The organism is Lysinibacillus sp. FSL P2-0066 (assembly GCF_037969495.1).
GTDB lineage: Bacteria > Bacillota > Bacilli > Bacillales_A > Planococcaceae > Lysinibacillus > Lysinibacillus boronitolerans.
Window position 1 is genome coordinate 3,116,427 of sequence record NZ_CP150202.1, and the last position, 461,373, is coordinate 3,577,799.

The 461,373-nt window shown below is 37.6% G+C and carries 414 protein-coding genes, 42 tRNA genes, 4 rRNA genes, 4 pseudogenes, 4 riboswitches and 4 other annotated features (1 of these 472 cut by a window edge); of the genes and pseudogenes, 120 read left to right on the forward strand and 344 right to left on the reverse strand.

The window, feature by feature from the left end; genetic code table 11:
• From qoxA to MKZ14_RS15575, 5 genes are all read left to right on the forward strand, one after another.
• On the forward strand, window positions 1–229 hold the 3' portion of the coding sequence (gene qoxA / locus MKZ14_RS15555) for a cytochrome aa3 quinol oxidase subunit II (RefSeq protein ID WP_048395109.1). Its footprint begins 677 nt before the window's first position; only the last 229 of its 906 coding nucleotides appear in the window; its start codon lies beyond the left edge, outside the window; the stop codon is at window positions 227–229.
• A gap of 61 nt (window positions 230–290) precedes the next feature.
• Window positions 291–2,234: a cytochrome aa3 quinol oxidase subunit I gene (gene qoxB / locus MKZ14_RS15560; RefSeq protein WP_016991861.1), complete on the forward strand. Its 1,944-nt coding sequence runs from the start codon at window positions 291–293 to the stop codon at window positions 2,232–2,234.
• Between the two features lies 1 nt (window position 2,235).
• Window positions 2,236–2,835 (forward strand): cytochrome aa3 quinol oxidase subunit III, encoded by a 600-nt coding sequence (gene qoxC / locus MKZ14_RS15565; protein WP_016991860.1) that lies wholly within the window; start codon window positions 2,236–2,238, stop codon window positions 2,833–2,835.
• On the forward strand, window positions 2,835–3,119 hold the full coding sequence (gene qoxD, locus MKZ14_RS15570; protein ID WP_004226585.1) for a cytochrome aa3 quinol oxidase subunit IV: 285 nt from the start codon (window positions 2,835–2,837) through the stop codon (window positions 3,117–3,119). Before qoxC ends, qoxD begins: the two co-directional genes overlap by 1 nt.
• Before the next feature lie 247 nt (window positions 3,120–3,366).
• The gene (locus MKZ14_RS15575; RefSeq protein WP_036075649.1) at window positions 3,367–4,224 is read left to right on the forward strand and encodes a DUF6612 family protein; all 858 of its coding nucleotides are present in this window, start codon (window positions 3,367–3,369) and stop codon (window positions 4,222–4,224) included.
• Between the two features lie 60 nt (window positions 4,225–4,284).
• Here the strand turns inward: MKZ14_RS15575 and MKZ14_RS15580 are convergent, their stop codons facing one another.
• The 7 genes from MKZ14_RS15580 to MKZ14_RS15610 all read right to left on the reverse strand — a co-directional run bounded on the left by MKZ14_RS15580 (window position 4,285) and on the right by MKZ14_RS15610 (window position 10,058).
• Window positions 4,285–4,704: a universal stress protein gene (locus MKZ14_RS15580; RefSeq protein ID WP_036075648.1), complete on the reverse strand. Its 420-nt coding sequence runs from the start codon at window positions 4,702–4,704 to the stop codon at window positions 4,285–4,287.
• Window positions 4,705–4,754: 50 nt separating this feature from the next.
• Window positions 4,755–5,831, reverse strand: coding sequence for a PQQ-dependent sugar dehydrogenase (locus tag MKZ14_RS15585; RefSeq protein ID WP_333004873.1), 1,077 nt, complete (start codon window positions 5,829–5,831; stop codon window positions 4,755–4,757).
• Between the two features lie 44 nt (window positions 5,832–5,875).
• Window positions 5,876–6,037 carry a hypothetical protein gene (locus MKZ14_RS15590; RefSeq protein WP_167444838.1) on the reverse strand — a complete coding sequence of 54 codons (162 nt, stop codon included), beginning with the start codon at window positions 6,035–6,037 and terminating at the stop codon, window positions 5,876–5,878.
• Between the two features lie 151 nt (window positions 6,038–6,188).
• A complete protein-coding gene (locus tag MKZ14_RS15595; RefSeq protein WP_048395101.1) occupies window positions 6,189–6,605 on the reverse strand; it encodes a YugN family protein in 417 nt (138 codons plus the stop codon).
• Between the two features lie 138 nt (window positions 6,606–6,743).
• On the reverse strand, window positions 6,744–7,682 hold the full coding sequence (locus tag MKZ14_RS15600) for an alpha/beta hydrolase (protein ID WP_333004890.1): 939 nt from the start codon (window positions 7,680–7,682) through the stop codon (window positions 6,744–6,746).
• Window positions 7,678–8,412: an SDR family oxidoreductase gene (locus MKZ14_RS15605; protein WP_333004891.1), complete on the reverse strand. Its 735-nt coding sequence runs from the start codon at window positions 8,410–8,412 to the stop codon at window positions 7,678–7,680. Before MKZ14_RS15605 ends, MKZ14_RS15600 begins: the two co-directional genes overlap by 5 nt.
• Window positions 8,413–8,432: 20 nt before the next feature.
• The gene (locus MKZ14_RS15610; protein ID WP_339280199.1) at window positions 8,433–10,058 is read right to left on the reverse strand and encodes an NAD(P)/FAD-dependent oxidoreductase; all 1,626 of its coding nucleotides are present in this window, start codon (window positions 10,056–10,058) and stop codon (window positions 8,433–8,435) included.
• Window positions 10,059–10,184: 126 nt separating this feature from the next.
• Here MKZ14_RS15610 and MKZ14_RS15615 point away from each other — a divergent pair, with 126 nt between their 5' ends.
• Window positions 10,185–10,880 carry a helix-turn-helix transcriptional regulator gene (locus MKZ14_RS15615; RefSeq protein WP_339280200.1) on the forward strand — a complete coding sequence of 232 codons (696 nt, stop codon included), beginning with the start codon at window positions 10,185–10,187 and terminating at the stop codon, window positions 10,878–10,880.
• A gap of 67 nt (window positions 10,881–10,947) precedes the next feature.
• Here the strand turns inward: MKZ14_RS15615 and MKZ14_RS15620 are convergent, their stop codons facing one another.
• From MKZ14_RS15620 to MKZ14_RS15635, 4 genes are all read right to left on the reverse strand, one after another.
• The gene (locus tag MKZ14_RS15620) at window positions 10,948–11,409 is read right to left on the reverse strand and encodes an SAM-dependent methyltransferase (protein WP_016991850.1); all 462 of its coding nucleotides are present in this window, start codon (window positions 11,407–11,409) and stop codon (window positions 10,948–10,950) included.
• A 91-nt stretch (window positions 11,410–11,500) separates the two neighbouring features.
• Entirely contained in the window at window positions 11,501–12,691 is a 1,191-nt protein-coding gene (locus MKZ14_RS15625; protein WP_279495638.1) for a Ger(x)C family spore germination protein, read from the reverse strand.
• Complete coding sequence (locus MKZ14_RS15630) at window positions 12,688–13,785, reverse strand: spore germination protein (RefSeq protein ID WP_048395089.1); 1,098 nt, start codon at window positions 13,783–13,785, stop codon at window positions 12,688–12,690. The genes MKZ14_RS15625 and MKZ14_RS15630 overlap by 4 nt, the downstream gene beginning before the upstream one ends.
• Before the next feature lie 21 nt (window positions 13,786–13,806).
• A complete protein-coding gene (locus tag MKZ14_RS15635; RefSeq protein ID WP_339280201.1) occupies window positions 13,807–15,474 on the reverse strand; it encodes a spore germination protein in 1,668 nt (555 codons plus the stop codon).
• A 222-nt stretch (window positions 15,475–15,696) separates the two neighbouring features.
• On the opposite strand from MKZ14_RS15635, the gene MKZ14_RS15640 reads away from it, so the two are divergent.
• From MKZ14_RS15640 to MKZ14_RS15650, 3 genes are all read left to right on the forward strand, one after another.
• A complete protein-coding gene (locus MKZ14_RS15640; RefSeq protein WP_016995113.1) occupies window positions 15,697–16,701 on the forward strand; it encodes a hypothetical protein in 1,005 nt (334 codons plus the stop codon).
• Window positions 16,702–17,082: 381 nt separating this feature from the next.
• The gene (locus MKZ14_RS15645) at window positions 17,083–18,207 is read left to right on the forward strand and encodes a hypothetical protein (RefSeq protein ID WP_339280202.1); all 1,125 of its coding nucleotides are present in this window, start codon (window positions 17,083–17,085) and stop codon (window positions 18,205–18,207) included.
• Between the two features lie 170 nt (window positions 18,208–18,377).
• The gene (locus tag MKZ14_RS15650) at window positions 18,378–19,868 is read left to right on the forward strand and encodes a serine hydrolase domain-containing protein (RefSeq protein ID WP_312124328.1); all 1,491 of its coding nucleotides are present in this window, start codon (window positions 18,378–18,380) and stop codon (window positions 19,866–19,868) included.
• 181 nt (window positions 19,869–20,049) lie between these two features.
• Here the strand turns inward: MKZ14_RS15650 and MKZ14_RS15655 are convergent, their stop codons facing one another.
• Both MKZ14_RS15655 and MKZ14_RS15660 read right to left on the reverse strand, forming a co-directional pair.
• Entirely contained in the window at window positions 20,050–21,045 is a 996-nt protein-coding gene (locus tag MKZ14_RS15655; RefSeq protein WP_339280203.1) for a DUF4179 domain-containing protein, read from the reverse strand.
• Window positions 21,046–21,576 (reverse strand): sigma-70 family RNA polymerase sigma factor, encoded by a 531-nt coding sequence (locus MKZ14_RS15660; protein WP_339280204.1) that lies wholly within the window; start codon window positions 21,574–21,576, stop codon window positions 21,046–21,048. It lies immediately after the preceding gene.
• A gap of 559 nt (window positions 21,577–22,135) precedes the next feature.
• On the opposite strand from MKZ14_RS15660, the gene MKZ14_RS15665 reads away from it, so the two are divergent.
• Window positions 22,136–22,240, forward strand: a complete 105-nt coding sequence (locus tag MKZ14_RS15665) for a YjcZ family sporulation protein (protein ID WP_225341045.1) — start codon at window positions 22,136–22,138, stop codon at window positions 22,238–22,240.
• A gap of 303 nt (window positions 22,241–22,543) precedes the next feature.
• A complete protein-coding gene (locus MKZ14_RS15670) occupies window positions 22,544–22,732 on the forward strand; it encodes a hypothetical protein (RefSeq protein ID WP_016995025.1) in 189 nt (62 codons plus the stop codon).
• A 788-nt stretch (window positions 22,733–23,520) separates the two neighbouring features.
• On the opposite strand, the gene MKZ14_RS15675 is transcribed toward MKZ14_RS15670, so the two are convergent.
• The 3 genes from MKZ14_RS15675 to MKZ14_RS15685 all read right to left on the reverse strand — a co-directional run bounded on the left by MKZ14_RS15675 (window position 23,521) and on the right by MKZ14_RS15685 (window position 26,913).
• Window positions 23,521–23,733, reverse strand: a complete 213-nt coding sequence (locus MKZ14_RS15675) for a hypothetical protein (protein ID WP_016995027.1) — start codon at window positions 23,731–23,733, stop codon at window positions 23,521–23,523.
• 336 nt (window positions 23,734–24,069) lie between these two features.
• Window positions 24,070–26,022 carry an LTA synthase family protein gene (locus tag MKZ14_RS15680; protein WP_016995028.1) on the reverse strand — a complete coding sequence of 651 codons (1,953 nt, stop codon included), beginning with the start codon at window positions 26,020–26,022 and terminating at the stop codon, window positions 24,070–24,072.
• Window positions 26,023–26,391: 369 nt separating this feature from the next.
• Entirely contained in the window at window positions 26,392–26,913 is a 522-nt protein-coding gene (locus tag MKZ14_RS15685; RefSeq protein ID WP_312124332.1) for a DinB family protein, read from the reverse strand.
• Between the two features lie 593 nt (window positions 26,914–27,506).
• On the opposite strand from MKZ14_RS15685, the gene MKZ14_RS15690 reads away from it, so the two are divergent.
• Together MKZ14_RS15690 and MKZ14_RS15695 are read left to right on the forward strand one after the other, a co-directional pair.
• Complete coding sequence (locus tag MKZ14_RS15690; protein ID WP_339280205.1) at window positions 27,507–27,677, forward strand: hypothetical protein; 171 nt, start codon at window positions 27,507–27,509, stop codon at window positions 27,675–27,677.
• 272 nt (window positions 27,678–27,949) lie between these two features.
• Window positions 27,950–28,504: a hypothetical protein gene (locus MKZ14_RS15695; RefSeq protein ID WP_103118523.1), complete on the forward strand. Its 555-nt coding sequence runs from the start codon at window positions 27,950–27,952 to the stop codon at window positions 28,502–28,504.
• 212 nt (window positions 28,505–28,716) lie between these two features.
• Here the strand turns inward: MKZ14_RS15695 and MKZ14_RS15700 are convergent.
• Window positions 28,717–28,790, reverse strand: a tRNA-Arg gene (locus MKZ14_RS15700).
• A gap of 221 nt (window positions 28,791–29,011) precedes the next feature.
• Here MKZ14_RS15700 and MKZ14_RS15705 point away from each other — a divergent pair.
• Both MKZ14_RS15705 and MKZ14_RS15710 read left to right on the forward strand, forming a co-directional pair.
• Window positions 29,012–29,758 carry a glucose 1-dehydrogenase gene (locus MKZ14_RS15705; RefSeq protein WP_258859400.1) on the forward strand — a complete coding sequence of 249 codons (747 nt, stop codon included), beginning with the start codon at window positions 29,012–29,014 and terminating at the stop codon, window positions 29,756–29,758.
• Window positions 29,759–29,851: 93 nt separating this feature from the next.
• Entirely contained in the window at window positions 29,852–30,502 is a 651-nt protein-coding gene (locus tag MKZ14_RS15710; protein WP_016991536.1) for a hypothetical protein, read from the forward strand.
• On the opposite strand, the gene MKZ14_RS15715 is transcribed toward MKZ14_RS15710, so the two are convergent.
• The 13 genes from MKZ14_RS15715 to MKZ14_RS15775 all read right to left on the reverse strand — a co-directional run bounded on the left by MKZ14_RS15715 (window position 30,499) and on the right by MKZ14_RS15775 (window position 40,728).
• Window positions 30,499–31,197, reverse strand: coding sequence for a DUF2071 domain-containing protein (locus MKZ14_RS15715; protein WP_339280206.1), 699 nt, complete (start codon window positions 31,195–31,197; stop codon window positions 30,499–30,501). The two genes, MKZ14_RS15710 and MKZ14_RS15715, sit on opposite strands and share 4 nt — an antisense overlap.
• A 59-nt stretch (window positions 31,198–31,256) precedes the next feature.
• The gene (locus MKZ14_RS15720) at window positions 31,257–31,418 is read right to left on the reverse strand and encodes a DUF2639 domain-containing protein (RefSeq protein ID WP_016991537.1); all 162 of its coding nucleotides are present in this window, start codon (window positions 31,416–31,418) and stop codon (window positions 31,257–31,259) included.
• A gap of 108 nt (window positions 31,419–31,526) precedes the next feature.
• A complete protein-coding gene (locus tag MKZ14_RS15725) occupies window positions 31,527–32,987 on the reverse strand; it encodes a YdiU family protein (RefSeq protein ID WP_339280207.1) in 1,461 nt (486 codons plus the stop codon).
• A gap of 128 nt (window positions 32,988–33,115) precedes the next feature.
• A complete protein-coding gene (locus tag MKZ14_RS15730) occupies window positions 33,116–33,619 on the reverse strand; it encodes a metallophosphoesterase (RefSeq protein ID WP_016991539.1) in 504 nt (167 codons plus the stop codon).
• A gap of 12 nt (window positions 33,620–33,631) precedes the next feature.
• Entirely contained in the window at window positions 33,632–34,225 is a 594-nt protein-coding gene (locus MKZ14_RS15735; RefSeq protein WP_016991540.1) for an XTP/dITP diphosphatase, read from the reverse strand.
• Between the two features lies 1 nt (window position 34,226).
• Window positions 34,227–34,976, reverse strand: a complete 750-nt coding sequence (gene rph / locus MKZ14_RS15740) for a ribonuclease PH (RefSeq protein WP_016991541.1) — start codon at window positions 34,974–34,976, stop codon at window positions 34,227–34,229.
• A gap of 135 nt (window positions 34,977–35,111) precedes the next feature.
• A complete protein-coding gene (gene racE / locus MKZ14_RS15745) occupies window positions 35,112–35,909 on the reverse strand; it encodes a glutamate racemase (RefSeq protein ID WP_036078269.1) in 798 nt (265 codons plus the stop codon).
• Between the two features lie 10 nt (window positions 35,910–35,919).
• A complete protein-coding gene (locus MKZ14_RS15750) occupies window positions 35,920–36,372 on the reverse strand; it encodes a MarR family transcriptional regulator (protein ID WP_016991542.1) in 453 nt (150 codons plus the stop codon).
• Window positions 36,373–36,446: 74 nt separating this feature from the next.
• Window positions 36,447–36,668, reverse strand: a complete 222-nt coding sequence (locus MKZ14_RS15755; RefSeq protein WP_339280208.1) for a LuxR C-terminal-related transcriptional regulator — start codon at window positions 36,666–36,668, stop codon at window positions 36,447–36,449.
• Between the two features lie 187 nt (window positions 36,669–36,855).
• On the reverse strand, window positions 36,856–37,320 hold the full coding sequence (locus tag MKZ14_RS15760) for a thioesterase family protein (protein WP_036078272.1): 465 nt from the start codon (window positions 37,318–37,320) through the stop codon (window positions 36,856–36,858).
• Window positions 37,321–37,513: 193 nt separating this feature from the next.
• Window positions 37,514–38,293 (reverse strand): succinate dehydrogenase iron-sulfur subunit, encoded by a 780-nt coding sequence (gene sdhB / locus MKZ14_RS15765; protein WP_004226431.1) that lies wholly within the window; start codon window positions 38,291–38,293, stop codon window positions 37,514–37,516.
• A gap of 5 nt (window positions 38,294–38,298) precedes the next feature.
• Window positions 38,299–40,053: a succinate dehydrogenase flavoprotein subunit gene (gene sdhA / locus MKZ14_RS15770; protein ID WP_339280209.1), complete on the reverse strand. Its 1,755-nt coding sequence runs from the start codon at window positions 40,051–40,053 to the stop codon at window positions 38,299–38,301.
• A 66-nt stretch (window positions 40,054–40,119) separates the two neighbouring features.
• Entirely contained in the window at window positions 40,120–40,728 is a 609-nt protein-coding gene (locus MKZ14_RS15775; protein ID WP_004226428.1) for a succinate dehydrogenase cytochrome b558 subunit, read from the reverse strand.
• A gap of 272 nt (window positions 40,729–41,000) precedes the next feature.
• Between MKZ14_RS15775 and MKZ14_RS15780 the strand changes: the two genes are divergently transcribed.
• Window positions 41,001–41,435 carry a YslB family protein gene (locus tag MKZ14_RS15780; protein WP_016991545.1) on the forward strand — a complete coding sequence of 145 codons (435 nt, stop codon included), beginning with the start codon at window positions 41,001–41,003 and terminating at the stop codon, window positions 41,433–41,435.
• 98 nt (window positions 41,436–41,533) lie between these two features.
• Here the strand turns inward: MKZ14_RS15780 and MKZ14_RS15785 are convergent, their stop codons facing one another.
• From MKZ14_RS15785 to zapA, 14 genes are all read right to left on the reverse strand, one after another.
• Window positions 41,534–42,760 (reverse strand): aspartate kinase, encoded by a 1,227-nt coding sequence (locus tag MKZ14_RS15785; RefSeq protein WP_312123698.1) that lies wholly within the window; start codon window positions 42,758–42,760, stop codon window positions 41,534–41,536.
• Window positions 42,761–42,883: 123 nt separating this feature from the next.
• A riboswitch (Lysine riboswitch) is annotated at window positions 42,884–43,061 on the reverse strand.
• 107 nt (window positions 43,062–43,168) lie between these two features.
• The gene (gene uvrC, locus MKZ14_RS15790) at window positions 43,169–44,959 is read right to left on the reverse strand and encodes an excinuclease ABC subunit UvrC (RefSeq protein WP_016991547.1); all 1,791 of its coding nucleotides are present in this window, start codon (window positions 44,957–44,959) and stop codon (window positions 43,169–43,171) included.
• 122 nt (window positions 44,960–45,081) lie between these two features.
• Window positions 45,082–45,393 carry a thioredoxin gene (trxA, locus tag MKZ14_RS15795; protein ID WP_004226420.1) on the reverse strand — a complete coding sequence of 104 codons (312 nt, stop codon included), beginning with the start codon at window positions 45,391–45,393 and terminating at the stop codon, window positions 45,082–45,084.
• Between the two features lie 121 nt (window positions 45,394–45,514).
• Window positions 45,515–46,864: an amino acid permease gene (locus tag MKZ14_RS15800; protein WP_333005123.1), complete on the reverse strand. Its 1,350-nt coding sequence runs from the start codon at window positions 46,862–46,864 to the stop codon at window positions 45,515–45,517.
• Between the two features lie 59 nt (window positions 46,865–46,923).
• Window positions 46,924–47,155: a binding site (T-box leader), on the reverse strand.
• 138 nt (window positions 47,156–47,293) lie between these two features.
• Window positions 47,294–48,271, reverse strand: coding sequence for an electron transfer flavoprotein subunit alpha/FixB family protein (locus MKZ14_RS15805; protein WP_016991548.1), 978 nt, complete (start codon window positions 48,269–48,271; stop codon window positions 47,294–47,296).
• A gap of 47 nt (window positions 48,272–48,318) precedes the next feature.
• Window positions 48,319–49,092 carry an electron transfer flavoprotein subunit beta/FixA family protein gene (locus MKZ14_RS15810; RefSeq protein ID WP_333005121.1) on the reverse strand — a complete coding sequence of 258 codons (774 nt, stop codon included), beginning with the start codon at window positions 49,090–49,092 and terminating at the stop codon, window positions 48,319–48,321.
• A gap of 114 nt (window positions 49,093–49,206) precedes the next feature.
• On the reverse strand, window positions 49,207–49,980 hold the full coding sequence (locus MKZ14_RS15815) for an enoyl-CoA hydratase (RefSeq protein WP_016991550.1): 774 nt from the start codon (window positions 49,978–49,980) through the stop codon (window positions 49,207–49,209).
• Between the two features lie 14 nt (window positions 49,981–49,994).
• Window positions 49,995–50,615 (reverse strand): TetR/AcrR family transcriptional regulator, encoded by a 621-nt coding sequence (locus MKZ14_RS15820; protein ID WP_309484743.1) that lies wholly within the window; start codon window positions 50,613–50,615, stop codon window positions 49,995–49,997.
• Between the two features lie 99 nt (window positions 50,616–50,714).
• Entirely contained in the window at window positions 50,715–52,409 is a 1,695-nt protein-coding gene (locus MKZ14_RS15825; RefSeq protein WP_333005120.1) for an AMP-binding protein, read from the reverse strand.
• 445 nt (window positions 52,410–52,854) lie between these two features.
• Complete coding sequence (locus MKZ14_RS15830) at window positions 52,855–53,268, reverse strand: DUF350 domain-containing protein (protein ID WP_008179180.1); 414 nt, start codon at window positions 53,266–53,268, stop codon at window positions 52,855–52,857.
• Window positions 53,269–53,290: 22 nt separating this feature from the next.
• The gene (locus tag MKZ14_RS15835) at window positions 53,291–55,657 is read right to left on the reverse strand and encodes an endonuclease MutS2 (protein ID WP_312123700.1); all 2,367 of its coding nucleotides are present in this window, start codon (window positions 55,655–55,657) and stop codon (window positions 53,291–53,293) included.
• A gap of 18 nt (window positions 55,658–55,675) precedes the next feature.
• The gene (gene polX, locus MKZ14_RS15840; RefSeq protein ID WP_312123701.1) at window positions 55,676–57,385 is read right to left on the reverse strand and encodes a DNA polymerase/3'-5' exonuclease PolX; all 1,710 of its coding nucleotides are present in this window, start codon (window positions 57,383–57,385) and stop codon (window positions 55,676–55,678) included.
• Window positions 57,386–57,443: 58 nt separating this feature from the next.
• Window positions 57,444–57,983, reverse strand: a complete 540-nt coding sequence (locus tag MKZ14_RS15845) for a CvpA family protein (protein ID WP_016991553.1) — start codon at window positions 57,981–57,983, stop codon at window positions 57,444–57,446.
• Window positions 57,984–57,988: 5 nt separating this feature from the next.
• On the reverse strand, window positions 57,989–58,249 hold the full coding sequence (gene zapA / locus MKZ14_RS15850; RefSeq protein WP_016991554.1) for a cell division protein ZapA: 261 nt from the start codon (window positions 58,247–58,249) through the stop codon (window positions 57,989–57,991).
• Between the two features lie 135 nt (window positions 58,250–58,384).
• Here zapA and rnhC point away from each other — a divergent pair, with 135 nt between their 5' ends.
• Window positions 58,385–59,308: a ribonuclease HIII gene (gene rnhC, locus MKZ14_RS15855; protein WP_339280210.1), complete on the forward strand. Its 924-nt coding sequence runs from the start codon at window positions 58,385–58,387 to the stop codon at window positions 59,306–59,308.
• 183 nt (window positions 59,309–59,491) lie between these two features.
• Here the strand turns inward: rnhC and pheT are convergent, their stop codons facing one another.
• From pheT to MKZ14_RS15870, 3 genes are all read right to left on the reverse strand, one after another.
• Entirely contained in the window at window positions 59,492–61,909 is a 2,418-nt protein-coding gene (gene pheT / locus MKZ14_RS15860) for a phenylalanine--tRNA ligase subunit beta (RefSeq protein WP_312123704.1), read from the reverse strand.
• A gap of 12 nt (window positions 61,910–61,921) precedes the next feature.
• Window positions 61,922–62,959, reverse strand: coding sequence for a phenylalanine--tRNA ligase subunit alpha (gene pheS, locus MKZ14_RS15865; RefSeq protein WP_004226385.1), 1,038 nt, complete (start codon window positions 62,957–62,959; stop codon window positions 61,922–61,924).
• Window positions 62,960–63,349: 390 nt separating this feature from the next.
• A complete protein-coding gene (locus MKZ14_RS15870; RefSeq protein ID WP_339280211.1) occupies window positions 63,350–64,114 on the reverse strand; it encodes an RNA methyltransferase in 765 nt (254 codons plus the stop codon).
• 172 nt (window positions 64,115–64,286) lie between these two features.
• Between MKZ14_RS15870 and MKZ14_RS15875 the strand changes: the two genes are divergently transcribed.
• Window positions 64,287–64,682, forward strand: a complete 396-nt coding sequence (locus tag MKZ14_RS15875) for a (deoxy)nucleoside triphosphate pyrophosphohydrolase (protein ID WP_339280212.1) — start codon at window positions 64,287–64,289, stop codon at window positions 64,680–64,682.
• Window positions 64,683–64,689: 7 nt separating this feature from the next.
• Here MKZ14_RS15875 and MKZ14_RS15880 read toward each other — a convergent pair whose 3' ends face one another.
• The 3 genes from MKZ14_RS15880 to MKZ14_RS15890 form a co-directional block, all read right to left on the reverse strand.
• Window positions 64,690–65,667, reverse strand: a complete 978-nt coding sequence (locus MKZ14_RS15880; protein WP_339280213.1) for a diguanylate cyclase — start codon at window positions 65,665–65,667, stop codon at window positions 64,690–64,692.
• A gap of 24 nt (window positions 65,668–65,691) precedes the next feature.
• A complete protein-coding gene (locus tag MKZ14_RS15885; protein ID WP_339280214.1) occupies window positions 65,692–66,483 on the reverse strand; it encodes an alpha/beta hydrolase in 792 nt (263 codons plus the stop codon).
• A 125-nt stretch (window positions 66,484–66,608) separates the two neighbouring features.
• Window positions 66,609–67,958: an FAD-binding oxidoreductase gene (locus tag MKZ14_RS15890; protein ID WP_036078304.1), complete on the reverse strand. Its 1,350-nt coding sequence runs from the start codon at window positions 67,956–67,958 to the stop codon at window positions 66,609–66,611.
• 152 nt (window positions 67,959–68,110) lie between these two features.
• Here MKZ14_RS15890 and MKZ14_RS15895 point away from each other — a divergent pair, with 152 nt between their 5' ends.
• The 3 genes from MKZ14_RS15895 (at window position 68,111) to MKZ14_RS15905 (ending at window position 70,019) form a co-directional block, all read left to right on the forward strand.
• Window positions 68,111–69,520, forward strand: coding sequence for a LysM peptidoglycan-binding domain-containing protein (locus tag MKZ14_RS15895; protein WP_333005101.1), 1,410 nt, complete (start codon window positions 68,111–68,113; stop codon window positions 69,518–69,520).
• Between the two features lie 130 nt (window positions 69,521–69,650).
• The gene (locus MKZ14_RS15900; protein WP_004226371.1) at window positions 69,651–69,815 is read left to right on the forward strand and encodes a YfhD family protein; all 165 of its coding nucleotides are present in this window, start codon (window positions 69,651–69,653) and stop codon (window positions 69,813–69,815) included.
• A 12-nt stretch (window positions 69,816–69,827) separates the two neighbouring features.
• Window positions 69,828–70,019, forward strand: coding sequence for an H-type small acid-soluble spore protein (locus MKZ14_RS15905; RefSeq protein ID WP_016994871.1), 192 nt, complete (start codon window positions 69,828–69,830; stop codon window positions 70,017–70,019).
• A 44-nt stretch (window positions 70,020–70,063) separates the two neighbouring features.
• On the opposite strand, the gene MKZ14_RS15910 is transcribed toward MKZ14_RS15905, so the two are convergent.
• Together MKZ14_RS15910 and MKZ14_RS15915 are read right to left on the reverse strand one after the other, a co-directional pair.
• Window positions 70,064–72,208, reverse strand: coding sequence for an EAL domain-containing protein (locus MKZ14_RS15910; protein WP_244905039.1), 2,145 nt, complete (start codon window positions 72,206–72,208; stop codon window positions 70,064–70,066).
• Between the two features lie 198 nt (window positions 72,209–72,406).
• A complete protein-coding gene (locus MKZ14_RS15915; protein WP_333005095.1) occupies window positions 72,407–72,934 on the reverse strand; it encodes a sigma-70 family RNA polymerase sigma factor in 528 nt (175 codons plus the stop codon).
• 237 nt (window positions 72,935–73,171) lie between these two features.
• Between MKZ14_RS15915 and sspI the strand changes: the two genes are divergently transcribed.
• Both sspI and MKZ14_RS15925 read left to right on the forward strand, forming a co-directional pair.
• Complete coding sequence (gene sspI, locus MKZ14_RS15920) at window positions 73,172–73,381, forward strand: small acid-soluble spore protein SspI (protein ID WP_004226361.1); 210 nt, start codon at window positions 73,172–73,174, stop codon at window positions 73,379–73,381.
• Between the two features lie 79 nt (window positions 73,382–73,460).
• Window positions 73,461–74,840: an FAD-linked oxidase C-terminal domain-containing protein gene (locus MKZ14_RS15925; RefSeq protein WP_257960580.1), complete on the forward strand. Its 1,380-nt coding sequence runs from the start codon at window positions 73,461–73,463 to the stop codon at window positions 74,838–74,840.
• A gap of 47 nt (window positions 74,841–74,887) precedes the next feature.
• On the opposite strand, the gene MKZ14_RS15930 is transcribed toward MKZ14_RS15925, so the two are convergent.
• From MKZ14_RS15930 to MKZ14_RS15980, 11 genes are all read right to left on the reverse strand, one after another.
• A complete protein-coding gene (locus MKZ14_RS15930; RefSeq protein ID WP_048393639.1) occupies window positions 74,888–75,400 on the reverse strand; it encodes a GNAT family N-acetyltransferase in 513 nt (170 codons plus the stop codon).
• Between the two features lie 15 nt (window positions 75,401–75,415).
• Window positions 75,416–76,129 (reverse strand): amino acid ABC transporter permease, encoded by a 714-nt coding sequence (locus tag MKZ14_RS15935; protein ID WP_339280215.1) that lies wholly within the window; start codon window positions 76,127–76,129, stop codon window positions 75,416–75,418.
• 12 nt (window positions 76,130–76,141) lie between these two features.
• A complete protein-coding gene (locus tag MKZ14_RS15940) occupies window positions 76,142–76,846 on the reverse strand; it encodes an amino acid ABC transporter permease (RefSeq protein WP_339280216.1) in 705 nt (234 codons plus the stop codon).
• A 24-nt stretch (window positions 76,847–76,870) separates the two neighbouring features.
• Complete coding sequence (locus MKZ14_RS15945) at window positions 76,871–77,695, reverse strand: transporter substrate-binding domain-containing protein (protein WP_016994861.1); 825 nt, start codon at window positions 77,693–77,695, stop codon at window positions 76,871–76,873.
• 18 nt (window positions 77,696–77,713) lie between these two features.
• Entirely contained in the window at window positions 77,714–77,992 is a 279-nt protein-coding gene (locus MKZ14_RS15950) for a glutaredoxin family protein (protein ID WP_339280217.1), read from the reverse strand.
• Between the two features lie 12 nt (window positions 77,993–78,004).
• Complete coding sequence (locus MKZ14_RS15955; protein ID WP_339280218.1) at window positions 78,005–79,018, reverse strand: LLM class flavin-dependent oxidoreductase; 1,014 nt, start codon at window positions 79,016–79,018, stop codon at window positions 78,005–78,007.
• A gap of 45 nt (window positions 79,019–79,063) precedes the next feature.
• Window positions 79,064–80,392, reverse strand: coding sequence for an LLM class flavin-dependent oxidoreductase (locus tag MKZ14_RS15960; RefSeq protein WP_339280219.1), 1,329 nt, complete (start codon window positions 80,390–80,392; stop codon window positions 79,064–79,066).
• A 143-nt stretch (window positions 80,393–80,535) separates the two neighbouring features.
• Complete coding sequence (locus MKZ14_RS15965) at window positions 80,536–81,432, reverse strand: LysR family transcriptional regulator (protein ID WP_339280220.1); 897 nt, start codon at window positions 81,430–81,432, stop codon at window positions 80,536–80,538.
• A 298-nt stretch (window positions 81,433–81,730) separates the two neighbouring features.
• Window positions 81,731–82,696 carry an ornithine carbamoyltransferase gene (gene argF / locus MKZ14_RS15970; protein WP_333005086.1) on the reverse strand — a complete coding sequence of 322 codons (966 nt, stop codon included), beginning with the start codon at window positions 82,694–82,696 and terminating at the stop codon, window positions 81,731–81,733.
• 278 nt (window positions 82,697–82,974) lie between these two features.
• Entirely contained in the window at window positions 82,975–84,063 is a 1,089-nt protein-coding gene (locus tag MKZ14_RS15975; RefSeq protein WP_016994857.1) for a M42 family metallopeptidase, read from the reverse strand.
• Window positions 84,064–84,157: 94 nt separating this feature from the next.
• Window positions 84,158–84,643 (reverse strand): dUTP diphosphatase, encoded by a 486-nt coding sequence (locus MKZ14_RS15980; protein ID WP_016994856.1) that lies wholly within the window; start codon window positions 84,641–84,643, stop codon window positions 84,158–84,160.
• A 105-nt stretch (window positions 84,644–84,748) separates the two neighbouring features.
• Here MKZ14_RS15980 and MKZ14_RS15985 point away from each other — a divergent pair, with 105 nt between their 5' ends.
• On the forward strand, window positions 84,749–85,144 hold the full coding sequence (locus MKZ14_RS15985) for a hypothetical protein (protein ID WP_016994855.1): 396 nt from the start codon (window positions 84,749–84,751) through the stop codon (window positions 85,142–85,144).
• Window positions 85,145–85,168: 24 nt separating this feature from the next.
• Here the strand turns inward: MKZ14_RS15985 and MKZ14_RS15990 are convergent, their stop codons facing one another.
• The 25 genes from MKZ14_RS15990 to citZ form a co-directional block, all read right to left on the reverse strand.
• Window positions 85,169–85,432, reverse strand: coding sequence for a DUF1294 domain-containing protein (locus MKZ14_RS15990; protein ID WP_016994854.1), 264 nt, complete (start codon window positions 85,430–85,432; stop codon window positions 85,169–85,171).
• A 145-nt stretch (window positions 85,433–85,577) separates the two neighbouring features.
• Window positions 85,578–85,937 (reverse strand): 50S ribosomal protein L20, encoded by a 360-nt coding sequence (gene rplT / locus MKZ14_RS15995; RefSeq protein ID WP_004226314.1) that lies wholly within the window; start codon window positions 85,935–85,937, stop codon window positions 85,578–85,580.
• 57 nt (window positions 85,938–85,994) lie between these two features.
• A complete protein-coding gene (gene rpmI, locus MKZ14_RS16000; protein WP_004226312.1) occupies window positions 85,995–86,195 on the reverse strand; it encodes a 50S ribosomal protein L35 in 201 nt (66 codons plus the stop codon).
• A gap of 31 nt (window positions 86,196–86,226) precedes the next feature.
• Window positions 86,227–86,730: a translation initiation factor IF-3 gene (gene infC / locus MKZ14_RS16005; RefSeq protein ID WP_016994853.1), complete on the reverse strand. Its 504-nt coding sequence runs from the start codon at window positions 86,728–86,730 to the stop codon at window positions 86,227–86,229.
• Window positions 86,731–86,825: 95 nt separating this feature from the next.
• Window positions 86,826–86,974: a sequence feature (ribosomal protein L20 leader region), on the reverse strand.
• A 171-nt stretch (window positions 86,975–87,145) separates the two neighbouring features.
• Window positions 87,146–89,077 carry a threonine--tRNA ligase gene (thrS, locus tag MKZ14_RS16010; RefSeq protein ID WP_016994852.1) on the reverse strand — a complete coding sequence of 644 codons (1,932 nt, stop codon included), beginning with the start codon at window positions 89,075–89,077 and terminating at the stop codon, window positions 87,146–87,148.
• A gap of 554 nt (window positions 89,078–89,631) precedes the next feature.
• Entirely contained in the window at window positions 89,632–90,561 is a 930-nt protein-coding gene (gene dnaI / locus MKZ14_RS16015; protein ID WP_255349866.1) for a primosomal protein DnaI, read from the reverse strand.
• A 27-nt stretch (window positions 90,562–90,588) separates the two neighbouring features.
• Window positions 90,589–91,953 carry a DnaD domain protein gene (locus MKZ14_RS16020; protein WP_048393607.1) on the reverse strand — a complete coding sequence of 455 codons (1,365 nt, stop codon included), beginning with the start codon at window positions 91,951–91,953 and terminating at the stop codon, window positions 90,589–90,591.
• A gap of 16 nt (window positions 91,954–91,969) precedes the next feature.
• On the reverse strand, window positions 91,970–92,440 hold the full coding sequence (nrdR, locus tag MKZ14_RS16025; protein WP_004226277.1) for a transcriptional regulator NrdR: 471 nt from the start codon (window positions 92,438–92,440) through the stop codon (window positions 91,970–91,972).
• A gap of 187 nt (window positions 92,441–92,627) precedes the next feature.
• Entirely contained in the window at window positions 92,628–93,650 is a 1,023-nt protein-coding gene (locus MKZ14_RS16030) for a glyceraldehyde-3-phosphate dehydrogenase (protein ID WP_004226274.1), read from the reverse strand.
• A gap of 203 nt (window positions 93,651–93,853) precedes the next feature.
• Window positions 93,854–94,450, reverse strand: coding sequence for a dephospho-CoA kinase (coaE, locus tag MKZ14_RS16035; RefSeq protein ID WP_103118646.1), 597 nt, complete (start codon window positions 94,448–94,450; stop codon window positions 93,854–93,856).
• A gap of 13 nt (window positions 94,451–94,463) precedes the next feature.
• Complete coding sequence (mutM, locus tag MKZ14_RS16040; protein ID WP_339280221.1) at window positions 94,464–95,336, reverse strand: bifunctional DNA-formamidopyrimidine glycosylase/DNA-(apurinic or apyrimidinic site) lyase; 873 nt, start codon at window positions 95,334–95,336, stop codon at window positions 94,464–94,466.
• 12 nt (window positions 95,337–95,348) lie between these two features.
• Window positions 95,349–97,976, reverse strand: a complete 2,628-nt coding sequence (polA, locus tag MKZ14_RS16045; RefSeq protein WP_258859373.1) for a DNA polymerase I — start codon at window positions 97,974–97,976, stop codon at window positions 95,349–95,351.
• A gap of 4 nt (window positions 97,977–97,980) precedes the next feature.
• Window positions 97,981–98,187 carry a hypothetical protein gene (locus MKZ14_RS16050; RefSeq protein ID WP_258859372.1) on the reverse strand — a complete coding sequence of 69 codons (207 nt, stop codon included), beginning with the start codon at window positions 98,185–98,187 and terminating at the stop codon, window positions 97,981–97,983.
• Between the two features lie 2 nt (window positions 98,188–98,189).
• Window positions 98,190–98,543 carry a hypothetical protein gene (locus tag MKZ14_RS16055; RefSeq protein ID WP_016993207.1) on the reverse strand — a complete coding sequence of 118 codons (354 nt, stop codon included), beginning with the start codon at window positions 98,541–98,543 and terminating at the stop codon, window positions 98,190–98,192.
• Window positions 98,544–98,831: 288 nt separating this feature from the next.
• On the reverse strand, window positions 98,832–99,248 hold the full coding sequence (locus MKZ14_RS16060; protein ID WP_333005069.1) for a DNA polymerase I: 417 nt from the start codon (window positions 99,246–99,248) through the stop codon (window positions 98,832–98,834).
• Window positions 99,249–99,433: 185 nt separating this feature from the next.
• Window positions 99,434–100,444, reverse strand: coding sequence for a protease modulator HflC (locus tag MKZ14_RS16065; RefSeq protein ID WP_016993209.1), 1,011 nt, complete (start codon window positions 100,442–100,444; stop codon window positions 99,434–99,436).
• Window positions 100,444–101,415, reverse strand: a complete 972-nt coding sequence (gene hflK, locus MKZ14_RS16070) for an FtsH protease activity modulator HflK (protein ID WP_036078332.1) — start codon at window positions 101,413–101,415, stop codon at window positions 100,444–100,446. Before hflK ends, MKZ14_RS16065 begins: the two co-directional genes overlap by 1 nt.
• A gap of 151 nt (window positions 101,416–101,566) precedes the next feature.
• A complete protein-coding gene (locus tag MKZ14_RS16075) occupies window positions 101,567–102,280 on the reverse strand; it encodes an LrgB family protein (protein ID WP_036078335.1) in 714 nt (237 codons plus the stop codon).
• Window positions 102,277–102,645 carry a CidA/LrgA family holin-like protein gene (locus tag MKZ14_RS16080; RefSeq protein ID WP_016993213.1) on the reverse strand — a complete coding sequence of 123 codons (369 nt, stop codon included), beginning with the start codon at window positions 102,643–102,645 and terminating at the stop codon, window positions 102,277–102,279. The genes MKZ14_RS16075 and MKZ14_RS16080 overlap by 4 nt, the downstream gene beginning before the upstream one ends.
• A 350-nt stretch (window positions 102,646–102,995) precedes the next feature.
• Complete coding sequence (locus MKZ14_RS16085) at window positions 102,996–104,531, reverse strand: ATP-binding protein (RefSeq protein WP_036078337.1); 1,536 nt, start codon at window positions 104,529–104,531, stop codon at window positions 102,996–102,998.
• Window positions 104,528–105,244 carry a response regulator transcription factor gene (locus MKZ14_RS16090; protein WP_016993215.1) on the reverse strand — a complete coding sequence of 239 codons (717 nt, stop codon included), beginning with the start codon at window positions 105,242–105,244 and terminating at the stop codon, window positions 104,528–104,530. The genes MKZ14_RS16085 and MKZ14_RS16090 overlap by 4 nt, the downstream gene beginning before the upstream one ends.
• 52 nt (window positions 105,245–105,296) lie before the next feature.
• Window positions 105,297–105,737 (reverse strand): MaoC/PaaZ C-terminal domain-containing protein, encoded by a 441-nt coding sequence (locus MKZ14_RS16095; protein ID WP_004226245.1) that lies wholly within the window; start codon window positions 105,735–105,737, stop codon window positions 105,297–105,299.
• A gap of 158 nt (window positions 105,738–105,895) precedes the next feature.
• The gene (gene mdh / locus MKZ14_RS16100) at window positions 105,896–106,834 is read right to left on the reverse strand and encodes a malate dehydrogenase (RefSeq protein WP_036078340.1); all 939 of its coding nucleotides are present in this window, start codon (window positions 106,832–106,834) and stop codon (window positions 105,896–105,898) included.
• 178 nt (window positions 106,835–107,012) lie between these two features.
• Window positions 107,013–108,275: an NADP-dependent isocitrate dehydrogenase gene (gene icd / locus MKZ14_RS16105; RefSeq protein WP_016995477.1), complete on the reverse strand. Its 1,263-nt coding sequence runs from the start codon at window positions 108,273–108,275 to the stop codon at window positions 107,013–107,015.
• 79 nt (window positions 108,276–108,354) lie between these two features.
• A complete protein-coding gene (citZ, locus tag MKZ14_RS16110; RefSeq protein WP_016995478.1) occupies window positions 108,355–109,470 on the reverse strand; it encodes a citrate synthase in 1,116 nt (371 codons plus the stop codon).
• 250 nt (window positions 109,471–109,720) lie between these two features.
• Here citZ and MKZ14_RS16115 point away from each other — a divergent pair, with 250 nt between their 5' ends.
• Entirely contained in the window at window positions 109,721–110,686 is a 966-nt protein-coding gene (locus MKZ14_RS16115; protein WP_176408499.1) for an AI-2E family transporter, read from the forward strand.
• Here the strand turns inward: MKZ14_RS16115 and MKZ14_RS16120 are convergent.
• The 8 genes from MKZ14_RS16120 to MKZ14_RS16155 form a co-directional block, all read right to left on the reverse strand.
• Window positions 110,670–111,059 (reverse strand): FxsA family protein, encoded by a 390-nt coding sequence (locus MKZ14_RS16120; RefSeq protein WP_016995427.1) that lies wholly within the window; start codon window positions 111,057–111,059, stop codon window positions 110,670–110,672. The genes MKZ14_RS16115 and MKZ14_RS16120 overlap by 17 nt on opposite strands.
• Window positions 111,060–111,262: 203 nt before the next feature.
• Window positions 111,263–113,023: a pyruvate kinase gene (gene pyk / locus MKZ14_RS16125; RefSeq protein ID WP_016995426.1), complete on the reverse strand. Its 1,761-nt coding sequence runs from the start codon at window positions 113,021–113,023 to the stop codon at window positions 111,263–111,265.
• A gap of 26 nt (window positions 113,024–113,049) precedes the next feature.
• Entirely contained in the window at window positions 113,050–114,009 is a 960-nt protein-coding gene (gene pfkA / locus MKZ14_RS16130; RefSeq protein ID WP_036078344.1) for a 6-phosphofructokinase, read from the reverse strand.
• Between the two features lie 321 nt (window positions 114,010–114,330).
• Entirely contained in the window at window positions 114,331–115,287 is a 957-nt protein-coding gene (locus MKZ14_RS16135) for an acetyl-CoA carboxylase carboxyltransferase subunit alpha (protein ID WP_004226227.1), read from the reverse strand.
• Entirely contained in the window at window positions 115,280–116,137 is an 858-nt protein-coding gene (accD, locus tag MKZ14_RS16140; RefSeq protein WP_016995344.1) for an acetyl-CoA carboxylase, carboxyltransferase subunit beta, read from the reverse strand. Before accD ends, MKZ14_RS16135 begins: the two co-directional genes overlap by 8 nt.
• A 24-nt stretch (window positions 116,138–116,161) precedes the next feature.
• Window positions 116,162–116,803: a GntR family transcriptional regulator gene (locus tag MKZ14_RS16145; RefSeq protein ID WP_036078346.1), complete on the reverse strand. Its 642-nt coding sequence runs from the start codon at window positions 116,801–116,803 to the stop codon at window positions 116,162–116,164.
• Between the two features lie 132 nt (window positions 116,804–116,935).
• A complete protein-coding gene (dnaE, locus tag MKZ14_RS16150) occupies window positions 116,936–120,019 on the reverse strand; it encodes a DNA polymerase III subunit alpha (RefSeq protein WP_333005055.1) in 3,084 nt (1,027 codons plus the stop codon).
• Window positions 120,020–120,041: 22 nt separating this feature from the next.
• Window positions 120,042–120,986, reverse strand: a complete 945-nt coding sequence (locus MKZ14_RS16155; RefSeq protein WP_026023552.1) for a bifunctional oligoribonuclease/PAP phosphatase NrnA — start codon at window positions 120,984–120,986, stop codon at window positions 120,042–120,044.
• A 90-nt stretch (window positions 120,987–121,076) separates the two neighbouring features.
• Here MKZ14_RS16155 and MKZ14_RS16160 point away from each other — a divergent pair, with 90 nt between their 5' ends.
• Window positions 121,077–121,382, forward strand: a complete 306-nt coding sequence (locus tag MKZ14_RS16160) for a YtpI family protein (protein WP_036078350.1) — start codon at window positions 121,077–121,079, stop codon at window positions 121,380–121,382.
• Window positions 121,383–121,437: 55 nt separating this feature from the next.
• Here MKZ14_RS16160 and MKZ14_RS16165 read toward each other — a convergent pair whose 3' ends face one another.
• Together MKZ14_RS16165 and MKZ14_RS16170 are read right to left on the reverse strand one after the other, a co-directional pair.
• Complete coding sequence (locus MKZ14_RS16165; RefSeq protein ID WP_016994817.1) at window positions 121,438–122,745, reverse strand: DRTGG domain-containing protein; 1,308 nt, start codon at window positions 122,743–122,745, stop codon at window positions 121,438–121,440.
• A 152-nt stretch (window positions 122,746–122,897) separates the two neighbouring features.
• Window positions 122,898–123,581 carry a metal-dependent hydrolase gene (locus MKZ14_RS16170; protein ID WP_016994815.1) on the reverse strand — a complete coding sequence of 228 codons (684 nt, stop codon included), beginning with the start codon at window positions 123,579–123,581 and terminating at the stop codon, window positions 122,898–122,900.
• 232 nt (window positions 123,582–123,813) lie between these two features.
• On the opposite strand from MKZ14_RS16170, the gene MKZ14_RS16175 reads away from it, so the two are divergent.
• Complete coding sequence (locus MKZ14_RS16175) at window positions 123,814–124,902, forward strand: Xaa-Pro peptidase family protein (RefSeq protein ID WP_016994812.1); 1,089 nt, start codon at window positions 123,814–123,816, stop codon at window positions 124,900–124,902.
• Between the two features lie 51 nt (window positions 124,903–124,953).
• Here MKZ14_RS16175 and ald read toward each other — a convergent pair whose 3' ends face one another.
• On the reverse strand, window positions 124,954–126,069 hold the full coding sequence (ald, locus tag MKZ14_RS16180; RefSeq protein ID WP_004226195.1) for an alanine dehydrogenase: 1,116 nt from the start codon (window positions 126,067–126,069) through the stop codon (window positions 124,954–124,956).
• 421 nt (window positions 126,070–126,490) lie between these two features.
• Here ald and MKZ14_RS16185 point away from each other — a divergent pair, with 421 nt between their 5' ends.
• Window positions 126,491–126,940: a universal stress protein gene (locus MKZ14_RS16185; RefSeq protein WP_004226191.1), complete on the forward strand. Its 450-nt coding sequence runs from the start codon at window positions 126,491–126,493 to the stop codon at window positions 126,938–126,940.
• Window positions 126,941–127,002: 62 nt separating this feature from the next.
• Here MKZ14_RS16185 and MKZ14_RS16190 read toward each other — a convergent pair whose 3' ends face one another.
• The 5 genes from MKZ14_RS16190 to MKZ14_RS16210 all read right to left on the reverse strand — a co-directional run bounded on the left by MKZ14_RS16190 (window position 127,003) and on the right by MKZ14_RS16210 (window position 132,072).
• Complete coding sequence (locus MKZ14_RS16190) at window positions 127,003–127,932, reverse strand: class I SAM-dependent methyltransferase (protein ID WP_036078357.1); 930 nt, start codon at window positions 127,930–127,932, stop codon at window positions 127,003–127,005.
• 89 nt (window positions 127,933–128,021) lie between these two features.
• Complete coding sequence (gene tpx / locus MKZ14_RS16195; RefSeq protein ID WP_004226187.1) at window positions 128,022–128,525, reverse strand: thiol peroxidase; 504 nt, start codon at window positions 128,523–128,525, stop codon at window positions 128,022–128,024.
• A gap of 124 nt (window positions 128,526–128,649) precedes the next feature.
• A complete protein-coding gene (locus tag MKZ14_RS16200) occupies window positions 128,650–129,276 on the reverse strand; it encodes an RDD family protein (RefSeq protein WP_016991567.1) in 627 nt (208 codons plus the stop codon).
• Window positions 129,277–129,288: 12 nt separating this feature from the next.
• Window positions 129,289–130,302, reverse strand: a complete 1,014-nt coding sequence (sppA, locus tag MKZ14_RS16205) for a signal peptide peptidase SppA (protein ID WP_016991568.1) — start codon at window positions 130,300–130,302, stop codon at window positions 129,289–129,291.
• 186 nt (window positions 130,303–130,488) lie between these two features.
• Window positions 130,489–132,072 carry an acyl--CoA ligase gene (locus MKZ14_RS16210; RefSeq protein WP_016991569.1) on the reverse strand — a complete coding sequence of 528 codons (1,584 nt, stop codon included), beginning with the start codon at window positions 132,070–132,072 and terminating at the stop codon, window positions 130,489–130,491.
• A 191-nt stretch (window positions 132,073–132,263) separates the two neighbouring features.
• Window positions 132,264–132,361: riboswitch (TPP riboswitch) on the forward strand.
• Window positions 132,362–132,446: 85 nt separating this feature from the next.
• On the opposite strand from MKZ14_RS16210, the gene thiM reads away from it, so the two are divergent.
• From thiM to thiE, 3 genes are read left to right on the forward strand one after another with little or no spacing between them, the layout of a single operon-like run.
• On the forward strand, window positions 132,447–133,214 hold the full coding sequence (thiM, locus tag MKZ14_RS16215) for a hydroxyethylthiazole kinase (protein WP_016991570.1): 768 nt from the start codon (window positions 132,447–132,449) through the stop codon (window positions 133,212–133,214).
• Complete coding sequence (gene thiD, locus MKZ14_RS16220; RefSeq protein WP_258859361.1) at window positions 133,202–134,026, forward strand: bifunctional hydroxymethylpyrimidine kinase/phosphomethylpyrimidine kinase; 825 nt, start codon at window positions 133,202–133,204, stop codon at window positions 134,024–134,026. Before thiM ends, thiD begins: the two co-directional genes overlap by 13 nt.
• A complete protein-coding gene (gene thiE, locus MKZ14_RS16225) occupies window positions 134,016–134,660 on the forward strand; it encodes a thiamine phosphate synthase (RefSeq protein WP_016991571.1) in 645 nt (214 codons plus the stop codon). Before thiD ends, thiE begins: the two co-directional genes overlap by 11 nt.
• Before the next feature lie 70 nt (window positions 134,661–134,730).
• On the opposite strand, the gene MKZ14_RS16230 is transcribed toward thiE, so the two are convergent.
• The 5 genes from MKZ14_RS16230 to ezrA all read right to left on the reverse strand — a co-directional run bounded on the left by MKZ14_RS16230 (window position 134,731) and on the right by ezrA (window position 139,821).
• Window positions 134,731–134,949, reverse strand: a complete 219-nt coding sequence (locus MKZ14_RS16230; protein ID WP_004226165.1) for an alpha/beta-type small acid-soluble spore protein — start codon at window positions 134,947–134,949, stop codon at window positions 134,731–134,733.
• Window positions 134,950–135,093: 144 nt separating this feature from the next.
• A complete protein-coding gene (gene thiI, locus MKZ14_RS16235; protein ID WP_016991572.1) occupies window positions 135,094–136,305 on the reverse strand; it encodes a tRNA uracil 4-sulfurtransferase ThiI in 1,212 nt (403 codons plus the stop codon).
• On the reverse strand, window positions 136,306–137,460 hold the full coding sequence (locus MKZ14_RS16240; RefSeq protein ID WP_016991573.1) for a cysteine desulfurase family protein: 1,155 nt from the start codon (window positions 137,458–137,460) through the stop codon (window positions 136,306–136,308).
• A 105-nt stretch (window positions 137,461–137,565) separates the two neighbouring features.
• Window positions 137,566–138,030 carry a GNAT family N-acetyltransferase gene (locus tag MKZ14_RS16245; RefSeq protein ID WP_333005033.1) on the reverse strand — a complete coding sequence of 155 codons (465 nt, stop codon included), beginning with the start codon at window positions 138,028–138,030 and terminating at the stop codon, window positions 137,566–137,568.
• A 90-nt stretch (window positions 138,031–138,120) separates the two neighbouring features.
• Window positions 138,121–139,821, reverse strand: coding sequence for a septation ring formation regulator EzrA (gene ezrA / locus MKZ14_RS16250; protein WP_016991574.1), 1,701 nt, complete (start codon window positions 139,819–139,821; stop codon window positions 138,121–138,123).
• A 163-nt stretch (window positions 139,822–139,984) separates the two neighbouring features.
• Between ezrA and hisJ the strand changes: the two genes are divergently transcribed.
• Both hisJ and MKZ14_RS16260 read left to right on the forward strand, forming a co-directional pair.
• The gene (gene hisJ, locus MKZ14_RS16255; RefSeq protein WP_016991575.1) at window positions 139,985–140,779 is read left to right on the forward strand and encodes a histidinol-phosphatase HisJ; all 795 of its coding nucleotides are present in this window, start codon (window positions 139,985–139,987) and stop codon (window positions 140,777–140,779) included.
• 25 nt (window positions 140,780–140,804) lie between these two features.
• Entirely contained in the window at window positions 140,805–141,284 is a 480-nt protein-coding gene (locus tag MKZ14_RS16260) for a GAF domain-containing protein (RefSeq protein WP_016991576.1), read from the forward strand.
• An 83-nt stretch (window positions 141,285–141,367) separates the two neighbouring features.
• Here the strand turns inward: MKZ14_RS16260 and MKZ14_RS16265 are convergent, their stop codons facing one another.
• Window positions 141,368–143,251 carry a GGDEF domain-containing protein gene (locus MKZ14_RS16265; RefSeq protein WP_036078381.1) on the reverse strand — a complete coding sequence of 628 codons (1,884 nt, stop codon included), beginning with the start codon at window positions 143,249–143,251 and terminating at the stop codon, window positions 141,368–141,370.
• 264 nt (window positions 143,252–143,515) lie between these two features.
• Here MKZ14_RS16265 and MKZ14_RS16270 point away from each other — a divergent pair.
• The 4 genes from MKZ14_RS16270 to MKZ14_RS16285 all read left to right on the forward strand — a co-directional run bounded on the left by MKZ14_RS16270 (window position 143,516) and on the right by MKZ14_RS16285 (window position 148,867).
• A protein-coding gene (locus tag MKZ14_RS16270) for an IS3 family transposase (protein ID WP_339280222.1) occupies window positions 143,516–144,846 on the forward strand; the annotation gives its coding sequence in 2 pieces (ribosomal slippage) (window positions 143,516–143,897 and window positions 143,897–144,846; 1,332 coding nt in all).
• Window positions 144,847–145,184: 338 nt separating this feature from the next.
• A complete protein-coding gene (gene rpsD, locus MKZ14_RS16275) occupies window positions 145,185–145,787 on the forward strand; it encodes a 30S ribosomal protein S4 (protein WP_016991579.1) in 603 nt (200 codons plus the stop codon).
• Between the two features lie 930 nt (window positions 145,788–146,717).
• Window positions 146,718–147,923, forward strand: coding sequence for an iron-containing alcohol dehydrogenase (locus tag MKZ14_RS16280; RefSeq protein ID WP_036078383.1), 1,206 nt, complete (start codon window positions 146,718–146,720; stop codon window positions 147,921–147,923).
• A gap of 140 nt (window positions 147,924–148,063) precedes the next feature.
• Entirely contained in the window at window positions 148,064–148,867 is an 804-nt protein-coding gene (locus MKZ14_RS16285; protein ID WP_016991582.1) for a cobalamin-binding protein, read from the forward strand.
• A gap of 51 nt (window positions 148,868–148,918) precedes the next feature.
• Here the strand turns inward: MKZ14_RS16285 and tyrS are convergent, their stop codons facing one another.
• On the reverse strand, window positions 148,919–150,187 hold the full coding sequence (tyrS, locus tag MKZ14_RS16290; protein WP_016991583.1) for a tyrosine--tRNA ligase: 1,269 nt from the start codon (window positions 150,185–150,187) through the stop codon (window positions 148,919–148,921).
• An 84-nt stretch (window positions 150,188–150,271) separates the two neighbouring features.
• Window positions 150,272–150,480, reverse strand: a binding site (T-box leader).
• Window positions 150,481–150,582: 102 nt separating this feature from the next.
• Between tyrS and MKZ14_RS16295 the strand changes: the two genes are divergently transcribed.
• On the forward strand, window positions 150,583–153,615 hold the full coding sequence (locus MKZ14_RS16295; RefSeq protein ID WP_333005455.1) for a transglycosylase domain-containing protein: 3,033 nt from the start codon (window positions 150,583–150,585) through the stop codon (window positions 153,613–153,615).
• A 137-nt stretch (window positions 153,616–153,752) separates the two neighbouring features.
• Window positions 153,753–154,634, forward strand: coding sequence for an NAD-dependent epimerase/dehydratase family protein (locus MKZ14_RS16300; RefSeq protein WP_036078389.1), 882 nt, complete (start codon window positions 153,753–153,755; stop codon window positions 154,632–154,634).
• A gap of 109 nt (window positions 154,635–154,743) precedes the next feature.
• Here MKZ14_RS16300 and MKZ14_RS16305 read toward each other — a convergent pair whose 3' ends face one another.
• From MKZ14_RS16305 to acsA, 5 genes are all read right to left on the reverse strand, one after another.
• Window positions 154,744–155,874 (reverse strand): acetylornithine transaminase, encoded by a 1,131-nt coding sequence (locus MKZ14_RS16305; protein WP_333005453.1) that lies wholly within the window; start codon window positions 155,872–155,874, stop codon window positions 154,744–154,746.
• A 72-nt stretch (window positions 155,875–155,946) separates the two neighbouring features.
• Window positions 155,947–156,732: an acetylglutamate kinase gene (gene argB / locus MKZ14_RS16310; protein ID WP_036078391.1), complete on the reverse strand. Its 786-nt coding sequence runs from the start codon at window positions 156,730–156,732 to the stop codon at window positions 155,947–155,949.
• Window positions 156,695–157,927, reverse strand: a complete 1,233-nt coding sequence (gene argJ, locus MKZ14_RS16315) for a bifunctional glutamate N-acetyltransferase/amino-acid acetyltransferase ArgJ (RefSeq protein ID WP_333005451.1) — start codon at window positions 157,925–157,927, stop codon at window positions 156,695–156,697. The genes argB and argJ overlap by 38 nt, the downstream gene beginning before the upstream one ends.
• A gap of 56 nt (window positions 157,928–157,983) precedes the next feature.
• Window positions 157,984–159,018, reverse strand: coding sequence for an N-acetyl-gamma-glutamyl-phosphate reductase (gene argC / locus MKZ14_RS16320; protein WP_333005449.1), 1,035 nt, complete (start codon window positions 159,016–159,018; stop codon window positions 157,984–157,986).
• A 236-nt stretch (window positions 159,019–159,254) separates the two neighbouring features.
• A complete protein-coding gene (acsA, locus tag MKZ14_RS16325; protein ID WP_333005460.1) occupies window positions 159,255–160,976 on the reverse strand; it encodes an acetate--CoA ligase in 1,722 nt (573 codons plus the stop codon).
• A 327-nt stretch (window positions 160,977–161,303) separates the two neighbouring features.
• On the opposite strand from acsA, the gene MKZ14_RS16330 reads away from it, so the two are divergent.
• Genes MKZ14_RS16330 through MKZ14_RS16340 form a run of 3 tightly spaced genes read left to right on the forward strand, consistent with a single transcriptional unit; the run spans window position 161,304 to window position 163,768 of the window.
• Window positions 161,304–161,936, forward strand: a complete 633-nt coding sequence (locus MKZ14_RS16330; protein WP_036078398.1) for a GNAT family N-acetyltransferase — start codon at window positions 161,304–161,306, stop codon at window positions 161,934–161,936.
• Between the two features lie 24 nt (window positions 161,937–161,960).
• A complete protein-coding gene (locus MKZ14_RS16335; protein ID WP_016994384.1) occupies window positions 161,961–162,608 on the forward strand; it encodes an acetoin utilization AcuB family protein in 648 nt (215 codons plus the stop codon).
• Window positions 162,608–163,768 carry an acetoin utilization protein AcuC gene (locus tag MKZ14_RS16340; protein WP_036078403.1) on the forward strand — a complete coding sequence of 387 codons (1,161 nt, stop codon included), beginning with the start codon at window positions 162,608–162,610 and terminating at the stop codon, window positions 163,766–163,768. The genes MKZ14_RS16335 and MKZ14_RS16340 overlap by 1 nt, the downstream gene beginning before the upstream one ends.
• 190 nt (window positions 163,769–163,958) lie before the next feature.
• Here MKZ14_RS16340 and ccpA read toward each other — a convergent pair whose 3' ends face one another.
• Together ccpA and MKZ14_RS16350 are read right to left on the reverse strand one after the other, a co-directional pair.
• Complete coding sequence (gene ccpA, locus MKZ14_RS16345; RefSeq protein WP_008176748.1) at window positions 163,959–164,963, reverse strand: catabolite control protein A; 1,005 nt, start codon at window positions 164,961–164,963, stop codon at window positions 163,959–163,961.
• Between the two features lie 174 nt (window positions 164,964–165,137).
• Window positions 165,138–166,223 carry a bifunctional 3-deoxy-7-phosphoheptulonate synthase/chorismate mutase gene (locus MKZ14_RS16350; RefSeq protein ID WP_036078406.1) on the reverse strand — a complete coding sequence of 362 codons (1,086 nt, stop codon included), beginning with the start codon at window positions 166,221–166,223 and terminating at the stop codon, window positions 165,138–165,140.
• A 173-nt stretch (window positions 166,224–166,396) separates the two neighbouring features.
• On the opposite strand from MKZ14_RS16350, the gene pilM reads away from it, so the two are divergent.
• A complete protein-coding gene (gene pilM / locus MKZ14_RS16355) occupies window positions 166,397–168,550 on the forward strand; it encodes a pilus assembly protein PilM (RefSeq protein ID WP_016995596.1) in 2,154 nt (717 codons plus the stop codon).
• Window positions 168,551–168,602: 52 nt separating this feature from the next.
• Here the strand turns inward: pilM and MKZ14_RS16360 are convergent, their stop codons facing one another.
• The 9 genes from MKZ14_RS16360 to MKZ14_RS16400 form a co-directional block, all read right to left on the reverse strand.
• Window positions 168,603–169,103, reverse strand: a complete 501-nt coding sequence (locus tag MKZ14_RS16360; RefSeq protein ID WP_016995595.1) for a YtxH domain-containing protein — start codon at window positions 169,101–169,103, stop codon at window positions 168,603–168,605.
• A 135-nt stretch (window positions 169,104–169,238) separates the two neighbouring features.
• Window positions 169,239–169,742 (reverse strand): DUF948 domain-containing protein, encoded by a 504-nt coding sequence (locus MKZ14_RS16365; RefSeq protein WP_016995594.1) that lies wholly within the window; start codon window positions 169,740–169,742, stop codon window positions 169,239–169,241.
• 109 nt (window positions 169,743–169,851) lie between these two features.
• Window positions 169,852–171,165: a UDP-N-acetylmuramate--L-alanine ligase gene (gene murC / locus MKZ14_RS16370; RefSeq protein ID WP_312123731.1), complete on the reverse strand. Its 1,314-nt coding sequence runs from the start codon at window positions 171,163–171,165 to the stop codon at window positions 169,852–169,854.
• A 229-nt stretch (window positions 171,166–171,394) separates the two neighbouring features.
• A complete protein-coding gene (locus tag MKZ14_RS16375; RefSeq protein ID WP_339280223.1) occupies window positions 171,395–174,547 on the reverse strand; it encodes a DNA translocase FtsK in 3,153 nt (1,050 codons plus the stop codon).
• Window positions 174,548–174,809: 262 nt separating this feature from the next.
• Entirely contained in the window at window positions 174,810–175,424 is a 615-nt protein-coding gene (ytpR, locus tag MKZ14_RS16380; RefSeq protein ID WP_016991774.1) for a YtpR family tRNA-binding protein, read from the reverse strand.
• Window positions 175,425–175,426: 2 nt separating this feature from the next.
• Complete coding sequence (locus MKZ14_RS16385) at window positions 175,427–176,245, reverse strand: DUF1444 domain-containing protein (RefSeq protein WP_016991775.1); 819 nt, start codon at window positions 176,243–176,245, stop codon at window positions 175,427–175,429.
• 70 nt (window positions 176,246–176,315) lie between these two features.
• A complete protein-coding gene (locus tag MKZ14_RS16390) occupies window positions 176,316–176,834 on the reverse strand; it encodes a hypothetical protein (protein WP_016991776.1) in 519 nt (172 codons plus the stop codon).
• A gap of 94 nt (window positions 176,835–176,928) precedes the next feature.
• Window positions 176,929–177,450 carry a DUF84 family protein gene (locus MKZ14_RS16395; protein WP_339280224.1) on the reverse strand — a complete coding sequence of 174 codons (522 nt, stop codon included), beginning with the start codon at window positions 177,448–177,450 and terminating at the stop codon, window positions 176,929–176,931.
• Window positions 177,451–177,509: 59 nt separating this feature from the next.
• On the reverse strand, window positions 177,510–178,586 hold the full coding sequence (locus tag MKZ14_RS16400) for a M42 family metallopeptidase (RefSeq protein WP_339280225.1): 1,077 nt from the start codon (window positions 178,584–178,586) through the stop codon (window positions 177,510–177,512).
• Between the two features lie 165 nt (window positions 178,587–178,751).
• Here MKZ14_RS16400 and MKZ14_RS16405 point away from each other — a divergent pair, with 165 nt between their 5' ends.
• Complete coding sequence (locus tag MKZ14_RS16405; protein WP_004226089.1) at window positions 178,752–179,066, forward strand: hypothetical protein; 315 nt, start codon at window positions 178,752–178,754, stop codon at window positions 179,064–179,066.
• A 52-nt stretch (window positions 179,067–179,118) separates the two neighbouring features.
• On the opposite strand, the gene MKZ14_RS16410 is transcribed toward MKZ14_RS16405, so the two are convergent.
• The 7 genes from MKZ14_RS16410 to pepV form a co-directional block, all read right to left on the reverse strand.
• On the reverse strand, window positions 179,119–180,345 hold the full coding sequence (locus tag MKZ14_RS16410) for a hypothetical protein (protein ID WP_016991779.1): 1,227 nt from the start codon (window positions 180,343–180,345) through the stop codon (window positions 179,119–179,121).
• 127 nt (window positions 180,346–180,472) lie between these two features.
• The gene (locus MKZ14_RS16415) at window positions 180,473–181,336 is read right to left on the reverse strand and encodes an MBL fold metallo-hydrolase (RefSeq protein WP_016991780.1); all 864 of its coding nucleotides are present in this window, start codon (window positions 181,334–181,336) and stop codon (window positions 180,473–180,475) included.
• An 11-nt stretch (window positions 181,337–181,347) separates the two neighbouring features.
• On the reverse strand, window positions 181,348–181,998 hold the full coding sequence (gene trmB / locus MKZ14_RS16420; RefSeq protein ID WP_016991781.1) for a tRNA (guanosine(46)-N7)-methyltransferase TrmB: 651 nt from the start codon (window positions 181,996–181,998) through the stop codon (window positions 181,348–181,350).
• A gap of 97 nt (window positions 181,999–182,095) precedes the next feature.
• Window positions 182,096–183,025 (reverse strand): diacylglycerol kinase family protein, encoded by a 930-nt coding sequence (locus MKZ14_RS16425; protein WP_258860321.1) that lies wholly within the window; start codon window positions 183,023–183,025, stop codon window positions 182,096–182,098.
• Between the two features lie 2 nt (window positions 183,026–183,027).
• Window positions 183,028–184,032 (reverse strand): nuclease-related domain-containing protein, encoded by a 1,005-nt coding sequence (locus MKZ14_RS16430; protein ID WP_339280226.1) that lies wholly within the window; start codon window positions 184,030–184,032, stop codon window positions 183,028–183,030.
• 222 nt (window positions 184,033–184,254) lie between these two features.
• Complete coding sequence (gene dat, locus MKZ14_RS16435) at window positions 184,255–185,109, reverse strand: D-amino-acid transaminase (RefSeq protein ID WP_048393484.1); 855 nt, start codon at window positions 185,107–185,109, stop codon at window positions 184,255–184,257.
• A 27-nt stretch (window positions 185,110–185,136) separates the two neighbouring features.
• Window positions 185,137–186,543: a dipeptidase PepV gene (gene pepV / locus MKZ14_RS16440; protein WP_333005432.1), complete on the reverse strand. Its 1,407-nt coding sequence runs from the start codon at window positions 186,541–186,543 to the stop codon at window positions 185,137–185,139.
• A gap of 358 nt (window positions 186,544–186,901) precedes the next feature.
• Between pepV and MKZ14_RS16445 the strand changes: the two genes are divergently transcribed.
• Window positions 186,902–187,123: a DeoR family transcriptional regulator gene (locus MKZ14_RS16445; protein ID WP_004226074.1), complete on the forward strand. Its 222-nt coding sequence runs from the start codon at window positions 186,902–186,904 to the stop codon at window positions 187,121–187,123.
• A gap of 364 nt (window positions 187,124–187,487) precedes the next feature.
• Window positions 187,488–188,657 (forward strand): MFS transporter, encoded by a 1,170-nt coding sequence (locus tag MKZ14_RS16450; RefSeq protein ID WP_036078426.1) that lies wholly within the window; start codon window positions 187,488–187,490, stop codon window positions 188,655–188,657.
• A gap of 60 nt (window positions 188,658–188,717) precedes the next feature.
• Here the strand turns inward: MKZ14_RS16450 and MKZ14_RS16455 are convergent, their stop codons facing one another.
• From MKZ14_RS16455 to asnB, 4 genes are all read right to left on the reverse strand, one after another.
• Window positions 188,718–190,235 (reverse strand): diguanylate cyclase, encoded by a 1,518-nt coding sequence (locus MKZ14_RS16455; RefSeq protein WP_339280227.1) that lies wholly within the window; start codon window positions 190,233–190,235, stop codon window positions 188,718–188,720.
• Between the two features lie 165 nt (window positions 190,236–190,400).
• On the reverse strand, window positions 190,401–191,114 hold the full coding sequence (locus MKZ14_RS16460; RefSeq protein WP_016991789.1) for a pseudouridine synthase: 714 nt from the start codon (window positions 191,112–191,114) through the stop codon (window positions 190,401–190,403).
• Window positions 191,115–191,124: 10 nt separating this feature from the next.
• Window positions 191,125–192,738: a polysaccharide biosynthesis protein gene (locus MKZ14_RS16465; RefSeq protein WP_016991790.1), complete on the reverse strand. Its 1,614-nt coding sequence runs from the start codon at window positions 192,736–192,738 to the stop codon at window positions 191,125–191,127.
• Between the two features lie 264 nt (window positions 192,739–193,002).
• Complete coding sequence (gene asnB / locus MKZ14_RS16470) at window positions 193,003–194,853, reverse strand: asparagine synthase (glutamine-hydrolyzing) (protein WP_339280228.1); 1,851 nt, start codon at window positions 194,851–194,853, stop codon at window positions 193,003–193,005.
• Between the two features lie 287 nt (window positions 194,854–195,140).
• On the opposite strand from asnB, the gene MKZ14_RS16475 reads away from it, so the two are divergent.
• Window positions 195,141–196,391 carry an NAD(P)/FAD-dependent oxidoreductase gene (locus MKZ14_RS16475; RefSeq protein WP_339280229.1) on the forward strand — a complete coding sequence of 417 codons (1,251 nt, stop codon included), beginning with the start codon at window positions 195,141–195,143 and terminating at the stop codon, window positions 196,389–196,391.
• A 40-nt stretch (window positions 196,392–196,431) separates the two neighbouring features.
• Here MKZ14_RS16475 and MKZ14_RS16480 read toward each other — a convergent pair whose 3' ends face one another.
• The 6 genes from MKZ14_RS16480 to MKZ14_RS16505 all read right to left on the reverse strand — a co-directional run bounded on the left by MKZ14_RS16480 (window position 196,432) and on the right by MKZ14_RS16505 (window position 204,551).
• Window positions 196,432–197,124, reverse strand: a complete 693-nt coding sequence (locus MKZ14_RS16480; protein ID WP_016991793.1) for an AIM24 family protein — start codon at window positions 197,122–197,124, stop codon at window positions 196,432–196,434.
• Window positions 197,125–197,390: 266 nt separating this feature from the next.
• Window positions 197,391–198,659: an OFA family MFS transporter gene (locus MKZ14_RS16485; protein WP_004226054.1), complete on the reverse strand. Its 1,269-nt coding sequence runs from the start codon at window positions 198,657–198,659 to the stop codon at window positions 197,391–197,393.
• Window positions 198,660–199,426: 767 nt separating this feature from the next.
• A complete protein-coding gene (locus MKZ14_RS16490; RefSeq protein ID WP_036078437.1) occupies window positions 199,427–200,332 on the reverse strand; it encodes a DMT family transporter in 906 nt (301 codons plus the stop codon).
• 157 nt (window positions 200,333–200,489) lie between these two features.
• Window positions 200,490–201,701: an amidohydrolase gene (locus MKZ14_RS16495; RefSeq protein ID WP_333005420.1), complete on the reverse strand. Its 1,212-nt coding sequence runs from the start codon at window positions 201,699–201,701 to the stop codon at window positions 200,490–200,492.
• Window positions 201,698–202,948 carry an amidohydrolase family protein gene (locus tag MKZ14_RS16500; protein WP_333005419.1) on the reverse strand — a complete coding sequence of 417 codons (1,251 nt, stop codon included), beginning with the start codon at window positions 202,946–202,948 and terminating at the stop codon, window positions 201,698–201,700. The genes MKZ14_RS16495 and MKZ14_RS16500 overlap by 4 nt, the downstream gene beginning before the upstream one ends.
• Before the next feature lie 43 nt (window positions 202,949–202,991).
• Window positions 202,992–204,551 carry a glutathione ABC transporter substrate-binding protein gene (locus MKZ14_RS16505; RefSeq protein WP_333005417.1) on the reverse strand — a complete coding sequence of 520 codons (1,560 nt, stop codon included), beginning with the start codon at window positions 204,549–204,551 and terminating at the stop codon, window positions 202,992–202,994.
• 182 nt (window positions 204,552–204,733) lie between these two features.
• Here MKZ14_RS16505 and MKZ14_RS16510 point away from each other — a divergent pair, with 182 nt between their 5' ends.
• The 7 genes from MKZ14_RS16510 to MKZ14_RS16540 are packed head-to-tail and all read left to right on the forward strand — an operon-like array spanning window position 204,734 to window position 211,365.
• A complete protein-coding gene (locus tag MKZ14_RS16510) occupies window positions 204,734–205,636 on the forward strand; it encodes an ABC transporter permease (RefSeq protein WP_016992565.1) in 903 nt (300 codons plus the stop codon).
• A gap of 14 nt (window positions 205,637–205,650) precedes the next feature.
• A complete protein-coding gene (gene nikB, locus MKZ14_RS16515) occupies window positions 205,651–206,571 on the forward strand; it encodes a nickel ABC transporter permease (RefSeq protein WP_333005416.1) in 921 nt (306 codons plus the stop codon).
• A gap of 15 nt (window positions 206,572–206,586) precedes the next feature.
• Complete coding sequence (locus tag MKZ14_RS16520; RefSeq protein ID WP_312123745.1) at window positions 206,587–207,600, forward strand: ABC transporter ATP-binding protein; 1,014 nt, start codon at window positions 206,587–206,589, stop codon at window positions 207,598–207,600.
• Window positions 207,597–208,589, forward strand: coding sequence for a dipeptide ABC transporter ATP-binding protein (locus tag MKZ14_RS16525; protein ID WP_016992561.1), 993 nt, complete (start codon window positions 207,597–207,599; stop codon window positions 208,587–208,589). The genes MKZ14_RS16520 and MKZ14_RS16525 overlap by 4 nt, the downstream gene beginning before the upstream one ends.
• A 37-nt stretch (window positions 208,590–208,626) precedes the next feature.
• Window positions 208,627–209,367 (forward strand): histidine kinase, encoded by a 741-nt coding sequence (locus MKZ14_RS16530; RefSeq protein ID WP_036078444.1) that lies wholly within the window; start codon window positions 208,627–208,629, stop codon window positions 209,365–209,367.
• Between the two features lie 38 nt (window positions 209,368–209,405).
• A complete protein-coding gene (locus MKZ14_RS16535; RefSeq protein WP_016992558.1) occupies window positions 209,406–210,104 on the forward strand; it encodes a response regulator in 699 nt (232 codons plus the stop codon).
• A 22-nt stretch (window positions 210,105–210,126) separates the two neighbouring features.
• Complete coding sequence (locus MKZ14_RS16540) at window positions 210,127–211,365, forward strand: permease (protein WP_258860396.1); 1,239 nt, start codon at window positions 210,127–210,129, stop codon at window positions 211,363–211,365.
• Between the two features lie 37 nt (window positions 211,366–211,402).
• On the opposite strand, the gene MKZ14_RS16545 is transcribed toward MKZ14_RS16540, so the two are convergent.
• Entirely contained in the window at window positions 211,403–212,338 is a 936-nt protein-coding gene (locus tag MKZ14_RS16545; protein WP_312123748.1) for a DUF4181 domain-containing protein, read from the reverse strand.
• A complete protein-coding gene (locus MKZ14_RS16550) occupies window positions 212,325–212,846 on the reverse strand; it encodes a sigma-70 family RNA polymerase sigma factor (RefSeq protein ID WP_016992555.1) in 522 nt (173 codons plus the stop codon). Before MKZ14_RS16550 ends, MKZ14_RS16545 begins: the two co-directional genes overlap by 14 nt.
• A gap of 375 nt (window positions 212,847–213,221) precedes the next feature.
• On the opposite strand from MKZ14_RS16550, the gene MKZ14_RS16555 reads away from it, so the two are divergent.
• Entirely contained in the window at window positions 213,222–214,403 is a 1,182-nt protein-coding gene (locus tag MKZ14_RS16555) for a nucleoside transporter C-terminal domain-containing protein (protein ID WP_036078450.1), read from the forward strand.
• A gap of 125 nt (window positions 214,404–214,528) precedes the next feature.
• Here MKZ14_RS16555 and leuS read toward each other — a convergent pair whose 3' ends face one another.
• The 4 genes from leuS to MKZ14_RS16575 form a co-directional block, all read right to left on the reverse strand.
• Window positions 214,529–216,946 (reverse strand): leucine--tRNA ligase, encoded by a 2,418-nt coding sequence (leuS, locus tag MKZ14_RS16560; protein WP_333005413.1) that lies wholly within the window; start codon window positions 216,944–216,946, stop codon window positions 214,529–214,531.
• Between the two features lie 86 nt (window positions 216,947–217,032).
• Window positions 217,033–217,243 (reverse strand) — a binding site (T-box leader).
• A gap of 65 nt (window positions 217,244–217,308) precedes the next feature.
• Entirely contained in the window at window positions 217,309–219,051 is a 1,743-nt protein-coding gene (gene sulP / locus MKZ14_RS16565) for a sulfate permease (RefSeq protein ID WP_333005411.1), read from the reverse strand.
• Between the two features lie 56 nt (window positions 219,052–219,107).
• Window positions 219,108–219,455, reverse strand: coding sequence for a metalloregulator ArsR/SmtB family transcription factor (locus MKZ14_RS16570; RefSeq protein ID WP_026023572.1), 348 nt, complete (start codon window positions 219,453–219,455; stop codon window positions 219,108–219,110).
• Between the two features lie 147 nt (window positions 219,456–219,602).
• Window positions 219,603–220,781 carry an MFS transporter gene (locus MKZ14_RS16575; protein WP_016995609.1) on the reverse strand — a complete coding sequence of 393 codons (1,179 nt, stop codon included), beginning with the start codon at window positions 220,779–220,781 and terminating at the stop codon, window positions 219,603–219,605.
• 225 nt (window positions 220,782–221,006) lie between these two features.
• Between MKZ14_RS16575 and MKZ14_RS16580 the strand changes: the two genes are divergently transcribed.
• Window positions 221,007–221,963, forward strand: coding sequence for a TIGR01212 family radical SAM protein (locus MKZ14_RS16580; RefSeq protein ID WP_333005408.1), 957 nt, complete (start codon window positions 221,007–221,009; stop codon window positions 221,961–221,963).
• Complete coding sequence (locus MKZ14_RS16585) at window positions 221,960–222,535, forward strand: class I SAM-dependent methyltransferase (RefSeq protein ID WP_016994479.1); 576 nt, start codon at window positions 221,960–221,962, stop codon at window positions 222,533–222,535. The genes MKZ14_RS16580 and MKZ14_RS16585 overlap by 4 nt, the downstream gene beginning before the upstream one ends.
• A gap of 66 nt (window positions 222,536–222,601) precedes the next feature.
• Here MKZ14_RS16585 and MKZ14_RS16590 read toward each other — a convergent pair whose 3' ends face one another.
• Together MKZ14_RS16590 and MKZ14_RS16595 are read right to left on the reverse strand one after the other, a co-directional pair.
• Window positions 222,602–224,110 carry an alanine/glycine:cation symporter family protein gene (locus MKZ14_RS16590; RefSeq protein WP_016994476.1) on the reverse strand — a complete coding sequence of 503 codons (1,509 nt, stop codon included), beginning with the start codon at window positions 224,108–224,110 and terminating at the stop codon, window positions 222,602–222,604.
• Window positions 224,111–224,236: 126 nt separating this feature from the next.
• On the reverse strand, window positions 224,237–225,043 hold the full coding sequence (locus tag MKZ14_RS16595; RefSeq protein WP_269897669.1) for an alpha/beta hydrolase: 807 nt from the start codon (window positions 225,041–225,043) through the stop codon (window positions 224,237–224,239).
• Window positions 225,044–225,177: 134 nt separating this feature from the next.
• Between MKZ14_RS16595 and MKZ14_RS16600 the strand changes: the two genes are divergently transcribed.
• On the forward strand, window positions 225,178–225,690 hold the full coding sequence (locus MKZ14_RS16600) for a gamma carbonic anhydrase family protein (protein ID WP_016994472.1): 513 nt from the start codon (window positions 225,178–225,180) through the stop codon (window positions 225,688–225,690).
• Window positions 225,691–225,869: 179 nt separating this feature from the next.
• Here the strand turns inward: MKZ14_RS16600 and metK are convergent, their stop codons facing one another.
• Entirely contained in the window at window positions 225,870–227,066 is a 1,197-nt protein-coding gene (metK, locus tag MKZ14_RS16605) for a methionine adenosyltransferase (protein WP_258860400.1), read from the reverse strand.
• A gap of 258 nt (window positions 227,067–227,324) precedes the next feature.
• A riboswitch (SAM riboswitch) is annotated at window positions 227,325–227,443 on the reverse strand.
• A 389-nt stretch (window positions 227,444–227,832) separates the two neighbouring features.
• Here metK and pckA point away from each other — a divergent pair.
• Window positions 227,833–229,419 carry a phosphoenolpyruvate carboxykinase (ATP) gene (gene pckA / locus MKZ14_RS16610; RefSeq protein ID WP_016994468.1) on the forward strand — a complete coding sequence of 529 codons (1,587 nt, stop codon included), beginning with the start codon at window positions 227,833–227,835 and terminating at the stop codon, window positions 229,417–229,419.
• Between the two features lie 66 nt (window positions 229,420–229,485).
• Here the strand turns inward: pckA and MKZ14_RS16615 are convergent, their stop codons facing one another.
• The 10 genes from MKZ14_RS16615 to MKZ14_RS16660 all read right to left on the reverse strand — a co-directional run bounded on the left by MKZ14_RS16615 (window position 229,486) and on the right by MKZ14_RS16660 (window position 238,868).
• A complete protein-coding gene (locus MKZ14_RS16615; RefSeq protein ID WP_036078464.1) occupies window positions 229,486–230,262 on the reverse strand; it encodes a prolyl oligopeptidase family serine peptidase in 777 nt (258 codons plus the stop codon).
• Entirely contained in the window at window positions 230,246–230,713 is a 468-nt protein-coding gene (locus tag MKZ14_RS16620; protein WP_333005403.1) for an NUDIX domain-containing protein, read from the reverse strand. The genes MKZ14_RS16615 and MKZ14_RS16620 overlap by 17 nt, the downstream gene beginning before the upstream one ends.
• 202 nt (window positions 230,714–230,915) lie before the next feature.
• Window positions 230,916–231,839: an aminopeptidase gene (locus MKZ14_RS16625; protein WP_016995139.1), complete on the reverse strand. Its 924-nt coding sequence runs from the start codon at window positions 231,837–231,839 to the stop codon at window positions 230,916–230,918.
• Between the two features lie 11 nt (window positions 231,840–231,850).
• Complete coding sequence (locus tag MKZ14_RS16630) at window positions 231,851–232,612, reverse strand: IclR family transcriptional regulator (protein WP_016995140.1); 762 nt, start codon at window positions 232,610–232,612, stop codon at window positions 231,851–231,853.
• 134 nt (window positions 232,613–232,746) lie between these two features.
• Window positions 232,747–234,015: an ArgE/DapE family deacylase gene (locus MKZ14_RS16635; RefSeq protein WP_016995141.1), complete on the reverse strand. Its 1,269-nt coding sequence runs from the start codon at window positions 234,013–234,015 to the stop codon at window positions 232,747–232,749.
• Window positions 234,008–234,961, reverse strand: a complete 954-nt coding sequence (locus MKZ14_RS16640; protein WP_016995142.1) for a DUF1177 domain-containing protein — start codon at window positions 234,959–234,961, stop codon at window positions 234,008–234,010. The genes MKZ14_RS16635 and MKZ14_RS16640 overlap by 8 nt, the downstream gene beginning before the upstream one ends.
• A gap of 44 nt (window positions 234,962–235,005) precedes the next feature.
• Window positions 235,006–236,013 carry a dipeptide ABC transporter ATP-binding protein gene (locus MKZ14_RS16645; RefSeq protein ID WP_016995143.1) on the reverse strand — a complete coding sequence of 336 codons (1,008 nt, stop codon included), beginning with the start codon at window positions 236,011–236,013 and terminating at the stop codon, window positions 235,006–235,008.
• Window positions 235,997–237,019, reverse strand: coding sequence for an ABC transporter ATP-binding protein (locus tag MKZ14_RS16650; protein WP_016995144.1), 1,023 nt, complete (start codon window positions 237,017–237,019; stop codon window positions 235,997–235,999). Before MKZ14_RS16650 ends, MKZ14_RS16645 begins: the two co-directional genes overlap by 17 nt.
• A 17-nt stretch (window positions 237,020–237,036) precedes the next feature.
• Window positions 237,037–237,903, reverse strand: coding sequence for an ABC transporter permease (locus MKZ14_RS16655; RefSeq protein WP_205445122.1), 867 nt, complete (start codon window positions 237,901–237,903; stop codon window positions 237,037–237,039).
• Between the two features lie 2 nt (window positions 237,904–237,905).
• The gene (locus MKZ14_RS16660; RefSeq protein ID WP_004225947.1) at window positions 237,906–238,868 is read right to left on the reverse strand and encodes an ABC transporter permease; all 963 of its coding nucleotides are present in this window, start codon (window positions 238,866–238,868) and stop codon (window positions 237,906–237,908) included.
• A gap of 219 nt (window positions 238,869–239,087) precedes the next feature.
• Here MKZ14_RS16660 and MKZ14_RS16665 point away from each other — a divergent pair, with 219 nt between their 5' ends.
• From MKZ14_RS16665 to MKZ14_RS16680, 4 genes are all read left to right on the forward strand, one after another.
• The gene (locus tag MKZ14_RS16665) at window positions 239,088–240,689 is read left to right on the forward strand and encodes an ABC transporter substrate-binding protein (protein ID WP_333005399.1); all 1,602 of its coding nucleotides are present in this window, start codon (window positions 239,088–239,090) and stop codon (window positions 240,687–240,689) included.
• A gap of 63 nt (window positions 240,690–240,752) precedes the next feature.
• Window positions 240,753–241,823: an amidohydrolase family protein gene (locus MKZ14_RS16670; RefSeq protein WP_333005398.1), complete on the forward strand. Its 1,071-nt coding sequence runs from the start codon at window positions 240,753–240,755 to the stop codon at window positions 241,821–241,823.
• Complete coding sequence (locus MKZ14_RS16675) at window positions 241,820–242,962, forward strand: amidohydrolase (RefSeq protein WP_016992526.1); 1,143 nt, start codon at window positions 241,820–241,822, stop codon at window positions 242,960–242,962. Before MKZ14_RS16670 ends, MKZ14_RS16675 begins: the two co-directional genes overlap by 4 nt.
• A gap of 5 nt (window positions 242,963–242,967) precedes the next feature.
• Window positions 242,968–243,639 carry an AroM family protein gene (locus tag MKZ14_RS16680; protein WP_016992525.1) on the forward strand — a complete coding sequence of 224 codons (672 nt, stop codon included), beginning with the start codon at window positions 242,968–242,970 and terminating at the stop codon, window positions 243,637–243,639.
• A gap of 46 nt (window positions 243,640–243,685) precedes the next feature.
• On the opposite strand, the gene MKZ14_RS16685 is transcribed toward MKZ14_RS16680, so the two are convergent.
• Complete coding sequence (locus tag MKZ14_RS16685) at window positions 243,686–244,003, reverse strand: hypothetical protein (protein WP_016992524.1); 318 nt, start codon at window positions 244,001–244,003, stop codon at window positions 243,686–243,688.
• A gap of 137 nt (window positions 244,004–244,140) precedes the next feature.
• Between MKZ14_RS16685 and ytzI the strand changes: the two genes are divergently transcribed.
• The 4 genes from ytzI (at window position 244,141) to MKZ14_RS16705 (ending at window position 245,861) form a co-directional block, all read left to right on the forward strand.
• Window positions 244,141–244,287, forward strand: coding sequence for a YtzI protein (gene ytzI, locus MKZ14_RS16690; RefSeq protein ID WP_016992523.1), 147 nt, complete (start codon window positions 244,141–244,143; stop codon window positions 244,285–244,287).
• Between the two features lie 30 nt (window positions 244,288–244,317).
• Entirely contained in the window at window positions 244,318–244,479 is a 162-nt protein-coding gene (locus MKZ14_RS16695) for a hypothetical protein (protein ID WP_016992522.1), read from the forward strand.
• Window positions 244,476–244,709 carry a membrane protein insertion efficiency factor YidD gene (yidD, locus tag MKZ14_RS16700; RefSeq protein WP_016992521.1) on the forward strand — a complete coding sequence of 78 codons (234 nt, stop codon included), beginning with the start codon at window positions 244,476–244,478 and terminating at the stop codon, window positions 244,707–244,709. The genes MKZ14_RS16695 and yidD overlap by 4 nt, the downstream gene beginning before the upstream one ends.
• Window positions 244,710–244,820: 111 nt before the next feature.
• On the forward strand, window positions 244,821–245,861 hold the full coding sequence (locus tag MKZ14_RS16705) for a zinc ABC transporter substrate-binding protein (RefSeq protein WP_016992520.1): 1,041 nt from the start codon (window positions 244,821–244,823) through the stop codon (window positions 245,859–245,861).
• Here MKZ14_RS16705 and MKZ14_RS16710 read toward each other — a convergent pair.
• The 6 genes from MKZ14_RS16710 to MKZ14_RS16735 all read right to left on the reverse strand — a co-directional run bounded on the left by MKZ14_RS16710 (window position 245,847) and on the right by MKZ14_RS16735 (window position 253,639).
• Window positions 245,847–247,037 carry a transglutaminase domain-containing protein gene (locus MKZ14_RS16710; protein ID WP_333005396.1) on the reverse strand — a complete coding sequence of 397 codons (1,191 nt, stop codon included), beginning with the start codon at window positions 247,035–247,037 and terminating at the stop codon, window positions 245,847–245,849. The two genes, MKZ14_RS16705 and MKZ14_RS16710, sit on opposite strands and share 15 nt — an antisense overlap.
• A 131-nt stretch (window positions 247,038–247,168) precedes the next feature.
• Complete coding sequence (locus MKZ14_RS16715) at window positions 247,169–248,593, reverse strand: o-succinylbenzoate--CoA ligase (RefSeq protein WP_333005459.1); 1,425 nt, start codon at window positions 248,591–248,593, stop codon at window positions 247,169–247,171.
• Window positions 248,594–248,857: 264 nt separating this feature from the next.
• Window positions 248,858–249,676, reverse strand: a complete 819-nt coding sequence (menB, locus tag MKZ14_RS16720; RefSeq protein WP_004225917.1) for a 1,4-dihydroxy-2-naphthoyl-CoA synthase — start codon at window positions 249,674–249,676, stop codon at window positions 248,858–248,860.
• A 63-nt stretch (window positions 249,677–249,739) separates the two neighbouring features.
• Window positions 249,740–250,549 (reverse strand): 2-succinyl-6-hydroxy-2,4-cyclohexadiene-1-carboxylate synthase, encoded by an 810-nt coding sequence (menH, locus tag MKZ14_RS16725; protein ID WP_333005394.1) that lies wholly within the window; start codon window positions 250,547–250,549, stop codon window positions 249,740–249,742.
• On the reverse strand, window positions 250,546–252,261 hold the full coding sequence (gene menD, locus MKZ14_RS16730) for a 2-succinyl-5-enolpyruvyl-6-hydroxy-3-cyclohexene-1-carboxylic-acid synthase (protein WP_333005393.1): 1,716 nt from the start codon (window positions 252,259–252,261) through the stop codon (window positions 250,546–250,548). The genes menH and menD overlap by 4 nt, the downstream gene beginning before the upstream one ends.
• Window positions 252,254–253,639, reverse strand: a complete 1,386-nt coding sequence (locus MKZ14_RS16735) for an isochorismate synthase (protein ID WP_016992516.1) — start codon at window positions 253,637–253,639, stop codon at window positions 252,254–252,256. The genes menD and MKZ14_RS16735 overlap by 8 nt, the downstream gene beginning before the upstream one ends.
• A gap of 247 nt (window positions 253,640–253,886) precedes the next feature.
• On the opposite strand from MKZ14_RS16735, the gene MKZ14_RS16740 reads away from it, so the two are divergent.
• Window positions 253,887–254,807 carry a 1,4-dihydroxy-2-naphthoate polyprenyltransferase gene (locus tag MKZ14_RS16740; protein WP_036078494.1) on the forward strand — a complete coding sequence of 307 codons (921 nt, stop codon included), beginning with the start codon at window positions 253,887–253,889 and terminating at the stop codon, window positions 254,805–254,807.
• A 12-nt stretch (window positions 254,808–254,819) separates the two neighbouring features.
• On the opposite strand, the gene MKZ14_RS16745 is transcribed toward MKZ14_RS16740, so the two are convergent.
• The 5 genes from MKZ14_RS16745 to MKZ14_RS16765 all read right to left on the reverse strand — a co-directional run bounded on the left by MKZ14_RS16745 (window position 254,820) and on the right by MKZ14_RS16765 (window position 259,569).
• Window positions 254,820–255,746 carry a dipeptidase gene (locus tag MKZ14_RS16745; RefSeq protein ID WP_036078495.1) on the reverse strand — a complete coding sequence of 309 codons (927 nt, stop codon included), beginning with the start codon at window positions 255,744–255,746 and terminating at the stop codon, window positions 254,820–254,822.
• Between the two features lie 47 nt (window positions 255,747–255,793).
• Window positions 255,794–256,243, reverse strand: a complete 450-nt coding sequence (locus MKZ14_RS16750) for a TraR/DksA C4-type zinc finger protein (RefSeq protein WP_036078497.1) — start codon at window positions 256,241–256,243, stop codon at window positions 255,794–255,796.
• Window positions 256,244–256,321: 78 nt separating this feature from the next.
• The gene (locus MKZ14_RS16755) at window positions 256,322–257,080 is read right to left on the reverse strand and encodes a MerR family transcriptional regulator (RefSeq protein ID WP_333005391.1); all 759 of its coding nucleotides are present in this window, start codon (window positions 257,078–257,080) and stop codon (window positions 256,322–256,324) included.
• A 142-nt stretch (window positions 257,081–257,222) separates the two neighbouring features.
• The gene (locus MKZ14_RS16760; protein WP_333005389.1) at window positions 257,223–258,437 is read right to left on the reverse strand and encodes a diaminopropionate ammonia-lyase; all 1,215 of its coding nucleotides are present in this window, start codon (window positions 258,435–258,437) and stop codon (window positions 257,223–257,225) included.
• Between the two features lie 136 nt (window positions 258,438–258,573).
• On the reverse strand, window positions 258,574–259,569 hold the full coding sequence (locus MKZ14_RS16765) for an iron-siderophore ABC transporter substrate-binding protein (protein WP_036078502.1): 996 nt from the start codon (window positions 259,567–259,569) through the stop codon (window positions 258,574–258,576).
• A gap of 144 nt (window positions 259,570–259,713) precedes the next feature.
• On the opposite strand from MKZ14_RS16765, the gene MKZ14_RS16770 reads away from it, so the two are divergent.
• From MKZ14_RS16770 to MKZ14_RS16780, 3 genes are read left to right on the forward strand one after another with little or no spacing between them, the layout of a single operon-like run.
• Window positions 259,714–260,715 (forward strand): iron ABC transporter permease, encoded by a 1,002-nt coding sequence (locus MKZ14_RS16770; protein ID WP_036078504.1) that lies wholly within the window; start codon window positions 259,714–259,716, stop codon window positions 260,713–260,715.
• The gene (locus MKZ14_RS16775; protein ID WP_333005385.1) at window positions 260,715–261,770 is read left to right on the forward strand and encodes an iron ABC transporter permease; all 1,056 of its coding nucleotides are present in this window, start codon (window positions 260,715–260,717) and stop codon (window positions 261,768–261,770) included. The genes MKZ14_RS16770 and MKZ14_RS16775 overlap by 1 nt, the downstream gene beginning before the upstream one ends.
• A 15-nt stretch (window positions 261,771–261,785) precedes the next feature.
• The gene (locus tag MKZ14_RS16780; RefSeq protein ID WP_016992508.1) at window positions 261,786–262,580 is read left to right on the forward strand and encodes an ABC transporter ATP-binding protein; all 795 of its coding nucleotides are present in this window, start codon (window positions 261,786–261,788) and stop codon (window positions 262,578–262,580) included.
• 139 nt (window positions 262,581–262,719) lie between these two features.
• Here MKZ14_RS16780 and MKZ14_RS16785 read toward each other — a convergent pair.
• From MKZ14_RS16785 to MKZ14_RS16890, 22 genes are all read right to left on the reverse strand, one after another.
• Window positions 262,720–262,791: transfer RNA gene (locus tag MKZ14_RS16785), tRNA-Glu, on the reverse strand.
• A gap of 1 nt (window position 262,792) precedes the next feature.
• Window positions 262,793–262,883, reverse strand: a tRNA-Ser gene (locus MKZ14_RS16790).
• 11 nt (window positions 262,884–262,894) lie between these two features.
• A tRNA-Asn gene (locus tag MKZ14_RS16795) sits at window positions 262,895–262,971 on the reverse strand.
• Window positions 262,972–262,975: 4 nt separating this feature from the next.
• Window positions 262,976–263,052, reverse strand: a tRNA-Ile gene (locus MKZ14_RS16800).
• 1 nt (window position 263,053) lies between these two features.
• Window positions 263,054–263,127 (reverse strand) — tRNA-Gly (locus MKZ14_RS16805).
• Between the two features lie 5 nt (window positions 263,128–263,132).
• Window positions 263,133–263,208: transfer RNA gene (locus MKZ14_RS16810), tRNA-Phe, on the reverse strand.
• Window positions 263,209–263,266: 58 nt separating this feature from the next.
• Window positions 263,267–263,342, reverse strand: a tRNA-Asp gene (locus MKZ14_RS16815).
• A gap of 3 nt (window positions 263,343–263,345) precedes the next feature.
• A tRNA-Met gene (locus tag MKZ14_RS16820) sits at window positions 263,346–263,420 on the reverse strand.
• A gap of 52 nt (window positions 263,421–263,472) precedes the next feature.
• A tRNA-Ser gene (locus tag MKZ14_RS16825) sits at window positions 263,473–263,565 on the reverse strand.
• Window positions 263,566–263,580: 15 nt separating this feature from the next.
• Window positions 263,581–263,657, reverse strand: a tRNA-Ile gene (locus MKZ14_RS16830).
• A gap of 7 nt (window positions 263,658–263,664) precedes the next feature.
• Window positions 263,665–263,738 (reverse strand) — tRNA-Met (locus tag MKZ14_RS16835).
• Between the two features lie 28 nt (window positions 263,739–263,766).
• Window positions 263,767–263,842, reverse strand: a tRNA-Ala gene (locus MKZ14_RS16840).
• Window positions 263,843–263,856: 14 nt separating this feature from the next.
• Window positions 263,857–263,933: transfer RNA gene (locus MKZ14_RS16845), tRNA-Pro, on the reverse strand.
• 9 nt (window positions 263,934–263,942) lie between these two features.
• Window positions 263,943–264,019: transfer RNA gene (locus MKZ14_RS16850), tRNA-Arg, on the reverse strand.
• A gap of 8 nt (window positions 264,020–264,027) precedes the next feature.
• Window positions 264,028–264,116: transfer RNA gene (locus MKZ14_RS16855), tRNA-Leu, on the reverse strand.
• A gap of 5 nt (window positions 264,117–264,121) precedes the next feature.
• Window positions 264,122–264,196 (reverse strand) — tRNA-Gly (locus MKZ14_RS16860).
• Window positions 264,197–264,231: 35 nt separating this feature from the next.
• A tRNA-Leu gene (locus MKZ14_RS16865) sits at window positions 264,232–264,316 on the reverse strand.
• Between the two features lie 17 nt (window positions 264,317–264,333).
• A tRNA-Lys gene (locus MKZ14_RS16870) sits at window positions 264,334–264,409 on the reverse strand.
• A 7-nt stretch (window positions 264,410–264,416) separates the two neighbouring features.
• Window positions 264,417–264,492 (reverse strand) — tRNA-Thr (locus MKZ14_RS16875).
• Between the two features lie 3 nt (window positions 264,493–264,495).
• Window positions 264,496–264,571: transfer RNA gene (locus tag MKZ14_RS16880), tRNA-Val, on the reverse strand.
• Window positions 264,572–264,581: 10 nt separating this feature from the next.
• Window positions 264,582–264,697 (reverse strand): 5S ribosomal RNA (gene rrf, locus MKZ14_RS16885).
• Window positions 264,698–264,975: 278 nt separating this feature from the next.
• A complete protein-coding gene (locus MKZ14_RS16890; RefSeq protein ID WP_016995535.1) occupies window positions 264,976–266,058 on the reverse strand; it encodes a cysteine desulfurase family protein in 1,083 nt (360 codons plus the stop codon).
• A gap of 88 nt (window positions 266,059–266,146) precedes the next feature.
• Here MKZ14_RS16890 and nadB point away from each other — a divergent pair, with 88 nt between their 5' ends.
• From nadB to nadA, 3 genes are read left to right on the forward strand one after another with little or no spacing between them, the layout of a single operon-like run.
• Window positions 266,147–267,733, forward strand: coding sequence for an L-aspartate oxidase (nadB, locus tag MKZ14_RS16895; protein WP_016995534.1), 1,587 nt, complete (start codon window positions 266,147–266,149; stop codon window positions 267,731–267,733).
• Entirely contained in the window at window positions 267,690–268,550 is an 861-nt protein-coding gene (gene nadC / locus MKZ14_RS16900) for a carboxylating nicotinate-nucleotide diphosphorylase (RefSeq protein WP_016995533.1), read from the forward strand. Before nadB ends, nadC begins: the two co-directional genes overlap by 44 nt.
• The gene (gene nadA / locus MKZ14_RS16905) at window positions 268,537–269,640 is read left to right on the forward strand and encodes a quinolinate synthase NadA (RefSeq protein ID WP_333006977.1); all 1,104 of its coding nucleotides are present in this window, start codon (window positions 268,537–268,539) and stop codon (window positions 269,638–269,640) included. The genes nadC and nadA overlap by 14 nt, the downstream gene beginning before the upstream one ends.
• Window positions 269,641–269,811: 171 nt before the next feature.
• Here nadA and MKZ14_RS16910 read toward each other — a convergent pair whose 3' ends face one another.
• Window positions 269,812–271,161 (reverse strand): IS1182 family transposase, encoded by a 1,350-nt coding sequence (locus MKZ14_RS16910; RefSeq protein WP_339280230.1) that lies wholly within the window; start codon window positions 271,159–271,161, stop codon window positions 269,812–269,814.
• 408 nt (window positions 271,162–271,569) lie between these two features.
• Here MKZ14_RS16910 and MKZ14_RS16915 point away from each other — a divergent pair, with 408 nt between their 5' ends.
• A complete protein-coding gene (locus MKZ14_RS16915) occupies window positions 271,570–271,986 on the forward strand; it encodes a VOC family protein (RefSeq protein ID WP_036074904.1) in 417 nt (138 codons plus the stop codon).
• Between the two features lie 59 nt (window positions 271,987–272,045).
• On the opposite strand, the gene MKZ14_RS16920 is transcribed toward MKZ14_RS16915, so the two are convergent.
• The 24 genes from MKZ14_RS16920 to MKZ14_RS17035 form a co-directional block, all read right to left on the reverse strand.
• Window positions 272,046–272,117: transfer RNA gene (locus tag MKZ14_RS16920), tRNA-Glu, on the reverse strand.
• A gap of 1 nt (window position 272,118) precedes the next feature.
• Window positions 272,119–272,209 (reverse strand) — tRNA-Ser (locus MKZ14_RS16925).
• A gap of 11 nt (window positions 272,210–272,220) precedes the next feature.
• Window positions 272,221–272,297, reverse strand: a tRNA-Asn gene (locus MKZ14_RS16930).
• A 4-nt stretch (window positions 272,298–272,301) separates the two neighbouring features.
• Window positions 272,302–272,378, reverse strand: a tRNA-Ile gene (locus MKZ14_RS16935).
• 1 nt (window position 272,379) lies between these two features.
• Window positions 272,380–272,453: transfer RNA gene (locus MKZ14_RS16940), tRNA-Gly, on the reverse strand.
• A 5-nt stretch (window positions 272,454–272,458) separates the two neighbouring features.
• Window positions 272,459–272,534: transfer RNA gene (locus tag MKZ14_RS16945), tRNA-Phe, on the reverse strand.
• 58 nt (window positions 272,535–272,592) lie between these two features.
• Window positions 272,593–272,668, reverse strand: a tRNA-Asp gene (locus tag MKZ14_RS16950).
• 3 nt (window positions 272,669–272,671) lie between these two features.
• Window positions 272,672–272,746, reverse strand: a tRNA-Met gene (locus MKZ14_RS16955).
• 52 nt (window positions 272,747–272,798) lie between these two features.
• A tRNA-Ser gene (locus tag MKZ14_RS16960) sits at window positions 272,799–272,891 on the reverse strand.
• 15 nt (window positions 272,892–272,906) lie between these two features.
• Window positions 272,907–272,983: transfer RNA gene (locus tag MKZ14_RS16965), tRNA-Ile, on the reverse strand.
• Window positions 272,984–272,990: 7 nt separating this feature from the next.
• A tRNA-Met gene (locus MKZ14_RS16970) sits at window positions 272,991–273,064 on the reverse strand.
• 28 nt (window positions 273,065–273,092) lie between these two features.
• Window positions 273,093–273,168: transfer RNA gene (locus MKZ14_RS16975), tRNA-Ala, on the reverse strand.
• 14 nt (window positions 273,169–273,182) lie between these two features.
• A tRNA-Pro gene (locus MKZ14_RS16980) sits at window positions 273,183–273,259 on the reverse strand.
• Between the two features lie 9 nt (window positions 273,260–273,268).
• Window positions 273,269–273,345, reverse strand: a tRNA-Arg gene (locus MKZ14_RS16985).
• An 8-nt stretch (window positions 273,346–273,353) separates the two neighbouring features.
• Window positions 273,354–273,442, reverse strand: a tRNA-Leu gene (locus MKZ14_RS16990).
• Between the two features lie 5 nt (window positions 273,443–273,447).
• Window positions 273,448–273,522, reverse strand: a tRNA-Gly gene (locus MKZ14_RS16995).
• A 35-nt stretch (window positions 273,523–273,557) separates the two neighbouring features.
• Window positions 273,558–273,642 (reverse strand) — tRNA-Leu (locus MKZ14_RS17000).
• A gap of 17 nt (window positions 273,643–273,659) precedes the next feature.
• Window positions 273,660–273,735, reverse strand: a tRNA-Lys gene (locus MKZ14_RS17005).
• Between the two features lie 7 nt (window positions 273,736–273,742).
• Window positions 273,743–273,818 (reverse strand) — tRNA-Thr (locus MKZ14_RS17010).
• A 3-nt stretch (window positions 273,819–273,821) separates the two neighbouring features.
• Window positions 273,822–273,897, reverse strand: a tRNA-Val gene (locus MKZ14_RS17015).
• A 10-nt stretch (window positions 273,898–273,907) separates the two neighbouring features.
• Window positions 273,908–274,023: ribosomal RNA gene (rrf, locus tag MKZ14_RS17020) — 5S ribosomal RNA — on the reverse strand.
• A 191-nt stretch (window positions 274,024–274,214) separates the two neighbouring features.
• A 23S ribosomal RNA gene (locus MKZ14_RS17025) occupies window positions 274,215–277,142 on the reverse strand.
• Window positions 277,143–277,323: 181 nt separating this feature from the next.
• Window positions 277,324–278,875: ribosomal RNA gene (locus MKZ14_RS17030) — 16S ribosomal RNA — on the reverse strand.
• Together the 16S, 23S and 5S rRNA genes with 20 tRNA genes alongside form the textbook arrangement of a ribosomal RNA operon.
• Window positions 278,876–279,146: 271 nt before the next feature.
• Window positions 279,147–280,046, reverse strand: a complete 900-nt coding sequence (locus MKZ14_RS17035) for a DMT family transporter (RefSeq protein ID WP_036074915.1) — start codon at window positions 280,044–280,046, stop codon at window positions 279,147–279,149.
• Window positions 280,047–280,179: 133 nt separating this feature from the next.
• On the opposite strand from MKZ14_RS17035, the gene MKZ14_RS17040 reads away from it, so the two are divergent.
• Both MKZ14_RS17040 and MKZ14_RS17045 read left to right on the forward strand, forming a co-directional pair.
• Window positions 280,180–280,902, forward strand: a complete 723-nt coding sequence (locus MKZ14_RS17040; RefSeq protein WP_016994404.1) for an MgtC/SapB family protein — start codon at window positions 280,180–280,182, stop codon at window positions 280,900–280,902.
• 14 nt (window positions 280,903–280,916) lie between these two features.
• Window positions 280,917–281,900: a cation diffusion facilitator family transporter gene (locus MKZ14_RS17045; RefSeq protein ID WP_016994403.1), complete on the forward strand. Its 984-nt coding sequence runs from the start codon at window positions 280,917–280,919 to the stop codon at window positions 281,898–281,900.
• A gap of 53 nt (window positions 281,901–281,953) precedes the next feature.
• Here the strand turns inward: MKZ14_RS17045 and MKZ14_RS17050 are convergent, their stop codons facing one another.
• The 5 genes from MKZ14_RS17050 to pruA all read right to left on the reverse strand — a co-directional run bounded on the left by MKZ14_RS17050 (window position 281,954) and on the right by pruA (window position 288,857).
• Window positions 281,954–282,652 (reverse strand): hypothetical protein, encoded by a 699-nt coding sequence (locus MKZ14_RS17050; protein ID WP_036074919.1) that lies wholly within the window; start codon window positions 282,650–282,652, stop codon window positions 281,954–281,956.
• Window positions 282,653–283,009: 357 nt separating this feature from the next.
• Window positions 283,010–284,173: an iron-containing alcohol dehydrogenase gene (locus MKZ14_RS17055; RefSeq protein WP_333006861.1), complete on the reverse strand. Its 1,164-nt coding sequence runs from the start codon at window positions 284,171–284,173 to the stop codon at window positions 283,010–283,012.
• Between the two features lie 367 nt (window positions 284,174–284,540).
• Window positions 284,541–285,785 (reverse strand): Glu/Leu/Phe/Val dehydrogenase, encoded by a 1,245-nt coding sequence (locus MKZ14_RS17060; RefSeq protein ID WP_004233781.1) that lies wholly within the window; start codon window positions 285,783–285,785, stop codon window positions 284,541–284,543.
• A gap of 83 nt (window positions 285,786–285,868) precedes the next feature.
• Window positions 285,869–287,062, reverse strand: a complete 1,194-nt coding sequence (locus MKZ14_RS17065; RefSeq protein WP_004233780.1) for an ornithine--oxo-acid transaminase — start codon at window positions 287,060–287,062, stop codon at window positions 285,869–285,871.
• 250 nt (window positions 287,063–287,312) lie between these two features.
• On the reverse strand, window positions 287,313–288,857 hold the full coding sequence (gene pruA, locus MKZ14_RS17070; protein WP_258860174.1) for an L-glutamate gamma-semialdehyde dehydrogenase: 1,545 nt from the start codon (window positions 288,855–288,857) through the stop codon (window positions 287,313–287,315).
• Between the two features lie 145 nt (window positions 288,858–289,002).
• Between pruA and MKZ14_RS17075 the strand changes: the two genes are divergently transcribed.
• Window positions 289,003–290,310: a sigma-54-dependent Fis family transcriptional regulator gene (locus tag MKZ14_RS17075; protein WP_016995156.1), complete on the forward strand. Its 1,308-nt coding sequence runs from the start codon at window positions 289,003–289,005 to the stop codon at window positions 290,308–290,310.
• Between the two features lie 42 nt (window positions 290,311–290,352).
• On the opposite strand, the gene yugI is transcribed toward MKZ14_RS17075, so the two are convergent.
• From yugI to MKZ14_RS17095, 4 genes are all read right to left on the reverse strand, one after another.
• Window positions 290,353–290,730: a S1 domain-containing post-transcriptional regulator GSP13 gene (yugI, locus tag MKZ14_RS17080; protein WP_004228409.1), complete on the reverse strand. Its 378-nt coding sequence runs from the start codon at window positions 290,728–290,730 to the stop codon at window positions 290,353–290,355.
• A gap of 86 nt (window positions 290,731–290,816) precedes the next feature.
• Window positions 290,817–292,469, reverse strand: coding sequence for a hypothetical protein (locus MKZ14_RS17085; RefSeq protein WP_312127201.1), 1,653 nt, complete (start codon window positions 292,467–292,469; stop codon window positions 290,817–290,819).
• Window positions 292,462–293,010, reverse strand: coding sequence for a sigma-70 family RNA polymerase sigma factor (locus tag MKZ14_RS17090; RefSeq protein ID WP_016995160.1), 549 nt, complete (start codon window positions 293,008–293,010; stop codon window positions 292,462–292,464). Before MKZ14_RS17090 ends, MKZ14_RS17085 begins: the two co-directional genes overlap by 8 nt.
• Before the next feature lie 355 nt (window positions 293,011–293,365).
• The gene (locus MKZ14_RS17095; RefSeq protein WP_004228396.1) at window positions 293,366–293,626 is read right to left on the reverse strand and encodes a DUF1871 family protein; all 261 of its coding nucleotides are present in this window, start codon (window positions 293,624–293,626) and stop codon (window positions 293,366–293,368) included.
• A 72-nt stretch (window positions 293,627–293,698) separates the two neighbouring features.
• Between MKZ14_RS17095 and MKZ14_RS17100 the strand changes: the two genes are divergently transcribed.
• The gene (locus MKZ14_RS17100; RefSeq protein ID WP_339280232.1) at window positions 293,699–294,871 is read left to right on the forward strand and encodes a MalY/PatB family protein; all 1,173 of its coding nucleotides are present in this window, start codon (window positions 293,699–293,701) and stop codon (window positions 294,869–294,871) included.
• 108 nt (window positions 294,872–294,979) lie between these two features.
• On the forward strand, window positions 294,980–296,413 hold the full coding sequence (locus MKZ14_RS17105) for a hypothetical protein (RefSeq protein ID WP_339280233.1): 1,434 nt from the start codon (window positions 294,980–294,982) through the stop codon (window positions 296,411–296,413).
• A gap of 36 nt (window positions 296,414–296,449) precedes the next feature.
• On the opposite strand, the gene MKZ14_RS17110 is transcribed toward MKZ14_RS17105, so the two are convergent.
• Both MKZ14_RS17110 and MKZ14_RS17115 read right to left on the reverse strand, forming a co-directional pair.
• On the reverse strand, window positions 296,450–296,662 hold the full coding sequence (locus MKZ14_RS17110; protein ID WP_016995163.1) for a hypothetical protein: 213 nt from the start codon (window positions 296,660–296,662) through the stop codon (window positions 296,450–296,452).
• 21 nt (window positions 296,663–296,683) lie between these two features.
• Window positions 296,684–297,271, reverse strand: a complete 588-nt coding sequence (locus MKZ14_RS17115; RefSeq protein WP_004228389.1) for a peptidylprolyl isomerase — start codon at window positions 297,269–297,271, stop codon at window positions 296,684–296,686.
• Window positions 297,272–297,508: 237 nt separating this feature from the next.
• On the opposite strand from MKZ14_RS17115, the gene MKZ14_RS17120 reads away from it, so the two are divergent.
• A complete protein-coding gene (locus tag MKZ14_RS17120) occupies window positions 297,509–299,359 on the forward strand; it encodes a transglycosylase domain-containing protein (RefSeq protein WP_333006568.1) in 1,851 nt (616 codons plus the stop codon).
• 232 nt (window positions 299,360–299,591) lie between these two features.
• On the opposite strand, the gene MKZ14_RS17125 is transcribed toward MKZ14_RS17120, so the two are convergent.
• Window positions 299,592–300,155, reverse strand: coding sequence for a DUF5366 family protein (locus MKZ14_RS17125; protein ID WP_036078555.1), 564 nt, complete (start codon window positions 300,153–300,155; stop codon window positions 299,592–299,594).
• A gap of 155 nt (window positions 300,156–300,310) precedes the next feature.
• On the opposite strand from MKZ14_RS17125, the gene MKZ14_RS17130 reads away from it, so the two are divergent.
• Genes MKZ14_RS17130 through mnhG form a run of 7 tightly spaced genes read left to right on the forward strand, consistent with a single transcriptional unit; the run spans window position 300,311 to window position 306,066 of the window.
• Window positions 300,311–302,722 (forward strand): Na+/H+ antiporter subunit A, encoded by a 2,412-nt coding sequence (locus tag MKZ14_RS17130; protein ID WP_339280234.1) that lies wholly within the window; start codon window positions 300,311–300,313, stop codon window positions 302,720–302,722.
• Entirely contained in the window at window positions 302,709–303,131 is a 423-nt protein-coding gene (locus MKZ14_RS17135; protein WP_004228380.1) for a Na(+)/H(+) antiporter subunit B, read from the forward strand. The genes MKZ14_RS17130 and MKZ14_RS17135 overlap by 14 nt, the downstream gene beginning before the upstream one ends.
• Entirely contained in the window at window positions 303,131–303,472 is a 342-nt protein-coding gene (locus MKZ14_RS17140) for a Na(+)/H(+) antiporter subunit C (RefSeq protein WP_004228379.1), read from the forward strand. The genes MKZ14_RS17135 and MKZ14_RS17140 overlap by 1 nt, the downstream gene beginning before the upstream one ends.
• A complete protein-coding gene (locus tag MKZ14_RS17145) occupies window positions 303,465–304,952 on the forward strand; it encodes a Na+/H+ antiporter subunit D (RefSeq protein ID WP_036078556.1) in 1,488 nt (495 codons plus the stop codon). Before MKZ14_RS17140 ends, MKZ14_RS17145 begins: the two co-directional genes overlap by 8 nt.
• Before the next feature lie 4 nt (window positions 304,953–304,956).
• On the forward strand, window positions 304,957–305,436 hold the full coding sequence (locus MKZ14_RS17150; protein ID WP_016995166.1) for a Na+/H+ antiporter subunit E: 480 nt from the start codon (window positions 304,957–304,959) through the stop codon (window positions 305,434–305,436).
• Window positions 305,433–305,714, forward strand: a complete 282-nt coding sequence (locus MKZ14_RS17155) for a Na(+)/H(+) antiporter subunit F1 (protein WP_004228375.1) — start codon at window positions 305,433–305,435, stop codon at window positions 305,712–305,714. Before MKZ14_RS17150 ends, MKZ14_RS17155 begins: the two co-directional genes overlap by 4 nt.
• The gene (gene mnhG, locus MKZ14_RS17160; protein ID WP_004228373.1) at window positions 305,698–306,066 is read left to right on the forward strand and encodes a monovalent cation/H(+) antiporter subunit G; all 369 of its coding nucleotides are present in this window, start codon (window positions 305,698–305,700) and stop codon (window positions 306,064–306,066) included. Before MKZ14_RS17155 ends, mnhG begins: the two co-directional genes overlap by 17 nt.
• Window positions 306,067–306,110: 44 nt before the next feature.
• On the opposite strand, the gene cysC is transcribed toward mnhG, so the two are convergent.
• The 4 genes from cysC to MKZ14_RS17180 all read right to left on the reverse strand — a co-directional run bounded on the left by cysC (window position 306,111) and on the right by MKZ14_RS17180 (window position 309,689).
• Window positions 306,111–306,704, reverse strand: a complete 594-nt coding sequence (gene cysC / locus MKZ14_RS17165) for an adenylyl-sulfate kinase (RefSeq protein WP_339280235.1) — start codon at window positions 306,702–306,704, stop codon at window positions 306,111–306,113.
• Window positions 306,701–307,840, reverse strand: a complete 1,140-nt coding sequence (gene sat, locus MKZ14_RS17170; RefSeq protein ID WP_258860182.1) for a sulfate adenylyltransferase — start codon at window positions 307,838–307,840, stop codon at window positions 306,701–306,703. The genes cysC and sat overlap by 4 nt, the downstream gene beginning before the upstream one ends.
• 70 nt (window positions 307,841–307,910) lie before the next feature.
• Window positions 307,911–308,975, reverse strand: a complete 1,065-nt coding sequence (locus MKZ14_RS17175; protein WP_036078559.1) for an inorganic phosphate transporter — start codon at window positions 308,973–308,975, stop codon at window positions 307,911–307,913.
• Window positions 308,976–308,987: 12 nt separating this feature from the next.
• Window positions 308,988–309,689 (reverse strand): phosphoadenylyl-sulfate reductase, encoded by a 702-nt coding sequence (locus MKZ14_RS17180; RefSeq protein WP_339280236.1) that lies wholly within the window; start codon window positions 309,687–309,689, stop codon window positions 308,988–308,990.
• Between the two features lie 465 nt (window positions 309,690–310,154).
• Between MKZ14_RS17180 and MKZ14_RS17185 the strand changes: the two genes are divergently transcribed.
• The 4 genes from MKZ14_RS17185 to MKZ14_RS17200 are packed head-to-tail and all read left to right on the forward strand — an operon-like array spanning window position 310,155 to window position 314,024.
• Complete coding sequence (locus MKZ14_RS17185; RefSeq protein WP_333006585.1) at window positions 310,155–311,207, forward strand: sulfate ABC transporter substrate-binding protein; 1,053 nt, start codon at window positions 310,155–310,157, stop codon at window positions 311,205–311,207.
• 11 nt (window positions 311,208–311,218) lie between these two features.
• Window positions 311,219–312,052 (forward strand): sulfate ABC transporter permease subunit CysT, encoded by an 834-nt coding sequence (gene cysT / locus MKZ14_RS17190; RefSeq protein WP_333006576.1) that lies wholly within the window; start codon window positions 311,219–311,221, stop codon window positions 312,050–312,052.
• 10 nt (window positions 312,053–312,062) lie between these two features.
• Window positions 312,063–312,938, forward strand: coding sequence for a sulfate ABC transporter permease subunit CysW (cysW, locus tag MKZ14_RS17195; protein WP_339280237.1), 876 nt, complete (start codon window positions 312,063–312,065; stop codon window positions 312,936–312,938).
• 15 nt (window positions 312,939–312,953) lie between these two features.
• A complete protein-coding gene (locus tag MKZ14_RS17200) occupies window positions 312,954–314,024 on the forward strand; it encodes a sulfate/molybdate ABC transporter ATP-binding protein (RefSeq protein WP_036078567.1) in 1,071 nt (356 codons plus the stop codon).
• A 436-nt stretch (window positions 314,025–314,460) separates the two neighbouring features.
• Here MKZ14_RS17200 and MKZ14_RS17205 read toward each other — a convergent pair whose 3' ends face one another.
• From MKZ14_RS17205 to MKZ14_RS17250, 10 genes are all read right to left on the reverse strand, one after another.
• The gene (locus MKZ14_RS17205) at window positions 314,461–315,144 is read right to left on the reverse strand and encodes an ABC transporter ATP-binding protein (protein WP_333006579.1); all 684 of its coding nucleotides are present in this window, start codon (window positions 315,142–315,144) and stop codon (window positions 314,461–314,463) included.
• A 39-nt stretch (window positions 315,145–315,183) separates the two neighbouring features.
• Window positions 315,184–316,134 (reverse strand): hypothetical protein, encoded by a 951-nt coding sequence (locus MKZ14_RS17210; RefSeq protein WP_333006581.1) that lies wholly within the window; start codon window positions 316,132–316,134, stop codon window positions 315,184–315,186.
• A 9-nt stretch (window positions 316,135–316,143) separates the two neighbouring features.
• On the reverse strand, window positions 316,144–317,211 hold the full coding sequence (locus MKZ14_RS17215) for an ABC transporter permease (RefSeq protein ID WP_339280238.1): 1,068 nt from the start codon (window positions 317,209–317,211) through the stop codon (window positions 316,144–316,146).
• Window positions 317,212–317,850: 639 nt separating this feature from the next.
• On the reverse strand, window positions 317,851–319,572 hold the full coding sequence (cysI, locus tag MKZ14_RS17220; protein ID WP_333006583.1) for an assimilatory sulfite reductase (NADPH) hemoprotein subunit: 1,722 nt from the start codon (window positions 319,570–319,572) through the stop codon (window positions 317,851–317,853).
• Window positions 319,573–319,694: 122 nt separating this feature from the next.
• Entirely contained in the window at window positions 319,695–321,488 is a 1,794-nt protein-coding gene (locus tag MKZ14_RS17225; RefSeq protein WP_339280239.1) for an assimilatory sulfite reductase (NADPH) flavoprotein subunit, read from the reverse strand.
• Window positions 321,489–321,531: 43 nt separating this feature from the next.
• On the reverse strand, window positions 321,532–321,681 hold the full coding sequence (locus MKZ14_RS17230) for a YezD family protein (protein ID WP_004228347.1): 150 nt from the start codon (window positions 321,679–321,681) through the stop codon (window positions 321,532–321,534).
• On the reverse strand, window positions 321,681–322,421 hold the full coding sequence (locus MKZ14_RS17235; RefSeq protein ID WP_339280240.1) for a sirohydrochlorin chelatase: 741 nt from the start codon (window positions 322,419–322,421) through the stop codon (window positions 321,681–321,683). Before MKZ14_RS17235 ends, MKZ14_RS17230 begins: the two co-directional genes overlap by 1 nt.
• Before the next feature lie 12 nt (window positions 322,422–322,433).
• On the reverse strand, window positions 322,434–323,207 hold the full coding sequence (gene cobA / locus MKZ14_RS17240; RefSeq protein WP_016991508.1) for a uroporphyrinogen-III C-methyltransferase: 774 nt from the start codon (window positions 323,205–323,207) through the stop codon (window positions 322,434–322,436).
• Between the two features lie 353 nt (window positions 323,208–323,560).
• Complete coding sequence (locus tag MKZ14_RS17245) at window positions 323,561–323,764, reverse strand: hypothetical protein (protein WP_016991509.1); 204 nt, start codon at window positions 323,762–323,764, stop codon at window positions 323,561–323,563.
• A gap of 135 nt (window positions 323,765–323,899) precedes the next feature.
• Entirely contained in the window at window positions 323,900–325,408 is a 1,509-nt protein-coding gene (locus MKZ14_RS17250) for a leucyl aminopeptidase (RefSeq protein ID WP_016991510.1), read from the reverse strand.
• A gap of 123 nt (window positions 325,409–325,531) precedes the next feature.
• Between MKZ14_RS17250 and MKZ14_RS17255 the strand changes: the two genes are divergently transcribed.
• A complete protein-coding gene (locus MKZ14_RS17255) occupies window positions 325,532–326,014 on the forward strand; it encodes a divergent PAP2 family protein (RefSeq protein WP_016991511.1) in 483 nt (160 codons plus the stop codon).
• A 91-nt stretch (window positions 326,015–326,105) separates the two neighbouring features.
• Here MKZ14_RS17255 and MKZ14_RS17260 read toward each other — a convergent pair whose 3' ends face one another.
• From MKZ14_RS17260 to MKZ14_RS17280, 5 genes are all read right to left on the reverse strand, one after another.
• Window positions 326,106–326,435, reverse strand: a complete 330-nt coding sequence (locus MKZ14_RS17260; protein WP_004228336.1) for a YuiB family protein — start codon at window positions 326,433–326,435, stop codon at window positions 326,106–326,108.
• A gap of 251 nt (window positions 326,436–326,686) precedes the next feature.
• Window positions 326,687–328,480: a carbon starvation protein A gene (locus tag MKZ14_RS17265; protein WP_339280241.1), complete on the reverse strand. Its 1,794-nt coding sequence runs from the start codon at window positions 328,478–328,480 to the stop codon at window positions 326,687–326,689.
• 117 nt (window positions 328,481–328,597) lie between these two features.
• Window positions 328,598–329,341: a LytTR family DNA-binding domain-containing protein gene (locus tag MKZ14_RS17270; protein WP_258860186.1), complete on the reverse strand. Its 744-nt coding sequence runs from the start codon at window positions 329,339–329,341 to the stop codon at window positions 328,598–328,600.
• Between the two features lie 6 nt (window positions 329,342–329,347).
• Window positions 329,348–331,099, reverse strand: coding sequence for a sensor histidine kinase (locus MKZ14_RS17275; RefSeq protein WP_339280242.1), 1,752 nt, complete (start codon window positions 331,097–331,099; stop codon window positions 329,348–329,350).
• A 24-nt stretch (window positions 331,100–331,123) separates the two neighbouring features.
• Window positions 331,124–331,621 (reverse strand): NUDIX hydrolase, encoded by a 498-nt coding sequence (locus tag MKZ14_RS17280; RefSeq protein WP_036078588.1) that lies wholly within the window; start codon window positions 331,619–331,621, stop codon window positions 331,124–331,126.
• A gap of 488 nt (window positions 331,622–332,109) precedes the next feature.
• Between MKZ14_RS17280 and MKZ14_RS17285 the strand changes: the two genes are divergently transcribed.
• The gene (locus tag MKZ14_RS17285) at window positions 332,110–332,631 is read left to right on the forward strand and encodes a GNAT family N-acetyltransferase (RefSeq protein WP_339280243.1); all 522 of its coding nucleotides are present in this window, start codon (window positions 332,110–332,112) and stop codon (window positions 332,629–332,631) included.
• Between the two features lie 171 nt (window positions 332,632–332,802).
• Here the strand turns inward: MKZ14_RS17285 and MKZ14_RS17290 are convergent, their stop codons facing one another.
• On the reverse strand, window positions 332,803–333,177 hold the full coding sequence (locus MKZ14_RS17290) for an iron-sulfur cluster assembly accessory protein (protein WP_016991513.1): 375 nt from the start codon (window positions 333,175–333,177) through the stop codon (window positions 332,803–332,805).
• 185 nt (window positions 333,178–333,362) lie between these two features.
• Between MKZ14_RS17290 and MKZ14_RS17295 the strand changes: the two genes are divergently transcribed.
• The gene (locus MKZ14_RS17295; protein WP_036078592.1) at window positions 333,363–334,055 is read left to right on the forward strand and encodes a DUF2225 domain-containing protein; all 693 of its coding nucleotides are present in this window, start codon (window positions 333,363–333,365) and stop codon (window positions 334,053–334,055) included.
• 63 nt (window positions 334,056–334,118) lie between these two features.
• Here MKZ14_RS17295 and MKZ14_RS17300 read toward each other — a convergent pair.
• Window positions 334,119–335,449 (reverse strand): IS3 family transposase gene (locus MKZ14_RS17300; RefSeq protein ID WP_339280222.1). Its coding sequence is split into 2 segments (ribosomal slippage): window positions 334,119–335,068 and window positions 335,068–335,449, totalling 1,332 coding nucleotides; the frame shifts between segments, so codons are not numbered across the junction.
• 121 nt (window positions 335,450–335,570) lie between these two features.
• The gene (locus MKZ14_RS17305; protein WP_004228295.1) at window positions 335,571–335,807 is read right to left on the reverse strand and encodes a NifU family protein; all 237 of its coding nucleotides are present in this window, start codon (window positions 335,805–335,807) and stop codon (window positions 335,571–335,573) included.
• 83 nt (window positions 335,808–335,890) lie between these two features.
• Here MKZ14_RS17305 and MKZ14_RS17310 point away from each other — a divergent pair, with 83 nt between their 5' ends.
• Entirely contained in the window at window positions 335,891–336,226 is a 336-nt protein-coding gene (locus MKZ14_RS17310; protein ID WP_312126180.1) for a YuzD family protein, read from the forward strand.
• A 55-nt stretch (window positions 336,227–336,281) separates the two neighbouring features.
• On the opposite strand, the gene MKZ14_RS17315 is transcribed toward MKZ14_RS17310, so the two are convergent.
• On the reverse strand, window positions 336,282–337,346 hold the full coding sequence (locus MKZ14_RS17315; RefSeq protein WP_004228288.1) for an NAD(P)/FAD-dependent oxidoreductase: 1,065 nt from the start codon (window positions 337,344–337,346) through the stop codon (window positions 336,282–336,284).
• A gap of 269 nt (window positions 337,347–337,615) precedes the next feature.
• On the opposite strand from MKZ14_RS17315, the gene MKZ14_RS17320 reads away from it, so the two are divergent.
• Window positions 337,616–337,852, forward strand: a complete 237-nt coding sequence (locus MKZ14_RS17320; RefSeq protein WP_004228286.1) for a YuzB family protein — start codon at window positions 337,616–337,618, stop codon at window positions 337,850–337,852.
• Window positions 337,853–337,931: 79 nt separating this feature from the next.
• Here MKZ14_RS17320 and MKZ14_RS17325 read toward each other — a convergent pair whose 3' ends face one another.
• Together MKZ14_RS17325 and MKZ14_RS17330 are read right to left on the reverse strand one after the other, a co-directional pair.
• Window positions 337,932–338,684: a TIGR01457 family HAD-type hydrolase gene (locus MKZ14_RS17325; RefSeq protein WP_016993610.1), complete on the reverse strand. Its 753-nt coding sequence runs from the start codon at window positions 338,682–338,684 to the stop codon at window positions 337,932–337,934.
• Entirely contained in the window at window positions 338,681–339,133 is a 453-nt protein-coding gene (locus tag MKZ14_RS17330; RefSeq protein ID WP_009371987.1) for a DUF86 domain-containing protein, read from the reverse strand. Before MKZ14_RS17330 ends, MKZ14_RS17325 begins: the two co-directional genes overlap by 4 nt.
• A gap of 88 nt (window positions 339,134–339,221) precedes the next feature.
• Here MKZ14_RS17330 and MKZ14_RS17335 point away from each other — a divergent pair, with 88 nt between their 5' ends.
• Window positions 339,222–339,488 (forward strand): DUF3055 domain-containing protein, encoded by a 267-nt coding sequence (locus MKZ14_RS17335; protein ID WP_009371988.1) that lies wholly within the window; start codon window positions 339,222–339,224, stop codon window positions 339,486–339,488.
• Between the two features lie 150 nt (window positions 339,489–339,638).
• On the opposite strand, the gene MKZ14_RS17340 is transcribed toward MKZ14_RS17335, so the two are convergent.
• The 16 genes from MKZ14_RS17340 to sufC form a co-directional block, all read right to left on the reverse strand.
• Window positions 339,639–340,988 (reverse strand): IS1182 family transposase, encoded by a 1,350-nt coding sequence (locus MKZ14_RS17340; RefSeq protein ID WP_339280244.1) that lies wholly within the window; start codon window positions 340,986–340,988, stop codon window positions 339,639–339,641.
• Between the two features lie 339 nt (window positions 340,989–341,327).
• Window positions 341,328–341,522, reverse strand: coding sequence for a hypothetical protein (locus MKZ14_RS17345; RefSeq protein WP_279495903.1), 195 nt, complete (start codon window positions 341,520–341,522; stop codon window positions 341,328–341,330).
• A 51-nt stretch (window positions 341,523–341,573) separates the two neighbouring features.
• Window positions 341,574–342,101 carry an HAD family hydrolase gene (locus MKZ14_RS17350; protein ID WP_279495904.1) on the reverse strand — a complete coding sequence of 176 codons (528 nt, stop codon included), beginning with the start codon at window positions 342,099–342,101 and terminating at the stop codon, window positions 341,574–341,576.
• Window positions 342,102–342,215: 114 nt separating this feature from the next.
• Window positions 342,216–342,563: a YutD family protein gene (locus tag MKZ14_RS17355; RefSeq protein WP_004228271.1), complete on the reverse strand. Its 348-nt coding sequence runs from the start codon at window positions 342,561–342,563 to the stop codon at window positions 342,216–342,218.
• Window positions 342,564–342,596: 33 nt separating this feature from the next.
• Window positions 342,597–343,514 (reverse strand): lipoyl synthase, encoded by a 918-nt coding sequence (lipA, locus tag MKZ14_RS17360; protein ID WP_004228269.1) that lies wholly within the window; start codon window positions 343,512–343,514, stop codon window positions 342,597–342,599.
• Between the two features lie 107 nt (window positions 343,515–343,621).
• The gene (yunB, locus tag MKZ14_RS17365; protein ID WP_131521225.1) at window positions 343,622–344,398 is read right to left on the reverse strand and encodes a sporulation protein YunB; all 777 of its coding nucleotides are present in this window, start codon (window positions 344,396–344,398) and stop codon (window positions 343,622–343,624) included.
• Window positions 344,399–344,441: 43 nt separating this feature from the next.
• The gene (locus MKZ14_RS17370) at window positions 344,442–345,551 is read right to left on the reverse strand and encodes an HD-GYP domain-containing protein (RefSeq protein WP_066038192.1); all 1,110 of its coding nucleotides are present in this window, start codon (window positions 345,549–345,551) and stop codon (window positions 344,442–344,444) included.
• 33 nt (window positions 345,552–345,584) lie between these two features.
• The gene (locus MKZ14_RS17375; protein WP_333003574.1) at window positions 345,585–346,952 is read right to left on the reverse strand and encodes a bifunctional UDP-sugar hydrolase/5'-nucleotidase; all 1,368 of its coding nucleotides are present in this window, start codon (window positions 346,950–346,952) and stop codon (window positions 345,585–345,587) included.
• A 20-nt stretch (window positions 346,953–346,972) separates the two neighbouring features.
• On the reverse strand, window positions 346,973–347,797 hold the full coding sequence (locus MKZ14_RS17380; RefSeq protein WP_333003575.1) for a sulfite exporter TauE/SafE family protein: 825 nt from the start codon (window positions 347,795–347,797) through the stop codon (window positions 346,973–346,975).
• Complete coding sequence (locus MKZ14_RS17385; RefSeq protein ID WP_036078614.1) at window positions 347,797–348,654, reverse strand: DUF72 domain-containing protein; 858 nt, start codon at window positions 348,652–348,654, stop codon at window positions 347,797–347,799. The genes MKZ14_RS17380 and MKZ14_RS17385 overlap by 1 nt, the downstream gene beginning before the upstream one ends.
• Before the next feature lie 187 nt (window positions 348,655–348,841).
• Window positions 348,842–349,837, reverse strand: a complete 996-nt coding sequence (locus MKZ14_RS17390; protein WP_312126194.1) for an ABC transporter substrate-binding protein — start codon at window positions 349,835–349,837, stop codon at window positions 348,842–348,844.
• A gap of 225 nt (window positions 349,838–350,062) precedes the next feature.
• The gene (gene sufB / locus MKZ14_RS17395) at window positions 350,063–351,460 is read right to left on the reverse strand and encodes a Fe-S cluster assembly protein SufB (protein WP_016993620.1); all 1,398 of its coding nucleotides are present in this window, start codon (window positions 351,458–351,460) and stop codon (window positions 350,063–350,065) included.
• A gap of 99 nt (window positions 351,461–351,559) precedes the next feature.
• Window positions 351,560–351,985, reverse strand: coding sequence for a Fe-S cluster assembly sulfur transfer protein SufU (gene sufU, locus MKZ14_RS17400; protein ID WP_036078619.1), 426 nt, complete (start codon window positions 351,983–351,985; stop codon window positions 351,560–351,562).
• Window positions 351,975–353,204: a cysteine desulfurase gene (locus MKZ14_RS17405; protein ID WP_257962013.1), complete on the reverse strand. Its 1,230-nt coding sequence runs from the start codon at window positions 353,202–353,204 to the stop codon at window positions 351,975–351,977. The genes sufU and MKZ14_RS17405 overlap by 11 nt, the downstream gene beginning before the upstream one ends.
• Window positions 353,204–354,511: a Fe-S cluster assembly protein SufD gene (gene sufD / locus MKZ14_RS17410; RefSeq protein WP_333003582.1), complete on the reverse strand. Its 1,308-nt coding sequence runs from the start codon at window positions 354,509–354,511 to the stop codon at window positions 353,204–353,206. Before sufD ends, MKZ14_RS17405 begins: the two co-directional genes overlap by 1 nt.
• Before the next feature lie 18 nt (window positions 354,512–354,529).
• Window positions 354,530–355,315, reverse strand: a complete 786-nt coding sequence (gene sufC, locus MKZ14_RS17415; RefSeq protein WP_088364074.1) for a Fe-S cluster assembly ATPase SufC — start codon at window positions 355,313–355,315, stop codon at window positions 354,530–354,532.
• Window positions 355,316–355,951: 636 nt separating this feature from the next.
• Between sufC and MKZ14_RS17420 the strand changes: the two genes are divergently transcribed.
• Entirely contained in the window at window positions 355,952–356,854 is a 903-nt protein-coding gene (locus MKZ14_RS17420; protein WP_036078627.1) for a LysR family transcriptional regulator, read from the forward strand.
• A 38-nt stretch (window positions 356,855–356,892) separates the two neighbouring features.
• Here MKZ14_RS17420 and MKZ14_RS17425 read toward each other — a convergent pair whose 3' ends face one another.
• The 14 genes from MKZ14_RS17425 to MKZ14_RS17490 form a co-directional block, all read right to left on the reverse strand.
• A complete protein-coding gene (locus MKZ14_RS17425) occupies window positions 356,893–360,072 on the reverse strand; it encodes a hypothetical protein (protein ID WP_333003583.1) in 3,180 nt (1,059 codons plus the stop codon).
• Window positions 360,069–361,436 (reverse strand): glycosyltransferase, encoded by a 1,368-nt coding sequence (locus tag MKZ14_RS17430; protein ID WP_333003584.1) that lies wholly within the window; start codon window positions 361,434–361,436, stop codon window positions 360,069–360,071. The genes MKZ14_RS17425 and MKZ14_RS17430 overlap by 4 nt, the downstream gene beginning before the upstream one ends.
• 49 nt (window positions 361,437–361,485) lie before the next feature.
• The gene (locus MKZ14_RS17435; protein ID WP_322611049.1) at window positions 361,486–362,529 is read right to left on the reverse strand and encodes a HEAT repeat domain-containing protein; all 1,044 of its coding nucleotides are present in this window, start codon (window positions 362,527–362,529) and stop codon (window positions 361,486–361,488) included.
• On the reverse strand, window positions 362,526–363,398 hold the full coding sequence (locus tag MKZ14_RS17440; protein ID WP_333003588.1) for a response regulator: 873 nt from the start codon (window positions 363,396–363,398) through the stop codon (window positions 362,526–362,528). Before MKZ14_RS17440 ends, MKZ14_RS17435 begins: the two co-directional genes overlap by 4 nt.
• Window positions 363,399–363,600: 202 nt before the next feature.
• Window positions 363,601–364,452, reverse strand: a complete 852-nt coding sequence (locus MKZ14_RS17445; RefSeq protein ID WP_281217205.1) for a MetQ/NlpA family ABC transporter substrate-binding protein — start codon at window positions 364,450–364,452, stop codon at window positions 363,601–363,603.
• A 68-nt stretch (window positions 364,453–364,520) separates the two neighbouring features.
• Entirely contained in the window at window positions 364,521–365,189 is a 669-nt protein-coding gene (locus MKZ14_RS17450) for a methionine ABC transporter permease (protein ID WP_004228234.1), read from the reverse strand.
• Complete coding sequence (locus tag MKZ14_RS17455; protein WP_333003778.1) at window positions 365,179–366,207, reverse strand: methionine ABC transporter ATP-binding protein; 1,029 nt, start codon at window positions 366,205–366,207, stop codon at window positions 365,179–365,181. Before MKZ14_RS17455 ends, MKZ14_RS17450 begins: the two co-directional genes overlap by 11 nt.
• An 82-nt stretch (window positions 366,208–366,289) precedes the next feature.
• A riboswitch (SAM riboswitch) is annotated at window positions 366,290–366,393 on the reverse strand.
• A gap of 56 nt (window positions 366,394–366,449) precedes the next feature.
• Window positions 366,450–366,761 (reverse strand): thioredoxin family protein, encoded by a 312-nt coding sequence (locus MKZ14_RS17460; protein ID WP_333003593.1) that lies wholly within the window; start codon window positions 366,759–366,761, stop codon window positions 366,450–366,452.
• A 14-nt stretch (window positions 366,762–366,775) separates the two neighbouring features.
• Complete coding sequence (locus MKZ14_RS17465; protein WP_004228229.1) at window positions 366,776–367,117, reverse strand: hypothetical protein; 342 nt, start codon at window positions 367,115–367,117, stop codon at window positions 366,776–366,778.
• Between the two features lie 91 nt (window positions 367,118–367,208).
• On the reverse strand, window positions 367,209–367,589 hold the full coding sequence (gene gcvH / locus MKZ14_RS17470) for a glycine cleavage system protein GcvH (protein ID WP_004228227.1): 381 nt from the start codon (window positions 367,587–367,589) through the stop codon (window positions 367,209–367,211).
• An 81-nt stretch (window positions 367,590–367,670) separates the two neighbouring features.
• Entirely contained in the window at window positions 367,671–368,027 is a 357-nt protein-coding gene (locus MKZ14_RS17475; RefSeq protein ID WP_004228225.1) for an arsenate reductase family protein, read from the reverse strand.
• A 183-nt stretch (window positions 368,028–368,210) separates the two neighbouring features.
• Complete coding sequence (locus MKZ14_RS17480) at window positions 368,211–369,995, reverse strand: acyl-CoA dehydrogenase family protein (protein WP_016993952.1); 1,785 nt, start codon at window positions 369,993–369,995, stop codon at window positions 368,211–368,213.
• A 126-nt stretch (window positions 369,996–370,121) separates the two neighbouring features.
• On the reverse strand, window positions 370,122–371,294 hold the full coding sequence (locus MKZ14_RS17485) for an acetyl-CoA C-acetyltransferase (RefSeq protein ID WP_333003601.1): 1,173 nt from the start codon (window positions 371,292–371,294) through the stop codon (window positions 370,122–370,124).
• Window positions 371,295–371,344: 50 nt separating this feature from the next.
• A complete protein-coding gene (locus MKZ14_RS17490) occupies window positions 371,345–373,729 on the reverse strand; it encodes a 3-hydroxyacyl-CoA dehydrogenase/enoyl-CoA hydratase family protein (protein WP_339280245.1) in 2,385 nt (794 codons plus the stop codon).
• A gap of 353 nt (window positions 373,730–374,082) precedes the next feature.
• On the opposite strand from MKZ14_RS17490, the gene MKZ14_RS17495 reads away from it, so the two are divergent.
• Both MKZ14_RS17495 and MKZ14_RS17500 read left to right on the forward strand, forming a co-directional pair.
• A complete protein-coding gene (locus MKZ14_RS17495; protein WP_081010969.1) occupies window positions 374,083–374,427 on the forward strand; it encodes a thioredoxin family protein in 345 nt (114 codons plus the stop codon).
• Window positions 374,428–374,485: 58 nt separating this feature from the next.
• Window positions 374,486–374,989: a C39 family peptidase gene (locus tag MKZ14_RS17500; RefSeq protein WP_339280246.1), complete on the forward strand. Its 504-nt coding sequence runs from the start codon at window positions 374,486–374,488 to the stop codon at window positions 374,987–374,989.
• Between the two features lie 16 nt (window positions 374,990–375,005).
• Here MKZ14_RS17500 and MKZ14_RS17505 read toward each other — a convergent pair whose 3' ends face one another.
• The 11 genes from MKZ14_RS17505 to MKZ14_RS17555 form a co-directional block, all read right to left on the reverse strand.
• Window positions 375,006–375,887, reverse strand: coding sequence for a stage II sporulation protein P (locus MKZ14_RS17505; RefSeq protein WP_339280247.1), 882 nt, complete (start codon window positions 375,885–375,887; stop codon window positions 375,006–375,008).
• Window positions 375,877–376,416: an RNA polymerase sigma factor gene (locus MKZ14_RS17510; protein ID WP_036078650.1), complete on the reverse strand. Its 540-nt coding sequence runs from the start codon at window positions 376,414–376,416 to the stop codon at window positions 375,877–375,879. Before MKZ14_RS17510 ends, MKZ14_RS17505 begins: the two co-directional genes overlap by 11 nt.
• A gap of 112 nt (window positions 376,417–376,528) precedes the next feature.
• Window positions 376,529–377,416 (reverse strand): 5'-3' exonuclease, encoded by an 888-nt coding sequence (locus MKZ14_RS17515; protein WP_339280248.1) that lies wholly within the window; start codon window positions 377,414–377,416, stop codon window positions 376,529–376,531.
• A 115-nt stretch (window positions 377,417–377,531) separates the two neighbouring features.
• On the reverse strand, window positions 377,532–378,518 hold the full coding sequence (locus tag MKZ14_RS17520; protein WP_339280249.1) for an agmatinase family protein: 987 nt from the start codon (window positions 378,516–378,518) through the stop codon (window positions 377,532–377,534).
• A gap of 377 nt (window positions 378,519–378,895) precedes the next feature.
• A complete protein-coding gene (locus MKZ14_RS17525) occupies window positions 378,896–379,888 on the reverse strand; it encodes a polysaccharide deacetylase family protein (RefSeq protein WP_339280250.1) in 993 nt (330 codons plus the stop codon).
• A 4-nt stretch (window positions 379,889–379,892) separates the two neighbouring features.
• Complete coding sequence (locus MKZ14_RS17530) at window positions 379,893–380,639, reverse strand: hypothetical protein (RefSeq protein ID WP_244905034.1); 747 nt, start codon at window positions 380,637–380,639, stop codon at window positions 379,893–379,895.
• The gene (locus tag MKZ14_RS17535) at window positions 380,620–382,293 is read right to left on the reverse strand and encodes a GNAT family N-acetyltransferase (RefSeq protein WP_339280251.1); all 1,674 of its coding nucleotides are present in this window, start codon (window positions 382,291–382,293) and stop codon (window positions 380,620–380,622) included. Before MKZ14_RS17535 ends, MKZ14_RS17530 begins: the two co-directional genes overlap by 20 nt.
• Window positions 382,294–383,427, reverse strand: a complete 1,134-nt coding sequence (locus MKZ14_RS17540; protein WP_339280252.1) for a glycosyltransferase family 4 protein — start codon at window positions 383,425–383,427, stop codon at window positions 382,294–382,296.
• 10 nt (window positions 383,428–383,437) lie between these two features.
• A complete protein-coding gene (locus MKZ14_RS17545; RefSeq protein ID WP_016992335.1) occupies window positions 383,438–384,073 on the reverse strand; it encodes a sugar transferase in 636 nt (211 codons plus the stop codon).
• Between the two features lie 141 nt (window positions 384,074–384,214).
• A complete protein-coding gene (locus MKZ14_RS17550) occupies window positions 384,215–384,664 on the reverse strand; it encodes an SACOL1771 family peroxiredoxin (RefSeq protein ID WP_339280253.1) in 450 nt (149 codons plus the stop codon).
• 68 nt (window positions 384,665–384,732) lie between these two features.
• Window positions 384,733–386,334, reverse strand: a complete 1,602-nt coding sequence (locus tag MKZ14_RS17555; RefSeq protein WP_244905037.1) for a Na/Pi symporter — start codon at window positions 386,332–386,334, stop codon at window positions 384,733–384,735.
• A 226-nt stretch (window positions 386,335–386,560) separates the two neighbouring features.
• Here MKZ14_RS17555 and MKZ14_RS17560 point away from each other — a divergent pair, with 226 nt between their 5' ends.
• Window positions 386,561–387,178: a 3-ketosteroid-delta-1-dehydrogenase gene (locus tag MKZ14_RS17560; RefSeq protein ID WP_036078664.1), complete on the forward strand. Its 618-nt coding sequence runs from the start codon at window positions 386,561–386,563 to the stop codon at window positions 387,176–387,178.
• A gap of 38 nt (window positions 387,179–387,216) precedes the next feature.
• Here MKZ14_RS17560 and MKZ14_RS17565 read toward each other — a convergent pair whose 3' ends face one another.
• From MKZ14_RS17565 to MKZ14_RS17580, 4 genes and pseudogenes are all read right to left on the reverse strand, one after another.
• Window positions 387,217–388,830, reverse strand: a complete 1,614-nt coding sequence (locus tag MKZ14_RS17565; RefSeq protein ID WP_258860859.1) for a GNAT family N-acetyltransferase — start codon at window positions 388,828–388,830, stop codon at window positions 387,217–387,219.
• 471 nt (window positions 388,831–389,301) lie between these two features.
• A pseudogene (locus tag MKZ14_RS17570) lies at window positions 389,302–390,559 on the reverse strand (IS110 family transposase).
• 140 nt (window positions 390,560–390,699) lie between these two features.
• Window positions 390,700–392,388, reverse strand: coding sequence for an FAD-dependent oxidoreductase (locus MKZ14_RS17575; protein WP_339280254.1), 1,689 nt, complete (start codon window positions 392,386–392,388; stop codon window positions 390,700–390,702).
• A gap of 282 nt (window positions 392,389–392,670) precedes the next feature.
• Window positions 392,671–392,843, reverse strand: a pseudogene (locus tag MKZ14_RS17580) (glutathione-dependent formaldehyde dehydrogenase); the annotation flags it as partial.
• A 214-nt stretch (window positions 392,844–393,057) separates the two neighbouring features.
• Between MKZ14_RS17580 and MKZ14_RS17585 the strand changes: the two are divergent.
• On the forward strand, window positions 393,058–393,744 hold the full coding sequence (locus MKZ14_RS17585; RefSeq protein WP_244905038.1) for a zinc transporter family protein: 687 nt from the start codon (window positions 393,058–393,060) through the stop codon (window positions 393,742–393,744).
• A 40-nt stretch (window positions 393,745–393,784) separates the two neighbouring features.
• Here the strand turns inward: MKZ14_RS17585 and MKZ14_RS17590 are convergent, their stop codons facing one another.
• Entirely contained in the window at window positions 393,785–394,846 is a 1,062-nt protein-coding gene (locus MKZ14_RS17590; RefSeq protein WP_339280255.1) for an S-layer homology domain-containing protein, read from the reverse strand.
• A 493-nt stretch (window positions 394,847–395,339) separates the two neighbouring features.
• On the opposite strand from MKZ14_RS17590, the gene MKZ14_RS17595 reads away from it, so the two are divergent.
• A complete protein-coding gene (locus tag MKZ14_RS17595; protein ID WP_036078675.1) occupies window positions 395,340–396,239 on the forward strand; it encodes a 3-hydroxyacyl-CoA dehydrogenase in 900 nt (299 codons plus the stop codon).
• Window positions 396,240–396,474: 235 nt separating this feature from the next.
• Here the strand turns inward: MKZ14_RS17595 and MKZ14_RS17600 are convergent, their stop codons facing one another.
• The 3 genes from MKZ14_RS17600 to MKZ14_RS17610 form a co-directional block, all read right to left on the reverse strand.
• Window positions 396,475–396,675 (reverse strand): hypothetical protein, encoded by a 201-nt coding sequence (locus MKZ14_RS17600; RefSeq protein WP_333003617.1) that lies wholly within the window; start codon window positions 396,673–396,675, stop codon window positions 396,475–396,477.
• A gap of 3 nt (window positions 396,676–396,678) precedes the next feature.
• Window positions 396,679–397,161: a sigma-70 family RNA polymerase sigma factor gene (locus tag MKZ14_RS17605; RefSeq protein WP_333003619.1), complete on the reverse strand. Its 483-nt coding sequence runs from the start codon at window positions 397,159–397,161 to the stop codon at window positions 396,679–396,681.
• 252 nt (window positions 397,162–397,413) lie between these two features.
• Window positions 397,414–397,656 carry a glutaredoxin family protein gene (locus MKZ14_RS17610; RefSeq protein WP_333003621.1) on the reverse strand — a complete coding sequence of 81 codons (243 nt, stop codon included), beginning with the start codon at window positions 397,654–397,656 and terminating at the stop codon, window positions 397,414–397,416.
• A gap of 131 nt (window positions 397,657–397,787) precedes the next feature.
• Here MKZ14_RS17610 and MKZ14_RS17615 point away from each other — a divergent pair.
• From MKZ14_RS17615 to MKZ14_RS17645, 7 genes are all read left to right on the forward strand, one after another.
• Window positions 397,788–397,858 (forward strand) — tRNA-Cys (locus MKZ14_RS17615).
• Between the two features lie 40 nt (window positions 397,859–397,898).
• Window positions 397,899–398,072, forward strand: coding sequence for a YvrJ family protein (locus tag MKZ14_RS17620; protein ID WP_016993736.1), 174 nt, complete (start codon window positions 397,899–397,901; stop codon window positions 398,070–398,072).
• A 5-nt stretch (window positions 398,073–398,077) separates the two neighbouring features.
• Window positions 398,078–398,266, forward strand: coding sequence for a hypothetical protein (locus MKZ14_RS17625; protein WP_333003626.1), 189 nt, complete (start codon window positions 398,078–398,080; stop codon window positions 398,264–398,266).
• A 1,196-nt stretch (window positions 398,267–399,462) separates the two neighbouring features.
• A complete protein-coding gene (locus tag MKZ14_RS17630) occupies window positions 399,463–399,714 on the forward strand; it encodes a hypothetical protein (RefSeq protein ID WP_016993735.1) in 252 nt (83 codons plus the stop codon).
• A 227-nt stretch (window positions 399,715–399,941) separates the two neighbouring features.
• Complete coding sequence (locus MKZ14_RS17635; protein ID WP_333003628.1) at window positions 399,942–400,169, forward strand: hypothetical protein; 228 nt, start codon at window positions 399,942–399,944, stop codon at window positions 400,167–400,169.
• Between the two features lie 2 nt (window positions 400,170–400,171).
• Window positions 400,172–400,621, forward strand: coding sequence for a hypothetical protein (locus tag MKZ14_RS17640; protein WP_054786593.1), 450 nt, complete (start codon window positions 400,172–400,174; stop codon window positions 400,619–400,621).
• 510 nt (window positions 400,622–401,131) lie between these two features.
• Window positions 401,132–402,055 (forward strand): S8 family peptidase, encoded by a 924-nt coding sequence (locus tag MKZ14_RS17645; RefSeq protein ID WP_333003629.1) that lies wholly within the window; start codon window positions 401,132–401,134, stop codon window positions 402,053–402,055.
• 973 nt (window positions 402,056–403,028) lie between these two features.
• On the opposite strand, the gene MKZ14_RS17650 is transcribed toward MKZ14_RS17645, so the two are convergent.
• Window positions 403,029–403,526: a GNAT family N-acetyltransferase gene (locus tag MKZ14_RS17650; RefSeq protein WP_333003631.1), complete on the reverse strand. Its 498-nt coding sequence runs from the start codon at window positions 403,524–403,526 to the stop codon at window positions 403,029–403,031.
• A gap of 108 nt (window positions 403,527–403,634) precedes the next feature.
• Here MKZ14_RS17650 and MKZ14_RS17655 point away from each other — a divergent pair, with 108 nt between their 5' ends.
• Window positions 403,635–404,180: a DinB family protein gene (locus tag MKZ14_RS17655; protein WP_333003633.1), complete on the forward strand. Its 546-nt coding sequence runs from the start codon at window positions 403,635–403,637 to the stop codon at window positions 404,178–404,180.
• Between the two features lie 34 nt (window positions 404,181–404,214).
• On the opposite strand, the gene MKZ14_RS17660 is transcribed toward MKZ14_RS17655, so the two are convergent.
• Window positions 404,215–405,063, reverse strand: coding sequence for a pyridoxamine kinase (locus MKZ14_RS17660; RefSeq protein ID WP_333003634.1), 849 nt, complete (start codon window positions 405,061–405,063; stop codon window positions 404,215–404,217).
• A gap of 178 nt (window positions 405,064–405,241) precedes the next feature.
• On the opposite strand from MKZ14_RS17660, the gene MKZ14_RS17665 reads away from it, so the two are divergent.
• Both MKZ14_RS17665 and MKZ14_RS17670 read left to right on the forward strand, forming a co-directional pair.
• Entirely contained in the window at window positions 405,242–405,796 is a 555-nt protein-coding gene (locus MKZ14_RS17665; protein WP_048394329.1) for an ECF transporter S component, read from the forward strand.
• A gap of 134 nt (window positions 405,797–405,930) precedes the next feature.
• The gene (locus tag MKZ14_RS17670) at window positions 405,931–406,371 is read left to right on the forward strand and encodes a cell wall hydrolase (RefSeq protein WP_004228176.1); all 441 of its coding nucleotides are present in this window, start codon (window positions 405,931–405,933) and stop codon (window positions 406,369–406,371) included.
• A 151-nt stretch (window positions 406,372–406,522) separates the two neighbouring features.
• On the opposite strand, the gene MKZ14_RS17675 is transcribed toward MKZ14_RS17670, so the two are convergent.
• The 3 genes from MKZ14_RS17675 to MKZ14_RS17685 form a co-directional block, all read right to left on the reverse strand.
• The gene (locus MKZ14_RS17675; protein ID WP_339280257.1) at window positions 406,523–408,745 is read right to left on the reverse strand and encodes a 5'-nucleotidase C-terminal domain-containing protein; all 2,223 of its coding nucleotides are present in this window, start codon (window positions 408,743–408,745) and stop codon (window positions 406,523–406,525) included.
• 200 nt (window positions 408,746–408,945) lie between these two features.
• The gene (locus MKZ14_RS17680; protein WP_339280258.1) at window positions 408,946–410,232 is read right to left on the reverse strand and encodes an MFS transporter; all 1,287 of its coding nucleotides are present in this window, start codon (window positions 410,230–410,232) and stop codon (window positions 408,946–408,948) included.
• 134 nt (window positions 410,233–410,366) lie between these two features.
• Window positions 410,367–411,827 (reverse strand): amidase, encoded by a 1,461-nt coding sequence (locus MKZ14_RS17685; RefSeq protein WP_339280259.1) that lies wholly within the window; start codon window positions 411,825–411,827, stop codon window positions 410,367–410,369.
• A gap of 130 nt (window positions 411,828–411,957) precedes the next feature.
• Here MKZ14_RS17685 and MKZ14_RS17690 point away from each other — a divergent pair, with 130 nt between their 5' ends.
• Window positions 411,958–412,689, forward strand: a complete 732-nt coding sequence (locus tag MKZ14_RS17690; protein WP_312124120.1) for a helix-turn-helix transcriptional regulator — start codon at window positions 411,958–411,960, stop codon at window positions 412,687–412,689.
• A gap of 165 nt (window positions 412,690–412,854) precedes the next feature.
• Here MKZ14_RS17690 and MKZ14_RS17695 read toward each other — a convergent pair whose 3' ends face one another.
• From MKZ14_RS17695 to MKZ14_RS17740, 10 genes are all read right to left on the reverse strand, one after another.
• Window positions 412,855–413,751, reverse strand: coding sequence for a hydroxymethylglutaryl-CoA lyase (locus MKZ14_RS17695; protein ID WP_339280260.1), 897 nt, complete (start codon window positions 413,749–413,751; stop codon window positions 412,855–412,857).
• Window positions 413,752–413,770: 19 nt separating this feature from the next.
• Window positions 413,771–415,126 (reverse strand): tripartite tricarboxylate transporter permease, encoded by a 1,356-nt coding sequence (locus MKZ14_RS17700; protein WP_004228168.1) that lies wholly within the window; start codon window positions 415,124–415,126, stop codon window positions 413,771–413,773.
• A complete protein-coding gene (locus MKZ14_RS17705; protein WP_131521180.1) occupies window positions 415,123–415,563 on the reverse strand; it encodes a hypothetical protein in 441 nt (146 codons plus the stop codon). The genes MKZ14_RS17700 and MKZ14_RS17705 overlap by 4 nt, the downstream gene beginning before the upstream one ends.
• Window positions 415,564–415,566: 3 nt before the next feature.
• Window positions 415,567–416,823, reverse strand: a complete 1,257-nt coding sequence (locus tag MKZ14_RS17710; protein WP_048394314.1) for a hydroxymethylglutaryl-CoA reductase, degradative — start codon at window positions 416,821–416,823, stop codon at window positions 415,567–415,569.
• 137 nt (window positions 416,824–416,960) lie between these two features.
• Complete coding sequence (locus MKZ14_RS17715) at window positions 416,961–417,509, reverse strand: XRE family transcriptional regulator (RefSeq protein ID WP_274770099.1); 549 nt, start codon at window positions 417,507–417,509, stop codon at window positions 416,961–416,963.
• 181 nt (window positions 417,510–417,690) lie between these two features.
• Window positions 417,691–420,891, reverse strand: coding sequence for a hypothetical protein (locus tag MKZ14_RS17720; protein WP_339280261.1), 3,201 nt, complete (start codon window positions 420,889–420,891; stop codon window positions 417,691–417,693).
• On the reverse strand, window positions 420,888–421,559 hold the full coding sequence (locus MKZ14_RS17725; protein ID WP_016995229.1) for a hypothetical protein: 672 nt from the start codon (window positions 421,557–421,559) through the stop codon (window positions 420,888–420,890). The genes MKZ14_RS17720 and MKZ14_RS17725 overlap by 4 nt, the downstream gene beginning before the upstream one ends.
• Window positions 421,510–422,922, reverse strand: coding sequence for a hypothetical protein (locus MKZ14_RS17730; RefSeq protein WP_312124124.1), 1,413 nt, complete (start codon window positions 422,920–422,922; stop codon window positions 421,510–421,512). Before MKZ14_RS17730 ends, MKZ14_RS17725 begins: the two co-directional genes overlap by 50 nt.
• Window positions 422,904–424,085, reverse strand: coding sequence for a DUF2399 domain-containing protein (locus MKZ14_RS17735; protein ID WP_333003655.1), 1,182 nt, complete (start codon window positions 424,083–424,085; stop codon window positions 422,904–422,906). The genes MKZ14_RS17730 and MKZ14_RS17735 overlap by 19 nt, the downstream gene beginning before the upstream one ends.
• A gap of 1,592 nt (window positions 424,086–425,677) precedes the next feature.
• Complete coding sequence (locus MKZ14_RS17740; RefSeq protein WP_333003657.1) at window positions 425,678–426,055, reverse strand: DUF3221 domain-containing protein; 378 nt, start codon at window positions 426,053–426,055, stop codon at window positions 425,678–425,680.
• A 336-nt stretch (window positions 426,056–426,391) separates the two neighbouring features.
• Here MKZ14_RS17740 and MKZ14_RS17745 point away from each other — a divergent pair.
• Window positions 426,392–426,756: pseudogene (locus tag MKZ14_RS17745) on the forward strand (IS3 family transposase); the annotation flags it as partial.
• A gap of 547 nt (window positions 426,757–427,303) precedes the next feature.
• Here MKZ14_RS17745 and MKZ14_RS17750 read toward each other — a convergent pair.
• The 6 genes and pseudogenes from MKZ14_RS17750 to MKZ14_RS17775 all read right to left on the reverse strand — a co-directional run bounded on the left by MKZ14_RS17750 (window position 427,304) and on the right by MKZ14_RS17775 (window position 432,453).
• Window positions 427,304–427,453: a hypothetical protein gene (locus MKZ14_RS17750; protein WP_036078716.1), complete on the reverse strand. Its 150-nt coding sequence runs from the start codon at window positions 427,451–427,453 to the stop codon at window positions 427,304–427,306.
• A 517-nt stretch (window positions 427,454–427,970) separates the two neighbouring features.
• Entirely contained in the window at window positions 427,971–428,456 is a 486-nt protein-coding gene (locus MKZ14_RS17755) for a hypothetical protein (RefSeq protein WP_333003658.1), read from the reverse strand.
• Between the two features lie 662 nt (window positions 428,457–429,118).
• Window positions 429,119–429,877 carry a hypothetical protein gene (locus MKZ14_RS17760; protein WP_333003659.1) on the reverse strand — a complete coding sequence of 253 codons (759 nt, stop codon included), beginning with the start codon at window positions 429,875–429,877 and terminating at the stop codon, window positions 429,119–429,121.
• A 280-nt stretch (window positions 429,878–430,157) separates the two neighbouring features.
• Window positions 430,158–430,295: pseudogene (locus tag MKZ14_RS17765) on the reverse strand (Fic family protein); the annotation flags it as partial.
• Window positions 430,296–430,924: 629 nt separating this feature from the next.
• Window positions 430,925–431,428: a hypothetical protein gene (locus MKZ14_RS17770; RefSeq protein WP_016994211.1), complete on the reverse strand. Its 504-nt coding sequence runs from the start codon at window positions 431,426–431,428 to the stop codon at window positions 430,925–430,927.
• Window positions 431,425–432,453 carry an ATP-binding protein gene (locus MKZ14_RS17775; protein ID WP_016994210.1) on the reverse strand — a complete coding sequence of 343 codons (1,029 nt, stop codon included), beginning with the start codon at window positions 432,451–432,453 and terminating at the stop codon, window positions 431,425–431,427. The genes MKZ14_RS17770 and MKZ14_RS17775 overlap by 4 nt, the downstream gene beginning before the upstream one ends.
• Window positions 432,454–433,133: 680 nt before the next feature.
• On the opposite strand from MKZ14_RS17775, the gene MKZ14_RS17780 reads away from it, so the two are divergent.
• Window positions 433,134–433,328 (forward strand): tyrosine-type recombinase/integrase, encoded by a 195-nt coding sequence (locus tag MKZ14_RS17780; protein WP_333003662.1) that lies wholly within the window; start codon window positions 433,134–433,136, stop codon window positions 433,326–433,328.
• Window positions 433,329–433,848: 520 nt separating this feature from the next.
• Here the strand turns inward: MKZ14_RS17780 and MKZ14_RS17785 are convergent.
• Window positions 433,849–434,856: a GTPase gene (locus MKZ14_RS17785; protein WP_339280262.1), complete on the reverse strand. Its 1,008-nt coding sequence runs from the start codon at window positions 434,854–434,856 to the stop codon at window positions 433,849–433,851.
• 598 nt (window positions 434,857–435,454) lie between these two features.
• On the opposite strand from MKZ14_RS17785, the gene MKZ14_RS17790 reads away from it, so the two are divergent.
• Entirely contained in the window at window positions 435,455–435,631 is a 177-nt protein-coding gene (locus MKZ14_RS17790; protein ID WP_339280263.1) for a hypothetical protein, read from the forward strand.
• A gap of 53 nt (window positions 435,632–435,684) precedes the next feature.
• Here the strand turns inward: MKZ14_RS17790 and MKZ14_RS17795 are convergent, their stop codons facing one another.
• The 9 genes from MKZ14_RS17795 to MKZ14_RS17835 form a co-directional block, all read right to left on the reverse strand.
• Window positions 435,685–436,608, reverse strand: a complete 924-nt coding sequence (locus MKZ14_RS17795; protein ID WP_339280264.1) for a hypothetical protein — start codon at window positions 436,606–436,608, stop codon at window positions 435,685–435,687.
• 522 nt (window positions 436,609–437,130) lie between these two features.
• The gene (gene brxL / locus MKZ14_RS17800; protein WP_339280265.1) at window positions 437,131–439,176 is read right to left on the reverse strand and encodes a protease Lon-related BREX system protein BrxL; all 2,046 of its coding nucleotides are present in this window, start codon (window positions 439,174–439,176) and stop codon (window positions 437,131–437,133) included.
• A gap of 15 nt (window positions 439,177–439,191) precedes the next feature.
• Window positions 439,192–441,750, reverse strand: a complete 2,559-nt coding sequence (gene pglZ / locus MKZ14_RS17805) for a BREX-1 system phosphatase PglZ type A (RefSeq protein ID WP_339280266.1) — start codon at window positions 441,748–441,750, stop codon at window positions 439,192–439,194.
• Window positions 441,751–441,892: 142 nt separating this feature from the next.
• A complete protein-coding gene (locus MKZ14_RS17810) occupies window positions 441,893–443,101 on the reverse strand; it encodes a hypothetical protein (protein WP_339280267.1) in 1,209 nt (402 codons plus the stop codon).
• A 911-nt stretch (window positions 443,102–444,012) separates the two neighbouring features.
• On the reverse strand, window positions 444,013–447,453 hold the full coding sequence (gene pglX, locus MKZ14_RS17815) for a BREX-1 system adenine-specific DNA-methyltransferase PglX (protein WP_339280268.1): 3,441 nt from the start codon (window positions 447,451–447,453) through the stop codon (window positions 444,013–444,015).
• A 13-nt stretch (window positions 447,454–447,466) separates the two neighbouring features.
• Window positions 447,467–451,042, reverse strand: coding sequence for a BREX system P-loop protein BrxC (gene brxC, locus MKZ14_RS17820; protein WP_339280269.1), 3,576 nt, complete (start codon window positions 451,040–451,042; stop codon window positions 447,467–447,469).
• A gap of 18 nt (window positions 451,043–451,060) precedes the next feature.
• Window positions 451,061–451,627: a DUF1788 domain-containing protein gene (locus tag MKZ14_RS17825; protein ID WP_016993251.1), complete on the reverse strand. Its 567-nt coding sequence runs from the start codon at window positions 451,625–451,627 to the stop codon at window positions 451,061–451,063.
• Window positions 451,620–452,234 (reverse strand): DUF1819 family protein, encoded by a 615-nt coding sequence (locus MKZ14_RS17830; RefSeq protein ID WP_339280270.1) that lies wholly within the window; start codon window positions 452,232–452,234, stop codon window positions 451,620–451,622. Before MKZ14_RS17830 ends, MKZ14_RS17825 begins: the two co-directional genes overlap by 8 nt.
• Window positions 452,235–452,265: 31 nt before the next feature.
• Window positions 452,266–452,511 (reverse strand): TIGR04540 family protein, encoded by a 246-nt coding sequence (locus MKZ14_RS17835; protein WP_337982756.1) that lies wholly within the window; start codon window positions 452,509–452,511, stop codon window positions 452,266–452,268.
• Between the two features lie 3,014 nt (window positions 452,512–455,525).
• Between MKZ14_RS17835 and MKZ14_RS17840 the strand changes: the two genes are divergently transcribed.
• On the forward strand, window positions 455,526–455,810 hold the full coding sequence (locus tag MKZ14_RS17840; RefSeq protein ID WP_337982757.1) for a helix-turn-helix domain-containing protein: 285 nt from the start codon (window positions 455,526–455,528) through the stop codon (window positions 455,808–455,810).
• A 34-nt stretch (window positions 455,811–455,844) separates the two neighbouring features.
• Window positions 455,845–456,996 (forward strand): tyrosine-type recombinase/integrase, encoded by a 1,152-nt coding sequence (locus tag MKZ14_RS17845; protein ID WP_339280271.1) that lies wholly within the window; start codon window positions 455,845–455,847, stop codon window positions 456,994–456,996.
• A gap of 317 nt (window positions 456,997–457,313) precedes the next feature.
• Here the strand turns inward: MKZ14_RS17845 and MKZ14_RS17850 are convergent, their stop codons facing one another.
• The 5 genes from MKZ14_RS17850 to MKZ14_RS17870 form a co-directional block, all read right to left on the reverse strand.
• Window positions 457,314–457,880 carry a recombinase family protein gene (locus MKZ14_RS17850; protein ID WP_339280272.1) on the reverse strand — a complete coding sequence of 189 codons (567 nt, stop codon included), beginning with the start codon at window positions 457,878–457,880 and terminating at the stop codon, window positions 457,314–457,316.
• 808 nt (window positions 457,881–458,688) lie between these two features.
• A complete protein-coding gene (locus MKZ14_RS17855) occupies window positions 458,689–458,913 on the reverse strand; it encodes a hypothetical protein (RefSeq protein ID WP_036221088.1) in 225 nt (74 codons plus the stop codon).
• A 272-nt stretch (window positions 458,914–459,185) separates the two neighbouring features.
• Window positions 459,186–459,527, reverse strand: a complete 342-nt coding sequence (locus MKZ14_RS17860; RefSeq protein ID WP_016994790.1) for a hypothetical protein — start codon at window positions 459,525–459,527, stop codon at window positions 459,186–459,188.
• Between the two features lie 595 nt (window positions 459,528–460,122).
• Window positions 460,123–460,245: a hypothetical protein gene (locus MKZ14_RS17865; protein WP_016994791.1), complete on the reverse strand. Its 123-nt coding sequence runs from the start codon at window positions 460,243–460,245 to the stop codon at window positions 460,123–460,125.
• Window positions 460,246–460,320: 75 nt separating this feature from the next.
• Complete coding sequence (locus MKZ14_RS17870; protein ID WP_128568359.1) at window positions 460,321–460,923, reverse strand: hypothetical protein; 603 nt, start codon at window positions 460,921–460,923, stop codon at window positions 460,321–460,323.
• Window positions 460,924–461,373 lie beyond the last annotated feature (450 nt).

Consider the following 461,373-nt stretch of genomic DNA (forward strand, 5'->3'; position numbering starts at 1 on the left):
AGACTTCGATAAATGGGTTGCTGATGTTAAATCGAAAGAGGCACCATTAACAGAAGAAAAATTTGATGAGCTTTTAGAGGCAGAACATGTTGGTCGCCAAAGCTTCTCATCTACACACTTAGACTTTAGACCAGCTCCAATGGAACATGGTAAACACATGAATATGGATGAAATGGATCATGGGGACATGTCTGAAGAAGACATGAATAATGAACATTCTGGTCATTAATTTGATTTTATCGTTGAACGAATCGAGACATTAATTTTTAATTCTGAAAGGAGCGCATCCAATGAGTATGGAAGAATTATTCCATCCAATGCAAGAACCGATGATTTTAGCGGCAGCTATTAGTATCGTAGTTGGTGCAGTGGTTATCGTAGCAGGCCTTACTTATTTCAAAAAATGGGGCTATTTCTACAAAAACTGGCTATCAACTGTTGACCATAAAAAAATCGGGATTATGTATATCGCAGTAGCTTTATTAATGCTATTCCGCGGTGGTATCGATGCACTATTAATGCGTGCACAAACAGCCGTTCCAGATAACGGACTTCTTGATGCACAACACTATAATGAAATTTTCACAACACACGGTTTATTAATGATTCTATTTATGGCGATGCCATTTGTTATCGGATTAATGAACATTGTCATTCCACTTCAAATCGGTGCACGTGACGTTGCTTTCCCACGTCTAAATGCTGTCAGCTTCTGGCTATTTGCAGCAGGTGCTGGTTTATTAAACTTATCATTCATTATCGGTGGTTCACCAGACGCTGGTTGGACAGCCTACTTCCCTCTTGCAAGTACGGATTTTAGTCCGACTGTAGGGAATAACTATTATTCTTTAGCCCTTCAATTATCAGGTATTGGTACTTTAATGACAGGTGTTAACTTTATCACGACGATCATTAAAATGCGTGCTCCTGGTATGACATTAATGAAAATGCCAATGTTTTCTTGGTCTATTTTAATAACAAACATTATTATCGTATTCGCGTTCCCAGTATTAACTGTAGCGCTTGCTCTTATGATGTTTGACCGTCAATTCGGCACAAAATTCTTTGCGATGCAAGACGGTGGTATGGATATGCTTTGGGCCAACCTATTCTGGGTTTGGGGACATCCTGAGGTTTATATCGTTATCCTACCTGCTTTTGGTATTTTCTCTGAAATCATTGCAACATTTGCACGTAAAAACTTATACGGATACAAATCTATGGTGATGAGTATGGTGGTCATTTCCCTACTATCATTCGTAGTTTGGGCCCACCACTTCTATACAATGGGTCATGGTGTAATGGTAAACAGTGTTTTCTCTATTACAACAATGGCAATCGCAGTTCCTACTGGGGTTAAAATATTCAACTGGCTACTCACAATGAGGCACGGGAAAATTCAATTTACAACACCGATGCTTTATGCACTTGGCTTTATTCCTATCTTCACAATTGGTGGGGTTACAGGGGTAATGCTAGCGATGGCAAGTGCTGACTACCAATATCATAATACGATGTTCTTAGTTGCCCACTTCCACTATGTATTAATTCCAGGTACAGTATTTGGTGTGCTTGCAGGTTACCACTACTGGTGGCCAAAAATGTTCGGTTTCCGTCTAAATGAAAAATTAGGGAAAGCTGGTTTCTGGTTCATTGCCATCAGCTTCAACGTAACGTTCTTCCCACTATTTATTTTAGGTTTAGATGGATATGCTCGTCGTATGTACACTTATTCTGAGTCTACTGGTTATGGTCCATTGAACATGTTATCGTTCGTCGGTGCTCTAGGACTTGCAGTCGGCTTTGCGTTAATCGTCTACAATATTTATTACAGCTGGAAGCATATGCCTCGCAATGAAAAGGCGGATGTTTGGGATGGTCGTACACTTGAGTGGGCTACTCATTCTCCAGTACCAGAATATAACTTTGCCGTAGTGCCTACTGTTACTCGCTTAGATGAGTATTGGTTCGCGAAAAAAGAAGGTCGCGATATTACTGCAGGTACAATCGAAAAAATTCACATGCCAAATAATACAGGCACACCATTCTGGATGAGTGGATTCTTCTTCCTTGCAGCATTCTTCGCTGTATTCAATCTATGGATTCCAGCCATCATCAGTATGCTTGGTGTATTTGGCTTCATGATTCATCGTTCATTCGAAAAAGATCATGGTCGTTACATTTCAGTTGAGGAAGTAATGGCAACTGAGAAAAGCTTGAGAGGTGATAAATAATATGAAAATCGATTCTTCACTTCCATTAGAATATAGTACAGAGGAAAACCGTCTAAAGATCTTTGGCTTTTGGATTTTCCTTGGCGCCGAGATCGTGTTATTTGCCACATTATTTACAGTGTATTTCACACTTCATACACGTACAGGTAGTGGACCAGATGGTGCCGAAATTTTTGAATTAACTCCAGTTCTATGGGAAACATTCTTATTATTAACAAGTAGTTTCACAATTGGTCTTGGTGTTCATGCAATGCGTATCGGTCGTAAAAAAGCAATGATGACATTCTTTATCATTACTCTTTTACTAGGTCTTGGCTTCTTAGCTATTGAGATTGATGAATTTGTCACATATGTACACGAAGGTGCGACGATTCAAACAAGCGCATTCTTATCGTCCTTAATGACTTTACTTGGAACGCACGGAGCCCACGTAACATTTGGTTTCTTCTGGGGCGTAGCTATTTTAATCCAAGTAGCGAAACGTGGCTTAAACCCACAAACGGCTAATAAAGCGTTTATCTTCTCACTGTACTGGCATTTCCTAGACGTTGTTTGGATTTTCATCTTCAGCTTCGTCTACTTGAAAGGACTGATTAGCTGATGAAGGAATTATTCCCAAAACAACATGTGATGGGCTTCGGCTTCTCACTATTACTAACAATCGTAGCTTTAGCAGTTGTTAAATTCGATATGTCTCTTAACATGGCATTTGGAATTTTACTAGTAACTGCTCTTGCACAGGCAACTGTACAATTAGTATTATTCATGCACATCGGTGAATCTGAAGATAAAAAAACATTATATACAACAATTTTATACTCAGTATTCGTAGGTGTTGTGACAATCATTGGTACATTATTTGCTATGATCTGGGGTTATAATTGATCCCTGAAACCACAGTGTAAAGAAAAAGCTGTCTGAGCTTATCGTCCTTGTATGATAAGTTCGTGACAGCTTTTTTGTTTTATCCCTATTCATTTGATAATTTTCGCGTTTACGACTTGTAGAAGTAGGGAAAATGTTATTTTTTTAATAAAAAATTAGTTCTTTTCTAACAATTTATGAAACTTTTCCTTTTTTAGTGCGTATAGTAGTAGATAGTGTTTTTTACCAAGAATAGGAGATGAAAGTAATGAAGAAAATTTTTAAAGTATTAGCAGTTGGAACACTAGCGTTGACACTTGCCGCTTGTAATTCAAGTGCTACGCCTACGAAAGACACAACTAATAAAAGCAAGCTCACTTTAGAACAAGTGTATGACAAAGCAGTAGATCGCCAGGCTGATATTCAAAGTGCAAGTGCTAAAATGGATATGACACAGGTGACAAAGGTTGGGTCTGGTGAAGAAGCAATGGAGTTTTCAATCGACTCCAAAATGGAGATGGATATCATCGTTGATCCACTTGCAATGCATTTATCAGGATCTATGACAATGCCTGATATGATGAATGAAGGTGACAAAACAATGGACATGCCGATTGAAATGTATATGAAAAAAGATGCAGGCTTATTTATGAAGGATTCGACGACAGATAGCTGGTTAAAGCTCCCTGATGAGAACTTTGATGCTATATTAGATCAAACGGCGGCTTCTGCGGATGCAAAGGAACAGCTAGAACAATTGAAAAAATTCATTAAGGACTTTACATTTGAACAAACGGATGATGAATATGTCCTTACATTAGATGCAAAAGGCGATAAGTTCAAAGAGCTAATCGATTCTGAGATTAATAAGTCTATGCAAGAAATGGGTCTAGAAGAAAATCCAATGGATCAACTATCAATTGAAAAAATTAACTACGTGCTACACATCGATAAAGAGACTTTCGATACGAACAAAATGGATATGAATTTTGATTTAAAAATGGCCGTAGAAGGTGACGAATTGTTAATGAATACAAAATCAGTCGTAACGTATACTGAATTTAATCATCTAAAAACAATCGATATACCTCAAAGCATTATTGATAACGCTCAAACAATCCAATAATAAAAGAACCTGCTTGTCTACTAGCACAAGCAGGTTTTTTACTCTCAGCTATTTTAACAACTAACGAACAATCAACACATCACAATGCGCATGTCGTACAACTTTCTCTGCAACAGAGCCTAACATCATTTTCTCCATACGATTTAATCCAGTTGCACCACAAACAATTAAATCAACCTGAGGTAATTGTGTTAAAATACCTTTTGGTGACCCTGTTTCCACAATGGATTCAACAGCTTTGACTCCTGTCTGTAACGCCTCTTTTTCTAGCTTTTCCATTTTAAGAATGTTTTCCTTCTTCAATTCCTCGGCATATTTTAAGTCATATGCTGAAACTGCTCCAAACGATTTTGTATCAATGACATTCACCAATTGCAAAATAGCATTGTGTTCCTTTGCTAATTGATTCGCTCTATCCAATGCTTTTAATGACTGTTCTGAGAAATCAATTGCTACTGCGATCTTAAGATAGTTTGCCATGTTTGTCCTCCCCATTCATCCTACCATTCCATGTTTTCTCAAATATTATATCACAATGGCATTCGATATAGTTTATCATCCTGTGGTTGCGGATTTCCACGGCCATCTGTATTATTGCTAATAAAATAAAGAAATTTTTCATCCACAAAGACATCACGAATTCTACCAAATTCTGATAGTAATTCATTGTGTTTGTTCTTATTTATATCAAAAGCTAAGACTGCTGTACCTCTTAGGGCAGCGACATATAATTGATCATTTACAATAGCAATGCCTGATGGTGCCCATGTGGTAGAAGTACCCGATGTAAAGAGAGGTGTTATCATCCCGTGCTTTTTCTCCGTTCCTTCAATAAGAGGCCAGCCATAATTCTTCCCCTTTTCAATGATATTAATTTCATCATTTGCTGCATTGCCATGCTCACTGGCGTACATCGTACCATCAGTAGACCATGCTAAGCCTTGTGGATTTCGATGTCCATAGCTGTATATATAGGATTGAGGAAAAGGATTATCATTCGGTATGGAGCCATCCAAATTGATACGCAAAATTTTCCCTTCTAAAGCAGTCACATCCTGTGCTAAAGAAGGTTGTGTTGCATCTCCTACCGTTGCATACAGCTTGCCATCAGGACCTATTTTCAAACGTCCCCCATGATGATATGTACCACTCTTTATTCGATCAATAATAAGATCCTGTTCGAGCCATTTATTATCGCTTAACGTTAACGTAACAATTCGATTAAATTGTTCCTCTTTCTCGACATACGTATAATATGCATAGGCTACCTGACTGGTAGGAAAATTAGGTGCTAAAACAAATCCCAACAAACCAGCTTCTGGCGCGGATGATAGCTCCTTTTTTAGGGTAATCTGTTGTCTAGTAACAGCCCCTTCCGCAATTTTTACAATACTTCCTGGCCTTTCTGCTATATAAAAGTCATCTCCACTTTTTTGAATCGACCAAGGTGTCTGCAATTGATCTGCTATTATTTCAATTGAGGCATTCATGGCATCTATAGCTTGATTTTCCTCACCTTCTAACCTTTTATTGTTTTTATCCTTCGTTGACGTGCAAGCAACACATAGAATCATTGTTAGCAGTAATAAAGGCATATATCGTCTCATGATTAATCATCCTCTCATTTATGAAAAATAGAAAGAGACGTCACCTAGACGCCTCTCTTACTTTTTATACTTTCAAACAGGATTATTTCACCAAATGTTCTTGTTTTCTCTAACACCTCTAGAAAGGCTTCTTTACGATGGATGAGTCGTTCTTGGTGCAATTTCTGATAGGAATGCTGAAAATCATCTATAGCTATTTTATCCATAAACTCACCTCATATAGTAGTACGTGCTAATATCATTATAATGTTGGAAAATTCTTACGACAATTCTATTTATATTTTTGATTATATGTTCCCAAAATAATAAGGATAAAAGACATATAATTTCTTGCAGCAGCTATTTAAATTTATCTAACTAATGAATGAAAAATGGTAGTACTTTTTCTTCCACAGCTTGTTCACCTGCTTGAATCCATCTACTTTTATCATGAATGTAGCCATCTTTATCAAGCGGAGTTTGAAATTGACTAACACCAGTTGCATCTAGTAAGGAGCCCTCATCATAATCTAGACCAATATTCTCAACATGCTTAATGACAAATGGCTTTTGAAAACGAATTTGAGCATCTTCATTATCAAGCTCTCCTGATGTGACGATAAAAGGGACACGTAAATAAATAGTTTCTCCTGCCTCTTTCCATAAAACCGAGTCAAAGCTACCTTTATAGTACTCCCAATTCCCGCCGATCGTGAAACCCCGATCGGCAATTTTATCTCGTAAATAGCCAAAACCTATCTCTTTACCAACAATTTTTGAATCAAATTGTAGCATTTTATCTTCTCCTCCTTTCACTCGATAAAAGTTTAACCTAAAAGACGCTATTACAAACTTGCTATAAAATCCTTTTTGCTTAACAAAAAAATCCCGAAACCTGAGTAAATTATGGTTTCGGGATTTTCGTAAGTTTTTTTATAAAGGCACTGAAATCTTTCGATGCAACACATATTTAGCGGCTTCTACATACTCTGTGACAGCTCTTTGACTGACTGCGGCTGTCGGAACAATACTCTCAAAGCCATGATAGCAGCCTGGGTATAAGTGGAATTCGACATCTACTCCAGCCTGACATAGCTTGGTTACATATTGTAAAGTCTCATCACGAAACGGATCAAGTTGACCAACACATGTATAAGTAAATGGTAAACCTGATAAATCATCCGCTCTAGCTGCTGCGGCATATGGTGGCACATTGTCGCTACCATTTGCTCCATTCAAATACATTTCCCAGCCCTTCTGATTAAGTGAGTGGTTCCAGATCATATGACCCGTAATTTCTAATGAAGACGGTGTATTATTGCGATCATCAATCATTGGATAGAGCGGCATTTGGAAACTAAGCTTCGGATAATTTCGATCACGTGTAAGTAATGCAAGTGCAGCTGTGAGTCCACCTCCAGCACTAGCTCCAGCAATTCCTAAGCGGGTAGGATCAATTCGTAATTCATCCGCATGATCCGCGACCCATTTTAACGCTGCATAGCAATCTTCAAGCGGAGCTGGATAAGGATGTTCAGGTGCAAGTCGATAGTCTACAGATACCACCACACAATTCGCGTCATTGACAAAGCGCTGACAAAGCACATCATCTCCCTCGGGAGCTCCTAAGACATAGCCCCCACCATGAATCCATAGCAGGCCTGGATAAATTTCCTTTTGCTCTTTTGACTTATAGATTCGAATACGAAGAGAATGGTTGTCAGGTCCTTGAATTACTTTATTTTCTATTGTGATATGCTCTTCTATTGGAGCTGGTACAGCAACAGCTGCCATTCCTTCTCTTGTAGCTTGTACATTATCCAAATCTAATGGTGGAAAAATTGCTAACGTTTCTTTTAGCTCTGAATCAATACGATGTTAGACCGCCATCGATTGGAACGATAGCGCCATTCACATAAGAAGCTTCTTGCGAAATTAAGAAAGCGATTACATTTGCGATTTCAGTAGGGTCTGCTAATCTACGTAATGGTCCATTTTCTTCTGGACTCGATGCCAATCCCTTTGTCATGTTTGTCATCACGCCACCGGGACAAATTGCATTCACTCGAATCCCTTTAGGTCCATATTCCATGGCCGCCGTTTTAGTTAATCCAATTACACCATGCTTACTTGCCGCATAACCACCTAGATAGGGTTGTCCCTGTATACCAGCTGCTGAGGATGTATTCACAATGACACCTGATTGCTGTTGCTCCATTTCTTTTAATACATACTTTAAGCCGAGAAACGCCCCTTTAAGATTGACCGAGATTATTCTATCAAACGTTTCCTCTTCTAAATCTCCCAGTAGTGTAGGTGGGCTTAAAACACCTGCATTATTGATAAAAGCATCAATCCTGCCAAATGTTTCTTTTGCAGCGTCCACATATTTTTTGACATCATTGCTTTGTGAAACATCAGCTTGGACAAAAATTGCTTGTTGGTGATATTCCTTAACAGCATGTAGTGTGTCTTGTCCACTTTTTTCATCAAAATCCACTAAAACTAATGCTTTGCCCATAGTGGCAAGCAATTTTGCAGTCTCTCTTCCTATACCACTTCCAGCACCTGTAATAATGACTACTTGTTGCTCCATATTGATATATGCTCCCCTCTCACAAACTATGATATTGATTTTAATTTCATTAACTTAAAGCCTACATAATTGTTTTGAGCCACCTCATTACAATGTTTTGTGTAATAATCAAATCCTCCTAGATAGATTAAAAAACTTCGAGGTTTGCCCTCAATATTGGCTCCCGTATACCAGGAATCACCTTTGACGTAGAGTGTTGCATTAGCAACATCTCGACAATGTGTGCTCCAAGCTTCCTCTGCTTCTATTGTTGGTTCCACAAGATCAATGTCATGCTCACGCAAATAATGCATGCACTCGGCAATCCATTCGACATGCTGCTCAATAGCAATCGGCATGTTCACGAGAACAGAAGGGCTTTCTGGTCCCGTAATCATAAATAAATTAGGAAAACCTGCTGTTGTGAGTCCAAGATAGGTTTGAACAGCTGCCCCATCCTTCCACTTCTCTTTTAATGACACGCCATTCCTTCCTTGGATATCAATCTTAAATAATGGCCCTGTCATGCCATCATAGCCTGTCGCAAAAATGATGATGTCTAAATCAAAATGGTTATCTGCCGTTTGAATACCTTCTCCTGTAATTTTTTGAATGGGTGATTCTTTGACATCAACCAGTAAAACATTCTCCCTGTTATAGGTTTCAAAATAATCGCTATCTAACACTTGTCTTTTCGTGCCATACATATACTTCGGACATAATTTCTCTGCTACCACAGGGTCTTTCACAATCTGTCGTATTTTGGAGCGAATAAATTCTGCCGCTTTTTCATTGGACTGTTCATTCGTTAACAAGTCATGATAAGTAGCTGAGAAGGCAAAGCCACCTTGTGCCCAAGCTTTCTCAAAAACCTCCTGCCTCCTATCATCACGATCTTCCATTGCAGATTGCTGATTTTGTGCAAAAGGTGTACCTGAAACAGAATTTCTCATGGAATGCTTTATCGCTTCGAAATTTTGCTTGGTTTCTTTGATAAAGTCCTCATCGTATGCATGGTTACGAGCGGGAATCGTATATTGGGGAGTACGTTGAAACACCGTTAACTGCTCTGCTTCTTTTGCAATAACAGGTATTGCCTGAATCCCGCTTGAGCCTGTCCCAATAATTCCTACACGCTTCCCAGTAAAATCAACCTTTTCATGTGGCCAATGCCCCGTGTGATACCATTTTCCGTTAAACTGCTGCAATCCTTGGATGTTAGGAACATTTGCAGCAGATAGACAGCCTATTCCTGTAATAAAATACTTTGTTAAAATGTACTGTCCATCGTTTAGATAAATCATCCATTTATGTCGTTCTTCATCAAAATGAGCTGCAGTGACTCTTGTGTTAAATTGAATATCTGTTCGCAATTGAAAACGATCGGCTACATAATTTAAATAGCGTAATATTTCCGCTTGCTCTGGAAATCTAGATGTCCAAGTCCATTCTTCATATAATTCTTTTGAAAAGGTGTAGTTATAATAGATACTTTCAATGTCACATCTTGCACCAGGATAACGATTCCAATACCAAACACCTCCTACACCATCCCCAGCCTCGTATACAATGGTCGAAAAGCCTTTACTCCTCAACTGATGTAGCATATACAGACCTGCGAACCCAGCACCTAGAACAACTGCATCCACCTCTTTAATTGTTTGACTACTCATCTGCTGCTCCTCCTCACATCAAAATAGGAAAATATGGATTTACTTAACTTAAATACTACAACTTACAGAAAATATTGAAAATTCCTTATTTTAAGCGTAGTATATACTTAAAAAAGGGGATAGGTCATGTCCAATCTTTATACCATTCAAAAACGTTTCGACACGGTACAAAGTTATATCACCCATGAAGAGTTGTTGATACACATTTTGCAGGTATATTTAGATTCTTTTCCTATCAAGGATGCCTATTTATTAAGGTATTCTCCAATAGGCTTTGTCGCTGAAGGAATCATTTTTTTGAATGAATCGGGTGGTAGTCATATTGGTGAAATTCGTGAGGAGATTCGTAGCTTCCCTATTATTTATGCTGCTATTGAAGATAAGAAGGCTAAATTTTGTACAGGTATGGACTATTTAAAAAATATCAGTATGAAATATTCTATTCCCTCGCAAAATAATTCGTTTTTAATTGTCCCGATTTACATTGGGCAATATGTTTTTGGTTATATTTGTAGTACCCAATTAGAAGAGGAAATCGATATAAATGAAAAGCTGTTAGATGACATGACAACCTTTGGAAACATGATTGGGCAGCTTATCATGCAAGCTAGAAATAGCAAAAAAGAGGGTTTTCTTAGCAAGCGTGAGCTAGAGGTAATGAGACAGGTAGCGCAGGGAGATAGTACAAAGGAAATAGCAGATGCTATGAATTTAAGTGAATTAACCATTACACAATATGTAAAATCTGCTATTAAAAAATTGCGTGCCAAAAATCGCTCTCATGCCATTAGCATTCTTTACCAAGAGGGAATCATTCTTTAAAAAATTAGGGGAGCACGCTACTCCCCTTCGCAAGAAATCCACAATTGTCTTCGTATGAACAATGTTATTACCCCCAGTAAGCCTTCATTAAATCTACTGACCATGCGGGCTGTTTAACATCCTTCTTAGGTAAAAATTCTTTCATCACAGGCTTTATATCTAGTATAGGTGTGCCATCTATGGCATCTAGCCCTTGAACGATTAATGCTCTAGGTTTGACCTCTAACAACGCAACGGTTGTACTTCCTAATTTATTAGGTCTATTCTTACCCCTTTGAGCGAAAATGCCTACCTCAGGATAATCTTGATTATTTCTAGGATGTCTAGCCTTATATTGGATTTGATCGTCTGTAACCTTATCAAAATAAAAAATAATTTCTAGATGAGAAAAATCTTCTATTCCTTTTAAGGATGCCTCATGGATATGATCAGCAAGTTCAATAGTTGAAATAATCTCTCCCCAGTGATCATCTTGTATCATTTGTCGATTGTTATGAACTGTAGCGATTGATTGAATGGTAAATTGCATGCCTTTATCCCCCATCTTTTCGAATATCTACTATCCTACCTTTAATTCCAGTATATACTTAAATGGACAGAAAAAAAGATGATTAACGATGTTAATCACCTGACGTGCCATAATCCTTAATGGAAACATTCACTTCACATGTAATAGGAACCTCACTAAACGTTTGATCCCATTCTTTTTTTCTTTTTTGCCATACTTTCGGGTAATCGATTCTTAGTTTATTGCCAAACCCAGAAACATCTGTTTGAAATTCATGTTGCGTTTTATCTAGTGCTTTCCTCACTAATCGCTCTATCTCTTTTTCAAATACTTTCTCTGCTTTTTTCAAAAATTGATTGTCAAATGCTTTATCGGAGAGAACCCAATGTTCAGCAATTCTTCCCTCTGATTGAATTTTTATCGTAAAGGAGATTTGATCCCCTTTTACATGTGGAATAATTTTACTTTTAGCTGAAATAATTTCATACACAATAGGTGCTCCTGACTCCTCATCAAAGCCTTTGACTAGGCCACCTTTCGCATCGCCAGACATCCATGCAATTCCTTCTAGGTCACTCTCATTTAAAAATCCTCGTAGCTTTTTGGTTTTTCCTTCAATGATAGCAGCGCCTGCAAATTTTACTTCTCCATTTTCCGTACTCACATTTTGCAATAAAAAGCTAGAGTCTGAATACAGCTTCCCCTCTAGTTTGGCTACGGTCATCGGAGGCAAAATTTTTGTCGTCCTTTCATGTCCCTCCATCATTTCTACTAATTGAAAGGCAGGAATTTTAGTTGGTTCATTTGTTTCAAGTGCCTGACTTGCCTGATCCTGAGCAATAAAGAGCAGTCCACTCGGCCGTATTTCTAATTCTCTTAGAAAAAAATCCAACGTTTGTTGGAGATTGATAGTACTAGCTAATTCCTCACCGATAATAATTACTTTGGAATGTTCAGCAAAGGAACGTTTATCAACCTTTAACAGCATATTTCGTAAAGTTGGTAACACCGCATCACCTGTCTCAGAAACATTTTTATACGCTTTTTCTGGCAATGCTCCCTCTTTTGTTCCAGAAACCGTAGTCTCTGACGTAACAAATTGATTGGTAATTGTTAGCAACTGTCTGTTTGCATACCTAGCATCTTGTTGCTCTTCAGAGGAAACATCACCCGTCTCTAAATCCAATGATGTACCTACAATAAGGCCTAAATCCTCAATCTCTTTACTACTCCAACATCCAGTAAGAAGCAAGGTTACCGTTGCAACTAGAAGTAAACGTACACAACACTGTATTCGCTTCATGCTTTCTTTCCTTTCAATTTCGAAATAAGGAGTAAGGTTATCGGTACTACACCAAATAAAATTAATGCAGCATGACCAATCTTATCGCCAAATGTAAATAGATCGTTAATATTTTTAGGTGTCATCGCAATAATGTAAATAATCGGAAGTAGCCCATATAAGAAGGGATGCATATTTTTCTTAAACAGTTGGGCTAATCCTAAAGTAGCGGCATAATAAGTAATCGTAAAGGTAGCAAAGATTTGCATAATCCAAATTACAAGAAGAAATGACTCAAAGCGTTCAAAAATTAAACCAGGGATTTCAAAACTTCGCATTAATTCAATTGTTGGCCAAGTCCTTGTCAAAACCCCCTCAATGGATAGAGCACCAATGACCATCACAACCGTGATGACATAAAAGAGTAAAGGTATGGCTATACCCGCCAGTACAACCTTTACGGCCTTTGATTTATCTGAGGGGTACATAAATGCCACAAGTAGTAGCATAATTTCAGGCCCTAAAAATGCCAGTGTCGCTGTTTTTATTCCCTTTAACATCGGAACAACGCCCAGACCGAGTACTGGTCTTAAATTATCGATTTCAAAAATCCCTAAACTTAAAAAGGCCACAAGTAAAAAAATAACAAAGGTAATAGGAAAAATGATTTCAAATAAACGAGCGATTGTATTGATGCCACCGCTTATTAAGTAAAGCCCAACCCATAAGAAGGGCAAAATAATCGCCCAAGTGGGGGTCCCTTCTAATAAAAAGAGAGAAGTTACTTCAGCCATGATGCGAACTTCAAAGGCAGAAATGGTAAAAAAGTAGGCAATTACACACGCACTTATAAACCAGCCTAACCACTTCCCTATGATATCTTGATTATATTGATAAAATGTTTTGTCAGGGTATTGTTGGCTTAGCTTCACAATAATTACACCTGCAATCATTGCAACGACTCCACCTAAAAATACACTAATCCAAACATCTGGCGTTTTTACTTTTTCTACAGATGCACGAGGTAAAGTAAGAATCCCAGTGGCAAGAATATAGTTAATAATAATAACAACTGCTTGTGACGTCGTTATTTTATCTTTCATACTGCTGTTCATGGCTGTTTTGCTCCCTTTCTCTTATTCCCCTTTGCGGACCGAATCTTTTGGCTTTAACAATCTAGGACGATGCTTCATCATCTTTAACGGCATTCGCACCATAAAATCTTTCCAATCACCTGCTCGATACGGAATAGTTGGGCTCAAATAGGATACACCGAAGCTTTTTAGCTTTACCAAATGACTGCAAAGGAATAAGAAGAATAGAATGATGCCATATAGTCCAAATAAAGCTGCGGAAAACATCGCCACAAAACGTAGCATTCTTAGCGTGATACCAGCATTATATTGAGGGATAGCAAAAGAGGAAATTGCTGTTAATGCAACCACAATGACCATGATTGGACTAACAATTCCTGCCTGTACGGCGGCTTCTCCAATAACAAGCCCTCCAACGATCCCCATCGTCGGACCAATTGGCTTCGGTAGACGAAGTCCTGCTTCTCGTAATATCTCAATAGCGACTTCCATAATGAGGGCTTCAATCAATGCTGGGAACGGTACTCCCTGCCTTGTTGCCATCATCGACAGCGCTAGTTTAGTGGGGATTAAACCTTGATGAAATGATACAAAAGCAATGTACAGGGACGGGCCAAATAAAGAGATACCTGCTGCAAAATAGCGAAGCAAGCGAATAAGTGAGCTCGATAACCAACGTTCATAGTAATCCTCTGGTGATTGCAGTAGCATATTAAACGTGACTGGCACAATTAATGCAAAGGGAGTTCCATCTAAAAGAATTGCGACTCGTCCCTCTAGTAAAGCAGCAATAACCCGATCAGGACGCTCGGTACTTTGCACTTGCGAAAATGGACTGAGGTAATTATCCTCCATCAATTGCTCAATATATCCCGATTCAGCAACATCATCCAAATGGATTGTTTCAATTCGTTCCTTCACCTCTTTGACAAGATTAGGCTGCACAATTTCATCTATATAGGCTAAAACCAACTCTTTTTTCGTACGCTCGCCCACTTCCATCTCAATAATCGATAAATTTCGATTCTCACCATGCTGTCTTAATAAAGAGGTATTTACACTTAATTTTTCCGTGAAGCCCACTCTAGGCCCACGTACTAATGCCTCAGAAACAGGCTCCTCAAGATTACGAGTTTTGCCATGTGACGTACCAATGATCAATACATGCTGTATGCCATCCACAATTAATACAGTGGAACCCGTTAGTACTTTCCCAACAGCTTTCATAACTTTCTTTTCCTCTAACAGATCACTCACTGGTAGCATTTCATTAATAATCGATTGCTGTAGTTCATGCCCTCTTAAAACTGATGACTTTTCTGTATGTCCATTCATTAATGATTTCAAAATATGTTTGTCAATCAATTCTTTATCGCATAATCCTTTAAGAAAAACGATCGCTGCACGAGTATCCGTATTCCCTATTTGAAATTCTCTAAAATGAATATCCCAATTATGGCCAAGTTCTTTCCTCATTTGTAAAAGATCTTTATTATAATCGCCTGTAAATTGCTCTAACGTTTTTTGAACAGGTATGTGTATCATCTCACCTTGTTCACTATTTTCTATCATCTCAATTTTGCCATTGCTCTTATTAACAAATAAAAAAACATGAAATAATTTATAAATTAAATATGGAATAAAAAATGCTAAAAAGCCTTGTAAAAAAACTTGCCAATGTGGCATGTAGGAAATAACCTTTTCCCACATATTGATCACCCTCTTTAGTACACTTGTACAGAGTATCCCTACATGTTTTTATCTTTATCTAAGCAACAGTATTTTAAACTTCCAACCCTCAACATTCTTTCATAACAAAACACTAACATTCGGTGGTTATAAAAATCTGCCTCCAATGAGTACTGGTGCTTATAAAAGCAATCTTTAAGTTATGGTATACTAGCTACTATGAAAAATTAGAAGGTGAGATTTATGCTAGAAGTCAGTGAAAGTAAATTAGCACACTATAGTCTGCATTTTTTGAGCGAGACGCTTATTTTAGGAGAAGAAGTTTTTACACAACCTGAGGTCATGTTAGAAGCAGCCTTTACACAGCTTGCTTTTAATAAAATTGACATGGAACAGCAATATGAATTTTTCCATGAAAGCAATATTGCACTCAATGAAGTTTTTACGTATTCAAGAGCGATTTTCGAGCAGGAAAATAACTTCCTAGAACAATCACAAAATATAGCCAAGCACTTACATAGTGTGTCACAGCATCCAAACATCAAAAGCGGAGAACTCTTTATTGGCCTATTTGAAAATTGTTTACTATTGAATGAGGCTAAAAAAATCCTCGCTATTGTCAAAATTGATGAAAAGGAAATGTTTTTAGATGTGAAAAATGAACACAATCAAATGATCGTGCACGGTGTGGATGGCATTAACGTGAAGAAGATTAATAATATGGCTATTATTGTTGATATGGGACCAGATCAATCTCCTGCCGTGTATATTAAAACAAAGCGTAAAGAAGATATCGTTTATTGGCAAGAACGATTTTTAAAAATACAAGCAGCAGATGAGCATTATTATAAAACCAATTTAGCACTAACAGAATGCAAAAAATTCATTTTAAAGGAAGAAAATTATACAAGCACAGAAAAACTTGGGCTTTTGAACAAAACACTGGATTACTTTAGAAATGAAGAGGAGTTTCAGGTAAATCATTATATCGAAACTGTTTTTGAGCAAGCGGACACTACCCAAAAAGATGTCATCATTAATTCGGTCAAACCCTATGAGACTATCATTTCTGATAGTGCGCTAGAAAAAGCTGAAAAGAAATACAAACGTAAAATCAAACTGGATTCCAATATTGAAATCCAAGTAAATATTCAACATATCGACCAAATAGATGAATTAATTGAAGTTGGCTATGATGAGGCAACGAATCGCAAATTCTATAAAATCTATTTCCAGGATGAACAGTAGAAGAGCTTGGATTAAACGGATGCAAGTTATCTTATGAGTTTAAACATTAGAATGACAGCGTCTCTCCTAAAATCTTCAATTAGGAGAAAAAGAGCTTAAAACAGTATAAGCTGCAATAATGCCTTAGTTCGTGCCCATGAATTTTCTCTGGAAGCGCACTAATCCTTGTAAATCTTTGCTTCGATAATCAACCCTTTGCATGGTCTGTGCTGTAAATAATAGCTATTTTTCAAAGACTACAGATACTAAAACAGTGAGTCTTATCATGAATCCTCCACTCTTTAATTTCTTAAAATTTTTTTCAAAAAGTTAAAACTTTTTCAATTGGTAAAACGTCTAATAATTGGTAACAGAAGTTAACCTAAAGGAGAATTGATAAATATGAAAAAACCTGCTAAAAAAACATGGCTATTAGCTTCAGCATTAACACTTGGGATGGCTGTATTAACACCACTTCAAGCTGGTGCAACAGCTGTTGATACAACAAATAATGTAACGATTCAAATAGAACAAAAAATAACAGGTACCATTAAATATTTTGATGGTAGCAGCATTACCCTTAAAGGGACAGATGGAAAAAACTACTACATCGGTTTACACAATTTCTCAGATAAACAAATTGAGCAGTTAAAGCTAGCAGAGGATCAGGAAATTTTAGTTGAGGGTAGTATTGTGAAAGATTACTCAGATTTCTTTACCTTTTCCGTCTATAAAAAAAGCTTACCTAAAGAAGTAACAAAAGAAGAATTAGTCCAACTAGAAAAACTCTTTTCTGACATGAAAAAGGCTGAAAAAGAAGAGAATTATGAGGAAATGGAACGAATCTATGTGGCGATGGATAACATCACAAGACCTTACGAATTAGCAAATTGGCAACCTGAGCCTTTTGAAGAATTTATTAATGAAGCTGCATTTGCTGAAAAAAATATTGTTATCAAAGCACAAGATAAAGAACAGCTAAAAACACTTTATAGTAACTGGATTAAGTATGTAAAAGAAAATAAAACGGATGAGGCATCAGAAAACATTGATAAAATTTTCACTATTCTTGAACCTTATTACCAAGAATTATATCCACCTTTAACTTTTGAAGAGTATATGGCGGATATGAACGTCGATTTAACAAAAGAGGAACTTGCAAAACTTAAAACAATCTATGAAGAGGCACAAAAAGCTGAAAAAGATAAAGACGAAGAATTGTCCATGAAGAAATGGGATGAATTCTATGAAATACTTCGCCCACACTTTAAACCAGTTCCCTTCGAGGAATATATGGCAGATTTCGAATTCAGCATTAGTAATGCAGATTACGCAAAATTAAAACAACACTATGAAGAAGCAGTTGCCCTTGAACAAAAGGGTGAAGATGAAAAAGCTGGCGAGCAATGGGAAGCCTTTTATAAAGTTTTAGACCCTTACTACGAAGCGAACAGAGAAATTCTTATCTCACCATCTAAATTAATATTTAACGGTCAAGATTTTACGCCAGAGCCAGAAACAAATTAAATAAAATTTCAAGGGCCCTCCTATTAGTTTTAGGAGTGGCCCTTTTTGAAGTGACAATTTTGTCATGTTATCCCGGAAATAGTCATGTTAATCGATTGTTTACCCTTATTTTTCTTGTTACAGTAAACCATGTTGTCACAAGCACATTACGTTCTAAGGAGAAAAACAACATGACATTATTCATGAAGAAATCGGTGATGATGACAGTAATGTTACTATTTTTTACGTTCACACCCGGATTTGGACACGCAGCATCAAATAATACAATTAGTAAAATTGATCAGTTTATTAAGGAGCAGCAAACCATTAGTAAAATCCCAGGAATTTCAGTAATTATTGTTGATAAAGGGAAAACCGTCTATCAACGGGGCTTTGGCTTTGCAGATACGAAAACAAAAACTCCTGTTACCTCTGATACTCTTTTTGAGTTGGGCTCCACGTCTAAGGCATTTACAGGACTCGCTATTTTACAATTAGAAAAACAAGGTTTGTTAAAACGATCAGATGATGTCCGAAAGTATATCCCTTGGTTATCATTAACCTATAAAGGCGAGGATCAGGCTGTGACAATACAGCAGCTATTGTCTCATACTAGCGGAATTCCCTCAAATTCCATTACTCAAATCCCAGAAAGCACAGCGGATAATGCCCTTGAATTAACAGTTAAAACACTGCTGGATCAATCACTAAATCGTCAACCAGGGAGTTCTTTTGAATATGCAACCATCAACTATGATGTCTTAGGCCTCGTCATTGAACAAGTTGCAAAACAGCCATTCGATCAGTATATTCAACAGAAAATTTTACAATCTGTTGGTATGCATCAATCTTTTGTAGGAATTCACCAAGTACATTCCACACATATGGCTTCTGGCTATAAAATAGGTCTAATGAGAGAGCAGCGATACATACCACCTATCTATCGTGGCAACATCCCTGCTGGTTATATCATCAGTAACGCTAATGATATAGCCAGATGGTTAAAATTACAGGTAGGAAACAGTGATATCTATTCAATCAGTAACAATTTAATTCAAGAATCGCATACTCCAGATCTAACAGTGGAGCCTTTTGATACGAATACTTACTATGCAAACGGTTGGGCCGTTGTGAAAAAGGACACAAAGTCATATATATACCATGCTGGTGAGAATCCAACCTTTTCCTCGTATTTCATTTTGCAACCTGACGAACAAATCGGCGTGGCTATTTTAGCCAATATGAATACAAGCTCTACAACAGCGATTGGACAAGGTGTCATGGATTTATGGGAGGGCAAAACGATTGACATGCAACATATCAGCAGCTATCAAAAGCTAGATAAAATTGTAACAATCATATGTGCTATCATCATCGCAATCAGCATTATTTTCTGTTATCTATTCGTTCAAAATATACGCAACCTTTATAAAAAACAACGTAGTATGGCAAATCTAAATTACAAAAGAATATTGTTATTATCTGCCCATACTATACTTGTGGCGACAATGCTGACAGCACTATTTATCACGCCTAACATAGTACTTGGCGGCTTAAATTGGACATTTATTAAAGTTTGGGCACCAACTTCTATTACATTCCTGTTGTATAGCTCCATTTCGGCCAGTCTTCTATATTTATTAATAGGCTTTTTGATAATTGGTACTAAAAGGAATAATTAAAAATTTAATAGTTTAAAAGATATTTAGCTACAATTAATAGCTTTATTTTGACTGAATACTGCGTAATATGAGCTAATGGTAAAGATGCTGACCTGTATCATTCATTGCAACTACATCCATCTTTGAAGGTAAGAATTGATTCCTTCAGCACTTTGGAAAGAAGTTGTAGGAACAGACCATATCATTTTAGAGAAATATTAATACTTGGGAGCGGAACAAGCTCTTTCCGCTCTAATGTTTTTTCATCAACAATTCTTATAGTTGGCGTAATGATTAGCGTTCGAATAGTAGAATCAGGTATAAAAACCTCAACATAACCATTTACTCGCCCAGAACCGCTTTTAATGGTTGTTGCTCCTACCTTTTCATATACATTTCCAAGATTATCTTCTATGTCTACCATTAAAAATTCTGTCTCCCAGTCAAGATTTCCCTCAAAATAAAGAGTGGTTATATATTTTCCCTCTGTTATTTGATTATATAATAGCTGGTATTGATCATTACCAAATGGTATATTTACTTTTCTTGAATTCGCTCGGGTTGGTGTAAGTTCTAACTGAAAGTCCCAAGCTCCTTCTACAAGAGTCGTATTTTCCATACCTATAAAATCTTGAGGACGCCATTGAACATTTACCTTTTCATCAATTACTTTGTCTGAAATTCTCGCTGTAAACATACCAATCCAAGTAGCCTCATTCTTTTTAACGATTTGATGACTAAGTACGTCTAACTTGTTTTCGTTGACTTCTAAATCGCCCTTCCAAAATAGAGGGGGTTCATCTATCGATTGTTCGTGTTTCATTTCATAACTAACCGATACAATCGTTCCATCGAAAAAAGCCTCAGCTAATTCAATGGAGGTTCCGTTACTTTCGTCTATTTGATTGATGGTTGATGCATTATCACTAAATACTTGTAATTGGGGATTATCATTGCTATTTAATAGTTGCTGTACAATTGGTACTCGATTAGCCACTACAGGTAGCCAAATGCTGCTACTAGCAAAAATAAATGTGAGCATGGCGACAATACTAACCCACTTCCATTTTTTAAATACATACTTCTTGGTTGAAGATGACCGTAAAACACTTTTTTCAATATTAATCTTTTCCCAATCAGATAATTCAATTGGTTCAATCTCTTCAATATCTATTTCGATGAAGTCCTTTTCGTTCATTTAGATACCTCCCAGCTCTTCTGTTAACTTTAACTTACCTCGATATAAACGATTTTCTACAGCTGATTTAGATAGACCAAATATCTCAGCGATTTCTCCGTTGGAATATCCTAAGTAGTATTTCAAGAGAAAAATTTCCTGATCGTTTTTACTTAAATTTAAAATACTGATAAATAGCTGCTCTTTTTGTACTTTTTGTTCGACGATTCTTTCTGGTAGATCCTTGCTATTTGAAATGGATGGAAGTAACTCGACTGTTTTAGGCTTATTTTGAAGGCTTCTATATGTATCAATCGCTTTATATTTTGCGATAACGCCAATCCACTTTTTAAAATCAACCTCATCACCAGTAAATTGAATACTCTTTTGCCAAATGGTTAGAAATACATCGTTGATACATTCTTCAATTGCTGTTTGATTTGGCTGTAACACTTTTATCACAATGGCTTTAACATAACCTCCATATCTGTTTATCACTTCTCTTAAAGCTTGTTCATCCCTTTTTTGTAGCCGATTAATTAATGAATACACGAAGTTAGAAAACCTCCTTTCTTCTCTACAAGTAATAACGAGCGAATGAAAGAAAACTCTCACATTATTTTTAGTTAAAAAGATAAATGATGCTATTGTGCCATGTAATTAAAAATAAACGGGATAGCATAGTTTTTCCTGCTTAAAACTTGTTCCACCAGCATTCATAAAAAAATATTTTCAATTCCTCATGCATTTAAATTAAAAGCTACAGAAAAAAAGATGAAGTGGATTGGCAACGACGTTCTTATTCACAATGGTAGGCTAAATGAAAAAGACATTATCATGGAATACAATTATTCTTCATGCTGTAACAAGCGCCTTTGAGTTTCATCATATCAGGTGTTTAGTGAAATTTACCCTTCACCCAAGATCCTTTTTAAAATTATCTAAATACGATTCATTAGACGAATACCCTTTTCTCTTTCAACGGCATTCATACAATAAACTGAAGAAAGGAGAGATCTTGATGGGATACTTTGGAAACATGGGTAATTTCAATTGTTGTTATGGAGGCTATGGTAATGACTATAGCGGAGGTTATAGCATGAGTTGTGGCATGGACTACGGCGGCAAGAATAATAGTTCAACATTCGTTTTAATCGTTGTTTTATTCATTCTTCTCATTATTGTAGGCGCAGCATTCGTACAAAAAGAATATTAATATTTATTGATAAAACATGAAAAAGGGATAATCTTCATTATTGGCAGCTAACAATAATGTCAATACATCCACACATTCAATAGCAAAAGAGGGTCACTCCAAGCCTAGTGGCCCTTTTTAACCCTGTATACCCTTCCCCTTGTTCCATTTCATATCACCATCTACCACATCTTCGGCTTTACAGATAGCTGGGAAAAATATAATTATCCTACGCTTTTACTCCATAAAGTACTTAAAATGAAACCAACTAAAACATTGAACCGTATATATATCAAGCTATTTTTGAAATAGGGGTCGAGTAATATGAAGGAATGGTGGCAAGGAAGGAAAAACAAAAAGAGAAGAGATATGCGACGTAATGATCAATATTCATTAATTGACTTATTTCTTGACGTACTAGTTTGGATACCAGAATTGCTTCTCCTCCCATTTAGAATCATTTATTGGCTGTTGAGAGGGGTTGGAAGGCTTATTGGAGAAGGTTTTAATTAAATATAATTGAGGCCCTGACCTCCCTACACAGGTGGAATTTTTCGTTAAATTAGTATTAATTCGAGATAAACGGTGCCTTTTGTACATACTTTTGATTTTCAATTTGGCTGATGATATATGAAGCTATATCTCGACTATTTAGCCCTCTACTTTAAATGGAAGGCTAATTAGAGTCCATTTGTTTAATTGATTTTGGCTAAGGCTATGCCCTTTTTTCTTATCCTTCATCATTTATGAATAAAGAATGTTAAATATCTTTGCACCCATTTTATCTATAACACTCTTTGTATCTCCAGCAATGGTTAGATCCATCCGTAACCCTATGTAAATCAGACATGACTTCCAATATATTTTCCGTTACTTTACTATCAATTGGCTTTTCTGGTTTCTCACAAGCATACGCATGTGATACCCTTTCTCTGATGCTTTTGAAGCAATGTAACGCCCCTCTTTACCTGTTCCCCCCGATTATTCCAATCTTTTTATAAACGTCCATGGTTCCTCCCAGATTAACTATTCAGACACATCATGTTTTGGGATTCAATAAATCTATTATACACGTCTCTTAACCAATACTCCGTGCACATCTATTATATGTATTTGAAGAGTGAGATGAAGAAGTAGTAATTTTGTTCATGCTACGACAGCTTGTTTCTATACAAAAGAAAAAGAACCATTCTCTTAAAAGAAAATGGCTCTGTCAACTATCATCGTCATTACTTGAGAATTAGATTTTCTATTGTTTTTCGCTTCATAATTCTAGGTGACTTTTGTATAAAAGTTATATATCAATGGTTCATATGATTTACTAACTCTTTATTATATGCAATCCACTTTTCCATTTCTCTTTCCACAGCTCGATTTTGCCATTCAAACCAAATACCTGTACATTCACTGCAATGACTATCAACACCCTTTTTTTCATGCGTATCTTTACATGTAAACACAGTCTTTTTACGACAACTGTAACAGTAAATTACTGTATCCTTATAAAACTCCATCACGATCAACTCCTACAATTTACACCTATTTCTTTCCTTTTTTCATATAGATTATTCTTTAAAATGAAATAAGTTAAAATAAAGAGTGCCGTAATGGTTCCTCTTACCTCTCCTTAATAAAAGCGATTCAAACCCTTACTATTAAAGGATTTGAATCGCTTTTTCAATTAGCCCAACTTTTCTCTTTGAACCTCGAAACGTCCAGAATACAAAATCTTAGTAATACCATACTTATTTAAAAATGACCTTTAAAAAAGCAATTCAAGGAGATGGTAAGATATCCTATACACTCTGATATCTTACATAGCTCCTTGAACTGCCAGTAAATTACTTAAATTATTTAGATTCTACATTCTCATCTTGAGAGTAATTATATTTAGAAGGATCAACTGGCGTATAACCTGTTGGCGTATAGAATCTCAATAAGTCACCATTTACGACTCTATCAGATAACGCCAATTTATGATCTACTTCATTTTTAATCGTTTTTGCTTCCTCTAATTGACTCTCGTCTAATGGTAAGCCTGTTTTATTATCATAATATTTTTCATTAATTGAATAAATAGTAGGACTGACAAAATCGCCATTTCTAAATGGAACAATTTCATCATGCTCTTCTGATAATAAGTCTGAACCAAATTGAACAAATTGCTGTGAATCAATTCCAAGTAAATGTAATAATGTTGGAAGAAGGTCTGTTTGCCCACCATACGTATGGTTAGTACCACCCTCCATACCCGGAACATGTATAAATAATGGAACGCGTTGTAAATTAGCACTTTCATATGGTGTAATATCTTTTCCTATTACTTGGCTCATTGCAGCGTTATGATTATCTGAAATACCATAATGGTCACCATAAAGAACAATCATTGAATGATCATATAAACCTGATTCTTTTAATTGCTGGAAGACCTGTTGAATTGCTTCGTCTGCATAACGAGCTGTTTGGAAATAATTATCAACGCTTGCATCTCCCGTATTGGCTTTATCAATTGTCACTAAATCTTGATTCATTTTATATGGATAGTGATTCCCTACCGTAATTAATTTTGTATAAAAAGGTTGTGGTAAGGAGCTTAAAAGATTTTGAGATTGTGCAAAGAATGGTTTATCTAATAAACCATATTCAGCCATGTCCTCTGAAGTACCTGTGTTATAGTAGCTAGCATCAAAGAATTTATCGAATCCAAATGATTTATAAATCACATTTCTATTCCAGAAGCTTCCGTTATTACCATGGAATACAGCGGATGTATAACCATAATCTTTTAAAATACTAGGAGCTGCCTGATACGTATTTTGTGCTTTTGTAATATAAGCAGATCCTTGTGGTAATCCAAATAAAGAGTTTTCAAGCATAAATTCTGCATCAGACGTTTTCCCTTGACCTGTTTGATGGAAGAAATTATCAAAATACAAGGTATTCTTATCTTTTGCTAATGAATTTAAAAATGGTGTTACTTCTTCACCGTTTAATTTATAGTCGATTAAAAAGTTTTGGAATGATTCTAAATGTAAATAGATAACGTTCATTCCCTTTGCTGCACCAAAATATTGGGCATTCGGTTTGGCATAATTTGATTTTGTATAGTTAATTACTTCAGTAATATCACTACTATCCGCCAAAGCTCTCTGAGACGATGCTTTCATCGTTTCAACTGAGTCATAAATCGTATAGTTATACATTCCTAGATATTTCACAATATAGTTTCTATCAAAACCTCGTGTTAATAGTTGAGGACGATTAGTTTCAGCTAGTCCTAAATTAAGGACGGATACTGCTAATGCAATAGCAATGATTGCCATTCCTTTTTTATAGCCATAACGTTTCGTATCTTTTTGAATTTTTTTAGAGAATCGTAGATAAAACATAACAAGAACATCTACAAAGAACAAAATATCATAAGGCTTTAGTAAAGAAAGAACACTACCACCTAAATCACCGAAATTCTGTGTTTGAGAAAGTGTAGGTAATGTAATGAAATCACTAAAGAATCGGTAATAAACAATATTGGCATATAAAAGAATAGACATCAAAGTATAAATTACAACGAGTGATGTGTATTTTCTTTTTCCTTTAAATAAAAATGAAAATCCTAGAAATAGCATTGCTGAGCCTAGTGGATTTATTAGTAAAAGGAATTGTTGCATGACTCCTTCTACACCTAAGTCAAATTGTGATAGTTGAGAGATGTATGTTTTACTCCATAACATTAATACTGCTACTATATAAATTCCTAAAAAGTTTTGTAATAGGTTATCTTTTTTATTTACTAGATTTTTCATTTCTGCACCTACCTTTTACTGATTAAATTAAAATCTAGATATATATGAACTTAACTGATAAGTACTGTATTGCACTTTAAAAAATGTTACGTTACAATAGTTTTTTTCGCGACCAATGTATAGTACTCCCCATTTAAACTTCTGTCAAGTTGTTAGCTATTCTTCATATAAATATTTCTAATTAACCTAAATATTGTCCAAAAAATACCCAGTAAACATTAGCTTTTAACTAATATTTACTGGGTATTTTACGCCATAATAGAGATGGTTGGTTCTTTAAATATCTATATGAAATTTACCTCGCAATTTCTCTTATTTGGGCATCAAAAAATCTTCCATTTCAAATGAATTGGAAGATTTTCTGGAACACTATTTAGACGTTTCTATATTTATTTGAGCACCTACTGCATTTTTCAATGATGAAGAAAGACCTCGTCTGATTAGATTCGCTGAAACAGGCGCTCTCCCCATCTCCCTTGCCCAAATTGATAATTGTCCTATATGGTGAATTTCATGTGCAATGGTATGACGAATGATCTCACCCCATGTATGCGTTTCAATGCTACAATCGGCTAATGGATTATGAAGTATACGCTCTTCCATACTGTCATCCCATTGATTTACAAAGCTTTCGACTTCTAAATGAAATGCTGCTTCCAATTTACGAACCTTTTCCAAGTTATTATATTCATCAAAGCTCTCCTGAAAATCAGTTTTCCCTTGTAATAGACGAATCCAACTCCATTCAACATCAATGATATGGAAAAGTGTGTGTAATATACTGCCCATTCCTCCAGTTCGGTTTTGCAAAAGTTCTTCTTCAGTCAACTCTTCACACCAACGAAACCAGTCTTCCCTAACTAGCCAATTATATTTAAAAAATGTTTGCAAAAAAGCACCTCCGTAGTTGTTGAAAAACATTATAACTCACTATTTCTTCATATAAAGTGAGGAATCCTTCTTTGCTCTTTCAGCTATCCAAATAAGCACTATAAGTATCCTAAGCTAAATGTTTAGTAATTACCACTTCTGGTTACTCTTATGAATTTTTCTATAAACGTAATCTGCATTATCTAGGTTTTTCCAGCTACTAATAAAATTTAGTATTAGCATAAAAATTCCAAATAAAATAAATGCCAACATATATTTACCTATGAAAAATAAAACAAACGTTGCAACCAAAAGTAATATCATTAAAATTATTACGAGGATTTGTAATTTCCCCTTCTTCTTCTCATCCACCTGTTCAACCTCCAATCAAAGCGCCGATACTTTTCTAAAATGTTTTCTTTGGTTTATTTTAACATAAAAATTCATTTTTTCTAAATAATCAATTATTTTATGCAAAATCCAAACATCAGAAATTTCCTACCAAATTTTCCTTACATAATCTTGGGATGATCTGAAATATTTAAATAGGAAGTAGAAATAAACAAGGGATATTTTATTGGATAAGATAAATAATATCTTTAGGAGGTGTCGACATGAAACGAGACAAAAAAAATACAGAGTTTGCAACAGACGAGCCAACAAAACAATCATTTACTAGTGGAGCAGACCCAAAAAAACCTAATGGGCGTACGGAAGCCCCTCGCCCACAACGTGAAGAAGACCTTATTGTGGATGAGAAAAAAGGTAAGTCAACTTCATTATAATGTAAGACAAGTTAGTATTTTTGACCACTCTATTAGAGATGGTCTTTTTTAATTTTCTCCACATCATGTAACGCTATATAATGATTGAGACCACCCATCATGGAGTGGTCTTTCTACTATTATTAAATACAGATTATTTTAATTAACTTATCTCATCGCCAGTATATTATATATTAAAACAAAAAAGTAAATTTATGTTTTTTAACCTAATTTTAACCTTTTATTGATAATCTATAGTTGTTTCAACAATTAAATTACTAGGAGGAATAATTATGACAGTAGCAGTAAAAAATTTTAGTAGTATTATGAATCAAATGAGAGATGCTTATACGGGAGAGCAAACCAATGAATTTTCTTTAGCAGCGTTCATTGGACTTCAAGCTCCTTCATTATCAGACGCACCTGATGAATTACAAAAACTAACACAAGAATATCAGGAGAACGTTAATAGTTTTTATGTGCAAGAAGAATTAGACTTAAAAGAAAATGTTAAGCAGTTAGAGAATGATAAAAATCAAACAGCTTTTTTTGAAAATATGCGGAAGAAAAAAGAGGAAGCTTTAAAAAAATCGGAAGACATGATCAATAAATACTACGATTCGTTGATAGATTTTGGTGAAGAGCATCCTGCAGCTCAAACACTAATCCTTACTATTGCTGATAAAGTCGGTGCCTTTATACAAGATATTATGGATAAAGTTTTAAATGTTTTTGTTACTGTTGTGGAAACTGTAAAAAATGCAATAAGTGCTGCTATTAATTTCATTTCCTCTACTTTTAATTCAATTGTTAGCACTACGAAAAATTTCTTTTCTAGTTTATTTTAAAAACATTCTTAGCAGGACTGTCTCTGGACTATCTTGTTTCACATTTAATACCACTTTACAAGAAACAGATCAACGAGCTAGTTCTCATTTTGATAAACTTTTCGATGAAAAAGACTGATTTTGGCACCTCTTAGGCACTATCGAGAGACTTATACATCAATGTATAAAAATAAAAAGGCTTACAACCGTTGTGGCTGTAAGGCTTCGCTTGACGTCCCAGGAGGGATTCGAACCCCCGACCGACGGCTTAGAAGGCCGTTGCTCTATCCAGCTGAGCTACTGAGACATGATGTCGTTTCTTATGTATTCCATAGGAAGGACAATATTTATTATATGTACTTTATAGCATAATGTCAACATTAATTTTACTATGCAGGCAAGGTTTGCCTCATATTTTTTATCATATGTTGCTACAGCATCCATTATACCATTTCCTCACCCACTTAGCAGGACGGATAGCAAAATATTTGCTACACTATTGGCGATAAAAAAGTAGGAGGTATGAGGATGTTTAAAGATTTAGTCGTTATTGTCACTGGTGGTGCACAAGGGATTGGAAAGGGCATTACACTCGCATATGCACAACAAGGCGCAAAAGTGGTGATTGCTGATTTGAATGCAGGCTTAGGTCAACAGTTAGAACAGGATATGCTTGCTCAAGGCTACTCTGCATTATTTGTTCCAACGGATGTGACAAAGGAACAGGATATAATTCATTTGATGCAGCGAGCTGTTGAGCAATATGGGACCATTCATATATTAATTAATAATGCTGGGAAGTTTCAGCATCAATCTCCCTATGAGGTGACGTTTGATGAGTGGCAGGATTTGTTGCAGACGAATTTAACGGGTACCTTTTTCTGTGCCAGAGAGGCTGCAAAAGTGATGCGGCATAATGCAAAGGGTGGTTCTATTGTTTCGCTGGCCTCTACGCGTGCTGAAATGTCGGAGCCTCATACAGAAGCTTATGCGGCTACAAAGGGTGGTATCATAGCGTTAACACATGCTTTAGCGCGATCTTTAGGGCCAGATCAAATTACGGTGAATTGTATTTCACCTGGGTGGATTGAAACAGGTGATTACGAGGCACTACGGCCAATCGATCATGCGCAGCATTTGTCAGGAAGGGTTGGTCTGCCTGAAGATATTGCACAGGCTTGTCTCTATTTAACAAACCCGATGAATAACTTTGTAACAGGTATTAATCTTACAGTTGATGGTGGCATGACGAAGAAAATGATGTATGAAGCGTAATTTTGTCGTCTGTTCTTTTCTTTCTTGTTCTTCATACTCTGAGATTCCTTGGAGTATGCTACTGTAGGAGATAGAACAAGAAGGAGTGAAGCCTTGTACCCCTATTCAAATGGTTTTTCATTAAGCCAGCTGTATCATGCCCCCTATACGCAGTATACGGCTCCGATTCGTCACTTTTTACAGTCAAATGATTACCGACGCTGTATTAGTAAAGGCGAAGCAGACTTTATGGCTATGAATCGCTTACTTTGGATGGAGCATGTAAATTGGACACGGATGACTATTATTAGCATTGTGTTTAATTTGCCTGATTTACCCTTTGTGCAGCAGCGTTTGCTACGCAATGCAACCGATTTAGGGAATTGTTTACGCCCCTTTTATGGGGACTCCGTGGCGGATCGTTATGCAGCTTTAATTAAAGAGCATCTGGTAATTGCGGCTCAATTAGTGACAGCTGCTGCGAAAGGTGACGCTACCACAGCAGAAGCAAAAGAAAAGGAATGGTATCGTAATGCAGATGATATTGCTTTCTTTTTGCATACAATCAATCCATACCTAAGTAGAGAGGCAGTACAAAAAATGTTTTATACGCATTTAGCTTTAACGAAAAATGAAGCTGTCACGATGATACAAAAAGATTTTCAGGCAGATGTAGACGTATTTGATGAAATTGAAGCAGAGGCACTTGCGATGTCAGATATGATTGCCAGTGCCATCGTGATGCAATTTTGTTACCTCTTTTAATGTAAAAATCTTGATGCATTTATGACCATTTTACGCTCAACTGCTGGAGGAAAAACTCTCGCCGTTTTGTTTTTGGCATAATGAGCATGAGGCTGTATGCCCTGAAGACTACCCTTCATAAAAGAGGCTAATGTATTGCTTTGAATCGTTACGTTGGCTCGCTTTAATTCCCATGTGGAGTGGTGAATATCAATGCGAAAAAGTGTATCCTTCCATTTCGCCCATGAATGGTAGCGCTCTACAATCCATCGGTCAAAATTAGTATTGGTCTTGTCTCCTATTGTATAAATAACCCTCAATCTTTCGTCACATGCTTTGTAATGGCTTGTGTATGAATAGTGATTTCCTCTTTGTTTTACTAGGATGTTGGAATGGCGATATGGCAAGCTACCTATTGCCGTAATTTTTGATAAGAAATTATTCGTCACATCTAAATGAAAAAAATAGATGCCTTTCATGCCGTTATACTCCACATATGTTCGGACATTCAATTGTAAATAGGTATTCATCCCCGGAAGAGGTGGTAGAAAGCGTAGCCGATGTCGATAAACTTTAAAAACTACAGCACTAAGCCAGGCATTTTGTTCAAAGAGATCGAGCTTCAGTTCTTTAGGTACATGTTTTTCGAGTTCTTGAGGGTCTATCGGCCAATGTAAAAATAGAACATCTTGCCATGTTTGAGTCATCATCCACATCGTAAAACTCCTTTCTAATCACTAGTTTTTCCTAGAAAGGAGTTATTCAAACAAACGGTCTATTGATTTTGCTCAGCAGACTCTATTTCGACATAACGATAATATAAATTTCGTAATTCAGATTCTTTATATAAGCCTAAATGACTTTTAAATTGAGGATGAACCATTATTCCATGAGCACGCAATACTTTGACAAACCAACCCTTTGAATACTTATGCACCGACCCTATTCTCCTTTATCTTTATTCATACATAGAATATGCGTTTGAATACGGTAGAGTGCCTTTATACAAATAAAAAACGAGAGAATAAATAACTCTCGTTTTTACTTATGTGCCACAAAACGTACGATATGGTTGATTCGTCGGTTCAGGTAATGAAGCGTATGCTTGTTGCTCTTTCGTATGGGCATAAGGCTGAGCTAGGACTTTTAGTAAGTTGTTCATCACACTATAATCGCCTCGTTCTACAGCCGCTTCCAAAGCTTCTTCTACCCTGTGGTTACGCGGAATAATAGCTGGATTATGTTGACGCATTAATTGCTGTGACATGTCTTTTGTTTGCTGCTGTCTCGCTAATCGAGCTTGCCATTTGTGATGCCAGTCCTTAAAAGCTGAGGCGTTAAATAAAGGCGAATCCTCCAATTGCTCAAACGTTAAGGCAATAAATGTATTCGTATAATCTGCTTGGTATTGCTGCATAAGCTGAAGAAGCTCTTCAACAAGCTTGATGTCCTCTTGCTCCTCATTAAAAATGCCTAGCTTTGCACGCATTCCTTCCAACCAATTTTCTACATATAATTTTGGATACTGTTGTAGCGTTTCTTGTGCCAGTTGAATGGCTTTTTCTTGATCATCATCAATTAAAGGTAGTAAGGACTCAGCTAAGCGCGTTAAATTCCAGCCACCAATGTTGGGCTGATTTCCATAAGCATAGCGTCCTTGGCGATCAATCGAGCTAAACACAGTCGCTGGATCATAGACGTCCATGAATGCACAAGGACCATAATCAATGGTTTCACCACTAATGGTCATATTATCGGTATTCATGACGCCATGAATAAAGCCCACTAACTGCCACTTTGCTATAAGGGTCGCTTGTTTCTTTATGACTTCCTGTAGCAAATAAAGATAACGATTTTGATCGCCACTATTAGCTGGGTAATGTCGTTCTAATGCATAATCAGCTAAGAGCTGTAGCTCCTCATCTGTCCCCCATTGCGCAGCATATTGAAATGTCCCTACCCGCAAATGACTACTTGCAACTCGTGTGACAATAGCGCCTGGTAGTTCCGTTTCTCGAATAATCATTTCACCTGTAGTGACTACTGCTAGACTACGTGAAGTGGGAATCCCTAGCGCAAACATCGCTTCACTAATAATATATTCCCTTAGCATTGGACCTAAGGCGGCTCGCCCATCTCCACCCCGAGAATAAGGTGTTCTACCCGATCCCTTTAGAGCGATGTCATACCGTTCATTTTGAGGTGTGATTTGCTCCCCATATAATAGAGCTCTACCATCACCTAGCATATTAAAATGACCAAATTGATGCCCTGCGTAAGCCTGTGCAATCGGTTCGCCACCCTCTGGGATTGTATTACCAGCTAAAACGGCTAATGCTTCCTCACTCTTTAAAGTCTGAATGTCTAACCCAAGTGATGCTGCAACTGACTCATTTAATAAGATCAATTTTGGTGAACGGACAGGATTTAACGAAATGTCGGAATAAAAAATACTTGGTAGTTGAACGTAACTATTATCAAAATGCCAGCCAATTGTTTTTTTCATGTTTTCTCCTTTATTGCCTTTACGATTTATTTTTGCTATTTCAGCATTAATCATTCATAGGCAATTTTACCATTATCAGCAGCCCAAATAAAAATCCGCATACTTTGTAGTCATGCGGATTCCCCCTATTATTGTCGCTCAAATGTATATGTAGCCATACATTGATTGTCATCTGTCATGCAATCAACTTTAAAAGATGTTGCATTGATTTCCACAACAGCAAAGCTTTTCTCTTTACGGCCTCGTGGTTTTAATAAGCTGCCCGGATTTAAAAATAAGATGCCATCCATCATTTCGGCACCGAGTATATGAGAATGACCGAAACAAACGATCTGTGCTCCTACTTCTTTTGCACGATAGGACAATGACAAGATGGAATTTTTCACATTGAATAAATGACCATGTGTTACATAAACTTTCACATCCTGGACAGTGAAAATTTCTTCTTCAGGGAAAGCTTTTTCACGATCACAGTTTCCACGTACTTTTTTCAATCCTTCTAATGCCTCATGTGAATAGGGAAGTTCACTATCTCCACAATGAACCACAACATCTATTTCAGGATAAAAACCTTTAACCTTTTCGATGACATGGCTATCACCATGTGTATCGCTCATAACAAGCATTTTCATGGATATCACCTCTTATTTGATAAGATTCGGTAATTGCTCCTTTAACTTGCGGATGGCATTGCCTCGGTGAGAAATTGAGCCTTTTTCCTCTGGTGAAAGCTCAGCCATCATTCGATTTAAGCTTGGCACGAAAAAGATTGGATCATAGCCAAAGCCGTTCGTTCCACGCTTTTCATGGGCAATAACGCCTTCACATGTACCAAATACTGTTGTTGTTGCAAAATCAGGTCCTGCAATTGCAATACAGCAGCAAAAACGTGCTGTACGTTTGTCATCTTCGACACCTTGTAAATTTTCTAATAGTTTAATCATATTTGCTTCATCGTCATGGTCACCAGCATAGCGAGCGGAGTACACACCTGGCTCACCATTTAATGCATCTACTGCTAAACCACTATCATCTGCAATAACAATGGTTCCAAGCTCCTTCGCTAATGCTTCTGCTTTTAGGATGGCATTTTCTTCGAATGTTGTTCCTGTTTCTTCTATTTCCATATCTGGGGCCACTTCAAACATTGTCACGACTTCATAACCAAGTGGTCCAAATAATGCTTCAAAGTCTTTTGCTTTCCCTTTATTTTTTGTGGCGATGACTACTTGTTTCATATTATTGATTCCCTCCAATTTTGTTTGCCATTTCACCAAGCGTTATTTTTTGAAGTTCAACTAATTGTTGTATGCCTTTTTCACCTAATGCTAACAATTCATTTAGTTCTTCTCGAGAAAAGGTAGCTTCCTCTCCAGTACCTTGTAATTCGACAAATCGTCCTGCACCTGTCATCACAATGTTCATATCAACAGCTGCAGCCACATCTTCTACATAATTTAAATCAAGAATAGCACCTTGTTCCACTACGATCCCAACACTTGTTGCTGCCAAAAAGTCTGTTACCGGGAATTTTTCGAATGGCTTCTCTTCAGCAAATTTAGCAATGGCCTGTGTCATGGCCACAAATGCTCCCGTAATGGATGCTGTACGTGTACCCCCATCCGCTTGAATGACATCACAGTCAATCCACACAGTACGTTCGCCTAGCGCCTCTAAATCGACTACAGCACGCAATGCACGTCCAATTAAGCGCTGAATCTCCATAGTACGTCCATTGACTTTCCCACGAGAGGATTCACGTGGTGTACGTTGAGCGGTTGCACGAGGCAACATGGAATACTCGGCTGTAATCCACCCTTTCCCTTGCCCACGTAAAAAGCCAGGTACCTTGTCTTCCATCGTTGCTGTACAAATTACTTTTGTATTACCTACTTGAATTAACACAGAGCCTTCTGGATGTAATAAATACTCACTATCTATTTTCACAGGTCTTAGCTCATCTGCATTTCTACCATCAAATCTTGTCATTTAATTTGTTCCTCCTAAAAACTTTCGCGCCCTCATCTTAACATAATTTATGTCATTGAAAAAGTACTCGATAGTGGTTTATGTACAATGCTAAAAACGGCAAAAATCAGCCTAGCCTGTTGCTAAGCTGATTTTTTATTTTAATGTGATACGTTTTATGTCAAGAGTACCTTGCTCTAACCAATTCTCAGCAATCGAACGGAAAATTGGTACAGAACCAGTTGCAAAAAATTTATGAGCAGGCACCGCATTTACATTCGCTAAAGTGCCATTATACGCTAGCATTTCCTGAACATCCTTTGCTGTTTCCTCCGCAGAAGATAGTACATTTACATCTTCTCCGACAACAGCTTCAATTTGTTTTTGTAAAATAGGATAATGTGTACACCCTAAAATAACCGTATCAAATTGTCGATTTTTCAACGGCTTTAAGCCTTCTGCTATTAAATTATTTGCAAAGTCACCTTTATATTCGCCACTTTCTACAAGTGGTACGAATGTTGGACAAGCTAGTGGAATAATATGTGTTGACGTATTGAGTGACAATAAGGCTTCTTCATAAGCCCCACTTTTAATTGTTCCTTCTGTTGCAAGCACAACGACTTCATGTCGCTTCGTTTTTTTTACAGCTGCACGTGCGCCAGCATTGATAACACCTAGTACTGGAAAAGGCATATTTCTTTGTAAACTTTCGAGTGCTACTGCAGTCGCTGTATTACAAGCTATAACGAGCATCTTAACATTCATTTTTTCGAGTGCTTTTGCCATTTGCCAAGTAAAATTCCGTACTTCCTGACGACTTCTTGGACCATACGGACACCTTGCTGTATCGCCAATATAATAAATCGTTTCGTTTGGCAATCGCTTCATGATTTCTTTTGCTACGGTTAAACCGCCTACTCCTGAGTCAATAACGCCTATCGGGGCATTCATACTTTCCGCCTCAATCCTGTTTCATGTGTACATGTAGTTTTTCTAAGTAGCTTGATAATTGCGCGACTTCTTGTTCATTAAAACCAACAAGCATCTCTTGCAAGTATTGCTGTCTTTTTTCAATAACTTCTTGAATAATACGTTCGCCCTTTTCGAGAAGATGAACGACAACGACACGGCGATCATTTTCATCACGCACACGCTTGACTAATTCATTTTTCTCCATTCGGTCCACTAAATCTGTTGTTGTGCTAAAAGCTAAATATAAACGGTTTGATAATTCGCCAATTGTAATATCACCAAGCTCTTCTAACCACTGTAATGCAACAAATTGTGGCGGCGTAATCGCATAATCGGAAACAATTTCTCTTCCCTTTTGCTTCACGATGGCCGCTATATAGCGTAATTCCTTTTCAACCGTTGCAACGGTTTCAGGTGAGTGCTTTGTTACTTCATCCGACATATAACTATTTCACTCCTAAAAATACGTTGAATAGTTCTATTTTGTCGGTTTTTTCACGAAATAGCAAGTGTCCATTAGTTTAATTTAAATTCTTCCAAGCGTAACAGCTCAATTAACGCCTGAGATCGATTCGTTACACCTAGCTTTTGAATTGTATTGGAAATGTGATTTCGCACTGTTTTTTCACTAATACCAAGCTGCTCTGCAATATCTCTCGTTGTTTTTTCAGCTAATAAAAGCGCAAATATTTCACGTTCTCGGTTTGTTAAAAGAGAACGATGATGAGAGCCATTCATTCAGTTACACCCTCCTCCCCCGCACGTATTGTAACTTATGTTAAGGGGCAGGAAGCGGTGACGGCTATTTGCATGATTATTCCATGTTTCCTTAAAAATTTCGAAAATTATATTGATACATTCGTAAATTTTACGTAAAATGCAATTCCTACTATTTTAATAAATTTACATACAGTTACATATTGAGCTAGTGAGGTAGCATAGCCAACTGATTTAATTTCGTTTTTTCTTCCTCTGAAATCGGTACACTTTTGCCTGTGCGAGGATCCATTTGCACAATCGTTCCACGACCAGTGAAACAAATTTCGTCCTTTTGATTTTTTGCTAGATAATGAATGTCCATCGATGAATTCCCAACTTGCGCGATTTTTGTATAAATTCGTAGAACGTCATCAAAGAAAACCTGCTTTACATAATCACATTGTAAATCGGCTACGATTGGTATAGATTTCACATCCTCTTCTCCAACTGAGGGCATTAAAATTCCTAAATGACGGAAATAATCAATTCTTGCTTGCTCAAAATATGTAAAGCTAATCGTATTGTTCATATGACCATACATGTCTGTTTCTGAAAATCGTACTCGTACCTCACTAAAAAATGAAAAACCCTTTTCCCACTCTTGAAAATTATCGATATAATTTGCCTTCATGATATACCATCCCCTGTCATGTAATTGCCCGTCTTTTATCAATCGACGGTAAACAAAATGAATACATATTCATTATAAAAGAAAATGCTATATTATCATAGAAAAAACGCGAATATTCAATTTGATAACTATTCATTTCTATAACTATAAAAAACTCCCTCACACGAAGTGTAAGGGAGTTCTTGTCCGTATATTAGTCTACATAGTGGTCAGAACCGAAGAAGTTACGGAACATTTGCACAGTAGTTGCACGGTTTAATGAAGCGATAGATGTTGTTAAAGGAATACCTTTTGGACATGCAGCAACACAGTTTTGAGAGTTACCACAGTTTGCAAGGCCGCCATCACCCATAATCGCATTTAAACGTTCATCTTTAATCATTGCACCTGTTGGGTGAGTGTTGAAAAGACGTACTTGTGATAATGGAGCTGGTCCGATGAATGAAGCTTTTTCAGACACGTTTGGACATGCTTCCATACATACACCACAAGTCATACATTTAGATAATTCATAAGCCCATTGACGTTTACCTTCTGGCATACGTGGACCTTCACCTAAATCATACGTACCATCGATTGGTACCCATGCTTTCACTTTTTTAAGAGCGTTGAACATACGTTCACGGTCAACTTGTAGGTCACGAATAACAGGGAATGTTTTCATTGGCTCCAATTTAATCGGCTCTGTCAATTGGTCTACTAGTGTAGAACATGATTGACGTGGACGGCCATTGATCACCATTGAACATGCACCACAAACTTCTTCTAAACAGTTCATATCCCATGATACTGGTGATGTGTTTACACCATCTTCAGTAACAGGATTTTTTTGAATTTCCATTAAAATTGAAATTACGTTCATACCATGACGGTAAGGCACTTGGAATTTTTGCCAGTAGCTATTGCCGCCTTGTGTATCTTGACGTAAGATTTCCACTTTGACCATTCTTCCAGTATTAGCTGCGATTTGCATAACTTTTAGTCTCCTTTCGCAGAGTAGTCGCGTTTACGTGGTGGGATTAATGAAACGTCGACTTCTTGGTACGTGATGATTGGATTACCAGTAGCTGGGTCAAACTTCGCCATTGTTGTTTTTAAGAAGTTCTCATCATCACGGTTAGGGAAATCAGGTTTATAGTGTGCACCACGAGATTCATTTCGTAATAGTGCACCTTTTGTCATTACTTTTGCAAGCACTAACATATTTTTAAGCTGACGTGTAAAGTGTGCGCCTTGGTTGCTCCATTTTTGCGTATCATTGATGTTGATATTATTCCAACGCTCAGTAAGCTCATCAAGTTTTTTCAATGTATCTTTAAGCTGATCATTGTAACGTACTACAGTCATTGTAGCAGTCATCATTTCACCAAGCTCTTTATGCAGTAAGTAAGCGTTTTCTGTGCCTTCCATTTTCATGATAGCATCCCATTTCGCTTGTTCCTCTTTTACACGTGCATCGTAAATCTCTTGTGGAAGATCTTCAGCATGCTTTTTAAGATGTTTTACATAATCTACTGCGTTTGGTCCTGCAACCATACCACCGTAGATAGCAGATAATAGTGAGTTTGCACCAAGACGGTTTGCACCATGTTGAGAGTAATCACATTCACCTGCTGCAAATAGACCAGGAATTTCAGTCATTTGATTGTAGTCAACCCATAATCCACCCATTGAATAGTGAACTGCTGGGAAAATTTTCATTGGTAATTTACGTGGGTCATCACCTACGAATTTTTCGTAAATCTCGATGATACCACCAAGTTTAACGTCCAATTCATGTGGATCTTTATGAGAAAGATCTAGGTATACCATGTTTTCGCCATTGATACCAAGTTTTTGGTTTACACAAACGTCGAAAATTTCACGTGTTGCAATATCACGTGGTACTAAGTTACCATAAGCTGGGTATTTCTCTTCTAAGAAGTACCAAGGTTTACCGTCTTTATAAGTCCAAATACGACCGCCTTCACCACGAGCTGATTCTGACATTAGACGGTTTTTGTCATCTCCAGGAATCGCTGTTGGGTGAATTTGAATGAATTCACCATTCGCATATGAAGCACCTTGTTGATAAACGATAGAAGCAGCAGAACCTGTGTTAATAACAGAGTTTGTTGTTTTACCGAAGATAATACCAGGGCCACCAGTCGCCATAATAACAGCGTCTGCACGGAATGATTTAATTTCTTCTGTACGCATATCTTGCGCTACGATACCACGACAAACGCCGTCTTCATCGATAATAACACCAAGGAATTCCCAGTGTTCATATTTATTTACTAAACCAGCTACTTCATGAGAACGAACTTGCTCATCTAGCGCATATAGTAATTGTTGACCAGTTGTTGCACCAGAGAAAGCTGTACGGTGCATTAAAGTACCACCAAAACGACGGAAATCTAAAAGTCCTTCTGGTGTACGGTTGAACATAACACCCATACGGTCCATTAAGTGAATAATGCCAGGTGCTGCATCACACATACCTTTTACTGGTGGTTGGTTCGCTAGGAAGTCTCCACCATATACTGTATCATCAAAGTGGATCCATGGAGAATCCCCTTCACCTTTAGTATTTACCGCACCATTAATTCCGCCTTGCGCACAAACAGAGTGTGAGCGTTTTACAGGAACTAATGAGAATAAATCAACTTCAGTACCAACTTCAGCTGCTTTAATCGTTGCCATCAGACCGGCAAGACCACCGCCGACAACAATTATTTTGCTTTTCGCCATGATTATTTCTCACTCCTCTTAAAAAATTGCAATGATTGCATGTGCTCTATCGTAGCTTCTATTGAATTATACGAAAGCTAAAATAGCAGCCACACCAACTACACTTAGAATTACGAAAAGAATGTTTGTTACGTAAGTAGCGATCTTTTGAGACTGAGGAGATTGTGTAATACCCCAGCTTACTAGGAATGCCCATAAACCGTTAGATAAGTGGAAAGTTGCTGATAAAATACCAACAATGTAGAATCCAAGCATGAATGGATTAGCAACGATATTCGCCATCATGTCGTAATCAACGTGTGTGCCAAGTGCTTTTTGAATACGAGTTTGGAAAATATGCCATGCAATGAATATCACTAAGAATACACCAGTAAAACGTTGTAAAGAGAACATCCAGTTACGGTACGTGCTGAAACGTCCTGTGTTTGGTGTAGCAGTGAATGCAATGTAGACACCATAGAATGCGTGGAACATTAATGGAATATAGATGACAATCCATTCAACTAGGATAAGGAATGGAATCTTTTCCATTACTGCGGTAGCATCGTTGTAACTTTCTGCCCCGCCTGTTGCTGTAAAGTTAATGAACAGGTGCATCGTTAAAAACAGACCTACTGGAATGATCCCAAGTAGAGAATGTAAGCGACGCCATAAAAACTCTCGATCTTTCGACAAGACTGTTACCCCCCTTAGTACTTAAAATAGCACAACAAAAGAAGTCATCATTTTGTAAATGATACTTCATTGACTGTGTATTTCATCATGGTACAATATTATGACATGTTTATTGTACTCTCAAGAGCTACGAGCGTCAAGGCAACTCGGAGTTTTTCATAGAGCTTATTAAAGAACTAATCTAGTACATGATGCGTCGTTTTTTCTCGAAAAATCTATCATTACTTTATTACCGTTAAATTTTAAGAAAATTCTAAGAAAGAAGGATAACAATGTTAAACACTCCATCTCCTACAATCTCATCATTTGGCTATGAGATCATTCGTGATCATATTCTATCTTCTATACTCGGTAAACATGAAGATGATGTCCTTTATTGGGCAGGTAAGGAGCTTGCTCGCAAGTTCCCATGTAAAAGTCAAGATGAACTTATCGCATTTTTCGCAGATGCCTGCTGGGGTACATTAGAACTCATAAAGGAATCAAAAGATGGACGCATTTTCCAGTTGACAAATGACCCTGAAATTCTGCAAATTAAGCAACGTAGCTTTAAACTTGAAGCAGGATTTATAGCAGAGCAAATTCAACTAGCGAAAGGCTACCTGACAGAATGCTATAATGAAAAACGGGAAAAGCAACAATACGTCATGTTTACAGTCAAATGGGATGTTAAAGAACGTATTATGAATACCATTCCCTTAGAATAATTAAAAAGGATTGTCTCCCATTAAAGAATGGGAGGACAATCCTTCTTTTTTCTTCCTTTTATTTCGGTCAATTACATAAAATGCTGTTTCTTCTATTATTATATGTAAAGTGCTTGCTCTAAATTAAACTCATCATGGAGAGCATTAGCTGCTTTGATCATATCATCCTGTGGGACAACAACGGACACTTTTATTTCAGAGGTACTTACCATTTTTACAGGGATATTTTCACGACGTAACCGATCAAACATACGAGCAGCAACGCCTGGATTAGAAGCCATGCCTGAACCTATGATAGAAACTTTTGCTAGCCCAATTTCGAAGTCAGCAAAACTAAATCCGAGTGATAATTTACTATCCTCTAACACACGTAATGCTTCCGCAAATTCCTCTTTTAAAATAGAAAACGATACAGTTGGCTTCAACCCATCAATAATGGCTTGGACAATAATATCTACATTAATACGGTTCTCTGCAAGAACCGTAAATATGTCTGCTAATGAAGCATTGGAAAAAGCATCATACCCTACTGTTAAACGAATAATATCCGATTCAAATGCCACACCACGAACGACTAAATTTTTTTCCATTTCTACTTCCTCCTTCAATAAAGTGCCTACTGATTCAACTAAACTTGAGCGTATAATAACAGGCATTTGAAATTTCTTCGCTAACTCCACCGCACGTGGATGTATGATATGAGATCCTAAGTTAGATAATTCCAACATTTCATCATAGGATATTTCCTGTAGCTTTTGGGCATTTGTAACATAACGTGGATCTGCTGTATAAACACCGTCCACATTTGTATACATATCAACTCTCTCCGCTTCTAACGATACAGCAAGTGCTACAGCTGCTGTTTCAGCTCCACCTTTCCCAAGCATGGTAATATTGTGCTCTTCGTCAATCCCCTGTTCTCCAGCAATGACTACAATTTGTCCCTGTGTAAAGTGTTCTTCCATTCGACTAACATCTATATAGTCGATACGTGCATGTCGATACATACCATCCGTATGTATACCAGCTTGCCATCCAGTTAGAGACACAGCAGTATAGCCTGCTTCCTGTAAGGCGATGGCAAATAAAGCACTAGATAATTGAGAGCCTGTTGACAAAACCGCATCTAATTCTCGTTTCGATACATCATCTGTTAGTTGATGTACCATCATTTTCATCTCTTTCACAGTGTGTCCCATCGCTGCAACGACCACCACTACATCAAAACCTTTGTCCTTTTCAGCAATCGCTTTCCGAGCAGCCTCTTGGATTTGTTCAGTGGAACCTAATGCAGCTCCTCCAAACTTCATCACGATTTTAGCCATTTCTTTCGTTCTCCCTTCCAGTTCATGTATTTCACCTAATTATGGGTTTCTAGAAAAACTAAAAGGCAGCCTCCACATAACGTGAAAGCTGCCTATAACATGTACAATAATCGTAACTTGCGCATGTGTGATAGCTCTCCGAAACGTTTAGAATCGACAGTCTTACATTTCTTAAATGCAAAACCAGTACAGCAATGGAACAACAATACTGTACTTCGGCAAGCTCCCCTTTCACACAATATCTTTGGACTTGTCCATCCTCCATCGTGTTACTCTTGAACCTTGCACCTCTATCATCACTTTAAAGTGAATGTATTCAATTCATTAAGCCTTAGCGTAAACAAACTAGTCACGCAGTTGGCTCTCCATAACATTGAAAACAATGTTATTTATAACCATAGCACATGCCTATTCCTTTGACAATGATTGTTGCTGAAAATAGCTAAAAATTTGGCTTGCTAAATTAGCGGGCATCCCAGCCTCCTGTAATGCTAGCTCGCTCGCCTCTCGAATTTTTTTGACTGAACCGAAATGTTTAAGCAGCTGTTGCTTTCGTTTTGGTCCTACCCCTTCAATATGATCTAATACAGATTGAATGGCATGCTTCTCATGCTGTTGACGCAAGAAGGTAATAGCAAAGCGGTGAACTTCGTCTTGAATTCGTTGTAATAAATAAAAGCCATCACTTGTACGTTTTAAGCTAATCACTTCTGGTGGATCACCAAACAAGAGCTGAGATGTATTATGCTTATCATCCTTGGCTAAACCAGCAATCGGTATAACAAGGCCAAGCTCATCTTCTAGTACTTCACGGGCTACTTCCATTTGTCCCTTACCACCATCAATTAAGACTAAATCTGGTAATGGGAGACCTTCCTTTAAAACACGTATATAGCGACGACGTATAACCTCCTGCATTGCACCGTAATCATCATGCTTGGCTGCTGTACGTGTTTTATATTTTCGGTATTCCTTTTTCGCAGGCTTCCCATCAATGAACACTACCATGGCAGATACTGCATCCGTTCCATGCATATGACTATTATCAAAAGCTTCAATTCGTAAAGGTGTACTAATACCCATTGCTTCACCAAGTGCCTCACAAGCACCAATGGTACGTTCCTCCTGGCGTTCTATTAGCTGGAATTTAGCTGCCACAGCAATTTCGGCATTTTTGGTTGCTAATTCAACCAATTCCTTCTTTTGACCTCTTTTCGGTGTGAGCACTTTGATCTCTAATAATTCAGTTAAGATAGCTGCATCAATGGCTTGTGGAATAAAGATTTCTTTTGGCTTAATATGCTCTGGTTTTTCATAAAAGCGTCCAACAAAAGTTAAAAATTCATCCTCTGCATCTTGATAGATCGGGAAAATCGAGACATCACGCTCTATCAGCTTACCTTGGCGCACAAAGAAAACCTGAACACACATCCATCCTTTTTCCACTGCATAGCCAAATACATCTCGATTTGTTGTATCACTTGAAACTATTTTTTGTTTCTGCATAACCGTATCAATATGGGCAATTTGGTCTCGGAATTCCTTCGCTCGCTCAAATTCCAGATTTTCTGCAGCTGCTAGCATTTTAGCTTCAAGCTCTTTTTTGACTGCCTCCACACCACCATTTAGAAACTTCGTCATATCCTCAATCATATCTTGATAAACCTGACCATTAATTTCCTTCACACATGGTGCTAAGCATTGACCCATATGATAATACAGGCAAACCTTAGATGGTAATTGTACACATTTACGCAGCGGATACAATCGATCCAATAGCTTTTTTGTTTCACTTGCTGCATAGGCATTTGGATAAGGACCAAAATATTTAGCCTTATCCTTTTTTACCTTCCGTGTCGTAATTAGACGAGGATGTTTTTCATTCGTAATTTTTAAATATGGATAGGTCTTATCATCCGTTAACATGACATTATATTTTGGATCATGTAATTTGATGAGATTCAGCTCTAAAATAAGTGCTTCAATATTGGATGACGTCACAATATACTCAAAATCTTCTATTTCACCTACAAGCCTTTGCGTTTTCCCTTCATGTGTTCCAGTAAAATAAGAGCGGACACGGTTTTTCAGAACTTTTGCTTTACCGACATAAATGATTGTCCCTTGTCGATCCTTCATCAAATAGCAGCCAGGCTGATCTGGTAAAATATCCAGTTTTCGTTTGATTAAATCATTCATTACCTACCTGCCCCCTAAGTAAAAATTCCCCTCATTAGAATAATGTTAGTTATTTTCTTTATTATATAACGAAAAAAAGCCGAACACATCTATTGATGGCTCGGCTTTGTGAACTTCATTCATTACGCATGTTTTGCGATAAATGCTTCTAAAGCTTCTTTTGGTTGGAAGCCTACTGTTTTGTCAACTAATTCTCCATCTTTAAATAATAGTAAAGATGGGATTGACATAATTTGATACTGAGCTGCAGTACCTTGGTTATTGTCAACGTCAACTTTTACAATTTTAGCCGCACTACCCGCAGCGTCCATTTCTTCAAGAACTGGCCCAATCATTTTACATGGTCCGCACCAAGCAGCCCAAAAGTCTACTAGTACTAACCCTTCTTTAATATCGTCCTGGAACGTAGCATCTGTTGCATGTACAATTGCCATTTGAAATCCTCCTTAAACTTACTATGACTGTAGTATAGCATGGATAAATTCACTTGAGCGAACAATCTGCCTACAATGTATTTTTTATGCAAATCTATATCGAAAAATCAAATCACAGCCATTAATTGTCTTGATAACGACCTTTCAATACATAGGTTAACGTAATAAAAAGGTAAATAGCTAACGTAATGCCTGTCACAATAATTGATGTGGTAAAAATAATCCCGATGAGAATCGCACTTAACGCTAGTATAGCTACCCAAGTTGTATAAGGGAACCATTTTACTTCATAGGCACTTGTGTGCTTTGCTTGTTTTTTACGTGATTTTAAATGTGCAATCGCAATAATTAACCAAATAAATAACACAGTATAACCAAGTGATCCCATTAGAAAATCAAAGGTCTTGCTTCCCGCATATAAAGATAAAATGACCCCTAGATACATCGCTAAAGTACACATTAAAATTGCATATACTGGTACTTTTCGTTTCGATAAATAAGCAAATATTTTAGGCACCCGTCCATCTACAGCCTGTGTATAGAGTACGCGTGATGAACCATACAGTCCAGAATTCATTGATGAAATAATGGCAAGTAAAACAACAGCGTTCATAATATGGTCTGCCCCTGGAATACCCACCATTTTAAAAACCATGACAAATGGGCTTTCAGGAACCCCATTTACTTCATTCCAAGGAATCAAGCTTACGATAATAAAGAATGGCAGTAAATAAAAAGTAACAATACGTACTAATGTACTGCGAACAGCTTTTGGCACTACTTTTTCAGGATTTTTCGTTTCAGCTAATGTAATCCCGATGATTTCTGTCCCGCCATAAGAGTAGATAACTACAAGCATAGCTGCAATTAATCCCGTCGAGCCATTAGGGAAAAACCCACCATGCTCTGTTAAGTTAGCAAAACCAACAGCATTATGATTTCCAAACGTAACAAGCAATAAAATAAGTCCTGCAATGATAAAGACAATAATAACGGTAATTTTGATTAATGCTAGCCAATATTCTGTTTCTGCAAATATTTTTACGGATAGTAAATTAATGGCTGTTACTAACACTGAAACAGAAAGTGCGAGTATCCAAATTGGATAATCTGGTAGCCAATATTGAATAAAGATAGCTGCAACGACAGATTCTGCCGCAATATTTAAAACCCACATTTTCCAATAAATCCAATCCAGGAAATAAGCGGGGTATTTGCCTAACACTGATTGCACTAAATCTCTAAAGGTTCTTGCTTCTTTATTACGTACAGCCATTTCTGCTAAGCCTTGCATGACAAATAATAAAATAATGCCTCCGATTAAATACGCAATCAGCACAGATGGTCCTGCCATATCAATGGCTGCACTACTTCCTTTAAATAATCCCGCGCCAATGGCACCACCTAACGCCATCATCGTGATATGACGCGAGGTCATTGTTCTTGTCAATTGTTGCTTGTTTTTTTCCACTTTCTTACCTCCTAAAAAATCAAAAAAGCATACCATCTCTTCCTTCATCATCAAATGAAAGAAGAGACGATATGCTATCAGCAAACCGCGGTACCACTCTAATTGGTTCATGAGAACCCAGCTTAAAACCTTGTAACGAAGGTTAATCGTCAAACAAATGGAATAATCTGATAATTACATTTGTGTTACCACTCCTAGGCAAGTTCAAAGTCTTATTGGTCTGCGTTGCACCAACCCGCAGCTCTCTTCACCGAATAATGAGCTTTTACTACTCCTAATCTTTGCGTTTCAAATCATTAATGTATCCATCACTATAATGTCTATCGTTAATTATGTCAATATTTTATTTTGCGATAATTTTCAAATAGTGCTTCTTGAAAAGGAAACCAATATAAAAAAGCAGGAAGGGTATCCCTTCCTGCATCTGCATTATGCGTTCACTTTTAATGCTTTAAATTCTTCAATTAGAAGCGGAATAACTTCAAATAAATCTCCAACGATACCATAATCCGCTACTTTGAAAATATTTGCTTCTGGATCTTTATTAATGGCAACAATGACTTTTGAATTGGACATTCCAGCTAAATGTTGAATTGCGCCTGAAATACCTGCTGCAATATAAAGATCTGGTGTTACAACCTTACCTGTTTGTCCGATTTGAAGCGAGTAATCACAATATTCAGCGTCACATGCACCGCGTGATGCACCAACTGCACCGCCTAGTAAATCTGCTAGCTCTTTTAATGGCTCGAAGCCTTCTTCTGACTTCACGCCACGACCACCAGCAACAACTACTTTTGCTTCTGAAAGATCTACACCTTCTGAAGACTTACGAACAACTTCTTTAATAATTGTGCGCAGGTTTGTAATCTCTACAGCGACTGCAGACACATCCCCTGTTTTACCTTCTGCTTTCTCTAAAGGTGTAATGTTATTTGGACGAATAGAAGCTAAAACAATGCCTTCTTTCACTTTTACTTTTTCAAAAGCTTTACCAGAGTAAATTGGTCGGATGAATACCACATCATCGCCTGCACCTTCAATAGCAGTGACATCAGATACTAAACCTGCTTGCAGTTTACTTGCAATTTTTGGCGATAAATCTTTCCCATTTGCTGTATGACCAAAGACAATACCAGCTGGTTGCTCTTGCTCGATAACAGCCAATAGTGCTTGACTATAGCCATCAGATGTATATTGTTTTAAATGTGGGTGTTCCACTGTTACTACTCGATCAGCACCATATTCAAATAATGGACCTGTTAAACCTGCTACAGCATCCCCTAACAGTACCCCAACAACTTCGCCACCATCAGCGATTTGTTTTGCAGCTGCAATTGCTTCGAAAGAAACATTACGTAAGCTTCCTTCACGAACTTCACTTAATACTAATACTTTTTTTGACATAGCATATTCCCTCCGTTACCCTTTAAGATTCGATTGACATCCAATAATTAAACAACTTTTGCTTCTGTGTGAAGTAGATTTACCAGTTCTTTTGCTTGTGCAGATAGGTCACCCTCTAAAATACGACCTGCTGCTTTTTGAGCTGGTAAGAAGATGTCAACTGTTTCAATCTTCACTTCTACATCATCTTCATCGATATCTAAATCATCTAACTCAAGCTCTGCAAGCGGTTTCTTTTTCGCTTTCATAATACCTGGTAGAGATGGGTAACGAGGCTCATTTAAACCTTGCTGAGCAGTTACTAATAACGGTAAAGAAGTTTCAATTACCTCTGAATCTCCTTCAATATCACGAACAATTTTCGCAGTTGTTCCGTCAATTTCAAGTTTCGTAATCGTTGTTACATAATTTATATCCAATAAATCAGCAACACGTGGACCAACTTGCCCTGAACCACCATCAATCGCAACATTTCCTGTTAAAATTAAATCTGCATCTTTATCTTTTAAGTATTCTGCTAGTAGATAAGCTGCTGCATGTTGGTCCAGCTCATCTAAATCATCTTCTGTATTAATAAGCACTGCTTCGTCTGCTCCCATAGCAAGTGCTGTACGTAATTGCTTCTCTGCATCCTCGCCACCAATTGTCACTACTGTTACTTTCCCACCAGCAGCATCGCGAACTTGGATCGCCTCTTCAATGGCATATTCATCGTAAGGGTTGATAATGAATTCTGCGCCGTCCTCTTGGATTTTACCACCCGACACAACGATTTTTTCTTCTGTATCAAACGTACGTTTAATTAATGCAAAAATGTTCATATATCCATACCTCCTGGAACGTTTTATAATTCTAAGTAAACTTATAAATATTATATATTTTCAGTTTCGATAACGCCGATAACATACTGAAGGTTGCTATCGACATTTGGAAAATTATTTGCCAGTAAACACAGGCTCACGCTTTTCAATGAATGCTTGAATTCCCTCTTTGGCATCTTCTGTAACAAATACTGTTCCAAACGATTTCGCCTCTGCTTCAATGCCTTCATAGAATGATGCATGTTTTGCATATTGCAATGTTTGAATAGCCGCTTTTAAAGCGATTGGACTTTTCTTAGCAATGCCCTTAGCGATTTTTAACGTTTCTTCTAGCAGTGCTTCATCTGAGAATGCACGGTTCGCTAAGCCCCACTGAACAGCTTCGGTACCAGAGATTGGTTCACTTGTAAACATCATTTCAGCAGCCTTTGCTACACCAACATAGCGTGGTAAACGCTGTGTACCACCAAAACCAGGAATAAGCCCTAGTTGTAATTCAGGTAAACCAAGTTTTGCAGATTCAGTGACATATCGCATATGACAGCTCATCGCTAACTCTAGGCCTCCGCCTAATGCCGCACCATGGATAGCTGCAATGACAGGCTTAGAAAACGATTCAACACGCTCAAAAACCTGTTGCCCGTTGCTAGCTAGCTTTGTAAATTCCTCTCCAGATTCTACCCCAATAAATTCTTTAATATCTGCCCCTGCAGAGAAGAAACGGCCTTCACCATGAAGTACAAGGACTCTTACAGCATCATCGTGTTCTACAGCATCTAGTACAGCGTTAACTTCTGCAATAATACCGCGAGATAATGCATTTGCTGGTGGACGTGCAATTGTAATAATCGCTACTCCATCTTCTACTTTCCAACTTAGAAATTCCATTTCTCCACATCCTTTTAAGCTTTAATGCCGTTCAGGATTAACGCCTGAACCTTTGGAACCTGTTCCATCAAATCATATCGATAGTCATTCATAACCCACGACGTAATAGTTTCATCAATTGTTCCAAAAACCATTTGTCGTGCCAAGCGTACATCCATCGTCTGATTGAACTCACCTGTAAGCATACCCTCGATTAAAATTTGATCAAGTAGCTGTAAATACTCACGCAATACTGAATTAATTTTTAATCGTAAGTCTTTGTTTGACTGGCGAAGCTCTAATTGTGTGACAGTTGCTAGGTATCGATCTGTCGCTAGAACATTAAAATGATTTTCTATCATTCGTGAAAGTTTGTCTTTAGACGTACTCCCATTTTCTATTATATCTTGTAATGACTCTACAAAAACAGCCATTTTTTCATTAAAGACAGAAATTAATATATCTTCTTTATTTTTAAAATATAAATAGATTGTTCCATCGGCCACCCCTGCCTGTTTGGCGATTTTCGATACTTGCGCTTGGTGATACCCATTCTCCGCAATAACGATGACAGCTGCATCAATAATTTGTTTATATTTTGGCTTATCTCGTTTCACTTTTATATCACCACCTAAAAAACATGCGCACGTCGATATGACGTGTGAACCTAAAAAAATATGAAAATATGAATGGTCATTCATTCATATTTTCATATTATATTTTACAGCATTGCTTGTCAATACTTTCACACGTATTTATTTCGCTTCTTTATTCGCTAATTTTGTTTTTTCTTCTTCAACTAACGTACGACGTAAAATTTTTCCTACAGCTGTTTTTGGCAGCTCTTCTCTAAATTCATAATAACGCGGAACTTTAAAAGCCGCTAGATGCTGACGACAATATTTATTTAATTCGTCCTCAGTAATCGAATATCCTTCTTTTAACACAATATAAGCTTTTACTGTTTCACCACGATACGGATCAGGTATGCCTGCCACTACGCACTCTTGGATCTCTTCACGTTCATACAACACTTCTTCCACTTCACGAGGATAAATATTAAAGCCACCAGCTATTATTAAATCCTTTTTACGATCTACTACATAGAAGAAGCCTTGCTCATCCATATAACCAAGATCACCTGTTAAAAACCAACCGTCAGCAAATGTCGCAGCTGTATCCTCTGGACGGTTCCAGTAGCCCTTCATTACTTGTGGTCCTTTAACAGCAATTTCACCCACCTCACCAATAGGTAGCTCTTCTGTATCCCCTGTACGTAAAATAACTGCTTCTGTATTTGGCCATGGTAAACCAATCGAGCCAATCACCCGCTTACCCCAAATTGGCGTAGCATGTGTTACAGGAGAGGTTTCAGTTAATCCATATCCTTCTACTAGCTTTCCACCAGTAACGGCCTCGAACTTCTCTTGCACTTCAATCGGTAATGAAGCAGAGCCACTTAGGCATGCCTTAATAGATGATAAATCATAATTCGCAATGTCTGGGTGATTTAAAAGGCCAATGTATAAGGTTGGTGCGCCGGGGAACAGTGTTGGTTTCTGTTTATCAATCGTTTTTAAAGCAGTCTCTGCATCAAACTTCGGTAAAAGCACCATTCTATTTTGAGTGAATACAGATAAAAGCATAACAGTAGTCATTCCATAAACGTGGAAGAATGGTAGAATGCCCATAATGGTTTCTTCACCATGAACACATTTATACATCCAAGCATCACACATTGTTGTATTGGCAATTAAATTTTTATGTGTCAGCATAACGCCTTTTGGGAAACCTGTTGTCCCACCCGTATATTGAAGGAGTGCTAGGTCTTCTTCAAAATCAAATGGCATATTGTCAATTAGCTTAATCGGTGCTGAGCGCATTATTTCTGTAAACAAGTGATTTTGACCGCTATGTTCAACCTTGACACTAAAGCCATACTGCTTTTTTTGAATAAATGGATAGACTAAATTTTTTGGGAATGGTAAATAATCTTTAATAGCTGTCACAATGACATTTTCAAGTGCTGTCTCTTTCATAATTTTCATGACTCTTGGATATAAAATATCCATTACGAGAATAACCTTTGCTCCTGAATCACCCATTTGATATTGAAGCTCACGTTCAGTATAAAGTGGATTTGTTTGTACTACAACAGCACCTGCATACATGGCACCATAGTAAGCGATTACACTTTGTGGCGTGTTTGGCAGCATAATGGCTACTCGATCTCCCTTTTCCACACCTAGTGCTTGTAAATAGTTTGCGAACCTTAAAGCTGACTCATATAGCTCGGTGTACGTCAAATCCTTTCCCATAAAATGAATCGCTACTTTGGATGGATTCTTTTTATAGGCACGTGTCAAAAACTCTTGCACTGGAATTTCCTCAAACGTTAAAGACGATGGTACTTCTTCAGGATAATTTGCTAGCCATGGTTTTGCTGTCATACGTCCTCTCCCCTTTGTCCCAAACTTTGTCAATTCTTATATTTATTATAATGAAAAAGAAATACAGTTTCAAACAGAAAATAGAAAATAAATGCATTTTCGATTAATTATTATGCAATTTACAACATTAATATGATTGGTATTTATCGGGATTTGTTTGAATAGACCTTATGAATACTCATTCATTCTTGACTTACTCCATAAAAAAATAATCACCATATTCCTATATTATAAAAATAATTTGTTCTACCCTTTAATAGCGTTATATGAGAGAAAATTAATAGGTTGTAGTAGAATTTTATGTAATGTTTAATAAATAAAAAACGCATTCTCATAAAGAGAATGCGTTTTTTTAAACCGTTAACATATAGTAGACACCTACTGCCAAAAATGCAATACAGACAACGATTAGTACTTTTGCTAATTTTTCCATGTCATGACACTCCTATGCAATACTTGCCCCAATTACAAACGAAAGACCGACTGAAATGGTAAAGGAAATGAAACCAACTGAGCGATTATCATTGGCAATCTCTTGATCAACGTTAAAACGAGGTGTCATAAATTCAAATAAGAAATACGCTACAATTAATAATGTAAAGCCAAAAAGGCCCCAGCCGATCATTTCACTTAATGTGCTATGACGTGCAATGGAAAAGCGGAAGATATTACAAATCCCTAGTATTTTCCCCCCCGTTGCAAGTGCCACAGCGACATTACCTTTTTTAATTTCTTCCCAATTTTTATATTTCGTAACGACTTCGAACAATGCCATCGAGACGACTAAACATAATACTACAACACTAAAATATCCTGCCGTTTCGATAATTGGATATCGCCAAAAGCCAGAATTCAGCATTTTTCTCCGTCCCCTTTATAGCTTATTTCAATTCAACAACTGTGACGCCTAAGCCCCCTTCACCGGCTTCACCAAAACGGAAGGATTTTACGCGCTTATGCTTTTTCAAATAGCTTTGAATACCTTGACGTAACGCCCCTGTACCAACTCCATGAATAATGGATACACGACCATAATTAGAGAGTAATGCATCATCAATATATTTCTCTGTTCTTACGATTGCATCCTCATAGCGTTCACCACGTAAATCTAATTCTAATTTCACATGACTATTTCTATTTTTCACACCAGCTGTTCGTAATACAGGCTCTTTTTCAGGTTTAATATACTCCAAATCACTATCTGAGATTTTCATTTTTAAAATCCCCATTTGGACAACCCATTCGGTATTCGACACCTTTTCTAACAAAGTACCTCGTTGACCATAGCTTAACACCTTTACCTCGTCTCCGACAACTAAGTTTTGTGCACGAGCTTTAACTTGTGCCGCCTTTTTTAGCACTTTATTGTCTTCAAGTGGTGTTGCTTCTTCCAAGCGTTTACGTGCTTCAATCAATTCATGCTCCTTGACAACTTGATCCGCATTTTTACGCATTTCTCGAAGCTCCGCAATAATCGCTTCTGCTTCACGTTTCGCTTCATCAACAATTTTACGCGCCTTTTCCTTCGCCTTCTTATCAAGCGCCTCTTTGCGCTCCTCATAGGCTTGCAATTTATCTTGAAGCTCTTTACGCAATGTCTCTGATTCTAATAGTAATGCATGCGAACGCTCTGCATCATCTTCGGATTGGCGACGTGTTTCTTCCAATGAGGCAATCATCGATTCAACCTCATGTCGATCGGTTCCAGTAAAGCCTTTAGCACGATCAATAATGGATTCAGGTAAACCGAGACGACTGGAAATTTCAAATGCATTTGAGCGCCCAGGCACACCGATAAGTAGACGGTAGGTCGGGCTCAACGTTTCAATATCAAATTCTACACTGGCATTGGCTACACCTGGTCGATTATAGCCATAAGCTTTTAGCTCAGGATAGTGTGTTGTAGCCATTACACGAGCACCGCGCCCATGTACTTCGTCTAAGATTGAGATGGCTAAGGCTGCCCCTTCCTGTGGATCAGTACCTGCCCCTAACTCATCAAAAAGAACAAGTGATTCGTGATCAAATTTTTGTAGGATGTCTACAATATTGACCATATGGGACGAAAACGTAGAAAGTGACTGCTCAATTGATTGCTCATCACCAATATCGGCAAATAATTGCTCAAATACAGCAAGTTCTGAGCCATCTAATGCTGGCACTGGTAATCCTGCCTGCGCCATTAATGTACACAAGCCAACCGTTTTTAATGTCACCGTTTTACCACCTGTATTCGGACCTGTAATGACAATAGCTGTAATATCTTTACCAAATTCAATATCATTGGGAATAGCTGATTCTATAGGTAACAGTGGATGACGCGCACGTATTAGTCGGATATAGCCATTCTGATTCATTTTAGGCATTGTACATTTATTGGCTTGGCCATATTTGCCCTTTGCTAAAATGACATCGATATCACCTAATACCTTCACTAAGTTAAATAAATCTGATGCTACTTCTTGCACCATTGCACTTAATGCTAGTAAAATACGTTCAATTTCTGCCTGCTCCTTCATTTTCAAGCGATGTATTTCATTGTTTGCTTGGACAACAGAATCTGGCTCAATGAATAAGGTTTGACCAGAAGAAGATTGGTCATGGACAATCCCGCCATAATGATGACGGTATTCTTGCTTTACAGGAATAACAAAGCGATCATTACGAATTGTCACAAGTGTATCCGAAAGCATTTTTGCTGCATTACTTCCACGAATTAGACTTTCCAGCTTAGAGCGAACTTTCCCTTCTTCAGCACGCAAAGATTGGCGAATAGAGCGCAATGTTTGACTAGCAGAATCTAAGACAGCTCCATTGTCGTCAATACAGTTATTGATTTCATGTTGCAGCCCTGTTAAGACAGGCATTGCTTCCTTTTTGGAGATGAAATGAGGAATAGCAATCACTTCATCGGCTTCTAAATCTTCAATAAAATTGCGCAAAATTCGGCTTGCTCGAATCGTGCTCGAAATTTCCATTAGTTCTACTGCTGCTAACATGCCTCCTATTTGAGCACGTCTGGCAGAGGGACGGACATCGAAAATGCCTCCCATTGGTACATTACCCTTCACACGCAAAATGGATAATCCTTCATCCATTTCCTCTAATAATTGTACTACTTTATCAAAATCTGTTTGTGGCACAAGCTCCTCAATGGCAGATTTACCAATGGAGGAAGTACAATAGGAAGCCACTTGTTGCCTAACTTTATCGTATTCTAGTGTTTTCAATGCGCGATCTGCTATCACTGAGAACACCTCCTCAGCCTATTTATTTCGTCGTATGAACGCTTCAAACTGTTCACGCGTCCATGTATTCACAATCATATCTTTCGGTAACCATGCTCTATTTGCATAGCGAACACCAATATCCATAAAACGTAAATGCGTAATATCATGAGCATCTGTGTTGATGGCTACCGGCACACCTGCAGCGCAGGCCATTTCTAAATGTTCTACACATAAATCGAGACGATACGGATTTGCATTTAACTCTAAAATTTTACCATATTCCTTGGCCCAGGCAATTAACTGTTTCATATCAGGATTATAACCATCACGGTCTTCAATAATTCGACCAGTCGGATGGGCAATCATATGAACATAGGGATTTTGCATTGCTGTTAGTAAACGTGCCATAATTTTATCTTGTGATTGTGTAAAACTAGAATGAATGGAAGCAATAACAAAATCGAGCTCTTTTAACACCTGATCTTCGAAATCAAGGGAACCGTCGGGTAAAATATCCATCTCCGTCCCTTTAAACAAATGAAAATCTGGATGTGCCGCATTAAACGCCTCAATTTCTCCACGCTGCTTTTCTAAGCGCTCTGGCGTTAATCCATTTGCTACTTTTAGGAATTGCGAATGGTCTGTAATAACGCTATATTGATAGCCCCGTGCTAGTAACGCCTCGCCCATTTCTGCAACAGAGTAAGCACCATCCGACCAAGTCGTATGCATATGCAAATCAGCTTTAATATCCTCTAGTCGAACTAATTTATGAATTATATTTGTTTTATCAAATTCTGCTGTTCCAGTACGTAAGCTTGGTGGAATCCAAGGTAGATTAAAATGAGCAAAAAATGCCGCTTCATCTTGAAACGTTAAAACAGTACCATCTTCTTGTTCCACTCCATATTCACTTATTTTTTCACCACGGGCTTTGGCAATTTGCCGCATACGAACATTATGATCTTTTGAACCTGTGAAATGATGCAACGCAGTCGCATATTCATTGTCCTTCACTAAACGAAAATCAACGCTAACTGGTTCATCTAAGTCTAAAATCACCGAAATTTTTGTATCCCCCGCCGCCACTACTTCTTGAATGGCCAAGCTATTTAACAACTTTTCTCGTACTTCCTCAACTGCTTCTGTCACAACAATAAAATCAATATCTTTGCTAGTTTCTAACGCTCGACGGAAACTCCCAGCAACTGAAAACCGGTCTACTTCCTTCATACTACCTAGAAGCGCCTCAATTTGTAAAACCACAGGCTCAAGCTGCCAAATTGGAAGTCGTTCTGAACGATTTGCTAAATTGGCTAGCTCCTTTAAAATCTTCTCCTCCGTTTTTACAGCAAACCCAGCTAATTCACGTACTTTCCCTGCCTCACAAGCAGCCTTCAAGCTTTCGGCAGAGTCAATACCAAGCTCTTGGTGTAGTTTCGCAATTTTTTTTCCTCCCAAACCAGGTAATTTTAGCAATGGCAGTAACCCTTTAGGTACAATCTCTTCTAGCTCCTTTAACAAACTCGATTCACCTGTTGCCATTAAGTCCTCTATTACAGCCGCAGTACCCTTGCCAATCCCTTTGAGTTTTGTTACATCATCCATTTCGCTTAATGAACGCTCGTCCCCCTCTAGTGCTGCCGCTGCCTTTCGAAAGGCTGATACCTTGAATGGATTTTCTCCCTGTAGTTCCATATATAAAGCAATTTTTTCGAGTGTGCGAATAATTGTTTTTTTATTCATTGGTAATTCCTCCTATCGTAAAAACACTTCCCTCAAGACAGAGAGAAGTGCACAGTTACTATTGCATATAAATATACCACCAGTTTTGGAACATCTTTGTAATAATCGGTGTATGCTCCAACATCAGACCACTTAACAATGACTTCGACATTAAATTTTGTATGGCATCTATTGGTAATAAGGCGCACACATATAGCAAAATAAACATAATTAAATAGTTTTCAATCATGCCAAGTAACGCCCCAAGCCAACGATTCACTGTATTTAGTACAGGCAAATAAGCGATAAAATCAAATATCGATGCCACGATTTGCAACGTTATTTTTACTGCAAAGAAAATAACAGCAAAGGCAATTACCCGATAAAAGGTACGGTCTAAATCTAGACTATCAATGACAACGCCAAGGCTACCTGTGTCAGTCACGCCTGGATATGGAACCCAAAATACAAATTTTTGTGCTAATGGCTTATAATAAATATACGCAACAATTAGGGCTACTACAAAGCTGACAATATGCATCATCTGTACAATAAAACCTCGTTTTGCACCGACGCCTATACCAGCTAACAGTACCACTAATATGATTAAATCTAACATTCTCTTCAACCCTTTAACTTTTTCAATTCTTCTTCTAATTGCTCCATTCGTTCTTTTAATAGTAAATAATCATGAACTGTATTTACTGCTGTCAGAACAGCAAGTTTTGTGCTATCAAGTGAGGGATTATGTACGTTCATCTCGCGCATACGGTCATCAACAATCGAAGCAACAAGTCGCATATGGCCAATGGATTCAGAGCCGACCATTTTGTATGTATGACCATATATTTCAACAGAAATTTTATTCTTTTCTTGTTTTTCCATAGTCGCACCCTCCTATAAATTCGATGCACACATGATTTTAGAGGCTTGTGAGCACCATCACACAAAAAAGCTATTTATTATCATACCATGAAAGGTATAAAATTGTGAACAATGAGGACAGAAAGGAACGATTAAATGGCAAATATTGTGCTTTCCATTTCAACAAATATTCAAAAAGAGGTGATGGCTTACTATGGACCGCACTTTATAGAACGAAAGGCTCCAGGAGTCATTTTTGCGGCAAAACTACCAGATACAGCCATAACTATGTATAAATCAGGAAAATTAATGTTTCAGGGGGGCGGTGCTGAACGCGAGGCGGCGCGCTGGGGAACTATTGAAAAAGCTGCTACTCCCCCCTCCTCTATCGTGGCAAAAGGGGATGTACTGCCTAACAATTTCGCAACAATGTCTGTCTTAGGCTCAGATGAAACAGGCACAGGTGATTATTTCGGTCCAATAACAGTAGCGGCAGTATATGTGCCTACCTCCAAAATTGAACTCATAAATGAGCTTGGCGTAAAAGATTCAAAAATGCTAACAGATGATTATATGCGAAAAATTGCGCCTGATTTACGTGCAGCCTGTGTCCATAGTGTTCTCGTCTTACGCAACGAGAAATATAACAACTTACAGGCGAAAGGCTATTCCCAAGGTAAAATGAAAGCCATGATGCATAACAAGGCACTACAAAACACACTATCAAAAATGGCACCTGAAAAACCTGAATTTATCTTAATCGACCAGTTTGCTGAACGTGGTGTCTATTACAATTATTTAAAAAATGAACGTGAACTTGTACAAGAGAATGTCTACTTTTCTACTAAAGCAGAACAATTACATGTAGCTGTGGCTACAGCATCTATTTTAGCTCGTGCTGCCTTTTTAAAGGAAATGGATCGTTTGAGTGACATCACAGGGCTTACATTAATGAAGGGCGCCTCTAACAAGGTAGATGTGCAAGCAGCCCGAATCTGGCGTAATCAGGGCGAAGAATTTCTACGCTCCATCACAAAATGGCATTTCGCCAACACTGATAAAGCACGGAAGATGAAGTAAATCATACTATTGGTTGCTTAAAAAAGCTTTTTTGGGGTTCCTGATGAGCGTGAGACGCATTAGGAACCTTTTTGAGCGCTTTCCTCATTTTTTGGATCATTTCTTTCTACACCTTTCGGATCATCATCTTCACCATTCTCAAACAAAAAAAGACTGCCTCATTAGACAGTCTTTTTTCATATATTAGCGTACTTCTGTGCCTGCAATCGTAGCAATGGCTTTTAACACTTTGTTATGTGCAGCCACTACTTCTTCGTCCGTTAAAGTACGTTCTGGATCAAAGTATGTGAGAGAGAAGGCAACCGATTTTTTACCTGGTTCCATTTTCTCCCCTTCGTAAACATCGAATACGCGGATATCTTTTAATAATTTCACACCCGCTGTATCGATAGCTTCCATTACTTCGCCCGCTGTTGTAGTACGGTCCATAATAAGTGCGATATCACGAGACATAGCTGGGAAACGAGGTACTGGTGTGTAAGCAAGTGGTGCTTCTTGTGCCGTTGCATTTAATAGCGCCACTAAATTCATTTCCATCACATACGTATCTTTTACACCCCATGCTTTTTGTTCAGCAGGGTGAAGTCCACCGATAATGCCGACTTGCTCGCCATCTAATAAAATGCTAGCCGTACGTCCTGGATGTAAGCCATCCACTTGTGATTTCACAAATGTCATGCGATTTTCTAAGCCAAGTTTGCCAATGACACCTTCGACGATACCTTTTAGCACAAAGAAATCTACGGCTTTTTTCTCGCCTTGCCAAGCATGGTCTAGCCATTTGCCAGTTAGTACAGCTGCCACATGCTCTTCCTCATATGGTTGCCCCTCATCTGATTGACCAAGGAATACGGAACCAATTTCATATAAAGCCACGCCTTCAGCTTGACGAGCAACATTATATGCGGCTGCTTCGATTAAATGAGGAATAAGGCTTTGACGTAATGTAGAACGCTCCTCACTCATTGGCATAAGTAAACGAGTTACTGGCTCTGCTTTTAAGGCAAAGCGTTGTGACAATGCATCTGATGTTAATGAATATGTCACTGCTTGATACAAACCAGCACCTTCCAAGTATTGACGAACAACACGGCGATTTGCCTGGTAAGGTGATAAATTACCTACTTGTGTTGCACCTTCTGGTAATGTCATTGGGATTTCATCATAACCGTAAAGACGTGCAATTTCCTCCACGATATCCTCTTCAATTTTAATATCTTGACGGCGTGTTGGTGCATCGATGATTAATAAACCATTTGCTGCCTCTACACCAAATTTTAAACGCTCTAAAATAGAAAGCATATCTTCTAATGCAATCTTCATACCTAAGCGCTCATTAATAAAATCTGGGGAAACGACTACTCGCGCTGGTGTTTTATCTAACTCATCTACTAAACATGTACCTTCTAATACTTCACCGCCTGCTAATTCGGCAAGTAGAGCGGCAGCACGTTCAGCAGCTGGTAAGACACGATTTGGGTCTACCCCTTTTTCGAAACGTGCGGATGCATCTGAACGCAGGCCAAGATGACGAGACGTTTGACGCACTGTTAAACCATCAAAATAGGCTGACTCAATGACAACAGTCGTTGTTGAATCTGTTACCTCTGAATTAGCACCACCCATTACACCAGCAATTGCTACTGGCTCTTTGCCATTTGTAATGACTAAATCTGAAGCTTTTAATGTACGTTCTTGGTCATCTAATGTTGTAATTTTTTCACCTTCTGTTGCTTTACGAACAATGATTTCACCTGTTGCTAGGCTATCATAGTCAAAAGCATGTAGAGGTTGACCATATTCCATTAATACATAGTTCGTTACATCTACCACATTATTGTGTGGACGGACTCCTGCAGCCATTAAACGATTTTGAAGCCACATTGGTGATTCACCGATTTTTACGTTTTTCACTACTTTTGCCACATACATAGGATTTGCTTGTAAATCTTCTACATGAAGCTTTAGGTAATCCTGTGCTTTTTCACTAGTAGTTTGATATACAATTTCTGGATATTGGATTTCCTCGGAAAGAATGGCACCTACTTCATAGGCTACACCAAGCATTGAAAGGGCATCTGAGCGGTTTGGTGTTAAACCTAACTCCAATACGGTATCACGTAAGCCCAATATAGCCAGTGCATCTGAGCCTACTTCTGCATCTGCTGGTAGGACGAAAATACCTTCTGAGTATGCCTTAGGCACAAGCTTTCCTTCGATTCCAAGCTCTTGTAAGGAACAAATCATTCCGTTCGATTCATGGCCGCGAAGTTTTGCTTTTTTAATTTTAATGCCACCTGGTAAATGTGCACCTGGTCGAGCAACAATGACTTTTTGGCCAGCATCAACATTTGGTGCACCGCAAATAATTTGTTGAGGCTCTGCTTCGCCAACGTCAACTTGGCAAATATTTAACTTATCGGCCTCTGGATGTTTCTCCTTAGAGACTACATAACCAACCACAACTTTATCCATAGCATTAGCACGATCAATTACTGCATCTACTTCGATCCCAGAGCGTGTAATTTTTTCTGCTAATAGCTCAGGTGCTAAGTCCTGTGTATTGATATAATCTTTTAACCATTCTAATGATACTAACATGTTTTATCCCCCTTACGCTTCTGTTCGCTCGAATTGTGATAAGAAGCGAGTGTCACTTGTATAGAAATGACGAATATCGTCAACACCATATTTCAACATCGCAATACGTTCTGCACCAATACCAAATGCAAATCCAGAAACTTTCTTTGGATCATAGCCAGCCATTTCTAATACGTTTGGATGCACCATACCTGCTCCTAGAATCTCAATCCAGCCTGTGCCCTTACATACGTTACAGCCTGCTCCACCACACTTGAAACAAGAGATATCCATTTCTACTGATGGCTCAGTAAATGGGAAGAAGCTCGGACGCAGTCGAATTTCGCGGTCTGCACCAAACATTTTTTTCGCTAAAGTATCTAATGTTCCTTTGAGGTCACTCATGCGAATGTTTTCGCCAATGACTAAACCTTCAATTTGCATAAACTGATGTGAATGTGTTGCATCATCATTATCACGACGGAATACTTTACCAGGACAAATTATGCGAATCGATTCGCCTTTTTTGGCTTCCATAGTACGAGCCTGCACTGGTGAAGTATGCGTACGTAATAATATTTCCTCGGAAATATAGAACGAATCTTGCATATCACGAGCAGGATGTCCTTTTGGTAAATTTAGTGCTTCAAAATTATAGTAATCCTTCTCAACTTCTGGGCCTTCAGCAATTTCATAGCCCATTCCGATAAATAAATCTTCAATTTCTTCAATGACACGAGTTAAAGGGTGACGGTTCCCCACTTTAATTTCACGACCTGGTAAAGTGACATCAATCGACTCACTTGCTAATTTTTCAGCAATAGCCGCTTCTTCTAAAACCGTTATCTTTGTTTCTAATACCGCCGTTACGTTTTCACGAACATTATTCACTAAAGCACCCATTTTCGGACGTTCTTCAGCTGATAATTTCCCCATCCCTTTTAGTAAATCTGTGATAGGTCCTTTTTTTCCTAAGTACGCAACACGTACTTCATTCAATTCTTTTAAATTTGCAGCTGCTTCAATTTTAGCAAGTGCTTCTTGCTCTAATTGTTTTAATTGCTCTTCCATGTTAAAACCTCCTTAGAAAATAAATGCCTTCATTTTAGGCATAAAAAAACTCGCCCCTAAAAAGGGACGAGGACATTTTCGCGGTACCACCCTAGTTATTGCAAGACAAATCCTTACAATCACTTCATTAACATAACGACTTGATAAAGCCGGCTTACCTTTACAGCATCACACTGGTCCCGGTAGCTGCTCGCGAGCTGAATTCAAAACTGCATTGGTACGGCGCTGGCTCTCAATCTGTGGCCGACGCTCCCTGTTGTCCATTCACAATCTTTACTACTTCTCGGTCAAAGCATTTATTATTTAAACATACATTTTAGAATAAATTATACAATAATGGACTGTGGCAAATCAAGAGACAACTGCCTCAATCCCATAAAGATCTGTCAATTACTTAGCAAAGCCATATAAAACAATACCTGTTGCTACTGCTACATTTAATGATTCAGCCTGTCCAAAAAGAGGAATGATCATATTTTGATCTGTCATTGCTAATAACTGAGGCTGAATGCCACTTCCTTCATTCCCCATGATAATCGCAAATGCACCTGTATGCTGAATATCGCTATACGGCACCGCCTCCTCATCCAAGGCAGTACCAAATACTGGTACACCTTGATCCTGTAGTAAATCAATCCATTCTGCTAAATCTCCACGCACTACTGGAACATGGAAATGTGAGCCTTGAGCAGCACGTAGTGTTTTAGGATTATAAATATCCGCACTGCCTTTTCCTAAAATTACAGCATCTAAACCTGCTGCATCCGCTGTACGAATCATTGTTCCGATGTTTCCAGGATCTTGGACAGCATCAATTAATAACACTTTTCTCCAAGTGGTCATCACATTATCCTCTAAGACTGGCTGTTTACATACAGCAAAAACACCTTGAGAGGTTTCTGTCTCTGCAAATTCCTTTGCTACCGCAGTCGATACCTCTACAATAGCTACATCATCAATTGGCCATAACATTGGCAAATCGATACCTTCACGCACTATAATTTGTAATACTTGGTTTTTATTTTTTAATGCTTCTTCAACAAGATGGAAGCCCTCTACTAGGAATTCACCCGAACGTTCACGCTCTTTTCTTGTTGTCGCTAACTTTTTCCAATATTTCACTAACGCATTTTGCGTAGATTCAATTCTCTTCATCGCTACCTCTTACCGCCTTTTTCCTATATATTGACCACTATTATACCCTACGAAATGGCAAATTTCATAGCTAAGTAAGAAAACTGTTATTTTCCTGTGGTGGCAAGTGGCGTACAAATTAAACATGCTATAATTATACATATCTAATGAAGACACAAAGTGAGGAATATAAATGAAAAAAACAATACATGTAGTAGGGGCTATTATTGAAAATGAACAACAAGAAATTTTCTGTGCTTTAAGAAATCCCCAAATGGTATTAGCAAATTATTGGGAATTCCCTGGCGGTAAAATAGAGCAGGGCGAAACACCAGAACAGGCACTTTATCGAGAAATCCTTGAGGAATTTAACTGTATGATTCAAGTAGGTAAGCAAGTGGCCGTAACGCTCCATGAATACGAACAATTTTTCGTTCACTTAGAAACATACAAAGCTACTATTGTAAACGGCACACCTCAAATACTAGAACATGCTGAAGCAAGATGGGTTCCCCGCAACCAATTGCTTAACCTTCCATTTGCTCCAGCAGATCTTCCTTCTATCCAAAAATTAGTAGACGAATTGTAAAAACGATTCACTTTATCTCATGAAAATGAGTGACTTTGTTTCGTCCATGCTCTTTCGATCCATACAATGCTTCATCTGCTTTTTTTATTAATGTCGTCTCTGTATCTTCTGAAGTTACAGTGGCAATTCCCATACTGATCGTAAGACGACCTGTTGGCCAGCCATCCTGCTCCACGGTGTGTCTAATTTTTTCGCCGATTTTTTTTGCCACATGTATTTCGGTTTCTGGTAAGAGGATAATAAACTCCTCCCCACCATAACGAGCGACGATATCTTCTAGACGTACTTGAATTTGTAATAGTTGTGCCAATTGAACGAGGACATCGTCTCCAACTTGATGACCATATGTATCATTAACCTTTTTGAAATGATCGATATCTAAAATGCATAACGAAAAAGGCTCTGCAGTCTCATGAAAACGATTAAAATGTTGTTCGAGTTGTTCCTGGAAAAATCTCCTGTTTTTCAAGCCAGTCAGTTTATCAGTCATTGATAATTCTACTAAAGCAGCATTCATTTCCAATAATTTCGCCTGCTGATGTTCTATTTCTACATGAATTTGCTCCAAATTAGCTAATGCACGATCCTTTTCTTGGTAGGCAGCCTCAAGTAGTTTTTTGGCTGATCGTAATTCCTGTTCATAATCTATGCGCTTTTTCATCTTTACTAAAATACAATCAATGCGCTCTACCATACCCTCTTTGTACAATTTAGCATTCATTAAAAACGGAAGCGACATTCCGTCCTTCTGTTTGAGATGAATGAATAATTCCTCTACTCGCCCCTCTAGATTAATCATAGGATAAAAATAAGAATGAAAAATCATCTTATTGGGCGTAGATAGAAGAATTTCTAGATGCCTATGTAATAATTCCTCTTGCTCATAGCCGATCCAATCTACAAGGGTTTGATTGATTTCTGAAATAAGCCCTTCATGTGTGATGGAAAGAAATCCACATGGTGCATTGTTGAGTCGTTTTTCCATTGTTGAAAATCCTTTCATTTTTCCCTACAAAAAATCTGCGATACATTGTATCGTTTCATTTGGGTGACTAATATGTGGGTAATGACCCTTTGCTTCCAGTAATTGTAACGTGCTATTTTTGAGATGCTGATGCAAATAGTCTCCCACACCAATTGGCACAATACTATCTTCCGAGCATTGGATAATTAACGAAGGAATTGAGACCTTTGGTAATTCACTTCGATGATCAGATAAAAAAGTAACCTCAGCAAATTCTTTTGCAATGATAGGGTCTGCTGCTATAAAGGTTTGCTTCAGTTCCTGTGTTAATGCTGGCTGTTCAGGATTACTCATAGCAATAGGTGCCATATAGCTAGCCCAACCTGTAAAGTTCATTTCCATCATTTCTAATAACTCCGCTATATCACTTCGCTCAAATCCCCCTCGATAACCATCATCATTTAAATAACAGGGAGAAGGACCAATCATAATCAATTTCTTAAAATAGTCAGGGTGCTGGATAGATGCGAGCAGTCCTATCATGGCACTAATGGAATGCCCTACAAAAATACTATTTTGTAATGATAGCGTTTCAATAATGTCCAATATATCTTGTACATAGCCCTGTAACGATTGATATTTTTCTGATGAATAGGCATTTATATCTGAGTTACCAGAGCCTACATAATCGAATAATATAATCTGATATTTGTCCATAAAAGCAGGCGTAATGAAACGCCACATATTTTGATCACAACCAAATTCATGTGCAAAAATAAGCGGTTGGTCTCCTTGTCCGAGTATTGTTACATTATTACGAACAACAATATTTTCCATCCCAATCAATCCTTTTAGAAATATATGTAATAGTTTTATTGTGACCCCTTATACAGTATTTATCAAGCTAAAACGTGAAAATCAAAAAGGAGCAGGAGTGGCTCTTCACCTGCCCCCTTCTCCAGCTACAGCCACTTTCTAATAGGTGGGATACTCTGCGGAAATTGAAATACGTTATACGGATCATATTTTGTTTTCACTTCACGAAGCCTTCTAAAATTACGTCCGTAATAGGCTGTATGCCAGTCCTGAATAAATCGATCCGGAAAATTGACATAATCACCAGCCGTATAAGGTGATAATGCTCGACGTAAATTTTCTACCCACCTAATATTTTGTTCTTCCTCTTTCGGGTTTTTCCAGGAAGTATTATATTCTTGGGCTATTATCGCATTGCGATAGTAATAGGCAGTATGCTGGGGAGCAATTTCACCGACCGCTCCTCTTAAAGACTGTTGCCAGATCGTTGTATTTAAATTAGGTGCATGGGCTAAAAATTCTTTCATTCGTTGAATCGCCTTATATGGAAACGGTCTCTCCAAAAATGAGCCAGATCTTTTTCGAAGAGCAGGCTGATTGCCACTTGGTAAATCAAAAAATTCTACTGCCTTGATATATGGCACTTCCTTTATCCAAATACTTGTTGGCATGCCTGTTTTCCTAAGAGGGCGAAGCAATTTCTTTAATTCAGCTGCTGTTCCTATGAACTCACCTTGTGCGACTATTTCACCTACTTCCTTTGTTTTTAGTTCAATCTGTGAGGTTAGACGCTTATCTGTATAGGGAGCCCATTTTTGCCATGCATCAAAGGCCACTTCAAAATCATCCCATCCCCATGTTATAGAGAAAAGTGATACCTCATTAATCGCATGAAGCTTGAATGTCAAAGAAGTGACTATACCAAAATTGCCCCCACCTCCACCACGACTTGCCCAAAACAGATCATGATGTTGTTGCTTATTGGCTCTGATTACCTGAGCACCCTTATGTTCACTCGCAACCACCGTTTCGATTTCTATAAGATTGTCACAAGTTAACCCAAACGGTCGTGATAGCATTCCAATCCCCCCACCAAGTGTCAAACCGACCACTCCAACACTACTTTCTGTACCAGCAGGAATGGTAACACCATGCGCCCATAATGTACGGTATACATTTCCCATATTCGCTCCAGCATCAATCCTAGCCGTCATTTCTGAGAGATTTACCGAAATATCGTTCATATCACTTACATCAATGACAAGTCCTTTATTTACTAAAGAAAAATTTTCATAGCTATGACGACCGCTTCGAATTCTGAAAGGTTCATTGTTTTCTCTAGCCCATTTTAAGGCATTAACCACATCTTTCGTTTCTTGACAAAACACAATGACACTCGGATATTTGGGATTATTTAAATTATTATTCGTTCTCGCTTGTTCATAATCCAAATCTTCAGGCGTGACGATTCTTCCTGTGAGCTTCGCCTTTTTCAACATCAAGCCCCTTTCTCACAATGATACTTATCCTATGCAACTCATTGAGAAAGAATTTGACATTTCAACTATTTTACTGGACACATACTAAAATACTCTTTTTCACACTTGAAACATATGATGCACTAATAAGATCGTGATGGAGGTGTTCTATGCTTATCCACGTGGTAAGTGCTGGCGAAACACTGTGGCAAATCGCTAATCGTTATGCTGTACCCGTTCAATCTATTAGTCAATTAAATGCATTAGCTACTCCTGATCAATTAGCCATCGGACAATCACTGGTTATCCCTTCTCCTTATACAATTTATACGGTTCAAAAAGGAGATACGTTATGGTCCATCGCACAGAAATTTAGCGTTCCCTTGCAATCTATCATATTAGAAAATCATCTAACAAATCCCGATCAATTAACACCAGGAACGAAATTAATTATTCCTCCCATTGTTCATATCGTGCAGCCCGGAGAAACTTTATGGCAAATAGCACAGCGCTATGGTACGACCGTTCAAGCCATTGCTGTAGAAAATAAAATAAACAATCCCGATATGCTTTATGTCGGTTCCCAATTGATGATCCCAAGAAAATTACCAATGATTGAAGTCAATGCTTATTCCTACCAACCTACAGAAGAAGCTGTAGACTCCATTAATGCTATTGGTCATCTACTGACTTATTTTAGCCCTTTTGCTTATAAAATGAAGGAAGATGGGACATTACAGCCCATTAATGATGAAAATATGATAGCGGCAGCAAAGGCTAAACATATCATCCCTATGTTAACGCTCACTAATTTTACTTCTACAGAAGAAGGCTCTAATTTAGCACATGTCGTCTTGTCCAATGCAGAGTTACGTAAAAAGGTCATGAATAATGTGTTACAGGTGATGCAAGATAAAGGTTATCAAGTATTAAATATTGATTTTGAAAATGTTTTACCTGCTGATCGCGAAAATTTCAATGCCTTTATTCAATTGGCTGTGGATACACTTCATCCAAAGGGCTATTTGGTTTCAACAGCGCTCGCACCTAAAACAAGTTCTTCACAAAAAGGGACATTATATGAGGCACATGATTACGAAGCACATGGGAGAATAGCAGATTTTGTTGTATTAATGACATATGAATGGGGCTATCGTCTCGGCCCCCCACAAGCTATTTCCCCCATTAATGAAATGCGCAGAGTCGTGGAGTATGCTTTAACTGAAATACCAGCTGATAAAATCCTATTGGGTTTTGAGCTGTATGCGCGTGATTGGCTCTTACCTCATGTCAAAGGCCAAGAAGCCGAAACGTTTAGCCCTCAGGAAGCACTCAATAGGGCCATCAAGTACGGGGCAACAATCCAATATGATCCAACTGCACAATCTCCCTTTTATCGATATGTTGATGAGCAAGGAAGGCAGCATGAGGTATGGTTTGAAGATGCGAGAAGCGCACAAGCCAAATTCGACATGACTAAACATTACAATTTACGTGGCATTAGTTATTGGGCATTAGGATTCCCGTTTCCTCAAAATTGGGTTTTATTAAATGATAATTTTTCTGTTAAAAAATCTTAATACTCATTATTGTTCGCAATAAACAAAGAGCTATGCGAATTTTTCCTTGTGAAGTGCTATCTGTGATGCGGGATAAAAAGTTCATTTCAAAGCCATATTAATTTATATCAACAGGAAAGGAGCAACTCACATGGGAAGAGACAATAAACAAGGTCAAAGCAATAATAAAGGCTCGTTACCTCAAACGCCAAAAAACCAAAAGATTGCACCAAACAAGGTGAGTGAGGAATTTTCTCAAGAGTTTATGGAGCTAATTAATACAGTCACGCAAAATAAAAATAAGCAGAAAAAATAAGGGGGGCTTCAGTTGGATTTTCAGCGTGCACAAGAAATTGTCGCCTCACCTTTAGAATTTGAAGTGAGCTATAATGGTGTTTCCATCTGGATCGATCAGCTCCACGATGATGAAAAAACAGCGACAGTTCATCTACGCCGTTCTTTAGAAGAGCGATCTGAAGTAGCTATATCCGAATTAAAAGAAGAATATCTCATTCATTAAACAGCAAGAACCTGCTTACTCAAAAGGAATAAGCAGGTTCTTTTTTATATAATATAATCCTCAATATATTGAAGTTGTGTTAATACTTCATCTACATGATGGTGTAAATCTTTATAGGTATCCGTGATTTGCTGTGGAGAGATTGGCTTACTAAATAGATAGCCTTGAATATAATCACAGCCACCATCTATTAGAAATGATAACTGATCCACTTCTTCAATGCCCTCTGCCACAACCTTCAACCGTAAATGTTTTGCCATCGAAATAATCATGGAAACAAGTGCTTCATCATTTGGATTATGTGGCACGTTTCTTACAAATGTTCGGTCAATTTTTAAACAATCAATTGGAAATTCCTTTAAATAGGATAGAGAAGAATAGCCTGTTCCAAAATCATCTACAGCAATCTGAATGCCTAATGCCTTTAACTCATGTAATAGCTGTGTCATTTGATCAATGTTCATCGTCATGCTTTCTGTAATTTCTAATTGTAAAAATGTCGGATCTAATTTGGTACGTTGTAAAATATCTTGTACCATTTCTACTAAATCCTGCTGAAATAACTGGCCAAGTGATAAATTCACTGCCACTTTCATCGGAGGTAAGCCTTGTTTCTCCCATATTTTTGCTTGAGTGCATGCGGTTTCTAAAATCCATTTACCTAGCGGGATAATAAGGCCACATTCCTCAGCAATAGGAATAAAGACATCAGGTGGAACAAAGCCCCGAGTTGGATGACGCCAGCGTACCAAAGCTTCGACCGATTCAATGGTGCCTGTTTTTAAGTTGACCTGTGGTTGATAGTCTAAATAAAATTCATTATTGGCTAACGCATTATGTAAGTCTTGCTCTAACAATATTCGATCTGCAATGCCTTTAGACATATACGGTTTATAAAAAAGAAATCTTTGAGGTATTTGTCTAGCCTCTCGCATTGCTAACTGTGCATGCATTAATAGCTCTTCACCTGTCCATTGATCCTCGTAGAGGGCTATACCTATATTTAGATTGCCGTTCAATGAAAATAACTGAACCTGTAAAGGATCGGTCATGGCACTTTTGAGATTTAAGCAAAATTGTAGTAGTTCTTCAATGGTCTTTACATGGTCAATATAAATAACAAATTGTCCCTCACGAAGTTTAGTTGCAAAATAATGAGGTGGTACAATCGCTTGAATACGCTCTGCTACAAGTTTCATCATTTTATTAGAGTTACTTATCCCAATGGACGAACGAATCGCCGCAAAGCGATCAATTTCTATGGCAATGATAGCCTTTTGCTCTTTATTATTATGTAAATTTTCTTTTAACGTCTTTAGTAATAAATGTTCATTTGGCAACAATGTAATGTCATCATGATAAGCTTGAAATCGAAGCTCCTGTTGTGATTGTTCAAGATCCTTCTTAATTTTCAACAGTTGCTGAAATGGTTTTTCCACAGATGTATAATAAATCGCTTTTAGGAAAAAATAGAATGCTAAAAACTGATAGATTAATGCCGAGAAATCCCATATTGCACTTTGATCATGACTAACGATAAAGAAGACATCACTCACAATAAGGGAAATAGCTGCGCTGATTAACCACATGGAACGCTTCGGTAATTTTTTTACATATGTACTAACAATAGCAATGGTTAAAATTTGAAGAATAATAGCAATTAGGTGTACCATAGTATCAATCGTATCTAACCAATTTTTAGGCAATATTTTGGTTGAATTATAAGCCAGAAAAACGCTTCCTAGAACGAAAAGCATCGAACAACCATATGTCAGTATCCGATGATTCATGGTTAATCGCTTTTTAGGATTTAAAATAATAAGTATAAATCCAATGGCTAAGTATAAACGCATTAATATATGTAGGGGCTCGTTCATAAAGTTCCATTCTCTAGATTGGCTAAAAAACAAGCTAACTAATTCTAATAAGGCAATAATGAAAAACATGTTTCCTATGTATAAAGTTTGATTGGATAATAAGTGTGAAAATACTAAATAGGATTGGATCGCAATTGCCATTGTAAAAACAATGATTAATATTTGTATCACCAATTTTATATCTTGATACATGTCACCTTGGAAAACACCGTATATTTGATTGCTAAAGCTCAGTAATGGTATGACAAGTAATAAGGGTAATACCATGTACCAAATCTCTTTTTTCTCTATCTGATTAAACCATCTCTCCACTCCAAACCCTCCATACTACTATATAAACATTCACTAGGAAATTTTATCTATCTATTTCGATTATTTAAATTTGAATTGTATATTTCTTTGACTTCTTACAAATCATAACACTTTTATCGGAATTTGTATGCACCTATGTGAAGTATGCTAATATTCATTTTATTTCAATATTAGCATACTTTTGATATTTTTAGTTCTTTATTCCACTCTGAAAAGTTGATGTTTCAGCCTTTGGATGATTCTGGCCCTTCTTTTTTTGATAGCAACAACAGATAGATCTAGTGCATTGGCTATTTCTAGATCACTGTAACCTTCTACATAATAAAGCAGTAATATTTTCCTTTCTATCTGCTTTAACTCGGCTAACATCATTTCAAGAGAGTTAGAATTTTTTTGATTGTCTCTTTCCTCCTGCTCACTAAGTATATAATTCATTGTTTCATCATCCACAACAGTCATTCGTTCTCTATAGTTTTTTACTTTTGATAACTCATTTAAAATCTCTCCTTTTATCGAAGAATATAGATAAGCAGAAAATTGTCCTTTTGCTGAATCTGCTTTTAGCCATGCTCTCCATACAGCAATGGAAGCAATATGACGATAGTAATCAAAATCCTTGTAAATATGAAGCTGCGTAAGAATGGCTGTAATCATTGGTTGCACTGCCTCTAAAATTTCTTCAAAAGATTGTGTGAATGAAAGCTTTTGATTGTTCTGAATGGACATGCTACTCTTCCTATCAACTGTGCACAGTTCAATATTCCTAGGTAACATAATCTTAGTCCGTCATGTTGCTTGAGAGCTAATGCCCATTCTCATCATTTCCTCGTGCATAATGAATAAAATGCTTGTCATATTTAGTCATAATTCCCGCAAGTTATTGCAAAAATTATCTATTTTCTTTGGTATTTCATACATATTTAAATGATAGTTGGACAAATTACTACTAAGGAGGCGATATAGATGAATTTTCAAATAAGAGACGCAATCACAGCGAATGTACATGGTCAATCTGCCGCAGAATTCAAAGATATTGTGGAAGATGCTATTAATCGCGGAGAAGAGCATTTACTACCAGGGCTTGGGGTGTTTTTTGAAAAATGGTGGAAGCAATCCAGTCCATCAGAACAAGATGAATTTGTTCAAAAACTAGAAAAAGTATTTGCTAACTGATTTTTAATGAACTGTGCATTCCATTTCCAATAAATGCGTGATAAAGTTTTACTTATCAGAAAATTTTGGAGGGATTGGAATGACTGTTGCAGTAGAATTACTTGTCAATCAACTCAAACAGGTTTTATTAGAAGAACAAGTGTCAACAAACGAAACGGTACGACAGCTACATGGAAAGGATGAATCTCATCATATGATGAGATTACCTGATATCGTTGTCTTTCCCCGTTCCACAGCTGATGTCAGTGCCATCTTAAAAATTGCACATGCACAACGTGTACCAGTTGTACCATTCGGTGTTGGCTCCAGCTTAGAAGGAAACGCGATTCCTATTGCACATGGTATTTCTATTGATTTCTCTGAAATGAATAAGATTTTAGAAGTTCGACCTGACGACCTTCTTGTAAAAGTTCAGCCTGGCGTCACACGCTCTCAACTGAATAAGGAGTTAAAAAAACACGGTCTACAATTCACAGTGGATCCAGGTGCAGATGCAACACTAGGTGGCATGGCTGCGACGAATGCTAGTGGTACGACTGCTGTGCGTTACGGTGTTATGCGTGATCAGGTTCGTGATTTAGAGGTTGTCCTTGCAGATGGCTCTGTCATCCATACAGGTAATTTAGCCGCGAAATCCTCTTCTGGTTACCATTTAAATGGTCTATTTGTCGGCTCTGAAGGAACACTTGGCTGCTTTACGGAGTTAACGTTAAAAGTGTATGGTATACCTGAATTTGTGACAGCGGGGCGAGCTGTTTTTGACACAGTTGGAGATGCTGTTAGTGCTGTTACCGCCTTATTACAGGCTGGTATTTCAATTGGTCGAGTGGAATTGGTCGATGAATCCTCTATGAAGCAGGCCAATGTCTATAACGATACATCCTTTAGCGAAAAACCAACATTGTTTTTAGAATTCCACGGAAACGAAGCGGGTATGCATGCGGACATCGCATTTGCTACAGAAATTTTTGAGGACTACAGCTGTCTATCCGTCGAATTCGAGCAAGATAATGCTGCTCGTAATAAGCTTTGGGAAGCACGACATTCTTTAGCCTATGCATATATTCATGCTTATCCTGGTAAGAAGCTCATGTCAACGGATGTCTGTGTACCAATCTCTGTGCTTGCTGAAACCATTTTATATGCACGAGAACAGCTTGATCATGTTGGACTCGCAGGTGGGCTTGTGGGCCACGTGGGCGATGGAAATTTCCATGCACTTTTAATGTTAAATCCAAATGACGCCGAGGAACAGGCAAAAGCGGATCGCTTCAATGAACAAATCGTGCAATATGCATTACTTCGAGGTGGCACATGTACGGGCGAGCATGGTGTTGGCATTGGCAAAATGAAATACCAAGCCACTGAGCATGGTACCTCTTTAGTCGTCATGAAAAGCATAAAAGCAGCGCTTGATCCACTTAACATTATGAATCCAGGGAAGATTTTCACACTATAATTAACATTAAAACCCGCTGATTGACTAGAGCATCAGCGGGTTTATCATTATAAATCATAACGGAAGCTCTTGACTAATATATCTCCCTTGTAAAATTCCTTCGACTCATCTCGCACAAAACCTAATGATAAGTAAAGATTTATGGCAGCCTGCATCATATCACCTGAGTGTAAATAAAGTGCCTGATCCTGTCTCTTTCTAGCAAAGGCAAAACTTTCATTTAATAATTTCTTAGCAACCCCTTGTCCTCTTCCTTTTGGATGCACACCTAATAAGCGCACAATCGTCGATTGAATATTTAGCTCCGGCAAGCCATACGCTTTCCCTGCATCTGTAAATAGTTGTAATCCACCTAATATGTCATCTCCGCGTTTTGCAATAAGAATTGTCTCTGCATTCGGATTACCAACCGAAGCACGGATATCACTTAAATATGATTGCCAGCGCTCTGGGTCTTCATAGTCCTTTTCATATTGCGCATAGCTCTCAACTAAAACTTCAAGATAGCTTGCATAATCTTCCTTTTGTAAATGTTCAATCACAATGTCTGCTACTGTCATTCTAATTTCCCCTTTCTATGATGAAAAACCGCCTTTACTATAGGCTGTTACTCTTTTTTCAATACGGTGTGAAACCCATTCTACTATGATTGAAATTACCCAATAAATAAGACCAACAGCAATAAATGACTCTAAAAACTTTAAGTTCATGGAAGCAATAATATTTGCCACACCGGTCAATTCTTTAATGGATAGGAAAAATGCTAATGATGTAGCATGTAAAAAACCAATAAAAACATTCGTCAAGTTGGGAATAGATTGCCCAAATGCTTGAGGTAAAATATAACGTCGCATCGCTTGGGGAAATGTTAAACCAATTGCATATGCTGCTTCTAATTGTCCTTTAGGTACAGCTAATATCCCTGAACGAATAATTTCTGAGGCATAAGCCCCTGCACTTAGTGTTAAGGCAAGTATGACAAAAAATAAAATAGGAATAGCGCTTGATTGTATCTTTAATTGAAGCAAATTAGCTACAATATCAACTAGCATTGGCAAGCCAAAATAAACGAGCATGATATGCATAATGATAGGTGTTCCTCTGAAAAAGGAAACATAAAAATTAAGTACAGATGAGACTATTTTTATTTGTTGAATGCGCACGAAAGCTACAATGATGCCAATAGCAATCCCTAATAAAATAGGTGTCATGGTCATGAATAAGGTTAACGGTATTACTTTACTAATTTCTCGTAATGCTTCTACTATAAAAGCGATATCAATGGTCATGGCATATTCCCCCTATTGTGAAGCAAGCTCCTTTGGCATATAGCGATTAAAATAACGTTCATTAAATTTAAATATTTTTTCAAGGATAATCACGATGACATAGTAAACAATTGACAAAGCTACATAGATTTCAAACGCTCGTGTTGTAGAAGCAATCAAGGTTTCTCCCCGCCCCACCATATCCATTACACCGATGGAGAATGCTAACGATGTATCTTTTAATGAACTAATCATTGTATTCGCTATATTTGGAAAAGCAACACGTATTGCCTGTGGAAAAACAATTCGCATAAAAGCCTGTGATCCTTTTAAGCCTACTGAATAGGCCGCCTCCATTTGACCTCGATCAACAGTTAAAATGGCTGCACGAAATATTTCGGCAAAGGCTGCCGCATTGCTGAATGTGTACGTAATAATAACAAAATACATCGCATCCATTCGTGTCACATCAATATGAATGAGCTTTAACAATGCGGGTATACCGTAAAATACTAAGAACAACTGCACTAAGATGGGTGTGCCACGAATAAAGGATATATAGATTGTAATAATTTGCTTCAATATCGGTATGTGAAGTAGCTTTGGTATGGCTAGCACAATCCCAAGCATCATACCAAAAAGTATGGAGAATACTAGAATCTCGAAAGTTATGGGTAAATACTGAAGCAATGTTGGAATGACCTTCGCAATTAGCACGACATCAAAGTTATTTTCCATACTGCCATCTTCCTTTCCTGTTCATTAGAAGTCTACTGTATAATCATCACCCAACCACTTTTTACTAAGCTCACTCACTATCCCCTCATTCTTTAATTCAACGATGGCTTCATCTAAGCGCTGCTGTAACTTCACTTCATCTTTATTGAGTAGAAAATAGACCTTTGAATTTAATAATGCATCACCTACAACCTTTTGCTGTGCCTCATTGCTTTCGTTATAGTATCTTACAGCAAACGGTGTGGTAATAATGGCATCAATTCGTCCCGTTGCAAGTTGATTGTTAACATCAACTGAGCCAGAAGAATAAACGATATTTGCTCCTAAATTGTGCTCTTTATTATATTTTTCAATAAAGACAGCTGAGTTACTTGTTGGCGAGACACTCACATTTTTCCCTTTTAAATCCTCAATGGATTGAATTGCATTATTTTTCTCGTTGACTGTCACCTTTAATGGGAAAACATTATACGGCTCTTTATTAAATAAAAACTTCTCTTCACGCTCACTATTAACTTCCATTTGATGGGCAATAAAATCTATTTTTCTTGTTTCTAAACTTAGTAATAAATTTGAGAATTCCATTGTCTTAAATTCAAACTCATACTCTGGTAGCTTCTCATCAATTGCACGAACAAGCTCCACATCATAACCAGTTAAATTTCCCTTGTCATCTAAAAAACAGATGTTTGGAAACTGTGTTCCCGTACCAACAATAATTTTTTGAACATCCTTGCCGCTCTGTGCTGTTTTTTGAGCACTTGCGTCACCAACTGTTTTTTCTGAGTTTGCACATGCTGTTAAGAGTGCTGCTAGCACAAGTAGCAAATAAAATGATATTTTTTTCATAAAATTCCTCTCCTTCTGTTATGCATATGAGGGTAGATTCACAGCAAGTGCCTTCTGTAGATGCTCTAAACCAATTGCTGTTACGGCTCTATAGATACCTGTTTCACTTGAACCAATTTCTACAACGGGTACATGTCGAACACCATACTTTATATCAAGGATGTCTCTAAAATTATCATTAGACGTGACATCAACTGTTTTGAAGGAAATATGTCGTTCTTGTAAATATGCTTTTATTTCCTCGCAATAACTACAACCTTGCTTCGACCAAATGATTATATCTAAACTTTTTGTCATATCATGACCTCCTTAGATTACCTTCACCTTTTGCTGTAACTGCAAATGGACAGGACTTAAAAGCTCAAACGAACGTTGGCGTTCAAATTCCTTCAAGATGGGCGTATGCAAAATAAATTCATTAATTTGGAATCGTACATGGTAATCATCTAAATTGGCTCTAATGTCTTCTGCTGTACCGTATAAAATATCAGCCTCATACTGCTCCACCGTGTATTCCTCTCCAGATTCCTGACCAAATTTCTCTGCTAGCTCTACTGATTGTAATGTCAAGCTTCTCCCACTTGCTAAATGGACCTTTGTGATTTTTTGATCTCCAATTAGCTCTTTCGCTTCCTCTTTGCTTGGAGCAGCAAGCGCGGCAATGGAAAGTGCAAAAGTGCCGTTTGGATGATGACTACGATAGGTTGAAGCCGCTTGTGCCAAAACCTTATTGTCGCTATTAATAAATCGAGCAAAGACAAAGGCAATGCCAAGTTTCCCTGCAAGAGCAGCACTTTCTGGACTTGCACCTAGTAAAAATAAAGCTGGCTTTGTCTGCGGTATCGGCGTTGCTTGTATGCCATAGAGTTCGTGCTCTTTTGGTATGGTTTGCTCGATCAATTGCTGTAAGAATGTTAATCTCTCTTCAAAATCTTCCCCCTGATTGAGTGTGCCGTATTGTAGAGCCTTTGTTGAAAGTGGTAAGCCGCCAGGGGCTTTACCGATACCCAAATCTACACGTCCTGGCTCCAATGAGGCTAGTACGTGGAAATTTTCTGCTACTTTATAGGGGCTATAATGCTGTAGCATAACCCCTCCTGATCCAATTTGAATGGATTTGGTTTTGGCAAGTAAATAAGAAACTAATACTTCTGGAGAAGAGCCTGCTAATGACTTTGTATCATGATGCTCCGATACCCAAAAACGTGAATAGCCTAACTGCTCAGCTCGTTGTGCTAAGTCCACCGTTTTTTGTAGTGTTTGTTCATTGCTTGCTCCTTCAATAATAGGGCTTTGATCTAATATGCCTAATGTATAACTCATACAACCCCTCCTAATTTCTTTTATTCAAATAAATTTACTAGGTTTTTAGACAGACTGTTTAACATAGCGACTTTCCTTGAATGGTAAACCTAAATTCCCGCGTAAAGTATCCGCCTCATAGTCTTTACGATAAAGCTCCCTTGCTTGCAAAATTGGCACTACTTTATCAACAAAATCTTCGAGAGCACCAGGAACTGTCACACCAATAATAAAGCCATCTGCCGCTTCCTTTTCAAACCATTCTTGTACAAGATCTGCTACTTGCTCAGCTGTCCCAAAAAAAGCTGTTTTTGGTGTCGCCTCGCGTAAAGCGACTTGACGTAATGTCAGACCCTCTTGCTTAGCATATCGTTTAATATAATCGGTTGTGCTTCTAAAGCTATTGGCTCCAATATCTCCCAGTTCAGGGAACGGTGCATCCACATCGTATTGAGTAAAATCATGATGGTCAAAGTAACGCCCAAGATAAGCAAGAGCGCGGTCTATGGAAACTAACTCAACAATTTCTTGATATTTCGCCTCTGCTTCCTCCACTGTATCCCCAATAATCGGCGATATACCTGGAAAGATCTTCACTTCTTCAGGATTTCGTCCAAATGCTGCCACCTCTTTTTTTACTCTTGAGTAAAATTTCTGTGCCTCTTCAATAGAAGCGCCATGTGTAAAAATGGCATCTGCATCTTTGGCAGCTAATCGAATGCCTGCATCAGACGACCCAGCCTGGAAAATAACGGGCTGGCCTTGCTTTGTTCGACCAATATTGAGTGGTCCTTGGACTGAAAAATATCGCCCTTTATGATGTAATGTGTGTAATTTTTCTGGATCAAAAAATTGATCTTTGTTGACATCTGCAATAAACGCATCATCATCCCACGAGTCCCATAAGCCTTTGACAACCTCTAAGTATTCTTCCGCAATTTGATAGCGCTCTGCATGGCTAGGATGTTCGTCAATTGTTTTGTTATAGTTCAAAGCAGTACTTTCTAATGGTGTCGTTACAACATTCCATCCAGCACGCCCAGCACTAATATGATCTAATGAAGCGAATTGGCGTGCTACTGTAAATGGTTCGCTATAGGAAGTTGAGACTGTTCCAACTAACCCAATGTTTTTCGTCGCTACTGCTAAAGCCGATAAGATTGTAATAGGTTCAAATCGATTTAAAAAATGAGGGATGGATTTTTCGTTAATAAATAAACCATCCGCAATAAATGCTACATCAAATTTTCCCTGCTCTGCTTTCTGAGCCTGCTGAATATAGAAAGGTAAGCTTACACTTTGATTGCTCGCCACCTTTGGATGACGCCAACCAGAAATATTTCCTCCTACCCCATGAATAATTGCTCCAAATCGAATTTTATCCTGTCTAGCCATGTCAATTCCTCCTCAATCTTTATTTTACTAAACATAGTGGTTAAGTATGTTTTGTTGGATTGAGAATGATATTACCGTTCCTTTAGACGATATGCAATAGGTACAGTAATAGAAAAAATTTTATGTGGTGATAAAATTTTTTATCAATACGTGTCTCCTATGCTTTCAAAATGCTTAGCTGTTTCACAAATTGTCTGCCAAAAGGATGATGGCAACGTCTCTTTCTCTTTATAGGTTAAAAATATATGTTGATTCATATCCAGCAAATGCTTAACGTCTATCTCCACAAATTCACCGCTTTCCAGTTCCTTTTTAATGCATAGATGTGGTAAAAAGCTTAGATAGTCTTTTGTCCGAATAAACTCTTTGGCAACTTCTAAATGATCTGTTCGTACCTCAATATTGGCTGCTACTCCCTCTACCTCGAACATTTTATGCACATAATTCCAATCAAACGCGCCACATTCAAAAAACACCATTTTCTGTTGAGCTAATTCTTTTGCTTGAATGAGTTCATGTAGTTGTAAAGGGTGATCACGATGTTTAACAAGTTTTACTGTATTGTTCAATAAAAGCTCGTTCTCAATGTCATCCCCATGTACATATTGAATAAAGCCTAGATGAATTTGGTGGCTTTGTAGCTTTTCTAAAATGTTTGCTGTGGAACCTGTAAATAATTGAAAACGCAAATAAGGGAATTGCTCTTTCCATTTAGGCAATGCATAGGCTAAGAAATACTGAGCTGTTACACCGTTTGCACCAATACATACCTCATCAGTCTCCTGCGTTTCTTCTAATTGCTTCTTTCCTTGCTGAAATGTTTGCACAATTTGCGTAGCAAATGGTAAAAAATCTTTCCCTTTCTCTGATACGCTCACACTTCTTCCATCTCGGTAAAATAACTCAACACCTAGTTCTCGTTCTAATGACTTAATACGTGCAGTTACAGTTGGCTGTGAAAGAAATAATGCATTGGCTGCTTTATGGATACTTTTGTAATGGACAACATATAAAAATGCCTTGATATGGTCTATATTCACGAGGAGTTCACCCCTTCATTACTTATTTAACCTATTATATAAATAATTCCTTATATTCTCTATAACTTATAAGAAAACTATGTTTTATATTTTTTGACAAAGAAAAAAAGCAACCCAGCGTCTCCCAGGTTACTTTGCTATGTAGCGATGTAGCCATCCATCTTGACAACAAACATCGCACGTGGTGAACATCCCTCTGTCTGCCTACCACTTGTATGTTATTCACATGAACACCCTCTGTTGTCCATGTAAACTCTATCTATCGTACTTCTCAACTTGAGAAAGCATATGTCTAAATTTAAGCTAAAATCGATGCTAATACTGCCTTTTGTGCATGCAATCTATTTTCGGCTTGCTCAAAGATGTAAGAATTAGGTCCGTCAATAACAGAAGTCGCAACCTCTTCCTCACGATGTGCTGGTAAACAATGCAAGAACATATAATTTGGTTTTGCATAGGCTACTAGCTCATCATTAATTTGATAGCCAGCAAAGTCTTGTAAGCGTTTTGCTGCCTCTTCCTCTTGACCCATAGATGTCCAAACGTCTGCATAGACAACATCTGCATTTAATACGGCTTCAACAGGATCATTTGTGATCATAATCGTACTGCCATTTGCTGCTGCAATCGCCTGTGCTTTAGCGATGACTTCCCCATCACATTCATAACCTACAGGAGTCGCAACGGCTACATTCATGCCAACGTGTGCTGAAGCTACTACGAGTGAGTGTGCTACATTGTTGCCATCTCCTACATAGGCAATTTTAAGCCCTTTTAACATGCCTTTATTTTCTGCAATCGTCTCTAAATCAGCTAATGCCTGGCAAGGATGATAAATATCCGTTAATCCATTGATGACAGGAATTACTGCATGCTCTGCAAGCTCCTTCACCATCTCATGAGAGTTTGCACGAATCATAATACCATCTAAATAGCCCGATAATACATGGGCTGTATCATAAATCGATTCACCACGACCAATTTGTAAATCGCGAGCATGCATAAACATACCTTTTCCACCTAATTGATTCATACCAACTTCAAATGAAATACGTGTACGAGTTGAATGTTTCTCAAAAATCATACCAAGCGTTTTACCTTCTAGTAATCTTGGACATTTCCCATCTTTTGTAATCATTTTAAGCTGTGTTGCCAATTCTATAAGATCTTGAACCTCTTGACTTGTATAGTCTAGCAAAGTTAGTAGATCTTTTCCTTTTAAACTAGACACTAACTTTAACTGTACTTCTTCGAGTAATTTCATAGCCTTCGCTCCTTATATCGTTGCTGTTGAAATTAGTATAACATGCATAAATATAAAATCAACTGAATTTTTATAATTAATCTTAATTATTATTCGTTTGTTATAAAATGTGACAAAAATTCGTCTAAACGAATATTTATGCATAAATGACCATTTTAGAATACCCGCTATTTAGGGATAGTATTGTCACCATTAGTATTAGAGGAAGAAATTTTAATACTGAAAACAACGAAAAGCCCCCTAACAAATTTGTTAGAGGGCAAGTCCATTTCTTCTACTTAATCAAAAGTAATTTTATTGACCGCATCACGGTCTAATTTTTTAATGACTTCTACCATTAATTTAACAGCATTATCATAATCATCACGATGTAGGATACCTGCATGTGAATGGATGTAGCGTGTTGCAATACCGATAGATAGTGCTGGTACGCCATTTGCTGTTACGTGGATGGAGCCAGCATCTGTACCACCGCCAGCCATCGCTTCAAATTGATATGGAATATTGTGCTCATCTGCTACATCTAGTACGAATTCACGTAAGCCACGGTGTGAAACCATCGATGCATCATACACAACGATTTGAGGGCCTGCACCCATCTTACTTGTTGATTCTTTTGCGGTAACTCCAGGAGTATCTCCTGCTACACCTACGTCCACTGCAAATCCAATATCTGGTTGGATTTTATGTGTAGCCGTTTTTGCACCACGAAGTCCAACTTCTTCTTGTACATTCCCTACAGAATAAAGAATATTAGGGTGCTTTTCATTTTGTAACGCTTTCATAACATCAATCGCGATTGCACAGCCGATACGGTTATCCCACGCTTTAGCTAATAGATACTTATCATTTTTCATTACATTAAATTCAAAGTACGGTGTTACCATATCGCCAGGACGTACGCCCCACTCAAGTACTTCATCTTTAGAAGCTGCACCAATATCGATAAACATATCTTTAATGTCTACTACCTTATTACGTACATCAGCAGGTAAAATATGAGGTGGCTTTGAACCAATAACCCCAATCACTTCATCGCCCTTACGTGTAGTAATCGTTACTCGCTGTGCAAGCATAACTTGGCTCCACCAGCCACCTACTGTTTGGAATTTGATAAAGCCTTTGTCATCAATTTGTGTAACCATGAAGCCTACTTCATCTAAATGTCCTGCTACGACAATTTTAGGACCGTTTTCATCGCCAACTTTTTTAGCAATGACACTACCTAAGTTATCTGTTTCTACAGTGTCTGCATATGGTGCAATGTATTTTTTCATGACCTCACGCGGTGCACGTTCATTACCTGCGATACCATTCGCATCTGTCAAATCTTTAAACATTTGTAATGTTGGATCTAGTTGTGTCATCCTTTTTCCTCCTACTTCTTGTATCTATTTTATTATACTTCGTTTACCGAAATATTCCTAGCTTAATCGTCTGAAAATTGGTGTATTTCTTAATTTAATAACCTGATCGCTGCCGATGATAATTTTCTTGATTTTTTTCAAGATAAGCACCAACCACATCCTCAAATGTAAAACCGAGATTATACGCTAGTAATCCATAGTATTGCCAAATAGCTAAATAACGCTCCTCTGTAGGTTGATGAATAAATGCTAAAATAACACTTTGTGTTTCTAAAAAAGTAGCCGTTAAATCCTTCATCTCTTCTACAAAAGGCCACATGTCAATCGATGTATAGCCCTTTAATAAGCCAAGAGATAAGATAAAATGAATCGAATCCACATATTCTTCTAGAATGACCTCACGTGCTGATGGTCCCTTTGTGCTCCAAAATTTAAAGCAACGCGTTTCATTAGCAAGCTCAGCTAGCTCCACTAGTAAGGCTAAGCCCTTTTCCTGAAACACATCTTGCTGAATATTTTGTGTTTGCTCGATAAAATCATCAAGCTCTTTTTGCATAGTAAACAATTGTTGTAAATTCATTTTTTTCTCCTAAATTTCTAAAAAATATTTTATAAAAAGTGAAACTATTTGACCCTTCTAATCGTATAGGAAAGAATAACCTTTCTTCAAGGGGGAAATTTAAACATGTTGCCGTTACTAATTCGACTTGCTGTAATAGCGCTTATTATCTATGTATTTTACAAAGCGATTCGTTATATAACCGATCCTAAACGCAAACTTGATGAAGCCTATGAAAAAGGCCAGTATTATTTCTATGATGACGTTAAAAATGTCCGAAAAAATTTTTTTATTTCCTATAAGGGTGCTCTTTTTGAAGGGGAAAAATACCTAGGCACAACAGAGGATGCATTTGAGGTTGTAACCATTTTCGTCGGCGCGCGCGATGCTGCAACATTACAAGGCTTCAGCAAAAGCGACTTTGAATATTTACAGCAAGAAATATTATTGAACTATCCAAGCGCTAAAATCAATTGGAAGCAGCCTATTGAACAGCTTATGCGAAACACATCCTCATCATGAGGATGTGTTTTTAATTATTCTCATTTATGTCCACAGCTGTACAATGATAAAAATTTGTATGGCTGCTAGTAGGGGAAAACCAAATGCAAAACGATTATGACGTGTTTTGTGGCGGAATAAATACATACCCAATACACCACCAGCTGCCCCTCCTGCTATGGCTAGTGTAAATAATGTACGCTCTGCTATACGCCATTCATGATTCTTTGCACGCGATTTATCCATCCCCATTAAAATGAGCAACACAATTGATACAATGCCCATATATGCTAATAATGCTTGTCCCATTCCTTACTCCTTTAAAACCGTGATACTATTAATCTAACACAAAAAAGACTGATGGAAAAACCCATCAGTCTTTTATTGCACTTGTGATATTTTACACCTGTCGCTATGCTTTCGGTGCAGAAATAATAGTTGTTGTTGTCAGCTATTATTTAGCTACTGCTTTTTTAGCAGCGTCTGCTAATTGAGTGAATGCTGCAGCATCAGTTACTGCAAGGTCAGCTAACATTTTACGGTTAACTTCGATACCTGCAACTTTTAAACCGTGCATTAAACGGCTGTAAGAAAGACCGTTCATACGAGCAGCTGCGTTGATACGAGTGATCCATAATTTACGGAAATCACGTTTTTTCTGACGACGGTCACGGTATGCATATTGACCTGATTTCATTACTGCTTGGTTAGCAACTTTGTATAATGTATGTTTTGAACCATAGTAACCTTTAGCTAATTTCAATACTTTTTTACGACGTTTGCGCGTCACTGTTCCGCCTTTTACGCGTGGCATATGAATTACCTCCTGCTTTTCATTAAAAAATGAATGTTAGTATTTTTTTGTAGTCAATTATTTCATGTAAACAAGTAAAGATTTGATGCGTTTGAAGTCACCAGATGATACGATGTTCGCTTTACGTAGGTGACGTTTTTGTTTCGTAGATTTGTTTGCGAATAAGTGGCTTCCATAAGCACGGTCGTATTTTAATTTACCTGAACCCGTTTTTTTGAAACGTTTCGCAGCTCCACGGTGAGTTTTCATTTTTGGCATGTCGAATTCCTCCTAAACTGTTCGTCTAATATTATTTCTCGTTCTTTGGTTGAAGAACTAAGAACATGCTTCGGCCTTCCATCTTCGGTTTTTGTTCTACCGTTGATACTTCAGCACAAGCTTCAGCAAAACGATCTAACACACGTTGACCAATCTCTTTGTGTGTGATCGCACGACCTTTGAAACGTAGGCTACATTTTACTTTATCGCCTTTTTCAAGGAATTTAATCGCATTACGTAACTTCGTTTGGAAATCATGCTCATCGATTGTTGGGCTCAAACGAACCTCTTTCATTACGATGACCTTTTGATTTTTACGAATTTCACGGTCTTTCTTTTGCTGTTCAAACTTAAATTTACCATAGTCCATGATACGAGCGACTGGCGGCTTGGCTTGAGGGGCCACAAGGACAAGATCCAAGTTTACACGAGCGGCGATTTCTAGCGCTTCATTACGTGTCTTTACACCAAGCTGGTCACCATTGTGATCGATTAATCGAAGTTCACGTGCGCGAATGCCTTCGTTTACATACATGTCTTTGCTAATAGTAATCCACCTCCAAGTAGTTGTCGCGAATACATGGTTTGGGCAAAGCCTTGCCCGGTTGAACGGTACATCCTCTCGTCATGTCCATAAAAAAAGGACGGACATTTTTGAAGATGTCCGCCCGCTATATGTGCATGCGCAAGTCTACGCAAAACAATTCAACGTGTCATACCTGTTCACAGCCTTTAAAGCGTTGTATCAGGTGAGAAGCGGGCAGCCTCTACTTCAACCACAAACTTTGTATTCATTAACCTTAATTATATTAGCATGTATATGATAAGCTGTCAAATATTTATTTTCTTATCAATGCTAACATAACCAAAATGAAGCTATTCTATACAAATGCAAGATTTATTTTATACAGAAACCCTCACTTTGGCAAGCGAGGGTTTCTAGTTGAAGCTTATTTTGTAATTTCTGCTTTAATAGCTGCTAGGAAATCCTCAAAGCTAATTGTTTCGGAATCTTTCGAGCCATAACGTCGCACGTTTACGCCATTTGCCTCTACCTCTTTATCCCCTATAACAAGCATATAAGGAATCTTTTTCATTTGTGCTTCACGGATTTTATAGCCTAATTTCTCTTCACGATCATCCATTTCGACACGTAAACCAGCCGCAGTAAGTTGCTCTTCAATTTGCTTTGCATAGTCGAAGTGAGCTTCATTCGATACTGGAATAACTTCAACTTGTACCGGCGCTAACCAAGTTGGGAATGCTCCTTTGTATTCTTCAATTAAGAAGGCAACAAAACGTTCCATTGTTGATACAACACCACGGTGGATAACAACTGGACGATGAGGCTTACCATCTTCCCCAACATAAGTTAGGTCGAAGCGTTCTGGTAATAAGAAGTCTAATTGCACTGTAGATAAAGTCTCTTCTTTCCCAATCGCTGTTTTTACTTGAACGTCAAGTTTAGGACCATAGAATGCAGCCTCACCTTCCGCTTCAAAGTAGTCTAAGCCAAGTTCATCCATTGCTTCTTTTAGCATGCTTTGTGCTTTTTCCCACATTGCATCATCATCGAAGTATTTCTCAGTATCTGCTGGGTCGCGATAAGATAAACGGAATGAGTAATCATTAAGATCGAAATCTTTATAAACCTCTAAAATTAACTGTACTACTTTTTGGAATTCCGCTTTAATTTGATCTGGGCGAACAAAAATATGGGCATCATTTAATGTCATCCCACGAACACGTTGTAAGCCTGAAACAGCCCCTGACATTTCGTAACGGTGCATTGTGCCAAGCTCTGCAATACGCAATGGAAGGTTACGGTATGAATGCATGCTGTTTTTGTACACCATCATATGGTGAGGACAGTTCATCGGACGCATAATTAATGTCTCATTATCCATTTCCATTGGTGGGAAAATTGAATCTTGATAATGATCCCAGTGACCAGAAGTTTGATAAAGCTCCTTAGAACCTAATACTGGTGTATAAACATGCTTATAGCCAAGTGATAATTCTTTATCGACAATATAACGTTCAATAACACGACGAATTGTTGCACCATTTGGTAACCAAAGTGGTAAACCTTGGCCAACCTTTTGAGACGTTGTGAACAGTTCTAATTCTTTTCCGATTTTACGGTGATCACGTTCTTTTGCTTCTTCTAGCATTTGGAGGTGGTGTTTTAATTCCTCTTTTTTGAAGAATGCTGTACCATAAATACGTTGTAACATTTTGTTATCAGAGTTCCCTCTCCAGTAAGCACCCGCTAATGATAAAAGCTTGAATTCACGAAGTTTACCAGTAGATGGTACGTGGATACCACGGCAAAGATCAAAAAACTCGCCTTGATAATAAATAGATACTTGCTCATCTGCAGGAATGGCTTCAAGTAATTCTAATTTATACTCATCGCCAATTTCTTCATAAAGCGCTTGTGCTTCTGCACGGCTTACATTTTTGCGTTCCACCTCAAGGTTTTCAGCAATAATTTTCTTCATTTCTTTTTCAATGGCAGGTAGATCTTCTGCAGTGATTGGTGTTGGTGAGTCAATATCATAGTAGAAACCACCTTCAATTACCGGACCAATCCCAAGCTTTACATCTGGGAATAGACGTTTAATAGCTTGAGCTGTTAAATGGGCAGTTGAGTGACGTAAAACTTCAAGTGCTTCCTCATCATCTTGTGTAATGATTGCAATTGTTGCATCCTCTTCAATTGGTGTTTTTAAATCCACTAACACACCATTAATTTTACCTGCATACGCTTTTTTCCGTAAGCCAGGGCTAATAGATAATGCTACGTCATCAGTTGATGTGCCTTTTGCAAATTCCTTTACAGCGCCATCTGGGAAAGTTAATTTAATCATTTCTGACATATCCTTTGCACTCCTTTGTTTTTGATAAATACATAATGCTTGATGATTGGCTGGAGCAATGTTTGTGTGACTCTACGGCTTGGTTTGAGCGGAGTCATTGCTTTTTTAAGCATTTCTCTGTTCAATCGGAGCGGCATCTTCATGTTTCTGAGCGGTTTCTTACTCTCTATGAGCGAATTTACCACTTTCGCGAGCGACTTATCTCCCTATATAAGCGGAGCCACCACTATTTCAATGAAATCTGAGAAAAATAAAAAAAGCTCCGTCCCTCACAAAAGGGACGAAGCGTATGCTCGTGGTTCCACCCTTCTTCCTTCCGACTTAGATAAAGTCAGACGAAGCTCAAGGCTAGCTAACGGGCTAGGGACCGGCGAAAGATTATCCCTTTCGCTGCTCAGTAGGTAGTAAATAATGTGCCCATACTAGGAAGTTTTCAGCCGATGACTTCCCTCTCTAAAAGCTGATACACAAAATTCATGTCCTCATCAATGCATATTGATATTAAGTATATGAGTCAGTATACGCTCGATTGTCGAAAAATGCAACTATCAATGTTACATCCGACGATTTTTGCCTCGCATTTCGATCGGCACTGTTAGGGCTTTAATTCGCTCCATAATTCGTCCCGCTTTAACAACCTCAATATCACCTTTTTGTGACTGAGCTAAGTGATGCTCTAATTCTTCATAGTTAAAATTAGACGTAATAAAAGTTGGCAATTGTTCTGCCATCCGATAATGGAAAATAGTCCCCAAAATTTCATCACGTGTCCAGGCAGTCATTGTCTCCGCGCCTAAATCATCTAGCATTAAGACAGGAGCCTTTTTAATATAATCAATTTTCTCATTCAATGTATTATCGCCAATGGCATTTTTCATTTCTCGTAAAAATTCTGGAACGAAAACTACCACAGAGCGGATTTTAATAGATGCTAATTCATTGGCCAATGCACCAAGTACAAAGGATTTCCCTACACCAAATTTACCATATAGGTAAAAACCTTTTGCAGGTAATTGACCAGTTTCTTTTGTTATTTTAACAAATTGAGCTGCTTTTTGTGCAATCGCCACACGTGATTCATCATCAATACTTAAATCATGAATTGTTGCTTGTAGCACATCTTTTGGCATATGCATACTTGCAATCATATTCGCAACATCTCGGCGTTCTTCTTCCCTAATCTTTTGCTCACAGCGCACATAGTCCATTTCAATAGAATTCCGAACAACCCTTAATGTCGGGATGAATCCTTTTAAATAGTTTGTACAATGTTCGGTATTATCACACCCACAGCACTCAGTAGATTGACTAATAAACTCATGCAGTTTAGGTAAATTTCGCTCAACATTGTCATAGTTTAATTCATCTGCATGCTGCGCTAAAAATTCCTGCACATGCGGGTGCTCTAAAATTTCACGTCGCATGGCTTCATAGCGTTCTTGGAACGAGGGTACATTAATTGCTCGCTTTAGTGGTCCATTTATAGGTTCGATTACTGCTCACCTTCTTTACTATTCGCTTTTTCCTAGCATCTCTAATATTTTTTGTCGCTCTTTTTCAAAATCTATAGTACTAGAGGTAGATTCCTCTTGATTGTCATTTCGTTTATAGAACCATTCAGGCACTTTTTCTTCACGTTGATATCTTGAACGTCCTTTAGTCTGTTGACTCGTTTTATTGGACGTTTGCGGCTTGTTTTTCCAAGCTGTATATTTATCATGCTCTTGACGTGCAAGTTCCATTGCTTCCTTAGCGGTCTGGACATTTTTTCGTACCCAATGATCAGCAATCGTTTCCACATATTTTTTAGGGAGCTTCATATCTGTTGTTAGCATAACGTATTCTAACAATGCATTAACCACTCCAATTGGCATGCCATGTTGAACGATTAAATTTTCTGCAAGTTGGACTGAGGTTTGTAATGGTTCTTTACCATTATTTATATCTCTTAAAACTTGGACAGGTGCCGTTGTTTCTAAATAGTGTTGAAGTTCCTGATCCTTGGTTTTTTGTCCCGCTTCTGCTACTGGTAGAGGATCGGTGACACGGGCAAGTTTTGGCGGCTCCTTGGATACGGTTAATTTATAAAAATCAGCAGCAGCCTTTCGTAAACGTTCCTGAGAAATTCCTAAATCATCATCTAAAGCAAGTATGACTACTTTTTGCATATCAAGGGCTGTTAAATGATATAAAAATGCCAACTTGGCTATAGCTTCACGCACTTCAAATGTCAACAAATTGGAAGGTACCAATTGCTCAGACAAACCTGCTTGCAATAAATCAAAATCGAATTGCTCCAAATAAAAAGGATATACTTTTTGTTGTTTATCCTTATGACTCGTATCCACTTGTAAATCTGATGGGATATTGGCATGAACAGGCTTATAGACATCAATAAAAGCACGAGATACATCCTTAAACGCCGAGTCCTTTACAGGTGACATAAAGCGCTGACGTAAGTTGCGATAAGCCTGCTCTCCAATTTTACTAAACAAAAACATCGACAGCAGCGGGTCTTTCATAAAGCTATCTGCATCTAATGGGCGCTGTAGCTCATATAAAAAACTCCGCTCACCAGCATTTTCTTTTTTCCATGTACGCAGCAAACCAATAGCTTCTAAAGCAATACGAGCCTCAAACACTTTACCAATTGGTAGCCCTAGCACATTCATTAAATAATAATGTGTCATTTGCTGCTTTGGCATTTGCTCTGCTTCTGCCCATAATGTTAAATAGAGGCTAACTGGCTCTGATCCCGTTAATGGTTGATAAAATAATGTAACTAATTGACGCTCTTGTGTAGAAAATGCATGAGGTAGACGAATGTCGAAAGGATCGCCAGGCTGCAATTCCTTATATAAATGAATCAACGTCATTCATCCTCTCTGTTTGCTATGATTTCTTCTCCGTTTGACGTTGAATAATGTCCTTTATTTCTTCAATAAAGACATTGATATCTTTAAACTGACGGTAGACCGACGCAAAACGCACATAGGCAACCTCATCAATTTTGGCTAAGCGGTCCATGACCATTTCGCCAACATCTTCTGAGCGTACTTCCGAATTTCCAATACGACGAAGATCTTTTTCAATGGACAAAACAAGTTCCTCCAGCACATCAAGTGCCACTGGACGTTTTTCACAAGCACGAATAAGCCCACGAAGTACCTTCTCACGGCTAAACTCTTCTCGTGAACCTTCCTTTTTCACAACGACTAATGGTGTCTCTTCAATTTTTTCAAACGTTGTAAAACGGAAGCCACATGACTCACATTCACGACGTCTACGAATTTCTTTATTATCATCTACTGGCCTCGAATCCACAACACGCGTTCCGTTAAATTGGCAAGATGGACATCTCATATAATTACTCTCCTGGTTTACAACAATTTAATATATCTATTATAACAAATTTCCTACATGTAAGAAAAGTGCATTCACGTTTGTGGCCTCATGATAAATCTAAAGCACCTGAAGTACAAGAAAAGTTTCTGTAAAAAAAGAGCACATTGAAACCTTTTCGATTTCAATGTGCTATCTATAGAAATTATTACGCGTTTACCGTTTCTAAAGCATTTGCCACTTTTTTCACAAGGTCAACAACGCGTGCAGAGTAGCCCCACTCGTTATCATACCAAGCAAGTACTTTTACTTTGCGGTTGCCTAACACCATTGTAGAAAGTCCATCAACTGTTGAAGAATAAGTTGTTGTATTGTAATCAGAAGATACTAATGGCTCAACAGAGAAATTAAGGATACCCTTCATTGGACCTTCTGTTGCCGCTTTTACAAATGCTGCATTAACTGCATCAACTGTTACATCTGTATTTAAATCTACTACAAGGTCAACTAAAGATACGTTTGGTGTTGGAACACGAAGTGCCATACCATGAATTTTACCTTCTAATTCAGGTAACACTAATTTTAATGCTTTCGCTGCACCTGTAGATGTTGGGATAATGGATTGGGCGCATCCACGTGCACGACGTAGATCTTTATGCGGATTGTCTAAGTTCTTTTGGTCATTTGTATAAGCGTGAACTGTTGTCATTAAACCATTCTCAATACCAAACGTGTCATTCAATACTTTTGCTACTGGCGCTAAGCAGTTTGTTGTACAAGAAGCATTTGAAATAACATCATGTTTCGCAATATCCAATTTGTCATCATTTACACCTAAAACAATTGTGACATCCTCGTTTTTACCTGGTGCTGTTAAAATTACTTTTTTCGCGCCAGCTGCTAAGTGCATCGCTGCTTTATCACGCTCATTAAATTTTCCTGTAGCTTCAATAACGATATCTACACCCATTGTAGACCAAGGTAATTTTAAAGGATCACGTTCACTAATAATTTGAACTCGTTTACCATTTACAACTAAAGCATCGCCTGCTGGTTCTACCGTACCTTCAAATGTTCCGTGATTTGTGTCATACTTAATCAAATGTGCTAACGTTTCTGCAGGATAGCTAGCGTTAATTGCAACGATGTTTAAATCTTGTTGTACGATAGCCTGGCGGAAAACCATACGTCCGATACGCCCGAAACCATTAATAGCAATTGATACTGTCATTTATAATATCCTCCTGTGAGTACATACTCAGATTAATTAATTATATACTTTATGGTGATTAGTATAACACAATTTCAAAAAAGATGAACATTATATATTGAGAATATAAAAGTTCTTATTTTCTGAAAAATTATTCTTTATTATGGCGTTTCCCCATAAAAAAATGCGTAGCAAGGTCGGCTTGCTACGCATTATAAAAGAACTCATGAAATAACATCCCAATAATGCAGGATTTTTTTTAATTGTTCTTCTGTACTTTCTATATTTTCATTATTATAAATGACCGCATGTGCACCCTTTTCTTTGACAGACATCGGCAGTTGAGAGTGCATACGTGCCAATGCATCTTCTTTAGATAAATTATTTCGTTCCATTAAACGTCGAAGCTGAACTTCTTCACTGACCGATACCACAATGATACGTTCCACAAAATGTTGAAGCTTACTCTCAAATAACAAAGGAATGTCCATCACAACATGTTCATGTCCTGCTTCTAAATAAGCATCACGCTGACGTAACATTTCTTTTCTGATTGCTGGATGCATGATATCATTTAACGTTTTGCGTTTGGCAGGCTCATGAAATATGATATCTCCCAGCATAGTTCGATTTAAATTGCCGTCCTCAAGCAAGATAGCTTGTCCGAAGCTTTCAGCAATCAATGCTAATGTCTCAGTTCCAGGTTCTACGACATCTCGTGCTACAACATCTGCATCAACAATCGGTAAACCCAGTTCGCTCATCATTTTAGCTACTGTACTTTTTCCACTTGCAATACTTCCTGTTAGTCCGATAATCATTGCTAAATCCCCTTTAATGTTGACAATTTGGGCAATAGACAGAGGTACGCCCTCCAATTGTCATTTGACTTGTTGCCGTTTCACATGCTGGACATACCTTTTTCCCATACATTTTTAATCGATTCTGCATACTCCCTGCTTCCCCATTAATATTCCGATAATCAGAAATAGTTGAACCACCCGCTTCAATGCTTTGACGTAGGACAGCAACAATCTCCTCAAATAATGCTCGCTTCCGCTTTTCACTAATGCGGTTCATTTTGCGTGCAGGGTGAATTTTCTGAGCAAACAATGCCTCCGTTGCATAAATATTGCCACAGCCCGAAATGACTTGCCCATCCATAATTACTTCTTTTACAGCTTTATTTTCATATTTCGGTAGCTTAGATTTTGTTATAAAAAAATCACATGCTCGTTCATCAAATGGCTCTGGTGCCATTTTTGTCAATGGCGCATGATCTTCAATTTTTGTCAGAAAACGAAGTTCACCGAAACGGCGAATATCTGAATAGATCAAGTATCCCCCATCTGCCATTTCAAATGTCGCATGGATATGCTTTTGAAATTTCGCCTCATTGATTTCTTCGGGTGAATTCACAACAAACCAAGCACCTGTCATCCCTAAGTGACTAACAAGAACATATGGAACATCATCCTTCAGCAAATGAAAGAAAATATATTTTGCTCTTCGTTCAATTTTGGTAATGGTCATCTGGGACAAAGTACTTTCAAATGCATCAGGCGCTGCTTGTTTGACAATACATTGTTTACCCTCACTAAAAGAGAAATGTACTCGTTCAGAAAGCTGAACCTGTTGAATGGTACGTCCTTCAACTGTTGGCTTCAATGCCTGGACGACACCCTCTACCTCTGGTAATTCAGGCATTTGAATCCCTCCTTATTTTGCCTCGTACCAAGTTGAGCCATGGTTAAAATCTACTTTAAGCGGTACAGCAAGCTCAATAGCGTTTTCCATGACTTCAGGTACAATTTTTTCGAGTAAGGCAATCTCTTCCTTTGGTGCCTCAAAGATTAGCTCATCGTGCACTTGAAGTAGCAGTTTTGCCTGCATCTTTTCTTTTTTCAATCGAGCATCCATATCAATCATTGCCTTTTTAATGATATCAGCTGCACTACCTTGAATTGGCGTATTCATCGCCGTACGCTCAGCAAAGCTTCTTAAATTAAAGTTTGAGCTTGTTATATCCGGTAAATAACGGCGTCTATTTAATATCGTTGTCACATAACCATTAAATTTCGCATTTTGTACAATATCATCCATATACTGTTTTACGCCAGGGAAACTTGCGAAATATTTTTCAATAAAATTGGCCGCTTCCTTACGTGTAATATCTAAGTTTTGTGAAAGTCCATAATCACTAATACCGTAGACTATTCCAAAGTTAACAGCTTTCGCTGCACGACGCATATTACTATCAACCTCATCTTCCGACACATGGAATACATCCATAGCTGTACGTGTATGAACGTCCATTCCTTCTCGGAAAGCCTCAACAAGGTTTTTATCTTCTGACATATGTGCAAGAACTCGTAATTCAATTTGCGAATAGTCAGCAGAAAATAGGATCCAATCCTCTTTTGAGGGTACAAAGGCTTGACGAATTTTGCGGCCCTCCTCTAAACGGATCGGGATGTTTTGCAAATTCGGATCTGTTGAGCTTAGACGCCCAGTCGCAGTTAAAGCTTGCTGGAAGCGTGTATGCACTTTGCTATCTGATTTATGAATCTCCTTTAATAAGCCCTCAATATATGTGGATTGTAATTTTCCAAGTTGACGATACAACAGAATATGCTCAATGATAGCATGCTCTGACTGTAATTTTTCTAGGACATCTGCAGCAGTTGAATAGCCTGTTTTAGTCTTTTTAATTACAGGTAACCCTAACTTATCGAATAAAATTACACCTAATTGTTTTGGTGAATTAATATTAAAGGTTTCTCCAGCTTCCGCATAAATTTCTTGCTCAATTACCACAAGCTTATCATTAAGCTCTTGCCCCATTTTCTCTAACGTAGCACGGTTAACCGTAATCCCTTCGCTTTCCATTTCAGCTAAAATTCCTGCCAATGGTAGCTCTAGGTTTTTATAAAGATCGAATTGTTCATTTTCCTTTAATAATGCTTCCAGCTTCGGCTGTAATGACCATACTGCAAAAGCCTTACGACTAACATGCTGTGCAAGTTGATCTAAGTCAGGTATTGCACGCTTGGCACCTTTTCCATAAACCGCCTCATCTGCTTGGACATCATAGTAGCCTAATTCCCTTGCAAGTGTGGCAATATCATCGCCACTTAATGCTGGATTATTAATATAAGAAGCAAGTAGCAAATCAAAGTCAACACCAGCTAATTGAATCCCTGCTCGCTTCAATGATGCTTGAGCTGCCTTGGAATCGGACATATATTTTATTTTTGTGGCATCTTCTAGCCAACGACGGAGAGTATCTGACTTTGCTGCTTTATCAAATGGAATATATTGCGTCTTTGTGCCATTTGATAAGGCAATCCCTAGCTGCTGACAAGTGTGATAATGTTCATTTTCCAGTTCAACATGCACAGCCATCACATCTTGTAAGTCCTCAGGCTGAATTTCCTGAACAAGGTCATAGTCGAAAGGTGCCTGCTCTTCCTCATGCATTATAAAGTCACTTTTATCAAGCAGCGATTTGAAGCCAAGCTCACGCCACACACTGATTAATTCATCTTCTTTTGGCCCATTATACGCAAGATCATCCAGTGAAATCGTGATTGGAGCATCCGTATAAATCGTTGCCAGCTTCTTACTCATGATGGCCTGCTCCTCATTAGCTACTAGCTTTTCCTTCATTTTAGAAGCCTTCAATGTATCCATCGCTTCATAAAGCGCTTCAACGGAGCCATGCTCTTTTAATAATTTTACAGCCGTTTTTTCCCCGACGCCTGGTACACCAGGAATATTATCGGAGGAATCTCCCATCAAGCCTTTCATATCAATAATTTGGAGCGGCGTTAACCCGTATTTTTCTGCAATAAAGGCTGGTGTATTTTTCTCTATTTCGGTAATACCTTTTTTCGTTATATAAACGGTTACTTGCTCTGTCGCCAATTGTGTTAAATCACGGTCTCCAGAAACGATGATGACATCCATATCCTGTGTTGAAGCCTCTTTAGCAAGCGTTCCAATAATATCATCGGCTTCATATAATTCCTGCTCATATTGCTTAATGCCATACGCATCAATGAGCTTTCGTAAATAAGGAAATTGCTCTGATAATTCTGGAGGTGTCTTTTGACGTCCTCCTTTATATTCTGTAAAGGTTTCATGGCGGAAAGTTGTTTTTCCAGCATCAAAAGCAACCAATATTTTAGTTGGCTGTTCTTCCTCTAATATTCTTTGTAGCATTGTTGTAAAGCCGTATACAGCATTAGTATGAATGCCACTATCATTCGTTAGCAATGGCAACGCAAAAAACGCGCGATACGCTAAACTATTACCGTCCAATAATAGTAATTTTTCCTTGGTCATGATTTTATCCTCCTGCGTTGTCTTCTCCTTCTACTTTAACATAACAATACATTTCAAGTAAAAAAAGCAGGCGTCCATTCACAAGGTTATCCGTTACTTTTAATGGTTTATCCGCCACTTTTAAGGCTCTATCCGCCACTTTAGCATTCCTATCCATACAAAAAAGCCAACCGCGCGCACTGCGGTTGACTTGTTTAAAATATTCCAACATCCTTAACGTATATTCCCTATAATAGATGAACGACTATCCTGCATTTTTTTCGCAAAATTAGTCATTACATCAAAAGCCTCATTCCGTTTATTATTCATGCCTTGAAAACGGAGCATATCCATTTGCTGTGTATTCAAATCAACTAGCTGTTGATTTCGTTGTTGAACAACCTCTAGCTGATCCTTCAGTTGATTTTCTAACAGTTGTGCTCGCTGTGATTGAACTGCCTGTAATGCCGATTCTAAATCCATGCCTTGAATATCAATTGGTTGAATTTGGCTATTAGCAGAGGATTGCCCTGCCCCGCTAAATAATAATCCGACTGCTAAAGCACTTCCAAACACTACCTTCTTCATCCTGATTACCTCCTATTAAAATGAATCTTTGCTTATCATACCTATTAAAGGTTAAAACAAGGTTAAAAAATATAATTTTTAATATAGTATGTAGCATATCTGCTTATCAAGTTTAGTCATTGACTATTCTCAATATCTTGACTGTACTACAGATTAAATAAGAGCAATACTGACAAATGTTAATAATTTACGTGTTAACAAGGCATAAGACGTATTCCATCGCTTACTAAAAAGCAAAAACTTTCATTCGAGGACAAGGTCCCTGTGAATGAAAGTTCCTAATGGATGTTATTGATTTGAAGTACGATAAAAAACTTCTTCATATATGACCGTTAATATAAATGCATTCATAAAAGCAAATACAAGGAATAACGGCATGCCACCTAATTGTGGATATGTTAGCTCTTGATTAAATACCATTACTGTACTAATTTGTGCCAAAAAGAAAATTAAGCCAATCCCAACTTGCCAAATAGGACGCTTGACCTTTCTTTTTTCATACCAAAATAATTTCTTAAAAAGGTTTCTTACATCCTCTGCAATAATGATACTGAGTAAAAAGATACAAACAAAAAATACTGGTATATGATAGACACTCTTCGTCACCCACGAAAAATCGGATAGACGGAAGAAAAGTGTTAATAACGATGCTATACTACAAGCGATCCCTAAATTTTGGAGCCATTTGCTAATTTGTAATTTCAAAGCCCTTACCCCCAACTATTCTTTTTTAAACATTATTATTCTATCAAATTATAGTTGATTGGGGAATACAAACTTATAAATTTCTATTATTTTCATACTACAATAATTCGATTTCATGGATAATTATAATCCTATTGCAACAAAAAAGTCGTCTCTTTCAAGACTGAGACGACTTTAAACTGTGTTTATTTTATATAACCAGACAAGATGTTGGCATATGGTGAAGTAGCTGGCAAGATAATAACTGTATCTTCCCCAACCGTTTTCTTATAGGATTCTAATGTGCGGTATAAAGAATAAAATTCAGGATCTTGAGAGAAAGATTTATTGTAAATCTTTGCAGCCTCTGCTTCTCCTTCAGCTTGAATTAAAGCAGCTTCTTTACTTGCTTTAGCAAGCATTTCTTGTACGTGTTGATCCGTTTGTGCCTCAATACGACGTTTCTGTGCATCTCCTTCTGACAAATACTTTTGGGCAATTGATTCACGATCTGAAATCATATTCATAAAAACGGATTGCTCATTTTCAGTTGGTAAATCAATGCGACGAATACGTACATCTACTACTTCAATACCATAGTTATCGTTGGAAAGAAGTTCATTCACACGTTCTGTTACTTGATCGTTTATGCTGCCTCGAGAAGAATCCTCATCATTTATAATCTCAGTATAGTTAATTCGGCCAAGTTCAGAGCGAATAACAGAATAAATGAACTCTTCCATACGTGATTCAACTTTTTCTATCGTACCAGCATTCGAAATCAATAGCTTAGGATCCGTAATACGCCATACAGCATAATTATCAATAATAATTCGTTTTTTATCCTTTGTATTAATTTCTTCTTCCGAAATCTCATATGTCATTTGGTTTTTTGGTAACTTTGTGACACTTTGAATAAAAGGAATTTTCATATTTAAACCTGGTTCACGCTCAAACTTAACAACCTCTCCAAACTGCCGAACAACAGCATACTCTGATTCTTTAACTATATAAATATTCGTTAATAAAGTAATCGCTAGAGCGAATAGGACCGTTAATGTTACAGCTAGAGAGATATATTTTTTAGGATTCTTCGGTCCTTTCTTCGACATTTTAACTACATTGTCTCCCGAATCACCTTCTGAAGGAGCAGCTTTTTTACTTTTGCCAGATAAGAAATTGAGGAATTTTTCTAGATCCTTATTTTTTTGGTCCATTAGTTACCGCTCCCCTCTTTTTTCTCTGTTTGTGTCTGTGGCGACTGTTGAGGCTGTAGTTGCTGAAGTGGTAAATACTTCATCGTACTACCATCATCATTCATAATGTAAATTTGTGCTTTCGGTAGGACATTTTCAAGCGTCTCAATAATTAACCGCTCTCGTGTAATTTGCTGATTGCCCTTGTATTGCTCATACATTTTATTAAAGACAGCTACATCCCCTTGTGCTTGCTCTATACGGGCTGTTTTAGTTCCTTTTGCTTTCGACATAATAGCATCACGTTCGCCTTCAGCTTCACTAATGCGTTGGTTTTCATATTTTTCAGCTTCATTTATTTTTGTATTTTTCATTTCACGTGCATCTGTTACAGCAGTGAATGCTGCACGCACATCTTTATTGGGCAATTCTACATCTTGCAATTTGACACCTAAAACGCTTATTCCAATATCGTATTTTTCAATAAGTGAAACTAATAATTGACGAGTATTTGCTTCGATGTCAGCTTTACCTTCTGTTAACGCTGCATCGATAGAAGAACTGCCGATAATAGAACGTATGGCACTCGATGTCGCGCTATGTAATATTCTTTCTGGATCTTGCGAATTAAATAAAAACTTATTAGGCTCTGTAATTTTCCATTGAACAACAAGGTCTGTTAATACAATATTTTCATCCCCTGTAATCATTTTCGTTTCGGCGTCGTATGCCTCTAACTCACCTGCTTTATTTTGCTTATAGCCAAATTGCAAACTAAAGGTTTCTCTTGACAAAATTTCAACGGATTGGACGGGCCAAGGTAATTTAAAATGAAGACCTGGATTTGTTACTGTATCATCGGCACGACCAAATGTAATAACAACAGCTTGCTCTGATTCATCTACCGTGTACCATGAAGTAAAAACTGTAATAAGTGCAATAATTCCAAATATTCCAAGTCCAACAATCATTAGTGTCCTTTTCACACTCATGTCTGTTCCTCCTTTTGCTTAGTACTATTGTTTACGGTGAACCTTTATAAAAAGTTTCAAAATATTTTCATATAATGATTGAAAGGGAGAGAATCTTCTGTATCTTACGCTTTGTAGAAGCTTTTTTAAAGTAAAAAAATCCTGTTACCTTTTATGGCAACAGGATATTAATAACCAGATGTTCAAATACTGGGAAAATGGTAGTGGATAATACAATGCTAATTAATGCAGCAACAATCATCGCTAGACTAGCAAATGTACCTTCTAGCTCTCCAAATTCAAATGCTTTAGATGTACCCGTTCCATGGGCACCCATACCAAGCATTAAGCCTCTAGATGAAGGTCTGTGGAAACGACATATTTTAATTACGATTGGTGCTAACAAGCTTCCTAAAATACCAGTCGTCATAACGAAAACAGCTGTAAGCGTAGGAGAACCACCAATCATATTGGAAATATCCATCGCAATAGGTGTTGTTACGGAACGTGGCACTAAACTATGTACCAACTCATCATTTAAGCCCACCAATAGAGCCATCATAAAGGATGACACAATAGCAACCGCAGAACCAACAGCAATGCTGATGAAAATTTCAAATGCGTGTTTTTTTAATAGGTTGACATTTTTATATATAGGAACGGCAAACGCAACGGTTGCTGGTCCTAGTAAATTTGTTAAGACATTCGCTCCAGCATTGTAGGATTTATAAGATACACCTGTCAGTAGTAAAATACCTATAATGACTAAAGGTGTAATGAGCATAGGTGTCAGCCATTCTTTTTTATATTTTTTATAAAACATTTTACAAATATAAAAAATAGCAACGGTCCCAAGTAAGCTGACAATGGCGATTAATAAAGTCATACAGCATCACCCTTCTTCCGCTGCTCTAGCCATTGTGCTGTATAGCCCGTTACAAACATTACCACAATTGCACTCACAACAATGACCAGCACAACCTTCATTCCTTGCACACCAAATAAGGCATGATAATCAATAACACCGATGGCAGATGGAATAAAGAATAACAAGAGTTCACTTAATAGTACGGCTGCTCCTAATTCAATCCATTCAAGCTTAATTATATGAAACTGTAACAGTAAAAATAATAGGACGAGTCCTATTATGCTCCCTGGAATCGGCAAGTGAAGTAGGCGTGCAATAGTATTTCCGATTAATAATAGGATGTAAAGATAGCCGATTTGCACGATACTTTTGACGATTTTCATGGTCATCCTTCTCTCATTTATTTCTCTGCCTTAACAGTCAGGAAAACACATTTCGAATGATAAGAAGGTTGATTCACTGACTGTCAAAGCGTTCGTCTAACAGACAATCGCAGGTAAGATCGTTGTTAAACTTTATGCTACTATACTATACACCTATTTACGTTCCCTGTAAAACAGAAAAAGAACCTAGTGTTTAAAAAACACTAAATTCTTTCTGTGGGGAATATAAAGCAGTTAAAAATCTTCTATTAGATTTTTATGGTCATCGTCTTAACAATCATATTGGGGTTTCTAGAAATAAGTATAGTGCCCAAATATGAATATAACATGTTGTTCATGTAAAGGATTTGTTAATTTTTCGGAATCATGACAATCATTTTAGTTCCTATGCCGACTTCACTTTCTACTTGAATTCGGCCATGATGAGCCTCTACTAAATGCTTAACAATTGCTAACCCTAAGCCTGTTCCACCAGAATTACGACTTCTCGCTCGATCCACCCGATAAAATCTTTCAAAAACGCGTGCAATTTCATGTTTTTCAATCCCAATCCCTTGATCCTCTATTTCGATAATACCATGTGTTTCATTTTCCTTTAATCGAATAGAAACAGTCGTATTTTCAGGAGAATATGTAATCGCATTGGTAATTAAATTCGTCACGATTTGAATAATACGATTGGCATCCCCCATAACCTGGACATCTCGTTCGATATCCACCTGGAAGCTCATATTTTTTTCATCCAATCGCGGTGCTGTCAATTCCGCTCCACGAATTAAAACATCCTGCAAGCCCATCGGCATAATATTGACAGTAAAGCCATGCTGCTCAATCTTTGATAGTTCTAGTAAATCTTGAATTAGCATTTGGAGTCGATTACTTTCTTTATAAATAATCTCTAAGAAAGAGATCAGCATTTTCTCGTCTTTATAGGCCCCATCCAATAAAGTTTCTGAAAAGCCTTTAATAGATGTAATCGGTGTGCGTAATTCATGTGATACATTCGCAACAAAGTCTTTCCGAATTTGTTCTAATCGAACTAGTTCCGTTATATCATGCATAACGATGACAACGCCTAGCCATCGTCCATGATCCCCGATAACAGGTGCTCCATAGACTTCTTTATTATATAGCTCCTGCTGTACTTCCATTTTAATTTGTTGTCGATACGGCATTTCTGTCAGAAAGACATGATCGATAAATTGCTCTAATGATTTCGGTAAGCCTATTGTACGAAATACCTTCCCCTGTACATCATCAAGCTGCATTCCAAAGCGCTCCAGAAATACACGATTCACAATGGAAATATTCCCCTCTCGTCCAATCATCATGAGAGAGCTTCCCATATTTTCAATTAAGGTCTTTAGTCTTTCTTCCTCTACTTCACGGATCGTTGTAATATCTTGCAAATTCCGTGCCAATATGTTTATGGAATGACTCAGCGGTATCATGCGTTCATGTTCATTCTCTTGAGCACGCGCACGATAGTTCCCCTTTGCAAGCTCAAGGGCAGTTTCTGTCACATTATCAATCGGTGCAGTAAAGTTACGTATCATATAACGACTTATAATCGCTATTAATATCAACGTGATTGTGAAGAGAATAGCCAGCACTCCATAAAGGCGTGCACGTACATAGTTCAATAAGGATTCATCTCGTTCCATAGCTTGGGCTGCATACAAGGCTTCCTGATCTTCCTTCGTTAAATCCATTTTGCGTTCATCGATTACTTGGTCCATTGATGCCCGTATTTCAGTGGTTGCTTGCTCGTTATATTGCTCGATATAAACAGGAAAAAGCTGACCTATAACAATCATTAGGACAGCTAATATCGTTCCAAGTAAAAGCATGAATGTCAAAAATAAGCGGTTGCTCATTGATTTCATGTCGTTTTCGGCTCCTCAAATTTATAACCAAGGCCCCTAATTGTTTTAATAAACATCGGCTTACGGCTATTTTCTTCAATTTTATCGCGAAGGTGGCTAATGTGTACATCCACAATTCGAGTATCGCCAGCAAAATCATATTTCCATACAGCACTTAATAGCTGATCACGTGTTAATACACGATTTTTATTTTCAAGTAAATAGATGAGTAACTCAAACTCCTTTGGGGTAAATTCCAGTGCCTCATCCTGTAAAAATACTTCAAATCGCTCTGGGTACACTCGCAGCTGTCCAAACTCATACATTTTTTCCTGCGCCTCATCCTTATCATCTGCCACAACGTTTTGCGTGAAACGTCTTAATACAGCCTTGACACGCGCTAAAACTTCACGAGGACTAAAGGGCTTTGTCATGTAATCATCTGCTCCCAGCTCAAGACCAAGAACTTTATCAAATTCGTCATCTTTAGCAGTTAGCATAATAATTGGCGTATTCATACGTTGCTGTCGTATTTGTTTACAGACCTCCATACCATCGAGCTTTGGAAGCATCAAATCTAAAAGAATTAAATTTGGCTGTAAGTCGATTGCTTTTTCAAGCCCTTCCTGACCATCAGCAGCCGTTTCCACTACATAGCCTGCCTGTTCTAAATTATATTTCAATAATGTTGCAATCGAAAATTCATCTTCAATTACTAAAATCGTTTTTGTCATGTCTAATGCCTCCGTTAGTGATTTGAAACCCCCATTTCAAATCTCAAGACGTCTATAGCGCAAGTGGTGGAGTTACAAGCAATAAACCTTCAATTACAAGCTGTTTCTGCTCATTATATGAGTGGACAGATACAGTGATGGTATTGTCATATTTATTGATTGCTGTAACCTCTAATAGCGTATCGAACAATTCATAATGATAGAGAGGTCCTAAATATTTTAAATGTTGCTCAATAATTCGTGCACCTGGTCCTGGAATATACTTTGACACAGCTGATGTAATAATACCATTTAACATAATCGTCGGCACAATTGGCTTTTGAAAAGGTGTCATAGCCGCATAATCATGTTGAATATAAAGCGGATTACTATCGTTTGTAAGCCCTAAATAAAGCAATAAATCCCTATCTTCAATTTTTTCAGTGATATGGATTTTCTCGCCAACTGTAATTTCATCGATTGTGAGACCAAGTTTACTATTTTTTTGAAGCAAAGATACGCCAACCCCTTTTCTATCATACTACATTCATAGTATCAATTTTATGCTAAAAGTACAATGAAAAGCAGAAGATCCTTACCTTTCTAGACACATAAAACATAAAAAAACGAGCAGGGACATTCCCTACTCGCTTTAAGTTTCAGACTGATATTTTACACTAAAATTTTCATCACATTACGAACTGCTTCTGCCGATTGATCTAAAGCTGCTTTTTCTTTGTCCGTTAATTCTAGCTCAAAGATTTTTTCAATACCGTTTTCGCCAAGTAAAGTAGGAACACCTAAGTATAAGTCATGATAGCCATACTCACCTTCTAAATAAGCGATAGATGGTAAAATACGTTTTTGGTCTTTTACAATAGCTTCAGCCATCTCTATTAATGCCGCAGCAGGCGCATAATAGGCAGAGCCGTTTCCAAGTAAGTTAACAATTTCTGCTCCGCCATTACGTGTTCGGTCAACAATTTCCTCTAAACGTTCAGCAGAAATAAGTGTTTCTAGCGGAATGCCACCAGCAAATGAATAACGTGTTAATGGCACCATAGTATCACCGTGACCACCTAATACAAAACCAGTAATATCTTTCACTGAAATCTTAAGTTCTTCTGCCACAAATGCGCAGAAACGAGCCGTATCAAGAACACCCGATTGACCAATAACACGATTTTTAGGGAAGCCAGTTTCTTTGTATACTGTGTAAGTCATGGCATCAACTGGGTTTGTCAGTACAAGGATTGTAGCATTTGGTGAATGCGTAGCAATCTCTTTTGAAACAGTTTTCATCACACCCTGATTGATTTGAACAAGGTCATCACGGCTCATGCCTGGTTTACGTGCAACACCAGCGGTAATAATAACTACGTCAGAATTCGCCGTATCTGCATAATTGGAAGTACCTTGTACATAAGAGTCAAATCCTTGTATTGGTGCTGCTTCCCACATATCTAGTGCCTTTCCCTTTGTTGGGTTTTCTGCTTGTGGAATATCCACTAATACAACGTCACCAAGTTCTTTCTGAGCTGCTAAAAATGCTGCAGTAGCGCCTGTAAAACCGCCACCGATTACTGAGATTTTTTTACGTTTCAGAGACATTTGAATACGCTCCTTTAAAATTAGGTTATATATTTTAAAAGAGGGAGGAGACATCCATCTCACTCCCTCGATTAAACAAGTTTATCGTAAATATTAAATTAAAATTTACTTTCACCCTAATTATATCGGCAGAAAAAAGCATCCGCTTTAGCGATAAATTCTATTGTAGAATAGAAAATTATAGGTTTTTGATTAACTCATTAGCGAATTCTGAACATTTCACTTCTGTAGCGCCGTCCATTAAACGTGCGAAGTCATAAGTAACAACTTTAGAAGAAATTGTTTTCTCAACAGATTGAGTGATCATGTCAGCAGCTTCTTGCCATCCTAAGTGCTCAAGCATTAATACACCTGAAAGTAATACTGAAGATGGGTTTACTTTATCTAAACCAGCATATTTTGGTGCTGTACCATGAGTAGCTTCAAAGATCGCATGGCCAGTTACATAGTTAATGTTCGCGCCTGGAGCGATACCAATACCACCAACTTGTGCAGCTAGAGCATCAGAAATATAGTCACCATTTAAGTTCATTGTAGCTACTACATCGAACTCAGTTGGACGAGTTAAGATTTGTTGTAAGAAGATATCAGCGATAGAATCTTTAACTAAGATTTTACCAGCTGCAAGTGCGTCAGCTTGTGCTTTGTTTGCTGCTTCTTCACCTTGCTCTTCTTTGATTGCATCGTATTGGTTCCAAGTGAATGTTTGATCAGCAAATTCTTTTTCTGCTAATTCATAACCCCATTTTTTGAATCCACCTTCAGTGAATTTCATGATGTTACCTTTGTGAACTAAAGTAACAGATGGGCGTTTATGTTTAATTGCATATTCAATAGCAGAACGTACTAAACGCTCAGTACCTTCTTTAGATACAGGTTTTACACCGATACCAGATGTTTCTGGGAAACGGATTTTGTTTACACCAAATTCAGTTTGTAGGAAGTTGATGATTTTTTGAGCTTGTTCAGAGCCAGATTCGAATTCGATACCAGCATAGATGTCTTCTGTGTTTTCGCGGAAGATAACCATGTCAACGTCTTCTGGGCGTTTAACTGGAGAAGGCACTCCATCAAAGTGACGTACTGGACGTAAGCATACATATAAGTCAAGTTGTTGACGTAACGCTACGTTTAGAGAGCGGATACCACCACCGATTGGAGTAGTAAGAGGACCTTTGATTGCAATTAAGTATTCGTTAATTTTGTCTAAAGTTTCTTGTGGTAACCATTCACCAGTTTGGTTAAATGCTTTTTCACCAGCTAAAACTTCTAACCATTCAATTTTCTTTTCACCGTTGTAAGCTTTTTCTACAGCTGCGTCGATTACGCGTGATGCTGCAGCCCAGATATCTGGACCAATTCCATCACCTTCGATGAAAGGAATTACTGGATTGTTTGGTACATTAAGTACGCCATTTTCAACTACAATTTTGTTTGACATTCTGTTGCCTCCTAAATTCATAATCATAGGACTGTGTTAGTGATAACACAGTCCCAAACATTCTAGCATATTTTCCAAATTAGCGCTCGCTGATTGGAACATATTTTTGCATGCCTGGTCCAACATACTCAGCACGTGGACGGATTAGGCGGTTATTAGCATATTGCTCAAGGATATGTGCCACCCAACCTGAAGTACGTGATACTGCGAAAATTGGTGTGAACAGGTCATGATCAATACCTAAAGAATCATACACTGACGCAGAGAAGAAATCTACGTTTGCAGGCAATTTCTTTTGTTCTACGATCATGTCATGGATTTTAACTGACATTTCGTAAAGCTCTGGTTTACCAGTTAGTTCAGTTAATTTTTTAGACATAACGCGTAAATGCGGAGCACGAGGGTCGCCTTTACGATATACACGGTGACCGAAGCCCATGATTTTTTCTTTGTTGTCTAATTTATTTTGAATATAAGATTCAACATTTTCAAGTGAGCCAATTTCAGTTAACATTTTCATAACTTGCTCATTTGCTCCACCGTGAAGTGGTCCTTTTAATGCACCGATCGCTGCAGTTACACCTGAATAAACGTCAGATAATGTAGCTACACATACACGTGCTGTAAATGTAGATGCATTTAATTCATGGTCAGCGTGTAACACTAATGCTTTGTCAAATGCTTCAATTTCAATAGCTTCTGGCTCTTCACCTTTTAGCATGTATAAGAAGTTTGCCGCATATCCTAATTCTGGTTTTGGCGCAACTGGCTCTAAACCTTTACGAACACGTGCAAATGCAGTTACTACTGTTGCAATTTTAGCTTGTAGACGAATTGCTTTACGGTAGTTTGCTTCTGGATCCATAACATCCGCTTCTTCATCGAATACACCAAGTAAAGATACTGCAGTACGCAATGCAGCCATTGGATGTACAGTTGAAAGTGGGTATGTTTTAAATTGGTCGACAATCGCTTGCGGAATTGACATGTTGTCTGCCAATTGTTGTTTTAGTTCAGCTAGCTCGTCCGCTTTTGGTAAACGAGTATGCCATAACAAGTAAATTACCTCTTCGAATGACGCATTTTCTGCTAAATCATCAATGTTGTAACCAACATATGTAAGTGTGTCATCGATAATTGAACTGATTTTAGATTCCGCTGCTACGATACCTTCTAAACCTTTAGTTGCTGACATAAATTATCGCTCCCTCATACTTATTTTTTTGTTGCAAATGCGTTTTTTATGTTGCATTTACGAATTTTGCTCATATGAACCATTAAGTAAATCGCTTACATTGCTATTATAATCATTTTTGACAGCTTTGTGAATGAAAATCCTCCAAATAAAGAAAAAGACGTCCGAACGACTATATAATTGTCCTAAAGAGATTTTTTTGTATATTTTGACATTAATTTATCAATTGGTTTGGGGTGAATTTGTAAAAATGAGGAATTTAAAGTATTTTTCATACGAAAGAACTACAAGTATTTTGCTGTTTATTTTTTATTTAGTCATACTTTGGTTTGTTTTACCTGTGTCACTCGCGATTTTTTTATCATTTTCTACGTATCCTATCATAAATTTTTTACATAAATATTGTAGGATAGCGTATTGGATTGCAGCCATTATTGTGGAAGTATTAATATTAACATGTATTTTTCTGCTAGTTGTCATATCTATTAACAGTATTATCGTCATTTTCCCAGAAATTAGAGATACATTACAAAATTTCCCGCTTTTCAGTGAATATGAATCCATGTTTGTACAAGTTTTAAAAGAAAAATCACTGTCCATTTTCGATTCCATCTTCGTATATACAGCAGATCTTTTCCAATTATTAATGAAGCATGTCATTGAGGTTTTCATCTTTTTGGTCGCTTATTACTTTGCGCTTCTAGAAACACGTAAATCACGCTATTGGTTCTTTCAGTATGTGCCTAAAAAATATCGTCAAGAGTGGCAATCCCATTTTGCAAAAATCATGCAACTTTTTCATTATTTCTTGTTTGTGGAGTTTCAATTATTTACGATTACCCTACTCATTCTTTGTGCAGGGTTTATGATCCTACAATTTGAACAAGCCATCATTAAAGCATTTATTGTAGCATTTGCAGATGTACTACCGTTTTTCGGGATCGGCGTTTTTCTTGTGCCAATGAGCATTTATTTTTATTTCAATGGCAATACCTTTTTATGTGTAGCCATTTTACTACTATATTTATTTGTACAATTAACAAGGCAGCTAGCCGATTCGATGCTTTGGTCCAATACGCTTCAGCTACGCACGTTCCATACATTCTTTATCAGCGCTGCCTCTATTCTATTATTTGGTTTTTATGGTATATTACTGAGCCCTATCTTTTTATTTCTAGCTGTAAAACTAAAGGAAAACTCTATCTTTGAACGATGATGAATTGGCCCTTTTTCATTTTTTTACGCATCCAGTAATAGACAATGGGTTGGAACATTTTTCGAGAAAATGGCATGAGTAGGAGTAAACCTAGGGCATCTGTTAAAAATCCAGGTAACGCTAAAAGCAAACCACCACCAAAAGTTAAGAAAGTATCCACTAATGCAGCTCCTGGTGCTTCTCCGCGTGCTAATGTATTTTTCACATTTTGAACAGAGTTCATACCTTTATTTTTCATGACATAAATCCCAATAACACTCGTAGCAATAATGAGCAATAATGTACTTAAAACACCAATATTTTGTCCAATGACTATTAATAACGCCAATTCGGCTAATGCGTAGACAATGAAACCAAGAAAAATTTTTCGCATATTTTTCTCCTTTCTACTTGAAAAGCTATACCTTTTATACGTTATTATAGCCCGATTAGTTTCATAAAAAAATGAATACACCTATTCTAAGAGAAAGCAACTTCTGTTAAAGGTAGAAATTAGTAGTTTCCAGAAATAGTGTGTACAACCCTTATGAAAAAGCTCTAGTACAACAAACCGCACTAGAGCTTTTTTGTTAATAATTAAAGAACACTTGCATGCCCCTTGTAAATAACACCTGTTTCAGCATCCATTGTAATTTCTTGACCATGACGAATTAATGTAGTTGCTTCTTTTACACCAACGATAACTGGTATACCTAGGCTTAACCCTACAACTGCTGCATGGCTAGTAAGCCCACCTTCTTCAGTAATTAGACCAACACAATTTTCTAAAGCAGGCATCATATCACGATCTGAACCGACTGTTACAAGGATGCATCCGTCTGTATCGTAGGCAAGTGCCTCAGCAGCATTTTTAGCAACCACTGTTTTACCAACAACTGATGCTTTTCCGATCCCTTGTCCACGTGCAAGTAAATCACCAATAATGTGTACTTTCATTAAGTTTGTTGTACCCGCTTCACCTACAGGTACACCTGCTGTAATGACAACAGCGTCTCCGTGTGTAACAAAGCCATGCTTCAAGCTTTCATCCACAGCTAGTTCTAAAATTTCATCTGTTGTTGTCACGCGTTGACACACAATTGGGTATACGCCCCATACAAGTGTTAATGTATGAGCTGTATTTGTAGAGCCTGTTACGGCTACAATTGGCACTCCTGGTCGATATTTTGCAATCATTCTCGCTGTATTACCACTTTCAGTTGGTGCTAATACGGCTTTCACCCCTAAATTGATAGAAGTATAAGCAACTGCTTGAGAAATTGCCTCCGTCATATTGGCTTCTTTCTCACGACTACGTGCAGAAACAATTGATCTATAATCTAATGAATTTTCAGTGCGTTGTGCAATTTTATTCATCGTTTGTACTGATTCTACTGGATAAAGACCCGCTGCAGTTTCACCAGATAACATAATCGCATCTGTCCCATCAATAATTGCGTTGGCTACATCACTTGCCTCTGCACGTGTTGGTCGTGGGTTACGCTGCATGGAATCTAGCATTTGTGTTGCCGTAATGACCGGTTTACCAACTTGATTACATTTTAGAATTAATTTCTTTTGTACAAGTGGTACTTCTTCTGCAGGAATTTCAACACCAAGATCTCCACGAGCAACCATTAAACCGTCAGATACCAGGATGATTTCATCGATATTATCGACACCCTCTTGGTTTTCAATTTTTGGGATGATATGAATATGACTACCACCATTTTGTTCAAGCAATTCACGAATTTCAAGGACATCTTTTGCACGACGAACGAATGAAGCGGCAATAAAATCGACACCTTGTTCGATACCAAATAAAATATCTTGTGCGTCTTTTTCTGTGATACCTGGTAGTTGTACAGAAACACCTGGTACGTTAACACCCTTTTTATTTTTTAGAACGCCAGCATTCTCAACAATGGTATGAATTAATCCTTTTTCCATATCCGTTGCTAATACACGTAGTTGAATTAATCCATCATCAAGTAAAATAATCGAATTTTGCTCAACGTCTTCAATTAAGCGCTCATAAGTAACAGAGAAGCTCGTCTCAGTACCTTCTACCTCTGTCATTGAAATATCAATTACCTGACCTGCTGACAAATGAAGCTCGCCATTTTTCATGTTGTGTGTACGAATTTCCGGTCCCTTTGTATCAAGTAAAATTCCCACTGGTTTATTTAATTTTTGTGCCACTTCACGAATTAAATGAATACGCCCTGCATGTTCTTCATGAGATCCATGTGAAAAATTCAAGCGGGCAACGTTCATACCTGCTTCGATTAATTTTTCTAAAGTTTCTGGTGACTCACTTGCAGGTCCAATTGTACATACGATTTTTGTTTTTCTCATTTTTGCCCACTCCGTTTTATAACAAATTATATTGATAGTTCTTTCATTAGTGTATAAAGGCTTACATCTGCCTCATGATTCTTTTCAAAAGCCTCTGGCATATCATAATCAATGACTTGATGATTGCGAATACCTACCGCTCTACCAGCTTTGCCTTCCATAAGTAATTCAACTGCATGTGCGCCAAACTGACTTGCTAATACACGATCTCTTGCTGTAGGTGATCCACCACGTTGAATATGACCTAACACTGAAACCCGTGTTTCTTTTCCAGTCTTTTCTTTCAACAGTTTTGCCAGCTCACTTCCTGACATAACGCCCTCTGCAACAATAATAATACTATGCTTTTTACCACGTGCAGCACCACGATCTAAGCGTGCGACAATATCGTCTAAATTATAATCTTCTTCTGGAATTAATACAGTTTCAGCACCAGCAGCGAGACCTGCCCATAAAGCGATATCTCCTGCATCACGTCCCATGACCTCTACAATGAATGAATTTTCATGCGATGTAGCGGTATCTCGGATTTTATCAATGGATTCTACGACTGTATTTAGGGCTGTATCAAAGCCGATCGTATATTCCGTTCCTGGAATATCATTGTCGATTGTCCCAGGCACACCTACAACAGGGAAGCCTTTTTTTACTAAATCCATGGCTCCTCGATATGACCCGTCACCACCAATGACAACAAGTCCTTCAATACCAGCAGCTCGTAAATTCTCAATTCCTCGTTGCTGGACAGCATCCTCTTTAAATTCTGGGCATCTTGCCGAATTCAAATGCGTTCCACCGCGTTGAATAATACCACCAACTGCACCTAAATCAAGTTCTTCCATATAACCTTTTACTAAGCCTTCATAACCATGCTTAATTCCGACAACATCGATTCCATGAAATGCTGCCTTACGAACAACCGCTCGAATAGCTGCGTTCATTCCAGGCGCATCTCCACCACTAGTTAATACAGCAATTTTTTTCATTGTCGAACCTCCTGCAGTTACTATTATTATTCACATTAACATGAAAAAACAAACTATGTAAGGGTTCTGAGGATACAAAAACATAACTTTTACATAAAAAATGAAAAGAATGCGCTTTCACACACTCTTTCCACCTAAAAACATCCTAAATCTAACATTTTTTCAAGAAGTCTGGCGTTCATTATGCGCTATTATCTTCTTTAATTTTTATAGCTTTTTAATATGTTAAGATACAAATTTTGTCTCTTAACGAGCAAATTTATTGCTTTAGATTTTTATACACTGTAAAGGTAAAGAACAATCATCTGTTAACAAACAGATTTACACTTCTGTATACTGTCCAATTTTTTTAAATTTTTCATAGCGATCTTCAACTAATTGTTCTCCATTTAAAGAATTTAATGCATGAAGTGTGTCACTAATGCATTCTTTAATAGAAAGGGCCTGTTTTGCTACATTGCGATGTGCTCCACCAATAATTTCAGGAATAATGCCATCAATTACACCAAGTTCTTTCAAATCGGGTGCTGTGATACGCATTGCTTCTGCTGCCTGCTTAGCCAGACTACCGTCCCGCCATAAAATAGATGCTGCTCCTTCTGGCGAAATAACAGAGTAAGTCGAGTTTTCGAGCATAAAGACACGGTTTGCTACACCTAATGCTAGTGCACCACCACTTCCTCCTTCACCAATAACGATACTAATTACAGGTACAGTTAAGCCAGCCATCTCTACAAGATTTCTAGCGATTGCTTCACTTTGACCACGTTCTTCAGCAGCTTTCCCTGGGTAAGCACCTTTTGTATCAATAAAACAAATAATTGGTCGTTTGAATTTTTCAGCTTGCTTCATCAAGCGTAGTGCTTTTCGATACCCCTCTGGATGAGGCATACCAAAATTACGACGTATATTTTCCTTAGTAGACTTACCACGTTGATGTCCAATAATTGTTACTGGTTGCCCTTCGAAAATGGCAATCCCACCAAGAATGGCTGCATCATCACCAAATGTACGATCACCATGTAATTCAATAAAATCTTCACACATTGCTTCAATATATTGAAGCGTTGTAGGTCTTTCTGGATGTCTTGCTACTTGCACACGATCCCACGGCTTCATATTGGCATAAATCGATTGCTCTAATTGTGATAAACGTGTTTCAAGCTTTTCGATTTCACCAGACATATCTACTTCTGCTTCAGCAGCAATTGTTTTTAATTCATCAATTTTCTCACGTAATTGTACGACTGGTTCTTCAAATGCTAAATTTTTAGACATGTTGTACGCCGCCTTTCGTATGCATTTTTACAAGTAAAGAAACTTGTTTACGTAAATCCTTGCGATGGAAAATGGCATCAAGCTGACCATGCTCTAATAAAAATTCTGCTGTTTGGAAATCACTTGGCAGTTTTTCTCGTACCGTTTCTTCAATTACCCGACGCCCTGCAAAGCCAATTAATGCCTGTGGCTCTGCAATATTTATATCACCAACAGAAGCAAAGCTTGCGGAAACTCCACCTGTTGTTGGATGTGTTAGGATAGAAATGAATAATAAGCCTTGATCACTGTGGCGTTTTAATGCCACACTAGTTTTCGCCATTTGCATTAACGATAATACGCCCTCTTGCATACGGGCACCGCCACTAGCGGTAAAGATAATAAATGGTACACCTAGTTCTGTAGCCTTTTCTACTGCTCTTGTAATTTTTTCACCAACAACAGAGCCCATTGACCCCATACGGAAGTGCGAATCCATAATCGCTACGACAATTTCTTCACCATCTAACGTACCAACACCTGTTAGGACAGCCTCGTTCAAGCCTGTTTTCTCTTGGTCTGCTGAAATTTTTTCAACATATGCTGGGAAATTAAGGGGATTACTTGTTTGTAAATGATCATCCATGGATTCGAATGAACCTTCATCTAAGAAATATGCCACACGCTCTTGTGCTGTCATTTTGAAATGATGACTACATTTTGTACATACTTTATGATTTTTTTCTAATTCCTTTGTTAATTGAATGTGACGACATTCAGGACATTTCGTCATTAATCCTTCTGGAAATGCCTTTTCTTGCCCGTCCTCTTTCTTTTTTCGATTACCACTAAATAAGCTACGTATTGCCATGTTCGACTCCCCCTTTGTTGTTGTTTAAATGCTCTGTACAGTACTCATCCACTGCTCATAAGCTTTTAATGCTTCTTTTTCGTAACCAAGCTGCATCGATTTCAACATCGTTTGAATGATTAATTTTTCATCTTCTGTTGAGTTTCGATTTAAACGGTCGCCATCATAAGCTGCTAATTGAAACCAGATTTTTAACGAAAGACGATTACCTGTCGTAATTAATAGTTCTCGTAAAATATCTCGACAATTAATTGTACCTTCTATCTCTAGTTTCACAAAAAAACTATCCCACACAGGTAGTGTGCGAAGAGTCTCTGTACAACTTATTACGCGAATTGCTTCCATTTCATGAATTTGTCGCGTCAATTCGACATCTTTTTTTGATTTTTCATCTTCTAATATAAACATCGACAGTATTTCTACGAGCTGATGCTTATGTGTGGACGCAAGAAAAGTACCACCACCATGTCTCGTTTCAATAAGTCCTAGCAACTCTAAGCTTCGCAAAGCCTCTCTCACAGAGGATCGCCCGACACCTAGACGCTCTGATAGAACTCGTTCTGAAGGTAGTTTCTCACCTGCTTGAATTTTTTCCATTTTAATGAGTTGACGTAGTTGTTGGACGATTTCTAAAAACACTTTTTTTTGTTCGGTTTTTTTATCCATACGACTAACTCCCCTTATCAAAAAAGTGGTCTGACCACTTTTTAACGTTGACTCTAGCTTACAAAATAACTGTTCAAAAGTAAAGAAAAAACTGCATAAAATTTAATGCAGTTTCTAAATTCTTGTTTTATTTTATATCTTTTTCGTCGTTTGCGCATGTTTTACTTTGATTTGTGGCTTGCCAAAACGTCTTTCTAAAACACCATCAATCAACAGCATTTCCTCCTCTAACAGCAGGTCTTGGACCAATTGAAAAGTTTGTGGAAAAAATGTAATAGAAACCGTACCAAACTCATCCTGTAGCTGAACGAAGGCCATTTGCTCACCTTTTTTTGTACGGATTTTCTTCACTTCTTCAATCAGACCAAGCATTTTTATGGAGGAGCCATCACGCTTCTGCTTTAACTCTCGGCAAGTACAATTGATATCCGCCCAGTATAGTCTTTCCTGCGCGACTGGATGGGTAGAAATATAAAAGCCCAAGCTCTCTTTTTCATGCATCAATTTTTCCTTCTCGGACATTGCTTCTGCCTGCATATATTTTGGCTTCCCAAAACTAAATGCCATTGCTGATGCCAAATCGATATCTTCAGTAGGCCTTAAAAGTTCCGCGTGTTTCAAAGCTGCATCTACTGTCATGATGAGGACTGCTCTATCCTTTTCTAGATAATCAAGCGCTCCAGCATATATCAATGATTCCAACACTTTTGGCTTAAAATGCTGCGCACTTAAGGCAACAGCCAGATCAAATAGGTTATTTAATACTTCTGGATTTGTTTGACGGAGTCCATGCATTTTTTCTATAAATGTATGAGGCACACCTTTAATTCCTGATAAGCTGTAGCGAATGCCTTCATTTTCTACAGTAAAATACTTCGTACTGTTTTTTAAAGAAGGTGGATAAAATGGGATGCCCTTATCTTTTGCCTCATGGACAAGTTGTTGAATCTTTTCTATATTTCCCGTTGCATTCGATAATAACGCTGCATAAAAACTTTGAGGGAAATGCGCCTTTAAATAAGCCATTTGATAGGAAATAACACTATAGGCCACAGCATGACTTTTAGGGAAACCATAATCCGCAAAGCGTACGATCAATTCGTAGACCTCTTCAGCTACACGCTGGTCAAAGCCTTGACGTAGCGCCCCATGAACAAATGCAGTACGTTGCTCCTCTAAAACTTGTCGATTTTTTTTACTCACTGCACGGCGAAGTAAATCTGCCTGTCCCATAGTAAAGCCAGCCAGTACTGATGCAATTTTTATAATTTGTTCTTGATAAACGATCACACCAAAGGTCTCTTGTAAAATAGGCTCTAGCACTGGATGTGGCATCGATACCATTTCTCTGCCGGCTTTCCGTTTTGCATAGACAGGAATAAAATCCATTGGACCTGGACGATAAAGCGCATTTACAGCAACAATATCTAAAAAACTCGTAGGACCGATATCACGTAAGGCTTGCTTCATACCGTCTGATTCTAATTGAAAGATCCCCAACGTATCCCCTCTTTGTAATAGCTGAAACGTCTTGTCATCATGCATAGGGATTCTTTCAAATTCTATCCAAGGGCCACCGGCTTTATAAATTGACCAACGTATTTGCTCTAAAATAGTGAGATTGCGCAAGCCTAAAAAATCCATTTTAACGAGACCACATGCTTCAATATCTCCCATTGGCCATTGCGTACTATAAATACCATCATGCCCTTCTTCAATCGGTACAGTATTCACTAAAGGCGATGGAGCGATGACAATACCAGCTGCATGTGTAGAGGAATTTCTTGGTAGCCCCTCCAATTTTAACGCTACCTCGTACCAACGCATATGCTTATCATTCTCCGCTAGCCAGCCTTGAAAGACCTGTGACTCAGCTACAGCTCTTTGTAATGTAATTCCCGGCTTATTTGGAATCATCTTCGAAATTTTTTCTAGCATCTCTGCATCAAAGCCAAATACCCGCGCAACATCTCTGGCTACTGCTTTTGCAGACAATGTTCCAAATGTAATAATTTGCGCAACATTTGCTTTACCATATTTTTGGGCAACATACTGAATGACTTGATGTCTTTTACTATCAACAAAATCGATATCAATATCAGGTAAGGTGATTCTTTCAGGATTTAAAAAGCGTTCGAATAATAAACCATAGGCAAGTGGATCTACTTGTGTAATCGAAAGACTATATGCCACAAGGGAACCTGCTGAGGAACCACGTCCTGGTCCCGTCAAAATTCGATTTTCTTTAGCATAACGCATGAAATCTGCCACAACTAAAAAATAGTCCGCAAAGCCCATAGAACAAATAATTTCAAGCTCATATTGTAGTCGTTCATGATAAGCAACAGGTATTGCCAGTTGCTTAAATCGCTCTTCTAATCCAGTAAATGCTTCTTTAGCAAGCAAGCGTTCAGCCGTTTCCCCTTCAGGTACAGGAAATTTAGGCATTTGAACAGGCATTTTTGGTATTTCAGCTCTACAGCAAGCGAGCATTTTCGTACTGGCATCAAGCCAATCTGGACGATCAGCAAACCAATGTTGCCATTCGTATGCTGTTGGGGCAAAATAGCCCTGTACATCAGCTGTTTGCATAGTAGTACCAAGCTTTTCTCCTGTATCAATTGCTCTTGCTACTTCATAAGCAAAATGATCTTCTGGACGCAAAAAATAACAGCTTTGAGAGGCTACAAGTGTAATGGCCTGTTCTTCACACCAGAAAACGATATCATCTTCCTGTTCAGCCTTTATCCCTCCAGGTCTAGCAATCCCCATATAGAAATGATGGTTAAATAGCTGGACCAAAGCAGAAACCATTGCCTGCCAGTCATCTAGACCTGCTAAATCGTCTGAAGAAAGTAGAGCTATACAGCCTGCTGAATACCCCTCAAGCCACTTCCAAGGCAGCACATCATCTTGTCTAATTGAAATCGCACTACTAATCTTTAATAAATGTTGATAGCCTTCCTGTGTCTGCGCATACAGGACGAGGGGAAGGGTTTTGTCACGCCATTGAACGTTAACCGAAAGCCCAATGACCGCATGGATATTTGCTTGCTGCAATGCTTTACAAAAAGGCAAAAGCCCGTACAATTTCGTATTAACGATTGCACAGGCTTGTGTCTTTTGTTCTTGTAAAAAAGGAATCAATTGCTCAAGCCGAATTGTGCTTTTCAATAAATCCGCGCTCGTATGCATCTTTGTATATACATGTGTCAAATGAATCCCTTCCTTTTCTTTGTTAATGATACGCTTTACAAATCTCTTTTAATCTTGCAATAACGAGGTCTGCTTCTTCCCATGAATAGGCAGTAGCACCAGAAGCAAGCGGATGTCCGCCACCATTAAATTCTTTCGCTAAAGTATTGATAACGGGCCCCTTTGAACGTAAACGTACACGGATTTGATCCCCTTCTTCAATGAAAACAACCCACGAGCATATATCTTTCACACTGCCAAGGCAGCCTACTAATAAAGAGGCCTCAGATGGCACAGTATCATGCTCTGCTAGTAATTCTTTTGTTAGCTTCACATAGGCAGCTCCATGCTCATCCATTGTAAAGTTTTGATAAATATAGCCTTGTAAATTAAGTAACTTTTGCTCCATTTCGTACATGCCATCAAATAGTTGATTTCGATCAAAATCATATGTAATCAGGTCCGCAGCAACTTTAAATGTTTTAGCTGTTGTACTCGGGAATTGGAATCTACCTGTATCGCCTACTATTCCTGCAAATAATAAGCGTGCAGCAGCATCTGAAAGTTTCCAGTTTGCTACTTCCTTGCCTTCTTCATATAATTCATAGATCATTTCACTACAAGAGCTTGCTGTTGTATCCACCCATAAAAGATCACCATAAGCATCATCATTTGGATGATGATCAATTTTTATCACCATTTTCCCTTTTGTGTAGCGTTGGTCGTCAACACGTTCTGTATTAGCAGTGTCTGTGACAATGACTAATGCATTGTCATACACTTCATCCGCTATTTCATCAGGCTGCGCCATAAAAGATAACGAGGCATCATGTTCCCCTACAGCAAAAACCTTTTTCTCAGGATAATTGGCTAAAATAATCTCTTTTAAACCTTGCTGTGAGCCATAAGCATCAGGATCTGGACGTACATGACGATGAATAATGATGGTTTCATTGGCCTCAATTGTGTCGATGATTTGTCTTTTCACAATAATTTCCCCCAAAATGATAGTAAGAACCGTTAGCATTTTTACATAATTATCGTTACAATAATGTCTAGTTATGCTAGGAGGTTTACTATGCTCAATTTAATATTTGTGTTTGCGATAATCATATCTTTTGTTTTTTATTTTTATTTTAAAACAAAACAGTTCCGTTCTCCATTACCAATTGCCAAAAATTGGTATAAAAGCAAGGCGAACATCGGCTTAGGTTCCTTAATTTTGTCATTTGCTTTAAATCAAGCTTATTTATTCCCGGGCTTATTTACATTTATTATTGTAGCAATTCTTGTCGCGCTCGGCATCTTAGTTATTGTAGAAAATATAAAAAAAGCACGCCATTATGGACAATTTGTTGAGGAAGAATTCCGCATTAATCAATAATATATGTAACAAAGGGATGACCAAGCAATTGCGCTAGGCCATCCCTTTTCAATACTTAACGTTCTAATAGTTGGAACATCATCATTGCCTTACCAACAAGTATTTGTTGATTATACACTTCAAAATCCATTTTCACAAACTTACGACTCATGTCTAAAATCCGAGGCTTAACAGTAAGCGTACTTTCCATTTGAACTGGTTTAATAAAGTAAATAGTCATATTCTCCGCCACTGCATCTCCACGTTTTCGACGTTTTAATGCAAATGAGCCGACCTCAGCAAGCAAAGTTGTAAAAGCTCCGTATGAAATTGCCCCATATTGATTGGTCATTTGTGGTGTGACTTTAAATTCAACAATGAGTTCTTCATCGCCTAGTACTTTCATTTCATTTTTCACTAAATCATCAATCGTTTCACCATGCTGTGGCTGTCTTTGTGCTAATTGCAACGCCTTCAGTACATCTTGACGGCTAATAACACCCTGTAAAATATTATCATCATCTACTATTGGTAAGAGATCAATCCCCTCCCAAATCATTCGATGCCCTGCAGAAGCGACACTCATTTTCATGGAGCCTGCAATCGGATTTTTCGTCATTACTTTTTCAATAAGCTCATTTTCTTCACGACCAATGACGTCTTTTACAGTGATCATACCGACCAGTTTATTTTGATGCGTGACAACAGGAAATGCACCATGGGTCGTACGTTCATTCAACTTGTGGAAATGATGAATTGTTTCATCATTTTTTAATGCTGCAGTGTCAGTCATTGGAACATAGATGTCTTCAATAAATAGAATATCTTTTTTGATTAATTGGTCATAGATTGCCCGGTTAATCATCGTTGCTACTGTAAACGTATCGTAGCTTGTTGAAATGATTGGTAAATCTAATGAATCTGCAAGCAACTTATTATCTTCCGTCGTATCAAAACCGCCAGTGATTAAAACAGCTGCACCCGCGCGAAGGGCATTTTCGTGCGCTTTAATACGGTTACCAACAATTAATAAGCTACCTGCATCTGTGTAGCGCATCATGTCCTCTAATTGCATAGCACCGATAACAAACTTTGTTAGTGTTTTATGTAGACCTGATTTTCCACCTAAAACTTGGCCATCTACAATATTGACAATTTCTGCAAAAGTTAAGCGCTCAATATTTTCTTTCTTTTTTTTCTCAATACGAATTGTTCCAACACGTTCAATAGAACTTACTAAGCGACGATTTTCAGCTTCCTTTATGGCACGATAAGCCGTCCCTTCACTCACTTGCATTTCTTTTGCTATTTGACGTACTGAAATTTTATCGCCCACGGGTAGTGATTCGATGTATTGTAAAATTTTCTCATGTTTTGTAGACAAAATATCACCTATTTCCTAAGCTTCAATTCTGCTCTTAGTGTACCATATTTTTTAAGAAAATATTTAATATAAAGTGATGATATTGTTTAACTTTCCCCATCATTTCAACTACCAGCGTGGTGTCAATTCATATAGTACAGCATTACCAACGATTAGAAACAGTTTACTTTTTCTCCAGCTTTCAAAATTTGAACTTCTGTATTTTGCACTAAATCTGCAAAAATTTGTGGATCTTGCTCAATTGGTGGGAATGTATTGTAATGAATCGGTACAACAATTTTCGGCTTTAAAAACGAAACTGCGCAGGCTGCATCCTCTGGCCCCATTGTAAAATTATCACCAATAGGTAAGAATGCAATATCAATCGGATGGCGTTCACCAATGAGTTTCATATCACCAAAAAGAGCCGTATCGCCTGCATGATAAATCGTTAATCCTTCAATAAATAATAAAATTCCAGCAGGCATGCCCATATAAATTATTTCGTTATTTTCTGTTACATAAGAAGATCCATGAAAGGCTTGTGTAAATTTTACTTTACCGAAGTCAAATTCCTTCGCTCCACCTATATGCATTGGGTGTGTTTTTACACCTTGCCAAGAAATCCAATTAGCCAGTTCATTTGGCGCAATGACTAACGCATCTTTTTTCTTCGCTAATTCTACTGTATCTCCAACATGATCATTATGCCCATGTGTAAGTAAAATAATATCTGGTGCTTCGTCAGCCACTTTTAAATCTGTTTGCCCATTGCCATTAATAAAAGGGTCAATTAATATCGTTTTTCCATTTGTTTGAATTTTGACAACTGAATGCCCGTGATAACTTATTTTCATCTAAAATCCTCCTCATTTAACAAAGTACAGTCCAACATTTTAATTCGCTACCCATGCGCTTTTTCCCTTTTTTTGATATGCTTGTACAGAGAATAATCGTAGTATTCTCTAACAGCCTTATACCCCGTTAGAGCACAATTATTCAGTACTAGATAAGAATCCTCGCTACTTTTTTAGGCAGTCGAAGCTTTCTTACGTAAAATTTCCCATGCAATAAAAGGAGGACATATTGATGTCAAAGGTTGAAGAAATCCAACGTTACTTGCAGCAAAATCATATCGATGCAGCATTCGTAACAACACCTGACAATGTTTTTTACGTTTCAGGCTTTAAAAGTAATCCACATGAAAGATTACTAGGCGTGATGATTTTTAAAGATGCGGAGCCTTTTCTAATTTGTCCACAAATGGAGATTCCAGATGCAAAGGCTGCTGGATGGTCCTATGAGGTAATCGGCCATCAAGATACAGAAAATTCGATGGAAGTTCTTGCTCAAGCGATCGTAGCACGCCAAATCACCCCAGCTACATTTGCAATTGAAAAAGCTCAACTCATTGTTGAGCGCTTGGAAGCTTTACAGCAATCTTTCCCTCAAGCTAGCTTTGTGCGTCTTGATGAAAAGATTAATGCGATGCGCGTAATCAAAGATGAAAGTGAATTAGAAAAATTACGTAAGGCTGCAGAGTTGGCTGATTATGCAATTGAAATCGGTTGCAAGGAAATTGCTGAAGGTAAAACAGAAATGGAAATCCTAACAGCGATCGAAAGTGCCATTCAAGATAAAGGCTGTAAAATGTCTTTTGAAACAATGGTATTGAGTGGTCCAAAAACTGCCTCTCCTCATGGGAAGCCAGGTGCACGTAAAATTGAAAAAGGTGATATGGTACTATTTGACCTTGGCGTTATTTACGATGGCTATTGCTCAGATATTACACGTACTGTTGCTTTTGGTGAGCCAAGTGAAGCTCAAAAAGAAATTTATCAAACTGTTTTAGCTGCCAACACAAATGCTGTCGCAGCAGTAAAGCCAGGTGTTCGTGCGATGGACTTAGACAAAATTGCACGTGATACAATCACAGAGGCTGGTTATGGTGACTATTTCACGCACCGCCTTGGACATGGTCTTGGTATTTCTGTGCATGAATTCCCATCTGTTACAGGTGCTAATGAGATGACGATGGAAGAAGGTATGGTCTTTACGATTGAGCCTGGCATTTATAAATCAGATGTAACAGGCGTACGTATTGAGGATGATGTTGTCGTAACAAAAGATGGCGTTGAGGTATTAACAAAATTCCCGAAAGATTTAATCATTCTATAATGCAAAAAAGGAAGCAACTAGTGTGCTTCCTTTTCCTATGTCTAGCAAAGTTTATTGAATTAACTCATCCACATTGACAAATGGTAGTCCCTGTGAATCTGCCACTGCTTTATAAACAAGTTGTCCATCTAATGTATTCACGCCTTTTTTCAGTGCTGCATTATCAAGGCAAGCTTGTTTGTAGCCTTTGTTGGCAATTTGAAGTGCATATGGAATTGTATTATTTGTTAAAGCAATTGTAGAAGTACGTGGTACCGCACCAGGCATATTTGCAACTGCATAGTGTACAACGCCATGCTTCACATATGTTGGATCATCATGTGTTGTCACACGGTCAGATGTTGCAAAAATACCACCTTGGTCAATTGCGATATCGACTACAACAGAGCCGGCTTGCATTGATTGAATCATTTCTTCAGATACAAGCTTCGGTGCTTTTGCGCCTGGGATTAATACCGCCCCAATAACTAAATCTGAATCTTTCACTGATTCTGCAATATTATATGGATTAGACATTAATGTTTGAACATCACGTCCAAACATATCTTCCAATTGACGTAAACGCTCTGGGCTTAAATCAATAACTGTCACATCCGCACCCATACCAACAGCGATTTTTGCAGCATTTGTACCTGCAATACCACCGCCGATTACTGTTACTTTCCCACGTTGTACACCTGATACACCGCCTAGTAAAATACCTTTACCAGCATGGTTTCTTTCTAAGAACTGTGCACCAATTTGTGTAGCCATTTTACCAGCAACTTCACTCATTGGTGTTAGCAATGGTAATGAGCCATTTGCTAATTGTACTGTTTCGTAGGCAATCCCTACAACTTTTTTATTTAAAAGTGCCTGAGTTAATTCAACCTCTGGCGCTAAGTGTAAATACGTGAATAAAATTTGACCTTCGTAGAAGTAATCATACTCAGAAGCTACAGGTTCTTTTACCTTCATAATCATTTCTTGTGACCAAGCTTCTTTAGCTGTTTGAACAATATGAGCACCAGCTGCAATGTAATCAGCATCCGTAAAGCTTGAGCCTAGCCCCGCTCCAGTTTCAATGTACACTTCATGACCTGCATGTGTTAAAGTGACAACTCCTGCTGGTGTCATTGCTACACGGTTTTCATTGTTTTTAATTTCCTTTGGAATACCAATCTTCATTGTTTCCTATCCCCTTCCATAACGTAAGAAATAAGCATCATTTATGTAACTAAATTTGATGCACCCCTTGCACTTCCATATTACCAAACAATTGCAAAAAAAGCTTTAACTAATGCAAATACAGATAAAATTTATAAGATTTCCAAAATAACAAATATTCTAACGTTATAAACCATTATAAATTACTATATTAAAAAACTAAAAAGGCGAATAAATAGTTGTTAAGGAAGCTAATTCATGAGCAGTTTCAAATGAGCAAAAGAGGTTTACACACTGCAAATAGTGGGAATTGAGTATTTATATTTAATTCACATATCTACATGAAATGCCTTCACATTTTCATAATTTTTCTTGCGGAAAGTATTTCCTTTAGAAAATCATTTGGTATAATCAACATATACAAATCAGGGAGGTTTTTCAAATGGCTAATCATTATAAAAGCATTGTTGTTGCAGTAGACGGTTCAAAAGAAGCTGAATACGCGTTTCGTAAATCGATTGATGTGGCAAAACGAAACGAAGGTGCAGTATTAAATCTAGTAAATGTAATCGATACTCGTTCATTTGCTGCTATCGAAGCATATGACCGCTCCATCGCAGAACGTGCTCAAGCATTTTCTGAAGAACTATTAAATGGTTATAAAAAGCAAGCTGAAGATGAAGGTTTAACGAATGTTAATCTTATCATCGAGTATGGCTCTCCAAAAAATATCATAACAAAAGAGCTTTCTAACATCGTAGACGCAGATTTAATCATTTGTGGTGCAACTGGTCTAAATGCAGTAGAACGCTTCTTAATCGGTTCTGTATCTGAGGCTATCGTACGTTCAGCTAAATGTGACGTACTAGTTATCCGTACACCAGAAAATTAATTTTGTAATACATAAAAAGGTATCCTTGTATAGGATACCTTTTTACTTGCACTTAATAGCACTTACTTGCCCTCTTTCCACATCTTCACTTTTTCAAAGAATAGTGCAAGAGCCTGCTTATTCTGCATATTTGGGACTTTAGCTAATAGAACTTCTTTAGGTGCTTTCAATTCCTTCGATTGTTTTTGTAAAATCACCAGGCTCTTCTCTAATGACTTATTAGCAAACATAGAGTCAGGTAATTGAATAATCGCTTGAATCCACGCATGCTTTTGAATGTACTTGTGTAATTGCTTAGACTGCTCTGACTCAAAAAGATGAGATGGTGCAAGGAAAAATAAATAGCCGCCATCTTTTGTATAATTCATTGATTGCTCGATGAATAAATGATGGGCATAACTCATCCCTTCTGCTGGACATAATTCATAATTGAGTGCCACTTCTTCATTTGGATAATAACCTACAGGTAAATCACAAATAACTGCATCAACTGGATTGACCAATAAATCTTCTAAGGCATCTTGACGGTATAAAGAAATAGGCTGTTCTATTAAATCAGCAGTTGCCGCAGCGAGGCGAATAAGTAGCTCATCAACCTCTACACCTGTTGCTTCCACTTTTCCATCTAATAAATTCATAACCGTCAGTAATAAATTACCTGTGCCTACTGCTGGGTCCATGATCGAGATCTTTTCATTTTCAAGACTCTCTGCAAAAATTTGCTCCACAAAGTAGCCCACTAATAACCCTAACGTATCAGGAGTCATTTGATGATTCGGCTGTGAGCCTTTGCGCATTCCTTTTAAAATAGCAATTTGAATAGCTTTACGTATATCCTCTTTTGTTGCATCTTTTTGAGAAAAATCAACTTCGCCATCAAGCCATGCCTCTAACCCATCTAATAACCCTTCTAGTAACGTTATATTCTGTTCTTTTTCGATTTTTTCGGCATGCTCATTTAGCAAACCAAATAACTTTTCGATATTTTCCATTTCTAACTTCCTTTCACGCAGAAAAGAGCCGTGACAAACACTTGTCACAGCCCCTTTGTCTAGTATTATCTTAGCCTAAAAGCAGCTTATTATGCTAGTGCTTTGACAGCTGCAATGGCCGCTTCATAGTTTGGATGATCTGTAGCTTCAGGTACATATTCAACATATGTTACTTTATTGTTTGCATCCACAACGAATACTGCACGTGTCAGAAGACGTAATTCTTGAATGTATACGCCATATGCCTCACCAAATGAAAGATCGCGGTGATCTGATACAGTTTGGACTGCATCAATACCTGCTGCACCACACCAGCGCTTTTGAGCGAATGGAAGATCCACAGATACAGTATAAATAACTACATTATCACCTAAGTTAGCAGCTTCCTCATTGAATCGGCGTGTTTGCGCATCACATACACCAGTATCTAATGATGGTACAACACTAAATAAACGAATTTTTCCTTCTGAATCATTTAATGTTACAGGTGATAGGTCATTTGCTAATACCGTAAAATCTGGAGCTTGATCGCCCACCTTTACTTCATTGCCTACTAGTGTCACTGGACCATTTTTAAATGTTACTTGTGCCATATAAACGCCTCCTAATCATCATATGTACATAATATTACTAAATGGAGGGAATTAATTGCAACTATCATAGCTTACATACTTAGAAATAGATAAGACTGTCTCAAATTAGGAGACAGTCTTATGTTTATTGTTCATTTTTTTCCTCTAGCTTGGCTAGATCTATTTTTTCTTCTTGCACAAAAGCTTCTATTTGCTCTTCTTGTTTTGGTAAAGTAGTCGGTGTTGAAGCCTTTTCAATAAAGATTTTTTCATGCACCACTGTTGTATCAGCAAAATAATCATGTAAACCTTGATTTTCTGGCAAAATCACTACCAAAATATACAGTGGCATAAAAATATTATTGATGATACGACCAATCCAATCACGGAATAACACATCTGACCAAGTTAGCTGATCGTGCTTTAATGAAATTACACGTAATCCAAACACCATTTTCCCTAGTGTTTGCCCAAAGAACTTTGTCATCAGCACAAAGTAGCTATAGTAGAAGATTGCTGTAATAATAGAAATCGGCGCATACCAAACAGAATCAGATAGGGACCAATCCATTAAATAGAAGATTGGATTAACAAGTATTCCACCTATAGCAGAAATGATGAATCCATCTAATAAAAATGCCCAAAATCGTACCCAAAAACCAGCAGTTTTTAATGCATAGTTTTTATCATTTGCTGATTCTCCTGATATATTCATAAGAAAGCCATTTTCCATAGAGGGTGAACCTTGCATAACAATTTCATTGTTTGTCATTGTGCTCCCCCCTTAGTATTCCCCATAAAGATACATCATTTTCGGTGCGCTATAGTCCGTCATGATTTTCATTAGCATTTTTTCTTCTGCAGATGGACCAAACATGGAGCCAATTTTCATACCAACATATGATTGCCAGCCGCCCATATCGTATGAATACTCAAATAAAGCCGCATCTTCAAGTCCATAATCTTCACGAAGAGCTGCAATGGTCGCTTCTTCATCACCAATCTCATCAATTAATCCTGCTTCAAGCGCTTTTGTACCGCCAAGAATACGACCATCTGCAACCTTCTTCACTTCTGCTTCAGACATATTACGTCCCTGTTCTACAATATCTACAAATTCTTCGTACGTTTCATTAATCATATCTTGCATCATTGCACGTTCCTCTGCTGTCACTTCACGCATTGGACTTAACATATCTTTATGCTCTCCCGATTTAAACGTCTCAAATTTGACCCCTACTTTTTCAGCCAGCTCTTGATAGTTAATAGATTGCATGATAACACCAATAGAACCTGTTATTGTATCACGATGGGCAAATATTTTATCTGCTGGGGCCGAAATATAATAACCACCTGAAGCTGCCATAGAATCCATCGATACATAAATCGGAATTTGTCGTTCCTCTTTAATTTTTAGTAGCTTTTTATAGATATCTGCTGATTCCTTTACACCACCACCTGGTGAATTAACGCTTAAAACAACCCCCTGTATGGTCTCATCATATAAAATATTATCCAATTGTTCTAAGAAAAATTGATGGTCATAGGCAACTGGTTGCCACAATGTACTTGAGCCGATATCTTGAATCGTTCCATCTACCTTTAAATAAGCAATTCGCTTATCAAAATTTTCCCCTTCAATGACATTTTCATATACATCTAAGCTATTACCTGCCATTAAGCTATCAAAATTACCTAGGAAATCTGCTTTAAATAGCGCAAAAATGGTATTAATTCCTAACGAAAATAGTAAGAGAACACCTGCCACTACTAAAGCAACCCACCTTTTTACATTCATGTCTTTCCGCCTCCTCAACACGTAATACGTATGACTTGCTTATTTGTTTCATTTTTTTGCAATAATTAAATGCAAAAAGCTTTAAGCTGTTTATTTCCTCATATTACCTTACCTAAAAAAATTTAAAAAATCAAAGTCCATACCATTGATGAACTTTGATTTTCGACATTATTTCCTAGGAAATGATTAAGATTGGAGGTTTTTAATTTCTTGTTGTCGTAATTCGACACGTCTAATTTTCCCGGAAGATGTTTTGGGTAGCTCCTCTACAAATTCAATAGCACGTGGATATTTATAAGGGGCAGTCAGTGATTTTACATGACTTTGAAGTGTTTGAATAAGCGCTGCATCACCTTTTTCACCATTGTGTAGAACGATAAATGCCTTGACGATATTCCCACGGACTTTATCAGGACTCGCAATGACAGCAGCCTCTTTTACGGTTGGATGCTTCATTAAAGCATCCTCTACTTCAAAAGGGCCAATTGTATAGCCTGAGGATATAATGACATCGTCTCCTCGACCATCAAACCAAAAGTAGCCATCTTCATCTTTATAGGCTCGATCTCCTGTAATATACCAATCCCCACGAAATTGTAAATTTGTACGTTCAGGATCATTTAAATATTTTTTAAAGAGGGCTGGTGTTTCACGATGTACAGCAATATCACCCACTTCTCCGATTGTAACGGGTTTGCCCAAATCATTAATAATTTCAACAGTGTTGCCGGGAGTAGGTTTCCCCATAGAGCCAACTCTTGCTTCCATCCCTACCATTGTGCCCACCAATAATGTATTTTCCGTTTGTCCATAGCCATCTCGTACTTGTAATTTGAATGTTTCCAAGAATACTTTAATGACCTCACTATTTAATGGCTCACCAGCTGATACGGCTTGGCGAATGGCACTTAGATCATATTCATGTAAATTTTCAAGCGCTGCCATAAAACGATATTCAGTTGGTGTACAGCATAGTACATTAATTTTGAATTTCTCAAGCAATGCTAGATAAGAAGCTGCATCGAATTTACCTTTGTAGACAAATGCAGTAGCACCACTACCTAAAATAGCTAGAAACGGACTCCATATCCATTTTTGCCATCCTGGTGCTGCAGTTGCCCAAACAATATCATTTTCTTGTACACCCATCCAATGTGGTGCTGTTGTTCGTAAATGTGCATAGCCCCAACTATGCGTATGCACTGCTGCTTTGGGATTTCCTGTTGTTCCACTTGTATAGGCTAAAAATGCATTGTCTGTGCTTTTTGTTGGGATAGGATTTATGTAGGTTGTAGGTTGATTATGCATCTTTTCAAGTATGTTTTGCCAAGGTTTGTGCGCATTTCCTATGACAAATTGCAGTAAGCCTTGTAAATTTCCCACTTGATCAAACTGTTCGATATAGGGTTCAAATGCAATAACTGCTTTAGCATTTGCATGATGAATTCGATACTCAATATCCTTTGTTCTTAACATTTCAGAACTTGGAATAATGGTTAAACCCGCTTTCAATGCAGCAATATATACAATATATGCTTCCACAGAGCGTGGGACCATCACTAAAATGACATCACCTTTCTTTAAGCCTTGCTTGGTGAAAACATGTGCTGCTTGATTTGCCTTTTCCAATAAATGTGCATATGTAATACATTGGATGTCTTGGTTTTCTTCATAAATGATTAAAGCATTTTTGGTTGCATCCTGAGCATATTTTTCAATTTCCTCTGCTATGTTATACCATTCTGGTGCAATTAAATCTTGTCTTTTCATGGCAATTGCCTCCCTTTTGCTATGACACATTATAAAACTCTTTTTTCAGCATTTTCAATGGTTTGTGCTTGATTTCGGTAAAGTCATGACAACTATCATACTCTCCTATATGGCATCGGTCACATTTTATCCATAGGAAAACTTGCTATTGAATACAAATGAAAAGTATGGTACATTTTGGTCAACTATAAGCAAGATTGCAGGGGGACTCGTAAGAGTTGAGAAGGTAAAACCTGACCCTTTGAACCTGTTAGTTAATACTGACGTAGGGAGCAATAACATCGTTTTTTCAGATGAAAGGCTCTTTTTCGTGCATTTTTACACAAAAAGGGCCTTTTTTGCATGCTTACGTCCATCCCAAAAGGAGGACTACAATGATTTTTCAAACAATTCGTCAACAGCAACCACTTATCCATTGCATCACCAATTATGTAGTGGCAAATTTTCAAGCAAATGGTTTATTAGCGATAGGTGCTTCACCAGTAATGGCCGATGACTGTCAAGAGGTAGAGGAAATGGTAGCGATTGCTCAAGCATTATTAATTAATATCGGAACACTCAATGATCGCACAAAAAGTGCCATGTTATTAGCAGGTATAAAAGCCAATGCACTTGGTATTCCTGTTATTTTAGATCCTGTCGGAGTTGGAGCCACAACTTATCGTAAGGAAACCGTAAGAAACTTACTTGAGAACATACAATTTGCCGTGATTCGCTGTAATCTCGGCGAGCTTGCAGCAATAGCTGGTGTAGATTGGCAACAAAAAGGCGTCGATAGTGGGCAAGGCACTATCGCAATGGAAGTAGAAGCCACATCATTAGCTCAACGCTATCAATGCATTGTTATTGTAACGGGAGAGCGTGATTTTATAACTGATGGCAAGCATAGCCAATGGATCGCTGGTGGTCATCCACAAATGACAGAAGTTACGGGTACAGGTTGTTTACTTAGCGCAATTTGTGGTGCAGCCTATAGTGTAAGCCATAGCCCTTACCAACAATTAACGGAGACCCTAACTTACTATAAAAAAGCAGGTGTACTAGCATCAGCATTTACTGCAGACATTGGTGATTTTCAAATAGCTTTCCTCAATGCTATACATCGTTTGTCAAAGGATGGTGCAACTTCATGCATATTGTAACGACAATCGCCGGCTCAGATTGTGGGGGCGGTGCAGGTATACAGGCTGATTTAAAAACATTTCAGGAATTAGAAGTGTTTGGTACTTCTGTGATTACTGCTTTAACTGCACAAAATACATTGGGTGTATCAGGTGTTTGTCCAATTGACGTTTCCTTTATAAAAAAACAATTTGAAGCCTTAGTAGAAGATTTTCCAATAGCTGCGATTAAAACAGGAATGCTTTATTCGGCAGATATTATCAAAGCCATTGCACGCATGATCGGTGAGCTAAACATTCCACTGATTGTTGATCCAGTGATGATCGCAAAAGGAGGAGAAAGCCTATTACAGCAAGAAGCTATCAATGCCTTATGCTCAACTTTACTACCACTTGCTACGGTTGTTACGCCCAACATACCCGAAGCAGAGACACTTACAGGGAGAACTATTCAGCATTTTGAAGACATAAAAGACGTAGCTCAAAGCTTGTTACAGCTAGGTGTACAATGTGTCATCATTAAAGGTGGTCATTTAGCAAATCCACTTTATGCTATTGATTACGTATTTATCAAAAATGGACCTTCTTTTTCGATGCAGTCTCCTCGAATCCAAACAAAAAATACGCACGGTACTGGATGTACATTTTCGGCAGCACTTACTGCTTTTCTTGGGCGAGGATTTGCTATGGAAGAAGCTATTATTGAAGCTAAAAAGTTTATCCAATTAGCAATTATGTATGATTTATCGATTGGAAATGGTCATGGACCCACTAATCATTTTGCTTACCAACAGTATAAGGATGCCTGTGAGGTGATGATTCATGAAACGTGAGGATTTGCAGCTTTATTTTATTATGGGTACCAGCAACGTGTCTCCTCAACAACAACCTATCTATATCCTAGAAAAAGCCTTACAAGCAGGCATTACAATGTTTCAATTTCGTGAAAAAGGCCCTCATGCATTAACTGATCTTGCCTATGAACAATTTGCACGCCAATGTCAAAAACTATGTCATCAATATAATGTACCCTTTATCGTAAATGACGATATTGAGCTTGCGATACGACTGGAAGCTGATGGAGTTCATATCGGGCAAGATGATTTGCCTGTAGGTGAAGCTCGTAAAAAAATTGGGAACATGATTCTTGGTGTTTCTGTCCATTGCGAGGAAGAATTACAAATAGCTATTAACCATCAAGCTGATTATGTTGGGATCGGTCCAATCTTTCCAACATCCTCTAAAAGTGATGCACAACCACCATGTGGTACATCTTTTTTACAGCAGGCTCGTTCTCTTTATCCTGAATTACCGATTGTAGCGATTGGTGGAATAAACTGCACAAATGCACAAACTGTATTTCAAACTGGGGCTGATGGTGTTGCTGTAATTTCAGCTATCTGTGAAAGCGAAGATGTGGAGCATACAGTAAATACATTTAGATCTTTATCTTGTATAAATAAATGAACAATAAACAAACTAAAACCAGTGCCTTTTACGGTCACTGGTTTTAAGTTTATAAATGCTTAATCAGCATTTATTGGTTGTTGTTTGGCATACCTTTTAATTGAGATTCTGCCATTTGTACAAGACGTTTAGTGATTTCACCACCAACGGAACCGTTGGCACGAGCTGAAGCTTCAGCTCCTAATTGAACACCAAATTCTTGTGCAATTTCGTATTTCATTTGATCTAGTGCTTGTTGTACACCAGGTACTGCAAGCTGGTTTGAACTACGGTTGTTGTTTGAAGCCATGTTTCTCACCTCCTTGTGAATATAGAATGTGCGATATTAGATTTTTAATACAAAAAAATTAGAGGTAAATTGTACCTCCATTGGAATAACGATATCCATGCAAAAAAGCCGTCTCAAAACGGCTTTGAGACGGCTTTTAAATCCTTATAGAAGATCTGCAAATTTATCTTGTTGTTGTTCTTCTTTCTTAGGGAAAATATAGACCTCGCGATTTTTCACTGCTCGCTCGATCAATTCATCAAAGTCAGAGAAGCTTTCATAATGCTCAACCTTTTCAAGCTTTGGTTTTGTTTTTGGACTTGCTGGTGTAAAAATCGTACAGCAATCTTCAAATGGCTGAATAGATGTTTCGTATGTGCCGATTTTTTCTGCAATATCAATGATTTCGAGTTTATCTGATGAAATTAACGGACGCAAAATAGGTGTGTTCGTTACAGCATTAATCGCTGTTAAACTTTCAAGTGTTTGACTCGCTACTTGCCCAAGACTTTCGCCTGTTACAATGGCAAGTGCCCCAATTTCCTCACGCACCTGATCAGCAACCTTCAACATCATTCGGCGTGTTGTCGTCATCGATACGTTAGAAGGTACTTTTTCTTTAATAAGAACTTGTATTTCAGTAAAAGGAATGACATGTAAACGAATACTAGCACCGAATTTTGTTAATTCATTGGCAAGCACTTTAACTTTTTCCAGTGAATTTTGGCTTGTATAAGGTGGACTAAAGAAGTGAATTGCCTCTAATCGCACACCACGCTTCATCATTAAATAACCTGCGACAGGGCTATCAATACCGCCAGATAGCATTAATAATGACTTGCCATTTGATCCTACAGGCATTCCACCTGCACCAGGAATGACTTGTGCCATCATATAAGTTGCATCGTGGCGAACTTCTACGCGTAGCTCAATATCAGGCTGCTTCACTTTGACAGATAAATTTTGAAATTGCGGTAATACATAGCCTCCGATCTCACGTTGAATGGCGTGAGATTCTAAAGGAAATGTTTTATCAGTACGTTTTACCTCTACTTTAAAAGTATGTTGCTCGTCTTTAAATGTCTCCATAATCGTGATAGCGAGCTTTTTCATACTGTCCATATCTTTTTCACATGCAGCTACAGGGCTAAATGATTGAATTCCAAAAATTTTAGGTAAGCCTGTAATTAGCTTTTGCATTTGTGCTTCGTCTTCTATGGCAATAAACATACGGTCGCGTTCTGTGCGAATATGCAATTGACCTAAATCTGCAAAGGCATGACGAATATTTTCACGTAAGCGGCGGATAAAATCCATTTTGTTGCGACCTTTTGTAGAAAGCTCACCATATCGTATTAAAATTTCTTTCCAAATCATTTACTTATTTTCTCCTTTGAGTTCCAACATTACTTCTGCTAGTACTTGTTTAAAGTTTTCTATATCTTCTTTTGTGTTATGTGCGCCAAAGCTAAGGCGAATTACGCCTTTCTTATAATGCTCGTCAAGGTGAAGTGCCTCGACAACATGACTTGTTTTCGTTTGCTTGGAAGAACACGCACTTGATGTTGAGACAATGACACCACGTTTTTGCATAGCATTAATAATAACTTCCCCTTTTAAATCACGAACACTAAATGACACAATATGTGCAGCTCCCTGTGGGGTTGATAAAATATGCACTGCTTCGCCATAACTTTCTAGTTGAGTTCGGATTTCATCGTGCCATTGACGGTAATTATTTGCGCGTTCGTTCATTGTTTCAACAGCCAGTCGAGCCGCTTTCGCTAAAGCAACAGCTTGTGGAACTGCTACAGTACCACTGCGCATACCAAATTCCTGACCTCCACCAAGCGCAAAAGGCTGCCATCTTATAGGTTTACGGAATGCTAATACTCCTGAGCCTTTAAAGCCATGAATTTTATGACCCGAGATAGAAATACAATCAGGTCCTTCTTCTTCTTTAAAGGATATTGTTAATTTCCCAAAGCTTTGCACAGCATCAACATGAAAGGCTGCACGACTCATATCATGAATCATTTTTGCTGCTTCCTTTATAGGCTGAATCGCACCCATTTCATTATTCACATGCATGATGCTAACTAATATTGTGTCTTTTCGTATTTTAGTACGAAGCTCGTCTAGAGAAATCACTCCATTTTGATCAACACGAAGATACTCAACATCATAGCCTTCCTTTTCAAGTTGCTTCATTGTTTCTAACACGGATGGATGTTCAATTTCAGTCGTTAAAATATGCTTTCCTATATGCGTATTACTACGTGCTATGCCAAAAATAGCTGCATTATTTGATTCTGTACCACCTGAAGTAAATAGCACATTTTTTGCCTCTGTCTGCAAAATATCTGCTACTTGCTCACGCGCACGCATTAATAAATCATTTGCTTCAACACCCATAGCATGGATAGAAGCAGGGTTGGCATAATACTGCTCATTCACAACCATAAATGCCTGCATAACCTCTTTTAAAGGCTTAGTTGTTGCACTATTATCAAAATAAATTGTATTAACCATAACTTTTCACACACTTTCAAAACGTTGATTTAACGGTATTTATCATAACGCAATCTTTGGCGATTGACCACTAACTTTAACGATTCTTTCAATTTTAATGATATCCTACATTTTCAGCATTGTGACAAACTCTGTTGGTGTACTAAATTCGATCGCTTTAACAAAACCTAATTTTTCATAAAGATGGATTGCTCTCTTATTAAATTGGGCCACTGTTAAACGTAGCGGTAGATGATGTTCTTCTTGAACTGTTTGTACAATAAACGAAAAAAATGCCGTTCCTAATCCTTGACCCGTTAGATTTGGCTTCATACCAATTCCAATATCTACACAGCATTCTACGTATGCCCCGACATCTTGTCCTTTTGGTACTTGTGCTGCCGTACCTGTACAATAATAGCCGATTAATTCACTCTGATTATTAATGATCGCAAAGTAAGGATTATCAAGCATTTCTTGTACATTGTCATCTGATAATTCATTATTGTAAAAATCGTAAGGTGCTACATATTGCCATTGTAAAATTTCACTTGCGAACTGTTCATTCATTTCTTTGATTGCCAGCTTCATACTGAATCACATCCTAATCTAAGCAATAAATAGAAAGCTGTCTAAAAAGTAATCGCTATACTTTTTAGACAGCTCAAAAGGTTATTTAAATTATTTTGCTGTGAATTCTTCGGCAACCATTTCTTGAATACGCTTTAAGGCACCTGGCTCCATTTCTTCCACTGCAGTACCTGCTTCTTCTAAAGCCTTTGCATAACGGAATTGGTGGAAAGCATCTTCTGCTTCTCTTAAACGTCCATTCAATTTTGGGTTTGACGCACGGTGGCGATTACCGTACTGAATAATACGCTCAATGAGCATCACATTTTCTATTAACTCATGTGCCTTTGCTTTAACATCCTCTACACAAAGTGTTGCTGCATTTAGATTATTATGAACAGTACCCATATTAAGCGGTACTTCTTGCAAGCTTTGCATGACAACATAGATGTGCTCTGCTGCCTCATCAAGACGTGCATCCATCTCCTCAGGAATTCCAGGAATATTTGCCTTGTTTAATAAACGATCAGTATCCTGTAATATTTTCTTTAAGTTTTCGACTTGAGCGCGTGCCTTATTTTCATCTATTCGAAGTTTCTTCATTGTATTTGATAGATGACCTTGTTCCTCATGAATTCGTTCAAGCTCTTCACTAATTTCGATTAACTCTTCCTGTAAGCTAGAATAAGCCGATTTTTCTTCCCTAACTCGCATAGCTAATAGATCATAGCGACGTTGCAGTGCTTCCAATTGTTTTAAAGCAGCTTTTGGAATTTCTGCATCCTTTTCATTTAAATGATAACTTTGCTGTACATAAGTTGCCTCGTCATTCACTAATTTTGTTGAAGAAATGACATTGGTGATAGAACTTAATAAACGATCACAATTTTGATCTACATAATTTTTAGCAATAACTTCTTTTTCAAGTAAATCATAAAAATGATCGATTTCTTCATTTATTTCTGTCACACGAGGTTTCACAACTTTTAAATTCAGCTCTGCAAGTTCCTGTTTTAATGCATCAAATTCTTTTTCATATTTATTAAGTGCCTCTGTCAATTCTAAATGCTGTAAATAGTACGATTGGTCTTCCATTTCACGCTGACCATTACGCAATTCCTGAACCGCACCTGGTAGCTTTACTTGAATTTCCGTTAAAATACTTGGAACATCATTAATATATTCGAATGTCTGCTGGGATTCTTGATTTAAGCTAATGACTATTTCTCGTGCTTGCAAATAATTACCTTCATTTGTCAGTACATCGAACTCTTCAAATTTTTGAACAAATGTCTCTAGCTTCTTCTCTAATGCAGGTAATGCTACACCGAATGAATGCTGATGAGCCAGCAATGTTTTTCTCGCAGAGCGATAGTATTCTTTTAATTGTTCGATTTCAATTCGATTTTTTTCTTCGCTGCCAATTAATTCATTCAGTTCTTCTAAAATTTTATTTTTATCTTGGTCGCATTTTTCAATGTAATCTTCAATTTCACGTTCTATTAAAGTTGCCCTTTTAAAACGAAGTCGATTAATTTGATCCTCAGCATCAAATAGAAGAGAATCTATTTTCGTCATATGTACGTCGATGACTTCATCCCAAGTATTGCGCCATCGTTCAAACATTTCTTCCGTTTCACCGTTCATGTTTAAAGATTTTACTTTTGAAATTTCTTCATTTATAGGATTATGTTGTATTTGTAATTTTTCATTTTCAAGTTTTGCAATAATTGCAACATGTTTTCTTCGCATCATAAATCCTACTATGGCTAAAATTAATAGTAGGATAATCGGAATGATGATATACTCCATCGTAAGCCTCCTATTCTACAATAAACGAATTGGCTAGTTGTATTTATTATATACTATGTTTTCGCCTTTTGTACTAAAATTTAAGTGTTTTTCAGAAAACTGTATTTTCGCTATTGTGAAATATTTAAATAGCGTATCTATAGAGCTAAAGGAGTGGTAAATTATGAAACGTGATGGGCATATACATAGTCCTTTTTGTCCACATGGTACTACGGACTCATTCAACCAATATATTGAAAAAGCGATTTCTCAACATTTCACAGATATAACATTTACAGAACACGCCCCATTGCCTAAAAGTTTTGTCGATCCAACCCCACAACAAGATAGTGGCATGAATTCCGATGATCTCATGCCTTACATTGAAGAATTGCAGCATCTGCAACAACAGTATGCACAGGATATTCGCATCCGCATCGGACTAGAAGTTGACTACATCCAAGGCTACGAACAAGAAACTCGTCAATTCCTTGATACATATGGACATTTTTTAGATGACGCTATTTTATCAGTTCATTTTTTAAAATGGCAAGATACCTTTGTATGTATCGACTTTTCTTCTGAATGCTTTATTGATTTTTCAAAAAAAGTTGGCTCTGTTGAACAGGTTTATGATTTATATTATGATACAGTCCTACAATCGATTAAAGCAGATCTTGGTCCTTACAAACCAAAACGGATTGGGCACCCATCGCTTATTCATAAATTTCAACTAGCGCACAACGAAAAAATCAATGACACCCCACGTATCAAAGAAATATTAGACAGCATGAAATTCGCGGGCTATGAATTAGATTTAAATAGTGCTGGTTTAAGTAAACAATATTGTCAGGAGCCCTATCCACCATTTGCCCTTATCAATTATAGTCAAGCTATTAAACTACCATATGTATTTGGTTCAGATGCACATAGCGTAGAAGACTTACATCAACACTATAACGTTATATTACCAATATAAATAACTTTTAAACGAGGTGCTTAGTATGTTTACACAAATTAATTACGAAGGATCAATTGCTGACCAATATCTGACATTGTCAAAACAATTAGATGCACTATTAACTGGCGAAACCAATCAAATCGCCAATTTAAGTAATGCCTCTGCTCTGTTAAATCAATTTTTAACGAACATTAACTGGGTTGGTTTCTATCTTTTACAGGAAAATGAGCTTGTGTTAGGACCATTCCAGGGCCTGCCTGCCTGTGTTAGAATCCCTATTGGGCGTGGTGTTTGTGGTACAGCTGTGGCAACAAGAGAAACAGTTGTCGTGAAAGATGTACACAATTTTCCAGGCCATATTGCCTGTGATGCTGCATCGCAGTCTGAAATTGTTATACCGCTAATGAAGCAAGGTGAAATTCTTGGTGTGTTAGATATCGATAGTCCTATTGTGAATCGATTTTCAGCGGAAGATCGCAATGGCTTAGAAAAATTTGTTAAAACACTCCTTAACCATTTATAATACAATATTAAAAATTGCCCTGAAATGTTTTATATTGTCATTTCAGGGCAATTTATTTAAACAACCATTTACATTTATCAAACCTATGAATTCGTTTGGTACGAACCATTGTGAGTACAAAAGCGATTTTTCCCGCTATTTTTCGCTTCATACAAGGCGGTATCGGCATGCAAAAACACAGATTGGAATGCTGGTCGATCTCGCTCATCCCATGTTATAAGACCCGCAGAAATGGTTACTTGTGGATCTGTGGCACTTGGGATGACTTCCACAATGGTTGATGCTAATTCTAAAGCTTCTTTTTCATCGATGTTAGGCACATAGACAGACATTTCTTCTCCACCCCATCTTGCACATATCCCACGACTTCCAATAGTCTCTTTTAATTGAACCGCAATCTGAACAAGAATTTTATCTCCAACTTGGTGACCATACGTATCATTAATACGTTTAAAATTATCAATATCAATTAACAAAAACATACCCGATTGATCATATTCAAGTGATTTTTCTACAAACTGATCGAGGTAACTGCGGGCATACAGTTTCGTTAAATGATCCAAATCGACCATTTCCTGTAGCTGTGTTCGTAAAATTGAGTTTGCAATGGCTAATGATGAGTGGTGAATTAAAGATTGCATTAATTTGAAACTATCGAATGAAAAGAAATATGGCTCTTTATGTAAAACAATACTGAAACCATTAATCTTTTCCTCCATAAGTATAGGAATCGCCATAATCGAGCGATACTCAATTTGATTAGGAGTTAGACGGCTGAAATCGGCAACAAATAGTGGATCATTCGTTTGAGCAAAGTGCTGTTCAACATGTTTTATATAACTTTGACCATTTTCTGAATGGAACAGGGAGGTACTTGCACCTGTTATTTCAAATGTATCATGTTTTTTAAATGCGAAACAAACTTCCATTGGCTGAAAGGATTTCAGTAACTGCTTTTGTAGGAAAAGTAACATTTCATGAATGTCAATTCGCATATTTAAACGATGCGAAGTTTCATTGATGAGTTGTAAATCACTTACGAGGCGATGCGATTGATGATATAATTTTGCATTTTCAAGAGCATTTCCTGAAGCTTGTGCCAGCATCCGTACAAAATCTTTTTCGGTTGTTGAAAAAAGATAAGTGGTGGGAGCACTTACTTGCAAGATGCCATAAATAGCTTGCCTGCCCTTAATCGGTGCATTTAACAACCGACAATTTAAATCGCTCGCTAGCTCTGTGGTTAACTCTCCTGATACAAAGGCTTCAATAGTAGCAGGTCTTTCTGATAAATAATCAAAAAGCTTAATATCGATGGTCGTGTGTCGATCTTGATCATTCGATAAAATAAGCTCCACATTAAACTCAGGAAAATTATCCCGTATATTTTTTAATACATTTTCTAAAATTAAATCAATATCCATTGTTGAATGAAATAAATCAGTCATGTTATATAGTTTTCTATATTGGTCTTCATTTATTTTGACATCTAAATTGTCTTTAATCATTTGAAGAACCTTTGAAAGTATTTCTATACACTCTTCACCATACTCCGAGGTCATAAAGTCTGTCCAAGACTCTGTTGCCTCCACAAGTAATACACCAATGGGATTTTTGCCCTCTGCTTGGAAAAGCACCATATCTGTCATCATTGAATAGGCCTGTCTTGCTTTCAATATATAAGGAATTTTCACTACTTTTTGTTGATAAAAACTAGCTTCGATCATCAGCCATGACACAGCATTTAGCTTTGTTTCAATTGTTAATGAAGCCATCTCTTCTATTGGGATTAAGGAATTACCTTCAAAACTAAGAAAAGCAGCATTATCAATTTTCAAGCGCTTCTTTAGAAACTGTTTCAATGAACAAAAATACCCATTAAAACTAGTTTGTTCTTCATAAGAACTCACCCAAAAGCTCAAAACATCAGATTTTATATATTTTAGCGTTTGTAAATGGTCTGTCATGAAATCACCTTTTCTATATAACGTCCAAATCAATTACTATTAACTTATAATATATTATACATAATTTGTGTCATTTTGACTATGTAATTATCCCTTACTTTTACAATTTACATAACACAGCGTATCATTAACTATTCCCATATTATTTAAAATAGGTAGTGAGGAATTTCTAAACTGTACCCTATAAGATAGACACTTGAAAAAGGTCATCTTATAGGGCATTTTTGTTTATAATTGAAAAAAACAAGATTCGGAGCCACTACTATGACTAAGAACTTTTTAACACCCCACCAACAAAATGAATTAAAAAAGAATCCGTATGTAAAAGCTGTGAGCGATAAAGCGATTACGTATACGGATGAGTTTAAACGCTTATTTATTGCACAATCTGAAACAGGAAAATTACCAAGAGAAATTTTTGAAGAAGCGGGATTTGACGTGGAAGCGATTGGTATAACACGTATTCACAGAGCAGGTACTAGGTGGAGAACAGCTTATAAAAAACGTGGAATCACCGGTTTAGAAGATTCTCGAAAACACGGTACAGGACGTCCTATCGAGCGAGAATTAAGTATAGAGGAAAAGTATGCACGACTTGAAGCAAAAATGCGTTTACTAGAAGCGGAAAACGAACTATTAAAAAAGATCGATTTACTCGAAAGGCAGATGTTGAAAAAGAAATAAAACTCGCACCAGAACTGAAATTTGAACTAATTGGTCAAACGATTGAAACGTATGGATTGAAGCGAATGGTACGCTATCTTTGTGAAGTGTTGGAGGTATCACGCTCAGGCTATTATAACTATTTTAAGGAAGAATCTCTTCAAAAAAGAGCGATGAAACACCAAGCAGATGAAGTCGTAAAGGAAGTGATTTTAAAAGCATATCGATTCCGACGACGTCACAAAGGAGCCCGTCAAATCAAAATGACGCTTCACCATCAATATGGTATTACCTATAATCTGAAGCGAATTCGCCGCATTATGAAGAAGTTCGGGATTATCTGTCCAATTCGTAAAGCAAATCCTTATCGTCGTCTAGCCAAAGCCACACAAGAACATCGTACGTGTCCACATCTGCTCGAACGCCAATTTAAACAAGGCGTGGCTGGTAAAGTCCTCTTAACGGATATCACATATTTGACATATAAAAATGGTAAACGTGCTTATTTATCAACGATTAAAGACGCTGAGACGAATGAGATTTTGGCGTATGAAGTAGCAGATAGCATCACAATGGAAATTGTGCTCGACACTTTGAAAAAACTGAAAAAGCTAAAGCATCTAGCTCAGGACGCCTTCATCCATTCAGACCAAGGTTTTCATTATACCAATCCAGCGTTCCAAAAACTCGTGAAACAAATGGGCTTAGGTCAATCGATGTCACGCCGAGGAAACTGTTGGGACAACGCACCTCAAGAATCATTCTTTGGGCATTTTAAAGATGAGACGAATATAAAAGATTGTGAGACATTAGAAGATGTAAAACAAGAAGTGAAAAGCTATATGATCTATTATAACCATTATCGAGGTCAGTGGAATTTAAAAAAGCTGCCGCCTGTAAAATACAGACTGCAGCTTCAAGAAGTTGTCTAACCTTTTTCAAAATGTCCTTTACAAAGGGTACACTTTATTCCTACTATGTTCTTTTATATTTTTTTACTAGCTAATAATTGACGTCCTTGTCCTAAGCAGTTACAATGGAGGTTGTGTAAAATAAACGCAGCAGTGGTATAAGCTTATGATTGTATTTTATTCCTCTATTTTCTTATATACAACTACTTAGATGATCAGTAATGAAAATTAGATGGTGTATTGTGTAACCTAACGGCTGCATAGGCGAAAGTACATGAAAATAAAATGCGTGTAAGAACGGGTACTACTGGTTTTTGTTTTACAACAAAAAAACCAAATTTAAAGGAGGAGACAACAATATGTCTCGTTATACAGGTCCATCTTGGAAATTATCACGTCGTCTTGGTATCTCACTAAGCGGTACAGGTAAAGAAATCGAAAAACGTCCTTACGCACCAGGACAACACGGTCCAAACCAACGTAAAAAATTATCAGAATACGGTTTACAACTTCAAGAAAAACAAAAACTTCGTCATATGTATGGTATGAACGAACGTCAATTCCGTACTCTATTTAACCGCGCTGGTAAAATGAAAGGTGTTCACGGTGAAAACTTCATGATCCTTCTTGAAACTCGCCTTGACAACTTAGTTTACCGTTTAGGTTTAGCTCGTACTCGTCGTGGAGCTCGTCAATTAGTTAACCACGGTCACATCTTAGTAGATGGCAAACGCGTTGATATCCCATCATACAGCGTAAAACCAGGTCAAACGATTTCTCTTCGTGAAAAATCTCAAAACCTTGCTGTAGTAGTAGAAGCAATCGAAGTAAACAACTTCGTACCTGACTACTTAACATTCGATGCTGACAAAAAAGAAGGTACATTCACTCGCCTTCCAGAGCGTTCTGAATTATCAGCTGAAATCAACGAAGCATTCATCGTAGAGTTCTACTCTCGTTAATCAATTTGCTCTGCAAATGATGCCAACAAAACCCCTGAAATCCCTTGTATATCAAGGTTTCAGGGCTTTTTTATTTTTTACCATTTAATCTAAATGATTCTAACTCCTCTGAACAATTCAAACCTACGTTTTTTGCTTTGAATCATTAATGCTGAAACGAATGTAGCAGCGGATGGAGTCGCTCGTTTAACTTTATGTAGAGTCAGCAATAATAAGAAGTCTAATTTACTTTCTGTAATGCCCAAAGAAGCTAACTCATTGTTTGCTACATCCAACACATAATCACTTAACCATAACAACATTAATCACAGCTTGGCATCTTGATTTGTATCACTTGAAGAAGACATCTGAATATACGGCCCTACCCCTAATACTGGTAAATCATCTTTATGTGTGTACGTTTTCTTGCTTTTTGTCAATAAAATCACCTTTTAATTAGATTATCGAATGCAAGAATTTTTATTTCCACTAATTTCTTCAAAATGATGCACTACTTTTTTAGCGCAGACGCATTGCCCCAATTATAACCAACAATAATTTTTCTCTCTTACTATTGTGACAATTTTATGTACTTTAAAATAGCAATTACATAGTTTCAAAATAACATAATCACTACCTTTATAATAAAAACAAAATATCAGTTATTTACTATTCATTAGATCATCAAAATAGAACTGTTTTCCAAAAAATATATTTTACTTTCATAATAAAATATTTTTAAAACCTTTTTAAATTCAATATTCTACTACAAAACAACATTCCATACCCCTTTCATCGCTTTAACTTTTTTGTAAAATAATAACATGAAGAAAATTAACATTTTTAATAAAAATACGAGTTGAACTTTTACAAAAAATAGAATACGATGAATTGCGAAAGGTGGTTCACCATCATTCAAGCAATAATAATTTTTTAAAAGGGGTTGGAAATATGTCAGACGTTCTAAAGCAATTTGTTATGCCGAAAACAAACTTATTTGGACCTGGAGCAATTCAAGAAGTTGGTAAGCGCTTAAATGATTTAGAAGTGAAAAAGACATTAATCGTAACAGATGAGGGCCTACACAAATTAGGTCTCTCAGAACAAATTGCAAACATCATTACAGCTGCTGGAATTGATGTAGCAATTTTCCCTAAAGCAGAACCAAATCCAACAGATCAAAACATTGAAGATGGTATTGCAGTGTATCATGCTGAAAACTGCGATTCTATTGTTTCTCTTGGAGGAGGCAGCGCACACGATGCAGCAAAAGGTATCGGACTTATTGCTTCGAATGGTGGACGCATTCATGATTATGAAGGCGTTGATAAATCACAAAATCCACTTGTGCCATTAATTGCAATTAATACAACGGCAGGCACTGCAAGTGAAATGACTCGTTTCACCATTATTACGGATACAGCTCGTAAAGTAAAAATGGCGATTGTGGATAAACATGTGACTCCGTTACTTTCTATTAATGATCCAGAACTAATGATTGGTTTACCTCCTGCTCTTACAGCAGCTACTGGCGTTGACGCATTAACACATGCCATCGAATCATTCGTTTCTACGAATGCTACACCAATTACAGATGCATGTGCTGAAAAAGTACTGCAACTGATTCCTGAATTTTTACCACGTGCCTATGCAAATGGAGCTGATATAGAAGCTCGTGAACAAATGGTATATGCACAATTTTTAGCGGGAATGGCCTTTAATAATGCATCACTTGGCTATGTTCATGCAATTGCTCATCAATTGGGTGGTTTCTATAACCTACCGCATGGCGTGTGTAATGCTATTTTATTGCCACATGTTTGTCGATTTAATGTTACAGCACGTACAGAGCGCTTTGCTCGTATCGCTGAATTATTAGGAGAAAACGTAGAAGGTTTAAGTAAGCGCGATGCCGCTGAAAAGGCTATTACAGCTATTGAGAAATTATCACAAGATTTAAATATTCCTAGTGGCTTCCGTGAATTAGGGGCAAAAGATGAGGATATTGAGATCTTAGCAAAAAATGCATTGTTAGATGTGTGTGCTGAGACGAACCCTCGTAAAGCAACACTAGAGGATATCAAACAAATCATCACAAATGCAATGGGACCTATTGTGAAAAAAGAAGAGTCACTCGAGGCAGTTGCCCTTTCTTAATCGACGGTTTCCTATAAGCCTATGACATAGGGTGGAGAAAACAAATGTTTTCTCCACTTTTTTATGGGCTCGAAATACACACATTGTCTATCATGGAAACTCTCGCTATACTTTTCTTAAAAAGGATGGGAGAATACGATATGCGCTTAATTTCAATTTGTCCTAGTAATACAGAATTAGTTGCCTATTTAGGGCTGACAGACCAGCTCATTGGAGTCGATGATTATTCCGATTGGCCATCAACAGTTAAAGATCTGCCACAGCTTGGGCCAGATTTATCAATTAACATGGATGCATTAGAGGCATTACAGCCTGATCTTGTTCTGGCTTCCTTGAGTGTACCAGGTATGGAAAAAAACATTGAGGCACTAAAAGAAAGAAATATTCCTCATATTATTTTTAATGCAAACTCATTAGAAGAAATTGCGCAAGATCTTCTGACCCTTGGTAAAGCTTGTCAAGTGGAGGAACAGGCAAAAACAATTGCTGAAGAGTACATGCATTCCATCGAAAAAATGTATTCGATTGCACAAACAATTTCGAAGAAGCCTACCCTCTATTGGGAATGGTGGCCAAACCCTATTTTCACTCCTGGAAAAATAAATTGGCTAACAGAAATTAGTGCTCTTGCTGGTGGCATTAATCTATTTCAAGATGTTGAACTTGCTAGTGTTCAAACAGATTGGACTGATGTTGTTGAACGCAAGCCCGACTATATCATGATGGCTTGGGTTGGTGTAGCATTTGAACGTATCCAACCTGCTAATTTATTAAAACGTCCATATGCTAAAGAGCTACATGCCGTTCAATTAGAACAGCTTCATGTAATGGAAGAATGGCTGTATTGTCGCCCTTCTCCACGACTTATTGAAGGTGCTATCAAGCTTGCAAAAATACTGCATCCTAAACAATATGAAGAAATAAAATCTCCAAGCTTTTTATGATAAAAAAACCACATCCCCTCTTTTTTGGGGATGTGGTTTTGCTCATCGAAATTATACAAATTTCACCATATGATATTTTTTCTTACCTCGACGGACAATGCTGAATGCATCCTCTAAACGATCCTTCGCATCGACTACATATTCTAAATCTGTTACCTTTTCACCGTTTACACTAATTGCACCATTTGATACATCCTCACGTGCTTGACGTTTTGAAGATGAAATGCCTGCTTCCACAAGAAGATCAACAATATTTTTGTCCTCTTTCGCCATTTCAATAGAAGGAACATCTTTAAAAGCATCCTTCATTTCTTCAGCCGACAGTGCTTTTAAATCTCCTGAGAATAAAGCTGCCGTAATACGGATAGCTTGCTCTAATGCTTCTTGACCATGTATTAAACGAGTCATTTCTTCAGCTAGCGCCTTTTGTGCCTTACGTAAATGTGGCTCCTCCTCTACAGAAACGGCTAAAGCTTCAATTTCTTCACGAGAAAGGAACGTAAAGATTTTTAAGTATTTTATGACATCTGCATCCGCAGCATTAATCCAGAATTGGTAGAACTCATAAGGAGATGTTTTCTTCGCATCTAACCATACAGCACCACCCGCTGTTTTACCAAATTTTGTACCATCTGCTTTTGTTACTAAAGGAATCGTAATACCAAAGGCTTTTGTTTCTTCCTCATGTGTTTTACGAATAACCTCTAAACCAGTTGTAATATTCCCCCATTGGTCAGAGCCACCTACTTGAATACGGCAATTGTAGTGATTATATAAATGATTGTAATCAATACCTTGAATTAACGTATAGGCAAACTCTGTAAACGAGATTCCTGTGTCAAGACGAGAAGCAATCGTATCTTTCGCTAACATGTAGTTTACGTTAATTAATTTCCCGTAATCACGTAAAAATTCAATTGTGTTTATATTTCCAATCCAGTCACGATTGTTCACCAGCTGAGCTCCATTGCCATCTTCCGCAAATTCGAAAATACGTTCTAATTGACTACGAATTCCTTGGACGTTTTTATCAATTTGCTCGACTGTTTGTAATTGGCGCTCTTCTGAACGACCAGATGGATCACCGATCATTCCTGTCGCACCACCGACAAGTAAAATCGGACGGTGACCTGCTTTTTGGAAGCGACGAAGTGTTAACAATGGCACAATATGGCCAATATGCATGGAGTCAGCTGTTGGATCTACTCCACAGTATAAAGATACTGATTGCTCATCTAATAGTTTTGCCATGCCTTCTGCATCTGTTTGTTGGTAGAGCAAACCACGCCATTCTAAATCTTGTAATAATTCGTTTGTCATGTTCATTCCTCCTAAAATGGTTAAAATTCGTTACGTGCATGGACAGATTTAAATAAAAAAAGTCCCTACACGCAAACAATTGCATGCAGGGACGTTAAGTTACAAACTAACGCGGTACCACCCAGCTTGAAGATGTCATCCACCTTCCACTTCATTCAACCGCCTTTATCGCAGGCGCGCACGTCTAAGCTCCAAGCACGTAATTCGTCTCTACATTATGACCAGTTTTCACCAACCACTGGCTCTCTAAACAGGGAATATAGACACTACTGCAAACTTTTCATCACCAGAAAACTATAAACATAATTCTATACGATTCTTTTTCAATGTCAATAACTATGTTCGTGCTAAAACAATATGTGCTATAATAGACAAGATTTTAGGAGGTCGATACATTGAAAGATTGGATTGAAAAAATCAATGCAAAGATCGATGAATTACTTGAACAAAAATGGATGAAGAAATTACGTATTTCAGGTAGTGTTACCTGGAACTTATTTTTACTATTTTTAGTCTTTGCATTGGTTGGCACTGTATTTGTCGGTTCAGTTGGAGCTGGTTATTTTGCTTCTCTTGTAAAAGAAGAACCGTTACGCTCAAAACAAGAGCTGCGTGATCAAATTTTTAGCTATGAGGAAACCAGTGAGATTTATTTTGCCAACGATATTTATATTGGGAAATTACGGACAGATTTAGACCGACGTGAAACTTCGCTTAGCAATGTGGCACCAGAGGTCGTGAATGCTGTTCTGGCAACAGAAGACGAATATTTCCGAGAGCATAATGGAATTGTACCAAAAGCGGTTATTCGTGGGTTATTACAAGATGTTACAAATTCTGCTACGCAGACAGGTGGATCTACACTTACCCAACAGCTTATTAAAAACCAAGTACTAACAAATGAAGTATCCTATGAACGTAAAGCTAAGGAAATTTTACTGGCGATGCGTTTAGAGCACTTTATGACGAAGGAAGAAATATTAGAGGCTTATTTAAATATTATTCCCTATGGTCGTAACTCTTCAGGACGAAATATTGCAGGTGTTGAAACAGCTGCTGAAGGGATTTTTGGCGTAAAAGCAAAAGAATTGTCTCTTCCTCAAGCTGCGTACATAGCTGGTATTCCACAGGCGCCATTCGCTTATACACCATTTACAAATACTGGTGAACTGAAAAGTGAAGAAGCTTTGAAACCTGGTATTGATCGTATGAAAACAGTACTTTATCGTATGAAAGAAGCTGGCTATATTGACGATGCACAGTATAATGAAGCGTTAAACTATGATATTGCTGCAGATTTCCGCGGACCAGAAATGCGCGCGGAGGATCGTTATCCTTGGCTGACTTATGAGCTTGAAGCTCGCGCAAAAGACATTATTGCAGAAAAACTAGCAAAAGATGATGGGATTGACCCAGAGCGCTTAAAGTCAGAAAAAAAATTAAAAGATAAGTATACGATTTTAGCAGATCGTGATGTTCGTTCAAAAGGCTATCGTATTTACTCAACCATTAATAAAGATATGTATGATGCGATGCAAAAAGCAGCAAAGGACTTCAAGTATTATGGTCATACGTATACTGGTAAAGGGAAGGACCCTGTTACTGGTGAAGAGATTGATATTGAGATGCCAGTACAAGTAGGTAGTATTTTAATAGAAAATACGACAGGTCGCATTTTAAGCTTTGTTGGTGGTCGAGACTTTAAAACAACTCAAGTAAACCATGCAACACAAGCTTATCGTTCTAACGGTTCTACAATGAAACCTTTACTTGTTTATGGTCCTGCCATTGAGTATGGTGTAATCGGTGCGGGTAGCCCATTAGTTGACGTGAAATTCTCTATCGGTTCTTGGAGTCCAAGTAACTATATTACGAGTGATGAGAGAGGTCTTATCCCAGCACGTGAAGCTTTAGCAGATTCTCAAAACATCTCAGCGCTACGTTTATATAACGATATTATTAGTAGACGCCCTGCAGATTTATTAGTAAAAATGGGCTTCTCAAAATTACATCCAGACGATTTTACTAACCTTGCAACTGGGATCGGTGCTTTAAGGGAAGGAACTACTGTTGAAGAAAATACAAATGCCTTCGCTACCTTTGCAAATGGTGGCCAATTCATTGACGCTTATATGATTGATCGAATTGAAGACCAAGAAGGAAATATTGTTTACCAACATGAAGTAGAGCCTGTTCAAGTATTTAGTCCAGAAACCTCTTATATCGTGACAGATATGTTACGTGATGTTCTCACTAAAGGGACAGGGACAATGGCACGAAATACATTAAAATTCTCTTCTGATTTCGCTGCAAAAACAGGGACTTCTCAAGAATATAAAGATGTTTGGTTAGTTGGTTATAACCCAAATGTATCTCTTGGTGTTTGGATGGGTTACGATCAACCTCGTTCACTTTATGCATTTAACAACACCTATTTACAGCCAAGCGTTCGTGTGAATAAGCTATGGGGTACTTTAATGAATGCGGTTTACGATGCGGACCCTCAGCTAATCGATCCACCAACAAGCTTTAAGGCGCCTAAAAATGTTGTAACTGCGTCATTCTGTGGCATTTCTGGCATGGCTCCTTCTGCAGCATGTGCTAGCGCAGGTCTTGTACGCTCAGATTTATTTAATGCGAAGGTATTTTTACCATCTCAACCTGATGATAGCTTAGCCTCTTCAAGTGTTGTGACGATTAAAGGAAAAACTTATAATGCGTTGCCAAATACACCAGCAGAATTTGTAAAAGCAGGTGGTGCAGGCATTAATCAAGAGTTTATTAAACGAATGTTAGGAAGACTTGGCGGTAACCCTGCTAGTCTGTTACCAAAGAATTCAACATTGTCGAATTCATCTGTATCAGCTGTTGATTTCCCAGCAGATGGTAGCCCTCCAGCAGCAGTCTCGGCTTCAGTAAATGGCTCTACATTATCATGGTCAGAGTCATCGAATGATGTTGTTGGTTATCGTATCTACAACGTTACGAATGGTGGTAATACGCTTGTAAAATCCGTACTAGAGTCAACACAAAGCATTACGGTTGCTAGTGGACAAGCTTATGTAGTGGTCGCTGTAGATATTACAGGCTTAACATCACCACAATCGAATGTTGTGTCTACTGGCGGTAGTGAAAAGGAACCTGACCCAGAGGAAAACGACCAAGAACCAATACCACCAACAACGCCACCTACGAATGGCAATGGCAACGGTTCGGGTAGTAATGGCAATGGCTCTTCTAATGGAAACGGATCTGGTAATAACGGTAACGGTTCTAATAATGGTGATGGATCTGGTAATAACGGCAATAGCTCCAATAATGGTAATGGGTCTGGAAGCAATGGTGATGGGACTGGTAACCCAGGAGATGGCTCAAACGGAGCAGACAATGGTAATACTACTACTCCATCTGAAACGTCAAGGCGATAGTCTATTATCCTCCTAGGGAAAAGCATTTGTATTAGATAATCAATTTAACAGACTTACTGCATATTACTTATAAATTGTAGTAAGTCTGTTTTTTTGTCATTATAAAGAGGACTACTATTTTGAAGGGGTGGAAATATATGAACATATTGATTTTAGGAGGCACACGTTTTTTTGGAAAAAAGCTAGTGGATCTTTGTATTCAAAATGGACATAATGTAACGATTTTAACACGAGGTCAAAGTGGCAATCCATTTGGTACAAATGTTAAGCAGTTAGTAGTAAATCGTAATGATCGGGATGCGTTAGCACAGGCACTAGCCAATACAACATGGGACATTGTCTATGATAATATTTGCTATTCGCCCAATGAGGCAATAGCAATTTGCGAGATATTAAAAGAGAAAACGAAAAAGCTGGTCTTTACTTCTACTCTTTCAACATATGAGGTAGATGGTAAGGTGAAAAAGGAAGAAGACTTTGATCCATACCAATATCAAATACGCATGGGACATCAAGAGGAATTTTCTTATGGGGAAGGAAAACGACAAGCGGAGGCTGTCTTATTTAAAGAAGCTTCATTCCCAGTCGTAGCTGTACGTTTCCCAATTGTGATGGGCGAAGATGACTATACACGTCGTTTACATTTCCACGTTGAACGTATTTTGCAGAATCAGCCGATTACTTTACCAAACATTGATGCAAAGATGAGCTATATTACAGATGAGGAAGCAGCTGAATTTTTATACTTTTCGGGTGTTACCCCTATTGAGGGACCCTACAATGCTACGGCATCTGGGGCCATATCTCTCAAAGACCTCATTGCTCTAATCGAAGAAGCAAGTGGTCAGCGCGCAAAAATTTCCCTCATTGGTGGTGACGAGGAGTCCCAGTCTCCTTATGGGGTGCCTGCTGATTGGTATATGTCCAATGCAAAGGCAGAGAAGGCAGGATTTACGTTTAGTCAGCTGGAGGATTGGCTACCAAAATTAGTGTCAATATTAGTAAAACAGCTACAATAGCATTGATAATGCAAAGAATCTGCTAGCTTCTAGCAGATTCTTTGTTTATCCATTATGTCTCAATCTTTTTGCCACTGATGCTTCACTTTCATTGCTAAACTGAAGTGTATCACGGTAATATATTCTTTAAAATAGCTACTGCTTTATCAATCTCTTCCTTTGTGACCGTTAATGGAGGCAAGAGACGAATAACAGTTGGCCCTGCCCCCACTAATAAAAGGCCACTTTGTTCTGCTGCCGCGATATAAGGCGCTACTTCCGTGTCCCCACAACCAATCCCTAGCAAGAGACCCTTTCCTTGAACAGTATAGCTAGAAGGTAAATGAGCCTTTAGTTGCGCCACAAAATAGGCAGATATTTCTCGTACCTGCTGTAAAAAATCTGGCTCAAATACATGACTCAAAACGGCTTGTGCAACATTCATCGCAAGAGGGTTTCCACCAAAAGTTGTACCGTGTGTTCCCGGACTAAATGTAGCATGAAGCTCAGCAGTTCCTAGCATTGCACCAACAGGGAAACCGCCACCTAAGCCTTTTGCCAATGTTATGATATGTGGCATTAGAACAGTTTGTTCAAATGCATAACGTGTTCCTGTTCGTCCAATACCGGTTTGCACTTCATCAACAATTAGTAGTATACCTCGCTCCTTACAGACTTTTGCAATAGCTGCTGCAAATTCTGCTGATACACAATTGACGCCCCCCTCTCCCTGAATCATCTCTAGCATTATAGCTGCCACAGAATCATCAACGGTTGCTTCAAGTGCAACAGCATCATTAAATGGCAAAATCGAAAATTTTTCTACGAGTGGACCAAAGCCATTATGTACTTTGCCTTGACCTGTTGCAGACATAGCTCCAAAGGTACGACCATGGAATGATTTTTCAAATGTAATAATATGATGTTTGCCTGTATGCTTACGAGCTAATTTAATGGCCGCTTCATTAGCCTCAGCCCCGCTATTACAGAAGAAGGCATGTGAAAAGTGTGTATTAGCAATTAATTTTTCCGCCACCTTTTCCTGACCTGGTATATCAAAAAGGTTTGAAATATGCCATAGCTGTTCACTTTGCTCTTGAAGTGCCTGTACAATAGCTGGATGGGCGTGACCAAGACTCACCACAGCAATGCCACTAGTAAAATCCAAGTATTGCTTCCCTGTTGAATCCTCAACAATTGTCCCTTGACCTTTGACAATTTGTGCACGACGCTTGCCGTAGTTCTCGAATAAAACACTCATGTTATCATCTCCACTATCATTTAAAATAGTTTCTTTCAACAACTATACTTCTCAAGCTATCCTATTAGAACACTAGAAAGAATGAAGTTCACTTGAAGCTACAATCGTTGTACCAATTAATGTTGCGCCCACGATTTGTACGGAAGGAATCCCTGCTCTTAAACAGTCGATCGCTCCTTGTACTTTCGGAATCATTCCACCGTAAATATGACCCTGCTCTGTCCATTGATCTATAAGAGTAGGTGTAGCTATTGCTTGATATTCATCCTGAATACGGATTCCACTCACATCCGTAACAAGTAATAGGCTATCTGCTCCGACCGCTAAAGCAACTTCACTTGCTACCGTATCGCCATTAATATTAAGAGCCTGACCTGCTTCGGTCGCACCTACGCAGGCAATAACAGGTACAATCCCTACACCCATTAAAGCTTCCAATAAGGAAGTATTGATATTTTTAATAGCTCCAACATAGCCATAAGTCTCTTGATCTAAAAAGTCTACGACCATTAGCTGACCATCAAAGCCATTTAATCCGATGGCTGCTATACCGGCTGTTGTTAACTCATGAACTAATGCAGTGTTCACTTGGCCTATTAGGGTCGACTGGACAACCTTAATAGCAGCCTCATTCGTGACACGTATTCCATTTAATGTATGCGATTGTATGCCTTGAGCAGCTAGTTCTCGATTTATGGCTGGCCCACCCCCGTGGGTAATAATCAGCTCTACTCCACTCTCTTGTAATCTTTTAAAATTATCAAAGAAAGCCTCATTTAAACCTTCCAGTGTACTGCCCCCAAGCTTTATGACCATACGTTTACGAGCGGTATGATGCATTGATTTGGACATAGTCATATGTTAAGTCACATCCCCAAGCATGCCCCTTACCATCACCCACGCCAAGAGACACATAGATTTTTACCTCATGCATTTTTAAAATTTGAATTAACTCATCCTCAGAAAAAGGAATTGGCTCACCGTTTTCTACCATAGTAGCACCACCGATTTGGATGGTAATTTTATCTGGATCCACTGTTGCGCCACTATACCCTACTGCTGCAATAATACGCCCCCAGTTAGCATCACAGCCGAAAACAGCAGTCTTTACAAGTGGTGAACCAACGACTGTTTTTGCAATTTTACGTGCCTCCTCGTCTGAAATTGCACCAACAACCTCCACTTCGATAAGCTTCGTTGCCCCTTCACCATCTTTGGCAATCATTTTTGCTAAATCTTCCGCTACTGTTTGTAAAGTGTAATAGAAATTTTGCCAATCTGGATGCTCTGGTGTTAAAGAATCATTCCCTGCCAAGCCATTAGCCAACACTACCACTGTGTCATTAGTAGATGTATCCCCATCAACTGTAATAGCGTTAAATGTTAAATTAGTAATCGTCGATAAAGCTGCCTGCAATACATCAGATTCAATGTTGGCATCTGTTGTAATAAAGCCTAGCATTGTTGCCATATTAGGTTCAATCATACCTGAGCCTTTTGCTACACCTGCAATAATAACTTCCTTGCCATCCACAGTTGTACTATAGCTTGTGTTTTTCATGACGGTATCTGTTGTCAAAATAGCCTGTGCAAAGTCAATAGCACTTTCTAAATTGTCCTTTGGCTCTAACTGTAGAATACCGTTTGCTACTGGCTCTAATTTCATCATTTCTCCAATAACACCTGTCGAGCAAACACCCACCAAATCTGGCGCAATCCCTAATTTTTCAGCAGCTAGCGCTTGCATTGTTTGGGCGTCTTTTACACCTTGTTTACCTGTACAAGCATTCGCATTGCCTGAATTGACGATCATCGCTTGCATTTTCTTAGTTGCATAAACAACTTCCTTCGTGACTTTTAATGGCGCTGCTTGCACAGCATTTGTTGTAAAAACACCTGCAACACTTGCTGGGACTTCACTTACTAAAATAGCTAAATCCTTTTTCTTATGCTTTAAACCACAGTGTAATCCTGCTGCCTTAAAGCCTTTTGGTGAAACAATATTTTTACTTGATAGTTTTTTCATTACATTCGTTGAAGTGTTAACTGTCATCCGAAATTCCTCCTTAGATTAATAAATAAGAGAAGCATACAGTTTCCTGCATGCTGTTAAATAAAGAACGGTACGACATCTAGCCCTGTCGTTTGTGGTAAGTCAAATTGCACATTCATATTTTGGATAGCTTGCCCTGCTGCTCCTTTGACAAGATTATCAATTACGCTAACAATTGTGACACGATTTGTACGAGAATCTACTTTTACTAGAATGTCACAATAATTTGATCCCTTGACACGATTTGTCCCTAAACTAGATGCATCCGTAACGATTCGAACAAATGGATGATTTTCATAGGTTGCCTGTAAGCAAGAGATCAATTGCGCCTCTGTAATTCCCTGCATTACCGGTGCATAGGATGTCGCCAAAATTCCCCTGGTCATTGGAACCAGATGCGTATTAAAAGTAATTGCTGTATCTGCTTGAGCAAACATGGAAAGTGCCTGTTCAATTTCGGGAATATGTTGATGTGTATTTACTTTATAGATCGAGAAATTCTCATTTGTCTCACTAAAATGGGTAGTTTGTGAGGGCTTATTGCCAGCTCCTGAAATGCCACTCTTTGCATCAATAACTAGAAAACTAGGATCAATTAAACGCTCTTTTACAAGTGGCAGTAAGGATAATAAAACTGCGGTTGGGTAGCAACCCGGGTTGGCAACGAGTGTTGCTTGACGTATAAGCTCTGTATTCCATTCTGTTAAACCATACACACTTTGTTGAACACTATGGAACGGTGCAGCCTTTTTGCCATACCAGGTTTCATAGCTTGCGAGATCTTTTAAGCGAAAATCACCAGATAAATCGATTAACTTTGGTCCTTTCCCAACCAAAGGCGGTAATAGCTCACTTGTCACCCCAGATGGTGTACTTGTAAAAACAACATCAAATTTTGCTAAAGTGTCATACGCTATCTTTTGTAACGGTGTATCAGCTATCTTAACAAGATGACCAAATTTGGAAGAAAATTGAACACCCTCTTCTGAAGAAGTAAATAAATCAATCTGCTCTACAGCTGGATGATTATGTAAAAAACGAATAAGCTCTAGTCCACCATATCCAGTTGCTCCAACAATACCTACTTTCACTGCACTCACCTCTGAAATAAGTTAAAAATAGTATACGTCTGCATATTTATTAAGTCAACTGAATTTTTATTAAATTAACTATTTTTTTAAATAGATATTATTCGACCTTACACCACTTCTATATCATTGTAATTTCAGAAAAAAGAAGGCAAGAATCCTTTCGTTCATCGAATGAATCCCTGCCTTCTTTTTATGCACATGTTGTATAAATATCAATTGTTGTCTTAGATAGTTACTTAATCTTCCATGGTTGATAAATCACCAGTTGGTAAATTTAATTCCCAAGCTTTCAATACGCGACGCATAATTTTACCACTACGTGTTTTTGGCAATTTATCTTTAAATTCAATTTCACGTGGTGCTGCATGTGCAGATAAACCTTTTTTCACAAAATCACGTATATCTTCAATTAATGCATCAGAGGGTTCAACCCCCTCACGTAAGGATACAAACGCTTTAATGATTTCCCCACGCACTGGATCTGGTTTCCCAATAACACCTGCTTCAATGACATCTGGGTGCTCAAGTAGTTTACTTTCCACTTCGAATGGTCCTACGCGTTCTCCCGCCGTCATGATGACATCATCCACACGCCCTTGGAACCAGAAGTAACCTTCATCATCCATATAGGCTGAATCTCCAGATACATACCATTCTCCTTTGAGGAAATAAGATTCATAGCGCTCTGGATTGCCCCAAATTTGGCGCATCATGGCAGGCCAGCCACGACGAATAGCTAGATTCCCCATTGTAAAAGGTGGCACCTCATTACCTGCATCATCTACAATCGTCGCATGAATACCAGGAAGAGGTTTCCCCATTGAACCTGGCATAATATCCATTGATGGATAATTACAAATCATATGGGCTCCTGTCTCTGTCATCCACCATGTATCATGTATACGATGCCCTAATTCCTCTACTCCCCAGCGAATAACTTCTGGATTCAAAGGCTCACCAACAGATAGCACATGGCGTAAAGATGTTAGATCATAGCTTTCAAGCAAGCCACTCCCTGCCCCCATCAGCATACGGAACGCTGTTGGTGCACTATACCAAACTGTCACACTATAATCTTCAATAGCCTGATACCATGCTTGTGGTGAAAATCTTCCTCCGACGATTAACATTGTTACACCGTTTAACCACGGACCAAAGATGCCATAGGCTGTTCCTGTAACCCATCCAGGATCGGCAGTACACCAATAAATATCATCTTCACGTAAATCAAGTACCCATTGTGTCGATTGATATTGCTGAATCATTGCATTATGGACATGCAATACGCCCTTTGGAGCACCTGTTGAACCAGAGGTATAGTGAAGAATCATCCCATCTTCTCTGTCTACCCACTCTATTTCAAAATGAGCTGAAGCTTCTTTTAAATGTTTACTAAAGTCAAGGATTTGAGCTGTTTCCTCAACATCCTCCCCTACTAAAAAGATATGCTCCAGTTTAGGCAATTTTGCTAAAGGTACACGTTCCAGTAATGCCGGTGTCGTGACTAATACTTTCGCCTCACTATCTGCAAGTCGATCATACACCGCGCCTTCCATAAAAGCTTCAAACAATGGTCCAACAATAACCCCCATTTTCAATGCACCTAATAATGAAAAGTAAAGCTCAGGTGAACGAGGCATAAAAATAAATAAACGATCACCTTTCTGCAGATTAGTAGTGGTTTTAAAAACGTTCGCTGCTTTGTTTGTTAACCTTTTCATTTCATTAAATGAATATGCCTCTTTCCGTTTACCATCATTAAAATACAGTGCCACCTTATTTTTGCGATGTGTTTCTGTATGGCGATCAATAGCCTCATATGCCATATTCACTAAACCTGTTTCGCTCCAACTAAATGCCTTTTCCGTATCTGCCCAATTATGAGATTTTGCCACTTCTTCATAATTTGTTAAATGATGTTGACCAGGTAAAGCCATTAACTTCTCTTTCATTTTCATCCCCATGAAAATACCCCTTTCTTTGCTTTTGTTTTTGACTAAATTTCAACAATCCCCCCTGTTGAAATTCAGAGAATTCTTCAAAAGCAAAATTGATATGTAGCATTTGTTATATAACAGTTAGCCGTAGTATTAATGTTCGAATCCCTTATAGCACTACTTTTAGCTGTTAAATAACAGAAGCAATATAATCTTATTTTACACGAATTTGGATAGATTGTCTCAATATTTTTATTTTTCCAAAAATACAGGTATATTTTGCAAAAATAAGCGTTTTTACGCAAGAAATCAGCTATAATGGAATTATTAAACTCAGGTGGTGTAATTATGGAACATAAAAAAACTTTTTTTTCTGTCACAAAGGAAACAAAGCATGGTACTGTGTATGTGGAAGGACCTGTGCCTCCAGAAAAATTAGCTACATATTCATTCCATGAAGGCTTGGTTGCCTTCAGACCTCCAAAACAGCAACAGCAGGCCATTATAGAAATTGCAGGACTACCCGAAGGCCGAATTATTATTATTCGAAACGAAGATATTATTGTAGGCTATGTTACCTATCTCTACCCTGATCCACTTGAACGATGGGCAGAAGATCGTATCGATGACATGATTGAATTAGGTGCCATTGAAGTCATTCCAGACTACCGTGGTACCGGTGCTGGTAAGGCACTACTAGCCGTTTCATTTATGGGGGATGAAATGGAAGATTATCTTGTGATTACTACCGAGTATTATTGGCATTGGGATTTAAAAGGCACAGGTTTAAATGTTTGGGATTACCGCAAAATGATGGAGAAAATGATGAGCTCCGCTGGTTTCGAATATTTTGCAACAGATGATCCTGAAATTACATCACATCCAGCCAATTGCCTGATGGCACGCGAAGGAAAACGGGTGCCTCCTGAGACAATGGAAAGATTTGATAGACTTCGTTTTAGAAATCGTTTCATGTATTAAAACTAATACAAAGGGGATGCATATATGATTGTAGAAGAAATTATGAATGATGAGCCTTATACATTAGCTCCTACCAATACAGTGCAGGAGGCACTAAAGTTAATGCGTGAAAAGAAAGTGCGTCATTTACCAGTTGTAGATGAAGAACGCCACGTTTTAGGTGTAATTACTGAACGAGATATTAAAGAGGTCTTGCCCTCATCTTTGCAGGATGAACCAAACTCTCCTATTTTTAATGCAAAAGTAGAGGATATCATGGTGAAAGACCCCCTGATAGGTCATCCACTAGATTTTGTTGAAGAGGTAGCACTTACGTTTTACGAATCGAAAATAGGCTGTTTACCTATCGTCTCTGGAGGAAAATTGGTAGGCATTGTTACGACAACCGATTTACTCTATACATATATAGAGCTGACTGGTGCTACAGAGCCTGGGTCAAAAATCGAGATTCGGGTATCCGATACACCGGGAGTTTTATTTGAAATCACAAAAATATTTCATCAACATCATGCCAATGTTCAAAGCGTCTTAGTTTATCCTGACTCTGAAAATACACAAAACAAAATTTTAAGCGTCCGAGTAAAAACACTAAATCCTTTAGCAATGATTGAAGATCTACGCAAAGAGGGCTTTGATGTCCTATGGCCAAATTTACCGGGTGTTTCGCTATAATGAAAAAGGCCGTATTCGTATACTCGCCAGAACAACTCGGATATAAATTTTCAGATACACATCCTTTCAATCATAAACGCTTGACGCTAACTATGGATCTACTAAAAAATATTAATGCTCTCGATGATGTAGATATTGTACCGGCACGTGTTGCAACGGAAGAAGAGCTATTGCTTGCACATGATTCAAAATATATAGATATCGTAAAAAAAGCAGGGCATGGTGAATTATCAGAAGCTCAATGTCAAAGCTATGGAATTGGCACTGAAGATACTCCCATTTTTGAAAATATGCATGAAGCAAGTGCACAGCTAGTTGGTGGAACTTTAACGGCTGTTGATTATGTAATGGAAGGAAAAGCCGAACATGCCCTTAACCTTGGTGGAGGTCTCCATCATGGTTTCCGTGGTCGTGCATCAGGTTTTTGTATTTACAATGATAGCACAGTGGCTATTCGTTACTTGCAGGAAAAGTACAACGCTCGTGTACTTTATGTAGATACAGATGCTCATCATGGGGATGGTGTCCAATGGAGCTTTTATGAGGATCCTACTGTTTGTACACTGTCCATCCATGAAACTGGTCGTTATCTATTCCCTGGAACCGGAAATATTACCGAGCGTGGCAATGGTCAAGGCTATGGAACCTCCTTTAATTTTCCAATGGATGCATTTACTGAGGATGAAAGTTTCCTAGAGATCTATGAACAGTCAATGCGAGAGATTTTTGAATTTTTCAAGCCAGATGTTGTATTAACGCAAAATGGGGCAGATGCCCATTATTTTGATCCATTAACACATTTACATGGAACAATGAATATTTATCGTGAAATTCCTAAGCTTGCTCATCAATTAGCACATGAATATTGTGAAGGTCGATGGATTGCAGTTGGAGGTGGTGGCTACGATATTTGGCGAGTGGTGCCTCGTGCTTGGTCCATGTTATGGTTGGAAATGACAGACCAAGCGTTACCAATGGGGCCACTCCCTCAAGCATGGCTTGATCGCTGGCAACCAGAAGCTCCTGTTCCTTTTATTCCAACTTGGGAGGACCCGATTCCTTTATATGAGCCGATTCCTCGTAAAGCAGAAATAGAAGAAAAGAATGCTCAAATGTTAGCCAAATCGCTACATATTATTCGGAATGAAAGACGGGATTAATTTCTTGGCCTCACGATATTCGTGGGGCTTTTTTATTGGATGGAAGAGCTTTCCACTGCTTTTGGTCGTATATCCATCTATTCTTTTGTTCTATCCCTCACTTTTGAAACACTATCCTCTATTTTTGACGTTCCATCCAGCAAATAAAAACACGCAAATCCTTCATAAGCGATTTACGTGTTAGGTATCATTATTTACTTTTGACAGATTGTCGATGTTCAATACGGTGTGGTAAAATGACCGCCTCATCCTCGACAGGTTCCTTACTCATTAATTTTGTCAGCAGGCGCATTGCAACAGCCCCAATATCGTAAAGCGGTAGCGCGACACTTGTTAGCTGTGGGCGAACCATTCGTGCTAACTTAGAGTTCTCAAAGCTGATAACTTCAATATCCTCTGGAACATTTTTGCCCGCATCTTGAGCGCCATGAATTAAACCGATGGCCAATTCATCACTTCCTGCAAAATAAGCAGTTGGTGGCTGTTCAAGAGCAGATAAAATCTCCCAAGCCTCTAAGCCCATATCATAGCTGGACTCTTCTGCGGCAATTAATGCCTCGTCTATTGGTAAACCAGCATCCTGCAATGCTTTCTTATAGGCTGCTAGCTTGAATTTTCCGTTAATTGTATACGAAAGTGGGCCAGTTACGAAACCAATCCGTGTATGGCCATTTTGAATAAGTAATGAAATAGCTTCATAAGCCGCCTGGAAATAATCGATATTCACAGTTGCAATTGTTTGAGATTCATCCACAGAGCCTGCAAGCACAATTGGTACTGGCGAATGATCCATCGTTTGCTGCATTTTTTCTGTAACCTCATCACTCATCATCACAATACCATCAACCTGTTTTCCAAGCATGGTATCCAGTAGCTGTAACTCTTTATCTTCATGTTGATCTGAGTTGGCTAAAATAATATTATAACGATACATTGTGGCAATATCCTCTACACCACGAGCCAGCTCCGCATAAACATTGTTTGCAATATCTGGGATAATCACGCCAACTGTTGTTGTTTTCTTACTTGCTAAACCTCGCGCTACTGCGTTTGGTCGGTATTCTAATCGTTCAATTACTTCTAGTACTTTTTTTCGTGTTGCTGGTTTTACGTTTTGATTACCATTGACTACACGAGAGACCGTTGCCATAGAAACATTTGCTTCTCTTGCAACATCATAAATTGTAACAGTCATCGTACGTGCCTCCCTTTTTTCCTATTATAGCCTTATCATACGATAATTTTCATATTATTTTCAAGAAGAACTACGTAAAAACCAAGTACTAATAGTCCTATTCTAGACATTATTTTGTCACGATATAACAAACACCGCCTGCCGAAGTAAGCAAGCGGTGTTCGCTGTTAACAATTAAGCATGAATTTCATGATTTTTCATGAATTTTTGTAGTGTTTCATAGAATGCGTCAAATGTTGGGATGTCCATTTGTTGTTGTGAGTCAGACAATGCAACAGATGGATCTGGATGCACTTCTGCCATGACGCCATCAGCACCGATTGCAATAGCTGCTTTGGCACATGGTAATAATAAATCACGACGTCCTGTTGAATGTGTAACATCTACGAATACTGGCAAATGCGTTTCTTGTTTTAAAACTGGTACGGCTGAAATATCTAATGTATTACGAGTTGCTTTTTCATAAGTACGGATACCACGTTCACAAAGGATAATGTTTTCATTTCCTTTAGACATAATGTACTCTGCTGCATGAATGAACTCATCAATTGTTGCAGCTAAACCTCGTTTTAATAGAACAGGTTTATTTGTTGCACCTGCTGCTTTTAATAATTCAAAGTTTTGCATATTACGTGCACCGATTTGGATGACATCAATATAATCCAATGCTTCCTCTAAATGACCTGGTGTCACGATTTCTGTAATAACAGCTAAACCATATTCCTCTGACACACGTTTTAAGATTTTCAGACCTTCTAATCCAAGACCTTGGAAGTCATAAGGAGAAGTACGAGGCTTATAAGCACCACCACGAATTAGCTTCTCACCTTTTGCTTTAATAGAAGCGGCAACTGCTGCTACTTGCTCATACGATTCAACCGCACAAGGACCGAATACGAAAGATGGCTTTCCTTGTCCAATTAATTCACCATTGATATTAATAATTGTATCTTCTGATTTCTTTTTACGAGATACTAGCAACTCTTTCTTTTTATCAGCTTCAAGTTGTTTTAAAGCTGTTTTAAAGATTTGCTTAAATATATAATCAACCGTCATTTGGTTTAATGGACCTTGATTGTGTTCTTTAATAAGATCAAGCATGTGTCTTTCACGCAGTGGATCATAGCGATTCACACCTTGTTTTTCTTTAATTTTACCGATTTCATCAACTACAGCTGCACGTTCATTAATTAGACGAAGAATTTCTAAGTTTAAACCGTCTATTTGACTACGTAAGCTTTCTAAATCTTTTTGGCTCATGCTTTCTTGCTCCTCTCCTCATGACAGACACTTTCAGAACTCTGAAATGTATGTTACATTTTTAGATAATAGCATTATTATAATCAATGTTGTTCAGAATGTCACGCATTTTTAATTTAGCGCTTCAACTCGCTAAATTATTTTCAAGTATGACGCGAAAGGAAGCGATTACATTGAGTTCTAAATTATTCGCACTTGATATTGGCACACGCTCAGTGGTCGGGATTATTCTCCAAGAAGAAAATGACCATTTTCATGTGGAAGATATTTTAGTAAAAGAGCATAAAGAACGTGCCATGGTAGATGGACAAATACATAATGTCATGTATGTGGCAGATTTAATTAATGAAATAAAACGTGAACTTGAAGAGAAACACGGGCCGCTCACAAAGGTAAGTGTTGCTGCAGCAGGTCGATCTTTGAAAACTGAACAAGCGAGTGTGACCATCAATATACGTAATCGACCTATTTTTACTGAAGAAGATATTAGTCGCTTGGAACTTCAGGCTGTTCAACAAGCACAGCAGCAACTTTTGCAACAGAAAGAGGATGCAAAAATTAGCCATTATTATTGTGTAGGCTATTCAGTCCTGTATTATCGCTTGGATGGCGAGGAAATTGGAAGCCTGTTGGATCAACAAGGAGATGAAGCCCAAATCGAAGTGATTGCAACGTTTCTGCCTCGGGTAGTGGTGGAATCACTGATTGCCGCTCTTAAACGAGCTGATTTAGAGATGGAAGCATTGACGTTAGAACCGATCGCTGCCATTAATGTGTTGATTCCTCCAACGATGCGTCGCTTAAATGTGGCACTTGTTGATATAGGAGCAGGAACATCGGATATTGCCATTACGGATAAAAGTACAGTTGTGGCTTACGGCATGGTACCAACAGCTGGCGATGAAATAACAGAAGCTTTAAGCGACTACTATTTGCTAGACTTCCCTGTAGCCGAAGAGGCTAAACGTCAACTACAAACCTCTGAAGAGATATTGATTCAAGATATTCTAGGCTTTGATCAGTTCTATCCTAAGGAAGAAGTTTTTTTAGCAATTGAACCTGCAGTAAAACAGTTGGCGAAGTCTATCGGAGAAGAAATTTTACGACTCAATAACCGAGTAGCACCCAAAGCCGTTATGCTGGTTGGTGGAGGTAGCTTAACACCCAACCTAACTACAGAACTAGGTCAAGTTCTAGATTTACCAGCTAATCGTATTGCTGTTCGAGGTATTGATGCTATTCAAAACTTAACAAAAGAAGAACACATTAAAGCCTCACCTGAATTAGTCACGCCTATTGGTATTGCCATTGCTGCTAAAAAGATGCCGATTCAATATATGAGTTTAACAGTCAATAATCAAGTGGTTCGCCTTTTTGAACTAAAAGAAATGACTGTGGCTGATGCCTTTCTAGCTGCAAATATTCGCGCAAAGCAATTATATGGAAAACCAGGGCATGGGCTATCGATCAGTGTTAACGGACAGGACATTTTTATACCAGGTGGGCATGGCCAGCCTGCTGAAATATTGGTAAATGGACAACAGGCATCAACAAAAAGCCTGATTAAAACTGGAGATGCCATTCAGTTAATAGAAGGCCAAGATGGGCAGCAGGCGACGGCTACAGTAAGAGATCTTATCGATGATGCAGCAATAAAGACAGTGACAATCCAAAACACCAAATATGTGATTGAGCCAAAAATTACAGTCAATAGCTCTTCTGCATCACTCGATACAGTTTTAAATGATCGTGATACCGTCGTTTTTGATATAGCCGAAACAATTGAGGATGTATTTAAAATCACTAATAATTGGCATTTATTAAAGCAATTTGAATCCTATACGATTCAAGTTGATGGACAACCTTTATATTTACCAGAATTTTCTCCACAGCTAATGATTAATGGAAAGGTAGCCAAATTGAGCTATGCTGTAAAAAATGGGGACGTGATAAGCTTCCACCAACCATCTCTACCAACCGTACAACATATCGCGGACCACATGAATCTTTTGCTAGAGGATAAAATCATCATTCATTTCCAACAGGAAGTTTTAGAATTAAAGAAGACTGCAAATGAAGCGATTGTTAATAAAATGGTTGTGTCACCACAGTCCACTGTACACAATGGAGCGACTTTAGTATTTAAAGAAAAGGATCGCAGTCGTTGGATCTATCAAGATGTTTTCCGCTTCTCTAATTGGCAGCTACCGAGTGCCTTTAAGGGGAATTTTACGATTTTAAGAAATGGTCAGCCAGCGAGCTTTGATACAGAAATATTTGGTGGAGATCAATTAGAAATAATATTAGAAGCTACACCTATCATTTAAAAAAGGGATACGTTACAACTTTATCTTGTAACGTATCCCTTTATATTATGCATTATGCACGTACTTCTTCATTTGTTTCTTCTTTTTGATCTGCTTTTTCTGTCTTTTCTTCAGCTTTTGGTTCCTCACTTGGCATGTAATCCTCTAATGGTTCTTCCCCTTCAAAGGAAACCGTACCATCATCAAAAACAGTTGGTGCTTTTGCCGTTTTTAGTGTTTTTACTTTCTCTACTAATTGTGTAGATTGCTCTTGAATTTGTTTAGAAAGTTGAACTGTTTTATCTTTTGCAGTTGTCGAGAAGTCTGCGCTCTTATCTTTTAGCTGAACAGCTTGTACTGCCACATCACTGCGTAAATCTTTTCCTGATTTTGGAGCTAACAGTAGACCTGCCGCGGCCCCTACGATTCCACCAACTAATGCGCCAATCACAAAATCCTTCATGTTTACACGCTCCTCTTCATAAATAGAGTCTTGCGGATGATAAAGCTGAGGCAAAGAACTTTCAAGCTGCTGTTCCTTCACTTCGTTAAAATTTGGCTTTTGAGTTGTCATGCAACAATTCCTCCCCATCTAATTATCAAATTTGTCTAGACTGGTTGTCCATCTACTTTCACAGATGCATCTTCAACTTATATGTCTAAGACTTTATTTTTATTCAGCCAGCATGGAATACTCACTGAATAATTATCATTTTTTACGACCCCATTTTCTTTTTGGTGTTTCTTCTACTTGCACAGTTTCAAATGCATAGGCATCTGGTGATACCGATTCCTGCTCGATGATTTTGCGTTTTTTCCATTTATCCGCAATACCCATCGCAACATTACTCCATTGTACAACTTGTGCAATTTTTTCTTCGTTTTGTTCTACGCTTTTAGAAACAGAAGTAGTAATCTGCTGAACAGAATTATTTAAACCATTAACGGAGTCACCAATACCTTTAACAGCTTGAACCACTGAATTTAATTGTTCAGATTTATGTTGAATATCCTCTGCTAAGCTATTTGTTTTTGATAATAAGGACGTTGTTTCGCGTGTAATGCCTTCCATTTGGCCTTCAATCCCAGATAATGTTCCAGCTAAGCTGTTTAGGATGGACTTAAGCGAGAATAATGTCATGCCCACGCTCACACATAAAATTAAAAAACCGATTGCAGCAATAATGGCTGCAATATACAAAATCACTTCCATAAGTTGACCTCCTGCTAGTAAATTGTCTTTACTATTACTTTCCCTATCTTCGACAAAAAAAACGGAATTCCTGCTTAAATTTGAGAAAAAACAGCTTAACCCCTACGGACTAAGCTGTTTCATTGTTTTTAAGCACGTTTTCAAAAGCATCTTGGAACTTGTGAACATCACCAGCGCCCATAAATAAGAATACAGCGCCATTATGTTTTGTTAATATATCAATTCCTTCAGTGGTAATCACTGCACTGCCTTCAATAAGTGACGCTAAATCATGGATAGAAAGCGCGCCTTGCGTTTCTCTCGCAGAGCCAAATATATCACATAAATAGGCTGTATCTGCAAGGCTCAAACTATCCGCAAAATCTTGTAAAAAAGCTTGTGTACGTGTAAATGTATGTGGTTGGAAAATCGCAACTAGCTCACGGTCAGGGAATTTTTGGCGTGCTGATTGAATCGTCGCGCGAATTTCCGTTGGATGGTGTGCATAGTCATCTATTAAAACATTATCCCCTATATCGGTCTCAGTAAAACGTCTTTTTACACCTTTATATGTGTGTAAACGCTCCTGAATAATATCTGGAGAAATGCCTTCATATTCACATAGCGTAATAACCGCCAATGTATTTAAAACAGCATGATCTCCAAATAATGGGATAAAGAAAGTACTATAAAATTCATTACGTACAAAAACATCAAATGTTGTACCCTCAGTTGTTTTTTCAACATTACGTGCTTCAAAATCATTTTCAGCACCAAATCCATAATACACAACTGGTACTTTTGCTTGAATACGCTGAAGCTGTTCATCATCACCACATGCTATAATTGCTTTTTTCACTTGTAATGCTAATGATTGAAATGCAGAATATACGTCCTCTATATTAGCAAAGTAGTCTGGATGATCAAAATCGATGTTCGTCATCACAGCATAATCAGGATTATATGCTAAAAAGTGACGGCGGTATTCACACGCCTCCATCACAAAGAAATCAGCATTTTCATGACCTGCACCAGTACCATCACCAATTAAATAAGATGTTGGTTTATAGCCACCTACCACATGTGCCATTAAACCAGTCGTAGATGTTTTACCATGTGCACCTGTGATGGCAATGGATGTATAGTTGCCAATATATTCACCTAAAAATTTATGGTAACGAATGACTTCTACACCGATTTCTCGAGCACGTACTAATTCAGGATGATCATCAGAAAATGCATTACCTGCGATCACTGTCATACCTTCTTTAATATTATCTGCATTAAATGTAAAAATTGGAATATTACGTTCACGTAACGGTTGCTCCGTGAAGAAATATTTATCGACATCTGAGCCTTGTACTTGTTCACCAGCATCAAATAAGATTTGTGCAAGCGAACTCATGCCAGAACCTTTAATGCCTGTGAAATGAAAAACTGTCATTAATTAAACCCCCCGGGAATTTCAATATCCCATCTATCATCTATTAGGTGTATCGTATTATTTCACGAATGGTTAGGTATTAATACCTTCACAAGTGTTAAAAAATACGTACTATTCAACACATCTTGTCTATTATAGCACTTTTTATGCACAAGGATAGATGTGTAACTTTTCTAAAAAAACTAAATTCGACGTAAATTAGATAATCTAGACGAAAACAATGCAATTCTTATTCAAACATAGTAATTAAATCTTCTTCTGTAATGTAACTTTCACGTGGCTTACTTCCTCTTGCTTCTGAAACAAAACCATGTGATTCTAACATGTCAATTAAACGAGCAGCACGATTATAGCCAATATGATACTTTCGTTGAATCAATGAGGTAGAAGCCCCCCCTTGCTCATAGACAAATCGGCAAACATCTTCAAATAAATCGTCCTGTTCTGCAGAAACCTCTGTTTTCTTTAATAATTCCTCTTGATCGAAAATATAATCAGGTTCACCCTGTTCACGAACATGCTCAATAATCGATTCAATTTCATCATCTGTAACAAAAGTTCCCTGCAAACGCACTGGCGCTGACATACCGTTACCTAAATATAGCATATCCCCTCGACCAAGTAACCTTTCTGCTCCCTGCCCATCTAAAATGGTACGAGAATCAATTTGAGAGGAAACAGCAAAGGCAATACGTGTAGGAATATTTGATTTGATTAACCCTGTAATAACATCCACAGAAGGTCTTTGCGTTGCAACAATTAAATGAATACCACATGCACGTGCCTTTTGAGCAATACGGCAAATGGCCTCCTCTACATCTGCTGGAGACATCATCATTAAATCAGCTAACTCATCAATGACAATTAAAATATAAGGCAACTTTAGGCTATGTTCCTTATTTTTATCCGCTATGGCGTTATACCGTGTAATATCACGTGCACCTGCATGAGCAAAGAGCTGATAGCGACGCTCCATTTCCTCTACTGCCCATTTCAGCGCAGCCGTTGCCGCCTTTACATCTGTAATGACAGGACTAACTAAATGCGGAATATGGTTAAATGGCGCCAGCTCTACCATTTTAGGGTCGATCAGCATGAGTTTTAGCTCGTGTGGTGCAGCTTTATATAATAAACTAACCAAAATAGAATTAATACAAACGGATTTACCTGAACCCGTTGCACCAGCAATTAAACCATGTGGCATTTTACGTAAATCTAACGTAACAGGCTTTCCAGTCAAATCAAGTCCTAGTGCTGCTTCTAATGGTGAATCTGACTCAACGAAGGAGGCACTATTTGTTACCTCAGATAAGCGAACAGCTCGTGATACTCGATTTGGAATCTCAATACCGATCGAGCTTTTCCCAGGAATGGGTGCTTGAATACGAATATCCTTTGCTGCTAAGGCAAGTTTTAGATCATCTGCTAAGTTTCGAATTTTACTAACCTTTGTACCATGGCTCACCGTTATTTCAAATTGAGTAACAGCAGGGCCTTGCATAATCGATTCAATTTGCGCAGAAACTTGGAAATAAGATAGTGCTTCGACTAATGTGTCGCCCTGTTGCTCCATCCAATCCGTATCCTGTGTTTTTTCCTCTGGTGGCTCTAGGTATTCATCCGTAGGCTTTTGATAGACGTGTACAGGCTTTGCTGGTATCTCAGCTTCCACTACTTGTGGTACTACTTGATTCTCAACAGATTCTACTGGAACATACTCTACAATATCTGAAACTACTTCAGGTTCGATAGCTAGTTCTGGTTCTGATACTTGTTCCAGTTCTGAAGCTAGTTCAAGTTCTGGTTCTAACTCGAGTTCTGGTTCTAACTCAAGCTCTGGCTCAATAGTTGCAGAAATTTCAGCAGCAGCTGCTTTTTCGATTTCTATTCGTTCATTTGTTGAGATATCTGGCATTGATGTAACAGGAGCCATTGTAATCACAGCCACAGGCTCTTGAGTACTGCTTTTTGAAGTAACATTTTCTACATCATCAAGTTGCACTGGGAAATCTATTTTCGATTGAACATTCTCTGTGATATGCAAATCATGATCATCTTCTGGTTGTGAGACGTATATTTCATTTGTTGTCATGCTGTCTAAGGACGAAGATTTTTCTACCGTCACATCCACTAGTTTGTTTTTCTCTGTTTCTGGCTCGCTCTCTACACGTAGAGGCTGCTGAGCCATCTTCAATTGCTGTTGGATTCTCCATTTTTCTTTATCTGTTTTTAACATTAGTACATTAAATGGAATTCGACTTTTTTCTTCTCTCGATGCAGTATCAGGAGATTGGTCATCCATTGACGGTTGAACGACAGTAACTTCTCCAATATGGATCGTAGAATTTTCAATTTGAACTTGTTCCACAATCATTTCTTTGACATGGATTTCAGACTGATCTGCTGAAAGCTGTTGAACTGTTTGATCTTGCCCAACAGCTTCCTTCACTTGCTCGTCAAACTCCATAGCAAAAGAAGTCGTTTGAGGTACAGCTACATTTGACGATAAATTTTCCTTATCATCGTTCTCTTCAACCAACACTTCTTCCTCAAAAATAATTGGTTCATTTACTGTCGATAGCTCTTTCGGTTGAATGATTGCATGGTGCTCTGTTACAACCGTTTGGTTTGTGCTAGCCGGCTCTTTTTCTTCTAGTATATTTTCATTGACCTCATTTGTTGTCGCTTCTTTTAAAGGCTTTGCAACAGTTACCTTTTCAACTGCCTGTACATCGGTTTCTTGCTTCTCATATTCTTCTTTTCTTTTATCTAATAATTCTTTGATTGGACTTGGTTTTGCAAAACCATAGACAGGTGAAGGCACATCTGTTGGAACAAATCGTTTGCGATTCTCTGGTACAATATTTTCAACTTTTTGTTCTTTTCGCTGACTCTTTTCTTTTGGTGTAGGTGCAGTCATAGGCTTTAAATTAGCTGTTTCATTTTGTGCATCTCGAAACACTAAGCTTGCTCTTGAACGAAATTCTTGTTCTAAAGGCTGACTTTTCATCATTGTTTTTCGACCTGTACGTTTAGAGCGATTTGCTAGTAAATCCCGAATTCCTGAAACCTCTACATCATAAACACTAGAATCGACAATATGATGATTTAAATGCTTTGGTAACGATAAATCCCGAATTTGTCCATAATCATCATCTTCCATTTGATCAAACATGTCTTTTGAGGACGTGTAGGATGTCTCACCTTCATCATCGTCAATCAAAGGGAAACGGAAAGTCTTTTGCTTAGCGATTGTTGGTTCTTTTTGTGTATGTAATTGCTCCGACTGAACTTCTCCATAATCCTCATAATATTCTTCATACTCATAGTCTTCATCATCTTTATTAATAAATTTACTAATTTGTTTTTTAAACCAGTTCACTTCGTTTCACTCATTTCTCTTACACTTCATTTATAGCATTGTCTAGTTTTAAATTATTCAATAGCTCAATGTCTACACCAAAAAGCATACCATAAAAACGGTCTTGAAACTTGCATTTAGAGGCTCATTCTAAACAAAAAAATCGTTATGCTACTAGCATATTAGTAACATAACGATTTAGGGCATTTAACCTTGATACAAGGAATAATATCATGATAAAACATTTAAATTTTAATAATTTCTTTTTTAAATAGAGGGATTTTTATTTAGTTGGTGCTTCAAAAGCACTACCTACAATAGCATCCTCAGGTAATACTAAAATTCCTTTTTCAGATGGAGCATTGGGAATCGCTAATTCACGTGCTGAACAAAGCATGCCGTAAGACTCAACACCGCGTAAATTTCCTTCTTTAATAAGCATACCTGAAGGCATTACGGCACCAATCTTCGCTACAACTACCTTCTGACCAGCTTCAACATTAGGGGCACCACACACAATTTGTAATATCTCATCTCCAACATTCACTGAACAGATGCTCAATTTGTCAGCATTAGGATGCTTGTCCTTTGTTTCTACATATCCAACCACAAATTTTGGTGAAAAATCAACATCAAGATTAATATTAGCTCCATTTTTTTCGATTGCCACTGCTAGCTGTGCTACTAATTCTGGTGTCACTTCTACTAAGCCTTTTGCATCTGTTTGGATGTAACTACTCGCATTAAATAAATTAAAGGCTTTAATTTCTCCCGTTTGAGCTTCCTTTAAAATAGCAATATCACCAGCACGTTCTACTTCCGTTTTCACAATAGCCTCTGTTGCTAGTTGAACTAGTAAGACATCTCCTACATGCTCTTTGTTGTAAAATACATTCATTGTTATTCTTGCTCCTTTTTCACTCTGTTTTTTGCTAAGATAAAGATCGGTTCTAGTTCCCCATCTTCATAAATAAAAGATAATGACGTAATCGGTACAGTCCCGACTGCAAAGAAATGCATGGTCATCTGTGCTAATACATCATACCCTGTTTCATTACGAATATCACCTATAATTAATACATCTTGATGCGGCACAGATAGTGTCATATCGCCCTCCACTTGTGCCTGCATTTCTTTTAAGAAGCTCTCATTTAAAATCCGACTAGCATCATAGCCATCATTCACATTGACAAAATAAAAAATATTACCTGCTACCTCATCTTTTTTATAGGCGGTTGGTAGTTGTTTCACCGAAAAGCGTGCCATTTCTCGAATTTGTTCTACAGTTAATTGTAAGGCTTCTAGCATGGATTCATCAATAAAGCGATAGGTTTTACCTAAATCGAGCGCATAAAAGACGCGCGTTTCAGCTGTATGCTCAGTTGTAATAAAGGCATGCCCTTCTTTCGATGCCTGTGGATAAGAAGTGGCACGAATTACGGGATAAATATGTGTAGTCGTTTGGAAACCCTGTTCCTTTTCTTGTACCATCGCATTAAAGGTTTGCTCAATTGTATATAAAACTTCTTCAATCGCCGACTCTTGCTTCTCATTATATTTTGCTAAGATCCCAGGTAAAGAAAGCTCCATCCCTTTTCCAATCGTCTTATGATTCAAGCGTAATTTATCGTACTTTTTATCAAAGTGAAATTCATATTTCTCTTCAGTTAATTGCTTTTTTAATAGCTCGACTAGTTGTTCAGACTTCATTTGCTTCATCTTTTTCACATCCTAACTTCAAAATGAAACGGCTCACATGTTTGTGAACCGTTCTGTTCAATCCTTCTATTTACTTCATCTTAACCGAATGAACGATTTTCGTCATCTCACGCAAATTATTTTCAATTTGTTTAGCCTTTGAAATGGTTGACATCTTCACACCACCGCTACTAACAATGAGCTCCATTTCATTTTCTTGGTCCGTTTTTAGAACCGCTGTGAAACCAAAACGACCATCCTTATCAAAAGTCGACTCTTCGATAATTTTGTCCGCCTCATTTTCTTTTAAAAGACTATAATAAAGTTTACTGTCTTGTGCTTCACGATCATTGATAAAAAGAATGTAGCTTTCTTTTCCTTTTGAAATTACAATATTATAAGCATCTGAACTGTCTTCAACTTTAAAGTTTGAAGGTAAGTATAATTTGATATCCCCAATTTCTACTGTATGTTCTTCTGGCTCTTCAGCAAAAACCTTCTCCGTTAATTGCAGCCCATTAGCAATTTGATCATCAATAGATTGATTGCAGCCAGAAAGGACAAGAAGTAAAAGCATTAGGCCAATTGCTCTTAGCCATGAAAATAGCATATCTCTCTTCCTTTCACTACTAACTTTTTTCTATTTTAAAAAAATTATTCATAAGATGCAACCTAACTATCCTCTTACCACTAATTCCATTTAACTATTTTTGTGTAAATGTGAACAAATATTGACCAACTAAAAGCGAGACAATATGCTCAAACATCATCTGTCTACTTACTAAACCTTGCGTAAAAATACCTACAGCACCTGCACCCTGACGAATATCTCGACGCTTTGTATATTGCTCCATAATCGGCCCAAGTTCTCCACCAGTTCGTATTTCCTGGGCAATTTCTTTGGGCAGTATAATTTGTGCGCCAGCAGCTGTAAACGTTGTTCCGTCTGACACTGTTAATGCACCCCAGTTACAAACATACATTTCATCATCAATTTCAGTTACGCCACCTTCTAAGCCAAATGATAATTCTGCATCCGTTAAAATCAATGCGTTTTTAGCACGATTCATTGCTCCTAATCTAGTTTCTTCATTACTGATCGGTTGATCTGATACTTCTGAAGCAGCTTTGACATGAGTAAAGAGAGAATCCTCAAAGTATTTTCGAGCAATTACTTCAACTGCTTCTGTTTTGGCTTTATTAGTTGTGCCAATTGCTATCTTCATCTAATCCCCACTTTCTTTCCATAGAAAAAGATGCCTCTAAAAGGCATCTTCCTTGCTTCTTATACATTAGCGTGAATTGTCTCTAATGTCGAACGATCTGCTTTTTTCACTAATTCTACAATTAATGCTTTTGCAGCAGCATAATCATCAATGTGAATAATTGACGCTGATGTATGAATATAACGTGAGCATACACCAATAACTGCACTTGGAACGCCATCGTTTGCCGTATGCACTCGACCAGCGTCTGTTCCACCTTGGGAGACAAAGTATTGATAAGGGATATGATTTGATTCGGCCGTATCTAAAATAAATTCACGCATACCACGATGTGTAACCATTGTACGATCTAAAATACGAAGTAAAGTGCCTTTGCCGAGCTGTCCAAATTGACTTTTTTCACCTGACATATCATTTGCAGGAGAAGCATCTAGTGCAAAGAATAAATCTGGTTTAATCATGTTTCCTGATACTTGTGCACCGCGTAAGCCAACTTCCTCCATCACATTTGCACCTGAGTATAAATGTGAAGCTAATTTTTCGTGCTGTACTTCTTTCATTAATTCAATCGCTAGGCCACAGCCATAGCGGTTATCCCAAGCTTTAGCCATAATTTTCTTCGGATTTGCCATTGGTGTGAATGGACAAATTGGTATGATGGATTGTCCAGGACGAACACCCATAGACATAGCATCTTCTTTATTATCAGCACCAACATCGATAAGCATATTTTTTATATCCATTGGCTTCGCTCGTTCTGCATCTGTTAATAAATGTGGTGGGATGGATGAAACAACACCAGGAATTGCCCCATTTTTCGTATATACTTCTACTCGCTGTGCAAGCATAACCTGATTCCACCAGCCGCCCAATGTTTGAAAACGGATCATTCCATTATCTGTGATAGAAGTAACCATAAATGCTACCTCATCCATATGACCAGCAACTAATATTTTCGGTGCATCCACAACATCACTGTGCTTAACACCAAAAATACCCCCTAAATTATCTTGAACGATTTCATCCGAGTACTTTTCTAACTCAGAACGCATGAACGCGCGTACTGCGTGTTCATTACCCGGAGCGCCTGGTAATTCTGTTAATGTTTTAAATAATTTTAATGTTTCCTCATTCATGATGACTCTCTCCCCACGAAGTAGAATATTCTTCCTTGCCTATTGTAACACAATTATTTCCGAATTCGAAATATTGATACATTTCCTAAATCTGCTTAATTGTGAACGTGCATTCACTCTATAGGCTATGCTAAAATAAAGGTATAGAAAAAGGAGGAAAAAAGTATGAAATTACGTGATTTTTTAATTGGTGTCGCAACTGGCTTAGCTGCCGCAGTCATTATTAAAGAAGCTAGTGAAAAAGTTTCTCCGTTCGTACCTGCAGGACAAGTACTTGAAAACATAAAAAGAGAATTTAAAAAGGATTCACCGATTGATGGTTCTTGGATTTTTATGAAAACTGAAGATTTCACAAACGGTATTATTACTATCCCAGTATATCGCGGAGGGATTTCGCGTATGCATGAAGGTGAGATGCAGACATTCGAATTTGCTGCCGATGCACGCTCTGGTGTTGTCGTGGAACTAACAGAAGTTTAATTATGTATATACAAGAAAAGCCATCTCATGAATTGGAGATGGCTTTTCTATGTTATTCAGATAAACCTTTATTATTAAAGTACTTTTTATACTTACGATAATAATTTAAATTATTAAGTGTTAGTTTCACCCAACGCTTCGCATTCATATCCTCATTAAAGTAAAGAGAATTTGTATATTTCCCTTCACTAATTAATTTTTTTGCCTCTAGTTTGAGTTTTTCATTCGATGCATATTTGAACAATACACCTTTAGGAATAATCATCCATAAATGCTTGTCCTGCACATATGTGACATCTTGCTCGATATTTAACATATGGTCATCCGCTACATACTTCATTAAGTTATGACCACTTGCCGTTACATAATAGCTAGAACGTCCATTACGTAAATTGATTTCAAAAAGTTTATATTGCTTGTCTCGAATATCAAATTTCATATCAAAATTCGCAAAACCTGTATAGCCGATATCCTCTAGGAAGAAACGTACTTGATCCATTAATTCTTTATCATAGGTTGTCACGATGGCTGCATAACTTCCGATTCCTTCAGGAGAATGTTCTTCTAGAATAGGATTACCGAGACACATCAGCTTCACTTTTCCATCCTTCCCTACATAGGCATTTAACACACGCATATAGGAATCGTCCCCAGGAATAAATTCTTGAATAATCATTGTATCCTGATAAGTCGAGCTATAAATAGCTTTTAATATAGCCGTTTTTTCCGCTTCATCATGAGCAACAAATACTTTTTTCTTCCCAGGGAATTTACAAGCCCAATACTCTACTGAGTTTGAAGCCTTTAAAATAATCGGGTAAGCAAATGGTGGTGTAAAGTTTTCATAGTTATCAGCTGTCACCGTTGTTGTACCTGGATATTTAAAATTATATTGATCACACATTTTATAGAAATTTTCTTTCAATAAAATTTCATCCATCAACGATTCATCGATATACGGTACGGTAAAATGCTCTTGTAACGCTGGCTTATTTTTGATAATCAGCTTAGCATAATCGTCCCCACATGCTAAAAGTAATAGTTTTTTATCAGCATATTTTTTTGCAACTTCTGCAAGGGCAGGTGCAAAAACATCTTGTTCATTTAAACGGTCTATTTCTTGAAATTGTAGGATATGGCTATCTTGTGTTGCTGTTAAATGAGAACGTCCTAAGACAAGTGGTTTAATACCGTATGCTTCATAAAACGCACGTGCCATACCATATGCATTCATATCTGATCCAAGTAAAACGGGTAAAAATGGTTGTTCAGTTGCCATGTTTATTTCAACTCTCTTTTGTATTTTAGTATCGTGTTAAGTGTATCATATTTTCTATCCTGTTCACGAACAAAAACGCGAGGTATTGACATTTTATATGCCAACTACCTCGCCTTTGCTTACTCTATTAAAATGTAATAACAGCTTGTCTACTACGCTCTAGTTTATCCACAATCTCTTTGCCTGACTCATCCCATCGAATCATACGATAATAAGCATCGTGATAGAAAATAAAGCCATAGTTATTTGCAAGGGCTTCTTTCATCAGTCGCTCTTTTGCAAATACACTTGTCATTGGATAATCGTCATAGGCTAATACCCACAATGGATTTTGATGAGCATGAGTCGGCATAATATCTGCCATATGCAATAACACTTCATCATTTTGCGTTAGCTTGATGACAGCATGTCCCTCACTATGACCACCAGTATGAATCATTTCGATTCCAGGTACTACTTCCAATGACCCTTCGTAGGTTTCAACTAAATGCTGAACTGGTTCCCAATTTTCTTTCCAATAAGTATTTTTAGAACGGATATTAGGGTTACGCATTTCATCCCATTCAATTTGTGTTACAAAAATTTTGGCATTTGGGAAAGTTGGTACAAGTACATCCCCTTCCCACTGCGTTAAACCACCAGCATGATCAAAATGTAAATGCGTCATTAATACTGCATCAATATCTGATGTCGTTAATCCTAACTCTTGTAAGCTATCTGCTAACGAAGATTCTTCTGTTACACCAAAGTTTCGAAGCTGCTTTTCATTTAATTTGTTAAAGCCTACACCCGTATCAATGAGGTAGTTTTTGCCCTCATATTGAATAAGGATAGGTTCTGTTGGTAATTCAATTTGATTTTTTTCATTGACTGGATATTTGCGAGACCAAAGTGGCTTTGGTACAACACCAAACATCGCACCACCATCTAGGCACGTAACACCCCCGTTTAGCCATGATAATGACATATTGTGAAACTGTAACTGATCCATCCATACTCCCCCTACAATTTAGTGATAAATTGCGATTCTAAGCGATAAATCGGCTGCCCTTTTGCAGAAAACTTCTCTTCATATTCTGTCATCACATTATCCTCTGGCATATTTGCATGTAGGTCGAGAGATACATACTTTAATAACATCCCATATTCAGACATACTGATTAAAGAATACTCGAACAGACCTCGGTTATCCGTTTTAAAATGGACTTCCCCATTATCCACTAAAATCGACTCATATAATTTCAAAAAATCCCCGTGCGTTAAACGTCTTTTAGCATGTCGTGTTTTTGGCCAAGGATCTGAGAAATTCAGGTATACACGTGATACATCGTTTTTGTCAAAGAATTTATATAAATCTGCGCCATTTACTTTTAGCAAACGTAAATTCGCTGGAGACTTTGCCTCTAACACTTTTTCTAATGCACAAACAATCACACTATCATAAAGTTCAATGCCGATATAATTGATCGTAGGATTTTGCAAAGCCATACCAGTCACAAATTGTCCTTTTCCAGAGCCTACTTCAATATGGATAGGGTTGTCATTGCCGAAAACAGCCTGCCAATTTCCTTTAAAGTCTTCAGGATTTGGAATAATCACCTCTGGGTGATCTGTAATCATTTCCTCTGCCCAAGGCTTATTTCTTAATCTCAATGTTGTTCCTCATTTCTTTCCTGTGAAATTATTGATTTTTTAATAGTATAACGTATTCCCTTATAATTCGCATGAAATTATTGCACAATGATATTTTTTATGAATCCTTGACAATAACCTGCCAAGCATTTTGTTGTATTGTACAGTGAATATTTGTCCCTTGATTGACAATGCCAATATAATTACCATCCGCATGACAGTCAACCTTATTTGCTACGATAAGATCAAAGTCCTGCCCCTGTAAAAAAGTAACTTCTTTAAATTTTGTATGCTTTTCAAAAAAGACAGTGACAAATACAAGTAATAATTTGATACGTGAAATACCATGTACAATCGTTATATCAACTTTACCATCATCCGCTTTTGCGGCAGGTGATATTTTCATGCCTCCTCCAAAATAAGGTTGATTACTCATCGCCACAAACCATGTCTGCTGAAATTGCCATTCATGTTCCCCTGAACGTATCATTACATCAAAGCGTTCAAAGCGAAATAATCCTCTAATTACAGCGACAGCATACGAAAGTTTCCCTAGCCCAATCTTATTGAGATAAAACTTAAGACGAGAAGTGTTAATTGATTTTGTCACATATGCATCGAAGCCTATGCCAGCATTATTAACAAATATTTCTGTTCGTTGATTACCAATCTGAACGATCCCTGCATCCATTCTCGCATTAGCCAAGGTAGTTTTTACATAATCCTCGATTTGCTGGGCATTGGAAAAGGTGTGAAAATAACGTGCAAAATCATTACCAGAGCCAGCCCGAACGACACCAATTAGGATGTATTCATTATGTACAACACCATTAACCACTTCATGAATGGTGCCATCTCCACCAACAACGACTAGTAACTTTTTATCCTGCTGCTGTTGTGCCCATTGTTGTGCGATTTCCTGTCCATGTCCTGCATATTCAGTAAAAGCCACTTGATAAGGAATCGTGAGTTGCTGTTGAAGTTGCAGCCAAACCTTTTTCCCTTTTCCATTTCCTGCGGCCTCATTGACAATAAATAGAGTGTTCATAATCAGTCCTCTGTTGGCTGTGGAGCTTGCTGCCAAATATCTCGGTTAAAGGAGGTCGTTTGGACTGTATTTAAAATGGTCTGTGCAGCTCGGATTTGCATATGCTTCATAGGGGAGGAAACTTTTCTTAAATGCTCTATCCATTCATGGTAATTTCGACGATCAACAAAGCGAACCCCAAATGGTGAACCAGGATAATCAAAATACCCATTACGAGATAGCACAACCTTACGGATGGGCATATCAATATCCTCCTGTTTAAATAATTGTGACAGTACAGATTCCATCCGCCCTAAGTTAATTGTTGGATTCAAAACTTTAGAATCCTTCGTCCCTACTTTTTTAATCCAGAAGCGATCACTGCCACCTACATATACAGCTTGATTTTCAGCCTCTAAGACCGTAATACAAATACACTCTGTCGGCGACATTAACACTACATCTAGCTCTATAGGGGCTTTTCTAATTTGTAGTATCGGATAATAAAACAATAGATAATTATCTGGCAATGTTTGCAATAACATACGGAGCAATGAGTCACGCATGAAGCGAGGATCTACATATGATTTTTCCCGTAATGTTGAACTGGCCCATTTCATTTGAAAATGAAAGAACTGATCAATAAACATTCGTTTCAACTCATGGATGGATTGTGGTGCATACACAATTTTAGGTTCAAATGTGAGCGTCGTTTCTTCTTCAGGAATTATATCCTCATCGCTGACAAGCTCATTTGATATTTCTACTTCTTCAACATCCTCTGTTGTTTCCTTTTGCCGTCCAGCAAACCATTTTTTTATGAAGGTAAAACGTTCTTTTTCCTCGTAAGCCTCCGCTTCCACCTCATTGTCGACATGTTGCCACTCGCTAATATCTTCTCCCAACTCCCACTGTCGCTTAATGCGCTCCCATTGGTTTTTCTTCAAGCGCACAAATTGTGTTGGGTATCTCGCTAAATCAATTTGATAGCGTGAAATGTAATCTTGTAATTTCACCAATTGTGCCATGTAAAGGTCACTCCATTCTTACTCACCATATCTATAGTTCTCTTTTTATCTAGATTGCTTTGGTAGAAAAGAGGCATTGTATTCAATACATCGACAATTATTCTACAAATTTCAATCTGTAAAATTATTCATTACTATCCTTTTTATTTTACATGACGATACCAAACATTACATCCATAAAAAAAGAGAACTACCTATCGATAGCTCTCTTAAATAGTTCTTTTATTTTGTATTCAAAGAAAGTGGTAATTTCGCTTCAAAAGCTTGTTGCAATTTACGCGTCCATTCACCTGGCACTCCAGTACCGATTTGGTTGCCATCCACATCAATAACAGGTGTAACCTCAGAAGATACAGACGATACAATAATTTCATCCATTGTTAATAAATCAGCTTTTGTCATTGGTTCTTCAACGACAGGCAAACTAATCTCCTCTGCACATTTTAAAATGACCTGACGTGTAATGCCGTTTAAAATGAAGTTATTTGCTGGGTGTGTATAAAGCTTACCGTCTTTAATCCCATAAACATTTGCGGATGAGCATTCTGTTACGATATCCCCGCGATGTAAAATAGCTTCGTAGCAGCCCTTTTCAGCCGCCTCTTGTTTTGCTAATACTGCACCAAGTAAGTTTAAAGATTTGATATCACAGCGCAACCAACGAATATCCTCTACAAACGTAGCCTTAACCCCTTTTTCAAAGTTTTCATATGCACGTTCACCAGCTTTTACATTACCCGTTAATACAGCTGGAACACTTGCATCCGGGAAAACGTGATTACGTGAATTGGCACCACGTGTGATTTGGAAATAAACATGCCCTGTGTCTAGATTATTTTTTTCAATGAGCTCATGTAATAATTTGTGTAAAACGTCTTTTGTATAAGGAATAACAAGACGAATTTTTTCGGCGCTTGCATAGAAACGATCAATATGCTCTTGTGCTGTAAACATATTTCCGTTATAAACTTTGATTACTTCATAAATGCCGTCACCAAATTGATAGCCTCTATCTTCTGGTGATACTGCAATGGATCCTTCTTCAACAATTTGATCATTCCATAATGAATATGCCATGTTTTGTTCATCCTTTTCGTCTTTGAGTTATTTTTTTCCTGCAAGTTCAACAATTGCTTCAGCATAAATTGCCGCTGCCTTTACGAGGTTTTCAACGACAACAAACTCATCTGCTCGATGCGCTACATCTGGCTCCCCTGGGAACAGCATGCCAAACGCCACGCCTTTTTTCATCACACGTGCATACGTCCCACCACCAGTTGATAATAAAGGTGTTTCTGTATCTCCCGTTTGACGTCTATAGATAGCTACTAATGTCTGGATGAATGGATCATCCTCGCTGACATAATGAGGCTTAGAATCGTCTTGTATATCTAGAGAAAACCCTTTTTCTACGGTTAAGCGTTGTGCTGCTGTTATTTTTTCATCGAATGGATAGGAAACAGAATAGCGCATACTAATTACTAAACTACCGCCTTTATGGACATCATAGCTTACGATCCCTGGATTTAATGTTGTTTGTCCTGACATTGTATCCTCAAACTGCAAATCGAGCTGACTACCATAATGATCCTGATAAAAAACATCTGCAATAAAGTCGACAAATTGTTTACTTGCTTCTGTCGTCAACTCTTGTTGTAAAAATGCTGCAAGATAAACAGCTGCATTGACACCTTTATCTGGTTCCATTGCATGGGCTGCTTTACCTTTGATAGTTATTATATAGCGAGACTCCTCCATTAATAAAGAGCCTTCTAGCTGATTTTTGCTTAAAAATGTTTGAAAATTCTGTTCGAATGATGCTGTTACATGCTGAATCGTTGCTTTTGCAAAATCAGGTACCATATTTGGACGCTTTCCTGCATTAAATAATAGTAGTTGTTCTTTCGTTGCATCACCTACTTTATTTTGAGAGAACACAAGCTCTGCAATGCCTTTTTCTGCATTGATGAGCGGGAAATCCGCATCTGGTGCAAAACCAATAGTCGGCATTTCCTCCTGTTTAAAATAGTGGTCGACACAGCGGAATCCTGTTTCTTCGTCTGTCCCAATGATCATTCGTACTCTTTTTTCTAATGGAATACCTGCATCTTTCACAAGTTTCATGGCCATCCATGCCGCAATCGTAGGCCCTTTATCGTCAATCGCACCACGTGCAAATAATTTACCATCAGCTACTGTTCCGCTGAATGGAGGGTATGTCCAATCTGCTTCTTCTCCAATCGGAACAACATCAACATGACATAAAATACCAAGTAAATCTTCACCAGTTCCCATTTCAATATGCCCAGCATAATTATCAACATTTTTCGTGAGTAGGCCTTCATTTTGGCCTTTTGCTAGTAACCATTCAAGCGCTTGAAGTGGACCCTCTCCAAAAGGTACTTCAGTAGTTATTGTATTCTCATCGAGCACACTATTAATTTGCACAAGCTCCTGTAACTCTTGTATTAATTCATCTTGCCTTTCTCTTGCAGCTTGTAACCAATCCATACCATGTACCTCCTTCAAAGTATTAACATAATTCTACACCTTACAACATATATGACAATCAGCTTTCTGACAACTATTTTTCAGTCACTTCTACTGCCACTACCATATATAGCATGTTTTTCACCTATTCCCACAAAATACAGTATAAATTTTTTATATCAATTGTAAATTTCTCTTGCATTCACTAGAAAATCAAGTAGTTTTTCTATATAATAAAGTTATCAGAATAATTGTTCTGACTATAAAATTAGAAAAGGGGATGTCTAAGGCAGCTACTTATTAGCCTAAGTGCACTCCGCACATATTGTCGTCCGCTAGTCTTTGCCAAGAGAATTAAGATGAAGGAGTGGTTCATTTAATGAAACCAACTACTGATCGAATGCTTAATCGTATTAAAGACGTGTACATGTTTATTTTAGACAAAGGAACCGTGTCTACACAGGATTTAGTCGAAGAGTTTAGTATCACTCCTCGCACCGTTCAAAGAGATTTGAACGTGTTAGCCTTTAACGATTTGGTGACGAGTCCAAGTCGAGGCAGATGGACAACGACGAAGAAAAAAGTAAAATTAACGTCTTAGTTTTACGTTTTGTACGTAAAGCATTGTGTATGGAAAAAGAATGACCTTTTCGTCGGGGTCATTCTTTTTTGTCATTAGAAGATTATTAGATTTTTTCCCACTTTACTTACTGACTTCTATAGGGGTAGAGTGAGTTCATCTATCTGATAAAGCGATCATTTACATATCATTTACATATTCCTTCCGCTCACCTACCAGAGCATTCACTTTTGCCCTACAATCTGTGCTTCACATTTTAGCAGAGCGACAAAAATATACGCGCCATTATCTGCGTTGTTCTCGTTCAAGATTATTTTGACTATTTACAGTTGCTTAACAATCCGTTAAACTCGAAACATTCTAAATGTTGAGAGGAGGATTTTCTATGACTTTGTCGAAGTTGTTTCATCCATTAGTTTGGATTATTTTAGGTGGAACAATTTTTACGCGTATTGCAAGTTTTATGGCAATGCCTTTTTTAGCTATTTATTTACATAATGAAATTCAAGCCTCTCCATTACAAATTGGATTGACAATTGGTATCGCGCCACTCATCTCCACAGTAGGTGGATTTTTCGGGGGTTATCTAACCGATCGTTTTGGTAGAAAAAGCGTTATTCTATTAACAATTATTGTTTGGAGTCTTGTGTTCTTTGGCTTCGCAACGGTTCATGTTGTTTGGCTATTTATCCTATTCAATGCTTTGAATGGACTTTGTCGTTCATTTTTTGAACCTTCTACACAGGCATTGATGATTGATTTTACACCTGCTGATAAACGAAAAAGACTATTTTCCTTACGTTACACAGCCATCAATATTGCAGCGGTTATTGGTCCTATTATTGGCGTGTATATCTCACAGCTATCCAGTCCAAGTATCCCTTTTATGCTGACAGGGCTTATGTATATTATTTACGCTGTTTTTTTATTTTTTGTGTTAAATCGCTATCAAATGCAGCAACCCAAAGCGGTTACACAAACAAAGATACTCAGTACATTCACAATTCTTTTGACAAATCGTGTGCTGCTTAGCTTCATATTGGGAGCCATTTTAATCAATATCGGTTACTCGCAATTTGACTCAACGCTACCACAAATTATCGAATTAAAAATTGATGAGGGTGCAAAACTTTATTCGTTATTAATCTCTCTCAATGCAGCAGTTGTGTTACTACTACAATTACCAATTAGTATAATATCAGAGCGTTTTTCATCTACAGCAACATTAGTAGTAGGTGTACTGTTCTTTGCTATTGGACTATTTATGTTTGGATTCTCCACTAATTATACGCTCTATATCATTGGCATGATTATATTTACCATAGGTGAAATCTTTGCCTTCCCTACGATGAACGTCATGATTGATGAAATTGCGCCAGATACTCAAAAGGCAACCTATTTAGGCGCTGCGCAATTTAAAAATTTAGGTGGCTTTATTGGCCCAATAATAGGCGGTTGGCTATTGACTCATTATATGAATGCGATGTTTCCTGTCATCGCTGTACTTGTTTTATGTAGTTGTATCTTTTATAGAACCAAAACAGCAGCTCATTAATAAACGCCCCATTTCTATCAAAATAGCTAATGCTGCTATCGATAAAATGGGGCGTTTTTTTTAACTATTATAGCCTTCGTCAGCAGCGACCTCTGCATAACTAGAGTATTGATCCTTACCAGCATTTTTCGATTGATACAGCGCTTTATCGGCCCGTTCAAATAAGCTCATTTCTGTATCTTCAGCATGGTTATAAATGGCTCCACCCATGCTTACAGATAATACAGACCATTTCTCGCTAGCATGGTCATCATACTTAACGGACCTTATTTGAGTCAAAATGGCCTCTGCCATGTGCTGCATCTTTTCCTCTGTTGTATCGTATAAAACAATGGCAAATTCATCCCCACCGAAGCGTACGACAAAGCCACTTTGTTTCACAACACGCTTTAAAATTCTCGCTGTTTCAACGAGGATATGATCTCCTTCTACATGCCTAAATTGATCATTCACTTGTTTAAAGTTATCCAAATCAATTAACAATAAACCCGGCACATTTATTTTTCTTTTTCTTAATAAATTATCAATTTTCCTGATATATGTAGCACGATTATAGACCCCAGTTAACGGATCGAAGGTAGCTAGCTGTATTGTTTTAGATAGAATTTTATTAATGACTAGCAACATAATAAACGATGTTAGTAAGGCGATGAACAGTAAGCTCCAAAATTGTTTTGAATTTTTTTGGAGTGCTTCCATTTTAGTGATATTGATAAATTTCACATAGACAATTCTTTTGGAAGACTCCCCTCTCACTGTCTCTGCTTCATAGGGCAGAAAACGATGGGTTTCTATATAACCATTGTCTAAAACCTTTTCATACTCCACTGGCTCCATTGTTTTCTTTGCCAGCTCGAAGTATTTTTGAAATTTCTTAGATTGCTCCTGTACAGTGATTCTCTTCGATCTCGAATCATTAAAGAAAACGCCTCCTGCATTAATTGCTTGCACATCCACTAAATCAATATATTTACCAATTAAGTACTGTGCAGTTTTCTCAAAATTAAAGGTTTGGAAGACAGGATCATTTAGTAGGTCTATACCTAACTCAAGCAAATATTTCTTATCATGTGTTGCCAGATAGCCAAATTTTCTATATTCTCCTGTTGATGTTGAAATATCAATTCCATCTGTAAAAAATTCGCCACTAGCGCGCCGTTCATCCAATAAAGCAGAAAAACGTTGACAGCAACGCGAGAAATCCAAGCCAATATCTTTGGTAAAAGTCGTGTAAACCACTGTATTAGATTGATCCACTATGTAAATATCCATACCATGTTTCTTTTTCATTTGCTGTAAATCCCAAGTAGCTATATTAGGATTTTCATGGTAATAGTTTTTTAACTGTCTAAGCTCCTGTTCCATTTTATCTGAAATATTATTATCAAAATAAAAATGGGCATTATCGACAGTTTGCATATCTGTCAAAATATGATTTTCAATTAATATTTTATTCATGCTCACTTGCTTTTCTATCTCTGTTACCAGTATTTGTCGGTTTACATATGAAATAACAGCAACAAGTATGACTGCAAATGCTATTAAAGATAGTAATAATTTAATACGCAGGTTCTTCATTTAATTGTCCTCTACTTATTTATACCATCGTCTTTTCGGAAACATTTCAAATATGATACATTCTATGACTATATCACAATAACTCATTTCATATTATACAGTTACAGTCCTATTACTGTATATAAAAATCCCCGATGCTATGTGTGGCATCGAGGAATAATATGTTTAATCATTGTTTTGTAAACCGTTTAGCTCTTCAGTAGTAAGCTCACGATATTCACCTAACGCTAGATTTTCATCTAATGTCAGGCTTCCCATAGAAATACGCTTTAAATATGTTACACGCTTTCCTACCGCCTCAAACATTCGCTTTACCTGATGAAACTTGCCTTCTTGAATCGTTAGCTCTATTTCAGATTGTTGTGCAGACTTTAAAATCACAAGCTTTCCAGGCTTTGTAACATAGCCATCATCTAGTTCAACACCATTTGCAAATTTCTCGGCATCTTCTTCTGTCACAACGCCTTCAATCTGTGCATAATAAACTTTTGGCACATGTTTTTTAGGAGATAATAAATTGTGAGCCAACACACCGTCATTAGTTAATAAAAGCAAGCCCTCTGTGTCTTTATCTAGTCGACCAACAGGAAACGGCTGAAAATGCTGATGTAATGGCTCTAATAAATCAATAACTGTTTCATCTCTTAAATCTTCAGTGGCAGAAATAACACCAGGCGGTTTATTCATCATAAAATAAACAAACTCTGTATAAACAACGCGCTCTCCAAACACTGATACAATTTGCTGTTCTGGGTCTACGTGTAAAGCTGCATCCTTGACGTAAGCACCGTCTACTGAGACAGCTTTTTGTTTTAGTAGCTGCTTCACTTCCTTGCGAGAGCCATACCCCATATTTGCTAGTAATTTATCTAAACGCATCGTTCCACTCCTATTTCAATCCCAGTTTACTCATAATACGGGTTAATCGTTCACCTAATAGCTTTTGGGCTAAGCCTAGGCGTAATGATAAAAAGCCATAGACAGCCGCACCCACACCCGCACAAATAATTGAGAATAGTAATGCTGAGAATTTACTATCAACTGGACCCATTAGTAATTCTAATAATTTATGCACAATCAGCACGCTTATGGCCATCGCCATTGTCAATAAAGCAATTAGCATGACACGACGCACAACCATTTCTGATCGATAATTTAACGTTTTTCGTAACACAAGCATATTAATGATAATTGAAACACTATAGCCAATAGCTGTAGCAACTATAGCACCATCTGCCTCTAACCAGCGAATTAAAGGAATATTTAATGCTAGCTTCACGAAAATCCCAGATAATAAACTGAAGACAATCCACTTTTGAAAATCAATTCCTTGAAGTAAGGCTGCTGTGACTTGGAATAACGCAAATAAAATCGCAACAGGTGCATAATGCGCTAAAATGGTTGCTCCCATTTCACTTTCCGAATAAAGCATAAAATAAATTTCATTGGCTAACAGAGAAATACCAACAACAGCTGGCAATGTAATAAAGATTAAAATTTGATAGGTCTTATCCATTGCATGGCGGAGCGCTAAATACTCTCCCTGTGTAAAATACTTTGTAATCGTTGGTACAAGCGCCATCGAAAATCCAGTCGCTAGCATAACAGGGATGATAACCACTTTATGTGTCATAAAGTTAATCATCGATAAATAAGTATCTGTTACTTCTGCTAAACCAATAGACGTCATTGCTCCATTAAACGTAAGCATGTCGACTAATTGGAATAACGGATTTGCCACCCCTACAAACACCATTGGAATGGAATAGGTAATCACTTCTTTATAAATATTGGACATTGGTAGCTGTGTGGAAGTCACACTTTGACTACGTAATAAGTTAAATTCAGACTGATATTTTTTCCAGTAATAATAAAGAACACCTAATCCACCGATTGCCCCGATAAATGCAGCAAACACAGCAAAGGAGATGGCTGTCTCTGGTTTCCCTTTAAACACAATAACCACTAAGAACGATCCGCCAAGTAACACAACAATTCGCACAATTTGTTCCACCAATTGTGAAACGGCGGTAGGTTCCATTTTGTCGTAGCCTTGGAAGAAGCCACGCCATAGACTCATAAATGGTACTACGATTAGTGCAAAACTAACCCATCGTATTACGGAAGCAATCTGTTCAACAGTAAAGACCTGTTCCTCACTCTTAATAACAAGCCCTGCTATTGGCGTTGCAAGTAGAAAGAGGGCAATAAATGCTGCGAAACCTGTCACCATCATAATTAGAATGCCGGATTTCATCAGCTTGCGACCTGATTGATAATCCCCCATGGCATTATATTTGGAAACAAATTTAGAGACGGCTATTGGCGCACCTGAAATGGCGATTGCCAACATAATTGAATAGGGAATATATGCATATTGGTAAAGCGCAATGTTCTTCTCGCCAACAATTGCATAAAACGGAAAAATATAAATTAATCCGAGTACCTTCGATAAAAACATCCCCATTGTTAATATCGCAGTACCTTTCATTAAATTGGACATCATACCCATCCATTCATTGTAAAATCAATATTATTATCGTAACACTTCAAAGAATACTTATAAAACTTTTTCTTTTGAAACAACACCTATGCAAGCGCTGTCACTCTAAGAGCAATAAAAGTAAACCAACTGTAATCTTAACATATTTATAGGAAATGAGACGCATAAATACATCAAAAAGTTCATTCCAAAGAAAATCTGATGAAAAAAGACCTTAAAATAATCGGTGAGGAATTGAACATCCCCACCGATTAAGGTATTTCTTTATACCATGTCCACAAAGAACTTTTTATACCATACTAGGAATACATAAGCCGTCCAAATATAGCGACCACGATTTGCTTTCCCTTCGTAATGCTCATCTAAATAGCCAACTAATTGTTTGGTATCAAAAAATTCATTTGCAAAGTCAGTTGTAAACATTTCTTTTACCATGTTGTAATACTTTTCTTCACGTAACCAGTGACGGATTGGCACTGGGAATCCAAGTTTTGGACGCTTTGCCCATTCTTCTGGCAATTCCTGATGTGCGGCTTGACGTAGAACATACTTTGTATCGATATCATTCACACGGTATCTTGATGGAATATTTTTAGCTAACTCCATTACTTCTTTATCTAAAAATGGTACACGTAATTCAATTGAGTGCGCCATACTCATTTTATCTGCCTTTAATAAAATATCACCAGGCATCCAAAGATTTAGATCTAGATACTGCATTTTTGTCACATCATCATCGCCAGGTACTTCATCATAAATACGTTTTGTAATCGATTTTACAGATGGGGCATTTTTATAAGCTGGCTTTAAAACATTAATAGCATCTACTTCATCCCAAACTACCGCTTCCCCAATAAACCGTTCTTCTACTGTTTGAGCACCTTTAATAAGGAAATTCGTGTATTGATTTTTCGGTAGGGCTTCTGCCATTCCACGTAATGTTTTTCGAAGACCTAATGGTAATTTTTCGTATTTTTGCATTCTTCCTGAGTTTTGATACCAAGCATACCCACCAAAAATTTCATCGGCACCTTCACCTGATAGGACAACCGTTACATCTTTTGAAGCAAGCTCTGAAAGGAAGTAAAGTGGCACTGAAGATGGATTGGATTGCGGCTCATCCATATGCCATTGAATTTTAGGAAGAGCTTCGAAACACTCATCTGCGGTAATGTATCTACGTTCATTTTGAATATTCAACGTATCTGATAAATCTTTTGCAAGATTTGTCTCATTGAACATTTCTTCATAGTCCGCAAACCCGACTGAGAAGGATTTATCTGGGCGTAATAAAGACGTAATATAACTAGAGTCAATACCACCCGATAAGAATGAACCAACTTTTACATCACTGATTTGATGAGCCTCTACAGATTCTTTCACAGTTGAACGAATTTCTTCGATATATTTTTCGATTGGTGCTTCTTTTGCATGGAATTTTTTATCCCAATATTGCACGATTTGCTTTTGTCCATTTTGAATCAGCATATAGTGTGCCGGTGGTAATTTAAAGACACCTTTAAAGAATGTTTCATCCATAGATGAATACTGGAATGTTAAATAGGGGCGAAGTGCCTGTTTATTTAACTCTTTAATAAATGATGGGTGTGGTAAAAACGATTTAATTTCAGAGCCAAAAATAAACGTACCGTCTGTTGTATGCTCAGAGTAGTACAATGGTTTGATTCCAAAGCCATCGCGCGCAATGAATTGTAAATCATTCTTTTTATCCCAAATACAGAAGGCAAACATCCCACGCAGTTTCTTCACAAAATCTACGCCATATTCTACATAGCCATAAATAATGACTTCACTATCTGACTGCGTTTTAAACGTATGACCTTTTTCAATAAGATCTGCACGCAGCTCTTGGAAGTTAAAAATTTCTCCATTAAATACAAGCACAATATTTCCATCTGCACTATATAATGGTTGATTTGCTACGTCTGATAAGTCAATAATACTTAATCGACGGAAACCTAACGTCACTTTATCGTCACTATGAATACCACCGCTATCTGGTCCACGGTGAATAATTGTATTCATCATATTTTCTATCGTCTGATGATGATCAATCACATTTGTTCCATTAATATAACCTATAAATCCGCACATTCTATTTTTCACCTCATAATTTAGTGCATAACCTTTACCATAATAGCACGAAAAGACATACATTTCATGCTGACAATGCTAATAAAGGAAAACTTTCATTCATCCATTTGTATAACAAAGAATATTGTGTTTCATTCTACTGTATAAGCTCTTCATCTCAAAAGATGAGATAAAGAATTATAAAACACTTTTCTATTATTTTCAATGTCAAAGAAAGTCCCTCTCTATATAGACTTCATGTATAATAGGAAGGATTCCTAATTTGAACAGAAAGTGAGTTTCTAACTATGTATGATGTAATCGTGATCGGTGGTGGCCCATCTGGTTTAATGGCGGCGATTGCTGCTGGAGAGCGTAAAAAGAAAGTGTTATTGTTAGAAAAAGGCACAAAACTAGGCAAGAAATTGGCCATTTCTGGCGGAGGACGCTGTAATGTTACAAATCGTTTGCCTGTTGAAGAAATCGTGAAGCATATACCTGGTAATGGTCGTTTTCTCTATAGTCCTTTTACCGTTTATAATAATGAAGATATAATTGCATTTTTTGAAGGGCTTGGTGTCGCCCTAAAGGAAGAGGACCACGGTAGAATGTTCCCTGTATCCAATCGCGCACAAGATGTCGTGGATGCGCTGATTAGACAGCTACAACGCCTTCATATTGAAGTTCGTTTACACACAGCTGTCAGTAAGCTTCTAATGGATGAAGATAAAATTTTGGGTGTACGTCTTGCTGACGGCACCGAAGTCCGTAGTCAAGCAGTCGTTGTAGCCGTTGGTGGCAAGGCGGTTCCACAAACAGGCTCAACAGGTGATGGCTATCCTTGGGCTGAACGTGCGGGTCATACAATCACAACCTTATTCCCAACAGAAGTCCCTATTATTTCAAAAGAAGATTTTATTCAAGCGCGTGAGCTACAAGGACTAGCACTGCGTGATGTTGCTGTCTCCGTGCTAAATAAAAAAGGCAAGACACTCGTCACTCATCAAATGGACATGCTCTTTACCCATTTTGGTTTAAGTGGTCCTGCTATTTTGCGTTGTAGTCAATTCGTTGTGAAAGAATTAATGAAAACAGGCTATGAGCCCGTGACAATGCGTATTCAAACACTGGTACATTATAATGAAGAAACATGTCTACAATATTTAAATAAATTAATAAAAGAAGATCCGAAAAAGGCTGTGAAAAATGTTTGGAAAGGCATAGCACCTGAACGATGGCTCTTGTTCTTATGTGAGCGAGCACATATTGATGTTCAATTGACGGGCGCTGAATTATCCCAAGAGAAAATTCGTCAGCTAGCACGTTTACTAGTAAACTTCACGTTAACAGTGAGTGGCACACAGTCACTTGATAAGGCATTTGTAACAGGTGGCGGTGTCTCTGTAAAAGAAATCGAGCCAAAAACAATGGCCTCAAAGAAAAAAGAGGGACTGTTCTTTTGTGGAGAAATTCTTGATATTCATGGCTATACAGGCGGCTATAACATCACTTCAGCCCTCGTAACAGGACGTATTGCAGGAATGCATGCGGCATTATAATAGAAGAAAAAGCGTGTCCGTGGAAAACGGACGCGCTTTTTTAGCTTTCACTAGCCATATACACTTCTTCAAATGGTTGAATAATAACAAAGCCCTCACCAGAAAACGCCATCTGGATGGATTCTCCACTGCCTCGGCCGATAAATGTACGGAAGCTAATATCTGTTTTAAATTCAGGTGATAGGTTGCCTGACCATGCGACAGTAGCATGTGGATCAGTATATACGGTTTCACCTGGTTTCACTAATAATGTCAGTGGTTCAAAATGAGTTGTAATCGCAACCTTCCCTGTTCCTTGAAGTGTGACATTAAATAAACCACCTGACATGATGCCAGCCATTTTACGCATCAAACGTATATCCCATTCGATGCTAGGCTCAAAGGCAAGTAAATCATTGCCATTGACACAAATACTGTCGTTTTTCAAATCAAAAACAGTTACTTTCTTTCCTTGGTCTGCTAAATAGAGTCTGCCCTTTCCGCTAGCTTTCATCAATTGCGTACCTTCACCCGTTAAAGCCTTTTTAAACATTTTGCCAAGACCATGCTCCAAGACGCGCTCACGTTCAAATTTAATATCACCTGTATAGGAAATCATAGCGCCCATTTTTGACCACACTTCACCGTTGAGATTAACCTCTAATACACGTTCAGTTTCCAATTCAAAATAATCATTGTCATTATCGTCCTGCTGTGTTTTATGAACAAATTCATCTAAAGAAAATTTCCCCATGATTGATCCCTCCCTAATTACTTTATATACGTTGATCTTTGAGAAAAGATTCAATTTTTAACGGATTGTCCCTCATTGTGCATTTCGTTACAAAATTTCTCTTTTAATAACGAAATCACTTTATTTCCAGTAATGTTATTGACATCAGACATGTGCTGTTATACATTAAACAAAGAAATAATGATTGTTATATAACAATCACTTCAAAAAAATAACTATATAAGTGCCATTCACGAAATGACACCTATATAGTAAGAAAGTTCATATTATTGTGTAGCAGAAACATCTCCAACATTTTGCGCTGCTTTTAAAGCTGTTTGCTTACGAACATCTGCACGTAACGTTAAGGAAATAATTAACGAAGCAGCGATTAAACCTGCGAATACATAGAATACAGGAATATAGCTTCCATACGCATTTTTGATTGCACTTACTAACAATGGTCCAAAAACTCCACCCAATGACCACGTTGTTAATAAATAACCATGAATCACACCAAGTTGCTTTGTTCCAAATAAATCACTTGCAAATGCAGGTAGATTTGAGAACCCACCACCATAGCAACTAACAACTAAGAAGATAAGTGCTTGGAAAATAATTACGTTAGTTGTATGTGGTAAAACGATAAATGTGATTAGCTGTGCTGTAAAGAAAATAACGAAAACGTTTGAACGTCCGATATAATCAGACACAGCAGCCCAAATTAAACGGCCACCACCATTAAATAACCCCATAATTCCTACCATTGCGGCAGCACCTGCAACAGATAGACCAACAATTTCTTGTGCCATTGGTGAAGCAACAGAAATCATCATAATCCCTGCCGTTACATTGACTAAATGCATGGACCAAAGCATCCAGAAATGCTTTGTTTTAACAGCTTCTCGTGCTGACATAACAGCTAAATCTTTCTTAACTACATCCTTGCCATTATTAGCAGCCGCTTTCATATTAGCAGGCATATAACCTGGCTTAGGTGGTGCTATATATGAAGCCCCTAAAATCATTAACGTGAAGTAACTTGCTCCTAGAATAAAGTATGTTGTAGAAATGCCAACTGCCTCCATTAAGTTGGCTGCGACTGGTGCTGTAATAAGTGCACCCGATCCAAAACCAAGTACGGCCATACCTGTTGCTAGACCACGACGGTCTGGGAACCATTTTACAAGTGTTGATACCGGTGCAATATAGCCAATCCCCATTCCTAATCCACTAAGAACACCATACGTTAACCAATACATAACAACAGAATCCATTGAAATGGCTACACCTGCCCCAGCTTGTCCTGCTCCAAATAAGACAGCTGCTACCATCGCCGATTTACGTGGTCCCATTTTTTCTACTAAACTACCAAATAATGCAGCTGAGAAACCAGCTAATCCCATCATAATGGTAAAGGCAATCGTTACCTTTGTTTCACTCCATCCCATTTCTGTGACAATCGGTAGCTTGTATACACTGTATGCATAGGCTCCACCGATCGAAAGGTGAATAGCGATTGCAGATAATGCAATTAACCATCTATTTTTATTCATAAATTCTCATTTCTCCCCTCTTTTGCTACCTGTGAAAATTCTATGAACGTCCATGTAAAACAATTTACCACTTAGAATTATTCAAATGCAAGATGTTTTTCTAAAAAATATTATTTCTCCAAAAAGTTTTTCTCTTTTTTATTAATATGTTATATCCCACAAACCTTACAGTCTCTAAGTATAACTACGTTTATTTTACAAAAAACATAACACCATTTAGCTAATATTACTTTTCTGATCTATTCCTCAAACAATATTTAATTATATTAAGATAATGAAATTTGTGCATATTTTCACATTCAATAAATGTATACGTCTTATTTTACCAGGAGTATTATTATGTGTATCTCTCATAAAAAGAAGCACAGTAAATATGTAGTATATAGAAATTTATAGAACAAAAGAGCATTTTATAAATGTAATAGACAAAATTTTTCTATTTAGTAATGGTCAGAATTTTTTATAAAAAAATTTAATTTTACTTAAATTAATAAAATAACAAATTATTCACAATACAGCGGATGAATATTTTATAAAATGCTTTCAATACAACAAGATTTTTATTATCCAAATATATATTTTTTATACAAAGAATAAGAGATAAAATTCTGTTAACTCGGTATCAATTGCTTCTACATGATGGAAATATTCTAAAAGAGGATTTTTTTGAAGTAATATTATTTTTGCACAAAAACAATACATACAATCTACAGAAAAACAGCATGCTAGAAATCATTTCTAACATGCTGTACAGAAAAGTGCATTTTTTAATTTGCTTTTCTTTTCAGCAAAAGCAAAATTTTAATTTCTTTATAATAAATACACAACAAAATTCCTACTAAAATTAATAAAGAACCATATATTTGAACACTTGTAGGGAATTGTTTTAAAAATAATGCACTTAATAGCATAGCTATAGCTGGCTCAAAGTTTAACAACAGTGACGCATTCGTTGAGCCAATCTCCTTCATTTGCTGATTCCACATTAAATTACTCACCCCGTGAATAATAATTGCTGATAAAATGAGCAATAACCAGTAGGGCATTGCAACTTGCCAATTCGTCTGCGGCAAAATAGTAAATGAAAATGGCACAAGCACCAGTAAACCTATTAAATTTGTATAGAACGTTATCGACTGGGCAGACATTTTCAGACTAAGATGATTGACAATAATGAGGAACAAAGCAAAGCTTAGCATTGTAATTAAGCTCAGCACCTCACCCTTACCGATTGAAATGGTGATAAGTGCCCCCTTTGTAATGATGAGGCCAACACCAACAAATGAAAGTATCGCACCTAGCCAAAATATGCCGTTACGTGATTCATGATAAATCATTTTATTCAGTAGAGATGTGACAATCGGTGCACAGGCTAAGATTAAGGCAGCAGTGATAGGAGAAGTATGCTGGAGACTAGCATAAAAGCTATAGTGATTAATAGAAACGCCCAATATTCCTGCAAGGATCAATAACAATAGATCATTTCTCGTAAATGTTGTTTGGCAAATTGCTTTCCAACTAATCCCCCCTAAAAATAGAACAATGACAATTAATCTAAAAACGGCGACCGTTAAAGGATCCCAATGTTCAATTAAAATAGAGCCAATAATGAAATTACTGGCCCAAAAAAATACACAGCTAAATAAAATCATATAGATTGTTAATTGCTTCATATTTTATCGCACCTGCATATAAAGAGATTTCTACATAAGTAATGACAAATCTACTTTCCTTTCCTTTATTCATCTTTTCTATTAAAACATAAGTATAGCAAACTAGAAATTTTCTAGTTTGCTATGTTATCTAAATAAGGGGGATTTAGATTGATACTTAGTTAATAAACTTACCTTTAGACATAACCACTCGGTTGGATGGTTTACGTGCAATAACTTCAGCGCTTGAAACTGCGTCAAAGAATACAAAACTTGCTTCATCTTTCACATTCGGCCAGACCTTCTGACCATTTGCATCTAATGGCGTGACACCACTTGTAATATATTTTAATGTTTGTCGAATAGAGCGTTCGTCAAGTTTACGAGAAATGTCTGCAAAAGTAGTCGCTTTTTCTAAAATATCTCCTGAGCCATTAGGACTCCAAGAATCATAAAAGCCGTCACAACCAAAGTGGACATCCACGCCGTGCTCTGATAGTAATTCAATCGGTGGAATTAATCGTCGCAAATCAAATGGCACTGTTGACATTATTTTTACTTGTTGTTGCGCTAAACGATCTGCAATTTTATGTTGTTCCATGACTGATACATCACCAAGTGAAAAGGCATGACTTATCGCCGTTCTTCCTTGATATTTGGCTTCCTCCACAATATCTATCCATTTATCGATTGTATAAAACCCAACATGGCCACCATCATGTAAATGAATATCGACATCAACATTAAATTCCTGTGCAATATCCATCACTTCATAAAGAGAAGGCTCAATCGAGTTATCGATGCCCGCTGGATCTAGGCCACCAATCATCGTCGCTCCATTGCGTAAAGCTTCACGCAATAATTTAGGGACATCATCTCTTAATAGACCATGCTGTGGAAAGGCAATGATTTCGGATGTCACGACATCTTTATAATCGTCCAATGCCGCTAGTACACATTCTAAATTTTTTAATCCAATGTATGGATCGATATTGACATGTGTACGAATGTGATTCGCACCGTTCTTAAGGATTTTTTCAATCATTGCAGCCGCACGTTGTTTACCTGTTGTAGCAAGAACGGTTAGCTCTTGTGCTTCCCGATCAAGTCGTTCCTTTAAATTCTTTACGGGCACACAAGCCTTCCACGGTAAAGATAAGTATGTTTTATCTAAATGATTATGCATTTCCTTAAAGGCAGGTAATAGCAGCTTTCCTTTCATATCTGTGACTTCATTTGGAGAATCGATTGCCTCTGTTGCAGGTACAATTTGGGAAATGAAGCCATCTGTAATTTCAAGGTGAAAAAGCTCCACTTTCGTTCCAACTGTATCATTTTCCTTTAGATATTCTCCTGTTTCAAGTAGAACATTTGTAAGCCAGTGCTTCATCTGAATTCTCCTTTCAACTCTCCTACATCCTGTTGATGAATCATTTTACCTCGTGAAATGACGGTAGTAATTGGACATCTTCTTGCTATCACATGGGCAGTACTCACGCCATCCACTAACAGCATATTGGCTTTATCACCAACTTGAGGCCAAACCCGTTCTCCAGCATCATTCAATGGTGTGATACCACCAGAAGCATATTTCCAAGCGCGACTTAATGAATATTCATCAATAAAACGGAATCTCTCCGCCATGACATTTAATTTCATAATCGTATTACCAGTACCATATGGAGACCAATGATCTGTTAAGCTATCATGTCCTACAGATACCTTTACACCATTGTTATAAAGATAAGGAATTGGTATTGTCGAACGATTCAAATCGATTGGGACAGTTGTCGTAACATCCATTTGCACCTCAGCCATCGCTTGAACTAAATTTTCTAAGCGTGACTGTTCTAAATCAGCAAGTGCCATTGCATGGCTAATCGTGACTTGTCCTTCTTTTTTCGCTTGTTTCGTTAACTCTATCAGTTTATAAAATTCAAATTCGCCTAGTGTGTTAGCGGTGTGAATATGAATATCGATCCCTGCATGATAGTCTTGTGCAATACCCATTGTTGTTTGTAATGACTTTTCGATATTGCGATCTACAATGGATGGATCAACGCCACCAACAAGCGTTGCCCCCATTGCCATTGCCTCACGCATCAGTCCCTCCACATTGGAGCGTAATAAGCCATGCTGTGGGAAGGCCACAATCTCATATGTGATTTGATCTTGAAAGTTTGCTAAAACCTGTTTTGTAATTTCAATATGCTTTGTCCCAATTTGTGGGTCCACATTACAATGAGAACGAATATGTGTGTGCCCTTGTGAAATGAGCCACTTCACCATTTCCTCTGCTCGATAAGCAGCTGTCGGCAATTGTTGTGGTAATAGAGTTCTTTCCTCTTCAATACGTGTTAAAATCCCTTTAGTAATGGGCCTCGGTGCCTGCCATTCCCCGCCAAAATACGTTTTATCGATATGAATATGCATCTCTCGGAATGAAGGGACTAATAGCTGCTGTTGCGCATCTATCACTTCTACATCTCCATCAACCACTATATCCTTATCTACTTGTTGAACATGCCCATTTTCTATTAGAACATCATAAATACCTGTACGAGTAGCAACAATGTGTTCATTTTCGCGCTCATATGCTTCTTCTAATCTCACATTTTTCAGCAATAGTTTACTCATAGTTTCCTCCCAATTGGTATTTTCCGTCTATCACCAAATTTGATTACTCTACAATTTCAACGCCACTGATCATTGTGTAGTTAGATGCATCTAACCAGAAACCTTTTACAGCATTACTATAAACCGCTAAATGCTCGTAGTTACGTACTGGAATATACACAGCCTCATCTAACTCGATTTGCATTGCTTTTTTGTAGATTTCATTACGTGCCTCTTGGTTTGCTTCAGAACGTCCTTGCTCAATTAGCTTGTCTACTTCTGGATTTGAATAGTAGAAATGGTTTCCTGGAGGCCCCATAGAAGCAGTGTGGAATAGATTATATTGGTTATAATCAGCATCACCAGTAGCATTACCCCAGCCACTAATAAAGATTTGGTGCTGTTCTTTCGTAATTTCAGAAATAAATGCACCATACTCCATTACTTGAATTTCAACATCTAATCCGATTCCTTTTAATTGAGATTGAATAACCTCCGCCATATTGATACGCTCTTTACGATCACTTGTCAGTAATTTAACTTTTGTTCCCTCTTGAACACCAGCTTCTTTTAATAAATCTTTTGCCTTCACTACATCGTAGTCATACGGTTTCGTTTCACTAGAATATCCAATAATTTTTGGACTCATTGCAGAATTTGCAAGTGTTCCTACGTTATCATAAATACCGCTGATAATCGCTTCACGGTCAACAGCATAGCTAATAGCTTGACGTACTTTTACATCCGATAATAATTTATCTTTCACGTTGAAGCCGATAAATTCTACTGCTAGTCCTTCTGCACGGAATAAGTTCATCGTTGAAGAATTTTCAATACGATCAATCTCTGTTACAGGTACTTGTTCAGCAATATGCGCTTCTCCGCTTTCAATCATTGCTAGACGAGTAGAATCCTCTGGTACAACTTTAAATGTTACTTTATCTACTTTCGGTACAGTTCCCCAATAGTCTTTATTCGAAATTAATGTAATTTCTTGACCAGATTTCCAAGATTCAAATACAAATGGGCCTGTCCCTACTGGGTGTGTTGCTAATTCGTCCGCTGCTTCAGCAATTGCTTTAGGGCTCATCATACTACCCTCTTGACTTGCTAAAATAGAAAGAAGTGGAGCATACGGTTCTTTTAACCTCAACGTTACAACATACTCATCATCTACTACTACTTCATTAATCATCGATAATTTATCACGCTGTGGTGATCCAGTTGCAGGATCTAGAATTCGGTCAAATGTCGCTTTTACAGCTTCTGCATTAAAATCTGCTCCATCATGGAATTTAATGCCTTCATTCAATGTAAATGTCCATGTGACTTCATCTTTTTGCTCCCACTCTTTTGCGAGTAATGGAACAATTTTACGATCTCTATCAAAAGCGACAAGTGTTTCATATACCTTGCCATGAATAATATTCGCTGATGGAATATCTGTAATAAAATGAGGGTCAAGACTTGTCGCATCTGCTGCTCTTAGAACGACTAATTCTCCTCCTACGCCTTTTGATCCCTCTTTGGAACCCTCCGTACTATTATTGCTAGCGGTAGAGCATGCTTGCAGGATAAGTACAGTCATTAGTGCTAGGAATAAAAACAACTTCATTTTCTTCATCAACATTTCCTCCTTGTGTGATTTGTTCCTTACATTTCGAATTATAAAGAAATAAAATTCACTTGTTTTTTAAAATATTTACGTGTTTTTTAAATTTTCTGACTAATAAGCCATAAAATATTTACATTCTTTACGCTTTTCACTAAATTGAAATCAAATCAAATAGAAAAGGAGTATTCGATATGAATAAAGTAACAACTACTATCGATCATTCTGTTTTAGTGAATGCACGCAAGGCATCTAGAAAAAAGAATCTTGTTTCTTTCCTAAACAAAATCAAGAAAAATAAAGCAGCTGTCGCAGGAGGCATCATCATTCTTCTATATATATTGATGTTTCTGATTGGGCCCATATTAGCCCCTTATGATCCATACGACGTACAGTTAGATCAAAAATTACAAGGGCCAAGTTTTGATCATCTAATGGGAACAGACGACAAAGGGCGAGATATTTTAAGCCGTATTTTATATGGATCACGTTTATCCATTGGTGTTGGTATTTCAGCTGTTTTATTCGGTGGTACAATCGGTACCTTCTTAGGCCTTATTTCTGGCTATTATGGCAAATGGGTTGATTCTATTATTAGTCGAATTTTAGATATCATGCTTGCCTTCCCGGGTATTTTACTAGCTTTAGCTATTGTCAGTGCATTGGGGCCAAGCCTTATCAATGTCACAATTGCTGTTGGTTTTTTCTCTATTCCTATGTTTGCTCGTATTGTACGTGGCTCAACAATGGAAGTTAAAAAATTAGAATATATCGATGCAGTCAAAACTCTTGGAGCAAATGATATGACGATTCTAATAAAGCATATTTTTCCAAATATTTTATCACCCATTATTGTACAAGCATCCATGCGCTTAGCAACAGCTATTCTATCTGCAGCAGGTCTATCATTCTTAGGTTTAGGTGCTCAGCCACCATCTCCTGAATGGGGTGCTATGCTTTCGAACGGACGTGATTTCCTATTTACTGCTCCTTATATGGCGCTATTCCCAGGTATTATGATTTCTATACTCGTATTAGGCTTTAACTTATTTGGTGATGGTTTACGCGATGCACTAGATCCAAGAATGAAAAATTAAAGGAGAGAAGACACATGACATTATTTATCTTAAAACGACTAGCTCAAATTATTCCTGTGACACTTGGTGTAACGCTTGTTGTTTTTCTAATTATGCAGATGATTCCTGGGGACCCAGCGATTATTTTAGCAGGAGAAGGAGCTTCTCAAGAAACAGTTGCAGAATTACGCGAGAATTTAGGGCTCAATAAACCATTAGCAGTTCAATATACAGACTATATTAAAAATCTTCTACAAGGAGATATGGGTAACTCTTTAAAAAATAATCAACCAGTATTCGAGGAAATCACCTCCCGATTACCAATTACAATAGAGCTAGCCTTTTATAGTATTTTAATTACCATTGTTCTGGGGCTTATTGCTGGTATTATCTCTGCTATCCGTCCTTATTCGTTTATGGATGTAGGCTTAATGGTTGTCGCTTTATTAGGAATTTCCCTTCCAAGTTTCTGGTTAGGAATTTTATTAATGTATGTATTCTCTGTACAGTTACACTGGCTTCCTGTAGCAGGCTGGGATAGTGCCAAACATATTATTCTACCAGCTATCACACTTGGTGCTGGTGGAGCTGCTATCGTCGCTCGTATGACTCGCTCTAGTATGTTAGAGGTTGTAAATCAAGACTATATACGAACAGCGAAAGCAAAAGGCTTAAAAGGGTACATCATCATTTTAAAGCACGCATTACGCAATGCCTTGATTCCAGTTATTACAGTAGTAGGCTTACAGTTTGGTAGTTTACTTGGCGGAACAGTTTTAGTTGAATCTGTTTTCGCTGTAAACGGATTAGGACGAATGATTGTAGATGCCATTCGAACACGTGATATACCAGTCGTACAAGGTGGCGTACTTATTGCCTCATTAATATTTGTTTTCATTAATCTTTTTGTAGACATTTTGTATCGATTCTTTAATAAACGAATGGATTTAAACTAAGGAGGGGAAAAACGGATGAAACAAGAAAACGTGCTGGAAGTAAAAAATTTACAAACCTATTTTTATTCGAGTGAAGGGGTTGCCAAAGCTGTAGATGGGGTGTCCTTTACTCTTCAAAAAGGAGAAACACTGGGCATTGTTGGTGAATCTGGTTGTGGGAAATCCATGACTTCGCTGTCATTACTTCGTTTAGTACCGTCGCCTCCTGGTAAAATCATCAATGGCGAAATTTTATTAAATAATACTGATATCTTGAAGCTCTCAGATGAAGAGTTACGTAAAATTCGGGGCAATAAAATATCGATGATTTTCCAAGAGCCTATGACAAGCTTAAATCCTGTATTATCCGTTGGAGAGCAAATTGCTGAATCCATTCGATTGCACCAAGGCTTATCACGTAAAGAAGCATGGCAAAAGGCTGTCGATATGATTCGCCTAGTTGGGATTCCTGCACCAGAAAAAAGAGCGAAGCAGGAGCCTTATCAGTTAAGTGGTGGGATGCGACAACGCATTATGATTGCCATGGCACTAGCCTGTACACCAGATGTCTTAATTGCTGACGAACCGACAACTGCTTTAGATGTAACCATTCAAGCCCAAATTATTGATATTATTCAAAACCTGCAAAAACAATTAGGCATGAGCATTATCTTCATTACCCATGATCTAGGTGTTGTAGCAGAAATTTGCGATAAGATTGCCGTTATGTATGCAGGTCAGGTTGTAGAAGAAGGCACAACAGAAAGTCTTTTTGAAAAACCGTTACACCCTTATACAAACGGATTAATTCAATCATTACCAAAGCTATACGAAGACCAAGAAGAACTATCTACTATTCACGGAACTGTCCCAAGTCCCTATAATTACCCAATTGGCTGCCGTTATGCAGAACGTTGTCCATTTGCTACAGATTTATGTCGTGACCAACAGCCAGAACTTTTGACTGTCGAGCAAGGAAAAAAGGTAAGATGCTGGATGTACAGTAATGAATGGCAAGGAGAAACACTCATGAAGGAGCTGACAGTATGACAACAGCACAACACACCCAACCACTATTACAAGTAAATGATTTAAAGCAGCATTTTTTCTTAAAAAAAGAAAAGCTTTTCGGTCCACAGCAAGTTGTAAAAGCTGTGGATGGTGTTTCTTTCGATATCATGCCTGGTGAGACACTCAGCATTGTTGGAGAATCTGGCTGTGGTAAATCAACGACTGGTCGTTCTATTTTAAGATTAGATGAGCCTACTGCTGGAGAGGTATTGTTATTTGGTAAAAATTTAGTGAATATGAACAAAAAAGAGCTTCGTGCTGCACGCAAGGACATTCAAATTATTTTCCAAGATCCCTATGCATCCCTTAACCCACGAAGAACCATTCGTAAAATGTTAACAGAGGCCATGTCTATTCAAAAAATTGTACCACCTGAGCAGCAAGAAGCACGCATGCTCGAATTAATGTCCCTTGTTGGGTTACGTCCTGAGTACTTAGAGCGTTATCCACATGAATTTTCTGGTGGTCAGCGTCAGCGGATTGGCATTGCAAGAGCCCTTGCTGTTAATCCTAAAATTATTATTTGTGATGAGTCTGTTTCTGCCCTAGATGTTTCCATTCAAGCTCAAATACTCAATTTACTGAAGCAACTACAACGAGATTTAGATTTAACCTTTTTATTTATCTCACACGATTTAAGTGTTGTTCGACATATTTCAGACCGTATTATGGTGATGTATCTTGGAAAGGTTGTAGAAATTGCTGATAAGCATTCCCTTTTCACACAGCCACATCATCCTTATACAAAAGCACTATTTTCTTCTATACCAGTCATTGATAAGCAGCATCGTAAGGAGCGCATTATTTTAAAAGGTGACCTACCATCACCTCTTAATCCTCCTACTGGCTGTAGCTTTCACACACGTTGCCCATTCGCAACAGATAAATGTAAAGCAGAAGTGCCAGCTTTACGAGCGATCACTGCAACACATAAGGTAGCTTGCCATTTCGCAGAAAATTTAGTTTAATGTATCTTACACTTATAAAATAATCGGAGAGGTCATTATGTTACAACCAGAAACCTTCAACATATATATTCTCCTATGTGTAATTGCTCCAATTATTGGAGCTTTTCTGCTTACTTTTATCTTTATTTTCGAAAAGCAAATCGATAGCCTTGAGGAGGAAAAAAGAAATTTAGAGCTTGAGCAGGATTTACAAAGAGCGAATATTCTCCAGTTGAATCAGCAAATACAGCCACATTTCTTTTTTAATGCATTAAATTCATTATTAAGCCTAGCTCGCATCAATCGAAAGGAAGATTTGGTTGCGGGCATTGAGGCTTTGGCAACATTTTTTAAATTTAAATACAATAATCACGAGGTGTTAATTGCGTTAAAGAACGAGGTCCAATTTGTCGATAGTTATTTAAATATTCAACAATTGCGATTTGGCCATCGTTTGACTGTAAATAAATATATTGATGATGAAGCTCTATCTGTCCAAATACCTCCATTTATTCTGCAGACCATTATTGAAAATGCATATAAACATAGCTTTGAAAAACATATAGGACCTGCAGAGCTTTCCATTATAATCAAAAAAATGGATACTAGCTTATTAATTGAAATTAAAAATACACAGCCATTAGAAAAAATTGAACAGGTAGTAGACGAATTGCAGCAAGGTTATGGTCTCGAAAATATTAGAAAACGACTTGAGCTCATTTATGGGCTTGAAAATATTTTATTCTCGATTCAAAACAATGAACAGCATTACACTGTTACAATCCATGTTCCCGCATAGGCTTTCTATCAACTGGAAGGAGAAAGGAGAATCTCACCATGAATATTTTAATCGCAGATGATGAGCCATTAGAGCTTGAGCAAATGATTTATTTATTAAAGCCACATTTTCCAAATTGGACCTTCCATACTGCCCAAGATGCCTCACAGGCTCTGCAATTAGCTAAAAAGCATCGTATGACTATCGCCTTTTTGGATATTCAAATGCCTGGGAAAGATGGTATCTCGTTGAGCAAGGAATTAAAAGCGCTTTATGAGGTAGACATCATCATGGTAACAGCTTATCAAACCTTTGAATATGCCCAACAGGCATTGCGTATCGGGGTAAAGGATTATCTTACAAAACCGGTCATTGCAAGTGAATTAGATGCTATCGTGGAGAAATATAAGGTGTGGAGTTCTAACCATGATGCGATTCAAAGCGCACTTTCCTATATTCATGAAAACTATTATGAAAAACTAAGTCTCAATATTATTGCTGAAAAAATTCATTTGAATCCGAGCTATTTAAGTCGTAAATTTTTGGAGGAGCAGTCTATTGGCATTAATGAGTATATTAATAATTATCGCTTAGAAATGGCCGTAAAGAAAATCAATGAAAATCTAGACACAAGTATGTCTGCGATTGCTGAGAGCTGTGGTTTTAATAGTCAGCACTATTTTAGTGTTGCGTTTAAGAAAAAATACAATCAATCACCACGTCAATATAAATCCTCTAAAATGAGTAAAGGCCTTTAATCGTATGTTAAGGAAATATTCATTGCTCGTTCCATTTGCAAGTTTAAGCACAGCAGCAGGAGTCATTATTCTTTTAGCGAGATGGATTAATGGTAATTTATTATTGTCCTCTCCCTCAGCCCTTATTTCTTTTGGTTTTATGGCGGGCATTTGTTATACATTAGCAACAGCTCTTTCGTTTATTATACTTGGCTCATTGCTGAATAAGAGCGATTACACACAAAATCAGCATACACAAAGTTTTTTGCTCTTTACCATACAGCGTAAATTGTCTGGTATGAATTTAAAGGTTATACGGCTATTTTACCTGCTGACAGGTATTGAAATTTGGCTTATTCAATTAATAAGCATTAGTGTATTATCTGAAATTATGTTAAATATTCCAGTACCTATTACACTTTTTTTCTTTTTAATCGGCATCTTATTTCTTGATCGCATCATGTCAGTGAAAAGTATACTCTGGTTGGAAATTTTATTTATTATTGCTCTTTTTTCATTACTTATTTTTATCCCTATTTATTACTTTGTTCAAAATGGGGCAAACACTGTATATGAGGGGATTCGCTTATATCACCCTTATTTATTTTATTTTAAAAATAGCGAAATTCTGCTATTCTATGTCATTATTCAACTAGCCGTTTTAGGACAAGTATTTTTTGATAAATCGACATGGTATTTAATTGCCTTTATAAAACCTAAAAAAGTACGCCGCAGTCTGTTTTCCTCAGGTTTAATTTTAGCGTTATTAACGCTATCATTTACAGCGATTTTAATGATTGCCCTATACAGCGGATCATTTGGCCAGTTCCAAGTATTGATTTTTACGTTTTTATATGAAGTGCAGCCAGGCTTTCTTACATTTGCTTTTCTCGTCATTGTCCTATTAGCCATTGTCACAACCTTGCTTGTAGACATGCGGGCAACGAAACGTTTTTTTGTGACGAAAAGACCCTATTATTTCTATTTGATTGGTCTGATGATAATTTTATTTACCTGTTTCTTATCTATCGATTTAACGATTTTAGGTGTTATTTATTCTTTTGCCTTCCTGCACATTACCATGTTACCGTTTATGTTAATCCTTTTATTTACGAATCGCCATATTCATAAACATAGCTGGCTTGTCATTTTTCTATCCATCATCATTGGAATTGGTATTGGTTTAAGCTTTAATACGCTATATGGTTTAGCTACCAGCTTTATCATCTCAAGTATTTATCAATTAATGCTTCAGACTGAAACGATAGAAAAAAATACCTGAACTCGAGATTATTTCGGGTTCAGGTTTATACGTTTATTTAACTGATATAAAAGAAGAATAGGATGAGTGATAGCAATCCAACAATGGCCGAACTAATGGAAAGATAATGTCTTTTTTCCTCTCGACCATAGTAATAGTCAATAAATATAGAGCTGAAAAGGATGACCGCTAAATATCCTCCAATGATAACAGTAAATAAAATCCACCCTTTAATTACGATCACCAGAAGCATAATGATATTCAACATTTTAATAGCCCAAACAGCACGTCGATGTCCACTATTAACATATTCCTTTGGTATATTAAATTTTTTCCTCATTAGTTTATCGACAAGCATTTGGATAGCTATGATAAAAACTAGCATAACGAGTAAACCTGACATTCCAAATTTAGCATCATCATTGAGAGCAAGATCTATATAAGCCTTTGCCAGATCTTTATTTTCTACTTTGTAAGATGATTTGTTGTTATAATCAACAATTATGATATACTCTTCGCCGATGAACATTTTTAGCTTAATTATCTGCCCCTTTTCAAACTCTACCCAGACATCACGTTGTAATCTAAATCGAATATCCTCATTCATATGCGTCATAGTAGCTTGCTGTAATAATTGTTGTAAAAGCTCTTTTTCTGAACTTTGCTCCATTAATTGCTGACCAATAACCCACCCAGGTCTCCCAGCCTTAAAAATCTCCTCATCCGAATTATAAATCATTGTATATTTTTTTATTGATTGCTGCTGTGCTAATTGAACAATTGAAGCATGTTGCGTTTGCTCTATCTGCCCTAATGGACCGATTTCTATTATTAATAGAAACATGATGATCGTGCCTACGATGATCAATGGATAAGACCAGCGTTTTGCTTTTTTTTCATGTTGCACTTGCCGTAAAATATCCTCCTGTAAGGATTCCGTAAATCGTGGTGCTTCGCCAAGTTCTTGATCCAATTTTTCTTTAAAAGCTGTCATCCATTAACACCTCCCACTCACTAGTCGCTAATTTCTCCTGTAACATTTTCCTTGCCCGATGCAATCTGGTTTTAACTGTATTTTCTGCACATGTAAGAATATCTGCAATTTCTCTAACCTTTAATTCTTGATAATAATAAAGAATGACGACTTCTCTATAAGTAATAGGTAACTCAAATAACGCATTCGTTAATGTTTTCCGCTCATCCTGTGCTATTAACATCGTTTCCGGTGTCCGTTTACTTGCCCCAATATGTAATTTTTCCAATAGCAGATGGCGTTTATTTTTCCAACTTCGAAGATAATCATGGCTTTTATGTACCGTGATTTTAACTAAATAGGTCTTTAGAGATGCTCTATGTTCAAAGCGATCCTGCTGCCGATAATAAGAAAAAAAGACATCTTGTACAATTTCTTCAGCAATTGCCCAGTCCTTTACATAAAGATAAGCCACTCGTAAGCAATATTCTCCGTGTTCTTCCATAATGGCTACTAAATGCTCACTCACCCAAACACCTCCTCTAAACATTCACCCTATAGTCGTCATTCGATCTTAGTTGGTTTCAAAAAAAATCAAAAAGTTTCATGAACACGATCGTCATAAATTGAGAAAAACTTCACACAATAAAAGAGTATTTTATAATGAATTATTCTGGCAACCTTAATTATGAATAGTCACTCCTAAAGAAATAATGTACATTTTTAGACTGAATTTATTTGTATGCTGTGTTGCATACTTTTTTTCTATTATCTATTGAATACCTAGCGAAAAAACTGTTATAGTGAGATTGTTTGTCTGACGTCTGACTAATTAAGATCTTTAGCTGTTCTTCTGAAATTGGAACATCAGGACAAAATATCACAGATACTTATGGAGGAACTTATGAGATACTTAATATCCTTTTGTGGATTGTTACTTGTTTTTGCCTTAGCTTTATTAATGAGTAAAAACAAAAAAGAAATAAAATATAAATATATAGTGATTATGTTGATCATCCAATTTTTATTGGCAGCTTTACTACTCAATACAACGGTTGGCTATGTGCTAATTAAAGGAATCACCAAAGTATTTGATCACTTATTGTCCTATGCAAATGCGGGTATATCATTTGTTTTTGGAGGCTTAGCAAATGAAGGAGAATCACCCTTCTTTTTAGCTGTTTTATTACCGATCGTCTTTATATCTGTTCTGATTGGGATCTTGCAGCATTTTAAAATACTTCCTTTTTTAATGAAATGGGTAGGTTTATTTTTAAGTAAAGTAAGTGGCATGGGGAAATTGGAATCCTATAATGCTGTTGCTTCTGCTATGGTTGGCCAATCTGAAGTATTCATCACTGTTAAAAAGCAATTAGATAAGATTGCACCACAACGTATGTATACGTTATGCGCTTCTGCTATGTCGACTGTTTCGATGTCAGTAGTTGGTGCTTATATGACGATGATTGAGCCAAAGTATGTCGTAACGGCCATTGTATTAAACCTGTTTGGCGGATTTATTATTGTTTCTATCATTAATCCATATACTGTGGATGAAAAAGAAGATATCTTAACGATTGAAGATGAACAGAAGCAAGCGTTCTTTCAAATGATTGGCGAATATATTATGGATGGCTTTAAAGTAGCCATCATTGTTGGAGCAATGCTTATTGGTTTCGTTGCATTAATGGATTTAATCAATTCATTATTCGATATGATTATTGGTATATCCTTCCAAGAAATATTAGGCTATATCTTTGCGCCAATCGCTTTCCTAATGGGTATTCCATGGGCAGATGCTGTGGCTGCTGGCGGTATTATGGCAACTAAATTAGTAACGAATGAATTCGTTGCCATGATTAACCTTGGCGACGTCTCAGCGTCCATGAGTGAACGTACACTAGGCATTATTTCTGTATTCCTTGTATCCTTTGCCAACTTTTCATCCATCGGTATTATTTCGGGAGCTGTAAAAGGTTTGAATGAAAGACAAGGTAATGTCGTTGCCCGCTTTGGCTTAAAGTTGTTGTACGGTGCTACACTCGTAAGTATCCTAACAGCTATTATTGTGGGATTGATTATTTAAATTGTATTGAACTGCACTCAGTTAGATGGGTGCAGTCCTTATTTTATCGCTTATATAACGCCAAATTAAAAAATGTACATTACTAAAATTGAATTTAGTAATGTACATTTTTACTTTATAGCTCTTTATTTGACGACAATATTGACAAGTTTGCCTGGAATAACGATGATTTTCACTAAGCTCTTTCCTGCCATATATTCTTGAATCTTTTCATCAGCAAGTGCTACTTTTTCGATGTCCTCTTTTGACGCATCTTTTGCTACAACAATCTTCGCACGTACTTTACCAGCAACCTGTACAGCAATTTCTACTTCATCATCCACAAGCTTTGCTTCATCATAGGTTGGCCATTGCTCGTAAGAAAGTGTTGAATTGTGACCTAATAGTTGCCATAGTTCTTCTGCAATATGCGGAGCGATTGGTGCTAGCATTTTCACAAAGCCTTCAGCATAAGCCGTTGGAATCACATCAGCTTTATAGCAATCATTAATAAAGACCATCATTTGTGAAATAGCTGTGTTAAAGCGGATGCCTTCATAATCCTCTGTCACTTTTTTCACTGTTTGGTGGTATGATTTTTCAAGTGATTGATCGTTAGACACTTGGATTTTTGCTGAAATTGTGCCATCTTCTTCATTGACAAATAGACGCCAGATACGGTCTAAGAAGCGGCGTGCTCCATCTAAACCATTTGTAGACCATGCAACAGAAGCCTCTAGTGGGCCCATGAACATTTCATATAAGCGTAATGTATCGGCACCATGTGACGTAATGATTTCATCTGGGTTGACGACATTGCCCTTAGATTTAGACATTTTCTCGTTACCTTCACCTAGAATCATTCCCTGGTTAAATAATTTTTGGAATGGCTCTTTTGTATGCACAACGCCTAAATCATATAGAACTTTATGCCAGAAGCGAGCGTATAGTAAATGCAATACTGCATGCTCCGCACCACCAATATATATATCAACTGGTAACCAGCGTTTTAGTAACTCTGGGTCTGCAATTGCCTCTGTATTTGTCGGGTCGATATAGCGTAGGAAGTACCAGCTCGAACCTGCCCACTGCGGCATTGTATTTGTTTCACGACGTCCTTTTTTACCTGTCTCTGGATCGACAACATTTACCCATTCTTCAATATTTGCTAATGGTGATTCACCTGTACCTGATGGTCGGATATTATCTGTTTTTGGTAGCATTAATGGTAATTCTGATTCTGGAACTGGCGTAATCGTGCCATCTTCCCAATGAATCATTGGAATTGGTTCACCCCAATAACGTTGACGGGAGAATAACCAGTCACGTAGACGATAAGAAATTTTCTTCTCCCCTACACCTTTTTCCTCTAACCATTCAATGGCTTTCGCAATGCCATCTGCTTTATTTAAGCCATTAAGGAATTCAGAGTTAATATGTTGACCATCACCTGTAAATGCTTCTTTGCTGATATCTCCACCTTCAAGTACAGGAACGATGTCTAAGCCAAATTCAGTTGCGAATTCATAGTCGCGTTCATCATGTGCTGGCACCGCCATAATAGCACCTGTACCATAAGACACTAACACATAATCAGCAATCCAAATCGGCACTTTTTTACCGTTAATCGGATTTATTGCATAAGCACCTGTAAATACGCCTGTTTTTTCTTTCGCTAAATCTGTACGCTCTAGATCAGATTTCATTTTAACTTTCTCTAAATAAGCCTCAACAGCTTGGCGTTGGTCAGCTGTTGTAATTTGTTCCACTAATTTATGCTCTGGTGCAAGCACACAGTATGTAGCACCAAACAATGTATCAGGGCGTGTTGTGAAAACTGTGAAGTTTTGATCTGAACCGTCAATGGCAAATGTCACTTCAGCCCCTTCTGAACGGCCAATCCAATTGCGTTGCATATCTTTAATAGACTCAGGCCAATCAACTTCTTCTAAGTCATCGATTAAACGATCAGCATAGGCTGTAATTTTAAGCATCCATTGCTTCATTGGTCTGCGTTCTACAGGATGACCACCACGCTCTGATTTCCCATCAATTACTTCTTCGTTAGCTAATACCGTGCCAAGTGCTGGACACCAGTTAACAGCTACTTCATCCACATAAGCTAAGCCTTTTTTATAAAGCTGGATAAAAATCCATTGTGTCCATTTATAATACTCTGGATCCGTTGTGTTAATTTCACGATCCCAATCATAGCTAAAGCCTAGCTCTTGAATTTGACGTTTAAATGTCGCAATATTTTTAGCTGTAAATTCAGCCGGATCATTCCCTGTATCGAGTGCATATTGCTCAGCTGGTAAACCAAAAGCATCCCAGCCCATTGGATGAAGTACATTATAGCCTTGCATACGTTTAAAGCGTGATAGAATATCAGTTGCCGTATACCCCTCTGGATGGCCAACATGAAGTCCTGCGCCAGATGGATATGGGAACATATCTAATGCATAAAATTTAGGCTTTGCTGTTTCATTTTCAGTTTTAAATGTTTTGTTATCAGCCCAATATCGCTGCCACTTTTTTTCAATTTGTTCATGATTAAAACTCATTTCTTTTCCTCCTTCGATTGATCGTGCTGCTCTCCATCATAATTGACAAAATATTTAAAAAATAAAAAAACTCGCCCCTTTCTTATAGAAGGGACGAGAGAATTTGTACTCCCGCGGTACCACCCAAATTAGTGATTACACTCGGCTCAAGCTTCCTTAACGCGGAAGAAACGACACACGCTGTTTCACGCGGGCAGACTCAGAAGGCGAGTTCAATTTGCATTCTTACTAGCTCCCACCAACCGCTAGCTCTCTAAAAAGAACCACAAATCTACTATTCCTCATCACAGTCTTTACATGATATTGCATTTATTCTAATGGAAAGTATTGAAAAGCACAAGCCTTTGTTTACAGCTTACCCATTACTGAACAATTAAATCCTTTTCTTCCTTAGACTTTGATAAATCCTGACATTCATGAAAAGCAAAGTGCTGACAACCAATACATTGATTGGCGTTCAAATAATGGAAAGCTTTTGTAATTGCTTCTCCTGTATGCTGAAAAAAATGTTGCGCGCCTATTTTATCGTAAAGACCATTGTGTTGAAGAGCATCCTTTAAATCACCTTGCACACCCGTTACCAAGATAGTACCGCCCTGTGCTTTATAATTTTCTATGATATTGTTAAAATATGCTTCTCCAGTAGAATCCATAAAGGGCACTTTCCCCATCCGTAATATCAAAACTCTTGGTTGCTGATGCAAAGTACTTTCAATCGTTTGTTCAAACATTTGTGCAGCACCAAAAAACAACGGCCCTTCAATTGTGTACATACTAATTTGCGGGCAATCATGCTGCTGATGCACTACATGTGGCTGTACCTTCTCACTTTTATTTGAATGATCCGGAAGTACTTTTGTAACAACAAGCTTTTCACTCATACGTTTCGCAAATAATAGCACAGCCAGCACAAGCCCTACCTCAACTGCTAATGTAAGACTAGTGAATACCGTTAATAAAAAGGTAATCAATAATACCAGTGAGTCGCCTGATTTTAATTTTACGATATGTGAAAAATGATGTCGTTCACTCATATTCCAAGCTACGACCATCAGTACCGGAGCCATGCTTGCTAACGGAATATGAGATGCATATGGAGCTAATAACAATAATGTGATTAGAACAAACACACCATGAATGATACCCGACATAGGGGATACTGCGCCTGTTTTGATATTGGTCGCTGTGCGTGCAATGGCGCCTGTTGCTGGAATACCACCGAATAAAGGCGTCACAATATTAGCAATCCCCTGCCCAATTAGCTCACGATTACTGTTATGCTTACTATTTGTCATCCCATCCGCCACCACTGCCGATAATAGAGACTCAATACCACCTAGCATTGCAATAACAAACGCTGGACCAATAAGTTGTTGTAATCGTTCGAGCGTGATATTCGGTAAGGCGAAATGAGGTAATGTATTAGGAATTTGACCATAAGCCGTTGCAATGGTAGCAACTTGTCCTGAAAAGAGGAAAGTTGCCATAAGTGTAGAGACAACAATACCCGCTAATGCTCCAGGAACCTTTGGAAAAAACTTTGGTGTTATCACTATTGTCACCAAGCATACGACAGCAGTAAGAATACTATACGTATTTGTCGTACCTAGCTGCTTAATGATTTCCTGTATGTTGGCGATAAAATATTCATGCCTTTTAACATTTGTCAGCCCTAGAAAGTTAGCGATTTGACCTGTAAAAATAATCACTGCTATCCCTGCTGTAAAGCCAACTGTTACAGGTCGTGGAATAAACTTAATTAAAGTCCCTAGCTTAAAAAAGCCCATGATACAAAGCAATACCCCTGCCATTAAACCCGCAAGTAATAAATCTTCATAGCCATAGGTAAGAACAATCCCCAATAGAATTGGCACAAACGCCCCCGTAGGCCCACCTATTTGATATTTAGAACCTCCAAAAAGAGAAATAAGAATACCTGCAATGCAAGCCGTATAAATCCCATATTCAGGTTTCACACCTGATGCGATGGCAAAGGACATGGCAAGTGGAATAGCAACGATTCCGACAATAATCCCTGACAATAAATCCTTTTTTACATGATGAACTGAATACCCTTCAAAGCGTCCTGTAAACAGTGACTTCATAGATAAATCTTCCCTTCGAAATAATACGCAAAGCCCAATTTTTCATCATCATTGATTTACTTATTCTCTTCGTCACCTTCATTATTTGTCATTTCCTCTAATCTCGAAATGGTATGAACCAAATGGTTATTAAAAATATCCTTTGCCACCCCAAGTAATGCACCAATCATTGGGTCACTTAAAGAATAATAAACTTTTTTTCCTTCCTTCACCCCATAAACAATATTTTTGGCACGCAATACACTTAATTGCTGAGAAACAGCGGAACCCTCTTTCTCTAAGCAATCTTGAATCTCATTGACACTTTTCTGACCATCTACAAGGAGTTCAAGTATTCTGATGCGTAACGGATGTGCTAATGCTTTGAAAAAATCCGCTTTAAACTGTTGTAAGCCCTCTTCCATAAAAAAACCCCTCCATATAACTACATATTCAAATATTTGAATATGTATGATTGTAATCCTGTCACAGCAATTTTTCAATATCTACTATAAAAAAAGAACAAAATCAAGTGACTTGACACTCGATTTTGCTCTTTGATTGCAACATTATTAATCTGCTACTATTTTGTTCTTCTTTAAAGGATAATCGTATGTTAAACATGGAATAATCGCCAATAGTACGATGACCACCAATGTTAAAACGAGAGGAATCATGCCAAATTGATCTACCATAATACCACCAAATAGTGGACCAATCATCCGTCCTCCAGTAGCAGCACTATTGATAATCCCCTGATAGAATCCTTGTCGACCTTTTGGTGCCAATTGATTAGCAATCGTTGGTAATGCTGGCGTATAAAACATTTCGCCAAATGTTAAGACAAGCATCGCTGCTCCAAACATTTTAAAATCGTTTGCAAAGGCAATAATGCCAAAGGAAAGAGCAATCAGCGTTACACCAAATACTAATTGACGTTTTAAATTGTGTTCCCATCGCTTTACGAGCGGTGCAATGAGTGGTTGCCCAATGACAATTAGAAGACCATTTATTGTCCAAAGTAGGCTATATTGCTTTAATCCTAACCCTAAATCTTGTGTATAGGATGAAATGGTTGCACTCCATTGAGAATATGCTAGCCAGCATAAAACGGAGGATGCACTAATTATTAACAAAGCATAAAAAGGTGCCTTGTTTACGATTCGTTTACTTTCGCTCAAGACATTTTTAGGTGCAATACTGCCCACTTCCAAACGCTTAAATGTAAATAAGGCAATGAAAAAGAATAAAATATACATACCTAAATTCACTTTAAACACATAGTCAAATTGATAATCTGCCACAATACCGGCAAGGGCAGGACCTACGGCAACACCGACATTTTGTGCTAAATAGATAGTATTAAAAGCCTTACGTCCACCTTCTGGCCAGGCAGCCCCAGCTAAGGCAAACATACCTGGGAAAACAATGCCTCCACTAAAGCCTAGTATCGTTAAAAACCACACATAATGTGGCCAGCCGTGCCAAATTGTTAAGCCAATTAATGAAGCAATCGTTAACAGGATGCCAAGCATAATAGCTTTATAGCCACCAATTCTATCAAATAAGTAACCACCTAATAGATTACCTAATACTCCAGCAGCAGAATTCAGCATTAAGACAAAACCAGCCATTGCTAAAGATTTGCCTAAATAATCATGCATATAAATGGCATTCAAAGGCCATAAAAAAGAGTTGCCTGTTGTGTTCACAAGCATTCCGATAATTAAAAACCAAACACGTTTTGGCATAGGATGACCTCCATTATTTCGCTTCTCTAAATAGTTAGTGTATGCTGAAATACTTAAAAGCACAAGGAAAATAATTTTACCTTTTTTACAAGACTTCTACCCTATTTTCATTCGTTTTTATTTTTGTTTCTTACCATTTTTCTGCATCCATAACATGATAATACCCTTCCCCCATGACGGAACGAAAAGCACATGATAGAATAGAGCGTTAGAGGAGTGAAATAAATGACAGAGACAAATTTTCCTTTTCCCTCAGAGGGGAAAAGATACTATACATGGAATCGCTATTTACGTGACCAATTTGGTCATAAAGTATTTAAAGTGGCGTTAGATGCAGGCTTTGATTGCCCTAACCGTGACGGCACAGTCGCTTTTGGTGGCTGTACATTTTGTAGTGCTGCAGGTTCTGGTGATTTTGCTGGCAATAAGGTAGATCCAATTGATGTTCAATTTGCTGAAATCCGAGACAAAATGCATCAGAAATGGAAGGATGGCAAATACATGGCTTATTTCCAAGCCTACACAAATACACATGCCCCGCTGCCAGTTTTAAAAGAAAAATTTGAAGCAGCTTTGGCGCAAGAAGGTGTAGTAGGTCTTTCTATTGCTACTCGTCCTGATTGTTTACCAGATGATGTTGTCGAATATTTAGCAGAATTAAATGAGCGAACATATTTATGGATTGAGCTAGGTCTTCAAACGGTGCATGAGAAAACTGCCAATCTTATTAATCGCGCCCATGATTATGCAACGTATGTGGAAGGCGTTGAAAAATTGCGTAAGCATGGCATTCGAGTTTGCTCACATATCATTAACGGATTGCCTCTCGAAGACTATGACATGATGATGGAAACGGCACGCGCAGTTGCACAATTAGATGTCCAAGGCATTAAAATCCACTTACTTCATCTATTAAAAGGAACGCCTATGGTGAAGCAATATGAAAAAGGTATGCTAGAATTTTTAGACCAAGATGTGTATACAAAACTAGTAGCAGACCAATTAGAAATCCTACCACCTGAAATGGTCATTCATCGTATTACAGGCGATGGACCGATTGATTTAATGATTGGACCAATGTGGAGTGTCAATAAATGGGAAGTGTTGAATGGTATTGACGCTGAGCTTGAACGTCGAGTTAGTTGGCAAGGGAAGTTGTATAAGGCAGAGGTTACGAAATGAAATTACAACGTGTTTTACAATATGCCCAGCAGTTATTAAAAGATAGTATAGAAGAGGGAGATACGGCGGTTGATGCGACTGCAGGAAACGGTCATGACACATTATTTCTGGCACAGCTTGTTGGGGATGAAGGACAAGTTTATGCCTTTGATGTCCAAAAAGAGGCGGTTGATGCGACACTCCTTCGACTTTTAGATCATGGTTTAGAACATCGGGCAGTCGTTTTAAATAAAGGGCATGAGGAAGTCATGCAATATGTACACAAGCCAGTAGCTGCAGCTATCTTCAATCTCGGCTATTTACCTGGCAGCAACCATGATATTATTACAAGGCCTCATACAACAATCCAAGCTATTGAAAATATATTAAAGCTCTTAAAAGTGGGAGGATTGATTGTTCTTGTTATTTATCATGGTCATCCAGGTGGAAAAGAAGAACGTGATAAGGTCATTGATTATGTAAGTCAACTTCCGCAAAAATATGTCCATGTCTTAAAATATGCATTTCTTAATCAACAAAATGATCCGCCTTTCGTCATTGCATTAGAAAAAATGAAAGAATACCCTATTTAATAGTATTGTTGAGGACAAGCTAAAAGGCGACCAACTAGTAAACTAGCTGATCGCCTTGCACTTTATCTATTTATTATTACGTTTTTCATTATATTCAACCCAGAAATCTGCACCTTTAATGCCTAGTTTACGAGGATCAAAGACTGGATCTTTTCCTTCTTTTTTCTGTTTCTCGTAATCTTTTAATGCAACAATAGCTGGTTTCATAATAATTAAAATAGCCAGAACGTTAATCCAAACCATTAGACCAAGACCTACATCTCCCATTGCCCATGCTAGACCAGACGTACGGATTGTACCATAGAAGGCTGCAACTAAAATAGCAATCTTTGCAATCCAAATGAAAATCTTTTCTGTGCTACCTCTAAATAAATAAGCGACATTTGTCTCTGCAATATAGTAGTAAGCCATAATTGTTGTAAAGGCAAAGAAGAATAACGCAATGGCTACAAATGGAGCACCAAAGCCAGGTAATGATGAGTCAACTGCATATTGTGTATAGGCTGCACCTGCTTCAATACTTTTCGCAAAGGTCATTTGCTCATCGCCTGCTAATCCACCACTATTAAATTGTCCAATATGGATAAATGGATCTGCTCCTTCAGCTGCCTTTTCATCTTGTACATTGTACATACCTGTAAATAAAATCATAAATGCCGTAGCAGAACAAATTAGTAATGTATCAATATACACAGACGCCGCTTGAACAATTCCTTGCTTAGCAGGATGCGATACTTCCGCTGCTGCTGCAGGGTGAGCACCCGTTCCTTGACCAGCTTCATTGGAATAAATTCCACGTTTAACACCCCAAGCAATGGCAGAACCAATAATGCCCCCAAAAATCTCTTGGGCACCAAAGGCACTTGAGAAAATCAATGCAAATACTGTTGGTACTTCAGAGATATTCATAACAATAATGATAATAGCCATAATGATGTATGCTAATGCCATAAAAGGTACAATGATTTGGGCTGCATTTGCAATAGATTTAACACCACCGATAATAATTGCGCCTAATAAAACAACAATAATAAGACCTGTTATCCAAGTTTCCAAACCGAAAGCGTTTTCAACAGCACCTGCAATGGCGTTTGATTGGACGCCAGGCATTAAGATTAACATCGCAATCAAAGCCGCCACAGCAAAAATTACTGCAAACCATTTTTGACCCATTCCTTTTTCTATGTAAAAGGCCGGTCCACCACGATATTCTGTATCTTTCTCTTCTTTATAGATTTGAGCTAATGTTGATTCTACATACGCGGTAGCCGCACCAATGAAAGCGATTGCCCACATCCAAAAGACAGCACCAGGTCCTCCCATTCCAATTGCTGTCGCAGTACCAGCAATATTACCTGTACCTACACGTCCTGATAATGCGATAGACATTGCTTGGAAAGAGGATATTCCCTTTTCCGATTTCTCCCCTTTAAACATTAAAACAAACATATCTTTAATGTGCCTTACCTGTAGGAACCTTGTGATAATTGAGAAAAATAACCCAATCAATAAGATACCATAAATAAACCATGGTCCCCATAAAATACCATTCAACTTCTCCACAATTACATCCATTTTACCCCTCCAATTTAAAATACCTTACTTTAGATCATTATAGTATTACACTTTTCAGAAAATTACAATATTATTTTTGAGTAACAATATTTAAGTAAGTAACCTAGTAAATGGAAGGGGATAAACCTATTTAATTATATAACCAATTCTTCGAAGAGCATTATTAATAAAATCTCGTGTATACATATAAATTTCTTCGCGCTCTCCCTCATGAAATAAATTATGATAACAATTTGCCCATTCTTTAAACTGAAATTCTGTGAATTCCTGTTGATGAAGCCAATTTCGGGTTTGGCGAGTGTCCGTAATTTTATCCTTCTCAGCTGTCATAATTAGCATAGGCATATTAGGCATTTCACCTTTAGGCAGCATCACTAAATTTTTCATCATTTGCTGAAGTTCTCGATACCATTTCACAGAAACAACAGACATGAGCGGTACATCATCTTTCATTTCTTCTCTGCCTTCAACACTACGCGTTAATTTCTCTAATGTAATATCATGTGTCAACTTAACATTGGCTGTTAACGCACTTAGACTTGTTAAAGCATTTGTTAATTTACCTGGTAATAGCTTTAGTTGCAACCAAGGTGATGTTAAAATAATGCCTGCACATTCATATTGTCTCTTTTGCAGTGTATGGAGGATTAATGTTGCACCTAGTCCATGCCCTATTACAAAGGTTGGTAAATTATATGAAAAAGCATTTTCAATCAGGTTTCGTGTATACTTATTGTACAATTTGAAGTCTTCATCATGGACTCTAGCAAATCTTGCATTACCACCATGATTCGGTAAATCCCCCATGACTATGTGGAAGCCTTCTAATCTTAATTTCTCTATCAGCCATGCATACCAACGGTGATTTTCATAAGCACCATGAAGAATAGCAATCACAGCTTTTGCTTGTCCATCAGCTTCCCATTTCCACATTTACATAGTCCTCCTAAAAAATAATTACACTTTGATTATATCGAAATAAATAGCACATTTTAATTTTATATTTCCATAAAGTTGCGTATTTGATACGATAATACTACATTATAGAAAGAAAAGAGGCGATTTTCATGATTTATCCATTTAAAGATAAAACGCCAAAGATCGATCCGTCTGTTTTCATTGCTGATTACGCAACTGTTACGGGCGACGTAACAATTGGCGCCGAAACAACCATTTGGTTTAATACGGTTATTCGTGGTGATGTTTCCCCAACGATTATCGGTAAACGTGTCAGTATTCAGGATCTTTGCTGTTTACACCAAAGCCCAAAATATCCGCTCATTATTGAAGATGAGGTAACAGTTGGACACCAAGTCACTTTACATAGTTGTACAATTCGCAAAAATGCCTTAATTGGTATGGGATCCATTATTTTAGACGGAGCTGAGATTGGAGAAGGTGCATTTATTGGAGCTGGAAGCCTAGTACCTCCTGGTAAAGTCATTCCTCCAAATAGTTTAGCATTAGGTCGTCCAGCAAAAGTTGTCCGAGAATTAAATGCTGAAGATAAAGAGGATATGGAACGCATCGTACGAGAATACGCAGAAAAAGGTCAATATTATAAATCACTTCAGAAATAAATAACCTACACAAAAAATCAATACTAACGAAAAAATCCCTCGCGTTTTCGTGTACCGAATATGTTCACGAATCCTAGCGAGGTATTTTTGTAAAAAAAACAAAAGGAGCAATGTTGCTCCTTTGTTTATTAATACATTAGAATAATTTTCTAATGACTTCATTACTTTAGTTCAATAGTTTATAAACGTGCTTTTTCTCGTAGTGCGTCGGCTTTATCAATTTGCTCCCATGGTACATTTAAATCTGTACGACCAAAATGTCCATACGCAGCAGTTTGTTTATAAATTGGACGACGAAGATCAAGCATTTTAATAATACCTGCTGGGCGTAAATCGAATAGCTCGCGTACCCATTCAACGATCTCGCTTTCTTTTACTCTACCTGTGCCAAATGTATCGACAGCAATGGAAACAGGCTGAGCAACGCCAATCGCATAGGCAAGTTGTACTTCAGCACGCTCTGCTAAGCCAGCTGCTACGATGTTTTTTGCTACATAACGTGCCGCATATGCTGCTGAGCGGTCTACCTTGGTTGCATCCTTACCTGAGAAGGCACCACCACCGTGACGTGCATAACCACCGTATGTATCAACAATGATTTTACGTCCTGTTAATCCAGCATCGCCTTTTGGTCCACCAATTACGAAACGGCCAGTTGGGTTGATGAAGTATTTAGTGTTAGTATCTAATAATTCACTCGGTACAACGGGTGCAATAACAAATTCTTTTAAATCCGCTTGAATTTGTTCAAGTGTTGCTTCTTCATCATGCTGTGTTGAAATAACAATTGTATCCACGCGAACGGGTACATTATTGTCATCATATTCAATCGTTACCTGCGTTTTACCATCAGGACGTAAATAGGCAAGTTCACCTGATTTACGTACTTCTGTTAAACGGCGTGCTAATTTGTGAGCCAAGCTAATTGGTAATGGCATAAGCTCTGGTGTTTCATTACATGCATAGCCAAACATTAAGCCTTGGTCACCAGCACCGATTGCTTCAATATCAGCATCTGTCATAGAGCCTTCACGTGCCTCTAATGCCTGATCAACACCCTGTGCAATATCAGGTGATTGTTCACCAATCGCCACAAGCACCGCTAAGTTTTCTGCATCGAAGCCATATTTACCACGTGTATAGCCAATTTCTGCTACAGTATCACGAACGATACCTTTAATATCAACATAAGTAGAAGTTGTAATTTCTCCTGCTACTAATACTAATCCTGTTGTTACAGTTGTTTCACATGCTACACGCGCATTTGGATCTTCTGCTAAAATAGCATCTAAAATGGCATCCGAGATTTGGTCACAAATCTTATCTGGATGTCCTTCTGTTACACTCTCTGATGTAAACAGTCGACGGTTTGTCATTTGGTTTTCCTCCTAAATACTCTTACAATAAGTAGTTGTGTATGAATACGGTACTCATTACCCATGTCAAGTCCGCTCCTAAGGATTGAACTCTCAAGCCGTTACTGCTGCTTTTAACACGAGGATTTCGAAAGATCCGTCATTATAATAAGGAAAGAACTACATATACTTACCTTTACATTGATTTTTAACAATAAAAAAATCCTTTTCTCACGTTACTTTACATGAGGAAAGGAATAATGACTGCGTAACCTTTCACTCTTATCGTTCAAGGGATGTTCCCTTGCATCAGGTTGGCACCAGCGCATGTCGTGAAATAGTTCATGCAGGTTGCCGGGTTTCACAGGGCCTGACCCTCCACCAGCTCGGGATAAGAGTATCCGTTCAATTTCATGTTACTCAAAAGGTCGAACGTTGTCAAATATTTTCTTATGTATTACTGTATAGAAAGGAAAGAACCTATTACACAAAAACTTTTCATACTTGGATGATGATGTAAATAGAAGCAAATTAATCCCTACAACATACCTAGCTACTTGTGGTAACATATGTGTGGCTCAATTTTCATGCCTAATTACAGTAGGATTGATGGTATTCTACTCGAAAAACATTATTTTTTGTCAGTTTATTGAAAAGTGGTAAAAACTCTAAAATAATTTCTTAATTAGTATAGATTATTTAAGCAATTGTGTTATACTATTTTTGAAATTAAGAAAAAATCCCTCTAAATCAAGGGAATACTATAAAAAAGGATGGTATTTAATCGATGAATTCAGTAGAAATTGCAAACGAACTGAAGGAATTATTAAACGGCGGTAACATTAATGTTCAACTTTCAGTACCACAATTAGCAGAAAAAGCTACATCTCGTGGTGAAGCAATGTTAACAGTAGATGGCGCAGTTCGTGCAGAAACTGGCAAATACACTGGTCGTTCACCTAAAGATAAATATACGGTAGAAGAAGAAAGCACAAAAGATCAAATTGACTGGGGTAAAGTCAACCAACCAATTTCTTCTGAAGTGTTCGATAACCTATATGTAAAAGTAATAAAATATTTAAAAGAACGTGACGAGTTATTCGTATTCAAAGGCTTTGCAGGTGCTGACAAAGATTCACAATTAAGCATTCAAGTTATTAATGAATACGCATGGCACAATCTTTTTGCTCATCAATTATTTATCCGTCCAACAGCAGATGAATTAGCTTCTCATGTTGCCGACTTCACTGTCATCTCAGCTCCGAACTTTAAAGCAGATCCTGCGGTTGATGGTACTGCCTCTGAAACATTCATTATCGTATCACTTGAAAAGAAAATTATTTTAATTGGTGGTACTGAATATGCTGGTGAAATGAAAAAATCTATTTTTGGTATCATGAACTACTTATTACCACAACAAGGTATCCTTTCAATGCACTGTTCAGCAAACGTAGGTGAAGCTGGCGATGTGGCATTATTCTTCGGTCTATCTGGTACTGGTAAAACGACGTTATCAGCTGACCCAGATCGTAAGCTTATCGGTGACGATGAACACGGTTGGTCTGATAATGGTGTGTTCAACATTGAGGGTGGTTGCTATGCAAAAACAATCAATCTTTCTGCTGAAAAAGAACCAGAAATCTACAATGCAATTCGCTTCGGCTCTGTATTAGAAAATGTAGCTGTTGATCCAGAAACTCGTATTTGTGACTATGATGACGGTTCTCTAACAGAAAATACACGTGTAGCTTACCCAATCCAATATATCGAAAATATCGTTGATCCTTCTGTTGCAGGTCATCCAAAAACAATCATCTTCCTAACAGCTGATGCATTTGGCGTGTTACCTCCAATCAGTAAATTAACAAAAGAACAAGCAATGTATCACTTCCTAAGCGGGTTCACTTCTAAACTTGCAGGAACAGAACGTGGTGTAACTGAGCCAGAACCAGTTTTCTCTACTTGTTTCGGTTCTCCATTCCTTCCACTTCCTGCTACAGTATATGCAGAAATGTTAGGACAAAAAATTGACGAGCACGGTGCACAAGTATTCCTAGTGAACACTGGTTGGACTGGTGGCGAATATGGCACAGGTAGCCGTATGAAACTTTCTTACACACGTACAATGGTTCGTGCAGCAATTGATGGTAAATTAGCAGATGTTGAAACGACACAAGATGCTGTGTTTGGTTTACACATTCCAACAGCAGTTGAAGGTGTACCTTCAGAAGTGTTAAACCCTCGTGAAGCATGGGCAGATAAAGCTGCATACGATGCAAAAGCTGCTGAGCTTGCAGGCTTATTCAATGAAAACTTCAAGAAATTCTCAAACGTTTCTGAAGCCATCACTACACTTGGTGGCCCATTAAAATAACGACTAAATAAAAGACAAAGGGAACAACTTATTCGTTCCCTTTGTCTTTTTTGTTTTCTCTAAGCTTTATTGTTGCTTCATCCACTTGCAAAGAGCACGGACAGTTTCACGATTTTTTGCTGGTGGATATTGATGTGCGTAGTTAAGATCATACCAAGTTTCGAATGATTTATTTGCATCCTCTAAAAAAAATGCCAATTGTCTGGCATGTTCTATATCTACATTTTCATCACGATAGCCATGAATGATAAGTACAGGGGCTGTTATCCGCTCTATCTCAAAAAGAGGTGTTCTTGCATCATACGCTTCTGGTACACGGTTCGGTGTTCCTCCAATAACGCGCTTCATCATCCTGCGCATATCTGTACGTTCCCAATAAGTGGCCGTTGCATCAGAAACACCTGCCCATGTTACAACAGAAGTAATATCCTTTCTTAAAATGGCTGTCCACAGAGCCATAATACCACCTCGCGAAAAACCAAAAACATGGATATTGTCATTGCAAAATTGTTTGAGTACATCTACTGCGTAGACCGCATCGTAACGGTCTGCCCCTGCAAATTCGTCACGTCCCTCTCCCCCACGATTCCCACGATAGTATGGGGCAAATACGATAAAGCCCTGCGCAGCAAATTGTGCAATACGAGAGGGTCTTACCATCCCAATGCTTTGCATACCGCCTCTTAAATATAAAAAGCCATCATATGTACCTTCTTTTTTTGGTTCCGCTAATAACCCTTTTATACGCAAGCCCTGTGATAGATAGGTTATTTCTGTTAGTCGTATTGCTGGATTGGGTGAGGGATAGGCACGTTTTTCCACAATTTCACCATTGTATGTCACGGTCTTTCAACTCCTCCAGCATTTTCTTCATCCCCTCATCCTTCATGTGAAAGCTCAAGTTAGGATGCTGAGCAAATTCTTCATCGGTTAACCAAAGCATGCCTGATGTCTCTAAATCAAATTCTATGTCCTCTTGCGCTAAAAATTGTGCCGTGTAAACGGTTTTACAAAAAACGATTTCATCATGCACTGCATACTCTGCGAACCATTGAAGATTTTTTACATGAACACCCGTTTCTTCAAAAACTTCTCGAATTGCCGCCTCCTCTAATGTTTCACCTTTTTCTAACTTCCCCCCTGGCACTTCTACACCTCGTCGTTTATGGACAGTACATAACCATTTATTCTTATGCTTTAAAAGGACAAGGACGTGTTTAGGTTCTACTTTAAATTCACCTCTTGTAAAACTCAAATCTACTTGTAGGCCATGTAAATCTGTAAATGTTAACATCTATTCAACCTCACGTTCTTTCTTGTTGCAAAACAAAAGTTACTTTTTTTCATCATTGCTTCTATTTTATGGACAGAATTTAATCATCATTCCTATTCCTATCTATATTAACTATAGTGTAATCCTACAATGACAAGCAACTCTTAACTACAGTCTTGTAAAGCATGAAAAAAGCGTGCTTCAAAAGAAGACACGCTTTTCTTTAGATGACTTGCTGACCGTCAAAGTAGACAATTGGGCTTTTCACAACACAATCGATATGCACATCTGACGCATTGGCTCCTCCGAATGGTGCATTACTGCCAAAAGCAATATGTATTGTCCCAAATACCTTCTCATCCTCTAATACATTGCCGCATAGGATGGCACTTTTATTGGCCCCAATGCCAAACTCGGCAATAATTCTACCATTACCTTCCCCAAGTAAAGCAAGTAGACGTGCACCATCAGGACCGATTGCCTCTTCTAAGCGACCATTCTTAATTTTTAATAATAATGGCTCCTTTAAGACACCAATATTTGCAATAGAGCCATCTACTAAAATCTCTCCATTCGCAGATGTTTCTATTGGCGCAATATATGATTCTCCTGAAGGAATATTTCCATACTCACCTGGTTGACGAATAACACCAGTGGAACGAATTCCTAAACGGCCTTCTACACTAAACGTGAGCTCATGGCCATCCTTGACAATACGAATATCTTTTGCCGTATCAAGTAAAAGGACATATTTTTCTACCATAGCTTCGATCTCCTCTGCATCAGCATGAAGAGCACCTTGCTCTAGCATCTCCAATGTCACACCTGGCATTGTTGCTACACGCCCGCCCTTTTCACAGGCATGTTTACGAGCCATTGTATGTGTTAGGGAATGGGAGGTAATACACAGTGTAACATCGGCATTCGCCATAAGCTCAGAAACTGCTTGGATTGGCTCTTGACCAGATTTCTCTAACAGGGGCATCACCATGAACATTGTATTTGCTGTAATTGATAGTCCAGCTTCATAAAAAATTTTCGCGATGTCTTGTTTGTGATGATCTGTCAAAATTAATAGTGACTCTGATGATTGAACATTTAAATTGCCTTTTAAAACATTTAGTGCAATGTCATGTAAATGCTGCATAACAGGACTCCTTAATTAAAATTCAAATGATATCTACGAATAATTCCTTCTATTTCATTTCTAGCTTCCGTTAAAGGTCCCAAAAACTCCGGAACACGTTGCTCTGTAAAACGATAAATTGGTCCAGAAACGGTAATGGATGCTACGACCTGTTCCTCACTATTGAATATAGGCATAGCTAGCGCCAATACATCGACCGAATACTCACTATTACTAAGTGCATAGCCACATGATCTAATTTTTTCTAGCTCTGCCCGTATTTCTGTGGCATCTGTCATTGTATTATTTGTATAAGCTGTTAATGGTTCATCTATAACCTTTGCAATTTGCTCTTCATTTAAAAAAGCAAGCATTGAACGATAAGATGCCCCTACATAAAGTGGCGATCTACTACCTCTTGAAACTGTGAATTTCACCTTATTTATAGGTTCTGCTTTCAGTAATGTTAACGCTTCCAGTCCATTCAGTACGGTAAAAATAGCTGTTTCACCAGTGACATCCTTTAATTTCTCAAGAACTGGCATACATAGCTGATCTATGTTTAATGAATCATACATATTCATACCTATTTCCCATAATGCAATACCAAGAGAATATTTTTTCGTTATAGGATCTTTTGTAATAAACCCATTATTTTCGAAGGTTTCAAGAATGCGATATAAATTTGTATGATTCATATTCATCGCCAGTGCTAACTCTCGACCACCCCATGTGGGCTTTTCCTTTGTAAACATTTTTAAAACCGCAATTGATAAATTTAATGTCTTTAGCATATCTCTCATCCTTCTGATCTATTTATCTGTACAAACGGCTGCAAATCTCTCTCTTAAGGGGGAAATAATCGATAGATTTAGCAGCCGTCAGCACCTGATATCACTTTATCAAAAGTAAGAGAGTAGCTAATCTCTTACTTTTGATATAGGAAATCAACAGCAGCAGTTATATAAACTTTTGCACAGCGTACGATATCCTCAACACGCACTTTTTCATTATAACCATGAATACTTGGTAAATAAGCTGGGCCGTATTGCAATACAGGAATATCATACTGTCTGAAATGACGAGCATCACTGCTTGCCCACTGCATGACACCATATGCCTCTTGCCCTGTAACATAAGAAATATTTTCCACTATCGATTGGCATATAGGATTTTCAGCAGGTGTATAATTGGCTACACTTTTGAAGCCAAAACGTTGGATTGAATAATCGATAGCCAAACCATCTAGTTTATTTGTCAAGATTTCTGTTACTTCCTCTTGTGTAATGCCAAATGGTAAACGACAATCGACCTGAACCTTACAGTAATCTGGGATTACGTTTGACTTCGTACCTCCCTCAATTGTACCAATATTTACAGTAATTTTCTCTAAAACTTCTTGATATTTCAAGCGATCTTTTTCCACTTCACGCATGTATTTTTTTGATACCTCGATAAGTGGCTGTACCTCTTCAGGAATCGTAATTTCTACATCCCATAGTGTACGAATCTCTTGAATAGCTCGAATTGCATCGACAATGGCATTTTGTCCAGCCAATGGTGATAGGCTTCCATGTCCAGGTTCCCCACGCACTTCTAATTCAAACCAGTAAGAGCCCTTTTGTCCAATTGTTGGATTTAAAGGTGAAGAGGGCTCAGCGATTAAACAACCATCTCCCTGCACATAGCCTCTCTCTAACAGCCAAGGAACACCAAATTCGCCGCCTGTTTCTTCATCTGGTACGATTGCCAAAGTTAATTTTCCTGGTAGTTCGATGTCCAGTTTCTTTAATAGCTTTGTTGCAAAAATAATACCCGCTAAACCGGCTTTCATATCACTTGCCCCACGGCCAAGCATCCAGCCATCCTTCACTTCTCCTGAAAATGGATCAAAATCCCATTTCGATAGATCACCAACAGGTACAACATCGGTATGACCACAATAAACGAGTTCTTTTCCTTCCCCATTTCCAATGGATGCTACTAAATTAAACATTTTATCTGCAGCTTCATATTTTTGATAAGTAATGCCTACATCATTTAAATAGTTTTCGATAAAAGCTGTTATTTCAGTCGTATCCCCAGGAGGATTGACACTTGGAATTTGAATGAGCTTTGAACAAAACGCTAACAATTCCTCTTGATGATTTTCAACTGCATCTACTAATTGAGCTTTAAGTGCTTGTAAATCATTCATGTGTGTGTACCTCGTTTCCTTTCGTTTGTAAATGACTCATGCTACCATATAAGCCTTTCATATGTGAAAATTGTGTTTCATCAAAGAAAGAGCATTTATTAGCACCATAAGTTTTTGCTACCTCTAACACAAATCGCACAACATTTTCTACATCTGTGACATGTGTTGCACCTGTTGCACAGCCTGCTACAACAGATTCAGTTGTAATCGCCACACCTACAACAGGGCTAGATGTTGCAACAGCCGGTTGTAAAATACTATTGATATGGAATAATCCATTACCATATGGTGTAATGTCTTGCATCGTGATCGGTAGGACAACTGGAGAAATACCAGCAGATTGTGTATATACGTGCAATAAATCATCGCTAATTTTTAATATGTAACCTTCTTTAACAGTTGGCGTTATAGCAAATCCTTTATGGTTACATACTTGATTGCCTTTTGTTGTATCAATGGATAGAATAGCATCCATTGTATCTTCTACTTCATTTTCGTTCATGACACTAATATCCACTGGCGAGTTCATAAATGGCACTGGCTCATGTGGTAAGGTTGGAGCTGTTGGACAAATATGTGTGGAGAAAATAACGTCACCCTCTAATTGATCACCTTTTAAGGCCATATCAATAGCTTTTGCTGCTCCTGCCAGACAGGCCAGTGCGCCGTCTCCATCTGATACAAAGCCTGTCATTTCAGGGCGCGCTCCAATACCACCTAATCGTCCAATAATTCCTAATGTAGGTGCATTCCCGCCTGAGGACTTGCCGTTCTTTCCTTTCACAAGGACGCGAACAAAATCAGTTGAGCCGCTTTCGCCTTGAATAGTTTTTACCTTGACATCTGCTGCGGAATCAATATTGTGTAAATACTCTTTAATCGTGTCTCCGTTTACATAAATACTATCCATTACCTCGTATAATTCAATAACATGCTTCAATGACATAATCAGTCCGCTCCTTTTTCTGCTTCAATAAATTTTATCTTTCGTTAAATGGATGATACTTCTTGCTCTATCGACTTAAATAAATGACACGATACTTGATGTGTAGCTGATACTGTATCAAGTGTCGGTTGGACGTCTGCACATTTTTCTGTAGCAAAACGACAGCGCTTATGGAATGCACAGCCACTCGGGGGATTTACTGGGCTTGGAACATCACCAGTTAAAATAATGCGTTCCTTTTTATCAAAAGGATTTTCCTTAGGAATGGCTGACAACAAGGCTTGTGTATAAGGATGCTGAGGGTTTTCATAAATTTCCTTGTATGTGCCAATTTCCACTATTTTTCCTAAATACATGACAGCAATTCGATCACACATGTAGTTCACGACATTCAAATCATGTGAAATAAAAATATAGGTTAAGCCGAATTCTTTTTGTAAATCTTTTAATAGATTGATAACCTGAGCCTGTACAGAGACATCTAGTGCGGAAACAGGTTCATCACACACCACAATATCTGGATTCAGTGCAAGAGCCCGAGCAATATTAATGCGTTGTCTCTGTCCACCAGAAAATTCATGTGGATGGCGTTTTGCATGGTAGGCACTTAATCCGACTGTTTCAAGTAATTCAACCACTCGCTTTTTACGGGATGCCTCATCACCAATCCCATGGATCACTAATGGCTCAGCAATAAGATATTCAATCGTTTTACGAGGATCGAGTGATGCATAAGGATTTTGGAAAACCATTTGGATGGATTTTCGAGCAGAGCGGATATCTTTTGAATTTAAGCTTGCTAAATCCGTTCCATTAAATTCAACTATTCCCTCTGTTGGTGAAATTAGCTGGTTGATTAAACGGGCAACCGTCGATTTTCCACACCCCGACTCTCCCACAATCCCCAGTGTCTCACCTTTATATAACTCAAAACTTACACCATCTACCGCCTTCACAAATTGTGTTGGTTTTTTAAAAGGAATTGAACTTTTAATGGGAAAATGCTTTTTTAAATTGCTTACCTTTAAGACAAGTTCATTGTACTGTTGCATTAAAAATTCCCTCCTTCCTAGGGACAATTTGATCTTTTGCTTGTAAATGGCAGGCTACAAAATGGTTGTCCTGTACTTCCACTAAGTCAGGCACAGTACTACGACAAATATCTGTCGCTAAAGGACATCGTGCTGAGAAGTGACAGCCACTATGTGGCATTGTTAAATCTGGTGGACTACCAGGAATAGCCGGCAGCCTTTGTTGCTCTTGTGTCCCCATTGTAATTTGAGACTCTAATAATCCCCACGTATAGGGATGTAAAGGTTTCTCATAGAGCTGTCTTGTTGTAGTAGACTCTACTGTACGACCTGCATACATAACATTTACTTTGTCACATAGCTCCCAAACCACACCTAAATCGTGCGTAATCATAATGATGGCTGTATCGTGTTCTTGTTGTAATTTTTTCATTAAATCAAGAATTTGAGCTTGTACAGTTACATCCAGTGCAGTTGTTGGCTCATCGGCAATGAGTAGTTTCGGGTTACAAGCAAGGGCAATAGCAATCATGACACGTTGGCGCATTCCTCCTGAAAATTCGTGAGGATACATTTTTAATCGTTTCTCTGGCTCAGGAATCCCAACCATTTTTAACATATCAACGGCTTTGATAGCTGCATCTTTCTTCGATATTGTTTCATGTGCTTGAATGACTTCAATAATTTGATTGCCCACTGTTAATACTGGATTCAAACTTGTAATAGGATCTTGGAAAATCATTGAGATGTCATTGCCTCGGACATTGCGCATTTCCTTTTCAGAAATTTCTATTAAATCGCGGCCATTAAATAGAATTTTTCCATTCGTTATTTTTCCTGGCGGAGATGGAATTAAACGCATGAGAGCAGTTGCTGTGACACTTTTTCCAGATCCTGACTCTCCCACAATACCTAGTGTTTCCTTCTTATTTAATTGTAAATTTACTCCATTAACAGCTTTCATTGTAGAGCCGCCACTTTTAAATTCTACTGTTAAGTTTTCTACATCTAGTAAACGTTCAGTCATGACTCCACCCCCTTCCATTAAACTTTCATTTTCGGATCTAATGCATCGCGCAATCCATCCCCTAATAGGTTAATTCCAAGAACTGTTAACAAAATACAAATGCCTGAAAATGTCGCCATTTGGGGATTTAATACTAAAAAGTCTTTACCATCTTTTAAAATACTGCCCCATGAAGCTGTCGGTGGTTGAACGCCTAATCCTAAAAAGCTAAGGGCAGCTTCTGAAATAATAGCGCCAGCTGTACTCATCGTTCCATAGACAATTAAAGGAGCTAAACAGTTTGGTAATATATGACTAAAAATAATTCTCGTATGTGTAGCACCTAAAGAATGTGTTACTTCAACGAATTCCTCCTCTTTTACACTTAAAACCTGTCCTCGAACAAGTCGTGCGAAACCTGGAATATTAGCAATACCAATCGCAACAATAACGTTGACAAGTCCTTGCCCTAATACCGTCATCAATGTAATAGCCAGTAAAATAAACGGGAAAGCGAAAAGACCATCCATTGTGCGCATGATAATCGAATCAATGCGTCCACCAAAATACCCTGCCACTAAGCCTAACAGTGTGCCAAATACAGCACCAAATAGCACTGCCGCAATCCCAACAATCATCGATATTCGTGTACCATAAACTAAGCGACTAAACAGATCACGACCATAGTTATCTGTTCCTAATAAATGTCCTTCTGTATTCATCGGTAAAAATGATTTACCGACAATCATTTCATTCGGTGGATGGGTAGCAATCAATGGGGCAAAAATAGCAACAATACCCATTAAAGTGACAATGATTAACCCAATTGTCGCTAATTTATTTTTTAGCAACTTGCGCAATAACGTATTTCTTTTTCTCGTTTCATTGACGATTGCTTGAGTCATTGTTATTTTTTCCCTCCATCCGATTCTAAATTGACCTTAGGATTGACCACTTTATAAAGTACATCGACCACTAAGTTAACAAGCACAAAGATAAACGCAATGAAAATAACAGTACCTTGTACGACTACAAAGTCACGTTTATCAATGGCATCTACAATTAATCGACCCATACCAGGCCAACTAAAAATCGTTTCTGTTAAAACCGCTCCGCCCAGTAAATTAGAAATCTGCATTCCTAACACGGTTAAAATCGGTGTCAGTGCATTTTTAAATGCATGTTTACCAATTACTAAATATTCTTTAATACCTTTAGAACGAGCAGTTTTAATATAATCTTGCGAAATAACCTCTAACATACTTGAACGGGTAATCCGTGCAAATGTCGCCATTGGAATCGTTGCTAAAGCAAATGCTGGCAATATTAAATGCTTCAAATAGGTCCATAGGCCATCGCTGATATTCCCCATTCCAGTCGCAGGGAACCAACCAAGGTTAACACTAAAGAATAAAACAAGCATGATGCCCAACCAGAAAATTGGCATAGATACACCAACTAATGACACAAGCATTACAACATAATCAATGATGGTATTTTGCTTTCTCGCTGCAAATATTCCTGCTGGGATGCCAATCACGACTGCTATTAACAGCGCTGCCAATGCCAATATCACTGTATTAGGGAACCTTTCGAGAATAAGTCCGATGACAGACTCACTATAAGAATAGGAATATCCTAAATTTAACTGTGCTAGATCTCCTACATATGAAATAAATTGCGAAGGCATGGATTTATTTAATCCTAGCTCTTCTCTTAAATTCTCTACATCTTCTACACTCGCCTGTGGTCCAAGCATGACTGAAGCCGGGTCACCAGGAATCATTCGCGTAATAATAAAGACGATAATCCCTACTACTAGCAGTGTGGGGATGAGGTTAACTAACCTTTTTAAAATAAATGAGCCCATCTTAGCAAGACCTCCTTTTCATTATTAGAATCAGTGGTTCATATTGTGAATAACCACATAGTACACCACTTAATAATTGTTTGTAAATATATTTTTTTCTGAATCTTTGTAATTTTATATTTACTTTCTATTTACAAGTGTGCTAATTTTAATCTCGAACCTACCATTTTTGAATCAACGGTTCATATTGTGAAACAAAAACTAAGGAGGCTAGTGCATATGAAGAAATTAAACGTAAGAAAGTCTTTACTACTACTCTTTTTAACTTTACTAATTGGTGTTTTAGCTGCTTGTGGTGGAAACAATGAGAAAAGTACTTCAACGGATGAAAAAGAGGGAGAAGCTACTTCTGGAGGCACATTAAATATTGGTCTGTCAGCCAATGCAAAAACATTTGATCCGATCAAATATACAGGGGTTTATGAATCACAGGTGATGCGCCAAATGGGTGATACGTTAGTTGTTTATAACAAAGATCTATCTGATATCATCCCTTCGTTAGCGACTGAATGGAATGTATCAGAGGATATGTTAGTCTACACATTCAAATTACGCGAAGGTGTTAAATTCCAAAAAGGTCAGTATCAGGATGGCCGTGAAATGACAGCTGAAGATGTGAAATACTCTTTAGAACGCTCTGCTAAAGAATCTGCTATGAATCGTTTAAGTGGTGTAACAGAAGTGAAAGTGTTATCGGATTATGAAGTAGAGATTCACTTAGCTACACCAAATGCTGCCCTACTTGCTATGCTAACGGATGCAGGGAATATTATTATTCCAAAAGAAGAAGTTGAAGGATGGGGCGATAATTTTTCTGAACACTTTGTTGGTACAGGTCCATTCCAACTAACAGAATGGAAAAAAGACCAAGAAGTAAAATTAGTTCGTCACGAGAATTACTGGGGCGATAAGCCAAATGTCGATAACTTAACATTGAAGTTTATCTCCGATCAAAATATGATGACAAACGCATTACGTTCTGGTGATATTGATATTGCCATGGACGTTAAAGGTCAAAACCGAGAAATCATCAACCAAGATAGTAACCTTGAGCTTTTAACAAATCCAGGTCTATCGATTGTTTATCTTGATCTTAATAACAAAGTAGGTCCAACTGCTGACAAACGCGTTCGTGAAGCGATTTATATGGCAACAAATGTAGAGGAAATTATTTCTGGCGTTAACCAATGGGGTGGCGGTGATGTCTCTTATTTACCATTACCACCAGGTTCATGGGGATATGATCAATCGTTAGTTGATATGGTACCAAAATATAATCCAGAAGAAGCAAAAAAATTACTAGCAGAGGCTGGTTACGCTGATGGCTTCAAGACAGAGATTTTCGTATCAGAAGCACGTGTTCCTTACGCAACGATTTTCCAAAGTCAGTTAAAGAAAAACTTAAATATTGATGTGGAAATAAAAGTGCTTGAATGGGGTACTTACAGTGATACTGTGGCAAAGGGTAATGCGCCAATGAATATTGGTGGCTGGACTTGGTACCCAGATCCTTACTTCTTCCTTTATCAATTATTCCACACAAATCAAATTGGTGCGTTAGGAAATGGTAAAGGCTACAGCAATCCAGAAGTGGATAAATTATTAGAACGTGCCGTATCAGAAACAGTGGTGCAAGAGGAACGTGCAAAATTATACCAAGAAGCATTAAAGCTGATTTTAGCCGATGTTCCACGTATTGAATTAGAGGCAACACAAACGGTTGCAGGTGTAAACAAAAAAGTACAGGGCTTTGAGGTTTCTGCTGATAACTCCGTACAAATTGTACATCCAAACGGCACAAACGTATCCATTACTAAATAATTAAACTGGAAAAGTGGAGATTCTAGTCTCCGCTTTTCTCTTCATAAGGAGAGATTTGATCCGATGACTCGCTATATAAATGGACTTGTTTTTAATTCTGAGACTCGTAGCTTTAATAAGCAATCTTTTCAAGTGCAAGGGCAATACTTTGAACCCGCTACTAATACACCCGAAACAGAGTTAGATTTAGATGGCTACTATATTACACCAGGTTTTATCGATAGCTGCTCACAAATCGGTCTAGCTGAAATAGGAATTCGTTGGGAAGGTGATGATAGCTATGAATTTGACTCACATTTGCAATATTCTGTAGTTGATGGCATATACCCATTTGATACTGCTTTTCAAAAGGCTGTTTCTCATGGGGTGACAGCATCTCATATTGTTCCATCTCCTAAGAGCCTGATTGGTGCAAAAACGGCTATTATTCACCATACACATACAACGGTTGATGAAATGGTTATTTCAAAAGATGTGGCATATTCCTTCTCTATTGGACATCAGGCAAAAAGTACATTTTTCGCTGAAAAGAAAAAACCACTCACGCGTATGGGCATCGCCAAAATTTTAAGAGAAACATTACAACAAATTCAGCAACAAGAGCCGTCCATTACGAAAATCGTTATTCGAGCGCACAAAGCCGTTGATCTTGAATTCATTAGCCGCCTTCAAGAAGAATTTGGCTCAACTTTTGATTTTCATATTATCCATGGCACTGAAGTTACATTCCTTCATGAAACATCCTTTAATACGGTTATAGCTGGTCCTACATTTCGATATATTGAGCACAATGAGATGATGGCACTATCACCAAAACTGTATCATCAACTGTTTAAGCACAATATTCCCTTCGTTTTTTGTACGGATCATCCTGTTAGTAGCACCTCTCATCTAACATTAGAAGGTTGCTTAGCTGTAAGAGAAGGTATGGCACGCCAGGACGTGCTATATGCTCTCACAACAGGGGCTGCAAACTTTCTAGGGATCGCCCATAAAACAGGCGCGATTCGTGATGGTCTTCTTGCTGATTTTGTTATTTGGGATAAGCATCCATTAAATCTAGATGCACAGGTTGTCGCAACCTATATTAAAGGAACAAAAGTTTATGCACGGGAAGAAGGGTTGACACAATGATTATTTATCATCATGCAAAGTTTCTTACAGTCAATGAGCAAAACGATACTTGTGAACAGTTATGGATCGAAGATGGACGAATTGTCTATATTGGACCAGCCAAAGAATTTCCCCCACAAGCAGAGCTAGTTGATCTACAGGGAGCCTATGTTACACCGGGGTTAATTGATATTCATGCTCATGTTGGAACATGGGCTGAAGTCACCGAAGACATTAATGATGCCAATGAATATAGCGAACCCTTTACACCTCTTATGCACGCTTTAGACAGTGTAGATATCCGACATTTTTCCTTTCAACATGCATTAGAAGGTGGCGTAACCACTGTGCAAACTGGTCCAGGTAGTGCCAATGTTATTGGTGGCATTTGGAGCATTCTTAAAACAGCAGGACCTACCCTTTCCTCTCGTGTTTTAGTAGAGCGGAGCGGTTTAAAGGGGGCCCTAGGGGAAAATCCGAAAAACGTCTTTGGCAATCAGTATAAACGCAAGCCGATGACTCGCATGGCCATTGCACAGCTTTTACGGGATGGTTTCCAACGTGCAAGTCAACTCAATGAACAACAACAAACTGAGCAGATTAAACAAAATGCTGAGTTACGCCCGTTTATTGAGGTACTTCGAGGCGACATGCCCCTTCGCCTTCACTGCCATAGAGCAGATGACATTATGACAGCTATTAGAATTGCCAAAGAATTTAATGTGAAGCTTCATTTAGAGCACTGCACAGAAGGCTATCTCATTGTGGATGCCGTTAAAGATAGTGGATTCCATGCGACGCTTGGCCCTTATATGTTAACGCCGTCTAAATATGAAACACGTCATTCTACACCAGCGATAGCTGCCATTTTTAAAGAACATAATATTCCGTTTGCTATCATGACAGATCATCCATTTGTACCAATTCAATACTTAAAGTATTGTGCGACAGAGGCGATTCGTTATGGTTTAGATGAAGACATAGCCCTCAAAAGTATTACGATCAATGCAGCTAAGCTCGTACAGCTAGATCATCGCATTGGTAGCCTTGAGGAAGGCAAAGATGCTGATTTTGTTGTTTGGTCGCACCCTATTTTTGAAACAGAAGCAAAGGTTTTACAAACTTATGTAAATGGACAAAAATATTACGAAGCGGAGTGAGCGCAATGCAACATTCGAAAATTGCCGTTGTAACAATTGGTCAGGCACCACGTAAAGATATGGCAGAGGATATACAGCAATTAAGAGAAGCTGGTTTACACGTACATGAATTCGGTGTACTGGACTCACTTTCCTCAGAGGAAATTGCCACCCTTTCGCCTTCTCATGAGGACTCAGATGTGTTAGTAACACTACTTACTAATGGTCGACAAGTAAAGCTCAGTAAACAAAAACTCATGCCTTATATTCAAAGATGCATTGATGATCTACATGAATTCACATGGATACTACTTATGTGTACAGGAGATTTTACGAATAAATTATCCTATAAAAATCTTTTATTACCTGATCGTATGATGACGAATTTAGTGAAGGGGTTACATACAAAATTAGCCATTGGTTTAATAGGTCCCGAACCCGAACAACAACGAACGGTTGCAGAGAAATGGCAAAAAGCACAGTTCGATGTAACTTTTTCAGCAAGCTCCCCGTACCACTTTGATAACCAACATTTATTGTCAAAAGCACAACAATTAGAAGAGCAAGGAGCCGATTTGCTTATTCTTGATTGCATGGGCTATTCCACAACGATGAAAAACATGATTAAAGATCAACTCACTATCCCCATCATTGTCCCTCGAGAAGCAGTTTTTACAATTTTAAAAGCCATTTGTTAATAGACGAAAAGGTCACTTCTAAAGCAGTGACCTTTTCCCTCATTCACTAGACACGCTTATTAAAATAAGGAAGCTGCTCAACGAATGCCTTCGTATCATCATCCCCATATTCATGAACAAGTGCATAGATTTTCATTAATCTTTTATCTATTTCATCATTTTCTCTATCCAAGTGATACTGTATATACGGTAACTGTGCACGCCATGCATTCGAAATTTCTAACAGTTGCATTTGCTGAAAGATCCTCTCAAATACATCTAATGCTTGTCGATCTACATTCAGTTCGAAATTCCACGGTCCTGCATATGGGTTGGTATAATACGTTCTATTAGCAAGTGAAAAATATACGCGCTGACGATCCATCTTTACGATTCACTCCTTTTTCCATAGTATGGAGTGATAGGTGCTGTTTTATTCGCTTTTATGTCAAACTTCCTTCACAATTAATAGGACCAGATAATTTATAATAGGTATGATGAATAAAGAACGGAGTGGATACTATGAGTTTAACTACGCTCTTAATAGTCGCAGTTATCATCGTTATCTTTATCACGGTTGCGACGATTATCAGTGTCAACCGTGCCTATGCCTTTAAACATACTGTTGATGAAAAACCGAAGCAAAGCTATCATCAAGAAGAGAATTAATTATCAATACTTAAATTTGGAGTGAAAGAAATGGGCGTACCTTTACCAATTATCATTATGATTGCGATGATGATGCTAATGTTTGGTGTTTCTGTCATTATCATTATGAAGAAAAAAAATAATATCTTTACACAAACAATTGATCCAAAGCCTGAACAACTTACGTCTCAGCAAAAGGAAGAGCAGCGATGAAATACCCCTTTATTTGGCTCATCCAATTTTATAGAAAATTCATTTCACCGATGACGCCACCAACCTGTCGTTTTCATCCTACTTGTTCTTCTTATGGGCTCGAAGCTTTTCAAAAGCACGGTGCATTCAAAGGCTTCCTCTTAACCATTACACGTATATCTAAATGCCATCCATTTCATCCTGGTGGCTTTGATCCTGTGCCTGAAAAATGGCCTTCGAAAAAGAATTAATTTTCGGAGGGCATTTTTTTCTTGTACTTTTTTAAGTTGTGCGTTATCATAATAACTGTTCTAAAAAAATAAATCGTAATGATTACTATTTAAGAGAGGTATCTTACTTATATGAAAAAACTGTATTTATTATTGTTAGTCGCAGTTCTTGCTTTATTTACTGCTGCTTGTGGAGACAAATCGTCTACATCACAAAAGACTGAGGAAAAAGATAAGTTAAGTATTTATACAACAGTTTATCCGTTAAGCTATTTTGCACAGCGCATTGGTGGAGATGCTGTTGAAGTAGCTTCTATTTACCCAGCTGGTGCGAATGAACATACCTTCGAGCCAACTCAAAAAGATATGATGAAATTAGCAGATGCTGATATCTTTTTCTATATTGGCTTAGGACTTGAAGGATTTGTAGAAAACGCTAAAAAAACTTTAGCGAACGAAGATGTCACAATGGTGGCAACTGCTGATGATGTTTCAGATGAAAAATTAGCGGTAAGCACAGGACATGTTCATGCAGAGGATGATGAACATGAAGCAGACGCTCATGACGATCATGAGCATGGTGCCACAGAAGACGATCATGAACATGAAGCTGAAGAACATGGACATGATGAGCATGAGCATGGCGATATCGATCCGCATGTTTGGTTATCTCCTACAATTAGTCAAGACTTAGCACTGTCTATCAAAAACACACTCGTTGAAAAAATGCCAGCTCAGGAGGCAACTTTTAACACAAATTATGAGGCATTAGTAAAAGAATTACAGGATTTAGATCAAGATTTCAAAGCAATGACTGACAAAGCACAAAATAAAACATTCTTTGTATCCCATGCTGCATTTGGCTATATTGCTGGTCAATACGGCTTAACTCAAGTGCCGATTGCTGGCTTGAATTCACAAAATGAGCCATCTCAAAAAGAATTAACAAAGATTGTAGACAAAGCAAATGAATTGCACATTCATTATATTTTATTTGAACAGAATGTCTCTTCCAAATTAGCAGAGGTTATTCAAAAAGAAGTTGGTGCAGAATCGCTTGTCTTGCATAATTTAAGCGTATTAACAGCTGATGATGAAAAAAATGAGGAAACCTATTTCACATTGATGCAAAAAAATATTGACACATTAGAAAAAGCTTTAAGCGTTCAATGATATGAGTAAGGAGGTGCCCCGCAATGGATGGGACACCTCCTTTATTATGACGTATTTTTCTTGTGGCATTCGTTTTTCCGTTCGATAAATAGAAGCTAGCCACTTCATTGTTTTTTGCTTAGTCACATGCTTAACTTTTGGCTGAATTGTAACAAAAGCCGTTATACTACTTTCTACTAGCATCGGTGCCCATTCAGTAAAGTCAAACTGAACTAGATTGTCTTGTTTATCTGTTTTTTGTGTAACAAGCTTCATCGGCTGTTCCACTAATTGTTGTACGGCTAACCTATTTTCTCCAATGATTGATAATCCCATATTTTGATTGAAACGATGTTGTATAGGCGTTGCTAAACTTTGTCTTTTCGTTTCTTCCTGCAAATCTATATATTTCTCGCTTGTTGCAGCAGGGAAACTTGCATAATCCCAGGTATGATCTTGTGCTAATTGGCGATCCGACACTAAAAAATATTGATAGCGCACTTCCCCTTTACGATCAGGCAAAGGGTCATCCCATGTCACATCAATATGATACCAAGCATGCTCAAGTTTCACTAATACCCAGGCATGTAGCTGTTCTCCTACTTTTCCAGGTACATATTGTACCTCAAAGCCCAACATTTCTAACATTCGGTATAACACTAAAGCATATGCCTGACAGACGCCCTTATTCTCCGTTAATAATGTATAAGGAGAATATTGACTTCCTTCCGTTTCCTTAGAGTATTCCGCGGACAAGACAATAAAATCATGTGCAGCCTGTAGTTTTTCTATGTCACTTAATCCATGCATAGGTGCAATAATATTCGCCAACGTTTGCTCTACAAATAATGCCTCCGTTTGGGATAGATGGTACGTAAATGCAAATGCAATGACAATATTATTGCTATAACCTTCGTACTTCCATTGGAAACTTGAAATATTAGTATAAATATAAGAGTTTTCAATTGCATCTTTAGTAATTTCTGTTAGTTCATCTTTTATCTCGGCTATGTCACCAGTATAACGAATCGAGAATTCGGATGATAGTTGCATAACTTCTTTATTAATGAGAGATTGTAGTGTTTCAATTGAATGAGCTGTTGCTACATCTTCTTTTTCATAGTTTGCAAATACTTGCACATGACTCATTTGTAGAACAAATAATATAATGACAACATTATATATATATTTCCTCATATGAGTCATTCTCCTTTACTAAATAGTTTATGCCTCTCTTTTTTTATTATGTTAATAAATGATTAATTTCATGCTAAAAGTTTAAATAAAAAAGAAGCCTTCCTTTTAAGAAGACTTCTTTCACATAATTTTTATTGTAATAATTTCCGTCTCAACAATTTATCCGCACCATTGCGTGGTAGACTGTCTGTGATAATAATTTCCTTAGGCACTTTATATTTAGCAAGTTTCTGTAAACAAAAGGCTTGTAATTGCTCAACAGATAGCTGCTCATTTAGCACGATAAATGCAATGGGCACCTGCCCCCATTGTTCATCAGGCATACCACATACACCCGCTTCTTTGACAGCTGGATGTGTGAGTAGCACGTTTTCTATTTCTGCAGGATAAATATTTTCTCCCCCTGAAATGATTAAATCTGCCCTTCGATCAATGACGAATAAATAACCCTCTTCATCCACATAACCAATATCACCTGTATGAAGCCAGCCAGCCTTCGTTGCATTTTTTTGTGCAAAACGTCCAATATAGCCAGGTGTGACATGGGGCCCTCGAATGCAAATTTCCCCTTCACCCTTAGCATTTGGCTCAGCAATCATTATTTGATTAAAAAATAAAGGCTTTCCAGCAGAACCAATTTTCCGCATAGCATCTTCACTTGCCAATGTAGCTGTTTGCGAGGAGGTTTCAGTCATTCCATACGTTTGTGCGACAGCTAAATTTAATGCATGTGCTCTTGCTAAATAATCAACGGGAACAGGCCCACCTCCTGCTAACAACAGCTTAAAATAAGAGGAAGCTTTCGCATTGCGTTGCTCTAGCGTATGTAGAATTCGTTCCAAGGTCACCGCTACAACAGACATATGGGTGACATCCCCATCCATAATATTTTGTGCGATAGCTTCCACATCAAATTGATCATATAAAAAGATTTGATTACCATATAGTAGTGATCGCACTAGTATGGAAAATCCACTAATATGGAATAAAGGTACCGCACATAGCCAAACATCCTGAGCCTGTAGCCCAATATTTAAAACAGAGGCAGTCGCACTAGCCTGATGATTTCCAACTGTTTGGCGAACACCTTTAGGAAAGCCCGTTGTACCCGAAGTATACATAATTGTTGTTGTTTGATGAAGAGGCCATTCCTTGACAATATCTACTGCACCCTCTGCACCCTCTTCAATTGCTGAAAATAAATGATAGGTTGTTTCAGATGGTAGCTTTTCTACATCCTCATCGGCAATCAACACTGCTACAGCCTCTGAATCCTTTAGCTGATAAGCTAGCTCATCCTGTGAAAGTCTGCGATTAAGCATGACCATCTCACATTGCAAATGCATGCAGGCATACATCATGATAACTAATTCAGGCTTACTTGGCCCCATGATAGCAATTCGATCACCCTGTTGTATACCGAGTGTCACTAATTGTCGGGCACGCTTTATCGATTCATCACTTAATTCTTGAAAAGTCCAGCTTTGCTTTTTAAAAGTAAGTGCCTTGCGTAATGGTGTTAAATAAGCTCGTTGTAAAATCCAGTTAGGATACATCTTTGTCACTCCATTCACCTACATCTTAACGTTTTATCATATATTTTGTCCATTTGCATGTCAGTCTGTTACTTTAGGAATGCTACTCCTATCGCAAGCCCTACAATATCCTTCACATTTTAGGTGCTATCCGCTAGTTTAAGCCTTTTATCCACCTCTTAGCTGCTTCTATCCCCTTCTTTTAGCATTCTATCCACCAATCTTCTCTAGACATATAAAAAGCTCGTATCTCCAAAAAGATACGAGCTTTAAATCCTCTATTAATCAAGGGAATCTTGGGAATTGACCAAAATCTGGTTGACGTTTTTCTTTGAATGCGTCGCGACCTTCTTTTGCTTCATCAGTTGTGTAGTAAAGAAGTGTAGCGTCTCCAGCCATTTGTTGAAGACCTGCTAAACCGTCTGTATCTGCATTCATCGCTGCTTTTAAGAAGCGTAGTGCAGTTGGTGACATTTGAAGCATTTCTTCACACCATTGAACTGTTTCATCTTCCAATTGCGCATAAGGCACAACCGTATTGACTAAGCCCATATCAAGTGCTTGTTGTGCATCGTATTGACGGCAAAGGTACCAAATTTCGCGTGCCTTTTTATGACCAATAATACGAGCAAGATAGCCTGAGCCATAACCAGCGTCGAATGAACCTACTTTTGGTCCAGTTTGTCCAAAGCGAGCATTGTCAGCAGCAATTGTTAAGTCACAAACAACATGTAAAACGTGACCTCCACCAATTGCATAGCCAGCTACCATTGCTACGACAGGTTTTGGAATGACACGGATTAAACGTTGTAAATCAAGAACGTTTAGACGTGGTATTTCATCTTCCCCTACGTAGCCACCGTGACCGCGAACTTTTTGGTCTCCGCCTGAGCAGAAAGCATGTTCACCTTCACCAGTTAGAATAATAACACCGATATTTTTATCATCGCGTGCACGTGAGAATGCGTCAATCATTTCCATAACCGTTTTTGGGCGGAATGCATTACGCACTTCTGGACGGTTAATCGTAATTTTTGCGATACCGTTATAGAACTCATACTTAATGTCTTCATAAGTATGTAATGTAGTCCATTGACGTGTCATTGAATTGCCTCCTATATCATTAAATTCGTCTCGTTTCTAGCGAGGCGCTAACGTAATCATATATTACGTTAAATACTCCTCTACTATTGTAGCAAACTCAGCGGGATTTTCCACATGAATTGCATGTCCAGCGTCATTTACTGTTAAATGCTTAACAGTATTTAATAGCGCTTTCATTTCTAGTGCAATTTTACAAAATTTCTCATCCAATGAACCAGTAATTAGCAGGACAGGTATTTCTAGTTGCGCCAGTCTATCCCAATTTGAGGGCTGAACGCCTGTCCCAACACCTCTCAAGCTACCAGCGAGTCCCTCTTCCTTCTGTGACAATCTCTCTTCTCTAATGGCTTCTCTTACACTTTTAGGTAGACGTTGCTGTGAAGCAAAAAGCGGTATGTTTTCCCATGCATTGACAAAGGACAGTATACCATTTGTCATTATTTTTTGCGCCAATGCTTCATCTCGCTTACAACGTTCATTTTGCTCTTCGATTGTTCGCAGGCCAGGAGATGCACTCTCTAAAATGAGTCGATGAATGCGATCTGGATACGTAATAGCATAGGATAAAGCGATTCTTCCACCCATTGAATAGCCTAACAGCGTAAATTTCTCTAAATGAAGTTGGCAAAATAGTTCTTCTAAATCCTGTAATTGCTCCTCCATAGAAAAACGCTGTACGTGCTGTGGAATAGCTGTTTGTCCATGTCCGATTAAATCAACGGCAATAACACGAATATGGGGTAGAGTTTTCGCTAGATTATGCCAAGTTGCCGAGCTACCAGTAAATCCATGTAACGCAACGACTGTGTACTCACCGTCTTCATTCCATATATCCACATGGGTTTCAAGACCACGAATCATCCACTTTGTCATGCTTTTAACTCCTCATTAATTCGATTCCATAGAGCTCGATGTGCATTCACATTCTCGGTTCTATCTGTAAATATTTCAACTAATCGTAAAGAACGGTTTTTACTTGCTGAAAATTTCTCAGAAAGCTCAGAGATTGTTTCGACGCGTATATAGTCCATTTCATACATATGTGCAATATCACGGAATTCAAGGGCTGTTGGTGTGCCAAATAAATCCTCATAGTGATCTTCAACAGTTGACTGTGGTAAATATGAAAAAATACCACCACCATCATTATTCATCACAATAATCGTTAAGTTACATTCCTGATATCTGGAAGCAATGAGTCCATTCACATCATGTAAAAAGGCTAAATCACCAATTAGTAAATAACTTTCTCGATTATTTCCTTGACTGAAACCGATTGCTGTTGATACGATACCATCTATCCCGTTCGTTCCTCGATTGGCAAAAACACGTAAATCTTTCGGGGTAGCCAATAAAAATGTATCAATATCTCGTACTGGCATACTACTGCTAACGAAAATATCACTACCGTCAGGAATCATTTTGAGTAAACGACTGACTATAGCCCCTTCATCCTTTTCTACCTCTGCGTATTGCTCAATATACATAGAGGCAAGCTGATTCGCTTTTTGCCATTCAGCTAAGTATGCTTCCTCGATAGCTGTTTCAGTGATAGCTAATTCTGTTAGCCACTGATCGACATTCGCATGAATAAAATGCGTAGATACGCCTGTAGCATCTCTAAACATCGGGTCTTCATCGATAATCACATACGCATTTGGACGTGACTTTGTGATAAATTGCATCATAAATTTTGAAACCGGTTGTGCCCCTATTCGGATTACTGTATCTGGTCGCACCAGTGCTTTGAAGTCATCACTCTTCATAATAGCATCATAGGTTGTCACGATATATGGTAAACAATCCTCTGGTACGGATGTACGCATATTCGATAAACTTTCAATAATGACAGGCCACTTCAGCTGACGAACAAATTCCCAAACAATGGATAATTCTGTACCAAGAGCTAACTCACCAATGATCATAAAGCCTCTTTTAGTTGATTGTATAATAGAGGCTAGTTCCTGCTGATCCACGCGTGTTGGGATTAATTGTCCCATACTGCTGTGCTTAAACGACACTGCTGGTAGGTCCTGCTGCAAATCAATTAATAATGGCTCACGGAAAGGTACATTGATATGTACTGGTCCAAATGGTGCGCTTGTTGCAATGGCTACCGCACGAGCAAGATGACGCTCAATAAAAGGCAATGTTGGTTCAGCACCATCTGCTAACGGAAAGTCAACACTCCACTTCACATGTGAACCATATAAATTGGGTTGGTTGATAGCCTGTGGAGCGCCTACCTCACGTAATTCATGTGGGCGATCAGCAGTTATAATGATCAATGGTACACGTGCATAACTTGCCTCCACAATCGCAGGAAAATAGTTTGCTGCTGCTGTACCAGATGTACATAAAAGAACCACAGGCTTAGTAGTTGCCTTAGCAAGCCCTAGCGCAAAGAATGCTGCTGAGCGCTCATCTACCTGCCGATACATTTTTACTTGTTTAGTAGAAGCAACCGCATAAGCAAGCGGTGTAGAACGTGAGCCTGGACTAACGACAACATTCTCTACACCAGCTTGCACTAGCGATGCGACCATTTTATAAACATAATCTGTTAGTATTTTTCGTTCACTCATGTAATTGTCCCCCTAGCGCACGAAGCATTGGACGGAATTTTACTAATGTTTCTTCATATTCAGATTGCGGTTCTGAATCTGCGACGATTCCACCGCCTGCATATAAATAAGCTTTATCATTTAGTAAGGCTGCTGAACGTATGGCAACTGCAAACTCACCGTTACCCTCTGCATCTAGCCAGCCTATTGGCGCAGCATACAGTCCCCGATTCATCGGCTCATATTTACGGATGGCTGCCAATGCTTCTTTGCGTGGTACACCACCTAAAGCGGGTGTTGGATGTAATGATTTAGTCAATTGTAAGATTGTTGCATCCTGATTTAACTGACCTTCAACAGGCGTATACAGATGTTGAATATCTCGTATTTTTAACAAGCGTGGTCTATCTGGCACCGTCATGTCCACACAATTTTTACGGAATGTTTCCGCAATCATATCCACAACATACTGATGTTCTCCGCCATTTTTAGGGTCATTTAATAAACTTTGTCCAAAAGCCTCATCTTCCTCTGCAGTCTTACCTCGTTTAATTGAGCCAGCAACACAAGAAGAAAATGCTCGACCATCTTCTACTTTCACAAGTCGTTCAGGTGATGCTCCGAAAAATAATAAATGTCTATGCTCTAAACCAAATAAATAGCTTTCTGGTTGTTCATGAATAATTTGAGAAAGTACTTGTGGTGCGGATACATACTCTTTAAATTGCAAAGCAAGTGATCGTGCAATGACCACTTTATCTGCCTTTTTCTGTTTAATTAATGCTGTCACTTGATCGATTGAGGCTAAATAAGGCTCTTTATATGGTTCAAAATAACTTATGATTTCAGGTTTTGTATACGTTTTCACTTCTTTAACCTGAGCTGCATGGATTAAATGATCGCGCTCTTTTCTTAGCGCTTCGAACTGATCCTCAGCCTGTTGGTCTTGTGTCAAAAGGTGAATACTTACGTATGCTTTATCATCGCGTATCACCAGTTGAAACGTTGCTAATGCAAAATAAGCCTCTGGGAAATCCGTCCATTCCCCGTCTACATTATTTTGAGGATCAAATGTAAAACCGCCAAACAAAATTGGTTGTAACGCTTGTTGACCTTTTGGACAGTTTTTCGTTATGTTTTTCCATTCCGCTTCAACTGCATCAAAGCGGTTTTCTTTAGCGTTGTTTTGAATAGTATGAGCATGTCCTAGCCCAACTAATATCATTGTTTTTTCTCTATTTTGCCAATAAAATCGTTCACCTTTATAACATTCCTCGCCAGCTGCATAGAACGCCAGTGCAGATAGACGACTTACTTCAATTGTTTCCATATAAAAATGAAGGCTTTGGCCCAAAGAGTCCACTTCTACTTCTGTGGCTTGGTACCACTTCTGTTGCATGAAAATTACCTCCGTTGTTGCAATGTACATAATGAATGATGGTTAAATAACACATCATATTTTAGTTGGCAACACGTTATTCGTACTGTTGCTAATTGTTCTTTTTTATTTTCAGTTCATAAATGCATGTTCTATTGTATCACTTTTTTTCATTAAACAGTATGTAATAAGCTGTGAACCTACCCATTTTCTCAATCTTCGTTTAAAATAAGAAGAGTCGACAACATTTGAAGGAGAGAAAGACCTTATGACCAAAGTCATTGAAGCTGATAGGGGTTTTAAAGTGTGGTGGCATTTAACACGTCCACATACTTTAACCGCTTCATTTGTTCCTGTATTCCTAGGAACAGCAATTGCCTTAGCAATTGAAAAAGAAACAATTGATTTTGGACTATTTTTTGCTATGCTCATTGCAAGTATGCTTATACAAGCAGCAACGAATATGTTCAATGAATATTATGATTACAAATTAGGATTAGATAACGAGCATTCCGTCGGGATTGGCGGAACAATTGTCCGTCATGGTGTACAGCCAAAAACAATTATGATGATTGCATTAAGCTTTTATGCTATTGCCATGCTTCTTGGCATTTACATATGTGCCTCCACATCTTGGTGGTTAGCTGCTGTCGGACTTGTTTGTATGCTTATTGGCTTTTTATATACAGGTGGACCGTACCCAATCGCCTATTCGCCATTTGGTGAAATTGTTTCTGGCGCAGTAATGGGGATGGGCATTGTATTAATTGCCTTCTATATTCAAGCGCTTACAGTAACATTGGATGCTGTCTTGCTTTCTGTACCAAGCATGATTTTAGTCGGTGCCATTATGCTATCGAACAATATACGTGATATTGTTGGCGATACAGAAGGCGGACGAAAAACCTTGGCTATTTTGGTAGGACGAGACAATGCAATTTCCGTATTATCAGGCTTTTTTATCGTCTCCTATTTATGGGTGATTGCTCTTGTAGCCGTTGATGGCATTACGTTTTGGGCATTAATCATCTTCCTAAGCATTCCAAAACCATTACGTGCCATTCAAATTTTCCGAGACAAAAAAGAAGCCAAAGAGGTAATGCCTGCGATGAAATATACAGCGCAAACAAATACATTCTTCGGCTTCCTATTAGGAATCGGTTTATTAATTCATTATTTCTTTTATTAAGATGCAGCAGCCTTAACGGGTTGCTGCTTTTTTTACATAGCATCGGAAATTTTGGCTTGCAATACCATACACTTCTTCATCTGAAAAGCGTGTACGTAATGCCTCTAGTAAATTTTGTGCCTCTCCTGCATGTGCTAAGCCACTGACAGTCCTATCAATCCCATCAAAATCGGAGCCTAATCCTATATGCTCCACGCCTACCAGTTTCGCTAAATGCGCTACATGCCCCACTAGATGGTCTAGTGTTGCATCTTCGCCAATAAAGAGTGGGAAATAAACTACATGGATATGTCCTCCAGCCTCTACAAGTGCCTTTGCCTGTGCATCTGTTAAGTTACGCGGATGGTCACATAGTGCACGTGCATTACTATGACTTGCAATAATATGCTTCGCAAGCGGCAAGACATCCCAAAAGCTTTGCTCATTTAGATGGGACACATCAATAATAATATCGCGTTCATTTAATAATTGTATAACTTCTTTACCAAATGGCTTCAATCCAAGAGTTGCATCCTGTTCAGCACCATGGGCCACAGCATTTTCTTCATTCCACGTTAAACCTACTAATTTCACCCCTGCATCAAGTACAGCTGTCAGCTTTGTTAAATCTTCGCCAATGGCACTACAGCCCTCTAGGCTTAAAATGGCTCCTATTTCGTGTGGAGCTAATCGATCTAACTGTGCCCAATCTGTAATATGCACCATGCCCTCTGTTTGTAATACGTGAGTATGGAACGCTTCGATTTGGCGCATGACCTCAAGAAATTGTAGACTTTGTGGGATTGTTGGGTCAATAAAGATAGCGAACACTTGAGCCTCTACTTGCCCTAATTGCAATCTTTTTTGATTAGCATGTATTCGCACATCATCAGCAAAATTGGCCGTTTCAAGAGTAGTTAACTTTAAAAGCGCATCACAATGTAAATCAATAATCTTCATATCCTCACCTCTACAGTTATTATACTGCTTCTGCGAGGAAAAACTTACTAAATTTTATCCTGTGGTGTATCAGAAGAGCCGAATTCCTCCAGCTCAATAAAATCATCTGATTTTGGTGTTGAAGAAAGAACATCTTCTTCCACTGGGCGTAAATTGTCTTCTTTCTTTTCTGCATGCTCCACACATGTCAGAGCTTGTGGCATTGCCTCTAAGCGACCAATCGGAATTTCTTTACCACAGACTGCACACTTGCCATATGTACCGTCTGCCATTGCCTGAAGAGCTTCTTTTATTTCTTCAGCATTATCACCACGATGCTCATCGATAGCCATTTCTGTAAGCTGATCCGTTAAATCACTAGCATTGTCAGCTGGATGATTATCATAATTTGATAGTTCTGTCGCTTGTGGTCGCTCTGATTGCTCTATTCGTTGTTCTATTTCTTGTAATTCTTGCTCTAGTTGTCTTTTTAATTGTTGCATTACTTGTTGATTCACAATAATCTCCTCCTCATGCTTTCATTTTTTCCTAATTTACGATTTCTAAAACATGTCAGCATAAGGAAGACCTATCTATTAACTTGTATAAGCTATAATCGCGTCATGTAAAAATTGCGCTGCTCCTGTTTCACCACGCTCATCATAATAAGCTGTAAAACGATCATCAGCAATATACATCTGTGCCAGCCCTGCATGTGCCTCCTTGGAATACTCTTTCCACGTAAAGTTCAGCCAGCGTTTATGCAACTCTGCAACTTCCATTGCAATGTCACTTGTAGGATCTCCAAGTTTCATTGCCTCTGCTAAGCGTTCAAACATTTGCTGTTCTAGCTGTTGCATCGCTTCATATTGTTGCTCCGTCATGTTCATAAGCTTAGCATTGGATGCATCCACTGTTTCATTCCCATATTTCTCACGGATTTCTTTGCCGTACTGCTTTTCGTTATTCTCAATTAACTTTTCTTTAAAGCCTTTAAATTTTTCTTCATTAGACATTGGTTGTTCCTCCTCAATGGATTGTATTGTTTTTTCTATTGTCTGTAAGATCGTTTCCAACTGCTCTTTGCGTTGAAGCAAAGCAGCTCTATGTGTTTTGAGCGCCTCAGCATGCTGAAAGTTTGGTGCTTGAATAATAGCCTGAATTGTCGCTAATTTCATATCCAAAGCACGGTAAAATAAAATCTGCTGCAACATATCGACCTCCCATTGGCCATAAAATCGATAACCTGCCTCATTGGTTCTTGCTGGTTTCAGCAATCCAATTTCATCATAATAACGCAATGTTCTTGTACTAACACCCGATAGTTGAGCAAGCTCCTGAATGGTATATTCCATCTCATCACCTCCACTAATGCTACTGTAAGCTTTGACGCAACGTTAAGGTCAAGAGCAAAATAAAAAAATTTAATTAAACTTAATTATACTTTCAATTCCTTTTACAAAAGTAAAAATAGCAAACTAGTAAATCACTAGTTTGCTATTGATTCGCATATTTCCCATGCCATACTATTTGTTGATAACTCTCTTTATCTGTATCACCCTCTGTATTAATAAACAGCACCCTCGCCTGTTCATTTAGGTGCAAGGCTTGTTTTAATTCTTGATATTGATCATTTACCATTATTTCATAAAAGCAACCAAATGGCGCCGCTCCTGATTCACCTGCTATAATGCGAGTGTCTGTAGCTAAAGGATTTCCTAGAACGCGCATACCTGTTGCTACTATTTCTTCCTCACAGGAGATACTTATTTTTGTGTAGGCTTTTAAGATTTGCCAAGCCTGTGGATTCGGTTCACCACAAGCAAGACCTGCCATTATAGTTTGCATCTCCCCACCAACAGTGACAAATTGATCTGTATTTTTCTTAAAGCTTTCATAATAGCAATTAGCGACATGTGGCTCAACCAAGACAAATGTAATTTCCTGCTCATAGAATTGTTGTAAAAATGCTACAACCGATCCTGCAAAGGACCCAACACCAGCTTGCAAAAATACATGTGTTGGGGCTTGCTGAATCTGTTCAACAATCTCCTGTACAAGGGTTGTGTACCCTTGCATAATCCATAATGGAATTTCTTCATAGCCCTCCCACATTGTATCCTGAATCAATACCCAACCATTTTCTAGTGCAAGCTGTGAGGTATAACGAACAGTATCGTCATAATTCATTGTCGTAATTTCAGCAAAAGCCCCTTCATTTTTAATATGCTGTAGACGCTCAGCCGCGCTGCCAGCTGGCATATATATTCGCGCTTGAAAACCCAGTTCTCTGGCTGCCCATGCCACACCACGACCATGATTACCATCTGTCGTTGAAATAAATGTTAAATTGCCTACTTGCGCTCTTACTTCTGGAGATTTTAACTGATCAAACGATAGCTCCTCTATATTCCTCCCAAGCTTATTGGCAACATATTGCGCAATTGCATAAATACCGCCTAAAACTTTAAAGGCATTTAAACCAAATCGATAAGATTCATCTTTAACGAAGATCTTTTCTACATCCATACATGAAGCAAGTGCATCAAGTTGATGGAGAGGTGTCTTCTCAAATTGATCATATGTACGCTGAAACTGACTAACCCTCTTTACTTGGTCCAGTGAGAAATAGGGAAGTATTGCTGTTGCTTGTTTTACATTGTCTTGCTCTAAATAATGCTGATTATAAACCCACCTTAATTTTTCGTTCATCGATATCCCCCTCAATTTACGGTCAATATCTACATCATAGTCTATCTAACTTTAAAGTACCAGGAGAGTATATATTAGGAAGTAAAAAAAACTATACATTCATCGAACACCGATAAATGTATAGTTTATGAGAAAATTATTTAACAAAGATTTCTTCCACTTGATCTAGCATAATATTCGCAGCTAAAATGCCTCCAGCCGTATTCCAAATGACATCATCCACTTTATGTGCATTGCCTTTTTGGACAGCCGTTAGGTTTTTCCATAGTGGGTCTTGTGTCCACTCTTGTTCAGTTGCTAATGCTGAGTCATCACCTGTTGGCATGTACGTGAAGTAGAAAATAACATCCCCATCCATTTGAGGGATCGCTTCTTTCCCTACTTCAATCGCTAAGTTTCCTAGTTTTGCATTATCTTTAAATAAATCTGCTTGCGCTGCAACACGTTTAAATCCTAAAGCATCAAAAATCACACCTGAGAATGAATCTGTGTAATAGATACGAGATTTATCGGCCATAAAGCGTACAAATGAAACTTCTTGGTTTGTTTGTTCTCCAAGTTCTTCTTTCAGTGCTTGTAGCTTATCTTCGTAAGCTTTTAGCACTTCTTCACCTTTTGTTTCTTGATTTACTGCTTTTGCGTATAATTTAAAATTCTCTTTCCAGTCACCGCGTAATGTATCAGAAAATACAGTTGGAGCAATTTTGCTAAGTTTAGCATAATCTTTTTCTTGTCGTAATTTATTGCCAATGATTAAATCTGGCTTCAAAGAAGCTATTTTTTCGATATTAATTTCATGTTCAATACCGACAACCTCCACACCTTCCATTTGATCCTTAATGTGATCATACCATGGATCGCCTGTCCAAGATTGTACCGCACCTACTGGTTTAATACCTAGAGCTAATAATGCTTCTGTTCCCTCATTAGTTAAAACAACAATACGTTTTGGTGTGTCTTTTACTTCAGTTGTCCCCATTGCATGGTCAACACTGTAAGCATTGCTTTCTTTTGTACTTTCTTCTTTGGTATTATCCTTAGAATTACCGCAAGCTGCCAGAACAAAAATAGCAACCACAGCCAGCAAAACTAATAGTTTTTGAAATGCTTTTTGCACCTTTTCTTCCTCCATTGTATATGATAAAATGTTTAAGCATATTAGACGAGAATGAAAATCACTTTCATTTGTCTAAGAACGATATTAATCGTATTGGATGTATCTATCAATGTCAATAACTAATTTAATAATTTCCCAAGAAAAGAGTACACGTTAAATATGATATTACAAAATAATTATTCCAAGATGATTGCTTTATTAGTAGGAGTTATACTATTACTTCTTTGTATGGGGATCAGTATTGTGTACGGTTATGCAAATACCTCTATTCAAACTACGTATGAATCTTTTAAACAATTTAACAATTCAAATGAGCATCTTATTATTCAAAATGTTCGAATTCCAAGAGCTCTTATAGCCAGTTGCGTTGGTGCTTCGTTAGCCATTACAGGCGTGCTTATGCAGACCTTAACGAAAAATCCATTAGCCTCTCCTGGAATTTTGGGCATTAATGCAGGAGCAGGCTTTGCTGTTGTTTTTGCTATGATTTTTTTCCACATTTCAAGCTTGCAATCTTTTGCATGGATTGCATTTCTTGGTGCAGCAATCGCTGCATTATCCGTTTATGGGATTAGTTTCTCAGGTAGAGATGCTGTTACTCCAGTAAAAATAACTTTAGCTGGTGCTGCCATTAGTGCCCTATTTGCATCATTTACACAAGGTTTACTCGCTACAAATGAAGCAGAGCTTGATCAAGTTTTGTTTTGGTTAGCAGGCTCTGTACAAGGTAGAAAACTTGAAATTCTACTTTCTGTTCTACCTTATTTAGTAATTGGATGGATTGCTGCTCTCATCATTTCCCCTAAAATGAATATTCTCGCTCTAGGTGATGATGTAGCAAGAGGTCTTGGTTTACGTTTAGGACTTATGAAGATATTAGTAGGTCTTATTGTTATTTTTTTAGCTGGTGGAGCAGTTGCAATTGCTGGCCCCATTGGTTTTATAGGGATTGTCGTTCCCCATTTTGCGCGCAAGTTTGTCGGCACCGATCATCGATGGCTTATTCCTATGGCTGCTTTACTTGGGGGGATCCTTTTATTGCTTGCTGATGTTGCGGCTCGTTATATTATCATGCCTCAAGAAGTTCCAGTAGGAGTCATGACAGCTATGATTGGCACACCATTCTTTATTTACCTTGCGCGAAAAGGTGGAAAAAAATAATGAAACATGTAAAAACAATTCGTCTACTTCAACAAAAAATTTCATTTTTATTAGATGTACAAGCTATAAAAAAATTAATAGTGATTTGCCTACTAGCTCTTGCTGTTTTCTTTCTTAGTGCATCATTTGGTGATTCATTCATCAATCCATTAAAAGTTTTACAAGCTTTTTTTGGTTACGGCTCAGATTTTGATCAACTGATCATTATTGATTTTCGAATGCCTCGAATTTTCATGGCTTTGTTTGCTGGAATGGCATTAGCCGTAGCAGGTGCAGTTTTACAAGGAATCATTAAAAATCCACTTGCCTCACCTGATATAATCGGCATATCTGCTGGTGGTGGGGCAGCGGTTGTTGGTTTCTTAGCCATTTTCAGTGATTCCAATCACTCTTTAACTGTTAGTATAGAATGGTTGCCATTAGCAGGATTTACAGGGGCTACTATCGTCGGATGTATAGTTTACCTATTTGCTTGGAAAGATGGTGTCACACCACATCGTCTTGTCTTAATTGGTATTAGCGTGTCGGCATTCATGCAAGCAATTACTACAATGCTAATGATTATCGGCCCAATTTATCAAGCAAGTGAAGCGAATAAGTGGATTACGGGGAGTGTCAAAAGTGCAGATTGGGATCAAGTACAAATCGTTGTTCCTTTGATCATCATGCTTCTACTTATCACTTTATTTATTACACGACAGTTAAATGTTCAAGAATTAGGTGATGATACAGCATCAAGCCTAGGGCAATCTGTCCAAAAAACACGCCTTTATTTAATTCTATTATGTTCCAGTCTTGTAGCGAGTGCTATAGCATTTGCTGGCGCCATTGGGTTTGTAGGATTAATGGCTCCTCATATTGCACGACGCATCGTTGGTTCATCATTCGGGGTACTTATTCCAGCATCCGCAGCAATTGGTGCATTACTTGTAATGGTTGCAGATATTATAGGTCGCACAGCATTTAGCCCATTAGAAGTACCCGCAGGCGTCTTTACTGCTGCCATCGGTGCACCTTATTTTATCTATTTATTATTTAGAAACCCAAATAAATAAAGGAGTCTATACTACATGACTGAATCTTTATTAACCAAATCCCTAACATTAAGTTATGGTGATTTCAATATTATCGAAGATCTCAATTTATCTATTCCTTTGAATGAAATTACTGTATTAATTGGAGCGAATGGCTGTGGTAAATCCACACTCTTGCGCTCCATTGCTCGATTATTAAAACCTAAAAAAGGCTCCGTTTTATTAAATGGTGAGGATATTTTTAAATTATCAACTAAGCAAGTGGCTAAAAACCTCTCTATTCTTCCCCAATCTCCTGTTGCACCAGAAGGCTTAACTGTCTTACAACTTGTAAAACAAGGCCGCTATCCTTACCAAAATTGGCGTCAACAATGGACTGAAAAGGATGAAGAAATCGTTTTAAACGCTTTAAAAGCTACAGGTACCGAGCATTTACAAGATAGACCAGTGGATGAGCTATCAGGAGGACAACGTCAACGTGCTTGGATTGCTATGACACTTGCTCAAGATACAGATATCATTCTTTTAGACGAGCCTACGACATACTTAGATTTAACCCATCAAATAGACGTATTAGATTTACTATATGACTTAAACCAACAGCAAAAGCGAACAATTATTATGGTATTGCATGATATTAATCTTGCATGTCGCTATGCCGATCATATTATTACAGTGCGTGACCGCGGTGTCTATCGTCAAGGGAAACCAGAAGAAATTATGACAACTGATTTAGTTAGTCATGTGTTTGACCTTGATTGCCAAATGAAGGCAGATCCCATATTTGGTACACCTCTTTGCATTCCATATGGAAAAGGACGAAAAATTTAATCGCTAATTTGAAAAACAACAAGCCTACACAGAATGATTAATCTGTGTAGGCTTTCATTTAATAGAGGTATGTTATTAATCTAAGTATCCAGTAAATTAAAAAGTGCAGTAGATGTAAATTCATCTACTGCACTTAGTATGACCCGTACGGGATTCGAACCCGTGTTACCGCCGTGAAAGGGCGGTGTCTTAACCACTTGACCAACGGGCCATGGCGGAGAAGGAGGGATTTGAACCCTCGCGCCGGTTACCCGACCTACACCCTTAGCAGGGGCGCCTCTTCAGCCTCTTGAGTACTTCCCCAAAATAAAAAATGGCTCCGAAGGCAGGACTCGAACCTGCGACAACCTGATTAACAGTCAGGTGCTACTACCAACTGAGCTACTTCGGAATAATGGTGGGCCTAAATGGACTCGAACCATCGACCTCACGCTTATCAGGCGTGCGCTCTAACCAGCTGAGCTATAGGCCCTTGGAGCGGGTGATGGGAATCGAACCCACGACATCAGCTTGGAAGGCTGAGGTTTTACCATTAAACTACACCCGCATAAATGGTGGGTCAGGACGGAATCGAACCGCCGACACTTAGAGCTTCAATCTAATGCTCTACCAACTGAGCTACTGACCCATTTCGTCCATGCTAAGCTTACTCACTCTTTTGCTTCTCATGACTTTGATTTTAAAAATGGCGGTCCCGACCGGGATCGAACCGGCGATCTCCTGCGTGACAGGCAGGCATGTTAACCGCTACACCACGGGACCTTTTGGTTGCGGGGGCCGGATTTGAACCAACGACCTTCGGGTTATGAGCCCGACGAGCTACCACTGCTCCACCCCGCGATAATTTTATATGTTTCGAGTTTTTAAAGCACCATTTATAAAAATTTAAAACTGGAGGAGGTAGAGGGATTCGAACCCCCGCGCGGTGTTACCCGCCTGTCGGTTTTCAAGACCGATCCCTTCAGCCAGACTTGGGTATACCTCCGTTACAATATATAAATGGTGGACCTTGCAGGACTCGAACCTGCGACCGGACGGTTATGAGCCGTCTGCTCTAACCAACTGAGCTAAAGGTCCTTTAAGATGGCGGCAGAGGGGATCGAACCCCCGACCTTACGGGTATGAACCGTACGCTCTAGCCAGCTGAGCTACGCCGCCAGGATCTTTATACTGGTTAATTTACTTATGGTGGAGCCTAGCGGGATCGAACCGCTGACCTCCTGCGTGCAAGGCAGGCGCTCTCCCAGCTGAGCTAAGGCCCCATAATTTTTGGAAATGGTCGGGAAGACAGGATTCGAACCTGCGACCCCTTGGTCCCAAACCAAGTGCTCTACCAAGCTGAGCTACTTCCCGTTGTTCTTTTGGCGCGCCCGACAGGAGTCGAACCCATAACCTTCTGATCCGTAGTCAGACGCTCTATCCAATTGAGCTACGGGCGCATTTAAAATGGTGCCGAGGACCGGAATCGAACCGGTACGGTAGTCACCTACCGCAGGATTTTAAGTCCTGTGCGTCTGCCAGTTCCGCCACCCCGGCACATTTGGAGCGGAAGACGAGGTTCGAACTCGCGACCCCCACCTTGGCAAGGTGGTGTTCTACCACTGAACTACTTCCGCATGTGCATAAGTTTTTTATCTGGCAATGAAAATAATGGTGCGGGTGAAGGGAGTCGAACCCCCACGCCTTGCGGCGCTAGATCCTAAGTCTAGTGCGTCTGCCAATTCCGCCACACCCGCTTATTATTATTTCTAAATGGTGAGCCATGAAGGACTCGAACCTTCGACCCTCTGATTAAAAGTCAGATGCTCTACCAACTGAGCTAATGGCTCGAAAAAATGGTGCCGGCTATAGGAATCGAACCCACGACCTACTGATTACAAGTCAGTTGCTCTACCTGCTGAGCTAAACCGGCATATGGTGGAGGATGACGGGCTCGAACCGCCGACCCTCTGCTTGTAAGGCAGATGCTCTCCCAGCTGAGCTAATCCTCCTGGGTTTTATGCCTAGCGACGTCCTACTCTCACAGGGGGAAGCCCCCAACTACCATCGGCGCTAAAGAGCTTAACTTCCGTGTTCGGTATGGGAACGGGTGTGACCTCTTTGCCATCATCACTAGACTTTGTTATGTATCTTGTTTTGAAGTTGTTTACCTGTCCTTCAAGACAAGAATTATTGTATAACGTTTTCTAACATTGTGCAATACTTTTTTATAAAAAAAAGAAATTATTACTTTTAAAAGATATTTTTGTTAAGTAAGAGAAAATATTGCCCTGCAAAATATTATAGCAATTGTTGATTCAAAAGAAAACATTTATTTTATTTCACCTATATTCTTAGCTTATAATCTATTTCAAAACAAGTGAAGAATATAGATAATCCTTCACTCGTCCTCTCATTAAATATTTGCAAGCTCTCTTTTTAATTTTGCAATATCATCAAGTGTAGTAGAAGGACCAAAAGATATTCTAAAAAATTGGCGTGCCGCTTCAAAAGAAAAACCCATTGATAGAATGGCCTTTGTTCCAGATTCACTATGAATATCACATGCACTACCTGTAGAGATACAGATTCCCGCCTCATTTAACTTTAAAAGAACATATTGCCCCTCTACTTTCTCCATCATTACCCCACAAATATTAGGTAGTTGCTGTTTACACTCAACGATCTGACATGTTTCAGGTAAATTATTTTCGAAATAATTTCTTAAAGTTTCATAATGTTGCAATTCATATTGATAGTTTTCAATTGCCGCCGCAAAGGCCACGATTGCAGGAGTATCTAATGTCCCTCCTCTGAGCCCCCTCTCATGTGTCACACCTGGTGTTAATGCAGGTACTCGGATTGCGGGGTTAATATATATGGCCCCACATCCCTTTGGCCCACCTATTTTATGAGCCGAGATGGTAATTGCATCTGCTCCTTTTGGTATAGCTAGTTTGCCAAATGATTGTACACAATCAACATGACAGAAAATATTTGATTTTCTTGCTATCTCTACGATTTTCTCCACGGGCAGGATAGAACCAATTTCAGAATTGACATGTTGAATGGTAATTAAAGCAGTATCTTCACGGATTGCTTGTTGCAATTGCCTCAGATCAACGCAGCCATCCCTCTGCAAAGGTAATTTTGTTACAGTAAAGCCCTTTTTCTCAAGTGTATTCAAAGCTGCGTGCACTGAGGTATGCTCAGCTTGGGATGAAATAATGTGTTTTCCTTTTTTTGAGGCTAGCGCTAACGACAAGATGGCTATTAGATTTCCTTCTGTGCCACTACCCGTAAAAATTACGCCATCACTACGTACACCGAGGGCATGGGCTACAACCTCTCTTGAATGCTGGACAAAATAAAGGGCTTGTCCCCCTAGATCATGCAAGCTTGCACTATTTCCATAATAACGTTGTGCTACCTCTACATATGCCTCAAGAGATTCTCTCATCATAGGTGACGTTGCAGCATAATCCATATAAATCATCATCTTCTTCCTCTCTTGTTCATCGGGTCTTGTTTTCTTTTTTATTTTATGTAAAGATAGGTGTCAAGACAACTGTAAAGAAGGTATAACTATGGATGTAAAGACAGACGTCCTTATAATTGGTAGTGGCATTGCTGCACTTCAAGCTGCTTTACTGCTTGAAGAACATTTTCAAATACAAATTGTTACAAAATCATCTATATATATGAGTAGTTCTTATCGTGCACAAGGTGGTATTGCTGCTGTTATAAGTGAGGAGGATCATATTCAACACCATATGGCTGATACATTAAAAGCTGGAGAGTATCACCATGAGAAAAGGCATGTTAAAACACTTATTAAAGATGGCACGGAGATTATGCAAAACTATCTAAAGAATGGCCTCCCTGTTGATCGGCAGGTCGATGGAAAACCTGCTCTAGGACTTGAAGGAGCACATAGTCATCATCGTATTCTACATGCAGGTGGTGATCGTACTGGTCAGATTTTCATAGATTACTTGCTTCATAAACTCTCACCCAAAACAAAGATCAATTGCTATGAAATGGCTTATGAGCTTTTACAGAATACAGATGGTGACTGTGTAGGAGTACTAACTAAAGGAGAAAAAGGTACAAAACGTTACTTGGCTCATCATGTTATTTTAGCGACAGGTGGTGCAGGTGCCCTTTATTCAAGCACATCTAATTTTCCAACCAATACAGGCGATGGGATCGCATTAGCATTTCGAGCAGGCGCTGCCATTAGTGATATGGAATTTATGCAATTTCACCCGAGTCTTCTGTGGTGTAAAAATGAAGCAAAGGGATTAGTTTCTGAAGCTGTCAGAGGGGCTGGGGGTATTTTTGTGAACGCTCAGCATCAGCCCATTATGACAGGTTTACATGCTCAACTTGACCTAGCACCAAGACATATTACGGCACTTGCCCTATTTACAAAACGTGCAGCTGGTGAAGAAACGTTTATTGATATCACTAACATTCAAGACTTTGAAGCAAAATTTCCAACAATTACTCAGCTGTGCCATGATAATCATGTTCATTTACAGGATGGCCTAATCCCCGTGGCTCCAGGAAGTCATTTCTTGATGGGTGGTGTTATTGCTGATGACAAAGGAAGAACTACTATACCTAACCTATATGCAGTCGGTGAGGTTGCCTGTACAGGCGTACATGGAGCAAATCGTTTAGCAAGTAACTCACTATTGGAAGGTATTACATTTGGTCAAAAAATGGCACAATTCATCATTCAAAAAGGGTGTCATCAAAAAAATTTTTTACTTGAAAACCCTCATTGTACTGATAAAATGCCATCTTTATTTAGCAAACCACAATTACAGCAACACATGATGCAGTTTCTAGGTATTGTTAGAAATATTGATGACTTGCAGCATTTTGTTCAGCAATTGCCCTCCTTGCAATCACTTCTTCACGTTAATTTAAATGGTCTCGAACTAGCTGAGTTGGAATTATTTATGATGCATGAAGTCGCCACATTAATGGCACATGCAGCAATTACGCGAACGGAAACACGAGGAGCTCATATTCGGACGGATAAACCCGAAATGGAAGCACAATGGGCAAGCCGATGGATTATTTTTTCGCAAGGACAAATGAAAGTGAGGAACTCATTGTATGAATATCATCAAACTCGAGGAAATGCTCAAACAATTTTTTAATGAGGATTTAGGAGATGGGGATTTATCGAGTGAATTTATCTTTTCAGCCGATCAACTAGGATCTTTTTCTTTTTACGCGAAAGAAAGCGGAATTTTTTGCGGGGCACTCATTATTGAGCATGGCTTTCTCTTACTCGATCGATCAATCGAAGTCAACCTTCATAAAAAAGATGGAGAGATGGTTAAGTCAGGTGATGTGCTTGCTGTGATTAAAGGTCCCTTACAAAAGTTATTAATAGGTGAGCGTGTCATTTTAAATCTTATTCAACGAATGTCTGCTATTGCAACGGCGACCAATCGTGCCGTTCAAGAAACAGTAGGTACTCATGCAAAAATATGTGATACCCGTAAAACAATACCAGGACTGCGTATGTTAGATAAATATGCTGTTCGAATTGGTGGTGCTTTTAATCATCGTAATGGCCTGTATGACGCAATTATGCTAAAGGATAATCATATTGCCTTTGCTGGTAGCATAGCTAACGCAGTTCAAGCCGCTAGAGCGAAAGTCGGTCATACCGTAAAAATTGAAGTTGAAATTGAAACAAAAGAACAGTTAGAAGAAGCTATCAAGGCAGGAGCAGATATTATAATGTTTGATAACCGTAGCCCAGAAGAAATCCGTGCATGGCTTCCCATTGTTCCACCAACTATTGCGACTGAAGCATCTGGGGGCATCACACTTGAAAATTTAAAGGCATATGCCCAATCAGGTATTCAATGGATTTCACTTGGCTCCCTAACACATTCAGTTAAAGCTTTTGATATTAGTGCACTCGTTCAAATGAAAGGAGATCATTCCCTTGTCCATCACTAGTTTATTACAACAGACGTCATTACTTCCAGAGCATTATCGGGCACTATCTGTAAAGGAAATGGAATCTCGTATTTTATCAATAAAGAAAAAATTAGGGCCTAAATTATTTATTCCTGGGCACCATTATCAAAAAGATGAAGTCATTCAATTTGCAGATGCAACCGGGGATTCTTTACAGTTAGCTCAATTATCTGCAGCAAATAAGGAAGCTGAACACATCGTATTTTGCGGTGTGCATTTTATGGCAGAGACTGCTGATATGCTGACAACGAAACAGCAACATGTCTATTTACCAGATATGCGCGCTGGTTGTTCAATGGCTGATATGGCTGATATTTATCAAACAGAACAAGCATGGCCAATTCTTCAAGAACTCTTTGGTGATACGATTATTCCTCTAACCTATGTTAATTCAACTGCGGCTATTAAAGCCTTTACCGGAAGACATGGTGGTGCTTGTGTCACTTCATCGAATGCAAAGGAACTTGTTCAATGGGCTTTTACCCAAAAACAGCGGATCTTCTTTTTACCTGACCAACATTTAGGAAGAAATACTGCCTATGATTTAGGTATACCTCTTGAAAATATGGCTGTTTGGAATCCACATAAGAACATGCTCGAAACAAAAGAGCCTCTTGAAAATATTCAGGTTATACTTTGGAAGGGTCACTGCTCTGTGCACGAAGGTTTTACCGTTCAACATACAGAGGTTATTCGTAAAAAACACCCAACTATGAGCATTATCGTTCACCCTGAATGCAGCCGTGAAGTGGTAGCAGCAGCTGATGATGCAGGCTCCACAAAATACATTATTGATACAATCAATCGAGCTCCAAGCGGATCTGCATGGGCAATTGGAACAGAAATGAACCTTGTCAATCGCATTATTAAGCAGCATCCTGATAAACATATTGTCTCCTTAAATGAAAACTTTTGTCCTTGTTTAACAATGAATCGCATCGACCTTCCGCATTTGTTATGGAGCTTAGAAAGTATCGAGCAAGGGCAACCTCATAACCGTATACAAGTAGATGAACATACTACTACTGAAGCTCTTAGCTCACTTGAAAGAATGCTAGCCAGAGGATAAATAGTTAAACTTTTTAAACAGAAAGGTTATAAGATATAACCTTTCAGACTGTAGACAAAAGCCATCGAGAGGTTCACTCTCGATGGCTTTTGTCATTTTTCTTCCTATTTCTTTTTTAGATTTGGTCCTATACAACCAAATCTAGCATACTCTTAGAGCATAGTTGCTCTCTTAAGCTACTTGCCACGTCCAAGTAGCCAGTTTCTTTAAATTCATGGCAGCAAAAGTAAGCATCGCCTGCATGGACAATTTTTTTAGACCTCTTAAGGTTGTCCATCGCATACCATGCTTTTCTTTTGCATCTGCAAAGATACGCTCAATCGTTTCTTTGCGCTTTGCATAGATTTGTTTGATGTCATTGGAATGGCGTAAATGTTCTGCTTCCTCTACATACGATTCCCAAATATGACGTTGAATGAGTTTTTGATGTTGCTTACTTTCTGTACATTGGGATAGGCTCGGACACTTCGCACAAATCAAAGGATTCGATTTATATTGACGATACCCTTCTTTAGTCGTTGTCGCATACTTCAATATCTGCCCTTGTGGGCAAAGATAACAATTATAGTGCTCATCATATATATACTCATGTTTTCGGAAGAATCCATCTTTCGTTTTAGGACGTGTATAAGGAAGAACAGGCAACATTTGATTCTCTAATAAAAAGTTTGTAATTGCGGGTGTTTTATAGGCTGCATCTGCCGCAACAGCTAATGGTTTTTGAACGTTTTCAATGACTTTTTCCACAAGTGGCTGTAATACATGACTATCGTGCACATTTCCCGGAGTTACAATGGCACCCAAGACAAAGCCCTTTTCATCTGTCGCTGCATGAAAAGAATACGCAAACTGTTTCGTACGTTCATCCTTCACGTAATAGCCACTTTCAGGATCTGTCGTGCTTTCCTTTATTTCTTTCCATTCTTCCTTTTCAAACTTCTCCGGGGGAAAGGGCTTTTTTCCGTGTTCCTCACGATCCATATTTAACTCTAATTGAAGTTTCTCTTCATAAGCCCGTGTTTCTTTTCGCACAACTTTTTTATCATACTTTCGTTTATTCGCACTCGCTTTCACATGCGTAGAATCGATAAATAAATGGTCTGCATGGAGGAGTCCTTGATGCATAATCTCTTTTAATATACGATAGAATATCTGCTCAAATATATCAGTGTCTTGAAAGCGACGGACATAATTTTTACCGAAGGTAGAGAAATGCGGGACTTCTGTATGGAAGCCAAATCCTAAAAACCAACGATACGCCATATTCGTTTCAATTTCTTTGATGGTTTGACGCATGGACCGTATACCAAAAACGTACTGAATAAACGTCATTTTAAAGAGAACAACAGGATCAATACTAGGGCGTCCTTTAGCAGAGTAGAGGTTTTCTACTAAAGGATAGATAAATGAAAAATCAATAGCCGCCTCTAGTTTTCGTACTAAATGATCTTGGGGAACTAATTGATCAATCGTTAGCATTTCTAATTGTTCACGTTCATTGATTTGATTTTTCGTCATCATGGTTAATCACCTCGAAAGTGTACTTTTTATCAATAGATGAATAAGGAATTCTTTATGTAGAAGTTGATTGGAACGAAGGGTGGCGACTCCTGCTGGAAAAGCGGGAAAGTCGAGATCCTGGACTGAGCGAAGCGAGGGAAGCAGCTCGACCCCGCCCGCGGAAAACGTCCGCCCGTAGTGGAAATCAACGGCTTTACTTTATTTTATTGTAAAAGAAAAAAGACTGTAGGCAAACTCAAAATTCATTGAGTTTGTCTACAGTCTGAAAGGTTATAAGATATAACCTTTCTGTTTTTGTTGATATAACACCCGCTTTCAATAGTGCTAATGGCTTCCATTTTCGTCTGCATTGCTATAATTGACAAGCCTTTATGCCCCATGATACTGTCAATTTGGAGGTGATACTAAATGGCTTTTCAATCGAAAAATATCTTTATCAATTTACCAGTAAAAGATCTAAACAAATCCATTCGTTTTTTTAAGGAATTGGGTTTTGAGTTCAATCAACAATTTAGTGATGAAACAACAGCCTCAATGATTATTAATGAGAATATCTTTGTTTTGATAATGGTTGAAGAACGATTTAAAGGATTTAGTAAGAAAGAAATTACAGATACTACTACTTCTGCAGAAGCAATCTTATGTCTTTCTGCCGAAAATCGAGAACAAGTAGATCAATTAGTGAATAAGGCACTTGCCTCTGGTGGTAAACCTTATAGTGAACCACAAGATCATGGATTTATGTATGGTTGGGGCTTTCAGGATGTAGACGGGCACATCTGGGAAGTAGTTTATATGGATGAAAATGCATTGAATCAAGAGTAAATTTTGTATCTATGAATATAAAAAAACAGTAGATGCATTTGCATCTACTGTTTTTAGTATGACCCGTACGGGATTCGAACCCGTGTTACCGCCGTGAAAGGGCGGTGTCTTAACCACTTGACCAACGGGCCATGGCGGAGAAGGAGGGATTTGAACCCTCGCGCCGGTTACCCGACCTACACCCTTAGCAGGGGCGCCTCTTCAGCCTCTTGAGTACTTCCCCAAAATAAAAAATGGCTCCGAAGGCAGGACTCGAACCTGCGACAACCTGATTAACAGTCAGGTGCTACTACCAACTGAGCTACTTCGGAATAATGGTGGGCCTAAATGGACTCGAACCATCGACCTCACGCTTATCAGGCGTGCGCTCTAACCAGCTGAGCTATAGGCCCTTGGAGCGGGTGATGGGAATCGAACCCACGACATCAGCTTGGAAGGCTGAGGTTTTACCATTAAACTACACCCGCATAAATGGTGGGTCAGGACGGAATCGAACCGCCGACACTTAGAGCTTCAATCTAATGCTCTACCAACTGAGCTACTGACCCATTTCGTCCATGCTAAGCTTACTCACTCTTTTGCTTCTCATGACTTTGATTTTAAAAATGGCGGTCCCGACCGGGATCGAACCGGCGATCTCCTGCGTGACAGGCAGGCATGTTAACCGCTACACCACGGGACCTTTTGGTTGCGGGGGCCGGATTTGAACCAACGACCTTCGGGTTATGAGCCCGACGAGCTACCACTGCTCCACCCCGCGATAATTTTATATGTTTCGAGTTTTTAAAGCACCATTTATAAAAATTTAAAACTGGAGGAGGTAGAGGGATTCGAACCCCCGCGCGGTGTTACCCGCCTGTCGGTTTTCAAGACCGATCCCTTCAGCCAGACTTGGGTATACCTCCGTTACAATATATAAATGGTGGACCTTGCAGGACTCGAACCTGCGACCGGACGGTTATGAGCCGTCTGCTCTAACCAACTGAGCTAAAGGTCCTTTAAGATGGCGGCAGAGGGGATCGAACCCCCGACCTTACGGGTATGAACCGTACGCTCTAGCCAGCTGAGCTACGCCGCCAGGATCTTTATACTGGTTAATTTACTTATGGTGGAGCCTAGCGGGATCGAACCGCTGACCTCCTGCGTGCAAGGCAGGCGCTCTCCCAGCTGAGCTAAGGCCCCATAATTTTTGGAAATGGTCGGGAAGACAGGATTCGAACCTGCGACCCCTTGGTCCCAAACCAAGTGCTCTACCAAGCTGAGCTACTTCCCGTTGTTCTTTTGGCGCGCCCGACAGGAGTCGAACCCATAACCTTCTGATCCGTAGTCAGACGCTCTATCCAATTGAGCTACGGGCGCATTTAAAATGGTGCCGAGGACCGGAATCGAACCGGTACGGTAGTCACCTACCGCAGGATTTTAAGTCCTGTGCGTCTGCCAGTTCCGCCACCCCGGCACATTTGGAGCGGAAGACGAGGTTCGAACTCGCGACCCCCACCTTGGCAAGGTGGTGTTCTACCACTGAACTACTTCCGCATGTGCATAAGTTTTTTATCTGGCAATGAAAATAATGGTGCGGGTGAAGGGAGTCGAACCCCCACGCCTTGCGGCGCTAGATCCTAAGTCTAGTGCGTCTGCCAATTCCGCCACACCCGCTTATTATTATTTCTAAATGGTGAGCCATGAAGGACTCGAACCTTCGACCCTCTGATTAAAAGTCAGATGCTCTACCAACTGAGCTAATGGCTCGAAAAAATGGTGCCGGCTATAGGAATCGAACCCACGACCTACTGATTACAAGTCAGTTGCTCTACCTGCTGAGCTAAACCGGCATATGGTGGAGGATGACGGGCTCGAACCGCCGACCCTCTGCTTGTAAGGCAGATGCTCTCCCAGCTGAGCTAATCCTCCTGGGTTTTATGCCTAGCGACGTCCTACTCTCACAGGGGGAAGCCCCCAACTACCATCGGCGCTAAAGAGCTTAACTTCCGTGTTCGGTATGGGAACGGGTGTGACCTCTTTGCCATCATCACTAGACTTATTCGACCTCCAATACACGGCGTATTACTGCGTCAGCTGCTCTCGTTCAATCAGTCACGTACATAAGTACGCTCCTTCAATCACTCGTTTGCTTCCTTGTACTACTTGTGTCTTGAAGCTCTCTTTTTTTGTTGAAAGAATTATTCTTTCAAAACTGGATAAACGGTGCATTGAATGCTTCAAACATATTGGTTAAGTCCTCGATCGATTAGTATTCGTCAGCTCCATGTGTCACCACACTTCCACCTCGAACCTATCTACCTCATCGTCTTTGAGGGATCTTACTTACTTGCGTAATGGGAAATCTCATCTTGAGGGGGGCTTCATGCTTAGATGCTTTCAGCACTTATCCCGTCCACACATAGCTACCCAGCGATGCCTTTGGCAAGACAACTGGTACACCAGCGGTGTGTCCATCCCGGTCCTCTCGTACTAAGGACAGCTCCTCTCAAATTTCCTACGCCCACGACGGATAGGGACCGAACTGTCTCACGACGTTCTGAACCCAGCTCGCGTACCGCTTTAATGGGCGAACAGCCCAACCCTTGGGACCGACTACAGCCCCAGGATGCGATGAGCCGACATCGAGGTGCCAAACCTCCCCGTCGATGTGGACTCTTGGGGGAGATAAGCCTGTTATCCCCGGGGTAGCTTTTATCCGTTGAGCGATGGCCCTTCCATGCGGAACCACCGGATCACTAAGCCCGTCTTTCGACCCTGCTCGACTTGTAGGTCTCGCAGTCAAGCTCCCTTGTGCCTTTACACTCTACGAATGATTTCCAACCATTCTGAGGGAACCTTTGGGCGCCTCCGTTACCTTTTAGGAGGCGACCGCCCCAGTCAAACTGTCCGCCTGACACTGTCTCCTGCCCCGCTAAGGGGCATGGGTTAGAATTTCAATACAACCAGGGTAGTATCCCACCGACGCCTCCTTCGAAGCTGGCGCTCCGAGATCTCTGGCTCCTACCTATCCTGTACAAGTTGTACCAAAATTCAATATCAGGCTACAGTAAAGCTCCACGGGGTCTTTCCGTCCTGTCGCGGGTAACCTGCATCTTCACAGGTACTATAATTTCACCGAGTCTCTCGTTGAGACAGTGCCCAGATCGTTACGCCTTTCGTGCGGGTCGGAACTTACCCGACAAGGAATTTCGCTACCTTAGGACCGTTATAGTTACGGCCGCCGTTTACTGGGGCTTCAATTCGCAGCTTCGCTTGCGCTAACCACTCCTCTTAACCTTCCAGCACCGGGCAGGCGTCAGCCCCTATACGTCACCTTACGGTTTTGCAGAGACCTGTGTTTTTGCTAAACAGTCGCCTGGGCCTATTCACTGCGGCTCTCATGCGCTTGCACGCTCAAGAGCACCCCTTCTCCCGAAGTTACGGGGTCATTTTGCCGAGTTCCTTAACGAGAGTTCTCTCGCACACCTTAGGATTCTCTCCTCGACTACCTGTGTCGGTTTGCGGTACGGGCACCTCTCACCTCGATAGAGGCTTTTCTTGGCAGTGTGAAATCAGGAACTTCGTCCATACGGACTCGCCATCACAGCTCAACGTTACAGTGTGCGGATTTGCCTACACACACGCCTTACTGCTTGGACGCGCACAACCAACGGCGCGCTTACCCTATCCTACTGCGTCCCCCCATTTCTCAAACGGTGAGGAGGTGGTACAGGAATATCAACCTGTTGTCCATCGCCTACGCCTATCGGCCTCGGCTTAGGTCCCGACTAACCCTGAGCGGACGAGCCTTCCTCAGGAAACCTTAGTCATACGGTGGACGGGATTCTCACCCGTCTTTCGCTACTCATACCGGCATTCTCACTTCTAAGCGCTCCACCAGTCCTTCCGGTCTGACTTCAACGCACTTAGAACGCTCTCCTACCACTGACATCGTAGATGTCAATCCACAGCTTCGGTGAATCGTTTAGCCCCGATACATTTTCGGCGCAGCGTCACTCGACCAGTGAGCTATTACGCACTCTTTAAATGATGGCTGCTTCTAAGCCAACATCCTGGTTGTCTGTGCAACGCCACATCCTTTTCCACTTAACGATTACTTTGGGACCTTAGCTGGTGGTCTGGGCTGTTTCCCTTTTGACTACGGATCTTATCACTCGCAGTCTGACTCCCGTGTATAAATATCTGGCATTCGGAGTTTGTCTGAATTCGGTAAACCGGGATGGCCCCCTAGTCCAAACAGTGCTCTACCTCCAGTATTCTCATCACGAGGCTAGCCCTAAAGCTATTTCGGAGAGAACCAGCTATCTCCAAGTTCGATTGGAATTTCTCCGCTACCCACACCTCATCCCCGCACTTTTCAACGTGCGTGGGTTCGGGCCTCCAGTAAGTGTTACCTCACCTTCACCCTGGACATGGGTAGATCACCTGGTTTCGGGTCTACGACCACGTACTACATCGCCCTATTCAGACTCGCTTTCGCTGCGGCTCCGCCTTCTAAAGCTTAACCTTGCACGTAATCGTAACTCGCCGGTTCATTCTACAAAAGGCACGCTATCACCCATTAACGGGCTCTAACTACTTGTAGGCACACGGTTTCAGGATCTCTTTCACTCCCCTTCCGGGGTGCTTTTCACCTTTCCCTCACGGTACTGGTTCACTATCGGTCACTAGGTAGTATTTAGCCTTGGGAGATGGTCCTCCCGGATTCCGACGGAATTTCACGTGTTCCGCCGTACTCAGGATCCACTCAGGAGAGAACGAACTTTCGACTACAGGGCTTTTACCTGCTCTGGCGGACCTTTCCAAGTCGCTTCATCTAACTCGCTCTTTTGTAACTCCGTATAGAGTGTCCTACAACCCCAAGAGGCAAGCCTCTTGGTTTGGGCTCTTCCCGTTTCGCTCGCCGCTACTCAGGGAATCGATTTTTCTTTCTCTTCCTCCAGGTACTTAGATGTTTCAGTTCCCTGGGTCTGCCTTCAAGACGCTATGTATTCACGTCAAGATACTACGCGATTAAACGTAGTGGGTTCCCCCATTCGGAAATCTCCGGATCAAAGCTCACTTACAGCTCCCCGAAGCATATCGGTGTTAGTGCCGTCCTTCTTCGGCTCCTAGTGCCAAGGCATTCGCCGTGCGCCCTTAATAACTTAACCAAGTTATTAAGCCTATAAAAAACTTAAAAAATAAATGTGTTTGTTACAATTTCAATGTCGTTTTATCCAGTTTTCAAAGAACAAGTTTTGAAGTGTTTCATTCAGGAAGAATGAACCTTCAAAACTGAACGCAAAACGTAATCTTACAAACCCAAGGTTTGTATTCCGAAATAATCCTTAGAAAGGAGGTGATCCAGCCGCACCTTCCGATACGGCTACCTTGTTACGACTTCACCCCAATCATCTATCCCACCTTCGGCGGCTGGCTCCAAAAGGTTACCTCACCGACTTCGGGTGTTACAAACTCTCGTGGTGTGACGGGCGGTGTGTACAAGGCCCGGGAACGTATTCACCGCGGCATGCTGATCCGCGATTACTAGCGATTCCGGCTTCATGTAGGCGAGTTGCAGCCTACAATCCGAACTGAGAACGACTTTATCGGATTAGCTCCCTCTCGCGAGTTGGCAACCGTTTGTATCGTCCATTGTAGCACGTGTGTAGCCCAGGTCATAAGGGGCATGATGATTTGACGTCATCCCCACCTTCCTCCGGTTTGTCACCGGCAGTCACCTTAGAGTGCCCAACTAAATGATGGCAACTAAGATCAAGGGTTGCGCTCGTTGCGGGACTTAACCCAACATCTCACGACACGAGCTGACGACAACCATGCACCACCTGTCACCGTTGCCCCCGAAGGGGAAACTATATCTCTACAGTGGTCAACGGGATGTCAAGACCTGGTAAGGTTCTTCGCGTTGCTTCGAATTAAACCACATGCTCCACCGCTTGTGCGGGCCCCCGTCAATTCCTTTGAGTTTCAGTCTTGCGACCGTACTCCCCAGGCGGAGTGCTTAATGCGTTAGCTGCAGCACTAAGGGGCGGAAACCCCCTAACACTTAGCACTCATCGTTTACGGCGTGGACTACCAGGGTATCTAATCCTGTTTGCTCCCCACGCTTTCGCGCCTCAGCGTCAGTTACAGACCAGAAAGTCGCCTTCGCCACTGGTGTTCCTCCAAATCTCTACGCATTTCACCGCTACACTTGGAATTCCACTTTCCTCTTCTGCACTCAAGTCCCCCAGTTTCCAATGACCCTCCACGGTTGAGCCGTGGGCTTTCACATCAGACTTAAAGGACCGCCTGCGCGCGCTTTACGCCCAATAATTCCGGACAACGCTTGCCACCTACGTATTACCGCGGCTGCTGGCACGTAGTTAGCCGTGGCTTTCTAATAAGGTACCGTCAAGGTACAGCCAGTTACTACTGTACTTGTTCTTCCCTTACAACAGAGTTTTACGATCCGAAAACCTTCTTCACTCACGCGGCGTTGCTCCATCAGGCTTTCGCCCATTGTGGAAGATTCCCTACTGCTGCCTCCCGTAGGAGTCTGGGCCGTGTCTCAGTCCCAGTGTGGCCGATCACCCTCTCAGGTCGGCTACGCATCGTCGCCTTGGTGAGCCGTTACCTCACCAACTAGCTAATGCGCCGCGGGCCCATCCTATAGCGACAGCCGAAACCGTCTTTCAGTCTCTTGCCATGAAGCAAAAGAGATTATTCGGTATTAGCCCCGGTTTCCCGGAGTTATCCCAAACTATAGGGTAGGTTGCCCACGTGTTACTCACCCGTCCGCCGCTAACGTCAAAGGAGCAAGCTCCTTCTCTGTTCGCTCGACTTGCATGTATTAGGCACGCCGCCAGCGTTCGTCCTGAGCCAGGATCAAACTCTCCATAAAAGAAATTTGATTAGCTCAAATTGTTTTGCTGGCATCATGTTTGATGTCCAAAATTGTGTTTTGTTCACTAGCAAAGCTAGCTACTTAAAACTTTATTGATTACGTTTTGCTTGTTCAGTTTTCAAGGTTCATTTTTATTTAAGTCGTTTTCAGCGACTTTACTATCTTATCTCATTCTCAACTAGAAGTCAACAACTTTTTAAAAATTTTATTTTCAAGCGTTCCTTCTTGTTAAGGACAAGTAATAATATATAATATAGCATTTAAAAAATCAAGCATTTTTCATAAAAAAATTAAAAATCTTTTTAATATCTATTACAAACAATAGAATTCCTGCTAATACAATCGATCCACCAATGATTTGTGTCATGATTAAATACTCTTTAAATATCACCAAAGCTAAAAGAGCAGCTCCTACAGGCTCAAATAATATAGCTATTGAAACAACATTCGTACTAACATATTTAATAGACCAATTAAACAAAGTATGACCAAGTAAATTTGGTATTAATGCTAATAAGATAAACCATATCCAATCCATCGAAGAGTATGGTCCAAAAGATTCCCCTTTAACCAATACATATATAAATAAAGTAATGGTACTCACAACATATACAACCATCGTATAGGTTACCAAGGATAATCTCTTACGTACGTCCTGTCCTAATAAAAAATAGGCAGTTGCTAGTGCACAAGCAATGAGTGCTAGTACATCTCCATAAAAGGCTGTTCCACTTACTTTAAAATCGCCCCAACCAATTAAAACACTTCCTATTATTGCAATCGATCCTGCTATGATTGTTTTCATCGTTATTTTCTCTTTAAAGAAGAAGTATGTGCCCACAAATGCAAACAACGGTTGTAGCGTTACTAAAACTGTTGAACTTGCTACTGAAGTATAGTTGAGTGATTCAAACCATAATATAAAATGAAATGCTAAAAAAATCCCCGCAACGGAAGAAAATAGCCAATCACGTCTTTTTAAGGTTATTAACTCCTTTGTATATCCTCTTAAAAACAATGGCGCCATGATTAAAACGGAAAATAGCATGCGATAAAATGCTATAATTCCCGCTTCCGCCGATGCTAATTTCACAAAAATAGCTGACATCGATACTGAAATTACACCAATTACAATTGGGATGTATGGATGAATTCTTGGCTGTTCCATAAAACCCCACCTCCCTGAAAAAATACTTATATGTCCTTACCTCCATGTTGTACAATACAAAAAAGTGATGCACATATAATAATGACAGTTTGCATATCTCTTAGCAATACGAAATATCAATGGAGGGTCGTGTATGGAAACATTATTGGAAAATATGATTACATATGAAGTTGGCATAAAATTAGTTATTGCAGCCACATTAAGTTTAGTAATCGGTATCGAAAGGGAATTAAAGAAAAAACCAGTTGGATTAAAAACAAGTTTAGTGATTGCTACTTTCAGCTGCTTATTAACGATTATCTCCATTGAAACAGCCTACTCAACCCCCGCAAGAGAAGATATCAACATTACGATGGACCCTCTTCGTTTAGCCGCGCAAATTGTCAGTGGAATTGGCTTTCTTGGTGCAGGAGTCATTCTAAGACGCGGCAATGACAGCATTACGGGTTTAACAACCGCTGCTATGATCTGGGGAGCCGCTGGTATCGGTATTGCGGTTGGGGCGGGATTTTACATGGATGCAACATTAGCGGTTGTGATCATTGTTTTTGGAATTGAGGTACTATCACCTTTTCTTATGAAAATTGGACCAAAGCGAATTCGTATGCGAGAAATTCTATTAAAAGTTCAAATTGATGATGACAACCATACAGAATCATTTCTATTATTTTTAAAGGACAACAACATTATCATTGAAAACATACGCATTAAAGATGTGCACTTAAAAAATGATAGTGTTTTACATGAGTTAGATTTACGCCTTTCCTTAATCGTCTCGGATAATTTGTTGTCATTTTATCGTTCATTACGAGCACTATCTTATATAGAAAAAATCGAAATGGAAATTTTAAACTAGTTGGAGGATTTTTTATGGCAGAACTATTAAAACTACTAAAAGACGGTAACAAACCCTCACTAATGGCTGCATTTGTAAATGCATTTTTAGGAATTATTAAAGGAATCGCCTTTTTCTTTACAGGTAACGTTGCAATGTTTGCAGAAATGATGCACTCTCTAGGCGATGCAGCAAACCAATTATTTGTGTATATAGGTTCAGCACTCTCTAAAAAGGCACCTACCAAACAATTTCCTGGTGGCTTTGGTCGTATTGTCAATTTAGTATGCCTTTTCGCTGTAATAATTGTAGCTATACTTTCTTATGAAACAATAAAAGAAGGTTGGCATCATTTTATTCATCCCACAGGAGAATCTAGCGGCATACTGATTGCCCTAGGCGTATTATTCATCGGGATTGTTTTAGAAGGGACAGTGCTAGCTAAAGCGGCTGCAGAAGTGCTACATGAAGCAGGTCAAGAAAAAGCAGGTATCGCATCTATTCCCAAAGCATTCCCATACTTGAATAGAGCAAAACCGGCAACAAAATTAGTTTTTATGGAAGATTTAGTTGCTACTGGAGGCAACTTTTTAGCCTTTGCTGCAATTTTAATTGCTTATTTTACAGGTTGGGGTCGAATAGAAGGACTTGTTTCGATGATAATCGGGGCCATGATGTTTTATGTAGTTGGTAAGGTATTCCTCGATAATGCACGTGGTGTCATCGGTGAGACAGATGAAGAGATGTTAAACCATATCGCTCACCTCGTAATGGAGGATCCGAATATTAAAGATATTGTGCGTCTTGAAGTGATTAAAGAAGGGGAATTTTTACATGTAGAATTAGTAGCTGAAGCTGATCCCCATTTATCGCTAGCCTTTTTAGATGATGTTCGCGATCATTTAACAGAAGTAATCCTAAGCCAAAAAGGAGTATCTAAAGTAGCTATTTTATTCGACGAAGATGACGGGAAAACAAGCTGGATACACGTTGGCGAAAAGCCAAATAACTCCATGTAATACTTTATACAGACAGATAGCCAATTGCCATATTTCAGGCAGTTGGCTATTTATTATACTAGTTTTAAATTGGGAATATCCTCATAACCAACATAGACATGGTTTGTAATCATAAAAGTAAGCAATTTATTACAGGCAATCGTTTGTCTTTTACCATTCTGTTGAATTACGATTTTGGAAAATTGTAAGGAGGCTTGACGATTAGCCAATGCATATTCTTCGGCATTTAATATATCTCTGCCATCCACATGACAGCCCAATACGAAATTCCCTGCAAAAGAATCCTTTAATACATTCGGATGCATGGATTGATAATGGACTTCAGCAATTGAATCTTCGATATTCATGAATTGATGGGCTACCAAATAATGTTTTAAAGCACCTTTTAAATCAATTGCAATAGCCGTATCCGCTAAAATTGTTCGATAATAAACAGGAACAATTTCAGCACCCCCCAAATAAGGCTTAACTTCTACAACAATTTCTCCAAAAGGACGAACAAATAATTGTACAATTGCTTTATTTACACCATCCGAAAAAATAACATTCGTTTGCCCAAAACGTAAGCTTTTAAAAAATATGCTTTGATCTACAATGTATCCAGTGATAATTTTATCATTTTCAATTTGCAATGATTTCGCTTCTATACCCAATACTTCTACACAATTTTGCATTTTATAAACGTGTTGCTGAAATGGCATTTCTATACAGCTTAATGTAACAATACGGTTCTCTAGCAATTGTTTCAACATTTGATCCTCTCCTCTTTGTTTAATATTGTCATTATTTTAGTAAAGGTGGCTGAACAACTTCTGAACATCACTACACGAAGTGAGTGATTATGACAAAAAATTATTCTTTTCTATCATTCGAAAATTACCTCATAGTTAAATAATTCACAATATAGGTTGAATGACTCAATAAAAAACGTGACTTTTATCACTTAAAACAAAGAAAAATATATTATTAACCACTTTTATATCTATCTATTTTATTATATTGCAGGACTATAGAAACTTCTACGACAAATTTCAACACTTATCGTTAATTTTTCTTAACCTTGCAACAAAAAAATATGAGGCTATAAGCATAGCCTCATACATGATGTATTAAAGAGAATTTTGTAAAATAGTTCTTACATCTTCCCCTTGCAATTTATTAAAGTTTCCAAACGGGCCATTTTGCATTGCATGATCTATTATTTGCTGGAATTTCGAATCATCAATATCATAATCAGCTAAACGACTAGGCGCCCCTAATGATGTCCAGAATGCAGATAAACGATCAATTCCCTCGTAAGCAACCTCTTCTACTGTTTTGCCTGTTGCTTCGACTCCAAATACACGTGTGGCTATACCTGCAAAACGCTCAGGATTTACTGGTACACTTAAACGCATCCAATGTGGTTGAAGAATAGCTAACCCCCCTGCGTGTGGAATGTCGTAAACAGCAGATACAGCATGTTCAATATTATGAGATGCCCAATCCCCTCGTGAACCAATTGATAGGAAGCCATTTAAACCAATTGTCCCTGCTAATAAAATGGTTTCACGTAACTCTGTATTTTCTAGATCCTCTACTAATTTTGGAGCTGTCGTAATAACCGTTCGCAATACCCCTTCACACATTTCATCTGTGATAGGAGTATTCGTTGTATTATGGAAATATTGCTCAAATACGTGTGACATCATATCCACAATTCCATACACAGTGTGATTTTTAGGTACAGTCACTGTATATGCTGGATTTAGGATTGAAAATTTCGGGAAGGCTGCTGGACTACCCCAACTTAGTTTTTCTTCTGTAGCGGCATTCGTTATCACAGATCCAGCATTCATTTCTGAACCTGTAGCAGCAAGTGTCAACACTGTTCCTAGTGGTAGGGCTTGTTCTACTAACACTTTACGTGTCACGATATCCCAAGCATCGCCATCATACTTCGCGCCAGCAACGATTAATTTAGAACAATCGATTACTGAACCACCACCAACAGCAAGAACTAAGTCAATTCCTTCTTTTTTGCATATCTCAATACCTCGTCTAGCTGTTTCCACTCGTGGATTTGGCTCTACACCACCTAATTCAAATACGGTTTTATCCGCGAGTTGCAATTTTTCTATAACAGCATCGTATACACCATTCGCTTTAATACTCCCGCCACCATATACAACTAATACTTTGTTTCCTAATTGCTCTAATTCTTTCGGTAATTTTTCAAGTGCATCCTCACCAAAATGTAGTTTCACCGGGTTAAAAAAAGTAAATGAATCCATCTAATTCGCCCCTTTCTAGTTGGATTTTCTCATAATTATGCTAGAGAAAGCAAAGATTACACGCTGTCATCGCTTTGCTATTTCTAAAGAGTTGCTTCAAACTGTTCAGATTTTGTTCAGGTAATAGTTGTATAGTACTTTTTATTACATAAAATCAAAGGAATTTTTGCACATGCTTATTATTGTAATTGTTGTCGTAACTATAATTTTGGGCTTTTTCCTGTTACGATTTTTTAAAATCAAAAAAATAAGGAACGAAAAAAAGATGCTATTAGAACAGCGTCTAGATCACCTTCTTCAATCGAATAAAAATGAAAAAAATGAGTCATCCCATTAGTATAGGAATGACTCATTAGCTTATTTTTACTTAAACCCAACCACGGAAGCGAGAAGCTTCTGCCGTACGGCGAACACCTACCATGTAAGCTGCTAAGCGCATGTTGATGTTACGTGTTGTTGCTGTTGTATATACATTATCAAATGCTTCAACCATTTTTTTGTATAGACGCTCTTCCACTTCTTCTTCTGTCCAATAATAACCTTGGTTATTTTGCACCCATTCAAAGTAAGAAACTGTAACTCCACCTGCAGAGGCTAATACGTCTGGTACAAGTAAAATGCCGCGCTCTGTTAAGATTTTAGTTGCTTCTGCTGTTGTTGGACCATTTGCTGCTTCTACTACGATATTTGCTTTCACATTATGTGCATTGTCAGCAGTAATTTGGTTTTCAATAGCAGCTGGTACTAAAATATCACAATCAAGCTCTAATAATTCTTTGTTAGAAATTGTGTTTTCAAATAAAGTTGTTACTGTTCCAAAGCTATCGCGACGATCTAATAAATAGTCGATATCTAAACCTTCAGGATCATGAAGTGCACCATAAGCATCTGAAATACCGATTACTTTCGCACCTAAATCATGCATGAATTTCGCAAGGAAGCTTCCTGCGTTACCAAATCCTTGAATAACAACACGAGCACCTTTAATATCAATACCACGTTTTTTTGCTGCTTCTTCGATTACGATTGTAACACCTTGTGCAGTCGCACGGTCACGACCTTGAGAACCACCAAGTACTAGTGGTTTACCCGTGATGAAGCCTGGAGAGTTGAATTCATCCATGCGGCTATATTCATCCATCATCCATGCCATAATTTGTGCATTTGTAAATACGTCTGGCGCAGGAATATCTTTTGTTGGTCCTACGATTTGACTTACCGCACGAACATAGCCACGGCTTAAGCGTTCAATTTCGCCCATAGACATTTGACGAGGATCACAAATGACACCGCCTTTACCACCACCGTATGGTAGATCGACAATACCACATTTCAATGTCATCCACATTGAAAGCGCTTTAACTTCCTCCTCAGACACTTGTGGGTGGAAACGAACCCCACCTTTAGTTGGTCCTACAGCATCATTATGTTGTGCACGGTAGCCAGTAAATACTTTTGTTGTACCATCATCCATTTTTACTGGGATGCGCACTTGTAGCATGCGAAGCGGTTCCTTTAGTAATTCATACATTGCTTCATCATAGCCAAGTTTATTTAGAGCATCTTGAATGACATCTTGTGTTGATGTGAAAAGATTTAAGTTTTCAGACATTATTAAATCGCCTCTTTGTTTTTTTTAATGATAGTTATCGGCATCATTGTAACATACTTCCGAATTAAAATGTGAACATTTTGTTAAAGTTTAAATACTTTTTCAATTTGTTCAATTGACCAATCTAAATCCTCTTGAGAAATCACAAGTGGTGGTGCAAAACGAATCACTGTATCATGTGTTTCTTTACATAATAGACCTAATTCTTTAAGTTTTTCACAGTATGGACGAGCTGCTTCTGTTAGCTCCATACCGATAAATAAACCACGACCACGTACTTCCTTAATAACTGGGTTGTTAATTTCTTTTAATTTGCCTTTGAAATATTCACCAAGTTCGTGTGAACGCTCTGCTAATTTTTCATCTAATAAAACTTTAATAGATGCAATTGAAACTGCACAAGCTAAAGGGTTGCCTCCGAAAGTTGAACCATGTGAGCCTGGGTTGAATACACCTAAAATACTACGGTTTGCAGCCACACAAGAAATCGGGAATACACCGCCACCTAGAGCTTTACCTAAGATATACATATCTGGTTCTACTTCTTCCCAGTCACAAGCAAACATTTTACCTGTACGTGCTAAACCAGCTTGAATTTCGTCAGCAATGAATAGAACATTGTTTTCACGGCAAAGTTCACGAGCTGCTTTTAAGAAGCCTTCTGTTGGAATGACGATACCTGCTTCACCTTGAATTGGCTCAATTAAAAATGCAGCAGTGTTTGGTGTAATAGCAGCTTTTAAAGCTTCAAGGTTACCATAATCTACTAATTTAACGTTTGGTAGCATTGGACCAAAACCACGACGGTATTCTTCATCAGAAGATAAAGATACAGCTAGCATTGTACGACCATGGAAGTTACCATTACATGCAATAACTTCAGCCTTACCCTCTTCTACGCCTTTAACATCATATGCCCAACGACGAGCTGCTTTAAACGCAGTTTCTACTGCTTCAGCACCAGTATTCATTGGTAATACCATTTCTTTATTTGTTAATTTCCCTACTAGCTCATACCATTCACCAAGGTTTTCGCTGTAGAAAGCACGCGAAGTTAACGTTACTTTATCAGCTTGCTCTTTTAAAGCAGCGATAATTTTTGGATGACGGTGTCCTTGGTTTACAGCTGAATAAGCTGATAACATATCTAAATATTTGTTGCCTTCTGGATCTTTAACCCAAGCACCCTCAGCCTCTGAAATAACGATTGGCAGTGGATGATAGTTTGCTGCACCAAAATTTTGTGTTTGTTCAATAACTTGTTGAGTTTTTGTCATATCCTATTCTCTCCTTACTAATCATGTTGAAAAACTTTATAGAAGAAAGGGACTATGTATCACTATAAGTAGAATGATTAAAAATTTAGCAACAATTCAAACGATAAATTTGCTAACTTCTCCACAGTAAACTACGTCATGGATGTCTACGGTTTTAGCCAGGGTAGTGTTACCTGGAGAAGTGTCACAAATTCATTTAAAATGCCTTAATTTCTACTTACTTTGAAAAGCCCTCACGTCAATGTGAAAATTAAAGCATTTCTGAAGTTGTTTTAGCTTGCATATGCAGTTGTAGGTAGTCTGGGCCACCAGCTTTTGAGTCTGTACCTGACATGTTGAAGCCACCGAATGGTTGGTAACCTACGATTGCACCTGTACAGCCACGGTTGAAGTAAAGGTTTCCTACATGGAATTCTTGACGTGCTTTTTCTAAATTCATACGGTTTTTAGTGATAACTGCACCTGTTAAGCCGTATTCTGTGTCGTTTGCGATGTCAATTGCTTGGTCAAAGTCTTTTGCTTTTGCAATCGCAACAACTGGTCCGAAGATTTCTTCCTTCATAATACGAGCTGAAGGATCAACGTCAGCGAACACAGTTGGTTGCACGAAGTAACCGACTGAATCGTCAGCAGTACCACCAGCTACTAGACGGCCTTCGCCTTTACCGATTTCGATGTACTCAGTAATTTTGTTGAAAGCGGCTTGGTCGATAACTGTTGCCATGAAATTGCTGAAGTCTGTTGGGTCCCCAACTGTTAAAGCGTTTGTTAATTCAACAACGCGCTCTACTACTTGGTCATAGACATCTTCTACGATGACAGCACGAGAACATGCTGAACATTTTTGACCTGAGAAACCAAATGCTGATTTCACGATGGATTGTGCAGCTAATTCTAAATCTGCTTCTTTATCCACTACGATTGTATCTTTACCGCCCATTTCAGCGATAACACGTTTAATCCAAATTTGGCCTTCATTTAACACAGATGCACGTTGGTTGATACGTAAGCCGACATCACGTGAACCTGTGAAGCTGATGAAGCGTGTTTTAGGATGATCAACTAAGTAGTCACCTACTTCAGCACCAGAACCTGGTACGAAGTTAACAGCACCTGCTGGAAGACCAGCTTCTTCTAATACTTCAATAAATTTATATGCAATAACTGGCGTTGTTGACGCTGGTTTTAATAACACTGTGTTCCCTGTTACTAATGCAGCGACTGTTGTACCAGCCATAATCGCAAATGGGAAGTTCCAAGGAGAAATGACGATACCAATTCCTAATGGAATGTAGTCATAACGGTTGTATTCACCTGGACGGCTTTCTACTGGTTGCCCGTCTTTAATGCGTAGCATTTGGCGACCGTAGTATTCCATGAAGTCGATTGCTTCTGCAGTATCTGCATCAGCCTCTGCCCAAGGCTTACCAGCTTCTTTTGTCAATAATGCAGAGAATTCATGTTTGCGACGACGGATAATCGCTGCTGCTTTGAAAAGAACGTCTGCACGAATGGCTGGATCAACTTTTTTCCACGTTTTGAATGTTTCATCTGCCGCTTGCATCGCTTTTTCAGCTAAATCTTTGCTCGCTTTTGACACGCGACCAATGACTTCTGTTTTCTTTGCAGGATTGTACGAAACGATTTTATCTTCTGTTGTAATGCGCTCGCCACCGATAATGAGTGGGTAGTCTTGACCTAAGTAACCTTCAACTTTATTTAAAGCCTCTACATAAGCATTGTAGTTTGCCTCTTGTGAAAAATCTGTGAATGGTTCGTGTTTGTATGGAATCATACTTAATCCTCCCTTGTGAGATGTGTTTGGGTATGCAAAAAACATTGACGCAAAATATCTTTGCGTATAAAATATTCTTACACTTATTATAATGCAAAATTTCGTTGCATATTTCAAGTAAAAAATTTTTGAGGTGCACATTTTTATGAAAAATTCTGAACCTTTACTACCTTTTTATGAGTTTATTGCAACAAATGTATCCGTGGGTATTCATGCAGTAGACCTATCTGGCAAAACAATTATTTACAATACGAAAATGAAAGAAATTGAAGGATTTCATTTTGATGAACTTGCAGACCGTTCCATTATTGAAATGTTTTCCTTCCGTCAACATGAAAGTACATTAATGCGTGTTTTACAAACAGGAAAGAAAGAAATTAATGTTAAACAATCCTACTGGAATAAAAATGGTCATGAAATTACAACAATTAATGATACTTTTCCACTTTTTGCTGATGGAAAACTGATTGGCGCAATCGAATTTGCACGTGATATTACCTCACTGGAAAAGCTTGTTTATCAACCCCTTCGTCGTTACGATGAACCATTAACATTTGATATGATTAAAGCAGATTCTGAATCCATGAAGCAGGTTATCGACAACGCTAAAAAAGCAGCTGCTGTAAAATTACCAGTATTATTAATTGGCGAATCTGGCACAGGGAAAGACTTAGTAGCAGAGGGAATTCACCACGCGGCTTCACCTGATCCTGATGCCTTTGTAACACTCGTTAGTCGCCGTTCAGCTCAATCGGTGCTCGATAAACTACAGCAATTATTAGAAGAAGATAAAGACTATACCTTTTTCTTTGAACGGATAGATTTTTTAAGCTTAGACATTCAAGAGCAACTTTTAGATATACTACATTCGCTGCCACAGTCCAAATATATGCTGATTGGAAGTGTAGGCAGTGATCCTATTACATTGATTGCCGAAAAAAAGCTGTCAAAATCTCTTTATTATTTCTTTGCAACAATGGCGATTACCATTCCAAATTTAACAGATCGAAAAGAAGACATTCTTCCATTTGTTGAAGATTATTTTAGTCGACATCGAGAACGATTTGCCTCACAGGTCACTGAACTTGCACCAGATGTACAGGAATTATTTTTACAGTATGATTGGCCAGGAAATCTAAAGGAGCTTGAGCTACTACTGGATGAAATTGTTTCATTTATGACAACGGAAACCACTGTTACTTCAGATTTATTACCTTTACATTTCCGCTTCAAAGTGCAACAGCAAGATACAAATAATCGTGAGCCAGAATTTTTTATGTTCCATCAAAATCATAATGTTATGCCACTCGATGCCTATTTGCGTGAAGCCGAATCATATTATGTGCAAAATGTCTTAAATTTATATGAGGGCAATATTACAAAGGCAGCGAATGCGCTTGGTATGAGCAGACAAAACCTACAATATCGAATCCGTAAAATAAAAAAGCAATAGAAAAAAACGAGGATACCTTCATTCGAAAGCATCCTCGTTTTTTTATTGACCAGATTGTTCAATCCAGTCCTGCAATTTATCTTTTAAGGAATTAAAACCATTTGCATCCGATTCATCTACACGGTCCTGCAATGATTTACGTGGTGGTGCATCTTTTTTTCTTACTGTTGCTGGGCGATCCTGTAGCGCTCTCATCGATAAACTAATTTTTTCGGCCTCTTCATCGATTTCAAGAATTTTGACTTCTACTTCTTGCCCAACAGCTAAAAATTCACTAACGTCCTTCACAAAGCCGTATGTTATTTCCGAAATATGCACAAGGCCTTGCGTATTGTCATCTAATGCAACAAATGCACCGTATGGTTGAATACCTGTAACTTTTCCGGTCAACACGTCTCCTAATTCATATTTTTTTACCATAACCTTTGCCCACTTTCTTTTGTTTGCTACGTATATATCGCTTAAATTATAACATACGTGTAAAAACGGGGCAAAAAATCATCTCATCAATCCATGATACCAATTATACGGTAAAAACCGTCTTCATTTTGAGATAATCTAAACAAAAGTTGCTTGCCATACTCTTTTTGATGTTCTTCATCAAGTCGTACAGCCACCATTGGATAATTGCCGTTGTATTGCGCCATTTGGCTAATAATAGATAAGTTCTTCACTTTGTTTAAAAAATCCGACTCTATTTCTACATTTGATAGGATTACTTTCTCTTCCAATGATTCATCTCCAATAGAAATTGCATATAAATAAAGGGAAACCATATTTAAAGGACTAAGCTGATTAATAAATGGTTCAGGGTCACTTTTCAAATACTGATCATAAATTTTCTTAATTTGTGCAATCTCAGCATCATCGATGTCTACAATATTAAATTCTTCAACTGCCGTATCTTTCCTAATTTGCAAAATGGCCGTTGAAATATCTTGTTTGGACAGCCCTACTAACGTTGCTGAGTTGTTATATTGGTGTAATTCATTTAAAATAATTGCCGCATTCTTTGTCATTACCTCCCCATACTTTCCATTAGCAACTTTTTGTAAAAAATTCAGGTATTCTTTATTAACGATTCCCTTGTCAGTATACACTTGATAGTTAGTGGTTCCTTTCATTAGAGCTAACCAAGTATTTTCAAATACTGCCTTTAATTCCTTATAAGTAGCATTCGCCGTATTGATATCAAACAACAATGAACGCTCCATAATTTTCAAGGATTCAGCTGTTTCTTCTCGTGTATATCTCAAGTCTTCTTCTCTTAATAAAAATCCTTTTTGTAAAAACTCAAAGTAACCAAAAATATCAGGGTGCATGTATTTTATAGGCTCAAAAGCAAATTCCCCATCGATGGGATTAGCTTTAAAATAATAGGAACCATCCGTATCCATATGAAGTTCCATATATTGCTTGCTTGCTGTTTCAATGATTGCTTTTAAATCTGATGGATACTGACTACGATCTATCTTTTTCTTGAAAAACTGTTCATAAGGTTCAAGTAAAGAATTAAAATACACTTCTATGTCATTAAGCGGTTGCTTATATAAGCTAAAGATTCCATAAGATTCATTAAAGGATAATGGCCCATATCCTTTGATTGTCTCTAAGGCTCGTCTTGGGGTCATTAATCCGTCTAAAATTTCTTTCTCCATTATTTGCAATTCCCAATCCTCTTTTATCGAACGTTCATAACTCGTATAGAAGGCCAACATGGAATCTGCATTTTGAATATATGAAAAAGTATTCAGTTCTTCTACTGAAACTTTCAACTCCCTACTTATATCTTCTTTCACTCTCTTATATTTCTTGGTGATTCGCTCTACCCATTGTTCATACGTCTCTATCCTGTTGTCATCATTTTCTTGAAAAATCTGTTTATCATTACTATTGTAAGTTTCAGGTTGTCTAATCATATATGAAGTTCCTAATAAACCCACTAATAACACGCTCGCAATACTTACAAACCAAACAACCGACTTTTGCCATCTTGAGGGGCGCTGATGAACTTTATTGATATTTTCAAAAGATAATTCCTTTGATGTATCCTCTTCTTCAATTTGTTTAAAGACAGTATCAGGATCAAGCTTCGGTTCCATTCGTTCATAGGATTTTTTCAGTAGTGCCATGCGTTGGTCAAATTGCTTATCATCCATTTTCAACACTCCCATCTTGCATTAATGCTGCCTTTAGCTTTTCCTTCGCACGTAATAATCGCACTTTCACCGTCGATAACGAAATGTTTAAGACCTCAGCGATTTCTTCGTATTTTAATTCGTGGAAATAATACAACACGAGAGGATAACGGTATTTTTCATCAAGGGCCTGAATAGCACAATGTAGATGCCTGTCCTCTTCAAACAAAAGAACATCCTCTTCAGCAGATGAATGAGTCTTTTGCTGTTGGGCTTGTAACTTGTCCTCTTTTGCCTGCTGCCGTTGTTCCTTACGATAATAATCACGCGTAGCATTTAATGTGATTTTATAGAGCCATGTGGTAAATCGATCCTGTTTAAATTGGTGTAAAAAGCGATACAGTTTGACAAATACCTCCTGTGAAACATCAGCTAAATCATTTGTATGTACACCACATTGAAAGGCAAACTTTTCAACGGTTCGTTGATGTATGCGGATAAGCTCTATATAGGCATCTTTATCTCCTTGCTGCGCCCTTGCTATTAGTTCAACCTCTGTCATAGCTATCCCCCCTTTTTGATAATGAAACGAAGCATTCTACCTAATTGTTACATAATTTAGATGTCTTTCCTTATATGTTATCATTCTAGATTTTTACTCCATCAAGTGTCTTCCTATCTACCATCAATTTTCTGATATTTGCTTGTATTATGAGAAGATTGAGGTAAAATAATACTTTAGTATAAGGAGGATTTATTTTCGTGTCATCGAGGGATCAATTTACAACAAAAATTGGGTGTTATTTTCATTCAGGGGATTTTGCCTTTATTTAAATAAGTATTAGCCTCAATGATTCCATTAAAAAAGAGGTTGTCCAGTGACAACCCCTTTTTTTATAAGGAATATGCAAAATATTTTAAATAATACATTTCGCTTCAAATTTAATCGCAATTAGTTTGTAAGAAATGGCGACACAGTCTTCAAATGGTATCCATTGCTCAAACGAATGCTCATATGTTTCTTGAATAACTTTTGCAAGTGTCGATGGATCATCAATCCCTTGCAATGCTGCTACTACATCTGCTGTTTCTGTATCATAATGGTCTGGACCTAAGTGGAATGGATCCCACTCCTCTAGCAGATGGACAGCTGCTTGATTCATTTTTATATTTTCCAAAATACTCACCTATTATCCTTTGATCATACTCGTATGATACCATAGTAAAAAAAAAAGAAAAGAGTGATTTGCTTGTCTATTTTTGATCAAACTATCAAACGTCGATGTACAAACTCTGTAAAATGGGACGCAATGGAAAAGGTTTATGGCCTAAACGATGCCTCAGATATCTTACCAATGTGGGTAGCCGATATGGATTTTGCTGCTCCAGCAGCCGTTTCAAAGGCTTTACAGCAACATGCCGAACATACTATTTTTGGCTATAGTTATATGAGTGAAGAAGCAATTCAATCCATTGTAGACTGGCAAAGTAGTCGCCATGACTGGCACATTGAGAAAGAAGCCATTCTATTCTGTAATGGTGTTGTGGCTGCATTAGCTAACAGCATTGTTGCCCTAACTAACCCTGGTGACAAAGTACTCATTTCACCTCCAGTTTATCCGCCATTCTTTAACATACCAAAAAGTAATGGTCGTGAAGTTGTAAGCTGCCCATTGGTTGAAGAAGATGGAATGTTTGTCTATGATTTTGAAGCCTTTGAGCAGGCTTTAGCACAAGATGTGAAAGCCTACATACTATGTAACCCGCATAATCCAGGAGGCTATGTATGGGATGAAGCTACTTTAAAGGAAATTGTACGACTATGTGCTAAGTATGATGTCATCATTATTTCTGATGAAATCCATGCTGATTTAATGATCAATGGGGATAAACATATTCCTTTAGCTAAAGTTGCAGGTGATGAAATCAATCGCATAGTTACGTGTATGGCTCCTACTAAAACTTTTAACTTAGCAGGAATTCAAGTTTCATATATGATCGTAACAGATAAGAAAAAACGCTTGAAGCTAGAGGCCATCAATATGGCAAGTGGTCAAGGCTCATTAAATACATTTGCCTCTGTTGCCCTTCATGCTGCTTATACAAAAGGGGCTCCTTGGTTAGATGAATTACTCCCTTATATTTCTGCCAATATGGAGTATGTGAAAGCTGAGTTAGAGCAAATTCCAGGCATTCGTGTTACGATTCCACAATCCACTTATTTAATCTGGATTGATTACCGAGAGCTGGGGCTTGAAGAGAAGGAGATCATGACTCGCTTACTTGAAATCGGAAAGCTAGCACTAGAACCAGGAACAAAATATGGAGAAGAAGGCCGTGGCTTCCTACGTATGAATGTTGCTTGTTCATTTGATACTGTGAAAGATGGCGTCGAGCGTTTTAAAAAGGTCTTTGCACAATAATAATGGTTGAAAGGATATCTCTCTTTTGGAGATATCCTTTTCTATGTTTAAAAGCTTAATTTTGTGGAAAAGGTTCTTATCAATCGGATTTATAAAGAGGTGTTTTACATGGACATTGTCCCATTAACGATTAAACGTGCCTATATGACCTTCCTTTTTCCCTTCGCCTATTCCGAAAAAAATCGTCAAAAAATCAGTGATGTACTATTAGATGAAGACTTTTCTTTTTTTACCTTGAAAAATACTTCACTTGAAGACGCCTTTTATGGTGATATGACGATTATACATGAGGAGCTTGCCCAATTTTTCTATCCTTTTTTGGAGGATAAATTATTTCCAAACGAAATGAATAGCCCTGACTTTATTCGTTTTTCCAAAGCTTTTTATACACAAGGCACCTTACACCTTCAAGAAAGTCAAATCAATTATGATTACGAAGTGATGAGTATTGATGTGACATTATGTCCTTTTGGGAATGGGATTATAACAGTAAGAGCAAATATTACCGATCAATCACATGATCTAAGTGATATATTAAATTTTATCCACTATTTTAGAGTATTAGAGGCCAAACTACGAGAGGAGAAAGGTGCCAGTCATCATTTTTCATTTGGTCATTGTTCTTCTACAAGTGAATTGTTATTTAAGTATTTTATACCTTATTTACAGCCCTTTCTATTACATCAACAAGACCATAGCTATGAAGGCTTACCGTTCTTTGAAGATGAGCGAATGTTTGCCTCAGCATATTTAATTGCTGAGGAAGAAGCTAAAATTATACCTGAGCATTTATTTCGATTGGGACAAGTAGATGGTAGGACACCTGCTGGCAAACCCTTTATTTCTAGCACTAATCCTGAATATATCTCTAATTATGTACAAGAGCATGCCCATACACGTTGGGCTCCGAACAGTTATATTATCACCTCGTCACAGGCACAAATAACGATGACAAATAGGCCGTTTGCCAAATGTACACATAGTATTCAAGAATTTATGGGTACGCACTATTACAATTTGTTCATTCATTATTTTTATAAAATGATGCTCTTAAAGCTTTCCTATGAGTATAGTGAAATAAAGTGGGGCAAAGATAAACAGGTTGTCAATGAACTAATCGAGCTCATTACAAAGTTTTCTGCACGCTATTATTTTGAAGAAGTCATCGTACGAACAGAAGGCAGAGAAATTTCTCAATTGCTACGAAAGTATTTCCGTATAAATGAACATTATGTCGAAACGAAAGAAACATTGAATAGTTTGTATCGAACACAGGAAGATCAATCTGATAATCGAAGTAATAATTTACTATTTATTTTAACAGTCTTTACTGTAATATCAGGCATTTATGGGATGAACTTAGTCATTGAAGGTTGGAAGGATAGCAGTGATTTCGATAGCATCGGTAGTTATACACTCTTTGAATGGGTAGCCTTTATTACTGCATTGAGTGGGATTGGTTTATCCCTTGTCCTTGTTTGTGTCACTGCCTTTAAAACACTACGAAACATGGTGCGTCGTGCTAAAAAAAAATATAAATAAAAAGAATCTGTCTCCAGGGAGGCAGATTCTTTTTATTTAAATATTCTGTTGGTTATTTGTACTTTTCTTTTCTGCTAAAATCCGTGCTTCAATTTCCTTAGATTTCATTTCTTGCTTCTTAGAAATTTTTCTAAAAAGCGTAAACACGATAATACATAGAATAAGCATAATTAAAAATTCAAATGCCGCTGGAATATAACCTGATTTGTCTTCTGGGAAATATAAAAATTGATACATAAAGTTTTGCATTTCTACACGTCCTTATACGTATTATTCAAAGACTGTAATTGACTCAATTTTCACATCTTCTAATGGTTTGTCACGGAAATCTTTTTCCACATCCGCAATTTTATCCACAATGTCCATACCTTCTACTACATGACCGAATACTGTGTGTTTATGGTCTAACCAAGGTGTACCACCGTTTTGAGCGTAAGCTTCGATGATTTCTTCAGGGAAGCCTGCACCCTGTAATTGACGAAGCATATCACTTGGAAGGTGCTTCATTTGTACAATAAAGAATTGAGAACCATTTGTGTTTGGACCTGCATTTGCCATTGAAAGCGCTCCACGTAGGTTAAACAATTGCTCTGAGAACTCATCTTCAAAGGAATTACCCCAAATTGATTCTCCGCCCATACCAGTACCAGTTGGGTCGCCACCTTGAATCATGAAGTCTTGAATAACACGGTGGAAAATAATGCCGTTATAGTAGCCTGATTTAGCATGACCTAAAAAGTTCTCAACCGTTTTTGGTGCGTGCTCAGGGAATAATTTAATTTTGATAGCACCTAATGTTGTGTTCATTTCTACAAGCACTTCGCCTGCTTGTACGTCTGTTGTTAATTGTGGAAACATGGAAGTCTCTCCTTTAATGATAAATTTCAGTTTCAATGAAAAAGATGCCTGTGCACCCTTTCTGACCTCATTTTAGTCTAACATACTTCCTACCGGTTTTCTCCCTCAAAGTATTGACGATTTTTGCACTTTTACTATTCCTTTTTAAAACTATATAAATAGGTCCGAGCGAGTATTTGGAATCTATCCAAAATATGTTATTCTGATGAAGGATTTATAGAAAGAGTGGAGGCACACATGAAAAAGGCTTTTGGTTTTTTTATTATCGTTCTATCCCTTCCTGCTTTATGGTGGATTAGCACAAACATTAAAACAGAAATCCATATGGCACAAGCACATGAGGAACAAATGACTAATGCTATACATTTACCTGAGGTAGAGGCCCAGCTACCTGTTACCCTTATTGATCGAAATGGGCAAACATTTAGTGAGGAATATGTCGAATGGCGGCAGCCACTAAGTTTACAAGAAATTCCACAAATTGCCCAGGAAATATTCATTACCAGTGAGGATGCTGATTTTTATACGCATATTGGCTTTGATTTGAGTGCGATTATTCGTGCGGTTGTAGCCAATTCAAATAGCAACACAACCTCTCAAGGTGGTAGTACAATCACGCAGCAGCTTGTTCGGATGCGTTATTTATCTGAAGAAAAAACATATGAACGGAAATTAACAGAGCTTTTTTATGCATATGAATTAGAAAAGGAATTTGATAAAGAAGCCATTTTAACGATGTACCTGAATGAGTCCTATTTTAGCAATCAAGTTTATGGCATTGGCGGAGCAGCCACCTATTATTTTCAAAAGCCACTCCAAGAATTATCCATAGCTGAAATAGCCTTCATTGCGGCCATCCCAAATAACCCCTCCCTTTATAATCCTTTAAAGAATTATGATCAAACTAAAGCAAGGCAGGAGCGCTTGTTAGATACCCTTGCAGCAAATGGGGCTATTACAGAGGAAGAGGCAAAAAACTATAAGGCTGATTCCATTACATTAAATGTGAAAGATAAAATTCAAAGTTATCCAATGTATAGTACTTATGTTCTTCAAGAGTTAAAATGGCTTGTTGCAGAAAAAGAAGGCTATGCGGATCGACTAGGCTTTACAGATAATGAGGAAGAGAAGAAAAAAATTAAAGCGCAATTAGATAATCGACTCAATACATTATTTCAAAATGGACTCATCATTCACACAGCGCTTGATCCAACTAAACAGCAGCATGATGAGGAAAAAATGTCAGCTATTTTAGGAACTAGCCCATTGCAAGCAGCAGGTGCAACTATTGAGAACCAATCAAGAGAAATAGTTAGTCTGTATGCAGGGAAGAACTATGAAAAATTTGATTTCCATCGTGCATTTCAAGGAACACGCCAACCAGGGTCAGCCTTTAAGCCTCTGGCAGTCTATGCACCGTTCTTCGAAACAACAGCTCATACACCTGATTCGATTGTCAACGGTGGTCGTTATTGTGTTGGCTCGTTTTGCCCACAAAACTATGGGGGCTATACGTATGGTGATGTGTCAATTCGTACTGCTTTTCGACATAGCTATAACACATCTGCACTTCGCCTCTTTCAAACAGTTGGGGTTGAAACAGCCTTTGATTACCTTAATCGCTTTCACTTCCGCTCGATTGTAGAGAAGGATCATAATTATGCCGCATCATTAGGAGGGCTCACCTATGGTGTAACAGCATTAGAACTCGCAGATGCTTATACTAGCTTTATTGATGGCTCTTATGTACTTGCTCATAGTATACGCAAAGTCACAGCTTTCGATGGAACAGAACTTTATAGTTGGGATACACAGCGTGAGCAAATTTGGTCTCCTAAAACAGTAAAATACATGCGTGAGCTCCTTGCAGATGTTGTAGCAAACGGTACAGGTCAAGGTGTCTATAGTAACAGCAGCTATGTTGGGGCAAAAACAGGGACAACGAATGACTATCGTGACTACTGGCTTGCTGGACTCAATGACGATTATACCGCTGCCGTATGGTTAGGGTATGATAAACCTCAATCAATGCAGCAATTAGAAGAATACAAAATTCATCATCAATTATTTAATGTTTTGCTTGAGTAGTGAAACAACCAAAAGGTAGTAGTCTTAGCGACTACTACCTTTTCAAAGTGTTAAAAAACAAACCATTAATAAAATTTTTATGAAAGGTGGAAATGGTTTTCCGTTACAGGCTACTTTCTTTCCTGTGGGCGAGCCGGAGTCAAAATGTTAGCTTTTTAGCAACAGTTTTCAAATAAAGTGAAAGTTTCATTATTCTTTATGGAGGATGCTGTTAACATTTTAATAGTATGTATTAATTTGCAAACGGCAAACTTGCCAAAATGCCATTATAGAGCTTTAATACGACATAAACAACTAGTGTTAAAAGAATCGTCCACATAAAAAGCTCAAAGATTAATAGACCGATTGTGCCTCCCATTGATATAAAATGACTCATTTTATAAATCAGGTAAATAAAGTAGGTAAATATTGTGATGACAAAGATACCAATTAAAACATAAATAAATTGGATGGCAAATGCAGAACACATAGCACCTACAAATAAGATAATATAGCCACCTCGAGCCTGACTAACTGTGGCCCCTTCGTTATCCTTTGAAAAGAACAGCATTCCTACCTCATGAATGGTTTCTCCAACAAGCTTAAGGGCAGAAAATAACATAAAAAAAACAATGGCAAAAACAATGAGTAGAAATACACGTAATTCAAAATCTGATAAAAACTCTCGCATTCCTGAATACACACCGATGGCTTGAAAAATCTGTAATGATTTACCAACAGCATACATACCAAATGTCAAACTAAACAATAAAATTGTAATTAATGGTAGATAACCATAGATATATGGGTTCCTCATAAAAAATTTTTTTCCTTTATTTTTATTGATAACTTCCTATTTATAATATAACGAAAATTCTCCAACGACCGCAAGCTAAATCCCAATAGTGCATATGCATTCCCAATTAAAGTACGTTATAATTGATTTACTTACCTGCATAAAGGAGGGTTTTTTTGTTACAAGTACTTTATATTTTTATTCCAATGCTTGTTGCAATATTAGTGCCATTATTATATAAACGCATGAATAATATTCACACAGGTTGGTTTGTTCTTGCTGTACCTGTTACGCTTGCTGTTATTTATACAACATATATTGCTCAAGTTGCTAAAGGTGAAGTATTTACTGCAGAGCTACCTTGGATTCCATCTCTTGATATTTCCATCATCTCATATTTAGATGGACTTAGCTTATTATTCTCATTACTCATTACTGGAATTGGCTCGTTGGTTGTGCTTTACTCCATTTTTTACTTAGATAAACATAAAGAAAAATTACATAACTTTTATGTTTACTTACTGTTATTTATGTCAGCCATGCTGGGAGTAGTACAGTCAGATCATTTAATTACACTCTATTTCTTCTGGGAGCTAACATCCATATCATCATTTTTACTCATCGGCTATTGGTATAATCGGGATGCCTCACGCTTCGGAGCATTAAAGTCTATGATGATTACAGTTGGCGGCGGTTTAATGATGCTAGGTGGCTTTGTTCTTCTTTATTTAATGGGAGGAACCTATTCCATTCGAGAATTGATTGTTATGGCCCCAAATTTAGTAGACCAACCTTTATTCACTTGGTCACTTGTCCTATTACTCTTGGGAGCATTTACAAAATCCGCGCAATTCCCATTCTACATTTGGTTACCAGATGCCATGGAGGCGCCAACACCAGTAAGTGCATACCTTCACTCAGCTACAATGGTCAAAGCAGGTATCTATTTAGTTGCACGATTTACGCCGATATTTGCAGTCTCTGAGCTTTGGGTGTGGCTTGTAACGGGTGTAGGTATCTTAACTTTATTCTGGGGCTCCTTCTTTGCAGTGAAGCAAACTGATTTAAAAGGTATTCTAGCCTTCTCCACAGTTAGTCAGCTTGGACTTATAATGTCACTACTCGGGGCAAGTGCTGTTGCTTTTCATGCAAATGGCTCAGTCGATACCATTAAATTTGCTGCATTTGCTGCCATTTTCCACCTTATCAATCATGCAACATTTAAAGGCAGTCTCTTCATGATTGCAGGCATTGTTGATCATGAAACAGGAACTCGAGATATTCGTAAACTTGGTGGTTTAATGAGTATTATGCCAATTAGTTTTACTGTGGCTGCAATAGGAAGTTTATCAATGGCTGGTCTTCCACCATTTAATGGCTTCTTAAGTAAAGAAATGTTTTTAACAGCCATGCTTGCACTTCAAAAGTTTGAATTCTTCGGCTTTGAAACATGGGGAGCACTCTTCCCTATTGTTGCGTGGATTGCTAGTATTTTTACATTTATCTATAGCTTCTATTTTGTTTTCCGAACATTTAATGGGAATTACAAACCAGAGCAGTTACCTCATAAACCACATGAGGCGCCGATCGGTATGCTAATTTCGCCTATTCTTTTAGCGGCTTTAGTTGTGACAATCTTCTTTATTCCAAACTTTATCGGTAATACCTTTGTAAAACCAGCCGTTCAAGCGATACAGCCATTTTTGTATGATTCACCCCAAGCTGTTGATATTCATGTATCTGCTTGGCACGGCATCACCCCAGAGTTATTGATGACAGTTGGGATTATAATAGTTGGGGTATTGTTATTTGTTGCCTTACCAAAATGGCAGGGGATGTATCAACTATTCCCGCAAGCATTAACATTAAACAATGCCTATGACAAAATCATGCAGGGATTAGATGTTGGCTTAAATCGTATTTCCCGACGCTATATGACAGGTTCTATGCGTCACTATTTACTCTATATGTTTAGCGGAATAACTATTATTGTAATCGGGTCTCTATTCGTGAAAGATGCATTTAGTATTTCATTCCAAGGAGCCTCCCCAATTAATTTGTATGAAATTATCTTGATCGTCGTTTTATTAATTGGTACGGCCATCACCATCTTGGCTAAATCACGTTTAACAGCCATTATTGGGCTTGGTACTGTAGGCTATACAGTCGCCTTATTCTTTGTCATTTTTAATGCACCTGATTTAGCGCTGACACAGCTCGTTATAGAAACGATTTCAGTAGCACTATTTTTATTAGCATTTTACCATCTACCTAAGCTTGGTAAACGCGAGGAGCGAATGAGGTTCCAGTTAAATCGTGCCATTGTTTCCATTGCAGTTGGTGTGATGGTAACACTTGTTGCGCTGTCAGCCCATTCCCAAAAATTAATTCCGTCTATTGCTAAGTACTACGAGGAAACCGTCTATTCATTAGCGGGTGGCGGAAATATTGTAAACGTAATTTTAGTAGACTATCGTGGTTTCGATACATTGTTTGAAATTACAGTACTCGGCATAGCTGGCATGGCCATCTTAGCTATGATTAAGTTACGTATGAATAGAAAGGAGAACACTCATGAAAACAAATGATGTGATCATACAATTTACAGCTAAAATTGTATTTTTCATTATTTTCTTCTTCTCCATTCATATTTTTTTAGCTGGTCACTATACGCCTGGTGGAGGCTTTGTAGGGGGTCTGTTAACATCAAGTGCACTGGTTCTTTTAGTGTTAGCCTATGATATCAACACAGTCCGTCATATTCTACCTATTAATTACACATATTTAACAGCCATTGGCTTACTATTAGCCCTTGCTACTGCGGCATACCCCATGTTTGTGGGCAAACCGTTTTTCACACATTTCTTTGATTATTTCGATTTACCGCTTCTAGGCAAACAGTCATTACACACGGCTATGCTTTTTGATAGCGGTGTCTATTTGGTTGTTGTCGGCGTTACGATGACCATTATTCAAACGATTGGAGAGGATGAATAATGGAAATAATTATGGCCTTTGTGATCGGCTTTCTTTTTATGGCAGCGGTCTATTTAATCCTATCAAAAAGTTTATTGCGCATTATTATTGGAACAGGTCTGTTAAGTCATGGTGCTCATCTACTCATCTTAACAATGGGTGGTCTTGGTGGTGAAGCTCCACCCGTCTTAAACGAAGGAGCCAAAACATTTGCTGATCCCTTACCCCAAGCACTTATTTTAACTGCGATTGTTATAAGCTTTGGGGTGACAGCATTCTTCCTTGTACTTGCCTACCGTTCCTATCAGGAGCTTAACACGGATGATATTAGCTTAATGAGAGGAAGTGATGAGGATGAATAACTTCCTACTATTACCCATTATCATCCCGTTTTTCTTCGGTATGATTTTAATGTTTGGACAAAAAAATCTAACTTATCAGCGATCATTTTCATTACTTGGGATTGGACTAGCCCTCCTCTCTGCCCTTTCACTGCTTTTAACAGTGAAAGAAGATGGTATTCAAAAGGTCACATTTGGAAATTGGCCTGTTCCTTACGGTATTACAATGGTATCTGATATGGTGTCTGCATTGCTCGTTACAACGACATTGCTTATTGCGCTATTTGTTGTTTGGTATGGCTTCGGTTCTATCACGAAGGAACGCGAACGCTTCTTTTATTACCCTGGTATTATGTTTATTTTAACTGGGGTCAATGGTGCCTTTACAACAGGCGATATTTTTAACTTATTTGTGTTCTTTGAAGTATTGCTAATGGCTTCCTATTTACTCATCGTTTTAGGTGGTGAGAAGGGGCAACTGAAAGGGTCTATTAAATATATTTTAATTAATGTTATTTCTTCGGCCTTATTTGTTATAACAGTTGCCTATTTATATTCTGTAGTAGGGACATTAAACATGGCCGATATTGCGGTAAAAATTGCAGAAATTAATCAACCAGGGATTATTACTGTTATCGCCGTCCTATTTTTAATGGTATTTGGACTAAAAGCAGCCATTTTCCCATTATACTTTTGGCTTCCTACTTCGTATGCAGCAGCCCCGATCCCTGTCTTAACACTTTTTGGCGCTCTGCTCACAAAGGTTGGGGTATATGCCATTACACGTACCTACACACTATTTTTTGTACATGATTTATCCTATACGCATGATTTACTAATGGCATTAGCCATTGCAACAATTGTGGCTGGTTGTATTGGAGCACTCGCTTATTTTGATGTAAAACTCATTATTATCTATAACATTGTCATTGCAGTAGGTGTCATTTTATTTGGTGTCTCTCAAATGAATGAGACTTCATTAAAAGGAGCTATGTTTTATTTAATTCACGATATGCTCATTAAGGCAGCACTCTTTATGTTAATCGGCATTGTCATCTATATTACTGGTACATCGGATTTGCGTAAAATGGGTGGGCTTATGAAAAAATACCCTGCACTTGGTTGGTGTTATTTAATAGCAGCTTTTGGCTTAGCTGGAATTCCACCACTTAGCGGGTTTGTTGGAAAGCTGTTAATTGTTCAGGGAGGCTTTGAGGCTGGAAGTATGTGGAGCAGTATTTTCATTTTGGCATCTTCATTGCTTGTTTTACTATCCGTGATTCGTATTTTCCTTTATGCCTTTTGGGGTGAGGAAAAAGAAACACAAGGTACAATCGACAAATCTACCTATAAAATGCTGTTTATGCCTACTGCCGTTTTAGTACTTATTACTGTCGCATATGGTGTCGGTTCTGAATGGATTACGCCATTTATGGATGATGCCGCAAAACTATTAAATGATCCATCTATCTATATAGATGCTGTCATGAAGGAGGAGTAACACTATGGCATTTCAAATGATTTTAAATTTTGTACTTGCCTTCGTCTGGATGTTCCTTTCCTCTAATTACACAGCAACTGGTTTTATCATTGGATTCATTATGGGGATACTTTTACTTATTCTCATGCGGAGGTTTTTCAAGTCTCGTCTTTATGTCTATCGATTATGGGCTCTGCTAAACTTAACGTTATTGTTCTTTAAAGAATTAATTCTAGCAAATGTTCAAGTGTTGAAAGTAGTGTTAAAGCCTAAGCTGGACATGCAACCTGCCTTTTTTGCTTATCCAACTGTTCTAACACAAGACTGGGAAATCACGTTATTGTCGAGTCTTATTACTTTAACACCAGGAACAGTCGTAGTGCATGTATCGGATGATGCGAAAACATTGTATGTACATGCAATTGATATTAACGATGTGGATGAAGCCATTGCTTCCATTCGAGATTCATTTGAAAAAGCGATTTTGGAGGTGAGTAGATCATGACAACATTTATTATTGCTGTAATCGTAGTGATTTGCTTATCGATGATAGCGGTCATTTATCGAATGGTAAAAGGTCCTTCCGCATCCGATCGTGTTGTTGCCTTGGATTCACTTGGTGTTTCACTCATTTCCCTAATCGGACTATTTTCGATTTTAGTGGAAACAAGCTTCTTTCTTGAAATCATTTTATTGCTAGCAATTTTATCGTTTATCGGTACGATGGCTTTCTCTAAATTCATAGAGAAAGGAGATATCATCAAACGTGACAATTCTCGCTAATAGTTTAGTTATCTTTTTCATTACTGTTGGAGTACTCTTTATTGTCGTGACAGCTATCGGACTTGTCCGCTTACCTGATTTGTATACACGTGCCCATGCCGCTTCAAAAAGTGCAACACTTGGCGTCATGTGTGTGCTTATCGGTGTATTCTTTCACTTTTGGCTGATTGAAGATCATTTCAACCCTCGTATTTTACTGGGCATACTCTTTCTCTTTATCACTGGTCCTGTTGGCGGACACATTATGACGCGTTCTTCCTATATTGCTGGTGTTAAGCCATGGAAAGGTACCGTACGTGATGAACTAGGTCCTGAAATTGACAGAATGAAAAAGGAACAAGGTGTAAAATAAACATAAAAATCTGCCCGATTACTAAATCGAGCAGATTTTTTTAGTTAAATATATCCTTTGGCAGTTAAAATATTTGTCAGTTGCTCCACACATTCTTCTATGGAATGCTGTTCTGTATCCAAAATAACTTCTGGGTTAATCGGTTCTTCATATGGAGCGCTAATCCCTGTAAAATTAGCAATTTCAGCATTCCTTGCTTTTTTATACAAACCTTTCGGATCTCTTTTTTCACATGTTTCTACTGAACACTTTACATAGACCTCTAAAAATTCACCATCCTCTACAAGTGCCCGAACTACCTGGCGATCTTCTCGATAAGGTGAAATAAAAGCCGTTAGCACAATTTGACCGCTCTCTATAAATAACTTTGAGATTTCACCTATTCGACGAATATTTTCCTTGCGCCCTGCCTCATCGAATCCTAAGTCACTATTTAAGCCATGGCGCACATTATCACCATCTAATACGAAGGCTTGATTGCTCCTTTCAAATAATCGACGGGCAAAAGCATTGGCCACGGATGATTTCCCTGAAGCAGATAAACCCGTAAACCATAAAATAAAGCTTTGATGTTTATTTTTTGAACGGCGTTCCTCTTTTGTAATGGAGGCTTCATGCCAAACAATGTTTGAACTCATTTTACTACCTCCTTACTCATGCCTTTAATTAAAATGTCTACAACTTCTTTACGACTGAATGTACTTGGTGGTACTTCTCCATTTCGTAGCATCTCACGTACCTTCGTTCCTGATAGAATGACATGGGCAGAGCTATCATGTGGACACGTCTTTGTCGTAGCCATGCCTTCACATTGCTTACAATAAAAGCTATGCTCAAATTTTAGTGGGACAATTCCTAATTCATCTTCAGTAAACTGTTCAAAAATCTTTTGTGCATCATATGTGCCATAATAATCACCAACACCTGCATGATCACGACCAACAATAAAATGAGTACAGCCATAATTTTTTCTAACAAGTGCATGGAAAATAGCTTCCTTTGGTCCTGCATACCGCATAGCGGCTGGAAAAATACCTAATTGTACACGACTTTCAGGATAATAGTTTTTTAATAAAACCTCATAGCTCTCCATACGTATAGCAGCTGACACATCATCTGACTTTGTTTCACCAACAAGTGGATTTAGAAATAACCCATCAATCGTTTCAAGTGCTGCCTTTTGAATATATTCATGTGCCCTATGGACTGGATTACGTGTTTGGAAGCCAACAATCGTTTTCCATCCCTTGTCAGCAAATAATTGTCGCGTTTCTACTGGGTCAAATGAATAAGCAGGGAACTTTTGTGTAAGACGTTTAATCAACGTAATTTTTCCTCCGACATAAATGGCAGGTCGATCAAAGAGCTTTTGAACGCCAGGATGTGCTAAATCCTCCGTTCCATAGACAAGCAAAGCCTCTTTTCGTTTATTCGGCTCATAAATATCTGCCACTTCAATAACGCCATATACTTCATCACCATAAACAAGCTTCACCTCATCACCAGGCTGTAAGATGGACGCTTTCTCTTTTGTAACAGGTAATGTAATCGGAATACTCCATACTACGCCTGATGCTAAACGACTTTGTTCCACGACTGACTCATAGTCTACTTGTGTTAAAAAACCATCGATTGGGCTATACCCCCCTATAGCAATTAACTCTAAATCACTTAACGAAATCGCATCCAGCTCAATTTCCTTATGAATAGTAGTGATTTCCTTTTCTGGATCAAATGCTTGCACAAGTAGCCCACCATGTGGTTGTAAACTCATTAAAATCTCCTCCTAATTCTAGTTAAATACTAAGTTTTATAGTCAAAATCTAGTGATGACACGATTCAATTTAAATGCCTTCACCTGCATCATAGATAGACTGCTCTTCTTCACGCATCGTACGCATCAGACTAATGACCCCTAGCGTCCCAACGATAATACTGCCATTCAAAATAATGGTATAAAGGTCCTTTTCTAAAAATAACTGCACTAAAAAATAAGAAATGACTAACGAAAAGATGGGTGATACAATCCAAATGCGTATAATTTTTTTCACAATATGCTTATGGAAGATTTGCTTTCCGTTTTTGGCCATCCCCATCCCGATGATGGAAGAAGAAGTGACTTGTGTTAATGGGACTGGAAGCCCAAAAACTGAGCTTATGCCAACAAGCAGGGCACCTGTACTTGAAATGAGAATGCCCTCTGCCTTTTGAAAGCGCACTATTTTTTTACCGTTTGTTTCAAGCACTCGTTTACCAAGTAGCAGAGCACCTATTGCGACAAATGCACCGCCAAGCACAATGCCCGTTGTCACATCCATCATTCCTGCTCCCACCAACGGTCCAACTGCATTGGCAACATTATTCATCCCCGCTGAAAATGCTTCGAAAAATCCTGCTAATACGAGAAGAACAGTTAAAATTGGATGATCCTTCAGCAGTCCTCTGATTTGTAACTTATATAAAAACTTTCCACATACAAGAGCAATGACAAAGGCAACAAGTGGTACAATCACCCAAAATGAAATGATGACAAGCAGCGAATTAACGAATAATACTTTATAAGCAATTCCTACACCTACAACAGCACCCACTGTTACTTCACTCGTTGATAAGGGAATGCCTAAAAGATTGGCGAAAAATAACGAGCTTGTCGCAGAAATCAAGATAATGATGACGACCTTTACCGTTATATATTCCTGGGGCATAATACCTGAGCTTATCGTTTTGACTACTTCTCCTCCGCCTAATACAGCCCCACTGTAGACGCCTATCGCGCATAAAAGCAATGCTTGCCACGCTTTTTTAATGGCACCTGCCCCATAAGCAACACCCATTGAGGCTGCTGCACCGCTTGCTCCTATGTTCATCGCAAAAAATAAACTAATAGCTATTGCAAAATATTCAAGCATGGCAGAACTCCTTTATTCATGTAACCCACACTCGGTTTTACCAGAACCTTGCCATCTACCTGAACGTAAATCCTCCATTGTAAATGCTGGTTTCGTACAATGCTCACAGCCGATGCTTGGATAGCCTTGATCGTGTAACGGATTGTATGGCAAACTGTGCTTTGAAACATAGCGCCAGACATCCTTCCAAGTCCAATGAATCAATGGACAAACTTTAATTGATTTAAATTTATCATCACGATTTAGAAAGTTTGTTTGTTGACGTGTTGGTGATTGCTCACGACGTAAGCCTGATATCCAAGCCTTTTTACCTGATAAGGCTTCGTGTAAAGGTTTTATCTTACGAATATCACAGCACTTATTTGGGTTGGACTTCCATAGTTCGTCACCATGTTGTGTAGCTTGTTGCTCTAGTGTAAGAGCGGGCTTTTTCATGACAATGTTGAGTTGTGGATATTTTTCTTTGACTTTATTAATGGTTTCATATGTTTCTTTAAAGTGTACATCTGTATCCAAAAAAACAATCGTAGCGTTAGGCTTTACCTTTGAAATGAGATCAATTAAGACAATGCCCTCAATACCAAAGCTACATGCATAGACGATTTCATCTCCATATTCTTGATAGCTCCACTGTAAAACCTCTAGTGCAGCCTTATACATATCATCAACCTGAAAATCAATGATCGGTTCTTGCCAATTTTCGTAAGTTAACATCGAATCCCCCTCATAGCAAAAAAGGCGTTCTAACAAAAGACATAGGAAAAACAGGTCTTTGTTAAAACGCCTCTAGTTTGACTAGCCAGCTCTATATTTAATGATTGTTCACTAGTAGTTGCTACCTCGTTACACAATCATTCTTCTTATTACCAAATATATACTAAAGTACACCAAGCAGTCAACTAGGTTTTTGAAATATCTTTCCCATACACCCACTTGTTCCTGTTCTCTGCTACATATGATGAGTGGTATCTAGGACACTCCCATTTAATTTTCAAAATAAATAATCTTTTTCATAATTCCTTGTTGACTAATAGGAAATATATGTTTAATGTATTACTAAAGCTTTAACCTAAATAAAAAACGCTGATCAGAGGATCTGAAGGCCATCTCCCCATGCTGTCATTTCATTGTGGGTGATGGCTTTTTGCATTCTTAAGACAGAAAAGGGGCGAAATAATGATGAAAAAAAGGAGCTATGTTCTCCAATCATTGGCATTGTTAACTATGCTTACGCTTAGTTTAGCTGGCTGTGGAAGTGCTAACTCAGATGAAAAAGCAAGCGGTCAGGAAGATAAGAAGTCTGTAGAGCTACTAAATGTCTCCTATGATCCAACACGCGAGCTTTACGAGGAGTTCAACAAAGATTTTATAAAAAAATGGAAGGATGATACCGGCCAAGATGTCACAATCAATCAATCACATGGTGGATCTGGTAAACAGGGGCGTGCAGTTATTGATGGTCTTGAAGCCGACGTAGTGACACTTGCACTCGCTTATGATATTGATGAAATTGCTCAAACACGCGAGCTGCTGAATAAAGATTGGCAAACCGAGTTTGATCATAATTCGACTCCCTATACATCTACAATTGTGTTTTTAGTACGCAAGGGCAATCCAAAAAACATACAAGATTGGGATGATTTGATTCAAGACGACGTGTCTGTTATTACGCCTAATCCCAAAACATCTGGGGGTGCGCGTTGGAACTACTTAGCCGCTTGGGCTTATGCCGGAAAATTATATAACAATGATGAAACAAAAATAAAAGGGTTTATGAAATCACTTTACAGCAATGTAGAAGTACTTGATTCTGGCGCTCGTGGAGCTACAACAACATTCGTAGAACGTAAAATTGGAGATGTCTTAATTGCGTGGGAAAATGAAGCATACCTCTCTCTTAATGAATTAGGTAAGGATGAATTTGAAATCATCACGCCTTCATTAAGTATTTTAGCAGAGCCACCAGTTGCAGTTGTAGACAAAATCGTAGATAAAAAAGGGACACGTGAAGTCGCTGAAGCTTACTTGCAGCATTTATATAGTGATATCGGGCAAGAAATTGCGGCGAAAAATTATTATCGACCACGTAATGAAACAATTCTAGCAAAATATAAAGAGCAATTCCCTCAACTTGAACTTGTCTCAATTGATGATTTTGGTGGTTGGGCAAAAGCACAAGCAACCCATTTTAAAGATGGTGGTACCTTCGATGAAATATACGTACCACAATAAGGAGCGTTTTGATGAGTAGTTTAATCATTCCTAAAAAATCGCGGCGAATTATTCCAGGCTTTCATTTATCTCTTGGATATACAATGCTATACGTAAGTTTACTAGTGTTACTACCACTTTCAATGATTTTCATTCATACTATGTCCTTAAGCTGGTCAGCATTCATCGATATCATTACAGATCCTCGTGCTGTTGCTTCCTACAAAGTGAGCTTCAGCACTGCGCTGATCGCAGGCTTACTAAATGTGATTTTCGGTACGATTATTGCATGGGTTCTCGTCCGCTATCAATTTCCCTTTAAACGAATCATTGATGGGCTTGTAGACTTACCCTTTGCATTACCTACTGCTGTTGCTGGTATTGCTTTAACATCTCTCTATGCACCAAACGGTTGGATCGGTCAATTTTTTAATTTTAAAATTGCCTTTACACCTCTTGGCATCATTATTGCTTTAACCTTTATCGGGCTACCCTTTGTTGTACGTACAGTCCAACCCGTCTTGCAAAATATGAGTGCTGAGGTGGAGGAAGCTTCGGCAAGCCTTGGAGCCAACCGTTTACAAACCTTCCGTAAAGTTATCTTACCAGAGCTAGTACCTGCTATTTTAACTGGCTTTTCCTTAGCCTTTGCGCGCGCTTTAGGTGAATATGGCTCGGTTGTTTTTATTGCAGGAAATATGCCGATGAAAACGGAAATTACGCCATTAATTATTATGACAAAGCTTGAGCAATATGATTATGCTGGGGCAACTGCCATAGCTGTTGTCATGCTTGTGACGTCCTTTATTTTGTTGTTCACCATTAACTTGATACAATGGCTAGCCAATCGTCGGTTTGTACATTAGGAGGTACGATATGGAACAATCAACTTTTATTCAGCAGGCTAGTACAAAAAAAAATAAAGCAGCCACACAGTCTGCTGCCTTACAGGAGCCTCGTATTATTCGCTATACGTTAACATGTATTGCTTTAGCTTTTTTAGCTTTCTTTATCGTACTACCATTAGTATCTATTTTTATTACAGCTTTTCAAAAAGGAGTCGACGTTTACTTTGCTGCGATTACACATCCAGATGCATTAGCTGCTATTAAGCTTACTTTAATCGTCGTAGCTATTACTGTACCTCTCAATGCGATCTTTGGCGTAATGGCTGCATGGGCACTCACAAAATTTAATTTTAGAGGGAAAAATCTATTACTTACTATGGTAGATTTACCTTTTGCCGTTTCACCTGTTATCGCAGGTTTAGTGTTTATTTTATTATTTGGCTCACAGGGACTATTTGGTGATTGGTTGTTTGCACATGATATTAAAATTGTTTTTGCACTTCCTGGCATTGTCCTTGCCACAATTTTCGTCACATTGCCCTTTGTTGCACGTGAATTAATACCGCTGATGCAAACCCAAGGCACATCTGAGGAGGAAGCGTCTATTTCATTGGGGGCAAGTGGCTTTAAAACCTTTTGGTATGTCACGTTACCCAATATTAAATGGGGGTTGTTCTATGGTGTGATTTTATGTAATGCACGAGCCATCGGGGAATTTGGAGCTGTGTCTGTTGTATCCGGCCATATCCGTGGTATGACTAATACGATGCCGCTTCATATCGAAATTCTCTATAATGAATATCAATTTGCAGCAGCCTTTGCAGTTGCTTCCCTAATGAGCGTTATGGCCATCTTTACATTAATTGTGAAAGACATTATTGCTTGGAAATCAAAATCTAGTTAAAAGGAGATGGTCTCAATGAGTATACAAATTCAAAACGTATCCAAAAAATATGGTTCGTTTCAGGCACTAGAGGATATATCCGTACATATTCAGTCTGGGGAGCTAGTAGCTTTGCTCGGCCCCTCTGGATCAGGAAAAACCTCTTTGTTACGTGTAATCGCTGGGCTTGAAACAACAGATGTCGGTAACATCTTATTTGATGGTCAATCCATCACAGATCGCCATCCAAAGGAACGCAATGTAGGCTTTGTCTTCCAGCATTATGCCCTTTTCCGTCATATGACGGTCTTTGACAATGTAGCCTATGGGCTGAAGGTGCGCCCTCGCAAAAGCAGACCTTCAAAACAGAAAATCAAAGAAAAAGTGATGGAATTATTGCGACTCGTGAAGCTTGAAAATTTCTCTGACCGATATCCAACACAGCTTTCAGGTGGGCAGCGGCAACGTGTCGCACTGGCAAGAGCGCTTGCCGTGGAGCCCAAGGTACTGTTATTAGATGAACCATTTGGAGCTCTCGATGCAAAAGTACGCAAGGAGTTACGTCGCTGGCTTCGAAAGCTGCACGATGAGTTTCATATTACAAGTATTTTTGTGACACATGACCAAGAGGAAGCTCTCGATGTTGCAGATCGCATTGTAGTCATGAACAATGGCAAAATCGAGCAAATTGGCAGCCCAGACGAGGTCTATACAAATCCCAAAAGTCCATTTGTCTATGACTTCTTGGGCAATGTCAATCTATTTAAAGGGCGCTTACAAAATGGTAAGCTCATGCAGGGTGAAGTTGCACTTGATGTACCTGATGCCCTGACACATTCAGATGACAATGCGATAGGCTATGTACGTCCACATGATATTCAGATTGAGAAAACAAGTATTTCAGGTACAGTTCCTGTTAAAATCAGCCACATTCATTTGCTAGGACCTATCGTTCAAATTGAACTACGCCGTGAGGATCTTGATGAATTTTTAGAAGCGGAGTTATCGAAAGAACAATTTCATCTTCTTCAACTGAAAGTGGGCGATCAGGTATTTGTAAAGCCGAAACAATTAAAGGTGTTTATTCCTGAGGATTATTCCATTTAATGAATTGTCATATTAAGTGCAACACCTCTAAAATAAAAGAAGCTCATAACGACCTCGTGTAACATGTTAGTTACCACACAAACATTGGAGGAGGAATCGTTATGGGCTTTACACATCACTTTATTATTCATTCGCATTAAGGAGGGTTATATCAAATACCACGATTTAGAGAGTTATTGGCAACTTATGAAATCAAGCAAAAACATGTAACAATGCCCTGATAGAAAGCTTATTTACATAAATTTCTATACACGACTATAAAGAATTCAAAAAAGTGTTAGTAAACTCTATCCACTATTACAATCATGTACGAATACAAATAAAACTCAATGGAAAAATTCCAGTTGAGTTTCGAAGGGCTTCTTAAAAAGTTCAAATTTTAGGGGTCCGCTCAAGTTATGGTGTAGTGCCTGGTCCATCTAAAATAGCTACATTCTTATTCTTCCTCTCTTAAAAACCCTTCATCAACATAAATAACCCGGTTGACATATTCCTTTATATGAGGATCATGAGTTGCGATAACCACTGTCGTCTCATTTTCTTTATGAATCTGAGTGATCATTTTCATTACATCTTCGGCAGAAGACTTATCTAAGTTACCTGTAGGTTCATCGGCTAAAAGTAACTTCGGTTGATTAACAAGCGCCCTTGCAATTGCTACTCTTTGTTTCTGTCCCCCTGATAATTCATCAGGAAAAGCTGTATCTTTTCCTTCGAGACCAAGTTTTTTTAATAATTCAGCGATACGTGTCCTACGTTCCATGTAGGACAGTTTCTCTTTTGCAAAGAGCAATGGCACCTCTACATTCTCATAGACAGTCATATCCTCAATCAATTTAAAATCTTGGAAGATAAAACCCACATATTTATTTCGTATGAAGGCATATTTATCATCACTTAATGTATTAATTTTATTTCCCTCAAGAGTAATCTCACCTGATGTTGGTCGATCAACAAGTCCAATCATATTCAGCAATGTACTCTTTCCAGAACCTGATCTTCCATAAAAAGCGATAAAGTCTCCTTTATCGATCTTTAAATCCAAAGATTGAAATACGATTGACTCAATATTCCGTCCTTGATATGTTTTTTTTATATGGGCTAGTTCGATTAAATTCATAGCATGCTCCCTCCTTTATTCAACAAATGAACAACTAATTTAACGACCTAAAGATATTGATGGAATTGTCATAAGTAGCAATAGAATAACAATTAAACAGAAACTTATAAAAAAAGTAAGCATCCATGTAGTAAATGTCAGCCAAAGCACACCTGCCAAGATAAATAAAAGAAGTGCAATCATGTAAGAAGGTCCCATTAACAATAAGTTAGTGAATACAAAGATCTTTATTATATCCATCCTAGTAGCGCCAAAAAGCCTAAATAGCTGTAGCTTAGCAGTCTGGTATTGATTCTGTAGCAAGACAAAGCTAGTAATACAGATCATAATGAGTATGAAAGCAATGGTAATAAAGAATAGCAGCGATTTCGCATAAATTAAATTGATTTCTGTTTGTTGCTCTTTGGTATTAATTACCTGCCGAACATCATAGTTAGATATTGGATTCAGTTTAGAGAGCTCCGCATCTAAAGTATTAACATGTATTTCCTCATCTTCTACCCCTACAACATACACCCATATATCCTGCAGATTTTTTTCTTCAATCGGAAGAATCTGTGCATGAGGCTGAATTGAATCATATAAAAGAAAATATTGAAGGTATTCCCTCGCTTGCCTTTGATCATTATCAGACACTAGCTTTTCAATAACATCATTTACATAAATTTTTTGTGAGTCATCCTCTTGATTCGGACTTAAAGAAATGATGCCGACCTTACCAGTAAATTTGTGTTCTAACCAATCGAGTTGTTCTTGGGTCCAATCATCGGTCAAGCCAGAGTTTGAATTAGGTTTGAATGTAGGCATAATCATCCAAACATCTTTGCCAATTTGCTCTCTAAGAACTTGCATTTGATCTTGATTCTTGAAAAGGAAACTAACTAAAATGAAGACGAGCAAAAACATAACTAAAAATTGAATGCGTATTAACCATGTCATTTTTCTATTACGATTAAGCATTTTTGATGCAATTCTCCACAAATCCCTCATAATTAAACCTCACTTAAATACATTTCTTTTCAATTTATGAAGGGTTAACTCCACTGATAGGAGGATCATTGTCATCACAATTATTGCAATAGCTAAGATCACTACTACATCTATTTGGAAAGTTATACCTTCTAGACTAACAGCATGTGCAATAGCCCAATAGCCAACTGCAGCAGTTAGAAGCGATACGATTGTCATGCTTGCTGTTTCAGTATACAAATAAGACCTTAAGTTACCGCGAGTAGCACCTAGCAAAAACAATATATTCCACTTATCGCGCTCCTTAATGAGTTTAAAGCTGTATAGCTGAATAAAACTAAGAACCGAGTAGAGAACTAAAAAAATGGTAACCAGACTTGCTACTAAGATGAAGAACATAATACCCTGGTATCTCGACTGAGCAATTGGTTCCCGTTCTACTGGTCCATACGGTTTTAATTCTTCTAACACTATTGATGCGGAATTCTTATCAATCTCTAATGAGCCTACCCGAACCCCGTCAATCTTGTTATATGCCTGCTCGAAATCTGCATGGGGAATATAAACACGGTCAACTAAACTTACTTGCTCCACACCAATAACGGTATAGACTTTCTTATTAATTTCAATGATCTCACCAACAACGCTCTCAGCACTGCGATTGGGGAACACTTTTTTGACTGCATTAACCGTCAAAACTGTCTCACCTTCCCTTAACTGCTCAAAGGGAAAACCATAGAAATAGGGATAGTCTTCATTAACACCCCATAACGGCAAAACAACAACGTGCGATCCGAATTTCACCTGATCATCAGTCGTAGCGAAATAGGAAAATCTCTGAACCTTTGACTCTGCTCGCCACTCCCTTTCAAGTTTAGTCAAAGTACTGAGTGAAACCGGATAGGTTAGCATAATTGTTGTTGTTCCGTTTTCCCTCTTCACTTGCTCCCTTACTGTATGATAGCTTCCATTCAAAAAAGAAAATATGACAGTAACTAGCATAAGTGAAATTGCCATTTGTAAGGTTAGAACTGTCATAACCGTTTTATTTCGTAGCATTGATTTATACAATAGCTTTATGTACATTTGAAGTTTCATTCACATTCCCCTTAATCACATATATAAATAGGATATGAAGCAGTTATTTTCTCATCAACTATTAGCTCTATCGTATAATTCCCGCATTTTGTTATTACAGCCTTCATAGGTGTACTGAAATCTACCCCTTAGTTCATCATCCAAAGTTGTAATTGAGATTTTAAAATCTAATAATAGCTGACTGATCGTTACAAATAAGGTGGATCCTCGAAAGCCCTCTGGAATGCACTTAGTAGCACAAGTTATAGTAAAGAGTCAATTAATTTCCTAAAACATAGCAAAACAAAATATAAAAGATTATCCCTTTATTCTGCTAATTTCTTGCGGAATATATTTATTTAACAATTTTGGATAAAAACATAATATTTTACTATTATTTATATTTATCCTACCATAAAATTGGTAAAAATCAAAAGTTGTGGGAAGTTACCCAACTATTTCAAAAAAGGATTTTACTACAGAAGATTAGATATATGAAGAATCAGTAATAGCCGGAGGTATTTCAATATATAGATTGGAATCCATATGATTACCAAACATTGAGATTAGATATGGTTATTTCTATTCAATTACTTAACACTAAAAAGCTGTAAGGAAAAGAAGCATCTTCCTTACAGCCTTCGTCTAATCTATACTTTATTATTGTGCATGAAATTCTCTTCCATCATAAACAGCTGTGACATAGCCTGCACGAATGACAAAGTCTCCAAAATGCTCGCCCTCTAAACGATCCTTGGCAAAATGCAGAAGAATTGGACGTAGCTCTGCTAAAATTTCCTCTTCACCAATATTTTCACGATAGATTTTATTTAAGCGATTGCCTGTAAAACTTGCACCAAGGTACATATTGTATTTCCCTGGTCCTTTGCCGATAAAGCCGATTTCACCCATTGCTGCACGTGAACAGCCATTTGGACAACCAGACATGCGAATAACAATTTCTGTTTCATTTAAGCCAGCCTCATCAATAATGGCATCAATTTTTGTTATAAGAGAAGGTAAATAGCGTTCTGCTTCTGCCATGGCTAAGCCACATGTCGGTAATGAGACACAGGCAATGGAATTGCGGCGTAAGGCAGAATAATGCGCACCGTCTGTTAGCTTGTATTGTTCAATAAGCGTATTTATTTTTTTCTTTTTCTGGGGTGTTACATTGCTAATCATTAGGTTTTGGTTCGGTGTTAAACGAAAATCACCCGTGTGCACCTTAGCTATTTCACGTAAGCCAGTTAACAACTGATAATCCTCAAAGTCTTTTACACGGCCATTTTGAATAAATAACGTATAATGCCAATGACCATCTGCCCCTTTAATCCAGCCAAATTCATCACCTGTACGCTCAAATGTATAGGGGCGAGCCTGCTGAATTTCCCAGCCTAGACGACGTGTTAATTCCTCTTGGAACCATTCAAGTCCTCTCGCATCAATCGTGTATTTAAATCGTGCATTTTTACGGACAGAGCGATTCCCATAATCACGTTGAATCGTAATTATTTTTTCTGCTGTTTCCAGTAATTTATCTGGCGTTATAAAGCCAATTTCACGAGCAAGCTGTGGATAGGTTTCATGATCACCATGCGTCATGCCCATTCCTCCCCCAACCGCTACATTAAAGCCAACCAGCTGATTATCTTCAACGATGGCAATCAATCCGATATCTTGTGAAAATACATCCACATCATTACTTGGTGGAATCGCAATACCAATTTTAAATTTACGAGGCAAATATTGCGCTCCGTAAATCGGTTCAATTTCTACATCCTGACTATCTACAACCTTTTCTCCATCCAACCATAATTCATGATAAGCACGTGTGCGTGGCAGTAAATGCTCACTTAGTTTTGCAGACCAATTATAAACCTCTTCATGTAATGCAGATTGGTTTGGATTAACATTACACATCACATTACGGTTCACATCTCCACAGGCCGCAAGAGAATCCAATAGCACCTCATTGATTTCCTGCATATATTTTTTAACATTCCATTTTAAAATGCCATGTACTTGGAATGCTTGACGTGTTGTTAATTTTAAAGAGCCATTGCCATACTTTCTAGCCATTTCATCCATCACAAGCCATTGTGCTGGCGTAGCTGCTCCACCTGGTGTTCGTACACGTACCATAAATTGATAGGCTGGCTCCAGCTTTTGTCGTTGACGTTCATTCCGAAGATCTCGATCATCCTGTAAGTAACTGCCATGGAATTTCATTAGACGATTATCGTCCTCTGGAATACCAGAGCTTAATGGATTGTTCATGGTACGTTCCAGTGTTCCACGTAGGTAATTACTTTCGGTCTTAATACGCTCTACATCACTTGGTTTCCCAGGCTGCGGAGGTAACACTATTTTTTCTGTCATTCTTTATCGCTCCTTTAATCCATTACACCTCAGTGTATTGGCATACATGAGGGTTTGCTTGCAAGCAAAGAGATAAACTCCTTCATTAGGGAAGGTTTTCGAGGAATTTGTGTTGAATTCCATTAATAAACATCACGTTGGTAGCGTTTTTGCTGTTTTAATTCATTCACATAGGCTTTTGCTTCCTCTGGTGTTTTCTGTCCTTGCTGCTCAATGATTTGATGAATGGTTGCATCGACATCCGATGCCATTGATTTTTCGTCACCACATACATAAATGACGGCCCCCTGCTCCAGCCACTCATAAAAACTTGCTGCATTTTCTAGCAATTTATGTTGAACATAGACTTTTTTGTCCGTATCACGTGAAAAGGCTACATGCATGTGACTTAATGTGCCAGCAGCTAGCCAACGTTGCCAATCCGTTTGATAGAGAAAATCCGTAACAAAATGCTGATCACCAAAGATGAGCCATGCTTTCCCAACAATCCCTAACTCTTCTCGCTCCTCTAAAAAAGCTCGATATGGTGCAACACCTGTGCCTGCACCAATCATAATAATTGGCGTTTCATTATTCTCTGGCAATCTGAAATTCGGGTTTTTATGAACATAGATTGGTAAGGTATCACCTATTTGTATTCGTTCTGCCACACTTCCAGAGCAAACACCAAGGCGTTGTCTACCTGCTGTTTCATAGCTTACCTTGCCAATCGTTAAATGAACCTCTTCGCTATTGGCCTTTTGGCTACTAGCAATAGAATAAAGTCGAGCTGGAATTTTACGTAGTAACGCTACAAACTGCTGTGCACTCCAAGTAAACGGTGTAAATTCCTCTACTAGGTCGAGCAAGTCTCTTCCTTTTGCATAGTCCTTCCATGCTTGTGGTTCTTCCAATAGCTTAGAAAATTCTTTATGCTCTGTATAAGCAGCGATTTTTTCGAGTAATGGTTTAGATAACACTGTAATTTCTAATTTTTTCTGTAGTGCATCTTTTATTGATATTGTTTCATCAAAAACAGTCACTTCCGTCTCTGAATCAAATTGAAGTGCCGTCAGCAATGCATTCACTAATTGTTCGTCGTTCTCTGGCAAAATGCCAATACTATCGCCAGGTTCAAAATGGAAGTTAGCTCCCTCAATGGATAATTCAAGATGACGCGTCTCTTTATTGGAGCCACGACCATTTAGATTCAAATTTTCAAGTACTTCAGCGTAAAATGGATTTTTTCTTGAATATGTAGATTCTTCAAGTACTTGCGCTCCTTCGTTGTGTGCTGAAGTAGACGTTGCTGAAGATGTTTGCTGAAGAAATTCTTGTTGAACCGCAGCGAACCACTGTGCAGCTGCATCATCATAATCTACATCGCAATCGATTCGAGGAACCATTCTTGTTGCACCTAATTTTGCAAATTGCTCATCGAAGTCCTTACCTGTCTTACAGAAAAATTCATAGGAGCTATCCCCTAAAGCAAGGACCGAATACTGTAGATGTTCTAGCTTAGGCGCCCGCTTGCTATGCAAAAATTCATAGAATTGTATCGCTTGATCCGGTGGATCTCCCTCTCCATGTGTACTCACAATAAGTAATAGATTAGTGATCTTTTTTAAATTACTTGCTTTAAATTTTCCTAACGATGAGACAGTTACATCTACCTGCAGTTCTTTTAATGCTGCTGCATATTTTTCAGCTAATCCTTGACTATTGCCTGTTTGGGAACCATATAAAATTGTTATTGTTTTTGTAACAGGTTGGGAGGCAGTTGGTGCCTCTTCAACAATTGCTTCAAGAGTTGCTTGTGGAGCACTTAAGTAACCGTTTAGCCAAAATTTTTGTTCAATTGTTAATTTAGGGAGAAGCTCGTTTAATAACTTCACCTGCTCTTCATTAAATGGACTGTTTATTACTTGTAATTTCAATCTTTGCCACCTCACGAATCATCATCATTTCATATTTTTTAATTTATCGAAGCCTTATTTTTTCCTTTTTCTCAATCTGAACCACATAGGAATTTTGAACAATCAATGTAATTGATCCGTGGTTCACAGTATTTAACATTTGGCGGACATTATCTAATGCTAGATTTACATTTTCAGTTCTTTTATCTACCATTACGAAACACCTTCCTCTTTAAAATGTAGTAATTCATCAATACGTTCCACTAATACTTTTTTCACATTGTCGTCATAGCCTAAGCTTTCACATAACAAAATGTTTTGGCTGTCAAAGCCTTGTAATCGCTTGGCAATACTTTGTCTTAAAATGCCTGTAAATAATAAATAAGGGACAATAAAAACTTGCTGTTGCTTCCCTTTATCTTGCAGTAGCCAGTCTTCAAAGGTTGGTCCCATTCCGTATAAGAAGCATGTATCAACGGCTTTATAGTGATATTTAGTACGTAGCCTTTTGGCAATTTTAGCTAGATCCCTCTTGACGGCTGGATCACTACTCCCACGTCCTATGAGTAAAACACTCGCATTGCTGTTAGGTTGCTGTTTTTCTATTATCCTAGCTTGTAACGTGTCAATTAATCGTTCATGAATGCCAAGAGGCTCACCATATGTAAACTTTACATATGGATATAGTTCTTGAGCTTTTGCCATTTCTTTCGGAATATCATGCTTTGCGTGTTGAGCAGCCAGTAGTAGAATAGGCATTACGGCAATCGCTGTTGCCCCTTTTCGAATACAGCTAGCAATGCCTTCTGCAATGCTTGGTGTTGCCAGCTCTAGAAAGCATATTTCCTGAATAGGTACTGTTACTTCTTGTTGAACGCCTTGAAGAAAGTTTACGGCCTGCACTACACCTTCCTTGACACGACTGCCATGTGCAATATATAAAATAGCCTGCATGATTCCACAACCTTATCCCGTTATTTGGATTGGCTGTGTTGGGCTTTGCTCAAACCACTGAATGGTTTCTCTTAGAGTCACAACCTTCCCTACTAATATGATGCTAGGGTTTTGAATATTTTCAGTACGCACAATTTCCTCAATTGTAGCTAAAGTCCCTGTAACCGTTCTTTGCTTTGTAGAAACGGTTCCCCAGTGAATAACAGCCACAGGCGTTTTTTCATCACGGCCATATTTGAGTAATTGTTGACGGATATATGGAAGATTACCAACCCCCATATAAATGGCAATCGTATCAATCCCTTTTGCAAGGCTTTCCCAACGGATAGCATCTTCTTTCCCGTCCTGCATATGCCCTGTAACCATAGCAAAGCTTGAACCTAGGTCACGATGTGTGACAGGAATACCTGCATATGCTGGGGCTGCTATACCTGACGTAATACCAGGCACAATTTCAAAGGGAATTTGATGCTTCGCTAGCACATCAGCCTCCTCTGCACCTCTACCAAAAACAAATGGGTCTCCTCCTTTTAATCTTGTGACGATATATCCTTGTTGGGCATAATCAACAAGGGTTTGGTTGATTTGCTCCTGAATCATGGCATGCTGCTGTGGTAACTTTCCGCAAAAGATTAATTTAGCGTCTTTCTTGGCATAGGCTAATAGCTCTTTATTAATGAGTCTGTCATATAAAATGACATCTGCACATTCAATGCAACGTAATCCTTTAATCGTAAGGAGGTCAACATCCCCAGGACCTGCACCAACAATATAAACTTTCCCCATTTCATCTCACTCCTTCTGTCAATTACGCCTCGCTGTCATGGCATTTCAGATTTATTCAACTGACTAATATGGGTCCTCGAGTTTTCTATAACTGACACTTTGCTTTCGGTATAAAAAAATTTATTGAATTAAGATAAAGAAAAAAGGCCAATATTATCCTTAGGCACAAAAATGCCTATGAATAATACAAGCCTCTAGTTTGCTAGTCAGCCACATATTTAATTCTTAGTAATATAATAAGAATAATAAATAATTTAGTATATTCTGTCAACACTAAATTTGATACTTCGTTAGGCGCAAAAAAAACCAGCTGCCGATTTCAAGATCGACAACTGGTTGATCAAATTATGTGCTTACCATGGTCTACGATAACGCGGACCTGGTCGAAAATATGGACCTGGTGGATATGGTCGATAGTTTGGATAATATGGATTGTAAGGATATTGATTAAATTGAGAGCCTAGAAAACTGCCTAAAAACCCACCAAAAAACGGTGCGCCAAATGGCCAAATAAAGCCTCCAAATCCTCCGCCTGGATAACCTCCGAAATTGCGCATATGCTACCTCCCCTTTTTACTCTATCGTATGAAGGAAGATACATCTATCATATGTAGAATGCCTATTCTATCGGGATTAGTGCATAAATCACAAAAAATCAGCGAGAATAAACTCCCGCTGATTGACACACTTTATTATTTTTCTTCCCCTAAACGTTGGACAAAATTAGCGAGTGTACGGACCATAACACCAGTACCACCTTTAGGTCCTAAATCATGAACTGCTACTGCATCAGATGTGCCTGCTATATCCAGGTGAATCCATGGTGTATCACCAACAAATTCGCCTACAAAACCGCCGCCGAAAATCATATGACCATCACGACCAGGAGAGTTATTTAAATCAGCTACATCTGATTTTCGAATTCGTTTTTTATCATTCTCTGTTAAAGGCATGCGCCAAACAAATTCATCTGTCTCTTTGGCAGCTTCCATAAATGCTTCAAAAAATGCATCATCATTTGAAAGAGCACCTGTTTTATCCATACCTAACGCAGTAATAACGCCTCCAGTTAAAGTAGCAACATCAATTAGTGATGTAGCACCTTGCTGTTTAGCATATGTAGTTGCATCTGCCAGAACTAAACGCCCTTCTGCATCCGTATTTAATACTTCTACGGTTTTCCCACTGTACGTCGTAATCACATCATCAGGTTTAAACGCTGTATCGGACACCATATTATCTGTAGAACCGATAACGGCTACAACATTTTTATTTGGACGTAATTCACCGATAATTTTCATTGCACCAAGTACAGCAGCAGCACCGCCCATATCACCTTTCATACCAACCATAGAATCCTTTGGTTTTAAAGAATAGCCGCCTGTATCATACGTTACGCCCTTACCAACAAGGCCAATTGGATCTTCAAAATCTTCAGTCGCTTTATATTTTAAGGTAATTAATCGTGGTTCTTCATAAGAGCCTTGGTTAACGCTTAATATACCACCCATACCTAGTTCCTCTAATTGTGCTTTATCTAAAATCTCTACTTCCAAATTGTATTCCACTGCTAGAGATTGTGCATAGTTAGCTAAATCCGTTGCTGTTAGTAGATTTGGAGGTAAATTTATTAGGCTACGAGCTTCATTAACAGCATCTGCATAAATCACACCTACCTCAAAGCTTGCCACCACTTCATCTAAATCCTCTGCTGTAGTCACAAGGTGAACAGCATCAATACGTTTATCTACCTCGTTCGAAGTGGTTTTATAATGTGGAATAGCATAATAGCCAAGGCCAATTCCTTCACCCGCTAAAAATGCTACATCTGCTGTTGAAATTGACTCTGTTGTAAATGATTCAAGCCAGATGGAATACTCTTTTACTTTTAAAGATCTTAATTCTTTCCCTACTAAACCAAATGCTGCGCGAATATCACCTTCTGTTAGGTTTTTACGCTCATCTAAGCCTACAAATACAATACGTTTGAGGCTGGCATGGTCTTTCACAAATGGTAATTTCGTTAGTTTCTTTAATTCAGTTGAGACGTCCCCTGCACTAATCCATGTATCGAGGGCTTCACCGTAAAAAGATGAAAAGCTTGCCCAGTCCTGCATTTGTTCACGATGTTTTGTGACTCCTACCACTAATAGTTCAGTAGAAATCGTTTCAAATGTTTTTGCTTCTTTTACAATATGCATGTAAACTCCTCCATTCCATATACTATTATAACGAAGTTTCTGAAAATGGCGTAATATTTGCCTATATCTTCTTTTAGAAAATAATGAATGTTATAATAAAAGCAATTATTTGCGAAGGTTGTGATGAAATTGAGTTTACTCCAAAATACCCCATTACTAATTGCCCTCTTTGCGGTTCTCTTTGCACAGTTTGTTAAAATCCCCATCCATTTTTTAATGACCAGACAAGTAAAATGGGGACTTTTTACCTCAACGGGCGGAATGCCTAGTTCTCACTCCGCTTCTGTCACTGGATTGGCAACCTCAATTGCCTATGAGACGGGTTTGGAATCCCCCATTTTTGCGGTAGCCGCCATGTTTTCCATCATCGTGATGTACGATGCCAGTGGTGTTCGTTACCAGGCAGGGCAGCATGCCGCTATATTAAATCAACTGCGTAAGGATTTTCAAACATTGGTTCATGATTTAAAAAAGTGGCCACAGATGGACGGACAAGAGAAAATGGAGGAATTAAAAACACTATTAGGCCATAAACGAAGTGAAGTATTTTTTGGGGCTCTCACGGGTATTTTTATCGCCATCATAACCTACGAGTTTTTCATCTAACAGACATAAACACATCCTCAAGAGGGAGGCTGTGTTTTTTTTGTACAAAAAAAGTATCCCCTCTTCAATTGAAGAAAGAATACTAAGCACGTTAGAACATTCTGTATCCACTTTTACGTAAATAAATCATCACGATACCCGCCACAATAGATCCTGCAAAGCCACCTGATAAAATAGCAATATCTACAAACTGAAGAGCCTGTAATTTATCAATTAGTGCTGGGAAGGCAGAGCCTGGCTTAAAAATATAATCTAAGAAGCTTACTTCATCTACAATAAAGATGACAACAATTGGATACACAATTGCCATTAACCATGTCATCCGTAACAGCATATTTAACAAGAATCCGATACCAAAGAACATGACGAAAAATAACAATATAGAAATGATTAACTGTACTAATGAAACTGGACCATCCATGTATGTATAACCTCCGTTTTCCTCTCATTAGTTTACATGATTACGACACCGCTTTCAATGAACATATCCTTGTTTTCGCTTGTTCGTCATATTTAGGAAAATCATTCAATTGATCACCTGTGGTTGCTCTTTGAAGTTAGGGGTATTCTCCCACCTTCCGCGGGTAAACTATAGCTTCAAGTTAGATAAATGCTTTTTTTATCAAAAAAACTATTGAAGACAAATGCTTATCTTCAATAGTTTCTATGATTTTATGAAGTTGATTGAGCTACTAAAAACTTTGGTGATTTCCAAAGCTGTGCCCATTTTTTAAAGGCTGTCAGCACAATTAAGAAGCCAAGCATTAACATGATAACAGATAAAATCCCATTTAACATATTAAAGCCTGCAGCGGCTGGATTCCAGTATACATTTTTAATCATCCAATAGCCTGCAACGTTGACCGTAATGTATAAATAAGCCAATGGGATAAAGCATGTCAATGCATAGATGCGTTTATCTGCGACCTTCAATACCATCGTCACGCCACATACTAGACCAATGGCTGCCATTAGCTGATTGGATACACCAAATAATACCCAGATTGAGCTTATATCCCCTGAATACAATAAATAGCCCCACATAAAGCAGGCAAGTGCACTAGCAAAAATTGTACCTGGTACCCAATTGGTGCGCTTCAGTGGTTTATAAACATTGCCACCAAAATCTTGTATTAAATAACGAGCTACCCTTGTTCCAGCATCAATGGCTGTAAGAATGAAAACCGCCTCAAACATAATGACAAATTGATAGAAGTACGAAGATAACTCTGCGAACCAAGGAATACCTGTAAAGATATCTGTCATACCAACTGCTAGCGTTACAGCACCTCCTGTTCGTCCTTCCAAGTCCATGCCGATACTTTGAGACAATGCTTGTAGATGAACGGGCTCCATTCCTAATGTAGCAAATACAGCTGGTGCTGAGTTAATCGCAAAATAGTCGGCTGGATGAAGAGCAGTAGCTGCGATTAAAGCCATCACACCTACTAGTGACTCTACTAACATAGCACCAAAGCCTACAATACGAATGTCCTCCCAACGATCAATCATCTTAGGTGTTGTTCCTGAGCCTACAAAAGCATGGAAGCCAGAAATGGCACCACAGGCAATTGTAATAGAAACAAACGGCCACACAGGACCGGCAATTACTGGTCCACCACCATGAATAAACTCTGTCAATGGTGGGAATTGAATAGCAGGATTAACAAAGAAAACGCCAATAATTAGTGCAATAAATACCCCAATCTTCATGAAACTACTTAAATAATCACGAGGTGCTAATAAAAGCCACACAGGTAATGAAGCGGCAAAAAAGGCATAGATTGGTAAGATGATAGCTAATGTATCCCGATCAAATGTTAAAAAATCACCGAATGCTGTGCCTTGAATAAGAGGTCCGATAAATACCCCAATCATTAATAAAATAAAGCCTATAGTAGATGTAACAATTAAATTGCCTGTTTTACGATAGGCAATACCCACAAGCATGGCGATTGGTATCGTAATACCTACAGCAAACGTTCCCCATGGATTGCGCTCTAAAGCACCTAACACCACCATCGAGAGACCTGCCATTGTAATCGTAATAATGAATAGCATCGCAAGGCCTGTACAGAAACCTGCGATAGGGCCTAACTCCTCCTTCATCACTTCCGATAGGGATTTACCACCATGACGCATGGAAGCAAATAAAACAACAGCATCATGAACTGCCCCACCAATTACTGCTCCGATTAATAGCCATAGAAGTCCAGGCAAATACCCAAATTGTGCAGCTAGGATTGGTCCAACTAAAGGTCCTGCTGCTGCAATCGCTGCAAAATGATGCCCAAAGGTTACCCACTTATTCGTCGGAACATAGTCTTTACCATCTTCCAAAGCGTGGGCTGGGGTGGGCGTATCATCTTTTATTTTGAGTACCTTCTTTGTAAAGAAAATGCCATACAAACGATAGCTGATCATCAAAATACAAATAGATCCTATCACTATTGTAATCGCATTCATGCAAACACCCCTTTTACTTTTTCCACATCATAGCAAAGGAATGTCCTTAATATTCCTAAAATAACTGAAATGTCAGAAATTAAAGCTGAGAGGTAGTATTTGTCCATTGAAATGCAGCTACTTCGATAGGTCAAAAATTTTCCTTACATCCTTCATATACAGTCTGCTAACTGGAATGGAATGTCTGTTGTGCACGATTAAATTAAATTTAGAACTACTCCAGGGCTCAAGTTCCACAATATGCTCTAAATTGACAATATACGCACGATGGACACGTACAAAGCCCTTTAAAGTAAGCTTTTTTTCTAACGCAGCCAATGACTCGGAAGCAAAAAAACGTCCCTGCTCTGTCACAACCACCGTTTTACTATCCTCAGAGGTACAATATAAAATATCCTGTATTTTCAGCAGTAAAATTCGATCGTTTGCATAAACTGTTAATTTATCGAGCTTGTCTAGCTGTGAAACCTTTAACTCCTCCATCGTTTTTGCCTGAGCAGCTCTTTTTTTAGCTAAAAGCTTTTCCACAGCGGTTTGTACCCTTTCTGCCTCAAAGGGTTTCAATATATAATCAAATGCATTGACTTCAAATGCCTGCAAAGCATAGTCATCGTAGGCTGTAGCAAAAATAATTTCTGGTCTCTGTTCATTCAGTAATAATTGTTTAGCTAAATCAAGACCATTGTTTATGCCTAATTCAATATCTAAAAATATACAATCGACTTCTTCAAGCTGTGACGCTTTATACAGCTCCTCAAGATTTTCAGATTCACCACAAACATTCACCAACGCTGTTTGCTCTAATAAATATCGCAGTTCCGCACGTGCTAAGGGTTCATCATCCACAATATATACATTCAATTTCTTCTACTCCCATCTAGTCGCCTTTAACGGCAGTTGAATCATAATTTTTGTTCCTACATCTAACGTACTTGTTATATGAAAATCCGCCTCAGAGCCATAAATTTCATGAATTCGCTGATAAATATTCCATAGAGCAGTTCCTGTCCCTTGTTCGGATTGCATAATACGCTTGCCAAGTTGTTTTACCTGCTCCTTCCTCATTCCACAGCCGTTATCTTCTGTTGATAGGACCAGCTTATTATTCACACGTTGTACTTTGACATAGATTTTGCCTTCATTACGATTTTTAAAGGCATGATAAATAGCATTCTCGACAAGAGGCTGTAAGGTAAATGGAGGAATTTGCACATCAAAGAGTGTTTCATCCATGATAAATTCAACTTCGTAACGATTTGGAAACCGTGTTTGCTCAATAGATAAATAAGCTTCAACATGATCTATTTCATTTTTCAATGGAATGAGCATTTGCCGTGCGCCCTGCAAATTGCTTCTAAAAAATGTACTAAGCTTGATTAATAATGCTCTTGCCTCATCTGCATCTGTCCGAATCAAGCTTGAAATAGTATTCAGACTATTAAAGAAGAAATGTGGATGAACTTGTGCTTGTAATGCCTTGATTTCAGCATCCTTTAATAATTTACGCTGTTGCTCAATTTCAGCATATTCAAGCTGAGAGGAAAATAGTCTACTCAAACCCTCTGCTAGCTCCTTCTTCACCCCTGTCAAAGAATCCGCTTTAGTGAAATAAAGCTTTAAGCTTCCAACTGTTCGATGCTGTACCTTCAAGGGCAAGACAATGGCAGCACTTAATGGGCAGCTAGTGTGTGGACATTGAATTTCCTTTTGAGATGTAGCCATTAAAATTTTGCCTTCCTCTAATACTCGTTTTGTCAAAGCTGTCATGATTTCTCGATGAATTAAATGATGATCCTCCCCAACGCCAACATGTGCTAACACCCCATTTTTATCGGTAATAGCGACCGCATCTACTTTTATTTCTCTTTTAATAATTTCTGCAACCGTTTGGCATGATTCTTCATTCAAGCCCTTACGAAAATGCTCAATTGTTTGTTGGGCAATTGAAAAAGCTTGATGGGTTTGTAATGCCTTTGTTCGCTCCTCTTCATCAATAAACGTTTTAATAATCATGAAAAATAAAAATATCCCAAAGGCATTCATTAAAATCATCGGCATTGCAATTAATGAGACTAACTGCAAGGCCTGCTCAAATGGCTTCGCGACTACTAAAATCACCAGCATTTGAATCGTTTCTGCACAGATGCCGATAATGACTGCTTTCTTATAGGAAAAAGTTTGACGTATTTTAAAGCGTTTACTTAAACCACCTGTAATAAAGCCAGCTAGAATCGTTGAAACACCGCAGGCTATTGATGTAAAACCACCAAGTGTAATTCGGTGAATACCTGCAATAATGCCTACACACACGCCAACGAGAGGTCCACCAAAAATTCCTGCAATAGCCACACCAATTAGCCTTGTATTGGCGATCGCCTCTTCTGCATTGATTGTACTATGTATCATCTGATTTAAAGGATGGATTGTCCCACTTTCAATTTTAATCCCTGTATAACTGCTGATAATACATAGGCTACTAAAGATAATAATGAGCCATATTTTCTCTTTCGTTCCTTGCTCCTGAAACAGCTTTTCTCGAAAGAGTCGCCATCTTGACATTAAAAAGGCAAACACAATGATCAGCCCAACTCGCTCTAACATAAATAAAAACAGCTCCATCAAAGGTCACCTCCTAAAGTCATGTCATTTTTTAAAGAATAAACGATAAGAGGTATAGCCAAAAATATCACCTGGATTAATCCCTTCTATCGCCTCTAATTGATGTCTTTCAAATTGATTGGAAGCCATTTCCTTTAACATAACAGAGGTTGTTTCATCTTGTGCTAGTTCCTGTGGATACAACCATTTCGCTTCTAAAATTTCTTTTTCTTGAATGGAAACCTGCTGCTGCTCATCTAGCATTCGACAATAAAAAATGGCCATATTATCACTGATGTCATCACGGATGACACCTGTTCTAAATCCAATTAAGCCTGAGACTCTACAATCGATGCCTGTTTCTTCTTTGATTTCACGAATGACCGCCTCATCCACTGTTTCTCCTGCATTAACAAAACCTGCTGGCAATGACCAACGTCCTTTCAATCCGCTATAAGCCTTTTTCACAACTAACCATTGACCAAGCTCATTCACCGTAACACCTGATACACCCAACCATATTTTCCCTCGATCTTTTCTCATAACCTTCACCTCTATATAACTATTATACCTGCTCGCTTTCAGTGGAATGAAGCTTTTATTCAGAATTTTAAGACCAATCTTTGCAAATCATATAAATGCATAGACAATCCTCATTTGTAAATATGTTACACTTATTGTACCTATTCAATTAAATAAGAAAGGAAATTTTACGAAATAGGTACGTTTGGAACCAATTACTTTCAAATTAAAAGCAATGAACACCTTGTCATTGAAGAAAAAGGACAATTTGGTCTTGATGAAAAGAGGGTCATATATAAGCTAGCAGTTTTAAATGGGGTAAAGTTTATGGAGCTTGAAAAGTCTGATTAATCCAATGCTAAAAGGCGTCTTTCATCATCATCGAAAGAAGCCATTTTCATATTTTCACTTTGTTTCAATATCAGCAACCGGGAGAGAAGATATGTTTTTCAGAAAATAAAAGCCATCCATCCCACCACATGGTTGAATACAGAAAGGGAGAGAGTAAAATGATCATTAAAATGACGCCATCTAATATGAAGGATTTTAATAAATCAAATGACGGTTTTATAGTCTCGGGGAAAATTATACCGACATTCAAAGATAAAGTTTGGACATTTACAGAGGAAAAATGTTCAGAGCCTTACTTCAAAAAATATGAAGAGGATGAAATTGATCTGAGTTACATTGAAGATATCGAGAAAGCTGTATTTTTTTATTATATTGACAACAACTGTGGAGGACAGATTAAGATGTGCTCTAACTGGAACGGATATGCACTTATTGAAGACATAGCTGTCGCAAAAGATTATAGAAAAAATGGCGTTGGCTCTGCCTTAATAAATAAAGCCATTGCGTGGGCAAAAGAAAGGAACTGCTGTGGTCTCATGCTTGAAACACAAGATATCAATGTTTCAGCTTGTCATTTTTATGCCAAAAATCAATTTGTAATAGGTGGAGTGGATACAATGCTATATTCAAATTTTCCAACAGCAAATGAAATAGCAATTTTTTGGTATTATAAATTTTAAAATCTAAACAAGGCTTTTCTTTAAGCCTTTTATGTTTTCAAAGCACAATAAAAGCCTCTTCAATTTGTTGTTTTCAAAACATACAAATCAAAAAGGCTTGGTATTCACAACCTAATTCAGATTGTGTTTACATATTATCAGGTTTGTCTTCTACATTTATATCACGTTTAATTATTCACAAATCTCAGGCGTACCTTCACGCTTTGCTGTTCTGAAAGACGTACCGCAGCCACATGATGCAATGGCATTTGGATTATCGATTGTGAAGCCACCGCCCATTAGCGATTGTTTATAGTCAATTTTTGTTCCCATCAAAATCGGCGCATCTTCACGGGAAACAAGAATTGTTAAACCATGCTGTACATCTTCAAAATCATCATCTTTTTTCTCTTTATCAAAATGCATGCCATAGGATAGCCCGCTACAGCCGCCACCATTCACCACTACACGTAAAAAAGAACCTTGTTCTTCATTATGCTCCATCATTTCATTAATATGAAAGCCAGCAGCCTGTGTCACTTCAATAATTTGTTTTGTACTTGTCATCCCAATCACCTTCCTTCTTACGTTTATCATAACAATTTTGACCATTGTATGACAAACATTCAGCTTCAAGTCGATTTTAAGTTATAATTCTCATATTTTTCACATTAATAGTATTTTTTATTCATGTTAATAAAAACATCATTGGTATAATAGTTACAACGAATTCTTGGCAGGGGGTAATATATATGGAGATTTCACCATATTACGAGAAAAAAATTCAATGTTTAAATTGCAAAAAAGAATTTCCAACATTAAAAGTGCGTTCAAAATTTATTAAAGTAGATCATACAGAAACAGATTTTCAACCTATTTATGCAGATGAAGTGAATGCTCTCTATTATAATGTCTTTGTTTGTGAGCATTGCGGCTTTTCCTTTACAGAAGACTTTACAAAATATTTTGCACCAGGTATTCAAGATCATATACGCACACAAATTACAGAAAAATGGGTACACCATGATTTCAAGGGGGAGCGTACTGTATTTCAAGCCATTCAAGCCTATAAATTAGCTTTTCTTTGTGGCACAATTAAAAAGGAAAAAAATGTAGCGATTGCTGGACTAACTTTACGTCTTGCCTGGCTCTATCGTTCGTTGAACAATAGTGGACAAGAGGAACGCTTCATGAAATTAGCACGTGATTATTATATGGAATCTTATTCAACCGAGGATTACAGCTCCACCCAAATGTCAGCTGTCCGAATTATGTATATGATTGCTGAATTATCTAGACGCATTGGAGATATTGAAAATGCGACACGCTTCTTTTCTAGGGTTATTGAAAAACAAAGTGTCGGTGGCGAAGCAAAAATTATAGATATGGCGAAAGAACAGTGGGCTATTATTCGAGAAGAAAAAGAACATGCGCGTCATGTATAGGTATATAAAAAAGTTCTAGCTTGAAATAAAGTGTACCCTTTGTAAAGGACATTTTGAAAAAGGTTAGACAACTTCTTGAAGCTGCAGTCTGTATTTTACAGGCGGCAGCTTTTTTAAATTCCACTGACCTCGATAATGGTTATAATAGATCATATAGCTTTTCACTTCTTGTTTTACATCTTCTAATGTCTCACAATCTTTTATATTCGTCTCATCTTTAAAATGCCCAAAGAATGATTCTTGAGGTGCGTTGTCCCAACAGTTTCCTCGGCGTGACATCGATTGACCTAAGCCCATTTGTTTCACGAGTTTTTGGAACGCTGGATTGGTATAATGAAAACCTTGGTCTGAATGGATGAAGGCGTCCTGAGCTAGATGCTTTAGCTTTTTCAGTTTTTTCAAAGTGTCGAGCACAATTTCCATTGTGATGCTATCTGCTACTTCATACGCCAAAATCTCATTCGTCTCAGCGTCTTTAATCGTTGATAAATAAGCACGTTTACCATTTTTATATGTCAAATATGTGATATCCGTTAAGAGGACTTTACCAGCCACGCCTTGTTTAAATTGGCGTTCGAGCAGATGTGGACACGTACGATGTTCTTGTGTGGCTTTGGCTAGACGACGATAAGGATTTGCTTTACGAATTGGACAGATAATCCCGAACTTCTTCATAATGCGGCGAATTCGCTTCAGATTATAGGTAATACCATATTGATGGTGAAGCGTCATTTTGATTTGACGGGCTCCTTTGTGACGTCGTCGGAATCGATATGCTTTTAAAATCACTTCCTTTACGACTTCATCTGCTTGGTGTTTCATCGCTCTTTTTTGAAGAGATTCTTCCTTAAAATAGTTATAATAGCCTGAGCGTGATACCTCCAACACTTCACAAAGATAGCGTACCATTCGCTTCAATCCATACGTTTCAATCGTTTGACCAATTAGTTCAAATTTCAGTTCTGGTGCGAGTTTTATTTCTTTTTCAACATCTGCCTTTCGAGTAAATCGATCTTTTTTAATAGTTCGTTTTCCGCTTCTAGTAAACGCATTTTTGCTTCAAGTCGTGCATACTTTTCCTCTATACTTAATTCTCGCTCGATAGGACGTCCTGTACCGTGTTTTCGAGAATCTTCTAAACCGGTGATTCCACGTTTTTTATAAGCTGTTCTCCACCTAGTACCTGCTCTGTGAATACGTGTTATACCAATCGCTTCCACGTCAAATCCCGCTTCTTCAAAAATTTCTCTTGGTAATTTTCCTGTTTCAGATTGTGCAATAAATAAGCGTTTAAACTCATCCGTATACGTAATCGCTTTATCGCTCACAGCTTTTACATACGGATTCTTTTTTAATTCATTTTGTTGGTGGGGTGTTAAAAAGTTCTTAGTCATAGTAGTGGCTCCGAATCTTGTTTTTTTCAATTATAAACAAAAATGCCCTATAAGATGACCTTTTTCAAGTGTCTATCTTATAGGGTACAGTTTAAAATCAGCTAGAACTTTTTATAAAGGCTTAGAATACTTGCTCTACTTCTACAATTCCTGGTACTTCTTCTAATAATGCTCGTTCAATACCAGCTTTTAATGTAATCGTAGAACTTGGGCAACTGCCACAAGCACCTAATAAACGTAATTTAACAACGCCATCCTCAACATCTACTAATTCACAGTCTCCACCGTCACGTAGTAAGAATGGACGTAATTTATCTAATACCTCTTGAACTTGGTCGTTAATTGTTGCTTCTGCCATTTATCTCGACTCCTTTCCTTATAATGATTATAATGTTAGCAACAGAAAAAATCCAATATTGAATCACAAGGAGAGAAAATACTATGCCATCTACAAAACCTATGATTGAAATTTATGGAACAGCTGTCATCTGTGCTAGCTGTGTCAATGCTCCATCTTCCAAGGATACATATGAGTGGCTACAAGCAGCCATCGATCGCAAATATCCAGATCAAGCATACGATATTCGCTATATCGATATTGAAGGTCCAATTGAGAATGAACGCGATCAAGAATATGCGTCACGTATTCAAGATGATGAATTTTTCTACCCTCTTGTCCTCATTAACAATGAGGTTGTTGGAGAAGGCTATGTCCAATTAAAGCCTGTATTTACGGCGCTTGAAAATTTAGGGTTTGTCCCGGACAAAACGGTATAACAAAATGAAAGGGATTGTTTTAAAATGATTTTTTAAAACAATCCCTTTCAGCTAATTAATCATTTTGACGTTTGTAATACCATAATAATCCTGATTTCATTAAGCGAGCGATACGCCCAGTTACTGTTGTATCAGCTAAGTATACAAAGCCTTGTTTTTTACCAAGAGCGCCCATGAAGCCCTTTAATTTAATATCTGGCATCTTCTCTGGTAAATGTTCACCTTTCCAACGCATACGAAGTACTTTCACAATTTGCTCCGCTTGTTCCTCTGCTAACTGTGCTGTTGGAGCTAAATCTGATGAAGCACAATCCCCTACAACATAGACATGTTCATCATCAAGTAAATTAAAATACTGTGTGACAAGCGGACGGTCATGTTTATCTTTCTCGACATCCATATCACGAACAATTTTTACTGGCTGAACACCCGCAGTCCAAACCACTGCATCGAGTAAAATTTCATCATCATGATTAAAAATTTTACCCGGCTCTACTCTTGTAATATTTGAATTGGCAACAACATCAACGTTATGCTTAACAAACCAATCCTTTACATACTTACTTAGTTTTTCTGGAAAATCTTTCAATATACGTTGACCACGGTCAAATAGCTTTATTTTTAAATCTGAGCGACTTTCACGTAGCTCACTTGCAAGCTCAATTCCACTTAAGCCAGCTCCTATAATTCCAACTGTAGACCCAGCTGGTAAACCACAAAGTGCTTGGAATGTTGCACGTGATTTGCCCATTGTCTGAATGCTGTACGTATACTCTTCCGCACCTGGTACACCATGATATTTATCTTCACAGCCAAGTCCAATGACTAAATCATCATATTCTATACGTTGTCCGTCTTCAAGAATGACTACTTTTTCCGCACGATTAATTTCAACGACTTCTCCATATACGGCTGTTAAACGTTCATGCTCTGGGAAGCTTACACGAATTTCTTTATCTGTTGCAGTCCCTGCCGCCAATGCATAAAACTCTGTTTTTAAACTATGGAAAGGGGCTCTATCTACTATAACTACCTCTCTGTCTAATGGTAGGCTGTTTAATAGACGAAGCATGACACGCATATTGCCGTAGCCGCCACCTAAAAGTACTAATTTTCCCATAATAGTCTCCTTTTATATCTCTTTTAATAATTGTTCACAAAGTATCCACAAACGAGTATAACCGATTGTGAGAAGTTTCACAATATCAGAATGAAATTTTGTGAAAGATTTCACAAAACAAACGAGAACTTGTTCAATTCAATTGATTTTTAAGCCATTAATAACGAATTCCCTTTATCTTTTATTAAAAAACGTCTCTTTTCTCTTAATCATAAATAATTGACGAAAATCGTAAAACCGAGTAGCATTACTTTGGTGAGGTGACATGGATGAATCCAATGGTTGAATTTTGTATAAGTAATTTAGCAAATGGCTCTCAAGCAACTTATGAAGTACTCGAACGCGATCCGAACATCGACGTTTTGGAATATGGCTGCCTCAGTTATTGTACAAAGTGCTCAGAATCCTTTTATGCAATAGTAAACGGTGAATTAGTAGAAGCTGATTCTCCTGATGAATTAACGAAAGCCATTTATCAATTTATTGAAGAAAATCCATTATGGTAGTTTTCTAAAATGCCTGTATGAATAAATGTGAACAAATAAAAAGGATGTTATGCTAAAAATCAGCATAAACATCCTTTTATTACTTTAGTACGTCCACTACATATGTAGGTTGGCATTCTTTTTCGAGGACAGCCTTTGTAGGCGTAACGCCAGTATTCACATGAATGGTGTCACAGCCAAAACGAATGCCACACATAATGTCCGTATCATAATTATCACCGATCATTACCATGTCTTCTTTCGCAATCCCATGTTCAGTCGCAATTACTTCCAGCATGGCTGGCGATGGCTTACCAATGTAGATTGGTTCAACATCTGCAACCTCTCCTACTAAGCGAGCAAAAGAACCATTGCCTGGTAAGAACCCGTATTCTGTTGGGAATTTAATATCTTGATTCGTGGCAATAAAGGTCGCTCCTTGCTGGACAAAAACCGTAGCCCTGGCAAGTGCCATATAATCAAGCGTACGATCAATCCCCATAACAAATACATCAGGCTCATCCTCAACAGGTACAATATTTTCATTGAGTAGTGCCTGACGAATGCCATCTGTCCCCATCATCGCTACTTTTTTTCCTGGGAAATGGAGAGCTACATACTTTGCGGTTACCAATGCACTTGAATAAATATGCTCTAATGGCGCGTCCACGCCAATAGAAAGTAAAGCTTCTTGCAGTTGTTCTCGCGTCTTTGAAGAATTATTCGTTACATAGAATGGCTCAATTCCTGCTTGCTGTAAACGATGAATAAAAGCTACCGCAGAAGGAATACCTTCCTTTCCACGGTAGACAGTGCCATCTAAATCAAAGCAATAGGCCTTATATTGTTTCATTGATGATCCTCTGGCAAAAATGCTGAAACAGGTCCTAATTCATTTGTTAAATAATTATGAACTGCTGGCGAGAACTGCTTTAAAGCCGTTAGATTAGCTGTTAGTACATGGATAACCTCTTGGATATCTACCTCTATAAACTCACGTACTAGCATTTTACGTAAGCCAACAACTGCTTTGTATGGTGCTTCCAAATCAGCAGCTACAACTTTTTCATCGACTAAAATATCAATAATATCCTCGTAGCTTCCTGGATCGCGCATAATGAAACCGTCAATCATTAAATTTCCTACATCCATCATTGACTCCATAATGTTGTGTCCAATTCGCTCGATAGCTAATTTCTTTATATCATTCTGAAGCCAGTTATCCTCTGTCTCCAAAATAGTTAATAGCCCATCTAAGTACTGTAAATTTTTTGTGATTTTATTACGATCTACAAAATACACAAGGAAAGCCCCCATTCAAATCTTTAAAAGTTGATAGTCTTTTCTCTTCTATAGTACCATAACTATAGGATTGGAAGGAGATTAAAAGATGGAACGTTTTTTTTTATATGATGATGTAGAAGATACGAAAACAAGATTTGTTAGTTTTGCTGGACAAAAGCTACGTTATGATTTAGCTATATTACAATCTGGCCGCTTCTTTGGAAAAGTGCTTGTCATGGATATCCAGTTCGGTCGCTTTGCTATTATTGGTCCTGATGATGTAGAAGAGCCTGGTTACTTAGAACATGTGTACAATCGCACAGAGGAAGAAACAATCGAATTACGGGAATACTTGCGTGAATTATTGAACTAACACCCATTTTATTGGGTGTTTCAGACTGTAGACAAAAGCCATCGAGAGGTTCACTCTCGATGGGCTTTTGTCATTTTTCTTCCTATTTTATCTTTAACATTTGGTAATATACTACCAAATTCAACATACTCTTCGAGCATAGCTACCTTCTTAAGCTGCCTGCCACGTCCAAGTAGCCAGTTTCTTTAAATTCATGGCAGCAAAAGTAAGCATCGCCTGCATGGACAATTTTTTCAGACCTCTTAAGGTTGTCCATCGCATACCATGCTTTTCTTTTGCATCGGCAAAGACACGCTCAATCGTTTCTTTGCGCTTTGCATAAATCTGTTTGATGTCATAGGAATGGCGTAAATGTTCAGCTTCCTCCACATACGACTCCCAAATATGGCGTTGAATGAGTTTTTGATGATGCTTACTTTCTGTACATTGGGAAAGGCTTGGACACTTCGCACAAATCAAAGGATTCGATTTATATTGACGATACCCTTCTTTAGTCGTTGTCGTATACTTCAATATCTGTCCTTGTGGACAAAGATAACAATTATAGTGCTCATCATATATATACTCATGCTTTCGGAAGAATCCATCTTTCGTTTTAGGACGTGTATAAGGAAGAACAGGCAACATTTGATTCTCTAATAAAAAATTCGTAATCGCTGGTGTTTTATAGGCTGCATCTGCCGCAACAGCTAATGGTTTTTGAACGTTTTCAATGACTTTTTCCACAAGTGGCTGTAATACATGACTATCGTGCACATTTCCCGGAGTTACAATGGCACCCAAGACAAAGCCCTTTTCATCTGTCGCTGCATGAAAAGAATACGCAAACTGCTTCGTACGTTCATCCTTCACGTAATAGCCACTTTCAGGATCTGTCGTGCTTTCCTTTATTTCTTTCCATTCTTCCTTTTCAAACTTCTCCGGGGGAAAGGGCTTTTTTCCGTGTTCCTCACGATCCATATTTAACTCTAATTGAAGTTTCTCTTCATAAGCCCGTGTTTCTTTTCGCACAACTTTTTTATCATACTTTCGTTTATTCGCACTCGCTTTCACATGCGTAGAATCGATAAATAAATGGTCTGCATGGAGGAGTCCTTGATGCATAATCTCTTTTAATATACGATAGAATATCTGCTCAAATATATCAGTGTCTTGAAAGCGACGGACATAATTTTTACCGAAGGTAGAGAAATGCGGGACTTCTGTATGGAAGCCAAATCCTAAAAACCAACGATACGCCATATTCGTTTCAATTTCTTTGATGGTTTGACGCATGGACCGTATACCAAAAACGTACTGAATAAACGTCATTTTAAAGAGAACAACAGGATCAATACTAGGGCGTCCTTTAGCAGAGTAGAGGTTTTCTACTAAAGGATAGATAAATGAAAAATCAATAGCCGCCTCTAGTTTTCGTACTAAATGATCTTGGGGAACTAATTGATCAATCGTTAGCATTTCTAATTGTTCACGTTCATTGATTTGATTTTTCGTCATCATGGTTGATCACCTCGAAAGTGTACTTTTTATCAATAATTCTTTATGTAGAAGTTGATTGGAACGAAGGGTGGCGACTCCTGCGGGAAAAGCGGGAAAGTCGAGATCCTGGACTGAGCGAAGCGAGGGAAGCAGCTCGACCCCGCCCGCGGAAAGCGTCCGCCCGTAGTGGAAATCAACGGCTTTACTTTATTTTATTGTAAAAGAAAAAAGACTGTAGGCAAACTCAAAATTCATTGAGTTTGTCTACAGTCTGTAACACCCATTTTATTGGGTGTTTTTTTATATAACATAAAAAAATTTCGCTAGCCATGGGCGATTGCGAAATCTTTTTACGTATTGTTATTTATTTAAAGTGGATGGATTATCTTTATTATGGGGCTTGTCTTTATTTTCATTATCATTTTGCTTTTTCGCTTGCTGATTTTGACCAATCACAGCTAAATCGTCTACACTAATATCAAAACCATACCCATATTCCTCTCGATCTAATGGCTTTTTATTGCGGTTTTCTTTTGCCAACATCATCACCTCCATTCATAAATTATCCCTTTTTTAATGATTTATACGCCCTTTTTCTCAATACATTTAAGCTGTGACATCCTTAATAATCCACTGGGCAGCGCTTATTAAATCTGGAAAGACAGCATCTGCTAATGGATCTTGTTCTCCTAGGAAAACACCCTTTGTTCCTGCCCGTTTTCCTGCAATAATATCCGTATCTGTATCGCCAACCATATAGGATTTTGATAAATCAATGTTATATTTCTTTCCTAAATCCACAATTAATTTGCTATTGGGCTTGCGGCAGGCACAACCTGACTTAGGTTTGTGCGGACAATAAACGACTTCATGGATTACTGCCCCTTTTTTCTCTAGCTCCTTCACCATATGTTCATGTATTTTCTGTAAGCCACTTTCCTTCATAAAGCCTAAACCAACCCCACCTTGATTTGTCACGACAAACACATAATCAAAATGCTTATTTAGCTTTCTGATTGCTTCAGGCACTTGCGGTAAAAAGTACAAATCCTTAGGCTTATTCACAAACTTCACACGATTGGTCAGTACTTCATTGATAACACCATCACGATCTAAAAATACGGCTCTTTTCATTTGCAACACACCTTCGATAAGCTGTTTTGTGCTTTAGTTTTCCCCAATTACACAAAAGCTAACAATCATGAAAAAAAACCTGATGCCTATCACATCAGGTTTTTGTATAAGAGTTTATTCTGCTAAAGGTTCATGGTCTGTTGGCTTTGTTACTTCACTCATATCCACTACTTCTGGCTGTTTCATAACTTTCCCCAATTTACGTAATACGAAATAAGCACAGCCAAAATTACAGTATTCGTATAGATAATCTTGAAGCGTACTTATTTTTGTATCAAAAGTGGATTTTTGATTTTTATCATCAAAAAACCCCTTTAAACGTAACTGGTTATAGCCCCAATCACCTACAATATAATCGTATCTGGCTAAGATATCTGAGTATCTTTCCTGAAAAACTTCCTCCTGAAAGGCCTCGCGATAATCTTCTATTAGTTCATATTCTAATCCTTCAACTATGATCAAAGTGACACCACCCTTTTCGTTCAGCCTTGACGTTTACACTTCCGCTTGTAATTGACGTTCTTTCGTTGCAGCATTTACTTGTTCGTCTGCATGATAACTACTACGTACAAGTGGGCCAGCCTCACAATGCTTAAAGCCTTTCTCCATGGCAATCTTACGCAGTTTACCAAATTCTATTGGTGAATAGTATTTTTTAACTGGTAAATGCTTTTTCGTTGGCTGTAAATATTGACCGATCGTCATAATATCTACATTATTTGCACGTAAATCGTCCATGACTTCTAAAATTTCTTCATGTGTTTCGCCTAATCCAATCATTAGTGATGATTTCGTTGGAATTTCAGGCTGCATCTCTTTAGCTAAACGCAGGAACTCTAAAGAGCGTTCGTATTTTGCACGAGCGCGCACTCTAGGTGTTAAACGGCGTACTGTTTCAATATTATGATTTAAAATATCTGGTTTTGCATCCATTAACATTTGAAGGTTCTCCTTCATCCCGCCTAAATCTGATGGCAATACCTCAACAGATGTGAAAGGACTTTTACGACGAATTGCACGTACTGTTTCTGCTAAAACTTGCGCTCCGCCATCCTTTAAATCGTCACGTGCGACCATTGTAATAACAACGTGCTTTAAATTCATAATGGCTACTGAATCTGCAACGCGCTCTGGTTCTGCCAAATCTAGTTCATTTGGTAAACCTGTTTTCACTGCACAGAAACGACAAGCACGTGTACAAACGGAACCAAGAATCATCATGGTAGCAGTACGTCTCTCTCCCCAGCATTCATGGATGTTTGGACAACGAGCTTCTTCACATACTGTATGCAGATTTTTCTCACGCATCAGCTTTTTAAGCCCTTTATATTCATCATTCGTGTTTAGTTTTATTTTTAGCCAATCTGGTTTTCTTACATGTTCTTCTTTACTTGTAGGTTTACAAGATGTCATACGAATATCGCCCCTATCAAAAATATACATTTTTTAATATTAACTATCTTCACTGTTGTCAATGTAACATATTAAAGGCACTCCAACAACTATCACAACAAACATTTCTATTTATAAGGGACAGGTATTTCTATGGACGGTTGTGGCGCGTCACTACTATTGGTATAAATGTTTGGAACAGGTCCCCTTGTTAGGCCCATCGCTACAGGTATATCCTGTGCAACGGTAGAAGATTTACTAGCGAAAGGAACAATAATCTGAACATTTACCTCTAAATGAATACCTACCTCCACATAAGCACTATTGATTCCAAATTCTTGAATAGAGGATGTCACATTACTATGAACATTTCCAATCACATGGAAGCGAATCGGGATCTTTGGCCCCAAATTTCCAAGCAAGGGAATATTGGCTGCTTGACCAAGCGGTACAAAAAAGACAATGCCATCACCATCTTGGATCCTGTTAATATCATATTCAACATTATCTAATTCAGGTAAATGGGATAGCTCTCCCTGTTCAGCTTGCTCCAAATACATTTTAACAAGCTCTAATGTCTCTGCTCGAACACGATTAATGATTTCTGTATTAAACTTAGTCGTCATCATTTCAGACGTACCTGGAGGAATATCTTCAATGATATCATTTACATCTAATACATTAGAGGTACGTGAATTAATGGCTTTACTCACAACATATGAGGCAATCTTCGTAGTTTGCACTTCCGCATATTGCAAATAGGTTGGCATGAGCCGTTCATTTAAATAATAAATAAATAATATAAGGCAAACAACCATACTAACAATTAAAATCGTTAATTTATTAAGACGCATTCCCCTTCTACCATATGAGCGTAATTTCATTCTTTTTCGAGGGAAAAACAAAAAATCTCCTCCTGTTCCATAACGTATGAACAGGAGGAGTAATTTATTCTACTTTTGCGGGAACCACATAATCCGTCTCAACATTTTCAATTGTTACATCAGGATAATCCACTAAATTAATTTCATATGTAGCTGCCAGCAATTGATCTTGTTCTTCAAAAATACGAATCCATGGTAATGCCGCATCCAACGTGTTTTGTCTAGATACAATCCCACGGCGTCCATCTGATAATTTTAAAATAACACCATTTGGATAATGAACAACAGCTCTTTTTAAAGCTTTTACAATTCGAGCATCATAAAGAGTGCCCGAGCCAGCTTCAACAATAGCTAGTCCTTGTGAAGGGAGCATCTTCTCCCGGTATACACGATTCGTTGTCACCGCATCAAAAACATCTGCAACACCAATTATCTTGGCAAATGGATGAATTTCAAAGTCAACAAGTCCTCTTGGATAGCCACTTCCATCAATACGTTCATGGTGTTGGAAAGCACAGTGCGCCACAAGCAGAGAGATTGAATGTAAATTCCGTAATAAATCAAAACCGTAACGAGCATGCATCTTCATCATTTCAAACTCATCATTCGTTAAACGTCCTGGCTTTGTTAAAATATCTTTCGGTACCATTAGTTTACCGACATCGTGTAATAACGCACCTATCCCGATCAAACGTAAATCCTCAGCAGAGTAGCCAAGTTCTTTGGCAATGGCAATAGAATACAATGTCACTTGGAAAGAGTGTTGATATAAATATTCATCAAATAAATAAGCATCTGTTAAAATGGTTAGAATTTCATTATTTCCAGTAACTGCTGAAAGTAATTCATCTACGATCGAAACAATTGTCTTTGATTGCTGATCTAATATATAAGAAGCATTTACTGGATTCAAACCATCAATGGACTGGAACGAATCCTTTATAGTTTTGATGACTTTATTTCGCATAGCAGGGGGAACGGTCTCTTCTACTTCTATTCCCTCAGAAATCTCATCGTCAATATATAAATAATGTGTATTTAACTGTTGAAGTCTTTGAATAATACGGTCATTAATGACAACATCTTTCTTTAAAAGCGGATGACCTGCCTCATTCCAAATGGTTCTTCCTAATACCATTCCTTCTTTTAATACATCGATTGAAATTAATCGCATGACTTCTTCCCCATTCCATTCTTTAAACTCTCTCTATTGTTTAAAGAATCTTTGACCATAATCTATCATAATGTTTCGTAAAAATTCAGGTAAAATATATTGTTTTTTTGCATATTTAAAACTTGGATAAAAATAACCAAATGTAAACAGATCCAATGTAACCAGTTTATAAATGTGATTTTGATCTGCTAGCTTACCATTAATTAACAATTGCCGATTTTCATTCATGGAAAATCCATATGTCAATATTTTTCCAAAAATGACGCCTCTAAACCCTAGTCCTTTTAGTTCGATATAAGGCCATTCTTCATTTTTAGATTGCATATAAATTTCTTTCATTTCAGCGACGGATAATTCAATTGTACATAAATTAATTGGATGTGGAAAAATTCGGTGCAAATCTAAGGCAGTCACTATTCCCTTAGGAAGACCATCTAAAAATATCCCTGCATTGAATAATGCACAGTCCGCTCCGCTTTTTTCCAAAATTGCATGTGCAAATAAATCAGATAGCTGTGAATAATGGAACCATTCCTTGTTGTAGGCTTTTTTTGTTGTAAAAACTGGAGTATCCAATATTCTGTTTCCTTCATCCTCCAAAAACTGTACCACTTTCTGTTCATTTTTAACAATTGGCAAATCCTTATTATGAATTAAAGTATCCTTTTTTTCAACAATTTTCCTCAATTTTTTATCATATTCTATGATAAGATGTCCAGTATATTGGCCAAACTTACCTCCACCTGTCAGTAAAACCCCATTAATCACTTTGCCCTCTGGTAGGACATGATGAGTATGAGAGCCGAATATAACATCAATTTCTGGACACTCATCCGCTAAGAGCTCATCCTCTGTAATGCCTAAATGGGATAAGCATACAACAATGTCTACTTCTTCACGTAGTTGATGCGCTAAACGTAGCAGTGTACTTCGAGCGTCGTCCATATGCCAATTTAATTCTTCATAATATACTTCAAACATGGCCGTGGCTGCAATGACGCCAATCTTCGTACCCGTTGCTGTTGTTAAGATTACATAAGGCTTCATCCATGCTGGCTTCTTCCCATTAGAGGCATATACATTTGCCACAACAACATCAAAGTTAGCATTGTCATACAAGTGAAAGAGCTCTTCATGGGATAATGTAATACCTTCATTGTTGCCGATAGTCACCACATCATAACCCGCTTCATTGAGCAATCGCACATTGCCTTTCCCAACGGTTGCTTCTGTATAAATGTTGGAACGATCTAAATGATCTCCCACATCAAACAAATAGCTTGTTTCCCCGATATTCGCCAGATTATTTCTTATCTCTTTCACATAGCTTTGCATTCGTGGCCAATACTTAAAATGACTATGCAAATCATTTGTGTGAAAAATATGGATCTTTTCAAGCATTAAAGCCACCTCACTTCAAATTAAGCTAATATGCCTTCTATAATAGATCGAATTCCTAATAATAATAGAATAATCCTTAAAGCTAGTACAAGTGTATCGGATTTAATTCTTTTATTTAACGCAGCACCGAGCTTTGCTCCAACATAAGCTCCAGGAATAACTGGAATAGTATAAAGCCATGGTACATGTCCGAAATAAACATGGCTTGCGGAATTAACGATGGACGTTAAAAATACCATAAACATCGATGTTGCCACCGCGACATGTGGTGGGAATAAGAATAAAATAATCATTGCTGGCACAATCATGGAGCCGCCACCTATTCCAAATAAACCAGAAGCAAAGCCAATACCAAATGTTAATGTAATAGCAAACCCAATGGGATAGCCATATACATAGGTTTTTCCCTCAGAGTCAGTAAATTCTTGCTGTATACCATTTTTTACAAACCATTTTACAGGCTTCAGTTTGTCCCGCACAAGCAAAATAATCGATAAAATAATAAGTAAAATACCAAAATATAAATTAAAGGATGGTAAATCTAACCCTTTATTGACCCATGCGCCAAGGATTGTTCCTGGAATACTTCCAATAAAGAATATAAAACCACTTTTATAATCCACCGTTTTAGATTTCATATAGCTTAGCGTGGAGGCAAGTCCCGTGAAAATCATCATCACCACTGATAAACCGACTACTTTTTGTGGCGTAATATCTGGAATCATTCCTAAATTTAAGCCAATGTATAATGTTGCTGGTACTAATACTACACCACCACCTAGCCCAACTAATGAGCCAATTAGACCAGCAAGCAATGCAATGATGACTAATAAAATAAACTCCATTATAGTTCCCCTTCAAACATGTTTAATTGTTTAGGTGCCAACCCGACATCGTTAATATTCAACATACCTTGTAGCTCCTTTGCGTTTTTCGCTGCATGATTACCTGAATTATTATTAAATAAAACGAAGAGTTCATTGACCTCGGGTTCAAGCTTTTTCATGCTATCCCCAAGCTGCTGTAATTCCTCTTTATTATAATCATATAAGAAGCGAACTTTGCGCCAATTTTCTGCATTTCCTGTGTTGCGCCATCCATGTATATTGCGACCATGGAGACGAATCAACGCTTTATTTGCAGTCACTACCGGATAAAAAGGAACAGATCCAACACCAGCCTGTGGTTCGTCACAAATCGTATGGATAAATTGATGTTCTCGTAAAAAATCTATCGTCTGCTGGACAACATTTTCTGCGTACCATGTTTGATTTCGAAACTCAATCGCTACTTCAAAATCCTTGAGCTGTTGTCGGATATACAATAAATATTGCACATTTTTTCCTTGGCAATCAAACCATGGTGGAAATTGTGCTAATACCATGGCTAGCTTTCCATAACGTTTAAATTCATTGGCACATTCAATAAAAGCATTGAACATATCATTTTTTGATTCAAAGGGAATCTCTCCACGTAAATGACCCGTCATGCCTTGGTAAGCTTTCACAACAAAACGGAAGTTTTCAGGTGTATCCTCACACCATTTCCGAACATGCTCTTTGGCTGGTATGGCATAAAAGGAAGTATCTACTTCTACCGTTAAAAAATGACCTGTGTAATCAAATAATTTATCCTTTGAGGGAGTCACTCCACTATAAAGTGAAGGGTGATCGCCCCAACCAGTTAATCCTACTACAATCATGTGACATCCTCCTCTATGTACATAATCATAGCACACAGTATGTCACTACAAATAAACATCATGTAAAAAATATAGCTTTCTTTTGTCCATTCAAATAGAAAGCTGTCACTAACTTTTGGGAACTATACAAAAGAAAAAGCATGAGTCCATATTCCATTGAACTCACGCTACTTTAACGGACTACCATTTATTTCACAAGGTTTTGCTGAATAGCCTCTAAAAACTTAATCCTGCTGTATGCAGGGCCGCCTTCCATTAATGGATCTAGTACATTAACAAATACTTGGTCATTTTTAAATGCATTAATATTTTGGATGATTGGATTCTTTTTAAAGTCTTCTAAAGCATTCGGCGCGTCTGCATTTTCATCTGTTGAAAACTGCACAAATAAATAATCAGGATTCATATCTGCAAGCTGCTCAACAGAAATGGCCTCTTGAGATTTAGCTTTAGCAACTTCATCTGGTACTGCTAAACCAAGCTCTCCATAAAGGACAGCATTTAAAAATACTTCTTTTGGATAAACATACGCTTGTCCTCCACGAATACGAATAGCCGCTACTTTTTGATCTTGTAGTTTCTCATTTAACGTAGCTTTAGCAGCTTCTATATCAGCCTTATATGTAGATAATATCTTCTCAGCATCTGCTTGCTTACCAGTTAGTTCAGCTAATAACTTCAAATTAGATTCCCAGTTCGTCGAAATATGTGAAACCAAAATTGTAGGAGCAATTTTCTCTAATTTACTTTGTACCTCTTCTGGGAACTTTGTTGAACCTAAAATGACATCAGGATCTAATTCTAATATTTTTTCAAAGTTTGGTTTAATTTTCTCACCAATTGATTCTGCTTTGTCTGTTACAGAAGCATATAGCTCAGGGAACTTGCCACCAACAGCAATAGCCCCAACTGGATGAACATCCAGCACAACCATATCCTCCATCGCTTCCATAGCACCTGTTACAACAATTCTTTCAACCTTTTCTGGCACTTCATAGCTTTCACCAAGATATTCAATCGTTCTCGTGCCATTTTCATTTGTCGATTCTTCTTTTGTTTGTGTCACTTCTTCTTTTGGTGTATCAGTGGAAGATTCCTCTTCTACTGCCTTCTTCTCTCCACATGCGGCGAGAATGAGCATAAATATTGCTATGAAACTAATAAATAAAAACTTCTTTTTCATTTACATATTCTCCTTTGAAAGATGATTAACTATCTCATCTGGCTTATTGAAGTACTGAACATCTTCTAGATTTATCAACCCCTTTCTAAATGATATTGATTCTCATTATCATTTTAGTATGTAATCTTAAAAAAATCCAGTACTATTTCTCTCCATTTTTATTCGCAACATAAAAACACAAAAAAACCCCTAGTCACAATTTATATTGTGACTAGGGGTGGCTAATTAACCGATAGAACCTTCCATCTCGAATTTAATCAGACGGTTCATTTCTACTGCGTATTCCATTGGTAGTTCTTTTGTGAATGGCTCGATGAAGCCCATTACGATCATTTCTGTCGCTTCTTCTTCGGAAATTCCGCGAGACATTAAATAGAATAATTGTTCTTCAGATACTTTTGAAACTTTTGCTTCGTGCTCTAAAGATACATTATCATTAAAGATCTCGTTATAAGGAATTGTATCAGAAGTCGATTGATTATCCATAATCAGCGTATCACATTCGATGTTAGCACGTGCACCACTTGCTTTAGGACCGAAACGAACTTGTCCCATATACGTTACCTTACCACCTTGTTTAGCAATCGATTTAGAAACGATTGTTGAAGATGTGTTTGGTGCCATATGGATCATTTTTGCGCCAGCATGTTGGTGTTGTCCTTTACCTGCTAATGCAATCGATAATGTCATACCACGAGCACCTTCACCTTTTAGGATACATGCTGGGTATTTCATTGTTAATTTAGAACCGATGTTACCATCGATCCATTCCATTGTACCGTTTTCTTCTACAACTGTACGTTTCGTTACAAGATTGTAAACATTGTTCGCCCAGTTTTGAATTGTTGTATAACGGCAATAGGCATCTTTACGTACAACGATTTCAACAACTGCTGAGTGTAAAGAGTTTGTTGTGTAAACAGGAGCTGTACAACCTTCAACATAGTGTACGTGAGCGCCTTCATCTACAATAATAAGTGTACGTTCGAATTGACCCATATTTTCTGAGTTAATACGGAAGTAAGCTTGTAACGGTGTTTCTACTTTAACACCTGGTGGCACATAAATAAATGATCCACCTGACCATACTGCTGAGTTTAAAGCAGCAAATTTATTGTCTGTGTAAGGAATCACTTTGCCCCAATATTGTTTGAAAATATCTTCGTTTTCACGTAGAGCAGAGTCAGTATCTTTGAACACAATACCAAGATCTTCAAGGTCTTTTTTCATGTTGTGATAAACTACCTCAGACTCATATTGTGCAGATACACCTGCAAGATATTTTTGCTCTGCTTCTGGGATACCTAATTTATCAAAAGTTGCTTTGATTTCATCAGGTACTTCATCCCATGATTTTTGAGTAGCTTCTGATGGTTTTACATAGTACGTAATTTCATCAAAATCTAAATCTCCAAGATCGCCACCCCATTGTGGCATCGGTTTTGTATAAAATGTTTCAAGAGCTTTTAAACGGTATTCTAGCATCCATTCTGGCTCTTGTTTCATATTTGAAATTTCACGGACGATTTCTTCAGTTAAACCGCGTTTTGAACGGAAAATTGATACGTCCTTGTCATGGAAACCGTATTTGTAATCGCCGATATCAGGCATTTTTTTAGCCATCGTTTCTCCTCCGTTCATTGAGATATATTTTTCTGGGTAATCATCCCTTGCTTTGAGTGAAGCCATAGTAGCTTTCACTCAAGAACAAGGAAGTAAGATTTATTTCACACCTTTTTCCATTGCTTTCCAAGCCAATGTTGCACACTTAATTCGTGCTGGGAATTGTGAAACACCTTGCAGTGCCTCAACATCCTCAAGGTCATATTTATCGCTGTACTCCTCACCCATCATCATTTTAGAAAAAATATCAGAAAGCTCAATAGCTTCCTCTACTTTTTTTCCTTTGATGAGCTGTGTCATCATTGATGCAGAGGACATAGAAATCGAACAGCCTTCACCATCAAATTTCGCATCCTCTACGACACCGTCAGTAACTTTTAATGTTAAATGAATACGATCACCGCATGTAGGATTGTTCATATCAATCGTTACAGCATCCTCTTCTAAAGAGCCTTTGTTACGAGGATTTTTATAGTGATCCATAATGACTGAACGATATAGTTGATCTAAATTATTAAAAGACATCGCCAAAATACTCCTTCGCAGAACGTAACCCTGCAACTAAACGGTCAATATCCTCCTCTGTATTGTACAGATAGAAGCTTGCACGTGCTGTCGCAACTTGCTGAAGACATTTCATTAGTGGCTGTGCACAATGATGTCCTGCACGAACAGCAATACCGTTCATGTCAAGCACCGTTGCCACGTCATGTGGATGTACATCATCTAGATTAAATGTTACTAATCCACAACGCTTCATAGGGTCACGTGGGCCGAAAATTTTCAAACCGTCAATTGTCTCAAGTTGATCCATTGCGTAGCCTGCAAGCTTATGCTCATGCTCTAGAATGTTATCTAACCCGATATCAGTTAAGAAATCAATAGCGGCACCTAATCCTATTGCACCTGCAATAATAGGCGTTCCACCTTCAAATTTCCACGGTAATTCCTTCCACGTTGAATCATATAACCCAACAAAATCGATCATTTCGCCACCAAATTCAATTGGCTCCATCTTTTCAAGGTGTTCCTTTTTACCATATAATACACCTATTCCAGTTGGTCCGCACATTTTATGCCCTGAGAAACCTAAGAAATCTACATCCAAATCTTGCACATCAATTTTCATATGTGGCGCAGCTTGTGCACCATCGGCTACCATGACAGCACCATTAGCATGTGCAATTTGAGCAATTTCTTTAATTGGATTTATTGTTCCAAGTACGTTTGATGCCATAGACACCGAAACAATTTTTGTTTTAGGTGTGACTGTCGCACGTACTTTCTCTAGGCTAAGAGTACCGTCTGCTTCAAGCTCAATGTATTTTAAAGTTGCATTTTTTTCTTTGGCTAATTGTTGCCAAGGAATAATATTGGAATGATGCTCCATATGAGTAATGACAATTTCATCACCCTCAACAACATTTGCACGACCATAACTTGTCGCAACTGTATTTAAAGCGGTTGTTGTACCACGCGTAAAAATAATTTCCTGTGTTGATTGCGCATTAATAAACTTACGAACCTTTTCACGAGCACCTTCATATTTATCTGTTGCACGGTTTCCTAGTGTATGCACGCCACGGTGAACATTGGAATTATCAAATTCATAATAAGCTTTAATCGCTTCAATCACTTGAACAGGCTTCTGAGACGTCGCTGCACTATCAAGATATACAAGTCTATGACCATTTACATCCTGATTTAAAATTGGGAAATAGCTTTTAATGTCTTTATTCATCATTAGCGAACTTTCCTTTCAATAACCTCCGTCAGTTGCTTTTGAACGCCTTCAATTGGTAATTGCGTAACAACTGGCGCAAGGAATCCATGGATAACAAGGCGCTCTGCTTCTGCTTTCGAGATACCACGGCTCATTAAATAATAAAGCTGTAATGGATCTACTCGACCAACAGATGCTGCGTGTCCTGCTGTTACATCATCTTCGTCAATTAATAAAATTGGGTTTGCATCCCCACGAGCTTTTTCTGACAGCATTAATACACGTGATTCTTGTTGTGCATCGGCTTTTGTCGCACCATGCTCGATATAGCCAATACCGTTAAAGATTGACTGAGCTGCATCTTTCATTACACCATGCTTTAAGATATGCCCGTTTGAGTTTTTACCCCAGTGACGAACCTCAGTAGTGAAGTTAAGTTTTTGTTCTCCACGACCAACTACGACTGTTTTTGTATCTGCATGAGAACCGTCACCAATCAAATGCGTGATGTTTTCAGAGATTGTATCAGAATCATTCATTAGACCAAGAGCCCAGTCAACTTTTGCGTCACGCGCTAAACGTGCACGACGATTAACATATGTCGTAAATCCTTTTGCAAGGACATCTACTGCACCATAGGTTACCTGTGCATTATCTTGAACAACGACTTCCGCAATAATATTTGCTTGCCCTTTTGCCTCTTCTACTGTTGAAACATATGTTTCCACATATGTTACAGCTGAATTCGCTTCTGCTACTACTAAAACATGGTTATATAATGAAGCTTCCGCATTGTCATTAAGGAAAACAACTTGAAGGGGTTGTTCAATAATCACGTTTTTTGGTACGTATACAAACACACCACCATTAACAAGTGCTGTATGAAGTGCTGTTAATTTATGCTCATCTACTTTAACTGCTTCAGTCATAAAGTATTTTTGAACAAGTTCGCCATGTTCACGAACTGCTGTGAAAATATCAGTAAAAATAACACCTTTATCAGCAAGTTCTTGTGATGCCTTAATATATGCTGGTGTATTATTACGTTGAATATATAGGTTTTCTTGTGCTTCAAGGTCAATTAAACCTTTTGCCTCTTCAGGTAGAGCATCCAATGAAGGGAATGCCTCACTATGAACTGCCAACGCTGGGAAGTTCATGAAATCCCATTTTGTGATATTCGTTCTATCTGGTTTTGGCAAATCTAAACCAGTTACTTTGTCTAGTGCTGCCGCGCGAAGTTCTGTAAACCAAGTTGGTTCACCATTTGCTTCTGAGAACGAGCGCACGTCCTGTACTGTTACAGGCAAGTTAAGTTCCACTGTCATGCTAGTTCGTCCTCCTTCTTATGCTTCTTGTTCTTCTGTTTCTTCTTCGATTCCTAATTCTTTTTTAATCCAGTCATAGCCTTCTGCTTCTAAGCGTTGTGCAAGCTCCGCACCACCTGATTTTACAACACGTCCTTGCATCATTACGTGTACATGGTCTGGAGTAATGTAGTTTAATAGGCGTTGGTAGTGTGTAATCATTAAGCAGCCAAAGCCTTCACCACGCATTGCGTTGATACCTTTTGACACAACTTTCAATGCATCGATATCAAGACCAGAGTCAATTTCATCTAAGATTGCAAATGTTGGTTTGATCATCATTAATTGAAGAATCTCATTACGTTTTTTCTCACCGCCAGAGAAACCTTCATTTAAATAACGTTGAGCCATATCTTCATTCATTTCAAGGAATTCCATGTTTTTATCTAATTCGCGGATAAATTTCATTAACGAAATTTCATCGCCTTCTTCACGACGTGCGTTAATTGCTGAACGTAAGAAATCAGCATTTGTAACACCAGCAATTTCAGATGGATATTGCATAGCTAGGAATAAACCAGCTTGAGCACGTTCGTCCACTTCCATTTCAAGCACATCTTCGCCATCAAGCTCAACAGTACCTGAAGTTACTTCATATTTTGGATGACCCATAATAGCAGAAGCTAGTGTTGATTTACCAGTTCCGTTTGGTCCCATGATTGCGTGAATTTCGTTTGTATTAATTGTAAGATTTACGCCTTTTAAAATCTCTTTCCCGTCGATAGCAACGTGAAGATCTTTAATAACTAAAGTTGACATGAAAATACCTCCATAGTGTTCAGTGAATGGGTCAACCATTCCTTAATTATCATCATTCTAATCTTAACTGAAAATCGTTCTCTATGCAAACCATTTCAATTACTTTCCCATTCCTTAAATAAAATCTTGAAAAATAAAGACTTTGTAAGCATTTTCAGATTATTACTCCTTCACCTAAACAATGAGAATTGACTTTCTTCATTTTCAATAAAATCTCTATAATTGAGAATCGATTTCATCTAGCTACATAGTGAAAACCTCGAGAAAAGTGCTAATTGTAGCGGTTTTGTGACAAATTAGCATAAACAACATATCTATACTATAACCTATTTCATTAAAATGGAATCAATTTAAGTTCATATTGTAAGAAAGAAATTTTGCTATAATAATGGATGGATTATATCCTCAATAGGATGATATTGTAGATATATTAAAAGACAGAAACATAGGTTGTATCTAGCATTTCTGCCAATTTCCCATTAGCTTAGATGTAATGTCCATAAATCTCCTTTTGTTTCTAGTAAAAAAACATCTGACAGCTGATACTTTTTATTTTGACATTAACAGTCATTTTTCATCTTAAATAATATATAATTAAGGTATAATCAATCTTATTTTTAGATTAATAGAGGTGAAATGTTAGTGGAGTTACGTCAATTACGCTATTTTGTAGAGGTTGCTGAACGTGAGCATATTTCAGAGGCTGCTGAGCATCTTCATGTAGCCCAATCTGCCATTAGTCGGCAAATCGCAAATCTTGAAGATGAGTTAGGCACTCCGTTATTTGAGCGAGTTGGACGAAATGTCAAATTAACACCAATAGGGAAGACATTTCTTGAGCATACCATTACGGCATTAAAAGCCATCGATTTTGCAGCAAAGCAAGTAGAAGAATATCTTGATCCTGCAAAGGGCTCAATTAAAATCGGCTTTCCAACAAGTTTAGCTAGCTATGTTCTGCCAACCGTTATTTCAGCCTTTAAACGCGAATATCCTGATTTACAATTTCAACTACGTCAAGGATCTTATCGATTTTTAATAGATGCAGTCAAAAATCGGGAGTTGAACCTCGCCTTTTTGGGACCCCTGCCACCGAAGGACGAATCCATTCAATCAACCATTCTGTTTACTGAAAATATTGCTGCACTCCTACCAGCCAATCATCCATTAGCTAAAAGAGAAAGCATACAGCTTGCAGAGTTGAGAAATGATCTATTCGTATTATTTCCAGATGGTTACATTTTGCACAAGGTAGCGATGGATGCTTGTCGAGCTGCAGGCTTTTTACCAAATGTCATTTCAGAGGGGGAAGACTTAGATGCACTAAAGGGCTTAGTCGCCGCTGGCATTGGTGTGAGCCTGTTACCAGAAAGCTCTCTTTATGATTCAGCAGCACGCTTTACCATAAAGGTACCAATTGAATCACCTACGATCCCTAGAACTGTTGGCATTATTTCTCCTGTAAATCGCGAAATTGCACCATCTGAAATCATTTTCTTAGACTTTGTGAAAAACTTCTTTTCTCGTCTTTCTCAATTCCAATAAAAAAGAGCTAAGGGCAGAACAATCTACCCTTAGCTCCTTTAATATGCTTTAAATAATTTTTGTAAAATATAATAGGATTGTTTTAAGCGCTCTTCATATTTTGGAACTTGCCATGTTTCCCATGTATAAGCAAACAGTGGTGGTAAAATACCATGAGTAGCTGCTGGCATAGATTGAACAACGTTGTTCTCTTTATCTACAAATAAAGCACCAATATAAATATTGTCTACTTTAACGGCAGCTTTATCGCCATTTTTATACAGGTTACCTATAAACTCACGCTGACTCGGATCTTTAGCTTGAATCAATAACCAAGGGATGCGAAGTTCGATAACATTGTCATCGGTCCAAGTATAATCAACTAAAGAATCATAATCTTTTGCTTCTGGATTAGCATTTCCTTGAAGTAATTTTCCTGTTTCGTAGATACTAAAATCAGTCGTTCTATTTTGCTCAGGTAAAAATAGTTGTTTATTTAACACATAGTAAATAGGGGCGAACTTTCCACTATTTTCCACGACATTAGCCATTCGGGGAGCAACTAAATTTAAACGGTGGCCATATAAATAATCAAAGAAATCGTAGTATTCATCAATAACAACCCTAGATTGACCATTTTTATTGAGCTCAACTATAAAATCAACACCATTTGAAAACGTCATATTTTTTATAGATGTAGCAGACGTATTTCCTTGACCTGGTACAACATCTAATAAAATGCGAGGGGAGGTATTGGCTAACTCCTCACTTTTTAATTTAATGTACAAATAGCGCTCATCATAGTCTACTGCAAAATCTGTTGGATTGTTTGGTGCAGTATCATATAGCTGTTTACCCGTCCATTCCGTTGTCTCTCCATCTACTTTTACCTTAAGTCTATCAAAGCTTAATAATCCAAACTGTTGCTCATTTGTTTGGGCATTGGACCAAAATGGTCGACGATTCGGATCATCATAATCCATCGTATTCCATGTTCGTTTAAACCACTCATCTTGCCATGTAAAAACAAGTCCTCCCATGAGCCCTTCATGCATAATATCCTCAAATAAATGTTGAAGTGTTTCTCCCTGTGCTTGTTCTGACATTTGCCCCTGATTCCAACCATATACATTATCATGTGTTTTACCACGTGATGCTGGGATACCAAATTCCGCAATAAGAACAGGCATAGTATGAGCTTCATGGAGCTCTTTTAAATAACCTGCATAGCTATTTTTGTTCCCTCGGAAATCGACATAATTTAAATAATCTTTATCGAAATTAAAGAAGTCAGGGTAGTAAGGATACACATGATAGGAAGCAAATTGTCCCGGCGCAGTCATTTCTCCTTTCGTAAAAATAACATTTGGATTGACCCCTACTAAATCTTCCTCCTCAGATGGCTCTGACGGATGTTCAAGAATGTCAGTTGTGACCCAGTTCGTGAAACTCATTGGACGTAGCCAGTTATATTTTTCCTTTTCATAAACTGACACCACATCCATTTGTTCTGCTAGCCAATGCTCAAATGGAGAGGCATCCTTTGTTTCAAAAAAAGTACCGTTGTATTGACCAATATTTGCATGTTTTTCATTCGTTCCAACAACCATATGTGGATACCATTCAATTCCTAATACCCATCCTATAACATATTTTGATACGTCTACATCATACAAGCCAGATGCATGTCCTGGTTGAGGCTCCACATAGATATTTCCATGAATGACATCTACCATTCGTTTCATTTCTAATTGAAAATCTTCTAACGTATCTTTATCATAGGCGTCCAATGAATTTGATAAGCCCTCTTCATTAATCCAAACTCCATGTAAAACATATAGTGGATTTTTTGGATGTTCTTCATTATATTTAGCAAGTGCTCTATAAAAGCCGGGTGGATGTAATGTATAGACTCGTATCGTATTAGCATTCATGTCTGCTATTTGTTTAAACCATCGATAATATTCCTCTTCAGTAATTGCTGCTTCTCCAGGAAAGGCACCAGGTTTCCCCATTCCGATATTGACACCCTTAAATACGATTGGTTCCCATTTGCCGTCTCTTCGCACTTCAAAAGATTGTCCCTGAATCCGTGCATTATAGTTTAATTTCTCATGATTCACAGTGTCCTGAACCTCTTTGTGCTCAAATGAATCAAATATTTTATGCATTACCGGGATGTAAATGGACCAATAAAACGAACTGTCTGCATACTTCTCAGCATATTTATAGATTGTTGGTAACCCTTTTATCTTATAAATATTTGGTACCCTTGCGATATCATTAAAATCTCCCGCAAAATAATAACTAGATGTGTAGCGCTTATCTTGACCTACAATTGCTGCAAATTGTTCTGGAATACCATTAGCCTTTAACAGCTCTGTTCCCTTTTTCGTTAAATCCCATTTATAATTTGCAAGAGCATCTTCAGCATATTTAGGTGTAATAATATCAAACCAATAATCGTATTGCGCCCTTGCAGATGAATGAAAGAATTTTTTACCATTTTCAGTAAACTGCACTTGAATACCTGCAGATTTAACATGCTTGTCCAATTCAAGTACAAGTAGTTCTTCTGTTATTTCATTAAATAGTAAAAATCCTCCACCCTTATATGACCAACTATCGCCATGTTCATCGATAACCCATTGCGGTATTTCTAAATTTTTATGATAATCAAGCTCATCGAAATAACGCCCGATCCAGCCAGACCATGTGATTCCTAAATAATCCTGTAATTCTTTACGAACTTCCTCTGATGTTGGTGAAGCAAACGTGTTATACTCAGCAATTAACATGCTCTTCTTTTTGCTGGCTAAGCGTTCGACGATTGCCTGCCATTCTTTCTGTTCAAGTCCTCCAACAATTTTTTCAGAACGTTCACCTAAACGTTTTGTTTGTTGTAAATCATCTTTATAAACTCCGTACGTATCTGCCAAATAAATGACATCATAGTCACTATAATCCTTTGGCAAATTCTTTTCTACAACACTTTTAGTTTCATCATTTGGAACCGTACCATAGTAATCGCGTTCTACGTCATAAGGTTCATTATTTAATCTATATTTATAATGGTTTAAAAACCAATTCACCCCTAAGTGCTCTCGGTAAGACTCATTCGGAACCGTTTTATCTATAACGGCTACATTTAGCTGTTTCTCATCTTCCAAGTACCACCATGCAATAGGGATTATTATAAGGACTAGTACGACCATAACCCCTATATAGATTCGTTTCATACACTTTTCTCCTTTTCAGCAATGCCGACACGTTTCATATTACCCCAGTCACTTTTTCTTAAGACAAAACGAACTAATCCCTCACAGCGCCAGAATAATGTTAGTGGGCGATACCAAAAAATTTCTGTAAACGCTAAAAGAATCATACGTAACAACTCTCGTTTTTTTGGATACGTATTCATACTCCACGATTCAAACAATACTGCCGCTATTGAAAAAATAACACCATAAATAACGAATAGTAGTAGCAGCATGAGCGCAACTTCATAATAAATTTTCCCTACGAAAAAGGCTATGACGATATAAATATATCCACCTAACTCCACAATAGGCCCTAGACATTCTACTAGCCAAAAATACGGGAACGAAAGAAATCCAATCATGCCATATCTAGGATTCAAGGTCATTTTTTTGTGCTTCCATAGACTTTCAAATAACCCTTGATGCCACCTTCTTCGTTGATTGCGCAGTACCCCTAATGTTTGAGGTGCTTCCGTCCAGCAAACTGGGTCGGGTACAAATTCAATACGTTTATTTTCTTTTTTTTCTTTTATAAGTCGATGAATATTCACTACAAGTTCCATATCTTCGCCAATAATATTGGTTGAATATCCACCTGCTTCAACAGCCCATTTTTTAGAGAAAACACTAAATGCTCCTGAAATAATAAGGACTAAATTGAATTTACTTAAGGCTATTCTCCCCATTAAAAATGCCCGCAAGTATTCGATTACTTGCATGATTACTAAGTAATTACTAGGTAATTGAGTCTCATAAATAGAGCCAAACTGCATCTTTGCGCCATTTGCAATACGAATATTACCACCTGCCGCAATGACCTCACCATCAGATAAAATGATAGGCTTCATCACCCGCAGCAAGGATTTTTCATCTAAAATGGAATCCCCATCAATGGAGCAAAAATACGGATATTGAGAGACATTAATACCCACATTTAGCGCATCAGCCTTACCACCATTTTCTTTATCAACTAAAATACAATTTTTATAGATTTCAGATTCATATATTTGCTTAATATCTTTTGTAGGGATGTTAGTTCGGACAATTTTGTTGATTGGCTTCATTTGAAAATGTTCGATGACCGTTTGAAGGGTTTGATCTGTAGACCCGTCGTTAATAATGATAATTTCAGTTTGAGGATAACGTAAATTCAATAATGAATAAACTGTATCTACAACCCCTACTTCTTCATTGTAAGCAGGAACAAGTAACGACACGGGTTTTGAATAAAAAGCATCTATATGTGCATCATCATACTCTGATAGATCGAGACGATAGCGTTTTCTTAAATCCAGCATAGCAATGATGAACATTGTACAATATGAAACGATAACGAACAGCATATAAAATAATGCCCCCAAAAAACATCATGCAATAGTCAATTATTTTCATTTACTTCCCCTCTTTTCTCGCTGCAATTTCCTGGGCCATTTCAATTGCATATTGGTCATTTGAGGATTCAATGAATTGCTGTAATTTAGCTATACCATGTCGATCTTCTACAATCGTTTTTGCCGCTTGAGAACGTACCCACCAATTCTCATCTTGAAGAAGTTGCTCTAAATAACTATAAGTGTAAGTAAGCGGTACATGCTTGAAAATTTTGGCAACCATTAACCTTGCTTCCCACATTTCTGAAGTCACAAAAGGGATAAAGGGATCCATCTCATCAATAATACCTATTTCATAAAGACCTTTTAATGCTCTGATGTTTATTTCCGTCGTATTATGGTCTAATAATTTTTTTAACTCCTCCAAATACTCCATCTTTCTTTTTACAGCAGCAGTATCAATAACAGCAAATTGCATATTAGCTGGCAAGCTATTAAAATCATGGAAAAATTGAATAAATACATTATCATCTAATAATACAAACAGTCTTCTATATTCACTTTCAGCGTAATTTACATTGGAATTTTTTATTTTCTCCATAAATAAATCTGGTTGGAAAAGGGAGTATATTTTTAATAACTGGAAATGTTCTTCATCTGTAATGTTATTTTTTTCGAATTCTTGGCACTTCGTTAGCAATTGATCTATTTGTAAGTCTGCAATTCGATAGAGGGCATTCATTCGAATACTCCATCGTCTACTTGATAAATCTTTTTCGTAGAATGCTTTTAAATATTGATTGGAGAATTGTTTAATTTTTAGTTCCAACTGTTCATTCCTTATATTCTTTAAATAGGATGAAAAAATTCTTTCAATAGCTTCAACTTGCGCCCTTCCTCTAGGTACCAATACGATACTAAATAGTGCGTTATTGAATAAGTAATCATACCAAAGTTGAGAATAATTTTGTAAATAACGGTCACGAACTTTTTCAAAATAGCTTTCACGCTGTCGCTGAACAAGTAAATACAGTAAAAAGATAAAGAGCACAACTAGTAAGAAGGAAATTATTGCGAAAAGCGTAGAAATAGTCAGCTTAATCATAGCCAAAACCTCGCAAAAGTTCTTTTAATTTTGGCTTCGAGCAAACGTAAATTAAATGGTTTGACAATATATTCATCAACACCGCCTTCATAAGCATTAAGCGCTGCCCCTTCAGAATTGCGTTCTGACATCATATAAATAATAAATTTCTTTTCATTTGGCATATGTCGTAAGATATGCAATATTTCTAAGCCATTTTTTAGAGGTAAAATATCATTCATAAGAATTAGATGCATATGCCCTGATTTATAATCATCCGATTGTAAAAAGCTATAACCATCCTCATAAGCCTTTACATCCAGAGTAAAATGAGGGATATCAATTTGGTTTAGCGTTGACTCTAATACTTGTCTAAAAATAGCGTTCTGTTCAATAATACTAACTTTCACTAATTCCGTTGGTTGCTCACTATAATCTTTTACTTCTGCTATACTCCACGTTAATTGCTCATCCTCTGATAGCATTTGTTTATTTTTATTTAACAACTCTTCAAAGATAACGTTATTATTTCTTATTTCTGTTATAGAGGCCTTTAATGCAATATGTTGAAACTTCCGTTCTGCTTTTAGGATGGCAAATATTCGTTTTAAAAATGCTTTAGCTTCTACATCACTACTTTGTAAAAAAAAGATACCCCAATGATTTCCATCGGATAATTGAAAAAGCAAATCTGTCTTACGTATTTTCGATTGTAAAAATGAGGTAACTTGATCATTCGTGGTTTCATTTGGTTGTGTAGAATTAGCTGTTTTTAAAAAGACTGCTGTTATAGTAAGGCGTGATCTAATAACACTTTCTCGCCATATTTTAAAGTAGCGCTCTACTTCATGTTCTTGCATGATGTCATGGGTGAATTTTATATCATTCATTAGAATCACTCCATCTAGTTTTTTCTTATTATTACTTTCTATCATTTATTTCGTAGATTAACAACATTACTATAGTAATAAATGTGACTAAACAATAAATAGACGTCATAAAAAATACATAGTTTCTCATCAATTTAACTACAAATAAAAAAGAGTACATAAGTCGTTAAACTTATGTACCCTTTTATAAAATTTTTAATTCTTATTTAACCGGTACTACTGCACCTTTCCACTCTTCTAAAATGAAGTCTTGGATTTCTTTAGATGTTAATACTTCTAATAATTTTTTAATTTCAGGTTTTGATTCATCACCTGCACGTACAGCGATGATGTTAACATATGGAGATTCTTTATCTTCAAGAGAAATAGCATCTTCAATTGGGTTTAAACCGTTATCGATGGCAAAGTTAGAATTGATAAGTACTGCATCGCCTTCATCGTTTTCGTACATTTGTACAAGCATTTCTGGGGCAGTATTTGCATCGAATTTAAAGTTTTTAGGATTTTCTTCAATATCCTTTAATTCTGCTGCTGTTTTATCAATGCCTTCTTTTAATTTGATTAAGCCTTTAGCCTCTAACAATGACAGCATACGACCATGGTCAGATACTGAATTAGAAAGTAAAATTGTTGCGCCTTCAGGCAGGTCTTCTAACGTTTTATATTTTTTAGAGTAAATACCGATTGGTTCAATATGAACGCCACCTGCATTAACGAAATCATAGCCATTGTCTTTAATTTGTAGCTCTAAGTAAGGAATGTGCTGGAAATAGTTTGCATCAATATCTTTTGACTCTAAATCTTGGTTTGGTAGAACATAATCTGTATACGTTTCAATTTCAAGGTCTATGCCTTCTTTAGCTAAGATCGGTTTTGCTTTTTCTAAAATAACTGCGTGTGGTGTATTAGAAGCACCTACTTTTAATGTTACGTTTTCTTTGCTATCTGTTTGATCGCCAGATGCTGATTTTTCATCTTCTTTTTTATCTGTACCGCAAGCTGCTAATGCTAGTACAAGTATTGATAAAAATAATCCTGCTAATAACTTTTTCATTTATGACACTCCCTTGTATTTGTTTTAAATATGTTAGCGGTAAAAACCGGAATAACCTCATTTTCGTGCTAGCGTTTATCAATTTTTTCAGTAATTAAATCACCAATCCATTGAATAATAAATACGACTACTAAGATCAAAATAGTTGCCATTAATGTCACATCTTGGCGATTTCGCTGGAAGCCGTCTAAGAAAGCTAAGTTACCAAGACCACCTGCACCAATAATTCCTGCCATCGCTGTATAACCTACAAGAGCAACAGCCGTTACCGTGATACCAGAAATCAAAGCTGGTAATGATTCAGGGACCAATACTTTCCAAATAATTGTAGAAGTTTTCGCCCCCATTGAACGGGCTGCTTCAATAACACCTTTATCTATTTCACGTAACGCAATTAATACCATACGAGCATAAAACGGTGCTGCACCGATAATTAAAGCAGGTAACGCCGCATTGGCACCTCGAATTGTACCTAGTAAAAACTTCGTAAATGGAATTAATAAAATAATTAATACGATAAATGGAATGGAACGGAAAATATTAACGAGTGATCCTGTTAAAAAGTTAACGATTTTATTTGCCCATAACTGATTGGGGCTTGTTAAAAATAGAACGATACCAATGACTAACCCTAGAATAAATGTCACAACCGTTGATATAGCTGTCATGTATAAAGTTTCATACGTAGCTTGCCACATATTTTCCCAGTCTACATTCGGAAAGAGGTTAGTTAGCATTTGCAATCACCTCCGTTTGTACTTCGACTGTATTTAAATAACGAAGGGCTTCAGTGACGTTTGTCTGAGTGCCATCAATTTGCACAATCAATGTACCATATGCACCATTTTTTGTTTGCGAAATATTTCCGTGAACAATACTTACTTCTACATCAAATTGTTTCACAAGATGTGAGATGACAGGCTGTTCTGTTTTTTCACCAACAAAAATTAATTTGACAAGTTGTCCAGTTGGATAGTTTGTTTTAATTTGTGCTACCGTATCCTGTGTTTCCTTAGTGTCTGTAATTTGAGAGACAAACTTTTTGGTAATGGCTGCTTGTGGTGCTTGGAAGACTTGTAATACCTCACCACGTTCCACAATTTCGCCTGCCTCCATCACCGCTACACGATGACAAATTTTGCGGATGACATGCATTTCGTGGGTAATCAGGACGATTGTTAAGCCTAAGCGTTCATTTATATCAACGAGTAAATCAAGAATGGCATCCGTTGTTTCAGGATCGAGTGCTGATGTCGCCTCATCACATAGTAAAACCTCTGGATTATTCGCCAATGCACGTGCAATCCCTACACGCTGCTTTTGTCCACCAGAAAGCTGAGATGGATATGCCTTATCGCGCCCTTCTAAGCCTACAAGGGCTATTAATTCCTTCACACGTGCTTCACGTTGAGCCTTTGGAAAGCCTGCGATTTCTAAAGGGAAAGCTATATTTTCGGCAACTGTTCTCGACCAAAGTAAATTGAAATGCTGGAAAATCATACTTACCTTTTGTCTAGCTGCTCTAAGCTTTTGTCCTTTTATCGATGAAAATTCCTGATTGTTCACCGTTACTGTTCCTGCTGTTGGTTTCTCTAAACCGTTTAGTAAACGAATCATGGTACTTTTACCTGCGCCACTATAGCCGATAATGCCAAAAATTTCACCTTTATTAATAGTAAGGTTGACGTCTTTGACTGCCGTTAATTCGCCATTTGTTGTTTTGTATTTCTTTGTAATATTTTGAAGCTGGATCATAGCGAATACTCCTTTTCTCATATAGAAAACCCCTTCACTCACAGACAAGTAGAAGGGGTCACGTATGATACGTTAAACCGTTCTCTCATCTTTCAAAGAAAAATCTTTGGGTGATTTGGCACCTTTTCACATTGTGATGGTTGCCGGGCTTCATAGGGCACTTCCCTCCGCCACTCTTCATAAGAGTTCGATATATTTAATGTTTTAGTAATATATTTGTTACTTTACCACGCTAGTAAAGTTCAGTCAATTGATTTTTTTAACAATTCATATAAAAATGGTACGGATTGAAAGGCATAAATCTTTTTTGTCACTTTTCCGCCATCACTGATGAGTAGACATGGAACACTTTCAATCTGATGCTCATAGGCAATGTGTTCCAAAAAGTTGATATTTGCTTTACCTATTTGTAGCTGTGGCAGTAATTGTTCAATAATGGACATCATTTTAGATGCCACTGCACACGTTCCACACATCGGTGTATATAAATAAAATGCAGTTTTCTCTCCCGACTGTTTAGCCGCTTCCCACTGCTCTGTTGACCATTCTTCCATTTACTCACGCAACCTTACAAAATATATTCATTATGGATTGAAAAATGTGCACGCAGTAAAATCATCGCTAACACTTTTCTTGGTGTTGTTTCTACTTCCTTGTACGTTGGCATTGTGCGCAGATGTTCAGCTTCTGGATAATGTCTGTCCATTAATGCACGTAGCTTATCGCCTGAAGTATCTGCATCAAAAAAAGTAAATAGCTCACAGCCCTCATAGGGATCCAGTAGTTCTTCTAATTGATGCACACCAATTGTACCATTCGTACATAGTATTGTAACATTCTCATTCAAAATAGGCTCAATTTGTAGCTTATCTGAGCGCCCTTCTACTATCAAGCATTTTCCCTCGAACATTACGCCACCTCCATTTAGAGATCCCTACTTATAAGTCATTATATAACAAAAAACGCCGGTAGTTGCCGACGTTTTTCGATTATGGCTTGTCTTATTCAGCGATCATTTCTTCGTATTGCTCTGCTGTCATTAGTTTCTCAACTTCTGATGCATCAGCAGGCTCAACAACGATCATCCATGCTTTTTCATATGGTGATTCATTAACGAATTCTGGGCTATCTTCTAAATCTGCATTTACTTCCACTACAGTACCTGAGATGGGTGCATATAATTCAGAAACAGTTTTTACTGATTCTACGCTACCGAATGGATCATCTGTTTTGATTTCGTCGCCAACTTGTGGAAGCTCAACGAATACGATATCTCCTAATTCAGATTGTGCGAAGTGAGTAATACCGATACGTACTTTTCCATCTTCTACTTTTACCCATTCATGTTCTTCAGAGTATCGTAAGTCTTTAGGTGTGCTCATGCAAAAAACCCCTCCATAAATATGTAATATATTCACTTTCAGTGTGCCATACTTCTCCTATAAATACAAGGTTTAATACGGTTATTTCCAAGCTTGCTCAAAATCTACTTCTTTAAAACCTAAAGTAACTTTTTTTCCATCTGTGACGATGGGACGTTTAATTAACATACCATCTGAAGCTAGTAGCTCAAGCTGCTCATCCTCCGTCATTTCTGCTAACTTGTCCTTTAAGCCAAGCTCACGATATTTCATACCTGAGGTATTAAAAAATTTCTTCAAAGGTTGTCCACTAGCTTGCCAAATAGCTGTTAATTCTTCCTTAGTTGGCGGTTGCTCTGCGATATGTACCTCTTCATAGGAAACCTCATGCTCATTTAACCACTTCTGTGCCTTTTTACATGTTGTACATTTCGGATAATGGAAAAATTGAATCGTCATTACAATGCTCCTCTTCTGTCTTTTTCTGTAGTATACCATCATAGTTGTTTTCAATGGTGAACTTCACTCTTTTTTGTAAGTTTATCCATCCGTTGTGCAAATTTATCCATTGCTTTTACGATTATCCATCTCATATAAAAAACCTAGCTATCTTTTGCAGATAGCTAGGTTAAATTTGCACTATTAAACAATATATTTTTCAGCATCAATTAATTTAACGGAAGCCTCACGCTTCTTCGCAATTAAATTGTATGGATTATTGCGAGTTAGCTTACGCAGTGCAGATAATGTCATACGAGCTGCATCGCCATCTGCGGAAGCAAGAATTGTGTCTTTTGCTTCTTTTTCGATCTCTGCGAATGCTTCCTGACAGAAGATTTGCGTATAGAGCAATTTTTGATGTGCTTTTTCAGCACCATCACGAGCAATTGCCTTTTCTGTACGTAAGACAGCTGATTCCATTGCAAATAATTGGTTTGCGATATTTGCAATGTTCACCAATACTTCTTGCTCTTGATCAAGTTTTGCACCAAAGCGTTGTGCTGCTAAGCCTGCAGCTAATACAGCAATTTTCTTCGCATTTTTCACTAAATATTTTTCTTGTGCTAGCGGCTCTGTACCGATGTCCTCTGGCATTAGCATAAGCAGCTCTTGCTGTAAATTTTGAGCAACTTGTAATAATGGTAGCTCACCTTTTAGCGCCTTTTTCATAAATGTGCCAGGTACAATCATGCGGTTAATTTCATTTGTACCTTCAAAAATTCGATTGATACGAGAATCACGGTAAATACGCTCAACCTCGTATTCAGCCATAAAGCCATAGCCGCCATGAAGTTGGACAGCTTCATCAGCAATATAGTCTAAAGTTTCTGAACCGAATACTTTGGCAATAGAGCATTCAATGGCATATTCAGCGATCGCGCCTGCAATTACTTTTCCTTGCTTTTGCTCTTCAGGGCTTAACTGACTTAAGCGGTCCTCAAATAGACCAACCGTACGATAGTTTAATGATTCTGATGCATACAGTTGAGAAGCCATTGTAGATAATTTCTCTTTTGTCAGATTGAAATCAGAAAGCTTTGTTTTAAATTGCTGACGTTGGTTTGTATACTGAATAGCTAACTCCAATGCACGTTTCGATCCGCCAATTGTGCCCACGCCTAGTTTATAACGACCAATGTTTAAAATATTGAACGCAATGATATGACCACGACCAATTTCGCCTAATAGATTTTCTACAGGTACTTCCGCATCTTCCAATACTAATGTACGAGTTGATGATGATTTAATCCCCATTTTCTTTTCTTCAGGGCCAACTGAAACACCATTGTAGGCACGTTCTACGATAAAGGCAGAAAATTTATCGCCATCAATTTTTGCGTAGACAACAAATACATCAGCAAAGCCTGCATTCGTAATCCACTGTTTTTCACCATTTAAAATATAATGTGTGCCAGCTTCATTTAATTTGGCAGTCGTTTTTGCACCTAAAGCATCCGAACCTGAACCTGGCTCTGTTAATGCATAGGCAGCGATTAATTCACCTGAAGCAAGCTTAGGTAAGTATTTTTTCTTTTGATCTTCATTACCGAATAAAACAATTGGTAATGACCCAATTCCAACGTGAGCACCATGTGTGATAGAGAAACCACCTGCAACAGACATTTTTTCAGCGATTAAAGCTGAAGAAACTTTGTCTAATCCTAGCCCATCGTATTCTTCAGGCACGTCTGCTCCAAGTAAGCCTAATTCGCCTGCACTTTTTAGGAGACGCACTGAATGCTCAAATTCATGGTGCTCTAAATTTTCAACTACTGGTAAAACTTCATTTGCTACGTATTCCTCTGTTGTTTTAGCAATCATTTTATGCTCGTCAGTGAAATCTTCCGGTGTAAATACACGATCTAATTCCACATCTTCAATAAGAAATCCGCCGCCTTTAATGAAATCAGTTGTTTTTTCAGTCATGATTAATTCCTCCCAATATATCTTTTTGTTAGTTGATTCCCCTAATGATCATATATAGAAAAGCTTGATGTATACAATGTTCGGAGGCAACCGTAAACAGTACACCTCAAGCTGATCTAGCAAAATTTATAGAATTTCAAATACGCCAGCAGCACCCATGCCGCCACCAATACACATTGTCACGACGCCATATTTCTTCTCTTGACGCTTCAATTCGTGAATTAGCTTTAAAGTTAAAATAGCTCCCGTTGCGCCTAATGGATGACCTAATGCAATCGCTCCACCATTGACATTGACTTTCTCTTGGTCGATGCCTAAATGACGTACCACCTGTAATGACTGTGAAGCAAACGCTTCATTAATTTCCCATAAATCAATATCATCGATGGATAAGCCTGCAATTTCCAACGCTTTTGGCACTGCCACGATAGGCCCGATACCCATTACTTCAGGAGGTACACCGCCTACTGCAAAGCCTAGGAATTTTGCCATTGGTGTCAGTCCTTGCTTGTCAGCTTCTTCACGATCCATTACTAGTACAGCTGCTGCACCATCGGAAGTTTGAGAGGCATTCCCCGCCGTTACACTGCCTTTTACATGGAAAGCTGGACGCAATTTTGCTAAACCTTCAACTGATGTACCTGGACGTACACCTTCATCCATACTGAATGTGAATTTTTTTACTTGTGGTTTATTGTTATCGTCTACGTAATGCTGTTCCACTTCGATTGGTACAATTTCATCATTGAATTTACCTTCTTTAATTGCCTTTTCAGCAAGCGTGTGCGAGCGAACAGCAAAAGCATCTTGATCTTCACGACTAACATTATATTGACGAGCTACTTCCTCAGCTGTATGTCCCATGCCCATATAATATTGTGGAGCCGTTTCTGCTAAAGTCGGATTTAAACGTGGTGTATTCCCTACCATCGGTACCATACTCATGGATTCTACACCACCAGCAAGAATGGCCTTTGAGTGTCCTAGCATAATTCGCTCTGCTGCATAGGCAATCGCCTGTAAACCTGATGAGCAAAATCTATTAATCGTCAGAGCAGGGGTTGTATCTGGTAATCCAGCAAGTGCCCCAATACTACGTGCTACATTCATTCCTTGCTCTGCTTCTGGCATCGCACAGCCTAAAATTAAATCATCAATCGGCCCTTCATAGCCTGCTCTTTTCAGTGTTTCTTTGACTACGACAGCACCAAAATCGTCTGGTCTTACTGTTGCTAAAGAACCTTTTTTTGCTTTTCCAATTGGAGTTCGTGCTCCTGCTACAATAACGGCTTCACGCATCGTATTAATCCCCCTTTGTTTCATGTGCAAGATTGGTTTATTTCGTCAATTTAGTTACGAAGTGGTTTACCTTTTAACAGCATGTGTTGCATTCTCTGCTGTGATAGCGGATCAGCAACAAGGCTAAGGAATGCCTCACGCTCTAAGTTCAATAAATATTGCTCATCGACTAATGTGCCGTACGGAACCTTTCCACCTGCAATAACATAAGCTAATTTTTTAGCAATTTTTAAATCATGTTCGCTAATAAAGCCTGACTCAAACATCCCTTGCGCACCGATGAGTAATGTACCATAGCCTGATGCACCGACCACTGGTACTTTCGTTGGTACAGGTGGTTGATAGCCCGCTTCGTAAAGCGCTAATGCTGCCTGCTTCGCATCATACAATTGATGATCTGGATTAACTGAAATACCATCAGCAAAGTTTAGGAAATTATTTTCACGTGCTTCCTCACCAGATGTTGAAACCTTCGCCATCGCAATTGTTTCAAATACTTTATTAGCAATATGTTGATAGTCTACCTCTACACCGTTTGGTAAGCCCTTTAGGAATTTTTGATAGAGCGCTTTATTTCCGCCACCACCTGGGATTAATCCAACCCCTACTTCCACCAAGCCCATATATGTTTCCATTGTTGCTTGAATATGTGCAGCTGGTAAGCAAACCTCTGCTCCCCCACCTAATGTCATAGCAAACGGTGCTGCTACAACAGGCTTACGTGAATATTTAATTTTCTGCATGGCATCTTGGAATGCCTTAATGACGAAATCTAGCTCAAATATATTATCATCCTGTGCTTCTACTAAAATCATTCCTAGATTTGCCCCAACACAGAAGTTTTTCCCCTGATTACCGATGACTAAGCCCTTAAAGTTAGCCTCTACTTCATCTACCGCAAAGTTAATCATTTGGATAATATCTAAACCGATCGCATTGGATTGCGAATGGAACTCAAGTAATGCAATTCCATCACCTAAGTCTATTAAACTGGCACCTGTGTTTGATTTAATCACACCATGCTTTTTCTTATAGCGTTTTAAATTAATCTCTTTTTCATTCACTGGCACTTTCACATATTGTGAACCATCATAGTATGCTAAATCACCGTCTAATTCTGTATAGAATGTCTCAAACCCATTTGCTAACATCTCTTTGACAAATGCAGGTACCTCTCGGCCTTCAGCCTCCATTTTCGCCACAGAATCTTTTACGCCTATAGCATCCCAAATTTCAAATGGCCCTTGTTGCCAGCCGAAGCCCCATTTCATCGCGTTATCAATGGCTACGATATCATCGGCAATCTCACCATGTAGCTGTGCAGAATAAAGTAGCGTTGGTGCAAAAATACCCCATAATAGCTCACCTGTACGATCCTTCGCATAGGTTAACGCCTTCACTTTATTGGCTAATCCACGAGTTTGTTTTACCATTTCAATAGAAGGTGTTTTTAATTTTTTGGCTGGACTATACGTTAAGGTTGCTGGATCAATCTCATGTATCTCTTTTCCTTGTTTTAAGAAGAAACCTTGACCCGATTTTGCTCCTAGCCAACCGTTCGTGACCATTTTTTGTAAAAATTCAGGTACTGCAAATACTTGCTGCTCGTCACCTGTTGTTTGATCGTAAACATTTTTCGCTACATGAATGAATGTATCTAAACCAACTACATCTAGCGTACGGAAAGTTGCAGACTTTGGACGGCCAATAAGCGGCCCTGTTACAGAGTCTACCTCACCAACAGAGTAACCACCTTTTAACATTTCCTGTAAAGTGACTAGTAAACCATATGTTCCAATGCGGTTGGCAATAAAGTTTGGTGTATCTTTTGCAAGTACTACTCCTTTACCAAGCACATCTTCCCCAAACGTTTTCATGAAGCTAACTACTTCAGGTGCAGTTGTATTGGCAGGAATCACTTCTAATAATTTTAAATAGCGAGGTGGGTTGAAAAAGTGTGTGCCAAGAAAATGTTTTTGGAAATCATCTGAACGCCCCTCTGCCATCGCATTAATGCTAATACCTGATGTATTTGAACTAATGATTGTTCCTGGTGTACGAACAGCATCAATTTTTTCGTAAAGACTTTGTTTAATTGATAAATTTTCTACAACAACTTCAATAATCCAATCTACGTCTTTTAGTTTCCCTAGATCGTCTTCAAAGTTGCCAACCGTTAGTAGTGATAAATTTTTCTTAGAAGTAAGTGGTGCTGGCTTTTGCTTTAATAACTTTTGCAAAGCTCCGTTTACAATACGATTTCTTACAGCTGGATGCTCTAAAGAAAGACCCTTTGCCTCTTCCTCTTGCGTCAGTTCCTTTGGTGCAATATCCAATAGTAATGTTGGTATACCGATATTTGCTAAATGTGCTGCAATTCCAGAGCCCATCACCCCAGAACCTAGAACAGCTGCTTTTTTAATGTTGTAAGTCACAAGCAATTCCCCCTTATTCTCCCATTGAATGAATAGCCATTCATTTTTTGGCCAAAAAAATATCAAGTGTACCTTAGTAAATTTTTTGTCCTTTTGTTGAATGAGATTCCCTCCACTCAACCAAGCACGACTAAGGTTTATCTTCGTTCCAAAACGACACTTCTCAATGAATGAAGATAAAACTACTTTTCTGTTTTTAGTGTAGATTATTTTGTCTAATTTAGCAATCTTTTTTCAAGAATTATTTTTGCAGTATACATCTTTTTTTGTTTTTAACGAGCTAAAAGAGGACAAGAAGTAGCGATCGAAACGACCAAACAGAAAACTTTCAGATTGCAAGAAAAATGTGTAGAATGGAAAGCAAGGAGAGTGAATACTTAATGAAAACTATTACTACTGCAGAACAATTTAACGAATTAATCGCTGGCGACCAAAAAGTTTTAGTGAAATTTTATGCTGGCTGGTGCCCTGATTGCACACGTATGAATATGTTTATCGATCCAATCATTGAAGAGTACAACCAATATGACTGGTATGAGCTAAACCGTGACGAGCTTCCAGAAATCGCTGATAAGTACGATGTTATGGGTATTCCAAGTCTATTGATTTTCCAAAATGGTGAAAAGCTTGCACACTTACATAGTGCAAATGCAAAAACACCTCAGCAAGTAACAGAATTTTTATCTGCTCAACAATAATGGCGAGAGAGCTGCATTTCTTCTTGAAATGCAGCTCTTTTTGAAAGGAGATTCCATTATGCGTCAACAATTAATACTACTTGGAAAATCACAATACGATGAATCGATTGCGCCAAGCTATCGCAATTCTGCCTGTGGACCTACTACGATTCATGTCATCTTAAAATTTTCAAACGAGTCAACTCCTTCTATTAATGAGCTATATAAACTGCTTGGTGGTACAAAAATTGGCTTATTCAAATGGAGACTGATTCACAATCTTCGTCAACTGCTTCCAACCTGGGATATTCGAACTTGTTCATTAAAGGAAGCTTTACAGGAAATTGACGCAGGCCGACCAGTTGCTATGCGTTTTGATCGCTATTTTAGCCTTCAGTGGCGAGATAAAAAATCAACCTTTGCTTATCATTGGGTACCGCTTATTGGCTATGAGATAAAAAATGATGAGCTATGGCTAATATTCCATGATAATGGTGGTCCACATCGTGATAGCCAAATTCGACAGGCTCTCTATAAAGATAACGAAAAGGTATTATCCTTTGTTAAATTAGCACCTTACTAGGTCAAACTACAGACTATTAATTGCTCTTTTTTAAGGTGTCTTTAATTACCTCTGCAAAAATATCAGCAGTTCGATAGGTTTCTTCCAGATTATTTTCTGACCCTCCAATATTTAGTAACAATGAATTTCCATGCAGGTCTTGATTATAGGTATTGGCTGGTCTCTCTCCCTTTTCTATAACTCCTCTCGATAGCCCAGGGTATCGTTGCTCCAATTGTTCATGAAGCTGTACAGCAAATTGTTTATTCTGCTCATAATTAATACTGATTTTCGAAACAATAAATTGGATCTTTGCGTATGATTTACCATTTATTTCGATCGTTGAATCACTTCTACTACTGGAATCTCGGTGAATGTCAAACACCATCTGAATACTGTCATTGTCTTCTAACGCTTTTTTTAAATAGTAACCAGAAAATAAATAGGCTTCTGTGTATTGCTTATTATATTTTTCTAAGACGCCAAAGATATCTGAATTATCATGAATGGCATTAATTTGCATATCATTTAATGCTTTACTTAACCTTTTCCCAACAAGCGTAACATTTTTCGTTTCACTCACTGCCGTCATCTTTTCCTTTTGTACGTCAAGTTCGGGAAAATAAGATTCCCGATTATGCGTGTGATAAATGTAAACTAGAGGCTTTGCTAACGTTTGTGCAGATTGTCCAAATGTATGGTTGACCCCATCTCTTTCAAGAATTAGCAAACAAAAAACGAAAATAGATACGAAAACGCCGCTTGAAATAATCGTCGTAAATCTTATAAATTTCCTTTTTTTCTCTAAGTCCCTCGCCTTCATTCGAAGCATCTTTTCCGTTGTGCTTTTAAACTCTTTTGATGGAAGCTGAGGGTACAATTCTTTTAGCTCATCCATTAATTCCTGCTCATTTTGCATTTGGCAAAGCCCCCTCTACATCTATATTTAGTTTGTTTTTCAGAATCTTCAAAGCTCGATGGTAATCCACTTTAACTTTCGCCATACTGCATTGTAAAACGGCTGCAGTTTCACTAACTGAAAATTCATTAATACCTCTGAGAATGACAACAGCTCGGAAATTGGGCTTTAATGTTGCAATAGCCTCATGGATTAATCTTTTCGTTTCTGCTATTTCAAATTCTTCATCTGGTTTCTTATCGCTTGATGCTAACTGTTTAAAAAATCCCTCTTTAAATAAGGTCGTAAATCTCTTTTTTCGATAATGATCGATTGCTACATGTTTTGCTATTGATAATATCCAAGTATTTAAAGGATAGTTACTATTAAATTTTGGTAAACTTTTCAAAACTCGAATAAATACTTCTTGTGTTAAATCCTCTGCATCATTTCGATTACCCATAAAATAAATCAAAAACCGATATACATCCAAATAATACAAATTGTAAATTTCTACTATTTTTGATTCTAAATTAGGCGAATCAAACAAGCTCTCCCCTCCTCCATGTATTGTCACTTATAATTCGTTTGAAAGTGAAAAAAGGTTACAAAAAATTTCAATAAAAAAAGCAGAGCATATGACTATACTCTGCGATGATCAACTAAATAAGGGTATACAAAGATCGGGCATGCTTGGCAATTAGCGTGTAGCCACGCTCTTCTATTGCTTTAAAAATATGTGGTTCATACTTCGGTACCACAAGGCTCGTAAAATCAGCATCAATTGGTACATTGGTTTGAATTGTTGCAAGCTCATGTGATAGCTGCAACATTTCTAAATTATCCTGGATTTTTGTTCTTTGGCCTGGCTTCAATTCACCAAGTGATGCCAGTATTTTGTCTATCGAGCCATATGTTTGAATAAGCGTTAACGCTTGTTTAGGGCCAATCCCTTTCACACCTGGATAGCCATCACTTGAATCACCCATAAAGGCTTTCACCTGTGCAAACTGTGAAGGTTCAATACAATATTCTTCTTTAAAGCGAGCGTGTGTATAAATATCGTATTCTGTATAGCCCTTTTTCATAAACGCAATTTCTGTAGATGGTCTTAAAAGCTGAAGTAAATCCTTATCACCACTAATGACCGTAATGTCTGCCTCGTCCTGCCATTTTGTAATCATGGAGCCAATTAAATCATCCGCTTCCATACCCTTCACGCCGAAATTTTGCCAGCCCATTTGCTGCGATAAATTTTTCGCCATATCAAATTGTGGTAGCATCTCCTCTGGTGGTGCTGGGCGATTCGCTTTATAGCCATCAAATAAATCATTGCGGAATGTATGTGCCCCCATATCCCAGCAAACCGCCATATGTGTTGGCTTCATAATAGTTTGTGCTGTTAGAACATGGCGCACAAATCCTTGGGCTCCATTCGTTGGTGTTCCATCTGCCAAGCGAATAAAATGCCCCATGGCAGCCGAAGCGAAAAAAGAACGGAATAACAGTGCCATACCGTCGACAATCAATAATTTTGGTTTTGTTGTCATAATAAATTTCCTCTCTATTACAATACAAAGTTTGTATTAATTTATTGTTTTCTACTTAAACATTATAGCAAACTTTTAAAAATCAGCATTGTTAATACTCGGAAATACGCTTGCTCTACAACATAACCTTTCCTTTTTTCGAAATACGATTGCGATGATCTAGCTGAATGCCTGTTAACCATTGCAAAAATGCCGTCACACCGATTTTAACAGTTTCTGGACGCAGTATGCCTTCTTTAGGATCAGCATAAACAAAGTCAATATGACGAACACCCTCATTTTCTCCAATAAGCTTGAGAATATCAAACAACTCATAAGCAGTTAAACCACCTGGCGAGGCTGCAGGAACATCACAGGCAAATACAATATCAAGTGCATCTAAATCCACTGACACATAAATACGATCTACTTCATACATAAGCTGACGTAGCATTTCACGAATTGTGAGCTGAATACCATCACGTCGCATTTGCTTTAACGTAATCATATGGATGCCTTGTTCTTTAGCATAATGTATCATTTCAGGTGAATTGAAAAATCCATGCAAACCGACATTATAGACATGTCTTCCCTCAACAACCCCTGCTGCAATTAACTGATGAATTGGAGAATCTTGCGCTAAACCAATTTCCTCTTGGTTTCTTGCATCTAAATGCGTATCAATCTGAATGATGCCAATCCGATCCTGTGGGAAGGCATTTTTTATACCTTTTATGGAGTGCGCGGTAATTGTATGATCTCCCCCAATTAAACAAGTAAAGCTTCTTTGAAAGGCTATACTTAAATTTTCTGCAGCGGCCTCAATGGCAGATTCCGAAAGCATTCTATCCTTTTCTAGAATCGCCACATCCCCGATATCCACAACTGAAAGGGCACGCAAATTCACCTGCTCATCTAGATTATACGATTGAAAACCTGGCCAAGCCTTTCGAAACGCTGTTGGGTACTGTGCTTTTGATGACGCACCATTGGCATACGATAAAAGAGCACCATACACAACAATATCCACCTCATTTGGATTCGGATTTGCTTGCTGCTTTATCCACTGATGCATAGCTGATCCATTTTCCTGCTTCCATTGGCATTCTGATTGTATAAACATATTCATCTACCACCTTCTTCTCTATTCCACTCAAGTTAAATTGACCTACACTAATTGTTGCTCTCCTATAAATGTCCTAACATATTTTCTCTATAGTAATAGTACCATTCGTACAATGATTTTCGTCAAAGATTTTCTTTTTTCCTTTTATATTGAAAATATTCTTTTAATCAAACAAAAAAAGCAAACTTGAAATCAGTTTGCTCAGAAATTGCATGTATTTAAGTTAGGGTTATGCCAATTCTCTGCTTTGTGAGCTGGTTTCAACCTGCTTTTATCAAATACTCTTCAAATAGCGACCCTTATTTTTGCCAATACTTAGGTCAACTCTTCGTCCAGAAATCCCTCTTATCAAGCAGAGTCCCCCTCCATTTCGACTACTTTTGCTGTTTCGAATGGCTTTCGCAAAGTTCTGCTACCTCATACATGGAATAGCTTTGGAAATCATATTGGCTACGCAGCTCTTGATGATAACTTAATAGCTCTTCTAGCATCGCCAAATTCTTATCAGTATGCTTACCAAAATTATGAGGGTGCCACCATAAATGATAAAAGGCTTGTGCCTGGGCAGCCTTGAGCATGCCTTCCTTTATTCGCTTTACTTTTAAATTTTCGAATATCCGCAATGGACTACAGTATGGCCTTAAAAAAGCACTTGATCGAATATTAATCAGTTGCTCCTCTTGCATTTCTTCCAAGGTGGCTATATGATGGCCAGTTATATTCCAATAGCTATCTATCCACTTCTTAGCACCTAAAAGTCTTCCCTTTTTCGTAAACTTTTGTGCGTCATATAGTACATGATTTTCGGTGCCTCTATAGCAAACATATCCCGCTTCTAAACAAGCTGTAAAATAGTCTTTGTTTATTTGATTACGAGGAAACACAATGGACTTCATGGGCGCAGTATAGCCGTCACTGATTGTTTTCGTTGCATGTAAATCAGCACAAAAGGCAGCTTTCGTTTGGCCCTTCTCCAAGCAATAAAAATGAGAAAAGGTATGACTTCCTATTTCCTGATGTGGTGTACGTTTAATTATCTCAATTAATGATTTACCAAAATGCAGGAGATCCTCTTGTTCATTGTCGCCTACTTTTGCTAGCTGTGTATGTGCTGCAAAGCGCATATTTTCATATTTCACAGGGATACCTCGTAAATAATGAGCCATTTCTGCCTTTGATTCAGCAAATAATAATCCAACGGTAGCCCAAGTTGCATGGATGTCATATTGCTCAAATAACGCTAGTATCCTGGGCAAGGCTTTACGTACACCATATAGGTTTTTATTGTATTGCCCATAACGAAATACGTCATGGACACCCCAATTTAGCTCAAAATCTAATGAAATAACGAGACCCCCACCATTCATGTTGCTACTTCCTCCATTTTTGCACACCTAGTAGTAGTGCACGTATTTTTGATTGGATAATGTAGCCTGAGTAAACATGAACAACCTGGCCACCAAAGCTCAATTTAAAGGCTCGTACATTTCGATTGTCCGTTAATTCCCCCATATCATATAAGACAAAACCTTGCTCCTTTAGATGTAGCAGGTTATGCCAAATCAAAAACCGATTTGCATACCGGAAAGGACGTTTTAATTGGGCAGGCAAAGCTGTTGCATGACATGTTGCCTCGTAATAAGACATCGCTTTTTTCTCATGCACAATATCTAATCGATAACATAATGTCTGTCCACAAAAACTCTGGATCTCCGATAATAATAATGCGCCCTGCTGATTGAGAAGCAGGATGGTTTCCATTTGCGACTTGCCGATTGTTTCAATTTTCTTCCTTTTGGCAAACTGATTGTAAAATTGCTGAAAAGCTCTCAAGTTTTCTATGGATGGCTCTTTATACAAAATGACTTGATACGATTCTTTTTGGGCACGTCGTAAGATTTTACGATTACCTTCAGACAGTGCTAAATACAATGAAAGCTCATGCTCTTGTAAATGAATATGAATTGTTTCGCTTTTCACAAGCTTCCGACTTGGTACTAGTGAATGCGTATAGCCTACAACTTTCATAGACTTTCGAAAATTGGCTGGCTTTTCGAGAAAATAAAAATGCTGCATTGCGATATTCCATCGCTTACTTTTAATGGACAGAATGTACATCGCCCCCACTCTCTGTATATTTTTCTACATGGTGTCGCTCAAAACGAGCAATTTTATAATGTTTCATTCGAGAAATAGGTTTATAGCCTAGCTTTACTAAACGCTTGCGCTTGCGCCATTGCCAAAAACTTACCGTTACCCACAATGTTTGTGCTGGTTTTATTTTTCGGAAAAAAGCTGTAATAATATCGATTTGTTTGAAAACATCATAGGCTAAAAAATAGGTTTGCTTCGGTAAGGCTTCTACAATTTGCATTGAATCCACTCGCCAATTTGCGGCATGTAATGCAAACGCTGGCTTATTCGTTTCTGCAAAGGAGTCTTTATAGATCGTATAGCCCTTATAAAAGAGAGCCATGACTTCTTCCTGATCAAGCTGCATCGCTTCCTGAATCGACATTTCTTCAAATAAATTCCCGACAGGTTGCTGTGGTGATACGTCCTCTGATGGGGATAACTCATACAGCTCCACTTGTTTCAACCGAATAAATTTTTCTACGAATTGTTGTCCATATTCTAGCCAATCTTTTACCTTTCCATACTTTACTAAATAACGTAAATGGCCCAGTGTGTTACGCTTCCAATCTACGACTCGATGGTTCCCTTTCATATATTCCTTAAGTCGTTGCTTTAACGATAAAAACCCTGCCAGTAAATTTGTACGTTTCGTACCGCTGCTAGCAAGCATCTGTCTTGTAAAATCAATGTCGGAGCGCCAGTCAAATTTATATTGCTCATAGCCTATACTCATATCAAATAAGCGATAGTTAGCAGCAAACGTTCGCTGGATGGTTTCCTGATTGATTATCCGACCAGCGCCAAATAAATTAAAGGTTGGCTCATGCGCAAGAGCATATGTCACATAGCGACCACGACAGCATAACCCATAGGTGAAAGCAATCCACTGGTTTTCAAAGACAAGTGCATCGACCTCTACCTGTAATGCCTCACCTTTAAGCATCGTTAAACGCTCAAAAAAATCTCTCTTCTTGCCTTTTGTAAAGCCACTTGTATCCAGTTTTTTTGCCCATCGACGATCAAATAATCGAAACATTTGCCAAAGCTCGTCCTGTGAAGGTTCGCGCCTTGCTAAGGAGCCTAAATTTTTTAGTTTTCGTTCTCGTCGATCAACGCCATGCATTTTTCGACGTTGGTTGAAATGGTGCTGAAAATCTATTTCTGAAAAGGCAAGATAGGGTGTCACAACTCGGAAAAGACTTGTACGTAATTGTCTTTCTACAAAGTATTGCTCTAAGATTTTAGTAGACATCTTACTTTCTAATAAACCATGCAAAGAAAAAAGAATATGTCGATGCTTTTTAATAAGCTCATCAAAAACAAAAGTTGTAGCTTGCTGTAACCATTCCTTTTTAGACACAACCCCTGTATAATTGGCGATGTTTTCTCCTGCAAAAGCATACACCCTTACCCCTAAGCGAATAGACACTGTAAAGGGGAAAAAAGCCATAATCGTGCCCTCATGTTCAATGGCGTAAAGCTCTACACGCTCTTTCCGACCTACAATTTGCCACCAATTATAAAACCAAGCAAATTCTATAAACGGATTATCATTGTCCTCTTCTTCTAAAATGGCATCCCAAATTTCCTTGTACCACATAAGCTCATCATCAGTTCTAATGCGAATTAATTGCATTTAATCCCCTTTCTTCACTAGTTCTGAAACAGCCTGTTGATAAACAGCCAATGTTTTTTGATACATGGGGTTAAAGGTGAAATATTGTAAATAACGGTGTTCACTTGCCGTCCCCATTTGCTTTCTTAAAGTAGCATCCATTAATAATTGACGCAGCCTCTTCTGCAATAATTCGTTATTCTCTCGTTCCACTAAAAATCCGTTGTCATAATCAAAAATAAGCTCTTTCACACCACCTACATTTGTTGCAATAATAGGAAGACCTACACGCATCGCTTCAATAATCGAAATCGGCAAGCCTTCCCAATCTGATAACAGAACAAACAGGTGGCATTTCTCTAGATAAGAATGAACGTCTAATTGATTACCTAAAAATGTTACACGATTCGATAAACCATTTTGTTCAACGAAATGTTCTAGAGCTGGACGCAGAGAACCATCCCCAATCAATTGAAGGTGCCAGGGGATATCCGTCAGTTCCGCTAAAGTCTTTAACAAGACATCTTGTCTTTTAGGCACTTCAAAACGAGCAACCATGACAATGACTGGCTGCTCCTCCATGCATATCTTTTTAGTTGTCTCACTTCTCTTTATAGGGTCAATGCCATTATGAATCGTCAGTAATTTATGAGCAGGAGCAACCTTTTTCAGTAGTGCTAGTTCCCGATCATATTCAGACACCGTAATAATTTTTGTCGTGAATGGCTGAATTGATTTTTCCAACCGATGATAGAACAGCTTTTTCTTTTGAGGAACACCTTCTGTAAAGCTCCAGCTGTGTGCCGTAAAAATAGTAGGAATTCGTAACAAACTACCGACTACGCGACCAATCACACCAGCCTTGGATGAATGGGTGGCTATTACGTCTGGTTGTAGGTGTTTGAAAACGGCTCTTAATTGCCAAAATGCTTGAAAATCTTTCGTTATATGAATAGCCCGTTGAAGAGCAGGCACACTGATAACAGGAATTTTATGCGCTTTTAAGTGCCACAGTGATGGTTGATAGGAGCCCGTCACTACTGTGACATCATGCCCATCCTGTTTTAAGTGGATAGCAAGTGCCTCCACATGCTTTTGTGCACCTCCAACTTTATCCATTCGTGTAATAAGCTGAACGATCTTCAGTATGGCCACTCCTTATTTTTTAATAAGCACCTGTGCGTGCAACGACAACATAAATTGTCTTAAACAAAATTTGGACATCCAACCATAAGGAATAATGATCAACGTATTCAATGTCATATGATATTTTTTGTCCATGTGAAATATTCGACCTACCGTTAATTTGAGCTAGGCCTGTTAATCCTGGCTTTACCTCCAAACGTCGAGCCTGTAAGGAATTATATGCATTCGTAATCGTTGGTACCTCAGGACGTGGACCTACAATGCTCATATCACCCTTTAACACATTTAAAAGTTGTGGGATTTCATCTATACTGAGCTTTCGTAGGATAGCGCCTACTTTTGTGATGCGTGTATCTTGCTCTGTTTTAAAATAATAATCATCAGGGATACCATCAGCACAAATAGTTGGCATATTAACTGGAACGGCCTGAATACACATTGTTCGTAGCTTCCAAATCACAAAGCGGTGATGATCGAGGCCAGTTCGGATTTGTTTAAAAAATATGGGGCGACCTGTCGTGATGAGTAAAATGAGGAATACAGCTAGCATTAGAGGAATCGTTATAAAAAGCAAAAATAATGCCCCAATAATATCAAATATTCTTTTGCCGTACTGACCATAGAATGTGAGATTCTGAGCTGTCTGAACGTGCAATACATCATCCTTTGCATTTTTTTAGCACTTAACTCTATATATTCATTTTGAACATTTCTAGAACTATTTTAGAAAAAGTGCTTATTTTATGAAAAAAGGAGTTATATCAGCGACACTTGCTGAATAACTCCTGCTGTCTTATTATATGCTTGCTTCTAAAATTTGAACATCACATTCAATCACAACATTACCTTTTAACGCTTTACTAATCATACATGTTTGTTCTGCCTTGTATGCTAAGCGTAGCAGTCTTTTTTCAAGGTGTTCTGTTAGCTCTTGCACAATAATCGTCGGTTTATGTACAATTTTTTCATACGTAAAAATGCCATTTTCTACACTAACAAATCCTTGTGCCTGCATGGATAACTCCAGCACATCTATTTCTGATCTTTCGAATAAAGCAGCTAGTGTAATCAAATAACAGGTTGCGGCTGCCCCTAAAAGCATTTCATCTGGATTTGTACCAATGCCTGGCCCATTCATTTCCTGAGGAATAGAAATTTGTGTTTGCAAATTACTTGCATGGATATTTCCTGTACCGTTTCTTCCCTCCGACCAAGTTAAGTCCATTGTGAATTTATGCTGAACCATTCTAACTCCTCCTTTATTTATGAAGCGAAGAAAAATGCCCGCTTACAAATGTAAGACGAGCATTCCTTTTATTCAACTGTAGCTGTATTTTTTTCTGTCTCAATATGACGCCCTTTTTTAGTCATGGTTTGGTACTCAGCAAGACGAGCCGTTGTACGCCAATAGTGATAGACAAGTCGATCAATCCACAGCAAAGCCTCCACTTTCGATACGGCTGTCTCTAACTCTACCACATTTTCAACTGTATGCTCAAAATATGCGTTTCGTTTATCACGTCGCACCGCAGCCATTTCGGAAGAAGTGACTTCAAGCAAGGTTGCAATCTCAGGTAGACGTTCATCCTCATCAATGATCAGTAGTACTTTTTCCAATACCTCTAACCATTTTTGGGTTAATGTCTCCTGTAATTGAAAGGCATTTGGATGTTGCTCGCGTAATGCCTTTGACAAACGATAGAGGTGGTCTAAAGCATGCAAAAGGGCAATATGCTTAAAACGTTCTTTTTGAGAGGAAGATTGGATAGCATCCATAAATAAACGTGTTTTTTCAATCGCCTCATCCATTTGAGCCAATCTACTGTCTGTTTCAGCTGTGCGTTTTTTTCCTTGAATAAGAGAAACGAGTACAGTTGTCATTTCCTTAGTAATATCTTGTAATGTATTAAAGGATACCTCTACTGCAACCCCAGGTAATTTGGCAACACTATTATCTAAATTACGAGTTAAGTAATTTCCTTTTTCAGGTATCATTTTTTCAATGGCCTTTGCAAAAGGACGAACAAATGGCACAAAGAGTACCGCGCCAATCACACTAAACAATGTATGGAAAACAGCAATGCCTAGTGTTTCATCAAAGCTACCATTGATGGATTTCGTGACGAACTCTGTAAGAGCAAACATAAACCTTGCACCGAATGTCACGAGTATAGCAGTGACTACATTGAACATCACATGTGTCACAGCTGTTCGTTTCGCAGCTGTTGATGCACCAATCGCAGCAAATAATGCCGTAGCAGTTGTCCCGATATTTTGACCAATGACTAAATAAGCAGCCTGTTCAAAATCAATGGCACCTGCATATAAAGCTGTTAAAGTGGCTGCTATTGCGGCACTAGAAGCCTGCATAATAACCGTCATGATAAGACCCAAAACAATTAAAATGAGTTTTCCACTAATAGAATTAGCACTAAATGCGTCGAATGGAATTTTATCTTGTACAGCAGCCATTCCTCCCTGAAGAACATCAATGCCTAAAAATAATAAGCCAAAACCAGTCACTAGCCCTCCAATTGCTTTGTAATCACGCGGTGCGAGCAATTGGACAAATACACCAAGTGCAATAAAAGGCAGTGACATTGTCTGCATATTTATCTTGAAGCCAATTAAGGATATAATCCAGCCAGTACTTGTACTCCCGATATTCGCGCCAATAATGACTCCTATCGATTGGACAAATGTGAGGAGACCAGCACTGACAAAACCAATCGTAATCAAGGTTGTGGCCGTGGAGGATTGTACAAGCATTGTCATAAATGTACCAGATAATACCGAGCTAATGGTCCCACCTGTAAAACGATTGAGCCATTTTTTCAAGGCATCTCCTGCCAATTCCTTTAAACCGTTCGTTAGCATCGTCATTCCAAGTAAGAATAAACCGATGCCCCCTAGCACATTGATCAATCTATCAACACTCCCCGCTAAAATTGTATCTATATTATGAAAGACTCCTTTTTTATAGGAGTTTTATTCCTCAAACATTCTTAATCGTACCATTAATAAATTTGAGAAAATAGGGATATTTCCCTGCATTGTACAAAATCAACCATTATTTTACGAAAAACAATGTGATAATTTTTATGGTAGAATAGAATAAATAATTCTTTAGGAGATTTTCAAAATGATTTTAACAAAGCAAGAAGCAATACAAGCACTTAAAAAGAACAAGTTCATCGGTTTTACTATTACAACAGGCAATATTATTATGAAAAAGATTAATAAAACCGAGTATAATATTTTTGTTTTTGAAGAAGGAAGAGAAAAACCATTACGCTATGTAGGCTCTATTATGAACGTAATGGCGACAATGAGCGATAAAGCTTCTAAAAAGGATTTTGTGATTGTTGAACAACTACCAGCTGGAAACAGTGCTGAAGAATCTCAATCTACTGAACAGGAAGCAGTAATAGAAGAGAAAGTCGAACCAATTGAGGAAAAGCCTTTAGTTGAAGGTCAAGAAGAAAGCCGTGCGATCGCTGGCTATGAAGGATTGTACGAAATGACGACAAGTGGTCGAATTATCACGGTAAGAGAAAACCGCCCATTGGCTCGTTGTAATGATGAGTATGGGTTCCATATTGCGCGACTAACAAAGGATGGGAAGGCATCTAGCCATAATGTCTTTGAACTTTGGAAACAGACATTCCCAGAGCTGGAGCACACTCTTTTCAAAGGGGCCTTAAAAGCCAAGTATGGTACAGGCTGTAAGCTAATTGATAAACCCGGTATCCATTTTTAATGAAACACCCTCAGCAAATAAGCTGAGGGTGTTGTTGTTTAGATATGATATATTTTTTGCCATTTGAAAATCTTTATTATATTGATTTTAGCTGCTTTATGAAAGCCAGCCTGCATGAGCTTTCTCCGTCTGTATCTCTTATACCAGGGGGCTATTGTACAGACTGTTCTCCCTTCCCGTTGCACATCTGCAACGATCTCAACTAGTCGCTGGCTGTCATATTCTTTTATAAACGACATATTGTCTGACAGCTCATAGGAATAGTTAACCGTTTCTTCCACTGCCGTTTGATCGTGTCGCTTATAGATGACATGATCGCTCTCTGCAAATAGCCGATAGCCCTTATAGAAGTCTGCAACATTTGTCGCTTGCTCCTTCACCGTCATGAGGTCCTTCATTGATAATTCTTGAAATCTCACATTTCCGTTATCCTGTTGTTGCTCTGCAATATAAACGTCTAAACTATGAATTGCTAGCATTCGTTGGAATATTTTTGTAACAGCTCTTAGCCACTCCTTCGTGCTTGCATGCTTCAGAAAATAACGCAGTTCTCCTAATCGGTCTCGCTTTAATTTTACTAGCTGATGATTATTCGTTAATAGCCCTTTTAGTCGGTCACGTAAGACCATCCATAAACGAATAATACGCTCTGTAACTCCTTTTGTACTCATCACAAATTTCCTAGTGAAATCAATATGTGTATACCATTCAAACTTATATGGCTCATAGCCACTTCCTAAGTCATAATAACGATAGCCAGCTTGATGTGCTTTTAGCATATTTTCTTTCTCAATGAGGCGTCCTGGACCAAATAAATTAAAATCTGGTTCATGGCCCATTGCCTGACAAAAATTACGCTCTCTACAGCATAGGTCAATTGTAAATGCAATCCATTGACCTTCAAATTGTAAACTATCGACTTCTACCCGAAGCACCTTGCTGTTTGTTTTTGCTAGCCGCTCATAAAATAGGCGTGTTTGCTTTTCTGTAAAGCCACTTTTATCAATTTTCTTTTGCCATCTTCTCTTGAATAACATAAACATGTCTTGGAGATGATTGTGATTTACTTCCTGAAAGACGACATGACCAAGTGACTTTAATTTGTTTTCACGTCGTTTAAGGCTTTTGAATTTCTTGCGATGCTTTTGTAGAAATGTATCCATTGGAATGGTTTGAAAATCGATATAGGATGTGACAGTTCGAAAAATTGAATGAGGCATCTGATATTCAATCGCATACTTTTCTAATTCTTGAGAGGTATTTTTACTTTCTAATAATCCATGTAACACGATTAAATAACGCTTATATTTTCGTGAAAACTCCTTCAAGAGAAATGTGATAGAAGGTTCTAGCCACTCCTTGTCAGCGATCACTTCCATATAGGTCGCAAAACCTTGTCCTAAAAAGCTAAAATAATGGATTGTACTAAATCGTACAGAATGCACTAACGGAAAAAAAGCCACTGCTACACCTTGATGCTCCACTATGTAAATCTCGACATTGTCATGAACCCCAAGCGTTGTCCACCAAGTTGAAATCCATTCGTACTCAATAAAAGGGTTATTATTATACTCTTTTTCAAGTATCTCTGACCAAGTGCTCCGATAGGGCTCTAACTCTTTGATAGTCGTAATGAGTTTATAAGCTAGCAATGAACTAAATCGCTCCTTTTCCCGTGATCATCGCCATACATTTAGTAGCCACTATATTCCTAGCAAGAAAGTATTAGAACATTACACCAACGTAAAAACCCCTCCCTCTATAAATGTTGATATATCAACGGTCTGACCCGTTTTTAAAGTGATGAAAATATTTTTTCACCGCATAGTACATATAGTCTTTTCTAGTTCTTCAATTCATTGTCATTTGGTGAGTACGCTTCGCTAAAGTTAATTGAAAAAAATTAACTTTTAATTCCACTATATGATGCACTAATGGATCTCTGCGATGCTTATGACGACTCACCCTCCCATGTCTCTTGGCGTCTAGCGCATACATTCCTTCGTTCGGTCTATTCATAAGGCAGAGGCTGGCGATGCTCCTTAAGGGACTCGTAGTCTTATGGTGAAAATAATGCCGGCTTCTCCGTGTCATCCTTCTGTTAGAGGTCGAGTTCTGATTGCTTAGGCTGCCTCTCCGAGACAATAAAGGTCTTTCATCATTTGGCTCACATCAAAATGTACTTTCTTCTTGCACAAGGTGTGTAAAATCTTCAGTAACTTTCCACAGAGCACGACAATCGATTGTTTCTTTCGAAGTGGATTGATGGTGCGTGTAGTGTAATAATCATGTAATTGCTTAAAGGCCTCATTATGTACGGAATAAAAGAGCTCGAAGTTTTCTTCTACCACGCTTAGAAATCCGTTTTTGTCCTTTATGCTGTCCAGAAGAGTTTTCACGTAATGTGAGTCCCGCTAGTTTGATTAATTGGCGTGGATGCTCATATTGTGTAAGAGAACCAACTTCGGAAAGCAGCTCGACAATTGTTACGTCTCCGATTCCAGGTACTGATGCTAAATACGCATAATCCGTCATTTGTTTTGCCAGTTCTATAAGCTGGACTGTTAATTCATCAAGCTGAGCTTGCATCAATTGATACTGGGAAAGTAGTGTAGCGATTTCAATGCGTGCCATCACTAAGCCTTCTGTCAGTCCAATCGAGCTTTGTGCCACCTCGACTAATTGTTTTGCCTTTGGTAGCTGTGGACTTTTCATCCCATCTACTTGGCGGTATAAAAATAATAATTCTTCTGGCGTTTTCCCTTGAATGTCCATCGGCAGTGGTGTCTTTTCAAGCGCCGCATACGCCATTTTCCCGAAGTTTTTAAATACCTGTGTAAACTCAGGAAAAAAGCGATCTAACCAACGGATCATTCGATTTTGTAAGGCATTTACATCTTCTTGGATTTTGGCACGCAAGGTTGTACCATTACGCAATTCAGCTTCCACGCCTTCTAGAATACGTGGGTAACTAAATCGTCCATCTCGCATTAAACGTGCAATGACGAGCGCATCCTTTTGGTCATTCTTTGTTTGAAGATTGTCATCTAGCTCTTTGGAACGATTGACATGATGAGGATTCACCATGATAAATGGAATTCCATGTGCTTGAAGATAGGCAGCGAGATTCATCCAGTAGTGACCTGTGGGCTCGAAACCGACAAGAATTTCACTTTTTTCATGGGTAGCACGTAAAGCCAGTAATCTTTCATAAAAAGCATCGAAACCTTCTCTTGTTTGCGAGAAAGGGAACGATTTATGGAGCACGCGTCCTCTTTCATCAACCGCGCATGCATAATGTGTACGCTTGGCAATATCGATACCGATGACGAGTGTTTTTTCAGAGACTTGATTAATCTTTTGGTTCCTATTAGAATTCATAAAAGGAGTCCTCCTGTGTGATAGTGGGTCAATGGCTGTTGACACTCATGCATCATACAAGAGGGCTTTTCTGATTTCAAGCCCCTGAAAATCCTTCTAACAGGAATGCTCCTTATTAGAAAGGAAGGGCTATGTTTCATTTATACGTTTACAAGAGATACCTCATCTTTTGTCACTGCATTGGCCATATGTGCTGTCGCCACATAGCTTAATGTCATACCAGGTCCAATGGTTGCGCCAGGGCCTGGATATGTTTCCCCCATGATAGACGCTGAACAATTGCCAGATGCGTACAATCCCTCAATGGGTTCACCATTCTCCTTTATTACCCGAGCATATTCGTCCACTACGAGGCCACCTTTCGTGCCGATGTCTCCAGGATAAAGACGTAATGCGTAGAATGGCGCTTTCTTGATTTCTGCTAAATTTGGATTTGGCAGTGTCGGATCCCCGTAGTAATTATCATAGGCACTATCTCCTCGATAAAAATCATCATCATGTCCGTTCCGCGCAAAGTCATTAAAACGATTCACCGTCGCGACTAGGCGCTCCGTTGGCACATCCATTTGTCTAGCAAGCTCTTCAATCGTTTTCGCACTTTTTGCGACTCCCTGCTCAAACCAACTTTTCGGGAAGGCCTGTCCTGGGAACAATCCCGTAAAAATATAACGGCTTTTAGCTGAAGCATCAATCAATATCCAGGAAGGAACCGCCTGCTTTGTGGCCTCTTGATGCTTATACATCGTATCCACGAATTCATGATAGGGAGCCGCTTCATTGACAAAGCGTTGCCCTGTGCTATCCACTACAATCATATTGGGCACGCCTCGATCTGCCACAAGGAAGAATGGATGTCCTTTTGGATCAATAACAGAAGGTGCTCCCCACACTTTATCCATTAAATCCAACGTAGCACCAATTTTTAAGCCAGGTTCAAGGATGTCACCTGTTTGTCCTTCTGGAGAAGAAGTCCATGCAGCATTCGTAGGGCTTGGTAAATACTTTTCACGAAGTGTTTGATTATGTGAGAAGCCACCTGATGACAGTACAACACCTTTCTTTGCCTCAATTTTAAGCTCTTGCCCATCTCGTTCCACAATCATTCCAATTACTCTTCCCTTGTCCATAATGAAATCTTTAAATGCAGTTGATAGCCAAAGCTCACCATTTGCTTCTGCAAGGGAGAGGCGTAAACGTGCGATTAAAGCTTCTCCTAATGCTACCGGATCGCTCTTAGTCACCTTTGACTTGACTAAGCGCGCTCCTAATTTCAGTGCTGTAGTTTTACCTTTTAGCGTCCGTGTAATCATATTCACCTTATGAAACTCGTAGCTATTCATCGTGAAGCCTTTTGTTGATAGAGTTGCACGACGCATCGAATTTGCCAAAGAGCCCATTTTTGTTAAATCGAAAATAAGTGGTTCAATGGCGCGTCCCTGTGATAAGCCACCAGGTTTTTCTGGATAATAATCCGAGTAGCCTTTTGCATATTGGAAGCGCATATGCTTTGTTTTATTGTATAAAAAGCGCAACATTTCAGGTCCTCTCGTAATATAAGCTTCCTTTAGCCCTTCTGGCACACGATCACCGATTGTAGAATCTAGATATTGGCGTGCAAGTTCATGTGTATCTGGGACACCTGCACCTTTAATGATATGATTATTAGGAATCCATAAGGCACCGCCTGAAATAGCAGAAGCACCACCATAGCGATCTGTTTTTTCAATCACTAATGATTTCATTCCTTGTAACTTTGCTGTTAAACCTGCTGTCAATCCCGCTGCACCAGAGCCTACTACTACTACATCATAACTAGCATCCCATTTCATTCAACCATTCCTCCCTATATGAGCTAAATCGATGAATCTGGCCTTTCTATTAAAAAGTATAGAATTAAACCAATATTCAGTCAATTTAAACCATTCCCTATTTTTCCACAAAAAAAGGAGCCTAGATGCTCCGTTTAAGGTTTTAGAATCACCTTTATACAGTTATCTTCCCGTCCACTAAATATTTTATAGGCTTTACTTGCTTCTTCTAATGGCAATTGATGTGTAATGGTACGATACATTAAAAGGCAAGATGACACGGTCACCCTCACATCAGTTCTTACCTATTACATAATCCTTCTGTGAAGGAATAGCGCCTTGGTAAATATGCAAATCAGATCTCCAAATAGCAGTAGAAGTGATTTGCACAATAATATCGTCCTTCTCTTTAATAGTTGGACCCTCTACATTTTAACTTGGATATCTTTAATTCCCTGATATGTTACAGCCTTCACGACAACGACAACACTCCCATTGCATAGTATCATCACAAAAAGCATAGATTTTCGACTCTATTCTTTCCTTCTCTAACCTGCAGTATGCACATCTTTGTCATTATCGTTTTTATGCAGGCAAATCAATGTCAAGCATATTCATTTCTACTTAGCATATAGTTTGAAAAAGACATTAAGTTGATGATAGGGCGGAGGAATTTTACAGGTGAGTGCAATGATACTTGGCGGTTTTCTATTTTTCAGTGTGAGCATTGGGGGCGCAATTGCCTGGATCTTCTCTAAGCTATTTCAGCATACGACACAGGGATTATCATTATTGTGCGGAGGTTTTTTAGTAGGCTTACTTGTGCTAGATATCATCCCTTCTTCCTTTCAAATCTATCAATCTTTCGGAGTTATATTAGGTATTTTTGTTGGTTATTTCATCTTTCAACTACTAGATACCTTATTTCATGCTTCTCATGCACAAAATCCCTCGGTCTCTCTATTAACACTAGCTATGATTATCCATACAATACCTATTAGTCTCACTGTTGGAAATTTACTTGGAAATGCTGCATTAAGTATTTCTCTCACCGCCTCCATTATTCTTCACCATGTTCCAGAGGGATTTGCTTTATCTACTGCACTCATCTCTCAAGGTGAAAGGCTTTGGAGACTTTTCATTTATTTCTTCATCTTCTCCATTTTCTTTAGTATTTTCATCTGGTTTGGTCAGTATTGGGCTTTACCAGATAAAGCACAAGGGATTTTAATGGGCATTTCGATAGGATTGATTGCTACAGCTAGTATTTCTGAATTCATTTTGCATCAGCTACAGAAAGTCTCATTTAAAGCATTTTTTATGTATCTCTTTCTAGGTTATTTCCTAAGCTATATTTTCCATATACTTGTTGAATAATAAAGGGATGTCTCTGCACATGAGACATCCCTTTCCTCTTTTATTCTTCTTCACTTACTAGCATTAAGGTAAGGGTTAAAATTTTTGAAACCTCTGCCCGAGTAAGATTGCCTTTCGGGTTAAACTTACCATTCGTACCATTTAAAATACCTAGATGTTGTAATAGACCAATTGCCTCTACTGTTTCTTGACGCATTTGATTTTTATCAGTGAATGAATTGTTTTTGCTCACTTGCGCAACATTCACTTCCATACCTTCTAAATACCTAGCAGTGATATAGGCCATTTCCTCTCTTGTAACGGGCTTTTTCGGCTCAAATTTTTCACCATTGAAAATATCGATTAAGCCATACTCTTCAAGAATCGCTACTTCCTTAGCTCCCCAGAAACCATTAAGATCAGTATAAGAAGCAGGACCCTCATAATCTTCATTGACATTTAAACCAGATGCACGGAAAATAATAGCCGCTAGTTCTCCTCGCGTCACTTGTCCATTTGGATTAAACGTAGTAGCCGTTGTCCCATTAATGATAGCTGTTTGATATAAAAACTGAATATAGCTTTCAGCCCAATGACCAATAGCATCCTTGAAATATCCACCTGCTTTTAACTCAACGTCGGCACGAGCAAATACCTGTACCATATCATTTAAATCTTCTGCACTAACTGCTTCCCATTTGCCAGCTGTATATACCTCACTCTTGTAGCCATTACTAGTTTGTGTAATTTTTATTTGAATCGCATGCCCAAATAACTTCTTCAGTTCTTCATAGTTTTCCTTAAACTCTTTTTCTCCCTCTGGATAGAGGTTTGTACCATCTTTGTATGATTGAAGGATCGCCTCTAATGAAATTTTTACTGTAATACTATTTTTTGTTGTAACAATCGACACTTCGTTATTTTCAAAGCCTATTTTAGATAACAAAAGCAATTTATAAATATCTTGATAGGGCATGGCTTGTAACTGACTAGTGGCTGCAACATTCTGCTTTGGATGAATTATATTTGCCACATTTACTACATCCTGTGCATATGCCTGTCCACCAAACCCTCCTGTAAAACATGTAATACTCAGTGCACCAGCTAACATTATTTTCTTCACTGTTTTTCCCCCTTCGATTCATAGATTCAGTGTACTAAAACAATAGTTTATAAATCTATAAAAATATGGGAATTATACAATAATTATATAAAAGACCTATTTTTAACACATTATAATTTTCCTATTTTACTTTTGATTTTGAAACTAGTTTAACAGAAGAACAAATTCCTCAATGTCATCTACCATAATTACATATGTAATTAGATATAAAGTCAAACATTGTCTAACGAGGCCCCTGATGTTGGGGACATGTTTACCATGGAAAACTATCTCTAAAATAAGGGCAGCTTAAAGGCTGTTCTTTGTTATATTTCTGTAAGGGTGGGTACATACTTGAAAAGAAACTTCTTTTAGATAACTTTATATTTATATAATATCAGAGGCTTTCATTTGATTTTTATTCGTAGGTAGAAGTAGTATGGGATTGTAACGAAGGATTATCTACATATCCACACTATTATATTAATGTAACAATTTCAAAGGAGGAATTTCGATGAATTATCAAAACATTACAGTTGCAGGTAGTGGTGTATTAGGGAGTCAAATTGCTTATCAATCTGCTTTCAAAGGTTTTAATGTAACAGTGTATGACATAAACGACGAGGCGTTAAAAAATGCACAGGATCGTATTACAAAATTAAAACCATTGTATCAACAAGATTTAGGTGCGACACAAGAAGAAGTGGATGCAGCCTATGCACGTCTTTCATTTAACAGTGACCTGGCTCAAGCCGTTGCCAATGCTGATCTTGTTATAGAAGCAATCCCTGAAGTTGTGAGTATTAAAACAGAATTTTACACGAATCTTGGAAAAGTAGCACCAGCAAAAACAATTTTTGCAACAAACTCGTCTACTTTACTACCAAGCCAATTTGCTGAAGCAACTGGCCGTCCTGAGAAATTTTTAGCTCTTCACTTTGCTAATACGATCTGGAAAAACAATACTGCGGAAATTATGAAACACCCTGGTACAGATATGAAAGTGTTTGATGAAGTTGTTGAATTTGCGCGCGCTATCGGCATGGTACCACTACCATTGCATAAAGAGCAACCTGGCTATATTTTAAACTCATTACTAGTTCCGTTTTTAGATGCAGCTGAATCTTTACTTGTAAAAGAAGTGGCTGATCCAGAAACAATCGATAAAACATGGATGATTGGTACAGGCGCTCCACTTGGACCATTTGCTATTCTAGACATCGTTGGCATTAACACTGCCTATAATATTGTGGAAGCGAAAGCAACTGCCACTGGCGATGAAAACATGAAAAAATTAGCTAACCTCTTAAAAACAGAGTACATCGAAAAAGGTAAACTTGGCCGTGCAACAGGGGAAGGCTTTTACACATATCCAAACCCAAGCTTCGCAAAACCAGACTTCCTAAAAGGCTAATCAATAAAAAGATGTACATAGTACCTTTTACTATGTGCATCTTTTTTTCTTTCCCAATGTTCGTAGTGACAATCCGAACTTTAAATAAGACTCGTAATTTATTCTATCACGCATGTAGGAACGAGCTCTGTTAACAATATGTAATCTGGCGCCTACTCGAAATGCTCAGTTTTACAAAAGAAGTTCATCAGATTTCCGACTCGAACACCAGAATAGAAAAATCGACTGGTAGCTTTCACAGGAAGAAGTCCCAAAAACTAGGGGCGTCTTGAAATTTTACTGTTGCAAGCTTTTCTAAAATTTTTAATTTAATTTCTTGTTCTAGGTCTTCCCTTTCATGATAGTCCGTATTGTGTAAACAATGTTTAATTTTTGGGATGAAATTCTCAATTATTGTTAGAGTCTCTTCGTTATTTTTATTTTCTAAATTTCCCATAATTTATTCCTCCTTTTTTCTGAGTGAATGATTGAGTTTATTTAAAGCCTTTCTATGATGATTAGATATATTCTGGGGAGTTGTTTTTAATATTTGAGCTATCTCTTTTATAGAAAGCTCTTTTACATAAATCATCTCTAAAATTTGAAGCTGTTTTACCGTTAGTTTTTGCAAGGACTTTAAGAGCTGTACATCTTCTATATTGTCCAATAAACCTCCACCAATTAAATGATCTAGACCATTTTCATTGCGTGTATCTTCTATTAGCTCTTTTAGGGTCGTCTCCCCTTCCTCTGATAATCCCTTATCTAAAATTAATAAAGATCGCTTTTGCAGTCTTCTTCTTTTTTTATCAAAATCTAAACTAAAGAAATAAATTAAATTACTAACATATTTGATCTTCCTAACATTTATATAGTGAGATTGAAAAGATTCATCAACGAGCTTCTTATTCAAATCAGTTGGATATAAGATCGCTTTTTGCACTTAATAAAGATTTTGGGGATCTGACAAAAAGCTTTTAACAATCGGATTGTTAACCTGTTCATTATTTCTATAGAAAAATTCCTCTATTTTTTGTTTATCATTCTTCATTTAATAATCCCTCCTATTATCCGCCTTCTTTCTTTATAAAGTGAATGTTGTATCTATATTATAAACCAAAATAAGAACAAACGTTCTTAAAAAGGGTGAAAAAAATCACCTTTTATACAAAAAAGGTGATTTAATCCAACTTATTTAAATATCTAATATAGCTTTTATTTTTTCTGGCTGATAACCAGTAATTCTCTCTACTTTATTATCACTGACTAATAAAGTAAATGGGATAGCGCTACTATTAAATTGCTTAAACTCCATTAATACGTGCTCTTCATTAATATCCTTATTAATATAAGTAATATTATTTTCTTCTAACCACTCCTTTAACCTAACGCAATATTGACAACCATTACTTGAATATACCGTTATATCATACTTCACCTTATAGACCTCCTTTTTTCTATAAAGAGGATTTAAACATAAGAAATGAAACCATGACAAAATAATATTTTTTACAGGAAGGTTGTTTTTATTACAGAAGAATCCTCTTTACATAGTACAGTTACAATTTTGGTGATATAGCCAAGCGGTAAGGCAAGGGTCTGCAAAACCTGGATCCTCGGTTCGAATCCGAGTATCACCTTATATTACTAATTTGGAGTAAGAGGGAGGTAATTTACATTATGACACCAGAAAATGTTCCAATTTGGATTAGCCTAATAGGAAATTTTGGATTCCCTATTGCCATAACAGTCTACCTGTTCATTCGCTTTGAAAGGAAAATAGATAAATTAGAGGCTGTCATCATGGAGTTATCTGAAGTTATAAAATCTCTTAATTACAAGAAAGGAGGGTAATCCACATGGAAATTGAAAAATTAATGGCCTGTTACTGTAAAGCAAGAGAAGTTCAATCATTTTATACAAATTGTTTAGCGGGTGATCGTCTGTCCCCAAAAGAACGCGATTTACTAATAAATCTTATTCAAAATGCCAGTATTTCTTCTAATTTATTGTGGGAATATTGTCAGATTCATGCTAATGAAACATGATCTATTAACAAAATAAATCCAACAAATAGTTTTGGGTTAAGAACTACTAATTTTATTTGTGATTTTATCCCCTTTAAGTAGACAATGTAAAAAAAACTACAGTACGCTGTAGATAACATTTTACTTAAAAGGGATTTTTATATGCAAAGAAAAAATCGTACGTATTCGAATGAATTTAAATTACAAGTTGTTTTAGGCGTCCATTCCATTATTCGAAAGAAGCGCCGTGTATGAAAATCGCGTTTCTCATGTATTTGATAATGTCGTGGACCGTCAGTTTTCGGATCGTGTAGCGAACGAAGTATTTGTCACAGATATCACGTTTTTACCATCGAAAAATGGATAACTCTACTAATCCGCCATACAAGATTTATACAACAACGAAATCGTTGCTTGGAAAATCAGTAAACGAAATAATTTACAGCTTGTATTAGATACGTTGGATGAGTTAACGAGCAAAAGAAACTTGTATAGAAGCATCCTTCATTCGGATCAGAGATTCCAGTACACATCAACTAAATACCAGTAGCATATTAAGCAACATGCATGATTGGTAGCCACTCCCGCAAAGGAAACTGCCATGATAATGCCTGCATTGAATCGTTTTTCTCACACTTCAAAAGCGAGTGTTTGTATCTCTCTTACATGCGGATTCAGATGAGGCAATTATACAAGCAGTTGAAGAATATATTTACTTTTATAACTACCAACGTTTCCAAAAACGACTCAAACCATCTGGCACCGATACAATATCGACACCAGATGGCTGCTTAGTCTTTTTTAATGCTGTCTACTTGGCAGAGATAAGTCCATTGATGAGTTTTAATTATTAATAAGTGATTTAAGCTTCTTTAAATCCAAATGTCCCTATTAAAAATGCTATTAGAAATATTATTAGCAAAATGGAATTGAGGATAATTAAATGTAATTCTACTACCGCATCTCATACCATACCACTTTTTATACAGTCGAATAACAAGAAATCAACATTTATGGAGCAACTTTTATATTATTATGTAATGTCGATAATAAGGTTTTTTCATAATCTTTAAGTACTGACTATTATAAATAAAAAAAGGCAAAGTTGATTTCAGGCAAGGAATGGTTTATTCGATGTGATGAAAACTGTAAATAACACGTGTGGTATAATTGTAATAAAGTCAAACCTTCATTTACATACAAAGGGGCGGTGCTATTTGCAAAGAAAAATTTTTACGTATTTATCAATAATTTTCTTGTTTTTAACATTTCTTATTGGATTGGCTCCTCAATATATTCTGGGAATTGGCATAACAATTCCATTTATTTTAGGAATTTCAGGACTAATATTTGCTATTTTAGGGATAAAGGGACCCACTCGTATGATTTTAGTTGTCCTTAATTCGTTTATATTAGTAGTGTTTATCGGGATTTATCTAATGGCTTTTTATGGATTTAATAAACCTTAAAAGAAGCAAAGTTTATCTTTAAAAGTCAGAATGATAGGAATTTTATGATAGTCTACAAAGAATAGCTATACTAAAAAGCATATAAGTTCGTTTTATAGGTTTAATTTATATTTCCTGAAAAAAATTTAAAAATGCAGTTTAAATCTCCAGTTGTATTTCACTTTACATAGTAATGAAGCACATCATACTAAATGTTGCTTCAAATACTTTAAAAGGGAGAGAAAACAATGACTGAAAAACAAACTAAATCAGGAATTAAAGAGTTATCGAAAAATGAGGTTAACAATTTAGTTGAAAAAGCATTGGCAAATGAAAGTGTGCAGACGCTTATCAACAACTCACTAAATCATTACCCTGCTATTAAAGCTAAGTATACTGATCTTCGAGCTTTAATAACACAATCATTAGGCGGAGAATTTACTAAAGGAACTACCCTGTACAAGTTCTTACTTTAGTTATGGAAGAACTTCAGACAGTAATTACTTTTACTGTCGAAAACGCAGAATTTAAAGCTGTTTCGCATTTCCATGGTCATTCAAGTGTTATCGAAGTTACACAATCTGTTGGAGTAAATTTATTCCCAATTGTAACTATTAAGATTAATGGAGAGTATTTCGATTATGAATGGCACACAAACCCATTATATGATGTCAATGAATTACGTTCTTCTACACAAAATAATGAACTTAATCTAATGTGGTCAAATTGTACTATCTGTACTACTGTTTGTGACACTATCCAAGGTTTAGGATGTACCTTAGCTGGTACAGCAGCTTGTATGGTAGCTTGTGCTCCAATCGGTACTGTAGCGTGTCCATTTATTTGTGCAGCTGTTTTTGGATTAGTGTGCCTTAGCGAAAATAAGATCACATGTGGACCAGGTTGTAAATCATTAGGGTTTTGCTAAATAGAAATAACAAGTTATAAAGTTAATATCTCCCCACCAATAATGTTATAATTAAAATAGGAGGGGAGATTCTTGTTAGCCTATAAGAGAATAATTATAATACATTTACTTATTATGTTTTCTAGCATTTTTATTAGTTTTCAGATAAAAGGTATATGGATAGGATTACTTATATTTTTATTGGTGTATGCTTCTCTTTTTTGGTTGTTTATTGGACTACCTTATGCATTTCAAACAAAGTCGAAGTTTTTCGAAAGGTATTGGAATTGGTTAGTAAAAGGTGGGAAAATTGGTCCAAAAAGCTAAAGATTTATTCTTTAATATTGCTTAATAATAGTAACAGAATACTCAATTTTATAAGAGAAATATTAAATTTAATCTACCTCCGAAAATGTTAGACTTTTACTAACATTTCAGGGGTAGATTTTTGTTTAATATTGAGCGAATTTCTCCTTTTTATTTATTATCATCTTCCTTCTAACACTTTATTATTTAAAAGGAGATGACAAAATGAAATATGAAATCATTTTAGAGCGGGTAAAAGTGGTCAAGTTGTTTAAAGTTTTAAATGCAGTTCCTGATAATTTAGATAAGATTCGAGCAAGGGAATTGTGGCAAGAAACAGATCAAGGTTCAGGATCTGTTATTGCTGTATTAGATAGTGGTGTTCAGGTTGACCACCCGAGTTTAAAGGACAATATTATTGATGGCTATAATTTCACAGATGATGATGAAGGTAATCCTTCAATATTTAAAGATTATCTTGGACATGGTACACATGTATCTGGAATTCTAGCTGCTGTTGATAATGGCAAGGGAATCACAGGTATTGCGCCAAAAAGTAAACTTCTTATATTAAAAGTAATAAATCGTAAAGGAAGAGGAAGCTTTGAGAGTTTGATTAAGGCAATTATGTATGCCGTTACTTGGACTGGACCTAATGGAGAAAAAGTAAACATTATTAATATGTCACTCGGCAGCCCAGAACCAAATGAAGAATTGCATAAAGCCATAAAATATGCCCGTTCAAAAGGTATCGTATTAGTAGCCGCTGCTGGTAATCAAGGCGATGGAGAAAGCGCAACTATCGAAATATCATACCCTGGTTTTTACAAGGAAGTAATTCAAGTCGGCTCTATCTCTGAAACAGACACGCCTTCAAAATTTTCTAATACGAATGTTAATTTAGATTTTGTAGGGCCTGGTGAAAATATATTATCTACGCATTTAAACAGTGATTATGTAGAATTGACAGGAACCTCTATGGCAGCTCCATTTGTTGCCGGTGCAGCTGCACTTATTACAAAAAAAATCAAACATTGTGAACCCCATTTGATTCCAATGTATGTATATGACTACTTATTAACTCATGCTCTTTCATTGGACCGTTTCTCCATTAATCAGGTAGGAAATGGTTTTATTCAGTTGAAATAATTTGTGGTAACAATGGCAATTTATTCATTCCCCTTAAAAGATAAACATCAACATCTGCCTTTTAAGGGGAGTATTTTTCTTGTTTTTAGTTCATTATGCTTCTAATTACTATTTTGGGAGTGATAAATAGTTAGAGTTGTTGATATTTTATATCTTTGGTATTTAGCAAAAACATATTGTATTGAAAGGATTTGAATAAGGAGATGGGTATTCTAATTCCAATTGGGATAGGTTTTTTCGCTAATATGTTAGTATTTGGAATAAGTATACTTCTTATAAAAGATAATAGAAAAGCATCTAAGCTAACCCTTATTTTCTTCGGGGTCATTGTTCTTCTGTCGTTGATCATTGGTAGTTGGTCAGGAATAGGCTTATTTGTTATAAGCTTAGGTATGTTACTCTTATCTATCTGTTTATATGTATATATTTTTATTGAGCGTAGCTTGAAAAAGGACCTATAGAGAATGCCTTTGAAGGGTAATTCCTTCAAAGGCATCTTTTCATTTCTCCATACTCACAGAATGCACGATGACAACAGGCACTGAGGTAATTATTGTAAGGAGCTTTGATTTGAAATGACGGCAGTTTTAAGGAGTACTGCCGTGTGACTTAAAGATGCTTCTGCATACCATATATGTAAGAACAAATATGTAGATGGGGGGATATTATGGATCTTCTGTTGACCACTTTTCTTAGGCTAGATATTCCGTATAATTACTTTCACGATTCATTCCCCATTATGATTGAATACTTGGGGATTCTTGGATTTTGGCTCGCATCCACATTTTCGGTCATTATTATCATGCTAAGTATATGGTTTCTTATAAAGAAAGCGGGCATTGTTAGTGCTTTACTTATTCTTTTTATCACGGTGATTCTTTTATTCCTTGCTTTCTTTTCATTGTTCCATTGCTACTCACCATAATAAATTGAAGCCTTTGAAGATGAATACTTCAAAGGCTTTTTAGCATTTTTAGAAATACAGCACCATATAATCCTCATCAAAATATTGCTGTCCTATTTTTAAGGCGTTTCGTTCTGTTCCAAAAACGTGAAAACCTAACGATGTGTATAATCCTTTTGCTGATTCATTGGAAGAAACAACTGTTAAATTAATTTGCTTGACGTCTACTAGTGACTTCGCTTGATTGATGATCTCTACCATTAGTTGTTTTCCTATGCCCAATCCCCGCTTTTTTGAAGAAACATAAACGGCAAAAATACTCGCTTTATGCTTTAGCTTCATTTTATTTGCTTGCACCAATGTCGCCACACCGAGTAAATCCTCCTGGTCAAATGCCCCAAATGTAAATGTTCCCTGTCCCTCGAGCCTATTTGCAAACGACTCAAGTGACAAATCCTTTTCTTCCTCGAAGCTAGCGCCAAAAGCTTCTGGATTTGTTTGCAATCCCTCTAATCTTAAATCTCTATATACCTCAGCATCTGCTGCTGTTAATTGTCTAATTTCCATGCCTTTTCCTCCTATCATACTTTTCCTATTTATCGGTCATAACAATTGGCATTTGATGTACTTTTCCAACAGTAATCCTTAAAATGGAAGTGAAGGAGCTGAAAATCTATGGAATCTACTAATATGTCAAAACATTTTCGTACGTTACAGGCACAACGAGCACACTATCTACCAGCTATTCATTCCCTTTCACAGGAAGAACTATGGCGAGTAACACGTGAGGGAAAATGGTCCATTGGTGAACACTTTTATCACCTTTATTTGATTCTCAAAATGCTCCACACAGCAACCAAATATTTTTTATTCCTCACGCCTATCGCTAAAATGCGAAGAAACAAGCCATTCTCTACTGAAATACATGATATTTATGAAGAATATCAATCCAAAAAAGGACAAGGAATGCGAGCACCAGGTATTTTAGTTCCACCTAAGAAAATACGCTTTGTATTAAACAGTTATGATATCGAGCATTTACTTATCAACGAGACACTTGCTTTGCAAAAGTTAGTACAAAATATAGACGAGGATGTTGCAGGACACATTGTTTTTCCTGATCCCATTGCGCATTATCCTAATCTCATTCAAGCTATTCAATTGTTGGCTATTCATGAGAGACATCACTATAAGATTGCTGTTAAAAGAAAAGTGACCTAAAATGATGCTAACATTTTAGGTCACTCTATAGTTTCTAAAGCAGCATACGTAAAAACTTTTCAAAATGCACGCCTGCCTCACGAGGTACTTGCTCCTTCGAAGTAGCTTCAATTGCAGCGGCTAAAAATGTTTCTGCCAGTGTCATTGATTCCATTAAATCTTGTCCGCGCATCATGCCGCCCATTATGATGGATGCGAAGAGGTCGCCTGTTCCTGAATAGCTCTCACCATTATAGTTGCGGATACTATGAAAAGACCGCTCAGAATCGACAAACATATTCCCTACAAAACGCTTGGCCGTATCACCTGCTGGGGGATTCAAACCAGTAATAATGACGTTTGCTCCAGTTGCTTGCTGTAGCTGCTGACCTGCCTCCTTAAGGGCATGAATATAATCTGTATCATTTTGATAGCTCAGTAGCCTTTCATATGATAAACCTGTAAGCAAGCAACATTCCGTAACATTTGGCGTAATAATATCAGCACACTTTACTAACGCTTTCATACGATCAAGCAATTCACCAGTAAACATTTTATAGACCTCACCATGATCACCCATTACTGGATCGACAAGCAACGTCGTCTTATTTGAGTGAAACACGTCTAAAAAGCGAAATATATTATCGATTTGCTCCTTACCTGTAACAAAGCCTGTGTGAATACCATCAAAGGTAGCTCCAAGCTTACTCCACTCATCTATGAAAGAGTCCATCTTTGATGTTAAATCTTCACAATAAAAGCTTGAATATCCTGTTTGAGCCGTTAAAATAGCTGTTGGTAGTGGGACTGCTTGCACACCCATCACAGAGAGTACAGGCATCGCCGCCGTTAACGAGCACTTTCCAAAGGACGACATATCTTGAATTACTGCAACTTTTTTCATCATACATTCCACCTAACTCATCCTGCTTTTACTCTCCTCATCGTATCACAATTAGAAAGTTGCGAAAATAACCTTAATCTGACCATTAACTTTTTTATGAAATTGACACTTTTACAATAGTCAGTCCTTTGTTAAAGTAAAAATCATCAAAATATTCATCATAGTGAGGAAGAGACAAATGCAAAATATACAAAGGCCAACATCCTATACAAAATCACGTACAAAAACATTTGATTTAGTCATTACAGCCATTTTAGCAGCACTTGTTTTCGTTGCTACAATGTTTATCAATCTGAAGCTACCGATAGGGCAAGGTGGTCTTATCCACTTAGGAACATCTATGCTGTTTATCTCCGCTATTTTATTTGGGCCAAAAAAAGGAGCACTTGCTGGAGCTATTGGAATGGGCTTATTCGATATCGTAGGTGGCTGGTTAATTTGGGCACCCACAACCATTATTTCACGCGCATTACAAGGCTTCATTGTTGGTAAAATTGCTTGGTCAAAAGGACATAAAGGTGATAATCTTGGGTTGAATATTTTAGGAGCAGTAGTATCAATGCCCGTGATGATTGCTGTTTACTATGTTGGGCAAGCCATTATGTTCAACAGCTGGATTGCCCCGCTGGCATCCATTCCAGGAGACGTCATTCAAAACATCGTAGGCTTAGTTATCGCCATCCCGGTATGTGTTGTATTGAAGAAAACGCCATACTTCAAAAAGAACTTTTAATGAGAATACGCCATCTTGCTGTTCAATACAGTAAAGATGGCGTTTTTTATGGTGTGAGATGTAGAAACAATGAATTTCAAGATAACGTGAAACTAGCCTTGATTTTTTTCATACTATAAGGTGGAGGTGGAAAAATGCCAAGAGTAAAATACCGTGATGCAGACGTTGCTTTAATGGCAAGGATGATGAGGGCAGAAGCTGAGGGTGAAGGTCAACAAGGTATGCTTTATGTGGGCAATGTCATTGTAAATCGTGCAGTGGCGTCCTGTTTAGACTTCAATGATGTAAGAACGATTGAGCAGGTTATTTACCAGGTACAAGGTGGAAACTATTCTTTTGAAGCTGTTCAAAAAGGCAATATGTTTTACCAACGAGCGAGAGAAACGGAAAAAAGATTGGCGAAACAAAACTTAGATTTTTGGCGAGAGCATCCAGCAAAATACGCACTCTGGTACTTCAATCCATATGCACCATGTCCCCCAACATGGTATGGTCAGCCGTTTACAGGACAATTTAAGAATCATTGCTTTTATGAACCTGCTCCAGATACTTGTGCCAGTGTATATATGGGATAAGGTTTTTTGACTTTTAATAACCTACATTCACAAGTTTAATAACGTACTACTACAATACAAAGCCAAACGTGTTAATTGACTATAAATCGCCATATGTAAAGAGGCTGAAGGAATAGATGCGAATCTAGTTCCTTCAGCCTTATGCTAGCTCTTATTTTTTAATCGTTACATATTTGCTATAAACATACCCCGACTTATTATTATAAGATATCTTATACCAGCCTTGTATTTCCTCTAAAATTGTAATTTCGGTATTCTTTGAAATTGTCCCATATACTTTTCCTGAGTTCGATGGCTTTGAACGAACATTTAAGTGATAAGCCGTAACAATCCCTTTAAGTGATTCTGGCTGAGTAATAGTTGGCTTCGATTTGTCTGGTGCTGTCTTACTTGGATTCACCGGTTTTTCTACTGGCTCATCTTTAGGTTTATTCAATGCTTTTACCAGCTTTTGATAAAATTCACCTGACGTTTTTACCCCAGTAAATTGGCTAGCATCTACTTTTGCTTTTGTTGCTAGCATTTTTATTTCTTCTTCTGTAATCAAAGCTTTAACATTAATCGATGCTATATTTGTATATTTACCATCTTCCGTTGTAGGAATGGCTAAAATATCTTTATTGATTAATTCAACAACAGCAGCACGTGCAGGCGATTTCATATCGACACCAACGATTTTCCAGTTATGCTGGATCACTGGCTCATACACGCCGTTCATCTCTTCTTTTAGATATCGAATGGCTAGATTACGGATTGTACCGCCTGTTTCTCCATAGGCACTTTCTTCTTTAGAAGACCAAATCATATTAAACTTACGCCCTTCAAGTGCCTGACCTTTTGATACAAGAAAATCCATCCGATAAGAGTTCATACCAAGCTTTAAGTTGTCTTCTAGCTTAATAGGGGTACCATCTAATTTGCGTAGATTTTTTATTCTGTTACCTGGCTGCTCAGTTAAATCGATGTCATATTTTACATTTCCGAAATAATCATTCGTACTATATTTAGAGGAACGACGCGTTTTATCAAAACTAATCGTCACATCTCCATCTCGTGTGCTATTAAAATAGCCAACTGCCCATTCCATATAATCTTTTAAATCTTTGCCCGTTACTTCATAAACTGATACTTCTCCACCAGCAAATTGATAATTATAGGCGATATCCTTTTTCTTAATAGGACCTACATCCAATGAAGCTTTGTCATTATCAATCTGATGTGCTACCACATCTGCCTTACTATAATGCAGCATGACCTCATGGAAAAAATCTGATAAAGGTGTTTCTTGGATGTGTACAGCTGGTATACCCTTAATTTCATTTTTGGGAACAAGATTTGTTCCTTTAAGCTGTGCTACTTCGATATTAGCATCTTCACGTGCATACTCATGGTATGGCTTCAACGTTTTTTCTAGGTCTTTATCCGATTCAACAAAGGTCCCGTCTTCATTCTTTACTGGAATAGTTGAAGCATCTTTTTCTTTAAGCAACAATTTCTCACCTTGGCGAGTAAATGTTAAATCAATTCGTGAAATATGTGTTCCATATTTATTAGGCTCTGTTATAAAAACACCGTTCACTTCTTCTTTATTTATCAGTACATGATTGTGTCCTGCAAAAATAGCAGCTAGTTCTGGTACGGCATTAGCCATTTCCTTCACACCCGTTCCTGGAACACCATTTTCATTTTCCAATCCCATATGCATAAGGCCAATCATGACATCTACTTTACCCTCTAATTCCTTAACTGCCTTTTTAGTCTCTTCTATCGGGTTTTTGACAACTAAACCATCAAGATGATTTGTCCCCTTCTCATACTCTGTAATCAAAGGTGTAACCATGCCAATAACCCCGATTTTAACCCCTTCACGCTCAATAATTGTATATGCAGGTAAATAGCGTTCGCCATTTTCTTTATAAACGTTCCCAGCAAGTCTTGCTCCATTAAATTGACTGGAAACTTTATCTAATACATCCAAACCAAAATTAAACTCGTGATTACCATATGTCCAAGCTTCATAGCCCATTTCATTAACAGCAACCATCATCGGTGACTGCGGCTGGTCATTAAACAATTCTGCAGAATTATCCTGTATTAAATCTCCATTTTCCAATAGGATGGTATTCGGATGATCTTTACGGATATCTTTAATAATTGTATATAATTGCGTTAAACTTCCTGTGAGATTTGGTCCATCCACTGCGTAATCCCAAGGCATAGAGCGGCCATGAATATCTGACGTAGCCAGGAGTGTAATATGAATATCTTTCTCTTCCCCTTGTGCATTGACAGGCGTTTGTGTAAAGACAATTCCTGTTGCCAGAATCAATACAGCCATACTTAGTATTGTTATAACTTGTTTCAATTGATTCATTTCCTAGTTTTCTCCCTTTTTATTCTGAATTTTAAGATTCCTAATCAGTGTAGCATTTATGGAGATGTCTAACCAGGTAAAATCTATCATAAAAGTAATATAATTTCATAAATTTAACAGATATTAGCGTAATTAAAGAGGAAAAAGCAATAGAAAATCGATATTCAACAAAAGTTTCACTCCCGTCCAATATCCCTATTTTAATAGGATTTATTTGATTCATCTGGATATGCTACAGCCACTCTCACACGTTTTTCCTTTAATAACAGGACTCCCATCAAACCAATGAAGGAGAATATAACAGGCGAAATGAAGCCATAGTAGTACCCATCACTTACATTGCCTGTGGCAGCTTGAAAGTAATCTAAAATATACCCAAAAATAATGGGCAGCAATGCGGCACTTAGAAAGCCCCCTGTATTGGCAAATCCAGAAACAATGCCTGATTCAGCTAAAGGAAAAGTTTGACGAACTGCCGCAAAGGTTAAAGCACTTGCACCATAGCCAAAGCCGATGATAAAGAACAGGACAATGAGCATGAAAATGGACGGATGCCCTTTCAATAAAAGAAAGGCAAACCAACTCGTTAAAACCGCAATATGCACAACAATATAGGGTCTCTTAATTGTACCTAAACAGCCAGCAATCCAGCTCATTAAAGGTGCTCCTATTAGTGCTCCGACTAGACCAATCATAATTAGCTGACTAGCCTCTGACCGTGACATCTCATACATATTGATCCCATATGGTACTGCCCACGAGCTAATAAAGCCAACATACCCGCCAACAACGCCAAAATGACAAAAAAATAAAGCCCATGCTTGCCTGCTTGAAAATATTCTTCGTAATAATTTGGAGCTTTTTTCACGTTTTAGTTCTTTAGTTATGCTTACAGGTTCCTTTGAAAAAATGCGTTTTGTGTTTTGTACGAGCACAAAATAAAGAAGTACACCACATAAGCATAGTAAAAGTCCTGTAGAGAAAAAGGTGATTCGCCAACCTAATAAAAAAATCAATGTAGCAAAAGGCACTGTTGCCAATAAGAAGCCTAAGCTCCCTGTCATACCTGCAAAGCCAATTAATCGGACAAACTCCTTTTTATGAAACCATTGTGCCAAAATAAGCACCATATTCACCCATATGGTGGCATCTCCTATACCAGTAAGTATTCTAGAAAAGAATAGAATGAATTCATGTGTACCTAGACTGTAAAGAATGGTTCCTATACCTGTAAGTGTGGCACCAATGATGAGGAAAAGGTTTGGCCCAAATCGGTCAGCTAGAATCCCCATCGGAATTTGCAAACTCGTGTACACAAAAAATTGAATACTCGTCAATAAGCCAATTGTCGAAGCCGTTACCCCAAAATCCTCCATCAATTGATCTGTAATTAACCCTGGAGCAGTTCGCTGACTTGCCATTAACAAATAGGTAAACAATACAGCAACAAACACAATCCATCTGTACTTATGTTGTTGTTTGTCCAATAATCACTACTCCTATTAGCTTTTATGTTATGTATATGAGTTCGAGGTCAGGATAAAACCTGCTTTTGAGGAAGCTTTAAAATTACGACAGAAAGAAAACGCACCCAGTCTACACTAAGTGCGTTCATGCTATATTATACTGCTGGCTGAGGCTGTTCACTGACATGTACTGCTGGTTGTCGGTCTTTCCAAGGCATGGCTTCCTCTAGCTGTCTACCTAGCTGTAATAACGTCAATTCATCTGCAAATTTACCTGTCATTTGTAGACCAATTGGTAGACCTGATTTACTTTCGGCTAAAGGTAATGATATGGAGGGCTGACCTGTAGCATTGAATAAATTTGTAAACGGTGCATACGTGAAAATTTGCTCTGTCCATTCAACAGCCGAAATGTTAGGATTGTTGGCATTTAATTCACCAATTTTAGCAGGAAGTGTGCCAATAGTTGGACTCAATAAAATATCATAGTCTTCAAAGAAGCCTGCTACTTGACGTGAAACGACCGCATTTGTATGAATAGCTTCCAATAAATCAGCCGCCTTTAATTGACCACCATATTCATAGCATTTCCAAATGGCTGCTTCAATATAGTCTGGAGAAACTGTTTTACCAGTGCCTGCTGCAGCCCCCTTAATCATTTGATAAATATTCGCTGTCCAAATATCGACGGTTGCCTTTGTGAATGATGCTTGTTCATATTTTGGACGCGCCTCCACTACCTCGTGTCCTAGCTCCTTTAAAACTTGAACTGTTTTATGAACCGCTTCTATACATTCCGGATCGACAAATGCCCCAGAATTTGTTTCAGTTGTCCAAGCAATTTTTAGCGGGCGCACTGTTTCCTTGATAAGTTGTCCATACGGTGCATGTGTTACTTCTAATTTGGAATAGCTCCCTAAGTCAGGGCCTGCTACTTGATCCAATAAAACAGCTGTATCACGAATTGTACGAGTCACAGCGAACTCAATGGCAATACCATTTAAAGGCTCGCTATTGAATGGACCAGCTGGAACTCTTCCACGTGTAGGTTTTAATCCCACTAACCCACTACAGGAAGCGGGGATACGAATAGAACCTCCACCATCATTGGCATGAGCGATTGGCACAATACCACTTGCAACAGCCGCTGCTGACCCACCACTCGAACCGCCTGGACTATAATTTAAATTCCACGGATTGCGCGTTGCACCATAAATAACCGCTTCAGTCGCTGCATTATAGCCAAACTCAGGTGTTGTCGTAGTACCAGCTAAAATCAAGCCAGCCCTTCTAAAGCGCGCCATTAATTCACTATCGACGGGTATAACCGTCTTTTCTCCAATACGACTCCCCATACTATGCGGAACACCCTCTGCATGTAACACAAGCTCTTTAATTAAAAACGGAACACCTGCAAACGGCGCATTTTCATCAACCTTCTCAATTGCTTTGTCAGCCTGCTCTTCTAACACACTAACAACTGCATTAATGGATGGATTGACTTTTTTTATTCCTTCTAACGCTAGCTCCTTTAACTCCTGTGGTGTTACCTCCTTTGATTTTACTAGCTCTGCCAACCCAATACCGTCATAGGATGCATACTCTTGTAAATTCATATTATCACCTCGTATAGTAGTAATCTTGCAACTATAATGTACTGAATATTCTAAATTTAAGATATTACCCGAAAGGATAATTCTGTTTTAAGTAGAATATAAATGCATAATAGAGAAATGAGGTGTTTTCATGTTTTTAGAAAATGATTTAGAAAACATTCTTAAAGCAAGCTATCATATTTCAAATATGAATGTGAAACAAAGCAATGAATGTTTTAAACATGAACTATTGCAAACAATTAGTCAGCATCTCGGCTATCACCATATGTTATTTTGGGAAATAGCAAATAATGAGCTAACCGCCCCTGTGCTTTTTAATATAGAGAGTCACACGATTAATGACTATTTACAAAGATATAAAAACTTTGATCCATTGCACCCCCAAAATATAAATACACAGCCTTCCATTCAGCTAATGAGTAGGAATGAAGTTATGTGCCTGCAAAAACAAACCCACTATAAAGAAGTATTTTTGAAAGAAAATCGCTATGAAGATGAAATGGCCATGTATTTAAGAATAGACAATAGGCTCGTAGCCGTTATTGGCTTTTTAAGGAAAACCGGAGAGAAGCTATTTAATGAAAAAGATATTTTAAAGTTAGTGTATTTGAAAAGAAATATCGAAAACATGTATTCCCTCCATCACTATTCACAGCCTTCCATCTTATTTGAAATGACAGAAAGAGAAAAAGAAGTTTTAAGCTTTGTTTTAAAAGGCTTAAAAAATATAGATATCGCCCAGCAATTATTTGTCAGTGAAAATACAATCAAAAAACACCTTCAAAACCTATATAGAAAGTTTCAAGTAACCAATCGTACCCAACTGCTGGCAAAGTGTTTGAAGTATATTGATCATGTTTAGTAGGGTCCTACATTGAATTCAAACATAGTATTATTAATTTGCTGATTAATTGGCATAAAACTATTTTTCCTCAGTAAAAAAACTGCCCCACCAATTGGTAGCGTGTGTCTAACGATTGGTGGGGCAGTTCTCATTTTAATTCTAACTATAGAGGCGCTCTTTTACTTAATTACTTTGCACTTTATACACTTTACTATCAAGCTGTCTATTTATTGCCTGCTGTAAAAATCGTGTGGCGGTAAATAGTTTTTCTTCATCAATATTCGTTTGAATGCCTAAACGATGCAGGAAATTTACTAAATCATTCGTTGACACATTGCCGCTTGCACCAGGGGCATAGGGGCACCCCCCTAAACCTCCAATAGCACTGTCGTATTTTGTAATCCCCAGCTCAAGTGCTGCAAATATATTGGCTAAAGCACGGCCATACGTATCATGAAAATGAAGGGCAAACAAATCACGATCGTATTGAGTGAGTAGCTCTGATAAAATAGCCTTTACTTGTACAGGATCTGCTACCCCAATTGTATCGCCTAGTGAAATTTCAGAAACGCCCATTGCTAGATAGGCATCAATGATTTCCTTCACTGTTTGAAGCTTTACTTCATCACCAAACGGACTGCCAAATACAGTTGAAATATAGCCTCTTAACGATATACCTTCACGATTTGCTGCTTCAGCTACAGCTTTTAAATTCTGTAAAGATTGGTTAATTGAAGCGTTTACATTACTTTGATTATGCTCCTCAGAGGCAGAGATAAATAACGCAATTTCATCAACCTTTTGTTGAATGGCTCCTTCTACCCCTTTCAAATTAGGCACAAGAGCTGCATACGTTATTTTTTCATGACGTGCGATTTGCTCGAATACTTCATGATGATCGGCTAAAGCTGGTATCCACTTGGGACTAACAAAAGAGGATACTTCGATATGACGGACACCTGTTTCACTTATTAAATTAATCCATTGCACTTTCAAATCAGTTGGAATAAAAATTTTCTCATTTTGTAAGCCGTCACGAGGACCAACTTCTCTTATTTCCACTTGTTTTGGTAAAGTCATCAAGATACACTTCCTTTAATTAAATGCCGAACAGCTGTAGCATAATCCAGCTTGATGCGTAGAATACCATGAATTGCACACCGGCCCCTACACCTAAAATACGATTTAATAAACCACCAACAGTTGCGACTGTAAATGTTAATACTACTCCTAGTAATTGTGCCTCGTTATAGGCAAGCAAAAATGCTAATCCGATGAACATGGCTACGATTGCTTCCTGGCTAATATATTTCAATACTAATACAGATGCTTTACGTGCATAATTCATCGCAAATGGATAAGCAATTAAAGCGGCTACACTAATACCGATTAACCCAAAAATGAAAAAGTCCCATGAAGACATTAGCGTGTGTAAGTTGTTAACTGGATCTACTGTAAAAATCGGTGGTGCATTAAATAATGGTGATGCTGGTCCAAGTGCTACTGGGCTTAACGGAATACCGAATGCAATTAATGGAATAATCGCTTCAGCTATATAAGTCGATTCCGTTACACCATTCATGACAGTAAGACTCGTTGTTGATTTCTTATAGGCACCTTTTGTACGAGAGCCTACAATTTCTCCCATCAATGACGTCATCCCAACAGGACTGAAGACAAATGTAAGGGAGGAAAGAAACGTTGTGATGCTCGTAAAAATGGTCTGCCTTTTCGATAAAATTTTAAATGGATTCGGGAAATAGCCTTTCCATGATTTCGTTTCGGGAGCAAGATTATATTGATTTGGCTTACTGCGTGCTAGATCATTTTTAGCAACGGAGGAAGCCGCCATTAAAATATTACAAAACATCGGTCCAATCGCAATTCCTAAAAAGAATGTAATACTTAAATGTTTATCCAGCATCGCGAAGCTAACGCTATCTAAAGCTTTAATGAAAAATGCAAATGGAATAATAATTAAAATACTTGCCCATTTTCCTTTTGAAAAGAATGCGATTAAAATTGCGGCAAGTGTAAAAATGATGCCTGATGAAGATTTAAAAAAGTCGGCAAATTGACCTAAAAACTGACCTAACAGTACAGCGGTTGGTAGGGCGATAAATGCACCGATAACACCGCCAGAAATCATTTTACGTAGTGCAACGTGCGGCATGCCTAAACGGCGTAATGTATTGGCATGATCGATCAACGGTACAGCCGTTGTATCCCCTGGAATGCCTAATAACGCAGTTGGGACAGCATGTGTTAAATGCTTAGCTAACACGCCCGCCATGAAAAAGGCGAATACCCCTTCAGGAGGCGCTCCCAGCAAAATAACTAGCAATGTAATTGGTACCATAATTGCTGTTTCATCTGTACCTGAGATAAGACCAATTATAGTAAAGATAGCTGCACCAAGAAGTGCAAATAAAAGAGCTATTACATAAATACTCATTTTTTATCCGCTCCTTTCAGGCCTTGTAAGCTAGAAAGAATGCCAAAATCCTCAAGCTCTTTTTTTGTCACCGGATCTTCCTCGATTAAGCGTATTTCCTCGTCTATATCAATTTGTAAATCCTCAAATGCTTCCTTTAAAGAATGACTAGATGCTTCATCTTCTACTAAAATACGTTTTGGTTTAAAAAGAATCGTATTAATAGCAACAACAATCAGAATACCTGTAATGCCTGTTAACAATGAATAGGAGTTAATCATTTGAGGGTCTGCAAACTTCGGAAAAAACCACTGGCCAAACTGATAGCCTAAAAAGCTTGCGGCAACGCTTAAAATAATTGAAATAATTAATTGATTACCAGAAACCGTGTCTCCTAAAATTTCAATAAACTTCTTTTCCTCTACATTTTTTTGCTCATTGTATGGAGTATTCGCCATGTATTATTCACCTCGCAGAGAGTTTGTAATCTCTAAAACACGATCATAACGGAAATCCTTCTCTTCTACCGCCTGCTGTACAACACGATCAATAATATCGCCTGTAGCCCCAGCCATAACAGCCAAGTTTTTCGCATGCAGACGCATATGACCAGATTGAATCCCCTCTGCTGAAAGTGCGCGTAAGCTTGCTAGATTTTCTACTAATCCTACTGCGGCAATGTAGCTTGCTAGCTCCTCTGCAGATTGCACATCCATAATTTTTAGCGCTGCTTTTGCAACAGGATGGGTCTTCGTAGCCCCTCCCACAATACCAACAGCTAATGGCAATTCCAACGTCCCAACAAGATTGCCTGCTTTATTCAGCTCCCACGTTGTTAAAGAACGATATCTACCAGAACGAGCAGCATAGGCATGAGCACCAGCCTCAACAGCACGTGTATCATTACCCGATGCTAATACCGCAGCTGTAATACCATTCATAACCCCTTTATTATGTGTGGCAGCCCGATACGGGTCAGCATCTGCAAATTCGTAAGCACTTACAATATTTTTCGCAATCTCTATCCCCCCGAGCATTTCTGTCGAGAATTCACCACGCGCACGAACAATACGCTTATCTGCTAAATTTGAAATAATCCGTAGCACAACTCGTCCATTTGTAATCCGTTCGATTAATGGTGACACAGATTCCGCCATCGTATTAACAGCGTTTGCCCCCATTGCATCCTTCGTATCAACGATTAAATGGACGACAACCATAGTTTCTTTTGCTGTGTCGATTAAGTGCACTTCTATATCCTTCACTCCACCGCCTAACTTGACTAACGTTGGATCCTTTTCATTACAATGCTCGATGATCTCATTTTTATGTTCAAAAATTTTCGCCCTTGCTGCATGAGGGTCCTCAATATTTAATACCTGAATCTGTCCACGCATAACTGTTCCCGAGCTGGAAGTAAAAATACCACCTAACTCATATGCTGCACGGGCCGCATTACTAGCCGCAGCAATTACTGACGGCTCTTCAGTAGCCATCGGAATAAATACCTCTTTGCCATTCACCTTAAAGTTGGCCGCTACCCCTAGAGGCACTGAAATATGTCCAATAACATTTTCAACCATTGCATCGGCAAGCTCTAATGAAATTCCACTTTTTAAAGCTTCAACTTCCTCATTGGTTAAATTTGATTTTTCAGCAATTAACTTAATTCGCTCTTCTACTGAAAGTAAATAAAATCCCTTAATACGTGAAGTCATCCCCATACCCCCAAAATTAAAAAAGTGTAATATAATTCAACTTAGTTGAATAACATTACACCAATTGTAAATTGTCTGAATAGTATTGTAAACAAGAAATTTGTATTTTCGATAATATTTACGTTTAAAGGAAAGATTTAATCCTCAACATAAATCGTTAATACCTTTGAATTCTCTATAGAATTGTTAATAAAGATATGCTCCTTTTTCCCAGAAAAATACGCAGAGTCCCCCTCTTCTAAATGGTAAAATTTATGATCGTATTTCAAGACGATACTACCCGAAATGACATAAATAAATTCATCATTATCGTGTGTATAAGGGGCTAAATTTTCCGCCCCATTATGTACAGTAACAATAGAAGGATTGATATTGCTCATATAGCTCTTATTCGCTAACAGCTCATATTGATAGCCAAGTTCATTCGTCTCAACAGTCTCATTGCGTTCTTTTTTCGAAACAATCGAAATACCATCAAATTGATCCTGAATAACAAACCAAGCCATTGGCACATCAAATATTTCCGCAATCTTAGACAATGTCACCAGACTCGGTGTCGCTTTGCCATTTTCTATTTTTGAAATATGACTTTTCGTTAAATTAATTTGCGAAGCTAAATCATCCTGAGACATTTTATTTTTCTTCCGCATCTGCTTTATTTTTACTCCAACTTCTAGTAAGTTCATCTATTCCAGTCCCCTCGATCATTTCGTTTTTTACAATAACTATACTATATTTTTAAATGATGGATCGAAAAATACGGGAGTATATTACTCCTTCATTGTTGTCTGTTCAATTAAATACAAAAGGATGTGCTGAAAGTTTCTCGACTTTTAGCACACCCTTATACCATTATAGTGATGACATTCACAACTTTTTTGGCTGAATCCCGCGAATCGTACTTTTCGGAATTGTTGCATCATGCTCCACAATGAATACTTTTGAGAAGCAGTTGTAATACATTTCATCATGCCCCTTTGGTGACACAATAATTAGCTTACGTTGTAGCTCCTTAGCATAAAGATTAAACACCTTATTTTTCCGCTCATCATCTAATGCGCTATCAAACTCATCGAGCACGATATAGCCTGGTGAAGTAGTTAAGTTTTGTAATAGCGCAAGTGCGAAAAGAAGTGAACTTAGTGATTCCTCCCCACCTGATACACCTAGCCCCACCTTTCCACTACGAGCCTTCATACTCACATCTTCAAGCGCACCTTGATGCCCAATTTTACGCGCTTTAATATAAAGTCGGAAATTGACGCGACCTGATTTATCCTCAATGCGTTCCTTTTCGACTTGCCCCTCAAATTGAAACAAATCCATATACTTTTGGAAAAGCGTATTGATTTTGATCAGGTGCATCGTAATCGTGGTTTCTAAGCGGTCCTCTAGGTCTTTTGCACGAATTGTATTGCTTTCAAGTAATTGCTCCGATTGCGCTAGATCAGCATTTTTCTTATCGAAATCAGCCTTTTGTTGATCATAATTCTGCTGGGCATTTTCGTTAATTTTTTCTAGGCGAGCATTACGTAGCTCTGCTTTTGCCTGTTCAATTTCAGCCTGTAGCATTGTCAGTGATAAGTTCGTCGTGAGCTGTTCGTCTAGTTGCTGTGCTTCTTGTGGTAGCACCTGCTCAAGCTCAATCATATCAAGCTCACAGCGATTTTTCATCGTTTCATCCAACTCCAGTTTGTCCCTAGCCTTTTGAATCGATAAATCATAACCAGTTAGTTGACTTTCGACAATTTTTAACTCGCTCTCGAAAAGTTGTTGCTGTTCACCAAGTTGCGATTGCTTACGTTTTTGCTGATGAATTTCCTGCTCTCTCGTCTCTTGTTCCTTAGTAAGTTTTCGAATATTTTGCTGTAACTCTTTTCTTGCCTGCTCAATCCGTTGTAGCTGCATTTGCTGCTCTGCAAAGGCACCTAGCTCCTCATGAATTTGCCATTGTTGCTTATAAATATTCTGATGATACTGTGCATCAATTTGCTCGCTTTTCAGCTTATCTAGTTGGATTTCAAGTACGGTTTGCTCATCATAAAGGGCTGACAATTTTTCTTCAACAAGTTCAAGCTGCTGCCTATAAGATGCATAATCTGCTTGCTTTAATAAAGTACTTTCGGCTAATTGCATCGTATGAAGATGACCTTGTAGCTGTTTCAACTGTTGTTGATTTTCTTCGTATTGTTGTTTTAAATGTTGCTTCTCGTTCATTGTTTTTGTATATTTCTGTTGTACTTCCTGTAACAACTTTTCGATGGCCATATCACTTAAAATATATTGAGCCGCTTCCTGCGCACCGCGAATACCGCGCGTATCATATAATAGACCTTGCTCGATTCTAGGGCTCTCTAAGAAAAATTGCTTCACCCACCATAGCGCCTTATTCGCATAATTTTGCTGCTGTTCTGGTAAATCATCACGAATTTGTAAGCCATAATCTGGTAGCTTAGAGATACTTTCAGTCGGCACAAGCTGTTGAAGTGATACATAGTACAAATCATTGACCGGCTTATAATTTTTTCCGACATAAAAAATGGTATATTTAATCACCTCTAGTTGCTTTTCTAACGCCAATGGAGCAGATGGCATAAGCTCGATCAACTCACGTAATGTGTACGCCTCTAGCTGCTGCTGCTTTAAATGAAGTAGTCCCTGCTGCTGGCGTTTGGATATAACCTTTTTTTGTTCATACAGTGTCACTTTCTGCTCCAACATTTTTAGGTCCATTGATAGACGCTGTATCTGTTCAAAACCTTGTTCATTTTGCCGTGATAGATTGTTAATTTGCTGCTCGATTTGCGCACTGCTTCCATAAATTGCTTTGTGCTTTTCTGCATTTATCATTTTTTCTTTTAGCTCTGATGAAGTGATTTCTATATGGACTTTTTCTTGTTCGAGCTCGCGCTGTTGCTGGCGTAATTGGCTTTGCAGATTTCTAAGTTCACCTATTTGGTTTGTAATTATAGCTAATTGTTCATTGGTTTCTTCTAGCTTACGTTGTGTCGTTTCGGCATCAAAACGTAATTGCTTTCGCTTTTCATCGATTTCTTCGAGCTGCTGCTCTAACTGCAGCTGCAATGCTTGTTGCTGTGTGTCTTCATTTTCTTGCTGCTGTAAGTTATCTGTAATGATGATTAATTGCTGTGACAATGTCGCAACATTCTCCAATAATTGTGATTTTTGTTGCTCTAGCCTATCAATATTACTCTTTAATTGTTGCTGAGTAACCGTTAATTTTTCCTTTTCCACTTGATATTTAGCCTTTTGCTCGGCCATCCTTTCCATTGAGGTGCTATAATACGTAATGATGTGATGGAGCAATGTATAGTATTTTTGACCAGATGTGAAAATACGCCTTTTGTTATCTAAATATTTATTGAGCTCGGTTTGAGCCGCATTCACACTTAGCTCCGCACCTTTTTGAATACCCTTTAAATATTCAATTTCCGTGCGAACTTCTTTAATTTTTTCTAATGAAGCTTCCCATTCCTTTTGCATATCAGAAATCTCAAACATATCACTAAATTTGCGGAAACGCTCTTCCGGGTACATCGCCGCAAATTGATTGACTTCTTGCTGATACCAAATTAAATAATAAACATCTGGTTCAATTTTATAGCGCACACGCAAATCTTCACGATACGCCTTGAATGTACGTCCCGCTGTCCCACCTGATGTATAGCGTGCATGGGATGTTAAATTCTCCGTATCTTGCCCATTTAACACCTCATACTCACGCTGAATTGGGCTATTTTTCGTATCTTGATTGACCGTCAGCTGAAAGGCGATAAATTTTGGACCATCAATTTTTGTTGGGCCTTCATTTAGAAATACGAGCGTTATACGTGCATACCAAGGGTCATTTACTTTTAAATTTGTTGAACGAAGTCCCTCTAATTCTACCTTCGAAGAATATAGCACGGCACCAAGGCAAAATGTTAATGTCGATTTCCCTACACCATTTGGACCAGTAATTAAAATATGCTCGTTTGCTTCCCCAAAATGAATGCTTCGCGGTGAGTAGTCGCGAACGCCATGAATTTTCAATTGATACGGGATCATTCGTTTTCCTCCTTGATATGTAGGTTATAACGATTGAAAAACTTCATTACTTCTTCTTTACTAAGCTGTGTTTCCTGGGCAAATTCCGTTGTACGTCGTAAAAATGACTCTGAAAACATATGTACACCTATGGCTGTTAACATATAGGCCTCTTCAGAAACGGATTCGTAGTCTGTAACCGCGCCAATTTTTTTCAGTTGATCGATATTATTTTTCAACTTGCGGTTGGCATTCAATGATTCATGGCCAAAATCAACTAGAATTTGATGCAGCAGTGTAAATTCATGGCCAAGTACTTCTTGGTGATAAAACAAATACAGCATAATGGCGAGCGCCTCACTGCTTAATGTTGATTTCGCATGTTTTGCGGTTACATGCATCATGACAATCACTCGGTCTCGACGATCATCATAAATAATACGGAAATAGCGACTTAACGCAGCATTTAAACGATTAATGAATGAATGGAAAGCATCATCATCTCCACTTTTAATGCCAAGTAGCTTTTCTAAATCCTTCTTTCCTAAGCCGTAATTGGCCCCTTTGATCGATGCAGATGAAGAAAATAATAACTGCATAAATGCTAATTCTTCTTGGGTAGTTAGATAACCCTTTAAACTATTCATCATCATGAGGGTATTGTCGAACGGTAAATCGTTTGTCGTCATCGTCTATCCACTCCCATTGTTTGTCATAATCTTTCGTTTGTTCGACAGGCTGCTGTTCAACCTTATTGTTACTAGTTAATGCGGAGACAGCTAGTAATGAAAGAATTGCATCATGCCATCTATTTGAGCTTGATTCCACAATGAGCTCTTCCATTTCTGTTTCACCATGCTCGCTTAAATAATTTTCAATTCGCTCAGTATCAATCAGTGATTGGGTCATTTTCCATGAAACCTCCTCAAGGGCTTCTTTTATTGGACGAACATCCATTTCAGCCTCTTCATATTCAGGCTCAAGCTGATGAGAAATCGGCTTTTCTAGCTTCGGTTCATACGTTTGCAAATAATGTATGGCATCTGTAATATCATGTGGACCAATTGGTGCAGCAAATTTCACAGGAACCCACAGGCCATCCATCGCCTCTTCTTCATATTGATTTTGTTCCATAAAACTTAAAATATCATGGGCTGTCGGGATATTCGGATTAGCTTCTGGTGAATGCATCGCCAAAATAAACTGGCGCACTTTTTCAGGTGAAATGGTGTTAGCGGTAGGTGTGAGCTGCATATTGACAAAGCGTATATATTTTGTTAGCAAGCTTAAGCTAAGTGAAGTCCCTTTTGAAATTGCAGCCGTTCCTCGGAGCATTAAATCGCTCATTTTCGTACTTTCTTCGACAGTGCCAAACTGTTGTAAGCGCTCATTTAATTTTGTTTCAAGCTCAAGCATAAGCAGATTAATTTTCTCCAACTGCGGTAAGGCATTGCGATCAGCAAGGAGTTCAAGCTGGCGTTCCTCTAATTGCTTAATCGCCTCTTCAACATTGTAAATCATCGATGCGATTTTATTGCCTCCAGAAATCCCTTGGTCGTCGTAGGCAGCGCTTATTTCAGCATCGCGTCTTGCTTGAAATAGCGAGCGACCAATATCATCTTGCAAATAGTAAGCAAGTGCATCGTTCCCCATGCGAATTAATCCGTCCATTAAATTTTTACCACGGTCACGCATTTTAATTTGACGGCTCTGTTTGATTATCCAATTATTGCGTTCTAAAATTGTAAGCATTCTTGTAATGTGCGCTAATGTTGGCGGATCATTATCTTGCAAATACGTAGACTGATATCGGTAGTATAATACTTCCTCATTATCGATGGCATCTTTAATACCGAGAGAAGCTTCGTTAATTAACTGAATAACATTTAAAAAACGAATAATTTCGATTGGGGAATCGTACATTTTTTCTGTGCTTAATTCCTTTAAGACACCTGCTAATGATGCTAAATCACGCATTGACTTCATAAATTCTGCAGTTTGGTAATCACTTGTAAAAATCGAAATTGGTGCTTTTATATCCATTTTATCCATTGTTCCACCCCTCCTAACTGCTGTTCCTGTTCATGCGCCTCTTGCACCTGGTTTATATAGCTTTCAATTGAATGATACAGCTCATAATCACGCCCAACTATTTTTACCGTTCCTTTAGCCAATGCGGCGGCGTACTTAGCAATCGTGATACCCTCGCTATCAGTATCTGTCCAAATGATCGTTTGTTTAATAGCAGATTGCAGTAATTGCTCTATAAATTGCTTGTGTGCAGAACGAATTTGGCCATCTAAACAAACGATGCAGGAATTCGTTTGCCTTAAAAATTCTGTCTCTACAGCCATACGCGTTAAAATTGCTCGATTTTCAACAAGCCATAATGTTGTATTTGTCGTAGTAAAAGGGGAGAGTAAGACCGCATTATCGGTCGTCGCATGCACCACGCCAATCGTATACGTTGCCATACTATTTTGCACATTACCAGTAAAATAAATTGGCACAATTTTCCCGATGCTCACTAGCCCGTAAAGCGTCGGGTCAATTCCACTTTGCTCTAGCTGCGCTAAAAAAGCCTCGCGCTGTTGGTCAAATACCTTTGAGCCCCCAATCTTATCGTGTAAAGTCGCGCCGATTTCCTTAAAATCAAATAGCTCCTTTTGCAAGGATAATGCATAGAACGCTAAACAAAACTCGATATATTTCATCCTCTTTTTCATTGTCCACTGTATAGGCAGCGCATTCCATTCAATCGCCTGTTGAAATATCTTTGGTAACTCTAGTTTCTCAGCCTTTTGCTGTAACGTCTGCATCTGTTGCTGTTGTTTTGTGAACTGTTGCTGCTCGGATTTTTGTTGCTCTTCTATGTAAGCTGGGCCAATGCGGTAATAATCCTCCTTGATGCTTATACCATCTGTATGATAACGAATTTCGCGCACTATCCAGCCCTGTTGTAGCCACTGTTGAATCGTGTCATTCGATTCATCTAACATTCGCTTCGCATTTGGTGTGAATTTATAGGATGCTAATTTTTTAGGAAGAGGGGAAGTAAATTCTGTATGCATTGTCAACTTTAAATGCGCGACTTTACGAAATGTACGCGCAGTCTTTTTAACTATAGTCGCAACCATTAATTGCTCTTGTTGTTCTACCTTTTCAATTATTTCATCTTTTTTCAAAAAATACACTTGGATAAATGCCTCATGCATCGTAAAACCCTCCTTTTACTTTGTTCCATTATATAGTAGTAGCGTTCCATATGTTTGTTTGTCGTCGGCAGCCTCGAAACAATATGACAATCGATTGCATCTTTTCCTACCGCCCATTTCCTGCTGGTACATCTCTTTGAGGGTCATTCTCTAAATTTAGTAAGAATCATTGGCGGACTAATTAATAAATGTCGCTGCTAGTGTTTTAGCACTCATGGTTAAATTTGAACTAGACGATTGTCTAATTAATGATCTTCAGTAATATAACGCCCTATAATTAGATCACCCAAATTCTAAATTATAAATAATTATAAAATTACTAAACATTATTAGATTAAATTTTCTTTACCCCTTTGATTTTTTTCACCATAAGTAACACCTCTAAATTTAATTTTATTATAAGTACTAGTAATTTAATTAAATAGCCTTATTTTACTCCCAAATTGCTGCAAAAATAAAAATCGTCTGAAAACTCAAGCAATAACCTTTATTTAACTGGTAGTTTGCTTTGCTCATAAAAAAACTGTGGTACGGGCCCATGTCTAACAACATTCTGAAAGGTCCACCAACTGCACTCCATTTTCTCACTATCCGCTAAAGGCGAGCAAGTAGCCGTTCGCATGTCGATTAAATATCATGAAACTACTTTAACTTTTCAAATAACCTACAAATGATGAAACACTTATTTTTGGTGTGATACTTACCAAATATGAAAACGATTAGGATATGCACTTGATTCAATAATTTCTACACCTCCTATAATTGGCGAAGAATTCTATCTATAACTGTTTTAAATTAACCTTAAAAAATTTACCTTCTATACTTTAGTATAAAGACGATGTGATACTTCATGATATATGCTAAACTTTTATTATCCATTTGGATTCCCTTTCGTACTGAAGTCGTTTGACCAGACCTTAATTCATTGTACGGCTTGGGATTTTTTTCTTGTCATAGCTAAAAGCTCAATGGAACCATTAGCATTGTAAGAGGCTTTCAAAAGAATACAAAAAAGAGCCTGTTAAACAGACTCTCTTTCTCTCTTCATGATATAGGTATCTTTACCTCTTTAATTTTATCCATAATAATAGTTTTCTTCACTACCAATAACCGTTCACTGCTTGCCATATTTTTTACTTTTTTCTTGTTCTTCAACTTACCCTCGTTTAATTTGTAATAAATCATCAACTTTTATAGTTCCTCATGTCTTTTTATTGTAAAATAATCACCAATTTTTCTACACTTTCAACCTCACAGTGATTGATATGTAAATATTTTCATTTCAATACGGTTTTTTAATGGGCATATCGATATCGTTTACAAGATAATTTTCATACTCCCAATAACCATTATCATCTTAATAATTCCTATACCTATACAATATTTTTCCCCTTAGTCCACTCTATTTATTTCTCTCAACAATCATCGTGTGACTTCCAAGTTCGTTATAGCTTTTGAAAAACTTATCGACATTATGTGAGACTCTTCCTTCTAAACTGTTGTTAATTAACAATCTAATAAATAAAGGAAATAAACAAAGTTATTATCAATAAATGGTAATTAGTTTATATTTAGTAAAAATAGAATTTTGGTCACAGTTTTTCTATACGAATAACTTTGATTTTTGCTGGATTTGACTCCGAAATTTCAGAATACCAAATCCTCACTTCATCTCCACTTTTAATTACTTTCATAGAAAGTTTCGATTCATTAATTAAAATTGAAACTGTATCAAATTTATTTAAGTACATGAGATTTTCGCTAGAGAAACTCTCTATATCTGATTGTTGAACGTCCTTTCCTTGAATAAAATAGACTATTCCTTCATGTATTACTATATAACCAATTTCACTTTCGGTATTTTCTTTACTAGCTGATAGTTGGCTAGCATTACCTAAGAACCATAAAGCAATAAGAAAAAGTAACAATAAGACTGTGTTGATAATAGGTTTGGGAATTCTGTTCTTCATTCAAACCACCACCTTATACATTTAGTAATTTTCATATCATTTTAAATGTACATAATATACCAAATACTGTGCTCACCTCTATTCTACAATACAAAAAAATACTTCACTTGTTATACTTCCTAAAGAAGGAATACAGAAAATATTTTGAAATTTCCAATGCAATTGGATGGAATTAGGAAAATAAAAAAACTTATATTGAACTGCCGAAGATAAATTACAAGCTGTTGAGCGCTGCTTAAGAGGAATGGAACGGAAAGCTCCTATGCTATAGCTAAGCAATATGAAATACAGTGTAGTTGAAGCTATTATTCAGCCGTATACAAATTAAACACTAGAGTTTACTCTAGACCAACCTATTCACTTGTTTCAGACATGTTGGATAAAGCACTCGAACGTTTACCTGAGCACCACCAGTTACTTATGTATACCGATCAAGACTGGCATTATTAAATGAATAAATATCGTCGCGCCTTAGAATCAAGAGGGGGTGTTCAAAGTATGTCTCGTAAAGGAAATTGTTACGACAACTCAGTCATGGAGAATTTCTTTGGAAATCCGAATTCCTTTACATGAGGGAATTAGAAAGTATAGAGCATTAAAAATAGAATTAGGAAAATATATAAACTACTATAATATGAAACGGATCAAGGCAAAATTAAAAAACGAGTTCGGTGCAATACCGAACTCATTTACCCAAGTAGCCAAATGAAATAACGAAGCTAACATAAATGAATTAACTATTTAATTCATTTATGTGTAACCTACTTAATTGCGCTCTGATTTTAGGAATGCTACAAATAAAGATAATTTTTTATTAGAAAAACCTTAGTTACCTCTAAAGACATTAGTCTCTATTATTGAAAGCAGATGCAAATAAAAAAAAATACTAAGAGACTGAGACATTCAGATGTAAAAACAATTATAAAAATAATACCCAAAATAGAGCCTTTGAAGAGTTTGATATGCATATATTCACATGAATTCTTTCACATTTAACCAAAAACGATGGATATCAGTTTAAAGAGATAGACGGGTGGTTATCTCGATCTCGCTTTATGACTACTCCCACTCAATCGTCGTTGGGGCTAAGATGTAGTTTTAAGATTATTATCAAAACAGAAAAATGCATTCAAATCATGTAATTTTTTGTCCTCAATTGTAGATGGTGACTCCCATTTATATGTCTATGTCATCAATTTAAAAAGAAAAACATAGGGAGATTTTAGTCTTCCTATGTTTTCATCCATATTATTGATCTGTTTGTTCTTGCTTCTTTTTCAAATACGCCGCACGTATTTTCTCAAGTTGCTGCTTTTTATCAAATTTGGCTGGCTTGTTTTTTTCATGATACTTTGCCACAGCCACCTTACCTTTAGTATCCAATTGATATTTCCCCACTTTGGTTCACCTACTTTTCCTGCCTTTAAAGAAATCTATTCAACAAATATAGTATACCTTATTTTGCTGATGTAAACCTTTTTCCTATATTGTTGTACCGCTTAACTTTAAATTCAGTAAAAGCTTAGTAAATAATTCATAGCCAAATGTATTTAAAATATCTGTATCCGCACACATTTTAGATGTAGATACCTTTATTTTTATTTGTGACGTGAAGCATATAATTTCAATTAATAAACAATAAACTTTCCAGACTCAGAGCCATAAGGGTTTAAGGTACTTTATAAAAGGTTAATTTATAATAAATAGCCATAATTATTTATCTAAGCTATAAATTCGATGATCCTTATCCCAGTAAACAATATTTATTAATATATATTAGATGTGTAAGTTTTAGCAATATTTCAAAAGACTGTAATAACTTCGCCCACTTACCTATAACTTAATTTCATTAATACAAGTGGAATGATAGATATGGATCTTGAGGTTTTCTAATGGTCCGTAATGCGAATTATCTCTAATGCCATCCGATTGTAATTAAATCATCATGAAAAAATTCAATAACAAATTTAGGATTACTGGAAAAGACGTATCGATCCCCTCTATACCAAGCTATATCTTCTAAGTTTTGCAAAATGTTCTTTATATCTGTTCTAAGCCAATAAGCATTGTCACTAAAAAAGAAATAAACTGGTATATCAGTTAACAAACCCTGGTCTTTTAAAATTAATTCAATTTTATTAAAATCATCGACTGGTAGTTCGATTTTTTTATCTACTTTTTCCCAATGGATTCTACTAGCCCAAAATTCAACAGGAAAAGATTGGCTAAATTCTTCTTTAACTTTTAACAACTCTTCTAGATCGACAACTTCTAAATCTGATTTATTAGAGAAAGGCTCCATTAATAAGGAAATCTCTGCTTTTTTATCATCTTCTATAGCTTTTTGTTTTTGCTTTTCTAATAAGGACTTTAATTTGTTTTTACGTTCTTCTGCATTCACAGATATATTCTTCCTATCATCTTTTTTTGTTGTAGCTATCTATAATAGCCTTATATTGTTTTTGAGTGCACTTAAAAGGAATCGCTATTTTGTATGGCTTTTTCTTACCAATAATAATATTAATATGATATCCTTTTTTATCATCCCAATCTACTAGCCATTCCCAATTTCCATTTATATCTTTACGACCTTGCACTTTGTTATAAGCATAGGATTTGGGTAGTCTTCCGTAACTTGGTTTACTTTTTGAAAGTTTAGCTTTCCCCTCTTTCTCCAGTATTTTGAAATCGAGATTTCTTGCAACTTCGAATTATTTTATAAGGGTGGCATGTACGCATTTAAAACGTTAAGCACAAAGAAGTTCCAAAATGAAATTTTGGGACGAAATAAAACACTTAAACGTTGTCATACCAATGTATTAAGTGTTTTTCTATATTTTATTCATATACACCTTGTATGCACTATCCAGTTAGACGGAAAATCGATTCCAGCTATGTAGGAATAATTGATGGAAGAAGGATTAACCAAACTCTCTGCATTTCGCCGATATATCACTGAACTGCGAAAGCAGAAATAAACAACATCACCCCCTTATCCTTCAAATTTCAAGAAATCAATGTACTTCCTATGCTTGGAGAGACATTCAATCTCTATTTTATGAATTATTTTATTAAATAGTCAGGAGAAAATTTCAATCTGTATTTTTTATCTTTTTGCTCATTTTTTCTATCAAGTTCCCTGTTAATAAACTCCATATGCCAATAAAGCTTCTGATATATCCTTTCATTTCTATAAAGTAAATTGTTTTCTTGTATCATTTCAAATCCACTTGAAAGCATTTCCCCATAAAAATGGCACATTGATAGGTAATTTAAAAAATATACTCCATCAAAGTCTTTTCTTATAAAATCAGATAACTCGTCATTTTTCTGTACTTCATTAACAACAGTAGAATCTAATACTATTCTTGGATAAATAGCTATATTACTTTCTAAATCGTAGGTTTTTAATAATGCTTGACCCCAGACCATAATATCATCAACGAATAACTGACCGACTGCTATCCCTCCCCTTAAAAGCCACCCAACCGAGTCTGAAGCAGCAAGTGCTTGAAAGTGTGCAACACAATAAATTAATGTCTTAACCTCTAATTTGCGTTTGTCGTTATCCTTAGATAATTTTCTACTAATCAAAATATTATCCGAAAAAATTTTAAAATTTATTTCCTTATTTTCTTCCCACTCTATCATTCTTGTTGTATCAATGGAGTGAGTATATAAGTTATACAATTTATTCATGGCTAATTGTTGCTCTTTATTACCTTTATTCATTTCTGATTTTATTCCCACTAAATCAATATAAGCTACTATATATTCTTCAGTTTCTCTGTTGTAAAGATCCGTATTACCATTTACTAGCATATTTAATCCCACCTATTCTTTTTTTATATGGAGAATGTAATGGCGAACCAACCATCTAAAACATTATTATATCAATGATTACTGGGGCAATTGATTTTTCTAACTTCGCTTTTGACTAAGTTAGTAAAATTTCTTTATATGGAACTATCTCTAAAGAGCGTCATAAATTATCTATCAAGCCCTTTTAATGTCTTTAAAAAATCCCTTCTAACATTGTTTCATCTGTCTTTGAAGCAATAATTGCTTTCATATATTCTTCGCTACCCAAATCCATATACTCCTACATAAAATCTTTACTTAAAGCATACAAGTAAATAAACAAACGTATTGTTCGACCATTTCCTTCTCTAAAAGGATGAAGTAGATTGAATTCAGCTTTATAGTATGCTAGTTTTTTTTGCAGCTTCCTCAAGTGTTCCTCAAGTTCCTTCCTCTTGCAACTTAGATAAAATTCCTGTAGTTAAAATAAACCTCTTTTGACAAAAAAAGTACTTCCTTTTACTAACTGTACATCTCGAATTTTACAAGCAAACTTGTATATATCTTAAAATAAATAGTGTTATACATTTAAGTGTGAATCAAAATCAAATTGTTGAATTGTATATTTCCCTTGCTAAAGATCTAAAGACCTTACTGTAAAAGCCAATTGTTCAGCCTGTTCTATATCATAAAAATTATCAAATGCTATATGGCATTGTTTAAGCAAGTACGTTCATCTTCTCCAAAATTATATTTTTCCAAACTGAATCACTTCTTTAATCATTTTTGGTGATAATATTTTTCCATAGTTTACCATTTCAATTGCCTTCAATGTAAGCCGTTTATCAACTTGAAAATTTTCTAATGTTTAATTTTTTTCAACACGTTTGTACTCCTGCGATTCCAAATGAAATTTCTTCATGCAAGTTCCTTCTACCATTTTTAGTAAAAAGTATTGATCACTACACTAATATCAATTATTTCAGCACTTCTTGGATTTTTGACTTCAATTAATAAAGTATATGGTGTAGAGACAATTTATACACTAGAACACTAAATATACAACATCTATATCCATTCTTTCACTAAGCTATAATCTCTCGCCAGTTCTTCATTCATCACAACTACATGACTTCCCCAAATTTTACGATGGTATAGTAAATGTTTTGAAAAGGCATCTTGAAGTGGTGGCAACCATTCCATTCGATGCCCTTTAATGATTAAAATAAATTTAAACACAGCTTGCTCTTTATTCATCTCTAAAAAATTTGTAGGGATTGCCTCATCATGATATCTTCGCAAAATAGCCGTTAAAAACATATTGAAGGCGTGAACAAATTTATCTGATACATCCTTTATAAAGGTATCGAATTTTTCTTGATTGTCCTTTGTGGGCTGTGGCGAACTTGATTTCGCTTCAATAAAAGCAAATTCCTGTTCCTTTAACGAAACAACAAATTCAACTGATTTAATGCCCTCACCAATTTCAGTATGCAACTGAGAATTTTCAATAGGAAAAATTTGATCTTCTTCAAATTCAAATAACATGTTAGATTCTCTGACCTGTATCATGATTCCATCTCCATCTTGACTTCATCTTTATAGAGTTGAATAAATGTATCTCGAATTGTATTTCTCTCTAAATTTTTGAATTTTTCATTGCTTTCACATTTCACACCACGCTCTGTCTTATAGAGCGAATGAAATTTAACTGTGCCTTCAGTCCTTGCTTTGATATCAAAATATTTACATAATGTATAATCATGTGTGGAGATAAAGATTTGTACGCCACCGTTTTGTAATTCTAATAGCATATCTACAAGTAGAGGAATATGCACCGGATTAATATTTGCCTCAGGCTCATCCCAAAATAAAATAGATCCTTTTTCTAGGGTCCCATTCTTCATTAATTGCCAAAGTAAAGCAATTTTACGAATCCCCTCAGCCACCAAATTAAACTCTACTTTCGATTGACCATATTTTAAATAAAACTTATCTTTTGGCACATCAAAGAATACTTTGCCTTCGATAATTTTTTCAAGTCGTTCAAGTTGTTTCTTTTTACCCTGTGCATTCCGTCCAACTGAAATATCCACTTTTGCAGAATGTATAATATCAATATACGTATCATCGAAATCAACATTATTTTTTTCATTTGCCGAAATGATATTATACGAATTCGATAAAATTTCTTTTGCGGGAATAAAGGTACTCTCGATGTTACTTAATGTTTTTTCCCAGTTTTCTTCATTCTTCACTTCTGCATCCCATTTAGTTGTTCTCGTACTGAAGTTTATTGATAATGTTTTAAGCACTTCCTCTTTTTTGGCATAAATTTTCACACTTGAACTAGTTGTCCCATGTCGTTTATGAACGAGTCTTCCAATTTTAAAATCATCTGGTCTAAACGTATTTACGATTTTTTGTGAAAATGAAATTCTTGGATCTGCCGCCTTACAAGCAGAATAGATTAGCTTCATTAAATGTGTCTTTCCTGTACCATTGTCACCGATAAATAAATTAATTCCTTCACAAAATTCAATATCTAACTGCTCAAAAACGGTAAAATTACTCAATTGAATTTTTTGAATAGTCATACTCACAACCCCTTTCATGCAATCACTTGCTATTAGAAAAAACGCCAAACCTCTTATTTATCAAGAAGTTTGACGTTCATCAAAACCACCTTTTTTGAAACACTATATGAAATTTTATCCATCATCACCGATAGCGAGGTTACGGCTGCATTGATAATGGATGATTTCCCCACATCATTAGCTCCAACTATTACAGCACTTTACCATTTAATTTTAAGGTTAAATCTTCAAAGTCTCTAAAATTCCAAGACATTTTTCATTAGTAGATTCACCTCTAGCTAAAGGACATTTTCATGATACGCTATACCAATTATACATACATTAGTGATTTACATTTCTTTAAAATATTATACCATTTTCAACTTTTAACTTACAAAATATGAAATCTATCTATATCTGGATTATTAACATTTTAAAATGAATTAAATATGAGAGTATACATAAATGCTTCACCAATATATACTTGATTGTATATTTCATTACATTCCCCATAAATTAAATTTCTCGATAAATAGATTGCATATTAACAAAGCACTTTCACGAGGGAAAAATAATAAGCTGTATGTTAAATCCACAAAAACAGGCGTTGCTCGCACGTTTAAAATGGACGATAAAACAATGGCTATTTAGAGTGAAAAAAAAAACAGAAGAGGGATTATTTAGTAACAGGCTTTAACACAATGCAGACAAAGCAGCTTGTATTTAGCAAAGAGAAGAATGCATATTTACAGCCAACAAAAACTCGTAAATGGATGATTTTACATGTGCAAAAGAAATATCAGCTTGAAACAATTACTACACATGGCTTACGTCATACACATTGCTCCTTATTATTCGAAGCGGGTGCTAGCTTGAAGGAAGTACAGAATCGTTAGGACATAATGATGTGCAAACAACCATGAACATCTATGCACATGGTTACGCAAAAGGCGAAAGAAGAGGCAATATTAAAGTTCGCTGACTATATTAATATGTAACATAATTGACTACATTCGATTGAACAATGAAGTCACATGATATAGAAAAAACGTCAAAATCCTTATTTATCAAGGATTTTGACGTTCATTGAAATCATTTGATTTCATAAAATGGAGACGGCGGGAATTTGAACTAATTGCTGATAAACCTAGTCATATCAACGTTTCCAAGCACTTCTCATTATTATTAGCCAGATTATAGCCAGACGTGTCAACACCGTATTATAAATCTCCATACAGGGAAACTAACTTGTTCTTATTGCTAAATGCACATACTTAACAAAAATTGTAAATCCTATAAACATCCTGGATTACTACGCTGGTTCGAATGAAATGTTAGTAAAGAAACATTCATGTACTTAATAGAAGAATTTCAGTTCATCCCGAGCAAATATAATTAAAACCCTAGCACTTCTGTTTAGTTTTTCTGTTTTTCCAAAAACATACTGTATATCGATTTTAATTGCTCAGCATTGATTTCTATATTATTTTCATACATATACTTAACTGCGTGTCCTAAAGCAAGTGTAGTGGCACCAGCTACACTTGCCCCTATAGCTGATCCAGCACCTGGAACAAATTTTACAATCTGTCTAAATACAGATTTACCTATATTCCCAACTATAGTAGCTATTATTAACTCCTTTGCATTATCTTTTGATAAAGGTTTATCATATAATGTAGCTAACTTAAGCATCATACCAACCTGAATTCCTGTAATAGGTATAATATCTGATCCAGGAATGGGAGAAGCACCTACAGCTGCCGCTGAAGCTCCTGCTCCAACAATCCATTTATTTGCAACAGAACTTCTATTTTTTAAATGCTTTCCCAATAAAATATCCTTTGATTTCTTTCTTAATATATCCAATAGGTGTTTTTGTAACATTTCAATATTCTCACCTGTTTTAGATGATATTGGTGCAATTGGATACTGATTATAAGTTTTATCTTCTATATATTTGACTAATGAAGGTACATCATCTGCCGCATCTATTTTATTCAAAACAATTACTATATCATTATTAGTTTTAGAAATATCTTTAAGGTTTTTCAGTTCATTATCTGATAATACTGTACCAGCAGCATTTAAAAAAAATAATATAATATCGGCATTTTTATAGTACTCAAGTGTTACGTTGGAATTTTCTTTATGAACATCATCTAAACCTGGTGTATCAACAAAAACAATATTTTCTTTATATGGTATTTCTTTAATATCAACAGTTTCTCCAGGTTTGGCTCCTACCATAGCTATTTCTTCATTCATAAGTTTATTAATAGTGGAAGACTTTCCACAATTGACATCTCCTACTAAAGCCAATAAAATTTTTTGAGATAACTGAGCATTTATTTCTTCTGATTCTTTTTCAAACGCTTCTTCAAATACTTTATTAAATTCTTCCATATTATTTAGATTCGTCATAATCTCACCTCTATTATATGATAATTTAATTATAACATTTTTTAACATATATAAAGAAATGACATTATAAGTTGTATATTCAATGGATTTAAAGAACTATAAAAAGTATGGACACATCTTCACAGAAATTTCTGCACGTATTTTTGGTACTACAAAGCCACATTGTTTTGCACGTATTTTTGGTACTACAAAACTACATTGTTTTGCATGAAATTTTGGTACTACAAAACCACATTGTTTTGCACGTATTTTTGGTACTACAAAGCCATATTGTTTTGCACGTAATTTCGGTCTACAAAACTACATTGTTTTGCATGAAATTTTGGTACTACAAAACCAAAATTGTTTTACACATTTTTATGGAAGAACAAAACCCCAATTCCGTAACTTTATACACTTCATTCAGTCTCTAAATCTAGATACATTCCCCTATAGTATGTGACTTATATTCCTCTATAAACAAATCTGCCTCTACTGATTTTCCTGCAAAAATTACAAGAACTAAGAAAAAAAACGGAATATTTCTATAATCCCCTGCTTATAGTAAACGATCAAATAAAAATGGTGTCTTCATGACAATTGGAAAGGAATCGTAGAAATGAACGTAGTAGCTGGTAAATTAGAATTGCAATCGCTTTTGCTGGAGCAAGACGTTTTTTACAATGGTGAAATAATAAGTACAGACATGAAAAAAATCATTCTTTCAACGGCACTCGATCTGTTGAACATTTCAAAAGACCATGCTAATAGCAAACAAAAAAATCCCATTGCTTAGTACATACTTGCGATGGGATTTTGCATTTCACTGAAGAAACTCCGCCTATTCATTTAAACCGTCTTCTTCACTAAGCTTTCTAAATGATCCAGCTTGTACTTAGGTGGGATCGTGATCGGATTTATTCCATGCTCATTGAACAGCTTCAAATACTTTCGATATGTGCTAGCTGAATATTTTTCAGCTGCCGTGTCTAAGCTTCCTTTAGAAACACATTTCACAATTTCTTTCATTTGCAATTTTTCTCTAGTTGATAAATCCAGTGCAGCAATCATTGCTTCTAGCTTCGCATAAGAATAGAAATCACCTGTTGGGCAAATATTCAAAATGTAGTTGTTCATATAGTGGGCGTATTTTTCTTTATTAAAGTAATCTTTTAAAAACCGTGGCTCACCTTTTTTATACTTTTTATACTTCAAATGATTTTTTTCAACGCACACCTCAAATCTCATCACCCCTCTTTCCCACCTTTCTACATGTTCATTTTTATCTTCACGCTCTTGTTCCTTATCATAGAAGATGATGTGGATGCTTTTACATTGATGATATTGTGACGTAAAATAAATCTTTTTTTCCAAGTGAGCCGTTCTCTTTTTTAACTTCCTGAATAATTCAAAGTAAATCTTCCTAATATTTTCATTGGAAATCTCAACATCAAATCGATAATCTATTCTACTAAGATTGTGCTGCTCGAATAACAGCACATCCCCATACACGATGCTTAATGCTCTTCTTATATAGCTTTCAACTTGCTCATAATCGTTCTCGTCCACATTCCCTCTATTTAAAATCAAAGGAATATCTATTACCAGCTTGCAAAATGCAATTGGCTTATTCGAAAATTCAATGATGCTAATACCTTTCATCATATACCTGTGTAAAATTTGGTTTATTGGTTCCTCGCCATAATGATTTTCTCTAAATCGTAAATGTTCCTTATCTAATCCAACAATTGATAACTCTGCTGTATGTATCATATTTCATCCTCTTTTGAAGCAGCTGAATTTCTATTTAACGTAGGTATATCAATCAATCGTCGTTTTTTCTTACGCCAAATCAGCCTCTTATTTAATTCTCTTAACCGCTTATATTTCAAGCACTTTTTCATACTACAAACTTCAAAGAGAAACTATTCCAAAAAATCATGTTTTACACCTAAGTTTATTTTCAATGTTATTTAGCTAACATTTTAAGAGAAGAAAAACGGAGTGTTTGAAGAAGTTTAGTAGATTAATGGAAGCAAGTTAATTTTGTTTCTTGGAAGAAAATAAGCAATAAAAAAAATCCTACACCATGTACGATGTAGGATTGCAATCTAATATAGTTTATGAATAGAATTTTCTGACCGCTATTCTCAGTAATATTGCATTATAAGTTGATTAGTATTCTTTAAATCCACCTTTATCTCATTGGAAATCGTATAGGTTGGATAAATTGAATTTTTTTAAGCCATGTCACCCTCGTTTGCTTTTTTCGCTATATCGGTCAATTACCAATAATCAACTCACCCCTAATGCCTTATAAACCGCATCTATCGGATCTAAATAGAAAATTGGCTGAACTTTTACAATTAAATCTGCTGGCACGGTATAGAAATCACCTGCTGATGGAGCTGGTAGCAAGATTTTCTTTGCACCTGCATCCACACAAACTTGAAGGATATTAGCTAATTCCTCTACTTTCGAAATCGTCCCACCTACTGTCATATTTCCAACAATCACAAGACCTTCCTGTATAGGTTTCTCTAATGCTCCTGAACAAAGACCGATTAATTCTGCAATTGCAACCTGAGCAGTTAATCCAATGCCCTGTAAGTCTGTAAGATGCATTAAATAATCCTTCGTCTTGGTACTAATCGAACTGCTGACACTCTTACTATTGGCAGTGAAATAACGGAATGCGGTATCAAAGCTTTCTTTTACCTCTCGATTAGAGCCTATACCAGCTTTATCAAACTTGCCTGTGCCACTGACAACTTGGTTTTCTAATTTATAGACACCTATCATACCTGTCAGTGCTTGACCTACAACATAGACATGCCCTGGTCGTAACATCCCTTCTGGAATAAGCTTTCCACCGCCCTGCTCAGGAACAGCAACATGCTCTTCTTGCATCGTTTCATTATCTAAATAAGAAAACATTACATCATAGAATTCCATACCGCCAATTTTCTTCAGCTGTTCTTTTACTCTGCGGCGTCCCTCTAAAGCATATTTCAGGACTTCCTCAACATCCTCACGTGTATATTCACCATGAGGATATAGTAACTTCACTAAGCCTGACACCGTTTTACGTACGGCAATTGTGTCTCGTTGATTTAAGTTATTACCTAATTTAAAATAACGGTCAATTGCATCCGCAAACGAACGCTTTCTCATCTCACGGAAAAATTCAGCTACATAATCCACGATAAAGCCATAGCGATCCGTAAAGAATTCTGGACGCATTTTAGGAATTTCCCAGCCTGGCATATAATAATGCATTCGGTCGAAGAAAGCGGTGTCGTTCGCCATTTCAGGTGGGAATGGGGCAAATAAATGAGATGTTTTCAAAAGAACATCTACACTTTGATTAATATTACCGACAAATACCATCGATGCAGACGCATTTTTTTCTTCTTTGCCACGTGCAAATGACCCAGAAGCCATATAATCCTTCATTATTTGAATGCCATCTTTATCCTTAAAGCGGATGCCTGCTACTTCATCAAATGCTACACAATCCCACATACCAACCAAACCTACTTTCCGTGTAGACATATTATAAAAAAGGTTGGCAACGGTTGACTGACCGCCAGATACTAATATAGAATTCGGTGAAATTTCTTTATATACATGCGATTTACCTGTACCACGTGGTCCCAATTCACACATATTATAGTTGTTTTCCACCAAAGGCACTAAACGTAATAATAAATGCCACTTCACACGTTCTTCAAGCTGTGTTGGCTCCATGCCTGTTGAACGAATTAACACATCAATCCACTCATCTTTTGTGAACTGTTTACGCCCCTCAAAAACCTCCGTGATGTCCATATTCGGCATTTGAATTGGCTTTAAATTGCTCACACTAAATGGATTGATATTACGTACTTCCTCATCAAAGAAGTAATCAATTTTCACCATACACCAAATACCCCCTACTAGCAGCTTATCAAACTCTTTCACATAGCTTGGTGGCACAGGAACTCCTTTTAGTCCTAAATTTGAAAACTCTGCTTCATACGTATCAATTTTAGGATTTAAAGCAACCGTTACTTTATCGATAATGGAATATTGACCGAGCTCTCGAATTCTTGATTTAATTTTTTCTGCTTCATCTGGTCGCACAAAATTTTCAGCCAGTATTTTCTTCACTCGCTCTACGCCCTCACGAATACTTACCTCATCGTCCGTAGCTGCATACATACCTAATAGATACTCCAATACATAAACAGGCACGTTTGCCCCTTCTTTAATAAGCTTTGTTAAATCTTTACGCACCACTCGACCAGCAAAATGTTCATTTAATTTTTTATCTAAATTTAGTGTCGAAACCTCGTCCATGTTCACACCTCTTTACTAAAAGTCAAAATCACTGACAATGCCTAAGTTAATTGAAAACGGTATTTTATCGATTACAACATCCGTTTCCATATCTTTTATATTTAAATAATAGTTTTTTGCACGATCATACGTAATGCTTTTTAATACGAATTGCAGTTTAAATGTACGCTCTTCAGGTTTATCAAATGTTCGATCCCCAATTATTGTTTCTTCATTTGATAATACGCTTCCTTCATCATCCGTCATATAAATTAAAACGGTACGTGGAATCTTCTTATCTTCTATCTTTTCAGTTTGGAAAAACTCTAAGTTAAAAATGCTGTTTGTAATTTTTCGTGTCGTATTTGTTAGCTTAATATCCACTTTCTGAATCGCTTGGACACCTTTTTGACCAGCACGTTTATTTTTAAATGTTAGCAAGGGAACAACCACTTCCTGTAAGCTTGCTCCACCGTGTACAAAGTTTACACCTGCACCTTGCAGACGATTGCGAATTGTGCCATTTGGTAAATAAACCGTTAATGCTTCTTCATTTTGAACAATTGCAGATAAATCCACGGCAATTTGCCCCTCTAGTTTACGCTGTTCCTTCGATAAAATATGGCGGCGTTTCACTTCGATTACATCCATCTTCTCCTTCGCCAATTTATCACTATCAGGAAGCTCTTCACGTTGATATAAGAAACCATGATCGGCTGTAATATAAACATTCGAACCACTTAAATCATCACGTATCACCTTTATTAAAGCGGATAATTGATCTAACGCTTTTTCAACGGCATTGAAAGTATAAATTTCTGTAGACGCTTTATCACCCATTGCATCAATCGTGTCATGATAGAAGTAAATGAGTTTCTTCCCTTTAAAAACTTCTCTACGTCCTGCCTTATTCATATCTAACACATCCTGAAAATGCACTGCAATACTATCTTCCACATAAGATTCAAGTATTTTTTTACGATTTTCTAAACCAGATGAATCCGTATCATCAATCATTACTCGACCAGTTGCATCAAAATCAAGCTTACGATGAGGTAACAGAGCCGCCATCCCTAATTTTGTTACAGAAGGCAATACACCTAAAAGCGTGCCTACCTCACAATCACCTATTGTTTCTGCATTTAATCGTTCGGCTAGTTCTACGCCAACTTCATAACGCATCGCATCAGAAATAATAACGAACACTCTCTCACCTTTACGGATATGCGGTGCAATAACTGACGAATAAAAGCTTTGTTGACTTCTCACTCCTGGCAACGACCAATCCTCTGTCATCTCAGCTTTCACAGCCTGTGACCAATTAGTACTTAGCTCTGCCACAAACCAATTCGTATAAAGGTTTTCTACTAGTGATTTCAATTTTTTAAGCAATTCATTATTACTAGCCTCATCAAAAGCAACATAAAATTTACGGTAATACATATCCATAGCGTAATACTCTTTCACATACGCCTCTTGTATTGCGATTGGTTCACCCTGCATAAGCCCCTGCTTATGCTCCTTGTAAAACTCATGCATTTTTACGGTATAATACAATGCTTCATAAACAAATGTGAATTGCTCATAATAATGCTTTGCTCTACGCAGCTTAATTAGCTTTGTATAATTTTCAAAGTCCTCTAAATTCTCTAACAAGCTATTCGCAATTTTAATAATAATCGCCTTATCAAAATAGGGGAAAATGTCTGCTTGCTTGAATTCTTCAACAGGAATCGATTGAATGATGCTTGCTAATTTCACTTCTTGCTCAATTAATACTGCGTACTCATCAAATACAGCGTAATCCGTTTTATGGTGTCGCCAATGGTCGATGAATACTAATGAATTCGTGCGATTACGAACTGCTACAAAATCCTTTAATCCACCTAAATACTCCTCTTTCATTGCATGACTAAGTGCCGTAACCGTCAAATGAATAAATAATGTTTTCAAGGACTTTACTTCACGCTCATAGCTATAAAGCTGCTCTACATGTTTCCAAAAAGCAGCTAAATCAAAGAACTTCTCCATCTGTGCGATGTATTTATTTTCAGTATCTTCTAGCGTATCCATTAACACCATTTTTAAGACCGATTCAAAATCTGGTGTCTTAATGCCACAAAGAACGCTCATAATCGCAAGCTCAATCGATTCTTCTGTATAGTTCGTCAAACTAAAAGCCTGAAACTTCTTGAAGCGGTCTTTATTGTTGAAGAACTTTTCATATTTCTTAATAATCATTCGCAATGATGGATCAATATGTAAATCACTAATAATTAATGAAATACGATCTGCAAAAAACGTTTTCGAATAAAGCACAATATCGTACAACCAATTTTCTTCCGAATTCAATTCCAAATTCGTGTAAATCAAATAATGCGATTCCGTGTCCTCTTCCTCTAATAAATGCTTTAAATAAAATTGATTGTTATTCGTTAATTTCTGTATGTGTATACCATCTATTGTCATTTGATCAATTTCATCAATAAATTCTTGATCCTTATCTACCCAAAATACAATTTTACGCTGCTCGCCACTTTTCAACGGCTCATTAAATGCATCCTGTAATGCAGATTCTATTTGTTCGATATTCAATTGAATCACCTCACCTTATATTATAGCTGAAAACACAAAAAGCCTCTTCTAATTTGAGAGGCTTGTAAGGAATTCTGTGTATAGAACATGTTTATTAAAACGGCTGCTCCGTTTCTAAATTATCCTTTTGAATAATTTCCTTCTATTCTTCATGCTGAATGTCATGAAGAAAATAAAACTCCTTAAATTCTTCATATATTTCAAGAAATTGGGCTTTTAATTGTTTCGACGTATCTACACCATTCTCATATTGCTTAAGGAAATTTCGACATAATACCGACATTTCCTTTAAGATACTATTGCCATAATCATCATCTAAATACGATACTTCTTCTAAAAATACATTAGCAAATGTATAGCATTCTACTTCATTTTTCAAAAAAGACTTCAGTAAACCGTTACACCTATAAATTTGAGCAAAATCAAAATGAACATTACTATTTCCTATTACATCCATTTGCCTAACTCTTTCTACAGAATAATCATTCTCTAAATATTCATATTCTACAGTACTAACTAAATCCTGCGAAATGGTTCCAGCTATGACTTGTTCCAAATAATCATTAGCCATAGCAATATCAAAATCTAAAGGTTCAATATCATTGATATATCGGATGAATGGATTTTTATCTTTCGTCTTCATTAAATAAACGATTAACTCTTTCGCTGCTATTTTTTCGTTTATATTCTGTTCTTGTAATGAGTTTTTTCTGAATTCCTGTAAAAATACTTTTTCAGCCTTGGAACCATATCTAACTTCATACGTGTAAATACTTTGCATCCTCGCTAAGCGATCAATCTCTAAATAGTACTTTTTAGAAATTGAACCAATGACTCTACCAAAAAAATCTTTAAGTTCTTCGTTATTTCGGATGCTTCCTGAGAAAAAATCTTCTTCATAATTTCCTTTAAAACTCTGCCGAATGTAGCTCGATAATTCTAACTTTTCTGCTTTCAATTCCGTTGATACATGAAATCGACCGTATCTATGCTTATCATAAAAGATACTTAATAATTGTAGAAAAGCATTTTCCCTCGTACTTAATCTAATAGCAATACCATTTCTTAAAATACGATTATGTAGGTTTTGATGATTGTGACTTTTCAAGCTATCCTCAAAAATTGTAATATCCTCAATATTTTCAGATAATACGATTACTACCTTCTGTAGCCTCTCAATGCCAACAGCTAAATTATAAAGAAGCATGAACATTTCACTTTCAATATCAAATAAATCAATTTGTTCAAGCTCTTTCATCCCATTATAAATAAATGTACCCGCAATTTCGATTTCGGTTCCCATTTTAAAGTTTTTATAATGTAAGACAGGATCTGTAAATATATCTGTCATGCGTCCAACTCCTTATATCAAATAAATATCTAACGAATACCATAAATCTTCTTCTGGAATGTACTTCTTTAACTTTTCATATAGTTCATTCTTTGCTTGGTCTTCCTTTGACATAGAATCTATACAAATATAATCTATGAAATCGATATATTTTGTCTTCAACTTATGTTAACCTCGTATGTTTTTACTATTTTCTTGATAATTCCTTTTAAATCACTTATTATTTCTTGCTATTTCTCTATAATTTCTTCATTAAGTTTAATTTTTTATTATTTGACTGTCTGAATAGACATATCCAATTTTTTTTAAAAGGCGGCAATATATACTTTTCTCCATTCATTTTGATATGTAAAGCCATTATAAATATGAACCATATCACTATAAATTGGCACAAAGTAATCGTTACTTTATTTAAATACACTTCTCTATCATGCATCCCCTCATTATTTAAGAGATTAATATTTCCTTATCAAAATTTCCTCTTCGAATTAATTCAACAGGTAACACTTTATGTTCTTGTTCATACTCAATACTTACTCCCTTAATAGTATTACCTAATATAACCTATCAACCTATATATTTACAATATTATTATTGGCAATCAAAACTAGATTTATTTGATTATATTGTTCTATATTAATAAACTCTGTATGGAAGTAATTCATCTAGTAATGGTTGATAGATTTCATTTTTTCATTCAATTCCACGTGATGATTTTTTTCCCTTGAAAGTAACAGTAATTCCTGCAATTAATACACTGAACTTTTAATACGACTATGCCAGTCATTGAATCTGTGAAAAATGTTTCCCACTCAATTTATACAAAATATTCACTTCTCAATATCAAATTAGCATTGTAATTGCAAAATGAAAGAGAAGCAAGTTTATAACAATTGCTTCCCTTTCTATAATTAAATCTTCGCTACTAACCCTTCAAATAGCTCATAATTATGCTTCACACCGTCATCTAAATCGATTTCAATTTGCTGATCCGCCATATGATGCAGTAACTCATCATATGTTTTCAATTCATCAATTTTCTTTTCTAGCAATTTTAATTCTTTCTTTGCCGCTGCAATTTCTTTAACAGTTGAATCACCATTGATAACATTCAATAAATCTATTTTCTCCGCATCCATTCGGTTTTGCACTTCATGTACATAATCTGTACGTATACGTGATAACGTTGTATTGTCATAACGGTGCATGTAAATTAAGCAATTGAACGCTTTTTCTTTACCTGATGTGAAGAGCCAGTAAAGAGGTCGCTTTTTATAAGTTTGGACATGATCTTTGAAGAAATCATTTAAGAAATAGCGGCGAATTGTTTCTCGAGCCGTTTCTGTTTTCTTACGCCCAATAGCATCTGCAATAAAATCAAGATTTTCTTCAAGTTTTTCTTCGCTAAACGTCACTCGCACAAATTCTACGAATCTCGACACAATATCATCCTCAAAATAAGCACCATCTAAAATTGGCAACACATTATCCGAATCAGCTAGGAACGTTTTATAACGATCCATATCAAACTCCCCACCAGCATAAACCAAACCTTCTTCATCGAGGGAATATCGACCAAAAGTACAACCTATTGCATAAGAGATAAATGATTTAATATCCTTATTTATAGATGGTAAAGATATAGTAATTGCCTCTTCCGATAAGTTACAATCCAAATCAGTTTGTAATGAATATAAATTAATAAAAACTCTATTAATTTCCTCTTCATTTAATTTAGTTTTATGAAATAATTCTTCTTTCTTTTCTTTATATTGAATAAATGCAGTCTCAACTTTTACACTGTGGTTTACTAAAAATGGATGTTTCATGAAATTTCTTGACGTTTCAAATGAATCCCAATCTTCCTTTGCCATTTCAGTGTTTTCCTCAACTAATTGAGTAACTCTTTTCTTGTTTTCACTCACTAAAAGTGGTAATGACAGTACATCCCCTACTGTAGTATTTAGAGTTGGATTAATCATTTTTAATAAATATTGAGCAACTTTTGAATTTAATAACCCTAAAACATAAAAATCACATTCAAAAATTTCATTAAATATAGTTGGTGAACCTGAGCTATATAAAGATTCTTTTTCTTTAATTCTAAAACCGGGTGTAGCAGAAGTAATTAAGTTCCAAGTTAAACCAACTTTACCTACAAATTTAGGATTTAATAATCCACCATGTGATGCATAGTAATTTTGTGAATCCTTAGACCAATCTACAACCAGAATATCATTACCATAGTACTTTTTGAAATCCCCACCATTTAGATAACTCACCCACTTATTATTATTTGAAGTGACCTCCCAAAAATATCTAACGTATTTTTCGTTGTCATGAGTTTTATTTCTTCCTCCCGAAATAAATGTATTACCTAATTTCTCGTATTCAAATATATCTACATTCGATAACCAATAAGCAATAGGTTTTCCAGGAATTTTACTAAATTTAACTTCATTAGACTGATAACGATATGGGACTGTTGGATTTTGAACTGCTTCTAATGTTTTAATTGACTGATTTTTTGCACCTTTAAAGTCTGACAATTTAATATAAGTTCCACTTAAGTCACATTGGTAATTTTTTAATGTAAAGGTGCATATCGGCACAGTCGCACCATCAAACCCTGAATACTCAAGTTGAACTAAGCTACTTATCATTTTTTCGTTAATTATCTTAGACCTTAATTTTTCATAGGTCGAAATGAACATCCAAACAAAAGGAGTCATGAATCCCATGTGACCATTTTCTTTTGTGACTTTGAAACTATATTCAATAAATGCCGAAAATAAATCCGATTTAACATCTGAATAATTCTTATTTAAATACTCCGATACTTCTGAAGTCACATACTTTGATCCAGCATAAGGCGGATTAGTTATGAATACATCATATTTCTTATCCATAATCGAAAATTGATGTAATAAATTTTTATATAAAGGTAAAATTCGACCCTTTAATTCTAATTCAAACAAGTTGTCTGACTGTTGTTCAATTTCAACTATTCGATTTTGAAAAAATTCTAACTCTAACGTATCTAATTGAATAAGCGAACCAATTGATTTTGCATGTTTAAACTGATTAACAAAAACATTCATTATTTCGTACTTTTCGCCAGATGACGCACCTGCTAAAAATGCTACTTCCTCAGCTGTTAAATTATTAGTTTCTTGTATAGATGCCAAATTCATTATCAAACCATCACGTTCAATGCTTCTTAAAAAACGTTTATTATATTTCATCGCCTTCATAATTACTGAAAAACTTGCTAATTGGTAAGCTCGATCATCTATATCCAATCCATACAAATTTTTCTCAACAATGAGACGAGGAATTTCCCTCTCCATATAGCCACATTTACTATATATTTCAAATAACACATCGAACATATAAACTAAAATATGGCCGCTCCCCATCGCAGGATCAAAACACTTAATATCTTCAACATTTAGCTCTTTATTAATATATGGTGCTAATTTCTCTTCAAAATCAGCCTCAGAATTCGGATTTTCTAAATAGTATTCCCAATCCGAAATTAAATCTCTATGTTCGGGATGAGCTTCAATCCAATAACGTCCTAAAGCATTTTGCACCATATAACGTACAATCCATTCAGGTGTAAATAACTGTGTTGCAAATGGTAACTCTTCCGCTTTATATCTCTTCTTCGCCTTAATTACACGATCATTTTCATCAGAAATATAATACTGATAAAGCCAACCCACTATTTCAACATTTGCCCAATCCTTTTCTGGGATAACAGTAACATCAGTCATTTTACGCACAAACGTATCCGTTCCAAGCAAACCTTCTGGGAATAGAACTTCCATATAACCTTCAATCGTCTCAAACATAAACGACATATAACGATTCAGATCATTACAATGTATTTTAATTAGATATTTAAATAGCTCGTCTGTTTTGTTTTCGATTTTCAAGTTATAAACTAACTCTTTATCAATCGGTAAGTCCAAATTCAATGCTTCTTTAAACATATCTGGCTCTGTACTATCTGGGTTCACAGAAGAAAGTACACGTACCTTTGTTGGTAAGTAATCATTTACTTCCATATAACGTAGAGCAATAAAACGGTTAAACCACGTATAAGCAGCCTCTTCCATAACACGGTCATAGCCAATTTCATTAACATGTGTAATTAATTTATTACGTTGCTTACGTTCAACATCAGAAAGCGGCTTGCCATCAATAAAGATGGCGTCCGAACTTTCTAATGATGCATGCTGAATTGCGTCAGGCGTAATCCCAAGCTTACGTGCTTGTAGTTGAATTTTTTCAAGTAGTTCGAGGCGTGCTTCTGTTGCAAAGCTCTTTAAAGCCGATTTATTCATTGCTCAACATCCTTTACTCAATAAACTCAATTTGTTTATTTGATTTGATAATTTGCTTTAATTTTGCAGACAGCGTTGAAATATATTGGTCTACATCCTGCTCCGTCGCAAGTGTTTTCATTGGCACTAATGCAGTTACCTTTACGGACTCTTTTTGAACAACAGGTTCCTCTACTGGTGGGACATTTGATTCCCCACTGATTATACGCTGTTGCTCAGCTTTACGTTTTTCTTCTTGTGCTATTTCTTGATTGATGATGCGGCTCATTCTATCCTTCAAGCTTGCACTTTGAGAAATTGTAGCATCCACCTTATAAATGTCAGTAAATGTTGCAATATCAGCTAATAGCTTCGTAAAATAAGCTTCCACGTTTTGTTTTGTTTCAGCAGATACGCCATATTGTCGAGATAATAATGCTACCTCATCATAATCTAGTTGCACCTTTTCTTGTGCAAAGGCAATTTTGTCTGTTAAGACCTTATTAAATGAAATATCAAGAGCATTCGTTAGCTCTGGGATTTCTTTAATTTTCTTATATGGAATCGGATCATTTAGTATCTCCTGTAGTTGCTGCATTGGCTGTTTAATTTCTTCACCAAATAAATAAGTCTTATTGTCCTCATATTTTTTATATGCTGCTAAGCCTTTGTCAAATAGCTCCTTTTGATTTGTCCCAAAAAAGCTCTTCACATAAGCAATGTCTTCTTCCCAATCTAACAGGTTATCCTCTAGCTCTTTTAGCTTTTCAAAGAAGGAAACACTATCCAATCTGGCATCAAACTGCTCGAAATACTCTAGCCCTTTATTTAATAAGCTCATCCCTGGATATTTACGTCCTTCATAACGAATCTTGTAGCCTTTAATTTCACTGATTTGCGTTTCCATTAAGCCTTGAATGTCTTTTAATAAGCCATCCTCATCATCTGCTAAGTTCGTTGTATTAAACACGTCCTTGCAAATACTTTTAGCAGTTCGAATTAATGCTTCATCTACTTTAGTACGTTTGACAACAATCGCTTTCTCTGACTCTGACGACTTGACTAAAGCTGTTATGATTTTATTCGTATCTTTTGCTGGCTCAATATATTCAGAATTGTAGCGAATACGTATTCGCTGCTCGATTAAAAGCTCTACAATAAGTGCAGCAACATCTAACGGCTTCCACCCATATGGCTTATCCTGATAACGATCATATATTTTCTTCACCGTAATTTGTTTCTTAATTTGATCCTGTAAATCAACAAATTCAAATACTTCACGCTTTGCTTCTTGGTTAGGCTTTGCCACAATGGAATCATCCAAAGACAATTGACTGCTATCCGTATTTAACAAAGCAACTAAATCTTTTTCGCTATCTAAATGATCTTGAATATAGCCTAATTTAATAAAAACGTTATCTACTAGCACTTTAAATGCTACATTGATTTTTTCTTTTACAGAAGAGCCTTTAATTTCTACCTTTTCTCCGTAAATGTAGAATTCTGCATCCTTAATCGCCTCTGTTAATAAATCTCTTACTCGGCGTTTACGATCCTTCACTTCGACTTGCTTGTTATTTAAAATGTTTTGAATGTTTTCAGGTTGCTGTAAAGGATTTTTCTTTTTGCGATAGTCCTCAATTTTTAATGCTTCTTCCATTTCTTCTACATAAGAATCATTTGCACCTAGCTTGATAAGCATTTCTCCACTGCCAGATGTAAGCAGCATTAGCTCCTGTTGCGATTTTTGATAATGATCCGATAATGGTGAAATAATTTGCACACCAATCAAAGACGTTTGGTTTCCATAATTTTTTTCATCCATTTTTTGATTAAATGGGAACGCATAGTGTTTTGAATAATTGAAACGTTTTTCGTCATAAAGGTCGAGGAATATCGTATTTGCTAATTCGCGTTTTAGTACATCCTCATCGATAGTCACTTGCTTAATTTCACGGTTAATATCCTGCTCATCATCTGTCAAGAATACATAATAGTCACCGTTTTTCTGAATTAATGTTTGTGCAATCAATTTACGCAAAGCTGATTTAATTTTTTCTTTTAACTGTAGTTTATCCTCATCAATGTTTGTTACCATCAATGTTGCGATGTTATCGATCGTAGCTGGTAGCTCTTTCACGTACTTGATCATGAATAGCACTTTTAATAAATCGATATTAAATTCCTCATCTTTTAAAGCTGGGTTTTCTTTTGCCCCTTCAATTACACGTGAAATCGCTGGGTTTAAGAATTCTTTAATCGTGTCATAAAATGCATAAAACGGAATTAAAGTACCTTCTTCTGCTTCTTTATAATAAAGTGCAGCTTCCTTAAAGGCGGAAAGCATTGAACGCTCGCCTTCCGATAAATGCTTACCAGATGAACCGTGCTTTCGTACTTGTTCAAATACATTTTGTAGTAATTTAAATTGATACGGAATAAATGGATATACTTCCGCAAATTCTTGTTCATGATCATATCCTCTTAAATCAGCTGTGCTTTCACGGAAGCTAATTAGATTTTTTAATATCGCACTTTTCTCTGGATAAATTGCCTTTAATTTATCTGTTACATGCGGATGCTTTTCTAATATACGCTTTTTGATTACTTCATCAACTGAAATTGAAGATAAAGACAAACGAGTATCAAAACGTCCTTGAATACGTGAGAAGTCATCACCTTTTACTTTAATAATCGAATCAATGCTTTCCTGAGAAGTAACCATTACCCATACTTTTCCTTCAGCATATGTACCTAAATCTTCTGTTAGTGTTTGCAAATTAAGCATTAGATTGCGGTTATCGCCAATATACTGACCAATTTCATCTACTAAAAATACTAAATGGAAATTTGGTCCCTTTGAATCTATGTAATCCTTTACGTCTTTCGCAAACGTTTGAATATCCATTTCAAAGTCATCTACTTTTTCTTCAATCCATTTGCGTGCAGAAGCCTCTGATAGATTTATCACTTTTCCTAAAGCTTCAATGACAAAGTCTTGATCAAAATAGAATGTGCTACGACGTTCTTCCCAGCTTTCGCCTACAAGCGATTGGAACTCCTGCTTAAAAGCTTCAAATTTGCCTTGCTTATCAAGGAATTTCTCCATTTCAGCAACACCTGGAATATCTCCATAATAGCCACGGTGCTCATAGAATACTTTCATAAATACACGTAAAATGGCATCTTCTTTTGATTTGTTATCTAATGAACTTTTTGAATCAATATTGAATAAAACAACTTCTGTTTCAATATCTGCCGCTTTTTTCATATTGGCATATACTAATGGATCTTTAATCTTATCTTCAAATAGATTTACAGGGTATTCATTTTCTACCATACGGTTTTCTAATAGGTACGCTAAAATCTTTAAGAAATGCGATTTACCGGAACCAAAAAACCCACTAATCCAAACACCCATCTTGTCTGTTTTTCCAACAATTCCTCGTTGGTAGTTCTCATAAAACTTCGAAAGATGCTTATTCAATTCCTGCGTCACAACGTATTCATCAAGTTCATTATGAATATCTTCATCACTCGTTTGAGCTACTTTAATAACGCCACGAATATCACGCTCAATACGCTTTAAAAACATGTCCTTTAAAATCATCTAAAAAGCCTCCCTATTCTAATCAATTAATCGAAATGCTCGGTAATAGTTGTCATCTTTAAATTTGCTAAATAGCTGTAATGATTGCCCATCATATTGCCCTGGGAAAAACATAACAACTGGTGTTTTGTCTAAAATTTCTTGTAGATTGTTCAAAATGTTATGAGAACGCACAAAAGGATATACCTTCCCTACACCTGTAAGAAAAATCACATTATGACCGTCTAATTTTTCTTTGATTTTATTTAGGAAGATTTCTGGCTTTGCAAAAGTTGTCATTGCTTTAAACAACGCTTCCTTGCCCTGCCTTTCTTCCATTTGAAAAATCCGCTCATAAATACGCTTTTCTTTCGTTATTTCAAGGAGCGTCTTATATAAGTCCACCTCTAAAATTTGGCGTGTTGAGCCATCATAGTCGAATTCTTTTTTGATGTGCTGTATATAATCTCTCATTTCAAGCTCATGAACAGGTTCGTAGTCAAATACATAGAAACTAATTTCATTACCTAGACCTCTACCTTCAATAAACTTATCTTCTTTTAGCTTTGGAATAATTTTGTCCAGTCGCTCATTAAAATTAACCATAATAGCCTCCTGCTTCTCCCATCGCTTGTAAATACTTAGTATCACCAAGATGATTCAGATGAATTTTTATACGCTCATCGATATACAAACGGTTTAACTCATTGGATTTTAAATCTTTCAGTAGACCTGCATTTAACAAGATTTTTTTGAATACCTGTTTAAGTTTTGCTACTGTTGTATCAGACCAGCCAGCCATAAATTCACTTTGCTCCATCTTTGCCGCAAAAAATACATTCACATCAACCTTATCAAGGTAATAATCATTGTTGTTTAACTTTTCAGCTACAACTTCCCGCATGAATTCATAGAAAAGAAGATCAAATTTCATGATGGCATAAAGGTTGATCACTTTCCCCACCTCATACGGTTCATCAATCAATAATTGCATTAGTAATTCGTCTAGTAAGTCCACTCGCTTTAAAATATACGGCATTGCTCTTTTAACACTTGATAGCTTTTCAAATTGAAAAATGTTTTCTTCTAATATTTTATATCGAATTTCTTTATCCGAATAACCTTGTTGCTTTAATTTTGCTACTTGCTTCACCTCGTAAAGCATAAATCCAGCACCGGTTAAGACAGAAGAATATCCTATATCCATTGTCATTGATTCCTCGCTCTCTTACAAGACTATTTCACTAATTAATTCCTACAATTTTCTTAAACAATGAAAGTCTTCTTTTTCCACATTGCTGCTGAATGATTTTTGTAAAAACCCCATCCTTCATTAGCTTGTCAGAGTTATTTAAATACATACTATGTACATCTGAAATAAGCTCTTCTTCAGTTATCGCCTCTTGCCAATACGCATCTACTACTTCATTTATAGCCTTTGCTAAATCACGCTGTGTTCGATAAAAACGTTTTACAACCAACTGTAACACCTCAATTACATTATTAGTACAAATCTCATATCTTATTCTTACTTTATTCTCATTAAAGGGTTACTTCAAGGATAAAATCAAATATATTACCATAAATCTTTTAACCTCTCAATTACTATGCTGATTACATACATTGAATCAGCAATCTATGTAGTTACGAAACTAAGCTCATTAACTTCTTCAAAATACAAGTAAGTGTATGGTTTAATCATTTTTGCCGATCCACCTACTTAACATCACTAAATTCGGAAAGCAATCGTTTCTACTTTCCCGTTTTAACTTCAACCATGACAGCAAGTTCAGTAATGCAATATTTCTCCTACGTGTAAGCGATTAGTTAGGGGGATATTGCCGAAGCAATCATGCCCTTCACCCCTTGATACTAAAGGATTTACAATAAAAAAATGAAATATTTTTTTCAACTTTTTTTCGAAATTTTTTTCAGAATTTAAGCTCTAATTAGGCTAAAATCCTTGGAGGAATCAAATAATAGTTTTTTTAGTCGAATCCTTCCATCGCTAATTAATCCCCTTTGTCCTGGAGGAATGATTCAATAGTTTTTCTAGTAAATTTATTCCAATGATAATTTCCTCTATTCATATAAATGCTGTATATCTTATACCAATTTCATATAAATGCGGCTTGAATAATCAAGAAATCCTATGGCTTTTTTGATATAAGTTGTATATAAGTTATATAACTTTTTTTGCATTATTTTGCTCTGTATTAGCTTTTTCATTGGAAGAATCTAATTGTAGTTTTTTCGGTCATTCTCTTCCTCTTAAATTTTCTTTAAACTTATATAACAGTTATATATAAGTTATATAACTGTTGTATAAATGTTATATAACTTATGTCATTTTTCATATAAATGCGGCACTAATATCCTAGAAGCACCCTATGCCTTTTTCGATATAAGTTATATAAATGTTATGTAACTTATATTGTTTTTGGCATAAGTTATATAATTGTTATATAACTTTTTTTGCATTATTTTGCTCTGTATGAGCTTTTTCATTGGAAGAATCTAATTGTAGTTTTTTCGGTCATTCTCTTCCTATTGAGTTTTCTTTAAACTTATATAACAGTTGTATAAATGTTAAATAAATGTTGTATAACTTATATCATTTTCCATATAAATGCGGCATTAATAATCGAGAAACACCCTATGGCTTTTTCGATATAAGTTGTATAAATATCATATAACTTATATTGTTTCTTGCATAAGTTGTATAATTGTTATATAACTTTTTCGCATTATAAAATCAAAATACTGTCGATTAAAAAGAAAAAAGGGCATTTAGACCTCAAATGTAGCAACTGATCTAAATGCTCTTGTGCACCTATTTGATTGAAATTATTGGCTTGTGATTTTGATTACTTTACGGCAGGAATGTCACATTTGTGTCTAAATTGTGACAACTTTGTACAACAAATTCCTATATGTGTGCACGCACTCGCTTTTACCTTCGAACTAAAGGCAGGTATAGGTGTACATACATGCCTGCGTAAACCTACTTGTTGTCGTATCTTAAAGCGAGCTTTACGGATTACTTTCGCTTCAAGCACGATTATTACATTTCGATTAATAGCACGTATCATGGAAAACCAAAACACTATCAATTAAAAAGAAAAAGGCATTTAGAGCTCAGATGTAACTGCTAACCTAAATATTCTTATAGCACATATTTGTTTGAAATTATTAGCTTAGGGTTTAGTTGGCTTTACGGAAGGAACGTCATAATTATGTCTAAATTGCGACAACTTTGTACAACAAATTCCTATATGTGTGCACACACCCGTTTTTCCCTTCGAACTAGAGGGAGATATTGCTGTACATACGTCCGTGCGTAAACCTACCTGTTGTCATATAACTACAACAAGCGAGCTTTACGGGTAACTCTCGCTTCGAGCACGCTTATGCCATTTCGTTTAATGGCACATATCATGGAAAACCCAAACACTATTAATTAAAAAGAAAAAAGCATTTAAACAACCTCAAATGTATCTGCTGATCTGAATGCTCTTATAGCCCCTATTTGTTTGAAATTATTGGCTTAGAATTTAATTGGCTTTACGGCAGGAATGCCACAATGGCGTCTGAAATATGACAACTGTATACAACAAATTCCTATATGTGTGCACGCACTTGTTTCCTCCTTCGAACTAGAAGCAGATATTGTCGTACATTCGTGCGTACGTAAGCCTACTTGTTGTCAGATCACTACAAGCGAGCTTTACAGATTACATTCGCTCCAAGCACGCTAATACCATTTCGTTTACTAGCACGTATCATGGAATATCAAAACACTGTTAATTAAAAATAAATTGGTATTTAGACCTCAATAGATGCAATTCTTTTCCTAAGATTTAAGAATTACTTTCATTACTTCAAATGGTTTAGCGTCGACTTTCTTATACTTAATATGACATTTTGTATTTGCTCCAACCCTAAAATACAAAATAAACATCTCTCTGTAATCCTTCTCCTCACATCTAAAATTTCCAATCAAACAACATAGCTACGTAATTCATATGTTTAGAAATAAACAATTTAATTATCTTAATTTTGGTTTTTGTCGTACTTAGAATGCTGATGAATAGCTAATTCTATGTATCCGACACTTTTTTTTGAATATCCATTTCTGCAAGTGTGTAGAGTGTCGTAGCTATACTTCAGCTGGCTTCACATCTTATAACCGACATTCAGATGTGTCCGACACTTTTTTTATGAATATTCATTTCTGCAAGTTTGTAGAGTGTCGTAGTTATACTTCAGCTGGCTTCACATCTTATAACTGACAATCCGATGTGTTCGACACTTTTTTATGAATATTCATTTCTTCAAGTTTGTAGAGTGTCATAGCTATACTTCAGCTGGCTTCACATCTTCCGACAATCGGATGTGTCCGACACTTTTTTTATGAATATTCATTTCTGCAAGTGTATAGCATGGGGTAGCAATTCTTTACTGACTTAATAACACTTACTATCTATTACGGAGGAACAAACAAATGGAACAAACTATTGAAAAATCAATCGAAGAAAAAATTGAAAGCTTAATTACACAAAGCCTTGAAAAAATCCTTGAAAAAAAACTTGGTGAAACAATTGGTCAGCATAATGAGCATGCAGCTAAAGAGTGGATGAACATTCAGGAAACTTGCGACTATATCGGAATTTCCTATAAAAGTTTACAAAAGCTCATCGATCAAGGGCTTAAAGGTATTTCAATTGGTCGCAGCAAGCGATTCTCCAAAACGGAAATCAATCACTTTTTAAAAAATATACAAGCATAAAAAATAATGGAAAACACAAAAGGAGATCATTCTAATGACAACAATGGACAAAGCAGTTAAAGAATATATGAAAAGAGGCGTTCCTCATTATATGGTGAAAATGTATGGGGGTATCGATCCTTATACGAAAAAGCAAATCGATATTACAAAGCGTGGTTTTAAAACAAAAACTGAAGCAAAAGCTTTTTATGCCCAAAAACAAGCGGAAATGCTACAACGAAATGATACTGATAATCCAAACCTTACATTTGAGCAATTCTATCATTCTTTCTATGAAGACTTCCTTCTAACTTGTAATCTCGAAAAAAGTACTTTAGGGAAAATTAAAGGTATGTTTAAAAATCACATCCTTCCTTTCTATGGAAATCTAAAGCTTAAAAATATTTCCTATCAAGATACTTTACGGTCATTTGAAGTATGGAAAGATAAATTAAGGAAACCGTCAAAGGTAGCAATCGAACTAAATAAATGCTTACAACAGGCTTTCTATAACGATTACATCCCCAAAAACCCCATTAAACTTAATGGATTGCGGTCATGGGAAAAAAAGCAGGAAAGTAAGGAAAACAATCAACAAATTGAAAAACTGTTTTATACATCAGATGAATTGGATGCATTTATTCAAAAACTGAAAGCAACAGATGATATTTCAAAAATCGCAATTTTTCTCGTGCTTGTAAATTTAGGTTTACGCAAAGGAGAACTTTTTGCACTACAATGGCAAGATATTGATTTTCAAAATAAAAAAATCCTCATTCATCAAGCAATTGGTACGGACGAATCGAATAAGCCTTATATTAAACGTACAAAGAATCTTGGCAAAAGAACGCTTGATATTGATGACGAAACTTTCCAAGCACTATTAAATTGGCAGGAACTTCAAGCAGAGCAATTAAAGTGGCAAAATCTTGAGCATCAAGGCAGCGAGCAGTTTATCTTTCCAAACAATAAAAATACTTTTTATAATAACTGCAAGTTAAATGCCTGGTTAAAAAGATTCCAAATCCAACATGGTTTAAAGCTCGTTTCAGTTCATGGCTTACGTCACAGTTGTGCTTCTCGTATCTATTATCAAACGAATGATGTAAAATTTATTCAACGTTTCTTAGGTCACTCAAAAATAGCAACAACGATAGATACGTATATTCATTGTATTCCTGAATTACACACTCTATCAGATAAGTAAATTAATCATACTGCAAAAGGGATTGTTAGTTGAATCTCAATTCGTGCCAAAGTACATTTGTATTTTGGCATTTTTTCTTTCAAATTTTTTTTACAGGTATTCGCAATAAGTATAAAAATACTCAAAACTAACCCTTTTATTTATATATTAATTATAAAAAAAGCTTGGCAAAAACCTTATTAGATAAGGCTCTACCAGGCTTTTTATATTTTTATTAATTATCTTCACTCAATTGTCTCAATTGTTGCTGGTGGCTTAGAAGTGATGTCATGCAGTACGCTCTCAAATCATTAATACAAGTTCCCCCTACTTTACATTTAATTATTTTTAATAATTTTATATACGGTTGCCCTACCAATACCATACTCCTTTGCAATATCTGTAGCACTTTCTCCTGCTTCAAACAATGCTCGTACATGCTTCTTTACTTTATCATCAATAGCGGGTCTGCCTCCAACACGCCCGCGTTTTCTAGCACTTTCTAATCCAGCTTTTGTCCTTTGCTGAATAATATCCCTTTCAAATTCAGCGAATACAGCTAACATACCAAACATTGCTTTACCTGTTGGAGTAGTAGTATCAAATGCATCATTAATTGAAACAAATTCTACGCCCTTCTCATTTAATTCACCTGTTAATGTAAATAACTCTTTCGTACTTCTAGCTAAACGATCTAATTTAAACACAACAAATAAATCTCCACTAGTTGCAGCTTTTATAGCATGTTCAAGTTCTTGCCTTCCTACTTTACGACTAGAAATCTTTTCTACATACATGATTAGTTCTAATCCTTTTTCTTTAGCATATTTTTCAATTGCTTGCTCCTGCATATCTAAATTTTGATCTTCCGTACTAACACGACAATATCCTATTATTCGTCCCATTTAAGACACCACTTTCTACAAACTCATACGTTTTATATACATTATATAATAGACGAGTTTATAGACAAAAACAACAAAAAAAAGGAAGCCTAAACGTTAATTTAAGCTCCATCTTCAAATCGTCTACTAAACGATGGTTTTATAGACGTGTATTTCGCGATTGAAATGTGAGCCTTATCGCAACTGAAATACTAGACCATTCTGGTAGAAAAGATTATCGAGACAGCAAGTTTACTCGTGTACTTTACACGTATTCTCTGCGGGCATAATTCACGTTTAAAAGGAGTAGTAAAAATGTTACTTAACATACATTTTACTAGGGATAAATCACACAAATTTGAGAACATCAAAATTAATAATTTAATCCAAACCGTATAGAGAAAATTCAAAGTTCATGCTATAATTTTACAAATAAGACTGTTTAGTGGTGGTACACCAAGCAATCTTAGCAATAAGCAAAATCGATTCAAAGGCGATTAGCGAATGAAAAAGCAAAAAAATAAACCACTACTCAGCTTTGGGGGCGAGGGCGGTTTATTTTTTTAGTAATAGCAAATGACAATGCAATTACAGATACGATTGTGTTGAAAAACGTATAGCCATCATCATTGCTTCGCCCTTACCAACAGCTTACACCTCGCGATTCTACAATACTAATGTCCAAAAGATTAATACACATGTAAATTGAAGAGGGAAAGTATTTAATCATAAAAAAGGCTTACCGATATTACATGACCAATAAGCATGAGATGAATTCAGATGGATAAGTTTGTATTTAAAGTTAATTCCCGATTCAACTGAGAGCCATTTAGTCAACGACCTCAAATTGCATCGTTTCAAAATTTAACTCCATTGGAATATAATGCGATACGATCATCATTAATGGGAATGCCAGCGTCACTGTATACGCATATACGTGTATGAATTGTAGCGGATCAACCTGTGCATATGTTACCATCACCCAATGAGCGAGCACATATGGAACATAGAAAACGATAAAAAAGTAGGCTAAGCATCTAGCGGTTTGTTGCATACTCGAATAAAAGCTTGATGCAATATATAATAATATGTCTCTTGTTTCTTCTTTTATAATACAATCACCTCCATAATATCTAATGTTTCCTCTATTATATTATAAAAGTGGTGTACTGCGATATTCTCTAATACACCATCAGACATGTTTTTAATTGTTTAGAAAGTAACTTTATACTATAGCTTAAACAGCAGCATACACCCTTCGTATTTATTCATGTATTAAATCTCCCCTACCCATTTTGAGCAAAAAAAGAGATGCAAAATTTGCATCTACTCTATTTTTCGCCAATCAATAATCTCAATCATTGCATTTGAAAGCTGATTGTACAAGATTAACCAATTTCCAGCGATATTTAATTGAATCAATATTTCACCGTTAATATTTTCTCGAAATACAAGAACAATAATAGAAAGTTCTTTATTTTCGTAACGCTCTAATACCCCAGCTTTCACCATGTAGTCATTAAAATAGCATTCTACGTATTGTTTTTCATCTAGCTGAGCGTCTAGTAGCGTTCGTATCGTCTGAGCCACATGCTTGTACAGCTTATGTGTATTGAATTCGTCTTGTAATGCTACTGCTAAATCGTGCTTAATTTGCTGTGCTAGCAAAGAATCGTTCCTTTCATAACGTGTTCGTATTATCATTCTACGTGCTTTGAATCGCGATATTCAATTGGTATGTAAATAAACTAGATTGCCGTATATATTAAACGTTCTCCACAAGACAAATAGGAAAAAAAGAGGGTTTTTAATCTTTTTTATTTTACCTGGGATACAGACGACAAAACCGAAAAATTGTACGTATAGTTACAGCCGACCAACACTAGAAAATATAAAATACAGAAAATAAAGAAAAACGAATGTTCGTTTTGTGGTATATTATTAGTGCTTCAAAGGCGATTAGCAGAAAAGTAAACCACTATTCAACTTGGAGGGAGAGGGCGGTTTACCTTTTTAGTGAAAGTGACTACGGATGATAGAACATCCGTAGTTTTTTATGCTTAATTTAAATCAAAGGCATGAGAGTTGCGGTTACTCCATGCAAAAAGCACTCACAGATTTGATTTTTAGAGAGTTTTACAAGGAGTTCTGTCAGATTTATGAGGATTTATATCGTTAAGCAAAGAAAAGTACCCAAACGATGCTTTGGGCACTTTGTTTTGTAAGTAAATGTTATCCTTTATTTCGAAGCTTACTAATTGAGCTATTTTCGTTCAAGCAGAGCAATCGCCTTATCAATTTTCTTAATAGTTTTATCAAATCCATGATTAGTAACTTTGGTGTGAGGCTGTGTAGATTTTCTCTTTGTTGTACGTTTCAAGCCCATGTTTGTCCCTCCTGTATAGCTTTTTCATTAAAATTCTTCTTTAAGACAAGGTTGGGTCAATTTTGAAGGTTGTTTTTATAACTTAAACTTTAAAACCAGTTCAGCAGCTTTTAAACGGATTGAATCATCTTTGCTATTTAATAAATCTTTAATAACATCAATGGCATCCGTTTCTAATGCTGTTACTTCTGTAATTGTCCCATTAATTAGTTGTTCGATTAACTGGGCATGTTTAGTTAAATCAGCAACAGCCCCAGGGTATCTTAGTGATCCTCTTAACTCGTCAGGTAATTCTGACCGAAGAATTGATTGTTTATTTAACAGCCACTTTACTTTACGTTGATGAGGATAGCCTAGTCCTTCTACGTTTATATCAACTGTCTTGTCGTAGATATAATCTGATTCAATTTCCGCAAAATAGATATCCTTTTTATTTGTAGAAGGAACAACTACTACGTCTCCAATACTCATTCCCTTTACTAAAGAATGTAGATTACCAATTCCTTCTTCCATATCGTTCTTACTTAAAATGGTACGCATATCGTTAAAACTAAAGTCAGATAAATCTTCACCTACAGGATAGCCTACTGCAATAAAATTAGTTTTTAAAAAATTTTCAAGATGATCTGTGCCATGAGGTAAGGGTCTTAATAACCAATAATGTTTATTCATATACATCACTCCTAAATAATTTGTGAACACATGTGTTAATCATATTTAAACACATGTGTTCACATGTGTCAACAAATTAATTTTGTGTTAAAAAATAGTATTTATACAAATCCATACAAAAAAACGTTCCCAAATGCAAGTTTTGGGATACAAAGGAACACTTAAAACGTTGTCACATCAATGTTTTAAGTGTTTTTTTATATTCCAATCAAATAACCTTTTTATGCAGGATCGTTTGAACTTAGATACAACAAAGCTTTCAATGCCGTTGGTTCGGACGAATTAAATAAGCTTTATATTAAAGATACGAAGAACTATGATGAAAGAACACTTGATATTGATGATAAAACTTTTCAAGCATTATTAAAATGGCAGGACCTCCAAGCAGAGCAATTAAATTTGCAAAATATTGAGCATCAAGGCGATAAACAGTTTATCTTCCTAAACAATAAAAAT

Coding starts and splice junctions, on each gene's coding strand:
- qoxB (WP_016991861.1), top strand. CDS start 291: ATGAGTATGGAAGAATTATTCCATCCAATGCAAGAACCGATGATTTTA.
- qoxC (WP_016991860.1), top strand. CDS start 2,236: ATGAAAATCGATTCTTCACTTCCATTAGAATATAGTACAGAGGAAAAC.
- qoxD (WP_004226585.1), top strand. CDS start 2,835: ATGAAGGAATTATTCCCAAAACAACATGTGATGGGCTTCGGCTTCTCA.
- MKZ14_RS15575 (WP_036075649.1), top strand. CDS start 3,367: ATGAAGAAAATTTTTAAAGTATTAGCAGTTGGAACACTAGCGTTGACA.
- MKZ14_RS15580 (WP_036075648.1), bottom strand. CDS start 4,704: ATGGCAAACTATCTTAAGATCGCAGTAGCAATTGATTTCTCAGAACAG.
- MKZ14_RS15585 (WP_333004873.1), bottom strand. CDS start 5,831: ATGAGACGATATATGCCTTTATTACTGCTAACAATGATTCTATGTGTT.
- MKZ14_RS15590 (WP_167444838.1), bottom strand. CDS start 6,037: ATGGATAAAATAGCTATAGATGATTTTCAGCATTCCTATCAGAAATTG.
- MKZ14_RS15595 (WP_048395101.1), bottom strand. CDS start 6,605: ATGCTACAATTTGATTCAAAAATTGTTGGTAAAGAGATAGGTTTTGGC.
- MKZ14_RS15610 (WP_339280199.1), bottom strand. CDS start 10,058: ATGAGTAGTCAAACAATTAAAGAGGTGGATGCAGTTGTTCTAGGTGCT.
- MKZ14_RS15615 (WP_339280200.1), top strand. CDS start 10,185: ATGTCCAATCTTTATACCATTCAAAAACGTTTCGACACGGTACAAAGT.
- MKZ14_RS15620 (WP_016991850.1), bottom strand. CDS start 11,409: ATGCAATTTACCATTCAATCAATCGCTACAGTTCATAACAATCGACAA.
- MKZ14_RS15625 (WP_279495638.1), bottom strand. CDS start 12,691: ATGAAGCGAATACAGTGTTGTGTACGTTTACTTCTAGTTGCAACGGTA.
- MKZ14_RS15630 (WP_048395089.1), bottom strand. CDS start 13,785: ATGAACAGCAGTATGAAAGATAAAATAACGACGTCACAAGCAGTTGTT.
- MKZ14_RS15635 (WP_339280201.1), bottom strand. CDS start 15,474: ATGTGGGAAAAGGTTATTTCCTACATGCCACATTGGCAAGTTTTTTTA.
- MKZ14_RS15640 (WP_016995113.1), top strand. CDS start 15,697: ATGCTAGAAGTCAGTGAAAGTAAATTAGCACACTATAGTCTGCATTTT.
- MKZ14_RS15645 (WP_339280202.1), top strand. CDS start 17,083: ATGAAAAAACCTGCTAAAAAAACATGGCTATTAGCTTCAGCATTAACA.
- MKZ14_RS15650 (WP_312124328.1), top strand. CDS start 18,378: ATGACATTATTCATGAAGAAATCGGTGATGATGACAGTAATGTTACTA.
- MKZ14_RS15655 (WP_339280203.1), bottom strand. CDS start 21,045: ATGAACGAAAAGGACTTCATCGAAATAGATATTGAAGAGATTGAACCA.
- MKZ14_RS15665 (WP_225341045.1), top strand. CDS start 22,136: ATGGACTACGGCGGCAAGAATAATAGTTCAACATTCGTTTTAATCGTT.
- MKZ14_RS15670 (WP_016995025.1), top strand. CDS start 22,544: ATGAAGGAATGGTGGCAAGGAAGGAAAAACAAAAAGAGAAGAGATATG.
- MKZ14_RS15675 (WP_016995027.1), bottom strand. CDS start 23,733: ATGGAGTTTTATAAGGATACAGTAATTTACTGTTACAGTTGTCGTAAA.
- MKZ14_RS15680 (WP_016995028.1), bottom strand. CDS start 26,022: ATGAAAAATCTAGTAAATAAAAAAGATAACCTATTACAAAACTTTTTA.
- MKZ14_RS15690 (WP_339280205.1), top strand. CDS start 27,507: ATGAAACGAGACAAAAAAAATACAGAGTTTGCAACAGACGAGCCAACA.
- MKZ14_RS15695 (WP_103118523.1), top strand. CDS start 27,950: ATGACAGTAGCAGTAAAAAATTTTAGTAGTATTATGAATCAAATGAGA.
- MKZ14_RS15705 (WP_258859400.1), top strand. CDS start 29,012: ATGTTTAAAGATTTAGTCGTTATTGTCACTGGTGGTGCACAAGGGATT.
- MKZ14_RS15715 (WP_339280206.1), bottom strand. CDS start 31,197: ATGTGGATGATGACTCAAACATGGCAAGATGTTCTATTTTTACATTGG.
- MKZ14_RS15725 (WP_339280207.1), bottom strand. CDS start 32,987: ATGAAAAAAACAATTGGCTGGCATTTTGATAATAGTTACGTTCAACTA.
- MKZ14_RS15730 (WP_016991539.1), bottom strand. CDS start 33,619: ATGAAAATGCTTGTTATGAGCGATACACATGGTGATAGCCATGTCATC.
- MKZ14_RS15735 (WP_016991540.1), bottom strand. CDS start 34,225: ATGAAACAAGTAGTCATCGCCACAAAAAATAAAGGGAAAGCAAAAGAC.
- rph (WP_016991541.1), bottom strand. CDS start 34,976: ATGACAAGATTTGATGGTAGAAATGCAGATGAGCTAAGACCTGTGAAA.
- racE (WP_036078269.1), bottom strand. CDS start 35,909: ATGAATGCCCCGATAGGCGTTATTGACTCAGGAGTAGGCGGTTTAACC.
- MKZ14_RS15750 (WP_016991542.1), bottom strand. CDS start 36,372: ATGTCGGATGAAGTAACAAAGCACTCACCTGAAACCGTTGCAACGGTT.
- MKZ14_RS15755 (WP_339280208.1), bottom strand. CDS start 36,668: ATGAATGGCTCTCATCATCGTTCTCTTTTAACAAACCGAGAACGTGAA.
- MKZ14_RS15760 (WP_036078272.1), bottom strand. CDS start 37,320: ATGAAGGCAAATTATATCGATAATTTTCAAGAGTGGGAAAAGGGTTTT.
- sdhB (WP_004226431.1), bottom strand. CDS start 38,293: ATGCAAATCGCAGCTAATACTGGAAGAATGGTCAAAGTGGAAATCTTA.
- sdhA (WP_339280209.1), bottom strand. CDS start 40,053: ATGGCGAAAAGCAAAATAATTGTTGTCGGCGGTGGTCTTGCCGGTCTG.
- MKZ14_RS15780 (WP_016991545.1), top strand. CDS start 41,001: ATGTTAAACACTCCATCTCCTACAATCTCATCATTTGGCTATGAGATC.
- MKZ14_RS15785 (WP_312123698.1), bottom strand. CDS start 42,760: ATGGCTAAAATCGTGATGAAGTTTGGAGGAGCTGCATTAGGTTCCACT.
- uvrC (WP_016991547.1), bottom strand. CDS start 44,959: ATGAATGATTTAATCAAACGAAAACTGGATATTTTACCAGATCAGCCT.
- trxA (WP_004226420.1), bottom strand. CDS start 45,393: ATGGCAATTGTACATGCAACAGATGCTACGTTCCAGGACGATATTAAA.
- MKZ14_RS15805 (WP_016991548.1), bottom strand. CDS start 48,271: ATGTCAAAAAAAGTATTAGTATTAAGTGAAGTTCGTGAAGGAAGCTTA.
- MKZ14_RS15810 (WP_333005121.1), bottom strand. CDS start 49,092: ATGAACATTTTTGCATTAATTAAACGTACGTTTGATACAGAAGAAAAA.
- MKZ14_RS15815 (WP_016991550.1), bottom strand. CDS start 49,980: ATGGAATTTCTAAGTTGGAAAGTAGAAGATGGAGTAGCGATTATTACA.
- MKZ14_RS15825 (WP_333005120.1), bottom strand. CDS start 52,409: ATGACAGCAAAACCATGGCTAGCAAATTATCCTGAAGAAGTACCATCG.
- MKZ14_RS15830 (WP_008179180.1), bottom strand. CDS start 53,268: ATGCTGAATTCTGGCTTTTGGCGATATCCAATTATCGAAACGGCAGGA.
- polX (WP_312123701.1), bottom strand. CDS start 57,385: ATGAATAAAAAAACAATTATTCGCACACTCGAAAAAATTGCTTTATAT.
- MKZ14_RS15845 (WP_016991553.1), bottom strand. CDS start 57,983: ATGTTAGATTTAATCATATTAGTGGTACTGTTAGCTGGTATAGGCGTC.
- zapA (WP_016991554.1), bottom strand. CDS start 58,249: ATGGAAAAACAAGAAAAGAATAAAATTTCTGTTGAAATATATGGTCAT.
- rnhC (WP_339280210.1), top strand. CDS start 58,385: ATGGCAAATATTGTGCTTTCCATTTCAACAAATATTCAAAAAGAGGTG.
- pheT (WP_312123704.1), bottom strand. CDS start 61,909: ATGTTAGTATCATTAGAATGGTTAAAAGATTATATCAATACACAGGAC.
- pheS (WP_004226385.1), bottom strand. CDS start 62,959: ATGGAAGAGCAATTAAAACAATTAGAGCAAGAAGCACTTGCTAAAATT.
- MKZ14_RS15870 (WP_339280211.1), bottom strand. CDS start 64,114: ATGAAGAGAATTGAATCTACGCAAAATGCGTTAGTGAAATATTGGAAA.
- MKZ14_RS15875 (WP_339280212.1), top strand. CDS start 64,287: ATGAAAAAAACAATACATGTAGTAGGGGCTATTATTGAAAATGAACAA.
- MKZ14_RS15880 (WP_339280213.1), bottom strand. CDS start 65,667: ATGGAAAAACGACTCAACAATGCACCATGTGGATTTCTTTCCATCACA.
- MKZ14_RS15885 (WP_339280214.1), bottom strand. CDS start 66,483: ATGGAAAATATTGTTGTTCGTAATAATGTAACAATACTCGGACAAGGA.
- MKZ14_RS15895 (WP_333005101.1), top strand. CDS start 68,111: ATGCTTATCCACGTGGTAAGTGCTGGCGAAACACTGTGGCAAATCGCT.
- MKZ14_RS15900 (WP_004226371.1), top strand. CDS start 69,651: ATGGGAAGAGACAATAAACAAGGTCAAAGCAATAATAAAGGCTCGTTA.
- MKZ14_RS15915 (WP_333005095.1), bottom strand. CDS start 72,934: ATGTCCATTCAGAACAATCAAAAGCTTTCATTCACACAATCTTTTGAA.
- sspI (WP_004226361.1), top strand. CDS start 73,172: ATGAATTTTCAAATAAGAGACGCAATCACAGCGAATGTACATGGTCAA.
- MKZ14_RS15925 (WP_257960580.1), top strand. CDS start 73,461: ATGACTGTTGCAGTAGAATTACTTGTCAATCAACTCAAACAGGTTTTA.
- MKZ14_RS15930 (WP_048393639.1), bottom strand. CDS start 75,400: ATGACAGTAGCAGACATTGTGATTGAACATTTACAAAAGGAAGATTAT.
- MKZ14_RS15935 (WP_339280215.1), bottom strand. CDS start 76,129: ATGACCATTGATATCGCTTTTATAGTAGAAGCATTACGAGAAATTAGT.
- MKZ14_RS15940 (WP_339280216.1), bottom strand. CDS start 76,846: ATGGAAAATAACTTTGATGTCGTGCTAATTGCGAAGGTCATTCCAACA.
- MKZ14_RS15945 (WP_016994861.1), bottom strand. CDS start 77,695: ATGAAAAAAATATCATTTTATTTGCTACTTGTGCTAGCAGCACTCTTA.
- MKZ14_RS15950 (WP_339280217.1), bottom strand. CDS start 77,992: ATGACAAAAAGTTTAGATATAATCATTTGGTCGAAGCAAGGTTGTAGT.
- MKZ14_RS15955 (WP_339280218.1), bottom strand. CDS start 79,018: ATGAGTTATACATTAGGCATATTAGATCAAAGCCCTATTATTGAAGGA.
- MKZ14_RS15960 (WP_339280219.1), bottom strand. CDS start 80,392: ATGGCTAGACAGGATAAAATTCGATTTGGAGCAATTATTCATGGGGTA.
- argF (WP_333005086.1), bottom strand. CDS start 82,696: ATGAAATTACTCGAAGAAGTACAGTTAAAGTTAGTGTCTAGTTTAAAA.
- MKZ14_RS15975 (WP_016994857.1), bottom strand. CDS start 84,063: ATGACACAACTAGATCCAACATTACAAATGTTTAAAGATTTGACAGAT.
- MKZ14_RS15980 (WP_016994856.1), bottom strand. CDS start 84,643: ATGAATTTACAACAATTGTTTACTATGCAAAAAGAGCTTGATGATTTT.
- MKZ14_RS15985 (WP_016994855.1), top strand. CDS start 84,749: ATGTTGCCGTTACTAATTCGACTTGCTGTAATAGCGCTTATTATCTAT.
- MKZ14_RS15990 (WP_016994854.1), bottom strand. CDS start 85,432: ATGGGACAAGCATTATTAGCATATATGGGCATTGTATCAATTGTGTTG.
- rplT (WP_004226314.1), bottom strand. CDS start 85,937: ATGCCACGCGTAAAAGGCGGAACAGTGACGCGCAAACGTCGTAAAAAA.
- rpmI (WP_004226312.1), bottom strand. CDS start 86,195: ATGCCAAAAATGAAAACTCACCGTGGAGCTGCGAAACGTTTCAAAAAA.
- infC (WP_016994853.1), bottom strand. CDS start 86,730: ATGTATGTAAACGAAGGCATTCGCGCACGTGAACTTCGATTAATCGAT.
- thrS (WP_016994852.1), bottom strand. CDS start 89,077: ATGTCAGAAATGATTAAATTAACTTTCCCAGATGGCGCTGTAAAGGAA.
- MKZ14_RS16020 (WP_048393607.1), bottom strand. CDS start 91,953: ATGACGTTGATTCATTTATATAAGGAATTGCAGCCTGGCGATCCTTTC.
- nrdR (WP_004226277.1), bottom strand. CDS start 92,440: ATGAGATGTCCATCTTGCCAATTTAACGGAACGCGTGTTGTGGATTCG.
- MKZ14_RS16030 (WP_004226274.1), bottom strand. CDS start 93,650: ATGACAGTATCAATTGCTATTAATGGTTTCGGGCGTATCGGACGTATG.
- coaE (WP_103118646.1), bottom strand. CDS start 94,450: ATGATTATCGGACTAACAGGAAGTATTGCAAGTGGAAAAAGTACAGTA.
- mutM (WP_339280221.1), bottom strand. CDS start 95,336: ATGCCTGAATTACCAGAGGTAGAGGGTGTCGTCCAGGCATTGAAGCCA.
- polA (WP_258859373.1), bottom strand. CDS start 97,976: ATGACCAAGGAAAAATTACTATTATTGGACGGTAATAGTTTAGCGTAT.
- MKZ14_RS16050 (WP_258859372.1), bottom strand. CDS start 98,187: ATGTTGGAATATTTTAAACAAGTCAACCGCAGTGCGCGCGGTTGGCTT.
- MKZ14_RS16055 (WP_016993207.1), bottom strand. CDS start 98,543: ATGAAGAAGGTAGTGTTTGGAAGTGCTTTAGCAGTCGGATTATTATTT.
- MKZ14_RS16065 (WP_016993209.1), bottom strand. CDS start 100,444: ATGGACCAAAAAAATAAGGATCTAGAAAAATTCCTCAATTTCTTATCT.
- hflK (WP_036078332.1), bottom strand. CDS start 101,415: ATGAGTGTGAAAAGGACACTAATGATTGTTGGACTTGGAATATTTGGA.
- MKZ14_RS16075 (WP_036078335.1), bottom strand. CDS start 102,280: ATGACTTTATTAATCGCCATTGTCAGCTTACTTGGGACCGTTGCTATT.
- MKZ14_RS16080 (WP_016993213.1), bottom strand. CDS start 102,645: ATGAAAATCGTCAAAAGTATCGTGCAAATCGGCTATCTTTACATCCTA.
- MKZ14_RS16085 (WP_036078337.1), bottom strand. CDS start 104,531: ATGAAATCAATGAGCAACCGCTTATTTTTGACATTCATGCTTTTACTT.
- MKZ14_RS16090 (WP_016993215.1), bottom strand. CDS start 105,244: ATGACAAAAACGATTTTAGTAATTGAAGATGAATTTTCGATTGCAACA.
- mdh (WP_036078340.1), bottom strand. CDS start 106,834: ATGTCTCTGAAACGTAAAAAAATCTCAGTAATCGGTGGCGGTTTTACA.
- icd (WP_016995477.1), bottom strand. CDS start 108,275: ATGTCAAACAAAATTGTAGTTGAAAATGGCGTACTTAATGTACCAAAC.
- citZ (WP_016995478.1), bottom strand. CDS start 109,470: ATGTCAGCAACTAAAGGTTTAGAAGGTATCGTAGCAGCGGAATCTAAA.
- MKZ14_RS16115 (WP_176408499.1), top strand. CDS start 109,721: ATGAGGAATTTAAAGTATTTTTCATACGAAAGAACTACAAGTATTTTG.
- MKZ14_RS16120 (WP_016995427.1), bottom strand. CDS start 111,059: ATGCGAAAAATTTTTCTTGGTTTCATTGTCTACGCATTAGCCGAATTG.
- pyk (WP_016995426.1), bottom strand. CDS start 113,023: ATGAGAAAAACAAAAATCGTATGTACAATTGGACCTGCAAGTGAGTCA.
- pfkA (WP_036078344.1), bottom strand. CDS start 114,009: ATGAAAAAAATTGCTGTATTAACTAGTGGTGGAGATGCGCCTGGAATG.
- MKZ14_RS16135 (WP_004226227.1), bottom strand. CDS start 115,287: ATGTCTAAAAATTTAGCATTTGAAGAACCAGTCGTACAATTACGTGAG.
- accD (WP_016995344.1), bottom strand. CDS start 116,137: ATGGCAATACGTAGCTTATTTAGTGGTAATCGAAAAAAGAAAGAGGAC.
- MKZ14_RS16145 (WP_036078346.1), bottom strand. CDS start 116,803: ATGGATAAAAAAACCGAACAAAAAAAAGTGTTTTTAGAAATCGTCCAA.
- MKZ14_RS16160 (WP_036078350.1), top strand. CDS start 121,077: ATGCTCAATTTAATATTTGTGTTTGCGATAATCATATCTTTTGTTTTT.
- MKZ14_RS16170 (WP_016994815.1), bottom strand. CDS start 123,581: ATGAAAATAAGTTATCACGGGCATTCAGTTGTCAAAATTCAAACAAAT.
- MKZ14_RS16175 (WP_016994812.1), top strand. CDS start 123,814: ATGTCAAAGGTTGAAGAAATCCAACGTTACTTGCAGCAAAATCATATC.
- ald (WP_004226195.1), bottom strand. CDS start 126,069: ATGAAGATTGGTATTCCAAAGGAAATTAAAAACAATGAAAACCGTGTA.
- MKZ14_RS16185 (WP_004226191.1), top strand. CDS start 126,491: ATGGCTAATCATTATAAAAGCATTGTTGTTGCAGTAGACGGTTCAAAA.
- MKZ14_RS16190 (WP_036078357.1), bottom strand. CDS start 127,932: ATGGAAAATATCGAAAAGTTATTTGGTTTGCTAAATGAGCATGCCGAA.
- tpx (WP_004226187.1), bottom strand. CDS start 128,525: ATGGCACAAGTAACATTTAAAAATGGTCCAGTGACACTAGTAGGCAAT.
- MKZ14_RS16200 (WP_016991567.1), bottom strand. CDS start 129,276: ATGACAAACAATGAAATTGTTATGCAAGGTTCACCCTCTATGGAAAAT.
- sppA (WP_016991568.1), bottom strand. CDS start 130,302: ATGAATGTAAAAAGGTGGGTTGCTTTAGTAGTGGCAGGTGTTCTCTTA.
- MKZ14_RS16210 (WP_016991569.1), bottom strand. CDS start 132,072: ATGAAAAGACAAGATTTAATTGCACCAGAATGGTATAACATAGCAGAG.
- thiM (WP_016991570.1), top strand. CDS start 132,447: ATGATTTTTCAAACAATTCGTCAACAGCAACCACTTATCCATTGCATC.
- thiD (WP_258859361.1), top strand. CDS start 133,202: ATGCATATTGTAACGACAATCGCCGGCTCAGATTGTGGGGGCGGTGCA.
- thiE (WP_016991571.1), top strand. CDS start 134,016: ATGAAACGTGAGGATTTGCAGCTTTATTTTATTATGGGTACCAGCAAC.
- MKZ14_RS16230 (WP_004226165.1), bottom strand. CDS start 134,949: ATGGCTTCAAACAACAACCGTAGTTCAAACCAGCTTGCAGTACCTGGT.
- thiI (WP_016991572.1), bottom strand. CDS start 136,305: ATGATTTGGAAAGAAATTTTAATACGATATGGTGAGCTTTCTACAAAA.
- MKZ14_RS16240 (WP_016991573.1), bottom strand. CDS start 137,460: ATGGTTAATACAATTTATTTTGATAATAGTGCAACAACTAAGCCTTTA.
- MKZ14_RS16245 (WP_333005033.1), bottom strand. CDS start 138,030: ATGAAGCTGGCAATCAAAGAAATGAATGAACAGTTCGCAAGTGAAATT.
- ezrA (WP_016991574.1), bottom strand. CDS start 139,821: ATGGAGTATATCATCATTCCGATTATCCTACTATTAATTTTAGCCATA.
- hisJ (WP_016991575.1), top strand. CDS start 139,985: ATGAAACGTGATGGGCATATACATAGTCCTTTTTGTCCACATGGTACT.
- MKZ14_RS16260 (WP_016991576.1), top strand. CDS start 140,805: ATGTTTACACAAATTAATTACGAAGGATCAATTGCTGACCAATATCTG.
- MKZ14_RS16265 (WP_036078381.1), bottom strand. CDS start 143,251: ATGACAGACCATTTACAAACGCTAAAATATATAAAATCTGATGTTTTG.
- rpsD (WP_016991579.1), top strand. CDS start 145,185: ATGTCTCGTTATACAGGTCCATCTTGGAAATTATCACGTCGTCTTGGT.
- MKZ14_RS16280 (WP_036078383.1), top strand. CDS start 146,718: ATGTCAGACGTTCTAAAGCAATTTGTTATGCCGAAAACAAACTTATTT.
- MKZ14_RS16285 (WP_016991582.1), top strand. CDS start 148,064: ATGCGCTTAATTTCAATTTGTCCTAGTAATACAGAATTAGTTGCCTAT.
- tyrS (WP_016991583.1), bottom strand. CDS start 150,187: ATGACAAACGAATTATTACAAGATTTAGAATGGCGTGGTTTGCTCTAC.
- MKZ14_RS16300 (WP_036078389.1), top strand. CDS start 153,753: ATGAACATATTGATTTTAGGAGGCACACGTTTTTTTGGAAAAAAGCTA.
- MKZ14_RS16305 (WP_333005453.1), bottom strand. CDS start 155,874: ATGAGTGTTTTATTCGAGAACTACGGCAAGCGTCGTGCACAAATTGTC.
- argB (WP_036078391.1), bottom strand. CDS start 156,732: ATGACTATGTCCAAATCAATGCATCATACCGCTCGTAAACGTATGGTC.
- argJ (WP_333005451.1), bottom strand. CDS start 157,927: ATGACAGTTAACACTTCAACGAATGTAATGAAAAAACTATCAAGTAAA.
- acsA (WP_333005460.1), bottom strand. CDS start 160,976: ATGAAAATGAAAGAGAAGTTAATGGCTTTACCTGGTCAACATCATTTA.
- MKZ14_RS16330 (WP_036078398.1), top strand. CDS start 161,304: ATGGAACATAAAAAAACTTTTTTTTCTGTCACAAAGGAAACAAAGCAT.
- MKZ14_RS16335 (WP_016994384.1), top strand. CDS start 161,961: ATGATTGTAGAAGAAATTATGAATGATGAGCCTTATACATTAGCTCCT.
- MKZ14_RS16340 (WP_036078403.1), top strand. CDS start 162,608: ATGAAAAAGGCCGTATTCGTATACTCGCCAGAACAACTCGGATATAAA.
- ccpA (WP_008176748.1), bottom strand. CDS start 164,963: ATGACTGTTACAATTTATGATGTTGCAAGAGAAGCAAATGTTTCTATG.
- MKZ14_RS16350 (WP_036078406.1), bottom strand. CDS start 166,223: ATGAGCCAAAAAGATTTAGAAAGCTTACGTAGTCAAATAGACGGTTTA.
- MKZ14_RS16360 (WP_016995595.1), bottom strand. CDS start 169,103: ATGACAACTCAAAAGCCAAATTTTAACGAAGTGAAGGAACAGCAGCTT.
- MKZ14_RS16365 (WP_016995594.1), bottom strand. CDS start 169,742: ATGGAAGTGATTTTGTATATTGCAGCCATTATTGCTGCAATCGGTTTT.
- murC (WP_312123731.1), bottom strand. CDS start 171,165: ATGACAGTTTTTCATTTCACAGGCATTAAAGGTTCTGGCATGAGTTCG.
- ytpR (WP_016991774.1), bottom strand. CDS start 175,424: ATGAATGTATTTTACAACAAAGAGCATGTAGGAGATGTCTTACTAGTT.
- MKZ14_RS16385 (WP_016991775.1), bottom strand. CDS start 176,245: ATGAAGCAAATGAAGTCTGAACAACTAGTCGAGCTATTAAAAAAGCAA.
- MKZ14_RS16390 (WP_016991776.1), bottom strand. CDS start 176,834: ATGCTATTTTCATGGCTAAGAGCAATTGGCCTAATGCTTTTACTTCTT.
- MKZ14_RS16395 (WP_339280224.1), bottom strand. CDS start 177,450: ATGAAGATAGCAATTGGCACAACTAATAAAGCCAAAACAGAAGCAGTT.
- MKZ14_RS16400 (WP_339280225.1), bottom strand. CDS start 178,586: ATGAATGAGGAAACATTAAAATTATTTAAAACATTAACAGAATTACCA.
- MKZ14_RS16405 (WP_004226089.1), top strand. CDS start 178,752: ATGAAATTACGTGATTTTTTAATTGGTGTCGCAACTGGCTTAGCTGCC.
- MKZ14_RS16410 (WP_016991779.1), bottom strand. CDS start 180,345: ATGGCAACTGAACAACCATTTTTACCCGTTTTACTTGGATCAGATATG.
- MKZ14_RS16415 (WP_016991780.1), bottom strand. CDS start 181,336: ATGGATCAGTTACAGTTTCACAATATGTCATTATCATGGCTAAACGGG.
- MKZ14_RS16425 (WP_258860321.1), bottom strand. CDS start 183,025: ATGAACACTCTATTTATTGTCAATGAGGCCGCAGGAAATGGAAAAGGG.
- MKZ14_RS16430 (WP_339280226.1), bottom strand. CDS start 184,032: ATGGCACAATTGGTGAAATTACAAGATTACATTTCACGCTATCAAATT.
- dat (WP_048393484.1), bottom strand. CDS start 185,109: ATGGCATATTCATTATGGAATGATCAAATTGTTGAAGAAGGATCCATT.
- pepV (WP_333005432.1), bottom strand. CDS start 186,543: ATGGATTGGTTACAAGCTGCAAGAGAAAGGCAAGATGAATTAATACAA.
- MKZ14_RS16445 (WP_004226074.1), top strand. CDS start 186,902: ATGAAACCAACTACTGATCGAATGCTTAATCGTATTAAAGACGTGTAC.
- MKZ14_RS16450 (WP_036078426.1), top strand. CDS start 187,488: ATGACTTTGTCGAAGTTGTTTCATCCATTAGTTTGGATTATTTTAGGT.
- MKZ14_RS16455 (WP_339280227.1), bottom strand. CDS start 190,235: ATGAAGAACCTGCGTATTAAATTATTACTATCTTTAATAGCATTTGCA.
- MKZ14_RS16460 (WP_016991789.1), bottom strand. CDS start 191,114: ATGCGTTTAGATAAATTACTAGCAAATATGGGGTATGGCTCTCGCAAG.
- MKZ14_RS16465 (WP_016991790.1), bottom strand. CDS start 192,738: ATGTCCAATTTAATGAAAGGTACTGCGATATTAACAATGGGGATGTTT.
- asnB (WP_339280228.1), bottom strand. CDS start 194,853: ATGTGCGGATTTATAGGTTATATTAATGGAACAAATGTGATTGATCAT.
- MKZ14_RS16475 (WP_339280229.1), top strand. CDS start 195,141: ATGTATGATGTAATCGTGATCGGTGGTGGCCCATCTGGTTTAATGGCG.
- MKZ14_RS16480 (WP_016991793.1), bottom strand. CDS start 197,124: ATGGGGAAATTTTCTTTAGATGAATTTGTTCATAAAACACAGCAGGAC.
- MKZ14_RS16485 (WP_004226054.1), bottom strand. CDS start 198,659: ATGAATAAAAATAGATGGTTAATTGCATTATCTGCAATCGCTATTCAC.
- MKZ14_RS16490 (WP_036078437.1), bottom strand. CDS start 200,332: ATGAAGCAATTAACAATCTATATGATTTTATTTAGCTGTGTATTTTTT.
- MKZ14_RS16495 (WP_333005420.1), bottom strand. CDS start 201,701: ATGAAGCACTGGCTTACAAATGTTCTACTTGAAACAGGAGAATATCTA.
- MKZ14_RS16500 (WP_333005419.1), bottom strand. CDS start 202,948: ATGAGTAAACTATTGCTGAAAAATGTGAGATTAGAAGAAGCATATGAG.
- MKZ14_RS16505 (WP_333005417.1), bottom strand. CDS start 204,551: ATGAAGAAAATGAAGTTGTTTTTATTCCTAGCACTAATGACTGTACTT.
- MKZ14_RS16510 (WP_016992565.1), top strand. CDS start 204,734: ATGAATAAAGTAACAACTACTATCGATCATTCTGTTTTAGTGAATGCA.
- nikB (WP_333005416.1), top strand. CDS start 205,651: ATGACATTATTTATCTTAAAACGACTAGCTCAAATTATTCCTGTGACA.
- MKZ14_RS16520 (WP_312123745.1), top strand. CDS start 206,587: ATGAAACAAGAAAACGTGCTGGAAGTAAAAAATTTACAAACCTATTTT.
- MKZ14_RS16525 (WP_016992561.1), top strand. CDS start 207,597: ATGACAACAGCACAACACACCCAACCACTATTACAAGTAAATGATTTA.
- MKZ14_RS16530 (WP_036078444.1), top strand. CDS start 208,627: ATGTTACAACCAGAAACCTTCAACATATATATTCTCCTATGTGTAATT.
- MKZ14_RS16535 (WP_016992558.1), top strand. CDS start 209,406: ATGAATATTTTAATCGCAGATGATGAGCCATTAGAGCTTGAGCAAATG.
- MKZ14_RS16545 (WP_312123748.1), bottom strand. CDS start 212,338: ATGACAGCTTTTAAAGAAAAATTGGATCAAGAACTTGGCGAAGCACCA.
- MKZ14_RS16555 (WP_036078450.1), top strand. CDS start 213,222: ATGAGATACTTAATATCCTTTTGTGGATTGTTACTTGTTTTTGCCTTA.
- leuS (WP_333005413.1), bottom strand. CDS start 216,946: ATGAGTTTTAATCATGAACAAATTGAAAAAAAGTGGCAGCGATATTGG.
- sulP (WP_333005411.1), bottom strand. CDS start 219,051: ATGAAGTCACTGTTTACAGGACGCTTTGAAGGGTATTCAGTTCATCAT.
- MKZ14_RS16570 (WP_026023572.1), bottom strand. CDS start 219,455: ATGGAAGAGGGCTTACAACAGTTTAAAGCGGATTTTTTCAAAGCATTA.
- MKZ14_RS16575 (WP_016995609.1), bottom strand. CDS start 220,781: ATGCCAAAACGTGTTTGGTTTTTAATTATCGGAATGCTTGTGAACACA.
- MKZ14_RS16580 (WP_333005408.1), top strand. CDS start 221,007: ATGACAGAGACAAATTTTCCTTTTCCCTCAGAGGGGAAAAGATACTAT.
- MKZ14_RS16585 (WP_016994479.1), top strand. CDS start 221,960: ATGAAATTACAACGTGTTTTACAATATGCCCAGCAGTTATTAAAAGAT.
- MKZ14_RS16590 (WP_016994476.1), bottom strand. CDS start 224,110: ATGGATGTAATTGTGGAGAAGTTGAATGGTATTTTATGGGGACCATGG.
- MKZ14_RS16595 (WP_269897669.1), bottom strand. CDS start 225,043: ATGTGGAAATGGGAAGCTGATGGACAAGCAAAAGCTGTGATTGCTATT.
- MKZ14_RS16600 (WP_016994472.1), top strand. CDS start 225,178: ATGATTTATCCATTTAAAGATAAAACGCCAAAGATCGATCCGTCTGTT.
- metK (WP_258860400.1), bottom strand. CDS start 227,066: ATGACAAACCGTCGACTGTTTACATCAGAGAGTGTAACAGAAGGACAT.
- pckA (WP_016994468.1), top strand. CDS start 227,833: ATGAATTCAGTAGAAATTGCAAACGAACTGAAGGAATTATTAAACGGC.
- MKZ14_RS16620 (WP_333005403.1), bottom strand. CDS start 230,713: ATGTTAACATTTACAGATTTACATGGCCTACAAGTAGATTTGAGTTTT.
- MKZ14_RS16625 (WP_016995139.1), bottom strand. CDS start 231,839: ATGCAGCATTTACATGACATTGCACTAAATGTTTTAAAAGGCAATTTA.
- MKZ14_RS16630 (WP_016995140.1), bottom strand. CDS start 232,612: ATGCTAAAGACATTAAATTTATCAATTGCGGTTTTAAAAATGTTTACA.
- MKZ14_RS16635 (WP_016995141.1), bottom strand. CDS start 234,015: ATGAATGATTTACAAGCACTTAAAGCTCAATTAGTAGATGCAGTTGAA.
- MKZ14_RS16640 (WP_016995142.1), bottom strand. CDS start 234,961: ATGTCATTGAAGCATGTTATTGAATTATACGAGGTAATGGATAGTATT.
- MKZ14_RS16645 (WP_016995143.1), bottom strand. CDS start 236,013: ATGCAACAGTACAATGAACTTGTCTTAAAGGTAAGCAATTTAAAAAAG.
- MKZ14_RS16650 (WP_016995144.1), bottom strand. CDS start 237,019: ATGACTGAACGTTTACTAGATGTAGAAAACTTAACAGTAGAATTTAAA.
- MKZ14_RS16655 (WP_205445122.1), bottom strand. CDS start 237,903: ATGACTCAAGCAATCGTCAATGAAACGAGAAAAAGAAATACGTTATTG.
- MKZ14_RS16660 (WP_004225947.1), bottom strand. CDS start 238,868: ATGGGCTCATTTATTTTAAAAAGGTTAGTTAACCTCATCCCCACACTG.
- MKZ14_RS16665 (WP_333005399.1), top strand. CDS start 239,088: ATGAAGAAATTAAACGTAAGAAAGTCTTTACTACTACTCTTTTTAACT.
- MKZ14_RS16670 (WP_333005398.1), top strand. CDS start 240,753: ATGACTCGCTATATAAATGGACTTGTTTTTAATTCTGAGACTCGTAGC.
- MKZ14_RS16675 (WP_016992526.1), top strand. CDS start 241,820: ATGATTATTTATCATCATGCAAAGTTTCTTACAGTCAATGAGCAAAAC.
- MKZ14_RS16680 (WP_016992525.1), top strand. CDS start 242,968: ATGCAACATTCGAAAATTGCCGTTGTAACAATTGGTCAGGCACCACGT.
- MKZ14_RS16685 (WP_016992524.1), bottom strand. CDS start 244,003: ATGGATCGTCAGCGCGTATATTTTTCACTTGCTAATAGAACGTATTAT.
- ytzI (WP_016992523.1), top strand. CDS start 244,141: ATGAGTTTAACTACGCTCTTAATAGTCGCAGTTATCATCGTTATCTTT.
- MKZ14_RS16695 (WP_016992522.1), top strand. CDS start 244,318: ATGGGCGTACCTTTACCAATTATCATTATGATTGCGATGATGATGCTA.
- yidD (WP_016992521.1), top strand. CDS start 244,476: ATGAAATACCCCTTTATTTGGCTCATCCAATTTTATAGAAAATTCATT.
- MKZ14_RS16705 (WP_016992520.1), top strand. CDS start 244,821: ATGAAAAAACTGTATTTATTATTGTTAGTCGCAGTTCTTGCTTTATTT.
- MKZ14_RS16710 (WP_333005396.1), bottom strand. CDS start 247,037: ATGAGGAAATATATATATAATGTTGTCATTATATTATTTGTTCTACAA.
- MKZ14_RS16715 (WP_333005459.1), bottom strand. CDS start 248,593: ATGTATCCTAACTGGATTTTACAACGAGCTTATTTAACACCATTACGC.
- menB (WP_004225917.1), bottom strand. CDS start 249,676: ATGACACGTCAATGGACTACATTACATACTTATGAAGACATTAAGTAT.
- menH (WP_333005394.1), bottom strand. CDS start 250,549: ATGACAAAGTGGATGATTCGTGGTCTTGAAACCCATGTGGATATATGG.
- menD (WP_333005393.1), bottom strand. CDS start 252,261: ATGAGTGAACGAAAAATACTAACAGATTATGTTTATAAAATGGTCGCA.
- MKZ14_RS16735 (WP_016992516.1), bottom strand. CDS start 253,639: ATGCAACAGAAGTGGTACCAAGCCACAGAAGTAGAAGTGGACTCTTTG.
- MKZ14_RS16740 (WP_036078494.1), top strand. CDS start 253,887: ATGACCAAAGTCATTGAAGCTGATAGGGGTTTTAAAGTGTGGTGGCAT.
- MKZ14_RS16745 (WP_036078495.1), bottom strand. CDS start 255,746: ATGAAGATTATTGATTTACATTGTGATGCGCTTTTAAAGTTAACTACT.
- MKZ14_RS16755 (WP_333005391.1), bottom strand. CDS start 257,080: ATGGAATATACCATTCAGGAGCTTGCTCAACTATCGGGTGTTAGTACA.
- MKZ14_RS16760 (WP_333005389.1), bottom strand. CDS start 258,437: ATGAACGAAAAATTAAGGTGGGTTTATAATCAGCATTATTTAGAGCAA.
- MKZ14_RS16765 (WP_036078502.1), bottom strand. CDS start 259,569: ATGGAGGAAGAAAAGGTGCAAAAAGCATTTCAAAAACTATTAGTTTTG.
- MKZ14_RS16770 (WP_036078504.1), top strand. CDS start 259,714: ATGATATTACAAAATAATTATTCCAAGATGATTGCTTTATTAGTAGGA.
- MKZ14_RS16775 (WP_333005385.1), top strand. CDS start 260,715: ATGAAACATGTAAAAACAATTCGTCTACTTCAACAAAAAATTTCATTT.
- MKZ14_RS16780 (WP_016992508.1), top strand. CDS start 261,786: ATGACTGAATCTTTATTAACCAAATCCCTAACATTAAGTTATGGTGAT.
- MKZ14_RS16890 (WP_016995535.1), bottom strand. CDS start 266,058: ATGATGATTTATATGGATTATGCTGCAACGTCACCTATGATGAGAGAA.
- nadB (WP_016995534.1), top strand. CDS start 266,147: ATGGATGTAAAGACAGACGTCCTTATAATTGGTAGTGGCATTGCTGCA.
- nadC (WP_016995533.1), top strand. CDS start 267,690: ATGAATATCATCAAACTCGAGGAAATGCTCAAACAATTTTTTAATGAG.
- MKZ14_RS16910 (WP_339280230.1), bottom strand. CDS start 271,161: ATGATGACGAAAAATCAAATCAATGAACGTGAACAATTAGAAATGCTA.
- MKZ14_RS16915 (WP_036074904.1), top strand. CDS start 271,570: ATGGCTTTTCAATCGAAAAATATCTTTATCAATTTACCAGTAAAAGAT.
- MKZ14_RS17035 (WP_036074915.1), bottom strand. CDS start 280,046: ATGGAACAGCCAAGAATTCATCCATACATCCCAATTGTAATTGGTGTA.
- MKZ14_RS17040 (WP_016994404.1), top strand. CDS start 280,180: ATGGAAACATTATTGGAAAATATGATTACATATGAAGTTGGCATAAAA.
- MKZ14_RS17045 (WP_016994403.1), top strand. CDS start 280,917: ATGGCAGAACTATTAAAACTACTAAAAGACGGTAACAAACCCTCACTA.
- MKZ14_RS17050 (WP_036074919.1), bottom strand. CDS start 282,652: ATGTTGAAACAATTGCTAGAGAACCGTATTGTTACATTAAGCTGTATA.
- MKZ14_RS17055 (WP_333006861.1), bottom strand. CDS start 284,173: ATGGATTCATTTACTTTTTTTAACCCGGTGAAACTACATTTTGGTGAG.
- MKZ14_RS17060 (WP_004233781.1), bottom strand. CDS start 285,785: ATGTCTGAAAACTTAAATCTTTTCACATCAACACAAGATGTCATTCAA.
- MKZ14_RS17065 (WP_004233780.1), bottom strand. CDS start 287,062: ATGACAAAAACTCAACAAGTTATTGAACAAACACAAAATTTTGGTGCA.
- pruA (WP_258860174.1), bottom strand. CDS start 288,857: ATGATTCCATACAAACACGAACCATTCACAGATTTTTCACAAGAGGCA.
- MKZ14_RS17075 (WP_016995156.1), top strand. CDS start 289,003: ATGAAAAATTCTGAACCTTTACTACCTTTTTATGAGTTTATTGCAACA.
- yugI (WP_004228409.1), bottom strand. CDS start 290,730: ATGGTAAAAAAATATGAATTAGGAGACGTGTTGACCGGAAAAGTTACA.
- MKZ14_RS17085 (WP_312127201.1), bottom strand. CDS start 292,469: ATGGATGATAAGCAATTTGACCAACGCATGGCACTACTGAAAAAATCC.
- MKZ14_RS17090 (WP_016995160.1), bottom strand. CDS start 293,010: ATGACAGAGGTTGAACTAATAGCAAGGGCGCAGCAAGGAGATAAAGAT.
- MKZ14_RS17105 (WP_339280233.1), top strand. CDS start 294,980: ATGGACATTGTCCCATTAACGATTAAACGTGCCTATATGACCTTCCTT.
- MKZ14_RS17110 (WP_016995163.1), bottom strand. CDS start 296,662: ATGCAAAACTTTATGTATCAATTTTTATATTTCCCAGAAGACAAATCA.
- MKZ14_RS17115 (WP_004228389.1), bottom strand. CDS start 297,271: ATGTTTCCACAATTAACAACAGACGTACAAGCAGGCGAAGTGCTTGTA.
- MKZ14_RS17120 (WP_333006568.1), top strand. CDS start 297,509: ATGAAAAAGGCTTTTGGTTTTTTTATTATCGTTCTATCCCTTCCTGCT.
- MKZ14_RS17125 (WP_036078555.1), bottom strand. CDS start 300,155: ATGAGGAACCCATATATCTATGGTTATCTACCATTAATTACAATTTTA.
- MKZ14_RS17135 (WP_004228380.1), top strand. CDS start 302,709: ATGAAAACAAATGATGTGATCATACAATTTACAGCTAAAATTGTATTT.
- MKZ14_RS17140 (WP_004228379.1), top strand. CDS start 303,131: ATGGAAATAATTATGGCCTTTGTGATCGGCTTTCTTTTTATGGCAGCG.
- MKZ14_RS17145 (WP_036078556.1), top strand. CDS start 303,465: ATGAATAACTTCCTACTATTACCCATTATCATCCCGTTTTTCTTCGGT.
- MKZ14_RS17150 (WP_016995166.1), top strand. CDS start 304,957: ATGGCATTTCAAATGATTTTAAATTTTGTACTTGCCTTCGTCTGGATG.
- MKZ14_RS17155 (WP_004228375.1), top strand. CDS start 305,433: ATGACAACATTTATTATTGCTGTAATCGTAGTGATTTGCTTATCGATG.
- cysC (WP_339280235.1), bottom strand. CDS start 306,704: ATGAGTTCAAACATTGTTTGGCATGAAGCCTCCATTACAAAAGAGGAA.
- sat (WP_258860182.1), bottom strand. CDS start 307,840: ATGAGTTTACAACCACATGGTGGGCTACTTGTGCAAGCATTTGATCCA.
- MKZ14_RS17175 (WP_036078559.1), bottom strand. CDS start 308,975: ATGCTTGAATATTTTGCAATAGCTATTAGTTTATTTTTTGCGATGAAC.
- MKZ14_RS17180 (WP_339280236.1), bottom strand. CDS start 309,689: ATGTTAACTTACGAAAATTGGCAAGAACCGATCATTGATTTTCAGGTT.
- MKZ14_RS17185 (WP_333006585.1), top strand. CDS start 310,155: ATGAAAAAAAGGAGCTATGTTCTCCAATCATTGGCATTGTTAACTATG.
- cysT (WP_333006576.1), top strand. CDS start 311,219: ATGAGTAGTTTAATCATTCCTAAAAAATCGCGGCGAATTATTCCAGGC.
- cysW (WP_339280237.1), top strand. CDS start 312,063: ATGGAACAATCAACTTTTATTCAGCAGGCTAGTACAAAAAAAAATAAA.
- MKZ14_RS17200 (WP_036078567.1), top strand. CDS start 312,954: ATGAGTATACAAATTCAAAACGTATCCAAAAAATATGGTTCGTTTCAG.
- MKZ14_RS17205 (WP_333006579.1), bottom strand. CDS start 315,144: ATGAATTTAATCGAACTAGCCCATATAAAAAAAACATATCAAGGACGG.
- MKZ14_RS17210 (WP_333006581.1), bottom strand. CDS start 316,134: ATGAGGGATTTGTGGAGAATTGCATCAAAAATGCTTAATCGTAATAGA.
- MKZ14_RS17215 (WP_339280238.1), bottom strand. CDS start 317,211: ATGAAACTTCAAATGTACATAAAGCTATTGTATAAATCAATGCTACGA.
- cysI (WP_333006583.1), bottom strand. CDS start 319,572: ATGACAGAAAAAATAGTGTTACCTCCGCAGCCTGGGAAACCAAGTGAT.
- MKZ14_RS17230 (WP_004228347.1), bottom strand. CDS start 321,681: ATGGTAGATAAAAGAACTGAAAATGTAAATCTAGCATTAGATAATGTC.
- MKZ14_RS17235 (WP_339280240.1), bottom strand. CDS start 322,421: ATGCAGGCTATTTTATATATTGCACATGGCAGTCGTGTCAAGGAAGGT.
- cobA (WP_016991508.1), bottom strand. CDS start 323,207: ATGGGGAAAGTTTATATTGTTGGTGCAGGTCCTGGGGATGTTGACCTC.
- MKZ14_RS17245 (WP_016991509.1), bottom strand. CDS start 323,764: ATGCGCAATTTCGGAGGTTATCCAGGCGGAGGATTTGGAGGCTTTATT.
- MKZ14_RS17250 (WP_016991510.1), bottom strand. CDS start 325,408: ATGCATATTGTAAAAGAAGCAAAAACATTTGAAACGATTTCTACTGAA.
- MKZ14_RS17255 (WP_016991511.1), top strand. CDS start 325,532: ATGAAATTGAGTTTACTCCAAAATACCCCATTACTAATTGCCCTCTTT.
- MKZ14_RS17260 (WP_004228336.1), bottom strand. CDS start 326,435: ATGGATGGTCCAGTTTCATTAGTACAGTTAATCATTTCTATATTGTTA.
- MKZ14_RS17265 (WP_339280241.1), bottom strand. CDS start 328,480: ATGAATGCGATTACAATAGTGATAGGATCTATTTGTATTTTGATGATC.
- MKZ14_RS17275 (WP_339280242.1), bottom strand. CDS start 331,099: ATGGAGCTGTTTTTATTTATGTTAGAGCGAGTTGGGCTGATCATTGTG.
- MKZ14_RS17280 (WP_036078588.1), bottom strand. CDS start 331,621: ATGAGAAAAGATCGAGGGAAAATATGGTTGGGTGTATCAGGTGTTACG.
- MKZ14_RS17285 (WP_339280243.1), top strand. CDS start 332,110: ATGATCATTAAAATGACGCCATCTAATATGAAGGATTTTAATAAATCA.
- MKZ14_RS17290 (WP_016991513.1), bottom strand. CDS start 333,177: ATGACAAGTACAAAACAAATTATTGAAGTGACACAGGCTGCTGGCTTT.
- MKZ14_RS17295 (WP_036078592.1), top strand. CDS start 333,363: ATGGAGATTTCACCATATTACGAGAAAAAAATTCAATGTTTAAATTGC.
- MKZ14_RS17305 (WP_004228295.1), bottom strand. CDS start 335,807: ATGGCAGAAGCAACAATTAACGACCAAGTTCAAGAGGTATTAGATAAA.
- MKZ14_RS17310 (WP_312126180.1), top strand. CDS start 335,891: ATGCCATCTACAAAACCTATGATTGAAATTTATGGAACAGCTGTCATC.
- MKZ14_RS17315 (WP_004228288.1), bottom strand. CDS start 337,346: ATGGGAAAATTAGTACTTTTAGGTGGCGGCTACGGCAATATGCGTGTC.
- MKZ14_RS17320 (WP_004228286.1), top strand. CDS start 337,616: ATGAATCCAATGGTTGAATTTTGTATAAGTAATTTAGCAAATGGCTCT.
- MKZ14_RS17325 (WP_016993610.1), bottom strand. CDS start 338,684: ATGAAACAATATAAGGCCTATTGCTTTGATTTAGATGGCACTGTCTAC.
- MKZ14_RS17335 (WP_009371988.1), top strand. CDS start 339,222: ATGGAACGTTTTTTTTTATATGATGATGTAGAAGATACGAAAACAAGA.
- MKZ14_RS17340 (WP_339280244.1), bottom strand. CDS start 340,988: ATGATGACGAAAAATCAAATCAATGAACGTGAACAATTAGAAATGCTA.
- MKZ14_RS17345 (WP_279495903.1), bottom strand. CDS start 341,522: ATGGAGGTGATGATGTTGGCAAAAGAAAACCGCAATAAAAAGCCATTA.
- MKZ14_RS17350 (WP_279495904.1), bottom strand. CDS start 342,101: ATGAAAAGAGCCGTATTTTTAGATCGTGATGGTGTTATCAATGAAGTA.
- lipA (WP_004228269.1), bottom strand. CDS start 343,514: ATGACATCTTGTAAACCTACAAGTAAAGAAGAACATGTAAGAAAACCA.
- MKZ14_RS17370 (WP_066038192.1), bottom strand. CDS start 345,551: ATGCGATTAATTTCAATCGATGTATTAAAAGAAGGAATGGTATTAGGA.
- MKZ14_RS17375 (WP_333003574.1), bottom strand. CDS start 346,952: ATGCTTGAAAAGATCCATATTTTTCACACAAATGATTTGCATAGTCAT.
- MKZ14_RS17380 (WP_333003575.1), bottom strand. CDS start 347,797: ATGGAGTTTATTTTATTAGTCATCATTGCATTGCTTGCTGGTCTAATT.
- MKZ14_RS17385 (WP_036078614.1), bottom strand. CDS start 348,654: ATGATTGTAGTAGGATTAACTGGTTGGGGCGATCACCCTTCACTTTAT.
- MKZ14_RS17390 (WP_312126194.1), bottom strand. CDS start 349,837: ATGAAAAAGAAGTTTTTATTTATTAGTTTCATAGCAATATTTATGCTC.
- sufB (WP_016993620.1), bottom strand. CDS start 351,460: ATGGCTAAAAAAATGCCTGATATCGGCGATTACAAATACGGTTTCCAT.
- sufU (WP_036078619.1), bottom strand. CDS start 351,985: ATGTCTTTTAATAATTTAGATCAACTATATCGTTCAGTCATTATGGAT.
- MKZ14_RS17405 (WP_257962013.1), bottom strand. CDS start 353,204: ATGATGAATAAAGACATTAAAAGCTATTTCCCAATTTTAAATCAGGAT.
- sufD (WP_333003582.1), bottom strand. CDS start 354,511: ATGACAGTGGAACTTAACTTGCCTGTAACAGTACAGGACGTGCGCTCG.
- MKZ14_RS17425 (WP_333003583.1), bottom strand. CDS start 360,072: ATGAAACGAATCTATATAGGGGTTATGGTCGTACTAGTCCTTATAATA.
- MKZ14_RS17430 (WP_333003584.1), bottom strand. CDS start 361,436: ATGCTGTTCGTTATCGTTTCATATTGTACAATGTTCATCATTGCTATG.
- MKZ14_RS17435 (WP_322611049.1), bottom strand. CDS start 362,529: ATGATTAAGCTGACTATTTCTACGCTTTTCGCAATAATTTCCTTCTTA.
- MKZ14_RS17440 (WP_333003588.1), bottom strand. CDS start 363,398: ATGAATGATATAAAATTCACCCATGACATCATGCAAGAACATGAAGTA.
- MKZ14_RS17445 (WP_281217205.1), bottom strand. CDS start 364,452: ATGAAAAAGTTATTAGCAGGATTATTTTTATCAATACTTGTACTAGCA.
- MKZ14_RS17450 (WP_004228234.1), bottom strand. CDS start 365,189: ATGCTAACTAACCTCTTTCCGAATGTAGACTGGGAAAATATGTGGCAA.
- MKZ14_RS17455 (WP_333003778.1), bottom strand. CDS start 366,207: ATGATCCAGCTTCAAAATATTACAAAGAAATACAAAACAACAAATGGC.
- MKZ14_RS17460 (WP_333003593.1), bottom strand. CDS start 366,761: ATGGAAGAATGGTCAACAGAGCAGTGGGAAGCGGCTAAACAGTCGGGA.
- MKZ14_RS17465 (WP_004228229.1), bottom strand. CDS start 367,117: ATGTTCGAGGGAAAATGCTTGATAGTAGAAGGGCGCTCAGATAAGCTA.
- gcvH (WP_004228227.1), bottom strand. CDS start 367,589: ATGAGCACACCTAAAGACTTACGATACTCTGAAGAACATGAATGGGTA.
- MKZ14_RS17475 (WP_004228225.1), bottom strand. CDS start 368,027: ATGACGATTCAATTTTTCCATTATCCGAAATGTACAACATGTAAAAAG.
- MKZ14_RS17480 (WP_016993952.1), bottom strand. CDS start 369,995: ATGACTGAAAAAACAACTGATTTCATTAAAGGCGGCGGATTTCTTATT.
- MKZ14_RS17485 (WP_333003601.1), bottom strand. CDS start 371,294: ATGCGTGAAGCCGTTATTGTAGCAGGAGCACGAACTCCAATTGGAAAA.
- MKZ14_RS17495 (WP_081010969.1), top strand. CDS start 374,083: ATGGAAAGCAAGGAGAGTGAATACTTAATGAAAACTATTACTACTGCA.
- MKZ14_RS17500 (WP_339280246.1), top strand. CDS start 374,486: ATGCGTCAACAATTAATACTACTTGGAAAATCACAATACGATGAATCG.
- MKZ14_RS17505 (WP_339280247.1), bottom strand. CDS start 375,887: ATGCAAAATGAGCAGGAATTAATGGATGAGCTAAAAGAATTGTACCCT.
- MKZ14_RS17515 (WP_339280248.1), bottom strand. CDS start 377,416: ATGACAACAAAACCAAAATTATTGATTGTCGACGGTATGGCACTGTTA.
- MKZ14_RS17520 (WP_339280249.1), bottom strand. CDS start 378,518: ATGTTTATACAATCAGAATGCCAATGGAAGCAGGAAAATGGATCAGCT.
- MKZ14_RS17525 (WP_339280250.1), bottom strand. CDS start 379,888: ATGAATGGTGGGGGTCTCGTTATTTCATTAGATTTTGAGCTAAATTGG.
- MKZ14_RS17530 (WP_244905034.1), bottom strand. CDS start 380,639: ATGTACATTCTGTCCATTAAAAGTAAGCGATGGAATATCGCAATGCAG.
- MKZ14_RS17535 (WP_339280251.1), bottom strand. CDS start 382,293: ATGCAATTAATTCGCATTAGAACTGATGATGAGCTTATGTGGTACAAG.
- MKZ14_RS17550 (WP_339280253.1), bottom strand. CDS start 384,664: ATGGTTCAGCATAAATTCACAATGGACTTAACTTGGTCGGAGGGAAGA.
- MKZ14_RS17560 (WP_036078664.1), top strand. CDS start 386,561: ATGATTTTAACAAAGCAAGAAGCAATACAAGCACTTAAAAAGAACAAG.
- MKZ14_RS17575 (WP_339280254.1), bottom strand. CDS start 392,388: ATGAAATGGGATGCTAGTTATGATGTAGTAGTAGTAGGCTCTGGTGCA.
- MKZ14_RS17585 (WP_244905038.1), top strand. CDS start 393,058: ATGATACTTGGCGGTTTTCTATTTTTCAGTGTGAGCATTGGGGGCGCA.
- MKZ14_RS17595 (WP_036078675.1), top strand. CDS start 395,340: ATGAATTATCAAAACATTACAGTTGCAGGTAGTGGTGTATTAGGGAGT.
- MKZ14_RS17600 (WP_333003617.1), bottom strand. CDS start 396,675: ATGGGAAATTTAGAAAATAAAAATAACGAAGAGACTCTAACAATAATT.
- MKZ14_RS17620 (WP_016993736.1), top strand. CDS start 397,899: ATGACACCAGAAAATGTTCCAATTTGGATTAGCCTAATAGGAAATTTT.
- MKZ14_RS17625 (WP_333003626.1), top strand. CDS start 398,078: ATGGAAATTGAAAAATTAATGGCCTGTTACTGTAAAGCAAGAGAAGTT.
- MKZ14_RS17635 (WP_333003628.1), top strand. CDS start 399,942: ATGACTGAAAAACAAACTAAATCAGGAATTAAAGAGTTATCGAAAAAT.
- MKZ14_RS17640 (WP_054786593.1), top strand. CDS start 400,172: ATGGAAGAACTTCAGACAGTAATTACTTTTACTGTCGAAAACGCAGAA.
- MKZ14_RS17645 (WP_333003629.1), top strand. CDS start 401,132: ATGAAATATGAAATCATTTTAGAGCGGGTAAAAGTGGTCAAGTTGTTT.
- MKZ14_RS17650 (WP_333003631.1), bottom strand. CDS start 403,526: ATGGAAATTAGACAATTAACAGCAGCAGATGCTGAGGTATATAGAGAT.
- MKZ14_RS17655 (WP_333003633.1), top strand. CDS start 403,635: ATGGAATCTACTAATATGTCAAAACATTTTCGTACGTTACAGGCACAA.
- MKZ14_RS17660 (WP_333003634.1), bottom strand. CDS start 405,063: ATGAAAAAAGTTGCAGTAATTCAAGATATGTCGTCCTTTGGAAAGTGC.
- MKZ14_RS17665 (WP_048394329.1), top strand. CDS start 405,242: ATGCAAAATATACAAAGGCCAACATCCTATACAAAATCACGTACAAAA.
- MKZ14_RS17670 (WP_004228176.1), top strand. CDS start 405,931: ATGCCAAGAGTAAAATACCGTGATGCAGACGTTGCTTTAATGGCAAGG.
- MKZ14_RS17675 (WP_339280257.1), bottom strand. CDS start 408,745: ATGAATCAATTGAAACAAGTTATAACAATACTAAGTATGGCTGTATTG.
- MKZ14_RS17685 (WP_339280259.1), bottom strand. CDS start 411,827: ATGAATTTACAAGAGTATGCATCCTATGACGGTATTGGGTTGGCAGAG.
- MKZ14_RS17690 (WP_312124120.1), top strand. CDS start 411,958: ATGTTTTTAGAAAATGATTTAGAAAACATTCTTAAAGCAAGCTATCAT.
- MKZ14_RS17695 (WP_339280260.1), bottom strand. CDS start 413,751: ATGACTTTACCAAAACAAGTGGAAATAAGAGAAGTTGGTCCTCGTGAC.
- MKZ14_RS17700 (WP_004228168.1), bottom strand. CDS start 415,126: ATGAGTATTTATGTAATAGCTCTTTTATTTGCACTTCTTGGTGCAGCT.
- MKZ14_RS17705 (WP_131521180.1), bottom strand. CDS start 415,563: ATGGCGAATACTCCATACAATGAGCAAAAAAATGTAGAGGAAAAGAAG.
- MKZ14_RS17710 (WP_048394314.1), bottom strand. CDS start 416,823: ATGACTTCACGTATTAAGGGATTTTATTTACTTTCAGTAGAAGAGCGA.
- MKZ14_RS17715 (WP_274770099.1), bottom strand. CDS start 417,509: ATGAACTTACTAGAAGTTGGAGTAAAAATAAAGCAGATGCGGAAGAAA.
- MKZ14_RS17720 (WP_339280261.1), bottom strand. CDS start 420,891: ATGATCCCGTATCAATTGAAAATTCATGGCGTTCGCGACTACTCACCG.
- MKZ14_RS17725 (WP_016995229.1), bottom strand. CDS start 421,559: ATGACGACAAACGATTTACCGTTCGACAATACCCTCATGATGATGAAT.
- MKZ14_RS17730 (WP_312124124.1), bottom strand. CDS start 422,922: ATGGATAAAATGGATATAAAAGCACCAATTTCGATTTTTACAAGTGAT.
- MKZ14_RS17735 (WP_333003655.1), bottom strand. CDS start 424,085: ATGCATGAGGCATTTATCCAAGTGTATTTTTTGAAAAAAGATGAAATA.
- MKZ14_RS17740 (WP_333003657.1), bottom strand. CDS start 426,055: ATGAAGAACAGAATTCCCAAACCTATTATCAACACAGTCTTATTGTTA.
- MKZ14_RS17760 (WP_333003659.1), bottom strand. CDS start 429,877: ATGCTAGTAAATGGTAATACGGATCTTTACAACAGAGAAACTGAAGAA.
- MKZ14_RS17770 (WP_016994211.1), bottom strand. CDS start 431,428: ATGATACAGGTCAGAGAATCTAACATGTTATTTGAATTTGAAGAAGAT.
- MKZ14_RS17775 (WP_016994210.1), bottom strand. CDS start 432,453: ATGACTATTCAAAAAATTCAATTGAGTAATTTTACCGTTTTTGAGCAG.
- MKZ14_RS17780 (WP_333003662.1), top strand. CDS start 433,134: ATGCAGACAAAGCAGCTTGTATTTAGCAAAGAGAAGAATGCATATTTA.
- MKZ14_RS17785 (WP_339280262.1), bottom strand. CDS start 434,856: ATGACGAATCTAAATAATATGGAAGAATTTAATAAAGTATTTGAAGAA.
- MKZ14_RS17790 (WP_339280263.1), top strand. CDS start 435,455: ATGAACGTAGTAGCTGGTAAATTAGAATTGCAATCGCTTTTGCTGGAG.
- MKZ14_RS17795 (WP_339280264.1), bottom strand. CDS start 436,608: ATGATACATACAGCAGAGTTATCAATTGTTGGATTAGATAAGGAACAT.
- brxL (WP_339280265.1), bottom strand. CDS start 439,176: ATGGACGAGGTTTCGACACTAAATTTAGATAAAAAATTAAATGAACAT.
- MKZ14_RS17810 (WP_339280267.1), bottom strand. CDS start 443,101: ATGACAGATATATTTACAGATCCTGTCTTACATTATAAAAACTTTAAA.
- pglX (WP_339280268.1), bottom strand. CDS start 447,453: ATGAATAAATCGGCTTTAAAGAGCTTTGCAACAGAAGCACGCCTCGAA.
- brxC (WP_339280269.1), bottom strand. CDS start 451,042: ATGATTTTAAAGGACATGTTTTTAAAGCGTATTGAGCGTGATATTCGT.
- MKZ14_RS17825 (WP_016993251.1), bottom strand. CDS start 451,627: ATGGTTAATTTTAATGAGCGACTGGACAAAATTATTCCAAAGCTAAAA.
- MKZ14_RS17830 (WP_339280270.1), bottom strand. CDS start 452,234: ATGACAATGGATATAGGATATTCTTCTGTCTTAACCGGTGCTGGATTT.
- MKZ14_RS17840 (WP_337982757.1), top strand. CDS start 455,526: ATGGAACAAACTATTGAAAAATCAATCGAAGAAAAAATTGAAAGCTTA.
- MKZ14_RS17845 (WP_339280271.1), top strand. CDS start 455,845: ATGACAACAATGGACAAAGCAGTTAAAGAATATATGAAAAGAGGCGTT.
- MKZ14_RS17850 (WP_339280272.1), bottom strand. CDS start 457,880: ATGGGACGAATAATAGGATATTGTCGTGTTAGTACGGAAGATCAAAAT.
- MKZ14_RS17855 (WP_036221088.1), bottom strand. CDS start 458,913: ATGCAACAAACCGCTAGATGCTTAGCCTACTTTTTTATCGTTTTCTAT.
- MKZ14_RS17865 (WP_016994791.1), bottom strand. CDS start 460,245: ATGGGCTTGAAACGTACAACAAAGAGAAAATCTACACAGCCTCACACC.
- MKZ14_RS17870 (WP_128568359.1), bottom strand. CDS start 460,923: ATGTATATGAATAAACATTATTGGTTATTAAGACCCTTACCTCATGGC.